This window comes from Litoribacillus peritrichatus (genome assembly GCF_039537985.1).
GTDB classification, from domain to species: Bacteria; Pseudomonadota; Gammaproteobacteria; order Pseudomonadales; family Litoribrevibacteraceae; genus Litoribacillus; species Litoribacillus peritrichatus.
Window position 1 is genome coordinate 709,794 of sequence record NZ_BAABBN010000004.1, and the last position, 416,520, is coordinate 1,126,313.

372 protein-coding genes and 3 pseudogenes are annotated in these 416,520 nt (G+C 44.8%); 238 read left to right on the top strand and 137 right to left on the bottom strand.

Annotation, left to right across the window (positions count from 1 at the left end; translation table 11 throughout):
• Nucleotides 1-29 precede the first annotated feature (29 nt).
• Nucleotides 30-452, bottom strand: a complete 423-nt coding sequence (locus tag ABD744_RS04435) for an organic hydroperoxide resistance protein (RefSeq protein WP_344795858.1) — start codon at nucleotides 450-452, stop codon at nucleotides 30-32.
• A gap of 262 nt (nucleotides 453-714) precedes the next feature.
• Here ABD744_RS04435 and ABD744_RS04440 point away from each other — a divergent pair, with 262 nt between their 5' ends.
• Nucleotides 715-1,155 carry a MarR family winged helix-turn-helix transcriptional regulator gene (locus ABD744_RS04440; protein ID WP_344795859.1) on the top strand — a complete coding sequence of 147 codons (441 nt, stop codon included), beginning with the start codon at nucleotides 715-717 and terminating at the stop codon, nucleotides 1,153-1,155.
• Nucleotides 1,156-1,175: 20 nt separating this feature from the next.
• The gene (locus tag ABD744_RS04445; RefSeq protein WP_344795861.1) at nucleotides 1,176-1,691 is read left to right on the top strand and encodes a hypothetical protein; all 516 of its coding nucleotides are present in this window, start codon (nucleotides 1,176-1,178) and stop codon (nucleotides 1,689-1,691) included.
• A gap of 92 nt (nucleotides 1,692-1,783) precedes the next feature.
• Here the strand turns inward: ABD744_RS04445 and ABD744_RS04450 are convergent, their stop codons facing one another.
• The 3 genes from ABD744_RS04450 to ABD744_RS04460 form a co-directional block, all read right to left on the bottom strand.
• Nucleotides 1,784-1,954 (bottom strand): hypothetical protein, encoded by a 171-nt coding sequence (locus ABD744_RS04450; protein ID WP_344795863.1) that lies wholly within the window; start codon nucleotides 1,952-1,954, stop codon nucleotides 1,784-1,786.
• Between the two features lie 53 nt (nucleotides 1,955-2,007).
• Nucleotides 2,008-2,181 carry a hypothetical protein gene (locus ABD744_RS04455; protein WP_344795865.1) on the bottom strand — a complete coding sequence of 58 codons (174 nt, stop codon included), beginning with the start codon at nucleotides 2,179-2,181 and terminating at the stop codon, nucleotides 2,008-2,010.
• A gap of 84 nt (nucleotides 2,182-2,265) precedes the next feature.
• Entirely contained in the window at nucleotides 2,266-2,439 is a 174-nt protein-coding gene (locus tag ABD744_RS04460; RefSeq protein ID WP_344795868.1) for a hypothetical protein, read from the bottom strand.
• Between the two features lie 706 nt (nucleotides 2,440-3,145).
• Here ABD744_RS04460 and ABD744_RS04465 point away from each other — a divergent pair.
• The 22 genes from ABD744_RS04465 (at nucleotide 3,146) to ABD744_RS04570 (ending at nucleotide 32,774) form a co-directional block, all read left to right on the top strand.
• Nucleotides 3,146-4,825 (top strand): DUF3592 domain-containing protein, encoded by a 1,680-nt coding sequence (locus ABD744_RS04465; RefSeq protein WP_344795870.1) that lies wholly within the window; start codon nucleotides 3,146-3,148, stop codon nucleotides 4,823-4,825.
• Nucleotides 4,826-4,829: 4 nt separating this feature from the next.
• Nucleotides 4,830-5,276 (top strand): hypothetical protein, encoded by a 447-nt coding sequence (locus ABD744_RS04470; RefSeq protein ID WP_344795872.1) that lies wholly within the window; start codon nucleotides 4,830-4,832, stop codon nucleotides 5,274-5,276.
• Between the two features lie 94 nt (nucleotides 5,277-5,370).
• Complete coding sequence (locus ABD744_RS04475; RefSeq protein ID WP_344795874.1) at nucleotides 5,371-5,838, top strand: hypothetical protein; 468 nt, start codon at nucleotides 5,371-5,373, stop codon at nucleotides 5,836-5,838.
• A 692-nt stretch (nucleotides 5,839-6,530) separates the two neighbouring features.
• Nucleotides 6,531-7,160 carry a MotA/TolQ/ExbB proton channel family protein gene (locus ABD744_RS04480; protein ID WP_344795876.1) on the top strand — a complete coding sequence of 210 codons (630 nt, stop codon included), beginning with the start codon at nucleotides 6,531-6,533 and terminating at the stop codon, nucleotides 7,158-7,160.
• Between the two features lie 5 nt (nucleotides 7,161-7,165).
• The gene (locus ABD744_RS04485; RefSeq protein ID WP_344795878.1) at nucleotides 7,166-7,684 is read left to right on the top strand and encodes an ExbD/TolR family protein; all 519 of its coding nucleotides are present in this window, start codon (nucleotides 7,166-7,168) and stop codon (nucleotides 7,682-7,684) included.
• A 12-nt stretch (nucleotides 7,685-7,696) separates the two neighbouring features.
• On the top strand, nucleotides 7,697-8,239 hold the full coding sequence (locus ABD744_RS04490; RefSeq protein ID WP_344795880.1) for a biopolymer transporter ExbD: 543 nt from the start codon (nucleotides 7,697-7,699) through the stop codon (nucleotides 8,237-8,239).
• 55 nt (nucleotides 8,240-8,294) lie between these two features.
• Nucleotides 8,295-8,618, top strand: coding sequence for a hypothetical protein (locus tag ABD744_RS04495; RefSeq protein ID WP_344795882.1), 324 nt, complete (start codon nucleotides 8,295-8,297; stop codon nucleotides 8,616-8,618).
• Between the two features lie 33 nt (nucleotides 8,619-8,651).
• Nucleotides 8,652-11,141 (top strand): AgmX/PglI C-terminal domain-containing protein, encoded by a 2,490-nt coding sequence (locus ABD744_RS04500; RefSeq protein WP_344795884.1) that lies wholly within the window; start codon nucleotides 8,652-8,654, stop codon nucleotides 11,139-11,141.
• Between the two features lie 13 nt (nucleotides 11,142-11,154).
• Complete coding sequence (locus ABD744_RS04505; protein WP_344795886.1) at nucleotides 11,155-11,877, top strand: outer membrane beta-barrel domain-containing protein; 723 nt, start codon at nucleotides 11,155-11,157, stop codon at nucleotides 11,875-11,877.
• Nucleotides 11,861-13,537 (top strand): tetratricopeptide repeat protein, encoded by a 1,677-nt coding sequence (locus tag ABD744_RS04510; protein ID WP_344795888.1) that lies wholly within the window; start codon nucleotides 11,861-11,863, stop codon nucleotides 13,535-13,537. Before ABD744_RS04505 ends, ABD744_RS04510 begins: the two co-directional genes overlap by 17 nt.
• Nucleotides 13,534-17,085, top strand: coding sequence for a tetratricopeptide repeat protein (locus tag ABD744_RS04515; protein WP_344795889.1), 3,552 nt, complete (start codon nucleotides 13,534-13,536; stop codon nucleotides 17,083-17,085). Before ABD744_RS04510 ends, ABD744_RS04515 begins: the two co-directional genes overlap by 4 nt.
• A 180-nt stretch (nucleotides 17,086-17,265) precedes the next feature.
• Nucleotides 17,266-18,294, top strand: a complete 1,029-nt coding sequence (locus tag ABD744_RS04520; RefSeq protein ID WP_344795891.1) for a thrombospondin type 3 repeat-containing protein — start codon at nucleotides 17,266-17,268, stop codon at nucleotides 18,292-18,294.
• A gap of 27 nt (nucleotides 18,295-18,321) precedes the next feature.
• Nucleotides 18,322-19,995 carry a vWA domain-containing protein gene (locus ABD744_RS04525; protein WP_344795893.1) on the top strand — a complete coding sequence of 558 codons (1,674 nt, stop codon included), beginning with the start codon at nucleotides 18,322-18,324 and terminating at the stop codon, nucleotides 19,993-19,995.
• Nucleotides 19,996-20,006: 11 nt separating this feature from the next.
• On the top strand, nucleotides 20,007-22,379 hold the full coding sequence (locus ABD744_RS04530) for a hypothetical protein (RefSeq protein WP_344795895.1): 2,373 nt from the start codon (nucleotides 20,007-20,009) through the stop codon (nucleotides 22,377-22,379).
• 252 nt (nucleotides 22,380-22,631) lie between these two features.
• On the top strand, nucleotides 22,632-25,976 hold the full coding sequence (locus ABD744_RS04535; protein WP_344795897.1) for a putative Ig domain-containing protein: 3,345 nt from the start codon (nucleotides 22,632-22,634) through the stop codon (nucleotides 25,974-25,976).
• A 294-nt stretch (nucleotides 25,977-26,270) separates the two neighbouring features.
• Nucleotides 26,271-26,744 (top strand): TonB-dependent receptor plug domain-containing protein, encoded by a 474-nt coding sequence (locus tag ABD744_RS04540; RefSeq protein ID WP_344795899.1) that lies wholly within the window; start codon nucleotides 26,271-26,273, stop codon nucleotides 26,742-26,744.
• Between the two features lie 102 nt (nucleotides 26,745-26,846).
• Nucleotides 26,847-28,130 carry a TonB-dependent receptor plug domain-containing protein gene (locus ABD744_RS04545; protein ID WP_344797709.1) on the top strand — a complete coding sequence of 428 codons (1,284 nt, stop codon included), beginning with the start codon at nucleotides 26,847-26,849 and terminating at the stop codon, nucleotides 28,128-28,130.
• The gene (locus ABD744_RS04550; RefSeq protein ID WP_344795901.1) at nucleotides 28,127-28,648 is read left to right on the top strand and encodes a YfiR family protein; all 522 of its coding nucleotides are present in this window, start codon (nucleotides 28,127-28,129) and stop codon (nucleotides 28,646-28,648) included. The genes ABD744_RS04545 and ABD744_RS04550 overlap by 4 nt, the downstream gene beginning before the upstream one ends.
• A complete protein-coding gene (locus tag ABD744_RS04555) occupies nucleotides 28,645-30,603 on the top strand; it encodes an ATP-binding protein (RefSeq protein ID WP_344795903.1) in 1,959 nt (652 codons plus the stop codon). The genes ABD744_RS04550 and ABD744_RS04555 overlap by 4 nt, the downstream gene beginning before the upstream one ends.
• A 26-nt stretch (nucleotides 30,604-30,629) precedes the next feature.
• The gene (locus ABD744_RS04560; RefSeq protein WP_344795905.1) at nucleotides 30,630-31,259 is read left to right on the top strand and encodes a hypothetical protein; all 630 of its coding nucleotides are present in this window, start codon (nucleotides 30,630-30,632) and stop codon (nucleotides 31,257-31,259) included.
• The gene (locus ABD744_RS04565; protein ID WP_344795907.1) at nucleotides 31,219-32,238 is read left to right on the top strand and encodes a response regulator; all 1,020 of its coding nucleotides are present in this window, start codon (nucleotides 31,219-31,221) and stop codon (nucleotides 32,236-32,238) included. The genes ABD744_RS04560 and ABD744_RS04565 overlap by 41 nt, the downstream gene beginning before the upstream one ends.
• A gap of 71 nt (nucleotides 32,239-32,309) precedes the next feature.
• Nucleotides 32,310-32,774, top strand: coding sequence for a DUF302 domain-containing protein (locus ABD744_RS04570; RefSeq protein WP_344795909.1), 465 nt, complete (start codon nucleotides 32,310-32,312; stop codon nucleotides 32,772-32,774).
• 281 nt (nucleotides 32,775-33,055) lie between these two features.
• Here the strand turns inward: ABD744_RS04570 and ABD744_RS04575 are convergent, their stop codons facing one another.
• From ABD744_RS04575 to ABD744_RS04585, 3 genes are all read right to left on the bottom strand, one after another.
• Nucleotides 33,056-33,355, bottom strand: a complete 300-nt coding sequence (locus ABD744_RS04575; RefSeq protein ID WP_344795911.1) for a type II toxin-antitoxin system RelE/ParE family toxin — start codon at nucleotides 33,353-33,355, stop codon at nucleotides 33,056-33,058.
• Nucleotides 33,355-33,594 carry a type II toxin-antitoxin system ParD family antitoxin gene (locus tag ABD744_RS04580; RefSeq protein WP_344795913.1) on the bottom strand — a complete coding sequence of 80 codons (240 nt, stop codon included), beginning with the start codon at nucleotides 33,592-33,594 and terminating at the stop codon, nucleotides 33,355-33,357. The genes ABD744_RS04575 and ABD744_RS04580 overlap by 1 nt, the downstream gene beginning before the upstream one ends.
• Before the next feature lie 337 nt (nucleotides 33,595-33,931).
• Nucleotides 33,932-35,047 carry a heparan-alpha-glucosaminide N-acetyltransferase domain-containing protein gene (locus tag ABD744_RS04585; protein WP_344795915.1) on the bottom strand — a complete coding sequence of 372 codons (1,116 nt, stop codon included), beginning with the start codon at nucleotides 35,045-35,047 and terminating at the stop codon, nucleotides 33,932-33,934.
• An 865-nt stretch (nucleotides 35,048-35,912) separates the two neighbouring features.
• Between ABD744_RS04585 and ABD744_RS04590 the strand changes: the two genes are divergently transcribed.
• The 12 genes from ABD744_RS04590 to ABD744_RS04645 all read left to right on the top strand — a co-directional run bounded on the left by ABD744_RS04590 (nucleotide 35,913) and on the right by ABD744_RS04645 (nucleotide 48,039).
• Nucleotides 35,913-37,907: a TonB-dependent receptor gene (locus ABD744_RS04590; RefSeq protein WP_344795917.1), complete on the top strand. Its 1,995-nt coding sequence runs from the start codon at nucleotides 35,913-35,915 to the stop codon at nucleotides 37,905-37,907.
• Between the two features lie 70 nt (nucleotides 37,908-37,977).
• Nucleotides 37,978-39,114: a saccharopine dehydrogenase family protein gene (locus ABD744_RS04595; protein WP_344795919.1), complete on the top strand. Its 1,137-nt coding sequence runs from the start codon at nucleotides 37,978-37,980 to the stop codon at nucleotides 39,112-39,114.
• Complete coding sequence (locus ABD744_RS04600) at nucleotides 39,107-39,580, top strand: DUF2269 family protein (RefSeq protein WP_344795922.1); 474 nt, start codon at nucleotides 39,107-39,109, stop codon at nucleotides 39,578-39,580. Before ABD744_RS04595 ends, ABD744_RS04600 begins: the two co-directional genes overlap by 8 nt.
• Nucleotides 39,581-39,626: 46 nt before the next feature.
• Complete coding sequence (locus ABD744_RS04605; protein ID WP_344795924.1) at nucleotides 39,627-40,067, top strand: DoxX-like family protein; 441 nt, start codon at nucleotides 39,627-39,629, stop codon at nucleotides 40,065-40,067.
• 9 nt (nucleotides 40,068-40,076) lie between these two features.
• Nucleotides 40,077-40,565 carry a P-loop NTPase family protein gene (locus tag ABD744_RS04610; protein WP_344795926.1) on the top strand — a complete coding sequence of 163 codons (489 nt, stop codon included), beginning with the start codon at nucleotides 40,077-40,079 and terminating at the stop codon, nucleotides 40,563-40,565.
• Between the two features lie 70 nt (nucleotides 40,566-40,635).
• The gene (locus ABD744_RS04615) at nucleotides 40,636-41,640 is read left to right on the top strand and encodes a DUF2157 domain-containing protein (protein ID WP_344795928.1); all 1,005 of its coding nucleotides are present in this window, start codon (nucleotides 40,636-40,638) and stop codon (nucleotides 41,638-41,640) included.
• Entirely contained in the window at nucleotides 41,630-42,727 is a 1,098-nt protein-coding gene (locus tag ABD744_RS04620) for a DUF4401 domain-containing protein (RefSeq protein ID WP_344795930.1), read from the top strand. The genes ABD744_RS04615 and ABD744_RS04620 overlap by 11 nt, the downstream gene beginning before the upstream one ends.
• Nucleotides 42,720-43,265: a GDYXXLXY domain-containing protein gene (locus tag ABD744_RS04625; protein WP_344795932.1), complete on the top strand. Its 546-nt coding sequence runs from the start codon at nucleotides 42,720-42,722 to the stop codon at nucleotides 43,263-43,265. The genes ABD744_RS04620 and ABD744_RS04625 overlap by 8 nt, the downstream gene beginning before the upstream one ends.
• Nucleotides 43,266-43,297: 32 nt before the next feature.
• Nucleotides 43,298-45,253 carry a RecQ family ATP-dependent DNA helicase gene (locus ABD744_RS04630; protein ID WP_344795934.1) on the top strand — a complete coding sequence of 652 codons (1,956 nt, stop codon included), beginning with the start codon at nucleotides 43,298-43,300 and terminating at the stop codon, nucleotides 45,251-45,253.
• 87 nt (nucleotides 45,254-45,340) lie between these two features.
• Nucleotides 45,341-46,477, top strand: a complete 1,137-nt coding sequence (chrA, locus tag ABD744_RS04635; protein WP_344795936.1) for a chromate efflux transporter — start codon at nucleotides 45,341-45,343, stop codon at nucleotides 46,475-46,477.
• Nucleotides 46,478-46,580: 103 nt separating this feature from the next.
• The gene (locus tag ABD744_RS04640; protein ID WP_344795938.1) at nucleotides 46,581-47,159 is read left to right on the top strand and encodes a TetR/AcrR family transcriptional regulator; all 579 of its coding nucleotides are present in this window, start codon (nucleotides 46,581-46,583) and stop codon (nucleotides 47,157-47,159) included.
• Between the two features lie 34 nt (nucleotides 47,160-47,193).
• Nucleotides 47,194-48,039, top strand: coding sequence for a peroxiredoxin family protein (locus ABD744_RS04645; RefSeq protein WP_344795940.1), 846 nt, complete (start codon nucleotides 47,194-47,196; stop codon nucleotides 48,037-48,039).
• 88 nt (nucleotides 48,040-48,127) lie between these two features.
• On the opposite strand, the gene ABD744_RS04650 is transcribed toward ABD744_RS04645, so the two are convergent.
• Nucleotides 48,128-49,189, bottom strand: a complete 1,062-nt coding sequence (locus ABD744_RS04650) for a 3-deoxy-7-phosphoheptulonate synthase (protein WP_344795942.1) — start codon at nucleotides 49,187-49,189, stop codon at nucleotides 48,128-48,130.
• 287 nt (nucleotides 49,190-49,476) lie between these two features.
• A complete protein-coding gene (locus tag ABD744_RS04655; RefSeq protein WP_344795944.1) occupies nucleotides 49,477-50,262 on the bottom strand; it encodes a sulfite exporter TauE/SafE family protein in 786 nt (261 codons plus the stop codon).
• Between the two features lie 202 nt (nucleotides 50,263-50,464).
• On the opposite strand from ABD744_RS04655, the gene cysB reads away from it, so the two are divergent.
• Nucleotides 50,465-51,439: an HTH-type transcriptional regulator CysB gene (gene cysB / locus ABD744_RS04660; protein WP_344795946.1), complete on the top strand. Its 975-nt coding sequence runs from the start codon at nucleotides 50,465-50,467 to the stop codon at nucleotides 51,437-51,439.
• Between the two features lie 192 nt (nucleotides 51,440-51,631).
• Entirely contained in the window at nucleotides 51,632-54,016 is a 2,385-nt protein-coding gene (locus tag ABD744_RS04665; protein WP_344795948.1) for a phosphoketolase family protein, read from the top strand.
• Between the two features lie 33 nt (nucleotides 54,017-54,049).
• Here ABD744_RS04665 and ABD744_RS04670 read toward each other — a convergent pair whose 3' ends face one another.
• Together ABD744_RS04670 and ABD744_RS04675 are read right to left on the bottom strand one after the other, a co-directional pair.
• On the bottom strand, nucleotides 54,050-54,388 hold the full coding sequence (locus ABD744_RS04670; RefSeq protein ID WP_344795950.1) for a hypothetical protein: 339 nt from the start codon (nucleotides 54,386-54,388) through the stop codon (nucleotides 54,050-54,052).
• An 85-nt stretch (nucleotides 54,389-54,473) separates the two neighbouring features.
• Nucleotides 54,474-55,199 (bottom strand): phosphoadenylyl-sulfate reductase, encoded by a 726-nt coding sequence (locus tag ABD744_RS04675; protein ID WP_425562120.1) that lies wholly within the window; start codon nucleotides 55,197-55,199, stop codon nucleotides 54,474-54,476.
• Between the two features lie 252 nt (nucleotides 55,200-55,451).
• Here ABD744_RS04675 and thrH point away from each other — a divergent pair, with 252 nt between their 5' ends.
• The 3 genes from thrH (at nucleotide 55,452) to ABD744_RS04690 (ending at nucleotide 59,230) form a co-directional block, all read left to right on the top strand.
• On the top strand, nucleotides 55,452-56,069 hold the full coding sequence (gene thrH, locus ABD744_RS04680) for a bifunctional phosphoserine phosphatase/homoserine phosphotransferase ThrH (protein ID WP_344795952.1): 618 nt from the start codon (nucleotides 55,452-55,454) through the stop codon (nucleotides 56,067-56,069).
• Nucleotides 56,070-56,282: 213 nt separating this feature from the next.
• The gene (locus tag ABD744_RS04685) at nucleotides 56,283-57,236 is read left to right on the top strand and encodes an ABC transporter substrate-binding protein (RefSeq protein ID WP_344795954.1); all 954 of its coding nucleotides are present in this window, start codon (nucleotides 56,283-56,285) and stop codon (nucleotides 57,234-57,236) included.
• On the top strand, nucleotides 57,233-59,230 hold the full coding sequence (locus ABD744_RS04690) for an ATP-binding protein (protein ID WP_344795956.1): 1,998 nt from the start codon (nucleotides 57,233-57,235) through the stop codon (nucleotides 59,228-59,230). Before ABD744_RS04685 ends, ABD744_RS04690 begins: the two co-directional genes overlap by 4 nt.
• Here ABD744_RS04690 and ABD744_RS04695 read toward each other — a convergent pair.
• Nucleotides 59,225-59,479: a DUF1289 domain-containing protein gene (locus ABD744_RS04695; protein WP_344795958.1), complete on the bottom strand. Its 255-nt coding sequence runs from the start codon at nucleotides 59,477-59,479 to the stop codon at nucleotides 59,225-59,227. The two genes, ABD744_RS04690 and ABD744_RS04695, sit on opposite strands and share 6 nt — an antisense overlap.
• A 140-nt stretch (nucleotides 59,480-59,619) precedes the next feature.
• Between ABD744_RS04695 and ABD744_RS04700 the strand changes: the two genes are divergently transcribed.
• Both ABD744_RS04700 and ABD744_RS04705 read left to right on the top strand, forming a co-directional pair.
• On the top strand, nucleotides 59,620-60,150 hold the full coding sequence (locus tag ABD744_RS04700) for a type II secretion system protein (protein WP_425562121.1): 531 nt from the start codon (nucleotides 59,620-59,622) through the stop codon (nucleotides 60,148-60,150).
• Between the two features lie 63 nt (nucleotides 60,151-60,213).
• Entirely contained in the window at nucleotides 60,214-61,287 is a 1,074-nt protein-coding gene (locus ABD744_RS04705; RefSeq protein WP_344795962.1) for a patatin-like phospholipase family protein, read from the top strand.
• A 29-nt stretch (nucleotides 61,288-61,316) separates the two neighbouring features.
• Here ABD744_RS04705 and ABD744_RS04710 read toward each other — a convergent pair whose 3' ends face one another.
• From ABD744_RS04710 to ABD744_RS04720, 3 genes are all read right to left on the bottom strand, one after another.
• Nucleotides 61,317-62,345 (bottom strand): zinc-binding dehydrogenase, encoded by a 1,029-nt coding sequence (locus tag ABD744_RS04710; protein WP_344795964.1) that lies wholly within the window; start codon nucleotides 62,343-62,345, stop codon nucleotides 61,317-61,319.
• A 22-nt stretch (nucleotides 62,346-62,367) separates the two neighbouring features.
• Nucleotides 62,368-63,612, bottom strand: a complete 1,245-nt coding sequence (locus tag ABD744_RS04715; protein WP_344795966.1) for a serine hydrolase domain-containing protein — start codon at nucleotides 63,610-63,612, stop codon at nucleotides 62,368-62,370.
• A gap of 108 nt (nucleotides 63,613-63,720) precedes the next feature.
• A complete protein-coding gene (locus tag ABD744_RS04720; RefSeq protein ID WP_344795968.1) occupies nucleotides 63,721-64,176 on the bottom strand; it encodes a cereblon family protein in 456 nt (151 codons plus the stop codon).
• 197 nt (nucleotides 64,177-64,373) lie between these two features.
• Here ABD744_RS04720 and ABD744_RS04725 point away from each other — a divergent pair, with 197 nt between their 5' ends.
• From ABD744_RS04725 to ABD744_RS04745, 5 genes are all read left to right on the top strand, one after another.
• Nucleotides 64,374-65,066 (top strand): START domain-containing protein, encoded by a 693-nt coding sequence (locus tag ABD744_RS04725; protein ID WP_344795970.1) that lies wholly within the window; start codon nucleotides 64,374-64,376, stop codon nucleotides 65,064-65,066.
• Between the two features lie 93 nt (nucleotides 65,067-65,159).
• Nucleotides 65,160-65,375: a hypothetical protein gene (locus ABD744_RS04730; protein WP_344795972.1), complete on the top strand. Its 216-nt coding sequence runs from the start codon at nucleotides 65,160-65,162 to the stop codon at nucleotides 65,373-65,375.
• A 201-nt stretch (nucleotides 65,376-65,576) separates the two neighbouring features.
• The gene (locus ABD744_RS04735) at nucleotides 65,577-66,047 is read left to right on the top strand and encodes a hypothetical protein (protein WP_344795974.1); all 471 of its coding nucleotides are present in this window, start codon (nucleotides 65,577-65,579) and stop codon (nucleotides 66,045-66,047) included.
• 204 nt (nucleotides 66,048-66,251) lie between these two features.
• On the top strand, nucleotides 66,252-68,369 hold the full coding sequence (locus tag ABD744_RS04740) for a TonB-dependent receptor plug domain-containing protein (protein ID WP_344795976.1): 2,118 nt from the start codon (nucleotides 66,252-66,254) through the stop codon (nucleotides 68,367-68,369).
• Between the two features lie 204 nt (nucleotides 68,370-68,573).
• The gene (locus tag ABD744_RS04745; RefSeq protein WP_344795978.1) at nucleotides 68,574-69,077 is read left to right on the top strand and encodes a hypothetical protein; all 504 of its coding nucleotides are present in this window, start codon (nucleotides 68,574-68,576) and stop codon (nucleotides 69,075-69,077) included.
• A gap of 53 nt (nucleotides 69,078-69,130) precedes the next feature.
• Here the strand turns inward: ABD744_RS04745 and ABD744_RS04750 are convergent, their stop codons facing one another.
• The 7 genes from ABD744_RS04750 to ABD744_RS04780 all read right to left on the bottom strand — a co-directional run bounded on the left by ABD744_RS04750 (nucleotide 69,131) and on the right by ABD744_RS04780 (nucleotide 78,610).
• Nucleotides 69,131-69,868 (bottom strand): enoyl-CoA hydratase/isomerase family protein, encoded by a 738-nt coding sequence (locus ABD744_RS04750; RefSeq protein ID WP_344795980.1) that lies wholly within the window; start codon nucleotides 69,866-69,868, stop codon nucleotides 69,131-69,133.
• A gap of 176 nt (nucleotides 69,869-70,044) precedes the next feature.
• A complete protein-coding gene (locus ABD744_RS04755; RefSeq protein ID WP_344795982.1) occupies nucleotides 70,045-70,920 on the bottom strand; it encodes an SDR family oxidoreductase in 876 nt (291 codons plus the stop codon).
• Nucleotides 70,920-72,965 carry an acetyl/propionyl/methylcrotonyl-CoA carboxylase subunit alpha gene (locus tag ABD744_RS04760; protein WP_344795984.1) on the bottom strand — a complete coding sequence of 682 codons (2,046 nt, stop codon included), beginning with the start codon at nucleotides 72,963-72,965 and terminating at the stop codon, nucleotides 70,920-70,922. Before ABD744_RS04760 ends, ABD744_RS04755 begins: the two co-directional genes overlap by 1 nt.
• Nucleotides 72,955-73,803, bottom strand: a complete 849-nt coding sequence (locus ABD744_RS04765; RefSeq protein WP_344795986.1) for an enoyl-CoA hydratase/isomerase family protein — start codon at nucleotides 73,801-73,803, stop codon at nucleotides 72,955-72,957. Before ABD744_RS04765 ends, ABD744_RS04760 begins: the two co-directional genes overlap by 11 nt.
• An 11-nt stretch (nucleotides 73,804-73,814) precedes the next feature.
• A complete protein-coding gene (locus ABD744_RS04770) occupies nucleotides 73,815-74,972 on the bottom strand; it encodes an acyl-CoA dehydrogenase family protein (RefSeq protein WP_344795988.1) in 1,158 nt (385 codons plus the stop codon).
• A 23-nt stretch (nucleotides 74,973-74,995) separates the two neighbouring features.
• Nucleotides 74,996-76,615 (bottom strand): acyl-CoA carboxylase subunit beta, encoded by a 1,620-nt coding sequence (locus ABD744_RS04775; RefSeq protein ID WP_344795990.1) that lies wholly within the window; start codon nucleotides 76,613-76,615, stop codon nucleotides 74,996-74,998.
• Nucleotides 76,616-78,610 carry an acyclic terpene utilization AtuA family protein gene (locus tag ABD744_RS04780; protein WP_344795992.1) on the bottom strand — a complete coding sequence of 665 codons (1,995 nt, stop codon included), beginning with the start codon at nucleotides 78,608-78,610 and terminating at the stop codon, nucleotides 76,616-76,618. It lies immediately after the preceding gene.
• Between the two features lie 47 nt (nucleotides 78,611-78,657).
• On the opposite strand from ABD744_RS04780, the gene ABD744_RS04785 reads away from it, so the two are divergent.
• From ABD744_RS04785 to ABD744_RS04850, 15 genes and pseudogenes are all read left to right on the top strand, one after another.
• Nucleotides 78,658-79,257, top strand: coding sequence for a TetR/AcrR family transcriptional regulator (locus ABD744_RS04785; protein WP_344795994.1), 600 nt, complete (start codon nucleotides 78,658-78,660; stop codon nucleotides 79,255-79,257).
• Nucleotides 79,258-79,387: 130 nt separating this feature from the next.
• Complete coding sequence (locus tag ABD744_RS04790; protein WP_344795996.1) at nucleotides 79,388-80,554, top strand: acyl-CoA dehydrogenase family protein; 1,167 nt, start codon at nucleotides 79,388-79,390, stop codon at nucleotides 80,552-80,554.
• A 90-nt stretch (nucleotides 80,555-80,644) separates the two neighbouring features.
• The gene (locus tag ABD744_RS04795; RefSeq protein WP_344795998.1) at nucleotides 80,645-81,706 is read left to right on the top strand and encodes an AraC family transcriptional regulator; all 1,062 of its coding nucleotides are present in this window, start codon (nucleotides 80,645-80,647) and stop codon (nucleotides 81,704-81,706) included.
• 720 nt (nucleotides 81,707-82,426) lie between these two features.
• Complete coding sequence (locus ABD744_RS04800; protein WP_344796000.1) at nucleotides 82,427-82,564, top strand: hypothetical protein; 138 nt, start codon at nucleotides 82,427-82,429, stop codon at nucleotides 82,562-82,564.
• A gap of 13 nt (nucleotides 82,565-82,577) precedes the next feature.
• Nucleotides 82,578-82,991 (top strand): hypothetical protein, encoded by a 414-nt coding sequence (locus ABD744_RS04805; protein WP_344796002.1) that lies wholly within the window; start codon nucleotides 82,578-82,580, stop codon nucleotides 82,989-82,991.
• A gap of 88 nt (nucleotides 82,992-83,079) precedes the next feature.
• Nucleotides 83,080-83,247, top strand: a complete 168-nt coding sequence (locus tag ABD744_RS04810; RefSeq protein WP_344796004.1) for a hypothetical protein — start codon at nucleotides 83,080-83,082, stop codon at nucleotides 83,245-83,247.
• A 293-nt stretch (nucleotides 83,248-83,540) separates the two neighbouring features.
• Nucleotides 83,541-83,930, top strand: coding sequence for a dual specificity protein phosphatase family protein (locus tag ABD744_RS04815; protein ID WP_344796006.1), 390 nt, complete (start codon nucleotides 83,541-83,543; stop codon nucleotides 83,928-83,930).
• Between the two features lie 33 nt (nucleotides 83,931-83,963).
• Nucleotides 83,964-84,074, top strand: coding sequence for a DUF6959 family protein (locus ABD744_RS23155; RefSeq protein ID WP_425562122.1), 111 nt, complete (start codon nucleotides 83,964-83,966; stop codon nucleotides 84,072-84,074).
• Nucleotides 84,075-84,450: 376 nt separating this feature from the next.
• Nucleotides 84,451-84,804, top strand: a complete 354-nt coding sequence (locus ABD744_RS04820; protein WP_344796008.1) for a hypothetical protein — start codon at nucleotides 84,451-84,453, stop codon at nucleotides 84,802-84,804.
• Between the two features lie 13 nt (nucleotides 84,805-84,817).
• Nucleotides 84,818-85,105: pseudogene (locus ABD744_RS23160) on the top strand (transposase); the annotation flags it as partial.
• A gap of 166 nt (nucleotides 85,106-85,271) precedes the next feature.
• Nucleotides 85,272-85,652 (top strand): hypothetical protein, encoded by a 381-nt coding sequence (locus ABD744_RS04830; RefSeq protein WP_344796012.1) that lies wholly within the window; start codon nucleotides 85,272-85,274, stop codon nucleotides 85,650-85,652.
• 118 nt (nucleotides 85,653-85,770) lie between these two features.
• Nucleotides 85,771-86,466 carry an alpha/beta hydrolase gene (locus ABD744_RS04835; RefSeq protein WP_344796014.1) on the top strand — a complete coding sequence of 232 codons (696 nt, stop codon included), beginning with the start codon at nucleotides 85,771-85,773 and terminating at the stop codon, nucleotides 86,464-86,466.
• Between the two features lie 143 nt (nucleotides 86,467-86,609).
• Nucleotides 86,610-87,554 carry an alpha/beta hydrolase-fold protein gene (locus tag ABD744_RS04840; RefSeq protein WP_344796016.1) on the top strand — a complete coding sequence of 315 codons (945 nt, stop codon included), beginning with the start codon at nucleotides 86,610-86,612 and terminating at the stop codon, nucleotides 87,552-87,554.
• A gap of 314 nt (nucleotides 87,555-87,868) precedes the next feature.
• Entirely contained in the window at nucleotides 87,869-88,288 is a 420-nt protein-coding gene (locus ABD744_RS04845; protein ID WP_344796018.1) for a helix-turn-helix domain-containing protein, read from the top strand.
• Nucleotides 88,289-88,359: 71 nt separating this feature from the next.
• Nucleotides 88,360-88,767 (top strand): VOC family protein, encoded by a 408-nt coding sequence (locus ABD744_RS04850; RefSeq protein WP_344796020.1) that lies wholly within the window; start codon nucleotides 88,360-88,362, stop codon nucleotides 88,765-88,767.
• A gap of 223 nt (nucleotides 88,768-88,990) precedes the next feature.
• On the opposite strand, the gene ABD744_RS04855 is transcribed toward ABD744_RS04850, so the two are convergent.
• The 3 genes from ABD744_RS04855 to ABD744_RS04865 form a co-directional block, all read right to left on the bottom strand.
• Nucleotides 88,991-91,123, bottom strand: coding sequence for a methyl-accepting chemotaxis protein (locus ABD744_RS04855; protein ID WP_344796022.1), 2,133 nt, complete (start codon nucleotides 91,121-91,123; stop codon nucleotides 88,991-88,993).
• A 216-nt stretch (nucleotides 91,124-91,339) separates the two neighbouring features.
• Nucleotides 91,340-92,083 (bottom strand): hypothetical protein, encoded by a 744-nt coding sequence (locus tag ABD744_RS04860; protein WP_344796024.1) that lies wholly within the window; start codon nucleotides 92,081-92,083, stop codon nucleotides 91,340-91,342.
• Entirely contained in the window at nucleotides 92,083-92,325 is a 243-nt protein-coding gene (locus tag ABD744_RS04865) for a thioredoxin family protein (RefSeq protein WP_344796026.1), read from the bottom strand. Before ABD744_RS04865 ends, ABD744_RS04860 begins: the two co-directional genes overlap by 1 nt.
• Nucleotides 92,326-92,429: 104 nt before the next feature.
• On the opposite strand from ABD744_RS04865, the gene ABD744_RS04870 reads away from it, so the two are divergent.
• The 3 genes from ABD744_RS04870 to ABD744_RS04880 all read left to right on the top strand — a co-directional run bounded on the left by ABD744_RS04870 (nucleotide 92,430) and on the right by ABD744_RS04880 (nucleotide 94,185).
• Nucleotides 92,430-92,996, top strand: a complete 567-nt coding sequence (locus ABD744_RS04870) for a MarR family winged helix-turn-helix transcriptional regulator (protein WP_344796028.1) — start codon at nucleotides 92,430-92,432, stop codon at nucleotides 92,994-92,996.
• 214 nt (nucleotides 92,997-93,210) lie between these two features.
• Nucleotides 93,211-93,747: a DUF1439 domain-containing protein gene (locus ABD744_RS04875; protein WP_344796030.1), complete on the top strand. Its 537-nt coding sequence runs from the start codon at nucleotides 93,211-93,213 to the stop codon at nucleotides 93,745-93,747.
• Nucleotides 93,748-93,762: 15 nt separating this feature from the next.
• Complete coding sequence (locus ABD744_RS04880) at nucleotides 93,763-94,185, top strand: GTP pyrophosphokinase (protein WP_344796032.1); 423 nt, start codon at nucleotides 93,763-93,765, stop codon at nucleotides 94,183-94,185.
• A 65-nt stretch (nucleotides 94,186-94,250) separates the two neighbouring features.
• On the opposite strand, the gene ABD744_RS04885 is transcribed toward ABD744_RS04880, so the two are convergent.
• Nucleotides 94,251-96,338, bottom strand: a complete 2,088-nt coding sequence (locus ABD744_RS04885) for a neutral/alkaline ceramidase (protein WP_344796034.1) — start codon at nucleotides 96,336-96,338, stop codon at nucleotides 94,251-94,253.
• Nucleotides 96,339-96,667: 329 nt separating this feature from the next.
• Between ABD744_RS04885 and ABD744_RS04890 the strand changes: the two genes are divergently transcribed.
• From ABD744_RS04890 to ABD744_RS04930, 9 genes are all read left to right on the top strand, one after another.
• Nucleotides 96,668-96,904 carry a DUF5062 family protein gene (locus ABD744_RS04890; protein ID WP_344796036.1) on the top strand — a complete coding sequence of 79 codons (237 nt, stop codon included), beginning with the start codon at nucleotides 96,668-96,670 and terminating at the stop codon, nucleotides 96,902-96,904.
• Between the two features lie 140 nt (nucleotides 96,905-97,044).
• Nucleotides 97,045-97,260 carry a hypothetical protein gene (locus ABD744_RS04895; RefSeq protein ID WP_344796038.1) on the top strand — a complete coding sequence of 72 codons (216 nt, stop codon included), beginning with the start codon at nucleotides 97,045-97,047 and terminating at the stop codon, nucleotides 97,258-97,260.
• Between the two features lie 119 nt (nucleotides 97,261-97,379).
• A complete protein-coding gene (locus tag ABD744_RS04900; RefSeq protein WP_344796040.1) occupies nucleotides 97,380-97,883 on the top strand; it encodes a YgjP-like metallopeptidase domain-containing protein in 504 nt (167 codons plus the stop codon).
• A gap of 111 nt (nucleotides 97,884-97,994) precedes the next feature.
• A complete protein-coding gene (locus tag ABD744_RS04905; RefSeq protein ID WP_344796042.1) occupies nucleotides 97,995-99,743 on the top strand; it encodes an ABC transporter transmembrane domain-containing protein in 1,749 nt (582 codons plus the stop codon).
• A gap of 230 nt (nucleotides 99,744-99,973) precedes the next feature.
• On the top strand, nucleotides 99,974-100,939 hold the full coding sequence (locus ABD744_RS04910; RefSeq protein WP_344796044.1) for a hypothetical protein: 966 nt from the start codon (nucleotides 99,974-99,976) through the stop codon (nucleotides 100,937-100,939).
• Nucleotides 100,939-101,316, top strand: a complete 378-nt coding sequence (locus ABD744_RS04915; RefSeq protein WP_344796046.1) for a hypothetical protein — start codon at nucleotides 100,939-100,941, stop codon at nucleotides 101,314-101,316. Before ABD744_RS04910 ends, ABD744_RS04915 begins: the two co-directional genes overlap by 1 nt.
• 159 nt (nucleotides 101,317-101,475) lie before the next feature.
• Nucleotides 101,476-101,853: a hypothetical protein gene (locus ABD744_RS04920; protein WP_344796048.1), complete on the top strand. Its 378-nt coding sequence runs from the start codon at nucleotides 101,476-101,478 to the stop codon at nucleotides 101,851-101,853.
• A gap of 268 nt (nucleotides 101,854-102,121) precedes the next feature.
• Nucleotides 102,122-102,964, top strand: a complete 843-nt coding sequence (locus tag ABD744_RS04925) for a YciI family protein (protein ID WP_344796050.1) — start codon at nucleotides 102,122-102,124, stop codon at nucleotides 102,962-102,964.
• Nucleotides 102,965-103,135: 171 nt separating this feature from the next.
• Entirely contained in the window at nucleotides 103,136-103,489 is a 354-nt protein-coding gene (locus ABD744_RS04930; protein ID WP_344796052.1) for a DUF1428 domain-containing protein, read from the top strand.
• Nucleotides 103,490-103,510: 21 nt separating this feature from the next.
• Here ABD744_RS04930 and ABD744_RS04935 read toward each other — a convergent pair whose 3' ends face one another.
• Together ABD744_RS04935 and ABD744_RS04940 are read right to left on the bottom strand one after the other, a co-directional pair.
• On the bottom strand, nucleotides 103,511-103,849 hold the full coding sequence (locus ABD744_RS04935; RefSeq protein WP_344796054.1) for a cytochrome C oxidase subunit IV family protein: 339 nt from the start codon (nucleotides 103,847-103,849) through the stop codon (nucleotides 103,511-103,513).
• 13 nt (nucleotides 103,850-103,862) lie between these two features.
• Nucleotides 103,863-104,501, bottom strand: a complete 639-nt coding sequence (locus tag ABD744_RS04940; RefSeq protein WP_344796056.1) for a cytochrome c oxidase subunit 3 family protein — start codon at nucleotides 104,499-104,501, stop codon at nucleotides 103,863-103,865.
• A 424-nt stretch (nucleotides 104,502-104,925) separates the two neighbouring features.
• Here ABD744_RS04940 and ABD744_RS04945 point away from each other — a divergent pair, with 424 nt between their 5' ends.
• From ABD744_RS04945 to ABD744_RS04975, 7 genes are all read left to right on the top strand, one after another.
• Entirely contained in the window at nucleotides 104,926-107,568 is a 2,643-nt protein-coding gene (locus ABD744_RS04945; RefSeq protein ID WP_344796058.1) for a hypothetical protein, read from the top strand.
• A gap of 33 nt (nucleotides 107,569-107,601) precedes the next feature.
• Nucleotides 107,602-108,228, top strand: a complete 627-nt coding sequence (locus tag ABD744_RS04950; protein ID WP_344796061.1) for a LysE family translocator — start codon at nucleotides 107,602-107,604, stop codon at nucleotides 108,226-108,228.
• Between the two features lie 12 nt (nucleotides 108,229-108,240).
• Nucleotides 108,241-108,714, top strand: coding sequence for a hypothetical protein (locus tag ABD744_RS04955; protein ID WP_344796063.1), 474 nt, complete (start codon nucleotides 108,241-108,243; stop codon nucleotides 108,712-108,714).
• Between the two features lie 313 nt (nucleotides 108,715-109,027).
• Nucleotides 109,028-109,840, top strand: coding sequence for a PA3715 family protein (locus ABD744_RS04960; protein ID WP_344796065.1), 813 nt, complete (start codon nucleotides 109,028-109,030; stop codon nucleotides 109,838-109,840).
• Nucleotides 109,837-110,637: a PA3715 family protein gene (locus ABD744_RS04965; RefSeq protein ID WP_344796068.1), complete on the top strand. Its 801-nt coding sequence runs from the start codon at nucleotides 109,837-109,839 to the stop codon at nucleotides 110,635-110,637. Before ABD744_RS04960 ends, ABD744_RS04965 begins: the two co-directional genes overlap by 4 nt.
• A 92-nt stretch (nucleotides 110,638-110,729) precedes the next feature.
• Nucleotides 110,730-111,065 carry a hypothetical protein gene (locus ABD744_RS04970; RefSeq protein ID WP_344796070.1) on the top strand — a complete coding sequence of 112 codons (336 nt, stop codon included), beginning with the start codon at nucleotides 110,730-110,732 and terminating at the stop codon, nucleotides 111,063-111,065.
• A 147-nt stretch (nucleotides 111,066-111,212) separates the two neighbouring features.
• Entirely contained in the window at nucleotides 111,213-113,849 is a 2,637-nt protein-coding gene (locus ABD744_RS04975; RefSeq protein ID WP_344796072.1) for a polysaccharide deacetylase family protein, read from the top strand.
• Between the two features lie 39 nt (nucleotides 113,850-113,888).
• On the opposite strand, the gene ABD744_RS04980 is transcribed toward ABD744_RS04975, so the two are convergent.
• Both ABD744_RS04980 and ABD744_RS04985 read right to left on the bottom strand, forming a co-directional pair.
• Complete coding sequence (locus tag ABD744_RS04980) at nucleotides 113,889-114,908, bottom strand: glycerophosphodiester phosphodiesterase family protein (RefSeq protein ID WP_344796074.1); 1,020 nt, start codon at nucleotides 114,906-114,908, stop codon at nucleotides 113,889-113,891.
• Between the two features lie 137 nt (nucleotides 114,909-115,045).
• The gene (locus tag ABD744_RS04985; RefSeq protein ID WP_344796076.1) at nucleotides 115,046-116,002 is read right to left on the bottom strand and encodes a heme-binding protein; all 957 of its coding nucleotides are present in this window, start codon (nucleotides 116,000-116,002) and stop codon (nucleotides 115,046-115,048) included.
• Between the two features lie 391 nt (nucleotides 116,003-116,393).
• On the opposite strand from ABD744_RS04985, the gene ABD744_RS04990 reads away from it, so the two are divergent.
• Complete coding sequence (locus tag ABD744_RS04990) at nucleotides 116,394-116,618, top strand: hypothetical protein (RefSeq protein WP_344796078.1); 225 nt, start codon at nucleotides 116,394-116,396, stop codon at nucleotides 116,616-116,618.
• Between the two features lie 206 nt (nucleotides 116,619-116,824).
• The gene (locus ABD744_RS04995) at nucleotides 116,825-118,411 is read left to right on the top strand and encodes a BCCT family transporter (RefSeq protein WP_344796080.1); all 1,587 of its coding nucleotides are present in this window, start codon (nucleotides 116,825-116,827) and stop codon (nucleotides 118,409-118,411) included.
• Nucleotides 118,412-118,528: 117 nt separating this feature from the next.
• Here ABD744_RS04995 and ABD744_RS05000 read toward each other — a convergent pair whose 3' ends face one another.
• Complete coding sequence (locus ABD744_RS05000; RefSeq protein WP_344796082.1) at nucleotides 118,529-118,702, bottom strand: hypothetical protein; 174 nt, start codon at nucleotides 118,700-118,702, stop codon at nucleotides 118,529-118,531.
• 265 nt (nucleotides 118,703-118,967) lie between these two features.
• Here ABD744_RS05000 and ABD744_RS05005 point away from each other — a divergent pair, with 265 nt between their 5' ends.
• From ABD744_RS05005 to ABD744_RS05025, 5 genes are all read left to right on the top strand, one after another.
• The gene (locus ABD744_RS05005) at nucleotides 118,968-119,795 is read left to right on the top strand and encodes a delta-class carbonic anhydrase (protein ID WP_344796083.1); all 828 of its coding nucleotides are present in this window, start codon (nucleotides 118,968-118,970) and stop codon (nucleotides 119,793-119,795) included.
• 129 nt (nucleotides 119,796-119,924) lie between these two features.
• Entirely contained in the window at nucleotides 119,925-120,473 is a 549-nt protein-coding gene (locus ABD744_RS05010; RefSeq protein ID WP_344796084.1) for a DUF2975 domain-containing protein, read from the top strand.
• A gap of 9 nt (nucleotides 120,474-120,482) precedes the next feature.
• The gene (locus ABD744_RS05015) at nucleotides 120,483-120,713 is read left to right on the top strand and encodes a helix-turn-helix domain-containing protein (RefSeq protein WP_344796085.1); all 231 of its coding nucleotides are present in this window, start codon (nucleotides 120,483-120,485) and stop codon (nucleotides 120,711-120,713) included.
• A 56-nt stretch (nucleotides 120,714-120,769) separates the two neighbouring features.
• A complete protein-coding gene (locus ABD744_RS05020) occupies nucleotides 120,770-121,276 on the top strand; it encodes a DUF6653 family protein (protein WP_344796086.1) in 507 nt (168 codons plus the stop codon).
• 39 nt (nucleotides 121,277-121,315) lie between these two features.
• Nucleotides 121,316-121,948, top strand: a complete 633-nt coding sequence (locus tag ABD744_RS05025) for a glycine-rich domain-containing protein (RefSeq protein ID WP_344796087.1) — start codon at nucleotides 121,316-121,318, stop codon at nucleotides 121,946-121,948.
• A 79-nt stretch (nucleotides 121,949-122,027) separates the two neighbouring features.
• On the opposite strand, the gene ABD744_RS05030 is transcribed toward ABD744_RS05025, so the two are convergent.
• Nucleotides 122,028-124,775: a hypothetical protein gene (locus tag ABD744_RS05030; RefSeq protein WP_344796088.1), complete on the bottom strand. Its 2,748-nt coding sequence runs from the start codon at nucleotides 124,773-124,775 to the stop codon at nucleotides 122,028-122,030.
• Nucleotides 124,776-125,560: 785 nt separating this feature from the next.
• On the opposite strand from ABD744_RS05030, the gene ABD744_RS05035 reads away from it, so the two are divergent.
• From ABD744_RS05035 to ABD744_RS05060, 6 genes are all read left to right on the top strand, one after another.
• The gene (locus tag ABD744_RS05035) at nucleotides 125,561-125,929 is read left to right on the top strand and encodes a hypothetical protein (RefSeq protein WP_344796089.1); all 369 of its coding nucleotides are present in this window, start codon (nucleotides 125,561-125,563) and stop codon (nucleotides 125,927-125,929) included.
• Between the two features lie 256 nt (nucleotides 125,930-126,185).
• Complete coding sequence (locus tag ABD744_RS05040; RefSeq protein ID WP_344796090.1) at nucleotides 126,186-126,635, top strand: hypothetical protein; 450 nt, start codon at nucleotides 126,186-126,188, stop codon at nucleotides 126,633-126,635.
• Between the two features lie 214 nt (nucleotides 126,636-126,849).
• Complete coding sequence (locus ABD744_RS05045; protein WP_344796091.1) at nucleotides 126,850-127,299, top strand: hypothetical protein; 450 nt, start codon at nucleotides 126,850-126,852, stop codon at nucleotides 127,297-127,299.
• Nucleotides 127,300-127,426: 127 nt separating this feature from the next.
• Nucleotides 127,427-128,755, top strand: coding sequence for a TolC family protein (locus ABD744_RS05050; RefSeq protein ID WP_344796092.1), 1,329 nt, complete (start codon nucleotides 127,427-127,429; stop codon nucleotides 128,753-128,755).
• Nucleotides 128,756-128,833: 78 nt separating this feature from the next.
• Complete coding sequence (locus ABD744_RS05055) at nucleotides 128,834-130,054, top strand: efflux RND transporter periplasmic adaptor subunit (RefSeq protein ID WP_344796093.1); 1,221 nt, start codon at nucleotides 128,834-128,836, stop codon at nucleotides 130,052-130,054.
• 21 nt (nucleotides 130,055-130,075) lie between these two features.
• Nucleotides 130,076-133,255 (top strand): efflux RND transporter permease subunit, encoded by a 3,180-nt coding sequence (locus ABD744_RS05060; RefSeq protein ID WP_344796094.1) that lies wholly within the window; start codon nucleotides 130,076-130,078, stop codon nucleotides 133,253-133,255.
• A gap of 71 nt (nucleotides 133,256-133,326) precedes the next feature.
• Here the strand turns inward: ABD744_RS05060 and ABD744_RS05065 are convergent, their stop codons facing one another.
• The 3 genes from ABD744_RS05065 to ABD744_RS05075 form a co-directional block, all read right to left on the bottom strand.
• Complete coding sequence (locus tag ABD744_RS05065) at nucleotides 133,327-134,550, bottom strand: vWA domain-containing protein (RefSeq protein ID WP_344796095.1); 1,224 nt, start codon at nucleotides 134,548-134,550, stop codon at nucleotides 133,327-133,329.
• A gap of 82 nt (nucleotides 134,551-134,632) precedes the next feature.
• Nucleotides 134,633-135,196: a hypothetical protein gene (locus ABD744_RS05070; protein ID WP_344796096.1), complete on the bottom strand. Its 564-nt coding sequence runs from the start codon at nucleotides 135,194-135,196 to the stop codon at nucleotides 134,633-134,635.
• The gene (locus tag ABD744_RS05075) at nucleotides 135,193-135,783 is read right to left on the bottom strand and encodes a PspA/IM30 family protein (RefSeq protein WP_344796097.1); all 591 of its coding nucleotides are present in this window, start codon (nucleotides 135,781-135,783) and stop codon (nucleotides 135,193-135,195) included. The genes ABD744_RS05070 and ABD744_RS05075 overlap by 4 nt, the downstream gene beginning before the upstream one ends.
• 205 nt (nucleotides 135,784-135,988) lie before the next feature.
• On the opposite strand from ABD744_RS05075, the gene ABD744_RS05080 reads away from it, so the two are divergent.
• Together ABD744_RS05080 and ABD744_RS05085 are read left to right on the top strand one after the other, a co-directional pair.
• Complete coding sequence (locus ABD744_RS05080; protein WP_344796098.1) at nucleotides 135,989-136,690, top strand: response regulator transcription factor; 702 nt, start codon at nucleotides 135,989-135,991, stop codon at nucleotides 136,688-136,690.
• A gap of 43 nt (nucleotides 136,691-136,733) precedes the next feature.
• Entirely contained in the window at nucleotides 136,734-139,184 is a 2,451-nt protein-coding gene (locus ABD744_RS05085) for a sensor histidine kinase (protein WP_344796099.1), read from the top strand.
• Between the two features lie 68 nt (nucleotides 139,185-139,252).
• Here the strand turns inward: ABD744_RS05085 and ABD744_RS05090 are convergent, their stop codons facing one another.
• Together ABD744_RS05090 and ABD744_RS23165 are read right to left on the bottom strand one after the other, a co-directional pair.
• Nucleotides 139,253-140,665: an SDR family oxidoreductase gene (locus tag ABD744_RS05090; RefSeq protein ID WP_344796100.1), complete on the bottom strand. Its 1,413-nt coding sequence runs from the start codon at nucleotides 140,663-140,665 to the stop codon at nucleotides 139,253-139,255.
• Entirely contained in the window at nucleotides 140,631-140,801 is a 171-nt protein-coding gene (locus ABD744_RS23165; RefSeq protein ID WP_425562123.1) for an SDR family oxidoreductase, read from the bottom strand. Before ABD744_RS23165 ends, ABD744_RS05090 begins: the two co-directional genes overlap by 35 nt.
• A gap of 194 nt (nucleotides 140,802-140,995) precedes the next feature.
• Between ABD744_RS23165 and ABD744_RS05095 the strand changes: the two genes are divergently transcribed.
• The 4 genes from ABD744_RS05095 to ABD744_RS05110 all read left to right on the top strand — a co-directional run bounded on the left by ABD744_RS05095 (nucleotide 140,996) and on the right by ABD744_RS05110 (nucleotide 144,218).
• Nucleotides 140,996-141,604, top strand: a complete 609-nt coding sequence (locus ABD744_RS05095; protein WP_344796101.1) for a CAP domain-containing protein — start codon at nucleotides 140,996-140,998, stop codon at nucleotides 141,602-141,604.
• A 43-nt stretch (nucleotides 141,605-141,647) separates the two neighbouring features.
• The gene (locus ABD744_RS05100; protein ID WP_344796102.1) at nucleotides 141,648-141,992 is read left to right on the top strand and encodes a DUF7079 family protein; all 345 of its coding nucleotides are present in this window, start codon (nucleotides 141,648-141,650) and stop codon (nucleotides 141,990-141,992) included.
• A 118-nt stretch (nucleotides 141,993-142,110) separates the two neighbouring features.
• Complete coding sequence (locus ABD744_RS05105) at nucleotides 142,111-143,403, top strand: ABC transporter substrate-binding protein (protein ID WP_344796103.1); 1,293 nt, start codon at nucleotides 142,111-142,113, stop codon at nucleotides 143,401-143,403.
• 95 nt (nucleotides 143,404-143,498) lie between these two features.
• A complete protein-coding gene (locus ABD744_RS05110; RefSeq protein ID WP_344796104.1) occupies nucleotides 143,499-144,218 on the top strand; it encodes a hypothetical protein in 720 nt (239 codons plus the stop codon).
• A 49-nt stretch (nucleotides 144,219-144,267) separates the two neighbouring features.
• Here ABD744_RS05110 and ABD744_RS05115 read toward each other — a convergent pair whose 3' ends face one another.
• Nucleotides 144,268-144,744, bottom strand: a complete 477-nt coding sequence (locus ABD744_RS05115; RefSeq protein WP_344796105.1) for an acyl-CoA thioesterase — start codon at nucleotides 144,742-144,744, stop codon at nucleotides 144,268-144,270.
• 356 nt (nucleotides 144,745-145,100) lie between these two features.
• Here ABD744_RS05115 and ABD744_RS05120 point away from each other — a divergent pair, with 356 nt between their 5' ends.
• The 5 genes from ABD744_RS05120 to ABD744_RS05140 all read left to right on the top strand — a co-directional run bounded on the left by ABD744_RS05120 (nucleotide 145,101) and on the right by ABD744_RS05140 (nucleotide 151,001).
• Complete coding sequence (locus ABD744_RS05120; RefSeq protein WP_344796106.1) at nucleotides 145,101-145,691, top strand: YceI family protein; 591 nt, start codon at nucleotides 145,101-145,103, stop codon at nucleotides 145,689-145,691.
• Between the two features lie 289 nt (nucleotides 145,692-145,980).
• On the top strand, nucleotides 145,981-148,620 hold the full coding sequence (locus ABD744_RS05125; RefSeq protein WP_344796108.1) for an InlB B-repeat-containing protein: 2,640 nt from the start codon (nucleotides 145,981-145,983) through the stop codon (nucleotides 148,618-148,620).
• Nucleotides 148,621-148,741: 121 nt separating this feature from the next.
• Nucleotides 148,742-149,407, top strand: coding sequence for a DUF502 domain-containing protein (locus ABD744_RS05130; RefSeq protein WP_344796110.1), 666 nt, complete (start codon nucleotides 148,742-148,744; stop codon nucleotides 149,405-149,407).
• Between the two features lie 142 nt (nucleotides 149,408-149,549).
• On the top strand, nucleotides 149,550-150,620 hold the full coding sequence (locus ABD744_RS05135; RefSeq protein WP_344796112.1) for a bifunctional transcriptional activator/DNA repair enzyme AdaA: 1,071 nt from the start codon (nucleotides 149,550-149,552) through the stop codon (nucleotides 150,618-150,620).
• Between the two features lie 12 nt (nucleotides 150,621-150,632).
• Entirely contained in the window at nucleotides 150,633-151,001 is a 369-nt protein-coding gene (locus ABD744_RS05140) for a hypothetical protein (RefSeq protein WP_344796114.1), read from the top strand.
• Here the strand turns inward: ABD744_RS05140 and ABD744_RS05145 are convergent.
• Genes ABD744_RS05145 through ABD744_RS05155 form a run of 3 tightly spaced genes read right to left on the bottom strand, consistent with a single transcriptional unit; the run spans nucleotide 150,998 to nucleotide 155,518 of the window.
• Nucleotides 150,998-152,038 (bottom strand): ACP S-malonyltransferase, encoded by a 1,041-nt coding sequence (locus ABD744_RS05145; protein ID WP_344796116.1) that lies wholly within the window; start codon nucleotides 152,036-152,038, stop codon nucleotides 150,998-151,000. The two genes, ABD744_RS05140 and ABD744_RS05145, sit on opposite strands and share 4 nt — an antisense overlap.
• Nucleotides 152,039-154,294, bottom strand: a complete 2,256-nt coding sequence (locus ABD744_RS05150) for a thiamine pyrophosphate-dependent enzyme (RefSeq protein WP_344796118.1) — start codon at nucleotides 154,292-154,294, stop codon at nucleotides 152,039-152,041.
• A 48-nt stretch (nucleotides 154,295-154,342) separates the two neighbouring features.
• Complete coding sequence (locus ABD744_RS05155; protein ID WP_344796120.1) at nucleotides 154,343-155,518, bottom strand: acyl-CoA dehydrogenase; 1,176 nt, start codon at nucleotides 155,516-155,518, stop codon at nucleotides 154,343-154,345.
• Nucleotides 155,519-156,094: 576 nt separating this feature from the next.
• On the opposite strand from ABD744_RS05155, the gene ABD744_RS05160 reads away from it, so the two are divergent.
• Nucleotides 156,095-156,940, top strand: coding sequence for a LysR family transcriptional regulator (locus ABD744_RS05160; protein WP_344796122.1), 846 nt, complete (start codon nucleotides 156,095-156,097; stop codon nucleotides 156,938-156,940).
• A gap of 36 nt (nucleotides 156,941-156,976) precedes the next feature.
• Here the strand turns inward: ABD744_RS05160 and pabB are convergent, their stop codons facing one another.
• On the bottom strand, nucleotides 156,977-158,329 hold the full coding sequence (pabB, locus tag ABD744_RS05165) for an aminodeoxychorismate synthase component I (RefSeq protein WP_344796124.1): 1,353 nt from the start codon (nucleotides 158,327-158,329) through the stop codon (nucleotides 156,977-156,979).
• A 241-nt stretch (nucleotides 158,330-158,570) separates the two neighbouring features.
• Between pabB and ABD744_RS05170 the strand changes: the two genes are divergently transcribed.
• The 6 genes from ABD744_RS05170 to ABD744_RS05195 all read left to right on the top strand — a co-directional run bounded on the left by ABD744_RS05170 (nucleotide 158,571) and on the right by ABD744_RS05195 (nucleotide 166,042).
• Nucleotides 158,571-159,053, top strand: a complete 483-nt coding sequence (locus ABD744_RS05170) for a L,D-transpeptidase family protein (RefSeq protein WP_344797713.1) — start codon at nucleotides 158,571-158,573, stop codon at nucleotides 159,051-159,053.
• A 47-nt stretch (nucleotides 159,054-159,100) separates the two neighbouring features.
• Nucleotides 159,101-160,117 (top strand): beta-N-acetylhexosaminidase, encoded by a 1,017-nt coding sequence (nagZ, locus tag ABD744_RS05175; RefSeq protein ID WP_344796126.1) that lies wholly within the window; start codon nucleotides 159,101-159,103, stop codon nucleotides 160,115-160,117.
• Between the two features lie 5 nt (nucleotides 160,118-160,122).
• The gene (locus tag ABD744_RS05180) at nucleotides 160,123-162,603 is read left to right on the top strand and encodes a SpoIIE family protein phosphatase (RefSeq protein WP_344796128.1); all 2,481 of its coding nucleotides are present in this window, start codon (nucleotides 160,123-160,125) and stop codon (nucleotides 162,601-162,603) included.
• 73 nt (nucleotides 162,604-162,676) lie between these two features.
• The gene (locus tag ABD744_RS05185; RefSeq protein ID WP_344796130.1) at nucleotides 162,677-164,191 is read left to right on the top strand and encodes an HD-GYP domain-containing protein; all 1,515 of its coding nucleotides are present in this window, start codon (nucleotides 162,677-162,679) and stop codon (nucleotides 164,189-164,191) included.
• 160 nt (nucleotides 164,192-164,351) lie between these two features.
• Complete coding sequence (locus tag ABD744_RS05190; protein WP_344796132.1) at nucleotides 164,352-164,957, top strand: hypothetical protein; 606 nt, start codon at nucleotides 164,352-164,354, stop codon at nucleotides 164,955-164,957.
• Nucleotides 164,954-166,042 carry a rhomboid family intramembrane serine protease gene (locus ABD744_RS05195; protein WP_344796134.1) on the top strand — a complete coding sequence of 363 codons (1,089 nt, stop codon included), beginning with the start codon at nucleotides 164,954-164,956 and terminating at the stop codon, nucleotides 166,040-166,042. Before ABD744_RS05190 ends, ABD744_RS05195 begins: the two co-directional genes overlap by 4 nt.
• 58 nt (nucleotides 166,043-166,100) lie before the next feature.
• Here the strand turns inward: ABD744_RS05195 and ABD744_RS05200 are convergent, their stop codons facing one another.
• Entirely contained in the window at nucleotides 166,101-168,119 is a 2,019-nt protein-coding gene (locus ABD744_RS05200) for a methyl-accepting chemotaxis protein (protein ID WP_344796136.1), read from the bottom strand.
• 419 nt (nucleotides 168,120-168,538) lie between these two features.
• On the opposite strand from ABD744_RS05200, the gene ABD744_RS05205 reads away from it, so the two are divergent.
• From ABD744_RS05205 to ABD744_RS05215, 3 genes are all read left to right on the top strand, one after another.
• Nucleotides 168,539-169,099: a DUF4136 domain-containing protein gene (locus tag ABD744_RS05205; protein ID WP_344796138.1), complete on the top strand. Its 561-nt coding sequence runs from the start codon at nucleotides 168,539-168,541 to the stop codon at nucleotides 169,097-169,099.
• A 100-nt stretch (nucleotides 169,100-169,199) separates the two neighbouring features.
• Nucleotides 169,200-170,645, top strand: a complete 1,446-nt coding sequence (locus ABD744_RS05210) for a protein adenylyltransferase SelO (RefSeq protein WP_344796140.1) — start codon at nucleotides 169,200-169,202, stop codon at nucleotides 170,643-170,645.
• A 101-nt stretch (nucleotides 170,646-170,746) separates the two neighbouring features.
• The gene (locus tag ABD744_RS05215) at nucleotides 170,747-170,917 is read left to right on the top strand and encodes a DUF3149 domain-containing protein (RefSeq protein ID WP_344796142.1); all 171 of its coding nucleotides are present in this window, start codon (nucleotides 170,747-170,749) and stop codon (nucleotides 170,915-170,917) included.
• Between the two features lie 90 nt (nucleotides 170,918-171,007).
• Here the strand turns inward: ABD744_RS05215 and ABD744_RS05220 are convergent, their stop codons facing one another.
• The gene (locus ABD744_RS05220) at nucleotides 171,008-171,370 is read right to left on the bottom strand and encodes a hypothetical protein (RefSeq protein WP_344796144.1); all 363 of its coding nucleotides are present in this window, start codon (nucleotides 171,368-171,370) and stop codon (nucleotides 171,008-171,010) included.
• A gap of 277 nt (nucleotides 171,371-171,647) precedes the next feature.
• On the opposite strand from ABD744_RS05220, the gene ABD744_RS05225 reads away from it, so the two are divergent.
• A complete protein-coding gene (locus ABD744_RS05225) occupies nucleotides 171,648-172,028 on the top strand; it encodes an STAS domain-containing protein (protein WP_344796146.1) in 381 nt (126 codons plus the stop codon).
• 58 nt (nucleotides 172,029-172,086) lie between these two features.
• Here the strand turns inward: ABD744_RS05225 and ABD744_RS05230 are convergent, their stop codons facing one another.
• The 3 genes from ABD744_RS05230 to ABD744_RS05240 form a co-directional block, all read right to left on the bottom strand.
• Nucleotides 172,087-173,502, bottom strand: a complete 1,416-nt coding sequence (locus ABD744_RS05230) for a GNAT family N-acyltransferase (protein WP_344796148.1) — start codon at nucleotides 173,500-173,502, stop codon at nucleotides 172,087-172,089.
• A 146-nt stretch (nucleotides 173,503-173,648) separates the two neighbouring features.
• Nucleotides 173,649-174,446: a LysR family transcriptional regulator gene (locus ABD744_RS05235; protein ID WP_344796150.1), complete on the bottom strand. Its 798-nt coding sequence runs from the start codon at nucleotides 174,444-174,446 to the stop codon at nucleotides 173,649-173,651.
• Between the two features lie 79 nt (nucleotides 174,447-174,525).
• Complete coding sequence (locus ABD744_RS05240) at nucleotides 174,526-175,500, bottom strand: MBL fold metallo-hydrolase (RefSeq protein ID WP_344796152.1); 975 nt, start codon at nucleotides 175,498-175,500, stop codon at nucleotides 174,526-174,528.
• A 251-nt stretch (nucleotides 175,501-175,751) separates the two neighbouring features.
• On the opposite strand from ABD744_RS05240, the gene ABD744_RS05245 reads away from it, so the two are divergent.
• The gene (locus ABD744_RS05245; RefSeq protein ID WP_344796154.1) at nucleotides 175,752-175,955 is read left to right on the top strand and encodes a hypothetical protein; all 204 of its coding nucleotides are present in this window, start codon (nucleotides 175,752-175,754) and stop codon (nucleotides 175,953-175,955) included.
• 143 nt (nucleotides 175,956-176,098) lie between these two features.
• The gene (locus ABD744_RS05250; protein ID WP_344796156.1) at nucleotides 176,099-176,290 is read left to right on the top strand and encodes a hypothetical protein; all 192 of its coding nucleotides are present in this window, start codon (nucleotides 176,099-176,101) and stop codon (nucleotides 176,288-176,290) included.
• 6 nt (nucleotides 176,291-176,296) lie between these two features.
• Here the strand turns inward: ABD744_RS05250 and hrpB are convergent, their stop codons facing one another.
• A complete protein-coding gene (gene hrpB, locus ABD744_RS05255) occupies nucleotides 176,297-178,876 on the bottom strand; it encodes an ATP-dependent helicase HrpB (protein ID WP_344796158.1) in 2,580 nt (859 codons plus the stop codon).
• A gap of 198 nt (nucleotides 178,877-179,074) precedes the next feature.
• On the opposite strand from hrpB, the gene ABD744_RS05260 reads away from it, so the two are divergent.
• A complete protein-coding gene (locus ABD744_RS05260; RefSeq protein ID WP_344796160.1) occupies nucleotides 179,075-179,923 on the top strand; it encodes a MerR family transcriptional regulator in 849 nt (282 codons plus the stop codon).
• A 62-nt stretch (nucleotides 179,924-179,985) separates the two neighbouring features.
• Here ABD744_RS05260 and ABD744_RS05265 read toward each other — a convergent pair whose 3' ends face one another.
• The 3 genes from ABD744_RS05265 to ABD744_RS05275 are packed head-to-tail and all read right to left on the bottom strand — an operon-like array spanning nucleotide 179,986 to nucleotide 182,377.
• A complete protein-coding gene (locus tag ABD744_RS05265) occupies nucleotides 179,986-180,828 on the bottom strand; it encodes an SDR family NAD(P)-dependent oxidoreductase (RefSeq protein WP_344796162.1) in 843 nt (280 codons plus the stop codon).
• Nucleotides 180,825-181,757 (bottom strand): alpha/beta hydrolase, encoded by a 933-nt coding sequence (locus ABD744_RS05270; protein ID WP_344796165.1) that lies wholly within the window; start codon nucleotides 181,755-181,757, stop codon nucleotides 180,825-180,827. The genes ABD744_RS05265 and ABD744_RS05270 overlap by 4 nt, the downstream gene beginning before the upstream one ends.
• A gap of 17 nt (nucleotides 181,758-181,774) precedes the next feature.
• The gene (locus ABD744_RS05275; RefSeq protein ID WP_344796167.1) at nucleotides 181,775-182,377 is read right to left on the bottom strand and encodes a hypothetical protein; all 603 of its coding nucleotides are present in this window, start codon (nucleotides 182,375-182,377) and stop codon (nucleotides 181,775-181,777) included.
• Nucleotides 182,378-182,550: 173 nt separating this feature from the next.
• Here ABD744_RS05275 and ABD744_RS05280 point away from each other — a divergent pair, with 173 nt between their 5' ends.
• The 4 genes from ABD744_RS05280 to ABD744_RS05295 all read left to right on the top strand — a co-directional run bounded on the left by ABD744_RS05280 (nucleotide 182,551) and on the right by ABD744_RS05295 (nucleotide 186,082).
• Entirely contained in the window at nucleotides 182,551-183,384 is an 834-nt protein-coding gene (locus ABD744_RS05280; RefSeq protein ID WP_344796169.1) for a metal-dependent hydrolase, read from the top strand.
• A gap of 46 nt (nucleotides 183,385-183,430) precedes the next feature.
• On the top strand, nucleotides 183,431-184,618 hold the full coding sequence (locus ABD744_RS05285) for a 2Fe-2S iron-sulfur cluster-binding protein (RefSeq protein WP_344796171.1): 1,188 nt from the start codon (nucleotides 183,431-183,433) through the stop codon (nucleotides 184,616-184,618).
• Between the two features lie 233 nt (nucleotides 184,619-184,851).
• Nucleotides 184,852-185,121, top strand: coding sequence for a hypothetical protein (locus tag ABD744_RS05290; protein WP_344796173.1), 270 nt, complete (start codon nucleotides 184,852-184,854; stop codon nucleotides 185,119-185,121).
• Nucleotides 185,122-185,803: 682 nt separating this feature from the next.
• Nucleotides 185,804-186,082, top strand: a complete 279-nt coding sequence (locus ABD744_RS05295) for a hypothetical protein (protein WP_344796175.1) — start codon at nucleotides 185,804-185,806, stop codon at nucleotides 186,080-186,082.
• 131 nt (nucleotides 186,083-186,213) lie between these two features.
• On the opposite strand, the gene ABD744_RS05300 is transcribed toward ABD744_RS05295, so the two are convergent.
• Entirely contained in the window at nucleotides 186,214-187,812 is a 1,599-nt protein-coding gene (locus ABD744_RS05300) for a flavin-containing monooxygenase (protein WP_344796177.1), read from the bottom strand.
• Nucleotides 187,813-187,884: 72 nt separating this feature from the next.
• A complete protein-coding gene (locus ABD744_RS05305) occupies nucleotides 187,885-188,748 on the bottom strand; it encodes a metal-dependent hydrolase (protein WP_344796179.1) in 864 nt (287 codons plus the stop codon).
• A gap of 456 nt (nucleotides 188,749-189,204) precedes the next feature.
• Here ABD744_RS05305 and ABD744_RS05310 point away from each other — a divergent pair, with 456 nt between their 5' ends.
• The 8 genes from ABD744_RS05310 to ABD744_RS05345 all read left to right on the top strand — a co-directional run bounded on the left by ABD744_RS05310 (nucleotide 189,205) and on the right by ABD744_RS05345 (nucleotide 196,359).
• The gene (locus tag ABD744_RS05310; protein WP_344796181.1) at nucleotides 189,205-190,548 is read left to right on the top strand and encodes an OmpP1/FadL family transporter; all 1,344 of its coding nucleotides are present in this window, start codon (nucleotides 189,205-189,207) and stop codon (nucleotides 190,546-190,548) included.
• 214 nt (nucleotides 190,549-190,762) lie between these two features.
• Nucleotides 190,763-190,990 carry an addiction module protein gene (locus tag ABD744_RS05315; RefSeq protein WP_344796183.1) on the top strand — a complete coding sequence of 76 codons (228 nt, stop codon included), beginning with the start codon at nucleotides 190,763-190,765 and terminating at the stop codon, nucleotides 190,988-190,990.
• Complete coding sequence (locus ABD744_RS05320) at nucleotides 190,987-191,268, top strand: type II toxin-antitoxin system RelE/ParE family toxin (RefSeq protein WP_344796185.1); 282 nt, start codon at nucleotides 190,987-190,989, stop codon at nucleotides 191,266-191,268. Before ABD744_RS05315 ends, ABD744_RS05320 begins: the two co-directional genes overlap by 4 nt.
• Nucleotides 191,269-191,403: 135 nt before the next feature.
• Nucleotides 191,404-192,114, top strand: a complete 711-nt coding sequence (locus ABD744_RS05325; RefSeq protein WP_344796187.1) for a response regulator transcription factor — start codon at nucleotides 191,404-191,406, stop codon at nucleotides 192,112-192,114.
• Nucleotides 192,107-193,393 (top strand): sensor histidine kinase, encoded by a 1,287-nt coding sequence (locus tag ABD744_RS05330; protein ID WP_344796189.1) that lies wholly within the window; start codon nucleotides 192,107-192,109, stop codon nucleotides 193,391-193,393. The genes ABD744_RS05325 and ABD744_RS05330 overlap by 8 nt, the downstream gene beginning before the upstream one ends.
• A 77-nt stretch (nucleotides 193,394-193,470) precedes the next feature.
• Nucleotides 193,471-195,273: an amidohydrolase gene (locus ABD744_RS05335; RefSeq protein WP_344796191.1), complete on the top strand. Its 1,803-nt coding sequence runs from the start codon at nucleotides 193,471-193,473 to the stop codon at nucleotides 195,271-195,273.
• A gap of 80 nt (nucleotides 195,274-195,353) precedes the next feature.
• A complete protein-coding gene (locus tag ABD744_RS05340) occupies nucleotides 195,354-195,779 on the top strand; it encodes a hypothetical protein (RefSeq protein WP_344796193.1) in 426 nt (141 codons plus the stop codon).
• A gap of 202 nt (nucleotides 195,780-195,981) precedes the next feature.
• Complete coding sequence (locus tag ABD744_RS05345; RefSeq protein WP_344796196.1) at nucleotides 195,982-196,359, top strand: hypothetical protein; 378 nt, start codon at nucleotides 195,982-195,984, stop codon at nucleotides 196,357-196,359.
• A 96-nt stretch (nucleotides 196,360-196,455) separates the two neighbouring features.
• Here the strand turns inward: ABD744_RS05345 and ABD744_RS05350 are convergent, their stop codons facing one another.
• Both ABD744_RS05350 and ABD744_RS05355 read right to left on the bottom strand, forming a co-directional pair.
• The gene (locus ABD744_RS05350) at nucleotides 196,456-197,472 is read right to left on the bottom strand and encodes an alpha/beta hydrolase (protein WP_344796198.1); all 1,017 of its coding nucleotides are present in this window, start codon (nucleotides 197,470-197,472) and stop codon (nucleotides 196,456-196,458) included.
• A 65-nt stretch (nucleotides 197,473-197,537) separates the two neighbouring features.
• Nucleotides 197,538-197,960 (bottom strand): organic hydroperoxide resistance protein, encoded by a 423-nt coding sequence (locus ABD744_RS05355; RefSeq protein WP_344796200.1) that lies wholly within the window; start codon nucleotides 197,958-197,960, stop codon nucleotides 197,538-197,540.
• Nucleotides 197,961-198,315: 355 nt separating this feature from the next.
• On the opposite strand from ABD744_RS05355, the gene yegD reads away from it, so the two are divergent.
• Nucleotides 198,316-199,695 (top strand): molecular chaperone, encoded by a 1,380-nt coding sequence (gene yegD, locus ABD744_RS05360; RefSeq protein ID WP_344796202.1) that lies wholly within the window; start codon nucleotides 198,316-198,318, stop codon nucleotides 199,693-199,695.
• A 31-nt stretch (nucleotides 199,696-199,726) separates the two neighbouring features.
• Here yegD and ABD744_RS05365 read toward each other — a convergent pair whose 3' ends face one another.
• The 5 genes from ABD744_RS05365 to ABD744_RS05385 all read right to left on the bottom strand — a co-directional run bounded on the left by ABD744_RS05365 (nucleotide 199,727) and on the right by ABD744_RS05385 (nucleotide 206,160).
• Nucleotides 199,727-201,448 carry a putative 2-aminoethylphosphonate ABC transporter permease subunit gene (locus ABD744_RS05365; protein WP_344796204.1) on the bottom strand — a complete coding sequence of 574 codons (1,722 nt, stop codon included), beginning with the start codon at nucleotides 201,446-201,448 and terminating at the stop codon, nucleotides 199,727-199,729.
• 29 nt (nucleotides 201,449-201,477) lie between these two features.
• Nucleotides 201,478-202,743 carry an ABC transporter ATP-binding protein gene (locus ABD744_RS05370; RefSeq protein ID WP_425562124.1) on the bottom strand — a complete coding sequence of 422 codons (1,266 nt, stop codon included), beginning with the start codon at nucleotides 202,741-202,743 and terminating at the stop codon, nucleotides 201,478-201,480.
• Nucleotides 202,744-202,786: 43 nt separating this feature from the next.
• Nucleotides 202,787-203,848 (bottom strand): putative 2-aminoethylphosphonate ABC transporter substrate-binding protein, encoded by a 1,062-nt coding sequence (locus ABD744_RS05375; RefSeq protein WP_344796206.1) that lies wholly within the window; start codon nucleotides 203,846-203,848, stop codon nucleotides 202,787-202,789.
• A gap of 345 nt (nucleotides 203,849-204,193) precedes the next feature.
• Nucleotides 204,194-204,904, bottom strand: coding sequence for a UTRA domain-containing protein (locus ABD744_RS05380; RefSeq protein WP_344796208.1), 711 nt, complete (start codon nucleotides 204,902-204,904; stop codon nucleotides 204,194-204,196).
• A 122-nt stretch (nucleotides 204,905-205,026) separates the two neighbouring features.
• Nucleotides 205,027-206,160: a TIGR03364 family FAD-dependent oxidoreductase gene (locus ABD744_RS05385; RefSeq protein ID WP_344796210.1), complete on the bottom strand. Its 1,134-nt coding sequence runs from the start codon at nucleotides 206,158-206,160 to the stop codon at nucleotides 205,027-205,029.
• Between the two features lie 202 nt (nucleotides 206,161-206,362).
• Here ABD744_RS05385 and phnW point away from each other — a divergent pair, with 202 nt between their 5' ends.
• From phnW to ABD744_RS05405, 4 genes are read left to right on the top strand one after another with little or no spacing between them, the layout of a single operon-like run.
• Nucleotides 206,363-207,535, top strand: a complete 1,173-nt coding sequence (gene phnW / locus ABD744_RS05390) for a 2-aminoethylphosphonate--pyruvate transaminase (RefSeq protein WP_344796212.1) — start codon at nucleotides 206,363-206,365, stop codon at nucleotides 207,533-207,535.
• 60 nt (nucleotides 207,536-207,595) lie between these two features.
• A complete protein-coding gene (gene phnX, locus ABD744_RS05395; RefSeq protein ID WP_344796214.1) occupies nucleotides 207,596-208,438 on the top strand; it encodes a phosphonoacetaldehyde hydrolase in 843 nt (280 codons plus the stop codon).
• 30 nt (nucleotides 208,439-208,468) lie between these two features.
• Nucleotides 208,469-209,065, top strand: a complete 597-nt coding sequence (locus ABD744_RS05400) for an HD domain-containing protein (RefSeq protein ID WP_344796216.1) — start codon at nucleotides 208,469-208,471, stop codon at nucleotides 209,063-209,065.
• Nucleotides 209,062-209,961 (top strand): EamA family transporter, encoded by a 900-nt coding sequence (locus ABD744_RS05405; RefSeq protein WP_344796218.1) that lies wholly within the window; start codon nucleotides 209,062-209,064, stop codon nucleotides 209,959-209,961. Before ABD744_RS05400 ends, ABD744_RS05405 begins: the two co-directional genes overlap by 4 nt.
• A gap of 59 nt (nucleotides 209,962-210,020) precedes the next feature.
• On the opposite strand, the gene ABD744_RS05410 is transcribed toward ABD744_RS05405, so the two are convergent.
• From ABD744_RS05410 to ABD744_RS05420, 3 genes are all read right to left on the bottom strand, one after another.
• Complete coding sequence (locus ABD744_RS05410) at nucleotides 210,021-210,956, bottom strand: 1-acylglycerol-3-phosphate O-acyltransferase, YihG family (RefSeq protein WP_344796220.1); 936 nt, start codon at nucleotides 210,954-210,956, stop codon at nucleotides 210,021-210,023.
• A 177-nt stretch (nucleotides 210,957-211,133) separates the two neighbouring features.
• Nucleotides 211,134-211,694 carry a VF530 family protein gene (locus tag ABD744_RS05415; RefSeq protein WP_344796222.1) on the bottom strand — a complete coding sequence of 187 codons (561 nt, stop codon included), beginning with the start codon at nucleotides 211,692-211,694 and terminating at the stop codon, nucleotides 211,134-211,136.
• A gap of 210 nt (nucleotides 211,695-211,904) precedes the next feature.
• A complete protein-coding gene (locus ABD744_RS05420; protein ID WP_344796224.1) occupies nucleotides 211,905-212,906 on the bottom strand; it encodes a hypothetical protein in 1,002 nt (333 codons plus the stop codon).
• Nucleotides 212,907-213,277: 371 nt separating this feature from the next.
• On the opposite strand from ABD744_RS05420, the gene ABD744_RS05425 reads away from it, so the two are divergent.
• Nucleotides 213,278-214,171 (top strand): LysR family transcriptional regulator, encoded by an 894-nt coding sequence (locus ABD744_RS05425; protein WP_344796226.1) that lies wholly within the window; start codon nucleotides 213,278-213,280, stop codon nucleotides 214,169-214,171.
• 16 nt (nucleotides 214,172-214,187) lie between these two features.
• Here the strand turns inward: ABD744_RS05425 and ABD744_RS05430 are convergent, their stop codons facing one another.
• A complete protein-coding gene (locus ABD744_RS05430) occupies nucleotides 214,188-215,087 on the bottom strand; it encodes a sterol desaturase family protein (RefSeq protein ID WP_344796228.1) in 900 nt (299 codons plus the stop codon).
• Between the two features lie 181 nt (nucleotides 215,088-215,268).
• Between ABD744_RS05430 and ABD744_RS05435 the strand changes: the two genes are divergently transcribed.
• Nucleotides 215,269-216,309: an AraC family transcriptional regulator ligand-binding domain-containing protein gene (locus tag ABD744_RS05435; protein WP_344796230.1), complete on the top strand. Its 1,041-nt coding sequence runs from the start codon at nucleotides 215,269-215,271 to the stop codon at nucleotides 216,307-216,309.
• A 141-nt stretch (nucleotides 216,310-216,450) separates the two neighbouring features.
• Nucleotides 216,451-217,257 carry a hypothetical protein gene (locus tag ABD744_RS05440; protein WP_344796232.1) on the top strand — a complete coding sequence of 269 codons (807 nt, stop codon included), beginning with the start codon at nucleotides 216,451-216,453 and terminating at the stop codon, nucleotides 217,255-217,257.
• 73 nt (nucleotides 217,258-217,330) lie between these two features.
• Here the strand turns inward: ABD744_RS05440 and ABD744_RS05445 are convergent, their stop codons facing one another.
• Together ABD744_RS05445 and ABD744_RS05450 are read right to left on the bottom strand one after the other, a co-directional pair.
• Nucleotides 217,331-218,791 carry a cytochrome c family protein gene (locus ABD744_RS05445; RefSeq protein ID WP_344796234.1) on the bottom strand — a complete coding sequence of 487 codons (1,461 nt, stop codon included), beginning with the start codon at nucleotides 218,789-218,791 and terminating at the stop codon, nucleotides 217,331-217,333.
• An 85-nt stretch (nucleotides 218,792-218,876) separates the two neighbouring features.
• Entirely contained in the window at nucleotides 218,877-219,125 is a 249-nt protein-coding gene (locus tag ABD744_RS05450; protein ID WP_344796236.1) for a tautomerase family protein, read from the bottom strand.
• Nucleotides 219,126-219,425: 300 nt separating this feature from the next.
• Here ABD744_RS05450 and ABD744_RS05455 point away from each other — a divergent pair, with 300 nt between their 5' ends.
• From ABD744_RS05455 to ABD744_RS05475, 5 genes are all read left to right on the top strand, one after another.
• Complete coding sequence (locus ABD744_RS05455; RefSeq protein WP_344796238.1) at nucleotides 219,426-220,382, top strand: hypothetical protein; 957 nt, start codon at nucleotides 219,426-219,428, stop codon at nucleotides 220,380-220,382.
• Between the two features lie 122 nt (nucleotides 220,383-220,504).
• The gene (locus ABD744_RS05460; protein ID WP_344796240.1) at nucleotides 220,505-221,065 is read left to right on the top strand and encodes a hotdog family protein; all 561 of its coding nucleotides are present in this window, start codon (nucleotides 220,505-220,507) and stop codon (nucleotides 221,063-221,065) included.
• Nucleotides 221,066-221,170: 105 nt separating this feature from the next.
• The gene (locus ABD744_RS05465; RefSeq protein ID WP_344796242.1) at nucleotides 221,171-221,719 is read left to right on the top strand and encodes a hypothetical protein; all 549 of its coding nucleotides are present in this window, start codon (nucleotides 221,171-221,173) and stop codon (nucleotides 221,717-221,719) included.
• A gap of 49 nt (nucleotides 221,720-221,768) precedes the next feature.
• Nucleotides 221,769-223,268, top strand: coding sequence for a class I adenylate-forming enzyme family protein (locus ABD744_RS05470; RefSeq protein WP_344796244.1), 1,500 nt, complete (start codon nucleotides 221,769-221,771; stop codon nucleotides 223,266-223,268).
• A gap of 36 nt (nucleotides 223,269-223,304) precedes the next feature.
• A complete protein-coding gene (locus ABD744_RS05475; RefSeq protein ID WP_344796246.1) occupies nucleotides 223,305-223,556 on the top strand; it encodes an acyl carrier protein in 252 nt (83 codons plus the stop codon).
• Nucleotides 223,557-223,580: 24 nt separating this feature from the next.
• Here the strand turns inward: ABD744_RS05475 and ABD744_RS05480 are convergent, their stop codons facing one another.
• The gene (locus ABD744_RS05480; protein ID WP_344796248.1) at nucleotides 223,581-224,525 is read right to left on the bottom strand and encodes a LysR family transcriptional regulator; all 945 of its coding nucleotides are present in this window, start codon (nucleotides 224,523-224,525) and stop codon (nucleotides 223,581-223,583) included.
• 159 nt (nucleotides 224,526-224,684) lie between these two features.
• On the opposite strand from ABD744_RS05480, the gene ABD744_RS05485 reads away from it, so the two are divergent.
• From ABD744_RS05485 to ABD744_RS05495, 3 genes are all read left to right on the top strand, one after another.
• Nucleotides 224,685-225,668: a hypothetical protein gene (locus ABD744_RS05485; protein ID WP_344796250.1), complete on the top strand. Its 984-nt coding sequence runs from the start codon at nucleotides 224,685-224,687 to the stop codon at nucleotides 225,666-225,668.
• A gap of 139 nt (nucleotides 225,669-225,807) precedes the next feature.
• Complete coding sequence (locus ABD744_RS05490; protein WP_344796252.1) at nucleotides 225,808-226,626, top strand: bifunctional transcriptional activator/DNA repair enzyme AdaA; 819 nt, start codon at nucleotides 225,808-225,810, stop codon at nucleotides 226,624-226,626.
• A 175-nt stretch (nucleotides 226,627-226,801) separates the two neighbouring features.
• Entirely contained in the window at nucleotides 226,802-227,374 is a 573-nt protein-coding gene (locus ABD744_RS05495) for a phosphoribosyltransferase (protein WP_344796254.1), read from the top strand.
• Nucleotides 227,375-227,471: 97 nt separating this feature from the next.
• Here ABD744_RS05495 and ABD744_RS05500 read toward each other — a convergent pair whose 3' ends face one another.
• The 5 genes from ABD744_RS05500 to ABD744_RS05520 form a co-directional block, all read right to left on the bottom strand.
• The gene (locus ABD744_RS05500; protein WP_344796256.1) at nucleotides 227,472-229,613 is read right to left on the bottom strand and encodes a hypothetical protein; all 2,142 of its coding nucleotides are present in this window, start codon (nucleotides 229,611-229,613) and stop codon (nucleotides 227,472-227,474) included.
• A 134-nt stretch (nucleotides 229,614-229,747) separates the two neighbouring features.
• Complete coding sequence (locus ABD744_RS05505) at nucleotides 229,748-230,026, bottom strand: DUF1330 domain-containing protein (RefSeq protein WP_344796258.1); 279 nt, start codon at nucleotides 230,024-230,026, stop codon at nucleotides 229,748-229,750.
• A 182-nt stretch (nucleotides 230,027-230,208) separates the two neighbouring features.
• Nucleotides 230,209-231,153 (bottom strand): hypothetical protein, encoded by a 945-nt coding sequence (locus ABD744_RS05510; RefSeq protein WP_344796260.1) that lies wholly within the window; start codon nucleotides 231,151-231,153, stop codon nucleotides 230,209-230,211.
• Between the two features lie 52 nt (nucleotides 231,154-231,205).
• Nucleotides 231,206-232,114, bottom strand: coding sequence for a hypothetical protein (locus tag ABD744_RS05515; protein WP_344796262.1), 909 nt, complete (start codon nucleotides 232,112-232,114; stop codon nucleotides 231,206-231,208).
• A 48-nt stretch (nucleotides 232,115-232,162) separates the two neighbouring features.
• A complete protein-coding gene (locus ABD744_RS05520; protein ID WP_344796264.1) occupies nucleotides 232,163-233,191 on the bottom strand; it encodes an SMP-30/gluconolactonase/LRE family protein in 1,029 nt (342 codons plus the stop codon).
• Nucleotides 233,192-233,308: 117 nt separating this feature from the next.
• Here ABD744_RS05520 and ABD744_RS05525 point away from each other — a divergent pair, with 117 nt between their 5' ends.
• The gene (locus ABD744_RS05525) at nucleotides 233,309-234,223 is read left to right on the top strand and encodes a LysR family transcriptional regulator (RefSeq protein ID WP_344796266.1); all 915 of its coding nucleotides are present in this window, start codon (nucleotides 233,309-233,311) and stop codon (nucleotides 234,221-234,223) included.
• A 19-nt stretch (nucleotides 234,224-234,242) separates the two neighbouring features.
• Here the strand turns inward: ABD744_RS05525 and ABD744_RS05530 are convergent, their stop codons facing one another.
• Together ABD744_RS05530 and ABD744_RS05535 are read right to left on the bottom strand one after the other, a co-directional pair.
• Complete coding sequence (locus tag ABD744_RS05530) at nucleotides 234,243-234,446, bottom strand: 2-hydroxymuconate tautomerase family protein (RefSeq protein ID WP_344796268.1); 204 nt, start codon at nucleotides 234,444-234,446, stop codon at nucleotides 234,243-234,245.
• A 54-nt stretch (nucleotides 234,447-234,500) separates the two neighbouring features.
• The gene (locus ABD744_RS05535) at nucleotides 234,501-235,421 is read right to left on the bottom strand and encodes a DMT family transporter (protein ID WP_344796270.1); all 921 of its coding nucleotides are present in this window, start codon (nucleotides 235,419-235,421) and stop codon (nucleotides 234,501-234,503) included.
• A 109-nt stretch (nucleotides 235,422-235,530) separates the two neighbouring features.
• Here ABD744_RS05535 and ABD744_RS05540 point away from each other — a divergent pair, with 109 nt between their 5' ends.
• On the top strand, nucleotides 235,531-236,406 hold the full coding sequence (locus tag ABD744_RS05540; RefSeq protein ID WP_344796272.1) for a LysR family transcriptional regulator: 876 nt from the start codon (nucleotides 235,531-235,533) through the stop codon (nucleotides 236,404-236,406).
• A 42-nt stretch (nucleotides 236,407-236,448) separates the two neighbouring features.
• Here ABD744_RS05540 and ABD744_RS05545 read toward each other — a convergent pair whose 3' ends face one another.
• The 3 genes from ABD744_RS05545 to ABD744_RS05555 form a co-directional block, all read right to left on the bottom strand.
• Nucleotides 236,449-236,751, bottom strand: coding sequence for a type II toxin-antitoxin system RelE/ParE family toxin (locus ABD744_RS05545; protein ID WP_344796274.1), 303 nt, complete (start codon nucleotides 236,749-236,751; stop codon nucleotides 236,449-236,451).
• 8 nt (nucleotides 236,752-236,759) lie between these two features.
• The gene (locus tag ABD744_RS05550; protein WP_344796275.1) at nucleotides 236,760-237,002 is read right to left on the bottom strand and encodes a type II toxin-antitoxin system Phd/YefM family antitoxin; all 243 of its coding nucleotides are present in this window, start codon (nucleotides 237,000-237,002) and stop codon (nucleotides 236,760-236,762) included.
• A gap of 919 nt (nucleotides 237,003-237,921) precedes the next feature.
• Complete coding sequence (locus ABD744_RS05555) at nucleotides 237,922-239,724, bottom strand: hypothetical protein (RefSeq protein ID WP_344796277.1); 1,803 nt, start codon at nucleotides 239,722-239,724, stop codon at nucleotides 237,922-237,924.
• A 197-nt stretch (nucleotides 239,725-239,921) separates the two neighbouring features.
• Between ABD744_RS05555 and ABD744_RS05560 the strand changes: the two genes are divergently transcribed.
• Together ABD744_RS05560 and ABD744_RS05565 are read left to right on the top strand one after the other, a co-directional pair.
• Entirely contained in the window at nucleotides 239,922-240,884 is a 963-nt protein-coding gene (locus ABD744_RS05560; protein ID WP_344796279.1) for a helix-turn-helix transcriptional regulator, read from the top strand.
• A 14-nt stretch (nucleotides 240,885-240,898) separates the two neighbouring features.
• Nucleotides 240,899-242,005, top strand: a complete 1,107-nt coding sequence (locus ABD744_RS05565) for a helix-turn-helix transcriptional regulator (protein ID WP_344796281.1) — start codon at nucleotides 240,899-240,901, stop codon at nucleotides 242,003-242,005.
• On the opposite strand, the pseudogene ABD744_RS05570 reads toward ABD744_RS05565, so the two are convergent.
• Nucleotides 241,977-242,174, bottom strand: a pseudogene (locus ABD744_RS05570) (hypothetical protein); the annotation flags it as partial. The gene ABD744_RS05565 and the pseudogene ABD744_RS05570 sit on opposite strands and share 29 nt — an antisense overlap.
• Nucleotides 242,175-242,769: 595 nt before the next feature.
• Between ABD744_RS05570 and ABD744_RS05575 the strand changes: the two are divergent.
• The 3 genes from ABD744_RS05575 (at nucleotide 242,770) to ABD744_RS05585 (ending at nucleotide 245,027) form a co-directional block, all read left to right on the top strand.
• Complete coding sequence (locus ABD744_RS05575; RefSeq protein ID WP_344796285.1) at nucleotides 242,770-243,165, top strand: GFA family protein; 396 nt, start codon at nucleotides 242,770-242,772, stop codon at nucleotides 243,163-243,165.
• Nucleotides 243,166-243,279: 114 nt separating this feature from the next.
• Nucleotides 243,280-243,696 (top strand): GFA family protein, encoded by a 417-nt coding sequence (locus ABD744_RS05580; protein ID WP_344796287.1) that lies wholly within the window; start codon nucleotides 243,280-243,282, stop codon nucleotides 243,694-243,696.
• Between the two features lie 299 nt (nucleotides 243,697-243,995).
• Complete coding sequence (locus ABD744_RS05585; protein WP_344796289.1) at nucleotides 243,996-245,027, top strand: hypothetical protein; 1,032 nt, start codon at nucleotides 243,996-243,998, stop codon at nucleotides 245,025-245,027.
• 119 nt (nucleotides 245,028-245,146) lie between these two features.
• Here the strand turns inward: ABD744_RS05585 and ABD744_RS05590 are convergent, their stop codons facing one another.
• Entirely contained in the window at nucleotides 245,147-246,481 is a 1,335-nt protein-coding gene (locus ABD744_RS05590) for a DEAD/DEAH box helicase (protein ID WP_344796291.1), read from the bottom strand.
• Between the two features lie 279 nt (nucleotides 246,482-246,760).
• Between ABD744_RS05590 and ABD744_RS05595 the strand changes: the two genes are divergently transcribed.
• Complete coding sequence (locus tag ABD744_RS05595) at nucleotides 246,761-247,090, top strand: hypothetical protein (protein WP_344796293.1); 330 nt, start codon at nucleotides 246,761-246,763, stop codon at nucleotides 247,088-247,090.
• Nucleotides 247,091-247,106: 16 nt separating this feature from the next.
• On the opposite strand, the gene ABD744_RS05600 is transcribed toward ABD744_RS05595, so the two are convergent.
• Nucleotides 247,107-247,892 carry a DUF1223 domain-containing protein gene (locus tag ABD744_RS05600; protein WP_344796295.1) on the bottom strand — a complete coding sequence of 262 codons (786 nt, stop codon included), beginning with the start codon at nucleotides 247,890-247,892 and terminating at the stop codon, nucleotides 247,107-247,109.
• A gap of 422 nt (nucleotides 247,893-248,314) precedes the next feature.
• On the opposite strand from ABD744_RS05600, the gene ABD744_RS05605 reads away from it, so the two are divergent.
• On the top strand, nucleotides 248,315-249,079 hold the full coding sequence (locus ABD744_RS05605) for a fructosamine kinase family protein (RefSeq protein WP_344796297.1): 765 nt from the start codon (nucleotides 248,315-248,317) through the stop codon (nucleotides 249,077-249,079).
• Between the two features lie 9 nt (nucleotides 249,080-249,088).
• Here the strand turns inward: ABD744_RS05605 and aptA are convergent, their stop codons facing one another.
• Nucleotides 249,089-250,399: an omega-aminotransferase AptA gene (aptA, locus tag ABD744_RS05610; protein ID WP_344796299.1), complete on the bottom strand. Its 1,311-nt coding sequence runs from the start codon at nucleotides 250,397-250,399 to the stop codon at nucleotides 249,089-249,091.
• A 139-nt stretch (nucleotides 250,400-250,538) separates the two neighbouring features.
• Here aptA and ABD744_RS05615 point away from each other — a divergent pair, with 139 nt between their 5' ends.
• The 4 genes from ABD744_RS05615 (at nucleotide 250,539) to ABD744_RS05630 (ending at nucleotide 255,199) form a co-directional block, all read left to right on the top strand.
• Nucleotides 250,539-251,402: a DMT family transporter gene (locus ABD744_RS05615; RefSeq protein ID WP_344796301.1), complete on the top strand. Its 864-nt coding sequence runs from the start codon at nucleotides 250,539-250,541 to the stop codon at nucleotides 251,400-251,402.
• Between the two features lie 68 nt (nucleotides 251,403-251,470).
• Nucleotides 251,471-252,010, top strand: a complete 540-nt coding sequence (locus ABD744_RS05620) for an META domain-containing protein (protein ID WP_344796303.1) — start codon at nucleotides 251,471-251,473, stop codon at nucleotides 252,008-252,010.
• Nucleotides 252,010-253,023 (top strand): AraC family transcriptional regulator, encoded by a 1,014-nt coding sequence (locus ABD744_RS05625; RefSeq protein WP_344796305.1) that lies wholly within the window; start codon nucleotides 252,010-252,012, stop codon nucleotides 253,021-253,023. The genes ABD744_RS05620 and ABD744_RS05625 overlap by 1 nt, the downstream gene beginning before the upstream one ends.
• Before the next feature lie 139 nt (nucleotides 253,024-253,162).
• Nucleotides 253,163-255,199, top strand: coding sequence for an alkyl/aryl-sulfatase (locus ABD744_RS05630; protein ID WP_344796307.1), 2,037 nt, complete (start codon nucleotides 253,163-253,165; stop codon nucleotides 255,197-255,199).
• Between the two features lie 19 nt (nucleotides 255,200-255,218).
• Here the strand turns inward: ABD744_RS05630 and ABD744_RS05635 are convergent, their stop codons facing one another.
• From ABD744_RS05635 to ABD744_RS05660, 6 genes are all read right to left on the bottom strand, one after another.
• A complete protein-coding gene (locus ABD744_RS05635) occupies nucleotides 255,219-256,838 on the bottom strand; it encodes a sensor histidine kinase (RefSeq protein WP_344796309.1) in 1,620 nt (539 codons plus the stop codon).
• A gap of 171 nt (nucleotides 256,839-257,009) precedes the next feature.
• Entirely contained in the window at nucleotides 257,010-259,973 is a 2,964-nt protein-coding gene (locus tag ABD744_RS05640; RefSeq protein WP_344796311.1) for an HD domain-containing phosphohydrolase, read from the bottom strand.
• Between the two features lie 125 nt (nucleotides 259,974-260,098).
• Nucleotides 260,099-260,266: a rubredoxin gene (locus ABD744_RS05645; protein ID WP_344796313.1), complete on the bottom strand. Its 168-nt coding sequence runs from the start codon at nucleotides 260,264-260,266 to the stop codon at nucleotides 260,099-260,101.
• Between the two features lie 11 nt (nucleotides 260,267-260,277).
• Complete coding sequence (locus tag ABD744_RS05650) at nucleotides 260,278-260,463, bottom strand: rubredoxin (protein WP_344796315.1); 186 nt, start codon at nucleotides 260,461-260,463, stop codon at nucleotides 260,278-260,280.
• A gap of 16 nt (nucleotides 260,464-260,479) precedes the next feature.
• Nucleotides 260,480-261,682 carry an alkane 1-monooxygenase gene (locus ABD744_RS05655; protein WP_344796317.1) on the bottom strand — a complete coding sequence of 401 codons (1,203 nt, stop codon included), beginning with the start codon at nucleotides 261,680-261,682 and terminating at the stop codon, nucleotides 260,480-260,482.
• 263 nt (nucleotides 261,683-261,945) lie between these two features.
• Complete coding sequence (locus tag ABD744_RS05660; protein ID WP_344796319.1) at nucleotides 261,946-262,188, bottom strand: DUF1653 domain-containing protein; 243 nt, start codon at nucleotides 262,186-262,188, stop codon at nucleotides 261,946-261,948.
• Between the two features lie 160 nt (nucleotides 262,189-262,348).
• Between ABD744_RS05660 and ybaK the strand changes: the two genes are divergently transcribed.
• Genes ybaK through ABD744_RS05675 form a run of 3 tightly spaced genes read left to right on the top strand, consistent with a single transcriptional unit; the run spans nucleotide 262,349 to nucleotide 264,271 of the window.
• Nucleotides 262,349-262,819: a Cys-tRNA(Pro) deacylase gene (ybaK, locus tag ABD744_RS05665; RefSeq protein WP_344796321.1), complete on the top strand. Its 471-nt coding sequence runs from the start codon at nucleotides 262,349-262,351 to the stop codon at nucleotides 262,817-262,819.
• Between the two features lie 13 nt (nucleotides 262,820-262,832).
• Nucleotides 262,833-263,912 carry a mechanosensitive ion channel family protein gene (locus ABD744_RS05670; RefSeq protein ID WP_344796324.1) on the top strand — a complete coding sequence of 360 codons (1,080 nt, stop codon included), beginning with the start codon at nucleotides 262,833-262,835 and terminating at the stop codon, nucleotides 263,910-263,912.
• Entirely contained in the window at nucleotides 263,912-264,271 is a 360-nt protein-coding gene (locus ABD744_RS05675; RefSeq protein WP_344796326.1) for a translation initiation factor Sui1, read from the top strand. Before ABD744_RS05670 ends, ABD744_RS05675 begins: the two co-directional genes overlap by 1 nt.
• A gap of 52 nt (nucleotides 264,272-264,323) precedes the next feature.
• Here the strand turns inward: ABD744_RS05675 and mnmC are convergent, their stop codons facing one another.
• From mnmC to ABD744_RS05700, 5 genes are all read right to left on the bottom strand, one after another.
• Nucleotides 264,324-266,369, bottom strand: coding sequence for a bifunctional tRNA (5-methylaminomethyl-2-thiouridine)(34)-methyltransferase MnmC2/FAD-dependent 5-carboxymethylaminomethyl-2-thiouridine(34) oxidoreductase MnmC1 (gene mnmC / locus ABD744_RS05680; protein WP_344796328.1), 2,046 nt, complete (start codon nucleotides 266,367-266,369; stop codon nucleotides 264,324-264,326).
• A 93-nt stretch (nucleotides 266,370-266,462) separates the two neighbouring features.
• A complete protein-coding gene (locus tag ABD744_RS05685) occupies nucleotides 266,463-267,098 on the bottom strand; it encodes a peptidylprolyl isomerase (RefSeq protein ID WP_344796330.1) in 636 nt (211 codons plus the stop codon).
• 76 nt (nucleotides 267,099-267,174) lie between these two features.
• Nucleotides 267,175-267,855 (bottom strand): TIGR04211 family SH3 domain-containing protein, encoded by a 681-nt coding sequence (locus tag ABD744_RS05690; RefSeq protein WP_344796331.1) that lies wholly within the window; start codon nucleotides 267,853-267,855, stop codon nucleotides 267,175-267,177.
• Between the two features lie 17 nt (nucleotides 267,856-267,872).
• Nucleotides 267,873-268,172 (bottom strand): YciI family protein, encoded by a 300-nt coding sequence (locus ABD744_RS05695; RefSeq protein WP_344796332.1) that lies wholly within the window; start codon nucleotides 268,170-268,172, stop codon nucleotides 267,873-267,875.
• A gap of 62 nt (nucleotides 268,173-268,234) precedes the next feature.
• Nucleotides 268,235-268,819 carry a septation protein A gene (locus ABD744_RS05700; RefSeq protein WP_344796333.1) on the bottom strand — a complete coding sequence of 195 codons (585 nt, stop codon included), beginning with the start codon at nucleotides 268,817-268,819 and terminating at the stop codon, nucleotides 268,235-268,237.
• An 82-nt stretch (nucleotides 268,820-268,901) separates the two neighbouring features.
• On the opposite strand from ABD744_RS05700, the gene ABD744_RS05705 reads away from it, so the two are divergent.
• The 6 genes from ABD744_RS05705 to rluB all read left to right on the top strand — a co-directional run bounded on the left by ABD744_RS05705 (nucleotide 268,902) and on the right by rluB (nucleotide 275,237).
• Complete coding sequence (locus tag ABD744_RS05705; RefSeq protein ID WP_344796334.1) at nucleotides 268,902-269,780, top strand: PHP domain-containing protein; 879 nt, start codon at nucleotides 268,902-268,904, stop codon at nucleotides 269,778-269,780.
• A 5-nt stretch (nucleotides 269,781-269,785) separates the two neighbouring features.
• Nucleotides 269,786-270,409, top strand: coding sequence for an L-threonylcarbamoyladenylate synthase (locus ABD744_RS05710; protein WP_344796335.1), 624 nt, complete (start codon nucleotides 269,786-269,788; stop codon nucleotides 270,407-270,409).
• 219 nt (nucleotides 270,410-270,628) lie between these two features.
• Entirely contained in the window at nucleotides 270,629-271,837 is a 1,209-nt protein-coding gene (locus ABD744_RS05715) for a tryptophan--tRNA ligase (protein ID WP_344796337.1), read from the top strand.
• Nucleotides 271,838-271,977: 140 nt separating this feature from the next.
• Nucleotides 271,978-272,922 carry a segregation and condensation protein A gene (locus tag ABD744_RS05720; RefSeq protein WP_344796339.1) on the top strand — a complete coding sequence of 315 codons (945 nt, stop codon included), beginning with the start codon at nucleotides 271,978-271,980 and terminating at the stop codon, nucleotides 272,920-272,922.
• Complete coding sequence (scpB, locus tag ABD744_RS05725; protein ID WP_344796341.1) at nucleotides 272,912-274,348, top strand: SMC-Scp complex subunit ScpB; 1,437 nt, start codon at nucleotides 272,912-272,914, stop codon at nucleotides 274,346-274,348. Before ABD744_RS05720 ends, scpB begins: the two co-directional genes overlap by 11 nt.
• Nucleotides 274,349-274,391: 43 nt before the next feature.
• Entirely contained in the window at nucleotides 274,392-275,237 is an 846-nt protein-coding gene (gene rluB / locus ABD744_RS05730) for a 23S rRNA pseudouridine(2605) synthase RluB (RefSeq protein WP_344796343.1), read from the top strand.
• A gap of 50 nt (nucleotides 275,238-275,287) precedes the next feature.
• Here the strand turns inward: rluB and ABD744_RS05735 are convergent, their stop codons facing one another.
• From ABD744_RS05735 to ABD744_RS05755, 5 genes are all read right to left on the bottom strand, one after another.
• Nucleotides 275,288-276,208 (bottom strand): GGDEF domain-containing protein, encoded by a 921-nt coding sequence (locus ABD744_RS05735; RefSeq protein WP_344796345.1) that lies wholly within the window; start codon nucleotides 276,206-276,208, stop codon nucleotides 275,288-275,290.
• Nucleotides 276,209-276,537: 329 nt separating this feature from the next.
• On the bottom strand, nucleotides 276,538-277,284 hold the full coding sequence (locus tag ABD744_RS05740) for a YciK family oxidoreductase (RefSeq protein WP_344796347.1): 747 nt from the start codon (nucleotides 277,282-277,284) through the stop codon (nucleotides 276,538-276,540).
• 51 nt (nucleotides 277,285-277,335) lie between these two features.
• Nucleotides 277,336-277,989: an HAD family hydrolase gene (locus ABD744_RS05745; protein WP_344796349.1), complete on the bottom strand. Its 654-nt coding sequence runs from the start codon at nucleotides 277,987-277,989 to the stop codon at nucleotides 277,336-277,338.
• Nucleotides 277,990-278,014: 25 nt separating this feature from the next.
• Nucleotides 278,015-278,734, bottom strand: coding sequence for a bifunctional 2-polyprenyl-6-hydroxyphenol methylase/3-demethylubiquinol 3-O-methyltransferase UbiG (gene ubiG, locus ABD744_RS05750; RefSeq protein ID WP_344796351.1), 720 nt, complete (start codon nucleotides 278,732-278,734; stop codon nucleotides 278,015-278,017).
• Between the two features lie 64 nt (nucleotides 278,735-278,798).
• Nucleotides 278,799-280,118 carry a TRZ/ATZ family hydrolase gene (locus ABD744_RS05755; protein WP_344796353.1) on the bottom strand — a complete coding sequence of 440 codons (1,320 nt, stop codon included), beginning with the start codon at nucleotides 280,116-280,118 and terminating at the stop codon, nucleotides 278,799-278,801.
• Nucleotides 280,119-280,398: 280 nt separating this feature from the next.
• On the opposite strand from ABD744_RS05755, the gene gyrA reads away from it, so the two are divergent.
• From gyrA to ABD744_RS05800, 9 genes are all read left to right on the top strand, one after another.
• Complete coding sequence (gyrA, locus tag ABD744_RS05760; RefSeq protein WP_344796355.1) at nucleotides 280,399-283,047, top strand: DNA gyrase subunit A; 2,649 nt, start codon at nucleotides 280,399-280,401, stop codon at nucleotides 283,045-283,047.
• A gap of 130 nt (nucleotides 283,048-283,177) precedes the next feature.
• A complete protein-coding gene (gene serC / locus ABD744_RS05765) occupies nucleotides 283,178-284,257 on the top strand; it encodes a 3-phosphoserine/phosphohydroxythreonine transaminase (protein ID WP_344796357.1) in 1,080 nt (359 codons plus the stop codon).
• A gap of 60 nt (nucleotides 284,258-284,317) precedes the next feature.
• A complete protein-coding gene (gene pheA / locus ABD744_RS05770) occupies nucleotides 284,318-285,409 on the top strand; it encodes a prephenate dehydratase (RefSeq protein ID WP_425562129.1) in 1,092 nt (363 codons plus the stop codon).
• Between the two features lie 30 nt (nucleotides 285,410-285,439).
• Nucleotides 285,440-286,555 (top strand): histidinol-phosphate transaminase, encoded by a 1,116-nt coding sequence (gene hisC, locus ABD744_RS05775; RefSeq protein ID WP_344796361.1) that lies wholly within the window; start codon nucleotides 285,440-285,442, stop codon nucleotides 286,553-286,555.
• Nucleotides 286,555-288,789, top strand: a complete 2,235-nt coding sequence (locus ABD744_RS05780; protein WP_344796363.1) for a bifunctional prephenate dehydrogenase/3-phosphoshikimate 1-carboxyvinyltransferase — start codon at nucleotides 286,555-286,557, stop codon at nucleotides 288,787-288,789. Before hisC ends, ABD744_RS05780 begins: the two co-directional genes overlap by 1 nt.
• A gap of 62 nt (nucleotides 288,790-288,851) precedes the next feature.
• On the top strand, nucleotides 288,852-289,529 hold the full coding sequence (cmk, locus tag ABD744_RS05785) for a (d)CMP kinase (RefSeq protein WP_344796365.1): 678 nt from the start codon (nucleotides 288,852-288,854) through the stop codon (nucleotides 289,527-289,529).
• A gap of 137 nt (nucleotides 289,530-289,666) precedes the next feature.
• Nucleotides 289,667-291,343: a 30S ribosomal protein S1 gene (gene rpsA / locus ABD744_RS05790; protein WP_344796367.1), complete on the top strand. Its 1,677-nt coding sequence runs from the start codon at nucleotides 289,667-289,669 to the stop codon at nucleotides 291,341-291,343.
• Nucleotides 291,344-291,501: 158 nt separating this feature from the next.
• Nucleotides 291,502-292,485 carry an amidoligase family protein gene (locus ABD744_RS05795; RefSeq protein ID WP_344796369.1) on the top strand — a complete coding sequence of 328 codons (984 nt, stop codon included), beginning with the start codon at nucleotides 291,502-291,504 and terminating at the stop codon, nucleotides 292,483-292,485.
• 29 nt (nucleotides 292,486-292,514) lie between these two features.
• A complete protein-coding gene (locus tag ABD744_RS05800; RefSeq protein ID WP_344796371.1) occupies nucleotides 292,515-292,955 on the top strand; it encodes a YqaA family protein in 441 nt (146 codons plus the stop codon).
• Here ABD744_RS05800 and ABD744_RS05805 read toward each other — a convergent pair.
• The 4 genes from ABD744_RS05805 to ABD744_RS05820 all read right to left on the bottom strand — a co-directional run bounded on the left by ABD744_RS05805 (nucleotide 292,952) and on the right by ABD744_RS05820 (nucleotide 298,917).
• Nucleotides 292,952-293,965 (bottom strand): alpha/beta fold hydrolase, encoded by a 1,014-nt coding sequence (locus tag ABD744_RS05805; protein ID WP_344796373.1) that lies wholly within the window; start codon nucleotides 293,963-293,965, stop codon nucleotides 292,952-292,954. The genes ABD744_RS05800 and ABD744_RS05805 overlap by 4 nt on opposite strands.
• A 233-nt stretch (nucleotides 293,966-294,198) precedes the next feature.
• Entirely contained in the window at nucleotides 294,199-294,624 is a 426-nt protein-coding gene (locus tag ABD744_RS05810; protein ID WP_344796374.1) for an SRPBCC family protein, read from the bottom strand.
• Between the two features lie 157 nt (nucleotides 294,625-294,781).
• On the bottom strand, nucleotides 294,782-296,338 hold the full coding sequence (locus ABD744_RS05815) for a hypothetical protein (protein WP_344796375.1): 1,557 nt from the start codon (nucleotides 296,336-296,338) through the stop codon (nucleotides 294,782-294,784).
• A 17-nt stretch (nucleotides 296,339-296,355) separates the two neighbouring features.
• Nucleotides 296,356-298,917 (bottom strand): tetratricopeptide repeat protein, encoded by a 2,562-nt coding sequence (locus ABD744_RS05820; RefSeq protein ID WP_344796376.1) that lies wholly within the window; start codon nucleotides 298,915-298,917, stop codon nucleotides 296,356-296,358.
• 502 nt (nucleotides 298,918-299,419) lie between these two features.
• On the opposite strand from ABD744_RS05820, the gene ABD744_RS05825 reads away from it, so the two are divergent.
• On the top strand, nucleotides 299,420-300,061 hold the full coding sequence (locus ABD744_RS05825) for a hypothetical protein (protein WP_344796378.1): 642 nt from the start codon (nucleotides 299,420-299,422) through the stop codon (nucleotides 300,059-300,061).
• A 32-nt stretch (nucleotides 300,062-300,093) separates the two neighbouring features.
• On the opposite strand, the gene ABD744_RS05830 is transcribed toward ABD744_RS05825, so the two are convergent.
• Complete coding sequence (locus ABD744_RS05830) at nucleotides 300,094-300,492, bottom strand: hypothetical protein (RefSeq protein ID WP_344796380.1); 399 nt, start codon at nucleotides 300,490-300,492, stop codon at nucleotides 300,094-300,096.
• Between the two features lie 383 nt (nucleotides 300,493-300,875).
• On the opposite strand from ABD744_RS05830, the gene ABD744_RS05835 reads away from it, so the two are divergent.
• Complete coding sequence (locus tag ABD744_RS05835; RefSeq protein ID WP_344796382.1) at nucleotides 300,876-301,811, top strand: M14 family zinc carboxypeptidase; 936 nt, start codon at nucleotides 300,876-300,878, stop codon at nucleotides 301,809-301,811.
• 30 nt (nucleotides 301,812-301,841) lie between these two features.
• Here the strand turns inward: ABD744_RS05835 and ABD744_RS05840 are convergent, their stop codons facing one another.
• Nucleotides 301,842-302,792 (bottom strand): LysR family transcriptional regulator, encoded by a 951-nt coding sequence (locus tag ABD744_RS05840; RefSeq protein WP_344796384.1) that lies wholly within the window; start codon nucleotides 302,790-302,792, stop codon nucleotides 301,842-301,844.
• 138 nt (nucleotides 302,793-302,930) lie between these two features.
• On the opposite strand from ABD744_RS05840, the gene ABD744_RS05845 reads away from it, so the two are divergent.
• Both ABD744_RS05845 and ABD744_RS05850 read left to right on the top strand, forming a co-directional pair.
• Complete coding sequence (locus tag ABD744_RS05845; protein WP_344796386.1) at nucleotides 302,931-304,184, top strand: efflux RND transporter periplasmic adaptor subunit; 1,254 nt, start codon at nucleotides 302,931-302,933, stop codon at nucleotides 304,182-304,184.
• Between the two features lie 8 nt (nucleotides 304,185-304,192).
• Nucleotides 304,193-307,338, top strand: a pseudogene (locus tag ABD744_RS05850) (efflux RND transporter permease subunit).
• A 64-nt stretch (nucleotides 307,339-307,402) separates the two neighbouring features.
• Here the strand turns inward: ABD744_RS05850 and ABD744_RS05855 are convergent.
• Complete coding sequence (locus ABD744_RS05855) at nucleotides 307,403-308,425, bottom strand: DUF3179 domain-containing protein (protein ID WP_344796388.1); 1,023 nt, start codon at nucleotides 308,423-308,425, stop codon at nucleotides 307,403-307,405.
• Between the two features lie 243 nt (nucleotides 308,426-308,668).
• Here ABD744_RS05855 and ABD744_RS05860 point away from each other — a divergent pair, with 243 nt between their 5' ends.
• Nucleotides 308,669-310,876 (top strand): ATP-binding protein, encoded by a 2,208-nt coding sequence (locus ABD744_RS05860; protein WP_344796390.1) that lies wholly within the window; start codon nucleotides 308,669-308,671, stop codon nucleotides 310,874-310,876.
• Nucleotides 310,877-310,936: 60 nt separating this feature from the next.
• On the opposite strand, the gene ABD744_RS05865 is transcribed toward ABD744_RS05860, so the two are convergent.
• Nucleotides 310,937-312,085, bottom strand: coding sequence for an iron-containing alcohol dehydrogenase (locus ABD744_RS05865; RefSeq protein ID WP_344796392.1), 1,149 nt, complete (start codon nucleotides 312,083-312,085; stop codon nucleotides 310,937-310,939).
• Between the two features lie 166 nt (nucleotides 312,086-312,251).
• On the opposite strand from ABD744_RS05865, the gene ABD744_RS05870 reads away from it, so the two are divergent.
• A complete protein-coding gene (locus ABD744_RS05870; protein ID WP_344796394.1) occupies nucleotides 312,252-313,148 on the top strand; it encodes an AraC family transcriptional regulator in 897 nt (298 codons plus the stop codon).
• A 1-nt stretch (nucleotide 313,149) separates the two neighbouring features.
• Here the strand turns inward: ABD744_RS05870 and ABD744_RS05875 are convergent, their stop codons facing one another.
• Nucleotides 313,150-313,899, bottom strand: a complete 750-nt coding sequence (locus tag ABD744_RS05875) for a substrate-binding periplasmic protein (RefSeq protein ID WP_344796396.1) — start codon at nucleotides 313,897-313,899, stop codon at nucleotides 313,150-313,152.
• A gap of 74 nt (nucleotides 313,900-313,973) precedes the next feature.
• The gene (locus tag ABD744_RS05880) at nucleotides 313,974-315,599 is read right to left on the bottom strand and encodes a sensor histidine kinase (RefSeq protein WP_344796398.1); all 1,626 of its coding nucleotides are present in this window, start codon (nucleotides 315,597-315,599) and stop codon (nucleotides 313,974-313,976) included.
• A 409-nt stretch (nucleotides 315,600-316,008) separates the two neighbouring features.
• On the opposite strand from ABD744_RS05880, the gene ABD744_RS05885 reads away from it, so the two are divergent.
• Nucleotides 316,009-317,037, top strand: coding sequence for a P-loop NTPase family protein (locus tag ABD744_RS05885; protein WP_344796400.1), 1,029 nt, complete (start codon nucleotides 316,009-316,011; stop codon nucleotides 317,035-317,037).
• Nucleotides 317,038-317,079: 42 nt separating this feature from the next.
• Here ABD744_RS05885 and ABD744_RS05890 read toward each other — a convergent pair whose 3' ends face one another.
• A complete protein-coding gene (locus ABD744_RS05890) occupies nucleotides 317,080-319,557 on the bottom strand; it encodes a DNA polymerase II (RefSeq protein WP_344796402.1) in 2,478 nt (825 codons plus the stop codon).
• 118 nt (nucleotides 319,558-319,675) lie between these two features.
• On the bottom strand, nucleotides 319,676-320,584 hold the full coding sequence (locus ABD744_RS05895; protein ID WP_344796404.1) for a LysR family transcriptional regulator: 909 nt from the start codon (nucleotides 320,582-320,584) through the stop codon (nucleotides 319,676-319,678).
• Nucleotides 320,585-320,767: 183 nt separating this feature from the next.
• Here ABD744_RS05895 and ABD744_RS05900 point away from each other — a divergent pair, with 183 nt between their 5' ends.
• A complete protein-coding gene (locus ABD744_RS05900) occupies nucleotides 320,768-321,148 on the top strand; it encodes a hypothetical protein (protein ID WP_344796406.1) in 381 nt (126 codons plus the stop codon).
• A gap of 73 nt (nucleotides 321,149-321,221) precedes the next feature.
• Here the strand turns inward: ABD744_RS05900 and ABD744_RS05905 are convergent, their stop codons facing one another.
• From ABD744_RS05905 to ABD744_RS05920, 4 genes are all read right to left on the bottom strand, one after another.
• The gene (locus tag ABD744_RS05905; RefSeq protein WP_344796408.1) at nucleotides 321,222-322,922 is read right to left on the bottom strand and encodes a sensor domain-containing diguanylate cyclase; all 1,701 of its coding nucleotides are present in this window, start codon (nucleotides 322,920-322,922) and stop codon (nucleotides 321,222-321,224) included.
• A gap of 253 nt (nucleotides 322,923-323,175) precedes the next feature.
• A complete protein-coding gene (locus tag ABD744_RS05910; protein WP_344796410.1) occupies nucleotides 323,176-324,300 on the bottom strand; it encodes a fatty acid desaturase family protein in 1,125 nt (374 codons plus the stop codon).
• 19 nt (nucleotides 324,301-324,319) lie between these two features.
• Complete coding sequence (locus ABD744_RS05915; protein ID WP_344796412.1) at nucleotides 324,320-325,480, bottom strand: flavin reductase family protein; 1,161 nt, start codon at nucleotides 325,478-325,480, stop codon at nucleotides 324,320-324,322.
• A gap of 184 nt (nucleotides 325,481-325,664) precedes the next feature.
• A complete protein-coding gene (locus ABD744_RS05920) occupies nucleotides 325,665-326,192 on the bottom strand; it encodes an aminoacyl-tRNA deacylase (protein ID WP_344796414.1) in 528 nt (175 codons plus the stop codon).
• A gap of 277 nt (nucleotides 326,193-326,469) precedes the next feature.
• Here ABD744_RS05920 and ABD744_RS05925 point away from each other — a divergent pair, with 277 nt between their 5' ends.
• The 3 genes from ABD744_RS05925 to dsbD all read left to right on the top strand — a co-directional run bounded on the left by ABD744_RS05925 (nucleotide 326,470) and on the right by dsbD (nucleotide 330,485).
• Nucleotides 326,470-327,306 carry a phosphotransferase gene (locus ABD744_RS05925; protein ID WP_344796416.1) on the top strand — a complete coding sequence of 279 codons (837 nt, stop codon included), beginning with the start codon at nucleotides 326,470-326,472 and terminating at the stop codon, nucleotides 327,304-327,306.
• A gap of 87 nt (nucleotides 327,307-327,393) precedes the next feature.
• Complete coding sequence (locus tag ABD744_RS05930; RefSeq protein ID WP_344796418.1) at nucleotides 327,394-328,533, top strand: mechanosensitive ion channel family protein; 1,140 nt, start codon at nucleotides 327,394-327,396, stop codon at nucleotides 328,531-328,533.
• A 104-nt stretch (nucleotides 328,534-328,637) separates the two neighbouring features.
• Entirely contained in the window at nucleotides 328,638-330,485 is a 1,848-nt protein-coding gene (gene dsbD / locus ABD744_RS05935) for a protein-disulfide reductase DsbD (protein ID WP_344796420.1), read from the top strand.
• A gap of 110 nt (nucleotides 330,486-330,595) precedes the next feature.
• Here dsbD and ABD744_RS05940 read toward each other — a convergent pair whose 3' ends face one another.
• Nucleotides 330,596-331,600: a CsiV family protein gene (locus tag ABD744_RS05940; protein WP_344796422.1), complete on the bottom strand. Its 1,005-nt coding sequence runs from the start codon at nucleotides 331,598-331,600 to the stop codon at nucleotides 330,596-330,598.
• Nucleotides 331,601-331,603: 3 nt separating this feature from the next.
• Nucleotides 331,604-335,056: a transcription-repair coupling factor gene (mfd, locus tag ABD744_RS05945; protein WP_344796424.1), complete on the bottom strand. Its 3,453-nt coding sequence runs from the start codon at nucleotides 335,054-335,056 to the stop codon at nucleotides 331,604-331,606.
• Nucleotides 335,057-335,383: 327 nt separating this feature from the next.
• On the opposite strand from mfd, the gene ABD744_RS05950 reads away from it, so the two are divergent.
• The 12 genes from ABD744_RS05950 (at nucleotide 335,384) to ABD744_RS06005 (ending at nucleotide 347,313) form a co-directional block, all read left to right on the top strand.
• Nucleotides 335,384-336,808 (top strand): glyceraldehyde-3-phosphate dehydrogenase, encoded by a 1,425-nt coding sequence (locus ABD744_RS05950; protein WP_425562149.1) that lies wholly within the window; start codon nucleotides 335,384-335,386, stop codon nucleotides 336,806-336,808.
• A 319-nt stretch (nucleotides 336,809-337,127) separates the two neighbouring features.
• Nucleotides 337,128-338,471, top strand: coding sequence for a Na(+)-translocating NADH-quinone reductase subunit A (locus ABD744_RS05955; protein WP_344796428.1), 1,344 nt, complete (start codon nucleotides 337,128-337,130; stop codon nucleotides 338,469-338,471).
• Between the two features lie 2 nt (nucleotides 338,472-338,473).
• Nucleotides 338,474-339,667, top strand: coding sequence for an NADH:ubiquinone reductase (Na(+)-transporting) subunit B (locus ABD744_RS05960; protein WP_344796430.1), 1,194 nt, complete (start codon nucleotides 338,474-338,476; stop codon nucleotides 339,665-339,667).
• Nucleotides 339,660-340,451, top strand: a complete 792-nt coding sequence (locus ABD744_RS05965; RefSeq protein ID WP_344796432.1) for a Na(+)-translocating NADH-quinone reductase subunit C — start codon at nucleotides 339,660-339,662, stop codon at nucleotides 340,449-340,451. The genes ABD744_RS05960 and ABD744_RS05965 overlap by 8 nt, the downstream gene beginning before the upstream one ends.
• 3 nt (nucleotides 340,452-340,454) lie before the next feature.
• Nucleotides 340,455-341,114: an NADH:ubiquinone reductase (Na(+)-transporting) subunit D gene (locus ABD744_RS05970; protein ID WP_344796434.1), complete on the top strand. Its 660-nt coding sequence runs from the start codon at nucleotides 340,455-340,457 to the stop codon at nucleotides 341,112-341,114.
• Nucleotides 341,114-341,728, top strand: coding sequence for an NADH:ubiquinone reductase (Na(+)-transporting) subunit E (gene nqrE / locus ABD744_RS05975; RefSeq protein WP_344796436.1), 615 nt, complete (start codon nucleotides 341,114-341,116; stop codon nucleotides 341,726-341,728). Before ABD744_RS05970 ends, nqrE begins: the two co-directional genes overlap by 1 nt.
• A gap of 26 nt (nucleotides 341,729-341,754) precedes the next feature.
• A complete protein-coding gene (nqrF, locus tag ABD744_RS05980) occupies nucleotides 341,755-342,984 on the top strand; it encodes an NADH:ubiquinone reductase (Na(+)-transporting) subunit F (RefSeq protein ID WP_344796438.1) in 1,230 nt (409 codons plus the stop codon).
• A gap of 69 nt (nucleotides 342,985-343,053) precedes the next feature.
• Nucleotides 343,054-344,130 (top strand): FAD:protein FMN transferase, encoded by a 1,077-nt coding sequence (locus ABD744_RS05985; protein WP_344796440.1) that lies wholly within the window; start codon nucleotides 343,054-343,056, stop codon nucleotides 344,128-344,130.
• A gap of 36 nt (nucleotides 344,131-344,166) precedes the next feature.
• On the top strand, nucleotides 344,167-344,403 hold the full coding sequence (gene nqrM, locus ABD744_RS05990) for a (Na+)-NQR maturation NqrM (protein WP_344796442.1): 237 nt from the start codon (nucleotides 344,167-344,169) through the stop codon (nucleotides 344,401-344,403).
• Nucleotides 344,404-344,494: 91 nt separating this feature from the next.
• Nucleotides 344,495-345,889, top strand: coding sequence for a Si-specific NAD(P)(+) transhydrogenase (gene sthA / locus ABD744_RS05995; protein ID WP_344796445.1), 1,395 nt, complete (start codon nucleotides 344,495-344,497; stop codon nucleotides 345,887-345,889).
• Nucleotides 345,890-346,131: 242 nt separating this feature from the next.
• A complete protein-coding gene (locus tag ABD744_RS06000; protein ID WP_344796447.1) occupies nucleotides 346,132-346,416 on the top strand; it encodes a PA4642 family protein in 285 nt (94 codons plus the stop codon).
• Nucleotides 346,417-346,494: 78 nt separating this feature from the next.
• Entirely contained in the window at nucleotides 346,495-347,313 is an 819-nt protein-coding gene (locus tag ABD744_RS06005; protein WP_344796449.1) for a mechanosensitive ion channel family protein, read from the top strand.
• 82 nt (nucleotides 347,314-347,395) lie between these two features.
• On the opposite strand, the gene tal is transcribed toward ABD744_RS06005, so the two are convergent.
• The 3 genes from tal to ABD744_RS06020 all read right to left on the bottom strand — a co-directional run bounded on the left by tal (nucleotide 347,396) and on the right by ABD744_RS06020 (nucleotide 350,329).
• A complete protein-coding gene (gene tal / locus ABD744_RS06010; RefSeq protein WP_344796451.1) occupies nucleotides 347,396-348,346 on the bottom strand; it encodes a transaldolase in 951 nt (316 codons plus the stop codon).
• A 120-nt stretch (nucleotides 348,347-348,466) separates the two neighbouring features.
• Nucleotides 348,467-349,486 (bottom strand): tRNA dihydrouridine(20/20a) synthase DusA, encoded by a 1,020-nt coding sequence (gene dusA, locus ABD744_RS06015; protein ID WP_344796453.1) that lies wholly within the window; start codon nucleotides 349,484-349,486, stop codon nucleotides 348,467-348,469.
• Between the two features lie 243 nt (nucleotides 349,487-349,729).
• Complete coding sequence (locus tag ABD744_RS06020) at nucleotides 349,730-350,329, bottom strand: TetR/AcrR family transcriptional regulator (protein WP_344796455.1); 600 nt, start codon at nucleotides 350,327-350,329, stop codon at nucleotides 349,730-349,732.
• 70 nt (nucleotides 350,330-350,399) lie between these two features.
• Between ABD744_RS06020 and ABD744_RS06025 the strand changes: the two genes are divergently transcribed.
• From ABD744_RS06025 to ABD744_RS06040, 4 genes are all read left to right on the top strand, one after another.
• A complete protein-coding gene (locus tag ABD744_RS06025; RefSeq protein WP_344796457.1) occupies nucleotides 350,400-350,588 on the top strand; it encodes a hypothetical protein in 189 nt (62 codons plus the stop codon).
• A gap of 241 nt (nucleotides 350,589-350,829) precedes the next feature.
• Entirely contained in the window at nucleotides 350,830-352,434 is a 1,605-nt protein-coding gene (locus ABD744_RS06030; protein WP_344796459.1) for an AAA family ATPase, read from the top strand.
• Nucleotides 352,427-353,104, top strand: a complete 678-nt coding sequence (locus ABD744_RS06035) for an HNH endonuclease (protein ID WP_344796461.1) — start codon at nucleotides 352,427-352,429, stop codon at nucleotides 353,102-353,104. The genes ABD744_RS06030 and ABD744_RS06035 overlap by 8 nt, the downstream gene beginning before the upstream one ends.
• Before the next feature lie 561 nt (nucleotides 353,105-353,665).
• The gene (locus ABD744_RS06040) at nucleotides 353,666-355,048 is read left to right on the top strand and encodes a phophatidylserine decarboxylase associated domain-containing protein (protein WP_344796463.1); all 1,383 of its coding nucleotides are present in this window, start codon (nucleotides 353,666-353,668) and stop codon (nucleotides 355,046-355,048) included.
• A gap of 169 nt (nucleotides 355,049-355,217) precedes the next feature.
• Here the strand turns inward: ABD744_RS06040 and ABD744_RS06045 are convergent, their stop codons facing one another.
• The 8 genes from ABD744_RS06045 to ABD744_RS06080 form a co-directional block, all read right to left on the bottom strand.
• Nucleotides 355,218-355,487 (bottom strand): hypothetical protein, encoded by a 270-nt coding sequence (locus tag ABD744_RS06045; RefSeq protein ID WP_344796465.1) that lies wholly within the window; start codon nucleotides 355,485-355,487, stop codon nucleotides 355,218-355,220.
• On the bottom strand, nucleotides 355,487-356,392 hold the full coding sequence (locus tag ABD744_RS06050; protein WP_344796467.1) for an SPFH domain-containing protein: 906 nt from the start codon (nucleotides 356,390-356,392) through the stop codon (nucleotides 355,487-355,489). Before ABD744_RS06050 ends, ABD744_RS06045 begins: the two co-directional genes overlap by 1 nt.
• A gap of 285 nt (nucleotides 356,393-356,677) precedes the next feature.
• Complete coding sequence (locus ABD744_RS06055) at nucleotides 356,678-357,145, bottom strand: OsmC family protein (RefSeq protein ID WP_344796469.1); 468 nt, start codon at nucleotides 357,143-357,145, stop codon at nucleotides 356,678-356,680.
• A gap of 389 nt (nucleotides 357,146-357,534) precedes the next feature.
• Nucleotides 357,535-360,600 carry an AAA family ATPase gene (locus ABD744_RS06060; RefSeq protein ID WP_344796471.1) on the bottom strand — a complete coding sequence of 1,022 codons (3,066 nt, stop codon included), beginning with the start codon at nucleotides 360,598-360,600 and terminating at the stop codon, nucleotides 357,535-357,537.
• Complete coding sequence (locus ABD744_RS06065) at nucleotides 360,597-361,973, bottom strand: exonuclease SbcCD subunit D (RefSeq protein WP_344796474.1); 1,377 nt, start codon at nucleotides 361,971-361,973, stop codon at nucleotides 360,597-360,599. Before ABD744_RS06065 ends, ABD744_RS06060 begins: the two co-directional genes overlap by 4 nt.
• Before the next feature lie 74 nt (nucleotides 361,974-362,047).
• The gene (locus ABD744_RS06070; protein WP_344796476.1) at nucleotides 362,048-363,292 is read right to left on the bottom strand and encodes an NAD(P)/FAD-dependent oxidoreductase; all 1,245 of its coding nucleotides are present in this window, start codon (nucleotides 363,290-363,292) and stop codon (nucleotides 362,048-362,050) included.
• A 2-nt stretch (nucleotides 363,293-363,294) separates the two neighbouring features.
• Nucleotides 363,295-364,341, bottom strand: coding sequence for a phosphatidylglycerol lysyltransferase domain-containing protein (locus tag ABD744_RS06075; RefSeq protein ID WP_344796478.1), 1,047 nt, complete (start codon nucleotides 364,339-364,341; stop codon nucleotides 363,295-363,297).
• 130 nt (nucleotides 364,342-364,471) lie between these two features.
• Nucleotides 364,472-365,383, bottom strand: a complete 912-nt coding sequence (locus ABD744_RS06080) for a LysR family transcriptional regulator (RefSeq protein WP_344796480.1) — start codon at nucleotides 365,381-365,383, stop codon at nucleotides 364,472-364,474.
• 183 nt (nucleotides 365,384-365,566) lie between these two features.
• On the opposite strand from ABD744_RS06080, the gene ABD744_RS06085 reads away from it, so the two are divergent.
• The 5 genes from ABD744_RS06085 to nhaD all read left to right on the top strand — a co-directional run bounded on the left by ABD744_RS06085 (nucleotide 365,567) and on the right by nhaD (nucleotide 369,953).
• Nucleotides 365,567-366,172 carry a glutathione S-transferase family protein gene (locus ABD744_RS06085; protein ID WP_344796482.1) on the top strand — a complete coding sequence of 202 codons (606 nt, stop codon included), beginning with the start codon at nucleotides 365,567-365,569 and terminating at the stop codon, nucleotides 366,170-366,172.
• A 95-nt stretch (nucleotides 366,173-366,267) separates the two neighbouring features.
• On the top strand, nucleotides 366,268-367,170 hold the full coding sequence (locus ABD744_RS06090; RefSeq protein WP_344796484.1) for a class I SAM-dependent methyltransferase: 903 nt from the start codon (nucleotides 366,268-366,270) through the stop codon (nucleotides 367,168-367,170).
• A gap of 203 nt (nucleotides 367,171-367,373) precedes the next feature.
• On the top strand, nucleotides 367,374-367,853 hold the full coding sequence (locus tag ABD744_RS06095) for an Hsp20 family protein (protein ID WP_344796486.1): 480 nt from the start codon (nucleotides 367,374-367,376) through the stop codon (nucleotides 367,851-367,853).
• 87 nt (nucleotides 367,854-367,940) lie between these two features.
• Complete coding sequence (locus ABD744_RS06100) at nucleotides 367,941-368,558, top strand: Hsp20/alpha crystallin family protein (RefSeq protein WP_344796488.1); 618 nt, start codon at nucleotides 367,941-367,943, stop codon at nucleotides 368,556-368,558.
• Nucleotides 368,559-368,717: 159 nt separating this feature from the next.
• Nucleotides 368,718-369,953, top strand: a complete 1,236-nt coding sequence (gene nhaD / locus ABD744_RS06105; RefSeq protein ID WP_344796490.1) for a sodium:proton antiporter NhaD — start codon at nucleotides 368,718-368,720, stop codon at nucleotides 369,951-369,953.
• A 65-nt stretch (nucleotides 369,954-370,018) separates the two neighbouring features.
• Here nhaD and ABD744_RS06110 read toward each other — a convergent pair whose 3' ends face one another.
• Entirely contained in the window at nucleotides 370,019-372,007 is a 1,989-nt protein-coding gene (locus tag ABD744_RS06110) for a methyl-accepting chemotaxis protein (RefSeq protein ID WP_344796492.1), read from the bottom strand.
• 258 nt (nucleotides 372,008-372,265) lie between these two features.
• Here ABD744_RS06110 and ABD744_RS06115 point away from each other — a divergent pair, with 258 nt between their 5' ends.
• Complete coding sequence (locus tag ABD744_RS06115; protein WP_344796494.1) at nucleotides 372,266-373,183, top strand: hypothetical protein; 918 nt, start codon at nucleotides 372,266-372,268, stop codon at nucleotides 373,181-373,183.
• Between the two features lie 65 nt (nucleotides 373,184-373,248).
• Here ABD744_RS06115 and ABD744_RS06120 read toward each other — a convergent pair whose 3' ends face one another.
• From ABD744_RS06120 to ABD744_RS06140, 5 genes are all read right to left on the bottom strand, one after another.
• Nucleotides 373,249-373,575, bottom strand: coding sequence for a hypothetical protein (locus ABD744_RS06120; protein WP_344796496.1), 327 nt, complete (start codon nucleotides 373,573-373,575; stop codon nucleotides 373,249-373,251).
• Nucleotides 373,576-373,782: 207 nt separating this feature from the next.
• Complete coding sequence (locus ABD744_RS06125) at nucleotides 373,783-375,057, bottom strand: glycosyltransferase (protein WP_344796498.1); 1,275 nt, start codon at nucleotides 375,055-375,057, stop codon at nucleotides 373,783-373,785.
• A 105-nt stretch (nucleotides 375,058-375,162) separates the two neighbouring features.
• The gene (locus ABD744_RS06130) at nucleotides 375,163-375,759 is read right to left on the bottom strand and encodes a hypothetical protein (protein WP_344796500.1); all 597 of its coding nucleotides are present in this window, start codon (nucleotides 375,757-375,759) and stop codon (nucleotides 375,163-375,165) included.
• The gene (locus tag ABD744_RS06135) at nucleotides 375,756-377,189 is read right to left on the bottom strand and encodes a hypothetical protein (RefSeq protein WP_344796502.1); all 1,434 of its coding nucleotides are present in this window, start codon (nucleotides 377,187-377,189) and stop codon (nucleotides 375,756-375,758) included. Before ABD744_RS06135 ends, ABD744_RS06130 begins: the two co-directional genes overlap by 4 nt.
• Before the next feature lie 99 nt (nucleotides 377,190-377,288).
• Nucleotides 377,289-378,320 carry a phospholipase C/P1 nuclease family protein gene (locus ABD744_RS06140; protein ID WP_344796504.1) on the bottom strand — a complete coding sequence of 344 codons (1,032 nt, stop codon included), beginning with the start codon at nucleotides 378,318-378,320 and terminating at the stop codon, nucleotides 377,289-377,291.
• Nucleotides 378,321-378,613: 293 nt separating this feature from the next.
• On the opposite strand from ABD744_RS06140, the gene mog reads away from it, so the two are divergent.
• Both mog and ABD744_RS06150 read left to right on the top strand, forming a co-directional pair.
• Nucleotides 378,614-379,147 carry a molybdopterin adenylyltransferase gene (gene mog / locus ABD744_RS06145; RefSeq protein WP_344796506.1) on the top strand — a complete coding sequence of 178 codons (534 nt, stop codon included), beginning with the start codon at nucleotides 378,614-378,616 and terminating at the stop codon, nucleotides 379,145-379,147.
• 190 nt (nucleotides 379,148-379,337) lie between these two features.
• Nucleotides 379,338-380,021, top strand: a complete 684-nt coding sequence (locus ABD744_RS06150) for an endonuclease (RefSeq protein WP_344796508.1) — start codon at nucleotides 379,338-379,340, stop codon at nucleotides 380,019-380,021.
• 138 nt (nucleotides 380,022-380,159) lie between these two features.
• Here the strand turns inward: ABD744_RS06150 and ABD744_RS06155 are convergent, their stop codons facing one another.
• The 5 genes from ABD744_RS06155 to ABD744_RS06175 form a co-directional block, all read right to left on the bottom strand.
• The gene (locus tag ABD744_RS06155; RefSeq protein ID WP_344796510.1) at nucleotides 380,160-380,849 is read right to left on the bottom strand and encodes a restriction endonuclease; all 690 of its coding nucleotides are present in this window, start codon (nucleotides 380,847-380,849) and stop codon (nucleotides 380,160-380,162) included.
• Between the two features lie 61 nt (nucleotides 380,850-380,910).
• Entirely contained in the window at nucleotides 380,911-381,573 is a 663-nt protein-coding gene (locus ABD744_RS06160; protein WP_344796512.1) for a hypothetical protein, read from the bottom strand.
• 51 nt (nucleotides 381,574-381,624) lie between these two features.
• A complete protein-coding gene (locus ABD744_RS06165) occupies nucleotides 381,625-382,782 on the bottom strand; it encodes an AlbA family DNA-binding domain-containing protein (RefSeq protein WP_344796514.1) in 1,158 nt (385 codons plus the stop codon).
• Nucleotides 382,783-383,068: 286 nt separating this feature from the next.
• Complete coding sequence (locus tag ABD744_RS06170; RefSeq protein WP_344796516.1) at nucleotides 383,069-383,461, bottom strand: hypothetical protein; 393 nt, start codon at nucleotides 383,459-383,461, stop codon at nucleotides 383,069-383,071.
• Nucleotides 383,462-383,881: 420 nt separating this feature from the next.
• Nucleotides 383,882-385,933 (bottom strand): serine/threonine-protein kinase, encoded by a 2,052-nt coding sequence (locus ABD744_RS06175; protein ID WP_344796518.1) that lies wholly within the window; start codon nucleotides 385,931-385,933, stop codon nucleotides 383,882-383,884.
• A gap of 364 nt (nucleotides 385,934-386,297) precedes the next feature.
• Between ABD744_RS06175 and tagH the strand changes: the two genes are divergently transcribed.
• From tagH to ABD744_RS06295, 24 genes are all read left to right on the top strand, one after another.
• A complete protein-coding gene (gene tagH / locus ABD744_RS06180; protein ID WP_344796520.1) occupies nucleotides 386,298-387,737 on the top strand; it encodes a type VI secretion system-associated FHA domain protein TagH in 1,440 nt (479 codons plus the stop codon).
• 56 nt (nucleotides 387,738-387,793) lie between these two features.
• Complete coding sequence (gene tssJ, locus ABD744_RS06185) at nucleotides 387,794-388,456, top strand: type VI secretion system lipoprotein TssJ (RefSeq protein WP_344796522.1); 663 nt, start codon at nucleotides 387,794-387,796, stop codon at nucleotides 388,454-388,456.
• A 34-nt stretch (nucleotides 388,457-388,490) separates the two neighbouring features.
• Nucleotides 388,491-389,819: a type VI secretion system baseplate subunit TssK gene (gene tssK, locus ABD744_RS06190; RefSeq protein WP_344796524.1), complete on the top strand. Its 1,329-nt coding sequence runs from the start codon at nucleotides 388,491-388,493 to the stop codon at nucleotides 389,817-389,819.
• Between the two features lie 143 nt (nucleotides 389,820-389,962).
• On the top strand, nucleotides 389,963-391,282 hold the full coding sequence (gene icmH / locus ABD744_RS06195; protein WP_344796526.1) for a type IVB secretion system protein IcmH/DotU: 1,320 nt from the start codon (nucleotides 389,963-389,965) through the stop codon (nucleotides 391,280-391,282).
• Nucleotides 391,283-391,304: 22 nt separating this feature from the next.
• Nucleotides 391,305-394,853, top strand: a complete 3,549-nt coding sequence (tssM, locus tag ABD744_RS06200; protein ID WP_344796528.1) for a type VI secretion system membrane subunit TssM — start codon at nucleotides 391,305-391,307, stop codon at nucleotides 394,851-394,853.
• A complete protein-coding gene (gene tagF / locus ABD744_RS06205) occupies nucleotides 394,835-395,557 on the top strand; it encodes a type VI secretion system-associated protein TagF (protein WP_344796530.1) in 723 nt (240 codons plus the stop codon). The genes tssM and tagF overlap by 19 nt, the downstream gene beginning before the upstream one ends.
• A 31-nt stretch (nucleotides 395,558-395,588) precedes the next feature.
• Complete coding sequence (locus ABD744_RS06210) at nucleotides 395,589-396,374, top strand: PP2C family protein-serine/threonine phosphatase (RefSeq protein ID WP_344796532.1); 786 nt, start codon at nucleotides 395,589-395,591, stop codon at nucleotides 396,372-396,374.
• Nucleotides 396,375-396,464: 90 nt separating this feature from the next.
• Nucleotides 396,465-397,574, top strand: a complete 1,110-nt coding sequence (tssA, locus tag ABD744_RS06215) for a type VI secretion system protein TssA (RefSeq protein WP_344796534.1) — start codon at nucleotides 396,465-396,467, stop codon at nucleotides 397,572-397,574.
• A gap of 60 nt (nucleotides 397,575-397,634) precedes the next feature.
• Nucleotides 397,635-398,135, top strand: a complete 501-nt coding sequence (gene tssB / locus ABD744_RS06220) for a type VI secretion system contractile sheath small subunit (protein WP_344796536.1) — start codon at nucleotides 397,635-397,637, stop codon at nucleotides 398,133-398,135.
• Between the two features lies 1 nt (nucleotide 398,136).
• Nucleotides 398,137-399,630, top strand: a complete 1,494-nt coding sequence (gene tssC, locus ABD744_RS06225; RefSeq protein WP_344796538.1) for a type VI secretion system contractile sheath large subunit — start codon at nucleotides 398,137-398,139, stop codon at nucleotides 399,628-399,630.
• Between the two features lie 231 nt (nucleotides 399,631-399,861).
• Nucleotides 399,862-401,412: a type VI secretion system contractile sheath large subunit gene (gene tssC, locus ABD744_RS06230; RefSeq protein WP_344796540.1), complete on the top strand. Its 1,551-nt coding sequence runs from the start codon at nucleotides 399,862-399,864 to the stop codon at nucleotides 401,410-401,412.
• 8 nt (nucleotides 401,413-401,420) lie between these two features.
• Nucleotides 401,421-402,233: a type VI secretion system accessory protein TagJ gene (locus tag ABD744_RS06235; RefSeq protein ID WP_344796542.1), complete on the top strand. Its 813-nt coding sequence runs from the start codon at nucleotides 401,421-401,423 to the stop codon at nucleotides 402,231-402,233.
• A gap of 20 nt (nucleotides 402,234-402,253) precedes the next feature.
• On the top strand, nucleotides 402,254-402,739 hold the full coding sequence (gene tssE / locus ABD744_RS06240; protein WP_344796544.1) for a type VI secretion system baseplate subunit TssE: 486 nt from the start codon (nucleotides 402,254-402,256) through the stop codon (nucleotides 402,737-402,739).
• Entirely contained in the window at nucleotides 402,736-404,568 is a 1,833-nt protein-coding gene (gene tssF, locus ABD744_RS06245; protein ID WP_344796546.1) for a type VI secretion system baseplate subunit TssF, read from the top strand. Before tssE ends, tssF begins: the two co-directional genes overlap by 4 nt.
• A complete protein-coding gene (gene tssG, locus ABD744_RS06250; protein ID WP_344796548.1) occupies nucleotides 404,565-405,545 on the top strand; it encodes a type VI secretion system baseplate subunit TssG in 981 nt (326 codons plus the stop codon). Before tssF ends, tssG begins: the two co-directional genes overlap by 4 nt.
• Nucleotides 405,546-405,586: 41 nt before the next feature.
• A complete protein-coding gene (gene tssH, locus ABD744_RS06255) occupies nucleotides 405,587-408,184 on the top strand; it encodes a type VI secretion system ATPase TssH (RefSeq protein WP_344796550.1) in 2,598 nt (865 codons plus the stop codon).
• A gap of 267 nt (nucleotides 408,185-408,451) precedes the next feature.
• A complete protein-coding gene (locus tag ABD744_RS06260) occupies nucleotides 408,452-408,931 on the top strand; it encodes an Hcp family type VI secretion system effector (RefSeq protein WP_344796552.1) in 480 nt (159 codons plus the stop codon).
• A gap of 123 nt (nucleotides 408,932-409,054) precedes the next feature.
• A complete protein-coding gene (locus ABD744_RS06265; RefSeq protein ID WP_344796554.1) occupies nucleotides 409,055-410,914 on the top strand; it encodes a type VI secretion system Vgr family protein in 1,860 nt (619 codons plus the stop codon).
• Nucleotides 410,915-410,935: 21 nt separating this feature from the next.
• A complete protein-coding gene (locus ABD744_RS06270; protein ID WP_344796556.1) occupies nucleotides 410,936-412,006 on the top strand; it encodes a hypothetical protein in 1,071 nt (356 codons plus the stop codon).
• Nucleotides 412,006-412,362 (top strand): hypothetical protein, encoded by a 357-nt coding sequence (locus tag ABD744_RS06275; RefSeq protein ID WP_344796558.1) that lies wholly within the window; start codon nucleotides 412,006-412,008, stop codon nucleotides 412,360-412,362. Before ABD744_RS06270 ends, ABD744_RS06275 begins: the two co-directional genes overlap by 1 nt.
• Nucleotides 412,363-412,832: 470 nt before the next feature.
• Nucleotides 412,833-413,120: a PAAR domain-containing protein gene (locus tag ABD744_RS06280; protein ID WP_344796560.1), complete on the top strand. Its 288-nt coding sequence runs from the start codon at nucleotides 412,833-412,835 to the stop codon at nucleotides 413,118-413,120.
• 6 nt (nucleotides 413,121-413,126) lie between these two features.
• Complete coding sequence (locus ABD744_RS06285) at nucleotides 413,127-414,257, top strand: hypothetical protein (protein WP_344796562.1); 1,131 nt, start codon at nucleotides 413,127-413,129, stop codon at nucleotides 414,255-414,257.
• The gene (locus tag ABD744_RS06290) at nucleotides 414,254-415,219 is read left to right on the top strand and encodes a hypothetical protein (protein ID WP_344796564.1); all 966 of its coding nucleotides are present in this window, start codon (nucleotides 414,254-414,256) and stop codon (nucleotides 415,217-415,219) included. The genes ABD744_RS06285 and ABD744_RS06290 overlap by 4 nt, the downstream gene beginning before the upstream one ends.
• A 175-nt stretch (nucleotides 415,220-415,394) precedes the next feature.
• On the top strand, nucleotides 415,395-416,520 hold a 1,126-nt coding region (locus tag ABD744_RS06295; protein WP_344796565.1), incomplete at its 3' end, for a DUF6531 domain-containing protein.

Below are 416,520 nucleotides of genomic sequence, written 5' to 3' on the forward strand. Positions count from 1 at the left end.
TCGGCGGGCTTTGTTTTATCAAAAGAGATTTATTTGATTAACGTCGTCATATCAATATTCCCTCTGGTGGCATTAGAGTACGGGCATACCTGATGCGCTTTTTCTACTAATGTTTCGACAGTGTCTTTATCTAAGCCAGGGGCAGTAACGGTTAAGTCTGCCGAAATTGAAAAGCCAACCCCACGGCTATTTTCACCGATGCCGATTTTGGCGGTGACGCTTAAATCTTGAGGCAGTTTTACTTTTTCCTGATTTGCTACGAATTTGAGTGCTCCGATAAAACACGCGGAATAGCCTGCTGCGAACAGTTGTTCCGGGTTAGTGCCTTCGCCTCCAGCCCCTCCTAACTCTTTTGGTGTGCTTAACGCCAATTCTAAACTGTTGTCCGTTGCGATGGATTTACCATCACGACCGCCTGTGGATGTAACTTCGGCTGTGTAAATTGCATTCATGTCGGTTACCTTTGGTTTTGTTGATAGTTGTTGCGATAACTATTTGGGTTAAATAAAAAGAGACCTTGCTTGTTGATTGTTATATTATTGCAATAACTATTATTGCGCAATAGAGTTTTTTATATTCTGTGTCGATTTTTTGATGAAAGCTTACTAAGAACTCTGAAAAGAAGTGTTCATGCAAGTAGCTGTTATGAAGTAAACTGGTCGACGGGCTGCAATTTAACCTGCATTTTGTGTTTTATAGAAAATTGGTGTTGGAATGTCGATTAAAGAAGATGCGCTTCTTTTGGATAATCAGCTGTGTTTTTCCTTGTATACAACGTCATTGGCGATGACACAGCTGTATAAGCCGCTGTTGGAACCGATTGGTCTTACTTACCCTCAGTATTTAATCATGATGATTTTATGGGAAGAAGACGGTATTGGCTTAAAAGATATAGGTGCGCGCTTGAATCAGAAATCGGGGGCACTGACCCCTGTGATGAAACGTCTGGAAGAAGATGGTTTATTACAACGAGTGAGGGTTCCGGATAATGAAAGGCAGCTTGATATTCGCTTAACTGCGAAAGGAAAAGCGTTGAAGGCGGAAGCGTACAAAGTAAATCAGTGCATTGTAGAGTCCTGTGGTGTACCTGTAGATGAGCTTATTGAATTAAAAGGTACGTTGGATAAACTGAGAGCCAGTTTGTTAAAAACCTAGTTTAAAACAGGGAAGGAATTATGGAAAAGTCTGCTCGTTTTCAACAACTAAAAAACGAATGCCATCTCAAAGATGCCGATTTTTACTTTCTTGAGTTGATTCCACTGATTGAAATGATTTGGGCGGACAATCACAATCAGGCGCCGGAGCTTAATTTATTGTATAAGTTTGCAACGGAACATATTGCCCGCATTAATACCATTGCAGAGAGTGATGTGATTACGGTGGATCAAGCGAATGATTTTCTGGATCGCTTTGCTCATAAACAACCAGACTCGAACGTTTTAGCATCTCTACGTAAGCTAGTGATTGATGGTTGGAAGTTACAAGAAAGTTCAGAACATAAAGAGCTTACCAAACAGTCTATTCTGGATTACTGTTTGGACATTGCAGCTTGTTGTGTCGATCTTTACCCCTACGAGTATCACCATCGAGTGACCAAAGAAGAAAAGAAACTTCTTCAACAACTTATGATTGATTTCCATCTTGACCCTCAGACTTGTGTCCATCAGGTAGCGGAAGAACAATGCCATTGATTGTGGTTATTTAACTTGTTTATCGCGTTCGGGATTAATGGAGGAAGGGACCCCCTTAGAGTGACCCTCTAAGGGTGAATTAAAGCGTTCACTTAGTGAACGCAATTCAGGTCGCGCTTGCGATCAGCTCGCTTGCCGTAAGTACACACAGCATTCGCTTGATCAACCGTTGTGAAACCGGTGCTTGCAGGTGTATCTGCGATGGATACGGTTGCAAATGAAGAGAACGCGATTGCAAAAATTGCAGAAGTAATTGTTTTCATAATGATGGCCTTTTTCAGAAATTAATCGTTATAGTTGTTGGTTTAACCGAATGTTAGATTCGGGTTAAGTCGCGCTTACGGTCTGCTTTTTTACCGGATATTGCGGTAGACACTTCTTTATCAATGCTCTTAAAACCTAAGTCAGCGGCTTTAACTTCATACGCAGAAGATACTGATGCAAGTGAAGCAAAAGTTAGTGCAGTAATAGTTGTTGCGATAGTTTTCATGGTATAGCTCCTAGTGATTTTCAACTTTTAATTGTCTTGCTTTTTATGTTCGTATTGAGCTTTCAAGCAGCTCTGGATTCAAAATTAAATTCGAGTTAAGTCACGCTTACGGTCTGCTTTTTTACCGTACGTACTTGTCGATGCATGTTGATCAACCGAATTAAATCCCGCACTGGCTTCTTTTGAATCTGCCGCTACAGATATAGACGCGAATGAAGCGAAAATGATTGCAGTCAATGTTGAAGTAATTGTTTTCATGATGATTTACCCTCTAAAAATTGTTTATTTCGTTTTCTTGAAATTCACAGGATTAGAAGAGGTTGTGACGATTTGGTTCATAAAATGAACAGAACAAAAACTCATAAAAATGGTGAAAAATGATCTAAAAGAATATGGAACTTTTTTTCAGATCTTTTGGTTCTAGGTGTAGAACGACCAGAAACCAAGGCCGGCACTGGGTTTGTCGCGGGTTTGGATGAGAGGATTTTAGTTCATATTCTTTGTGAAATCCGAAGGTGAATTTTCAGAATCATGGTGTGAAAAGGCATAATTTAATTTTAATTATTTTTGAAACTTTCAATTTTTTTGCCTGGCTGCATTACTTTTTATATTAATGCCTAGGGAGTCTCTGAATAAGACTCTCTCTGCTCTGGCCTATAAGAGAAATGGCTATTTGAGGCGCGGTTTTGAAGGCATAACGGGTTACGTCAAAAAATCGCAACAAAAAAGAGTCATTTCTCTTAAGGCCCAAAAGGGCGGGGCTTTAAAAGCGTTAGAACTTTGTTGAACTTCTTGAAAAGGTCACGACATTCTCTACGAAGCTCGCCTTGTTCTAACGCTTTTCTAGCGCCCGCAGAGCTAGAGCGGACTTATTTAGAGACTCCCTAGTAAAAATGATTAGATTTCATAATGTTTAAAATGAAGCTTGTTCAGCTATTCTCCAAATAAAACTAAGGACAGAGTTATGAAAGCAGGAGGCAATTTGTTTGGCGGAATCTTCTTTGTGGCAGGTTTTGCTTTTTGGACCTTTTTCGTTTTGAGCCCATTGGCTGATTCTATGTCTATGCAGCTTTGGCAATCTGCGGATGCCAAGTTGAATTATGTCGATGTTAGCAGTTATCAATCCCGGAATGATAACGGCAGTTATACCACCATGTATAAGCTGGATGTTCAGTATCAATATCAAGTAGGAGGTACTTCGTACTTAGGGAGCAGAGCCTCGATACAGCAGTTAAGTAGCAGTGATAGTTCAGACGCATACCATCAAAAGTCTTTGATCAGTAACGAGCAATCCCGAAATAATAAAATCAAGATTTGGTATGACCCTGATAATCCCGGGGATTCAGTGTATGACCGTTCCTTGGCTGTTCGTGCCATGCTGGTCGCTACCAGCATTTGTTCTGTTTTCATGTTTCTAGGCGGAGGCTTCATTTATTACAGCCGGGTGTCTGCGAAAAAAGAACAAAAGCCAGAACTTGCTGACCCGTCAAAACCCTGGACAACACGAAAAGCATGGGCTTCAGACGTAATTTACTCCAAAACTAAGAACAGTCTTGCTCTGGCCAAGTTCCTTGCAGTACTTGCTTGGTTGTTTTGCGGTTCGTTTTTTATCGGAGTGATTGGTCAGAATATTGTTGGTTCAATCATCGTTGTGATTTTGCTCATTATTCCTGTGCTTGTGACGAAACGGGCATTACGTATTAAAAATGAGTTAGAACATTTTAAACAAGTGCCAGTGACGTTGAATCCGTACCCTGGAGTCATTGGCGGTAAAGTTTCGGGCAGTTTGGTTATTCCGTTTCACAACTTGAATGGTTTTAAGGTGACTCTGGAATGCACCAAACACTGGACTTCAAGAAGTGGTAACAACAATCAGTCACATTCAAGTGTGGTTTGGTCGGAACATAAGGTCGCTCAATGTAGCGCTGATGACAGTGGCACTTTGGTTTCATTTTCATTTGATGTACCTGCGGAGCAAGAACCTTCTTCACCACCAGGCAAAAGTTATCATGAGTGGACATTATCCGTTGTTGGTCAGGCTGACGGTGTCCCATTTGATCGTTCTTATGAACTGCCAGTTTTTGTGACGGAAGAAAGCATGACAGTGGAGGAAGAACTTGAAGTTCAGCCTCTGACTCAAAAGGAACAACAAGTCATTGCGTCTCGATTATCAATGGCTTCGGACGAGGAGAGTATTTCTTTGGACACGCCGGGGTCATCGTCTGGTGTTGTGTTTGCAGGCGTCGGAGGTTTGTTTGCAATAATTGGCGGTGTTATTGCGTTAACCGGCCCCATTTTTATTGGCGTTTTCTTTGTTCTGTTTGGAGGTTTGTTTTTTGTTTTAGGGATGTGGAGCTGGGGGCGTAATTGCAAAGTCTATGCGACTTCTAGTGGCTGCGAAATTGAGATTTTTTGGTTTTCAAAGAAGTTACAGCATCATTCGATCCGCTCTTCAGAGATCCGGGAAATTGAAGCTTTTTCTTCCTCATCAAGTTCATCAAACGGTCAGATGGTTCATAAATACGATTTAAGATTAAATACTTCTGATGGTTTACGGATAAACCTGGGTGGTGAGTTTAATTCCAAAAAGAACGCCATTCATATGAAACAGGAAATTGAGAGAGTGCTTATTCTTGAGGTATGAAACCATGGTAAGACTGACATTCAAATCAACTTTAAATGCAAAGCCGGAAGATGTGTGGGCTTGGGCTTTATCAGAGAAGGGCATCAACAGCGAATTAAGGCCATTGCTTAAAATGACAGCCTTATCCAGCATGACCGCAGAAACAGCGAACGAACTTACTCTGGGCCAGCCAATCGCTCACAGCTGGTTGATGCTGTTCGGTATTATTCCCATTGATCGTTCAGAGCTGACCTTTGTCGAATTTGAATCAGGTAAACGTTTTCTTGAACAGTCTCCTATGTTTTCCATGAAACAATGGCAGCATGAAAGAGTTATTTTACCTGCCGAGAGTGGCACAGTTATCACAGACACTTTGTTGTTCGATTCTTTATTATGGAATCCGTTGTCTAAAATAATGGTGAGTGTCTTGTTCAGGAACCGTCATAAAAAGCTAAAGGCTCACTTTGGTTAAAAGTGAGTAAATAAGCGGTTGCAGAAGAGAGCTAGTGGTTTGGTGGTTCTGATCTAAGCTAAATTGAGTGTTTGTCAATTAATGAGGCTTTCAAATGGTCAGACTCGCGCTGCAAACGGTTTTCCTTTTAGTGTGTCTGAACACAGGCATGGTTGTGTGGGCGGATCATGAGAGAAACCAACAACAATTATCACCAGGCGCGGCCGGGCAACCGTCCGTTGTTCAGCAATGGAAACAAGGGTTAGCGGGTGCTAAGCTGACGGCATATTCGGGTTCTGTGACCAGTTCGAACAGCACACTTACTATTATTAACTTTTGTCGTAATGGTCGATACAGCTACTACAAAGAGGGTAGTTGGTCTGTGCCCGGAATGGCCGGTGGTGCCTCCAATAACACTGTGACGGGTCGCTGGAACATTGAGCAACAAGGCCCATACCCCATGCTTGTTTACCTAACAGACCAAGGTCAGCGCGGTAGCTTTCCTGTTTATTTACAAGCGAATGGACGTGTCAACATTGGTGGAACCGCATTTGCTGCTCAACAAGGTGGGGCAGGGTGTTGAATATCCTCATGGAACAATAAGCTCAGCCTGAAACACCTACTCATTTCAGAAAGTAATTATTCACTTGCTTGATTCAGTACTCATGGCGATGCTGAGTGCTAAAAGCAATGTGGTTAGTCTTGCCTCGATAACGAAACTCAATAGCCTGCATAGGCAATGATTTTTTTTGATTCTTTATTAGTGAACCGAATTCGCTAGGGCTTTGCTGTTTTTCGGTCAAGCTACATATTTTTTAAAAGTTCAATCAAAGTGCTGAACTGTAAATTTCAAAAACTCGGCAATTCTGAAAGATGAGTTCTTAAGTTATCTTGTAATGATAATTATTCGTATAAGCGTTTAAAATGACCATTTAGTCAGGTTTTTGTGTTACCAGTATGGGCACAAGGTGACAATATTTTTCACTTGCTGACGCAGAGTTTCAGAGGCTTTTTAGTATTGTTAAAATAAGACGTTTTTCTTATTAAAAATGACGATTTGATCACTTTTTCTACGGGTTGGATGGATATACTGCCCGAAAATAAAGAAGTTAATCTTACTTCACAACAATGTTAATGCTGATGTTGGATTACGACATATCTAATAATAAATGACAGTTCTTGTCAGAATAGTAAGTGTGTCGTTGACTCTGATGTATCCATGTTGACAGCAGTATTATTGTGTCTAAATAAAAAGTTGACTAGGTGGTTAGGAATATGTTCGAGCTTTTGAATAGCGGAGGCAGCTTCATGTATGTGATTCTGTTCTTCTCAATTGTAGCTTTGGCCCTGTTTTGTGAGCGTGCTGTTTTCTTGTATATGCGACTTCGTCTGAATATGGATTCGGCATACTCCAAGGTGCATGCGCACTTAGCTAAGAAGAATTATCGCGCGGCTTTGGAGGAGTGCAATAACCTTGCACATCACCCTTTAGGGCGTACCTTGAAAGCCGGTTTATTGAAAACAGGCAAGCGCGATAAAGAGATTGAGCAAGCCTTGCAGGAAAGTATTCTTCGTGAAGTTCCTTTGGTTAAAAAGAACATTAACTATCTGAGTTTATTTGCCAACGTGGCAACTCTGCTTGGGCTGTTGGGTACGATTGTGGGTTTGATTGCTGCCTTCAGTGGTGTATCGGATGCGAATCCGGCGGAAAAACAAGCCATTCTTGCTTCTGGTATTTCGATTGCGATGTTCACAACCGCATTTGGTTTGATTGTTTCCATTCCTTGTTTAGTCGGCTTTTATCTTCTGAATAATCGCGGCGATTACATCATTGAAAAAATTGATGAGAAAGCTCTGAGTTTATTCAATGTGCTTTCTACTTTGAAGCGTCAAGGTCAGGAGTAAATCACATGGCACTGGGGCAACGAAGACGTAAAAGCGGTGATCTGGATGTAGAAATCGATATGGTGCCTGTGATGAACATGTTCCTGGTATTGATTCCTTTCTTGCTGATGTCGGCGAATTTCTTGCCTTTCAATGTGATCAACACATCGGTGCCGGTAAAGTCAGAAACTCCGGTGGATGATACGCCGGATAAGAAGGTATCGGACATCAAGGTTACCGCCGTTGTTAAGTTGGAAAAAGACGGAATTTACTTATCGGCCACTTCAGGTGAATTGGCGGAAGACAAATTAAAAGAAATGGATAAATTCTTACCGATAGCAGCGGGTAATCAATACGCTTATTCGGATCTTTCGGCCTCGTTGGACTTGATTAAAACGCTGTACCCGAAAAGCGATACTTTGATTCTGACACCCAGTGGCGACATCTTGTATGACAGTATCGTTGATACGATGGATGCTTCGCGGTCTTTTAATGAGAAGCCTTTGTTCAAACATGTTGTGATTTCAGGCGAAGTGGATTCTTAAGGAAGCGTAATTATGGAATTGGGTAATGCACTTAAAAGTCGTCCGGAGTTTATTGAGCCAAAGCTCGAAATTACTTCAATGATGGACATGTTTACCATCATCGTATTTTTCTTGTTGTTTTCTTATGGTGAAACACCACAAGAAGTGACCATGAAGGAAAAGGTGGATTTACCGATTTCCACAGCAGATAAAAATTACAAAATGACGGTAAAAATGTTTCTGACGGGCGAGAAAATACTGATTGAAGAAGAGCCGGTTGCACAAGTCATTGATGGCAAGATTATCGGTTTTGATGTTGAGAACCCGGAACAATCCAATCTTTATAAAATGCTCAAAGAACACAAAGCCAAGCAGGTGGCGGAAGTGAAAGCCAAACAAGCGGCATCAAGCGGTGGTGACCCGGCCGAAGCTGAGGTTCCGATACCTTCCGAAGAGTTCAGCGTTTTATTGTTCTGTGACCGACAAGTACCGTTCAGCGTGTTGCAGAAAATGATGAAGGTGACAGGCATGGCCGGCTACCCGAACTTCCAGTTGGCTGTGATGGAAAAAACCTAACCGGCAGTAAAACTTCACTATAAATTTCGTTTTTATTATTTGGTTGGAGAAAAACATGACCAGGAATTTTTGCGCCTTGATTTTGTTGTTTGTCTTCAATGCGGCAGGGCTGGTACGAGCAGAAACTGAGGCTCCGGACGGACAACTTTCTAACAGAATTGATTTTGGCAGTGCCCAGATCATGGGGCAGTCCAATAAGTCAGGCGCGGTTTACCTGATGAATCGTAAGCAAAATGAGATCGAAAGTATGCTGACTCAACGCACGGATTACAGAGAGGAAATTCTGGCCGATTTTGAGTTTGATGTGGATGACCGGCTTTCCAATAAAGTCAGAAGTGAGAACGCAAGTACGTCGGTAGAAACTAATCGACCAGAATAAATTGCCCTAAGGCATTGGTCGGAAGGATGCATTATGAATCAATTAAATCGTAAGAGTACCGGGTCTGAGTTGGGAGAGGGCCGAACTACGGTTCGACTCAGTGATAAAGAAATTGAACTTTCCCAATTAACACCAGAAGCAAAGAACAAGTTGCTGAATGTTTTTATGTCTCGTCATAAAAGCAATCGTGCGCAACTGTCCATTGCAATGGGGGATCAGTCCGACCACGGTGTACGTCATCTTGAAGAAGTTGATGAGCTTATGGTTTTTGTTTCAGGCGTCCTCTCTCAAGACGATCTGAATGCTGCCAACAAAGACCGACTGTTGGTGTTATTGCAAAACAGTATTGACCGTCAGGATCGGCTTATTTCCAACCTGATTGAAAAAGGTGATGATCACGCCAAGCCGCCCGTTCCTGTTGTTAAAGAATCTGTTGTTAAAGAATCTGTCATTAAAGAGCCTGTTATTAATGAGCAGGCTATTCAAGAATCGGTTGCAAATGAATCAATTGGGAAAGAGCCTGTCAGTAAGCGCCCGGTTGCTGCTAATGAGAGCCAGAATGAAGATTCGCCTGTAACAGACGACCTGTCCATGTCGATTCCGGTTGCGGAACACGTGGTTTCTTCCTCTGACGAGCCAAAGTCATTACTTGATGTACCTTTGTTGGGCGAGGTTGCTACGGAGTCGCCTTCCTCAAAATTTAAGTCGGTTTTATCCAAGTTTAAGAAGGCACCTGCTCAGGAATCGAATAAACAAGCCACCGCAACGGACTCAAGAGCTGTGACGTCAAAGCTCGCGGAGAAGATATTTGATTCGTCACAACCTGAAAAGCCTCTGAAGGTATTAAAGAAACCCCATGCTGAATCTCTTCCTGAATCGGTAAATCAACAGGCCCAGGCCAAGCAACAAGTACAGCCTACAGAAGACATTGTCATACGCAAACCGGAGCCAACGCCTGCTCAGGCCATAGCGGAGTCCGATCACTTTATTTTGGATAATCAACCTGAACTGGATCAGTTTGAGGACCCTTACGCTCGCTTTGATGATCCCAAAACTTTGTTTAAGCCCGTTGTAGAAAATGACGAAGAGGATGAAGAAGACGAAGTTGATCATGAGCAGTTGTTTGAACTGAGTGAATTTTATAAAGACCATCAGCGTTCAGGTAAAGCGACCAAAGACCCGACCTTGATTGTTGAGGTGGTGAAGCAGCGCCATGGTGAAGTGATTGACGTTACTCACTTGTTGCAAGGTAAAAAGTACACCGCAGACGTTGATGGCAAAGACATGGTCATTGCCCACAACAAAAGTGATAAGAGCAAGGTTGTCTATTTCCGTGGCGACAAAATGCAGGGCGAACTGTATCAGCACGGTGGTGCAGAAACCCGCGTTCGTAAGTTCAGTGATGGTCAGGCCGTTGGTAAACCGAAACGGTTAGAAATTCCAACCGACACCGATTTTAAATTTACCATCGGTGCCGATGAGTACGTCATTCGTTCGTTGATGCAGCATGAAAGTCCGGAAGTAGAAGCGCAACCTGTCAGTCGGAAAGCGCTTTGGAAAAGCCTTGCCACGTCTACTGTATTTCATTTCTTACTGCTTGCTGTTTTGGCCATTGTTGTTGCGATGAACAGCAAAGAAAAACCGATTGAGGAACCCGAGTTCGTCAAGGTGGATGTCAAAGACTTACAGCCCAAAAAAGAAGTGGTTAAACCGAAACCCAAGCCGAAACCAAAACCCAAGCCTAAACCGAAACCAACGCCGGTAGAAAAGGCAAAACCCAAACCTAAGCCGACAACTGTGCCTAAGAAGGTTGTTAAGCCTAAACCAGTGGTGAAGCCGAAAGCCGGTGGCGGTGATAAAGGAAACATTGCCAAACGAGACGTTAAGAAAACGGGTTTACTTGCCGCCTTGGGCAATAAAAAAGGAAAAACCAAGGGGCCGAAACAGGCTTTGGTTCAGGTCAGCAGTCTGGATGCAGTCACCACATCTGATAACAGCAAGAGCAAATTATCCGTGGCGGGACTGACCGGCAAAGTAAAAGGTGCCCGGATGACGTTGGCCACAGGTGAAGTGATTAACACCAAAGGCACAACCGACATTTTACGAAGCGGTGGGGTAGATGGCAAAGGCACGGTCGGTTCGCTTGAGACCGGTGGTACAGGCCAACGCCAGGTGGCCGCGATGGTGTCGCCTGCTTTGACCAAGCAAGTCACTGTGAAGAAAGGCGGCATGAGCCGTGAACAGATTAAGCGTGTGATCGATCAGCACATGGATGAAGTGGTGTATTGCTATGAAATGGCACTCACAAATAATCCGGGGCTTTCAGGTAAGGCCGTATTTGAGTGGGCGATTAAATCGAGTGGTAAGGTCGGCGCGGTCAGTATTAAGGACTCAACGGTTCGTTCGGATGAAATACACAGTTGTATTAAATCCTCGATTAAGAGTTGGCAGTTCCCGAAACCGAAAGGTGGCCAGGAAGTGATTGTTTCTTATCCATTTATTTTTGACATGGTCGGTTTCTAACCAGAGGTTATGAATGAAAACTAATATTAAACGTTTTGGCAGTATCGCTTTCTTTTCCATTGCATGCGCGGCTATCTCAAGCACCGCTTTGGGTGGTGAAGCCGATGAAAACGTGTCCGTGATTCAGGAAAGACTCTACGACAGAAGCCATGAACTTGGGTTTAACTTAGGCTACATCCCTGACGATTTCTACGAGAATTTTCCCATCGGTGGCAGTTACACCTACCACTTTGATGAGCATTTCGCCTGGGAAGTGGTGCGTGCTCAATATGCCTTCAGCGGTGAAAAAGACATCAAAACCCAATTGGAAGACGACTTCCAGGTGGAGCCGGAAGAGTTTGATGAGCTGAATTACACCTTGCATACCAGTTTCATGATTAAGCCCACGTACGGCAAAGATTCATTCTTTAATAAGGGCATCATTAATCACGAGACGTATTTGACTGCGGGTGTAGGTATTGTGGGCTACTCAACCAATACCGCTGAAGACGGCTCGGACGATCAAACGGCGCTGTCTTTGGCGTTTGGTTTGGGCCGTAAATATTTTCTGAACGAGAGTTTCAATTTAAGCCTGGAAGTTCGGGATATGGTTGTTTTCAAAGACGGAGACGTCGAAAACAACGTTTATCTTGGTATGGGTCTGAATTACCGCTTTGACTTTACGCCTAAAAGAGCGGCGGTGATAAAAGATTCTCAATCCATTTATGACTATTTGAACAATGATGATGCCAAATAACTTTCGATCCGTTTTATTGGCGCTGGCTTTTGTTCCTGTGTCCTATGCGTCGGCAGAAGTGATGACTTCTGACGGTCAGGACGAAAGCTTAAACGAGACGCCCGTTCATATTACTTCTGAAGTGGATGCTCAGGAGGTTGCTGATCCTGCACCGAATGGAACAGAGCTGGAGTCGAATCCAGCCTCAGCTGCTGAGTCGACAGACGTTCAGGCCGCAGAGGAAACTCAAGCGTCGCCTGAACAAGAAGAAAAATCGTTGCTGCAAAGTGAAGCGCCGGAAGTGGATTTAACTGAACTGTTCGCTGAAGCCTATGTGGACTTCAAAGAGGAAGATTACGAGTCAGCGGCCCCTAAGTTTTTGTACTTCCTGCAGCATGCGGAAGAAGATGCAAAGAATCGCGATTGGGCGCAGTTTTTCTTTGGCATCAGCCTGGAGAAAAATGGCTATAGCCATGGTGCGGTCGATGTTATGGGTAATTTGGTGATGAGAAAGCCAAACACGCGCATCGTGAATTACATATTGGACATGTTTGAAAAAGTAACGCGTGAGCAACCTTTTGATTATGACCAAATCATAGTGCAGGCAGTGAACGCCAATGAATACGACTTTGTAGAGAAGGATTTATTAGGTTTCGTTCGCTTTTATCAGGGCATAAATGATTGGAAATACGGCCTGTTAGATTGGGGCGAGCAACACTTTAATGAAATCCCGGCGTCGTCACCTTACTTCTATCAATACCAATACCAAAAAGCTCTGTATGAAATACATAACGACGACATCAATGCAGCGTTTCCGTATTTGAAGAACGTCATTCAGATGGAAGAGAAGGATCAGTCTTTGATTGATCAGGCGTTATGGACGATGGCGCGTTTGTATTATGAAACCAAGGATTATGAAAAAGCGACTCAATACTACCTTGCCATACAAACTCCGTTGATTGAACAAGCGTCGTTTTTGTTGGAACAAGCCTGGATTCAATACCGTTCAGGTCATTACGAAAAGGCGATGGGCTTTTTGTATGCCTATAACGCGCCGAGCTTTAAAGAGTTCTTCACTCCGGAATACTACATTCTTAAATCGTTGATTTATAAAAAGCTCTGTTACTACGATCCGGCCATTAAGGTGGTGAGTGATTTTGAAGCGCGTTATGGCCGTTCGTTGGCGGCGATTTATAACCGCAAAACGGAAACGGATCTTGAAAGTCAGGAAATGCTGTTTGTGATCATGACCCACCCGAAGATCAAGAAACAGTATGAATTTTTACGATTGCTTGAAACTGAAATTGAGCTAATAGACGAACTGGAAGATGACAATCTTCAACAGTATTTATTGGCGATCTACAACAATCAGGTGGAAGAAACAGCCAAGCAATTCAGAAAGGATGTGAAAGCGCAATTCAAGATTGTGGCCAATAGCCTGCTGAAATATGAAGAAGAATCTAACCTGATCAAATATGAGATCGGCATCGATATGTATCAGCGTGTGGCTGAGACTCGATACCAGGGTAAAACGAATACTAATCAGGCGGAAACAAGTCCTGAGAAAGTAGTGATCTACCCGTTCCAGGGTGAGTTTTGGAACGATGAACTCGGTAACTATAAAGTTTCATTGCCCAGTAAGTGCCGTACGACCAATGACTGGGAGGATTTTCTGGAATGATTCCATTTTCTAAAAAAATCGCCACTTTCGGTGTGGGGCTGATTCTCAGTTCATCATTTGCGTTTGCTGAATCGGCGGCTGATAGCAGTGCAGTAAGCTCGTCTTCAAAGCTTACGCCTGCAGAGCTTGATAAATACGGTTTTGAGAAAGTTGATAAAACGGTTCGTCAGGAACGCCTGATCAAGCGTTTTAATAATGATAAAAACCGTCTGGAAATGGCGATTGATAACACCAAAGCGCTGATCCTGCAGTCGCATGGTAAACCTTACATGCCTGAGCTGTATTTGAGGCTGGCCGAACTTTATATTGAAAAATCGCGCGTTGCCTATTTCTTGAGACGAACCGAGAGTGGTGCAGCAATTACCTCTTCGCTGGACTCTCTGGAAACCAATGCGTTGAAGCTGAAGGCCATCGAAGTCTATCAGCGAATTTTGAACAACTACCCGAAATTCAAATATCGTGGCAAGGTTCACTTCTATTTGGCGCATGAATTTCGTGAGTTGAATCGCTTAGAAGAAATGGTGAAACATTATCAGGCGATCATCAAAAATTACCCGCAAAGTGAATATGTACCGGAATCCTATTTATTGTTGGGTGATTACTTCTTTGATAACAAAAACCTGAAAGACGCTGAAAGCCATTATCAGCAAGTACTGAATTTCCCGAACAGCTCCGCCATTACCATTGCTCGTTATAAGCTTGCCTGGGTTCACATTAACAATAAGGACTGGTCTGGCGCGATTGCGCTATTGGAGCAATCCATTGAAAAAGTGGACGAAGATAAAGAATTCTCGGTGGACACTTATTCACGAGTGGATGTACGTTTAGAAGCATTGAACGACATTGCGTTTGTTTTTACGGATCATTACAAGAAATTATCGCCAGAGGAAACGCTGCAATATTTCAGAGAATACGCCTGGTCCCGGCCTGTCTATTTGGGTGTGCTGGAGAAACTGGCGTATCGCTTCTTTATTAAAAAGAAGTGGGCACATGCTTCAATGATTTATCGTGAATTGGCTGCCATTCAGCACGAACCGGCCAAACAGCTTGAATACATTGAAAGCCTGTACACTACTACCCGTCATTTGAAAGACTATTCGAATGCCAATATCGATGTGAAAGACATCGCAACGGCATTGAACCGGGTGCGTTACTCGACGCACTACCCAGAAGAAGGCAAAGCGCGTTATTTTCAAACTTTTGAAATTTATGCCCGAGACTTAGCTACGCAACTGCATGACCTGACCAAACAAGCCAAATCTCAAAAGGCTGGGTTAGTGCAGACTAAGTCAGACAAAACGAGTTCAAATAAAGCGCAATCAGAACAGGCTAACTTGGAAGAAAGCTCGCTTATCGAAGACTTCTCAAAAGCTGCCGATGCCTATGAAAGCTATTTGGACGTTTTTGAGGAGAGTGCCGAATACGACAAAATGTCGGTCAACTATGCCGAAGCGTTATTCCTGGCTAAGCGTTTTGTGGAAGCGGGCGATCAATATGAAACGCTGGCGCTGAAAGACGGCGAGGCGTCCGACGCTGAAAGCATTAATGAAAAGTATCTGTACAGTGCGACACTGTCGTATTACCAGTCCCTGAAAGAGAATCGGGATTCGCTCAATTATTACGAAGTCGTTCAGTCCCAAACCGGCTTGGCCCGCACAGGTACACTGTATGCGACGACCTATCCGAACTCCAAGAATACGCCGAATGTGCTGTTTAACGTGGCTTGGATCAAATACGACGAAGGTAAATACGAAGAAGCCATTGAGCAGTTTACGGCGTTTGCCGAGGCTTACCCATCTGGTAAAGAAGCCGAAGCGGCTATTCGTTTGTCTCTTGATGCGTTTCACGCGCTTGAAGACTACGAAGGTTTGATTGACTACGGTAAGCAAGTCGCTCAGATCGTAGGTTTGAGCAGCGAGATTTTGTCTGAAACCGCACAGGTCGCCAGCGCGGCGGAAGCCAAGGTCATCAGTAATCTGACCGTTGCCTCCATGGAAGATTGGGAATCCGGCAAGAACGACATGCTCGAATACGCACAGGCTCACGAGTCAACCGGGTTGGGTGAAGCGGCCTTGAAAGCCTTGTTTATCTCCAGTAAGGAGAAAAACGACATCGAGACCATGCAGATTGCCGGTAAAAATTACATCAACAAGTATCCGAAATCGGCAGAGTCTAAGAACATCCTGAATGTGATGATCGAAGCCTCGATTCGTACTCAGCAATATCGGGTACTGGTGGATAATCTGGAAGATTTTGCTCAAAGCTATCCGACCGATCCTAATGCGTCTGATTTTTTGTATCAGGCCGCTACTTTGCGTGAAGGTATGAATCAGCTTGGGTTAGCGCGTACTAACTACAATACCTTGCTGTCCAAGTACGAGATCACGCAAACCATGCGAAAGAACATCGTCCTATCTATGGTTGAAAGTGATTTAAAGAACGGCCAGTTGGCTTCGGCCATTAAACTAATGGAAACCAACTTACGGGGCATTTCGCAAGACGATAAAGCGCTATTCAATGCCCGGATCGCATCGCTTTATCATCAGCAGAATAATCCTCAACGAGCAGCGAGTTACCAGAAAGTGGCAGCGGCTTCCTTCAATGGCGCAGCGGATCACCAGCAAAAAGCGGCCATGTCTGAAATGGTGTATTTGTCGACGGCCAATTATCAAAACACATATAACGGCCTGAAACTGCAAGGCATCATTGATGAGCAAATCTTCGCGAACAAGACCGAACTGTATGATCACTTGAGCCAGACGCTGTATTCCGTGCTTGAGTATCAATCGCCCAAGTGGTCGATACTGGCTTGCTTCCGTTTATACGAAGTGAATATGGAGTACGCCAACTTCCTGAATAATGCGCCATTACCTGATATGTCGCCGGAAGAGCAGGCTGAGTACAAAGGCTTGATTGCGGCTCAGGCACAAGAGTACATCGACGAAGCGCAGCAATATTTGGAAACCGGTAACGGCTTGGCTGAACGTTTGAACTCGTTCGATCCGTTGTTAACGACCTATGAAAAATCGGCGGGTCAGCAGCAAGTCAGTTCGTTCATGCCGGTGCGTCCTTCCATTCAAATTGGCGTGGATGCCTTTCAGGATGAGGCCTTACGTGAAATCCACAATCTGGTGTCGAGAGACCCGAAAGACATTAGTTACCAGCTGAAATTGGCAAAGACTTACCTGATGAAAGAAGACATTGGCCTGGCTAGAACCATTGCTTCCAACATCGTTAGTGCTTCGCCGGGCCTTGAAAAAGAACAAGCGACCGAAGCGCAGATGTTATTGGGCATGACCAGTCTGCTCAGTGGCGATGATAAGCAAGCTCGAAGTGCGCTTGAAAAAGCGATAGAGCTGGATCAGAACAACTTTGAAGCGGCGGCCAACCTCGCGGCTTTATATCAACACTATGGGTTGAGCGAACTCGCATCCGGCCTGTATCAAACCATACCGAATGACTGGGAGATCACTCATGACGTTAATGAAAAAGCTAAAACCAACCTGACTCAATACCGAGCCAAGCAGGATCAAATGAATCAGGGCTGACACAGAAGCAGCCTGAACCGCCGAAGCCCCTCTCGGGTGTGATTTTTAGATCGTTGATTTCATCAGCGAGGGGTTTCTTCGGCCTGAAAACATGAAAAAAATGAAAGCTGAACCACAGCTCAAAGATTGAAGGAAATCGCTTATGGCGACCACAGCAAGCACAAAGAAAGGAGTTAGAAGATGAGGAACTCACTACTTACCTTGGTCGGATACACCGCCCTGATCAACACCATGATGCTACCGAACGCATTTTCGGTGGACGGTTACATTGGCAGTGTCTCTGAAATTGAAGAGCAATCATGCAGTAAGTTTCTTGAGTACTCCTGCCCGGATGCCAATGAAAACACCTATTGCATTACTCAAAAAGACGACGGTGGATATTCAGCACAGTGTCTTTATAACGTGTCTAATGTCAGTTTTACCTCGGGCACCAGTGGCAAGATTCATTTCAGCAACAGTACCGATTTTACTGTGTTTGAGTGCTCCACCGACTGTAACAGCCCGCCGGGCCAATTGGGTTTCATTGAAGTGATCCTGACACAGCAAGAAGCAGACGATTACGACCAGGACAAATATCCGGACATCATTGATAACTGCATTTTTGTGGCAAACGGCTTGGATGAAGACGACACCCAAAAGAATACGGATGGTGACAGCTACGGTGATGCCTGTGACAACTGCCCAACGGTCGCCAGCGAAGATCAGAGCGATACCGACGGCGATGGCATCGGTGACGTTTGTGATACCAACGACGACGGCTGGTATAACGCCTCAACCAATCAATGGGTGTTTGGTGCCAATGGTGAGTCTGTTGGTGACTCCCTGGATGATGCCGTGGATAACTGTGACATCGACCCGAACCAACAGCAGGAAGATCTGGACGGTGATGGCATGGGCGATGTTTGTGACAGCGATGCCGACAACGATGGTGTGCCTAACTTCGTCGATAACTGTGCGTTAAGTGCCAACCCGGATCAGGCCAACAGTGATTACTTCAGCCTGAGGGACGATGAAGGCAACCGTTGTGATACCGACTACGACAACGATGGCTTTGAAGATGAAGTAGATAACTGCGTGGCGTTCCATTCTGCCAACCTTGAAGATTCCGATATGGATGGCATTGGTGATGCCTGTGATAACTGTCCTTCGGTGCCGAACTTTGATCAGACCGATGACAATTTTGACGGTATTGGCAACGCGTGCCAGTAAGTTGTACGCCGTAATTGGACCAACAGTATGAAACTATTATCAAAATATAAATCAACGCTTTTGGTACTGGTGTTCAGCATGGTCGCTCTTTTGAGCGGCTGTGAAGAAAGCCCGGACCTACAGCGTGTTGATGAAAGCACTAAGGCCACCATTTCGGGTCGTTTCTTTACGGAAAACCCGGCGGAGTTGTCTTTCCCGATTAAGATCATCTTCGCGATTGACACCTCCGGTTCCATGGATCTGGCTGACCCTCAGAATCGACGATTGGATGCCGTGCTGGATTTAATCGACCAATACATTGCTTATGAAGACGTTCAGTTCCAGATTTTCCTTTGGAATAACTCGGTGGAGTATTCGCATCGTCAGGGGCGTCAATATACGTTTACCAACTCCAAAGCGGACATCGAAGCCGTCATTGACCGGTTCAACAGCGATGCCAATCCGAATGGCGGAGGGACGGAGTTTTACAGTGTCCTGGGTGCCATTGAAGATCAGATTCAGGCAGAATGCCCGGATGCGGATAACCCGAACCAACTGGATCAGTTGTCGGTGTGCTCTGTGATTTTCTTAACCGATGGTATCCCGGAAGATGGCCGAACCACTGACCCACAACTGGGCTATGATCCGGGCTTTGCATCACGCGTAGAAGAAATTCGAACCAATGCGTTAAATGCCGGCATCGGTGCCTTTTATTTCCATACGGTATTTTTGGATGGCATTTACCCGGAAGGCAGCAATGAGTTTTTGCGTGCTACCGACCTGTTAACGGACATGTCAGACGCCGGTGGCGGTACTTTCTTCCAGTTCGAGAATGCTTCGTCCATTAACTTCGATGTGTTTGATTTCAGTTTAAGTACTGAATTCGAAGTGCGTAACTTCTTTGTTTATAACTACATGGCCGTTCCGGGCTATAACGAGCACAACGAGCTGGACATCCTGACCGATACTGACGGAGATGGTTTGCCGGATATCCTTGAAGTGCGAGAAGGCACAAATCCAACGCTTTATGATACAGACGACGACGGCCTGGGGGATTTTTTCGAATACGATCTTTCCCTGATCGGCAATGACTTTGATCCCTTGGTGGACAATACCGACACCACCCAACAGTGCGAACGCAGTGGTTTGCAGTTGGTGTTTCCGGATGAAGACTCAGATTTTCTGAACGACTGTGAAGAGTACTTTTTCTTATCCAGTGTGGATGAGGTGGACTCGGATGAAGATTACATCCCCGACAGCATAGAAATGCTGACCGGTTCTCAGGTCAATGTGGTGACCGACAACGAAGATTCGGACTTCGATGGTATTCTGGACATTCATGAAATCCGCAATCACACACCGATCGATATTGATGCTGAGAAAATTCAGGAGAAAAGCGCTTACAACCTGGAATTGTATGAAAGCAAAAACGTGATCCTGCAACAGGGTGACGGTTCCAGTGTGGTCGTTCAGGAGTACAACTTTGTTTACAACAACGTTGAGATCATGGAAACCCAACGCGTGTCGGATTTCAGCCACCGGTTACTGCCGGATCACACCTTCACCGCAGGGGATAACGTGATCTGCGCCTGGTTGGCGCAAACCCCGAAAGGCCTGCAGGCGTTTGTGCCTGTCTATAAACGGGCTTGCAAGGTCATCAATTTTTACAATCACAATAAAAGTATTTCATTTGAGCCAGCAGACTTTACGGAAGTTCAATAGGAGCCATCAAGATGACACATTTATCTAAAAAGGCATTAGTAACAGCACTAGGGTTTATTATTTTATCGGGCTGCAGCAGTTCAGGCTCAGACAGCAAAGATGAGGACGCTGTTAATTTAGACGTAAGCGGTGTTCAGGCACTCTCTCAAAACAGCAAAGTTCCGGCTCGGGTATTTCCGGTGGCGGATGTGGATCAATACGAATTCACCGTGAATGACGCCAACAGCTTGGTGCGTGTTGAAGTGGATGGTGATGCGCTTAACAGCAATATTGAGTTGTCTGTGCTGGTCATGAAACGCTTGGCTGACGGCAGTTATGAGCAGGTCATGGGCGTGCACAAACAAGAAGGCAGCCGTTCTGTTCAGACTTTGGATGTGGACTTTCTGAATGAAGAGGCCGGTACTCGTTATCGTGTTCATGTTCGTGACTATAAAGACGATGCCGCCCAGACAACACGGTCTGACGGCAGTTCTGAAAAGTACACCATCACCTGGCGGGTCGGAGGGGCTGCAATCAACCCGAACGGCACCAAAGAAGATGGTGAAGTGATTGTCGCTGGCGACAGTGATACTTGTTACACCGGTGAGATCGGTTCCTTCCGTGATGTGGACTGGATGAATTTCAACGCCAATAATGGCATTTACCGGGTCAGTACTTCCTGGCGCCCTTATAATTCGGACGTTAAAGTCACCCCGCAAATCATGTTGGTGAATCCGAGCGGTGATGTTATTCGTACTGTGGTTGCCAACAATAATTCTTCTCAGAATTACATTTTTAATGAGCTGTTAACGGCGGGCTTGCACTCCGTGGTGATTTCGGATGTGGGTGATGATGACTTCGATCTGGCTTCGCACTACACCGTGTGTGTTGACCCGGTTACCAGTCAGGAACTGGCGGCAAACGATGAGCAATCCAATGCGGTTGTTTATGACAACAGTGGCAGCGTATCCGGTAGTCTGGATTATTCCGGTGACGTTGACTTTTACAGCTTTAATGCGGCCGAAGGCGAGCTGATAAATTTCAGTTTGGCGACCACCTCAGACAATACCTGTTCTGTGACTTACGAAGTGAATATTTTGAATTCAGCGGGTGAAGGGCTGTTTTCCAAGTCTTACACCTCTGCCGAACTTCAAAAGGAAATTCAGGTCCGGGCACCGGCGGATGACACCTACGCCATCGGCATTTCCGAAGCGGCATCTTCCGACTGTACCACCTACGGTTCCAGTGACGGTTCGTCCATTGAGTACACCCTGAATCTGGATGTGGATTCCATCGCCTTGGCCGACCCGAATGAAGTGGTTGAAACGGGCGTTTGCTCTTCGCCAACGGCCATGCTGGACGGTGTAGATGAAGGTTCGGAAGAAGGTAAGATCGGTTATGCCGGTGACATTGATTGCTTCCAGATTAACATCAACGATAACGACACCGATTATCGAACGTTGGAGTTAAGTTTTACTGCTCCTGGCAGTCACGTGGATTATGAACTGGATATCCGTAATAACCGTGGTTTAACACAAACGTTTGAAGACACTAATGCTTCTGAAAATGAGGTGCGCTGGGACATCAGCTATCTGATTACACCCACAGCAGCCGGCAGTGGTAATGGTACGGAAGTCTTTGAATTTCAAGTCAGTGATTTGGGGTGGGACGAAGCCGATACCGTGACGGGTTATACCTTGGCAGCAAAGCTGGTCAAGTTAGAAGAAGCTCAAAACTCACCTGATCCTGCGCTGGAAGGCGCAACGGACGTCGTTACTGTGCACGAATATTACAAGGAGAATGATGAACAGAAAGCCTTGGCAGGTCTGGCAATGGCGGACGATGTCAACAAAGTGGTGATGGATGGTCAGGAATACATGGCCAATGATACATGTTTTGCTGTGGATCGCAGTACGGCCACCACGGTGGATAATGTAACGACTATTTCGTTCACTAATTGGTGCTCGGGTTTCATTGATTACTATGGCGATTCTGATTTGTATAAGGTGAATCTGCGCGCACTTTACGATGCTGCTCGCGGGTTAACAGAGCCAAGTACCAACAGCTTTGTGTGTTCTTACGATGCAACCCTGTTCAGCCCGGCGCCAGGCTCAAACGTTGAATACGCTTGGAAATTCCATGAAGACGAGAACGTCGACAACGTCATCGCAAGCAATGAATACAATGGTGGGGTGCGAGACAGTAATACCGCGACAGGTGGTGTCTTCTTGCGAGGCGCACACAGTCGGGATGTGAACTTCTTTACATCCGTCGGAGCTGGCCTTGCTGAGTTACCTGTGTATGTCAGGGTTCTGGACATTCGATTTAATGATTTCGATGGCTTCCATGACATCCCTTATTACATGAACTTTTCCATGAATTGCCAAGATGGCAATAGCCCTTAGGCATTGAGTTGTTGGGCGCTGAGTCTGAAATATTATCTTGGACAATGCGCTCAGGCTCAGGCCTTAGGCCCCCTACCAGGCTGTTGCGTTTCGTTATCGAGGCCGTTAGGGCAACACAGATAGGAAACCAACAACCTGCTATGCCTTTGCTCTAAATTGAGCGCTGCCGGTTCTATTCAAACTTACTATTCATAGGTTAGGTGTGGGTAGGACTGGCATTTTTTAGTTTCACTATTTTAGGTCGTGATTTACATGTTCGTGATGAAAAAATTTCTTCAATATGGGTTAGCTACAGCGGCTTTTGCTCCGGCCTTTGGAATGGCTGAGGCCTTGGTTACGTTTGATCTTCATCAGCATGATGGCAATGCTGTTCAAGAGAAAGCACTGGTGTTTGAACAAGGGGATTTGAGACTGACGGTGACGGCTCAATCGTCTGAGTCCAAGTCGGCTCAAGTCTCGACGCAGGAAAGCGGCCTAGGCGTGTTAAGCCCAGGTGCTGACACCGGCTCAGAAGAGGTTGATTCAGGCGAACAGATCACGTTTGAATTTACCGACATTGAGACGGGGCAGCCTGTTTTAGTGCGAGTTCAATCCATGCGCCTTAAAATGTTTGAGCCGAACATCGGTAACGAAAGTGCGGAAGTCAATCTGGGTGATGGTAAGCCGTTACGAGTGCTGAATCGTAAAAGCAAAAAACGTTACGATAACGTTGCTGGTTATGGCAAAGATCGTCACTTGTCGAGCAGTTGGTTGATGAAAACCAATTACCGGGTAGAGGGTAATTTTGCCCTGATTGCCAGCCCAAAAAGCCAGTTTTATATTTATGATTTGGTGGCTACCCGAATTAATTTACCGCCGGTATTTACCAGTGAACCTGTCACCTCGGGGACTGAGGGGGTGGAATATCGTTACCAGCCTCTGGCAACGGATGAAAAGGCGGAGGTCTCATATCATCTAGAGAACCGGCCGTACGGTATGACCATCGATGCTTCAACGGGAGAAGTTCAGTGGGTGCCTGGTTTTCATGATTCCGGTCAGCATCAAATTACGGTGGTGGCGACCGATCAGGAAGGTGCGATTCAGAATCAATCCTTTGATTTAACGATTGCCAATGTTAACCGCTCGCCGGTGATTCAAACGCAACCTTTGTTAGTCGCAAAGGAAGGGGTGGCTTATCAATATAAAATATCCGCTACCGATGCAGACCATGAGTTGTTGTTTTATCGGCCGATTCAAGCGCCAGCGGGTATGACATTTAACGAAGTTGATCGAACCTTGCGTTGGACGCCAAATTACGGTGACGCCGGTGATTACGTCATTAAACTTGGGGCTGCTGATCATTATGAAGAAACCATACAGCAATTTACTTTAAACGTTTTGGACGACAACCGAACGCCTTCTATTACCTCAACTGCTATCGTGACCGGCGAAGAGAGTAAGGCTTACGCCTATCAGGTCAGCGCGTTGGATTTGGATCAGGACTCGCTGGTTTACTCGTTGGAGATTGCACCAGAAGGCATGGCAATTAATGAGCGCACGGGTTTAATTCAGTGGGTACCTGATTTTGCTCAAGCAGGGAAACACCAAGTTAAAGTTTTGGTAAAGGATAACAAAGGAGCGCACTCCAATCAGAGCTTTGATGTGGTTATTCAGGATTTGAATCGAGCTCCGGAGTTTGTCTCTCAACCGCCATTGTCTGCAAAAGAACATGCTTTGTATGAATATGCGTTGCGCGCTACCGATGCAGATGGCCAGGGTTTGACTTACCAATTACTGAATGGCCCGGAGGGAATGAGTCTGGCTGAAGGGCATCAGTTAAGCTGGATGCCGGATTATGAAGACTCAGGCGTGGTGAATGTCCGAGTCGCTGTATCAGATGGCATCGATTCGACGGAACAGGATTATAATCTGGTGGTTGAAAACACCAATTTGGCCCCGGTGATTTTAACAGCGTTGCTCCCGGAAGCGGTGGAAGGCCAGCCATATCGGGTACAAATTGAATCCACAGACCCGTTCGATCAGCATAATGTGACTTATCAACTGCTCAATGCCCCTAATGGCATGACGATCAATCGCAACAGCGGTTTAATCAGCTGGAGCCCGCAGTTCGATCAGGCAGGCACGCATCAGTTGAATGTTCGTGTTCGGGATCAGGAAGGCGCGATAGCCGACAAAGTCCTGAAATTGAACGTAGAGAATAAGAACTACGCGCCTAAGTTCTTATCTTTGCCGCTGGTGACGGTGGCAGAGGGCAGTGTGTATCGTTATCACCTGAAAAGTCAGGACCCGGATCGCGATGGCGTGACTTATCGTATCGTGCAGGGGCCGGAAGGCCTTCGGCTTGAAGACAATACCCTATATTGGCAGCCTGACTTTGAACACGCCGGGGATTATCCGGTGGAAGTTGAGGTGACCGATGGGGATTTAACTGCGAAGCAATCGTTTGCGATTCAAGTGACGAACACCAACAGACACCCTGAAATACTTTCTGAGGCTGTTCTGCAAGCTAAAGAAAACGCGCCTTATCAATACCAGGTATTGGCCAAAGACGCTGATCAACAACCGTTAGCCTATCGCTTAGTAAAAGCGCCGGAAGGCATGGCCATCAACCCGCAGACGGGCCTGATTGAATGGTTGCCTTCGTTTAATCAGGCGGGCGAAGTGTTTGTGGTTATCAATGTGTCCGATCCTGAAAAAGCTGAGACTCTACAGCAGTTTTCGATTTCAGTGGCTGACACTAACCAGTCACCGAAGATCGTTTCCGAACCTCAACTGACGGTCGCTGAAAACACGCAATGGCGTTACCCTTTAATGGCTGAGGACGCCGATGTTCAGCCGCTGACTCATCAGGTAACCGCAGGCCCTGAGGGGATGACGTTGGACTCATTTAATACGTTAAGCTGGTATCCAGGGTTCAGTGCTGAAGGCGTTTATCCCGTGGCTATTTCGGTCAGTGATGGTTTGGAAACGGTGGATCAAACGTTTGAACTCAAGGTGCTGAACACCAATCAATTACCTGTGATTCAGTCTCAGCCAAATCAGCAAGCGAAAGAAAATGAACCCTATTCGTATCAGGTGCTGGCTGAAGATAAAGATGGCGAAACGTTGCGCTATCAGCTGACGAAATCTCCGAATGGAATGACCATAGATACGCAGACAGGGTTCATTTCATGGACGCCTGACTTTGAACAGGCAGGGGCTCACCCGGTTGAAGTGATGGTGACGGATCAACATCTGGAGGCCGTTCACCAGTTGTTTGCTATTGATGTGATGAATATCAATCGGCCACCTGTTTTCGAATCGACGCCGATCACTGTTGCTGAAGTGGGGCTGCCTTATCGTTATGAGGTGAATGCACTGGACCCGGATGCCGATGATTTGGTGTTTACTTTGCAACAAGCGCCGATGGGCATGGTGTTCAACCCTCAGCAACGGACTGTTTTTTGGCACCCGGATATGGGTGAAGCCGGTAGCTACGATGTGACACTGACCGTGTCGGATGGCGAGCGGGAGATTGATCATACTTTTGTCGTTGTTGTGGCCAAAGCGCAAAATGCTGAAATAACATTAGAAGAAGAGGCTGGAAATATTCATTAGAACTCATTCACGCTCATAACGGGTTTTTCAGAAATTAAGAGGTGGTTGTTCAATATGGCCATCTCTTGATTATGTTATTTCAGCCCCTTATTAGTCCCTCCTGTACTTTTTAGAAGCCCTCTGAAAATGCCCGGACAAACATACCGTTTGTCGCTTTTATTACGGTTGGCGTTTTTTAATTACTTGTTTTCAAAGTAATAACACGTTCGTTCTGGGTTCCATTTTCTGGTTTAAGTCCCCCAACCTTGGTAGTCAAATTTTGTGATCTATACTCAGCTGAATGTGGGATTGGAAATGACAATCGCTGAGGACGTTATGAAATGGTTTGCTGTGTCATTAGTTAGTGTGCTGGGTATAAATACCGCGTATGGAGATAATCAATCCTTATTCGATATCAAGGGAACCAGCCTTTCTGAGCTGATGTCCCTTAAAATTACCTCCCTTTCAAAAAAACAAGAGCAACTGAATCGTGCCCCGGCGTCTGTGTATGTGCTATCACATAATGAAATTGCCCGAATGGGGGTGACTCATATTGCGGAAGCGTTACGTTATGTGCCTGGGGTTGAAGTGGCAAAGGTGGATGCCAGCCGATGGGCCATTGGTATTCGGGGGTTTAACTCACGATCTTCCAATAAGTTGTTGGTAATGATTGATGGCAGAACACTATACAGCCCATTTTTTTCGGGTGTGCTTTGGGAAGAGAAAGACGTCGTCCTGGAAGATGTTGAACGTATTGAGGTGATTCGAGGGCCAGGTGGCGCCGTGTAGGGGGCGAATGCTGTAAATGGCATCATCAATATTATTACTAAGAGCAGTAAAGATACCAAAGGTACGCTGGTCGAAGGTGGCTTTTCCTCTGAACAAAACTCCATCTTACAAGCCAGGCAAGGTTGGCAGCTTACTCCCGATTCGCACTTGAGGTTTTACGCAAAACAGCGCACAACAGGCGAAACCGGTGGGGCCTACAAGAATGATGACGGGGAACATAAACAAGCAGGGTTTCGGTTTGATCATAACTTTAAGCGTGACAATCAACTAACGTTTCAAGGGAATATTTTTCGAGGAGAAATAGGGTCTTTATCCACTTCGGATCAGCCTTCGGGGCAAGAATATCATGGTGGGAATGTTTTAATGAATTGGTCGTTTAATGAAACGGAAAAACGACGTCATGAATTTCAGGCGTTTTATGACGCAACGGATCTGAAAGTGCCAAGCCTTGAAGATTATCGTAACACCCTCGATCTGTCATATCAGGTACAACAAAACTGGAAATACAGTGAGCTGGTGGTAGGTACTGGTTATCGAAGAGTCAGGGATGATGTTGATTCTTTTTTTATTTCGCCGGAACATCGCACGGATGAGACCTTCAATGGCTTTTTTCAAAATGACTTTACATTTCTGAATAAAGATTTGCACTTCATTATCGGAACTAAGTACGAATACAACGATTATACCGGAAGTGAATGGCAGCCCAATGTGCGGCTCTCATATTATGTGTGGGACTCGTTAATTTGGGGGTCATGGTCTAAAGCGGTTCGGGTACCCACCCGGTTAGAAACCGATATTACTTTCCCCTCGTTAAGTGGCGATCAGTTTGATTCGGAGACCGCTGCGGTTTATGAGCTGGGGTGGCGAAAACGTTGGTCTGAGTTTTGGCAGTCTGATATTTCTTTATACCATTCGGAATACGATGACCTTTTGTCGATCGAACCAGATGGGTTAATGAACAAACTGTCGGGTAGAACCCGTGGTGTTGAAATAAGCACCAGTTTTCAGCCTATCAAAGAATGGTTGTTACGCGTGAACTATTCGCATGCAGAAATGGATTTAGAATCAGACGCAGACAGTTCGGATAACACCACTGCTAAAAGTCACGAAGGAAACTTGCCTCAGAATATGATGCAGCTGGTCTCGATGTACGACATCAACTCAGCTCTGCAATTTAATTCGTATCTTCGTTATGTGGACTCTCTCAGGACAAACAATATTGATAATTATCTGGTGGCGGATATTTCTCTTCGTTGGGCGTTAACGGACACTTTATCTGCGAATTTCACAGGAAGAAACCTTGGGGATGGCAGTCACGAGGAATGGACATCTGGTGTCCCGGTTGATGATGAATACGGTGTGACCGTAAGGTGGGTTATGCCATGAAGCGATTTGCGGTTTTTTTCATGGCTTTGTCCCTATGTATGCCTGTCTATTGTGCAGAGATTGTTTATCAGATTAAGGCTTCGTATCTCTATAATTTCTTGCAGTTTGTTCAGTTGGTTGGCGACCCGAATGACGATGCACCGCAGTTAAAGGTATGCATTGTGGGTGAGAATCGCTTTGGTACATCGATTGATGCTTTGGAAGGTGAGACTACACCGCAAGGGGTTATACGCATGAGCACGATCACTCGATACAGCAGTCGGGAAAAAGTGAGTGGTTGTCAGGTGGTTTATATTGTTGGAACAGAGAAGTCGTTTGCACAGCGGGTTTTGGCAGATATTGATACCACAAAGGTGTTAACCATAGGGGAATTTCAGAGCTTTACTGGCATGGGAGGGTTTATTGAATTGTTTATTGAGAACGACAGCGTGCGGTTTCGTATTAATAGTGAGTTAGCTGGCCATACGCAATTTAAAGTAGCTGCCCAGCTTTTATCTTTGGGCGTGGAGGACTCATGAAAATAACAAATGGCGAATATTTCAAGCGCTGGTTTCAGTTATCGATTCGTCAAAAAATCCAATACAGTGTGTCATTGTTTTCGGTCATGGTCATTCTTGTTACCGGGATTACTTTTGCATGGTCTGCCCACCGCCAGTTCCATAACAGTACCTTAAATGAACTGAGAATTTTAGCGAGTGTATTGGCTGGAAACAGCCAGGCTGCAGTGACATTTAACGATCCTGCGTCGGCCAATCGGGTGTTGTCGGCACTTGAAAGTAATCCGAATGTTTTGTCTGCAACGGTTTACAGAAATGACGAAGTTTTTACTGTTTACCCAACAGGCTTGCCCCCTTTGCCACTGAAAAGAGTTACGTCCGATGTTTGGTATGAAAGTCCATATTTTTATGCCAGCCAACCTATCATGGTGAATGAGAAAGCACTGGGCACCTTGGTCATGAAATCTCAGTTGATAGCCTTAACCGACTTTTGGGTAAGCCTGGTTTATGTGATGTTTGGGCTATTAGTCGCTATTTCCGGCTTTGCTTATCTGACGTCTTATTGGTTGAAAAAACACGTTACATTACCGGTTCGGTCATTGTCTGAATGGGCGACCGAAGTGTGTTCTTCTAAGAACTTTGAAGCGCGGGCGGTGAAACACAGTGACGATGAAATTGGTCGGTTAACCGATAATTTGAATGACATGCTCACTGAACTCTCCAAACAGGAATCCATTATTTCACTTAACCTGTCCCTGGAAGAAGAAATTGGAGTCAGAAAGAAAACGGAACAAGAACTCATTTCAATGAGGAACAAGGCGGAAGAAGCCAATCGATCAAAGAGCATGTTTTTAGCGAATATGAGTCACGAGATTCGGACACCAATGAATGCCATTATTGGGTTTGTTGATGTGGTGCTGGAGCATGATTTACCTGATGAACTTCGTAAGCATTTAACTACTGTCCGCCAGTCTGCCAGAGATTTACATAATCTGCTGAATGAGATTCTGGATGTAGCAAAAATGGAGGAAGGTAAGCTGGAGCTGGAGCGGCTGCCATTATCGGTAAATAAAGTGGTCAGTCATGTGGTGAAAACGCTTGAGTTCAAAGCAAAAGAAAAAAATCTACAGGTGATACAACGACTCTCGGATGCCGTTCCTCAGTATGTTCTTGGAGATTCTTTACGCTTGAACCAAATACTAATGAACCTGATTGGCAATGCGATTAAGTTCACTGAAGTCGGATCGATCACCGTTGCTGTAGATGTTTTAGAGACGGGTGAGCTTAAGTTTTTAGTAAGAGACACCGGAATCGGAATCCCCAAAGCCAAGGTAAACCATATTTTTGATAGCTTTAACCAAGCCGATTCCTCGACGAACAGAAAGTATGGAGGAACCGGCCTGGGAACGACTATTTCGAAGCAGCTTGTGGAGTTAATGGACGGTAAGATCTGGGTCGAAAGCGAAGAAGGGGTTGGCAGCTCGTTCTACTTTACGATACGTATGGAGTCAACGGATGACCCAGAACATGTAGAAGAGCACGAATTCAATTTAGCCAAATGGCGCTCCTCTGATTCCCTTAATATTTTGGTGGCCGAAGACATGCAGCAAAACGCTGATTTGCTTCGTATCCGACTTGAGACCTTAGGGCATGTTATGACGCATGTTATGAATGGTTTACAGGCTGTAGAAATTGTAAAGCAGCAAACCTTTGATTTGGTATTGATGGACGTTCAAATGCCAGAAATGGACGGTTTGGAGGCAACGAGATGCATTCGCAGTTTAGAGCAAGGTAAAACTATCCCTATCATTGCTTTAACTGCCAGTGTTATGCATGAAGATCGACATGCTTGCCATGAGGCCGGGATGGATGGTTTTGTTAAAAACCCATTGTTTTCAATGATTTATTTCAGGAAATGGCCAATGTTCTCAGTCAAAAATTTCAAGTGCCAGAGCCGTCAGATTCTAATCTGTTAAATGTAGAAGAAATCTCAGATACGCCTTTGATTAACTATAAGGTGGGTATAGACACCTGGGGGGATATCGATACTTTTGTGATTAACCTCAAAAAATTCAGCGAGAAACATGTAGACACTTTTCATGAATTTGAAACCTTTGTTTTGGGAAATCAAGAGCATGAATTAAGACAATTACTGCATTCCATGCGGGGCGTAACGGGAAATTTGGCTTTGGTTTTACTTTATGAAACCTTGGAGCAAGTTTCGGAGACCTTGAAACACCAAGGAATAAAGCCGCTTAAGGAAAAGTTGGATTCGGTACAAAAAAGTTTTAAATCGACATTGGTTGCAATTGATCACCTTGGACAGGAGGTGACGATTCGCAAAGAGACAAGCGCAGTTGATCTTTTACCTCTGTCAGAGCTCGTGGATATGAGCCAGTCAGTCATGATGCAATTGCAGGGCGGAGAGCTGGATGAGAACCATTTAAAGATCTTGGCTTTGCAGTATAAACATCGGGGCATACCTCAGGATCAACTGGATTTTCTGGCTCAGGCGATCGACGATTTTGATTTTGAAACCGCGTACGCGTTGTTAGCAAATATTCTTTCCGCAGTGGAAGAGGGAGAGCGTGATGAACCGGGTCAATGGCAACCCCAAAATACTTCTCGTTGATGATCAGCCAAACAATCTTCAGGTATTGAAGCAGGTCCTGAGTGATGAATATCAGTTGATGTTTGCAACGAATGGTGAGAAAGCAATTAAACTGGCGGTGGATCGACAGCCCAACCTGATCTTACTCGATGTAATGATGCCAGACATGGATGGGTTTGAGGTGTGTAGGCGGCTGAAATCCATGCCGGAAACCCAGAATATTCCGATCATTTTTGTCACGGCCATGTCTGAGGTAGAAAATGAATTTAAAGGGTTTGGAGTTGGTGCAGTGGACTATATTACCAAACCCATCAGTCCGTCGATTGTCCGGGCAAGGGTAGAGACTCACTTATCTTTAGTTCGAGTGAGTGAGTTAGAAAAGACTCAACTTCAAATCGTACATCGCTTAGGGCGTGCCGCAGAATATAAAGATAATGAAACGGGTTTGCATGTGATTCGAATGAGTCATTATTCTGTTGAATTAGGCCGGTTACTGGGTTTAACCGAGTATGAACTGGATCTGCTACTTCATGCTTCCCCAATGCATGATGTGGGTAAGATTGGTGTTCCGGATCATATCTTACTCAAGCCTGGAAAATTAACAGACGAGGAGTGGGCCATTATGTATCAGCACCCACAGATCGGTGCTGATATTATAGGAGATCATGACTCGCCGTTATTGGCGATGGCCAGAGAAATCGCTTTGACGCATCATGAAAAGTGGGATGGCTCCGGTTACCCTAATCAACTCGCGGGTGAAGACATTCCTTTGGTCGGGCGCATCGTTGCCGTAGCAGATGTATTTGATGCCTTGACAACAGAACGCCCCTATAAAAAGGCTTGGACGGTGGAAAAAGCGCTCGACTGTTTGACAGAGTCGACGGGGTCCCACTTTGATCCTGAATTGATTCCATTATTTAAAAAAATGATGCCTAAAGTACTCGAAATCATGAACTGTTGGGGAGAAAAAGAAGAAGAGAAGAAAGTTATATCTGGGTAACCTGGCATGTTGCTATTTACTCCCGGTTGATGATGAAATGGGTAGGCCTTCATTATTCATAAAGGGATCGTATGAAAATTATATCTATAGTGATTTCGCTATTGTTGAGCAGTGTAACGTGGGCGGCTGATGAAAAAGCCACTGATGGCATTGTTACCCTGAAAAGCGATTACAGTGTGGAAGAGACTGCCGACCGTTTTGAATCCATCATTCAGAAAAAAGGTTTAACGCTTTTTAATCGTATTGACCACGCCAAAAATGCTGAAGTTGCAGGCCACACTCTCAGGCCTACTCAGTTGCTTATTTTTGGAAATCCAAAAGTGGGAACGCCTCTGATGCAATGCTCCCAATCCATTGCCATCGACTTACCTCAAAAAGTGCTGATTTATAAAGATGAAAGTAACCAAGTACGGCTTTCGTATAATGATCCTTCCTATCTCAAACAGCGCCATCAACTGAAAGGCTGTGATGCTGTCATCAAGAAGATTTCTAAGGTGTTGGCGGCGTTGTCTGCTAATGCGGTGAAGAAAAATTAGATTAAGTTTTTGAGTGGTTGGAATGAGAAGAGCAAAATCGACAGATATCGATAACCTCTACGAAATTTATTCGGATGAATCGGTTTCACCGAATAATCGTGGTTAAGAAAATTCTTGATTTTGAAATTGAAGGTACGCTTAGGAATTATTTTTCAAGGGTTGGCTCGGAGGCGCTCTTTGATGAGCATATTATGGCTTGGATCTCTGCTTAGGTTTGTACTTTAGGTATTTTATGAGACAGAAATTATATTGAATTGGGTAGGACAACAGATCAATAGAAATTAAGCGGTAATGTTCGAATGGGCGTCCATTCGTTTGTGTAAAATACGAACTACTTCTATATTGTTGGCTGTTATTTCTCGGTAGTAAATGATGTGGTTGGAGCTTGGGAACTTTCTATAGCCTGGTTTTATGTAATCACAAGCCGTCCCTGTATTCGGCTGTTCGGCGAGCAAATGAAAGGTGTCATCAATTTGTTTAATATAAATTATGCGTTGATTTTTTCCCCATCGTTTCTGTGTGAATATCGCAATTGATTTTAAATCTTCTTTGGCAATACGAGTTAAAGTAAATGAACTCATTACCCAAGTTCTTCATCAATTTCATTCATTAAGTCATCATAGTTGTATTCGGTACGACCGCTTCGCTCCCCTTCATCAAGCATCTTTCGAAGAACGGCAATTTTATTTTCATTATCTTCAAGTAAGCGCAAGCCAGCTCGGACAACCTCACTTGCTGATGCGAAGCGTCCTTCTGCAATTTGTTGGGATATAAAACCATCGAAATGTTGGCCAAGTGTTATGCTCGTATTTTTGCTCATCGTATTACCTGAATATACCTAGATGTACCTAATTATGGTATATGGCTTGTAGCAAGGCAATGTATAAGAGCCAAAACAGTAAGCGCTCTTTTGCGAAAAACTCGTACAAAAACTGTTAACTTTCTTGATTTGGCAGTTGTGGGTGTTTCGTCAATCGCGCTGATACTTAACAAAGAGGGCATTCATGGCTTATAAGCAGTTGTACAAGGGATGTGTGATCTCTTAGTTTAGGATGGAATGCAAAGTTTTATTTTTTGGCCCCAATATTGATTGAGCCAGTCTTCAGTCAATATTGGGAAGTTATCTCATCCGAGTTAATCGCTTTAAATCACAGTAATTAAGTTGCTGGCTGCGCTGTTGATGTTGGTTCGTCGGTTGTATTCTTGCTCGATATTTTCAGCCATATTTTAAGAATTAAGTGCGACATCAGAATGATGAGGGCCATTGAAAACAGCGTACTGCCTGTCTCCAGCGTTTGAGAGCCGACCAACATGTGCCCCCAGCCGATGATTAACCAGTGGATGATGTAGATTGGCGTGACATTTTTACCCCAAAGATAGAATAATTCGAAGGCACGATTAGGCTTAATACGTTCAACGAGTTGTCGGCAGAAACACAACCAGACTAAGACAAAGCCGGTAATGGTGGTAATTAAACCTGGCCCACCTCGTAAATGGTGAGGGGCATGGAATTCCGGGTTGGAAAAGAGCAGGGCGGAACCGAAAGTAATTAACGTTAGGCCGGCAAAGAGCGTTTTTTTAAAAAATTGTGGGTGGTTATCCGTTTCTTTAAACCATTGGCCAAGTACCATTCCGCCAATGCAATAAGCTAACCAGGGAAATAATGGGAATACCGCCCCTTGGCTTTGATCGCCCCATAACAGTTTAAAGAACTCGTTGCTGGCGCCCCAGTGCGCGCTGGTATCCCATACTAACGGGGATACAAAGATAACTGCTGCTGCCGTTGCTAACCAGATTCTGACATCCGAAATATAGTAACGGAGCAAAGTACAGACAGCGTAAGTTAGCCCTGCAAATTGGAATATATCGCCTACAAAGAACTCACTGGTTGGGGTGTAACCGCCGAGGTCTTCGTATGAAACCAGTCCCATCTGGATGGATAACCACATGGGAATTGAGCTGCGGGTAAGGTTTAAAAGGTAGCCTAATGCAAACAGCTTTACCGCTCTGTAAAGCCCGACAGATAAGCTGTTTTTACCCGATAAAGGAATCAATATGCCCATGATGAATACAAATACTGAGGCGGATGGCCAATCCACCAGTGTTTGAAGGGTTGTTCCGAAAGTGCCCGATTGAACTTCACTTGTGCCGTAGAAGTTCAATACGTGAATCATGATCATGAAAATTACAGCCAGGCCACGGGCCAAATCAAAGGTATTAATTCTGAGTGGCGCTTGGGTAGCCGGGTTCAGTGCAGGTATAGAGTTAGTCATTATGTTAGCTTCACTTAATAGCAAGCCATCACTGTGTATTCTCTGCTTCCTCTCTCGAAGGCAGGTTTTTAGTGATGATCAGTTTTCAATACACGTTGCTTAGGATTTGAAAGAATAATGAGTTGGCTCACTGGCAGGCGTAAACATGCGCAACTGTTTTCAGTTGGTTAATTTTCATTTTACAGAATGTAGACGAGTAAGTGCTGATTTCTTATCTTGTTTCCATCTGTATCCGGTCTTGTGTGCTGGCTACTCAGTTCTCAAATCCTAAGGAATATGTTCGTTATAACTTCTCTATCAAGCGTCACTTTTTATAATTTGTGACAATGAAAACAGTTTTTGGCGTGTTTTTATAAGTCTTTATCTGGGGTTGTTTTCATCGACGGGTGACAGTGCCAGTAACTAACAAAAGAGTCAATAGGAATCGATCTTATTTAGCTGTTTAACCGCTTTGTTAGGCTATTGGGGGAGTCACTTTTTGGGTGGCCGGTTAGGGTGGTTACTTGTAGCTTATTGATTTATTTAATGTTGTATTCGTTTTGACGGTACTTAGAATCAGGCTTTTGATTTAGAATGGGCGCCTGTTTTGGCCTGCTACTATTTTTCGGTTGTATTAATTTACGTTCTTTCTAAGAAAGATGGCGGTTCTTTTCGTCGACTTGCTGGAATATGTGGCCTTTCCTGACTAATTTTTTAGATGATTCATTCGGTTTTAACTTCGGAAAAGTACATGCGTTTGCCCACCTCAAAAGTTTCACATTATTTTTCTTTTCCGCTTTTTTTCATGTTTCAGTTTGGTTGTATTTCGTCAGTATTCTGCGATGAAAATGATTTTTTTGAACTACCTTTGCAGGAACTTAGAGAAATGAAAGTTACGGTGGCTTCTGGTTTTGAGGAATCCGCTTTGGACGCAGCATCGAGTGTCTCTCTGATTACTCGCTCAGATTGGGAGAGACGGGGGGTAAAACGAAATACCAAAATATTGGATATGCTGCCAGGCGTGGCCACGTATTCAACCTGGGGTGGTGCCGATGCCATTGCCATTCGGGGCTATGCAACTGAGTTAAGTGTTCGGGGTGTTGCTACCTTGATTGATGGTGTACCGGTGAATACCTTCAGTTACGGCAGCGGACAATACGATAAAGCTAATCTGGGCTTAGGAACATTAAACCGTATTGAGGTGATACGAGGGCCGGGCAGTACACTGTATGGCAGTGATGCCTTTCACGGAGTGCTTTCTTACAATACGTATCGCTCTGACCACGATGAATTGTCTTTTTCTTCGGAAGTGGACAGCAGTGATTATGCGCGTGTGGATGGTCAGTTATCACAGACGTCGGGTTTACACCGATTAAATTTAGCGATGGATGTGCGAGCTCAAGGCTCTCAGGATTTGAGTTATGACTATACAGTGCCAGGCACCTCTCTTAAACAAACGTCCGGCAGAGCTTTGAGTTATGACAACTACAGTTTTTCGGGTAACTATCAATACGGCGATGAAGATGAGTGGTTATTTGATGCCGGGCTATATCTCTATGATTACGATGCTTCAGGCATGGTTGGTTCGGGGACGCACTTTTTTTCAGGTAACACGTTTCAGCTAGATAAAGAAACCAGTGATGGTAGCGCGACATTTCAAATGTATCGTGCAGAATTATCGAAGCGATTTGGCTATGGGGTGGACGTGGCTGTAAAGACTTCCTTTTGGAAAAACCGGCAGCAATGGCGGTTTGATAATTCAAGATTTGATGCGTTTTGTGCACCAGGATTCAGTGACCCAGGAGCGGAATGTTTGCTCGGACTGCCTGGTCATATAGCCATTCAGAATACCGAGGAAAAACACTATCAGTCAGAGCTGGAGTTTAAACAAAAGAACGAGGCGTTAAACACCCAATGGGTGGTGTCGCTAGGGCGAAGACTCTCCAAAATTGGCAATGCATCCATTGAGCGTGCTTCTACGTCGGCTGTTTGGGAGGGTACTTATTCTGAACCTGCGTATTCAGGCAAGCAAAGAGACATTAACCATTTGCTTTTTCAGGCTAGGACTTCTTTTAGAGAAGGAAAGTATAATTTTGTTTATGGCGCTCGTTTTGATGATTACTCAGACGTCGGGAGTCATATCTCTCCCCGTTTAGGCTTTATTTATCGTCAAAATAACCATTGGTCACATAAGGCGTTGTACGGAAACGCATTTCGGGCACCAATGGCGTTGGAGTTGTTTGGCGTTGCTACCGTTGTAGGGAATAAGAGCCTAGAGCCTGAAGAGATCGATACCTACGAATTGGTGACTCAGTATTTAAAAGGTGCCTGGCAGGCTGAGGTGGTTTTATTCCACAGCAGTTGGGATGAAGCGATTACTTTATCTGGTGATCCTGCGCTACCTCCAGGGTTTGCCATTTATCGGAACACTGGTAAAAACGAATCTAAGGGCCTGGAGGTCTCTGCGAATTACATTACCGATACTTGGGTGGTTCAAAGCAGCGCGTCGTATGTGGAGAGTGAAAATAAAAACAAAAACATTGATTATGTGGCTTTCCCCAAAGTCATAGCGAATTTGGGTGTGGGTTATCATTGGCACGATTACGGTTTTACGGCCTTTTTAAATCAACGGTTGCAGTTTCAGCAATATGAGTCGGACTACCTGAGCGTTGGCGGAGAATTGCAGAGGCCCGAACGAGTGAAAGATTATTGGCGCACAGACTTGCATTTGGCTCATCAATACAGTGCCCACTTAAAACTGTTTATGAACTTTCAAAATGTTTTTGGCCGTCATAATGTGAAGCCTTCCGTTTATAACTCTGAGAATGGCATTGCAGATGATGAGTTTGCGTTAGCTTTGGGGTCTACCGTGACATTCTGATTGATCTGTTGGTATTTGTTGTTAATCTGTTTGTGATGAACATGGAGTGTTTAACTCAGAGGGCAACTCAGTGGGTAAGTCAACGAACAAAACAGTGCTGATTTTGGGCGGTTATGGCAACTTCGGGAAACGAATTACTGAAAGTTTATGTTCGCAAGCGCAAGCCCGGTTATTGGTGGCTGGCCGAAATCTAAAGAAAGCAGAGTCGTTAGTTCAGATGCTTCAACCTTCAGCCAAGGCGGCTCTTGAGGCTGTTCGGCTGGATATATTAGCTGCCGATTTTGAAAGTCAGCTCATTCAGTTATCTCCTGATATCGTTATTCATACCTGTGGCCCGTTTCAAGGCCAGGATTATCGTGTTCCCAGCGCCTGTATTCAGGCCAAAGCCCATTATATTGACTTGGCGGATGATCGTCGTTTCGTTTGTGATATTGAGCAGTTGGATGATTTGGCTAAAGCGAATTCTGTGTTGTTGATCAGCGGTGCCAGTTCTGTGCCCGGTCTTTCATCGGTGGTAGTGGATCATTATCGTGATCAATTTCAATCAATAGAGTCTCTCGATATTGCCATTGCGCCGGGAAACCAAGCGGAACGGGGAGAAGCCACAGTAAGGGCAATTTTGTCTTATACCGGTAAGCGTTTTAGCGTGTTCTCTCAGGGCAAGTGGCAGGACATTTACGGTTGGATGAACGCCAGAAAAGTGGATTTCGGTGGTGTATTAGGAAAGCGATGGTTAGCTAATGTGGATGTGCCTGATTTAGAACTGTTTCAATCCCGATATTCGGTGAACAAAGAAGTTAGGTTTCAGGCTGGGTTAGAGCTGTCAGTATTACACCTGACCATGGTGGGTATGGCGTATCTGGTCAAAAAGAAGCTCGTGAAGAATTGGTCGCCTTTGACGAAATTAATCGTCGCAACCAGTAATTTGTTTTTGCCTTTTGGTACTGATCAGGGAGGCATGAAGATCGATATTAATGGCACTAGTAACAGCGGTGAGTTGAAGTCGGTTCAGTGGACCTTATTTGCGGAAGACGGCGTTGGGCCATACATTCCGACATTATCGACCATCATCATTGCTAAGAAACTGTTAAATGAAGAAATGAATGAGACCGGGGCGAAACCTTGTTTGGGCTTGTACTTTCTGGAGGAATTTATGCCATACGCGGATGAACTTAAGTTGTACTTCGAGGAAGTGATTGTTGGATAGTTATCTTTGGTTGAAACTGATTCATATTCTGGCTGCGGTAGTTGTAACGGGGACGGGCGCGGGCATCGCTTTTTTTATGTTTATGGCCAATATTTCAAATAATTTACAGGCCATTAAGGTAACGGCGAGACACGTGATTCTGGCTGATTGGCTATTCACTACACCGGCGGTTATTACACAAATAACGACGGGCCTATATTTGATGTACTTGTTGGGGTACTCCTTTCAGTCGGAATGGTTTTATTGGGTAATTTCTCTGATTGTATTCATCGGCGCATGTTGGTTGCCTGTATTACGAATTCAGTATTTGTTGTTTGATTTGGCTTCTAAAGCGGAAGAAACCAACGGAGATTTATCTGCTTTTAAAAAGTTAATGAAGTATTGGACTGTGCTCGGAGTTTTTGCATTTATAGCAATTTTGCTGATTTTTTGGTTGATGGTATTTAAGCCTTTTTCTGTAGTTTAAACCTGAACCGGTGGCTGCACAGTAGGGCGCTCTTGCAAGGATAAATATGGCTGATTGGTTCAATTTAGCTCGATGGTCGTTGTCTTTTTTGTGGATTTTTACCGGGCTGACATCGGTATATTTTTCACCGGATATTGGTTATCACGTACTTCTTAAAGCAGGAATTACCGGAGTATTAGCAGATACATTGGTGTACAGCGGCAGTGTACTGGATGTTTTGATCGGACTTTGGTTGTTGCTCGGTCGGGGGTTAGTGTTTTGTATTGTGTTTCAGGGTGCGGTAATTGTAGTGTATACAGTGTTGTTGAGTATTGTTGATGCTTCCTTCTGGCTGCACCCGTTTGGCCCTTTAACAAAGAATTTGCCAATACTGGTGTTGCTGTTGGCTATGCTCAATAATATTCAGGCAAAGAGTAAATTTATTAAGGATGTAGACATTGCTCGGGTTAAAGACTCTGCCGGAGTTAACGACTTTGATCAGCGTTAAGGAGAACGTATGCAAAGGGTACTGGTGTTTGGTAATTCTGGTTCGGGTAAATCCACTTATGCGAAACGGCTGAAGGACACAAATGGTTTAGCGCACTTAGATTTGGACTCACTGGCGTGGCAAAAAGAGTCTCCGACTCAGCGAGCGCCGATTTCCGTTTCTCAGTCTGAGATCAAATCGTTTATACAAGCCAACCCGAGATGGGTGATTGAGGGCTGTTACACTGATTTACTGTCTTTATTAGTAGAAGAGGCTACTGAAATCGTGTTTATGAATCTGGATGTGATTCTTTGTAAAGAGAATGCCAGACAGCGCCCCTGGGAACCTCATAAGTACCCATCTCCGGCGGATCAGGATAAAAATTTATCCATGTTATTGGAGTGGATTGAACAATATCACGAGCGTGACGATGAGTTTTCATTTCAGGCGCATAAAAACTTCTACGAACGATTCATTGGTAAAAAAACCATATACCACGAAAACCCTTTGTTTGAGTGATAAACTCAAATAGTCTGATGTTTTATTACGAGCTGTTATTCACTCTTTGGAAAGAGACGATCCTTTAATTATGGAAGATACGCGATCTACCCTCATTGAATTAATCGAGCAAGGCAAGGTTTCACCTGAGCACGTGGATGGTGCCATTGCTGAATTGTCGGTTTTTCCCTCTAAGCTGGCCTGGCGTTCGTTTATTGATCTCTTTCTGTTGTGGCTGGGCAGTCTAGCGCTGGCGTTTTCTGTGATGTTTTTTATTGCCTATAACTGGAGTGAGCTTGATCGTTTTTCCAAGTTTGCATTGGTTGAAGCGTCCATGGTGGTTGCCATGTTGGTTTTTTTGAAACAGCCGTTACACAACCGGGTGGGGCAAAGCGCTCTGTTTGTTTGTGCCATTTTACTCGGCGTGTTGATGGCGTTGTTTGGTCAAACCTATCAAACAGGCGCAGACCCTTGGGAGTTGTTTTTCAATTGGGCTTTACTGATGCTGCTCTGGGCTTTGGTGGGGCGTTTTCCTGCACTCTGGGTGTTGTGGTGTTCTTTAGTTAATTTGTCGATCGTCTTGTACTTTGAATCAATGCGAAGCTTGTTGTGGTCAGTTTTCGATGATTTCTATCTCTGGTTCAGTGTGTTTGCTTTTAATCTGGCGGTTATGGTGGTTTGGGAGCTGGCGAGCAATAAGCTGGAATGGCTGAATGCGCGCTGGGCCGTTCGGCTGATTGCCACGGGCTGTGGCGTGTCCGTTACCTTGATGGCGGTGGATGCGATAGCTACAACCAGTCAGTTTGAGTGGTTGGTCGCCGTTGTTTGGTGTCTTTGGGTGGCCGTTATGTATTACGCTTACCGGATTTATCGACCGGATTTGTTCATGTTGGCGGGTAGCTGCTTGTCGGGCACTATCGTTGTTGTGGCATTGATGATTGAGTATGTATTTACTCGTGACACAGCCGCCAGTTTTTTGTTGATGTCGTTCATTATCATCGGGTTGGGGTCTGGTTCGGCACTTTGGTTGCGTAATGTGCACCGGGAGTGGTTGGTCGCTGAAAACGGTGAAGGAGGGCTGGACAATGACAAATAAAACGCTGAAATCCGTTTGGCAGACCTTAAGTGCGGCTGACTTGGTGAAAGGTGAGCTGCCTGTCATGGAATTTCCTGAGTCGCCCTGGTACGTGAAAGTTTTGTTGGCCTTTTCAGGCTGGCTTGCTGCTCTGTTCTTGTTGGGTTTTCTGGCGGTGGGGCTGGAATTTCTTATTGAGAATGCAATTGCTTCTCTGGTAACCGGGTGTGCCATGATTGCCATTGCGTTTGCTATCTTGAACAGTCCTAAAAATGAATTTGTGGAGCACCTGGGTCTTGCTGTCAGTCTTGCTGGCCAGTTGTTGGTTCTCAATGCGATTTTTGAGCTGGTGGACTCCTACAAGGGTATTGCCTGGTTTTACGCAGCCTTGGTTCAGGTCATATTGACTGTATTAATGCCCAATACGGTGCACCGTATCTTCTCGGCTTATCTTGTGGTGTTTTCGTTGAGTATTTCGGTCATGACTTCGATGATCGGTTCGTCTGGGGCTGTTTCATTACTGACCGGTGTTTCCATGTTTGGGGTCGCTTTTCTTTGGTTGAATGAGTTCAAATACATTGAACATATGCAAAAAATTCGGGCCATTGGTTATGGTTTGATTTTGGGGTTGATTCACCTGAAAGGTGTCGGGGCGTTTGGTCTTCAAAATGTTGATTGGCCGTATGCCGATGACCCGGAAATGTTCTCGCTGCCTTTTTGGATTGGTGAGTTGGTTGCTTGTCTGGCACTGCTGTATTGCACGCGGGCTTTGTTATTAAGGCTCAATTATAAGATGACGGATTCAGTCGCCTATGCCGCGTTTGCCTCTGTCGTAGTGTTGGGCATAGTGTCTGTTGAAGCTCAGGGCATCACCTTGGGCGTATTGATTTTGGTTTTAGGTTTTGCCAACAGCAACCGGGTATTGATGGGGCTGGGGGTTCTCTCGTTGTTGTCGTACTTATCATTTTATTATTACTTCATGGACGTCAGCTTATTGTATAAGTCATTTATTTTGGGTGGTTTGGGTCTCGTGTTGCTGGCTATTCGCCATGGAATAAATAGTAAATTTGGTTCGAATCCAGCTCAAGAAGGGGCTGCAAATGACTAAAATAGTAGCGACCTTGTCGTTGGTTTTTTCATTAGGCCTATTGAACTGGAGCATAGTTCAAAAAGAGCATCAGTTAAGTGATGGTCGAATGGTGTATTTGGAGTTGGCCCCTGTCGACCCCAGATCGTTGATGCAAGGCGATTACATGGCGCTCAACTTTAAAGTGGCCGTGGAGATTCGTCGTCATTTGTCCAAAAATGATGAAACCCCCAGTGACCTGAAAGAGTTAATGACTCAAGACGGTTATGTCGTTGTGACCCTGGATCAAAACCGGATCGGACAATTTAAACGGCTTGCTTCAAACCAGGCAGACGAGCAAGCGTTATCCGAGGATGAAATGCTTCTTAAGTACCGGATTCGCGACGACGCCATCAAGTTTGCAACCAATGCTTTTTTCTTTCAGGAGGGCCATGCAGATATTTATGATAATGCGCGTTTTGGTCAGTTCAGGGTGTCAGAAGAGGGTGAGTTGTTGTTATCGGGGATGTATGATGAGCAGCTCAGGTTGCTTGAAGCCGTTTCCGACGAATCGCTTTGAGATGTCCCCACTCTTAATGTGTTCTCATTCTTATGAATATAAACTCTGAACTTCAGAATCTCTTTGGTTTTTCCGGTTTTCGCGAAGGACAGGAACAGGTGGTGCGGCAACTGTTGGATGGCCACTCTTCTTTGGCCATTTTTCCTACCGGCTCTGGTAAGTCGCTTTGTTATCAATTCACTGCCGTTCAATTGCCTCATTTAACTTTGGTGGTGTCGCCGCTTTTGGCGCTGATGAAAGACCAATTGACGTTCCTGAAGAAAAAAGGCATTGCTGCGGCCAGTCTTGACTCCACTCTGTCGCCACAGGAAAGTCAGGCTGTCATTGCCGGAGTCCGGTCCGGAGAAATCAAAATACTGATGGTGTCTGTAGAGCGGTTTAAGAATGAGCGATTCAGGCATTTCATTCATTCTGTCCCGATTTCAATGTTGGTGGTCGACGAGGCGCACTGTATTTCAGAATGGGGTCATAACTTCAGACCAGACTACCTGAAACTGCCTTCTTATTGCTCTCAACTGAATATTCCTTTGGTGCTGCTATTAACTGCAACGGCCACCCGCAAAGTAAAAAAAGACATGGCCCGGAAGTTTAATATTGTTTTTGATCATGTGGTTCAAACCGGATTTTATCGGCCAAATCTGAATCTAGAGGTTTTGCCTGTTGCTGAAGATGATAAAAAAACTCAGCTCCTGACGGTGCTGAGTCAGCAAACCGGAGCAGGCATTATTTATGTGACGCTTCAGCAAACTGCAGAACAGGTGGCTGGGTTCCTTGCTCAGCAGGGCGTGTCGGCGAGTGCTTATCATGCAGGATTTGATAATGAGAAACGCCAATCCATTCAGTCGCAATTCATGGTGGGGCAAATACAGGTCGTGGTGGCTACGATCGCATTTGGTATGGGGATTGATAAATCGGATATTCGTTATGTGATCCATTACGATCTGCCTAAGTCGATAGAAAACTACAGCCAGGAAATAGGTCGGGCGGGTCGTGATGGCTTGCCTTCAAATTGCATTACATTAGCGAACCTGGATGGCATCAATACGGTTGAAAACTTTGTTTATGGAGATACGCCTGAGTTATCGGGTATTGAGTATGTTTTAGATAATATTCGGCAGACAAGTCAAGACAATGCAGGCCAAGCCAGGCAGTGGGAATTGCAGGTGGTGGGTTTATCAAACGGAAGTAATATTAAACAGCTTCCACTTAAAACCTTGCTGGTTCAGCTCGAACTAGAGGGCGTCATTTTGCCTATGTATTCATACTTTGCTGAGTTTAAATATAAATTTTTGGTGCCTAAAGACGAGGTTTTACAGGCATTTCAAGGGGAGCGTCAATCTTTTCTTAAGGCCATTTTTGACAATTCTCAATTTAAAAAAATATGGGGGGCTCCTGATTTTGAGGCCATATACCAAGCCTACCAATGTGAGCGCAGCAGGGTAATTACGGCGTTGGAATACCTTCAGGAAAAGCACTTCATCGAGCTGGAAACCAAACGTATGACGGAGGTGTTTTCAGTGAATGGTCCATTGCTTGATCAACCTGGTTTGGCCGATAGGCTTTATGCGTATTTTGCAGAAAAAGAAACAAAAGAAATTGAACGGATCGGTGCTTTGGTTCGATTCTTTGAATTAAATCGTTGTTTAAATCACAACTTAGCGCGATATTTCGATGATGGCAAGTCGCCTGAACAGTGTGGCCATTGCTCTGTATGCCAAGGGCGGGTGGCTCGTCTTGAAGCCTCTCATTCTCCTGTATTTCCTGAAGACTCTATACTCCAGTCGTATTTGGATGGGCTGAAGCAGCATTTAAGCGGGAAGTTGGGTGACGCAGTCAGTACCACGATGTGTTGTCGATTTTTAGCGGGTCTTAGTGTGCCTTTTTTCAGTCGTAATAAGGTTCGGCAATTGCCTGGATTCGGGTGCTGTGAGAATTTGAGATATCAAAATATCAAAGCCAAGGTGTCAGAACTCATGGTTTTGAATTGAGTTTTGTGATTTTTTTTAATTTGTCATAAATCTGATTTAGTATTGGTTTCTTTTTTTTTGAGTGGGTTTTCTGTGTTTTCTTTGTTCATGATTTTTTTCAAATTGGGTTGCACTTCTTTTGGTGGGCCGGTGGCGCATTTGGGGTATTTTCATCGAGAGTTTGTGCAGCAGCGGAAATGGTTTACTGAAGTGGAATACACAGAGTTATTGGCTTTGTGCCATTTCTTACCAGGGCCTGCCAGTTCGCAAGTGGGCATGGCCATTGGTTATCGTCAACAAGGCGTACTGGGGAGCCTGATTGCGTTTGTTGGTTTTACCCTACCATCGGTGTTGTTGATGGTGATGGCCGCTCTGCTACTTCAATCCTCGGCATTAACAGAAACCTTAAATGGCGTTTTACATGCAATGAAACTATTGGCCGTTGCTGTGGTTGCGGATGCGGTTTGGGGTATGGCAAAGAAGATTTGTATTACCCGTGTTAAAACAGCTATTACGTTAATAACCGCTGTCACTATGTTGGTAGTACCTGGTTTGTCATCACAATTGACGGTGATATTTTTGGCCGGATTAGTGGGTGCAGTTTTTCTAGCTCAGAGTGGTTCCTCGGTGCAACCTCTGGTTGAGAAAGGGTCATCTTGGTTGAGCCCAGTATGTTTGGTGGTTTTTGCTGGTTTGCTATTGGGCTTGCCTTGGTTAGCTTCTTATTCTCCTTCTCTTGAGCTGGTGGATACTTTCTATCGCGCTGGTGGCCTTGTATTTGGTGGTGGTCATGTGGTTTTGCCTATGTTACAGGCAGAACCTTTGGTACAGAGTGCCATTTCTTCTGAGCAGTTTTTGACGGCTTACAGTTTTGCTCAAGCGGTTCCAGGGCCAATGTTTACTATTGCCAGTTATTTGGGTGTGGCTTATCAAGGTAGCTGGATGGATGGGCTGATTGCAACGGCAGCCATTTTTCTTCCAGGTTGGTTGATTGTGATTGCTACCTTGTCTTTGTGGCCGAAGATTAAAAGCATCAGTTTACTTTCTGGGGCGATGCAAGGGGTCGTTGCTGCAACGGTGGGTTTGCTGGTGGCTGCCTTGTATCAACCTGTGTTCGTGAGTGCAGTGCTAAGCCCTTCAGATATGGCGATTGTTCTATCTGTGTGGGCGTTATTGTGTATCGCCAAGCTGCCAGTGTGGTCTGTTGTTATTGCAGTTGCTACGTTTGGTGGTGTTTTTCTTTGATTTCTTAAACGGATCAGTTTTGTTTGAAAAATGAGCTTTTGAGTTGCTTTATCAGGCTTGTTTTGATTATTATGGAACGATCGTTCCATAATGAGTTTAAACATTGGCAAGACCTCAGAAATTTGATGAACAGGAAATTATTTCCAAAGCGATGTTGTACTTTTGGGAGCATGGTTTCAGCGGCAGTTCCATTCAGCAGTTACTGGGTGAGATGGGGGTGAGCCGAGGAACGTTATACGGCTCTGTCGGCGATAAAGATGCTTTGTTTAAACGTTGTCTACAGCGCTACTCAGAAATGGCGCGGCAGCTGTTTACTATGACGTTACTGAATGCGCAGTTGCCTCCTTACCAAAGAATGCTTCAGTTTTTGCAGTTATCGTTTCTGGACAGTGAAACCGCTCATTTGGGGTGTTTGATGGTCAATACACTTTGTGAAGACGAGCGGGCTGTACTTGAAGTAAAGAGTCTGGCTTCTTCGGTCATGAGTGATATGGAAAATGGTTTCTTGACGTGTTTTCAGGAGATGGTCGATCAAAAACAGAGCTTAACGCTGAGTCCATCAGTGGCGGCCGGTATTATGGCAACACAATTAAAGGGAGCACGAGTCCGGCAGCGTGAAGGCGTCAGCAATCAGACTATTTTAAGTGAATTCGTGACCTTGCTTAATCAATTGACACAATAACTTTTTACATAAAAATAAATGAAAGGATTTTCAGATGCAAAAACTCAAGTCGATATTCATTTCCAGTTATTGTACGTACTTAACGCTAGTCACCCTGTGGGCTGGCTATCAATATCTTCAGTCCGACTCTGTGGCTATGGCTGTGATTGCCATTCAGCACTTGGTTGGCGCATCTTTCTTTGCGAGTTTATTTGCTGTTCCTCCGGCACGAACGTCTGCATTGTTGCCTAACTGGACCATTCCCGCGTTGATGCTGGCTTTTGCGGGCGGCTATCAGGGGTATATGGAAGGAAGTGCCTTAGTGGTTATATTGGCTGCTGTTGGTTGGCTGGGCTGGAGCTTATATTTATTCTGGTATTCCAGTTTTGGAGGGAAGAGAAATGATCAACTGGTGCTTGGTCAAACCCTGCCTGAATTCACTCTTTACCAATCGGATGGCAAAAGCGTTTCTGCTTCGGACTTTCAGGGTAAACCTGTCCTGATGATTTTCTATCGTGGCAACTGGTGCCCGCTGTGTGTGGCTCAGGTAAAAGAAATTTCTGGTATGTATCAGCAGTTGGCTGATATGGGGGTAGAAGTTTGTTTGGTGAGTCCTCAGCCGGAAGAAAATACGCAGCAATTGGCGGATCGTTTTAATGTTCCTTTTAATTTCCTGGTTGATAAAGATTTAGCAACCGCTGAAGCCTTCGGGATTAAAGCGGAAGGTGGTACGCCGGCAGGATTTGAGGCCTTGGGATACGATTCAGACACAGTCAGGCCAACGGTTTTAATTACAAACAGCAAAGGCGAGCTAATTTACAGTGACTTGACTGATAATTATCGAGTCCGACCTGAGCCGGAAGAGTTTATTAAGGTGTTTCAACAGGCGGGGGTGGCTTAGATTTGATTTCTTTGCTTCATTGCAAATACAAAAAAACCGAATGATGTCTCATTCGGTTTTTTTGTATTTAATTCAGTAAGCTAAGGAATTAGCTATTACGCTTTGGCAAAACGTCTTTCAGTTTATCTGCCATTGCCTTAACTGCATTCTCTGTAGTTTCCCAATCGATACACGCGTCTGTTACTGATACGCCGTATTCCATGTTGTCAGAGATTTTCTGGTTGCCCCACTTAAGGTGACTTTCGATCATCAAGCCCACGATGGATTTGTTGCCTTCAAGAATCTGGTTGGCAACGTTTTCCATAACCAATGGCTGAAGCTCAGGCTGCTTATTCGAGTTAGCGTGGCTGCAGTCGATCATGATGTTTTGAGTCACGTCTGCTTTTTCCAGCGCTTGCTCAGACTGTGCAACACTGACTGAGTCATAATTAGGCTTGCCATTACCACCACGAAGAACAACATGGCCGTATTTGTTGCCTTTCGTCTTAACGATAGTGACCTGGCCGGTCTGGTTGATGCCCAAGAATGCGTGAGGGTGTGCCACTGATTGAAGTGCGTTAATGGCTACTTCAAGACCGCCGTCGGTGCCGTTTTTAAAACCGACCGGCATGGATAGCCCGGAAGACATTTCACGGTGCGTTTGCGATTCTGTTGTACGAGCACCAATGGCAGACCATGAAATCAGGTCTTGCAGGTACTGTGGTGAAATTGGGTCAAGTGCTTCGGTCGCCAGTGGAAGACCCATATCTGCAAGATCACACAACAGTTGACGGCCAATGTGCAAACCTTCGTCAATTTTGAATGTGTCGTTCAAGTGCGGGTCGTTGATCAGACCTTTCCAGCCAACGGTGGTTCTTGGTTTTTCGAAATAAACGCGCATAACGAGGTAAAGAGTGTCGCTTACTTCTGCCGCCAGTTTCTTAAGACGCTCGGCATATTCTTTTGCCGCATCAACGTCGTGAATGGAGCATGGCCCTATAACAAGGAATAGGCGATCGTCTTTACGGTCCAGAATGTTCTGAATGGTATGACGACCTTCGGCAACTGAGTTTGCTGCGGCTTCTGATAACGGCACGTCTTTCTTTAAACCGTGCGGTGTGATTAATAATTCTTGTGATTCCACATTTACGTTTTCTAACTGCTCTGACATTTCTGGTACCTAATTACTTCCTGATCTTCGAGCGCGAATCGATCGTTAATAAGACTATTGATGAGAGATAAAAAGACTCATCCTAAATAAGAATTTCAAGTCGTGTACGCTTCGGAGCTAAAAATTCCGTTGGCGAAACATTATGGACTCAATTTCACTGTTAGTGAATAGTAAAACCCTTTGATTACAGGAAAGTTTAAAAAAACTTGCTTTGTTGATGATCCAAGCCAGATTTCTTTCTCTTTCAGGCAAGGAGCATCAAACTAAGGGTTTAAAAAGCGTAAGGCTTAAAAGAAAGCGTACTTTGCGCCGATCAGCATTAAGACAGAGGCAAGAATCGGATGAAGTACTTTGTCCGGAATGTTGGCGCCAAGTTTCGTACCCACCATGATGGCAGGTAAAGAGCCTATTAACAGGCTTCCTAACAACAAGAAATCAACATTCCCTAAAAAGATATGCCCAACACCGGCAATCAGCGTAAGTGGGACTGCGTGAGCCAAATCGGTGCCCACAATTTTTACGGATGTCAGTTTCGGATACAAAATCATTAATACCGCAGCGGCAATTGCACCTGCACCCACAGACGACAGAGTTACTAAAACGCCTAGAGAAACGCCCATTAAGAAGGTTAATACGTCTTGCTTCTTGGTGGTAATAAAGTCCTGAGTTTGAACAATGTCCTGAGCAATGTTTTGCCTTAAACGCGATTTAAACAGAATGACGGCCGAGGTCATGATTAGCATGAAGCCTAAACTCGTGGTGAGTAGGTGGCTGTAGGTTTCAGGCTCATCAAAATAGGTGTGCAGTAAAAATACAGTGATACCAGCAGCCGGCAAACTTCCTGCCGCCATCAGCCCCATTAAACGCCAACGAATGGTTTGTTGTTTGTAATGGGCCAGTACTCCGCCTGACTTAGTAATGGAGGCGTACATAAGGTCTGTGCCCACAGCAATATGCGGGGGAAACCCAAAAAGCAAAAGCAGAGGGGTCATTAACGAACCTCCGCCTACGCCTGTGATGCCAACGGCCAATCCAACGGCTGCGCCAGCAAGAATATAAAGAAGTATTTCCATTTATGTGGTCTAGTCTAGTATGAATATCGGACAATTAATTGATTATGACTGGTAAATCTATAGCTTTATATCTATTCTGAAAAAGAATATTTACTTATATTTTTATAATGTTTTGGACTATTATCAATATTGATAATTGTTCTGGTCTGAATTTTTGAAAGATTTGCTAGTCTTAGGCAAGACAAACCAATCTGGAGGGTGTATGAAGTTACAACAGTTGCGCTATATCTGGGAAGTTGCGCACCACGATCTCAATGTGTCTGCAACCGCGCAAAGTTTGTACACCTCTCAACCCGGTATCAGTAAACAAATTCGACTTCTGGAAGATGAGCTCGGTGTCGAGGTTTTTTCAAGAAGCGGAAAACACCTGACTCATATCACCCCTGCCGGTGAAGAAATTATCCGTGTAGCCGGTGAAGTACTTCGTAAAGTAGAAAGCATTAAACAAGTGGCCCTTGAGTTTAGTGATGAGAGCAAAGGCAACTTGGCGATTGGAACGACTCATACGCAAGCCCGTTATGCTTTACCGCCTGTGATCAGCAGCTTTATACAGCGCTTTCCGGATGTAGCATTGCACATGCACCAGGGAACACCGATGCAAATCTCTGAGATGGCGGCGGATGGTACGGTGGACTTTGCAATAGCAACCGAAGCGCTTTCTCTGTTTAATGACCTGATCATGATGCCTTGCTATCGCTGGAATCGCTCTATTGTGGTTCCTAAAGATCACCCTCTAGCGAAAATTGACAAGCTTACGTTGAAAGAACTGGCCGAATACCCGATTGTTACTTACGTATTTGGTTTTACCGGGCGTTCAAAACTGGATGAAGCCTTTGAAAAAGAAGGTTTGAAGCCAAAAGTGGTGTTTACCGCAGCGGATGCCGATGTTATTAAAACGTATGTGCGTTTGAACTTAGGGGTTGGTATTGTGGCCCATATGGCCGTTGATCCAGAGGCGGATTCTGATTTGGTCTGTCTGGACGCAAGCCACTTATTTGCTGCCAGTGTCACCAAGCTCGGCTTTCGCAGAGGCACTTATATCCGTGGGTATATGTATGACTTCATTCAGTCTTTTGCTCCACACCTGACGCGTGAAACGGTGGATGCTGCAATAGCCTGCCACAGCAAAGCAGAGCTGGACGAAATATTTAAAGACGTCGAGCTGCCCGTTTATTAGTGATGAAAGTTAGCCAGGAAAGTGAGTCTGGCAAGTTTGTCTGGGAATAGTAAAACTGAAAAAGCGCATTGATTACCCAAGTTCAAAAGTGGGTCATGATGCGTTTTTTTATATCTGAATTGATCTCCCTCATCCCCAATCTTCTTTTATTTAGCTAAGTTATACATATTAACGGGTCTTTAAGGGTTTAATATGCGTGATTTATCTGCAATGGAATTGTGTCAAAGCTCTTCACTCATAGCCGAATGGTCCAAAGGGGTGGGTGTGGTTCGTCACAGCGATGAGACCATATTGAAACTGAATGAAACCTGCAAAAGGTTAGGTCTTTCTTTTGAATTCGTGGTGCCGTTACTCAAGGCTGCAGACATCGTTTGCAATCAGGCTATGTGGCTTGTGGCTCATATGACGTATGCAAAAGAAGTGTTGTTAGACGGCACACCTCTGAGACTGGAGCAGTTTAAACGTGATCCTCAGGGTCATACCGGAGGTTCATTGAATATGGTACCTGCGTATGTGGGGTTTCTCACTGCAAACGCCATTACCGGGGAGCGCAGAGATTGGTTGATGGGGCAGGGGCATTGTGTCGCGGCAATTGATGCGGTTAATTTGTTGTTGGGTAGAAGCTCCCAAGCCCACCTTAATCGTTATGCCTTAAACAATGAGGGACTGACTCGCTTTGTCAGGGATTTCTACAGTTATCGAATAATGAACGGTGGGTTACCTGAATCCCCTATTGGCAGCCATGTTAATGCTCATACAGCGGGCGCGACAATCGAAGGCGGCTATTTAGGTTTTGCTGGCTTGCAATACGTTCATCAGCCTTTGCCAGAAGAAAAGCTGGTCGCGTTTTTAAGTGACGGAGCGTTCGAAGAGCAAAGGGGCAGTGATTGGTCTCCGAGGTGGTGGCGTGCTGAAGATTGTGGCCTGGTCGCTCCGATAATGATAGCCAATGGCCGTAGAATTGATCAGCGTACCACCAGCCAGCAGTTAGGGGGGGCGGACTACTTTATAAAACATTTGAAGCTGCATGGGTTTGAGCCAAATGTATTTGATGGTAGAGATCCCGGTGCATTTGCGCTTGAAATTTTGAGTCAGGAAGCGTCTTTGAAACACTCTGCCGAGCTTATTAAGGCGGGAGAGCTGAAATACCCTGTAAAGTTGCCTTATGGTATCGCAGAGACTGAGAAAGGCTATGGTTTTTATGGGGCAGGAACCAACCCTGCACATGGCACGCCATTACCCGGAAACCCAAGTAAGGATGAGGAGGCCAGGGATCTCTTCAATCTCAGTGCTAAGGCGCTTTTTATCGATGAACCGGTATGGCGTCGGGCTGCAGGTGTGCTCAATAATCATGCCGCGTCGGGGCAAGAAAAAGAACATGATTCAAGTAATCAGCTATCTCCCATTAAAGTTCAGTTACCAAATTTGTCTTTTCAGGACACAGCTTCCATCGACTCGCCCACTGCAGCTCTGGATCGATACTTTTCTGAACTTGTCTCGTTAAATCCTGAATTACGAGCCCGCGTAGGAAATCCGGATGAATTAAGTTCGAATCGTTTTATTGAGACGTTGAAGAAATTAAAACATCGGGTGACTGAGCCTGAAGTTGGGGTGGATGAGGCATTAGACGGTGCTGTAATTACTGCTTTGAATGAGGAAGCGGTCATTTCTGCTGTGTTAGCCAATCGTAAAGGACTAAATATCGCTGTCAGCTACGAAGCCTTTGCCGTAAAAATGCTAGGAGCATTAAGGCAATCCATTATTTTTTCCCGACACAAGAAAGAGCTCGGACAACCTCTGACCTGGCTTTCGGTTCCGGTAATTGCGACTTCGCACCTATGGGAAAATGGCAAAAATGAACAGAGCCATCAGGACTCAACCTTTTGTGAAGCTATGAATTCTGAGATGTCTGATGTTTCCCGTGTTGTTTTTCCAGCGGACAGTAACAGTGCTGTAGCTGCAATCCACCAGTGTTACTCTTCACATGGTGCGATTTATACCGTGGTGGCTCCTAAAGCGAAGATTGGTCATCAGCTGACAGGATCTCAGGCTATAACTCTGGCGGAAGAGGGCGCAATAAGATTGGTTGGGTCGGGTCGAGAGGACATTCAATTGATTGCGGTTGGTGCCTACCAGTTGATCGAAGCGTATAAAATTGCAAACAGATTAAGGGATTCTGGTCATGCATTCAGCTTGGTCTATATCCTTGAACCTGGGCGTTTTCGGTGTGGTCGGGATGAACTTGAACGGAGCTATGTTTCAAATAAAATGGAGGTGATATTTGGTTCGCCGAATCAGAGGTTGTTTTTGGTGCATGGTCGACCCGAACATTTCTTAGGCGTATTAAGACCTCTGGATTTAGGGCCAAAGCATTGCTCTGCGCTGGGTTATATAAATCGTGGCGGTACTTTGGATACAGAAGGACTTTTGTTTGCTAATAAATCAACCTGGGCCCACGGTCTGTTAGCTCTGGAAACGTTGAACTCAGAAATAGCGGGGATATTAACTGAGGAAGAGAGGAATGCAGCGAAAGGTATTGGTAACCCCTACGATGTAATTTCTGAACCAAGGCGATAGCAAAGGCGTCTGCTTTTAGGCAGACGCACTTTTTTAGATAAAATCCAAATCTTCCGACATGGAGTTAAGCGTGTCTTGCAATTCCGCTTTTTTATCCGTTTGCTCTTCCAAAACTTCTTTCACAAACTTCAAATAGACGGTATAGATCTTGTGGCTACCGTCATCGTATTCGACGACAAAGAATGGCGCTCGGGTAACGTTGTACTTTGCAGCCAACATGAAGCCTTCGCTGGTTTCATCCCGTTCATCCGCTGTTACGAATCGATCCAGGTGTTTGAGTTGATCATGTTTTGCCATTTGATCAATCACATCCTGGCATTTCTGGCAGTCAGTACCGTCTGCTTTTACTTTTCTTACAAATGTTATCTTCATTTTTACAGCTAAGTCTTTATCTATTACTTTGCCGATGAGGCTTATTCTTTCAGGTTAAAGTCTTTCAGATTAAGCCTTATGGACTTTATTTTTTAGAGTCTATGTTGGCTGCATGCAAACCACATTCTTTGTGCGTTGCCTCTTCCCACCACCAACGACCTTCACGTTCATGCTGGTTTGGTAAGACAGGACGAGTACATGGCTGGCAACCGATGCTGGTATAGCCTTGTTCGTGCAACTTGTTGTAAGGTACATCAAACATGCGGATATAATCCCAAACTTGCTCGGATGTCCAGTTGGAAAGCGGGTTAAATTTAATTAATTCTTTCCCCGGGCCAGAAAACGTATGATCATTCTGGATGACAGGCACGTTTGAGCGGGTTGGACTTTGATCTTTTCGTTGACCTGTAATCCAGCCATCCAGAGTCGCTAATTTGCGCTTCAGTGGTTCAATTTTACGAACACCGCAACATTCTTGGTGGCCATCTTCAAAAAAACTGAACAAGCCTTTTTCTTTAACAAAGGGTTGTAGCAGCTCCTGATCTGGCGTCATGACTTCAATATCGATGCCGTAGTGCTTACGAACCGCTTCCATGTATTGGTAGGTTTCTGGGTGAAGACGACCGGTGTCGAGAGAAAATACTTTGATGTCTTTGCGGACTTTTCGTGCAATATCAATCAAAACAACGTCTTCCGCGCCACTGAACGAGATCGCAATGTTGTCTATGTTCTCCAGTGCAAGTTCAAGAATTTTGCGTGGAGAGGCATTGTCGTATTCTAAAGCAAGTTGTTGAACGTTTAAGTTACTCATCAGTCTTTATCCGGTTGTATGCCAATATGTTTTGGCTCAATTCTTTAGTACAAACTCATGTGAAAAAGTTTGTCTATTGATTTGTTATTTCAAATTTGGCGTAGAATACCAGAGGCTTATGCAATTGCGAAATAACACAAACGAATTAGCATTGCTCTTTAAGTAATAACTCGCTAAAGTTTCGCCCATATTCAACGTCGGTCAACATGGTCGACATTACTTTGCATACATTTTGTTAATTAGGAGCGTTACGTGGAACTCGCATGTCTTGACCTTGAAGGGGTATTGATTCCTGAAATCTGGATTGCTTTCGCCGAAAAAACTGGAATCGAAGAGCTTAAAGCGACAACTCGTGATATTCCGGATTACGATGTGTTGATGAAGCAGCGTCTGCGCATCCTTGATGAGCATGGTTATGGTCTGCCTGATATTCAGGAAGTGATTGCGACGCTTGAGCCTTTGCCTGGTGCAATTGAGTTCGTAGATTGGTTGCGTGAGCGTTTTCAGGTGATCATCCTTTCTGATACTTTCTATGAGTTTGCTCAGCCGCTTATGCGCCAGCTTGGCTTCCCGACTTTGTTTTGCCATCAGCTAGAGACCGATGAAACTGGTCGAGTGGTGAATTATCATCTTCGCCAGAAAGATCCTAAGCGTCAGTCTATCTTTGCTCTGAAAACCCTGTATTACAGAACCATTGCTGCAGGTGACTCTTACAACGATACTACGATGCTAGAACAGGCGGATGCGGGTATTTTGTTCCATGCGCCTCAAAACGTGATTGATGAGTTCCCTCAGTTCCCTGCCGTTCATACCTATGAAGATTTGAAGAAAGAGTTCTTGAAGGCAAGTAACCGAAACCTGACGCTATAATGCCTTCGGTTATCGATTGTTTTGAGTTTAAACTCAATTAAGAAGCCTGGCGAAAGCCGGGTTTTTTTATGTCTGGCTGTAATGTTCATCTATTAGACATTCTGGCAACTTCTGCCGAAGTAATTTGTACTACTCTTTAATGAACTCAGGCGGAAGTTGTTAATGATGTTTATTTCTCATGACGTTTCACTTGTTAGAAACAGGCTTTTAATTTTGTTGTTATGTTTCTTTGTGTCGGGATGCGGGTGCTCACCTGAACCTGATACGGAAGCCGCTCAAGCTGAAGATTTGAATACCATACGCTTATCCATTGATTTGTGGCCAGGTTATTACCCCGCCGTAATTGCTCATGAAAAAGGCTGGTTTAAAGAAGCGGGTTTAAATCTTATTTTGGACATGCCTGGCGATACAGACAAAATGCTTGCTCAGTTTTCAGCCGGCGCCATAGATGCCGTCGCGGTTGCCTTTGGTGATGCCGTTCTGGTTACACGGAAAATGCCTGATGTAGCTGTGATTTTAGTTACGGATGAATCCGCAGGTGGGGATGCGGTTTTAGCTAAGACCCCTGAAGTAATGGATTCACTGGCAGGTAAAAAAATCGGTACGAATCTGGGTGGGTTTGGCGAATTACTGATTCGCGAAATGTTAGAGAAGTATGGATTGGATGCGTCTCACGTAACAATCATGAATGTGGATGCCTCTAAGGTGCCTGACATGTTGGATGCTGGTGAGTTGGATTTGGCTCATACCTGGTCACCCTATGTTGGTCTTGCTGAACAGAAAGGCGCAAAGGTTGTTTTTTCGAGTGCGGATACGCCGGGTTTGATACCGGATACAATCGCGATACGTGGCGAGTTGAGAGTAAATCAGCCTGAAGCGATAAAGGCTTTCATTCGTGTTTGGTTTCAGGCGCAGGCTTGGTGGTTGAAGAACATGGAAGAGGGCAATCGGTTAATCGCGGATGCCACTCACCAGCGTGTTGAGGATATTTCGTTAGATGGTATTCACCTCATGAGTCAGGTAGAGAACATTGCAAGCTTTAGTGACGTTGACGGAGAGACCGGTTTGCCCAACGTTTTGACTCTGTATAACGATTTTTATGTCAGTCGGGGGATTCTCAGAAGGCCGGCGGATAAGCAAATTCTGGCTTCGGAGTTTCTTCAATGACACTGAGGGTTCAGCTTGCACTGTTGTTGCTGTTGGTCACATTCTTACCTATTGCGATTTTTACTTATCAAAACCAACAGACCACCTCACAGCAATATATTGCTTCCAAGGATGCGGCTTTAATGCAGGCTAAAAGCCTGATGGCCGATGCGATTGATGATTACATAAAAATTACGCAAGAAGTTCTTTGGTCCGACAGTTACATTTCTGTTTTTAGAGAGTTTTTGGAGGGTGACCCGAACAGTCGTCAGCGGTATTTTTCTGAGGTCTATGGCGTGTTGAGAACGGTGGTGGTTAAAGACTCGGTGTTTGTAAACTCTGCGGCCTTATTGGATCACAGCGGCGAAAATCTGATGGATACGTCGGCTTATATTTACACTGAGGATGAGTCTGTAAACGAATATTATCGGAGTGTGATTGAAACCGGAGACAGTTACTTCAGTACTAGGCTCGTGAAAGACTTGTTGGGTCATGCTTTGTATGTCTCGTCGCCGATTAAAAATACTCAAGGAGAGGTATTAGGTCTGTTACGTTTGAGGATCGACTCCAATCGGTTCCAGTATTTGATTTCAAAATCACTGAGAGACTTTACATTTGATGCAATACTCTGGGATGAGGCGTTTGTTCAGTTGGCGAATTTACGGCAGCCATTATTAGTAGGGACGCAAGGGCATGACCCAGGCGATATGACAATGAACAAAGAATCCTTCCAGCATCAAACTCCCGTTTGGTTTACTCTCCCGGATGGACGCGAGCTTCGGATGTTAAGAGCGACCATCAAAACACTGCCGTGGACGCTGGAGTTGTCTCAGGACAAGTCTGAATTTACCGCAATTCTAGATGAAAATTACCGTCAATGGCTTGTGCAGTTGGCTCTTGTTTTTATTGTGACCTTGGTTGGTGCCATTGTAGTGGCCACTTACTTTGTTTGGCCCATTAAACGCGTAGGGCTGGTGGCAGAACGCATTGCGTCCGGCGACTATAAGGCGCGGGTGCCTGTTTTCGGCAGTATTGAAGTACGAGGTATGGCCAACTCACTCAAGAAAATGACCCGGATTATTTTATCCAATCTGGCAGAACTTGAAGTTAAGCATAATGACAAGGTTAAGGCTGAAAGGGCGCTTTTAGAGTTGAATGCTGACTTGGAAAGCCGGGTTGAGGAACGAACAAAAGAATTGTTGGCCGCTAACGAAGAAAAACGGGAGGCGTTAGCGTTGCTGGTGCAGTCTGAAAAAATGGCTGAGTTGGGCAATCTGGTTGCCGGTGTGACTCATGAGGTGAACACGCCCTTAGGGAATAATGTGACGGTGGCCTCTTCCCTGGGGGATCAGTTAAAGGCTTTTAAGAAGCTGGACAAGTCAGGAAAATTAACACATTCCGATTTGAAAGAATTCCTTAAGAATTGTGAGTTTGCGGCGGAAGTGCTTCAGAAAAACTGTCAGCGGGCCAGTGAATTAATGGGGAGCTTTAAGCGCGTGGCGGTAGATCAAACGAGCATGAGGCGAAGAACCTTTTCGTTGGCGGATAGTGTTAATGAAGTGATTACCACGCTGCACAGTACATTAAAGAAATACAAACATGAGATTCATGTGGATATCCCTATGGAGTTGGTGCTGGACAGCTATCCGGGGCCTCTGGATCAGGTGCTGACGAACCTGATCAATAACTCGTTGATTCATGCTTTTAAGAGCATTGAGGTAGGGCATATTCATATTACGGCCGGGTTTATGGAAGGTTTTGATCATCAGCGTATCGAGATGATTTATAAGGACGATGGTGTCGGTATTCCCGAAGCGTCAGCCAACCAGGTGTTTGATCCGTTTTATACGACGCTCGGAAATGAAGGTGGCAGTGGAATAGGGCTTTATTTAATTAAATCGTTAGTTGAAAATGAGTTGGGCGGAGCGGTGTTTTTGGATGTTAATACAGAGAAAGGGGTCGTGTTTGTCTTTGAATTGCCGATTAAAGCGCCGGTAATTCAGAAGAAATCATAGGTTTAAGTTAGATTGTTCTTTTAGTTGTTGTTCTTTCAGTGCTTTTTCTTTGCGCTTTTGTTCGACAATTTCCTTTCTTTTTTTACACAAATCAATGACCCGCATTTTTTGAACCGGAGTAAAGTCGTTCCAGTTATATCGTTCGTTTCTGCTTCGGAAACAACCAAGGCAGTAACCCTTTGAGTTGGTCGTACAGATACCAACGCAGGGGCTAGGGACGGGAAAAAGCTCAATTTGTACTGGTTTCATAGAGAAAATTCACGCTTTTTGGTAAGTTTAGCGGGTTTTGCTGTCAAAGTGCAGGAAACGCGTTTAAAAATTGCTTGGGAGTTTGAATGAATCCGGTATGTTGTAACCGATCGACAGGTTTTACCTTAATAGAATTAGTAATGGTTATTGTTATTTTGGGCGTGCTGGCTGCATTTGCATTGCCTAAGTTTGCATCGTTGGAGAATGGTGCAAGAATTTTATTATTGCAGTCGTTCAAAGGCATTATTCAGCCTGCTGCTGACATAGCCAATGCAGAAATAATGCTTAGACCACAGAATAAAAGTACCAATCAAACCCGCTATGATTTTGATAATGGGGATCAGATTCGGATTCGAGCTGACTACCCTGACGGCCGCTGGAATAACACTTTTGCTATTTTGGTGGATTGGGCAGGCTATGATATTGGTCAGGTTAGTAATAACAATTGCACGGACGCAGATTTTGAATGGTGCGTCAGGCAGCGTGGTTTGAACTGGTTTGTTAATCGAGGTTATACCTCAGCATCGGCAGGGCGAGGGTTTGTTATTTTTCCCCGAGGCAACAATTTAAATAATGATGAATGTTATGTTTATTATTTCACACCAAACCCGTCCGGAGTGGTTACTATAAAAAACAAACCGGTTACAGGAATTGTCACAACGGATTGTTAAGCTATCGCGTGCTTTGCGACACGCTTTTTACTGGCTTAAATGTTAAGGAAGATAGGTCTTAAAATGTCGATTAAAATCTTTGCCGGACACAATGCTCTTTCCCGCTTAAAAGAAGAAGGTTTAAGTGCTGAGCAATTATCGCTGATAGTCGGGGCCTCTGGCGGGCCAAAGTGGCTTGTGCTCAGCAAGTTGGATCAATATTTGAACGACCATTTTTTACCGAAGGCCAGTCAACCTATTGACCTGATTGGCTCCTCCATAGGCGCTTGGCGCATGGCGTGTTATGCCCAGCAAAATCCCTCTGCAGCGATTCAGAAATTGTGTGAAGGGTACAGCAGTCAGGTATATGAAGGCCGGCCGTCACCCGCACGAGTTTCTGAAAGTGCCCGGGAAATACTGGAGGGGTTTCTTGGAGATGCAACGGACCCTTATGGGCATCAAGACTTCATTATCAACAATCGTAGTCGACGCTTGAATGTGGTCACGGTACGTAATCGTCTGATGTTTAATCATTCTTCCAATTTGGTTCAGGGACTTGCTTTGGGTGCCGCTGCGTTGGTTAACCCTGTACGTTCAGCTGCGGTTGAAAAACTCTTCCCCCGTGTTGTTTTCTCGCAAGAAAGCGCTGCTTCACCTTATCGTAATCTTAAACTTAAAGAGCAAATCACGCTTACATCGGCGAACTTAACGCCTGCGTTGGCGGCTTCGGGGGCCATTCCCTTCGTTCTGGAACCAATAAAGGTACCAGGTTCAAGTGATCGATGGCATTGGGACGGAGGGCTGGTGGATTACCACTTTGCCGGGCCATTTAAACAAAGTGATGACTTGGTGTTATACCCGCATTTTTATCCGAAATTAATCCCAGGCTGGTTAGATAAGGCTTTGCCTTGGCGAAGAGTGAACCCGAAAGCGTTTGATAATGTGGTGGTTCTTTGTCCATCTCACGAGTTTATTGACACTTTGCCGGATCAGCATGTACCGGAACGAAAAGATTTCGAACAGTACGACACCGCCACTCGCATTAAAAACTGGCAGCGGGTTATTCATCTGTCTGAGCAATTAGTCGGTGACCTTCATGATGCAATGGAGAAGGACGGGGGGCGAAGTCTTGTCCAACCCCTGGAGCACATGTCCTGATGTTTTAGTCCGTATCTATAAGTCCGTATCTATAAGTCCGTGCTTATGGTTAGAACGACTTTCCCCAGAGTTTGCCCGGATCGTAAACATTCGATGGCTTGATGCGCATCTTCAAATGAAAACGAATGGCCAACGTGTGGTGCTGTAATCTCTATATTGCGCATGTCGGCCACTAAATGACGCATGAAAGCCATTTCGTTCCATAACCAGATCAGGTTGAATGCCATGACGGATTTGTTTTCACTGATCATATCCATAACGTCGTATCTTGGTCTGAAAAGATACTGCTTAGCGGCTTTCAGGTAGTTGGGGCGGTTTTTCCCTGGCGTGAATTCAGCGGCACCAAACACCACTAAACGTCCCATGGGCTTCAGTGCTTGATAACTGGACGTTTGGATTTCACCTCCAATGGCATCCAAAACCAAGTCTGGCTGAAGCTGCAATTGTTTTAACTGGCTCCCGAACGGTGTTTGTCGGACGTGACACTGGTTGAAGCCTATGGATTTTAAAAAATCGACTTTTTTACTGCTGGATACAAACCCGACCGGGTTTGCGCCCAGCGCCCGGCACAGTTTCATTGCCTGTAAACCAACGCCGCCACCTGCGCTTTGCACCAAAACTTGTTGACCTTTTTTCAGGTTTCCAAGTTCAGTTAAGGCGTACCATGCGGTCAGTGTTTGAACTAAATAAGCGGCGCCTTGTTCGAAACTCCAGTCATCGGGCAGGGGTTGAAGGTTATCGGGGGTGGTATCTATGGTATCGACGTATCCGCCAAAGCGGGTGACGCCCATGACTCTGTCACCGATATTGAAGTCTGTGATGTCTTGGCCGACGTCAGTGACGACGCCCGCGTACTCCAGACCGGGAATGAAGGCACCTTTCGGTGTTGCAGAGTAAAGCCCGGTTAATGCAAAAATATCGGCGAAGTTCAGGCCAACAGATTTAACATCGACCCGAACGGAAACCCGATCCAGCGGTGTAAGTGCTTCTTCCTGTAGGGTTAAGCGGTTTATTGCTCCGGCCCCTGGTGTTTTCCAAACGCGTCGTACGTTTTTCATAGTTGCTTCCTTGCTTGTTAAGTTAAAGCTTGTTGACTTCGTGCATTAACTTCATCAAATAGGGCACATGGTGAGAAACTAACGCCAGTCCACTGGTTAAGATGGCGGTCGACATTTCCCGGTTTGGGTCTGCCCAACACATCTTATTAATTAGGCCTATGTGACCGTAGGCGTCTTTGGTGTTCAGCCCCCACATGCCGATCGGGTCACCTCCAAGCATTAAACCAGCGCTGTAGCGCATGGGGATGAGCATGGTCCGGTCAAGACTGAAGCGGCCATAAACCTGCGTTGCACGAATAACCGTCTCTGGCTGGAGAATTTGTTTGCCGTTCCATTCCCCATTGTTTAATAACATTTGGTAGAAGCGGGTCACTTCCTCGGCGGTTGCGTAAAGGTTGGCTGCAGGTAAACAGGTATCCATCCAGCGAGGGTTGTTGGACAGGGTTGCTGCTTCAGAAAACGATGCGCCCAGCGCGCGTTTGATTAATCTGGATAGCGGGAAAGGCGCGTTGGGTGCAGTGGCGTAATTGCTTGCAACATGGTTGCGTTGACCTTCCGGTAACCCAAAGGTGAAATGCTCCATCCCCATCGGTTGGCGAATGTGTTGATCCAAATATTCCTGGATACTGATGCCAAGTACTTTTTGGACGATGCGTTGAAACACAAATCCACCGGTGATGGCGTGATAGGCCAGTTTAGTACCGTCTACGGTGATGGGCTTTGATTCGCACAGAAGCTTCCAGATATGTTCTTCATCATAAATGGTTTCCAGCGGAAGGTCCTTTGGCAGGCCCGGTATGCCACCACGATGAGACAGTATGTGATGCAGTGTGATGGCGCCTTTCCCTTTTTGGCGAAACTCCGGCAAATAGAAACTGACTGGGTCCAGCAGGTTTACGGCCCCTTGTTCTGCCAACTTATGCATAAGAATTGCCGTCACGGCCTTAGACGCTGAATACAGGCACATGGGCATATCGGCAGAGGCAAGTGATTTTGGGGTGGTGGCGCTGTCTTTCGGGCCATTACCGTATGCGTGACCGATAGAGCGGTTCAGAATAATTTTATTCTTCTTACGGATGCACACGGTAATCGAAGGCTGAGTGCCGGTTTTGTAAAGGTGTTCTACGCTGCGCCAGACTTTATCTCTCTGAGCGGAAGAAACCCCCACTGATTCCGGAGCAACTTCGTCCGGCAACTGATGTGTTATTTCTTCCAGTGGGAAACAGGTGTTTGACAGGTTTAACGATCTACGAAGCAGTTCAAACATAGTGACGGTACTTGTCTTATTGTTAGTTTTAACCCGATGTTATCGGTTTTTCATTTTGAATACAGTGGCTTATTAGGCCAAGAATATTGGCTTTTTTGATTGCCGAGTTTAAGGGTCGGTTCGTATGTGACTTAGCCGGTCCGTGAGCAGTCCCCAAAACACATCGCCTTTGGTTGGAGACGGGCTTGTTGAAAACTGCCAGCCAAGATGTACGAAGCATTGATTGCAATGCACTATGGTCCAATAGAACCCCGGAAACCATGAATCTTTCAGGCATGGAGGGCCTGCTTGAGCTACATGCCAGACTTCGCGGAAGCATCGAAAGACAAAAGTAAATCCATGAGGGTTGCATTGAAGGTGTTCATGGTAGCCATCCACAACCATTGAAAATTCATCCTTTGTGATGATTTGGCGGCAGTTTTTACAGCAGATAATGCTTTCAGGATGCTTTTTAGTATGAAGCTGCGAGTGACTTTCTTTTTTTGTGGAACTGTCATTTTGTGTATCACAGTTTTTCTTAGCAAAGATATCGAGCTTTGGCGCTTCAAGTAAGAGTAAAGACATAATTTTACTTTTTGATACTAATAATTTTCATTGTAATTCATAGCGACGATGAATGATTGTTGGTCGAGAGCATTGCTTACAAAGATGAAAAAATTGCACTCTAGATTGGCGCACTTTCACAAACATGCTCGTGCTAGCATCCAAAATTATAAGAAGCCTGCTGAAGGAATATTGGGCATAAAAACAAAAGGTGAAATATGTTTAAGAGTCGGATCGTTACTTTATTATTTACGTCTGGATTATTTACGTCTGGATTAGTTACGTCTGGATTAGTTACGTCTGCCAACCTTGCAGCTGCGGGAACTTGGGAGGTCGCCAGGCAAAATGAAGACATAACCGCTTATACGCAGTATTCAGAGACGCTCGGCTACAACGCAGTGAAGTTTGAAACGGTTGTTGATGTGAGCGTTGAAACGCTGGTGTCTTTCAATACGGAGCCAGAAAACTTTAATCAATGGATGGAAAGTTTTGATCAGGTTGAAATACTAAAGCGTGATACATGGTATGATTACCACTTGTACGTCACTTATGATTTTCCTTTTCCATACCAAAACCGTGATTCCATCAGCCACACAAGCTTGTTTCGTAAAAACGATGGCACTGTCATTGTAAAGTTTGTAGGTGAAGAAGAGGGTAAGCCTCTGAATGAGGATTACGTTCGTATGGACTACATTCAGGGCGCTTGGGAGTTTATCCCTCTCGAAGAAAACAAGACAAAGATAGTTTATACCAGTTTGGTATCGCCCGGTGGTGACGGCCCTAAATGGGTGATCAATGCGTTTTCGCTGGATGTTCCATTTGCATCCTTAGAAAACTTAATTGAATCCATGAAAACGTACCAACCAAGATCCATTTCCATGGACGAAATCCCTTTAGAAAAGGATAGCTAATCCAATGATGAGGTAAGCCCGGAACTGTAGGCAGTCTCTTAACGCTCTGGTCACCTCATTGATATTAAAAATTGATAGAAGGAGAAACCCAACGTGGCTAAGAAAAAAAAGGCGAAACAAACCGCTTTATTACTCACCCCACGAAACCCTTTCGCAACCGACCCACTGATGAAAAAAGGTGGTGCTCATGAAAAGACATTCAAGTCAAAACGTAACAAGCAAAAGACTCAACTCCGCAAGCAACTTGCGGAGTATTCTCTAAATTCCAAACTGACCATTTTTGTCATATCCTTCCTTTCAGCTCGCTAAAATCAAGTTTTACCGATTGTCTTAATGTGACACTGATTGTCACTAGGTGACTTTAAGCCATGTTTAGGTGCACTTTAGACCTTAATTCTGACTGGGTAGTCAAAACTGTGACCTGAGTAAAATTCTTCGCAGTCTTTATGGATAGAATGGCCGCACTAGGAAGAATTTCCAGGATGGAAAATCATCAATTCAGAGACTTTTATGAACGCAGCACCTGTACCGACAAAATTGTTTAAATCCACCAGAACCTTGGTCGAATTTCCTTTGACTACCAAGCTGGTTAGTACGGAACCGCAGACGAAAAGCCCAACAGTACGTTTATTGAAAGCTCTAAGAAGTAAGCCAAAAACAAACGGCGCGAATAAAGCCGCCATGCAAAGACCAAAAAAACAGCAGGGACGTTTTAATACTGCCGTTTGGTTGTCGTTTAATCAGCCTCCAACCGCGCCAATTGCTTTGATTTTGAGCTATAAAGACAGCAAAGGTGAGTTTTCAATTGTGGTGGATGATGTGAAGCCAGCCGGAAGTTCTTCTTTGATGCTGTCGGGTAATGTCACATTGAATTATCACGGTGATCTGGAATATTTAAAAGCATCCTGCACCGGCTTTAATCTGGCTGATGATTTCACCATTGAGGATGCACACATTAAGAAAATTGCCGATGAGGCATAACTGACCGGGAAGGCTCTGTTCTCATTGCTTCTGAAAGTCCCTTACATAAATACTTGAGATGTTAGGCATGGTTGTTTTGTACGTATTCTGAACAAGTGTGACTTTTTCTACATTCTGACAAACAATTATTTATGTAATTACGCTCTAAGCCGACTATTATTTGTATTAGAAATAATGAGTCGTGATAACAATAATTAGAGCTGTATGCCTGCAAATAGACACTTATATCCAGTTGTTTTAGCTAATTTCTTAACACTTCTACCCAGTGCTGTGTTCGCCTTAAACTCGTCTGACGACAACCCTTTCTGGGACATACCTTTAGAGCAGCTCTCTCAAATTTCGGTAACGACCTTAGCCAGCGGTACTCAAACGCCACTGGACAAGGCGGCCTCTGTCGTCACGGTTTTTACTGAAGATGACATAGAAGCTATGGGCGCGACGGACATTAATCATGTTTTGGAGAGTGTACCGGGTCTCCATATTAATTATTCCGAACAAGCGTTATTCCCGAAGTACGTTTTCCGTGGTGTTACCAGTACTTATAATCAGCAAGCACTGTTGATGATTAATGGTGTCCCGCTCACCAGTTTGATTTTGGGAAGCAGAAGCAATGTCTGGGGTGGCATGCCCGTCAAAGCGATCTCCCGAATTGAAGTGATTCGAGGGTCTGGATCGGCGTTGTACGGCGCAGAAGCATTCTCAGGCATTATCAACATTGAAACCAAAGACCATACCGAGATTGCTAACGAAGCCGGAGTTCGTGTGGGTTCTTTTGATACGAAGGGTGGTTGGTTGGAAGCGACAACCAGCGAAAACGGCATTCATGCGTCTTTGGTGATTGAATATCAGCGAACCGATGGCTGGGACGAGACTGTTGAGCAGGATGCTCAGACTAATTTTGACCGCATCTTTGGCACAAACGCTTCGTTGGCACCAGAGTCGATTAACTCCGGTGTCCGGCAGCGAGACCTTCGAACCGAGCTGTCGAGTGATCAGTGGGTGTGGCGGGCAGGCTTTCAACAACGGTCAGACTTAGAAACCGGCCCTGGAGTAGCCGAAGCGTTGGACGCAAATGGTGAGTTCAGCAGCGAACGTTTCAACACCGACTTCACTCATTATTTTGAGGATGCTTTGGTTGAGCATCACCAGCTGGAAATAAGAGCAAGTTATTATCGGGCCAACCAAAAGCCCGAAAGCAATGTTGAGCTGTTTCCTCCGGGTGCTTTTGGCGGCGCTTTTCCTGAAGGCCTGATTGGTAATCCGGGGTATAAGGAAGAACAGGCAAGGCTCGATGTGAAGTCTGTGTATCAGGGGTTCAGCTTGCATCGGATTCAGTTGGGTGCAGGGGGTTTTTGGGGCGACTTATACGATGTGTCAGAGTCTAAAAACTTTAACCCGGATTTCTCACCGAAAGCGGAAGGGGTGGTGGATGTAAGCAGTAACCCGGCTGAGGTTTGGATGCGTGAAGAAGAGCGCCATTCATGGTATGTATTTGCCCAGGATGAATGGCAATTGGACGCTCGCTGGGCGTTAACGACGGGTGTGCGCTTCGATCATTATTCGGATTTTGGTAGCACGGCGAACCCCAGGTTGGCGTTGGTGTGGGCAACCACCGACACCATTACTTCTAAATTCCTGTACGGCCGGGCGTTCCGGGCCCCTTCCTTCAATGACCTCTATTCAGAAAATAATCCGGTGGTGTTAGGGAATAATGGGTTGGAGCCGGAGACCATTGACAGTTATGAGTTGGTGCTGAACCATGAAATCAGTCCTCAACTGCAATACACCTTAAATTTGTTCTACTACGAGATTGATGACTTTATTTCGGGCGTGTCCGTTCCTGACGACCCAAGGCAGATGTTTGATAATTCCGGCGAGCGAAAAGCCTATGGTGGGGAGTATGAAATTAACTATCAATCCTCTGAGGCTGTGCTCATTCATGCAAATTATGCCTATCAGAAATCCATTGATCGTGAAACAGACAGCGATGTGGGTGAAGCTCCGAACCACCAGTTATACGCAAGAGTCCGCTGGAATTTCATGCCGGAGTGGCATTTAACTGCGCAAGCGAACTGGGTTGGAGAACAAAAGCGGGTTGATGGGGATACCCGTGATCCTGTGGATGACTATACAACGGTTGATTTCACGCTGCGTAGGCTCAACATCTGGGATAAGGTTGATTGCTCATTTACGGTTCGTAATTTATTCAATGAGCAAGTGAGAAGTCCCAGTTTGTGGTCATTTCCTTCGGCATCTATCGTTGAAGATATTCCTATGGCGGGCATTAACATGACGGGTGAACTATCGTACTCCTTTGATTAGCCAGGCACAGTGAGCTTGTTGTAGGTTGGTCTAAGCAGGCTCTTTAATAGTTATTGCAACAATACATCTCATGAAAAAGATGATGACTGGTAATAAGGCGTTGTAAATATGAACTAGAATTATTAAATGTTAATGGATGTTGCCAATTGTAAGTAAGTGTAGCTAGCGGAGGGTTGCAATGTCTTGCTTGGAGGCTGTAGCTGTATGCCTGCGCCCGTACCAACTAAGTTCTTTAAGTCTACCGTGCTTCTTCTTGAAGTTCCCAGGTCTGAGTTTCTTGACGTCGCCAGATGTGAAGACCCTCTGAACGAATCCTCTCGTAATAGCTTTTTCAAATTATTAAGAGGTCAGGCCTCTCAGCGTTTTGATGTCAGTATTAATCACAAACAAAAATATCGCCGACGGTTTAATGCGGCTGCATGGTTGTCGTTTAATCGTCCTCCGGACAAGCCTGTTGCTCTGATGTTAAGTTACCGAGACAGCAAAGGTGAGTTTTCTGTCATTGTGGATGAGTCAAACCCGGATGGCAGTGGCTCCATGATGTTATCAGGAGAAGTAACACTGGAGTTTTACGGTGAACTCAAGTACTTGAGGGCGTGTTGCACCGGCATAGCGAAAACCCATGGCTTCTTCTTAGATGAAGTGCATGTACACCGAATTACAACGAAAGTGGCGGGCGATAAAGGTCAATCCTCTATCGCGTCTTAGCGTCTTAGTTTCCTGAGCTGAAATGTTTTTAGATTCAGTTGCTTAGCATAACCTCAACTTAAAAAGAACTGTTTGTCTTTAATGGCTTTGGCGTTCTTAACGTGCATCGTATTAATAATGGGTTGATTCATCTTTAGTTTATGGTCGATAAAAATAGGCCGTTTCTTATTGAAGGTTTTCGCGAAGCTAAGGCTGTCGGCTTTCAAGGTATTTCGGTCTTCCGATAGAAATTCGATGGCGCCAAACTCTTTAGCATTTTGTGCGGTGTATTTTTGGCCTGTGAGTATCATCTGGTAAAAGCTTTTCTGAGGAATGGCTTTGGTAATAACATCCACCAGACCAGGCAGAAAAGGGATGCCCATATCCACTTCAGGAAAACACAGATAACCTTTATCGCCACGCATGATCCGAAAATCACATGCCGCAGCAAGCACACAACCGTTGCCGAAGGTGTGGCCGTTAATCGCTGCGATGGCGGGAATCGGGAAGCTCATCAATTTCTCATAGACTTTATCCATAGTGTATAAGAAGGTCTGTAAGGGCTCGAAATCCTGCTGCTGAATTAACCCTAAAAACCAAGGGACGTCGATGCCTTGCGACCAGTTTTTTGCATCGTCGGATGTGATGATTAACGACTTAAACTCAGGGTTCGATTCAACCTCTGTTAATGTGCTCAACAGTTGTTGAGAAAAGGCCAGGTTATGGCAATTTTTGCTGTTGTCTGTGCCATCGTTCATGGTGATGATGGCGACTTTTCCTTCCGAAGAAAGCTGCACTAAACTGGATGACATAATAATTTCCTGTGGTGGACATCATAGCAGGTTGTTGATTTTCTATCTGTGTTGCCTTGTTAAGCCTGCCTCGATAACGAAAATCAACAGCCCGCTAGGGTCGGCGGTTGGTTGTCAGCCTATGATGGAGTACAAATTCCCTGTATCTTGTTAAAAAAGCGCTGAGTCAGATACCACTATAGGCCTTTTAATGGCGGTTGCTTTCCTGTGACGTAGGCTTCTTCGTCTTGAACAAACAAGTCAGGCATCAAAGGCGCGTCTAATTTGTCGGGGTTGGCACGATATTGATCAAAGTCGGTGGTGCCTCGCTCTCTCAAAAACTCTTCATCAATGATTAATTGGCCGGTAATTTCGCGGTTGCCGGTATTCAATATCTCGGAGGCCGCATCTGCCATGATGGCTGGTGTTCTCGCGCCATTGATGGCTTGTTGACCGCCGAATGAAATGGCTGACGTTGCAATAACGGTTCTTGGCCATAACGCATTAACACTGATGCCATAACGCTTGAACTCATCGGACATGCCCATGGTTAATATTGACATGCCATATTTGGTCAGTGTGTATGGCGAATGGTTGCGTAACCACCGAGGGTCCATATCAATCGGCGGTGACAGGCTTAAAATGTGTGGGTTTTCGGATTTCTTAAGATAGGGCAGCGCTTTTTGGGCACACAAGAAAGTGGCACGAAAGTTAACCTGCATCATTAGGTCGAACTTTTTGAGTGGTGTGGACTCTACGCCTGCCAGTGCGATGGCTCCGGCATTATTGATGATGACATCAATGCCGCCAAACTCATCGACAGCGGCCTGGATCATGTGTTCAACAGAGGCTTCATCACGGACATCCACCTGAACGGCAATGGCTCGCCCACCTGCACGAACGACTTCTTCGGCAACGGAGTGGATGGTGCCGGGCAGTTTGGGGTTCGGCTCGGATGTTTTTGCAGCAATCACTAAGTTAGCGCCTTGTTCGGCGAATTTAAGCGCCATTTCGCGACCAATTCCACGGCTGGCACCCGTAATGATGATGGTTTTATTGTTTAGGTTTGTCATTATTTTGATTCCTGTTCCTTAAGTTCAATCAATACTTGTCTGGCGTTTACTTGTTGGCCTTGTTCAACGGAAATCGACTGAATGATACCATCGCGAGGTGAGGTTAAGCTGTGCTCCATTTTCATGGCTTCTAGAATCACCAGAGGTTGGCCCTGGGTTACTGTGTCGCCTGGCTGGGCCATGACGTCGATGATGAGTCCATCCATAGACGCCTTCAAGTTGTCCGCCTGATTTTGATCGGACTGACTTGCCGGGCGCAAGGTGATGTCTTCAAACCAGTGATGTCGTCCATGATGAGCAAGATACAAGCGTTTGCGAGGGTTCAATATTCCTTGGTGTTCAATCAGGAAGTACACACTATGATCTTGCTGATTAAGCGTGATGTGCGCAAACTCCAGCTTACCTTCCAGTCGTTCGGATAGGATTTCGATAGCAAATTCTTCTCCGCCAATCATGACGGAGTGATTTGTCTGACCGTGTTCTGTACTTGCCTCACTAAAATTTTGGCTAATGAGAACGCGTTGTTCATGCTCTCCTGACTTGAGCCAACACGGCTTAGGCCCCAAAGCAGCGGTGGACCAACTGGTTTGGCCTGCCAGTAGATAAGCGGCAATTGCCAGGGTATCTTCACCCGGAGGAGCGATCTGAATTGATGCGTTGTCTTTAAAGTCGTGCTCAATGAAGGCCGTCGTGGCTTCACCTTGAATGAATGACGGCGTCTTTAAAATCTCAGATAAGAAGTAGCGGTTGTCGGTCACGCCGACCAAGTGAGTGTGCTCAATCCCCTCAAGTAATTTTTGACGGGCCTGTTCGCGATCGTTGCCGTAAGCAATGAGTTTAGCCAACATGGGGTCATAAAACGGGCTGATAATCTGACCGCTTTGAATGCCGCCGTCCACTCGAAAATCAACCAATTCTGCGGGTTGCCATAAACTGATTTCACCGGTTTGAGGGCAAAAATCATTGGCAGGGTCTTCTGCATAAAGACGAACCTCAATAGCATGACCCTTGATCTGGATGTCTTCTTGTTTTAAGGGCAAGGCTTCACCGGATGCGACCCTAAGTTGCCACTCGACCAAATCTTGTCCTGTAATGAGTTCTGTAACCGGATGCTCAACCTGCAAGCGCGTGTTCATTTCCAGAAAGTAAAAATTCTGATCGGCATCCAGAAGGAACTCGACTGTTCCTGCACCACAATACTGGCAGGCTTTGGCGGCGTTAACGGCCGCTTGTCCCATGCGCTCCCGTAAAGCCGGAGATACGGCTGGAGAAGGGGCTTCTTCCACCACCTTTTGGTGACGGCGCTGAACAGAGCAATCTCTTTCTCCCAGGTACACCGTATTGCCAAATTGGTCAGCAAAGATTTGGATTTCAATATGGCGAGGTGCGATGACGGCTTTTTCAATAATGAGTTCGCCACTGCCAAAGGCATTTATGGCTTCGCTACGGGCTGATTTAATGGCCGTTTCGAGCTGATCTGCATGACTTACTAACCGCATTCCGCGTCCGCCACCACCGGCTGATGCTTTCAGCATGACCGGCAAACCAATGTCCAGAGCGGCTGATTTTAATGCCTGATCAGACTGGTCTTCGCCTTGGTAGCCAGGGATACAGGGAACGCCTGAATCGAGCATCGCAATTTTAGATTGTCTCTTGGAACCCATTAACTCAATGGCTTCTGCAGATGGCCCGACAAATTGGATGCCAGCCTGGTCGCAGGCCTGAGTGAATGCAGCATTCTCAGACAGAAAACCGTAGCCAGGGTGAATGGCGTCTGAGTTGGTTGCTTTGGCTGCGTTGATGATCTTTTCAATGGACAAATAGCTTTCAGCAACGGGGGCTGCGCCGATATGAACGGCTTGATCTGCCATTTCGACGTGCGGTGCGTCTGCATCGGCGTCAGAGTATACGGCGACCGTGTTTATCCCCATCATTCGAGCGGTACGAATAACCCGACAAGCAATTTCGCCACGGTTGGCAATCAGTAATTTTTTAACGGGGGTCTTCATATGACTGCTCATGTTACTGCTCATATTACTGCTCATGGAGTGACTCCTGTCCCGCTTGGGTCTTGGCTTCGGCCCAACTCGGCTTGCGCTTTTGCATGAATGCCATTGCGCCTTCGCGGCCTTCACCATTTAATACGGCCTCAGCGAAGTCATTCGCGGCTTGATCCAGTATTGTGTCTAAACTGTCCAGTGAGCTGCATTCATTAACCGTATGAAGTAGCGCTTTGGTGGCTTTGTTGGCCTCTGGTCCGCATTTCAGGATTTGTTTGATGGCTTGGTTTAACGTTTCGTTCACCTGATCGGCGGTGACTTGTTGATGAATGACGCCCAACCTGACCGCCTCTTCACCTTTAAAGCGCTGGCCCATAAGCGCCAGTCGACGAGTTTGGGTCAGACCAATGCGTTTCACGACAAAAGGGGCAATTTGAGCGGGCAGGATGCCCAGCGATGTTTCTGGCAGACCGAAGACTGTCGTTTCGTCACACACAGCGTAATCAGAAACGCAGGCCAGCCCAAAGCCACCGCCCAGTACCGCACCTTCCAAAACACAGACGGTTACCAGGGGTAATTTATCCGCTAATTGAATCATGCGGCCAAAGGCGCGATTCAGCTCAGACAGCGCAGTGACTTTCTCATCTTGTGTTTCAAGCTTATTGGCTGACTGCATGTCTTTGATGTCGCCCCCGGCACAGAAGTTACCTTCGCAGCCTTTAAGAAGCAGAATGCGATAGTCGCTTTCAGCGGCGTGACTCATGACGTCCATCAGCTCATAAACCATTTTCAGATTCATGGCGTTGGCCTGTTTCGGCCGGTTCAGGGTAACTTCGAGTATGGGTGACTGATCGTTTACCAGTAAGGTTTCAAATGTGTTCATGGACTGGCTTCCTATTTCTTTTTGCCGGGAAGGGTGCCCATCATCTTACAAATGATGCCGAGCATGATTTCATCCGCGCCGCCACCAATGGAACCCAGACGGTTATCACGGAATGAGCGGCTGACAAAGTTGTCCCACATAAAGCCCATGCCACCCCAATACTGAAGGCAGGCATCCGAAACTTCACGGGTTAAACGGCCGGACTTTAGCTTTGCCATGGATGCCAGTTTGGTTACGTCTTCACCGTTGATATAGCCTTCAACCCCTTGGTAGGTTAGGGCTCGTAATGCTTCCACTTCGGTTTGAAGCTCTGCCAGTCGGAAATGAATCACCTGATTGTCTATTAATGGTTGGCCAAAGGTTTCGCGTTCGCGGCAGTACTCAATGGTTTTCTCAATGCATTTGTCCATGTTTCTAAGTGACATGGCTGCAACGTATAAACGTTCTTCCTGGAACTGAAGCATTTGCATCATAAAGCCCATGCCTTCGCCCCCAATCCGGTTGCGCTGTGGAACCCGAACGTTATCAAAGAAAATCTGGGCTGTGTCGGAAGAGCGCATGCCCAATTTATTCAGCTTTTCTGAAAAAGATACGCCGGGCAGGTTGAGTGGTACGACAATCATGGATTTGTTCTGGTGCGGTTTACCTTCACTGGTGTTGGCCAGTACGCAGGCGAAGTCGGCCTGGGTGGAATTGGTGATCCACATTTTACTGCCGTTGATGATGTAATCATCACCATCTTGTTTAGCGTGAGTTTTCAAACCGGCAACGTCGGAGCCTGCGCCGGTTTCGCTGACGGCGATGCACGAGACCATGTCCCCGGCAATTGCCGGTTTCAGGAATTCATCTCGTAATTCATCGCTGCCGAATCGAGCCAACGCAGGGGTTGCCATGTTGGTTTGAACACCAATGGCCATAGGCACGCCGCCGCAATCAATACCGCCAAATTCTTCTGCGGCGACCATTTCATAGCTGTAATCCAGGCCCATTCCGCCAAACTGTTCTGGCTTGCTGATCCCTAATAACCCCAAGTCTCCCATTTTTTTAAAGACTTCCTTGGCCGGGAAAATGCCTGCTTTTTCCCACTCGTCTACGTTCGGGTTGATTTCGTTTTCTACAAAGTTTCTAACGGTGCGTTTCAGTTCTTTATGTTCTTGAGTGAATCTCATGATTTGTCTCCTTAATTAAGCCGTTAGAAACGAGCTACGCCAAATTGGTTGCTATTCAAAGGTTTGTTATCTGCTTGTTTACATATGTCTAAGAGCTCGATCATCAGACGACGAGTATCTCTTGGGTCGATCAGACCGTCATCCCAAAGCCGGGCGGTGCCGAAGAGTGCGGTTGATCCTGCCTCCAGTTTTTGGGCTGTGGTTTGTTCGATCATATCCAAGGTCTTTTCGTCCGGTTCCATGCCCATCGCTCTTTGCTTTGCCTCTGTGACGATACGAAGTACTTTGCCTGCCTGGGCACCGCCCATAACGGCGGTTTTACTGTTTGGCCAGGCGAAGATGAATCTCGGATCGAGGCCCCGGCCGCACATGGCGTAATTGCCTGCGCCGTAAGAGCCACCCACTAAAATTGAAATCTTGGGGACTCGGGCATTCGCCACGGCTTGCAACATTTTTGAACCGTGTTTGATGATGCCGTTCTTTTCTGCATCTGTGCCCACCATGAAGCCGGTGGTGTTATGTAAAAATAACAGCGGGGTGTTGCTTTGGTCGCAAAGCTGAATGAATTGTGCCGCTTTGTTGGCGCCTTGCGGAGTGATTGGCCCGTTATTGCCGATGACAGCACAGGCCATACCGCCAAAGCGGACAAAGCCGCAAAGGGTTTGTTGATCAAACTGAGGTTTAAACTCTTGAAATTCAGAACCATCCACTAAGCGGGCAATGATTTCCCGAACGTCATAGGGCTTTTTCGGGTCCGCCGAAATTACGCCAAGCAACTCATCAATGCTGTACAGCGGTTCATCTGCATCGTGTTCTGTGGATGATGTTGTAACATTTTCATTCCATGGCAGGCTGGCAATGACTTCCCGTGCTATACGAATTCCGTCGGCATCATTCTCGGCTAAGTAATCGGCTGTTCCGGCTTCGAACGCATGGAGTTCGGCACCACCAAGTGCTTCGTCGGTGGCGATTTCACCGGTCGCTGCCTTGAGCAAAGGTGGCCCGGCTAAGAACATTTTGGCCTGATTGCGAACTGCAATGACATAGTCGGACAAGCCGGGCTGATAAGCACCGCCAGCCGTAGCATTGCCATGAACAACTGTTATTTGCGGTATGCCCGCTGCGGATAGGCGAGATTGGTTGGCAAATGCTCTGGCTCCGGGCACAAAGACATCCGTAGCGTAGTTCAGATTGGCTCCGCCAGATTCGGCCAGAGTAATGATCGGTAATTTATTTTCGAGCGCAATTTGCTGCAGTCGTAACGTTTTGTCCAGACCGGCTGGCGAGATGGTTCCGCCTTTAATAGCGCTGTTATTTACCTGAATCATGCAGCGAACGCCGGAAACAAAACCGATGCCGCTGATTAAGCCGCCGCCTGCGGTGGTGCCGTCTTTGTCGTCGTGCATCTTGTATCCGGCCAGACCGCACAGCTCGATGAAAGGTGAATCTTGATCGAGCAGCAGATTCAGGCGTTCGCGGGGCAGCAATTTGCCTTTTTTCTCGAATTTGGCACGGGATTTTTCTGCGGTATCCAATACCGATTTTTCTATGGCTCTCAAACCTTGAATGCATTCCAGCAGTGCTGAATGATTTTCTGAGAACAGCTCAGATTGAGGTTGAATTTGGCTGTCTATGACACTCATTTAAGCCACTCCTTTAAGATTAGCTGTCATACTTTTTGGGATCATCACAGGCATTTCCAGCAGTTGTTGAGCCAGTGCTTTGCCTTGAGGATCGACGCGCAAGCTGGCAATGCCACCCCCGCCTAAAGCAAAGGTCAGTAAAAAGTTAAAGGCATGCAAACCGGGCAGTGGATAGCGAAGCACTTGGCTTTGTTCCGATAACACATGCGCCATGAAACTCCGGACGTTCTCTTCGGTCAGTGCTGCTTGGATGTAGGGTAAGAACTCGGGACTTCTGGCCATCACGCCAATGTTGCAGCTGTCACCTTTATCACCACTGCGGGCTACGGCCAATCGGATAAGAGGGACTTCTTCTTCGTTGGAAGTGGCGGTCTGTAGTTCAGCCGTCTGTAGTTCAGCCTGAGGCGAGGGGGCATTTTCAGAAAGGTTTGGGTCTTGAGTCTGACTTGAACCCGGAACGTTCACAACGAGTGATTGTTGTTCGCCTTTGACGGAGATGATCTGTGTGACTTGGTCTTTATCAATTAAGAATGAAAATAACTGGATGACAGGGCTTACCTTAGGTCTTCCTCCGACCAGGCCGGTAATGCCTGGGGCCATAGAGGTTGCTGCTGGTGCTATCTCTCTTGCAAATAAGCCGAGGGCTTTTTTATCCTGGTGACGGGCAGCGATTTTAACCACCACTTCTCTGGCGTCACTTTTCGTTGCAGGCTGCCCATAGGTGGCTTCAGTGCCTAAAATTTCGATGCTGTAGTCGTCAAAATCAGACCAACCCAGTTTTTTATAGATGCCTGACACTCGTGCCATGATGGCATTGGCTACTCGATCCGCTTTTTTGGCGGCATCAATGCCTGCCATTAAAAAGCTAACCGTACAACGTTGGCCGGTCATGTGTGTGGCGGCAACTTTGTATTGTCTGGTCGGAGCACGCCCTTTTGCACCGCTGACTTTGACTTGGTTGTCTCCGATTTCTTCCAAAGAAACCTGGCTGAAGTCGCAGTTCACATCCGGCAGAAGGTAGTGCTTTGGATCGCCGATTTCATAAAGTAACTGCTCGCCAACGGTGAATTGATTGATTAAACCGCCGGTATTGTCTGGTTTGGAAACAATGAAACTGCCGTCCGCCGAGCACTCAATAATAGGGAATCCCATGTTTTCGTAGCCCGGTACGCTTTCCCAGTCGGTGAAGTTTCCACCGGTACATTGGCAGCCGCATTCAATGATATGGCCCGCCAAACTGCCTTGCGCCAGTAAGTCGTAGTTGCTTTCCGGCCAGTTAAATTCATGCATCAAGGGGCCTAAGACCACTGCGCTGTCTACCACTCGGCCGGTAATTACGATGTCTGCCTGTTGAGCTAATGCCGCTTGAACGGGTGTGGCTCCCAAATAGGCATTGATGCTCAGACAGCGATCGGGAAAGTCTTCACCAGAAAACATTTCCTGAATGTTTTGCTCTCTAAAAGCGCTTTGTTGAGAGACCAGGTTATCACCAGCAACCAACGCGACGGTTAAATCTAACCCTGCCTCTTTGACGGCTGCTTCAATGGCAGCAACACAAGCGGATGGGTTTACGCCTCCTGCGTTGCTGATGACCTTAATGTTGTTTTTGGCCAGAGCTGGCAACAGGGGTTTAAGCGTTTCTACAAAATCGGTGGCGTAGCCCAGTTCCGGGTTTTTCATCTGAGCACCGGCCAAAATAGACATGGTCACTTCAGCTAAATAATCAAAGACTAAATAATTGAGATTGCCTTGATGAACGAGTTGTTGTGCTGCTGCTCCGGTATCGCCCCAGAAAGCAGAAGCGCAACCAATGCGAACCGTGTTTGAATTTTCCATGTTGGTGTTCCACGCGTTGAGCTTTTTTACTGTTTGGGTTACTTTACCAAGCAAGCGCTTGGTTTGTAAATACGTTGTGCTAAATTTATTCAATGCCTGCTGGTTGAGCTGAAATGCATAAGTTCCCGTGTATTGGGCTATCGTAAATGTAATGACCAACGGTTCTCATTCAGGCATAATTTGCCCGATCAAAAGGAGAGAAGTACGTGTTAAAGAAGTTAGTTTCTGAAGGTATTATCACTGATCCGAGCAGTGCCAAAGGTCGTTTGATTCAAGCCGCAGCGCGTTTATTTCGCGATAAAGGCTACGAAAGAACGACGGTTCGTGACCTTGCGGCGGAAGTTGGAATTCTCTCCGGCAGTTTGTTTCATCACTTTAAAAACAAAGAGCGCATTTTACGTGCGGTGATGGAGGAAGCGATTCTCCTGAATACCGAAACCATGCGTGCCGCTTTGGCCCAAGCTTTGACTCCGGAAGACAAAGTTCTGGCGTTGATCAAATGCGAGTTGGCCTCTATTTTAGGCGATACAGGTGCCGCAATGACGGTATTGGTGTTTGAGTGGCGCAGCCTCAATGAGGACAGTCAGCAGCACATCCTTGGTCTTAGGGATATCTATGAAACGTTATGGATGGATGCCTTGAAGGAAGCAAAAGAAGCGAATTTAGTGGTCATTGATCCGTTCATTTTACGTCGGCTGTTGACTGGTGCGTTAAGCTGGACGGTCAACTGGTACGAACAAGATGGAAAAATGGACTTGGACGAGCTGGCACGTAATGCCTTGAGTCTGGCCGTGAAATCTTCGTAGTCTTTTATAGTTTGCTGTCATCACGTCATTTTCGCGCTTAAATCCTACTTAAACTGCGCAATCCGGCCATTATCTGGCAAAACCTGCTTTGATAGCGTATTTGTTATACATATCAAAGTGGTTTTTTCTTATGAATTTAGAGCTCAACGACATTCAGACTATGATTCAGCAAACGGGTAAAAAGTTTGCTGAAAGCGAGTTATGGCCCGTGGCTGGCCAGGTTGAAGATAAATCCCAGCGTCCGCTGTTTCTCAGTCATCTAAAACATTTGGCAGAACTCGGTTTTATGGGGCTAAACATCCATCAAACTTATGGTGGCACCGAAGCCGGAGTGGTGGCGTTCAGTCTTGCTGTGACGGAACTAGCCAGAGGTTGCGCTTCTACGGCTGTCACTGTGTCTGTTAATAATATGGTTGCTGAGGTAATTCAAAGCATCGGCACAGAGACGCAAAAACATACCTACTTACCTAAAATTTGCAGTGGCGAGTTTTCTGCTGCGGCTTTTTGCTTAACGGAAACAGGGGCTGGCTCGGACCCCGCGAATATGAGCACCAAAGCGGTGAAACAAAATGGCCGGTGGGTGATTAACGGCACCAAGCTCTACATCACAAGTGCGGCGTATGCCGGTGTTTTTGTGGTTTGGGCGGTGACCGACCCAGGCGCGAGCAAAGGCAAGGGGATCAGTTGCTTTTTAGTGGATGCAGAAAACCCTGGGGTAAGCATCAGTAAAGAAGAACAAAAATCAGGACAGCTGGCTTCGGCCACCAATGAAGTGGTTTTTACTGATTGTGTGGTGGAGGAATCCGCCGTTCTCGGAGAGTTAAATCAAGGGTTTAAAATTGCGGTGTCTGAATTGGCAGGAGGCCGGATAGGCATAGGTTCACTTGCGTTGGGCTTGGGGCAGAAAGCCTTGTCTTTGGCGACAGAGCATATCAAGCAGCGCGAACAGTTTGGTCAGGCCATTGCCGACTTTCAGGGCATACAGTGGATGTTGGCTGAGCGAGCAACGGAACTGGAGGCTGCCAGATTGCTGTTGATGCAGGCTGCGTACCTGAAAGAGAAGGGCGAACCGTTTGGTACTCAAGCCTCGATGGCGAAGCTGTTTGCGACTGAGAAAGCGAATAAAGCCTGTTATACGGCCCAGCAATTATTGGGCGGTTTGGGTTACATGAAAGAAGCGTCCATTGAGCGTTTAGTCAGAGATGTGCGGGTTACCAGCATTTATGAAGGCACCAGCGAGATTCAAAAAGTGATTATCAGTCGTGACATTTTGAAAAATTCGTTGGTTTGGTGCTGATTTCCCCGGTTTTGGCCACATTGAACATTGTTCTAAAGCATATTTGCGATGGTTTAATAAAAAGCCGATAGCAACAATAATAAAAACGCTATGAATGAAGTGCAGACAACAGCCATCAAGAAAATAGAAATCAAACACGTTGCCACACTGGGAGACCAGAAATACCCGACGTTCGAACTGAAAGCCATTTTATCTTATCTGAATCAATGCGGGCATGGCGATTTTTGTGCTGAGTTATTGAGTGCGCTGGGTCTTGCTGAATCCGATCTGGAACACCCATTCATGGATGCGCACCTTGCGCTAGAAGCATTGCGGCTGGTTTTGGATCGATTTGATCAACCCGGTTTAGGGTGCAGAATCGCCCAAACTTATCGGCTTGATCAGTTAGGAATGATCGGCACTTGTTTAGGCTACTCGAATAATCTCGGGGATGCGCTGTCGCTTACGAATAGCTATTACAATTTGTTGGGCAGTTTTACGGACATAACTAACATTGTTGGTGAAACCAGACTAACCAATCGACTGGTAAACGTGGCTGATTTGCCTGAAAACATCCAGCGTTTTTTATTCGAGCTGACAGTGGCAGGGCTGATTGCTGTTGGTCAGGAACTTTCTGGTACGAGAGTGCCTGTTCGGTCTGTACGATTTGCTCAAAAGCTGTCTGAACATGATGTACAGGTGTATCGCTCGATATTTCAATGCGAGGTTGTGGATCAGGCCAAGTTTGATGAGTGGGATTTGGATTTAAGCTTTGCTGAGTTGCCTGTGATTCTGCCAAAACCATCGTTAGAGAAAATCATTGAAGACCTGCAATCGTTAGATCAGGAATGGCAAAGCGGCAAAGGATTGGTGGATGATATCGACGACATCTTACAAGGCTCACCGGGCGATTACCCAGACCCTGCGATGGTGGCTCATGCCATGGGGGTGAGCGGTCGTACGTTGCGACGCAAGTTGAATGGCGTCGGCATTACCTACAGTGCGCTGATGAACAAAGTGCGCTTGCAATTGGTACTGGACTTATTGAACGACCATGATTTTTCAAATGATCAGATAGCTGAAACCCTGGGGTTCTCCGATACGGCCAACTTCCATCATGCCTTTAAAAAATGGACGGGTAAAACACCCGGTTTTTATCGAATCAAAAAGTAACTTTAAAACCGTTTTCGCTGGCGCTATAAACCGTTACCCCATTGAGCCGAAAGCCCTTGGAACCCTTTGGCTGGTAACATTGGCGCTGATGAAACCTTTCTCAATTGGTCTTTCGAATACTGCAAGAAAAGTATGGCCTGTAAGTTGGGTAAATGGGATGTTGTTACGTAGTGTTGGTACCGGATGTCTGGAGAATTATCTTTCTTGGGTTAGAGTGTTTTTTAACCAGTGTAAGATCTCTAGAGTTGCCGTAAATACGAAAAATATCCGACATGAGTCGCTTTTTGGGTGTAGTGGGTTTATCAGGTGCTGAAAATTAATCGCAGTTTGATGTTTTGGACGCATATTGGGAACGTGCTGATTACATACTGAAGACGCACTTTGGGGCGGAGTCTTTTTGACTATGTATTAAGCGGTTGTTTTATGGGTAAATGCATTAGAGAATGAGACGCAAAATTGGAAGAAATGATCGGCGACACCATGTTGGATAATTTTGCTGTTATGGTTCTTAAATCATGGAAACAAAGTTTGTAACCATTCATGGAGATGAATGGAAAAAGGAAGATGTAGAGGAACCAATAGAATGGGCAAAGACCAAAGCTTGGAAGATAGAGGTCTGGAGTTCCGATTCAGAAAACTGGGATCACGACCATTGCCAAATCTGTTGGTGGAAACTCCACAAATCTAAAGACCTAGAACATGGACAGGGTTATCACAATCATGAAAACGACAACTGGGTGTGTACTGAGTGCCATGATCAGTTTCTTAATACACTATAACCAGGCTGCGCACACCGGCCACTTCGTGGGCTGGACTCGTTCCGCTGCGCTCCACTTGCCGTTGCGCCAGGCGCTATAAGGCATATGCTGCTATGAAAAATATTTTAATTCTATTCATTTTTTCGTTTTCTAGTAATTTCGCTTACTCAAATGGAGAAAAAAGCTCATCCAATTATATATCTGAGAGCACGCTAGATGATTACATGACATGTGCCGCATTTTACGTTGAGGTTGGAGCCATGGCTAAAGTGGCTGAAAAAAAACAATTCGCTGCTTATTCTAGCTATCAAGCTGAGAAAGCGTTGGCTCGAGTTCTTGTTCAACTGAGTGAAGATAGAGATAAGACAGACGCATTAAAATTACTAGAATCTAAACTTGATCTGAAACTCAATGACATAAAAGCCGAGCCTGGTCCTGCCATCAACCATCTGCGTTCTCTAACAGACAAATATTTTAAGTCTTGTGAAAAAGCTCTGAATGATTCGGAAAGGGCATATGGCGTATAACCAGTTGGTTGTTAAACACGCTAGGGAAAGAAATCCCTCGCTGGACTCGCTACGCTCGCCGTTTACCAAAACGTTATGAGTCTCTGGTATGAAGTTATTGAAAGAGTTTACATCTATATCAGATGCCGAAGCCTTGGCAGAGAAGCTTAGGCAAAAAGGTGTTCTAACCCATATATCTAACACAAACTCCAATCAGTTAGGTGGACATGCTACAGGTGCAATAAAAGTAGAAGTATGGGTTGTAATATCTGAGTAATTTAATGATGCAGTTGCTTATTTAATTAATCATAAGCATATGGTTAGTAATCCATTGTCAGAAACCGAAATGGATTTAAGTGAGGCAAAGGCAAAAGAGCAAATGAACAAATCAATAAATAATGCTTTAAATAAATTGGCCATAAGTTTCATTTCAATCATATTTATAGCTTTGGCGTTCTATGTGCTATCAAACTGATAACAAATTGGTGAAATACGCTCGGGAAAAAGACTTCCTCGCTAGACTCGCCATTTACCAAAACGTTATGGCGCTTCGCAAACTGAGAGATCTTGATGGACTGGATTACTGATTCAATTGCTTTGGGCAACTTCGTAGACGCAAAAAATCTGCAGGAAGGTGACGTAGATGCCGTGCTTTGTCTTATCGAAAACTGCTGTAGCATTGATGAGACCCGATTTGATGTAGAGGTCATCCCCCTGGTGGATGCTGCAGGAAATGATAGGCGGGTGTTCAACGACTGTGTTGACTTCATTGATGATGTGGTTTCTTCCGGAGACAAAATTCTTGTCCACTGTCATGCTGGTAGGTCTAGGTCAGTTTGTATTCTGGCTCGCTATTTTATGATTAAGCACGGTCTAAAAAGCCATCAGGCTCTTGAAAAAATTGAAGCTAAAAGGGAAATTTATCTTTCTCCTGGCATTGAAGAGATTCTTGAAATATGAGCCATAATTCGCTGTTATGAGTAGTCGAGATCGATGAAGAAAGAAGAGATTGAAGTATATAGCCATGAATCTAATAGCTGCATTGTCAGAATGCCTGAGCGGAGATTTCCCGGTGTTGTAGTTCAAATCAATTCTTTACCATAAAGCGCTTAAGATAGTAACGCCGGACTGGGTGTCCGGTTTGATCCGGAATATGTAGGTTAGTCATTCAAGTTTCCTCAGTTAAATAAAGAGGACAGAATAATCAATAAGGAAACAGTGTATTAGATGGGGTTTATGGCTCGTTTACGTTGTTTAGTATAGAATTTCATAATGGTGGCCTTCTAAGGTATGTGCGCAAAAGCAGGCTATACCTTGGATGGTAGTTTAACTATCAAGCCCGAAAACCCTTGGGAGGTCATCATTAGTATCAAGTCAAAGCACCCGGACTTGGGAAAGCTGCCACCCTTTTTGTTCCCAAAAAATCGCCAACTTCACCAAGCCAGTGTTTGAGGCGTTATAACTCGTATATGGAGAAAGAATGAAGAAACTGACTTTAGTTATATTGATGATATTGAGTACACATGTATTTTCCGGTGAATGTATAAATTGCACAATTAAATTTATGGGGTGTAGCGGAAAATATCTAGGAAAGCAAAGCTGTAGTATTTATTTTAATGAAAGCATCTCGAACAAAGCCTCCTGTGCTACTGGAACTGATTCTGGAAATAGAATGGTTCTTGATGTTTCAAATGAAGGAGAAAAAGGAATTTTGTCGTTAGCAATTTCGGCAAAATTAGCGAATCAAAAGGTAACAGTATATGGCAATAATACCTGCGATATTTGGACAACACATGAAAGTATAAACCTGCTGTATATTGGTGAAGTTAAATAAGTTATATCAAGAAAAGACCACTTTGTTTGCCTATTCCAAAGGCATCACTTCAAGCTGAGAAATCCAGTGGTGTTGTGAAACCAACATCATTTTTAAAGCCTTGTCGTGTGACAGCGTACCTCACTTCACTACCATTGCTAACTTTGTAAGTAGCCACGTGGAGGAAGTGGCTGCGTTGTTTGAACAAGTGCTTCTGGTTTGCGATCAACAAGGATTACTTGGCAAAGAGTTGTTCGCCATTGATGGATGCAAAATGGCCTCTGACGCCTCAAAAGAACATTCTGGCACCTTTAAAGAGTTGGCCGCATAAAAGGGCCTATTTAGTCGAAACAGCCAAAATCAGCTCACACAATAAGAGATCATGTAAAAGAAAATTGGTTAGAATGCGGGTTAATAAAATTAACGGATTAAATGGAAGCGCGTGGAGAACTAAAAGGGTTTTTCTACAGGCTCGTTAGGTGAATTATATGGAAGATATCACTGCAATCGGAGAAGGCATTTCGCACATTGAAATGGCATCAGTAAACTTCGATCAATGGATGCTTACAGTTGCACTTAGGACTTATGCCAATGACCAATCGGTAAAAGGCATGGTTCACTTAACGTTTAAAGGTGTTCGTGGCTTTCGATACCTGGATGAAGGCGATATGCTCAGATATCCGTTTCCAAGCAATTGCACAGAGAAATATGTTCAAACAATCACACAAGAAGGTTGGTCGCAACAAGAAACAGAGTTTGGCAATATTGTTACGTTAGCGTCAGGCCACACGGAGTATCTTGTTGCCACAGACAATGAGTGTTTGTGTGTTTTGGTACATGACCAACCGGTAATTATCAAAGAACTATGAAACAATCACTTCAAATTTAGTGTTTATGACACAATGCTTTAGTTAGGTGGCGTTGTTCATCCTTAATTTACTGGCCGGTATTCGTTGACCACTACAACCATTTAATAAAGATATGAATTTGAATAAATACCTCGTTGCTTTTTTATTGTTTTTAACCAAACACTCTATGGCTGGAGAGGTTTTTATCGACTTTCCGTCGGAGATAAGAGCCGATGAAAAATATATCATCTACTCTCATGGCCTAATAGTCGAGGGTAGTAACAATAAACCAGTTCATACGAGATTTGGGGTTTATGAATTTAATTTAATCAAAAATGCTTTAGTTGCAGGTAGTGATTTCAATCTAATCGCGGAACATAGACCTAAAAACACTGAAATCGTCATATACGCCAGAAAATTAGCGTCTTGGGTCAAAGCGTTAGTATCAGCCGGGGTTGAACCCGCCAATATCACTCTTGTGGGCTTTTCAAGAGGAGGAGAGTTAACGGCCTATGCTTCAAGCGAACTAAATCGTTTGAATATAAACACTGTTCTGCTAGCAACATGCTGGCCTGGGTCAGTCCAAAGTAAGCCGGAGGTGACTTTTGGAGGAAATTTTCTATCTGTATATGAAACTACTGATGAGGCTTTGTCCTGCAAAGACATTGCGAATAAGAGTAAGGACTTAATTTCATTCAAGGAAATAAGCATTTCAACAGGTAAGGAACATGGCGCATTTTTTAAACCGTTGGAAGAATGGGTCACTCCCGTTAAACAATGGATTAACTCCAAGGCTGTTAGCATCTTGATCAACGATGAAGACAAACATCGTTAGTATCAAGTTTCTGTTGTCGCCACTTTGTGGCTGGGACAGCTTACTTGTCGCTTTGCTATGTTCCAGCTGTCCCAAAGCGTTGGTATGCGGGCTGAGGCATGTCGTAACTCAGACTTAATTAGAATTGATATTGGATATCCTAAATGCAGAAAGGCGCATTATATTTACGGCGTACAGGTATTGTATTCGTGGCCATAGTTCTAACAATAATTGTTGGCTCGATCTCGCTTTGGCATTGGCCAGGTATAGTAGCAAAATCCATATCTCAACCGCTTGAGTACACTCCTGTTCCTATTTCCAGATTGGAAATGAAGTGTTTTAGTCGTGACGTGCCTGTTAACTGGTCGTATTGCATTAATCGTATGCCAAATAGTAAAAGTGATGACCTGATTTATTATTTCCATGGACGCAGAGGCAATGCCAAGTGGTGGAATGACGATACCTACTACACAGGTGATTTGTACCGACAGTGGGCAGAGACAAAGTCGGAACCGCCGACCGTAATCAGCATCTCATTTGGCTCGCTTTGGTTGCTAGAAAAGGGGTTGCTTCTTGAGTATTTTCAGAATGAGCTTGTTCCACAGATAGAGTCAAAACTTAGTTTAAAAATTGATAAGAGGCTCGTTGTTGGTGAATCAATGGGAGGTGTTAACGCAATTCTAGCATGGCTAAATACCAGCTCATTATTTGATGGGGCAGCTTCGCTTTGCGCCCCACTTCCAACAGTTTCTCCAAAGGCATCATTTAATGAGATTGCAGAATATATGCATAGCTCTAATACCTCATGGGAACGAGGTTTAATGATGTTGTTTATGGGACGCTACCTATATCCTGATGAGGGGAGTTGGAATCAAAATAGCCCCTTGAAAGTGGCGCATAGTAAAGATTTAAGTTCAGCAGGTCCCTTGTATCTATCTTGTGGAAAAAAGGACGATTGGGGTTGCATGGTTGGTTCTAAGCAATTGATTGAAAATGCCGAAAGCAATGGCGCTCAAATTCTTTGGTATCCAATGGAGGGAGGGCATTGCGATATTGACAGAATGTCTCTTGCGAGGTTTTTAGGTGATTCGAATAGAGTGTATAACTAATACAGATAGGTTGCGCGCAGCCACTAGAATGAGTTGAGTTGTTCCGCTGTGAGCTGATCAGGCAGCACTCAAAAAAATCCCCCAACTTGCCGAAGACAACGGGAATACATGTTGATGGTTTTAGGGCTTTTCCCCTGCAGGGTAAGTTCGTTAAGATAGCGTTGATACAGAGAATTGAAGCAGCTTCGTTCAACCAGTACCTTTGTTTTTCAACATCAATGATCGTCACAAAAGAAACGGTGTGCTGGACTGTCCTTGAGTTCCGGCCCATTATGGAAGTGTCTATATTTTACGTGGATCAATAAGTGTCTTTTATGGCTACTAACCATCAATTTAAAAGATTGAATGCTGGCAGGGATTATATTGCTAATAATTATCAAGCACAGCTCAGCTTAGCTGGTATAGCAAAGAGTGCAAATATGTCCCCTTATCATTTTTTGCGTGTTTTCAAGGATATTTATGGAGAAACGCCTAACGAGTTCTTGATTCGGCTTAGGGTCGAACAGGCTAAGAACATGCTTATTACGGAAAATTTTAGCGTCTCAGAAATTTGCGAGAAAGTGGGTTACACAAGTCTTGGTAGCTTTTCTTCATTGTTTTTAAAACAAGTTGGTGTAGCGCCCACTTTATATCGTCGTAAGCTTTGGGCTTTGTCTACTGAAGCGTATTGTTTTCCCTCTCAGGCTATACCGGCATGTTATGCGTACAATTTTTTAGGAAAATTGGCTAATTGAGCAATATTGGAGAAATATCATTCTGATTATTTCGATAAAATAAAAATGAATTCACAGCAGGGAATATGTAGATGATCACATCCATAGCGCATTCAACAATTTACGTACTTAATCAGGACGAAGCGCTTGATTTTTACAAAAACAAGCTCGGTTTTGAGGTCGGTGATGACATGAAAGTAGAAGGAGGTTTTCGGTGGCTAACTGTATATCCGAAATCTAATTCACAACTTCAGTTGGTATTGGCAGAACCAAAAGAGGGGCCGATGTTCACCAAAGACTCTGCCGATAAGATACGAAGTTTAATCGAAGAAGGCGCATTTGGCGCCGGCGTTTTCGAAACTGAAAACTGCCAAAAAACGTACGAAGAGCTTGTGGCAAAAGGAGTGAAGTTTATCCAGCCACCTACGGAACAACTTTATGGCGTCGAAGCTATGGGCATAGACAACTCTGGGAACTGGTTTAGTTTGGTTCAACGGTAAAATATAACTCATTCAGATAGGTTGCGCGCAGCCGCAACTTAATCTGGTTGAGCATGTCCACTTTAAGAATATAAATAGCTGCCTGAGAGGTATGAAAAATCATAAACACTGCTCTGAAATTCCATTTCCCCTCATCTTGGCTGCCATTGAAAAGAATTGGCTGGGCATTACACGCCGAGTTTAAATCCTCTACTCATTGAGCATTTGATCCAACATTCTGCGTTTAGGTGACTAACTCAGGGGTGGTGCCAAATTTTGTGGGTAACAAAGGCACCTCCTTCACCGGCTTACACATAGAAGTAATAAGACCACCGTCAGTCAGATCAGTGATTGTTTCTACTTTGTAGTGACTGAGTACACGTTTCAGCTCCACAGACATCTCTGACAATCTAGCCCCAGACGTGGCCAAGGCCTTGGCGTTATCAGAAGACGACGTTGCATCATCAGCAATACGAACAACACTCTGCGTAATTTCATCGGCTACATAAGATTGCTCATGTGCTGCTGTCGCAATTTGAGCGCTCATATCGGTAATTTTAAACACAGCCTCAGCAATGCTCTGCAAGGTATTTCGAGCTTCATTGGCAAGAACCACTGCATCGCTCGCATTGGTTTCGCTCGTACGCATAACCTGTGCAACGCGCTCAATGCCCGATTGAATTTTCTCAATAACGGTTTGAATTTCTTGTGTGGAGTTTTGGGTTCGTTGCGCCAAGGTTCGGACTTCATCTGCAACAACTGCAAAGCCCCGGCCTTGTTCTCCTGCTCTTGCGGCTTCAATTGCAGCATTCAACGCCAATAAATTGGTTTGTTCGGCAATGGATTGAATCACATCTAAAATACTGGTGATGCTTTTGCTGTTCTCTTCGAGGTTTTCTACTACAGATACTGCATTGACTAAATCCCGGCTGAGATCTTGAATGTTCCCAACCACATTGGAAACAACTTTTTCTCCTTGCTCTGCCTGAGTCTTTGCTTCTTCTGCAGACGCAGAGGCTTCTTCTGTCCTTCCTGCGACTTCACTCACAGAACTGTTCATTTCTGTAATGGCACTGGAAGAGGCATCCAGTTCTTTAGATTGATTATCCACAGACTGTGCTGTACTTGAGCTGGCAGTCGCCACCTCATTGGCAGTGTCTGCAATCTCATCACTGCATTTCAGTACCGACAAAATCGATTGTTTCATGCCTTCCGCTATGCGGTTAAAACTATCAGCAATCAGTCGCATTTCATCCCGTGTTTGAATAGCCAGACGGGCTTCTAAATTCCCATCACATAATTCTCTGGCCATATCAGACATATCTTTGATATTTCTTCTGATACCTAAATAAATGCCCATAAAAAAGAAAATAAGAACACTGGTGATAACGGCAATGATAATCGCCATACTGTTAAACGAAGCCGAGGCCGCTGATACCCGTTCAGTCATCCGTTGTGTCAGTACCTCTAATAAAGAATCATACAAAGCCAACAGATTGCCAATGGTTTTCGTACCCGTTGCGAAAAAGTCACTCGCTTCGATCGTTTTAGAAGTAGCTTCTATCACATGCTGTTCGGTAAGCTGGATAAACGTATTTAAATCTTTCACCGCTTGTTGATAGGTTACTGACAATTCTTTTTCTAATTCAGGTGCCTCGTCAAACAGGTATCCCATGTCTTTCTGAAGGGCTTTTAAATAACGCTTATCCGCTAATGAACTCACGATGAGTTTATTGTTCAGCGTAAAGGCACCGGATGCGATTACGCCCGATCCCTTTCCTCGCAATTTCCCTAATGCCTCCACCTGATTAGGCAACGTAATCAGTAAGGTGTTTATGGCGTAACTGTTTGCGGCATTTTCTTCTTGTGAAAGCCCGCCCTCACGACCGACAGTATCTAAAAAATCCAGAACAGAAGTAATTAAGTCGGTGTACTCCGAAAAAACTAATTTCGCTTCACTATTAAATGCGGCATTGGTTATCCGCTGCCAACGATCGTATAAAGCACTGGGTTGACCACGGTAATCCTGACTCAAGATGGTGTGCTGCTTAGTCACTGTAAGCAGCTCTTTAAAGCTCTCTTCTACTTTGGCTCGCTTAGCTAGAATTTTACTTTCAAAATTTTTATCTCCAAGCAAATAGGCATTGGTCATGCCTCGTGTTTGAGCTATATCCTCTACTAAATACCTTAATGGCTGGATATAAAAGTTCGCAGAGAGTGCAGTCTTGGCTAAATTCTTCGTATTTAGCTCATCCTTCATGATGAGACCGTATCCCACCATCAACGGAATCAAACTGACTGCAATGAGTAAAAGAAATTTTTGCTTAAAAGTAAGATTATTCGAAACCCCAACAGCCAAATCTAAAATAATTTTCACTGGAACCCCCCTTTGAATGACCATCTCTGATTCATTTAAGAAGAATTCCAAAGATAAGCTGAATTTTTTTCACTCAATCAGATAATCGGTTCAGTAAAGCCAAATCAAAATATCGAACCTCGCCATCAACTGTCACAGACACCCGCTCAGTGTTGGCCTATTGCGGATGTCTTTTGCTCTTAGCGTAAGAAGGTTGCTTTTGGTGTGGTATTTCCTTTATTCGTTAACCTTACCAGGCAAACTCAAGTCGCCAGAAGCAATATCCATTACGTCCACCACGCAGAGTAGAGGTGCATGGACGCTTTGATTAACTCTGAGCCCTGCAGTCACTCCATCAAAAGAAGCGTTCTTAACAACGCCAATTTCTTCAAAAGGAACTCGTACTTGCACGCCATCCGAGTCAAATGTCGGGTTCCAGCCAGGGCTGTCTAACAGGATTGGCAAGCCAGGCCATGTCTTAGGCAGCCTGGGTTTAGCGCCTTCAGGAATGTCGACAACCCCTAAAGCGCCTTCTCCGCATTGTGCGTTGGGTTGTAATACTACCCAGTGACTGTGCCATACGTTTCCGTCATTTGTGGTGCTCCCATCTCCGTTCTCATCATAGAGTGGCGTATCATCAAAATCAGGGTGGGCGGTGACCGCTAATGCCAGAATGCCCGCTTTTTTCTCAAACCCGACCTCATAACTGTCTATGGTCGTTGGCCATACATAGGAAAATACATGGCTGCCGGCTAACTGACCGGTGGGTGTCGGTTTGTTAGTACCTGCTTGGTCAGATACTGCCATGTGAAAGGTTGCAACATTTCCCTCTGTGGTAATTTTAGTGTGGATGATGTCAAACGGAGCAATGGTCTCCGCATTTTTTGCTGACTGAATATCGCCTGAATGGGGCTGGTGAGCGCAGGCGGGGAGCGCAGTGCTCGCGACGACAAGTGTCGCAATAAGAGAAAGTTTTGACATTATGCACCTCCTTTCACGTCTTCAAGTGATGCGCCAAAATTAATATGAAAAACATTGCCGGCTAACATCAGAGCAGGGACTGACTTGATACCGGCTTCTTCTGCTGCACGAATTTGTTCTTTATCTTCGCCCAAATGAATGACTTCAACGTCAAAGCGATTTTTATCTAACGCTTCGAGTACTTGTTGTTCGGCGCTTAAACAAACTGGGCAACCGGCGTGGTAAAAAATGGCTTTATTCATAATGGTTCCTTAATTTTGATTGTTTGTATCGACTCGATACTATTTAAAGGTTGGCAAATTATTTTGAGCTTGTCAATATAGTTTTTAGTCGATACTATGTGGGGATGAAATCAAATCATATATACGATTATGTTGAGCGACTTAGCGAACTGCTGAGGGTTGACTCTCGTCAGGCGGGTGCCGAATTCGGACTTCAGCCGGTGCAGCTGGAGGTTTTACACTATTTATCGATCTGTAATCGGTATTCAGATACCCCTATGGCTGTCACTGAGTACTTAGGCTTAACGAAAGGCACGGTTTCACAGACATTGAAAGTGCTGGAAAAAAAGGAATTGTTAGTTAAGCAATTGGATGAAAATGACAAGCGCATCCAGCATTTGAGGTTATCTGCCGATGGAACAAAGCTATTAAATGAAACCATCCCAACGGCTATGTTTGTTAATGTCTGTAAGGTATTGCCTGAGTCCAAGCAATCCGAAATCACATCTGCGCTTAAATATTTATTGACCACCTTGTTAGAGACGAATGGTTTAAAAACTTTCGGTATCTGCAGTTCTTGCCGTTACAACATTCAGACGGAAGACAGTCAATATTATTGTGGTTTGGTGGAGCAACCGTTGTCCGTGGATGATACAAAACTGATTTGCCGAGAGCATGAGAGTAAACCTTAATGGTGTGTGGCCATCATTTACTTTTGCTCAACATTGGTTATGGATCATAGTTAAGTGATGCATCAATAAAGGTGTCTGAAGAAGGGTTGCTATTCAGATTGATTGGGTTCTGTTCGATGTTAACGATCATTGAAAAGCGGGTTCTGGCCATTGAACTCAACCAAGGTATGGATGTCTGTTAGACTGCATTTTCATTTTCTGTTGGAGTTATTTTGTGTCGTCTTTTCTGAAATATATTTTCGTTATTTGGCTGTTCGCTGTATCTAACATTTCGTTTGGGTTGTCTTACGATTTAGAAATTACGGAGCAAGCGCTTCAAGAGAAAGTGTCGGCCATGATGCCGATTGAGAAAAAGCGGATGTTTGTCACCGTAACCTTGTCTGATCCGCAAGTGGATTTATTGAAGGATCAGAACCGAATCGGGTTCGTGGTGAAAGTAACGGCGTCAATGCCTGGGCAGCTGCAAGGATCGGGTAGAGCAAGTGTGTCTGGGTCTGTGCGTTATGAGCCTGCCTCCGGTGCTTTTTATGTGGATGACCCGGTGGTCGAAAGCTTTGATGTTGAAAAGCTGCCTGCTAAATATGCACCTATGCTTAAAGAGCTGTCTCAAACCACCATTTCCAAAGCTTTAATGCAGTACCCCGTATACACTTTGGATGAAAGCCGGTTTGACCAGAAAATGGCAAAATCAATGCTTGAGTCTGTGGAGGTAAATAATGAAATACTCTACATCAAGCTAAAGGCATTTTGATTTCGGGAGTGGCGGATGGATTTGATCGAAACCTCACTTGCTATTGCATTAGAAGCGTATGCAGGGCAAAAAGATAAGGCAGGAAAAAGCTATATACTTCATCCATTAAGGTTGATGTCGAAGGCAAGCACCGAGTCTGAAATGGCGGTGGCTCTGTTGCACGATGTTATTGAGGATTCTGACATTACGGCCAACGAGCTGTTGAGTCGAGGCATTCCATCCGAGGTGGTGGATGCTGTGGTTTGTTTGACCAAGCAAACGGGTGAGGAGTATGAGCACTTCATTGATCGGGTCTTGACCAATTCACTGGCAACCCGGGTTAAGCAATTGGATATTGAAGATAATATCAACGTATTGCGGCTGGCGTCTTTATCGGACAAAGATCTTGAGCGGGTGGCGAAATACCATGCTGCATGGCAAAAGCTGAATCAAAGCTAACAATGATTGGTGTTCCGTCAATCCGCTTGTTAACTTTGATTCATGTTCGATGTTAAGGGTTAAGATCAGTTCACTGTGAAGTTACGGCTGGTGCCTGTGTAGCCGACGATGTTGCCTGACCAAGGCTTTTTCTTATCTCCGTAATGCTTTAAACGATAGGTGCCTGGTGCAGTGTTTTCCGGAATGGTCCAGGACAAGATGGCGTGAGACGTTCCCCAGAATCCATCAATGCGTTGCCACTCAAATTTGGTTTCCCAGTCATTGTCAGTTGCGACAACCTGCCATTTACCGTTCATCAGTCGTTGTACTTCCATGAACGTATCTTGTGTTCTTAGATTATTTTTAGGGTGACCAGACCAGAATTTTACTTTGACGGTTTGGCCTCGTTGGTAACTGCTGTTGGCGTTTTGAACCACATCCCCTATGGACTTGAAAACCGGTGCCTGATCATGCACCACTCCGGTCTGGAAGTTCACTGTTTCTCCAGTCAGGTCTCGCGGCACAGGCTCTTGAGCGGGGAAAGGCACCGGAGTTAAGCCGGGTTGTGGCGTTTGATTTGAAGGCAGCATGTCTGCGGCCAGCTGATAAAAGCTTTGTTGGTAGGCCGCTAATGTCCAAGGGCCAAAATGAGTAGAACCGCCTTCATAGTGTTGCAGGTCGTACTCTTCTTTGGTAGTTACGTAACCACTGTAAGCGTTGGACAGAGCCGCAACGACGGTGTAGTCCAGCTCGTTGCCCAGCACGCTTTCAACCGTATTCATGATCCGGCGGCCGGACATGATGGTGAATTCGGCAGGTACGGCTAAGATGCCCAGTTGACCGATTTTCTGAATGGAAACCGGCAGCACTTCAGGGCTCCATGGATAGGGTGACGTTTTTCCTTGGGCCACCAATACGGCTTTTGGGGCGTGACAATTGAGATCCTCCTGTGTTGGGGTGACAATCATGCTGGTAATGAATTGCAAAAAAGGATTGGCCTCAGTGGTGCCTTCGCTGAATAAATCCGGCCCGCGACCGTCTTCTGTTCCTGCTGCGAAGGATTCACCGAGTGCTGCAACGCAGGTGGTGACTTGTGTGCCGTTGGTGAAATCGCCTGATATCACGGTATTGGACATATCCACGTATCGCTGTCGAAAATCAATGCTGCCCGTTAATTGTTCCGAGGCGTTTTGGTAAAGTTCCAGTGCTTTTTCAAATTGCCTTTCTCCTATGATACGAACGTTTTCAAAACGATCAGCGGTGGGGCCACGGCCTTCCGAGTCGGGATTCACGTTCGGTGACATGTCGCCGGCATTACTGATCGCAAAGGCGGCCACAAAATCATTGTTGTTACGATAAGTGGTGCCTTTCTCGCCTTTTTCCATTAAGTAAGAAGCATGGCCTTTGTTGTCGCCACTGAGTACCTTGTGGTCTTTGCCCATGGCATTGGGGTGAGTGGCGAACCAGTTCAACATGCCCACTTCTTTGTTGCCTTCCTGAACGAACTTTAAAACCGTCATCGGTTTTTCGATGTTGGAGCCATATTTATTTCGTTCTGTCTCGGGGTTTTGATTGTAGGCCTCGACCGATCGGTTGTAACTTGCGTTGGTCAAATCTCCCCGGTTTACCAAGATGTAACCTGGTTTTAAATCGTTGTGGGCTTTTTCAATGGAAGCGACAATGCCATCGACCTGAGCGTCGTATGCTTGCTCGATAAAACCAAGAATCGTGATGTCATACAGCGCGTAGTGCGATTGGCCTCCTACCGCTGAATGGGTGTGGGTGGCGCTGAGCACCACGTTATCTTCGTTGTATAAGTCACCGTATTTCAGCCGGAGCTTTTTCATCACTCCTTGAAAAACGGATTGAGGCAGCGAGCCAGCATCGACACTGACAAACATAACGCGTTTACCTTCGTTTGGGTCAACCACGGCAAATGCCCGGGACCATTGCCTGAAATGAATACCGGCACTTTTCTGATCCGGGTTGGCGTAGCCCATTAGGCCAACTTCTGCGGCCGGGCCCGTGACATCGTGCATCCCGCGACCCACCAAATAGTTGTTTTCGTAACTGAAGGCACTGTTTGCGCTGAATGCCAAACTGCAAAGCAAGGCGGCTTTTGATGCGGTGTTTTTAAAGAAAACAGGCTTAGATAACATAGATTTAGGTAACATTAGCGACTCCTGAACTCATCAAGAACTGCAGCTAAAACCTCATTGAAACTTCCCCGGAATGAGGTTTTGGTTATCAAGACGGGTTGTATTTTTATTGTTGTTTTCATTGATGGCTGTGTGTTTCCATCAATGTGCTTCTTATATAAATAGTGGGGGAAAGGCCTTGCGACAATGTGCAATCTGGCCATCGGTTTGATGTGGCCATATTGAACAATGCGGATTAGCGCTGCACAGTTGACTGAATTCGCGCTATGCTCAAGCATGAGCGCTTTGATTAAAAATGAACGCCACTGTGATGAATTAATGGAAGAAAAGCCCGAGAGACGGATATGAAAAAACTCAAGAACGAGAACGAGTTACTTAAAAAAGCAATTCTGGAAGGCGTGAAATACGGAGAAGCAAGAGGTGCCGTCGAGTTTGAACCAACCGACTCCGCCTCTGAAAAAATTGAATACATTTACCGGCTTCTTGTGCACGATAAAGTCATTCAGCCGATTCCTGAAGATCAGATTTCACAGAAGTCGATGAAACATAAACTTGCGATTTGGGCGTCTAAAATGAAGTAAGGTTAATTTTGCCCGTTTCTACGGCCTAATAATGACTGACTGGTTAATATTAAACTTTATTTACAAATAAGAACCGGGAAAGGGAGGCATCTTCGTGTATAGTGTTTGTTTAAACGCTTTATGAAGGCTCAAGAGTTCCGATGGCAGTGAAATCGAAATCAGTATCTAAGAAAAAAGAAACCCAGGCAGTTGAAACGTCTCTTTCAATTGAAGAGCAAACCCGAGCATTTTTAAGCGCTGGCGGCAACATTGAGCAAGTAAACACGGGAGTCAGTGGTCAGCAAAGTATGAAGGGCACAAAACACATTGTTTTGAATCCTTCGAATCTCAGCACAGCGCCAACTCGTAAAAACTAGAATTTCCTCCCTGAGGCTCAGAACCGAGAGCCTCATTGTTTAAACCCTTTCTCATGTGTTTTAACGCTTGTGTTAAAATACCGCACTTTCAGCAAATTGTGTGATGGATAAAAGTCGGTATGTCAGACTTAAAATATCTCAGTGCTTACTCGCCGGATGTAAAAAGCCAGGTTCAAAACCTGATAGATCAAGATCGCCTGGGCGACTTTCTTCTAAAAAAATACCCGACCGCACATCAAATCACCACCGACGGTGCACTGCGGGATTACGCGATGGATCTAAAAAACAGGTTCATCAAAAAATCTCCACCGCTAAGCAAGGTCATTTACGATAAGAAAATTCATGTGGTAAATAATGCTCTTGGTCTGCATACCTACGTTTCCAGGGTTCAGGGAGGAAAATTAAAAAGTAAAAATGAATTGCGGGTCAGCGATATGTTCCGAAAAGCGCCTGAAGAATTTCTAAATATGATCGTGGTTCATGAATTGGCACATCTTAAAGAAAAAGATCACAACAAAGCCTTTTATAAGCTCTGTGAACATATGCTGCCAGATTATCACCAGCTTGAATTTGAAATGCGTCTGTACCTGACTCATGTGGAAATGGCAGGGGCGATTTATTGAATTAACTTTAACCGCCGACTTGCATTCTATATCAATGACCTCATTAACCCTTTATTGTTAGTTGATATATCAACCAAGTGTATCCCCCCTCATTAAAGGCGGTAAGTCAGAATGTTGAAGTGGTTATGGAGTTTTATAAAACCCTATCGTGTGCGATTAACGGTGGCGATCTTTGCGCTGTTAGTGACGACTGCGCTGACGTTGTCTTTAGGGCAGGGAGTCAAGTTGATGATGGATCAGGGTTTTGCGGCTCAATCCATTTCTGGTTTAGCCGATGCTTTGACCTTGTTTGTTTTCATTGTGATGGGGCTTGCCGTTGGGGCTTACTTTCGGTTCTATATGGTGTCCTGGTTAGGCGAGCGCGTAGTGGCGGACATTCGTAAAAAGCTGTATCGCCACTTAATGAGCCTGCCCCCCAGCTTTTTCGAAGATAACCTGAGTGGAGAGATTCAAAGCCGTTTAACCACAGATACTACGTTATTACAGACTGTCATCGGTTCTTCTTTTTCTTTTGCTTTGCGCAACAGTCTGACCTTCATTGGCGGTTTGGCATTGATGTTTGTAACTAACGTTAAACTTACTCTCATTGTGTTAGCTGTGGTGCCTTTAATCGTGTTTCCTTTGGTGTATTTTGGCCGTAAAGTAAAGAAACTGTCCCGAGACAGCCAGGATAAAATCGCCTCGGTGGGTGCATGGGCGGGAGAGAGTCTGCAACACATTAAAGTGGTTCAGGCATTTACTCGTGAAGACTTGGTTAATGAGCAGTTTTCCGATGCTGCAGAAGGTGCTTTTCAAGTTGCGTTAAAACGGATACGTCAACGAGCTTTATTGATTGCGTTGGTGATGTTGCTGGTTATGTGTTCCATTGCTGGCATGCTGTATGTCGGTGGCAGTGATGTGATGACGGGGCAGTTGTCGGCAGGTGAGTTGGGTGCCTTTGTTTTCTATGCCATTATGGTTGCCGGCTCTTTGGCTGCGGTGACTGAGGTGTATGGAGAAGTTCAACGGGCTTCTGGTGCTGCGGAACGGATTCGCGAGCTGCTTGCCACTGCCCCAGAAATCAGTTCGTCGGCTGAAAAAGGAAATCTATCTATTGAGCATAAAACATCAGTGACAGATCAAGTACAAATCCGATTTAACGATGTTAGTTATTCCTATCCATCCCGACCCAATACCAAAGCGATTGACGGTTTAACATTGTCGGTCGCGCCGGGCGAACGCATAGCTTTGGTTGGTCCCTCTGGGGCGGGAAAATCCACCTTGTTTGATTTGTTGTTACGATTCAGAGACCCGCAAGCCGGTGAAATCTCGGTTGAAGGCCATTCGTTGCATGACCTGAATCTTAACGAACTTCGTGCTCAGTTTGCATTAGTGCCCCAACAGCCCGTGTTGTTTAGTACCAGTGTGTGGGATAACCTTCGGTATGGCAGACCCGATGCCTCAGAAGAGGAAGTAATCGCCGCAGCTAAGGCGGCACATGCTCACGAGTTCATTACGCAGCTGCCGGATGGTTACCACTCTTTTCTGGGGGAGAGTGGCGTAAAGCTCTCGGGCGGCCAGAAACAGCGGTTGGCCATTGCCCGTGCGATTCTGCGTGACCCTAAAATCTTATTGTTGGACGAAGCCACCAGTGCTCTGGATGCCCAAAGCGAGCACTTGGTGCAACAGGCGTTGAATGAATTGATGAAGAACCGAACTACGCTGATTATTGCACACCGGTTGGCGACGGTAGCGCATGTGGATCGGATTGCGGTATTTGACCATGGGAAGCTGGTGAATGTTGGAACTCATGACGCTTTGATGGACAGCTCCGAATTGTATAAGCGATTGGCTGAGTTACAGTTTAATCAAGTGGTGTAGGGATAGAGGTTAGTTGGGTCGTACATTTTCCTAAGAAGTTCTAATACTAATCTATAAGAGCGACACTGCGAACAAAGCAGAAATAGGTCACAGTCTCGGTATTGTTTTTTTTATTAACTTGCCGTATTGAAACTTAGAACCTTAAAATCGCTGCTTTAAATTCGATTGATCATTTTCAAACAGTACATTGTTAATGAACATTGATGTTCATAATCTTAAAGGAATAAGAAATGAGTGAAATACTACTTTGTAAGCAATCAATGAGTGCTCAGGTTTTAAACAAAGAGTGTGGTTTGAACATAGATCAATTATCAACCTGTAACGCTTCCAGACCTTCTATTGTTTCAGCTCATACACCTTATATTATTGGAAACCCTTCATCTTCTTTTGGTCTGAATGCTCTATCACAATTGGATATCAGCCGTCGGTTAACTGATCTGTCTTTATCGTTTGGCGGTGATAATGTCATGGCATTATCTCAAGTAACCTCAACTTTGAAGGACTTCAATGTTGGGCTAATTGGTGCGACTACCAGTGTTTATGCTAATCGTATCGGAGGATTTGCTGGAGCAGTTAAGGACTATCAAGCGGCATTAATGGAGTATCATCAGGCGATAAAGTCAAACTCTGCTCTTAAAACTTCAGCTAAGCAGAAAGCGCAGTCTGCATTTAACAAGATGCAGGTTAAATTCAGGAATGAACTGAAGGTGGCTACAGCAGGCATAAAAAGTAGGCGTGGTACGCCTCTTACAAATGTTAATCGTGGAACTAATATTGCCAGAAGCAGTAGAAACGCTGCAAAACTCAATGTGATGAATCAAGTGCAGGCCAATAATTTAGTTAAATTCACGAAACATGCAAAATTTTTGGGAAATGGTCTTGCTGTAATTGATTTTAGTAGTAGAGCTGGACGTGTCCATAATAGTTATCAAGCGGGTGGTAACTGGGAAAGGGAATTGTTCATTGAATCGACCAGCTTTGCTGCTAGTGCTGTAGCTGGCTCTGCTTTGGTGAGTGCAGGCTCAGCTGCTTTAGGATTTTTAATGGTTGCAACACCTGTTGGTTGGGTTGGCCTCATCGTTGGAGGCGTTATTGTTGCTGGAACTTCTGCTGTAGGAGCAATGGCAGTTAATAGTGCTGTTAAAGACAATAGTGGTGATTGGTATGACTCAATACTGAAAGCTATAGGTGTTTAATGAGTATATTTTCTCAGTTATTAGCTTTAGCTTGTTTACTGATGTTTATTTCAGGCATTCTATATGTCTTATTTGGTCAAGTGACGGTTAGGAAGTTGCGAAAGAACCCAAAAACCAAAGATGCGCTAGGTTTAGAGTTTGTTAGCGGCTGGGATATTATTAATGTTGCCCAGACCTTGGCTTTTCCTAAATCTTGGACAAATAAGCTTGAACATAGCCCCATTTCTTCAATGTACGCTAATGCTGAAATATTGCGAAAGCATACGAATCAGTTCGATAAAATTTTAGGTGTTACTTTTTATTGGTTATTTATGTTCTCTGGTTTATCTGGTGTGCTGTTAGTATTGCTAAACTTTCTGGGTTTGTTTGATGGCTGACTTGGCCTGATATAACTGTGTAATTAATTTTTAAGAAGCTTGCTTTCATGCAGGCTTTTTTGTAAGACGATCTGTTTTTCCTACATGCGGACATGAGCCGACTGCCCTTAATTAGGTTTCTTTGCTTGTTTTTGACTTCTATAGTCGGATTGGTTCTATATGATAGATAAAACTTTTGTTGTTGGTTTTTTTATTTTTGCGACAGTAATTATTGGTTTTCTTTTTGTGCTATTTGGCCAGATTACTGTTAGAAAATTACGAAAAAACCCAAAGACAAAAGATGCTCTAGGGTTAGAGTTTGTGAGTGGTTGGGGAATTATTAATGTTGCTCAAACGCTTTCGTTTCCCAGGTCATGGTCCATAAAACTGGAGCAAAGTGCAATTGGGTCTATGTATGCCAATTATGAGCTACTTTATGAAAATACAAGTAAACTTGACCGCTTTTTAGGCGTGTTATTTTATTGGCCTTTCATGATAGTGGGTCTATCTGGTGCGCTGCTGGTTTTGTTAAACTTTCTTGGTTTATTTGATGGCTGACTTGGCCTGATATAACAGCGTAATTAATTTTTAAAAAGCTTGCTTTCATGCAGGCTTTTTTCATATTGCTGCTGTACATCTTCAAGCTCCGAAAAGAACGAATAAAAATAATTAAAATTTTTTACAAAATGTCGACTTGTCGAGATCCCATTCGACTACTGTATAGAGAGTGCTCTTTAGGAGGCTAAATCGTTCTTATTTCATCTGTATAACAACTCAACATCATAAAGTTCAAAGCAGGCGAATAGACAAAAAAGGAGAAAGCACAATGAAAGTCATGGTGATGGTAAAAGCAAATAAAGACTCGGAAGCGGGCGTCATGCCAAGTCAGGAATTGTTAGCGGCTATGGGCGAGTATAATGAGGCATTAGTCAGTGCCGGTATTATGGAAGCGGGAGAAGGGCTTAAACCCAGCAGTCAAGGTGCTCGTGTTCATTTCAATGGTAAAGATCGTACTGTGACGAAAGGGCCGTTCATTGAGATCAATGAGCTGGTGGCAGGGTATTGGATCTGGAAAGTGGACTCTCTTGAAGAAGCCATTGAATGGGTGAAGAAGTGTCCGAACCCGATGGAAGAGGCATCTGATATTGATATTCGTCCTATTTATGAGATGGAAGACTTCGAAGAAGTCGATACCGATGGCAAGTGCCTCGATCAAGAAAAGACGCTTCGGCATACCATTGCCATGCAAAAGGCTCAGGTGAATAACTATCTTTTCTTCTCAGGCTGCTGTGAGGAAGCATTGGCGTTTTATCAAACGCATTTGGGAGCAAGAGTCGACATGTTACTGCGTTTCAATGAAAGCCCGGAGCCTATGCCTGAAGGCATGTTACCGCCGGGTTATGAAGAAAAGGTGATGCATTGCGAGTTTGCTATTGGTGATATGACGATTTATGCATCAGACGGTTGTGGTGATGAAGGCGCGTTTGCCGGCTTTAATCTAGCACTGACTATTGACTCTGAAGAGGAGGCTCGTCGAGTGTTTGAGGTTCTGGCGGACGGAGGGACTGTCCGTATGCCTTTGGAAAAAACTTTCTGGTCTCCTTTGTATGGACAGGTGGTCGATAAATTTGGCATGGGGTGGATAGTAATGTTGCCCCCTGTGGCGTAACGAAATCATTCAGGCGGAAAGTAATGTTCCGCCTGCTCGCTATGGCAGTGTGGGGATTCGTCCGGTGCGTGAATTTCAGGACGAAGGTAACGTGGGTTATTAACAAACATAGGCATTTGGTTGAGCTAGTCCAATGTGAATAGTGCTTTAAATAAACAGAGGAGAACGATCATGGGGTATCTAGACGGTTACGTCTGTGCTGTTCCGACAGACAAACGTGATGAGTATCGTGAGCATAGTGAAGCGGCGGCACACGTCTTTAAAAAGTATGGTGCTGAACGCGTGGTTGAGACTTGGGGCGATGATGTGCCGGATGGCGAGGTAACGTCTTTTCCTATGGCGGTTCAATGCAAGGAAAATGAAACGGTGGTATTTTCGTGGATCATGTGGCCTTCAAAAGCGGTGCGTGATGAGGGCATGGCTAACTTCATGAAAGACCCCATCTGTGACATGGAGAAAAACCCCATGCCATTTGATGGAAAACGTTTGATCTATGGTGGCTTCAACATCCTGCTCGATGTTTAGAGGTTTTGATGTTTAAAGGCTTTAAAAGCGGCTCAAACGTGTTAGCTCGGCAAGAGGCTCAGGGTTCAGCCAAACGAGCAGTGCGATCAGCGGGAAAAGATAAAAGTAGGCGTTCATCAGGTAGTAAATAATTGGGGACGCCTCTTTGAGTTCCATGAAGTAATCAATGACCAGTCGGGCTTTGATCACAATCATGCCGCAAATCAGCAGGGTAATCATAACGCTTGGTTCGGCTTTCTCTGCAATGAACGCATTGAGTAACGTAATGCCAATCATTACGCACCAAAGGCGATCAAGATGTTTGGTACTAAGATAAGGTTGTGAGTCCTTGCTGGTGTTGGTGTTTGTTTCAGTGTTCATGTGCTTCTCCTTATCAGCGCAGTACATAGAGCAGTGGGAAAATCAGAATCCAGGCTAGGTCGATCATGTGCCAATAACAGGCGGCAGCGATTAACCCTGTATGGTTATTGGCATCAAATGCGCCCGACTTGATTTGAAAAATTGACCAGATGATGCCACCGCTGCCCCAGCCAACATGCAACATGTGGTTGAAGGTGGTGTAGTAATAGATGGCAAAAAAATTGTTGGTGTTGGTTTCAATGCCGCGATCCATGTTCCATTGGTACTCCCAATATTTCACGGCTAAGTAAATTAATCCGCAACCGACGGTCATCCACAGCCAACGCATGGCTGCGAGGGGATTATTGTTCCGTAATGCAAAAATCCCTTTTACCGCAAAGTAGCTGCTGCTGATCAGAACTAAGGTGTTCACTGTGCCTGCGGTGGTATGAAGTTCTAATGGGCCATTGAGAAATTCCTCCGGGTAATGTGCTCTGGCGATAAAATAGATTACGAAGAAAATAGCGAACTCCGAGAGTTCTGAGAATATACCAACCCAGATGGCAGGATTACCCGGAATTCGTTTGGGGTCGAAGGTTGGTTGGGATTGATTGTCTTCTGCGGGCACATCATCCAAAGGTATGGAAGCGAGCGAAGTGGTTTGTGTGTTCATAGTTTTTTTACACCTACATCCTTAAGCGGTACTGAGCAACAATTGTTCGTTGTTTGCTATTAATTGGCAGAATCCGTGCCATCAGAAGTCTCTCTTAAAGTTGACTAAAATACTCGGAAATAAATAAAGAGATAATGAGTTAGGTCAATGCAAACACTATATTCAGAGCAGAAGACTATATGCAGTGGCTTTATTTGGGCGCGTTATTTCGTGGGTCAGGCGATATATCGAACTGGACGAGCAGTGTTTCCATCGTTTCTGACTTGCAATATTTGCAGTGCATATTGTTTCAGTTTTTATTGCGGATAAAGTTTGTTAATCAATGGAGTGATCAAGATATATTTATTGTCTTTCTGGGCAGGAAATGGTGTTTTAAAATGTGGCCTAAACTCTATTTGTTTTAAAATGTACCAGTGAGACAGCAATGGATCAGCCGTTAATTCAAGTTAATTTACACGATAAAGAATCACTCAAGGACGCAATCTTAACCTTCTCATCCCAACTGCGGGATGCCTACCAAACTGGCGAGCTTATCGACAACGTCGGTGGTTTTATTACCCACAATAAAGAAGCTTTTGAAGCTTGCCATCTGCTAAATCAGGATCAGTTTAAGGCGATTTTTATGATCAGCCCTGATCATGAATTGAAATCCGATGCGGTAGAGCCTCTGTCTGATGAGCTGTTAGAGCGCGTAAGTAATGATGCAGTGTATCTGCGCTTTTCTCACATGGTGGTGTTTCAGCACGCATTAGAACATGAAGAATTGAAGCTTTTAATTGTGACCTTCTGTGAGGAACTGGTTGAGTTCAGCATGCGGGTAAACTCTTCTAACGAACTCTTCTTTTCAAGCGAAATGTTGTTCGGTATTTACCTGTTGATTTTGGTGACGGAGAAATACCCTGAATATGCCTATTTGATTGGCGAGTATTATCCGGAAGACAGCGATTACAATCAGATCATGTATCACGGCGCTGATTACATGGCATACCTGTTCCAACAACACGGCTACAGTGATCTGTACCTAGATGCACTGGCTAATTGTCGTTTTAAAAATATTCTGGGTTGTATTTTGACCCGTTATGTTTTTGAAGAGAGGGAACGGTTTGTTCCTAACTTGTTGCAATGTTTTTTAAAGGATGAAAACAAGTATCTTTATTACAAAAAGGCTTTGATTCAGTCGTTCAAGCGTCGACCGAAGGCCGTTATGGAGTATGATCCGCTTGAAATACTGGAAGATGATTTCGACGCTATCCGTGATCTGTATTACGACGATGAAGACTACCGTCACGAATCGATTTCAAGTGATGCTGCGGAGGAAGATTTTGATGACCTGATGTTTCATGGCCGTACCATCCTCGACACACGCGAGGCATTGAAAAATGAGCTGTTTGATGTGGTTAAAGGTGTGCCACTGAAAGATCTTTGTTACTACTCGCAACCGGTTTACGACGAGACAACAACGCTGGCGGATATTCAGGACGACCCTTTTTATCAGGAGTATGATGAGCATAACGAGTATGAAACCAACAAGAGTTTCTTCTTGGAATGTTTCGAGAACGGTGAGCAAATTTTTGCTTATATCGAAGAAAATAAGTACCCGGAAATTCTTGATCAGTTAGAACCCATCAATTTCCGAAAACTTGCCTTTGAGAATAAGCATTATATCTACAAGCGTTTCGAGTACTTTGGCTCAGGCAGTATGCAGCTTTCACCAGATCTGGACCAAGATATTACTCTGGAAGACATCATTGAACGCTTCTTGGTGACCTATCAAAATCCGGACAGTTTTTATATTGAAGACGATGGTGAAAAGGCACAAGACGAGAAGTGTTTAAGAACCTTGGATGTGCTGGTGCGCCTGTTTGGTAAAAAAGAGCTGACAGGCGATGAGATTAAAATCATCAGCAAAGACTATGAACTGTGCAGTAAAAAAGAAGCCGTTGAGCGTTTTACTGTTAAGGCGTTGACTAAGGATGACATCAGACGACGGGTGTTTCATCTGATCAACGAACCTATGGTGGATCACTTTGGTTTGGTTCGGCTGAACGAAATTCATGAGCTTTATCAGCGCGAGAAAGCCGATTTCGCGGACATGTTGCAGGACATCATCAAACTTGCTCATCATTTCACGCCGGACGACCTCCTTGGCGTATTACCTGCGTTGAATCAGACCGAGTATGCCTGGGGCGCTCAGCTGTTGTCGGTGGCGTATATCTTGTCTAAAGAGGCGGATAGTTTCTTTCCTGATCAGGATTTGGAGCCTCTGTGGGCGTTCTATTTCGAGCATATATTTAAACGCGTTTATTTTGAGTTTAAAGGCTTGAATGCGTTCTCTGATGCGTTTGAAGAGGAAGAGCGGGCAAAAGCCCCTGTGCTGATCGATCAAATCAAGGCGTATGTTGATGCTCAGGCGAAGAGCTCTGGTGGCTTATTTGCTCGCTTTATGAAGAAGACGAGTACAGAACCTGATGACAGTGATGCCATTACAAAAGAGCAGGCGCTGGCGATAGTTCATGAATTACTTGTTCGAGATGAAGATCAGGATGAGGAAGATGATCGCACGCCTCTGTTTATTTCTGATGATATCGGCATGGTTCTGGCGTCTATGCTGTATGTGGCTAAGGTGGCAAAAGCCCCACAGAAGAAACAACTTCTGAGCTTATATGAGCTGGTTCTGGAATTGTTTCCATCAACTACCTTAATGGCCAGTTTCCTTGAGTTTTCGGACGGCGGCAAGTTCTGCCGTCAGTCGACAGCTGAAGAAGTTGAAGCCTTTTGCGATCTTCTGTCAGACTTGAAAATTGATGAAAAGTATGCCTTTTTGATCCGCATTGCTGTTGTGCATGAAGTCAACGAGTACGAGGATGATCTGGATGATTTTGAAGAAGAACATGGTCTGAAGCGCTTGTACGAAAACGTGCTGAACATTTATCGTAGCAAGGATGACGTTGATCCCGATGATACGGGCATGATGGCCGCGCGGGAGAAGAAGTTAGCAGCTGCGATTACCAGTGCCGTTGAGATGTTAAATGAGGAAAACCGTGAGAAATTCCTGAGTTTTGTTTAATTTGGGAAACCATGAACACAGCAAGGAGGTTTTATGTTCCCACTCGAAGTATTCGTCACTTACACACTTGCTTGTCTATTGTTGGTTATCTCTCCAGGGCCGGACAACCTACTTGCGGTAGGGCGAGGGCTAAGCCAAGGTCGATTGGCTGCGACCGTTTTAGGCCTTTCGTCAGGTGCTGGTATTCTGTTTCACGTAATAGCTGCCACCTTTGGGCTGACGCTATTAATTCAAACGTCTGAAATAGCCTTTTACGTGGTGAAGATTATTGGCGCTGCGTATCTCATCTGGTTGGGTGTTAAAGTCCTTCGCTCGAAGAACTTGTTCTCATTGGAACCTGCGAAAAAACAGCCGCTGAAAACCATCTTCTCAACAGGTTTTCTTTCGGCTGCACTGAATCCAAAACCAGGGATGTTCGTGCTTGCGTTTGTTCCTCAATTTGTTGATCCGAGTTTAGGTTCCGTGACAGGCCAGATGATTGGCTATGGGGTTTGGTTTGCGTTGTTAACGGCCATCGGTTTCAGCTTGATGGGCGTGTTTTCTTTTCAATTATCAGATTGGTTGAGAAACCGACCTAAGTTGGTGTCTGGCTTAAATGTTGGAGCAGGGGTGACCTTTGTTTCTTCCGGCTTAGCCGTGGCTTTTATGAAGCAACGTTAGGGTGTAGTAATCATGACTTTAAGTAATCATACGTCTGAACAGCTGAATGAGTGGATTAATTCAGGTGTGTTGTCATCACGCTTAAAAGAAGAGGCAATAGAGGTTTTAATCAGTAGAGGCGATTTCCAGCAAAGTGAGGCGCCAGCTTCCAAGCCTGAGCGTTCTAAAAAGAGCTTTATCGCTTCTATGGGGCGGTTTCCTCTCGGTCGCGTTATAGTCCTATTTTTTATACTTCCATTTCTTCTTTTATTGGTGGAAGCGAAAATATTTTTTGCGGAAAAAATACCACTAGATGGCGTAGTTGCGACTTCATTAATGACGTTTATGGCTGTGTATACCACAGTGGGGGCGGTAATTGTTTATTCGACGTTACAACGGTTTAAACACATTAAAATGCACCCGAGACGATCTATTGCCATTTTCCAAATGTATTCGATATTGTTTTTGATGGTGGCTGCCAGCTGGATGCTTTTGATTGAGCGTTAAGAGGGTGGTTAGGAGTCACCTTCTTAATTTAAATTAACCAACCGGTTAACATTATAAAACATTAAATCTGCCTCGGATCATCTTTGTCGTATTTACATTGTTCATCAGTTTCATACAATTCCGTACCTTAAGGTTTATCAAGGATGATGTTGTATGCCTACCCAACGCGCAATGTTTCGTGCTGCTAAATTTCCCTTCCTATTTTTTCTTCGACAGTGCCCTTGCAGAGCTACGTATCTGAGTGCTCGTATCTGTGTTTTTTACGTTAAATGGATCGTGTGTCCTTGAGTTGCATAAGGAATAAGAGAGTTTTATGAAAAAGTTTTTATTGATGTCGGCATTGCTGTTTAGCGGCAGTGTCTTTGCAAATTCATCCTGTTCGGATAATGCCTTTCGGGCTTGGGAGAAAGATTCTAACCAGTTCCGTAACAGCCTTTTTTGGACGTGTGATTCTTATCCGGCAGATGACTCGTTAGAGGTGATGTTGTATCACACATGGGTTGACGGAAAAGACGGTGAGCGTCATTTAATGTTACGGGTGTTGTTGGTCAAAACAGAAACCCCGGCAGTGGTTGCTTCGGGCAATTTGCATATTTGGGAAGGGCCAAATATTAGGGTGCGCGAGGGAGATTATGACCCAGAAGCGTTCATTATTGACAGCACCAATTACCCGTTAAACGAAACAACCAATGCCTTTGCTATTCTAGCGGATATTGCGGGTGATAATTATTGTAGCGACATTGTTCGGGATCAGTTTGTTACCTTATTTGTGCGTGAAGGTAAGGCATTGAAACCTGTGCTAAAACATCTGCCATTGCAGCAAAGATACGTGGTAGAGGGAACTGCTTGTGATCGTTATGGCGATAAGAAAACATTACACGGTCAAGGGCAATTAAGTTTGGCGGATACCAAGACTAATGGATATCGGGATTTGATACTGAGTACCGAAACTGTAACTGATGTGTACGATCAGTCTAGCATGGAAGAGCTAAGTGAGGCGGAAATGTTGGAAGAAGAATCGTCAGGAATAGAAACCAAGATCTATAAAACGACATTGAAATTTGATGGTCATAGGTATCCGGTGAAATGGGAAGAGCTTCCGGCTAAGGAATGGTGGCAGTTATGAGATCTTTATATAGCACCTTGAAGTTAATGGCAGTAGGCACTCTGTTTTCTGCTTCTGCAGTGATGGCTGCTCAGACCTGTTCACCCGAGCAATTGGAATCGTTAGAAGAGAGCAAGCACCTGTTTGGTCCGCTTTCTTGGCCAGTATGTAAAGCACTGCCTAATCGTCCGGAGCTGACACTGGCGTCTTACTTTGTCTGGACGGATGGTGCAAAACAGGGTGAACGCACATATCAGTGGAATACGGTGATTCTCGACAGTAAGCGCCATAAGGTACAGGCGGTCCATCGTGAATTCATCCATGAAGGGAAACAGGCAAAAATTCGTCCGGACAGTATCTGGTTGGATACGGCCAATTATGCCTTGAATGATCAGGTCAGAGCATTCGGTGTTCGGCTACATACAGGCGCTGACCTTGGCTGCGAACGTGAGTCTCGTGGACAGTTCTTGAATTTATTTGTCTATCAAAACCACATTCTGACTCGGTTGGTTGAAAACTTGCCAACGGAATACTCACGAGTTCATGAAGGGTCTATGTGTGACAATAGTGTTGAGTGGGAAAAAGAAATTGCCAAGTCGCATCTGCAGATATTGCCAACCACGCATTACGGGTTTGCGGACATCAAACTGAAGTCCAAGGGTGTTTTTGAGAGTAAGTCAGACCACAGAAAAGAAAGCAGAAAGGGGGTTGAGAAATCCCGAAGCCACACTTACATCTTCAAATACAATGGAGAAAAATACAGTATCGACCGATCCGAGCTGCCAAGTTACCGCTGGTCTGATCCAGAGAATCTCTAGGTATTCTTAGTCTGAACAAGACATTTGATACTCAGCATCGCCTGCTGAAGGCGAGTCACCTGGCACCTATTATTGTATATATTGGTGGTTGGGTGTCCCTTCATGCTGCCTGGTTCATCATTCCTGTAGCTATCTGGTGTCTATATGCGACTGTGAATGAACGTTCACAAGCCATCAAGCACAGCTATCAAGAAGTGCTCAAATCCATCGGCCTTTATGCGGGCTTCAATTTATGCGCACTGGTAGTGTTTAAACTCGGGCAAGAGTATGACCGAGGCAACTTGTTTACCGGTGGCGCTGAGGATTTCGGCTATATGTTAATGCACTTTGCTGCAGCGGGGGTACTGGCTTTGGTTGGTGCGATCTGGCCTTTGATTCGGCTGGTTAAAGGGATTCAGCTGGTGAATAAATTGCGAGAAGGTGAGTGATGATCAAAGCCTTAAAGTCCTCTCAAGTATCGTTGCCCTGGTTTATACTGCGCAAGCGATGTTCGCTACCGAGTTATTTTATTATCTAAAATCATTGAGCGTTATGATGAACCATTTTTGTGTGTATTTGAGAAAACATGGATTGATATGAATATCAAACAACTATTTGCAGTAATTATTTTTTTCGTATCGTTCACTCCTGCCTTTGCCGATAGCGGACGAGAGGCTTTGAGTAAGTTGGTTTCTCACCATCAAAAAATGATCGTGTTGCTCTCTGACAGTGAAGAGCTTGATCCCTTAGATCTGCACGTTCATACCGCCCGAAATTTCTACAGTCTCAAACATCAGCAGATGGAGGTACTAATTCATTTGGCGGAGGAGCAGGCAGAAACGACAGACAATCGCCATTTGCTGCCAGTGACTCAAACCTTTCTGGAGTTCTATCGCGAAGCACAACTGCATGATGCTGATCGTTTGGCCTTTGCTGATTTAGGGGAAGAGCTGTTGCTGTTGGAGCAAGAGCGGAATATTCCCAGTCAGGGGTTGGTGGGGTTACGTCAAGTTAATGCGGATATTCAGCGCTTTTCCGATTACTTCCGTGAAGAATACAAAAGAACGCTTTCTAAGCTGGGAAAAAGCCGTGGCGCTCGTGAGGATTGGCAGGCGTATTTACAGCTTTTGCATCAGCGTTATAATAGCCAACAGTTGATTCAGCAGATTGAAGAAAAACCTGAGCTATATAAAGAGAAAACGCGTGGTAAAAACCTCGCGAAAAATAAGAAAGATCAGTTAGCTGCTAAGATGCCGAAGGTGGTTTGGGGCAATGGTATGCCAGAGAAAACCGTGGCCTTAACCTTTGACGATGGTCCTCATCGTTTACGAACCGGAAAAATTCTCGATACTCTCAAAACATACGGTGTAAAAGGGTATTTCTTTGCCGTCGGAAAAAATCTGGGGAAAGTGGGCGAGACGCCAGTCATTAGTAAACGAAACGCCAAAGTCATTCAGCGTATTACCGATGAAGGACACATATTAGCCAATCACAGCTTTAATCATAAAGAATTAACTAAGCTGGATGAGTCAATTCAAAAGCAGGAGTTGGAACAAACCAATCAACTCATCAAGACCAGCACGGGCTTTGAAAATATATTATTCCGACCGCCTTATGGATCAAAAAACAAAGCGTTGGAAGCCGTCATTTCAGAAGAAGGGTTGTCCTCCATTATGTGGAATATTGATTCGATGGACTGGGCTGACCCTATTCCAGAGTCAATTGCTGAGCGTACTTTCGAAGCACTGGAAAAGAAAAAGAAAGGGATTCTGCTTTTCCATGACATTCATAAGCAAACCGTTAATGCCTTGCCTTTGATTCTTGAGGGCTTAGCTAAGCGCGGTTACAAGGTGACGACCCTTGATGGTACTCCTTTTACTTTAGGTGAGTCAGGAGTGCCTAAGTTGCCGACCGCTAAAAAGCCTAAGCTCTACGATAACAGTTGGGCCGTGGTGATTGGGGTGAATAAGTACAAGCATTGGCCTAAGCTCGACTATGCGGTGGCGGATGCCAAAAGCATTGCTGATAAGCTTCATCAGAACTTTGGATTTAAAAAAGAAAACATCATTGAAATTTATGATGAACAGGCCAATCGTCACAACATTGCCGAAGTGCTTGGCTACACCTTGGCAGACCCCAAGAAAGTCAAAAAGAACGATCGTGTGTTTATCTTTTACGCTGGGCATGGGGCAACGCGCGGTCTGCCTAATGGCAAGAATCTAGGCTATCTCATCCCAAGTGATGCCGAATTGGAAAAGTACCCAACGAACAGTATCAGCATGAGCCAGTTGAATGATTATTCGGCGTTGATTCCTGCAAAGCATGTCTATTTTGTGATGGACAGTTGTTACTCCGGTTTGGCGTTAACTCGATCTGGTAAAGCCAGCCAGCAATATAACTACTTAGAACATGTGACCAGTCGTCATGCTCGTCAAATCATTACGGCGGGTGGTGCCGATCAGGAAGTGGCGGATGGCGGCCCGAACGGTCATTCCGTATTTACCTGGGCATTTCTGCAAGCCTTGGATGGAAAAGCGGATACGGATGATAATGGCTACATCACCGCCTCGGAAATAGGTACTTATGTATCGCCCGTTGTGGCCAGTTACGCGCCTCAAACGCCGGCGTTTGGTAATTTGATTGGTAATGCTGGTGGCGACTTTGTGTTTGAGCTAAACCAGCAAGCTCAGCAACGTCGTCAGCAACTTCAACAGCAAGCGAAAGTTCAGCAAGTGGCCGCCTTGGCAGCGAAAGAAAACAACATGGAGGCGAATGTTGGGCGTCAATTGGATTTGGATAAATCTCAAGCGTCTGAAAAAGTGGTTGCCACAACAGACCTTGATAAACAGATGAAAGATACGGCTCGTGCGCGCGCTGCCTATAAAGTGGATGCCGAGGCACTCAAGCTCTTCCGTGCGGGCAAGTTAGAAGATGCTGAAAAGAAATGGGCGGAAGCGGTGAAGTTAAATCCGTTTAATGAAAATATCGTCAATAACTACGGTTTTGTTCTAGACAAACTTAATCGAAACGAAGAGGCGTTGATTTGGTATTACCGCACGGTTGAATTGGCCCCAAGACGCACGCCGGTTTACCTGAACTTGGGTGATATCATGGTTAAGCTGGGTAAACCTGAGTTGGCTATCCCGTATTATGAGCGTTATCTGCATTTGTATCCTTCTTATAAAAAAGCAGAAGAACTGGAAGCTAAAATTAAGAAGTTGATGAAACATTAAGGAGTTAACGAAAAAATAGGGGAGGTACTCTGAGTGCTCTCAATCCCTGAGGGTTTTAAGCTCGCTGGAAATTAACTTACCGGGCAAAGGCGAAGGTAGGTCGTACATCCCTCTCGCTGCAAGTAACCCTCTGATGATGTCTGGCCGGTCGGTGATGAATCCGTCAATTCCCCAATCAATGAGTTTTTCAGTTAAAGGCACATTGATTTGGGTTTCCGGATAGCTAGGGAGGGACCAAACCACCACTTTCAAACCTAGTGCTTTTGCGTCATCCAGCCTTGTTTTGGTGAGGCCGGTGTCTTCAACGCCCCGGACTTTGCCGCCTAAATCTTTCACCATTTGTGGAATTGAATCTTTGTGGTCAGCGGGTAGTTCTCCGGCTGTCCAGAGACCGGCAATTTCGGGGTTAGGGTTAAGCCAATTTTCATAGGCGTCGTTTGCGGTTAGGAATTGCAGCGCGATGTTTTCGTTCAGTTTTCTTACTTCTTTTAAGCACCGGTAATCAAAAGCCTGAATCTCAACCCTGTCTTCGATGCATTCTTCTTGAAGTATGCAAACTAACTTTTCCGCCATTACTTTTGGAGCGGCTGATTTAATCACTGGGTGGCCAGGGTACAGCTGAGGTTCCGTTTTCATCTCAATTTGAAACTGAATATCATCACCGGCGACGGCTTTGGCGAACTGGATGACTTCTCTTAATGTTGGGATTTCAGTGCCATCAACCGGGTATTGGTCAGGGAAGGTTCGGCCATAATCACTGGCGAGATCCACTCGGCCAACATCGTACTCTTTGAGCTTTGCCAGTGTTAAGTCCAGAATCCAAGGTTTTTCGGTGATGAACTCATTACTGCCTTTTCGTCGGGTGATGGCTGGGTTCAACCTCATGTCGTGCGTGACGACCAGTTCTCCGTCTTGGGTCAGGTTGATGTCCATATCAATGAAATCCACACCAATGGCCATCATGGTTTTGTAGGCGGGTATGGTGTTTTCTGGCGACAGTGCTCGTGCGCCACGATGACCGTAGATCTGAATCCTATTGTTGGTATCGAACTTAGGCATTTTGAAACCAAAAAGTAGATAAATAATTAGCGTTGATTTACAGGCTAGTGCAGGGCAGTAAGGAAAGGTATTACACGAGATTACAGCGAAGGGAAGCTCAATGGCATTGCTAGCCATTGAGCTTCATTTGCAACGTTTTACAGTTTAGTAACTGTATTACAGGTCACGTGAGGGAAGAGATACCCTGGCTTATCGTGAATCGTTAAGCTCATAAAAATGCTTTGCGAGTAAGATAAGAACGGGAAGGTTTCCCCGCCATCGGTAGACAGTAACCAGTAGTCTGCTTCGTAATCGTCGACGTTTGCACGGCGTTGCTCGAATGGAATATTAGTGACGATGCCTTTTCCGGAAGGTAAAGGCTTCGTAGTTACGCGCCAATGAATGTAAGCATTCGGGCGGATTAATTCTACGGCTTGCTGCAGTGCTTTGTTCGGGTTACGGGTGAGCTCCGGTTGAGGGTTTTGATAATTGTCGGCACTGTTGAGCAATTCTTCGAATGGTGCGCTGTCCAAGCCAGGCGGGGCAAACGGTGGTGGTGTATCCGGTATTACCGGGCTTCCGGTTCCGTGGGTTACGCTCCCCAATGCCAATATGGAATTGCCGTGTGGTACCGCAATTTGTTTGGCGATTTCTATGTCTTCAGGTTGTGGCGGTACAGGCCCTGGTTCTGTGCCGTTTTTGGAATACGGGCCTATTGTTTGAGCTGCTGTGGTTAAGTACAGCCAGGCGCCGTTTTCCTCGTGCACAATCTGTTCGACAGCCGGACCTTCTGCAAAATGTACTTGCTGGTCATAGAAGAGAGCGAATGAATTTTGCGTGTAGTTCCCGCCTCGGTTGGGCGCGTTAACGGGGGTTGCTACTGCTGAACGGTCATTAAACTGTACCGTTTCGTAATATGTGAAGTTTTTCAGAATGTAGCCATAGTTGGGTTGATTTGGCTGAGGCGAGTTTTGTGGCAGAGGCATCACATTGTAAGAAAGCGGGTTACTTTGTCCTCCTTCGTTATTGCTTCCGTTCGGGAGAGGGCGGTTCGTCCAGCGTCCGACAAGGTGCTGGAATGGATAGTTTGGCGGAAAATTTGAGCTGTATGGCATGACGGTTGATCTCCTTGAATTATAATCACGAGTAGTTCTTTTATACTTGTTTGCCTGTACTGCTCGGCTGTAAATAATCAAAGGAGATAAACTGGTGAGGCTCAAGTAAACTTTTTTAACTGAACTGTGTTCAGGGTCAGTTGTGAGGAAGGGATAATTGGTTTGCAGGTGACTAAGTTATTTTCAGAATCAACAGCTTAAATTGAGCACTTTATTAGTAAAATGTTTACAATACGGGGCTGTTTTGGTGTGCTTATTTTTATGTAGGAAATGGATTACGCTCTGTAGTTCTCATGCTAAATATTGATCTTTTATGGGTTGAATTAACCTTTTATTGGAATCGTTTTATTATTACCGCTTAAAAAATGCATAAGTCAGGACGTTGAATGCCATGGTAAATACCTTAAGAAAGTTATTAAAAGTAAGACTGTCTGTTGTGCTTGCTGTCGTGTTTGTTGCCTTGATGGTTGCTTACTATTTTTTTAGTTTTATTGGTGAGTACGTGGTTCTGATTTTGTTGGCCGTTGCCTTCACTTCAAGTTCTGTTAAGAGCAAAAAATTGTCCAGGAGAGTAAAGCTTCTCGAAGCTGAGTTGGCTGAACTGAGGGATAATTAGACCTCCATTAGTAGAAATATTATTTCTTCTAAGTCGTGAATTTTTATGTCGTTTCTTCTGTCTTTACTTGACGTTTTTCGCCTCTTTTTCTCTCCTGTTTTCTAATAATATATTGAAATTATTAAGAAATTTTATGGCTGATCAGCTAGGCTATAGAGTGTGTGACTAAAAAAACGGCTGATTTACCAGCCAACTGGGGAGGAAAAATGAGTACGGGTAGTAATCAAAGTACAGAGGATTATGAGACGGAACATGAGATTGGTGATAACAATATTGAGGTAATGGGGTTAGATATACATAACCCGGTGTTTTTGGTCAGTGCGACGCTAATTTTAATTTTTGTCATTGGCACCCTGATCATGCCCACAGAGGCAAAAGCGTTGTTGGATGGGGCCAAGGGCTGGTCGATTAACAACTTTGACTGGCTATTCATGAGTGCCAGTAACTTATTTGTTCTTTTCTGTTTTTTACTGCTGGTTCTTCCGGTAGGAAAGATTCGTTTAGGCGGCGTTGACGCCAAACCTGAGTATTCACGCTTATCCTGGTTTTCTATGTTGTTTGCAGCAGGCATGGGTATCGGTTTGATGTTTTGGAGTGTCGCTGAACCTGTTGCTTATTATACCGATTGGTGGGGAACCCCATTAAATGCGGAAAATAAAACGCAAGCGGGTGCCGACATGGCAATGGCGGCTACGCTCTTCCATTGGGGACTTCACCCTTGGGCTATTTATGGCATTGTCGGTTTGGCTTTGGCTTTTTTTGCGTTTAACAAGGGAATGCCTTTAACCATTCGCTCTGCGTTTTACCCGTTATTAGGTGAGCGAGTCTGGGGACGAGCAGGAGATGTGATTGATATTTTGGCTGTGCTTGCGACGATTTTTGGCTTGGCAACGTCTTTAGGGCTGGGTGCTCAGCAAGCGACCAGCGGTTTGAGTTTCTTATTTGGTGTTCCTGATACTATCAATACGCAAATCATCATTATTGTTGGGGTGACTGCTGTTGCTATTGTTTCGGTGGTGCGTGGCATTAATGGCGGCGTGAAGGTGCTAAGTAATCTGAACATGACACTGGCTCTGCTGCTTTTGACATTTGTGTTCCTGGCTGGGCCAACCTTGACGTTGATCAGCTACATGGGCACCACAGCCATAGAGTATGTGGCGAATGTGATCCCGTTAAGTAATTGGATTGGTCGTGAAGATGACAAGTTCTTTCATGGCTGGACGGTTTTCTATTGGGCTTGGTGGGTATCCTGGTCGCCATTCGTAGGGCTGTTCATCGCCAGAATTTCAAAGGGCAGAACGGTAAGAGAGTTTATTTCTGCCGTCTTGCTTGTGCCTGTTCTTGTTACTCTGGTGTGGATGTCAGTATTCGGAGGAAGTGCGTTAGAGCAAGCTCAATCGGGTGTTGGTGAATTGGCTAATGGTCTGGGCAGTGTCAGTTTGGCTATGTTCCAAATGTTGGAAAACTTACCGTGGACTCAAATAACCTCGTTTATCGCAATTACACTGGTATTACTTTTTTTCGTAACGTCCTCGGACTCCGGGTCTTTAGTGATCGACAGCATCACTGCTGGCGGTAAGTTGGATGCTCCGGTTTCTCAAAGAATTTTTTGGGCCTGCCTTGAAGGCGCGATAGCCATCGCCTTACTTTATGGTGGTGGTAAAGAAGCTTTAAGTGCCCTACAGGCTGGGGCCATTACTACAGGGTTACCATTTACGATTATTTTATTGCTGATGGCAGTGAGTTTGTTTAAAGGCTTACAAAGTGAGCTACAAAATACCCCAAAGCGTTAAACGTTTAAGGGTAAACCAAGAGCCTATTCACTGAGTAGGCTTTTGGTTTAATGTTACGAAGTAAGGAGAAGGTACTAAAAATTAAGGTACAAAAAAGTTAAGTATGCTGAGCTTCTTTTACGTGAACGACTTCTTTCTTTTTCTTCCCAAAATACCGAACCAAAATAACCCTTCAAATATCGCGCCCAAGAACAGAAAGAAAATCCCACCTGATGGTGCGCCAAGAAAATAACAAGCAAAAGCTGCAAATAACATGGCAAAGCTAATGAGAATACGCCCGACTGACTTCATTTTTAAGCTCCTTTTCGAATGATGACACTGGGTTCTGTTAATTAGTTTAGCATTGTAATCCAACATGTGTCTTACCTTATAGTTGTCATTGATGACTAAAATGGCTTGCTTCAGAACGACCTATGCCCCTGGGGGCTATGTTCGGATTGTTAAAATTTCTAATTACGACACATAAAGATAATTTGCTTGTGGATACTCTGGAACTTGCTGCTATTGGTTGCAGCGGGAATCATAGGGTAATCAGAAAATTTAAAGGAGAGCTAGCGTGTCCATTTTAGCAAACAGTATGATCAGTTCACTTCTGGTCATTGGGTTGGTTTCGTCGGTGACTGTTCAGGCAGCAGAGTCACAACTAAGCACGGGTACATTGGAGGGCTGCTCAGGATTTGGTCCTCAAACGCCAAGAGATATTGATCAGAAAGCAGGGGACAATAAGCGTAAGTTCTCGATTGCTCCTGAATCGACGGAAATGAATCTATGTAATATACACTTTCACAATAATGCAGAGCATAAAGCGAAAGACTTTTCTATCTATGCTGGTGAAGGTGAGCATGGTCATGGTGGTGGCTATCAGTGTGGTATCAGTAAATCGCTTACTCAGGCTGAGCTGGTTGCTCCTGAGGGTGACATATGTCATGGCTTAAAACCAGGTGACACAATTGAAGTACATTGGGTTCACTCTTCATGCGACGTACAACCAGGTAAAGGGCTTGGTTCTTGTTTGTCTGATGGATGTGCTAATCCTGATTTACGCGTTGAAACCCAAGTATTTACAGTGGTTAATGACTCGGCAGCGCTGAACTTTGCCGACCTGACGTACGATGGAAACAAAGTAAACGGATTACATCAGGCGAAAACATTGCCTGAAGGAACTGGTCAGGCGGTTGAGTTTCTGGGTTCTACAACCGGCCCGAAATACACTGAGCAGAATTGTTCTCCGTTGCAAGTGACTTGGAGTGTTCGACCTCAATGTGCCAAAGTCGACATTAATAGTTTAGGCAAATGGTGTGAAAGCAACGTCTTTAAAGAAGACCATGCACATGGTGTGAGGAAGCTAGTTACCAACCCTAAACTGCTTTCTGAAATCGAGTAAGTGTTGTCCGCTTATTAATCAAGTGTGTCGTTATTTTAATAATAATTTATCGAAAAACGATAAATTATTATTGAGTTGTTATTCTTGTTGTCCTATTCTCTGGTCATCTTAACAAGGAGAGTATGACTCATGTCTAACATTCAAAAGCACATCCGTCGGTTGCGGCTATTTCTTCAATTCATGTTCGTTGCAGTGCCTGTAAGTGTTATCTTTTTTTGGGCGTCCATCAGTACTCCCTACGATGTTTTAACCAGTACGGGTGTCGTTGAGGTCAGCTTTGATATCAACGCACTGACCCAGCAACCATTATCAATAACCAGTAGGGTACTTGCGGCAATCGCAAATTTGCTGATTTCAGGTGTGGCAATGTATGCCATTTATATTCTGATTCGGTTATTTAAAAATTATGAACAAGGTAAAATTTTTTCGCTGGAAAACGTAAGTTACTATCAGAAGTTGGGTTACAGCTTATTTTATTGGGTTCTTGGAAATGTGATTTATGGCGGCGTGATTTCGGTGATCTTATCATTTAATAATCTTCCGGGAGAGCGCTACCTTGAGTTAACTTTTCAAGGCGTAGATGCTTTGACAATCATGTTAGGGTTTTTGGTGTTAATTATTTCTCGGGTAATGAAGGAAGGACAAATCATTGCAGATGAAAATAGGCATACAATTTAAGGTGCAATGATGGCAATTCGTATAGATTTAGACGTTGTGATGGCCCAACGTAAAATGCGTCTTAAAACGCTGGCACAACAAGTCGGTATTACCGAACAGAATTTATCGGTGTTAAAGAATGGAAAAGCGAAGGCGGTTCGATTTTCGACACTGGATAAAATTTGTGAAGTATTGGAATGTCAGCCTGGTGATATATTAGTACGTGATGGGAATGGCTCGGGTATTGATGAGCTAAGTTGAGACGCTGATTAGGGCCTGGACATGAAACTAATGTTAGGGGTGAGGGATATTAATCAATGAGAATGGAGAAGTTTGCTGCCCGTTTTTTTAACATGACCGATGAAGTTTGGGCTAAACATGCCAATCCTCTGAGTGTATGGACTCGCTATTCTTGTTTACCACTTTTGTGCATTGCGGTTTGGTCGCGTGACTGGATCGGAGGGTGGGCGCTGATTCCGGGTGTTGTGGTGATCTTATGGGTTTGGCTGAACCCAAGAGTGTTTGGTAAGCCTAAAACAACTAACCATTGGGCATCGAAAGCAGTATTGGGGGAGCGGGTGTTATTGATGCACCCAAAAGATCAAATACCTTCTCATCATCTTAGAGCAATTGGTCTGCTTAAATCAGTGACGTTTGCAGGTTTTGTGTTGGCCATTTATGGTTTGGTTGTTTTTCACCTCTGGTTTACGGTTTTTGGCACGATTCTCACAATATTGGGGAAAACCTGGTTTTTGGATCGGATGGTGTGGCTCTACCAAGATTTGGAAGATCAGAACGCTCAGTACCGAAGCTGGGTGTACTAACCTTTAAGAACATAGGATGTTGACAACAAGGGGGTGGTTTTGGACCTTTTACAAAATCTCGATGGTTTTGTTGTGTTGAACCAAGGCGATCCGACACTGTTTTTTCAAAAACTGTCGGATGAATACAACTGGTCAGATGACTTTTGCAAGAGTGCGTTTGAAGAATATAAACGGTTTATTTTTCTTGCTGTTACGGCTGAAGAGCGAGTAGTACCTTCGGTTGTGGTTGATAAAATTTGGCATATGCACATGACGTTTACGGTGTCTTACTGGCATGACTTATGTCGGGATGTACTGCAACAAGAATTGCATCATGTTCCTTCACCCAAAAGTAAAAGTTTTGAGACTGAAGATAGGCAAGCTTACCAACAAACGTTACTGCGCTATAACCGCGTGTTCGGAACGGAACCACCTTCAAAGGTGTGGCCAGCGCCAAAGCGGCAAACGAAGAAAAATTCCCTGCCTTTCAAATGGTTGAGTTTACTTTTCTTTTCGACGTTTTTTATCACTGCGTGCAGTGATATTAATCAGAAGGAGGCTGTTTATTACTTTAAATGGGCCGTTGCAATCTATGTCGTTTACAAAATCTTGAAATGGTTGGACTCTGGAAATCATCGAGGGGGAGGGGGAAATAGTGGCTGTAGTAGCAGTTGCGGTGGAGGGGGAGATTAACTGATAGGTATTTCTTTGGGAGTTATAAACAATGCGCGGTATGATTTTTTAAAATGCATACCGCGACTTTGCTAGGCTATTAGTTTAATAATTCACTATCCCAGTTATCAGGCAGTTCGATTATGAACACTTCTCGATGATCAAGCTGTCCTCCCCAGTTTGAAGACCAGTAGATACGATTGCCGGATAAGTTAATGGCGGCAGGCGCTTCGTCTCTGTAATCACCATCATATTTGTTATAAGCAGGCGAGATGCGCCAGATGATAGGATCTTCCTCCTCAGGTTTAATTTGGATCATCATGAACTGATTCCCGGCCCAATAATCATCACGTTTTGAATAGGTATTCATAAATAACCAACCGGGTATGCTCTGAGGCATTTTTCCGTAGTGGAAGCTCATTTCCCAGCCGAAATCTCTGTGGCTTGCAACTTCGACCCGGTTATCATATCCAGAGTTCTCTCCATCAATGTAAATAGCATCAAGTCGGTCCGTCCGGTTATTCTGGCTGATAAACATTTCACGCTCTTCTTCGTCAAAAGACCAGCCTGAGTGAGTCTCACTTACTGAAATCTTGGTAGGTGTTTGTTCCTGGAAATTAAAATCATTTGGCCACAGGTGCGGGCCATCAAACCAGGTATCAATATAATTAATACCAATACCACCATAGTCCACATCATCCCACTTTCGGCCCATATGAATCACGACACCCGTGCCAAGCGGTGACATTTCGATCATATTAGGTCGGTAAGTAAAGGTTGTCTTATCCTTTTCTATGTCCAGATTTGTACCGGCCAGATCTGAAGGTGTTAGGCTGTGGGTTTCATCCGTAGATACCTGGTAATGAATGAATGCATCGACTAAATAGGTCTGACTGCCTTTATAGTTGGAACCATAATGAACGGCCATCCATGCCCAGTGATCACTGTCATTCGAACTGTCTCCTTCAACGTCATTGTAGATTTTGACGGAATTAGGGAATTGTTCACTGAAGTCCTTAATAAGCTTGGTGGTTTCGGTTTTGTTGGTGACATCGTCGATCATCCAAAACTTCATTCCTTTGATGAAATAGATGCGATTCGGATGTCTGCCTGAGGTGTCCCACCTGACTTCATTATTTTCACCAATGCTGGTTCCTGCTGCACTGGTGAGTTCTGTGATGATGTTCCCGGTTTCCCGTTCAACCACCCAGCTTGATGCCGAATTCTTACCAAATATCAGGAAGTAATTGCCTGTTGAATTTTCAGGGGAATAGCGAGAATAAACGATTAATGCGTCATCACTATCAATCATTGAGGCGTCAGTTAATCGGGTGATTTTGGCGCCTGTAACCGGGTCAGTGTGTGTCTCACCTTTTGCAATAGGAGCATTGCCATAGCTTGCCGGAATCAGGTCTTTGCTTTGTACAAAGTTACTTGACGCGCCAGAGTTAGAAGGCTGATTGACGACAATGATCTTGTAACTTTTATCATTGCCGGAGTCACTGAAACTGACGGTTAAAAGATCAGTCGTTTGGTTACTGCTGTTATAAATGCATGAATTAGAGCTTACGGATGAAGCGCAAGAAGGTGATCCTGTAACTTGATAGGCAATAGCGTTGCCATCGAGCCCAAGCTTTTGGCCTAAAGTAATTGAAAGGTCTTCACCAATGGTTGCATAAAGCGTTTTCCAAACTTCTTCGTTGTTTAATCCATTTAACAGATCGGAAGGCTCATAGTCTGTATTTGGGTCTTCATACGTTCCGCCACCGTTATTTCCACCACTTCCAGGGTCTTCGTTATCGACCGGTTCAACGTATTCGGTGGTGAAAGTGAAGACATGTGGCGTTTGGGTTTCATTAGCCGTTTCGTCTATGCATCTTCCATAGAGATGCGATCGGGTATCGAACTTGGGGGCCTTCCATTCACCGGAATGATTGATTCCATTGTTGGTAGACATGCTGTATCGCATATCATCGAAGGAAATGACAGGGGAACGGTCAAACCGACAGCTTGCCCCTTCATTGGTCGTGAGTGTTAAATTGATATTGTTGTCGGAAGATTGGATAAGTTCATCGTTTGGCGCTGATCTAATCACCAAGGGTTCTAGCGTGTCCACATAAGGAGCATAGGTCACGACCAGTTTCGGCCGATATTCAAGGTCTTCATGGTTTGACGTTGCTGTTGTGTTTTGAATGTTGGCATCGTCTTCCTGATGATAAAGCGCCCATCCTTGATTAGGACACTGCATGGTTTGAATGCACTGTAAGTCAGCAGTTACATCCACTTCGTAGCTATCGCCTTTTTGAGCACCTTTGGCCGAAGTATAGTAGGGTGATTCCTGAATACTTTTTAAGACACCCTGGAAATAATCTGCATTTAGATCATCTGGTGAATCGGGGTCGGATAAACGCCACTTCACATCAACAGAGCCGGAATCATCACGAGATTCAATATTAGCTCCCGCTCGAAATCCATGACCGACTTCCCAGCCTGTAGCGTATTGGCCGCCTAAATTATCGGGGTCTAATATTCGTCGAACGTAAATGTCCGATTCTTTATAAGAATAACCGCCAACGTGGTAGAGAACTAATTTGGCAGACTCGACGGCTCCTTTTTGGCTTAAGTCGCCTAATTCAAAGTGTTCGATATTGTAGATACGCTGTTTTCCTGAGTAACGGAAATAGTGCGTTGTTCGAGTTGGATTTTGGGCTCTGGAGCTGCTGAAGGTGGTTGATGTATTGCCTGAGTATTCGTTTACCCCTTGTTGATACTCGATCGTTTCACTGGCTTGGGCACCTGCTTGCAGCAAAACGCATACAGACAGGGCAGAAGATAATTTTTTGATCATGACTTACCTCATATAAAACATCCATGCTCTATATACACATACAGTGTAAGAGACATTGAAATAACGGGTTTATTTCATGCTACTTTGAAGGTTGATCAGAATAGCGAGCCTTTTCATGACTGATTATTTTTATAATAAATTAAGCATGATAATTAAGTGTTTATAATATGACTCTCTTATAATAACTATAAATTATTAAGATTTGTTTTATTAAAAACAGATTATTATATATCCATGTTTATTCGTTATAAATCTGATTAACGCCTCAGTTGCAAATGTAGAATAGTGTTTGTTGTCTGTATTTTAAAGCTGTTGGTAGGTCAAATTTGTAATTTAATATTTCTATTTTATATGAGTTTTCTGTTTATTTATGTGGTTGATTTTAAATGTTTTTTGTATTTTGTTGGAAGATTAGGGTTGGTTTTTTAAAAGCTTAAGTATAATAATGTAAGGTATTTGTTGGTTTTTATTGTGGTTTTTATTGTGGTTTATGGTGTGTGTTTGTAAATAAGTTGGTTTATGGTTTTTATTAAGTTTTAGCCTGTTTTTTATGTTGGCTGGATGTGCTTTAGAAAGGATTTATCAATGCTACGTATTTTAATAATCGTTTATTATTAATTTCTGATCTGTTGTATCGTAGGTTCTTGGTGTTTGTTTTAGAAGTTGGTGTTTTTTAAATATTAATCGTTTGATTAATAAAACTTATAAGTTTTCAGGAACCTTTTGAGCAACAGCACGTCTACCCATGCACACGATGAATTAAATGGTTTCTTAAGGCTCTCTGAATGGTTCGTTTCTGGTCGACATGTCTACTTGCTTTATTGGTTGCTATGCAATCTGTATTTGCTATGGCAGTTGATCACCAAGTTCATATGACTGAAAGTCAGCATATCGTATTTTCTGAAGTCGATGAACAAGCCTTATCACATGAATCATCCCACTGTGAAAATAAGAACCTTAAATCAGAAAAAGATAAGGAATCTGATTCTTTACTTTCGACGCTTGATTGTCCGCATTGTTGTCATACCCATACTAACCTGTCAGATAACTTTTCTCCGGCTCAGGTCGACTTTCTGGACAACGGCAATTCTAATTATATTTTTACTGACCTTTCTTTCCTAATCTCACCAGATCACCGCCCTCCGAGAAGCTAATCGTAATCTCATTTTGATTTAAAACAGTTTATTCAAAATTAAAATTGCGGGTAAGTCGACGTCTATCGTCAGTCGTTGCCTGCAGATTGATACGATTAGAGACCTTTGCACGGACTGCGAAACGACTTAGAACAAGGCAAAAATCAACGAAAAAGCGGAGTTTACTTGTCGTAAATGAGCATTTTGAGGCGATTTTTAACGCTGTTATTAGTTGTTGTAGCTTTCATGCAAAAGTCTCGATTATTAGGAAATAATTATGAAAACTTATATTGCTGCTATTTTCTCTGCTACTGCTCTGGTTTCTTCTGTGTTTGCTTTACCTGCATCGGCAGGCGTGGATTCAACGAACGTTGTTGAAATCATTAATCAGGATCAACAAGGCGGTCACTTACGCCTGGTGACTGCCTCTAAGGAAGGGAATAAGACTTTGGTGACAGGTCTTATTACTGCCGACCATGAGAACCGGTTACCTTTAGGGCATATAGATGTTGCGGCTTTTTCAGCTCAAGGCAGCCTAATTGCTGAGACAACCGCAAGCTACGCACCTAAAATCTTAACAGAATCTTCTCGCAAACGAGGTGGTCTGCACTTTTCGACCAATGCCTTACCAAAACTTCCTTCGGATGCAGTCGTGAAGGTGGCTTTCCACCGGAATGAAACTGCATCAAATTCTGCACCTAAGCATAATTCTAACGTTGCAAAATAGCTTTGATTTACCGGCTTCGTTTGGGCTTTCAGTAGGCTTTTGACAGTGAATTCAGTTTCTTAAATAAAGCCTCTTATTTCCGGGCCATTTGGCCCATGTTTGATCGAAGCCAAAAATCTAACTTTTACTTTTTACATATAACTTTTATATGCGGGCTGTTTCGTCTTTAAAAAATAACGCGGCCTGTAAATGGATATAAATTAGGATAAATATTATGAAAACTTCTTTCGCTTCTGTTCTTTCTGCAACAGCTATCTCTGTTACTGCTTTCGCTTCTGTTTCTTTAACACTTCCTGCATCTGCCGGTGAAATTTCTTCTTATCAGGTTGAAGTGGTCAATCAAGGTCAAAAAGGGGATGGATTTAAGTCTGTGTATGCTTCACAGCAAGGAAACAGCACGGAAGTGTTCGGCAGAATTAAAGGGAAACCAAAGTCCGGCCATGTTGATATCGCAGCTTATTCATCTTCTGGTGAGCTATTGGCTGAGACGACGACTGGTTATTCTCCTAGCTTACTGTCTTCAAGCAGAAAGAAAATGGGTGGCCCGCGTTTCTCTACGGACGCTTTACCTGTTCTACCTTCGGATGCGGTGATTAAAGTTGCTTTCCACGGGGATGAAGACACGGGATCAGCCCCGCAGCATCGTACTAATACGGCTAAATAATCCAGCGAAATAACTCTGATTAATATGAAAACTAAATAACGTCATTTAAGAAATATGACGTAACTGAGGTCGGGAACTTTTGACCCGATCTCAGTCCTTAAGAAAGATAGATTTGGGGACAAATTAAATGGTCTTACGTGTGTGGAAACAATCGTTTCTAGGGGCTTCTTTTGCCTTGATTTTACCGTCATTCGTCCTCGCGGATATGACAAACCGGAATACATCTGAAACTGCTGATGTGGACATGAATTGGTCTTGGTTTAGCCGCCAAATAGAACAGCATCCAGAAATTATGGCCATTCGTGAAAATATGAACGCTGAGTTTGCCAGATCAGAAGGTATGAAAAAACCCACCTATAACCCGGAATTATCAACCGATTGGGAAAGGGAGGGCGAAGACAACAATTACAGCATTGGTTTAAGCCAAACCGTTGATTGGTCTGATAAACAAGAGGCAAGAATTCAACAATCAAAGTTTCTCCGAGAAGGGGTGAAACAACGATATGAATTAGCATTGCAGGAAAAAGCAGCTGAAGGGCTTACTGCTTTAATTGGCTGGCAGGTTGCGAAGCAGCAATCGGACCTGGCTTTAGCTCAAGAGGTTCGTTTAAGCGATTTGTTAAGTCTGATTCAGAGACGGCAACAAACAGGAGATTTAGGCGAGGTGGATGCTGAGCTGGCTTATCTTGGTTTATCGCAAACACTTAATTTGTCAGCAAAAGCTCAGGCGGAACTTAAACAGGCAAGAACTCGCTTGCAAGAAGTACTTCCTGAGTGGAAAGCTGAATGGACAGCCGAATTATCAGAGCAATGGATAGGGTCTTTGGAAATTAATTTATTCTCAGAATCAGAGATTCCTGCCAATCGCTTATTGGCAATGAATGAAATCGATCAATATCCGTCTGTTTTGGCTGCAAAAGCCGACTGGACAGCTCAGCAAGAGGGTGTTGAATTAATTCAAAGAGAAATCAGCGCGGACCCAACCTTTGGGATCAGTACCGGAGTATCCGGAGAAGAAAACGTTATCGGCTTGAGTTTTTCTATTCCGTTACATGTTCGAAATGACTATTCCGATCAAGTGCGGGCTTCAAATAGTGATGCGATTTCAGCGGAAGCGAATTACCTCAGTGTAAGAAGAAAGCAACAGTTTGCGCTTGAAGCGAGTTTGGCGACATTAAACGAGTATCAACAACGTTTCGAACGTTGGCAGAAATTAGCAGCAGGGAGAGCGCAGCGCAGCGCAGATTTACTTGAACGTTATTGGCGCAGTGGCGATATGAGTACCGCCGAATACGTTCTGGCGCTGGAACAACGTTCTGCTGATCTAACTGCTGGTATTGAATTACAAGCTGCATATCGTCTGGCAAAAGTTGATTGGCTCTTACAAACAGCCAGTTTTCCATTTTCAGCAGATTCAACTGTTTCAACATTTTCAAGCCCTGATCGTATGCCTTAGCGCATTTTTTGAGGTCCATTTTTGAGACCCACTTTGTAAATCATTAGCGATCACCCTATTAAGTGAAAGGAAAAAACGATGAAAAGTACTTTGCCAATTTTCATGGCCAGTTTGTTATTTGGTATGCCCGCAATCAGCAACGCAGGAGCTGGGCATGGACATCAAGAAGCCAATTCTTCCTCATTGCTATCTGAAGAAAGTAAACACGAAGAGTCAGAGCATAGTGAAAATGAGAAACATGAATCAGAGGAACATGATTCTCATGGTCATGAGGAATCCAGTGCTGAAGATGAAGAGGGTGTTGAATTGACTAAAACCCAACAAAATTTAGCAAATATTCAGGTTGAAACCTTGGTTAAAAAGAATATGGCGTATCAACTTTATGCGCCGGGTGAGATCAGAACCAATGGTTACACCAGTTATCTTGTGTCACCAAGAGTGGATTCAGTGATTCTCAAACGTCACGTGGCACTTGGTGATCATGTTGAACAAGGTCAACCGCTGGTTACGCTATTCAGTGAAACCATTGCTGAAGCTCAGGCTGACCACCGTGTGGACAGCGCCGAATGGCAGCGAGTACAAAAGTTGGGTCGAAAGACGGTAGGTGATAAACGTTACGTTGAAGCTCAAGCTGCGTTTGAAGCGAGCTATGGGCGGTTATTAGCTTTTGGTTTATCTGAGGCAGCAATCAAACAGTTCAGTAATAAAACCCTTCGTTTAGGAGAATATACCCTTAATGCCGAAACAGAAGGTGCTGTGTTGAGTGACGACTTCAATCAAGGTCAACGAGTGACGGCAGGGGAGTCTCTTATCGAGCTTGCTAATGAAAGTGAACTTTGGGTTGAGGCCCGTTTCTCACCAAACAATCAAATGACGTTTGCAGCCGGTACATTAGCTGAGGTTGAAGTTGATGGTGTTAAATACAGTGCTCGTGTTAGTGAAGAAGCGCATACCATTGATCCGGTTACCAGAACACGAGTTGTTCGTTTGTTGGTCGATAACGAAGCCCATCGATTGCATCCGGGTATGTTCGCAGATGTATTTTTCACTTTCAAAACTAAGAACTCGGTTCTGGCGATTCCTGAATCCGCTTTGATGCGAAGTGCTGATGGTGATTGGACCCTGTTTATTGAACATCAACCAGATCGGTTTGAAGCAAAAGAAGTGGAGCTTGGTCGTTCTTTAGGTGAATTCCGAGAAATAACCGGTATTGAATCTGGCAGCAAAGTGGTGACAGAAGGCGCATTTTTTGTGGCGTCAGAGATCGCCAAGGGCGGCTTTGATCCTCATAACCATTAATCACCAACCAGGAGTTTTTCCATGTTAAATCGAGTGGTCGATTGGGCAATGGGTAACCGCCTATTGGTGGTTATTGCCTTGATGACGATGATTATTTCTGCGGTGTTTATTATTCCGCGTCTTAATCTTGATGCATTTCCGGATGTGACCAACGTTCAGGTCGCAGTAAATACCGAAGCACCTGGGCTTGCTTCGGAAGAAGTAGAGCAATTGATTACTTTTCCTATTGAAGCAGTTATGTATGCTTTACCCGATGTAGAAGAAGTTCGTTCTATTTCTAAAACGGGTTTGTCTGGCATTACGGTTGTCTTCAAAGAAGGAACGGATATTTATCAGGCTCGCCAACTGGTATTTGAGCGATTACAGCAGGCAAAAGAGCTGATCCCTGCTGGTGTTGGTACGCCTGAAATGGGGCCGAATACATCAGGTTTGGGGCAGGTTTATCAATACATGTTATTGGCTGAGCCTGGGTCTGAATACGATAAGATGGCACTTCGTAGCCTAAACGATTGGGTTGTGAAACTGTTGTTGATGCCAGTGGATGGCGTTACCGATGTTCTTTCTTTTGGTGGCGATGTTCAGCAGTACCAGGTGAATCTCAACCCGGCTCGTTTACTGGCTTATCAGCTAACACAAAGTGATGTGGTTGAAGCACTGGAGAATAACAATGTAAATGCTGGCGGTTGGTACATGGATCGCGGTCAGGAACAGTTGGTGATTCGAGGTGTTGGTTGGCTGAGTCCAAATCAGCAAGGCATGGATGAAATTAATCAGATTCCTCTTAAGACCATCAATGGCGCAGTGGTGATGGTTTCAGATGTTGCCGAAGTAAAGCTTGGCAGTGAAATTCGTCAAGGCGCTGTGACTATGACCCGCCGAGATAGTAAAGGAGATGCAGAAAACTTAGGTGAAGTAGTTACTGGTGTTGTGCTTAAACGTATCGGATCAAATACAAAAACAACGATTGATGGAATCAATGAACGTGTAACTTTGATTCAGCAAGCATTGCCAGAAGGTGTTCGATTTGAGCCTTTTTATGATCAGGCCGATTTGATTACACAAGCTGTAAAGACCGTGGTTAATGCTTTGTTGATGGCATTTGTCTTTATCGTCGTGGTGTTGGCTCTGTTTTTAATGAATCTTCGAGCTACCTTCCTGGTATTGATTTCAATACCTATTTCTATTGGAATAGCGCTGATGGTCATGTCCTGGCTTGGTTTGTCTGCAAACCTGATGTCTCTCGGTGGAATTGCCGTTGCCATTGGTATGCTGGTGGATGGTTCAGTGGTGATGGTGGAGAATATGTTTAAGCATTTATCTCGGCCGGATGCTGAACATGCAAAAGACGTTCGGGGTTACGATCCGCACGATGCAGAACATGATAAACATGGTATAGCCCTGCGTTTACAGCAAGCAGCACGAGAAGTTGCCCGACCAATTTTCTTTGCTTCAGGTATTATTCTTGTTGTCTTTATGCCTTTGTTCAGTTTTGAAGGCGTCGAAGCCAAGTTATTTCAACCAATGGCGATCAGCATCATGTTGGCTATGGTTTCAGCTGTTTTGGTTGCTTTGATTGTTGTGCCGGCACTTGCCAGTTTCATGTTTCGACGAGGTGTCAAAGAGAAAGATAGCTTCGTGCTGAAACCATTAGATAAACTTTATCGAAAGAGTCTGCAATGGGCGATGATGCGCAGTAAGATTGTAATTGCTGGTGCCATTATTTCAGTCGGCTCGGCACTGGCTTTATTGCCTCAATTGGGAACGGAGTTTGTGCCTGAACTGGAAGAAGGGACTATTAACTTACGGGTGACCTTAGCACCATCTTCCAGTTTGGATACCGCTTTATCCGTAGCGCCAAAATTGGAAGCCAAACTCCTGGAATTTCCGGAAGTTACTTACGCCCTAAGTCGAATTGGTCGAGCTGAGATTGGAGGTGACCCGGAGCCAGTCAATAACATTGAAATCTATATTGGGTTGAAACCCGTTTCTGAATGGACAACTGCAAATAATCGCATTGATTTACAAAATGAGATGGAGAAAAAGCTGGAGCAGTTTCCGGGGTTATTATTGAACTTTTCCCAGCCAATCAGTACTCGTGTGGATGAGTTGCTTTCAGGCGTGAAAGCCCAGTTGGCCATTAAATTGTTTGGTCCGGATCTGGATACCTTGGCTGAGCAAGGCCAAGCCATTGAGCAAGTGGTTAAAACCGTGGAAGGTACGAAAGACGTTGCAATGGAGCAGATCTCCGGTGAAGCGCAATTGGTGATCTCTCCGGATCGTCGTCAACTGTCCCGTTATGGGCTTTCCGTGGGCGATGTGATGTCTGTTGTTCGTGATGGCATTGGTGGAGAAACGGCAGGTCAGGTCATTAACGGTAATGAACGTTACGACATATACGTTCGACTTGCTGATAAATACCGTAAGGATCAACAAGCCATTGCCGATTTACGACTGCAATCGCCAACGGGCGCCTGGGTTCGGTTAGGTGATGTTGCCAATATCGGGATTGAATCCGGCCCACCGCAGGTTCGTCGTGACGACGTTCAACGCCGAGTGGTCATTCAGGCAAATGTTCAAGGCCGAGACATGGGCAATGTGGTTGCTGACATACGTCGGGTGATTGATGAACAAGTGGATTTACCTGCGGGGTATTCTGTCGATATTGGTGGTCAGTTTGAAAACCAACAGCGTGCTCAAAAACGATTGTCCTTGGTGGTACCCGTCTCATTAGCATTAATCGCACTTTTACTTTACTTTGCGTTTAATTCGATCGGTCAGGCGTTACTTATTCTACTTAACGTGCCTTTGGCCATTATTGGAGGCGTTTTCTCTTTGTACTTCTCTGGTCAGTACCTTTCCGTTCCAAGCTCCATTGGTTTCATCACCTTGTTTGGCGTTGCGGTTCTGAACGGTGTGGTGATGGTTGAAAGTATTAACCAGCGGGTGAAGGATGGCCTTTCTGTAGACGATGCTGTTTTCAGTGGCGCAGCCTCACGATTAAGACCTGTGTTGATGACGGCATTAACTTCTGCATTAGGGTTGATTCCAATGTTGATGTCGACGGGCGTTGGAGCTGAAATTCAGAAGCCACTGGCCAGTGTGATAGTAGGCGGTTTGATCTCGGCAACTGTTTTGACCTTGTTTGTGGTGCCTGCACTGTATGGTTGGTTTTCAAAGTGGAAACTGGCAGAGAATGAATAAACATCTTTATCCATAGAAAAAGAGCTTCAACCGAGTATTAAGACTCGGTTGAAGGTTTTCAGGGATAGTCATTAAAGCGAAGGCGCAGCGCTTTTGTAACTGATGCCTTTCTCCTGAGCTTGCTCACTGATGGTGCCAAAGAGTTTGTAATCCAGCGATTCTTCTGCATTTTCCATTTTATCTGCTTTATCTTTTAAGAACCCTTGTCGCTGTTGAGCAAGTTCATTGATCCGTGCTTTAAGTTCTTTACGTTTTTCTGCTTTACCAAGAATTTCTGCTTTTTGCTCTTCAGGCGCAAGTGCCTGCATGGGCTCAGGGAGTTGATCCTGGTCGATTGTTGAGAGGTCTATACGGCCACTGGCAAAGTCTTCCACTAATTCCCCTTCGCCTAAGAAGTTACTTTCACCGCTTTTTGAAGAGTTGTACGTCGCGCGGCGAGCGCGGGATGCAACTGAGGATTTGTCATGCAGCTTGTTAGTGGCTTCCACTTTTTTACTCTGTTTGGCTTTTTGTTCTTTGGTGCCGTAATAAAGCCGGGTGTCATCCAGTTCTTTTGATAAAGAGGCAATTTCGTCATCAAACGGGGTTTCGATTGCTATGGCGCTGCCTGCTTGCTCGACCTGAAAATAACTGCCTTTTGCCAATTGAGCAATTTGCTGCCATTGCTGTTTGGTGGTGTTGTCCTGACCACATTGAATGGTATTTACAACGATGTCTTTGGTTTTTGCTGTGTTCAGGATTTCAGGGAATTGTTGTTCATCCTGGTAATCCATATGCGGTGGTGCATCGCCCACCAGAAATACGGCTTTGTAGCTGTTGCTGTCTTGACTCCAGGAAATGCCGTGGACCGCATCATACAGCGCTTTGTTGACGCTTTCCGGACCGTCTCCACCACCGTCGGCGCTGAAGTCCATGAGTGTCGCGAACATGGTGTCCAGGTCGCTAGATAGGTCAATCACTTGAGTGACGTAAGCATCGCCACGATCGCGGTAAGCCACCAGTCCCATTTTAATTTCAGGCGCGGGTTGTGCGGAAGCCATCGAGCTGGCAATGGACCAGATTTTTTCTTTGGCTGCATCAATTAATCCGCTCATGCTGCCGGTTGTGTCGAGGACAAACACGACTTCAATCTTTGGACGTTCATTGGTTAACGTAGCCGGAGCATCTATGACCGGGTTTGATGTCACCGGAGCTGTCGGTTGGGCATTGACGGTCATGGACTTCAACATCGGATAAAAGATGACGGTCACTGCTGTGACAGTAAAGAGTGCGATTGCGGTCAGTTTTGTTTTCATGATTATGACTCCTGAATAGATCAGATAATATTGGGTTTGAGTGTGTTCCGTTACTTTCTGCTTTCACTGGGTGGTGGGCCTTTTAGGTCAGTCGTCGTAATGCCGCTTGGGCAGATCGATGGGCACGTTCAAACATGTCGCTTTTGTCATCGAGGGTGGATGAAAGGGCGGTGTTAGATCGTTTCAGGCTTTTGGGGATCGCCACAAACAAAGCCTGAACCAGAAAAAAGCACCATAAGCTGAGAAAGAGACTGTGGGTGTGAGTCATCGCCCAAAGCGCCGCAACCAGGCTGAGGCCATTTAAGCCTAGATCGGCTAAAGCTGAGAGGGCACTTTGATAGTAATAAAGCGAGCGGGCCAGCCAGATGATGCTCATATGGATTAAGGTATAAATCAGTAAGTGAGGAGACCAATACCAGCAAACGCCTGTGATGGTCAGCCAAATTGCCAATGTGGTGACTTTGCCATTACGTGAAGGTGTCGTGCTCAGAATGTAGAGCAAATAAGCAAGCGCCAATAAAGTGATGACCACTTTGAGTGCCCAATGGCTGCTAACGACGGGTGTCAGCACCGTAAAAAACGCACTGCCGAGTAAGCTCAACAAAAAAGCGACGATGACGCCTTGATAGAATCCTGGCCTTTTCATGACGACACGCCTCCTTTGTTCGGTTTGTTGGCGTTTGAATGGGCTTGTTCGAATCGCTGTTTTTGTTGCATCAGAGCAATTTCAACTTCGTTGTCCTGTATTTCGGACGGGCCTTTTCTAACATCAAAAATGTCATTCTGGAGATGGCTATTCAGTTCGTTTTCTTTGCTGAACACTTCTACTTTCTGGCGGGTACTTTCGTACAGTGCGCTGTGTTCCTGATATTGAGACTTATGTTCGGAAAGTTGTTTTTCGAGAGACGCTTGCTTCTTACTGATGATTTTCAGAATTTGCTGTGTCTCGAGTTGCTTTCTTACCAAAGGCCGGGCCAGCTCGTCGTTGTCGGAGTTGAAGCACAGAGTGAGTTGTTCTGACAGATCATCGAGTGTTTGAGTTAACTCATCGTGATTGGCCGATATTTGCTGTTTTTCGGCTTCGAGTTGTTTAATCGTCTGTTTGCTTTGCAGCAGCGCTTCTTCCATCTCCCGAACGGCTTGTTTTAACAGCGCTTCTGGTTCTTCAATGTGATCCAGAACGGCGTGAAAATCCGCTTTGAACAGTCGGGAAAGTCGTCTGATGATTGCCATGTTGTGCCCCTTAATAGATTGATCGGATGACAGCGGGTGTATTTCTGTATGTCTTTGATGATCAGTTTAGGGCGGGTGAGGAGCGGATTTTAGACAGACTTTGGTAAAAGTTTTGGCGTTGAGTTTACAAAACTTTTACGTGTGAGTTGCTCGGGAGATTGGTAATCTAAACTTTGAAAAACCACAAACACAAAAGACATCGTATATGGACAGAAAACTGAAAATTCTGGTTGTTGAAGATGAAGTTGCTATTCGTACTGGCCTGGTGGACGTTTTCGTATTTCATGGTTATCAGGTGGATTATGCCGATAATGGCCCGGACGGGTTGTCGAAAGCTCTGAGTGGCCAGTTCGACCTGATTCTATTGGACGTGATGTTGCCGGGCATGGACGGCTTTGAAATTTGCAGGCGCATTCGTGATGAAGATAAAGATCAACCCATTATTATGTTGACGGCCAAGACCAGCGATGAAGAAATTATTCAGGGGTTGAGTCTAGGTGCGGATGATTATGTCGCTAAACCTTTTTCAGTGGGCCAGCTGGTGTTAAGAGTGCAAGCGGTGTTACGTCGATCCCGTGCAGGCGAAGCGCAAAATCGCGAGATGCAAATCGGCCACGACATTCAAATTGATACGCTGAATTTAACCGGCCAATGGGGCGAAACGGAGTTGGTGTTTACTCGCAGAGAAATAGAAGTTTTACAATACCTGAAGTTACATAATACCCGGCCTGTTCCCAGAGAAGAGTTGTTAAATAAGGTCTGGGGTTATGATAAGAAGATGGACATAGAAACCCGAACAGTGGATATCCACATAGCCAAATTACGCCGTAAAATTGAAGTCAATGCGAAAGAGCCTACGTTACTGATTACGGTGCGGGGCGAAGGTTATCGTTTGCTGGATTGTTAATGTGGGTTGTTAATTGAACAGGCGTACACAGGAAAACCCTTGAATGGCTGACAGCACCAAGAAACATAAATCCCGGAGTCTTAAAGATCGGACCAAACTCAAGTTGAGACTGGTTATTCTGATGTTTCTTTTTGCGCTGCTCATTCCTTCTCTGGTTTTGATCAATCAAGCTTATCGCCAATTGAAGTGGGAGACGTTTCACCAACATCAAACTCTGGCCGGTGAATTGGTGCTGCGGATTAATAAACAATTTAATGAGCGGATACTGATAGAAGAAGCCAGAGGGTTTACTGATTACAGTTTTATTCAGGTGGAAGGTGAGCTTTCTTCGAATTATGTACAGCGTTCGCCTTTGTCTGCTTATCCCGTTGAACAGAGTTTACCCGGGTTACTTGGGTATTTTCAGGTTGATGCACAAGGGCGTTTTACTACGCCATTACTGCCAGAGTATTCGGAAGGTGCTTCTCGTTTTGGTATTTCTCGTTCACAAATTCAGCAACGAGATGTTCTGCAAAATCAAATTCGACATATTTTGAATAACAATAATCTGTTACCCGAAACTAATGACACGCAGAACGCTGAAGAATTCGTTCAAAGTGAATTAAATGAACAAGACCCAGCATTGGCTGAAATCGATGCCGCTCCGGAAAATGGTGATCGTGCTACGTCTGGTCGTGCCGAATTCGATCATTCTCAACTTTATCATTCCAAAGAAGCTAACGATAAGAAAAAACTGGCGGATTATCGTCAACAACAGAAGGCATCAATTCCGCAAAAGCTGGATGCACAATCGGCGTTTGATCGCTTGGATCAATCCACTGATGACCCTTTCGCACGAAAAAAATCCAAATCCATGAATAAATTGGGCAGGGTGGAAGATCTGGATTTAGGATCAAAATATACGGCTAAGAACTTGGAGCAAAAGAAGCAGGATTACGTGGCTAAGACTCAAAAAATTCAGCCAAGAGTCGCTCGTAAAGAGCAGGGCGCTTTGCCTGAAGCGGGTTATTATGGTTTGTCCGATAACAGCGGTTTTGAGGGCAATTCTTTGAGGCCTCAAGCGCAGATGTCTCAGCGCGCGCTTGCTCCTGAACTTAGCCAAGAAGAAACTGAATTCATGGTAAGGGATGAATTGCTTGAAGCGGAAACTCCATCTGCATCTACTTCCGGCCTGGGCTCTGCTCCTGCTGAGTCTGGTCGATTTTATCTTGGCCGTTCTGACGCTACCAGTGCAGACATAAGCCGCTTTGATGCGTTGGAATCAGGCTCTGGAGGGGCTGAAGATGAAAGTTTGGAAAAATCGCTTACTTTGCCATTAAGTCCAAACATTAACCTCTTTGAAAGTGAAATTGATCCGTTTGAATTTCGACTGTTGGACAGTGGTCACTTCTTGCTGTATCGGAAAGTTTGGCGAAATGGCGAGCGAATCATTCAAGGCATTTTATTGGAGCAAAAAGCTCTTTTAAACTCACTGATACAAACGGCTTTTAACGAGTCGACCGTCTCTGAAATGAGTAAACTTATCGTTGCCTATCAAGGTAATGTGTTGTCGGCATACAGTGGCACTGCTTCGCGAGGCTTTATTTCAAGCACCAAGCAATTGCAAGGTGATGTGTTGTACCGAACCACCTTGTCCGCGCCATTCTCTGATTTAGAGTTAATTTTCACGATCAAGCATTTGCCCGCAGGGCAGGGTGGGGTTGTGGTTGCTTGGGCTGGTATTATCTTGACCATCGTATTATTTGTGGGCCTTTTCTTTATTTATCGCGCAGGTGCTCGGCAGATTGAGTTGGTTGAGCAGCAACAGGACTTTGTCTCGTCGGTCAGTCATGAGTTAAAAACGCCGCTGACATCCATCCGAATGTATGGCGAAATTTTAAAAGAAGGCTGGGCCAGTGAAGAAAAAAAACGTGAGTATTACCATTTTATCTTTGATGAAAGTGAGCGTTTATCGCGGTTGATCTCCAATGTCTTGCAGTTGGCGAGAGTGAATCATAACGATTTGGTTGTGGACTTACGGCCCAGTTCTGTTGGAGAACTGATGGATATGGTTCGCTCTAAAATTTCCACTCAGGTTGAGGCGGCTGGGTATCAGCTTAACCTTGATGTTTTGCAAAACGCCAGTGATGTTGTCATAGAAGTGGATGCCGATTGCTTTTCGCAAATCATAATCAACTTGGTGGATAATGCCCTTAAATTTTCAGCCAAAGCAGACGTTAAAAAAATCGATATCAACGCTCAATTGCAGTCCAATGGTTTTGTACAATTTACCGTGCGGGATTATGGCCCCGGTGTTCCTAAAAACCAGCTCAAAAAAATCTTTCAATTATTTTTCCGCTCGGAAGCGGAGATGACGCGCGAAACGGTAGGAACGGGCATAGGACTGGCATTAGTACAGAACCTGGCTTTGGCGATGAACGGAGATGTTGATGTAGTGAATCAACAACCGGGTGTGGCTTTTCATGTCAGCTTTCCGGTAAAAAATCGTATTTAATTTGGACCATTAATAAAAGTAAACCCTGGCCTTGAATTTGGCTCAGGGTTGTACCTTCGGCGTGTTCGCTAGGCTTCCTCTGTTTCTGGCTCTTTCTTAACGGCGGTTGATTTTGTCGGTTTTGAAACTTGGGTGTTGTCTTCCATTCCGTAACGGTTTAAACCGGCCACATGAATGTGCTGGAAGTAGTAATCCCAATCTATTTTCTTAGCATCTACCGGAAAAAGTACTTTATCCTGCTCACCCATCCGGTTTGATAACGCCATCAATTTATCGCTATTGAAAACGTACTCAGGGCTGGTGTAGGTGGAATAGATTGAAGAAAGTCTGAGTGTACTTTCCACTGTTTTTAAAGCTTTTGATTTAGTAGAAGACTTGGACAGTATCCGATCATGGACGGTTTGAGCTAATTTCAGACCCTTCATGACACTGATGAACACTCTTTTATTGACTAATACAAACTTCTTTTCTGGCTGTTTCTTGGCTAAGTTAGGGTATTTTTTCCAGTTAACCCGGACTTCTTCACAAACGGTGGTGACATAGCGTTCTACTTTTAAAGGGTTTTGGGAACCGCTGCAGGATTGATAAATCCTTGCCTCTCCTGGCTGTTCAAAGGCTTCAGCAACGCTGAGAATTACACTGTTTGCGACCAGGTCTACCGGGATAATATCAACGATTCCTGCTTTTCTCGCAGGGAAAAAAGAAACTTTTTGGCGGGCATAAGCCAGTAGAATGGCATCGGATACTTTGACGCCTTCGATCCAGCCTGGAATTGGAGATTCTAATGTGCTCTCAACGACGGATGGCCTTAAAATTGTGATGGTTTTATTGTTTAAGCGCTTCAGAATCAGCTGTTCACCCAGCCATTTGGTGAAGGTGTAAGTATCTCCCCAACCATAGCGATGTGCTTCTTTCAGGCCCAATTCGGTTAAGGCTTCAGGCAGTAACTTTTTGTCTTTGACGGAGGCTTTCGTTTTTTCTATTTTCTTTTGCAGAGCCTTAACTACGACATTGGTATCATAGTGGCCATTTTTGTCTTTTGGGATGCGCTTCCCGGTTGGTTTGGAAATCTCTTCTTTGATCGTGCCTTTATTAAAACCGTTGACGTAACAAGTGGAAATTTGGATGACCGGAATGTCGCCTGCGGCTTCGGCAAAGTCTGCTACATTATTCAGGCAAAGGGTGTTGATGAGCAGCGCTTTATCCAACTCTTCCTGAAAATTAACACTTGCGGCAGAGTTGATAAAAACATCGGTTGATTCGGCCAGTTGAAGGTATTTCTTTTCAGGCAATCCGAAATTTATTTCCGTGATTTCACCGCCAATACAGTTCAGTTTGTTGCTGCAAAAATTCTCTAATAGGGCGGGGTTGGTTTCTTTTAAATGATTGAAAATGGAAGAAGTTAATATCTCGGCTTTGAAGCGATCCATCGCGTCGGGGTATTTTTTATTGCCTCGAATGACTAAGTTTGACGCTGGCAACTTCGGGGATGTTTCGTATTATTTTCTCCAGCAGAACCTTGCCTAGAAAGCCAGTGGTTCCGGTGATGAGAATTCGTTTGTCTTTTAGTAAACTTCTGGTGCGGGAAATCTCGGCGTAATCATCCTTAGGCTTCATTTTTTGCTGCTCCTGAACATTATTATTTTTATTGAATGTTGTTCTGAAATACTTCAGAAAGAATAAACGGCCTGGATGAGCAACACAAGGCACGAGGGTTTGTTTAGTAACAAATTGTACTGCCAAAACTGCTTCACAGTTCTTTGCTGAAGGTCAGTTTATTGTGCAGCTTTTATGATCTTGAGCTGACATTTATGAATTCATTTCGCTTAATCGTTGTTACTTGTTTATCTGTGTTGATGTTGAGTGCTTGCGGTGGTGGCGGAGGCTCTTCTTCTGGAGGCGTGTCGTCCGGTGGTTCGGCCAGTAGTACGGAAGGGACATCAGGTAACTCAGATGACTCCGGGAATGATAATCCTGGGAACAACGAAACCTGTGAAATGGATGTGAATGAAGAAGATATGCTGACGCAGGTGAATGCGGCACGAGCTTCGGGTTATCAGTGTGGCAATGATAATTTACCCGCAGTGGCAGCCTTAACCTGGAGTTGTGTGTTAGAACAAGCGGCTTTTTCACACAGCACTGATATGGCGACGAATAACTTCTTTAGTCATACCGGCTCCGACGGACTGTCTGTTTCAAACCGGGTGGATGCAACGGGTTACGATTGGTCTGCGGTGGGTGAAAACATTGCAGCAGGTCAAACCAGCGTCACTCAGGTGGTTCAGGGTTGGTTGAACAGTGAAGGGCATTGCCGAAATATTATGAGCGTGAATTTTAGCGAGTTTGCATCTGCGAGGGTAAACACTTCTTCATCAGACTATCCTAGTTACTGGACGCAGGTGTTTGCGAACCCCAGATAAATATTTGTGCGCTGTTGCTACAGGGCTTCTGCCAGGAGGTGTGATGATAATTCCGGAAGAACGAATTCAGGTGTGGGAAACCTTATCCGACTTGTTTTTGGACACCGAATTAACCGATGCAGACCTTGAGAGAATGGCAAAGGTTTTGGCCGAAAGTCCTTATTCAATAGAGCAACTGCAAGACATTCTCTATTACGAAGTTTATCCCGTCTGTAAAGGTAATTTGTTGTGTGTTGCCGGTGAGTGGGCCTTTTTTGGCAGAGAGTGGGTACTTGAATACATCGCTCCCAGAATGAATAAGAGGCCATGGTTGAAATTGCCGCTTATGCATCGCTGGATGTTTAAATCGTATTGGATGCAAATCAAAGAGTTGATTCATCAGTATTGAATTGCCTTTTTAGGAAACGCTATCAATACAAAGTATTTAAAATACCTTACTTAAAATTGCCCGCCGTGAAATACAGCCTAAACTGAGTAGTGTCCATAGTCTTCAGGCTAACGTTGTAATGACTCATAATTGTTGTGTTTCAAAGCTTTTCTGGTTGTGCACTTTATTTTTATTATCTTTGGCTTGTACCGACGCTGATCCTTTACCAAATATTGCGTTTTCTCATCATATAACCATCGTCATGATGCCCATTAATCGTGGACAACGAGAAGCCTACGACAAAATGATTTCGGCCTTCAAAGTTCAGGCGCCAGACATTAAAGTTTCTGTGAAAGTCTACGAGCACGAACAGTTTAAAGCTCTGGTGGAGCGTGGTGAATACCGGTTTTCGGAATCGGGTGATGTGTATTTTTGGTTTGGTGGAATTCGTTTAAATTCATTAGCAATGAAGGGAGATATTGCGGATTTGACCGAGCTTTGGCATGAACGAGGTTGGTCAGAGCGCTTTACTGCGGCGGCGGAAGGGGCTGTGACTGCCAATAACATGAAATTTGCTGTGCCGATCAATTATTATCAATGGGGCGTTTATTATCGGCAATCGGCTTTTGACGCGCGTAACCTAGCGAGTATCGAAACCTGGGAAGACTTGCTGAATGCCTGCGAGGCATTTTCTGGGCAAGGCCGTGCGCTATTTACAGTCGGTACAAGAAGTCCTTGGAGTGTTGCCGGTTGGTTTGATTATCTCAATTTAAGAATTAATGGTTTGGCCTTTCATCAGGACTTGATGCGTGGGGATGCTTCTTATGATAGCCCCAGAGTCCACAGTGTGTTTGTTCATTGGAAGGAGGCGCTTGATGCCGGATGCTTCATTGATAGCCGACATGAAATGAGTTGGAAAGATGCCCTGCCGCTTATGTATCACGACCGAGCTGCTGCGGTTTTGATGGGTAATTTTTTTGTTTCGGATGTGCCTTTAAAAATTCAGGATGATCTACTGTTTGTTCCATTTCCTGTGATTAACCCGAAAGTGCCATCTTATGAGGATGCTCCCGTGGATGTTCTTGTTGTGTCGAAACAATCTGAAGGCGATCCCGCCGTAAGTCAGTTTCTAAGCTTTATTGTGGAATCCGATGTGTTGATTGAAATGAACCAAACCTCCAAGAAATTATCTCCCTTCCGGCAACCATACGAACTTGATAATAAGTTTATGAAAGCCGGCGACCAGTTGCTTAAAAATGCCAAAGGTGTTGCTCAATTTTTTGACCGGGATACACCGCCTGAAATGGCTAAACCGGCAATGGATTTGATGGTCATGTTTATGAATGAAGAATTAACCATTGATGAGGTGATTTATTCATTAGAACAATATCGAATGAAAGTATTTGATAAATCCCCTGTCTTTTTGCCGTAGTTTGAGGGGATTGCAGATAATCTTGCGTTGTTAGCTGGTATTTATTTTCATTGTTTTTATAGTATTGCTATCTCAACACAAGAACACGCATAACTATGAAAAAGAACGTCTGGCACACATTGGAGTCCCATCCTGAATTGCGTTTTGGTCAATACGTGGTTCCAAACTTTGTATCAAATTCCGTTGCTTTGAAAGTCGATGATAATGAGTTTGTAGTCGTCAGTCCGGGCAAATCATTATTAGAAAACTGGCCTGCAGAATGGCAAAATGAAAACGTCAAACTCCATATCATCATGCCGAATGGCTTCCATTATATGGGTGTTGAGGCTTGGCAGGCTGCGTTTCCAAGGCACACTTTGTACGCTAGCTGCCATGCGATCGGGCGTTTGGTTGAAAAAGGCGTGGCTAACAAGGCATCGGGCATAGTGGCCTTAGAAGATCATCAGCCGCCATTGCCGAAAGGATATTCGGTGTTGTTTCCGCCGGGGCACAGGGCTGGTGATGTGTGGTTAAAGAAAGAACGAGAGTTTGGCTTAACGACCTGGATTACCTGTGACAGCTTTTTAAACTATGAACGTATGTCCAACCAACCCATTGCAAAGGCGATGCAGCGTTTACTTGGGGCCGCACCAGGCTTGAAAATCAGTCAGGTGGTGAAGTGGTATATCATTGAAGATAAGAAAGCCTTTAAACACTGGGCGCTTGATTTATTAGAGACAGAAACCCTTTACACTCTGATCCCGAGCCATGGTGAAATTGCAGAACGAGAGGGGTTAGGTGATGAGATTAAAGCACTCCTAAAAAGCAGGCTGTAGTAGTTTTAATTAATTATTGCGCTGCCGGTTTTCTCGTGCTTTGGATTGTTTATTTCTCTGAATTTGTCTTGGATTCCTTGGCTTTTTGCAGGCTGAGGTTTCTTCTCTTTAAAGCCGCTTCCCAGCGTCGTTCTTGTACTTCTGTGGTTTTTATTAATTGAGGGATTGCAGTGGGTTTTCCGTCATCATTTACGGCAATCATTGTGAAGTAACAGGTATTGGTGTGGCGCACGGATTTCTCTTTCAGGTTTTCAGAAATGACTTTTATCCCGACTTCCATCGACGTTCGGCCAGTGTAATTGATATTTGCAACGAAGGTGATCATCTCGCCTATAAAGACAGGTTGCCGGAAAACCACTTTGTCTACGGATAAGGTTACACAGTAATAACTGCTGTATCGCATGGCACATGTCAGGGCAACCTTGTCTAATAACTTCAGTAATTCACCGCCATGCATTTTACCGGAAAGGTTTGCCATAATGGGCGTGACTAATTCCGTCATTTCAGTGGTTGTGATTTGAGCCATAACACATCTCCAAATTTACTGTTTCAATCATCGTCGTCAGGCGGGTTGTTTGAACTTGATGAAGTCTTTATCAGTATGGTTGAAGGTTTTCGAAGCGCCAAGTTATGAGGGGTTATGGTGTGGAGTAAACGGAGCTGAAGACGTGGCTTAACTGACAGGTTGTTGATGTGATTCTCTTCAAAATTTTCAAAGGAATAAGTTCTTAACTTTGATTTACGCGTTATAAAATTAGGCTCATTTGTGCTATGGTTGCGCGCTGATTTTAACCTGATGATTTGATTAAGAGCATTAAGACTCGAAGCTCAACAGGTTCAGTGGAAAATACTATCTCATAATAAAAAACAAAGGAGAGTAAAATGAAAGGTAAAATCCAAACCGGTTTATTGGCTTTGACTGCGGCGATGTGTGTTTCTTTTAATGCCTCGGCAGATTGGCAACTTAATAACGATCAGTCTTCCGTGAACTTTATTTCAACTAAGAAAGCGAAAGTCAGCGAGATTCATACGTTTAAATCGGTGGGTGGTGCCATTACTGACGCGGGTAAAGCAAACATCGAAATTCAATTGGCTTCAGTAGATACCAACATCGGTATTCGCAATGAGCGAATGCAGGCGATGTTGTTTGAAGTGTCTAAGTTTGCAACGGCCAATATTTCAGCCGCTGTCGATGCCACTAAGGCCACCAACTTGAAAGCAGGTGAGTCCTTCACTACCAAAACCAAATTGGATATTAACCTGCATGGTAAAACGGTTTCAGCAGACGCTGAACTGCGTGCGGTTAAATTAGCGTCGGGCCAACTGGCTGTGTCTACCATTAAACCATTGCTCATTAATGCTGCAGATTTTGAATTGGTAGAAGGCATTGAAAAACTGCGTGAAGTGGCTAAGTTGCCATCCATCAGCACTGCTGTTCCTGTGACAGTGGATTTGGTTTTTGATAAAAAGTAAGTCTTTTCTTGCCGAGCTCAAGTTCCTTGAGTTCGGACTTTCCCTGTGATGTCAGTTTTCTTCTGGTCTATTCTCAAAAATTGAGCACTTGAGCTCTCTTTTATTACGAAAATACGACAGTTAGATCATTAATTGTCGTTTGATTAGTTTTGTCACAAAGGTTTCAGTGACATGCTTTTTTATTAATAAAAATAAAAACTGTAAGAGCGCCTTATAAACATTGCCTGATTTTGGGTGATGAATCCTTACTGTTATTAAAAAAATAATCAAAATCAGAAAGGGGATGACCATGTCTAAACTTCTTGGAAGAAGCGTTTTGCTTCTTGTCTTTATTTTGCTTGGCGGTTGTAAATTGGCGGTGGATACCCAGGGCCGAGGGAATGTAACCTCCAAATCCGGGTTGGTTCATTGCGGAACCAGTGGCACCAACTGTCGGGTCGATTATGAAAAGTTTTCCGATATTGCATCCAGCTATACCGAAGTATTAACGGCGCACCCAGACTCCGGTTATCAATTCACCGGATGGTCCGGAGATTGTTCTGGCACAGGAACGTGCAGTATAAAAATCAATAAGTTAACCGGTTCGAAAAATGTGACGGCGCATTTCACTCAACTCATTTTGAGTGATAAAAAAGACCTTACTGAGTTCAAGTTCCGGGTTGCGGATAATCCATCGTTGCCTTCAGATATTTCAGGCTCAATTGATCAGAGTTCAGGTGTGATCTCTTTGGTTGTACCTTCGTCTACCAATCTGACTATGCTTGTGGCTTCTTTTATCACAACAGGGGAAGAGGTGACTGTGGATGGCGTGCCTCAGGAAAGTGCTTCGTCGGTGAATGATTTTTCTTCGAACGTTTCGTATCAGGTTGAAGCGGAAAATGGTTCGGAAAAGCATTATTTAGTGAAAGTTTCTGCTGTGTCCTTTGAAGCAAAAGCCATTACTGACTTCCGTTTTACGAAGCAGAATAATGATCAGGTTTCTGAAGACGTGATAGCAAACATTGATGAAGCTGCTCATACCATTTCTTTATTGGTGGCTGACTCCACAGATGTATCTTCTTTGATTGCAACGTTCGAGACGACGGGCCAGCAGGTTTTTGTCAACGGCGTTGAACAATACTCAGGTATCACCCCAAACAGCTTTAATTCTGCGGTGGTGTATCGTGTGGTGGCTGGTAATCAATCGGTTCAGGATTACACCGTAACAGTAACGGAATCGGCTTGTCTGGAAGAGCCTTGGGTAGGTAACTACACCATTGAGTCATTACAGGATGCACAGGCATTGGCGGGTTATACGTCGGTGACGGGGGCGTTGGTCATAGGCAGTTATAACTCTTCGAGCCATGACCTGTTGAATCTGGACGACTTATCGTGTGTACGTTCCGTTGGCAGTTTGAGTGTGATTTCGAATGAAGCACTTGAAACTCTGAACGGTTTGAACAGTCTGTCAGAAGTGAAAGGGAGCTTGGTGGTTCGGGCAAACCCGGAACTGGTCGATTTGTCGGCTCTGTCCAGCTTAACCCGTGTAAATACTCTGTCGCTTTCCCAGAATAACAAGTTGGCTAATTTAGACGGTTTGCAATCCATTACTGAAGTTGATGCTTTAGTGCTGGATGACCTTCCTGAAGTGACTGAGCTGGATGCGGTTGCAGCACTTCAAGTGAATCTGAGTCTGGCGATTAAATCCATGGACAGTTTGGTTGCTTTGCCTGATTTTACCAATCTTGCCGGGAATACCTTGTTTTTGGAGCTAAATGGCAATCCGGTACTGAATGACCTCAATGGCTTGGCTGCTCAAACTGAGTTAAAAACTCTGGTGATTCGCTCCAATCCACAACTTGAATCTCTTGCTGGTCTGCAGAATATTACAACATTGAATAAACTGACTTTGGCTGGTAACACGGCTTTATCCAGTTTGGAGGGCTTGAGTGGCTTACAAACGGTGAGGGATGTGGTGATAGAGAGTAACCATGCGTTAACCAACTTGGTCGGACTCTCCGCTTTAACCAATGTATCCGGGGACATTCAAATCAGCAGCAACGATACGTTGGTCTCCACTGAAGGATTGACAGCGTTGACATCATTATCGGGTGGCCTGACGTTGGAAGATAACTCTGACCTAAGTGATTTATCTGGTTTTAGTCGGATAACAGGCGATTTGAATATTGTAACGATTGAGAATAACGACAGCTTACAAACATTAAACGGGCTGAGTTCAGTGCGTTCTGCCAATCAGGTGATCATTAAGAATAATGCTCAGTTGCAAAATTTACAGGGGTTGAACGGCCTGACTTCCGTGAGCAAGTTATTTGTAGAAGGCAATGATGCTCTTCTTAATCTGAATGGCTTGGGTGCCCTTACTCAGGTGAATGGTCAGTTTGCTATTTTGAATAATAACAACATGCAGGATCTGTCTGGTGTGACTGCGCTGAAAACCATCTCGGGAGATTTTGATCTTGAGCGCAATAATAAGCTTGTGAGCGTGGATGGTTTAAATAATCTGGAACGGGCAGGGACAACCAGTATCCGGTTAAACCCTCAATTGTCGGACTTAGGCGCGTTGAACAAGCTGACTCAATTGTCTGGCTCCTTGATTGTGTTTGGTAATAACCAACTGGCGGATTTAAGTGGTCTGAGCAATCTGGCGTCTATCGGTTCCAGCTCGTCTCATGACCTGGAAATTCGTGGTGGCTTTTTGAATTCTGTTTCATTAACGGGGCTAACTTCGGTAAGTGGTGATGTCTTTATTGATGGGTCATCGGTGGCCGATTTGAACATGCCTGAGTTGTGTAATGTCGGGCAACACTTCAAGGTGAGTCGTAACGCCAGCTTATGTACTTCAGAGGCTGAAGCATTACGGGATCAGGTTCAGGCGTGTGGAGGTCTAAGCAATATTATTGATGTTTCAGGTAATGCTGCCTGTAATTAATATCACTTCAATCATCTGAAATAATAAAAACCTGCCTTTGTTGAGAAGTGCAGGTTTTTTTATGCTAATTTCCGTTCTTAAATGGAGTAATTCTTAATACAGCTAATAAGGCGGAGAAAGCATGAACCATGTAACAAAAGAAGACTTTTTTAAGAAATCAGCGTTGGGTGGGTTAATCATTCTGCTTCCCATCGCCATCTTGTGGATGGGCTTTAACTGGCTGTTTCGCCTGGTCACGGATTTGATTCAGCCATTAACGAATCTCGTCGTTAATTTTATTGGCCTGCCTGAGTTCATTGGCGATTTGTTGGTGTTGTCCGTGATGGTGCTTTTTTGTTTTGCTGTGGGCTACTTTGTATCCACGCAATTAGGCACCTACCTCCATCATAAATTTGATGACCGTCTTGCCAAATTGGCGCCAGGCTATCGGATGGTGAAAGAGATTGTGGACCAGTTTTTTGGTGATCAGTCGAAGTCGCCGTTTGCGAATGGTGAAGTGGCATTGGTTCGCCCGTTTGGCGATGCTGTGAAGACAGAGGTGACCGCCATTGTAACTTCCAAACACCCGGACGGTCGATATACGGTCTTTGTGCCTACCGGCCCAAACCCTACCTCAGGAAATATGTTTCACCTGGATGCTTCGCAAGTGACTTTGTACCCGGATGCTAAAGTCGAAGATATGATGCGTACCATCATCGCCTGCGGTGCTGGCAGTGGAGCCTTGTTCCAGGCAAAACCCGTTGAGCCGGCTCAGTTAGAAGAAGGTTCTGAGAAACCTGAGTCGTAAGATACTTGTTCAGGGTGGTTTGGTCGAATAGAAAAAATACTTGTCCATTTTTCGGTTGTTGGTGGGTCTTGATAAGGGGTAGTGTGCGACGTATTGCAATTGGAAAAGCTGTATTGCCCCTTTTTCAGGATAAGTGATTAGAATGTTGATAACAGACCCTTGTAAAATTGAAACCTATTATCAGGCGCTGATAGATAAGAACTCGAACTTCGTCGGTATCTTCTATGTTGGCGTAAAAACCACCAGTGTGTTTTGCATCGCAACCTGTCGGGCCAGAAAGCCTAAGTTTGAAAATGTCGAGTTTTACTCCGATTTTAAAGATGCCTTAGACGCAGGTTATCGCCCTTGCAAAATTTGTAAGCCGACGGAGAACGCAAATGAGGCTCCTGAACAGGTTCAGGATGCCATCGCTTTAATTAAAGAGAATCCGAAGGAAAAAATATCGGATTACATTCTGAGGGAACAGGGAATCAGCCCTGAACTGGTTCGGCGTTGGTTTAAAAAACATTACGGCCTTACTTTTCAGGCTTATCAGCGCATGTACCGTATCAACAATGCCATGCTGGAACTTAAATCCGGCAAAGCTGCAACAAATACCGCGATGGAATCCGGCTACGAGTCGTTGAGTGGCTTTGGCTACACTTACAAGAAACTTATTGGGAACTCGCCAGTATTGAGTAAAGATGATCGAGTAATATTAATCAGCCGGCTAACAACGCCGATAGGGCCAATGTTTGTGTGCGCGACGGATCAGGGCATTTGTTTGCTTGAATTCGTTGACCGAAGAATGCTGGAAACTGAATTTAAAGACCTTCAGCGATTATTAAAAGCCCGTATTATCACCGGAGAAAATGCACATATTTGGCAGGCCAAACAAGAGATCAAAGAGTACTTTGATGGAGAAAGAACGGCGTTTGAAGTACCGCTTGATACACCAGGAACAGAGTTTCAGAATCAGGTTTGGCAAGCTTTAATGGCCGTTCCGTTTGGCGAAACATCCACTTATCAGCAACAAGCTGAGAAAATAAACAAACCGAAAGCGGTCAGGGCAGTGGGCACCGCAAATGGATACAATCGCATTTCCATCATTGTCCCTTGTCATCGGGTAATTGGTAAAAACGGCAAACTTGTAGGGTATGGTGGTGGGCTTGAAAGAAAGCGTTGGTTATTGGAACATGAGAGAAAGCTGAAAGCTTCTGAATTTAAACAATAAGGGATGCTCAACTTGGAATACTACATATTATTTCTTGTTCTGGTTATTTTGGGGCTAGTCATTTATTTAAATGTTATGTGTTCAATTGCTTTGTATCGAACAGACGATCTGGAAAAAGTACAGAAGCTTGCCCAGGCTTTAATAGTCTGGTTTGTCCCAATTTTAGGTCCTTTCTTTATACTTAGGTTAATTCATTCGTTTGATGAAAGCTCTATACCTTCTCGGTGGTTTCCGAACGATTACATCAACTCGTATATTCGACAGGCGTTAGGTATACAAGCAAGGGTAGTTAATCGTTCAATGAAAGATGCTGCTGAAATAGAAGCTTATGAAGTATTTTCAGGTTCCATGTCCAGTTCATCGAATTCAAGCAGCGATTAAGAGAAGGAAGCAAACCTTCTCTGTGCTTCCATCCCCATAGAAATCACAAAAGGATCACGTTTTTGCCTTTCTACAAATTCGGCTTTGTTGCTGATGCCTTGCCATCCAATGTTAATCAATGAGTGCGCGACTGAACTGCCTAAACTGCTGCCAGGGCCAAGCACAATGATGGTCTCCGGTGAAAACTCTTTGAGACCGACTTCGATGGCTCTGTTGAAGTAATAGGGTTCAGTGACCTGATGGCCAAGCGTGTAGTCAAAGAGTTGTTGGGGGTTTGTGCTGTAGGGTGTCCAGATATGGCCTCGTCCATCGATTAACGGTGTCAGTGGTCTATTAAAGTCGAGTGTTGTTAACTTGTCTTTTCCCACATCGGATATTTGGCTCATGAGTGGCGTGTGAAATGCGCCGTGGTTGTAGAGTCGCATAGGGAATCGATCGTCGATGTTTGGGACGGACTGCTCAAACGCTGACAGCCCGGTTTCATTACCAGCCACAACCAGATAACCGCCGAGATCAATTGAAAGGTAGAGTGCATGTGCGGCTCTTTGGTTGATTTCTTCAACGATGGTGAATAGCTCTGTTTTTTTGTCTGTAATGATCTTCCAGTCGGCACCAACGGCGGGGTAGATCAGTTGGCTGCCGATCAGGCCGTTTTTCATCATGGAACCCATAGTGTCAATCAGGGTTATGCTGTCCTGTGGGGATAAGGCCTGAGCCACAGACAGGGCAATGTACCATCCCATGGAGTTGCCAGTGATGGCTACGATCTCGTATTCGTCCTGATTGATGCTCATGAAGTCGGCATAAGCACAGGCGTAAATCAAGGCCGAGGCGTGTTCTCCTAAGGTGTGCAGCTTGAACGAATACCGGTCTTTTCCGTCCAGCTCATGAACGCTGGGCTGGTTGACGGTTTGGCGATACTGTTCAATGAAGGCTAACTGTTCGGTTTTGTCTTGATGGTGTCGCGATAAATAGCCCAGTTCTTCTTTGTTGTACGTTCCTCGGCCAGGGCATACCACCAGTGCTCTTTTTTTCATTCAACCGGCTCTCTTCAGATTTTTGTGGGTGTTCATGGCTAAGACGTCCTCAATGATTTGTTCGACTGAGGGTAAAACTGCATTGGCTGCGTTGCCCAGCGGAATAAAACTGTCTTCAGCGGTTCTTCGTTTGATGTTGTCCGGTCTGGTCGGTGCTTCTAACAGCATGCACATCAGTGCCTCACTGAGTGAACCGGTTTTGCGGCATTCATCAAGTACCAAGACTGAGTTGCATTGATTGATTTCTTCCAGTAACGCTTTTTCATTCAATGGCGCGAGCCAGCGTAAATCAATAATCCGGCCGTCCAGGTTGTGTTGTTCTTTGAGTATTTTCTCTGCTTGTCTTGAAAGAAAATAGCCGTTGCCGTAAGTCACAATGCAGTAATCTTTGCCTTGGCCAAAGGTGTTGAACTCTCCGGGTGCAATGGGCGTGTGTTTCGTTGGGTATTTGCTTGCCCAGAGTTCGTCACCTGGCGCATGCAGGTCACGAGTCATGTACAGCGCGATGGGTTCGATGAAGATCACCACTCGGTTTTCTTTCCGAGCCAGGTCAACCGATGCTCTTAGCATGGCGACGGCGTCCTGACCGTTTGAAGGGCAGGTAATGACCAATCCGGGGATATCCCGAAACACGGCGAGTGAATTGTCGTTATGAAAGTGACCGCCAAACCCTTTTTGGTAGGCCAGCCCCGCAATTCTAATGACCATAGGGTTGGTGTATTGCTGGTTGGAGAAGAAGGAGAGCGTCGCGGCTTCGCCTCGTATTTGATCCTCTGCGTTATGGACATAAGCCAAAAACTGAATTTCAGGAATGGGTAATAAACCGTTTTGAGCCAAGCCAATGGCACCGCCCAGAATACTGGTTTCGTCCAGTAACGAATTAAAGACCCGGTTAGGGCCGAACTTTTGTTGCAGTCTTGAAGTCACGTGATATACACCGCCTTTCGCGGCGACGTCTTCGCCAAACACCACTACGTTATCCAATTCTGCCATGATTTCTGCCAAGGCAAAGTTGATCATACGGCCGAGGGGTTGTGCCGATTCAAACGCCCGTCGTTCTTTAGCAAATAAGGCATCTCTTTGTGGTTGGGTTAAACCTGCGAGAGGTAAATTCTGATTGCTCTTTGGAATGATTGACTGCATAACTTCTTGTGCGCAAGCCAGTTTTGGCCGGTCAATAACTTGTCTCGCAACAAGTTCGATCTGGTGTTGGAGGTTCAGGTAGAGATCAACAATTTGCTGATTTGTTAGCAGCTTCAGGTCGATCAGCAGCTTTGCGGAATGCAATAACGGATCATTTCTTTGGTTTTGTTCAATTTGCGATTCAGTTAAATAGGCAATTTCGGCGTCGGCTCCTGCGTGCCCCATCAACCGAACCGTTTCCATATGAAGGAATACGGGCTTTTGTTGCCTTGCAATTCTAACGGCTTTACGGGCATTCATATAACAGTGCAATAGGTCTAGCCCGTCGGCTTGAAGGTAGGTGAACTTAGGCCGGTGTTTGAAATTTTGTTCTATCCAACCTGTGGGGGTTTTTACTGAAATCCCAATGCCATTGTCTTCGCAAACCCATAATAAAGGAATATCCAGGCCTTGGTATGCACACCAGGACGATGCATTAAACGCGCTTTGAGCTGTGGCATGATTGGCTGAGGCATCTCCGAAATTACAGAACACGACTGCATTGTCCGGCGGGTATTGATTGTCCGGGTTGTCCAGCGCCAAACGTTTTCTGGCTGGAATGGCCAATGCTGCACCCACTGCTTTAGGCAGGTGTGAAGCTATGGTGCTGGTTTGAGGAGGAACATTCAGCGGCTTGCTCCCGAGAACTTTATGACGGCCGCCTGAAATTGGGTCTTCGCTGGATGCGCACAGCGATAACAACATATCCCAGATGGGCGTTTGGGCAGGAGTGCCAGGGTCGTCCTGCACCGCTTTTCTGGCGCGATGAATAAAGAATGCGCCGCTTCGATAGTGAAGGTAAGCCGGATCACTGACCTTCAGCGCTTCGGCTAACGCGACGCTGCCTTCGTGGCCAGAACTGCCAATGGTGTAGTAGCTTTTTCCCTGTGCTTTGAGCTGACGAGCTTCCAGATCCAAAAGGCGGCTCAACACCTGAGATTCAAACATTGAAATTACCTGTTCAGCGTTTAGCCCTGCTTCGGCCAGTGAAATACGATGCCTCCGCTCCGGTAAGTTATTTTCCGAAACACGTTGTATGAAATCATCGTGTAGGGCTGTGGCGCTGTCTTTCATTGAAACCTCTTTTGACTTGAACCTTCTGTGGTAAGAACGTTTTATGATTTAAAAGAATGCCTGTATGCCGGTTTGAGCCCGTCCAAGAATCAGAGCATGAATATCATGGGTGCCTTCGTAGGTGTTGACGGCTTCCAGGTTCATCATGTGGCGTATGACATGAAACTCGTCGGAGATTCCATTTCCGCCGTGCATGTCTCTGGCTTCTCTGGCAATGGCAAGGGCTTTTCCGGCGGAGTTGCGTTTAATCAGGGAGATGAGTTCCACAGGGCATTGGTCGTTATCCATCAATCGACCGGCTTGTAAACATCCTTGCAGGCCAAGGCTGATTTCGGTTTGCATGTCGGCCAGCTTCTTTTGAATCAACTGTGTGGCGGCAAGGGGTCTGCCAAATTGCGTTCGGTCCAGGCTGTATTGACGTGCCGCATGCCAGCAAAACTCTGCGGCCCCAAGAGCGCCCCAAGCGATTCCATAGCGGGCTTTGTTGAGACAACCAAACGGGCCTTTCAAACCGGAAACTTCCGGGAATATCTGATCTTCAGGCACCACGACCTCGTCCAAAACGATTTCACCGGTGATGGAGGCTCTGAGTGAAAATTTGCCCTCAATCTTAGGCGCAGATAAGCCCATCATCCCTTTTTCAAGGATGAAGCCCCGAATGTTGCCGTCGAGTTTGGCCCAAACCACAAATACGTCTGCAATGGGGGCGTTGGTGATCCACATTTTAGAACCGGTAAGTTTGTAGCCATCGGCCACTTTCTCGGCGCGGGTTTTCATTCCTGCCGGGTCGGAACCTGCATCCGGTTCGGTTAATCCAAAACAGCCGACCCACTCGCCGGAAGCCAGCTTGGGTAGATACTTTTGTTTTTGCGCTTCGGTGCCATAAGCGTGAATAGGGTGCATGACCAAAGAAGATTGAACACTCATGGCTGAGCGATACCCGCTGTCAACGCGTTCAATTTCTCGGGCGATCAAGCCGTAACTGACGTAATTACTTCCGGCGCAACCGTATTTTTCCGGCAACGTTGCCCCTAATAAACCCAGTGCGCCCATTTCACTGAGAATTTCTCGATGAAATATTTCATTTCGGTTAGCGTCCAATACCCGGCTTTGAAGTTTGTCCTGAGCATAATCCCGAGTTGTGTCTCGTATTAAACGTTCTTCGTCGGTGAGTTGTTGGTCTAACAGAAAAGGATCTTCCCAGGAAAATTGTGTGCGAGCCATTATGATCTCCGGATACAAACAGTTGGATACAGTTCTCAGGCTAATCGGAGATTTGCTAAAGTTAAAATATAGTTTTTCTTTATCTGGTATAGATTTAATCTATATGGTTTGATAGCAGAAGATGCCAAACAGGGTGTATTTTGAGTGGAGTAAAAAATGGAATATTTAGCGTGGGTAAAGTCTAAAAGAGAAGGTGGAGAGCCCTGATGGGCTCATAATGGTTTTTCTGCTCGCTTTTTATTTTTATTGTTGAGCTGCAATCCTGAGCTTCTGTTTTTATTTTTATTGATGAAGCCGAATCGTCTGTTTTTGTTGTTCTTACTAAATAGATTGCTATTGCTGTGCCATATTTAAAAAGTTCATATAAAACATATGGTTAATTATTTTTGGGCGGCGTTGTTACCTCAATAATATTCGGGTTTGTTACCTGTGTTCCATAATTTGAATGGTCTGTTGTGTTACTTGGTAACGTATTTTGGTAACACTTGGTTCCATTAATTGAAACAAAGCGCTTTGAGTGCTGTTTTTCGTTGAGTACGGTTTTTGCTGAGTTCAGTTGAGCCAAAGGAGTTTTTGGTGGATGTTCGTAGTTTAAGGTATTTCATGGCGGTCTATCAGGCACAGAGTATCAGTGCCGCTGCCAAACAATGTTTTGTCGCGCAGCCTTCTATTTCATCGGCAATTCAACAACTGGAGGATCAGTTGGAAACCCAGTTGTTTGTTCGCCATCCTAAAGGAGTTGCGCCCACAGAAGCGGCAGACAAACTCTTTCCTTTGGCAAAGCAACTATCGAATGATCTGAATGCCATTGGCAATTTATTTAAGACAACGCCTGTAAAAATTCCTTTTCGATTGGGCTTAATCCGCTCGCTGGGCGCTGATCGTATGGGGCAACTGCTGAAAGAGTTTGTCGCCGAGGTTGATGGTATGGATCTTACTTTGGTGCAGCCGGATGAGCAGTGTGATGCGCGAATTATTACCACCAATTATCTTCAGCCTCAAGAGCACTTTATTCCGCTCTGGCAAGATCATTATTTATTGGCCGTACCGGAAACCCATCCCCTTGGTTTGAAAAGCCAGCTTATGGTGGAAGACTTGGCTAACGTTCCGTTTATTCATCGCTCGCCTTGTGAAGCGTTGGACTCGTTAAATTATGTCTTGGGTCGGGAACAGATTGCATTGGACGTGCGTGCTCGTATTCAAACTTTGGAATATGCGCTGGCGCTGACCAGTGCCGGTGTCGGTTGTGCATTAACGCCAGGTATTCCTAAGTTACTGGAGCATGAGGGCATTCGTTTTATTCCGTTAACCGACATTGATTTAAGCCGCACAATTGGACTGGCTTACAATAAAGAGAAGGAGCTAAATGACGCTTTATCTTCATTGATTAATTTGTGTGAAAGCAAAGCCGCTTTGAATTAACCGCTCTTGTTTAGTGGTTGCGTTTAATGAGTTTTATTAACTTATCGCCTTTAATAAAGGCGATATTTTAGTCAGGGTTTCCTGATATTCAGACTCAGCTTCTGAGTCGGCAACGATGCCTCCGCCGCCCCAGGCATGAATTTTATTGCCGTCGCGCACCAGGGTTCGGATAGTGATGCTGCTGTCCATTCGGCCATGCCGGCTGATGTAGATGACGGACCCACAGTAAATGGATCTGTGGTGTGGCTCCAGTTCATCAATGATTTCCATGGCTCGGATTTTGGGTGCACCGGTAATGGAGCCACCCGGGAAACTGTGGCCTAACAGTGAGGTTGCTGTTTCGTTTTGATCTAACGTGCCGGTTACGGTACTCACCAGGTGGTGTACATTTGGGTAGCTTTCAATGTCGAACAACTTAGGCACTTTGACACTGAACGGGGCGCAAACACGGCTGAGGTCATTGCGAAGCAAATCGACAATCATCAGGTTTTCAGCTCTGTCCTTGGTGCTGTTCAGCAGTTCTTCGCTGAGTGCTTGATCGTTTGCTGGGTTGTGCCCTCTAGGCCGGGTTCCTTTGATCGGTTTGGTCGTGACTTGGTTGTTTTCAAGCTCAACAAACCGTTCCGGAGAATGGCTGAGAACATCCCATTGTCCGAGTTGGAAGTAGGCTGAGAAGGGGGTAGGGATTTTGTTTGCGATTTTTTCAAAGGCCAGCAATGAATCGCCTTTACACTCAGCACTGAAGCGTTGTGCAAAATTTACCTGATAGCAGTCTCCGGCATAAATGTATTCTTTTAGACGCCTGAAGCGTTCTGAGTATTCATTCTGAGTGAGGTTGCTGGCAAAAGGGCTAGTTAAAGAAAATGTTTCCAGCTCAGTGTTTGCCTGAGTATTAAACAGATTCAACAGTTCCGAATCGGAGTAGTTCGAAAGTGTTTCGTCATTGACTATCCAGCTTATGTTTTCTCTATGGTCTGTGATCAGAGCCCAACCAAAAATTCCAAACCAGGCTGGGGGTAAGCTGATGTCTTGCTCTGTGGAACAAGGCAGTGTTTCCAGTTGCTGGCCGAAATCGTAATTCATGAAGCCAATCGCACCGCCGATGAAGGGTAATTCCTCAGACACTGGGTCGAGACTTAACGCGTCCAATGCGTCATTCAGTTTTTGCAGTAAGGCGTTGCCGGATAATCCCGGATTTTTTTGATCCGGTGTTGAAGCAATGATTTCAGCCGGGTTAGCCGTTAGGATGTCGAAACGACCCATCAAATCTGCATATTTGCCGTGACCACTTTCCAGCATCACAGGGTAGGGCAGATGCTTGATGCATTTGAATGCTTCAATGCTGTTCGGTTGATAGGCGATGGCAAAGACACTGAGGGCCTGGGACATAGTTAAAACTCACTGCATAAGAGGTGTCGCCATTCTACTGATTTATTTCATTTTTAACAGAATGGACGCTCTTAGATTAGTAATTTATTGACTCAAGGCCAGAAATTAATAGTTGAAGCGGGATAAGTGAATAGGTATGAGAATGAAAGGTTCTTTGTGACGTTTAATTTTTTATCGTAGGATGTTCAAAATCTTATGGCCCTTTATGACATCATCAGTAAGACAACCAGCGGTGACCCTCATTACAGATCATATTAATGTTTCTATTGCTCAACAAACGCTGACTTTGGTGAAAGACGGCAAGGCCATTCACACCTATTCTGTGTCCACAGCAAAAAACGGGGCCGGAGAGTTGAATGGTTCAGGTAAGACACCGAGAGGGCGGCACATCATTCGAGCCAAAATCGGTGGAGATCGGCCGCAAAACGCTGTTTTTATTGGGCGACGTTTTACTGGTGAAGTTTACTCGCCTGAGCTTGCAAAGACTTTCCCCAACAGGGATTGGATTTTATCCCGAATTTTATGGTTATCGGGTACTGAGGTCGGAAAAAACCGCTTGGGGCATGTGGATAGTATGCGCCGTTATATCTACATTCATGGAACACCGGATTCTGAGCCCATGGGTGAGCCTTTATCTCATGGTTGTATACGGATGAGAAATGAAGATGTGATGTCGTTATTTGAATTGGTGCCTGTAGGGTGTTCGGTTGATATTCAAGAGTAGTTAAGCAAAGGCGTTTTTTTAACACGTTAATTTTTAAGGACAATCAGATGAACAGAGCCTCTGTCATTCTTGATCTAAGAGGAACCGAAGTCGCTGATGATGAAGTGGCTTTGTTACAGCATCCATCGACAGCTGGTGTGATTTTATTCTCGCGCAATTATCAATCGAAAGATCAACTGTGCCGACTTTGCGATCAAATCAAGACGTTCAATTCTGAGCTGCTGATTACGGTGGATCATGAAGGTGGCCGGGTGCAGCGTTTTCGTGAAGGTTTTACCCGCGTTCCGGCCATGGGCAAGATCGGCGAATATTACTTATCACACCAACGTCATGCCATGCGGCTGGCGGAGTTGTCGGGGTTTGTGCTGGCGGCAGAGTTGCGTTTGTGTGGGGTAGACCTGACTTATGCGCCAGTGCTGGATTTGAATGTAGGCATGAATGAGGTGATCGGTGATCGCTCTTTTTCAGACCGACCTGACATAGTTGCCGATTTGGCGGTTTGTGTTTTGAATGGGTTGGAACATGCGGGTATGAAAGGGGTGGGTAAACACTTTCCTGGTCATGGCCATGTGAGTGCTGATTCTCATTTGGCGTTGCCGCACGACAGCCGCAGTTTTGAAGAGATTGAAATTAAAGATTTATTCCCGTTCCGGTTACTGATTGAGTCTGGCTTGCAAGGGGTGATGCCGGCGCATGTGATTTATGATCAAGTGGATGCAGATCATCCGGCAGGTTTTTCGACTTTTTGGTTGCAGGAGGTACTCCGCAATCAGTTAGGGTTTGAAGGCGTAGTGTTCAGTGATGACCTGAGCATGCAGGGTGCTGTGGATGCGGAACCTACTGCCTCCGGCAGGGCTTTGGCGGCCTTAAAAGCCGGGTGCAATATGCTGTTGGTGTGTAACGATCAGGCAGCGGCTCAAGAAGTGCTGACGTCTTTAGATCAGCATCAAATTTCGCCAAGCAATTTATTGGATCAACTAACACCGTCGTTATCGGTGAATGAAATCGACGCGTCGGAATTGAAACAGGCACAAGACGCCATTCGTCATTTTACAGGGCAGTGATTGAGATGCGCATAGGTAACAGTCTCTCTGGTCGATTAAGTTGCTGGTTGATTGTTTTGATCGGCCTGATTTTCAGCGTGACCGCTGTCTTAGATTATTCGATCTCGAAAGACCATGTACTTGAAGAAGCCCGGTTAAAAATTCGGGAAGAAGTCAAAGATGCCATTTATGAGGTGGAGACGCTGCTGGTTGGGGTTCAGAAAACCACCGATCAGTTGGGGATCGTATTGGGTTACAGCGCGGTCACTCCTCAATTGGCTACTCGTTTATTGGACGATCTGGTTGAAGGCAACCGGGATGTTATCGGTGCAGCCATTGCGCTTGACCCTGCTTTTGTCGGCAATGAAAAAGGGTTTGCGACTTATGTTTACCGGGACGGACAGGCTTTAAACAGGGTGGACTTGACTGATCGCAGTACTCAGGACCAAAGTGCTCAGGACAATCAAACAGCTAATAACAACGACAGTCAAAGCAGTCACGTAAAACAATATTATCAGGAAGACTGGTTCAGAATTGCTAAAGAAACCGGAAATGCGCATTGGTCGGAGCCGTATTTTGATACTTTCGGTGCGAAGCAACCGATGGTGACGTATGCCGTTCCTGTTTATCAAATGACTTCCCCCATGTTGTTCGAAGATCAAAACAAACAGTTTATTGGTGTGGTGACGGGGGATATTGCCCTTTCAACCTTGAAGGCGTATTTGGATCAGGTCAACGTGGGCGACTCAGGGTTTGTGATGCTGGCCAGCCGACAAGGAAAGCTGATCAGCTTTCCTGATGATAGCTTTGTTATGAAGTCGCTGAAAGATATGTACCCTGAAACTGATACCTCCGGCGCATGGCAAACGCTTTACCGGGCTTTTCTGAGTGGTGAACAGGGGGTCTACCGAGGGCAGTGCTATCAAAGTGACGAACGTTGCATTATTGGTTATTCGCCATTGGCTGTTACAGGTTGGCCAATGGCGGTCATCATTCCTGAAGAGGAATTTATTCGGCCGATTTTAATGTATCTTTTTAAAGTCATTGGGCTGGGTGTTTTTACCTTGATTTTGGTGCTGATTGCCATTCGCTGGGTAACTCGCTCAGTAATGGCGCCATTGGTGGATTTATCCCGTTTGGTGGGACGGATCGGAGAAGGGGATTTAACAACCGTTCTTCCTCAGAGCACACACAAAGACGAAGTTGCTCGTTTGATTGATGCAACCTCCAATATGCAGAATCATCTGAAACAGTACATTCGGGACTTGGCCGATGAGACGGCGCTATCCAACCGTTTACAAGGTGAGATGGATGCTGCAACCCGGATTCAAATGGCCATGCTTCCCGGTGAAGGCGAGCTGTTTTGTGAGTCTCGGTATTATCAGTTATACGCCCGGTTGGAACCGGCCAAGTCCGTTGGTGGCGACCTGTACTTTTGCCATCAACTTGATGAGCAAAGAAGTTATTTTGTCATTGGCGATGTGTCGGATAAAGGCGTTCCGGCCGCGCTGTTTATGGCCAAAACCATGACAATCTTAACCCAGTTGGTACACAAAGGTACTTCGCCAGAAATTCTCTTGGATGAACTTAATAATGTGTTGGTTCAGAACAACGATGCCTGCATGTTCGTAACCTTGTGGTGCGGAATTCTTGATCATGCCACTTTGCGACTTGAATATGCCAGTGGTGGCCATATGGCCCCTTTGTTCATAAAGGGCGATACCGAACTCTCAGTCGTAACTGTGTTTGATCAAGAAAACGGCATGGCATTGGGGTTGATGGAGGACATGGACTTCCCTTTAAATCATCGTACGCTTGATGCGGGTGACCTTATATTTTTATACACAGATGGTATTGATGAAGCGCAAAACCCGTCTCGTGAGTTTTTTGGTATGGACAGAATGAAATCTGTATTAGCAGAATTACCTCAAAGGGATGCTCAAAATGCGGGTAAAGCCATGTATCAATCGGTAAAGTCATTTGCCGAAGATGCCCTTCAGTCTGACGATATTACCATCATGGCAATTCAGCTTCCTGCGCGTCAACCGGTATCAAATCCGTTTCTTATCTTGCCCGTTTCGGGTGAATCTTTAAGTGTGGTTGAACGTTGTGATTTTAGTGTGTCAATGAACGCTGTTCGTGTGCTATTTGAATTTCTTGAACGGTATTGGGCAGAACACCAAATCACTGAATCGGTCGCGTTTGATATTAAGCTTGCCGCTGAAGAGCTGCTATCGAATGCGGTGAAGTATGCACTCCTTCAGGATTCGGACAAAATTCAGATGATCATAGGCCATACGACGGATCAGTTATTCGTTGAATTTGTCGATCAGGGGAAGGCATTTAACCCGTTGGAAGAAGCAAGTTGTGTTGAGCTTGGGATGAATGCCGAAGATTGTGCCATCGGTGGACTGGGTGTGTTTTTGGTGAAGGAAGTGACGGATCATCAAGCGTACTTACGCGAAGGGAACCAAAACCGTATCTGCTTTTCTAAGTTTATAGTTTAGCGCGGGGGCACAAGTGGTTAACGGATATGTGCTATACCTAAGGCGTGCACCTTTTTGAGTACTTGAGGCTAATATGTCATCTTCTGCAAATACGCCATTTGTGACTAAGACCGTTCCTTCTGCGGTCGATCGAACTGATCGCGCTGTCGTTATTCACTTGGCCTTGTCGCTGTTTGTTTTTGCAGTTTATGGTGTTCAGGTATGCCCTTTACTTGAATCCTTAACCTTGACGGAATTGCTGCTGCCGGTGCTTACCGTATTGGTTTTTATCTTTTTGACTCACAATCGATTAGCCCCTTCATTTGACCTTCGTTCAGATTCGGAAGCCATTCAGACGGGGCAATACTGGCGCATGACTTTTGGCTTATTTGTCGCAGCGGCGGTGATGCTGACACTCTTTAATTGGTGGGCATATTCGGCCCCGTTGGAAAGCGGGCTAAAGGTCATTCTGGGATTGATGACATTGGGTTTTTTTGTGGCAACGGATTTAGCGCTTCAGTATGAAAAAAAGCAAGCGTCTATTTTGAATATTGAGCAGCGTCGGTTAAAGCCTGCTAAGAGCTTTATGCCATTAACTCGTAAATTTTCTTTGTTTGCGTTTGCGAATACGTTGTTCATTGCGGGTATTCTGTTTTTGGTGATTAACAAAGACTTGCACTGGCTGACGGACACAAGCACCAACCTTTCCTTGCAAGAAGCTCAGCGCATTATTTTGCTTGAAGTCGGTTTTGTGGTGGCGGTCATGCTGGCGTACACATTGAAGGTGATTTCTTCGTTTTCACATAATTTGTCTTATTTCTTTCAAAATGAAAACGATACATTACAACGCGTTGCGGAAGGGGATTTGACTGTCAGGGCATCGGTAGCAAGTCATGATGAGTTTGGCCATATGGCGCATAACACCAATCTGATGATTGATGACCTGGAGCGCTTCACGCATGAAGTCAAACAAACCCGTGATGTCGCCATACTGGGCTTGTCATCGTTGGCTGAGGCACGTGATAATGAAACGGGAGCGCATATTTTACGCACTCAGTATTATGTCAAAGCTCTCACGGAACACCTTAAACAACTTCCTAAATTCAAAGACTATTTGGATGACCAAACCATTGAGCTGCTTCATAAATCGGCGCCTTTGCACGACATCGGTAAGGTCGGCATTCCTGATGCGATTTTACTGAAACCGGGTAAGTTAACGGACGAAGAGTTCGAAATTATGAAGCAGCACCCAACGATTGGCGCCCAGGCGCTGTCGATTGCAGAGGATCAGTTGGGAAGTAACTCTTTTTTGCGATTTGCCCGGGAGATTTCAGAAACGCATCATGAAAAGTGGGATGGCAGTGGCTACCCGAAGGGCTTGGCTGGTGAAGCCATTCCTTTGTCTGGTAGGCTGATGGCTCTGGCCGATGTGTATGATGCGCTGATTTCCAAGCGGGTGTATAAGCCTGCCTTTTCGCATGAAAAAGCCAAAGAAATATTACTGGAAGGCAAAGGCAGCCACTTTGACCCGGATGTGGTGGACGCGTTTGTGGCGTGTGAGCAAGAATTTATTCATATCGCAAAAACCTACTCAGACAAGTCGGAATAGTTGTTCACCTGGTTTGTGTTTTCTTTGAAGTACTCATCTTTTCCCTGGATTACTATCTGGATCGCTCCCTGGACTGCTCTCTGGCAGTTAGCCCTGCTCTTAGGGTAGTATGCCCGTTCTGTTGATAATCATGGACGAAGGTATGGGAAAGGAAAACAGTATGGGAAATGAAAAAAGCTTGTCTACTGTGGTCAAGAAAGTAAAAAACGCAGACCACTCAGAACTCACAAGTTCAGCCTTCTGGATTGGCCATTCTTTAATGGTACTGGCCACCATCTTTGGTGTGTATTTGGCCGCTCAAGCGGGTTTGAAACAAGCCATTATTTTTGATGATGTCAGCACCAAACAAAGTAATTATTTTCTAAGGCATTCACTGTATGAAGAGCTTAGTGACAATGTTGCTATTTTGCGGACTTACAACGAAACGGCGTTAAGCAAAGGCATGTCTAAAACCATGCTCAAGATGAAAAACCCGAATCTGAACACCTATGTTTGGGAAACCATGAAGTACTCTCCAGCCACGCTGGAAACGCCCAGCTATTTTCTCTCTGAAACTCGACGGTTTTATACTCAGGTGAATGACATTATTCGTAAAGGAGAAGAGAAACAATACGGCCCCAGCCATGCTTCAAAACTGATGACCGAAACCCTGGATCGAATGGAAAAAGTCGTTTTGCCGAAACTGGCTAAAAATTCTGAATATCTGGTACGTCAGCTCAAAGAGTTTGATGTGGATGTGGATGAAATCCAGGGGCTGAATGAATGATGGATCAAAAATATTGCCCAAAGTGCGTCAGAACACCACTGGATGCCACTGATTATCATGGCGAAGAGGTTGATGTTTGTCGTCACTGTGGCGGGCTTTGGTTCGAGAAAAATGAATTGAGCGACATGCTTTCTACGGTGGACAACGGAAATGACGAGGTTAACTTTGAAGAGCAGTTAGGTGAATGTTTAGGTGCGTCGGATCTTAACTGCCCGGACTGTGCTGAGTCGCTGCAACGATTCCATTTGCTGAAAGACTTTGAACTTGAAGTGGATGTTTGTCAGTCGTGTTCCGGTGGCTGGATTGACCATGAAGAAATCGAACAAGTTGAGCAATCACCTCGTATACGGCAAGCGCTCAGCAACATTAATGGTGGCACTTCCTGGAAAACCTGGGTATTTCAGTTTTTGTCTCAGATGCCGGTGGAGTACAACATCAAACCGCATTTAAAACCCATCGTGACCTGGTCTTTGATTGCGATGAATGTGGTGATCTTCTTGATGTATTTTGGGAATGAAAGCGCAACGATCGAGATTTTATCCCAGTTTGCTAACACACCTGCGCATATTGCTCAGGGCGAGCAACTATGGACGTTATTGACGAGTACATTTCTTCATGGAGGCATCATTCACCTGCTCGGGAACATGTATTTTCTGTATCTGATCGGCGATAACATTGAGGATGCTCTCGGACACTTCAAGTTTTTGGTGCTGTATTTGGTATGCGGTGTCCTCGCCAGTGTGATCAGTGTTTTATTCGGCCCTGACCGTGTCATTCCCAGTGTTGGCGCGAGTGGTGCCATTGCAGGGTTGTTTGGTTTGTATATCATCTGGTTTCGTCATGCCAGCCTGACGTTTATGTTCATTGTGTTCCAAAAGAAGCTGTCACCGGTTTGGTATTTTGCCATTTGGTTAGGACTCAATTTCTGGGGAATGTTTACCGGGGCTGAGGGGGTGGATTATGGCGCTCACATTGGTGGCTTCATCGTGGGGATTTTGATTGCTTTGGCGCTAAAACCTTATGTGTTGAAGCGGAACCCAATTTTAGGCATGTTGACTGACCCAGCCGCTCAGATTTCACGCTGAGTGACTGGAGGCAAAAGGGGGCTTATGTGAAATAGAGCCCCTTTGTTTTCAGCTAATATCAAGTAGAGAAGGATTCCGCCAGTCGTTTAAGATTAGAAACCAGCAGAGCCTGCTCTTTACTTGCGGATGAAATTTCATTTGAACCCGTCACGGTTTGTTGAGACATTTCATCAATTCTGACCACGTTTTTATTCAGTTCATCGTTAACCGTTGAATACTCTTCGCTGGCACAGGCGATTTGATGATTCATATCCCGAATCGTACTGATGGCGATGCCAATATTAATCAGTGATTTCTCAACTTGCTTGGCTTTTGACACGGTTTCATCCACTTTGCTTTTTGATGATGCAACCGATTTGTATGCATCTTCGGTGTCTTTACGGAAGGTGTTGATGATGCCTTCAATTTCGCCGACGGAATCGTGAGTACGCTGCGCTAAGGCACGAACCTCATCAGCAACTACCGCAAAGCCTCGGCCTTGTTCGCCGGCTCGGGCGGCTTCAATCGACGCATTCAGTGCCAATAGGTTGGTCTGTTCAGCCACGTTTTTAATCACGTCCAGTACGCTGGTGATGCCGATACTGCTGTCTTTCAGTTTGGAGATGATGGCCTCAACGGTTGTGATTTCATTATCCAGCAGTTCTATAGCGCCCACCGTTTGCGAAACTAAGCTGTTGCCTTCGCTTGTTTGGCTGTCTACGTTGCCTGCTGCTTCCGCCGCTCTGACGGTACTGTTGGCCACTTCTTCTGCGGTGGCCGCCATTTGATGAATGGCAGTTGCCAGTTGTGAGGTTTCTACTTGTTGTTCGGCCAGGTTGATTGTACTTTGCTGAGAGGTGGTGGCTGTTTGTTGTGCCGCAGCAGCAAGCTGAATGCTCGATTGGCTGATTTCCTGCACTATATGGGCAAAGGAACTGAGCATAGTGTTCAGGCTACGGGCAATGATGCCAAGGTCGTCATTGCTGTAGACCTGGGCGGTGGATGACAGTTTTTTATCTTGAGTTGCTTTGGTGATTACTTGGAGAATTTCTTTGACCTGAGTGTTGATGCTGGTAACGATGAGCCAAGCGATAACCAAAGCGGATGTGGCAATCAAAGTAAGTACCAGTAGCTGTGTGTTTCGGTCATTTTGAACTCGGTCAATCCGTTCGTTCAACAGCAGTGTCATTTCAGGCACTGCGTTGTTGAGCAACATGCTGGATTTGGCGATGGCGTCTGAACCTGCGTTAAAAATTTCTGAGCTGGATATCTCGATGTTGTTGGTATTCAGAATTTTCTCGTCAATTAATTTCAGAAAATAGTTCGCACTGTTTTGGCTTTGATCAAATACCGCTGAAAGGTCGTTCTCAAGTGTTGGGTGTAGGGTATTCTTAAACGCTGTGGTCAGCGCAGTTTCTGCGCTTTGCACCCGTTGCTCAATCTGAAAAGTAAAGATACTCAGTTCCTGTGCTTCTTCCCGGGACATATTTCCGGAGGCAGCAATGCCTGAAGTCATGCCGCGTGTTTTACCGAGAGCTTCCATTAGCTCTGGTAAAGTCACTGTGATCAAGTCCATCAGGTAATAAGTATCGAGGTCGGGGTCCAGCGTCAGCTGAGATTGATCTGCGATGTGAACCATTAACGCTAATACATCCTGAATCAGTTCTGTATGTGAGTTGAACGACTGGCGAGGCTCCATGACCCGCTTTCCGTTTAGTGTGTTCCAGTGACTTCTGATTTCCTGAGTCAGTTTGGCCGTTTTAAACTGTTTTCCAAATTGGCTTTCTGCAAGCTCAAGCTCTTGGAGCAGTTTGGCCATTTTGCTTTCTTCATGGCGGATTTGTGGCTCGAATGTTTTATCACCATTTAGGTAAACGGCCATCATTCCTCGGTGTTTGGCTATGGTTTGTTGGAGAGGGCTGACGAACGTCAGAAATTTCATGCCCTGGATTTCTTGTTGAGCAAAATTAATGCGGTAATTGGCCGAGTTCAGGTAAAAGAACAACAGAATGACGGTGGGAATCACCAATAACACAGTTAGGAAGGCTATTTTGGCTGACAATGGTCGGTTATTGATGAAAGCGGGTAGTTTGATCATGATTCTATCCTGAACGGTTGTCTTTTGTAGGATAACTGATGGCTTTCTCGTCTGACGTTGCTTGACGGTTCACCTGATTAAAAAACAGATTTTTGAACAGAGTGTTCAACGTTTTAAAGAATTACTGGAATATAGTCGTCCTCATAAAATTTTGCCGTGAGGAATACCTGAGTAAACTTGTAGGAATTAGTGCATTGTCTTTGTGGAATATTGATCAACTGGACAGGTTGATCTGGAAGTCTGTTGCTGACAACACGGATGTTGTTGGTATTCATGCTATTCGCTCATAGATAGAAGTGAACTTTTTTGCGAAGGTCTATTCTTAGATGTAGTGAGTGCTAAAACTTGACGTCGGTTTTAAAACTCAGATTGATAAACGGGCTTGCCAGTGAGTAATGTGGTGGCAGTAGGAGTGGGTTGTGAAATATTTTTTAATTGTGTTGGTAAGTTTTTCGTTGATGGCGTGCAGTACCTTTCGGAGTACTTCTGATTACGATGTAAAAACAGATTTTTCGAACTTGAAGACCTACGCATGGCAAACTCAAAACAAAGAAACAAAATACCCCGGAAATGATCTGGTTGATAAACGCGTTATACAGGCGGTTGACCACCAGTTGACCAAAAAAGGCATTACTGTAGAGACCGAAGAAAGTGCAGATATTCTAGTGCGCTTTTTTACCAGAACAGAACAAAAAATAGACGATGATGGTTTTCGAACCAGTATCGGTTTTGGGTCGTTTGGCAGTTCAGGGTGGGGCAGCAGTGTTTCAGTGCACTCTCCGGTTGAAACCAAAGACGTCGGTATTCTGGTGGTGGATATGGTTCAGCGCGAGACCAATAAATTGATCTGGCGTGGTACGGTCGAAGATGTCTTTCGCGAACACGGTACACCGGAAGAGCGTGCACACCGAATCCGAAAAGCGGTTGAACATATGTTAAAAGAGTTTCCGCCTAAGCCTGTCTCTGCAACAATAGATTAATTCAGTGCTGAGTTGCTGCCAGTTCGGAATCTAATGATTCAATACTCATAGAAGGGTAAAATGGGACTCTATCTGCAACAGCCTCCAGGATATTCTTTTCATGCAGTTTTCAAATACCTACCTTAATTTGGGTGAACGCTTCTATCAAAAGGTGCCGCCGACACCGGTTAAGTCACCCGAATTATTTCTGTGGAATTCTGAACTTGCTGACTCTCTGGGGTTTGATGCTTCAGAAAACGCATTACGAGCAAAGTACTTTTCCGGTAATCAGGTTGTGCCAGGCTCTTGCGCCATTGCGACCGTATATGCCGGGCATCAGTTTGGCAGCTTCAATCCACAATTGGGCGATGGCAGAGCCCACCTGCTAGGCGAGGTTGTGGATGCTGATGGTGTGAGAAAGGATGTTCAGTTGAAAGGTTCTGGGCCAAGTGCATTTTCCCGGAATGGCGACGGTCGTTGTGCTCTGGGGCCTGCTGTTCGTGAGTTCATTATGAGTGCTGCAATGAAGTCATTAGGCGTGCCGACGACCGAATGTCTGGCGGTGGTTCGGACCGGTGAAGCGGTCTATCGTCAAACTCCCCAGCCAGGGGCAGTGGTAACCCGAGTTGCTTCGAGTCACTTGCGAGTCGGAACCTTCCAGTTTTTTGCTGCTCAAGGGGATGTCGAGTCTTTAAAAGCGTTAAGTGAATTTGCTATCAATCGCCACTACTCCGATATCACCGAGCAGGGCGATCAAAGGTACATTTGCTTTTTGGATCGAGTGATAGAAAAGCAAATAGAGCTGATTGTTTCATGGATGCGCGTTGGTTTTATCCATGGCGTGATGAATACAGACAATACGGCCATTTCAGGGGAGACCATTGATTATGGTCCCTGCGCTATGATGGGCGTCTATGACCCTGAAACTGTGTTCAGTTCTATAGACAGAAATGGCCGTTATGCGTTTGGAAATCAACCGGGTATTGCCAACTGGAATATGGCTCGTTTTGCGGAATGTCTGTTGTTATTGGTTAACCATGAAGATGAGCAGATTATGGCGCAAGTGATTGCGCTTGTGAATGGGTTTGCTGAGCGTTACCGCCAGGCTTACCTGCAGATGATGGCTGGTAAGTTGGGGATATTCAATTTGTCTCCGGCGGATGAATCCTTGATCGAAGAGATCTTACAGGCCTTTTTGGAAAGAAAGTTGGATTACACCCAAGGATTTGACCTCTTGACCAAGTCTTTTACATCGGAAGCTGCAATGAAAGACATTAAAGCCTCACTGGGGACTGTGTTTGATCAATGGCTTGTGCGTGTTAACAGCCAGGTAAATATGGTCGATGCTATTGAAGCTCGTATGAGGGCTCATAATCCGGTTGTGATTCCGAGAAATCATCACCTGGAAGCGGTACTTCAGGCCAGTGAAGAGTCGGGCTCTTCTGATGCGGCAAATGCGTTTTTGGCCATTTTGACTCAGCCTTATCAAGAGGTGAGTGGCACCTCTGAGTATCAGGCCACCTCAGAAGAGTATGACAGAAGGTATCAAACGTTTTGTGGCACATAAATTACTATAAAAAGTAAGGATATAGCGGCAGTATTGATCTAAATCAGATCATTTTCTGACCTCGGTTTTAAAATCAAAGATAACAATTTGATGAGGGAAGGATGATGAATACATTTTTTGATTTGTTTACTAGCCTGAGCGGGATCTTGAGCTTGTTTGTGGTGGTTTTTGTAATAGGAATGGGCATTTTCTGTGGGTATATGTTTATTTCTAAAATGAATGCCGAGGGAGAGGAGTACGACAGAACGCACCCTAACCCTTTGGAAAAATAGCCTGTTCTTTCTTTGGTCATTTCGTTTGTTTAGCCCTTCCTAAGCCTGCGTTGTGCAGGCTTCGAGCGCCTCTGGTATTTACTTCGTTATTTACATCGTTAAAAGATACGCGATGAATAAAATCGCAAAGAGTAAATTTGCCACCCCGACTTTTAAAAACTCATCTTTAGGGAAGTTAAATTTCAAATAGCTGATAAAGGCTGATGCGAAAGACCAGAGCTTGAGTGCTATACCGAATGATAAAAGTGGCAGTGCAAGTTCAGGAAACAAAAATACGTATAAGTAAATAACGGAGAACAGCAGTGCGGTGCCACCTGTAAAAATTCGACATTGCATGTAGTCCGAAGGGAGTTGATCTTTGGATTCCTGGGTTACTGGAATCGGTGCTTGAAACCAGATGCTAATGGAGCCAATCAGATTGAAGATGGCTGCGATGATCAGTATGTATTCCATAAAATTACCTTCATGTTGTTGAAACGAAAATAATGCTTTTGAAGGTATATCACAGGGAAAACTGGCGATAAAAAAGGCGTGTTGAAATTGTGAATTCAAACAAGCGTTTAACTGGTTTGTGCGATTTAATGGTGATTTTTGGTTCTTTGTTATTAGTTATTGATTGTTGGTAGGGTGAATGCATTAAACGTTAGTTGGGTGTTCAAATGTATGAAACCAGCTATGATAGATTGAAGTTCACAGGTGGTGGTTAGCGGTCGTCTAAAAGGAGAGTAAAGTGGCGTTAGATATTCAAGTGGTTGATGGGCAATCTTCGAAAGTAAAGCGGGTTATTCTGGCCGGGTCGTTGGATTCGGATACGGCACCGGAACTTGAGGCTTTGGTGTCTGAACTTGTTGCTTCGGATTTGGATTTATTGATTTTTGATATGAAACCTCTTGAGTTTATCAGCTCTGCAGGTTTACGAGTTGTCTTTATGGCAACCAAACAAATGAAAGCAAAAGGCGGACGTTTGGCTGTCGCTAACCGTCAGGTTCAAATAACGAAAGTCTTCGAGATTGTAAAAGCTCTGCCGGATTTAACGATTTTCCGGGACGATGCTGAGATGGACGATTACCTTGCGGCCATGCAGGAAAAATTTCGATCCGGGCAAGACTGATTTTCTGCCGATCAGGTTGTCGTACCCGAGACACTCTTTTCAAAAGAGTGTCGAGTTCTCAGTCCTGCCAATGGCGACGGTAGCGAATGAAAAACATCACTTTAAAGGACTTTCTCAGTAATTTGGCCTTAATTCGTTCCCAGTGGCGGTAACGAATGACTCTTTTCTTTATCAGATGCGAATTCACTATGCCCCAGAGTGGCCACCAAATTAATTTCTTCACCCCTTTGGCCCGAATGGCTGCATCCCTGTGTATGACCAGTACATGCATCGCCAAGTCGTTGTATTTAGGCTGAATGAATTCGTGTTCAGTGAGTTTAAAACCTATGGACTGATACAGGTTGAGTAAGTATTTATCACTGCTTGCAATGATGTAATTTTTATTGAGCATCATGGTCAGCATGTAAATCTGTTCAAAAATACCGTGCAGAATGTCTGTATCTCGATAGTCTGGGTGTAAACAGAGTGCCGCAATTTCAAGCGTTTCTGCGCTCGGTGGCAGGTCTGTCAGGGCGTTTTTATCGAAAAAGGTCTGGATTTCAAACGGCTTTTGATTTCCGTCGCCCACGATGATGGTTGCGCTGCCGATGATTTCATCATTGTGCATGACCATTAAAATGTGGCTGTAATCATCAAAAAAGTAAGAGACTTTTTCCAGGTTGGCTTCGGCATCAATTTTGTTGACGCCGGAGTAGGCAAATCGTCTTGTTCGAAGAACGGCTTCGTAATCTGCCTGGGTTTCTACATATTTGTATTGTATGAATTCTTTCACGGTTTTGACGGCAAAACCCGCGTTTCGAATTTCTTCCGGCGTAGAAGACGTGTACCTCATCAGGTATTTATTGAGATTATCGGTTAAAACCGGTGGTAATTTCTTAATGATGTGAATAAAACACTGAACCGTGCCATCGGCGTGGAACTTGATGGATGAGACCCTGCCCCTGATTGGGTTAGAAGGTTGGAACATGCCCAGATTGAAGGCAATTTCCATGTTGGTAAATAAGGTGAACTCAGGTTGAATGCCGGAAACCAGAAACCCTTCTTTACTGACTTCATTAATTTCAAAAAAAGATAAGGTTTTGTATTGGAACGGGTGGAAAATCTGCCCTGTCAGGCGGTGGCTTCCTGTCAGTGGAATGGCCCGGTATTTAGGCACTTGTTTGAAGCTGTCAGCCATGACTCTCAGGGATATTCGGAGTTGATTGTTGACCCGATCCATTTCAATGATCTGAGCTTTAATGGCGTATTGTTGTTCTATTAAAGGACTGAATTGAATGACGGTAATTTGGCCGGGGAAACAAAGTTCATCGTATTGTTCATCCGAGATCAGGCTGAAACCGAAACTGGTGTAATCTCCCAAAACCACCGGTACGGTCTGATCCGCGAAAATGAGTTCAGCTTTGTAACCATGATTGCTCGGAAGAAGTGGGCGATGGACTTTTCGGTCTGTTTCTTTTGGGAAGTTTCCGTACATAATAAAGGCGCTGAAGATACGTTTGTTTTATTGGCATCATACTAAAGCATGAGTCATGTATTTGCCATAAATTTATATATAAAACAAATGATTAGTAGAAAATCTTCGGCCTGCTATGGTCATTTCCTGGCGGCGTTTTCTTGCCCCTAATAGTCGTTGGCCAACCCTAATGTTCTTGATAGTGAGGGGGCGCCTTCAATGTCTGTGAGGGGAATGGCGTAAATACTTTCGGGTAATTGGTTCGGACTGAACGGCATAATGGTCGCGCCTAACCCTGCGGCGACCAAGGCCACAGCCCAGTCTTCATTATCCACTCGTGCCACAAGCTGAACGGAGGCGGTTTGTGTGGTGATCAGGCGGTTGAATTCAGGAGCGAATTCACAATGACTTCTTTCAATCCAGCTCAGAGTAAGCAAGTCATGGAGAGTGAGTTTCGTATTGAGTGAATGCGCCTTTGCGAAATCATGATGGCTTGGCAGAAGAAGATAGTACTCTTCCTTCAATAATTCCGTCCATTCTTGATTGTCTTTCAGTTGTTGCATGTTGATCAGTTGGTGGGTCGCGCTGCTGTAGTTTGAGGTGAGTACCCAACTTACGTCCGGGTGCAGAGCCTGAAGTTTTTCCATACTGAATATCAGAGCGTGGGCATTCACTGAAGGCGCGACATACAGTTCAACCGTATCTTTAGGTTTGTTTTGCATGTCGGACTTTATTAAGGCGGCATGCTGCAATAAGGCTTTGGATTTCTGATAGAAACGCTCACCGGCTTCGGTAGTGGTTACTCCTTTTCGACTGCGAATCAGAAAGGTGGTTTCGAATTCATTTTCAAGCTGTGCGATGGCGTTGGTTATGGAGGGCTGGGAGATATGACATTGCTCCGCAGCGGCAGAGATAGTGCCGGCCTCAACCGCGTGAACAAAATATTTGAGTGATCTTAAGTCCATATTTCTAACTCAATGCAAGCAAGCCGTCAGGCTTATTGTGTTTGGAATTCTTTCTGGTTGGCCGGTTCAGGTTATACACTCACTGGCTGCTTACCAGCGGTAATGGCTGAGAAAACAGTTTAGAGAAATAAGGAAACTGTGGCAGTTCTCGTGATACAAACTGATCATGAGCCGGGACAATCTTGATGCCTGGGTGGAGCTTTCGAATATTATTGATTTTACGGATCATTGCGCTGTTTTTTTCAACGTCTGCATCGACGCCTACCAACCACTGGGTAATGCCGGGACGCGGTTTATTTTCTGTCACGCCTTTCATAAGCCACGTAGTATCTCCGATGAAGAAATAGGTTTGTTTGGCATCTGTGGTTAAAAACAAGCCTACCTGGCCGGGTGTGTGTCCGGCTAAACTCACTAGAACGAGACTGTTGTCGTTATATATATCCAGACTGCGCTCAAAGCCCATGTATTCCTGGTTGGTTAACGTCAGCGGTTGCCAGTTGATCTCTTTGACCAGGTGTTCTTTCAAAAACGCGGGAGCATCTCCTTGCAGCGCAAAGTCGATGCCTGCCTGCTCAGACCAGACAGGAATGCCGAGCAGTTCCGGAAGCCCTCCGGTGTGATCCCAATGAAGATGTGAAGGGATGATGGCCGAGATATTTTCAATAGGCATATTTTGTTGAGTAAGTTGATCAGCGACACTGAACACTTCTCCAATGGAAAATAATTGGCGATCAAACCAGCCTAATTTTTCTAACGCAGCAGGCGTGTTGTTACCTACGCCCGTATCAAACAATAGATCCCCTTTGGGATGCTTGATGTAAATGGCCTGGTGAACCGGTTGGCTGACACTGAACCAGCTGCCGCCTTCAACCATGGTAGCTTCAAGTGCTCCACTGCTTCTGGCGGTTGTGATGGCACTGAACTGGACTTGGGTTTGAGTTTCTGTGGAAGCTGCTTCCGCAAGGGCGGGGGCTACGCACAGTGGTGTAATACAGAGCAGCAGTGCTGATAAGGCGGACAAGACCTTGGTGTTGTTTTTAATGTTAAGAGACATGCTAGACCTATGGTAAGTTGTTATTCAGTGGTTGGCTTTCGGGTGCAATCAAGAATGTCGATTATTTAAGTATAAGTAAAATATATAATTTGTGGTTTTAATATAGTTAATTTATTTTTATGGCTGTTGCTCATAGTCTCTGAATGAAGGCCTGATTTCAGGCCGAACACAGAATGTAATTCAGTTTAGAGCTTGACGCGTATGATCAAGTGAGAGACAGTCATTAATAATAATTTTAAGAGAGCACTAAAGTGAAACGATTAAGTATTGTGTTATTGCTGGCGTTGGTGGGATGTTCTGAAAACGGGAAGAGCGGCTTCGAAGATATTTCAGGTGGATTAACCAACTATGCTGCGGCTTGTGCAAAACATGGCGGTCTGGACCGAGTGTCAGACAAAGGCCATACCGTCTATCTTTACTGTAAAAACGGTAAAAAGCTGACCCATAAAAAGTAACGTCTATTCCGTTACTGCCTGTCACTTATAAATCTTGTCACTTATAAATCCTGTGGCGTGCTCATGTTTGTTTGTGTGTTCTTGTGTAAAGTTAAGTAAAAGTTTGATCCGGTGCATAGATTGTTTGTAAGCGCTGGTGAATAATGCTGCCAACAATAAAAAGTCAGTTCTTGGAGTATTATCTTTTGATTCGTGCAGTTTTATTTGCCTTGGTGTTAACGATCTTCTGTAAAGTATTTCTGGGGGTAGAAGAGGCTCCGGTATTTGATACTATGCCGAACGAGGTTCTTCATCATGCGACTGCCGAGACTGACCTTAAGGGCGACCGAGGCTAGACGGCTCTATTTTTTTCTAGGCTTAGTCCGGGCAGTGGCTTCTGCTTCTAACGGGTTGTCTGGCCAGTGATGCTTCGGATACCTTCCTTTCATGTCCTTTTTAACCAGTTCATAGCTGCTCTGCCAAAAACCTTCTAAATCCTGCGTAACCTGTAACGGACGTTGCGCAGGCGATAATAAGTGAACCAAAAGTTTTATTCGGCCTTTAGCAATGCTGGGCGTTGTCGTTTGGCCAAACATTTCCTGTAACTTGACGGCTAATACCGGTGGGTTTTGCGTGTAATCAATTCGAATGCTGGAGCCAGAGGGGACTTTTATTCGTTCTGGTGCTAACTCATCTAAGTGTTGTGGCAACGGCCAGGGTAAACGGTTGGTCAGAATGTCTTTTAAGTTCAGCTTTTTGAAGTGGTTGATGTGGCTAATGCCGTCCAGGAAAGGCATCAGCCAATTTTCCATAGTGAGCATAAGGCCGGCTTCGGACATATCCGGCCAAAGGGTTTTGTTGTTATCGGACAGGTCTGAAGCGCGTAAGAGTTCAATACGCTGACACCAGCTTTTGAGTTCTGGCGTCCAGGGCAGGATGTCCAACCCTTTGTTTTGAACCAACTGTAATAGAGCCTTGTTTTTGAGTTCAGTCGGGATCTCGTTCAGCTGGCTGGTGGCTAATTTTAACTTTCCTATGAACCATTGCTTTTCTGCGATTAAACGATTTTCTTTGGTGCACCAGTCTACCTCAACCTGTTCATTGAATAACGAGGGTTCTATGAACTTGAGTTGTTCTACACTGACCGGAGCACTGAGATAAACGCGATCTTTAGACGTGCCTAAGGCCCCACCCAGTTGGGCGATAGCAAAAGTATTGTGTTTGCTGGTGTGAGGCAGCGATGCTTGCCGACCGTTACTGAGTTTACAGTCTTGACTGTCGGCGGATAGCTTTTTAGCTATTCGATCGGGATAGGCGAGGGCAATCAGAATTCCGGTAGCTTCGGACTCAGATAAATCGATATTGTTCTCTGGAACTTGGTGCTGTGATTCACTTTTAAGACTTTTAAGGTTTCGCAGAAACTGTTTCGCAAGCTGATCAATTCGCTTGATCAGGTATGTTTGGGAGGCAGAAGGTGCTCGCTCTCCAGACAATAATTCAAGTCGGCGGGAAAGGTCGGTGTCCGAATCATTGCTCAAAGGATCTCGCTCGGATAATAACGCTGCAATTTGACAGGCAAGCTGAGGGTGCCCGAACTGATTGCCTTTGATTATCATATGGCCAAGGCGGGGATGCACTGGCAACTTTGCAATGACCTCTCCATGTTGGGTCAGGGTTCGACGATTCTGTTCGACTGCGTCTAACTGAACCAATAAGTCTAACGCCTGTTGAAACGGAGACGAAGCCGGTGGTGTCAGCCACGAGAGTTCCGCCGGGTTATCAATGCCCCAGTTTAACAGCTGTAAGGCAAGGGGGGTTAAATCGGCCTGTTCTATTTCTGGCGCGGTATAGTTTGCTAACGCGTGTTGCTGATCTTCAGACCATAATCGGTAGCAAACGCCGGGTTCAGTTCTGCCTGCTCGGCCCGCTCTTTGTTTGGCCGATGCTTTAGAAACCCTGGCCGTTTTGAGCCGGGTCATGGCTGTTTTTGGGTCATATTCAGGTAAGCGTGACAGACCAGAATCAATGACCACCCGAACGCCTTCAATGGTTAAACTGGTTTCTGCAATGCTGGTGGTCAGTACTACTTTTCGGGTGTTTTGTTGTGCTGGCTCAATGGCTTTACGTTGTTCAGAAAGAGATAAACTGCCAAAGAGTGGGGTGATGATCACACCCGGTTGGGAAGACAGGGTTGGTGATATGAGTTTTTGCACTTCTCGAATCTCTCCTTGGCCAGGCAGAAATACTAAGAGGCTTCCGGTTTGTTCTTCCAGTGCTTGTAAAATGGTTTTAGCCACCCGGTCGGTGATTCTGTCTCCATAAGAAGCGTTTTGGTGTTGGTAGGGCTGACCATAAAGAATATCAATCGGGAACGCCCGGCCTTCACTTCGAATGACCGGGGCGGGTTGTTGATGTTCATTACTTAACAGTTCACTGATGTTGGCTCCGTCGAGGGTGGCGGACATGATCAACAGCTTCAGTGGTGTTGTCCGTAATTCACCAAATAATTCTCGTCCCTGAAGTGCAAGAGCTAAGCCTAAGTCGCCGTCCAGGCTTCTTTCATGGAACTCATCAAAGATAATTAAGCCAATGCCCTCCAGTGAAGGGTCATCTTGTAACATACGGTTTAAAATGCCTTCGGTGACGACTTCAATCTGGGTTTTTTGGCTTACTTTAGAATCCATTCGAACCCGGTAGCCGACGGTTTCTCCCACTGACTCGCCAATCAGCTGAGCCATGCGTTCTGCGGCCGCTCGTGCTGCAATACGGCGAGGTTCTAATAGAATGATTTTTTGATCTTCTAACCAAGGCTCACCTAACAGTGCCAGTGGCACCAAGGTTGTTTTACCTGCACCGGGTGGCGCTTCCAAAATTAATTGGTGGCTTGCCATCAGTGTGGATTTTATGTCGGGTATTACAGCTTCGATGGGTAGAGCAGGCATGGCGATTCTTAGGCGTGGGTGAGTGATGTCGTTAAGTAAGTCGCGGTATGTTACTGGCTTTGAAGAATATTGGGTAATTTTTGTTGTACAATCTCAGGAAGACTTAACCAGAGATTCCCTGGATTAAAGACGTTTACGTTCAGAGCAGATGTTAAATACAGATCAGCTATGGCTCTTTCTGTTCGACAGTGAGGATATATGCAAGATACCAAAAATGCCATGCTCAACCTGATGGCTCAGTTTGGCAATAAAATGAAAGACGATGATAAAGAAAATCTTCAACAAGATGATCGCGAATATTCCATCGATGAGCTTGCCAGAGTAACCGGTATCACTAGCCGAAATATTCGAGCCTATCAAGAGAAGGGGGTATTACCGCCGCCTCAGCTAAGAGGGCGCAAAGGCATTTATTCGAATGCCCACTATTCTCGTTTACGTTTGATCTCAGACTTGCTGGAGCGAGGTTATACGCTTTCTACTATTTCGGATTTGTTGAACGCTTTGGAAGAAGGCATGGATTTGCGGGCGTTTGTTGGTGTGGAATCCGCACTGACCAGCCCTTGGACCGATGAAACGCCGGTGCTTATGTCGATCAAAGAACTGTTTGAGATGTTTGATAATAAGATTGAAGAGGAATCGATCGGTAAAGCTTTAGAGCTGGATTTAGTTCGACTGGAAGATGATTTGGAACACGTTCAGGTTCAGAGCATGCGCACGATGAAAGCGGGTGCCGAGTTGGTGGCGACAGGGATTCCCTTTAATGATTTGCTGGACATCATTCGGATGTTGCGGGGCAATGTGGAGCGTGTAGCCGGAGAGTTGGTTAAGTTGGTATCAACGCATGTATTAAGTGATTATGAAGGGGATTCACTGCCACCCAGTGAAGATCTGCCTAAAATTGCAGACCTAATCTGGCGACTTCGTCCTCTGGCAGAAATGGCTGTTCACGCCGAGTTGGCTCGGGCTATGGAAAAGGCGGCGAACCATTTCTTAGGTGATCGACTTGAAGCCATTATTCAGCATATGGAAGAAGATAAATCATCATGAGGTGTTCATGTGCCTCATGATGAAAGCTCTTCGGTTAATGACTACCGGTAAAATGTGAGCGACTAAGCGCTTGCCCACTTGAAACTTTGGCAGACCAGTGTTTGATATTTACCAGGAAGAAGGCGCTGCATGATGTCCAACACTCTGGCGTCTGGTCCGATTAATACTCGTCTTTTATTTTTCTTCACGCCATGAAGGATGGCTTGAGCGGCTTGTTCTGGCGTTGTTAAAAAGAAAGATTCAAACTTGTTTCGCATTTGTTCGGCGGAAGCGTCTCCCGTGAGATTTTCGATACTTTTCGCCATTTTGGCATTACGAGCAATGTTGGTTTTAATGCCTCCAGGGTGAACACAGGTGGCGGAAACCCGTCCCTCATCTAAGTCCAACTCTTGCCGCAGGGACTCTGTGAAGCCCCGAACTGCAAACTTCGACATGTTGTAACCGCTTTGTGTCGGCTGGGAAAATAAGCCGAACACACTGGAAATGTTAATGATATGGGCGGATTCCCCTGTTTGTTTTAAATAAGGCAAGAACGCTTTGGTGCCATAAACAACGCCCCAAAGGTTGATGTCTAAGATCCACTGGTAATCTTCATAAGTGGTTTCTGCGACTGTGCCGCCCATTGCAACGCCAGCGTTATTAAATACCAGATGGATTTTTTTGTGGTCTTTTGCAACTTGGCTTGCCCATTGATGCATGGCTTCTTTATCCGCCACATTGACGATGGCGGTGGTGACCGTGATCGGGTATTGATTGAGCTGTTCTTTGGTGGCTTTTAAACCGTCGGAATCCAGGTCGCTGAGTGCTAAGTGGCAACCTTCTTTGGCTAATGCCAGCGCAAGTGCCTGACCAATTCCGGAAGCTGCGCCGGTAATCACGGCGACCTTATTGGTTAAGTTTTTCATGGTTGTACTCCATAAGTGTGTGAAATTTCCGAAGCGTGTTGGTAGCGTTGAATGAAGGCTACGATTTTTTTGAAATCTTGATTGGCTTCCGGTAAATAAGGGACAAGAACAGGCCAGACGTGGCCTACCCCTGAGCGCTCCAGCCATTCGACTTCGACGCCGGCACTTAAGGCTTTTTGTTTTGCAGTTTGGGCGTCGTGATAGAGGATTTCATCTTGGCTGGCGGTAATCATGATCGGTGGTAGGCCGTGGAAGTTTGCCAACCCAGGAGAGGCATACGGGTGGCTTCTGTCTTCTTTGTTCGGTAAATAAATGTTTATGATTTGTTTAACCAGATCCGCAGACAGCATGGCGTCTTTATGGCAACTGGTCTGGAGTCGCTGATCATCCGGGATTGCCACCGTGCCGGGCGACAAAGCAACCGCACATCTGGGAAGCGGTAATTTTTTATCTCGAAGCTGTAGCAGGCAGGTGAGTGTCAGACCTCCACCAGCGGAGTCTCCTGCGATGACAATGTCTTTGGGTGACTTGCCCAATTTCAACAAATAATGATATGCCTCTAAACAACGGTTGGATGCCGCAGGAAATGGGAATTCAGGGGCAAAAGGATAGGTGGCTAAAAAGACTTCTGCATTCAGTGTTTTAGCCAAACGAGCAGCGAAATTATGATAGGTCCGTGTTGCACCTGAGACAAATGCTCCGCCATGAAAGTAGAGTATTGTCATGGACGGTGACTTAACTGAAACCCTGTCCCCTTTGAATTCTGGCAGTGCTATTTGCCGTATTTTTACCCCTCTCGGAATCAGCGGAAGGGTCGGTGTGTTATTAAACACTCTTCGTAAGTGTTTGACGGTTTGTTCCTGGTTCAAACCGTTTCGCTTAATGGCTCGCCTTGAGATCGCTTGAAATACATTTGATCGAATGCTCATAAAACCAACCTTCTTCGTTATGCCAGAGCTTTGATTTTTTGATAACTATTAAGGTCAGCAGTGCTGCTTAAGTTTGCTTCTACGTCTGCAGAGCAAAATTGGCTGGCGGTTGTTTGCAAGTGCTTGGGCGCGTGAAGCAAAATGGCATAAGCAGCAGCGGGAGATGTTCTGACCGTGTGTTCAAGTACCTGATGTGCCAGTTTTTTCTTTAATCCAAGTAAAACACTCAGTGCCAGTTGATTATTCATATGAACGGCTGTGGCTGAGATATATTCAACACTCAGGCCGGATGCGACTCCAATTACTTGTTTGGTAGTCAGTTTATTCGTGATTTTCGCCGCAATGTTGGGTTCTATATATTTGGGAATCATAGAGTGAAGAATGAAGTTGGGAACGTACTTCATCATCATCGCCAGGGATTCAAACAGTTTTTCATACCCTTCGTCATCTTTGTTGACGCTCTCCGATATAAATGCAGTGAGCTTAGCGACATCGCTTTCTTTCATAGACCTGATCCATTCAGGCAAGGACACTTTCGTCAACATGATTAATTCCTGATGTGCTTTGCTTCCTGTTGTATGGGGGATGCCTTGATGCGTTTGCTCGTTTGATTGAGTCATTAGATCCACTCCTTGTTGTTATTAATTCTTAGATATTTCATTCGTTTGTTTGAATGTTTGATGGCGTATGACTTGCCAAACATAGGTTTACTATAATACATTGCTTAATGAAACATCAATTGATGGTACATAAAATAATGTTTTTATATTGGCTTGATATACCGGAGGCAGAAATGAACAATCAAGTGACGCCAATTCAAAGAAACTTAAGGTTTAAATTGCCCGTTGATAGGGTTCGTAGCTGGCATAAAAAAGCAGGTATGCATGGTTCTCAATTTATGAACACCATGTCGTTGTTCTTTCCGGAAGGAGAGCGATTCTTTATTCAGAGTGTTCGTAATTTCCGAAATGAAATCACCGACCTGCAGTTACAAAAGGCAGTGAAGGCATTTATCGGCCAGGAGGCGATGCACGGTCGAGAGCATGAGGAATACAACAAAGCGATGGTCGAGTCCGGTTTTGCGGTAGACCGCATGGAAGCCCAGGTAACCCGGCTACTTAATACGATTAAACGCACGAGCTCGAATGAATTTCAGTTGGCTGTCACCATAGCGTTGGAGCATTTGACCGCCATTTTGGCTGATGTATTGCTAAAGAACCCGGATTTTTTTGAAGGTGCAGACCCAAACTTCACGGCTTTATGGCAGTGGCATGCTTTGGAGGAGACAGAACATAAAGCCGTTGCGTTTGATGTATTTCAAGAGGTTATGAACAAATCGCTGGGTGCGTATTTATTGCGTACTTCCGCACTTGTGTTGGCTACCGGGCTGTTCTTTTCTTTGGTGTACTTCTACTACTTCAATCTTTTAAAAACGGATGGGGAGCACACCAATGTTCGGGGAATTTGGCGTTCTTTTCAATTTCAGTGGCTGAAACCGGGGCTTTTAAGATTGGCCATACCGGCCTGGCTGGATTATTTCAAACCGGGTTTTCACCCTTGGCAGCATGATAACCGAGAATTTTTGACGCTAATTGATGAGCTGGAAGCGCGCGTTGCCAGTTTTTAATTATGCCTGGCTGAATTGTTTCAGAGAAATAACGAGAGTAATAACTATGTTGAAAACGCAATCAAATACGGATCAATTCCATAGACTCAGATTGTCCGATGTTGACCCCTTAACAGCGGACAGTGTGATGTTAACGTTTGAAGTGCCTGAGCACTTAAAAACCGCCTATCAGTTTATACCGGGCCAGTATTTAACGTTAAGACAGCGGATTGAAGGCAGCCTTATTTCCAGGTGTTATTCAATTTGCAGTTCGCCATCAGAAGACAAACTCAGCGTGGCCATAAGGAAGATTGACTCTGGGTGCTTTTCGAATTTTGCCGTGGATAAGCTAGCAGTGAATGATGAACTTGAAGTGTTAACTCCCTCAGGGCGTTTTCAGCTCGTTCCTAAGCAGGCTAATCCTCATACCGCCTGTTATGTGGGCGTGGCCGGAGGCAGTGGTATCACCCCGATTATGTCGATGATTCAAACGTTGCTCAGCCAAAACACAAACAACCAGTTCGTTCTTTTTTACGCCAACCGCTCGAAACAGACCATGATGTTTCGGCGGCAGCTACTGCGACTTCAGGAGCAGTACAAAGCGCGTTTTTTTCTGATGCCTTTTTTTACTGAGGAGGGTGATGATGAAAATATGATTCACCATACCATCGCATTATCTCTCAAAGGTAATCTGGATATTGAGTTGACCGCAGACCTGTTAAATAAGCGTAAAGCCAAGGTGGATGTGTTACCGGACTTAAATCAGGCGGAGGGCTGGTATTTATGTGGCCCTCAAACAATGACAGAACGAGTGCAAGAGGTGTTGGCGGTGAACAGGGTCAGCAAATCGAAGGTTCATCGGGAGTTGTTTTTTGTTCCTGAAGCTAGGCTTGAAAAAGACGTTCAGCAAGCAGGAGGGGAAGATGAAAATTTCACGGAGAATGGATCGCAACTGAGCCAGAACAATGTTCAGAAGGCGTTAAAAGTGAGCGTGATTCATGGCGATCAGACGTTAAATTTCAATTGGAATCCAGAGTATGAATTTATATTGAATCAAGCATTGGAACTTAAAGAGGATTTACCTCACGCCTGCCAGTTTGGGGCGTGTGGCACATGCAAAGCGAAGGTCGTGAAAGGGCGTGTTCGCATGAAGGAGAACATGGCGCTGGATGATGACGAACTGAATCAGGGGTATGTGTTGACGTGTCAGGCGCAACCAGACTCAGAGGATGTGGTTATCCGTTACGAAGATTAAAAGATGTAAGTCGTATTTGTTGCCTGAAATGAGTTGTATTGAACTGTTTAGTCTATTGATTTATAAGATATTTTAAACTTTAGGTGGCCTGAAATTGCTAATTGGTCAGCACTTTAATAATTATTTTTAATTCTGGTTGGAAAATATCAAAATCTTGTGCTGTTATGAATGTATTAAGGGACGGAGTGTCCTTGATATTGGCCAATATTAATTTAATAAAATAAGGAATGATTATGAAAAAATTAGTTGCTTCAATTGCTGTAGCAATGCTGACTTTTTCACCAATGTCTTTTGCTGAAGAAGAGGCGGCCGCTGGAGGCGGTGGAGGTGGAGCAGGTGCTGGAGCAGGTGCTGGAGCAGGTGTAGGTGGTGGCGCAGGTGCTGCTGCAGGTGCTGCTGGTGCAGGCGCTGCTGCTGTAGGTGGTGCTGCTGTTGCTGTAGGCGCTTCAGTAGCTGCAGCATCAGATTCGGAAGAAACGACTATTACTACATCTACACGCTAGTAAACCAAAAAAGGGGTTTCCAAAAACCCCTTTGTTTGTCTGTTTAGACTTTCTTTACTTTTTAGATTCCGATAGTCAATGCTTAAGGAACCTCTGAACAAGTCCGCTCTAGTTCAGCGGGCGCTAGAAAAACGTTAGAACAAGGCGAGCTTCGTAGAGAATGTCTAGACCTTTTCAAGAAGTTCAACACAGTTATAACGTTTTTAAAGCCCCGCCCTTCGGGGCCTTAAGAGAAATGCCTCTTTTTTGTTGCGGCTTTTTGACGTAACCCGTTATGCCTTCAAAACCGCGCCTCAAATAGACATTTCTCTTATAGGCCTGAGCAGAGAGGGACTTACTCGGAGGTTCCTTAATTATTTTGATGTTGTTCTTTTTACCCCCGCCTTCTCGTGTTGATCTTTCCAGATGACTACTGATCTTTACAGATAATTAAGAGTGTTATTCACTTCAGCGTCAATCATGAAAATGATGGCCTTAAGGGGCGCACTTTGCCATTGTTAATATTTTGATTTATCTGTTTTTTTATATTTTTCTTTTCTTTCGATACCCACTGATTGGCATATTCAAAAATAATTTTGTTCCAGGTTGGAAAATACTACGAATTTGTGCTGTTATATGCATATTAAGGCACGGAGTGTTCTTAATATTGGCCAATATTAATTAGATATAATAAGGAATGACCATGAAAAAATTAGTTGCTTCGATTGCAGTAGCAATGCTGGCATTGTCTTCTGCTGCATTTTCCGCTGAAGGCGCTGGCGCAGGTGCCGGTGGTGGTGCAGGCGGCGGTGCTGGAGCAGGCGCTGGTGCGGGCGCAGGCGTTGGTGGTGGCGCAGGTGCTGCTGCAGGTGCTGCAGGCGCAGGCGCTGCTGCAGTAGGTGGTGCTGCTGTTGCTGTAGGCGCTTCTGTAGCCGCTGCATCAGATTCGGAAGAAACGACTATTACTACATCTACACGCTAGTAGTCTAAAAAGGGGCTTGTTGGAGCCCCTTTTTTTATTGTCATAAATTTTCCTCTCAAAATGAAAAAAGCCCGTCAAAAGACAGGCAAATGGTTGGTATTACTCGGTTTCACTGTTTAAACGTATATTTTTTAAGTCAGTTCCGTCGCTACTTCTGTGTTTTCTTTATTTCTTTTCATCTTTGATTTAGTTTCTGAAACTCGGTTACGGTGTTGGTCTTTACGCTGCTCTTGTGATTGGCCTAACTGAGTGAATACATAGTCTGACACTTTGATGTTTAAAGTTTCTAGCCAGAACTTCCATGTGGATTTTGGCCAAACGGCGATGTTTCGACCATCTTCTTGTTGATACCAGCTTTTACAGCCCGTCGACCAGACCGTCTGCTTCATTAATTTCTGTAGGTGGGTATTGAATTGCAACTGTGCATCTTCTTTGACCGTCATATAATCCGACTGTCGATGTTCAATTGCTTTCATGCAGTTAAGAATGTATTTCACCTGGGCTTCAATCATGAAGATGATGGAGTTGTGTCCAAGCCCGGAATTGGGGCCAATGAGCATCCATAAGTTTGGGTAGCCGGCAACTGAGGTGCCGTAATAGGCTTCTGCGCAGTCTTTCCAATCTGTTCGTAAGTCTCTGCCTTCAAGGCCTTTGAGCTCAAAATCGCGCATATAGATTCTTGGGTCAACCACAAAGCCCGTCCCGAGGATTATGCAGTCAACAGCGCGCTCTTTGCCATCGGCAGTGATTATGCTGTTTTCTTTAATCTCTTTAATACCTTCCGTCACCAGTTCAACGTTTTTACGATTAAACATCGGGTAATACTTGTTCGAAATTAAAATACGCTTGCAGCCAATGGTGTAATTCGGTGTGAGTCGGCTGGCAGTGACTTTGTCTTTGACCTGGAATCGAATCAACCCTTTCGCAAGCATGCTCAATGATTTAGCCAGTGATGGATTGAAAATTGGCCAGACTCTGGCTTCATTCGTCCAGTACAAACGATATCGATGGAGTTTACGCCAACCGGGAATGTGCTTGAACGCTGTTTTTTCGACGCGCCAGTACTTTCTGTCGTCACGAGGAAGTACCCAAGCAGGCGTTCGCTGAAAGACATCCAGCTGATTCACTTTCGGCGCAATTTCAGGGCAATATTGAATGGCACTGCCTCCGGTGCCAATTGAGGCGACATTTTTACCCGTGAGATCATAATCATGATCCCATTGGGCAGAGTGAAACACCTTTCCTTGGAAGTTTTTCAGACCTTTGATGTTTGGAATCTCCGGTACATGCAGAGGCCCAGAGGCTAATATAAAGTGTTTACAGTGGTAGATTATGCCTGTGTGTGTCTTGATTACCCACTCACCAATGTTTTCGTTGAATACAGCAGAGACCACCTCCTGGTGGAATTGACAGTGTTTTCGTATGTCGTATTTGGCTGTGGTCTCCAGGAGGTATTGTTGAATTTCATGCCATGGAGCGTACCTTTTTGACCAATGATTGTTGGGGGAAAACGAAAACGAATACATGTGTGATTGAACATCGCAAGCGCATCCAGGGTAAGAGTTATCACGCCAAGTCCCTCCGACATCGTGACTTTTTTCAAGAATGAAGAAGTTATTCTTCCCTTGTTCTTTGAGTTGTATTGCCATGCACAGGCCTCCGAATCCGGCACCAGCAATGATAACTTCTTTACATATGGGGGAATCTCGGTGTGGCGTTTGTACTGTCATAAAACTACCTGTAGTGGTTCGTTTATTTCCCAGCCCGGTTTGAACTGATGTCTAAGTGTGTTCGGCTGACGATCAAGCCGTAGCTTGCTGGTACTCTTTGGTAACGTCTTCAGCAAACTGGTCGAGATTATCTAAAAGTGCTCGGTTGTCTTGTTGCCATGGATGGAAGCCCGGCCGGAAATAGTCGAGCATTTCGATGGATATTTTTCTTAGAGCGCCGGGCACGCCCCACAGGTAGTTCATGCATTTACTCCATCCCTTGATCTCAAACAACTTACCGGATTTATTGACTAAACCAAGATGAAAAGGAATGACCAAAGACCAGAAAACAGTGTGGGTGAGGATATTAATACCAACGCGAATGGGGTAGCGCAGAGGGTTGGATGCCATGACATCGTTCCAGACGTCATAGGCGACACCTTTATGCTCGATTTCTTCCATGGCGTGCCATAGCCAGATATTCATAAACCCTTTTTCTGAACCTTCCATGATTTTTGGCTCGACTAGCAACACATGACCCAAGCTGGCTGTCAGGTGTTCCAGTGAAATGGTAACGGCTAATTGAACTGATTTTGGGGTGACTTTCTGAGCAAACTTGAGCAAGGCTTCGACCTGGCTCATATAGCGGTCAACGGGAAAGCCTGCTTCTATGAGTGCTTGGTTATACGCAAGATGTTCTCTGGTGTGCAGTGCTTCTTGAGCAATGAATGACTTAACGTCTTTTGTCAGTTGTGGGTCGGAGATTTTGTCTCGATAGTTATGGACACTGTCAATGAAAAACTTTTCGCCCGCTGGAAAGAAAATGGACAGCGTATTCATAAATTGCGTGAAGTGTATTCCAGCCGGATTCCAGCTATCTGCATCTTCTTTTGCAAGCTTGAATTTTAGATTCCGGCGAAGAGGAGCCACTTTATTTTTGAACTCAACCTTACTCATAATCGTTACCTCAATTTAAACGTGATGGTTCATTTATTTATGTGTCATTAATTGATGTTACATATATAAATGTATTTTATGAGTGGGCGTTATTCAAGCAAAAACAAGATAGATTACTGTCGATTGACGACAGTTCATTGGTTTAAGTGTCTTTTGAAAGAGAAACAGGAGGATTAAATACGTTTTATCTGAAGGAAATTTGATGATTTTTGATTTGGCACTTGTTAAGGACTGTCCGGAAATTTTACTCAGTTAGTTAGCTTTTTGATGAAATCAGACAGTAATTTGGTGAAATCCGTCACAATTTTCTCGTATTTCTATCTTTACATCGTATAATCGCGTTCGCACGTTCAGCGAAGTCTCTAAAAATAAATCTAATCTCTTGAAGTGTTTGAAATTTATACACTTCTCGCCTGAGCATCACTCCACATTATAAGAAGTAAGGTAGTTTGTGGTATGAATCACAGAGAAAAAAGGATTACAAAACTAGCCAGTGCAATTTCATTAGCGTGTGTTCCATCGCTGTCTTTTGCTGCCGGTTATGCACTTAATGAGCAAAGCGCGTCCGCTATGGGCACTGCCAACGCAGGTGCTGCCGCTAACCCGGAAAACGCCACCGTTCTTTTCTTTAACCCGGCCGGTATCAGCCAGCTTGACAAACCTCAAGTGTCTTTCGGTGCAGCTTATATCGAAGTCTCAACGGATTTTGAAGGTACTGCTGTTGATACGATTGGCCGACCAGTGGATGGTACTAATGGTGGCGAATTTGTGGACCCTGCCATCATCCCTAACTTATACGCAACCATGCCAATCAATGAAAACTGGTCTGCGGGTATTGGTATTTTTGCACCGTTTGGGGTTGCAGGCGATTACGATTCTGAGTTTGTGGGTCGCTTTATGGCAGACGAAACTGAATTGAAAGCCATTGCTATTCAACCTACTGTTGCCTATAAGTTCAATGACGTTTGGTCTGTGGGTTTAGGCATTGACTTCGTTCATGCCGAAGGAACATTAACCAAGTTTCAGGATTATTCGGGGACTGGTTTACCTCCTGCTCTTTTAAAAGAAGGACACTTCGATGTTGAAGGCGACGATGAAGCCATTGGCTGGAACTTTGGTATTTTATATCAACCAACCAACTCAACAACAGTCGGCTTGAACTACCGTTCTAAAATAGACATTGAGCTGGAAGGTGAGGCGACGTTAACGAATGTACCGGGGCAAGCCGCAACATTGGAAGAGAAAGCGAAAGTACCGCTTACTTTGCCTGAAAGTGCAACGATCAGCTTGAAGCACTTGATTAATGACCAATGGACTGTGTATGCCGGTGCAACCTGGACGCGTTGGTCTCAGTTTGAAAACCTGGACATTTTCAGCCGTGAAGATGGCGGTTTGATTTCAGCGTCAGCAAGTCTTAAATACGGCAAAGAAGGCATGATTGGTCACGTCCCTGAAAAGTGGACAAATACCTGGGCGGTGTCTGCGGGTGTTTCATATGCGTTTACTCAGAACTTCATGCTTAAAGCAGGTTACGCGTTTGACGAGTCGCCAATTCAAAAAGAATACCGTACGGCGCGTGTTCCTGCGACTGACCGTAATTGGCTAACGGTAGGTGCCCAGTACAAGATGGAAGGCGATTGGGTCATCGACGGCGCGTTTGGTTATTTGATCATTGATGACATCGACGTTGATGAGCACGAATACCGCGTGGATGGTACTCAAATAGGCGCTTCAAACCTGAAAGGTACTTATGAAGTCAGTGCTTATGGTTTGGCTGTGCAGCTAACCAAGAGTTTTTAAGGAATGAGTCGATAATTCTCGATTCAATTCTTCTTCGCCTCAAATTCTTTTGGGGCGAACATCTAGCCCCGGCCTTTCTTAATATTCTGCGATCAATTTGAAATAATTTTTTCAGCTTAATGGAGAGTTATTTGTTACTCTGATATACATAAAATTTAGGCACGGTGTATTGTTTGTTACAATGAATTTTCCAAGCAGGAAATAGGAATTTCAAATGAGAGCAGATGAACTCAAAAGAGAAATTAATAAATTGACAGTAGCAGATAGGCTTATGCTTATTGAAGATGTTTGGGACGACATAGCAAAATCTAACTCAGAAATTCCTCTGCCTGAGTGGCAAAAAAAAGAGCTTGATAAGCGCCTTGCGTTGTACGAAGCAGGAGAGGTAAAAACTACACCTCTGACAGATGTTCACGAAGCTCTGCGGAATAAATATAAGTGAACCTCGTTTATACCGAGCAAGCCATTGCTGATATGGATATGACAACGGCATGGTATGAACGGCAGCTTAAAGGGCTGGGCCTGGAGTTTCTGGCATCGGTAGAACAGACTGTATTTTTAATTTGCGAAAACCCTACTATCTATCCTGTTAAACATAAAACATTACGAGCGGCCCTGCTTCGACGATTTCCATTTACTGTTTTTTATGAAGTTCATGAAAAACAAATTATTGTTCATGCCTTGTTCGATAACAGGCAAGACCCAAAACGACTGCCTTGAAGCAAATGTTATAGGATCATACTGGTCTTTAACTATAAACGCTTGTTTATCTCTTCTTATCTATAATTCACCCGTTACCTTCCTGTTACCTTTATTTTAGTAACCTCTGTTGTTTTGTATTTTATTGGGTGAATTATGTTGGTGTTGCTGGTTGAAGATGATCTTGATCTTGCCGAGTTGATCATTGAGTTTTTAGAATCGGAAGGCTTAGAGGTGGATGTGGCCTATCACGGCGAAATGGCGCTGAGCTTGGTCAGAGATCACAACTCAACACAAACTTCTGGCCAATACGATGTCATCATCACCGACGTAACTATGCCTAAAATGGATGGTTTGAGTTTTTGTGCTCAAATGCGAGCCGAGGGAATGACTACGCCATGCTTGATGCTCACCGCCAGAACCACGCTCAATGATAAGTTGGCCGGTTTCGAACACGGCGCAGATGATTATCTGGTTAAACCTTTTGAATTAGAAGAGCTGTTAGCTCGCATTTATGCGCTATCCCGGCGTTTTCAAAACTCAGCTTCAAAACTTCAAGTGGCCGATATTACTTTGGATGCTCAGGCTCAAACCGTTTTTAAAAACAACCACCCTGTGGTGCTTGCTCCTTTGGAATTTACATTATTAGAGCACCTGATGAGAAACAGCCCGAATGTGGTGAGCCGTTCTAAACTGGAAGGTTTTTTGTGGCCAGACGAGGAGCCTTCAAGTAATGCACTCAAGATGGTGATTTATCGTTTACGCCAGGCGTTAAACGATGATTCAGAAAGCCCAAAGATTCAAACCCGACGAGGCGTTGGGGTGGTTTTATTAGACAGCACTGACAGGAAGACGCCTCATGAATAGCAGCTTTGGTATAACCCAATACATGGGTCGTCAGGTGATGCTTATCTCTTTCTGCCTGATGGTCGGGTACTCTTTTTCAATTTATACCGTGTACCAATGGGGCGTCGATGACACAGTTCATTATTATATGAGTCTGGATTCGGATGCACTTGCTCAGAGTCCCACGCCTGAACGCGTGTTGACCGGCTATGAAGATAGATTGTTTTTTACTCCATCAAACGTGCCTGAGAAGTACAAGGAATTGGTTGATTTTAAGAATGTTGCCTTGGGGGATATGCTGGTTCATTACATTCAAAACCAAACGCTGTATTTGATGCCGTTTGCGCTGAATGAAAGTTCAAAAGAGGTAGGATACCTGATGCATACCTACGATGAAGCACAGGATGATTATCAGGTCAGTTTGGAAATCTCAGATTTGTTGATGCTGTTGGCACTGGTTTCTTTACTGGTGATATTCGCTTTAGTGAACATGCTTGGCAGCAAAATAACTCAGCCGATCCTTGAACTTGCTTCTTGGGCGAAAGATTTATCCAAACATGATGTGGATGTCCATCGTGCCATTAAGTTGCCAGAGTCCACGCTAAAATTTAAAGAGTTAACCGAAGTGGCCCATGCGCTCTCGGAAGCTGTGTTAAGTATTCATCAGTCAACGCAACGGGAAAAACAATTCTTAAAGGCACTCAGCCATGAGTTACGAACGCCACTGGCGATTTCTAAAATGGCACTCAGTTTGCTGAATCGCTCTGTATCCCTGTTTTCAGAACCGGATCGCCAAAAGCTGAAAAAGATTGAACGTGCTAACCAAACGATGATTTCCACGGCGGATTCTCTTTTATGGTTATGGGGCGATAAGTCCCAAGCGATTGCCGAAGAGTCCATCGACCTACAGCAACTCATTACTAAACAGGTGAGTGATAATCAGTACTTACTCACGGGAAAGAAAGTCTCCATATCCATTCATGGCGAGCAAAATAAGTGTCTTGTTGTTCCGAATCAGCTCGCTGAGATGGTTCTGCGTAATTTAATCCGAAACTCGTTTCAATACACTTCAGACCAAGGCAGCGTTGCTATTCTGTATTCGAATGAACACGTTGAAATTAATAACAGCTTTGTAAACGAACAGGCCGCCAGAAAGAATTCCACTCAGGAGAATAATAAAGATTACGGTTATGGGGTCGGTGTATTTTTGGTGGAAACCATTTGCAAAGAGCAGGGCTGGCCGTTTCAAGTATCACCAACGCAGTACGACTATAAAGTGGCCATCAGGTTCAAATGTTGAATCGTTTTTAGCCGTTACCTTGCTGTTACCTAGACGCCGGTACGCTGTGGTTGAAGATTCAAACTGGAGATCAAAAAATGCGTACTAATGACAGAATGGTGAATAACAAAACAACTAATGGTGTGGCTAAGAGCAAACTCTCTTTAAGTGCAGTGGCTATGGCGTTTGCGTTGGTTGGCGTATCCGGTTGCCAACAAACGGATGCAAATGAAGCAGGCTCTTTTACTCCTTCAGCGTCAAGTTCGCAATATACTCTTTACACCAATGGCAACATTTATACGGTGAACCCGAAACAGCCCTGGGCAGAAGCTTTGGTGATTAAAGATGGCATCATCGAATACGTGGGCGACACGGATAGCGCACACTCTTACGTGGCGAATATTGACAAGGTGAATATCAAAAAGGTGATCAACCTGAAAGGTAAAATGGTCATGCTTGGGTTTCATGATGTTCACATTCACCCGCTGGAATCCGGCTCGGATAACACTCATTTTACCTTGGATACGGAAGAAACCAACGCAGAAAAATACATCTCTGTGATTAAGAATGCGGCTCGTCGCAACCCGAATTCTGAATGGCTGATTGGCTATGGTCACGACATTAATACCCTGCTGGAAGCCAAGCGAAACCCGCTGGCAATATTGGACGATGCCGTATCGGATCGACCTGTCATTATCATGGAGCAAACCTCTCACTCCATGTGGGTCAATTCCAAAGCGCTGGAACTGGCTGGAATGAATGTTAATACGCCTAATCCGGTAGGCGGCGTCATCATGAAAGACGAAGACAACCAGCTGATGGGCATCCTGATTGATAATGCAGGCAACATCGCTATGGAGCTGGCGATGACGCCAACGCCTGCAAAAAATGAGAAGGACTACTACGGACTGACCGACTTTGTTTTACCTGAATTGGCCAAACACGGCATTACCTCCATTGCGGATGCCAGAACTTACTGGAAGAGGGGAGAGCATAAAACCTGGCAGCGTTTAGCTCAGGAAGATAAATTAACCGCACGAGTCGTATTAGGGTTGTGGGCTTACCCGGAAGAAACCGATGTTGATCAACTTGCCACGTTGAAATCCCTCTACCAAAATGACCCGGAAAGTTTACTGCGTATTAACCAAATCAAACTCTACAGCGATGGCATTTTAATTAATACCACCGCCTCGATGCACGACCCTTATGAATTCGACATGTTGGGTGTGCCGGAAGAAAGTCATGGCAATCGGGGCATTAACTATTTCACTCAGAACCGTTTAAGCCGCTACATTGCGGAACTGGATGCCGTGGGTTTTGATTTTCACATTCACGCCATTGGTGAGCGTGGCATTCATGAAGCCTTAAACGCCGTAGAAGAATCCGCCGGTGGCCAAAGCCGGCACCGTTTAACGCATGTTGAAGTGGTTGACCCGGCGGACTACAAACGCTTTGCTGAGCTGAATGTGACGGCGGATTGCCAAGTCGCGGGGGACTTTACCGACCCGTCTCACTGGGGCGAAGTGGCCGAATACATTGGTAAAGAAAAAGCTCATGATTTGGTTCCGATTAAAAGCCTGCAACAAGCCGGCGCAAGAGTGACGCTTTCCAGTGACTGGAGCGTCAGCCCGTATAACCCCTTCATTGGTTTGCAAAATGCAGTCACCCGAGCACCCCAAGAACTGACCTTGGAACAAGCCATAGCCTCTTACACCATCAACGGTGCCTACGTGATGCGACAGGAAAATCGGGTAGGCACTCTGGAAGAAGGCAAAGAAGCGGATTTGGTCGTACTGGATCAAAACCTATTCGAAATTGACCCGTATGAGATCAGTCAAACCCAGATTCTCCAAACGCTGTTGGCTGGGGAAGAAGTGTATCGGGCCAAGGGGTTTAGGTAGGTTATCGGTCGCTGTTTAACTTTAACGATAAAAAGGCATTTCAGGGATGGAGTGCTTTTTATTTTTGAGGTTTTAGATTATTGAAAAGTATTGAGTTTATACTTGAAAAAGTAAAAAGTGGTGATTTTTGCGAAAGGAATGAATATCAGGCCTTATTCAAAATCTTAGTTAAAAATTTATCTGAAGTGATAAAGATGGACTTAGATTTTGATCTTGATCCCGTCGAAGATCCTTGTTATTTAAGAGGTTACGTCTTTAATAGGAAATCTGAGTTAGGAATATTAGATGTTTCATTAAGATCTAATTTAATGGTTTTTTTCGAGAGAGGCTTGTTATCTCTAAAAGCTGATGTGTTCATATACTTTAATGGTCAGCAAGTTGAAAGGAACTATTTGCAAGGATCTTATATGGAGTTTAGCTATTCTTTGGATGATCTTCAGTGGAAGTTCGAACGCTGGATTCAAGATGAACACAATGAATATGAAAGTTGGTTGTTTCTGGATTAACAGGTTAGGTCTGTTTGTGTTTTAAAACTATATGTTGTTTGAATGAGTCAATGGATCAAAAATAACCTTGGTAGATTAATTGAACTCTATTGGAACAAAATTGTGCTAAAAAATACGCACCTGCTAAAAGCAATGCTTGATTCCTGAATTCGCGGTGTCTTTTTCTGAACCCAACTGAATCAAGTTTCAGGGCAAAGCCGCTGTGTCAGAAGGCTTTAATATTGAGTTCACCTTAAAAAATGCAATAATGAAAGCTTCCGATGGTGCTTATCAGGTAGATTTCAAGCAGGCTCAGGAAGCTAAGTCTTCGTTGGATTTAAAGATCGTTCGTTATGGTTTTAAAACCACTGGCGGGCCGGAGGATGCCACTTCAGCGGAACTTGAAGTGGAATTTACCCGTGCAGAAGGAGAAATGGTTTCAATACACTTCCCTGACGATTTTAAAACACAGGAAGGTTTTGAGTTAAAGACTTATCCGCTTGAACGTTTGAAGAAAGAAGGGGCTTTGTCTGTTGAGCTTTTAGACAATGCTTTCAATGCGGTAGTTGATATGTATTTTCTGAGCCGCGCTGAAGATTAACCGTCTCTGTTTTTAATGTCAGTGCTGATATCCATAAATCAGATACCCACCGGTCCTGCGTGGGTATCTGATTTTTTAATCTCTGTTAACAATGCTTTAAAATAAATGCTTGTTCAAAGCCAGAGCCGCCTGATCAAGTGCATTTTGTACTGCATTCACGTCACTCAGTGGGTTTAACAGCCCGAAATCATGAATCATTCCATTGTAGCGTGTGACGGTGGTTGGTACACCTGCCGCTGATAATTTACGGCCGTAGTACTCCGCTTCGTCGCGAAGTACGTCTTTTTCAGCAGTCTGAATCAGCGTTGGTGGTAAACCTTTCAGTTGTTCTGTAGTTGCTCTCAGCGGCGAGGCGTATATTTCATTTCTTTGGTGTTGGTCCGTAGTGTAGCTATCCCAAAACCACTTCATCATGCCCGTTGTCAGAAAGTGCCCGGCGCCATAGGCCTGATAAGAGGTGTTATCAAAACTGGCATCCGTCACAGGCCATAATAACAACTGCATCTGAAGGTTGGGTGTGCCTTTTTCCTTGGCCATTAAACTCACAACCGTTGCGATGTTTCCTCCTGCGCTGTTACCTGCGACCGCTAAACGATTGCCATCAATGCCCATTGTTTTGCCATTTTCAGCCACCCATTTTGTAGCAGCGTAAGCTTGGTTAATGGCGGTAGGGTATTTGGCCTCCGGTGATCGTGAGTAATCAACGTAGACAGCTGCTGCGCCAGAGCGGATGACAAGATCTCTGATTAAACGCTCGTGCGTTTCAAAATCTCCAATCACCCAGCCCCCGCCATGGAAATACATGAAGGCAGGTAAGGCGCCACTTGCATTTTTGGGTTTAACAACCACCAACGCCAGTGACTGATCTTCTATCTTAATTGTTGTTTTGGATACATCAGCAGGAAGAAGGGGATGCCCTTGTTGAGCATTGACTAACACCTGTCGAGCGTTATTTGGTGTCAGTTGCTCCATGGGTGTACCGCCTCCTTGCTCTAATGCATTCAGAAAGGATTGCGTCAAGGGTTCCGTACCTGATGAACCCGCTGCTATGGCGGTGTTCATGGAGAATGCTAATAGTGCCGAACTGATGGTTTTTGCCTTTAAATATTTCATCTTTGACCTCATAAAAACGTTTCAAGTAAGTGACGCTTACCGTTCATTCCGAAATTAAGCTGCAATTAGCCAATTTGAGTTGTGACTTCAATGTTGCCCCGCGTTGCATTTGAATATGGGCAAACCTGGTGGGCTTTCTCAATCAGGGCTTCAAGGGTATTTCTTGCAAGACCAGGAACATGGACGACCAGGCTTGCACTGATTGCAAAACCAACGCCTTGGGTGTTTTCTCCAATTCCGATCCCCGCTGTGACTGAAATATCTTCCGGCAGTTTCAATTTTTCTTGCATGGCCACGAATTTCATCGCCCCGATGAAACAAGCGGAATAGCCTGCTGCGAAAAGTTGCTCCGGGTTCGTGCCTTCCCCGCCAGTGCCGCCTAGCTCTTTAGGCGTACTTAACTTCACATTGAGCTTTTCATCGCTGGAAACAGAACGTCCGTCACGTCCACCGGTTGAAGTTGCTTGTGCTGTGTAAATCGCGTTCATAATGAATTCTCCATGGTTGATTGTATTTGCAATAAAAGTTATTGCAATAACTAACTAGGTAAATAAAAAGACCCGCTTTAGGTCTTGTTGTGATAAAAGTTATCGCGATAACTTTCTTAGGTCAAATTAATTTTTGAGTGGGATGAATAAAGTGCGATCAATTTCACGTTTACTTAAAAAGGACTTGGTGGCTTATTTTTGATTGTTTTGGTCTGTTATAACAAATTAGAAGGCTGTAAATAAGAAGTTTACGCCGCTCGTTCTGGCCTCAACCTCCCCAATATGCTACCTTTCGCGCCCTTTTGATTTTCTGTTGGTAGTTAACTTTCCAACATGAGCGGCGCAGGTTTTTTGCATGATTACAGGTTTTGATTTTGGTACGTCCAATTGTGCGATGGGGGTGGTTGAGCCTTCAGAGAATAATGCGGAAACAGTGACCTTGTTGCCGTTAGAAAACGGCAAGGCGTTTGTGCCGTCTACCTTGTATGCTTTGGAGCGAGAGTTGATTTGTGAGTCAGTGGGCTTGCAGATTACCAACCCATCCTTGAAAGAAGAGTACATCGGGTTGCGCAGTGGGCCGTTGGCGCAAGCACGCCGGGTTCGACTGGAAGAGGGCATTGAGCAGGACGAACAGAGTTTGTTTTTTGGTCATGCGGCGTTTGAACAGTACTTTTCGTTGCCGGAAGAAGGTTATTTTGTAAAATCGCCGAAATCCTTTTTGGGTTCAAGTGGATTAAGAGCCGAGTCCATTAACTTCTTTGAAGACATCGTCACGGCCATGATGCAGTCCATCAAGCAGCGTGCTGAGAAAAGCCTGGGCGAGAATATTAACCATACTGTGATTGGACGGCCTGTGAACTTTCAGGGTATTGATGCCGAGAAGAGTAATCAGCAAGCCATTGATATTCTAACCGTGTCGGCCAAGCGTGCTGGGTTTCAATCGGTGGAGTTTCTGTTTGAGCCGATCGCGGCAGGTTTGAATTTTGAGACCCGTTTAACCGAAGATAAAACCGTGTTGGTGGTGGATGTGGGTGGTGGTACCACCGATTGCGCCATGGTTCGAATGGGGCCAAGCCACCGAAACAATGTGGATCGAAAGGCCGATTTTCTGGGTCACAGCGGTGAACGAGTGGGCGGTAATGATTTGGACATCCAACTGGCGGGCAAGTGTTTAATGCCGCTGTTCGGTATGCAGTCCATCATGAAAAGTGGTCTGCCAGTGCCGACGCAACCATTTTGGAATGCGGTGACCACCAATAACGTGGGGGCGCAATCCAGCTTCAACAGTCAGCAAACCGGCTTCCAGCTGGAGCAATTGTTACTGGATGCCAGTCAACCTCATCTGATTCAGCGCTTCATCGATTTAAGAGATGAGAAACAAAACCACCATGTGGTTCGCAGTTCGGAGCAGTGTAAAATTGCTTTATCGAGTCTCGATCAAAGTTACGTGGATTTAAGCTACATTGAGGCCAATCTGGGCTGTGATGTGAGCCGTTCCGATTTTTCCGAAGCCATTAGCCGGCCTTTATCCCGGATGGTTGCTTTGATGGAAGACGCCGTCGCTCAAGCAGGCTGCCAGCCTGATTTGATTTATGTAACGGGTGGTTCTGCCCAATCGCCGGTCATTCGTAAAGCCATTGAGCAGAAGCTGGGTTCTATTGAGGTGGTGGATGGCGATCACTTCGGCAGTGTGGCAGCAGGATTGACCGTGTGGGCGCAACGAATATTCTCTTAACTCAGAGATCGATAGGAATTAGGCGTTGGGCTTATCGCCCGTGACGCCATTTGTCTGTGCGCTTCAGCAGTAAATAACTGAAGCTACTGTACAGTAACTTAACGGCCAATGCGCTGATGAAAATCATCATCGCCATGGCGGCAGCGGGTGCCGTATCGCCAGCGTCATCCATGTTCAATACAGCCACTGATGCCAGCATGGTATCTACGCCATATAAAAACACGACGGCTGAGACGGTGGTCATTGAGTTGACGAACAGATAGATTCCCACTTCTAAAATGGCAGGCACTGTCATCGGTAAGGTCACGCGGCCCATGGTGACATAGAAAGGGACTTTCAATGATTCAGAGACAGATTCAATTTCTCCCGGCAATTGTTTGAATGCGGTTACCATCGTCAGGTGACCAACGGTTAAGAAATGAATGACCGATGAGATGATTAGAATCAGAAAGGTACCGTAAATACTGTTCAGTGGGTTGTTGGGTGCGTTGAAGAAAAAGATGTAACTCAAGCCCAGCACCAAACCTGGAACGGCGGAGGGAATGACTGAAAGCATGTGAATGGCTTTACGTAACTTTGGCCAGGCGTCGATCTTTTGGCAGCCGTATGCGGATAAAAAGATGAACGCAGTGCCGATGACCATGGTGCCGGCGGACATGATTAATGAATTAGCGAAGGCGCCCCAGCCGCCACCGTCCATCATGTCGAATTGGTAGTTGTTCAGCGACAGGCTCAGGTCGTATGGCCAAAAGGTGACGAGCGACGAGTAACCAGCCATTAAAATTACCGCTAACATCACCATAGAAATCAGGCTGCAGTATACAAAACCGAACCCGTCGCGAAGTTTATCTTTTTGCGGTTTGAATACGATGGATTTACTGTCAAACATGGATTGCTGCTTACGTTGGACCCATTGATCGACCATGAAGGTGATCAGAGCAGGAACGAGCAGGACAATACTCACCACGGCTCCCATGGAAAAGTTTTGCTGACCTATGACTTGCTTATAAATGTCGGTAGCCAACACGTTGTATTGGCCTCCGATGACTTTAGCAATGCCGAAGTCGGTAACGACCAGCGTAAAGATGACCGCAGTGGCAGAGATCAAACCGTATTTGCAGCCAGGTAAGGTGACGGTGAAGAACGTTCGCCAAGGGTTTGCCCCCAGGACTTCGCTGGCTTCATACAGACGAGCGTCTTGTTGTTTTAATGACGTGGTCAGAATGATCAGTGCATGAGGGAACGCCCAAAATGAAATGGCGAATACGATGCCTGAAAGGCCATAAATACTTTCGAACGGCCACCATTCTTTCAATACCCCCTGATTGCCAAACCAGTAAATGAGGCTGATGGCGGAGAGCAAAGATGGGGTTAACAGCGGAATGTAAGCAATGCCTTTAAAAACGGATTTGCCCACCACTTGTGTTCGGGTCATGCACCAGGCGAAAGTGAAGGCGAGACTGATGATGATGACGGTGGCTACGGCCCCTAACACCAGTGTGTTGCCAATGGAGTGGGTCAGTGCCGGGTTGGTCAGGTAGTTAACAAAGTTCTGAAAACCGACCCAGTTTTTATCGCTGTCCTGAAGGCTGTGAATGAATAATGCGCCTAAGGGGAGTACCAAAGCACAAGCGAGGATGGAGATCAGGGTCAGTAACCACACTCTGCGAATCAGGTTTTCTTTATCCAGATTCAAGACGTTCAACCGGGATACAGGTTGATGTTGAAGGTTGGGCGAGATCTGTTGTGACATGTGTATTTACCGAAATGTTTGGGAATGATTCAAACGGTGTTTTTGTTCGTTGATTTGTTCGTTGATTTGTTCGTTGATTTGTTCGTTGATTTGTCCGCTGAGTTGCGGGATTGCGTTTGCTTGATTAGCGGTTCGGTGGCGCGCTGCTCATTATATTGAGATTCTTCTTCCTGTAACTGATAAACCAGCGGGTGTAATTCAAACCAGGCGATGTTGCCTGTGTGGAAATGGTTTAATTTGCAGTCGGCGGTGGCGATGTCTGCGAACAGCGGTTCAGTGGTTGCCTCGCTTTCCAGTGTTAAACGCGTGGTGGCGCCACGGTATTCGGTGGCAAGAATGATGCATTGATGGCGCTGTTCTGACGGCGAATTAAATAACTTGATCCACTCCGGTCGAACGACAATTGCGGGTTTGTTTTTGGTCAATGGCAGGTGGTTGATCGTTCCCACAAATTCAGCAACAAAATCGGTACTTGGGTGGGTGTAGATTTCATCCGGTGTTCCGATTTGTTCAATCTCGCCGTGATTCAGCACTGCGATGCGGTCCGAAATCGCCAGGGCCTCTTCTTGATCATGAGTCACCATAATGGTGGTGATGCCCGTCTTTTTTTGCAGGGCTTTTAATTCGGCGCGAAGATTGTGGCGCACTTTGGCATCCAAAGCGGAAAGCGGTTCATCGAGTAACAGCAGCTTCGGGTTAGGCGCTAGTGCCCGAGCTAAAGCTACCCGTTGCTGTTGGCCACCAGACAGCTGAGCCGGGAAGCGCTCAGCCATCCCGTTCAGCCCAACCAGTTCAATTAATTCGCTGACGCGTGCTTTGATCTGTTGCTTGGGTTTTTTCTGAGATTTAAGCGCATAACCCACATTTTCGGCCACCGTCAGGTTAGGAAACAGGGCGTAAGATTGAAACACAATGCCAAAATCACGTTGGCGCGCCGGTTTGTGACTGACTTCTTCACCCGCCAATAGGATGGTGCCGTCAGTGCAGTTTTCCAGGCCGGCAATGGTTCTTAACAGCGTGGTTTTGCCACAACCGGAAGGGCCTAAAAAGCTGACGAATTCGCCTTCTCGAATGGTCAGGTTGATGTCTTTCAGGGCATGAAACTGATCGTAATATTTATGGACGGATTTAAGTTCAACGCTGTTGGCTTGGGTCGTTGTATTGGTCATAAGATCCCTGAATGTTGTATGCGTGTTATACGAGTGTTTGGCGCTTGGATAATTAATTGTGTGACAGCCGGATGACGATTTGATGACAGCTTGCCCGCGCATTTTGTCATCTAACTGTGTGTTCATCCGGCCTCACGTTTCAGCAGATAGCTTTAAAGTAAAAAGCGAGTTAACTCTTTGGGTCAGACTTGCCGTCGTAGCGCTTTTGCCATTCTTCCAAAATCTGATCGCGGTTTTTCGCGGCCCACTCAAAGTCGTTGTTAATCATTTTGTCGGCAACGGCTGCCGGGAAATGCTTGACGGGTTTAGCAACGCCAGGGTAAGCAACAACGGCATAGCCTTGGTTGTATAATTTGTTGGCTTTTTCTGTGACAGACCAATCAACCAGTGTTTTAGCTGCGTCCATGTTGTCGGTTGTGTTTAGGATCGCAGTCGCTTCAATTTCCCAGCCAATGCCTTCAGTAGGGATGACTAACTCCAGCGGCGCTCCTTTTTCAATCAGTTTTGCTCCACGGTAAGCGAAAGAAATACCGATGGCGGTTTCACCGGAAGCAGCTAACTTACAGGGTTTAGAGCCAGAGTGTGTGTAACGGCTGATGTTGGTGTGCAGGTTGTCCATGTAGTCCCAACCTTTGTCTTCGCCAAACGTTTGTAACCAGCTGGATACGTCCAGGAAGCCCGTGCCGGATGAGTTTGGGTTTGGCATGATGACGTGGCCTTTGTACTCTGGCTTGGTCAGATCTTCCCAAGAAGTGGGCTTGCTCAGGTTATGCTTTTTGGCTTCTTCGGTGTTGAAGCAGATGGCGCCTACCCAAGCATCCATACCTACCCATGCCGGATTTTCGCTGTTGTCGCGGAATTTGGCATCGAGTTTTTCTACGTTTTCGGGTTTGTACGATTCCAGCATGCCTTCATTTTTCATTTTCAGTAGGCTGGTTCCGGCTAAGCCCCAAACGACGTCGGCATGAGGGTTCGCTTTTTCTGCAAGCAGTTTGGCGGTGATCGTCCCTGTTGAGTCACGTACCCAGTTGATCTTAATGTCCGGGTGATCCTGGCTGAAGGCGTCGCCGTATGCTTTTAGAAGGTCTGCTTCAAGGGCGGTGTAAACCGTCAATTCCGTTACTTTTTTATCTGATACACCCAGCTCGGCCGTGTCGTTCCCGCAACCTGCTAACAATAGGGTAGAACTGGCCACTGCGGCAGCACAGAGTGTTTTTAGTTGAGTGCTCATGCTCATAGTTTCTTCATCCTGATCGATTTTTGGTTATCTTCAAAGTAAATTCTGGGTAATTATAAAGTCCTGGTTTGTACCAGATGTGACTAAGCTAACAGGGAAATAAGACAGTTTTATGTCAATATTGTTAATCTGGTATAAACCAGATTAAAGAAGTGTAAAGTTATTTTCTAACAGCAGAGACCGAGCTCTGCGTCAGAAATTTGGACGCGTGTTTTTTAGTGGCATGGTTTAAAAAGATTGAATGATTGAACGTCTGATGGATTGTAAGAAAGAAGGCAGAAAAGATTCCGAGCCTAAGGGGTCAGGCTCGGTCTGATGGTACGGTTTTGAGTGGAATGGCTATTGGTGTTCGAACGATAACTTTAATTCCACTGCGTCGTGTCGCCAAAACTCCAGATCGTATTCCAGTACCTGATTTTCTTCTGTAAATCGGCAGCGGCGAATTTCAAGACAAGGGCTGCCGGGAGAAACGTGCAGTGAGCTTGCATCTTCTGCGTCGAGGGATGTGGGGTACATGGTCACGTCCGTGCGGGTGACGCCTTTTTGATAGTGTTCTTTGAATATCCCTGTGAGTGATTGGCTGAAGTCGTGTTTCAGTAAGCCAGGGCAAAGGTTGGCATCCACATAAATGTGTTCAAGCAGGATGGGGCGTTCATCGACACAACGCAAACGGCGAATGAGGTAGACTGGCGAACCTTCCGATAACCCCATGACCTGGGCGACTTCGCTGGGCGCTTCGCTGAGCTCTGTACTCAGTGGCGTGGTTGTTCCTGTTCTTTGTTGTTGCTTGATGATTTCGTTGAATGTCGCCGGGGATGTCGGGTCATACGTTAAACGCGTTGGTGAAACGAACCAGCCTCGGCGGTTTAGCCGGTAGATAATGCCTTCTTTTTCCAGTTGCAGTAATGCTTCGCGTGCTGTGATCCGGGATGCATCGAACTGGTCGCTGAGTTGCCGTTCTGAAGGCAACTTGTCTTGTACGGTTAGGGTGCCCACGTCGATTTGATTTTTTATATGGTCGACGATTGTTTTATACTGTGGTTGAGACATAAGGTTTCATTGTGAAATTAAAAAAGTAGCGCAGATGCGTTTGTAACTTCGATCCGCGCCGGTGCAAACCATAGCATTTTTACGAACTTCGTGCAGGAAGCCAGCGGTGATTTTTGGTTTACTTAATGCTGGTGTTCTTTGAACCACTCTTCTGCAATGGCAAAACTGGTGCTCATGCCCGTTCCTCCAAGACCGGTAATTAAGAACAGATTGTCTTGTGGTTGTTCCCAATACACGTGATCTGTTTTGGCTTTGCTGTAGATGCCAATCCACTGCTCTTTTAGCTCCCAGGATGGCAAGGTCATGACTTTTTGGGCGTACTCTAAAATGAGCTGATTGATTCGCTGGTTAATGAAGGGAGAGGGGGTGTTGCCATATTCATGGGAATCTCCGAGGGTAATTTCACCGGTTTGATGCTGGGCGGCTAACAGGTGGATGCCATATTGAATCAGCTCTGGGTGATCTTGTTCAACACGGTTTCTCACTGCCTGCAAACTTTTGACTTGATCGAAGGCGGGGTAGTGGAGCATGGATAAACCCGTCGACATCATAGGGCCAAAGGCCCAGTTTTGTGTTTGTTTTAAGGTTCGTACCATCTGCAGTTTACATACTGTTGGCGCTTGATCGGCTTCAAGGTCAAATAAAGAAGCAAATTGATGGCCGGGACAGCAGACGACTTGTCTTCCTTCAAACACACCCTTGTTGGTTACTACCTTGACGCCTTTGTCGTTGCTTTCAAAGTGTGAAACCAGGGTGTTGTATTGCAGTTGGCTGTTTTCAAAGCCATAAAGGTATTGGGTCAGTTGGGTTAATGCCTGTTGTGGGTTGATCAGTACATCCGTCTGACTAAAGAGTGCGCCTCTGAGTCCTTTTGGGTTTACACCGGGCGAGAGCACCTTTGCTTGTTCTGCATTGAGCAGTCGCGTTTGATAAGGCGGCAAGCTGATGTCTGTGTGGAATTCCTCCATGGCTGCCATTTCATCGTCGTGGTGGGCCACCATAAGCATGCCGCACTCATTGGCCCAGAACTTGGCTTTCTTGGCGTAATGCTTCCATACCTCTTTGCTTTTCATTGCCCGGTTAAGCGCTGATCCTTTTGGCATTCCTAAGGGAAGTACCATGCCGAAGTTGCGAATGGAGGCTTCATTCGGGCCTTCATTTTTTTCAATAATGAGTACTTTTTTTCCTGCTTCACAACCTTTAAGGGCGAACGCTAAACCCGCGATACCGCCACCCACAATGATTAAGTCAAACATAGTTTTATCCTGCTAAATAAAGAGATTTCAATAGTTGGTTACAATTATTGACTTTGGTATATACCAGATAATAATTTCTTTTTGTTGCAGTTTAATGAAACTTTACTGGTAGCTATTGACCTCTCTGGGTTGAAATCAATACTATGCAGAAAATTGGTATATACCAGATAATTGTGCTTTAAGGATGAACTTAGGAGTTCTTGTGAATCAGCTATCGGATAACCCTTACTTGTTACTTACCCCCGGACCGCTTTCCACCAGCCCGACGGTGCGTCAGGCAATGATGAAAGATTGGTGTACCTGGGATGATGAATATAATGCGTTGGTGCAAAGCATTCGCTCTCGTTTGGTTGATCTGGCGCTGCCAGAGCACCCGGAATGTTTTGATCAATATACGTCAGTATTAATGCAGGGCAGCGGTTCGGCCTCGGTGGAGTCGGTGATTGGTTCAGTGATTCCGACTGATGGAAAATTGTTGGTGTTAGCGAACGGTCATTATGGCCAACGCATTGGTCAGATGGCGGGGGTTTTAAATATAGACTCGTACGTTTGGGACTTTGGAGAATCAGGTGCGATTGATTTGCCGGAACTGGATGCATTTCTGGCCGTGCACCAAGAATTTACCCATGTGGCTGTGGTGCATTGTGAAACCACAACAGGCCGCTTGAACCCGCTAGAGCGCATTGCACCCATAGTGAAACGCCATCAGTGCGAGTTTATTGTGGATGCCATGTCCAGTTTTGGGGGGGTTCGTATAGATGTTGCCTCGCTCGGTATCGATTATCTGATCAGCAGCGCCAACAAGTGCATTCAGGGCGTCCCGGGCTTTGGTTTTATTATCGCGAATAAAACCAAGCTTGCAGCCTGTGAAGGGGTGGCGCGCTCCGTATCTTTGGATTTATTTGGCCAATGGCAAGGGATGGAACAAGGCAATGGCAAATGGCGTTTTACTTCCCCGACGCACACCGTGCGGGCCTTCGATCAGGCGTTGAGTGAATTAGCCCAAGAGGGCGGAGTAGCGGCCAGGCACCAGCGATATTCAAACAATCATTATGTGCTGGTGGAAGGCATGCGCGCATTAGGTTTTGAAACCTTACTTGAAGACGAAGCGCAGTCGCCATTTATTACTACGTTCTTTAATCCTTCCCACAGTGACTATGACTTTAAGCGCTTTTATACCCGTTTGAAGGAAGCCGGTTTTGTGATTTATCCGGGCAAAGTCTCAGACGCGGATTGTTTTCGCATTGGCAATATTGGTCATGTATTTCCTGAGGACATGGCGCGTTTGATTTCTGCCATTGAACAGAATTGTTATTGGAATGCGCCTTCGTCAGAGCAAAAACAGCTCGAACATAAACAGCTAGAAACGGCTTAACTTGCCTTTTTATTACTCACTTATTGATTACTTATTCATTGATTATTTGAAGAGAAACCTATGCATCAAGTTCACCCATTTCAATACAAACGAGTTTACTCCGGTTCAGTCAAAGCGGTTATCTGCGATTGGGCTGGCACTACGGTTGATTTTGGCTCCGTTGCGCCGATTCGAGCCTTTCAGGCGCTGTTTGAGTCTCACGGTGTTTCGGCTTCTGAAGCCGAAGCTCGGGAACCCATGGGCACAGAGAAGAGTGAACACATTCGCCGCATGTTAGCGATGCCTGCTATTCAGAAACAATGGCAGGCATCAAAGGGTAGGGCGTCAACAGAAGAGGATGTTCAGGCGCTGTACCATGAGTTTTTACCCATGCAAATTGAATCCATCCGAGCCAACAGCGCTTTAATTCCTGGTTGGTTGGTATCGGCTCAAACATTAAGAGAGCAGGGCATTAAATTGGGCGGGAATACCGGCTACAGCACTGAAATGTATCAGGCCTTGGCGGAAGTGGCCAGGGAATATGGGTACGTGGCAGATGCAAATGTGTGTGCAACCGAAGTGTCCAAAGGCAGACCTTACCCCTATATGTCTCAAGCGGTGATGGAAAAGTTGGAAGTGGCCGAAGCTCAGGCTTGCGTCAAAGTCGATGACACTGAAACCGGCATTGAAGAAGGTCTAAATGCGGGTATGTGGACAGTGGCTGTCGCCATCAGCGGCAATGCCAACGGTTTAACTCAACCGGAGTGGGATTCACTGAATGAAGGTCAGCAGCAAGTCATTCGTAAAAAGTCATATCAACGGATGGCAATGTCGGGTGCCCATTATGTGATTGACTCCGTTGCCGACTTACCTGAAGTGGTTGCGGATATTAACGAAAAACTGGCAAAGGGAATTCAGCCGTAACTGGCTGGTTCTTTTCGTAGGAAGCTCTTAATGAACACAAACCTGGAACCCAAAGAAAGGCAATATCAGGCAATCGCTGCGTTGTTTGAAGCCTATGGAGATGAACAATACGGTGAAGCAATTACTCAAAAAGAACATATGCTGCAATGTGCTTTTCTGGCCGACCAGGAAGGCGCCTCTGATGCACTTGTGATCGCGGCACTCCTGCACGATGTCGGCCATTTTATTGGCCCTCAGAACGCTGAATTGATTGCGACCGGCACACCTGGGGAAGACTTTCATCATGAAGTGTTGGGTGCGCGCTATTTAAAACAGTTTTTTGGGCCTGAAGTCACCACGCCCATACAATTGCATGTCGCTGCGAAACGGTATCTTTGCTCGGTGGACGAGGCCTACGAAGGTGCGCTGAGCGAGGCCTCGCAGCACAGTTTGAAGTTGCAGGGGGGCGCGATGACGGTAGAGCAGGTACAGAAATTCCAATCTTCCAGATATTTTAACGAGGCTCTGAAGGTTCGTTACTATGATGATCAGGGCAAAATAGTCGGATTAGACCTACCCGGCTTGTCGGCCTACAAAGAACGCATGATTGCCTTGATGTTAAACAAGGTGACTCCCGAACCCTCATGAGCTGGTTACCGTTTTTATTAGTTATCTTTTCTGCTTTTTGTCACGCGGGCTGGAACTTCATTGGCAAGAAATCCGTTCCTTATTTGTCGTTTTTTACGATGGTCAGTGTTTTTTCAGCGATACTCTTTGCGCCGTTAGCCATTGTGCATCATGAGGTGAGTCAGGAAATTCTGACTCACAACTTATTGTGGCTGGTGATCACCGGTTTTTTTCAGGCTTGGTATTTATTGGGTTTGAGCGGGGGGTATCGGAGTAATGATTTATCCGTCGTTTATCCTCTGGCCAGAGCTTTGCCTGTGGCGTTAGTGCCGATTGCGGTGAGTGTGTTGGATCGGGATCATTATCAATTTTGGCAATACCTGGGCTGTGCTCTGATTATTGCGGGATGCCTGGCAATACCTTTTAAAAGCAAGGCCGTCTTCATGCAATCGATAATGAGTAAGGGGGTGTTGTTTGCTGTGATTGCGGCATTGGCAACCACTGGTTATAGCTATGTTGATCAGCAGGTACTGACAAACTTAGCGAAGGCCATGCCTGAAACGCAGAGTTGGGTTCGTTCTTTGGTGTACATGTGCTGGCTGTCCTTGTCTTCAAGCGTTTTTGTCGGACTGTTTTCTCTCTGTGTTTCTGATACTCGATATCAATGGCGGATAACACTTTCTTCACAACTTAAAACCGCGTTGTTTACTGGTGCTGTGATGTCTTTGACCTATGGTCTGGTGTTAATTGCCATGAACTATGTTTCGCACGTGGGTTACGTTGTCGCATTAAGACAAGTCAGTATTCCGATTGGCGTGGCCATGGGGATTTTATGGTTGGGTGAGTCGTTCAGTCGTTACAAGCTGATGGGGTTGATCGCGATTATGGTCGGAATCATGTTGGTGATTGAGATGTAGAAGGAAAAGGCGAACCGAGATTTGGGTTCGCCTTTCAATCTTAAATATGGATCGTTCTGTTAGCTATTGGCGAATTTACGTTGATCAAAAGATTTTCTTTGATCGTGATTGAGCAGCATTTGGTCAATTTGTCTGTCTTTGTCTCGCCAAATCTTGGTGACCCACTGTTGTACTTCTGCTTTGAGCGCCGGGTCGGTTTGGTAATCACCTTGGCTGAAGTGTTGAGGAATCGGGAGATCATCGACACGAACCAGAATGTCATCAATGCGTCCGCACATCATATCCCAGAAGGTTGGGGTGTGATTGGGGTAAACAATGGTGACGTTACTTAATGACTTAAATTTATCGCCCAGTGCCTGAATGGTAAATGCAATACCGCCTGCTTTTGGCCGTAACAAGTGTTTATAAGGCGATTTTTGGTTCATGTGTTTTTCTGGAGTGAAACGAGTGCCCTCCATAAAGTTCATGACGCTGGTAGGGACATGAGAAAACTTCTCGCAGGCAACTTGAGTTTCTTTAATGTCCTCACCGGCTTTCTCAGGGTACTTTTCCAGATATGCTTTTGAGTACCGGCGCATGAACGGGAAGTCCAGAGCCCACCAGGCTTGTCCAACGATTGGTATATACGCCAGTTCTTTTTTGATGAAGAATTTTAACAAAGGGGTTTTGTACAGGTAGAGATGATACAAGACAAAGATATCCACCCAGCTTTGATGATTGGCTGTTATCAAATACCAATCGTCAGGGTTTAGGTTTTTTTGCCCTTCAATGTGCCATTTAGGTTGGTAAACCCAGTTAATCCACCAAAGAATGCCTTCAATCCAGGTGGTGGCGACCAACACAATCGAAGTATTAACCCAGCGTTTTAACCGAGCGGTGGGCATGACGCAACGAAGCAGCATACAACTGAATAGGAAGACGCTAAGTACCAAGGTATGAACGAGTAATGCAAGGGCGCTCACTAACCCAACAATTTGACCGACTTGTTTAGTCATAGTGGACTCTTAAGTGATTTTAAGACGCGTATTGTGAATACGCGCCATACTCTCATAATCAGATGAGAAAAGTAAAATATCTACTGACTATAGTGTAGATATCTTTTAGCTATGATGAGAAAACCGGATAAAACCTAAGCAAAATGTATGGGGTGTGGCTATTTAAATGAAGTGGTGTTATTTCTTCCACTTAGCCCAAGGGTCAACATTTGTTTCGTTGGATGTGTTGGATTCTTTGCGTGCATTTTCCCTTGGCTTATTGTCATCGCTGCGGGCATAAGCATTGTCTGAACGTTTGGAGTGGTTGTTGCTTCGCTTGTCGTTAAACTTTTTACCTGAATTAAATCGGCTTCCCCCGTTCTTTTTCCTTTCTGCGGCTTTCTTTTCGCGTTCTTCCTGCAAGCGTTCCGCATCTTCCAAGCTGAGTTCTGCTGGCGCTCCGGTTTTGTGGCTTTCCGGGACAATACGGTCTCTGGGCGGAATGCTGAATTGAGTGGAAGAGGGGTTCGGCAGGTTTTTATATTGATACATATAAAAGGCTTCTACTTTTTCACGTGCCCAATCGGTTTTCTTAAGAAATTTTAAACTGGACTCAATGCTCGGCTTGGTTTTAAAACAATTGATGTTTAAGTAAGCATTGAGAATTTCGAAGCCGTAGTGATCGACCATTTCTGTTAAAAGATCTTTCAGGCCTACGCCATGCAGAGGGTTGTTTGCGTAGTTGATTTGGTCGTTCATTGTGGTATCCGGTTTGATTAAATGTAGGGCGATTATACCTTGAGTCGCCTAGACAAAACACAGCGCAATCAGGGACTTTTGTGAGGCTTTGTTTCTTGGGATTTAAGGGCGTTTGGAATTCAAGAGCGCTTGGAATTCAAGGGTGCTTGGAATGTGAAAGTGCCTGAAATGTGATAACGCCTGACAGGGGGCGATCAGGCAGAAGCATAGCTAACTGATCGGAAGAATGCCTTCGAGTGGGCTGTGCATTTTCAGGGTTTGTTTGAGCTTTTCTGAAAGCAGGCTTTCAGAAAGCCTGGGAACACGGGTTTGGTCGGTTTCGTAGTTGTTTTGTTGCCAGTGTTTGGAAAAATCCGCCAGGGATTCATCGCAGTGCAGTTGTCTGGTTTTACTGGATAAGGTTGCGATGCCTTCAATGTGGTTGCTCCAACTGAATCTTTCCACGTCATTGAATGTGAAATGTTCGTCTACATGGCGATCGCTAAGCGCAATTAAAGCCTGCATCAGGCCATACATCATTTCATTGCAGTTCATCTGTGCAAGGGTAAAGCTCAGGTGCCGGGTGGTTTTCAGTTCTGGCAGCTTAGTATTTTCAGACGGTAACACGTTTAGCTCGACCAACCATGAACCGGTTGTTCTTTGCTCAAATGAATGAATGGAGAATTGAGCATGGTCGAAACGTATTTTTTCGAGTTGCTGAGCAATTTCTATCGAGGTGGTGCATTTTTGATTTGGTTGATAGCTTTGTAAGAACGGCTTACAGCGAACCAATAACGGGATGTCATGATGGTTGTTGAACGGAGTGGTCGTTCGGCCATGTTTTGAAAAGCGAAATAACTCTCTTACTTCGTGCTCTCTGGCCTTTTTAACAGCAAGAAATGCGGTCTGAATGATTTCAGAAGAGGGCAGTTGAGGTTCGACACGCCATTTTCGGCCATAAACGATTTTGGCGTTTGGCTGTTCATCCAGTGGTTGGTAGTTGTCGTAGCCGATGATACCGACCTGAAGATAAATGCCTGAAGTGTCTTCGGAGACGAAAATCGGGTATTTATCACAATAATGGAGCTTCAATACTAAGGCCTCAACCGATGCCAACGTGTGCTGATAGCTTAAATAATGTTGTGGTATGCAACGCAAACCGCCGTCTAATTCGGCGTGAGGTGCATTGTTTAAGGCTATCTCGCCTTGCAACAGTGGTTCAACTTTTTTCATCCAGGCTGCTTCACTATTATTAATGGTTGATGGTTCGTTGGTCTTGTTACGTGTAAAACTGTGTTTTGGATTTCTTTTAATTATTTAAAGGTTTACTAAATACTTCCGTTCTAATGGACATTAATGTGTGTATTTTGTTCGTTGCTTTTTGTTATGGCACTTTGTTACTTGTAGTTATGGGCTACTAGGCTGCTCTTTGGTTTGTTCTGAATGCATTCTAATCTTCATTGTTGTCGTCGGTAATTCGTAATATTTGCGAGTTCTTGTTGCATATATGCAACAAGTTTTTGTAAGTTGAATCGGTAGACTGTGTGTTTGTCTTATTGAATGGTCTGATTTGGTTGTTTCAAAATTTAAATGCAGGAAACCCTATGTTGAACTGGGATGATTTGAAGTTTTTTCTGGCAGTTTGCCGAACGGGCTCGGTTCGGGCTGCAGCTCAGTTGTTGGGGGTGAATCACGCAACAGTATCTCGTCGCATCAATAGCTTTGAGTTGTCTTTGGGGCAGCGGTTGTTCGATCGTTCAGCCAAAGGGTATGTCAGAACAAAGCTAGGCGATGAGATTTTTAATGAGGCGTCTTATCTTGAAGATCGATTAAATACGGTTGAACGTAAAATTGCAGGTAAAGATGAAAACTTAGCTGGCGATATCCGAATAACCATGCCCGATCTGTTGGCGCAAAAACTGTTTATGCCTGCTATCGCTGAGTTTTGTCGTCTTTATCCGGCGGTGGAGCTTGATTTTGCAATGACCAACGAACCCCTCAATCTTGCCAACCGTGAAGCCGATGTGGCGATTCGGGTTTGTTCTGATCCGCCGGAGTACCTTATAGGAAGAAAGCTTGCAGAAATGCATCGGGCGCCATACGTTGCCAAAAGTAGTTGCCCGAAAGTCATTGATTCAGATTTTGAGGCCCGGTTTAATTGGATTGGCTGGACGGACAAGGTTCGCCGTCCAGTGGGGAAATTAGCCAGAGATTACCCCCGTTTTTCAGCTAAGCATAAACTTGGCGACACCTTTCTTCAGGCTCAGTTTTGTGCGTTGGGGATGGGGGTTTCCATTTTGCCATGTTTTGTGGGCGACCCTGATCCGGCGTTGGTTCGGATACCGCCTTATTCAACGGATACCCGGCACGATATCTGGATTCTGAGCCACCCGGATTTAAGAAAGAACGCTAAGATCCAGGCGTTTGTTCGACATATTACTGAGTTCAGTGAAAGCGTGAAGCCCCTGATTGAAGGTCAGGCGTTCACGCCTTCTTAACGTCGAAGCAATCGGTTTACGGAGTTTTACTTCCTACGAATGTCTGGTTGGATGTGTCTTCTTGTCGGCCATAGGTTTTCTCAACGTAGTTTGGTCCTTTGTACAAAATTTTGAAGTCTTTATGGCGGATGATGTCCTTCGTCATACAAATAAATTCATCGGTACATAACCTGATCGGGTTGAGTGTCGTTGGCTGCCGGGTGGTTAAGCCGTATTTGATTTTGCCCGCGTTGTCTTCGTCCACAAAGGTACCAAACAGTTTATCCCAGATGATTAACACTCCGGCAAAGTTGGTATCAATTTGCTTAGGGTTACTGCCGTGGTGTACTCGGTGATGTGACGGTGTATTGAAGAACTTTTCCCACCATCCCATTTTCTTAACCACTTCAGTATGAATAAAGAACTGGTATGCAAGGTTCAGCTCAATGGCAATGATGGCCCAGTCTTTATCAAAACCAATAAGTGCAATCGGTAACCACCAAATAAGCCAACCGAAATTCAGATCATAAATAAAGTTCTGGCGTAATGCCGTTGAAAAGTTCATTCGGGTGGAAGAGTGGTGGGTCACGTGGCCAGTCCATAACCAACGAATGTTATGCATGGCTCTGTGATACCAATAGAAAACAAAATCGACCGCAAAGAAAATTAATAAAATACTCCAGATGCCATCGTTAGGTGTGTACTGAAAACCAAACTGATAAACGTAGTCATACAGTCCGGTAATCACGACGGCGATGAGAATACCGTCCACGATCTTATACATGGCTCCGGTCGTGATGCTGGCCAGGGTTTCTTTGAAGTCGTAGATGTCGGTACGACCCTTTTTATGCCAGTAATAGGCTTCAGCAATGATGATTCCGACGAAAAAAACACCAAAGGTAATAATGAAACCGATGGCATGAAGTAAATCAGACATGTGTCCTCCAAACTAAGTACATTCCCCGGCTTGTCAGGTTTCTGGTTGCCGGGTCATTCATTTTTTATTGTTGATGTTGGGTATATTAGTTGGGCGTTGCCAGAAGTTATTGACCATTTGGGTCTAATAATTGACAATCTGAGCCACTGACGTTTTCTTAAAGACTTCTATAGATATTTATATGCTGAACAACCTGCTTATTACTTCGGATGTTTCCTCGTTTCTGACCGACTTCTTGGCTGGAATGCGTGATGATGGCCGTTTAGCGCCAGTGGATATAGCGTGGTTGAAAACAGAGATTCACGCTATTTCTTCAGATAAGCACTTGTCTTTTGAGCGTTGGTGGCAAATTCTTGAGAGGCTGGAACAGCGATTAAAACTACCGGCGATTGGTCTGGAGATTGGGAAATTTGTAAAAGTAGAGCACTTTGGGTGTTTGGGGTATTTACTGAAAACCAGCCGGAACCTTGAGCAGGCTTTACGCTGTTTTGAACGCTTTCAGCGCTTACTTTATGACGGCAATAAAGCGACGTTGGAGTTTGATTGGTCGGATGCTGATAATCCTCAGGCGTTTCTTGTCTGGCAAGCTGATTTTGGGTATTCCAGTCAGATATCGGACGAATTACTCATCTCTTCATTGATTGCAATGTCTCAGGATTTGTTGGAAATACAGCCGGATATGGCGCTGCGCCCGACGCGTATTGACTTTACCAATCCAATAGCACCTGAGTTGCAGCCCTTATACCTTGAATACTTTGATTGTGAAGTCCGGTTTTCTCAACCGAATTTAAGAGTGGGATTTCCGGCGCGGTTGTTCGAACTTCCGATCATAGGAAGCGATGAGAATCTTCATCAGCTGCTAAATTCACAAGCCCTTAATTTATTGAATCAAGCGCCTGACGCGGATTCAAATTCAATCGCAAGTCTGCATTCCGTATTAGCCCGGTGTCTTCATGAGGGCGACCCGACGGTAGAAGCGGTGGCAGAAAAATTACATATGTCGACCCGAAGCCTGCACCGAAGATTAAAAGAGAATGGGCTGGTGTTCCGAAATGTGCTTAGGGAAACACGTAAAACCTTAGCCAGGCAATACTTGGCAGACGATAAAATCAGTTTGCCTGAAATAGCATTGATGTTGGGCTATTCTGAACAGAGTGCTTTCAATCGTGCATTTCGCCAATGGTTGGGTGAATCTCCTGCCAAGTTCAAGAAAGCACTCTGATTTTCAGTCTCTGACCGGGATGTTTCTGCGGATGGATATTGTGCTGAATATTATTGTGCTGAATAGCTTTGTGCTGAATAGCAGTGTGCGGATTGGTGTTGATGTTGTATGAGATGTTTCTTGTTCTTATGTCTGTTTTCAATGTCGATTTTTGTGAGTGGCAGGGAGATTATTTACCCTAAGCCTGAGTCCTCGTTTGATGAGCGAACCCGCTATCCAGTAAAGATGCTTCATTTGGCCATTCGTAAAGCAGGTCAAAATCTGGTCATAAAACCGAGCAATAAATTAATGACTCAAGGGCGAGCATTATTGCAGTTGAGTAAAGGCCTGGATGTGGATGTGGTTTGGACGATGACCTCAAAAGAAAGGGAGGCCATGTTAGAACCCATTCGGATTCCTATCTATAAGGGACTGATTGGCTGGCGTTTATTTTTGATTGAACAAAGTTACGAAGATGCTTTCTTTCAGGCAGAAACGACGTTCGATTTAAAAAGTTACCGTCTCATTCAGGGGCATGATTGGCCAGACACCGAAATTCTCAGGAGCAATGGTTTTGACGTCGTTGGTGCGCCTTATTATTCGACCATTTTTGATATGGTGGTGGGTGGCAGAGCAGACTTATTTCCACGTTCTATTGTAGAAATCTGGGATGAAGCCAGAATACAAGCATCAAAACGGATTGTGGTGGAATCCAACCATTTGGTGCGATACCCCACGGCCTTTTATTTTTTTGTGAATAAAGACGATCGGGCATTAAAAAAATTATTGGAAGACGGGCTTTTAAAGGCCATCAAAGACGGCAGTTTTGATCAAATGTTTTATGAGCAACATCAGCAGTATCTGGATCAGGCCGATTTAACCAACCGAATCATTCATGATCTCGATAATCCGCTTTTACCTGCGTTGACACCTTTGGAGAACAAGAACTATTGGTTTTCAATTAAGTGATTGTAAATGAGGCTGGTGAATAAATTGCGATGAAAGGCTCTCAGCAGAGAGCCTTTCATCGTTGAGGCTGGGTTTAGAAAACGCCTAACGTCTTAAGGAACTCAACAATTTTATCTCTGTCTTCTTGCTGAAGATCGAAGAACTCATCACGAACGTCGCGTGCTTCACCGCCATGTTGGTAAACCGCTTCAGTAATGGTGGTCAGATCACCTCGGTGACCATACGGATCACTGTCTGCAACGTCCCACAGCTTACGCGTCAGGAATACTTCAGTAGGGCGAGGTTCACCGGGTACTGTGAAATCATCTGCTGAGGCGAAACCAATCAAGCTGCCTTGAGTCAGCTGCTCATTACAGAAGTGATTGTAATCGTCGTCACACAGGTTATGACGTTTAAGGTCAGTAAAGGCTTTGATGATCGCACCTTGTCTGTGACGCTTAAGAAGTGAATTACCTTCATTGAATCGAGTCATGTCCCAAGTCAAAAGCTCAGAAACTTCTTCTACTTTCAGGTTTCCATTCGGGTTATAAGGGTTTGGCTCAGAAAATTCACGTGAGGCCAGTTTCATTTCAGGCACGTGACAGCTATTACAGCCAACTTCTGAGAAAAGTTGCTCGCCTTCACGGGCTGCTTTTCTGCGAATCGGGTTCAATGACAGCTTTTGTTTTGGTGCTGGCAGTGTTGCTTGGTAAACCGTGGCCGCCGTTACATCACCTACTGACAGTTCGTTTTCAACACCGTCCTGATCCGGGTCAGTATTTTCGCCGAATCGCTCGGTGGTTTGTATTCCGTGGTGGTGGTTCATGGCGTTGTTGGTGAACTGACGTAAAGAAACAACGGCACCTTTCTGGTGGAAAGGTTTAATGATCAGATCCCAGTCGACACCTTCGATGTTGGTTGGGTCAACTTTGCCTTCTGGCGTTACAGTAATGGAGCCGAAGGAAACCCCTTTTGCTTCTAACGGTTTAGTGACACTCATGTTGGAGTATGCAGCTTCCATTTTTGCATCTTCACGAATGGTGATCAGCTCTTCTGTCATTTCACGGGCAAGCATTTCAATTGGGCCAGCGCCAAACATACCCAAAGTGTTTCGCTCATTACTGAACTCCGGAGAAATAGACTCGGTCACTGGGTCAAGAGTCTGGGCCAGAACAAATACGTTGGCAACGAAGTCGCCTGCGCCACCTGAAGATGGCTGATTGTGACAACCGGCACATGCATTCGCATCCGGGCCGGATGTTCTTAGAAATTCAGGTTGACCGTGAGGGTCACGTGGTGCACCGCCACCCGTAGTTGCGGGACGGCCTCGACCATCCAGTTCATTAAAGCGGGCATCAAATACAACTTTACCGTGCTTTATGATTTTCTTCAGATGCAGGTTACCAGCCTCAATGTCTTCTTGGCTCATGTGTTTTTCAACCGCAGGACGTTCACCAATGACGGTATCTTCAAAAAACTTGGCCGAGGCCTGGCCGGAGAGAGCTAACCCCGTTAGTGCAAATGCACTTGGTATCAATACGCTTAGTTTCTTCATTTTTGTTCCTTAGTGCCTCTCATGTTGGCTAATCACCTTTTTTATCTTTGGCTTCAGTCAAAGGAAGGTTATGAGGGCTTATGTGCTAATCAAGTTTGTTGTTTCGTATCTTGCTGATGGATTCACCCCCAACGCCCCAGTTGTCTGTATTAATCTCTTCAATGACGACATGAGTGCTACTGGCTGGCTTACCTAAAACATCAGTTAAGATTTGTGTGGTTTTTTTTATTAGTTCTTCTTTCTGAGTCTTAGTCACTCCTGTGTCGGTCAGTTTAATGTTGATGAAAGGCACGATGTTTTCCTCTTTTTGTAACAGGTTATCTGGCGCGCTCATGGTAAAAGCTTTGTTGGCAAATAAATTGTTAACTGTGTCACAGAAAATCCAACTTTGGATTTAATAATTAAGTACCAGAAAAAAATAAAATCATTTAAAAACAGTTACTTAGTATGAGAGGGAGGGGTTAAGGATGACTTAACAGTGAGTTCAATTATTAGCGATTGTTGGGGGGGCTTGAATCACTAGAATGGCCTGGTCAGGTGATCGTATTTGCTTGCTTGAGAACAACTAAAGAGAAGTAACTTAATACTTCCCATAACACTAGCGATAAATCAAGACACGAAGGAAGAATACCCGATGAAACTGAAAAAAATTGCAATGGGCTTAGGATGTTTAGCTGTATCTACCATGACAATGGCTGGCTCTTACTCGGTTTTTCCTGGCTACGTTGCCCATGGAATTAACACCTACAACGGATCTCCTATTGGTGATTACAGTGTGGTAGCGCCTGGTGTAGGCATGCTGAACTCTGAAACAGCGATTTTAGAAATTGGTGCTTTGGCTGCTGAAGGCAGCTTTGATAGCCAGCAAATTACACCATACACGGATCGTAACACGCCATTGGCGACGACTCGTTCCTTCTTTGATTTCTTTGTGCCTGGTGGCGAGATTGATGAGACGACAGTCAATGTTACTTTGGACGAAATCGGTACAAACTATTTCGGTTTTACTGCACCGGAAGATCGTGTTGTTGCGGGTAACTTTGAAGATTCGGCCAGCGAGCCTTCTATTTACCGTGCTAAAGGCGTGAATGAATCTCCAACCGTAGGCGAGTGGGAAGACATTCAAGGCAAGATGACTGTGGTTGAGCGTCGTAACGGTAAGAGCATTGTTCGTATTACTATCCGCGAAGCACTGCCGAACAGCATTTATACTTTGTGGGATGTAGGCATTAAGAATCCTTCAACTGAAACCGCTGCTGGTTATGCCGTTCCGTTAGGTGGCTTACCTAATGCGATGATCACTGATAACAACGGCTGTGCTTATAAAGAAATCGAGATGGCTTATTCTCCGGCCCGTTCTTGTGAAGCAGGTGAAGCGTCATGTTCAGCTTATATCTCTGCGTTCTACCATTGGGATGCACAGGTATACGGAGGCGCACCTGCCGGTACTTGGTCTAAATTGCCAACGGGTATTTATGCGGGTAACCAAATGGTTTTCCCAACCTCTGGCGAGTTGCTTCAGGAGCCTGTCACAGAGTTGTCTAAGCCTTCTATTCACGGCTGCTATCCAAAATTTTCACGTAAAAAATAATCACTGATTTTTTTGTAGTTCATCTCATGCACTTGAGCCAAGACTGTGAGGTCTGAAAGGTTCAAGGGCATGAGCTTGAACGGATGTTGTTGAATTTTGCTTGGAACTTTGGGTACGAACGGATGAACGAAGATTTAACCTTTGACAAGGTATTGAATGAATTAAGTGGCACAGGCAAGGGAATGATTTCCCATACCGAGTGCAAAACGTATTTAAGACATGGCCATCCTTGTTTAGGTGTCGATTGGATCAAAGACCATGATTTTGAAGCCGGGTGGGTTCATGCCGTACGTGGTATTTCCATTTCAGACCCTGTGTTTGCCGGGCATTTTGATGATGCAGCCATGTATCCCGGGACGAATCTGACGCAAGACATTAACCAAATAGCGACGATTCTGTTTACCGCAATGACCGGGAAAATGAACGGTGAAGTGACGGCATTTAAGAATATTAATTCAGATTATGGCCACCCGATTCCTCCGGGGTGCGTTTTGGATTTTGCAGTGTGGGCTCTTGATAATGGTGCCAATAAAACCATGACGGTTCGCCTGGAAGGCAAGATCAGGGACTTTCCTTATTACGATCAACCGAACAAATACGGCCTTACGTTTAAACCGGCAATTCAAGTAACTTCTGAAATTGTACGTGCGAAGCGACGCATTTACGACGGAATCTGGATGTAATTCGTCCGAAGCCTTAATAACCATATTTTTTACATATTGTTAGTGGATTATTGGCTTGTAGCTGAGAGACGGTGACAACGGCACACCTTGATGGAGGGGTTAAAAATGAATGAGTTAGATGCAAAAGATGTTTTGAATCGTTACATGGACGGTAAAGACAATGTTAAGCCTGATGTCCTTGAAGCTTCGTTCTCAGATGACGGCATTGTTACGTTTGAAATTAATACGCCAAATATATCTTTCCCTGATGAGATTGTTGGTAATAAGCGTATATCGGAAGTCATGTTCGGCGATTTCCATGAGCTCTTTGGCCAGGTGAAGAGTTATTACCTTGATCAGAACTTCAGCCAACTTAACGAATGCAAAGTGGTTGATCAGCACTGGCTTGTATCGATGAGAGAGAAAGCATCCGGCAATACCAGAATTGGCAGTGGAACTTACAACTGGTTGTTTGAACAGCAAAATCAAACCTGGGTTATTAAGCGTGTTCATATCGTGATTGACCACATGGTTTCGTTCGAAGAAAACTCGGGTTGGTTAGATCGCTTGCAAGCGGAGTTATCTGACTACCCGTGGGCTGAAAAGCCAACCATGATGGGGTTGATCAGTTCTCAACCTGAATTATCGAATATTTTAGAGTACCTGAAGCGGTAACAGGACGTTGAACTCATCCACCGGACATGGTGTTACAGGAATAAAGAACATGGAAATTACTCGGTTTTTATCAAATCTTGAAGCCAATCATAATGTTGTTTTATCCGAATTTCAGGCGTCGCTGACTGGCAGAGAACTGTACTATTCGATATCTGAATTCGCAGCTGAGTTGGAAAATTCGGGCTTTGAAAAAGGCTCAGCTGCACTGGTCAGGATGACAAACTCAATTTCATCGGTTATTGCTTTCTTTGGTGTATTAAAGGCTGGTGGTGTGGTGTTCGTTGGCAACCCCTATGATCCCATTCCTCGTGTATGCCAGGTGATTAAACAGTTTGGCGTGGAATGTTTTTTTGCTGATAAACCTTCGGTTTTTGCTGTGCAAAATACGTTTGCAATGCAGGTAATTGAGTCGGAAGTAAATGAGCACCTTAATGGGAGAATGTTCTCTTATTCATTATCTAAGGTAAATGAGCCTGCGATTGCGGAATCTAAAAAAGCATTAAATCCGATTACTGACGCCCAAGTGGCCATTTTTAGTTCAGGCACAACGGGTCAACCGAAAGCAATTCTTCATTCCGCTCGCAATGTGTTCATTAATGCTCAGCGTCACTGCGATGCGGTGGGTTTAAGATCGGATGATGTGATCGCTGGCTTCCTGCCTATTTATTACAGTTATGGGTTGGTGGCGAATTTAATTGCAAGCTTGGTGAAAGGGTCAAAATTTGTATTCCAGGCCCGGTCGTCTCAACTTGATCCTCTCTGGGCGAATGAGAACAAAATCTCCGTGCTGGCTCTTACACCCTATTTCGGCCAGCGTTTGGATGTGGATATTCCTTCGCTTCGGATGCTGACGTTTGGTGGCGATGCATTAAGCTCGGAAGCGGCCAATATTCTGAAATCAAAGTTTGCTGGTTGTGAACTTTACAGCACCTATGGTTTGACGGAAGCAGGCCCGAGAGTCGCTTCCTGGCGTTTTGACCACCAGGACATTCCTTCCGGTTTGATCGTTCCTTTGGGAGAACCTCTCGCAGGCTGCGAGCTGGAGCTTTTGAGCCATTCCGATGATGCCACCGACCTTGGTGAGTTGGTGGTTAAGACATCAACTCGCACTCTGGGTTATTTCTACGGCGTTGAGCGTGGCGTCGAGATGCCTGATTGGCCGGAAGGTAAGGTGAAAACCGGAGACCTTTTCATGAAGACCAATGAGCACTTTTATTTTGTGTCTCGTGATAAGGAGATGATCGTTCAGAATGGCGAGAAGCTGTTTCCTCCAGTCATTGAGTCCATCATCAGACATATAGATGGTGTCATTGATGTACGAGTGGAAGGGATATTTGATCAGGAAAAAGGCCAGATTGCCCGAGCGAAGATACACGCCGACATTGAAATTCCGGCCTCAAAGTTACGCCGAAGCTTACTGAAAGAGCTGCCTCATGCCTCCATTCCGGCGGATTTTGTGTTTGTTGATCACATCGAGCGGTCTGCGACCGGTAAGAAGTTAACCAAAGCAGTAAAACATGAAGGTCAAGGTACTGAGCCAGCAGTTTGAACCAAATCATTAATAGATTAGATACTAGGAATTATTATGTCTGATAAGAAAGAACTAGAAGCGACATTAAAAACTTTTTTGAAAGATGAGCTGATGCTGAGTCAGATTGAGTTTATGGGTAATAAGGATGATTTATCTTTAGACAGTTTGGCTCAAACTGAGCTGCGGATTTTTCTGGAAGAGGAGTTTGACCTGGATATCAGTATGGAGGCTATGCCTGTGTCTGTGACGCAAACCCTGGAAAACTTAATTAATCATGTAGATCAACAAATTAAAGTGACGGCGTAAATTTTTGATTGGTCGTTTATTTCGTTAATCGAACGTGACAAGCCGACCTTGGTCTGATTGAAAACGGTTGATGTTTTTCTGAGCGATATCAATGAAGCGCTTTACTTTACCGGGAACTTTCCCGTGGTATGGATGAATCGCATGAATGGGCCATAACGTACATTTTACATCCGGCAATATTCGAGTGAGCCTGCCATCGTTCAGCGAATTAAAGGTACAAATGTCTGGCAACATGCCAATGCCAAACCCTTGTTCGATGAGGTTTAACGCGGCAGGCAAAGTGTTGGTCTTAATGTCCTGAGGTACAGAAAACACCTCTGTTTCAGTGGAACAGGATGCACTGTATTGAGTCAGTTTGCACTGAGGACGCATTTGCTGCCAGCAAGTTGCAACCCAGGTGTGAGATGCCAGATTAGCAATAGACAGAATGGGCGGGTGCTCCAGCAGGTATTTTGGGGAAGCACATATGATGTCTTCAAGTTGGCCGAGGCGCCTGGCCCGATAACTGCTGTCTTTCAGCTGGCCAATGTGTAACGCAATGTCGATGTTGTTTTTGATCAGGTCGAGCGGCTCATCATCAATAATGATGTTGGGCTTAATGTTGGGGAATTCAAGGCAGTATTCGGCCAACGTCGGAAGTACTACTTCTTGCTCAAGCGAGTGGGGTGCGGTGATGGTCAGTACACCTCTTGGTGTTTTTTCCAGCTCTTGAATTTCGTCAAACGCCATGTCGATCTGTTGTCGGATTTCAACGCAATATTGCAGGAAACGTTCGCCGGCCTCAGTGAGGGTTAACCCTCGGGTAGTGCGGTTCAGGAGCTGAACCTGCAGCGTTTTTTCCAGTTGACTTACATGCTGGCTGATTGCTGATTTGGTCAGGCCAAGCTGGTTTGCTGCCAGCGTAAATGAACCTTGTTTAGCAACTTCATGAAAAATGAGGAACCGAGGCAGGTCTTTTAGTTTATTCATGACTTGTTATAATTTTTTAGTATAAGTGGAGGGGTATTTAATGGCTTTTTGAATGGTTCGTCAATGATAAATTTCGAAGTGTTTTCCGCGATTCTTTTTGCGAAGCACGTACTGTGAGTTAGCACACAAAAATATTTCATTTTTGCCACGGGAGGCACTATGAAATCGAGAAATAGCCAAATAACTATAAATAATAAAATTGCTTTAATAATAATTGGATTACTGACTTTCGTACCTTCCTATGCCCATGTTCGCTGGTTTGTGGATTCTTCTGATGAGGTGTTGTCGTTTGAGTGGACCGGCGTTTATTACTTACTGATTGCGCTGGCATTTGTGTTTGCAGCCGTCTGTTTTGCTGTTGACCGAAAGCTATCCCCTCTTTATCGGGGCGCTTTTTTTAATACTTGGCCAAAGGTGGATCAGTGGCGTTTGTTGGCGTATGGCTGCGGTGGCACACTTATTTGGATCAGCTTTGAAAACATATTTTTAGCGCCAAACATTGTTATTACTCAGGATTTAGAAACCTACCTGATCATCCAGGCCGTTTGTGGTGTTGCCTTGGTTTCTTCCTTGCCGCCACGCTATTCTGGTGCTTTTCTGTTTGTACTTTGTTTTCTGGCAATGGATGCTGTAGCCGCCAGTTTATGGATTGATTATATCTTCGAGTTTATTGCCATCAGCATCGCGTTTTGCCTGAGCCATAAGTTTCCTTCAGTCGCTTTGCATGTTTTAAGGATTGGTCTGGGTATCCAGCTAATGGTATTGGCCATTCATAATAAATTAATGGAGCCTGCTCTGGGGCTTGAGTTCTTAACTCTGCACCCTTGGAATTTTATGACCATGATGGGGCTCGAGGCTTTTAATGATTTATTGTTTGTGTTCTCAGCGGGTATTGCCGAACTGACGTTTGGTGTGTTGATTCTGTTAGGCATTGCTACTCGATTGGTAATTGTGGTTGTTTCCGGATTTTTTTTGATGACGTCCATTTTGCTCGGACTTCATGAACTGGTTGGCCATGTACCTATCATTGCCTGTTGCTTGGTTTTATTTTCACTGGGTGGCGGAGAAAGTTTGTTCAGTGTCTTTACCAAGGCTGTCGAACATATTATGTCTCCATTGCCGGTTAGGCACGCCGAAAAATAAAGGCTCCGGGGTAAGGTGGCTGAGCGTTATCCCGGCTGGCATAACCTCCTTTTTTGGTGTTTTCAGCAAGAAACGGGTCGTGTTTTAAGGGTTAAATCAGTACATTAATGTACTCAGATTTTGTTTGCTGCGACGACCTATGACTTCTGATTATTCGAGAATAGAAAAAGCCATTGAGTTTATCCACGCCCATAAACTCAAACAGCCTCTATTAAGTGAGGTTGCAGCGCATGTTCACCTGAGCGAACATCATTTTCAACGAATGTTCTCTCGGTGGGCAGGCATCAGCCCTAAGCGGTATCTTCAGTTTTTAACACTTGAACATGCCAAAGTGCAGCTTGAGGCGAATGTATCTGTGGTGGAGTCTGCTTTCGCTGCAGGCTTATCGGGCAGTAGTCGCTTGCATGATTTGTTCATATCAATGGAAGGGGTGACACCCGGTGACTTCAAGACAGACGGTGAGGGCCTGTTCATTCGTTATGGGTTTCATGAGACGCACTTTGGTTTTTCGTTTGTGGCAACAACGGACCGGGGTGTGTGTAAAGTTGATTTCATAAATAACAATGATAAGGAATGTTCAGCGGCGGTTTCCCAATTACAAAAGCTGTGGAAGAACGCAGAGTTAATTCATGACCAGTCAGCTACCTTGGGCGTTGCCGACGCCTTGTTCAGTGCCCAGCAGGATGCATTAACGCTGGTTGTGAAAGGCACGAACTTCCAGATTCAGGTATGGAAAGCCTTACTTAGTATCCCACCGGGAGCCGTTACAACCTATCAGGCGATAGCTAACGCCATAGGTAAACCCAAAGCGGTAAGAGCCGTGGCATCGGCCATAGGGGCCAATCCGGTTGCTCATCTTATCCCTTGTCATCGGGTTATTCGGGGCTCAGGTGAGCTCGGTGGGTACCGTTGGGGGCTTCCCCGAAAAGCAGCGATGCTGGCCTGCGAATCGTCATAAATTACACGATTCTGCTTTATTTAACTATTTGGTCAACTTATAATCCGCAGCCCCTTTGACCTGACACAAGATGTTTGTTGCTGAAAGTAGGTAAATTTTCGCTAAAATACAGGAAATTCTTTTTAGCAATTAAGCAAATCAAAGGTCTGTTTCTACCTTTACTTTGAGGTTCATAATGGAAAAAGTTTACATCAGTGCTCAACAGCTTCTTGAAGATTCAACAAAGATGGCACTACAAATTTTTGAAAGTGGCTTCCGCCCAAACTACATCGTAGGTGTATGGCGTGGTGGCGCACCCGTAGGTATTGCTGTACAGGAAGTTTTAGACGTACTTGGTGTGGAATCGGATCACATTGCGATTCGTACTTCTTCCTATACCGGTATTGGGGAACGAAGCCGACACGTTAAAGTGCACGGCCTAACGTATCTGGTTAAGCGGTTGGAGTCTGAAGATTCGCTATTAATTGTGGACGACGTACATGATTCAGGTTTGAGCATCCAGCAAACGTTATTTGATATTAAAAAAGCGTGTAAGAAGAACTCTCCGGAGATTCGCATTGCAACGCCTTACTTCAAGCCTGCAAATAACAAAACAGACAATAAACCCGACTATTATGTGCACGAAACAAATGAATGGTTGGTTTTCCCGCATGAGTTGGACGGTTTGACGAAAGAAGAGATTATTAATAACAAGCCTGAGTTTGCTGATGTCGCGAAGAAGATGGAAGAGCTTGGGTTATTAAAATAATTCAAAAGTGTCTCTAAGAAGAGGCACTGGTAAAAAAACGACGAGACCTGGTTGGTTCGTCGTTTTTTTTTGCTCAACTGAAAAATTTATCAGTTTTCTATTGGGTGTTCACTTGATAAATCAAGGCCTGGGTTTGGTTGTTTTTTCCTTTAATTATGTTGCTTTCAAGATGCATTGAAGCCAGGTTGTCTTCGTGTCCGACCGAAGAAATCGCTGTGCCATTGCCTGCTGTTTTATTGTTGATGATCCAGCTTTGGTTGATGGAAAGGCTTGATCCGTTCCAGTTCGCAAATGCGCCGCCATCGTTGACGGATGAATTTTTGAAGAACACAGAGTGATTTACCGTTGAGGTTGAGCCTTCCGAGACAGCGGCTAAGTCGGTGCCGTCTGCTCCGAGCAGAACGCCGTTAAATTCATTGCCTCCAGTGGCAATGGCGCCGCCACTGCCATTCATTGATGTTTGGTTATTAATGAATGCGCTGCCGTTGACGGTCAGTGTGGAAGGGTAGGTGATGGGTGCGCCAATCATACCAAAGAAGGTAATGGGCGTTGTGGCGTTGTGGATCGCTCCCCCGTCGCCGTTTACCGATGTGTTGTTAAAGAACTGGCTATTGTTGATCGTCAATCGACCCGCCAAATCATTACTGATGGCACCACCGCCGTAAGTTTGTTCTTCATTTTTCATGATACCGGGGAATACGTCGGCTTGGCCGGTTTCGAGCTGACCAAGGCTGGTGTTGCCGGAAAACAGACTGTTGTTAATGATGGTACTGCCGAAGTCAGGTGCCAAACCGGCGAATTGATCGAATAGGGCAAAAAAGTTCTGATTCCATATGGCTCCGCCACGTGCTCGGGCAACGTTGTTTTTGAAGACGCTGTCGTTGATTTCTGTATTCAGGCTGATCATGACCAGAGAGCCGCTGTAGCTGGACTCATTATTTTTGAATAACGCATTGTTGATATAAGCCTGATGTAAAGGCCTGATGAAGTTTCCGTTGGCATCTGTGGCCCTGTCTCCTTGTCGTGTTCCAGTTAAAAGCAGGCCCGCTGCGCCGTTGCCAAACTCAATGCCGTCTATGTTGGTATTTGGGGCGTCATGAGGAATACCATTTCCACCGTTATTTTTAAAGGTCGCTCGGGTGATTCGGGTTTCGCTGCCTGGATTACCCAGAACGAAAGCGCCGGCACCAATAGAACTTCTGTTATTGGTAAATCGGGTATCTGCAATGACTACTTGTTTGGTTTGATCCGCCGGGTTGGTTGGGTCAAACTCATTATGGATCGCCAAACCGCCGCCAAAGCTGGTCACAAAATCATCGGTGATGGTGGGTTGAGTGAAGGGCACAGAAAACCCAATGGCGCGGTTTTTATCAAAATGGCTATGGCTGACGGTTACGTTAGACCGACGGACAGCAACGGCGCCGCCATCATCGCCTGCGGTATTTTTCTCAAATACACTGTTGTGAATGGTAACTTGGTGGGTGTTGTGCGCGGCAACGGCACCACCGTCTGTGTCGGCTTCTGCTAAAGAATCGTGGACATCCGTTTTCGAACGAACGGTTTGGTTATGGCTAAATGCACTGTTGATGATTGAAAGAGCGCCGCCTTCAACAAAAACAGCTCCGCCAAACTTTTTTGCTTCATTGTTGGTAAAGGCGCTGTTGCAAATGGTGACGTGAGAATCCACAGCGAACAAACCTGAACCGCGCACCTGGTTAGACGCATTCAAGGCATCCTCAGAAAGGTGACCATTGGCTCGACCTCCTGTGATATGTAAATTGTATAGGGCAATGTTTGAGTTGTCTGAAGTGAACATCAATGGGCTGTTCTTCAATGCTGAGACTAATTTGGTTTTGTGCCGCTCGGTTTTGTCCGGGGTGCGTGTCAAGCTTTGTAGGCGTTGCTCTGTACCTCTGAAGCCTCCAATCAAGTAAACGTTGTTTGGTAAACGGTAGCTTGTTTCATGGTTTGTATAGGTTCCTTGACTGACCCATATCTGTTCTCCGTGGCTTGTGGATTCTGCCAGCTCAAATGCGTCATGCAAGTTGTTGAAGGCGGTTGCCCAGGACTGACCGTCGCCTGAGGTGGCTATTTCGCCGTTGACGTAAATGGTTTTAAGCTGTGAATCAGGCATGCAAGCTTGTTCTGAGAGTTGGGTGCTTGCAAAAGATACGGAAGCGGATATCAAACAAACAGGAAGCGCAATTATTTTAGACAATAGACGTTGTGGGGCTTTCATTATGATCCCTTTGGTAGTCTGAGTTGAATTCGAATATTGGAAGAAGAGAGGCTGAGCAGCCTCTCTTAATACCCCATTGCGGAGCTATGGGGTATTTCGGGCGATGATTTCAATGCGGATTAAGCAAGTTGTTCTTAACCGATCAACTGAAATTTCGCATCCATGCCTTGGTCTCTGGTCGGGATCAATGCCTGATACTCTTCCGAGTTGTACCAGGCAATGGCTTCGTCTTTTGATGGGAAAGTTACGATAACTTTCATCGCGTGATCCGCGTCGCCGTGCAAATGCTCGATCGGGCCTTTTGCAAGCATTTCGCCAGAAAACTTGGCTAAGGTTGGCGGTACCGACGCGCTGTACTCCTGAAGCTTTTCTTTATCTTTTGGTGTGAAACCTACGATGACATATGCAGACATGATTCTTCTCCGGTTTTGTGTAGTAAATAAGGGTGTTTTTTGTCGACTAGCCTGAACAAAATTAAATAGACTGTTAAGTTTTATTAAACAAAAGGTGATTTTGTTTAATAAAGTTTTTGGCTTACTTGTCTGTTCAGCGTCTTTATGACTTCCTGAAAAGTCAGGAAGTCATTGATGGGTGGTTAATAACAACCGTGGATGTTAAACGGAACGCGGGTTGGCGGGTCCAGAAGTACATCCCCTGACGTTGGCCAAGTCAGCTGGTTGGCTGCCAGAACACCGGCAGGCAAACCTAAGAACGTTTCGCCAGGAGATGCGCCATACACCTGCTGATCCCAATGGTAAACAGCGTTGATGTAGCTTGAGCAGGATTGAGCACCTTCTTTACATTCACGAACGATGGAATAAGGCATTTCAATTTCTGCGTAGGCACAGCCTTTTGCATCAGTCACCATCACATTAGGTAAACCGCCCATTGGAACGGCATAACCCTGTTCATTTTCGGTAAGCGGGTTGGTAGCACCCACATCCCACAAGGTATATAGCCCGTTTGGTAAACCATTTTTGATGGTCACTTTGACTTTAAAGTTACCGTTACGCTTTTCACGGACACTGATTAAGCCACTGATTTTATTCCACTGTTCAACCGTCGGCGTGGCGTTAACAGGTTTTGCGAAATACACACTCGGCGCAGCGCCAGGCATTGGAAATGCTTCTGGAATGATTCGGTCTTCTGGCGCCTGGAATCCAAAGTAATTGCTGCCAATGTTGCCGATAGGGGTGTTCACTAGGGCTGGGTCAATGATTCCATTCGGGTTCATAAAATTGAAGAAGGTGTCAGAGGTGGCGATCAAACTTTGTTTGTTGGTATCACCAGTGATCACAGCGGCGGTGTTATTGGCTTCGTCGTAGGCGCGAACTTCGTCGATTAACGGGCTTGGGTTGAGCCAAGGCACCATGGGCGATGCGTTGCTGTAGTCTGCAATGCGTTCGCCGTTATAGATATTCACACCGTGCGATACATAACCCTGGATTTTTGTGGTCTTAGATGCATTCGCAGTGCCTGTGACAGAGATTGCGATGGCGGCTGTGGTGGCTAGGGTCAGTGCTTTTTTCAGAAATTGCATGTTTTCTCCGGAAATATAAGTTTTGTCTGGTTTCATTGTGTTTATTTTTTACTTAAAGGTGGTCGCCTACCGGGAAACACAAGTGGTTTGAACCAATGCGGCCAGGAATCATCCCTTTGTCCATCATCACGGGGCTGGTGCCGTATAAGACGTGGTCCCAATGCAGGAATAATGAGACGTACATCAATGGGTTTTCACGCTCTAAGGGGCAGTAGGTCAAGTCTCGTTTGAACGTAGCTCGGCCGTGTTTGTCGGCAACAATGGTGTTGTCCAGGCCACCCATTGGGCTGAAGGTCATCGGAATTGGGCCTTCCTCTCCGTTTGGCGGGTTAGTGACAGCGAAGACTTGCCATGCGGTATAAACGCCATTTGGAACAAGGCCGGAAGCGTTTAAGCGAACGGCGCCATTACCATTACTTTTACACTTCAATAAGGCATGGCCTTTGGCCTTGTTCCAGTCGGCAACGGTGATCGGGTCTAAACGGTTTTGCACCGGATTAAATTTATGAATGTTCTTTGATGCCGTCGGAATCTGTTGTCTCGGCCCAGAGCTCGTCATGGTGTGGGCTTCAGCAATAGGAACATTGAAATGATCGTCCGGTGTAAGGGAAGGGTCTATTTCCAGACCCAGGCTGGAGATGAAGTTTTTAGTAGAATCACTGTATATGGTGACCACCGGAGTGTTCAGTGGCGTAGAGTTTGTGATTTCCTGGGCTTCAAATTCACCAAGAGCACCGACTTCAGAAATAGAGAAATTATTCCAATATTGGAAAACTGAAGGCGGAAGAAATTCCTCGGTATGGGCGTAATCCGTCAGTTGAGCGCCATTAAAATAGTTGCCGCCATGACAGGCCTGGCCTGGCACCAGTTCTATATTTTTAAAACCGGCCTCTGCGGCGCTGCCGAGCACCAGTGTGGAGGCAATCACTGCTTTCGCAATGGTTTTCATTTTTGTAGTCATTGTTTGTCCTTGTTATCTTTTTTTTGTAATTGTTTTAGGTTTTTCAAATCAAAGAGCAGAGAACTCTACTTTTTGTATTTTGAAATCTTTGACGGGTGTTTTTGTCCCGCTGAAGAGCTGGTGTAGGTGGCTGTAAACCACAAACAGCTCATCGTTTACTTCAGTAAGCGTGGTAGGGAAGGTGGTACCTGTGTCAAACTGAGCTGTCAGGCGCGCTGAATTCCACTGATCCGTTGTGGTCAATTGATACACTGCGCTTGGAAAACTTGGTCCTGCCAGGCTGTTCGTGACTAATGCAAGTTGGTTCGACTTGGTCAGCAACAAACCATCAATCTTGATGGCTTTCGGCACCTCAAAGGTGATCTCTTTCAATGCTGTTGGCTGATTCAGCGGGATTTTGAATAACCTGCCAGAATCGTAGATGGCGGTGATCAAGTACCCGTCAGGATGAAATTCGATTCCGTTCAGTCCAAAGGTGCCCGGCGCTGTGGCCAATCTTTCATCTTCTATAAATACGCTGGACTGGCCATCGGGGGTAACTTTATAGATAACGGGTGCAAAGCTGTCTGTGATGTACAGATTGCCTTCTGAATCTAAAGTAACGTCGTTTGCAAGGTGACCGGATTTAGACTTCGAACTTTCAGAAAGGCTGCTGGTCAAGTCGATGGACTGCAACTTCTTACCTGAATCTATGTCGTAAATTGCGATGTTGGCCAATTGGCCTTTTGTGGTTTGTAGGCTTTTGCTGGATACGCCAGGGTCGGAGTTACACACGATGAGTCGATTACGGGCAGTATCGATTTTTAGTCCAATAGACGAGATCAGCGCATCATCCAGAACCACTGTACTTTGTGTTCCGTCGGCAGTGACTTTGGTGATTTGCCCTTTGCTGACCGAGCTGAGGTAAAACGCTTTTTCCTTAGAACTGTAATCTATGCCTTCTGGGTATAACCCTTCGCTGGAGAAGTTAATTTCTTGTGGGATTGCATTGTTATTCGCGGCCACATAGCTACTGCCAAATATCATACCTGTGGCTAATAACATGGCGTGAGTTTTCCGGAATTTTTGATTAAACATGTAATTTCCCTGTAATAAATCTTGAAGTGATAAAAATTGTTTGCCAGATTAACAGCATATATAAATGCGATAATCGCCTTAAAATAAGAAAGATTGTTTTTTCAGTAGGACAATAGAATGGATTTAAATCGGACTTTAATTTTCCTGACCGTGGCTCAGGCTGGCTCATTTACAAAGGCCGCAGAAGACTTAGGCATTACCAAGTCAAAGGTCAGCAGGCAAGTTAAAGAACTAGAAAAACACCTGGAGATTCAGTTGTTTCATCGTACGACACGACAAATCTCATTGACTCATATGGGGCTGAGGTTTTATCAATCGTGCGAGCCTTTGGTGGCCCAGCTTAAAAAGTCAGAGCAGATGATCAAAAGCCAGAAGATGGAACCTTCCGGCACGTTAAAAATTACGTTTCCACCTGCGCTAGGGGTTAACCTGTTTTCAAAAATTACCAGTGCCTTTATTAAAAAGTTCCCTAAGGTGCAGCTGGAGGTCATCTTATCGGACGGCTCCGAAGACCTGGTTGGAAAGGGCATTGATTGCGCAATTCGAGGGGGCGTTTTAGAGGATTCTTCGATTATTTGCCGGCATCTTTTTTCTTGTGAACGGGGTATTTTCGCCAGCCCTGAGTATCTTGCCAATGCGAAAGAGATTCGTGAGTTGCGAGATTTAAACTCGCACAATTGGGTGTCCTTTAATAACTGGCGGCAGAATAAAATGAAAGTACTGGGGCCGGATGGGGCGCATAAGGTGACGATTGCTCAACCCGTGATACAGGTGAATAGTATTCTCTATTTACACGAAGCACTGGTTGGAGGCTCGGGGTTAGGCATTTTGCCAAGCTTTATTTCTAATCTTTCAGTAAAAGAAGGTTCTGTTGTCCGGGTGTTGCCTGACTACCGATTAGAGGACATAGATTTTTATCTTGTCTATCCCAACTCCTCGTTTATTTCTCCGGCGCTACAGGCATTTAAAGAGTTCTGCTATGAGTCGATCGAGTCGTCTGAACTGCTGAAAGAGTATATTGAGGTGGCTTGAGCCAAGCCACCTTCTGATTTTAACCCTTGTTTGCCCTGAGTTTGGTGACGACTTCGCCTCCTACCCCCCAGTTATCTGTGTTGACTTCATCAATGACGACAACGGTGGTTTTGGGGTTTTTATCCAGAACATCCACCAACAGTTGGGTGGCTCCTTTGATAAGTGCTTCTTTTTGTTCTCTGGTGACTTGCTCGTCGGTAATTTTGATGTTGATGTAAGGCATGGATGCTTTCCTGTTTATGAATGATTAATGACTTTGAGATTATCGCTTCGAATCTTAGGTTCCGGCTTTTGTTGATAGAGACTGGGAGGATGTCGCTGGTTTCTGGTGGCGTATCCATTGCGTATTGGCCAGCCAGACGCCGATGCTGACAAACAGTAGGGCCACACCCAAAGTGATACTTGCCTCTTCGTTGAACAGGGGAATGGCTGTAAAACCAGCCAAGACCGGGACTATCGCCATCATGGAACCCATCTGAGCCGCACCGATTAACTGAACAGCCCGAACGTACAACAACATTTGTACTATGGTGGCCATGAAACCCTGATAAAACGCCTGCAGTAGTATTTCTTCGAATCCACTGTTGAGAATATTTTTCGGTAGCCACAATAAATAGAGCGGTAAGTAAATAACGCAGGTAATTACCGCGAGACTGACGGTTGCTTCCCAGGGGGAAATGTTCCAACGGTTAATTAATACTGAGAATATTGCCCAGCAGATGGCGCCTCCGGTTAAATATAAATGGCCTTTCGACAGGCTGCCTGTTTGACTCAGTTCTTGCCAAAACAACGCTGAAATACCAAAGGTGATAACCGCAATGCCGACCCACTTGCTAAGTAAATGCCGTTCTTTATTCAGTAGCATGGCCAAAACTGCAATAGAGACAGGTAATAATCCCGGCAGAAGCACGGCTGCGTGAGAGGCCGGGGTTATCTCAAAGGCTTTAAATGTAAAGATTGCGTAGCCCAGACCCCCGATTAAACTTGTGATGATGAACTTAGCCTGAAATAAGTTAAAAGGCTTCCAAATTAGCCAAAACGGCAGAAGCAAGGCTGCACAGGTTACGTAGCGAATCGCAATCACGTCGTAAGGTAGCAGGGGGCTGATGCCACCCACTCGGGATACCAGAATGAAACCAGACCAAATTAATACCGCGCCAATCGCGCATAAGTAGCCCTGTGAGTGAGCGTTATTCATCCAATACATCCCTTAAGTTTGTTGATTTGATCACTATATCGTTTTAATGTTTTTCAAAATAATGAATAATTATGAAATATATTTTCTCTAAATAAGAAAAGGTGGGCAGGTGGAACTTTCGGATTTGGCTGTATTTCAGGCGGTGGTGGAAGCAGGTGGTGTGAGCCGGGCGGCGGAGATGCTTCATCGGGTGCCTTCTAACATCACATCACGTATTCAGAAGCTGGAGACTGAACTTGGAAAGCAGCTGTTTATTCGTGAGAAGAATCGGTTGCGTATATCGCCGGAGGGTGAACAGCTGCTTGGTTATGCGGTCAAGATATTGGCTTTGGCGGATGAGGCTGTTGAGCAACTGAATTTGGATCACCCAACCGGTCGTCTTCGGGTCGGGAGCATGGAAGCGCTTGCGGCTTCTCGGTTGTCGAGCGTGTTGACCGATTATCACACCGATTTTCCTGATGTTGAGCTGGAACTAAAGACCAACCCAACGGGCCTGTTAATTGATCAGGTCATCTCAGGTGAACTTGATTTAGCCCTGGTGGCCGATCCACCAAAAGACGCGAGGTTGGAAATAACACCAATATTTTCAGAGCGATTAGTTTTAGTGTCATCAAGGAATCAGGCCCCGGTATCATCGCCGCAAGACTTGAGCGACAACCCTACATTACTTGGCTTCTCCACCCGTTGTGCTTACCGGAACCGGCTTGCGGATTGGGTCCAAAGTTTTGATGTTGCGCCTAAAGTGGTAGAAATCAACTCTTATCATGCGTTGCTGAATTGTGTCACTGCTGGAATGGGGGTGGGAATCGTTCCTGAGGTGCTATTAGTCCATTACCCTTTTAAAGATGGCATAAGAACACACCCGCTGCCTGACTCTATTGCCGACACCACCACCTGTGTGATTTGGAGAAAAGACTCTGCCAAGCCCAGTTTATTAAAGTTTTACCACTGCCTGTTGGGGCACTCGAATCTAGCGCCGAGATGATCTTTCTTGTAAGGCTGAGTAGGGCTAACGAAGGGTTTTTCTTTAGAGTTTCAAATGATTTTCAGGCAATTGTGATTGCCCAAGAACAGCAACGATCAGGATAAATCCCTTTTCTTTGGTAAAATAGGCTGTGTGCTTACCCACTGGGAAGTAGAAGCCATTTGGATATATCTCATCACAGCTTTTTCCTATCGCAGGGTTGTCGGCAAGCATTTGAAAAGCAGTAAGTAGGTTGTCTCTGTAGTTATTCCACTGGAATTCGGAAAAATTTGTGACTGTGTAGCTTTTGATCTTGCGTAAATGACTTTGTGCCAATTTACTTAGCTTGTAATTTTTCGTTTGCATACTTGAGGTTACAGGCTCTTCAAGAATATTTCTCCATCAACTGCATTTCCTTGTGCCAGGTCTTCTTTTGCAGATTCAAAGCAATGTTTAATGTAATCGACTTTCATTGCTTCAAGTTCTTCGTAGTCTTTAATGGACATAACGACAACAGCATCTTTACTGTTTTTACTAATTTTAACTGGCGCTCGTTGAGCACTTAGAAGTAGCTCACCAAAATTACGTTTAGCTTCATTTGCTGTTAATGTGTGCATGTTCAAGCTCCAAACTTAGGTTGCCAAAAAGATTATAGGTGTTTGTATAAAATGTTCAATTTAATTAAATCGCACGATTCGCGCGAAAAGAAGGCTAACTAATACAGATAAGCTGTCGAAGCTGCAACTCATCCAATTATGTGCGAGCCTTCAGGTTATTAAAGTAATTATCGATGTGAGACCTTTTGGAGGAGGGGCGTAGACTGTTGACTACTTTTTTCAGCCCGAGCTCTTTGACCCGAACGAAGCCGAAGCCTTTCGACTGGTCGTTAATATCTTGTTTTTTATTCTGAACTTTAACTTCTTTTAGTTGATCGTTCGAAGCTGGGCGGCTGTATTATTTTGATGAACGGGATGACTAGCATCGAATAAGCTTCTGTCACGATAAAATGGACAAACTCTCTTTATGGGTTAAACAACTGACCGAACGACGGGGAAGCTGTAAAGCGATCGTTGCGTTAGCGAATCGCTTAGCAATAATTGCCTGAGTTTTACTCCACAAGAATGAAAGGTATGTGCAAGTATAATAAAGACAGTGATCACTGGTAGTCATTATGAATGTTGATAAAGCGGGTATCCCGTACTTGATGAAAGCCTGTGTGGACAAGGCATTTAATGATGAGTGGCTGTTTAAGGCCATCAAGTGCGGATCTCATTAGGGCCAGATAGAACAAAGTCTCAGGCCGGATATATGTCAGCATTACCCTGACTTCATCAGATAAGAATGAAATCCAGGTAACTAAGAAACAAGGGCTTTGAAACTCAGGCATTCAAGGTATTGCTAGACTGTGCCTTGACACCGGAGGGGCATCCATATATGTCCTGACTAGTTATTGAAGCTGGTAAACATAAAGAAACGAGCAGACCATTGCTGATCTGCTCGTTTCGAGGTGATATAACCTATCGGTGAGGGCGTTGCTTATCTATGACGCCCAGCATCAACGTAGCAGTAGCCCATGCGAGAAATCGGCATCTGACTCAAGAGGTAGTCATTGATCACATGGCCAAGCGCATCCTCAAGGGAGTCGTCGCTGTAGTGGTAGTCCGTGTATCTGTCGGCCGCCTGAGTGAATTTTAGTCGTTCACCGTCTTCACCGTATTCAAAGGTGACGGTGTTTTCTCTGGTGACTTGCTGATCGGCCAATTGTTGGCTTGTGATTGTTGAAACACCGTTTTCATCGTAACTATAAGACACTCTCTTAGTTACGATAACTGGGGTGGTTGGCTGCTCACGAACACTGACTTCACACCCGGTCAAACGGCCTTGCTCATCATAGCTATATGGTGCGTTGGATTGATAGATGAGTTGTTCTTCTGCGTTAAACAAGGTGGCTTCCTTTAAGATGATCAAGCCATCGTTGTTATAGGTTTCGGTGTAGACCGACGTCAGTCCATCTTCAATAATCGTCTGTGAGGTACTGTTACCTTCATAGGAAAAGGTAAAAGCTGAGTTAGACGTTGGGTTTTGACCGTTCATATCAAACCCGCCTCGGTAGATATATCGTCCAGTGCGTCCTGCCTCGTCATAGCTTTGTGTTTCGATAGAGATTGTTCGGATTGGATTTCCATCGGCGTCCACTTTCTCGCTCGAAATGCTAATCAAACGATTCTTTTCATCCGCTTGGTAGGTGGCGTTCTGAAAATTATCAGGGGTACCATCGCCGTTATTATCCGTTAGATAAGCACGCTCGGTTAGTCGGGTACGATTGTCCCGGTAGGTGTATTGGGTGAAGTTGATGTTGTTTAAGGTTTCCAGATCGCCAGTATAGTAAGAATATTCAGTAGTGGTTGGCATGGAAAACACATTCCAGGTACGAGTAAGAACATGGCTAGAATCATATGAGCCATTTCTGTCCTGATCTGTACGGCTGGTTTCTTGGGTGAGATTTCCGTTGGCATCGTACTCTAACGCGATCTCTTCTCTTTTAGTATCAATCTTAGTCTTAGCCGTAACTTGGCCTGACTCATTTAAGACATAGTCTGTGCTATAGGCGACGGAAGATGTGAAACTAATATCGCGCGCTCTGACGGTAGCACTCACGTTTACACCACCCAGTTGATAGAGGGTTGTTAGTGGTACTGTTTTGTCCATTGCGAGTGAAATACCGGTTTCTTGCTGGAAGGTTAGCATAGGCTCGACTTTGTAGAAGTCACTGAGTCGCATTTCAAATGTTACGTCGAGCTCATCCAGGGTTGGCTGCCATTCCGTCTGAGTAAGATCAATCCCGTTAGAGGCATCGCGGTCACTATCCAGGGCCAGTAGTAGTTGCATGATGTTGGAGGCTTGGTGCAACCCGGAAACCTGGCTCGGATGATTCGAATCCACAATATTGGCCAGTTGAGATTGTACCTCATAACTTTCAGGCGCACGCAGCTGGGCGCGAATCTCTTTTGCTGTACGAGGCAAGGTGAAGGCGCTGTCCAGCAGTTCAAACAGAGACAGGTTTGTTTCTGGCGTCACTGTCACCAGATCGGTCGTTCCCAGAGCAAAAGTAATGTCTTCACCTTCCCGATATTCAAAGGCTCCTCGCTCGGAGGTGACACCTGAAAGTGTTGCTGTGCGGTAAGAAAGCCCTGCCACGGTATCCAGATACCCTACTTGGACACTTCCGCTGGCGGCATTTGCACCTGAGTCTGTTTCTGAATTTGAGCCTGATCCTGAGCCACCGCCACAGGCAGCAAGCGCAGCGGACGTCAGTCCGATAACGAGTGTTCTTTTCATTGTTTCTCCCAACCCTTTTTATGTATGTAAATAATTTTTAGGCGGAGCAATCATAGGGAGAAGCTAATGGCTGGGGTATGAGCAAATTTAGGGTGAAAAGTGAGGTAAATTTCGATCAATACCCTAAATTGCACTATTGAGACAATAGGGCGGAACACTACTATAGTTACCCCTGTACCAGAGAGATTGAGGACACCATGTCGAGCGTTACTGCTGAGGTGATAAGCCGGGCCATGGAGGACTTAATTCACGCCATGAACATTGATGTTCAGAAGGCCGTTTGTTGGTCCGGATGGCTGGATGTTTTGGTGAACTATAGCCAGGCAAGGGAAGGCCGGTTAAGTATCCCGTCATTGAATGTCGAACGGGCTCGGTACGCGAAAGGAGTGCAAGGAAATCGCAAGGATGTGATCGCTCAACAAGGTGTTAGTCAACAGGGCTTCGGAAACGAATACCGTCGAAATTGGCTTGTGGAAGGTCATGGTGTCGAATTAACCCTTAGTTTTGATCAGGATACAGTGATGGCTGAACGCTTATTGTGGTTGAGCCAGTTTGATGACTGCTTAATGGCGTCGTTAACCATAGGGATCAAGCACTCGCACTTTCTTGGTCAACGACGGTTGGTGAATCTGGCATTAGATACGGTGCGTCTGGCGATGCTGGAACTCGATGCTAATGGTCGTATTCTGCACAGCAACTACCTGGCTAAAGCATTGATTGAGGATAAAACCATTTCGGTCAATGCCCGTAAACTGGCCAAGTTAGGCCAGCTGAAAGTGACCGATTATCTTTCCGACCCTCTTCCTAATGAAAAAATCAGTTTCCGTTATCAGGCGGATGATTGCCTTTATGAGTGCATGTTGCTGTATTCGCTGGATGACTTGTTCTCCTGGTCGGGGCAACAAGCCGTGTACTACCTGACGTTAAAGCCTTTGGATAATTCGCCAAATGCTGATTGGCTAACACAGGGCTTTGGGTTGACCGATTCCCAGGCAACGGTAGCGGGGTGGGCGTGTTGCGGTAAATCGGCTAAAGAAATTGCTGCATTAACGGGGCTAAAAGTGAGTACGGTATATTCCTACCTTAAAGCGATTTACAAGAAACTCGGTGTTCAAAGCCAGTCACAAATGGCCGCGATGATCTGGCCTAATATTTTTTAATAGACCAAACAGTCATGTTTACTGATCCTAAATTAATCACACAGTATATTAATCGGCTGTACAGTGCGGTCACCCGGCCGGGCGACTTATTGACGATCCTGCAAGATCTGCAGGAACAGATAGACTCTCCTTACGCGGCATTCCAGGTGGAAAACCTTGAGACTCACGACTTAAAAGCATTGCACATGCTTGGCTACAACGAGCAGTCGATGAAAACCTACGAGGAGTATTTTGTAACCTGTGACCCCTGGACGAAAACCGCTTATGCCCGCAACCTGGACAATGGTGTATTCATCACGGGCGAGCGAATCTTATCGGATAAAGATTATAAAAACTCCGAGTTTTATACCGACTGGGGGAAGCCCTTTGATGTCTGCCACGCGATTGGCACCTCCTTTCTTATGAGTGACGGTTATCACGCTAAAGTGTCTTTTCAACGAGGTCGTCAGCAAGGGGCATTTTCGGAACAAATTGAAACCTCATTGAATTTGCTTCGTCCGCACTTTGGTCATTACGTACGTTTGGCGCCGATATTTGAAGTGGCTAGTCGATATCAGCACCACTGGCAAAGCTTTATTCATCAATTGGATCGGCCCGTGTTTGTTGTGGATCAAACCCTAAAAGTCGTCATGATGAATCGCGAAGCCGAAGAATGGATGAAGGAAACTGCGCTATTGGGAGTGTCTCACGGGCAATTGATGGCCGCAGATACTCGTCAACACAGCCAGCTTCAAAAAAGCATCGGCTGGGCCAGCCACCCGGATACCCTGAACAGCTCCACCTTGGGGTTTGTTCAGCTGTACTCTGCCGAGAAAATTGAAAACCTATGGACTTTACCGCTGATTGATTTCGAACAATCAGGTTATGACTCCACTGGCATGGCACTGCTGATTGCGCGTCGGCGCATCCCGCATTACAAAATGGTGATGGAAAGGTTTTCGCTCACCCAGCGTCAGGCGGAACTCTGCTTGCTGATGTTAGAAGGGAAAACGTTGGAAGAAGTCTCCCAGGACATGAATGTGGCTCTCAATACCACACGTAACACCTTGGTAACCTGTTTTTCCAAATTGGGCGTTCGAAACCAGGTTCAGCTTATTCAGTTGTTATTGACGCAGATGTAGAGAGAACTTCGATGAACCATTTGGGCGTCATCGCTTCGAAATCCGTTCGAATATTTGAAGGCAGGTAACTTGCCGAATCCAATACAAACGCTTGCCCGTCGACCCGCTTAAACACCACCCAATGCCAGAAGTTTTTACCGTCTTGCTGATGGTGTTTGATGGACAACAAGCGACGAACTTAAAGCACCGTAACTCTACGGTAATAAACATGGACCCTATTCTAAGAAAATTGGCGATAGTATCTATTGCTGGTTTTATATGCAGTGTTTTTGTGTTGAAACTAGTAAAGATCAATCTTATGCCTAAGCCACGCAAAGCTCAGATATCCTTAGATGCGATACCATTCTATCGTTGTGTCTCTCCAACTTCGCTGCGAGATATGTCGGGCGTGCTTTTTTGTGTGGCCTGGATCGGCTCACAGGCAAGAGCTACGGGCATCGTCGTGGATGGTTGGGAAACAAACTTCTTTTACTGCCATCCATCTTCTCTATTGAAATAGCCGATTATACCATTATGCCCAATCACCACGTTGCGATCATTATCATGAGTTTCTGTATGTGGACACTGAGCGGGCTCAAAGTTGGTCGGTTTTGGGACGGAGTTATAAAATTCAGGCTCTTCTAGATGAAAAGGTGTTGTTAGCGTGTATGGCGTATGTGGACCTGAATTCTCTGCAAAAAATAGACAAGAATTTATCTGTATATATTAACAGTGTTTGTGTATTGTTTAAGAACTAATGAATAATTATTTCTTAAAGGTGATACATGATTAATGGAAGCTGTTGTTGTGGAGCGGTTCAATTTGTACTAACAGAAATGCCGAGCATGATGGGTACATGCCATTGCAGTCGATGTCGAAAGGTTGGAGCAAGCACTTTAGTATTTGTAAAATCTGAAGCATTTCATATCACTCAGGGACGTGAGCAAATAGCTACTTATATAGCAGAGTCTCCTTATAAATATAATCGATGCTTTTGTTCTGTCTGCGGTACGGCTCTTGGTGAAGTGTTCTCAGAGGACTCATCATTCCCTATATCAGCCAATTGTATAGATGGTGAACTTGAGCTTGAAAATGCATTTCATGAGTTCGTTTCAGAAAAACCATGTTGGTTTAAAATTGGTGACACTGCCAAGCAATTTGATGAACACCCACATGAGTAATTTGTATAAAGTATAACTAATACAGATAGGCTGTCGAAGCTGCAACTCATTCACTTATGTGCGAGTCTGCAGTTTATTAAAGTCACGTAACGCTCAATTTAGGAGTTAATTTCAATGTCTTATTCCGAGGCTAGTTGCCTTTGTGGTTCTGTAAAAATTACGGCTGAAAAGATCAATCCTAAGTTTACGGTTTGCCACTGTCAGTCATGTCGAACTTGGGGTGGTGCTCCATTCTTTGCGGTGAAATGTGGTACTCAAGTGAAAGTGGTAGGGGATGATAAAGTAACAATGTACAAGTCTTCCTCTTGGGCTTCTCGAGGTTTCTGCTCTGAGTGCGGAACCCATTTGTTCTATAAGTTCAAGGAAACAGGTGAATACAATATGCCAGTGGGTTTATTTCCAAATCTAGAAGGGTTGGAAATGGACATGCAGTATTTTAGTGATATGCGCCCAAGTTACTATTGCTTTGCCAATGAGACTCAGGAAATGACTACCGAAGAAATTATGGCTTACTTTGCGGATAAGGTGTAACCCAACGTATAGCTAACCCAGTTAGGTTGCGCGCTGCCGCAACTTACTCTGATTGTGTTCGATTCGTATGGTTATGAGCTTATGAGTGGAGGCAGCTTGGATGAAAGTCTTCTGAGAAAAAATCTCGTCGAGGCCATTCTTATCTGATTTATAATGTCTTTATCAGACATTTCTTGATCAATCATTCCAAATTTAAATCATTGTCGTTTTTTAAACATTCAGCGTCACCAAATCCTTCAGAGTATTGTTTCCTGATTGTGTAGCCTAAGGTTAAAAGGACGGATTACTCAAGGAATACTATGAGGTTGAAGCTCAAAGCCCGTTGGGCATTGATTATTATTTTTATGACGGTGTGTTCCTCCGTTCAGTCTGAACCTTTTCATGGCATCATGCATCGCACGGTTGTTTTTGTGGAGCAAAAGCCGTCTGAACTTTCTCATGAAGAACTGGGGGCGCTATTGCCCGGTTTTTCTCGAGTGGAGCAATTTAAACTTAAGGTTCAGGAAAGAAATTATCGGTTGAGTGTTAAGGCTGTTGATCATGAGTCGGTGATGTTGCCAGACGTGGCCTATCTTGCGGATTTTGGCCGAGGCATTGATAAAGCGTATGCGCTCAAGATACAAAACTACCGTTATGCGCTGGTGTTGGATGTGGCCTATCCGGAAAAAGACATGATTAATGGCTTAAAAATGGCGGATCAATTCATTTATAAACTAGCTCAAAAGCTTAACGGTGTGATTTGGGATGATGAAACACAGGAGCTGTTTTCACTGGCCGCTTGGAAGCTAAGACGAAACGATGCCTGGTATCAGAACATTGCGCTGATGGAGTCGCACATTTTGATTCATTCGGAAATGACTACGCCTGAATCGATCGATATTCAGTCATTAGGGATGGCGAAATTCGGGCTACCCGATTTACGAATTCATGACTTTCCTTATGAGCTTTTGGGTTCGATGGCCAATTTAATGAATTTAACTGCTCAGTCTTTATTTGAAGGAATAAAGCCGGATGATGCCGGGATGTTGCAATTGTCTTTCCAGTCGCTGAAGGAGTCGCCTTACAAAGTAAAGCTGCTTCAAAGTTTGGGCTGGGATAATAAAGTGATTGTTAATGTGGGGTTAAAGGGTGTGCCGCTGTTAACTGTTGATGAATTAACTGTTGATGAAGAGGCTGAATTGCCCGCGAAATTCCCTAATTTGGTGTTGGAGATTACCTTTGATCATGTAGCTGCACCAAGCCGGACAAACAAGCAGATTGTCGTACTTTCAAACTTGTTTCGTAAAAGAGATTCGAGCGCCCATCATTCCAAAGTAAATGATGTTTTTTAATACCTTGAAATGCGGTATTGATCCGTGGTTTGAGTATTGAAAGGAGCTTAGAAGGGAAGGACTGTAAGAAGGAAAGCAGCTATCAGTGATGAAGCTGCATCCTCCTGCATCAGAGTGGCTTAACTCTTTGGCGCTTTGTTGCCGGATCGGTTTCGGCTTGTTCTTGGTTTCGGTTTTGCGTCTCCCCAAGGGCTTTTACTTCGGGCGTGACTGCTGCCTGTCGATTTTTGTCCGTCTTTATGATCCGTTCTTGGCTTCTTCGGTTTTTTGGGCTTTTTCGGTTTCTTTGGACGAAGGTTTAACCTGGATTCCGGTAAAGCGTGAATCGGGTCGAAATCATCAATGATCTCGCGATCCAGAAGTTTACCGATCAAAGTTTCAATGTCGGTCAGTAGTTTAAATTCATCTGCAGCCACAAGTGATATTGCTTGACCTACGGCACCGGCTCGGCCGGTTCTGCCAATTCGGTGTACGTAATCTTCGGCAACGTTTGGTAAATCAAAGTTGACTACTTGAGGCAATTGATCAATGTCCAGACCTCGGGCTGCAATGTCGGTTGCGACCAATGCTTGAATCTCACCGCTTTTAAAATCGGCCAAAGCCCTTGTTCTGGCGCCCTGACTTTTATTGCCGTGAATGGCTGCGGCTTTGATTTTGTTGTTTTCCAGGTGCTTGGTTAACTTGTTGGCACCGTGTTTGGTTTTACAAAACACCAAGACCTGATACCAGCTGTTTTCCTGAATCAACTGGGTTAAAAGCGCAGGCTTTTGCTTCTTATCGACCGGATGAATCCACTGCTTTACGGTCGTTGCGGTGGTATTACGTGGGGTAACGGAAATTTCGACCGGATTGTTTACTAAACCTTTGGCCAGCGTTCTGATTTCATCAGAAAATGTTGCGGAGAACATAAGGTTTTGGCGCTGTTTGGGAAGCAAAGATAATATTTTCTTGATGTCATGAATGAAGCCCATATCCAGCATACGGTCGGCTTCGTCCAGAATAAGCACTTCAAGGTGGTCAAACTTCATTGCATTTTGGTTATACAAATCCAGTAAACGACCGGGAGTGGCCACCAGAATGTCCGCACCTTTGCGTAACTTCATCATCTGTGGGTTTATTTTTACGCCCCCGAACACCACAGCCGATTTTAACGGCAGGTTTTTCCCGTAAATAGCGACACTCTCCGCGACCTGTGCTGCCAATTCGCGTGTGGGGGTCAGAACCAGTGCTCTGACCTGGTTGCTTCCTGCAAGTCTACCTTTGCTGAGGTTCTCCAGTAGAGGAAGCGTAAACCCTGCGGTTTTCCCTGTGCCTGTTTGTGCTGCCGCCATCACATCTTTACCTTGGATGACTGCAGGTATTGCTTGTTCCTGAATCGGTGAAGGTGTTTTGTAACCTTGTTCAGTTACGGCGTCTACAATTGGGGCAGAAAGGCCCAGTGAAGCAAAACTCATAGGTAAATCTCATATCGTGGTTTAGTCCGCAAGATTTGCGGCCGTGCAGCTTACCTGAACTTGGTCGGAAGTGCTATCAATATGAACCCAGGTTGCTTAAGCACAGGATAGTCTTAAATCCCATGTTTAGTTCATAAAAAAGTATTGACCCTTTGAGCTGGATGGAATTTGTGCGTTGCGACATTCGCCCGAGTGTTTATAAGTCGGGTTCTCTCCTCATGACAACCGGTCAATTCTGCCTATATTAACCATAAGAGAGATTGTGATGGAGGAGCAAATATGGAAGTTTTGGTTTTAGGATTCATTTGCGTATTAGTGGGCGTGGCTGCCATTCGTTATGTGGATCTATCCACTGCGCTTAAAGAAGATGAAGCGTTCGCCTGGAGTATTTTGGGTGGCCCGGCAGGGTATTCGTTTTCTGACTTTGGAGTGACATTAGGGCTGTTCAGCTGGTTGTTGAATCAAGGGTATGATCATACAGACAGTGACCGTGTACGAGAGGAAGCCAGGAAAGCCGTAAAAAGAGCCCGCTTTTCAAAATATGCTTTATTAATCGGGGTGACTCTGATTTCCGTCGGTTTTCCTTTGGCTTTGCTGAATGCGGCTTAACTCAAATAGTGGATTTCTACGGTGATTTTGTATCTGTTATCCAGTCACCAGCGGCTTGAATGGGAATAGGGTTGCTTTGATCTGCAACCCAAACCACGAGTGCTGTTTTCTTCGCGTTAAATTGTGAAATGCTTGGTACGGTTAAATCGGCAATGGCGGTTGTGTTGACTGTCATCATGGGTTTTTCTGTATGAGCCAATACCACAAAATCATGAATCAATTCCTTGCCTCTGTTTTCACCTCGTTTGATGTAAGTGGCTAAGTTGAAGCCTAATACCGCTACATTGACGGTCAGAGACTGCCGGATCTGGCTGGCAGCCCGGTAGTTGACTGACACTAAATCATCTTTCAATGTCGCAGTGATCAGGCCTGGGGCGTTTTGTTCGGTTAAAGGTAAGGCCTGACGATAAAACCAGCCATTCCAGGCTTGGCCGTTCAGAATGAAGCCGGGGGTCGCTACGGTTTTGGAAAGCCCGAGTCGTTTGAAATTTCTTTGTCTGGTAGAAAATTTATCGGAGGCGAACGGGTCTTTCCATCCGAGGTAATCCCAGTAGTCTACGTGGAAATTTAAAGGGATAAATTCATTCCAAAGCCTTGAGTTGTTTTCAAATTGAGTTAACCAGTCTTCGGCAGGCGGACAGCTGCTGCATCCCTGAGAGGTGTAAACTTCCAGCAAATTTACTTTGGTGGAAGGGCTTTTAATTTCCTGAGACAGCACGCTTGTTGGCGCTGCCAAGGCAGAGCACAACGTAATAATGGGAAAAATGCGGTTGAATACGCAAAATAGCACACGAAATCTCATAGCCATTAACCTCGGGATGTTTGTTATGAGATAACTATATTGTAGTCTTCATCGGTGAGTATCACGCTCAAATAAAGGAAGTCTCACAAAACGGTCACGAACGAAGGGCCATGATTATTGCGATCAAAGGTTGGAACAAGAGACGAATAAAGGTGCTCTAATAAGAAGAGAGTATTGTTAAAAGGTGAGGGCGATGAAAACGGTGGTTTTTATCGGATTGGTCGTGGTTTCTGCGAGTGCCTTTGGATTTTGCTTCTTTTGTGTGTGATCTACCTTTAACTTAGAAGCAAAATAAATAAACGCAAAGCCAGGCCGGGTTTTAAATGACTGAATGATGAGTGTTCGCCCGTCAGGTAGGGTTCTGTTTTGAAAATTTAATGAAGGAGTTTAATTCACTCACTTAAAGGCGCTAAGGTAACGAAATGAACAATATGGATATGTTTCGGAAGCAAAATCAATCGGAATTCAGTGATGCTTTTTTTAAGGAAGCGGAAGGGCTTAGGTTACTGGAGAAAACGTTATCTGACGCAAATGTGTCTTCTCTTAAAATTCCTGAAGTATACTCGGTGAACAGCGCTGAGCTGTCCCTGCAAAAAATACAGTGTAAGCAAGCGGATCAAACACAAATGGTGAGCTTGGGTGAGAGCCTGGCTTCCATGCATAAAATCCAATTCGATCGTTACGGGTTCAAGCACGATAACTGCATTGGTCTCAGTCTTCAGCCGAATGTGCTGTCGGATCAATGGGGGGCGTTTTTTGTTGAATATCGCTTGGCTTACCAGGTTTCTAAAGTGCAGAATCGCAGCATTCGAAGCCAGTTTGAACAAGTACTCACAGATCATCGGACCAAACTTGAGTTATTTTTGACGCAACAGTGCGAACATCCCAGTTTGTTGCATGGCGATTTGTGGTCTGGAAATGTGTTGTTTGATTCAGAGGCTGTTTGGTTGATAGATCCGGCGGTGTACTTTGGTGATCGGGAGGCGGACTTGGCGATGACAGAAATGTTTGGTGGCTTTACTCCGGAGTTCTATCGGAGTTATGACAGTGTGTATCCCAGAAGTACTTCGTATTCCCAAAAAGCCATCATTTACAACCTCTATCATTACCTTAACCACTATAACCTGTTTGGTGACAGTTATTTGTTGCCTTGTCAGCAGGGCTTTGATTGCATTAAAAATTTGTAGTGCAGAAGATTAAGTGGGTATTTTGCTGATAGCCGTTCGCAATGCCTCCACCAGTTGATGAATTTGTTGTTCATTAATGATCAACGGCGGTGATAGAGCAAGGGTATCGCCAATGCCCCTCACTAAGGTGTTTTGCTGCCAATAGCAATCCAGAAATACCTGCTTACCTCGTTGGCCAGGTTGATCTCCAGGATGAAGTTCTACTGCACCAATCAGACCGATGTTCCGAATGTCTTTTACGGCTTTCAGGTCTGACAGAGAGTGTAAACCTTCTTGCCAGCAGTGCTCTAATGCTAAGGCTTGTTCAAAGAGACCTTCGTGTTGATAAATATCCAGTGTGGCCAGGGCCACAGCCGAGGCTACCGGGTGGCCTGAATAAGTATAACCGTGGAATAGTTCGATGCTCGATTCCGGCCCATTCATAAAGGCCTGATGAATTTTGTTATGGGCAAATACAGCCCCCATAGGAATAGCGCCGTTGGTTAAGCCTTTGGCGGTGGTCAGAAGATCGGGCGTGACCTGAAAACGATTCGCTGCAAAAGGTTTGCCTATGCGTCCGAAACCGGTAATCACTTCATCAAAAATTAACAAAATATCGTGTTGGCGGGTAATTTCCCGTAAGCGTTCCAAATAACCTTGTGGCGGAATAAAAACACCGCCAGCGCCCACGACTGGCTCAACAATGACCGCAGCAATGTTATCTGCACTATGAAGCGCTATCAGAGATTCCAGTTCATCGGCTAATTCGGCCCCTTTGGCTGGCTGGCCTTTGGTAAATTCACTGCCTTTGATCCATGTGTGTTGCAGGTGGTCTACACCGGGAATCAAACAGTTGAAGTCTTTGCGGTTGGAACCGAGGCCTCCGACGGAAATACCACCCAGGTTGGTTCCGTGGTAACCTTTTTCCCGGCCAATGAACTTGGTTTTACTGCCGTTGCCATTTAATCTGTGATAAGCCACTGCAATTTTCAGCGCGGTTTCTACCGACTCTGAGCCGGAGTTGGTGAAGAAAACATGGTCCAACCCTTCCGGGGTATGCTGGATAAGCCGCTCGGCAAGTTGAAATGGGCGAGGGTGGCCCATTTGAAAGGCGGATGCGAAGTCCAGTTCTTTGAGTTGGTCATACGCGGCTTTGGCAATTTCTTCCCGGCCATGACCTGCATTGACGCACCATAAGCCTGCGGTGCCATCCAGAATTTTTCGGCCATCGTCGGACGTAAAGTGCATACCTTGTGCCGAGGTCAGCATTCTGGGGGCCGACTTAAACTCTCTGTTGGAGGTGAACGGCATCCAGAAAGCGTCGAGTTCATTCCAAGGCATAATAGGTGTCTCATTCTGTATCAACGAAATAATAGACAGTTTGAGGAAGATATATTTCAAGGATATGTCGGTTTCAATGGTATACCTTTGCATTTGAGTCAGACTGCTTGTTCAGAGCGTCGATAAGGTAGTATTTTTGATGAAAACAATGTTGTTCACGATTTTTTCGTTGATTGCTTTTGCGGGAAATTCGGTGCTTTGTCGGCTGGCTTTGGCTGAGAATGAAATTGACGCAGGCAGTTTTACGGTTATCCGGTTGATTTCAGGCACTGTCATGTTATGTCTTTGTATTGTACTGGCCAATCGCAGTGCTGGATTGAGACAAATACCGACTCAAGGTTCCTGGACTGGTTCAGCACTGTTGTTTGTGTATGCTCTTAGTTTTTCTTACGCTTACATTACTCTGGATACGGGCACTGGCGCGTTGATTTTGTTTGGTGCTGTTCAAATATTCATGGTGTTATTTCATACTGTCACGGGCCACAGAATTCTTCGCTTAGAATTATTGGGGATGGTATGTGCGATGTCCGGTTTTGTATATTTGATGTTGCCAGACGCTTCGTCGCCGTCGCTAAATGGCTTCCTGTTGATGCTCATATCCGGGCTTGCCTGGGCGGGATATACGTTAAAGGGGCGGAATTCTTCTGAGCCTTTGCAGGACACGGCCGGTAACTTTTTCAGAACGATACCGTTTGTGCTCCTACTTTTGATGTTTTCAATGGAATACGCTGAATTCACGATCAAAGGTGTTGTATTGGCTGTGTTGTCGGGAGCACTTGCATCCGGCCTTGGATACGCCGTTTGGTATCGGGCGTTGGAGCATTTGGGTGTGTTGCAGGCTGCCGTGTTGCAGCTATTGGTGCCTGTAATTGCAGCAATTGGTGGCGTTTTGTTTGCAGATGAAGCGATCACGCTTAGGTTAACTTACGCTTCGGTTCTGGTGTTAGGGGGGATTGTGCTGGTGATAGTTGCACGAAAAGTAGATGGTTTAGTCAAAAAATAACTGGGATTGAGCTGAACCATTGGGCAGAGCTTAGGTCATATTGGTTTTATTACCAAGAGGAACACGATATGGACAAAATTCGCACGATCCTTTTCATCATCGCAGCCATTATTCTGAGCGGCTGCCAGAGCTTATCCGCAACACCTGAGTTGCAAGACAAAGAACGGCAGGCGCCGAAGGCCCAAGACCAATCTTCGGCTTCTGGCATTGAATCGAAAGACCCGCTTGCTGAGCTGGTGAATACTTATTGGAAGTTAACGCATTTGGACGGCTTTCCCGTAGAGATGAAAGAAGGTCAAACCAGGGAGGCCCATTTACAGTTGATGCTGAAAGGTAACAAGGTGAGAGGCTTTGGAGCCTGTAATAATTTTGCCGGGAGTTTTATTCTGAATAACAGTGTTTTAAATGACAATTTTTCAAACGGTAATGAATTATCTTTTGGTCCATTAATGTCGACACGCAAGTTTTGTCATTCTGTGATGGACATCGAAACTGGCTTTTTACAAGCGCTTCGGGATACCGCATATTATTCAATTACGAAAGAGAAACTGACGTTGTTTTCCGAATCAAAAGAGCCATTGGCTGATTTTCAGGCCATTTATTTTTAATGACCACTCAATATAACTACACAACCATTGCTGCGTGGTCTTTAGCAATATCCAAAGCCCTGAAAGCAGCGGGTGTTGAGCCGGAGCCTTTATTGGCTTCGGTGGGTTTGGCTCTGGGGCAACTCACTGAATCTCCGGAAGACAGAATCCCGATTGAACACATGACCCGTCTTTGGGAGGTTGCTGAGAATGCGACAAACAACCCTGCTTTTGGGTTGGACGTTGCGAAGCAAGTGACGCCGATGCACTTCAGGTCACTTGGGCTACTGTTTATTTCCTGCAACACATTGGCACAGGCGTTTCAGAAGCTGGCGGATTATTATACTTTGGTCAGTGATTCCGGTTTGATCCGGCTCGACAGACGGCCAGATCAAATTGGTTTTATTATCGAACCTTTAAAAGGTGTTGAGGTCAGTCCGCTTGCAATTGATGCCTTTTTTGCGACGGTACTTCAGCTGTCGAACCAATTTGTTGCACAAAGTGGGCTGGTGGTGAGTGTGTCTTTAAAACGGTCTAAACCTAAGCCCTCCAAGCCCTGGGCAAACTTTTTTAATTGTCCGGTTCAGTTTGAGCATGAAGTAAATTGCTTATGGTTACATCGGGGATTATTGGAAAACACCTCTATTCTCGGCGATCCGCAATCAGCGGCCCAGAATGAGGCCGTGGTACGTAATTATCTGACAGCGATGAATGCGTTAAGCTGGAGTGAACGGGTCAAGCGTGCTATTCACTCCGTCTTGCTGTCTGGAGAGTCAAACCTTTCCACGGTTGCCTCTGTTTTTAATCTCAGCGATCGTACTTTAAGTCGTTATTTAAAAGAGGAAGGAACCTCGTTCAGGCAGTTGTTACAAGAAAAACAAAACGAACTTGCTCATTATTATTTAATCAAAACAGCACTGCCAGTGAATGAGATAGCTCATAAATTGGGGTTTTCGGATACCAGCAACTTTAACCGCGCTTTTCTGCGTTGGAACCAATGTCGGCCACTTGAATACCGTTCTCGCCAGCAATAATTACCGAGCTTCGCCTTGTTGTCATACTTTTCAGAATTTGTCAGCTTCGTGTGTTTGGCGGAAAATGACCATTCGTTGTTTCCATTCCTACTTTAAGATGTTGTCACTCAACCATGATTTTTTGAAGTGGAGACGCATTTTGAAGTCCTGTTTATTAACGCTAAAAATATCCGTTGTTGCTGCCAGTTTGATGCTGGGTCTAAGTGGCTGTGATGTTCATCAAGACACCACGCCTGGGTCTGGTCAAAAGGGGACGATGGCAACAGACACTAACTCAGTCGATAGCTACGGCTTTACCCCGGCCACCCAGTTCACAATTAATGCAAATCAGCGGGTACGTGATGCGTTGCCGTTTGAAGATCAAACCGACTTTGAAGAATCCGATCGAGGCTTTATTGCAACCATTCCTAGTTTGAAAGTCTTGGACAACAATGGAAAAACCGCTTGGGATACTGCTGCCTATCAATTTATTGAAGGGGAGGCTCCTGCCACCGTAAATCCAAGTTTATGGCGTCAGGCCACACTCAATAATAAACATGGCCTTTATAAAATCGGAGAGGGTATTTATCAGGTTCGTGGTTATGACTTAGCGAACATGACTGTGATAGAAGGGGATAACGGCTGGCTTGTGGTTGACCCGTTGACGACGGCGGAAACGGCGTCGGCTGCCATGGCGTTTGTGAATGAACAACTGGGCTCAAAACCGGTGAAGGCCTTGTTGTTTACTCATAGCCATATTGACCATTTTGGTGGCGCTCTGGGCATTTTGACTAAAGAGCAGGCGGCGTCAGGTGAAATCCCCATCATTGCACCTTCGGGATTTATGGAGGAGGCAACCAGCGAGAATATTATCGCAGGCATGGCGATGGGACGGCGGGCCATGTATATGTATGGTAAGCGTCTTCCCAGGTCTGTTCGTGGTCATATAGGGTCAGGGTTAGGGAAAGAGCCAGCGTATGGTGCTTTTGGTATTCTGGAACCTAATACATTGATTGAAAAAACGGGTCAGTCGCTGACTCTTGATGGTATCCGTTTTGAGTTTCAGGTGGTTTCTGGAACCGAGGCACCGGCCGAGTTTACTTTCTTTTTACCTGAAAAAAATGCCTTTGGTGGTGCTGAGTTGGTTTCCCGAACCATGCATAACTTATACACCTTGCGCGGCACAAAGGTAAGGGATGCGCTCAAATGGAGTGCTTCTATTGATGAAGCCATTGATTTACTCGGGAGTACCGACTTGTATTTTGGTAGTCATCACTGGCCGATATGGGGCACTGAAAACATTATTCAGTTTCTTGAAAATCAAAGGGATATGTATAAATACATTCATGATCAATCGGTGCGTATGTTGAATCAGGGGCTCACATCCTCAGAAATTGCCGAACAACTTGCACTGCCGCCTGCGCTTGAACAGTCTTTTTCTAATCGCGGTTATTATGGAACAACCAAGCATAATGCTAAGGCCGTATATCAGGCTTATCTAGGTTGGTATGACGCAAACCCTGCGAACCTGAACCCTTTGCCACCAGAGACGTCTTCAGTGAAATATGTGAAGTTAATGGGAGGCAGTAACGCGGTGTTGGCGAATGCTCAAAACGCATTTGACCAAGGGGAATACCGGTGGGTCGCGGAATTATTGAATCATCTGGTGTTTGCGGAACCTGAAAATATGAAAGCCAAATCTCTGTTGGCAAATACTTACGATCAGTTAGGTTATCAATCGGAGTCTGGCCCTTGGCGTGACGTATATTTAACTGCGGCCTATGAATTAAGGCACGGTGGCCCCGATGCCGGTGTTGATATTGCTATGATGAAAGGTGTGTTAGAGCATACGCCTATTGAGAACTTTTTGCAGTCGATGGCTGTTCGACTTAAAGGGCCGGATGCCATAGGCGAAGAATATCTGATTAACTTTACCTTTACCGACCGCAATGAAAATTATGTGGTACGGGTTGAAAATGGGGTTTTGCATCATCGTAAAGCAGAAGTGAATGCTCAAGCCAACGCCACACTTAAGCTCACTTATGATTTGTTTATAAAAATGGCGATTGGCGAGGCGGGTATTAAAGATACCTTATTTTCTGATGATTTATCGGTGGAAGGCAGTACCTTGGATTTGATTGGTTTTTTCCGTTTGCTGGATAAACCGAAAGGCACCTTTAACGTTGTAACACCTTGAACCCGGATGTGATATCGGCCTATTTCGATTTTTTAGTTCTAAGGTCGAGCGGTAACGTGATGTTAAAACAAATACCACCATAAGGGGAATCAAGGCATTCGATTGTGCCGCCCAGGGCTTGGGTGACGAGGTTATAGATAATATTTAGGCCAAGTCCCAGGCCACCCTGATTTCTTCGGGTGGTAAAAAAGGGTTCGAAAATTCGTTGACGGTCTTCTTCGTGAATGCCTCTGCCATCATCGGATACAGCAATGTTTAAACTGCGTTCTGTGTTGTTTACTTCCACATTAAGGTAGATGCGGCCTGTATCCCCTTCGTTAAAGGCATGGGTGGCCGCATTATCTATGAGCGATTGCAGCACTTTTTGTAATGAGGTTGCAAAGGTTTCTAAGGTGACGGTGCGCCGACATGTGACGGTGAGACTGATGTTGGGGGTCAGCCTGCTCCTTGCCCAGGAAGAAAATTCGTCTAAGAAGCTGGCGATATCAATTTCTGTTAAGGTCTCGCATTCTTGACTCACCGACAACTCTTTGAACGTTTCTATCAGACCTGTGATTCGGTCAATATTACTTTCGCTCATGTGAGTAAGAGCCATGATGTCGTCCAGCGCTGAGTTAAGACTGTTTTTACTCAACTGATTGTTTTTAACGTCGGTTTTGATGGTGTCTACAAAGTCGGAGATGGCACTGATGGATGTTTTGCATATGCCGATAGGGGTGTTTAGCTCGTGTGCCAAACCGACCACCATACCGCCTGTGGCAAGCATTTTTTCGCGTATAACGAGCTGCTTTTGTGTTTCCTGAAGCTGACCTATCATGGCATTGACGTTATCCAGAGCAACGGATAATTCAGAGTTGGTTTGTCTTAACTCTGTGGTTCTTTCATTGACTTTATTTTCAAGCTCGACATTAAGTTCCGCCAGTTTTGCCCGGTCTTCAATTAACTGTTGTTCGATGACTACCCGGTGTTCGAGTTCTTTTTTGAGGTTATTGCTCATTAGGTTCAGAGAATCTGTGACCACCTGCAGTTCGTCATTTTGGCGCTGTCGTTTAAGTTCTAGTGTTTTATCCAGCGATTCAAACGTCAGATCCCTAGCAAAACGAGCCATTTTATGGAGGTGTTTGGTGATCATCTGATGAACGATGATGAGAATAAACAGCGATACAATGAAGGTCTTAAAGAATTGAGTGATCAGAATGCTGATGGTTTTTTCAAGTAAGCGGTCGTATAAATACCCATAGTTAACCTGAATGAACAAAGTGCCGATGTTTCTGCCTTCGTAAATAAGTTCATAGTCAATTAGCTCGGAATAAGCTTGTTTTTCCGGATTGCCGTGAGCCATCTTCTCACCACCTTTGAGGACAACATACACGTAATCGTTTTCCGGGTAGTTCAATAGCCCCTGAAGTTTCAGCTCGACGCCAGGAAGGTCAAACTCCCAAAGATCCAGGCTCAGTTGTTTTAAATAGACCTCCTGAATACGCTTTTGGTGCTCCTGAATAATGGAGACGTCTCGTTTATAGTCCAGTAATAAAATAATAACGGTAGCGAACAGAGTAACTACGGTACTGAACGCCAGAATTGTGATCAGTAGGCGACGACCAAGCAGGGAGGGTATGGCTTGCTGAATACCGAACAAATTGGCTACCTCAACCTTTGCTTCGAGTGACTGGATTGTTCATCACGTAATACATAGGAACCTTGTGCTAAGTTTTTGTGTTTCTCATTGTTATTTCTTCAATCTCTAAAGAATTTTAGGCTAAGAATAAGGTTTTTGCCTTACACGCCTGTTTCTTAATCTTTGTTTATCCTAAGGTTCCAGAAATTCTTCAATATCAATTTCATCTCTTTGGGTGGGTGTTAAGTGCTTTTGAGCGTATTCTGCGTATGCCCCTGAGTTTAGAAATAGTTCAAATAAGTCTTTATCTATGTGGCCGTCTTTCACCATGAAACGCATTATTTTGAGTGCACTGCCCAGCGATTTAGGGTCTTTGTAGGGTCGGTCGCTGGCCGTCAGTGCTTCAAAGATATCCGCGATGGCCATGATTCTGGCCGGGATAGACATGTCCTGTCGGGTCAGTTTTCTTGGGTAACCAGTTCCGTTGATTTTTTCGTGATGGCTGCCTGCGATTTCTGGCACGTTTTTAAGATGTTTAGGAAACGGCAGTTTCTCTAACATGATGATGGTCTGGACGATATGGTCGTTGATGATAAAGCGTTCTTCTGTCGTTAATGTGCCATTGGCAATACTCAGGTTATAAATTTCGCCCAGGTTGAGTTCATGTTCGGGCACTTGCATATCAAACCCCCAAGGGTTGTCTTTACTGAATGACTTGTTACTTTCTCTGGCTATCAGGTGTTCAGGCTTGTCCGACAGAATGTTTTCAGTGACAGGAAGTACTTCCTCCTGGTTCTGCATGCGTTTACGTTCCTCCCAGGCCAACCCCACTTGGTTGCTGAGCGTTCGTTGCCAGGTTCTTTCTGCAATTTGGTTTAAGCGGGCTTGTTCTTCTTGTTTGATTGGGTTGTCGCCGGAGTTACAATGCGCGATGAAGTAAAAATCATCATTTAACTGTTGAATGTTGTTGTGAAAAGTCTCTGCTAGGGCGTTTAGTTGTTCATCGCTTGTTGTGTTTTGTTCGAGGAGGTTGAGTTTATTTGCCAGAAAAGCGATTTCTTCATCGCGCTTCAATACTTCAAACCGTGTCCGTATTTCGTGTATTCGGTTGTATAAAGTTTCGAGTCTGGTGGATTTATCCACGACATGTTCTGGGGTTGTGACTTTTCCGCAGTCGTGTAACCAACTGGCGATGTGCAGTTCTTCCCATTCTTTGGCGTTCATTGAGAAGTCTTTGAACGGGATTTCGTTTGAGTCGCAAGCAGCCTGTGCCAGAAGTTTGGCCAGTTCGGGTACTCTTTGACAGTGTCCGCCAGTGTAAGGGGATTTAGCATCAATTGCGCCAGCTATTAGCTTGATGAAAGACTCAAGCAGCGCTTTTTGCTCGATATAGAGTTGATTCTTTTCGAGTGATTCTGCGCAAAACCCAGACAATATTTCCGCAAAACCGATTTTATTACTGTTGGATAACAGGTTGTCGGATAAGACGTTGTTAGACAAAACGTTGTCGGGTGCAACGTCGAAAGTGAGTAATAACATCCCGATGACGTTCTTTTTCCGATCCAGTAGCGGGATAGCTACAACGTTCGCGGTCGTGAGTTCACTGTCTAATAACAAATCATCTAAATGCGAAACTTTTGAACCCGTGGTGATTTCATGAAGCTGTTGTTGTGTTTCCTTGTTGTGAATGGCGGTTTGAATAAAGTCGGGGAGTTGATCGAGCCGGTATTTTTTTAACGGCCCTTTGTTCAGAATGGTTTGGTGCTCTGAACTGAAACTGGCTTGGTTCAGGGTTTGTTTTTGCTCATCAAATAAATACAGAGTGACCGACTTGGCGGTAGACGCCTTTCTGGTTTCAGCGGTAACAATGTTCAGCAGTCGCTCATGATCTTTTTCGCTGGTGACTGACGATATGAGCGTTAAAAACTGGTTGATGGTGGACTTCATGGAGTTAATGGATTTTGACAGGTAGTCAATCTCTAAAACAAACGAACGGGTGTTCGGCGATTCCCTGAAATCAAGCTCCTTAATGGATGTGGTTTCTTTGGTTAAATCAATCAGGGGTTTAGCAACCCGGTTTGCCAATAACCAGGTCATTGGCAGAGATAATAACAATATGATGGCTGCGATCAGGGTGGACGAATTTCGAATTTCGATCGCTTCCGCAAGCAGCTCATTTTTGGGCGAGACGATGGTCAGCGCAATGTTTCCGGCACTGAGCTTCATAGGAATGGTCGTGCCAATCCAGGATTGGCCTTGAAAATCGTAGCTGTGATTGTTCGGTGAGGGGGTAGTCAGAAAGTAATTGACCACGGGCTTATTGAGTTGGTCTGCGTGTATTCGTTCTGGTGTGCCGCTGGAAAGATCAACGATAAGATCCCGGTCTCTGTGTGCAACAATTTGATGGCTTTTATCTGTCATTACGATGGTGGAAGAGGGGGTGATGTAATGCTTGGATAAGGTGTCGCTCAGCTGTTCCAGCGTGATATCCGCAGCAACCACGGCACCTGATTGTTGGTTCTGATACGATAGTGTGACGCCAAGTTTGCCGATGAAAAAGAATAAATAGGGCGGTGTTGTCACCAATTGTTCACTATTGACCGCTTCTAAAAACCACGGTCGGCCCCGAGGGTCATAGTCGGTAGGTATTTGGGTTTCTTCACTGATAACGTCGCCTGACTGGCTGAGAAAAGTTCGCTCAATGACGCCGTCACTGGGGTGATAGTCAATATGGTCAACCATGTAAGAGGATTGTGGCGGGGCATCAAATTTGCTGACCATATAATCGCTGCTGATGGCCCGAACAATAAAGTAATCCCCGTCGGGATAACCCACTTCAATGGCGGCAATTTGAGTGCTGGTTCGAAGCATGGAGACCATCATCGGGATCTTCCTGAATCGGGCCTCTTTGGTGGTGAGTAAAGGAAGGTCGGTATTCGCTATTAATTGTACGTTTGAAGCCGCAGGCAGGTACGTGGCTTTGAAGTCCAGGCTCACTTCGGTGGCTATTTGCCGGAACATTTTGTCTGATGCGCTGATCAACAGGTCGGAAATTTTAAGGTAATTAAACCAGGCCAGCACACCGCCAACGGCAAAAATTAACGAGATGAACAGCGTGGTGATGTGAATTTTGATCGAGAAGCGTTTATGCAGCATAACGAGTATGGGGAGCTTCTGAACAAGGCGTGTCGTTCAGAGCGTTCAGACGCCCCCTTGAGTTCCTTTCATTCGACATACTATTGAAAGTAAACCATAAGACTCGTTTAGGAAAGTTGGCTTGGTTATTCTACGAGATAGAAGTCATCTTTTGAGGCAGAACAGTCCGGGCAGGTCCAATCATCCGGTACATCCTGCCAAAGCGTGCCGGCAGGTATCCCCTCATCAGGCCAGCCAAGAGCTTCGTCGTAGGTTAAATCACAGGTCAGGCAGTTATATTTTTTATAATTCATGTCTGTTCTCATTATTTAGTGTTGGTTTTGGACGATTCCACAGGTATAAAATCCGGTTTCTCGCGCACAAAACAATCTGGGCAGGGAAAGCTGTCCGGGATAGAAGCCCAAACTGTTCCCGCCGGATAGCCTTCGTGTTCACAGCCCTCTGTTTCATCGTAGATGTAGCCGCAATCCGGGCACTGGTATCTGGACATAACAAGCTCCTCTCTTTTAAGCCGTGACTTCTGGCTGGTGGTATCGATGGAACATTTTCTCTTTATGAGCCGGGTCGATATTTACTTTGGACATATCCCCATCCGCCCAGTTAACCACTCTGCGGTCCATAACAAATCGCCAAGCGGGAGGAAACATCGCCAAAGCCATCATTGCCGGGTATCCGTGCGGTAACTGTGGCGCTTCAGGGTAATCCCGTAAAACCTGATAGGCTCGGGTTGGGTGAGCGTGGTGATCAGAATGTCGTTGTAAGTGCAAAGTTAATAGATTTGTCGCTTTAAAATTGTTGTTCCAAGAGTGTTTAGGCTGACAACGTTCATAGCGGCCGTTATCTAGCTTCTGACGTAATAAGCCGTAATGTTCAATGTAATTGGCAAGCGTCAATTGAAACCAGCCATAAAATGCTGTGATGATTAGAAAGGGTAAGGCCATGATCCCGAATAATGCGGTCATGAGGCCGTAAGCCACGATCGTCACCATCATGGATTGCAGCAGTTCATTTTTTGGTGAAAAGAAAGACAGGTTGAGTCGTTTGAGTCTTTGAGCTTCCAGCTCCCAACCTCGGTGGGCTGCGCCAGGTATTTCTCGGATTGCAAACTTGTAAAGCGACTCACCCATTCTTGAAGAGGCAGGGTCTTCTGGTGTTGCGACGTCTTTGTGGTGGCCTTTGTTGTGCTCAATATTGAAGTGCGCATAGCCACAGCAGGCAGAGCATATTTGAGCGGCAATGACCTGGCCCTTGTCTTTAATTTTATGACCAAGTTCATGACTCATCGTTAAACCTACTGCGTGCAGTGAACCCACACTCAACAAGGCACCTAAAATTTCATACCAGGCCCATTGATATTGGGTCACTACGTAAGTGGTTGCGATGAGCGCTGCCCACTGGCCTGCGGTAGCCAGGTATAAAATTCGTTTGTAATAGGATGAATTCGAGTTGAGCTCTTTTTCTTCTTCCTCTGTCGGGTTGTAAGGGTCCTCTCCTACGATGGTATCGACAACAGGAATAATCACGTAGAACACAACGACAAGGCTCCAAAGCCAACCGCCATTGCCGGTGTATGCCGCCAAGCCAGCGGATGCCAGCATCAGTGCCGGTACAATGAATGTGATCATGTACCAGTATTTTTTAGCTTTTGACCACCTTTCTTCTTTGAGCTCTGTTTCTAACGTTGGTTGTTTATTCATTGTCTGTGACATTTTATCTCTCCGTCATAACGACTTGATGTTATTTTGTGTTGGATTGTCTGACAATCTATCAAAATAAATGTATTTTTAAACCCTAACTTTAGTTAGGTTGTCGTTCTTCGAATCAAATATTTACAAAGCCTGCTTTTGTTCTTCAGTATAGGATATCTTTGTAGAATTGTTGGACAATAGTGTGGTGGGAAGTGAAAAGAGTGCCTTTGATAAGACACTCAGGAAAGGACAGGGTTGTTAGTTTACTGAACTTTAGTTGCTATTTAGTCGCCTACTCTTGCAAACCTTGGCTGAGGTTTTCCATCGACTTCTACCGTTTCTGTAAACATTGAAAGAGGGCGCACCCAATAGCCGTGCTCTCCATACAATGCTTGGTAGAATACTAACCATTCTTCAGTTTCACTGTGTTGTGCTGTACCAAATACACGGTATTGAGGGCCTTTATAGTGTGCATACAGGCCGGGTTCGATTTTGTGGTGGCCTTCCAGCTGAATAGGGGCGGTCATAGGAGAATCCTGCTTAGTTCATTACGATGGCCAAGCATTGTAAATAATGTAGATTGTATTAGCGATTCCGGTGAATAGAAATTGGGAGAGTTTACGTACTAGCCTGTTATAATCTCGTTCCAAACAGTGTTCCGGTAAATGTGCTCTCAAGGAAGAATGGATGACACCCGCCATCAACGTCGCTAAAAAAGCCAAAGTGGCATTTAATATACATCAATACACCCATGATGCGTCTGCTGATTCTTACGGTACTGAAGCTGCCGAGAAGCTAGCGGTGGCAGAGTCTCGTGTCTTTAAAACGTTATTGGCCAAAACAGACAAACAAGAACTGGTTGTGGCGGTTTTACCTGTCAGCCATAAACTGAACCTTAAAAGTTGTGCGTCGGCGGTGAAAGCAAAAAAAGCAGTGATGGCTGATGTGGTTGAGGCTGAGCGTGCAACCGGTTATGTGGTTGGTGGGATCAGCCCTTTGGGTCAGAAAAAACGTTTGAAAATGGTCATAGATCAAACGGCAAAAGATTTTGAAACTATTTATGTAAGTGCGGGCAAGCGAGGGCTTGAAATTGAACTTTCTGCTCTGGATTTGGCATCACTAACCGGAGCCAGGTTCGCTGATATTCTGGCGTCTTAAAAAGAGATTTAATATGGATATTTTGTCTGATTATTTAAGTGCGGTGAAAGAATTTTTACCCTTCATTGTTGGTACCGCTTTTGTATGCGCCACATTATTTTTGAGTAACTGGTTTTTTCTGGGAAAGCGTTTAAAACTGGGGGCAGAGGCCAAACTGCCCCGACAGTTACTGATGTTAACTTTGACGATCAGTGGTTTCCTGACCATTATTTTGCTGTTGCCTATGTCTGAATCTACTCGTGGTCAAGTACTCAGCTTGCTGGGTGTTGTGTTTACGGGTGTCATTGCATTGTCTTCAACCACCTTTGTTGCTAATGCCATGTCTGGTTTACTTTTACGTTTAATCAACAGTTATAAACCGGGTGATTTTATTCGTATTGGTGACAGTTTCGGGCGAGTAACTGAACGTGGTTTATTCCATACCGAAATTCAGACCGAAGATAGGGACTTAACGACGTTTCCTAATTTATATTTGGTGACTAACTCGGTAACTGTAGTTCATAGTTCTGGCACGATCATTACGGTTGAACTGTCTCTGGGATATGATGTTTCAACCAGTAAGGTAGAACCGCTGCTTCAAAAAGCAGCGACAGACACAGGTTTAACCGACCCGTTTGTGTTGGTTACTTCGCTTGGTGATTTTTCAGTGGGTTATCGTGTAGCGGGTTTTCTGACGGATGTAGGCCAGTTGGTGACGGTACGGTCACTGCTTCGTAAAAACGTTATTTCCACGTTGCATGGTGAAGGCATTGAAATTGTTTCTCCTGGCTTTATGAACCAAAGAGCCCTTAATCCGGCTGAAAAGGTTATGCCTAAGCGGAAAGACAAGTCTGAATCGAAAGATGACCTGGTAGCAACACCTGAGACATTAATGTTTGATAAAGCCGAAGGCCTGTCCGAACTGGAGCGACTAAGGCAATTAAGAAGCGACATGAGTGCCAATGTGGAATCTTTGGAACAGCTGAAAACTAAGATCACAGACGGTGATGAACTCGAGAAACTGGATAATCAAATCAATACCATCAAGCTGGAAATAGAGACCACTCAGGCCTCTATTGATATAGCGAAAGCAAAAGCGAAAGAGAATAAATAATGGCAAGATCAAAAAACACCAAGTTGGTATTTTCTACGGAATTTGGCCGAGCATGCCCCGAGTGTGGTAATCCTGTAGACCAGTGTATCTGTAAAGAAGACACGGGCATTCCAGAAGGCGACGGCATTGTGCGGATAAGTCGTGAGACGAAGGGACGTAAAGGCAAAGGTGTTACATTGGTTACCGGTATTCCGCTTGCGCTTGATGACTTAAAAAAGCTGGCGAAAGAACTGAAACAAAAATGCGGAACGGGCGGCTCCCTGAAAGACCGTGTTGTGGAGATTCAGGGAGATCAGCGAGATTTATTGGTCGAGCTTTTAAAGGTCAAAGGCTTCCAGGTTAAGAAATCGGGTGGTTGAATAAACCTGTTTTCAGAAGTTGTTGCAGTCAGGCACTATGCCTGACCGTTCATTAAAACTTATTCCTAATCAGTCCCTTAATGGTGAATCGTGTGGGGCTGAGAGAATCAACCAACGGTTGAGGGAAGGGCAGAGGCTCTTCGTTGATGATGGCGCAAAGCAAATCGGTGCAAAGGGGGATCGTTGTTAGCCCTTTAGATCCATGACCGAGATTAGCGTATAAGCCTGTGTGGTACTTTCCTGGATCGGTGTATTTCCAGTTTTTGTCTTTTCTCAGCTTTTGGTATTGCTCAATCATAGCCGGATGATCGTTGATTTGACCTACAACGGGCAATCGGTCGTTGGTGATGCATCTTACCGCTGCTCGTCCGTCAAACTCTTCGGTAGCAACTTGGTCCAGTGGCGTAAAGTCGTCGCTGATTTGTTTCAGTTTCTCCAGATTCTTTTCTACATCTTCTGTTCGGTATTCCGTGTTGGTGTCTTTCAAATCAAAGGTTGCCCCAAAATTCAAATAACCTTCATCTGTTGGTGTTACGTAAGCGTCAGAGCAAATCACAACATTGGGTGAGGGTATATCCATTTTTTGATCAGAAAGCAGGCCATTTGATTTAAGCACTTTGGAGGAAAGTCGTGATACCTGACCTCGGATGGGGGTGAGGTTCAAGTGTTGTGTCTGGCTGAACTGATCGCTTTCCCACGCTGAAGCTAGCACGACGATGTCGGAAGTATATTGGTTGGTCTCAGTGGTAATGACCCATTGGCTATTTTGGTGGAAAAGGTCTGTTACTTTTTGATTGCATTGCGTGAGAATGTTCTCGTGCTGCAATAGCATATGACAGGCTTTTACTGGGTTAACCCAGCCTGAGTCAGGATAAAATAGCGCCGCTTGTTGGATATTCAAACCGGATACTTCAGACGCTTGTTCCGGTGTTTGCCATGCCATTAAGTCACTGCCGGGGTTATTTTCAAGGACGGCCTTTAACCGGGTTTCATCTTCGGGTGTTTGGGCAAGTTGTAACAGGCCGGTCTGTTTCCAAATGGTCTCGTTTTGAATCTCAGAAAAATGATGTCTGTAATGCTGAACTGCATATTGGAAAGAAGAAAGGTAAAAACCGTCTTCCTTGGTTTCTTTGCTTGCGGGCTTGGTGTATATCACGCCTTGAAAATTGCCTGATGCACCAGACGCTATTTGGGCCTCTTGTTCAAGCACGGTAACCTTCCAGCCTTTTTTGGCCAAAGCATGGGCTGTGTGTGCGCCGGACAAACCTGCGCCTATGATAGTTGCCGTTCGTGCCTGGGTCTCATTTTGTTGGCTTTTTTGAACCTTGTTCCAAACTTGTGTGTTGGCCGAAAGGGATTGATGGTTAACAGTGCGATGAGGGATTTTTTCTGGAACGGCACAGCCATAAATCATTTCTCGTTTTACGCCAAAGCCGACGTCTTTAACCACAGTGAATCCGTGCTCAGCGAGCAGGTCTCTTACGACCCTGGCAGCGGTGAACGTAGCATAGGTGGTTTCTGTATGGCTGAGGCGCTGTACTTGAGTAAATAAGGCGGGAGACCAAATGTCTGGGTTTTTGGCTGGGGCGAACCCATCCAGAAACCATGCGTCCACTTTTGCAGCAATCTGAGCGAAAGAATCGGCTGCGTCGCCAAACGCCAGAAGCAAAGATATATTTTTGTTGATGATGACCTTTTGAAAACCAGCGCACATCTTGGGGTAGTTTTCCGTGAGAGGGGCTGCCCAAGGGGTTAATTCTGGCCAGGTCTTCATGGCTCTTTCAATGTCACCATGCGTTAGCGGGTATTTTTCAGTGCTGATGAATTCAAGCTTATGGGGCGTGTTTGCCAGATATTTGTCCCACATTTGACACACCGCCAGAAAGTTCAGGCCGGTTCCAAAACCGGTCTCAGCAATGACAAATGCTTTAGGTTGCTGTTCGTGCGCTAAGAGTGCGAAACGTTCTTCCAGCCTGTTATGTTCTAAAAAAATATAGCGGGTTTCATCCAACCCCCCGTCTGTTGAAAAATAGACGTCGTCAAATTGCAAAGAACATGGGGTGCCGGATTCGTACCATTTTACATCAGCGTGTTTCATCGGGTGACTGCTTGAATTGATTGGAAAAAGAGCGGGATGACAGGGGAGTCGATAAAGAAGTCTTGGTGACTTCTTTATCGACTTAAAAGGGCATTAAGATGCAGGTGTTGGTTCATTGCTTGAAGCGTCAATGGTCTCTGCGGCTTCTTTGATTTGATATGCTTTTTCAATGATGACTTGTTTTGTTGGCACATTTTGGTGGCCGTATTTAGCTGTGGTGGATATTGCTGAGATGGCATCCAGTGTGCTGTAACTGTCCGATGTGATTTCGCCAAAGACAGCGTAACCAAACTTCTGGCTGCTTTTGTCTTTATGATCCAGAAATAAGTTATCTATGCCGTTAATAAAAAACTGTGAGGTAGCACTGTTGATGGATGATGTACGCGCCATTGCAACGGTACCGCGTTTGTTACTTAACCCGTTGGTTGCCTCGTTTTCAATCGGGGCGCGAGTGGCTTTTCTTGTCATGCTTTTATCAAACCCGCCGGTTTGAATCATGAAGTGAGGGATGACGCGGTGAAAGATAACGCCGTTGTAAAAACCATCATTCACATATTGCAGGAAGTTTTCTACGGTTTTAGGCGCTTTTTCTTGATTAAGAACAATAGTGATGTTGCCATGATTTGTTTCCAGAACCACCTTAGGTGATTCGGCGTGTGCTGAATGAGAAATAAATAAGAAGGTAATAAGGGACGTAAGAAGACTAAAAAGTTGTTTCGTTTTGGTCATAACGATTCTCTGTTAAATGGGTCGGTCACAAGATTAGATAAGGCTGCGTCATAGACGCAGCTAAGAAACTTTATATTTACAGGCCTGAGTTCCCCCAGCCGCCACCTTTACGCTTTCTGCTGGCAAAGAACCAGCCGAAGCAAATGCCAATAAAGGCAATGGAGGCACCGGTTAGCCACATGCTTTTGGTTTTGTCATTTTGAAGGCGAATGTTATCTGCTTCCAGTAAATCGATTTTCGTTTTTAGCAGCTGCGTGCTTTCAGTCAGTTTTATGTTGTCTTCGTTCAGCTTTAAAGAGTTCGCTGAAATTTCTTTGATCACATTCAGCTCACTGGTTAACTTGGCGTTCTCTGTTTGGAGTGCATTAACTTTAGAGCTAAGGGACTGGCTCTTGCCTGAAAGCTCTGACTGGGTCGATGAAAGCAATTTGTTTTGCTCCGTCAGATTGGCGATTTTCTTTTCAGCGGCTTCTAATTTTAGACTGGCAACAGGTTCAAAACTCAGATATTGGTTTTGTAACCAACCTTCTATTCCTTTGGCTGTTCTGACTTTGGTATAGCCGCTGTCCTCTGAAGCTTCGAGCACTTCCAGTCTGGAGCCGGTTTTAAGACCTTTGTGGACAATACGATATGAGCTGCCTTGTCCACTTCTTAAAGGTACATATATGGTGTCGCGGACGTACGCTGTTTGAGCGGCAACTAAGTCGCTGGCGAGGATAGAACCGCCGATCAGTAAAACTTTTAGTAGATTTTTCATTGATTCGCTGTGCCTTATTATGGAAGCACTTTCTTAAATGGTTTGACGATCACTGATTGATAAACACCAGCAGAAACGTAAGGGTCTTGATCAGCCCAGGATTGAGCCGTAGTCAAGTCATCAAATTCTGCGATCACTAAGCTCCCTGTGAAACCATTCTCACCCGGATCTTCAGAATCGATTGCCGGGTGTGGGCCTGCAACTAATAAACGGCCTTGTGCTTTAAGTTCTTCTAGTCGTGCAAGATGTGCTGGTCGCGCTTCTTTACGAAGAGGTAAGCTGTTTTCGACATCCTGACTGATAATTGCGTAATACATATTACAATTTTTCCTGAAAAAATAAACAGATGCGTTAAGTCTATGAGACTTTAGTTTAGCTTCTATGGGTCTTGTTTGTTGATTTGGGCTTTATTTTGAGCTTCAGCTTCTTCTTCCGCTTTTTTAAGGTGCGGGTATAAATAGATAATAGTAAGGAATATTGCGATGAAGCTAAGGCCTGTAAGACCAAATAATTTGAAATTTACCCAATCTTCTTCGCTAAAATTGTAGGCAACGTATAAATTCAATAGACCAGAAAAGATAAAAAATAAAACCCAGGCAAACCCAATTGTTCTCCAGCTGGTCTTTGGTACTTCAAGATTATTTCCAAACATTCTTTCTATAATACTGCGTTCTGCGAAGATCTGACTGCCAAGTAAGGCCAGGGCAAAAATGAAATTCACAATGGTTGGTTTCCACTGAATGAAGGTTTTGTCATTAAAAATTATGGTCGCGCCGCCTAAAACAAGTACAAAACCTAATGTAATCAGGTGCATCTTTTCAATTTTTTTAGTTCTTAACCAAACATATGAAATTTGTAAGATGGTTGCAGGTATTAAAACAGCGGTGGCTATGATGATATCTCCTGTATACTTATAAACAGCGAAGAAAATTACGATGGGTAAGAAGTCGATCAAAAGTTTCATAGTATAAAGAGTTAGCCTGTTATGTGTGTTAGTGGCAAAATGATAACGTTTTTTAGAGCGAAGTGAAGGGGTAACCGTCGAAATGCAGCAGTTTCGTCACAATATAGATCTACATTGCCATACACAAGTGTCGGACGGTGCCTTATCACCCACTGATTTAATTGCCCTTGCGCAAAAGAATAAAATAGAAGTGCTTGCCGTTTCGGACCACGATACGCTGAACGGTTATCGTAAATGCAAGCCGTTGGCAGACGAAGCAGGGATTAAGTTAATACCTGCAGCGGAATTTTCTTGTCAGATAGATCGCACCAATATCCATATGGTGGCGCTTGGCGTGGACATCGATTCGGTTGCAATGAAAAAGGCGGAAGCCTTGCAAGATGAGATTCGTGAGCAACGCGCAGATACGATTGCTGCCAAGCTGGAAAAACACCTTGCCGTTAAGGATGTGTTGGAAAATGTGAAAACCATTGCTAATGGCAGTGTCATTGGTCGCCCGCACTTTGCTAAGTTTTTGATTCAGGAGGGTGTGGTGTCTGACATGGAGCAAGCTTTCAATAAATTTTTAGGCGCTGGCAAAATTGGCGATATAAAATTGATCTGGCCGGATGTCGGGGATGTGATTGATTTTGTGCATGAGGCCGGTGGTAAAGCCGTTTTAGCGCATCCGCTTAAATACAAAATGACTAAAACCAAGTTGTCCCGGTTAATTGATGATTTCTGGGACATGGACGGTGATGCAATAGAAGTGGTTAGCAGTCGTCAAAAACAGGATGATACCGGTTGGCTGTTACGACAAATTGATAAAAGAAATATGCTTGCATCGTTTGGAAGTGATTTCCATGTAAGCAGCTCATGGTCTGATTTAGGGATGTTCAGCCATATCCCTGAAGTTGGACTAAACTGGGTTCATAATGAAATTCTGGAAGAACCCTGCGAACTTAAAAAACACCAAGAGTAAATTTAATGACTCAACTCTTTCAGATTCATCCTGATAATCCTCAAAAACGTCTTATTGCTCAGGCTTCGGAATGCTTAAAAGGTGGCGGTGTCGTTGTATACCCGACCGAATCAGGGTATGCGCTGGGCTGCCATTTAGGCGATAAAAAAGCGCTTGATCGAATTCGAGCCATTCGCCAGTTGGATGATAAGCACAATTTCACGCTGATGTGTAAGGATCTGTCTGAAATAGCAGCCTACGCGCGCGTCGATAATGACATGTATCGCTTATTGAAACAGCATACACCAGGGCCGTACACTTTTATTTTGCAGGCAACCAAGGATGTTCCGCGTCGTTTATTACATCCAAAGCGCAAGGCCATTGGTATTCGTGTTTCTGAAAATAATATTTGTCATGCTTTGTTGGCGGAATTTGACGAACCATTAATTTCAACCACATTGATTATGCCGGGCGAGGACATGCCAATGACAGACCCGTATGACATTCGGGATACTTTGTCTTCGCAAGTGGATTTGGTGATTGATGGGGGATTTTGTGGCTTTGAACCCACTTCGGTCATTAATCTGACGGATGATCAGGTGGAAGTTATTCGCCGAGGCGCGGGTGATGTGTCCGCATTTGAGTACTGATTTCTATTTATACATGATTTCTATTTAGACATAAGCTATTTAAAAGGCTTTTAACCATGTTAAAGGCCTTTTTCTTGGGTAAGTGATAATCATTATCATGTGTAGTGGGTGGGAGTGGATTATCTGTTAAAAGTCCATGATTATCCGCGAAGAAAAGGGCTATAATGCGCCCCTTATTTTTTTAGTTGTTTGATGAATGGATTGTAGGAGTTAGGTACGTTGGATTCACAGCGCCGGATTTTGTCAGGTATGAGGCCTACGGGTCGTCTTCATTTAGGTCACTATCATGGTGTCCTAAAGAATTGGATTGATCTTCAGCACAGTTACGATTGTTTTTTCTTTGCTGCTGATTGGCACGCTTTGACGACGCACTATGCAGATCCAAGAGACATCGAGCAGCACACTTGGGAAATGGTTATTGATTGGTTAGCCGCAGGTGTTAAACCGGGTTCTTCGACCATCTTTATTCAGTCAAAAGTGCCTGAGCATGCAGAGCTGCACTTATTGTTGTCGATGATGACACCTTTAAGTTGGTTGGAACGTGTGCCTAGTTATAAGGATCAACAAGAAAAACTGAAAGACAGAGATCTGTCAACGTATGGTTTCTTGGGGTATCCGTTGCTTCAAAGTGCAGACATTTTGATGTACCGCGCGGGCCGTGTGCCTGTGGGTGAAGATCAGGTTTCACACATTGAGCTAACGCGAGAAGTCGCTCGCCGGTTTAATCATATTTACGGTCGTGAGCCTGACTTTGAAATTCTGGCAGAAACAGCCATTAAGAAGATGGGCAAGAAAGCCGCCAAGCTTTATAAATCCATGCGTAAAGAATACATGGAGCGTGGTGACGTAGAGGCTTTGGAAAAAGGCAGGGCTCTATTGAACGACCAGCAGAATATTACATTGGGTGATAAAGAGCGCCTGATGGGGTATCTGGAAGGCAGTGGTAAGGTTATTTTGCCTGAGCCTCAGTCTTTATTGACGCCAGAGTCTAAGATGCCGGGGCTGGATGGCCAGAAGATGTCTAAGTCTTATAACAACACAATCGCCTTGCGTGAAGACTCAGCCGTCGTAGAAGAAAAAATCAAGCGTATGATGACTGATCCTCAGCGTGTACGTTTGACTGACCCGGGTGATCCGGATAAGTGTCCTGTATGGCAGCTTCATGAGGTGTATTCTGATGAAGATGTGAAAGATTGGGTGCAAAAGGGCTGTCGTTCAGCGGGTATTGGTTGTTTGGATTGTAAGAAGCCGATTATTGAATCGGTTTTGAAAGAACAGGCTCCGATCCACGAACGAGCGGTTGAGTATGAAAACAATCCGCAGCTGGTGAAAAACATCATTAAAGAAGGCAATGAAAGAGCGCGTGAAGAAGCGCGAGCTACTTTGATTGAAGTAAGAGACGCTATGGCGCTTTCTTACAGAAACTGACAGGCTGTTGTTTGATTGGTAATTCAAGCATGAAATGGCCTTAGGTTTTGTGATAAATTGGCGATCTTATGATCGCCAATTTTTGTTTTGTATTCGATTGATATTTAAATCAGTGATTGTTGGGAAACAATAGGAATACCATGTCTGACACTGTTGATTCTGTCTTAGAATCTGCTTCGGAGAGCGATACTTCCGCTCATCCTGAACAGCAGCAGCTGCCGCTTGCGAAAGTGGGTGGTGAGCCTGTGACTGAAATTCCTCAAGATTTGTATATCCCGCCTGAAGCGCTGGAAGTGTTCCTGGATGCCTTTGAAGGGCCTTTGGATCTACTGCTTTATCTTATCCGTAAGCAAAATATAGATATTCTTGACATTAACATCAGTCAGATAACGGCTCAGTACATGGAGTACGTTGAGCTGATGAAGGCTACCCGTTTTGAATTGGCTGCCGAGTATTTGGTGATGGCAGCCATGTTGGCGGAAATTAAATCCAGAAGTCTGTTGCCAAGAAATAACGAAAATGACATCGAGGAAGAAGATCCAAGAGCAGAGTTGATCCGTCGCTTGCAAGAATACGAACGGTTCAAGGTTGCTGCTGAAAACCTGGATGAAATACCTCGTCTGGAGCGTGATGTGATGGTCGCGCCGGACAGAAATGATGATTTTGATCGAGTTATTAAGCACCCTGATGTGGACTTGAGAGAGGTTCTGGTGGCTATGTCCGAGATTCTCAAGCGGGCTGAGATGTTCGAACATCACCATATCAGTCGGGAAGTGCTTTCTACTCGTGAGCGAATGTCTCAGGTATTAAATAAAGTCAAATTTGGCCAGCTTGTCTCCTTTATGGATTTATTTTCTGCGGAGGAAGGCAAGATGGGCGTGGTTGTGACTTTTATGGCGGTCATGGAGCTGATTAAGGAATCTCTGTTGGAGCTGTCTCAGTCGGAAGTGTTTGGCGAGATTTATGTTCGGGCCAGAATGGATGCAACAGAAGACAGCGAAAATAATGACGATCAGGAATCTGCGCCTGATGCATTAATTGATTCTACACCAGAAATGAGAAAGGAGGGCGAGGATGGCCAATAAAATAACTGCAAAGTTATTGGAGCAAATCATTGAGGCCGCTTTGTTGGTTTCTGGTAAGCCAATTTCTGTTTCGGACGTAAAGAGTTACTTCGGAGAGGAAGATGTGGTTCCTCATTCTTCAGATATTCGTCAGGTATTTCAGAAATTAGTCCGCCGTTATAAAGCAAGGGGCATTGAGCTCAAGGAAGTGGCTTCAGGCTTTCGTTTTCAGGTGGCTGAAAATGTAGCGCCTTATGTGATTAAGCAGTGGGAGGAGCGTCCTCCCAGATATTCCAGGGCGTTGCTGGAGACCTTGGCGCTGATTGCGTATCGTCAGCCGATTACTCGTGGCGATATTGAAGACATACGTGGTGTTGCAGTGAGCAGTAACATCATCAGGACTTTGCTGGAGAGAGAGTGGGTTCGGGTTGTTGGTCATAAAGACGTACCGGGAAGGCCGGCTTTGTATGCCACTACCAGTAAGTTTTTAGACTACTTTAATTTGAAGTCCCTGACGGAATTGCCTGAACTGTCAGAGGTTAAAGATCTTGAGAGTATTAACCCGGAGCTGGATTTTGGCGAAGCCTTTGGGTTGGTTGCAGAAAGCGAAGATGAAAACGCGTCGTTTGATGGTGAGAGTGCGGATCTGATTCCGGATGCTGAGGCGCCTACCGATCAGGCCATTGATGAGGTTTCGGAGGAAGACAGAGAACGCATCCGGTTGGCTAAGGAAGAGGCCAATAAGGAAGCTGAATATAAGCGAGAAATGGCGGCCCGGGAAGAGCTTCGGGATATTGACCGCTATAACTCTGCAATTGAGAAAATGATACGTTCGCCGGATGCTCAGCGAGGTGTAGCTTCTGCTGCCCAGGAGGGAGATCTATCAGATGATGCTGTTCAGCAGGATGCGGTTCAGCAAGAAACAGGGCAGGCATTGCCTGAGTGGTTGGCGGCTGCAAAAGATGCAGCTTCTGGTGCTAGTACTGATACGCCAGATGATGGTTTGGTAGAAAAGGATGTGCTAACCATAGAGCATCAGGCGGATTCGGACACATTGGCAAATTCGGGTGCGTCGACAGGAAAGTCCCGCTTTGCTCAGTTGGCAGATCGTTTGGAAGCCTCTGTGGCTGAAGTGGAGCAGAAAGAGTTGCTGGCGCAGGAACAAGCTGAAAGTGACTTCGGAGATGTTTCGTTGGATGAGTCGTCGGACTTGTCTGAGGCAGTGGTTAGCGAGAATTCTGGTGTCTCTGAGTTGAGTGTTGGTGGTCAGCAAGAAGTTGCGGCTGGTGCTGAGGTTACGACTGGCGCAGGGGTTGAGGCTACGCCGACTGAAACGGTGGGCGGTGATATGAGTGAAGAAGAAATTGAGCAATTTATTCAGCGAAAGTTAGCTGAGCAGGCTGCCTTGTTGGATAAATCAAATTCGGATGATGAGTCTGAAGAATAATTTAACTCTCAGGCATGTTGTTTGAGAGGTGTGAGGAAGAGAAATGAAAGAAAGAGTTCAGAAGGTTTTGGGGCAGATAGGTATTGGATCTCGCCGCGAAATTGAACGTTGGATTGAAGATGGCCGAATTAAAATCGGTGATGAAGTGGCTCAGTTAGGTGATCGAATTGATTCCCGTGATCAGGTGTTTCTTGATGGTCGTAAGGTAGATCTTAAGGCTTTGGATGAGACTCAGTGTCGAGTGCTGATTTACAATAAGCCGGAAGGTGAGGTTTGTACCCGAAGTGATCCGGAGGGGCGCCCGACGGTTTTCGATCGTTTGCCGAAGTTGAAAGGACAGCGCTGGATCAGTGTTGGCCGATTGGATGTTAATACAACCGGTTTACTTTTGTTTACCACCGACGGTGAGTTGGCCAACAAGTTAATGCACCCATCCAGTGAAATTGATCGTGAGTATTTGTGTCGTGTGCATGGCGCTGTGGATGAGGCGATGATTAATCGTCTTCGTGAGGGTGTTTTGCTTGAAGATGGCATGGCTCAGTTCACTGATGTCGTTCATGGTGGCGGTGAAGGTCGTAACCAGTGGTTTTATGTATGTGTTATGGAAGGCCGTAACCGTGAGGTGCGTAGACTTTGGGCTTCTCAGGAGGTTGAGGTTAACCGTCTTAAGCGTGTGCGTTATGGTTCTGTATTTTTACCTTCCGAGTGTAAGGTGGGTACTTGGGTTGAAATGCCGAATAAAGAAGTGAATGACGTTCGCTCCCGTTTGGGATTGTCAAAGATCGCATTTGCGCGTCGTACTCAGGATGAGCGAATGAAGATGGATCGACGTAAGCGTCAACAAAAGAATACTCAGCGCCGAACGGCGAAAAAGAGTCGCCGTCGTTAGTCGTATTGAGTTGGTAGGTTGTACTGGCCTATACAGATCAAATCAGGTGATTATTCACCTGATTTGATCTGGTTTCTTCCAGAGACTTTGGCTTGGTACAGGGCTTTGTCTGCGCGACAAACTAATTCTTCTGTTTTGTCTGTGTTTCTGCAGCTGGCAACGCCGATACTGACGGTAACTTCAATATCCGACTCTCCGCATTTTACGGAGTGTTGTTCAATTTTCTTTCTGATTCGTTCTGCAATGATTTGAGCGCCATTATGATCGGTCTTGTTCAGAACCAGTAGAAACTCTTCTCCGCCGTAACGGAAAAGCAAGTCTGTTTGGCGGCACACATCTTTAATGATGTTGACGGTGTCTTTTAATGCCTGATCTCCAGCACTATGGCCGAAGCGATCGTTGACAGATTTAAAATGGTCGAGATCCAGCATTAGGATCGACATGGGTAGGTTGTGGCGTTTGGACAGTTCTACCTCGCGAGATAAGGTTTCATCCATCGCGGCCCGATTCCAGGTGTTGGTCAGTGGGTCTTTTCGAGCGGCGGTGATGGCTGCGCGATAAGTCAGTGAGTTTTTCAGCGGAAAGTAGAGTGTGCTGAATAAGCCCTCCAGAATGGTAAGTTCTTCCTCAATGAATCGTTTTGATCTCGATAGGGTGATCTCGCCCATGCTTTCTGTTTCTGAAGAAAGTTGGTAGGTGCAGCGATGGGTGTTTTGCTGACCCATTGAAATCGATAGATGGTCAGTATCGTTGGTTTGATAAACTATACCACCGACCTGAACGACTTGCTGAATTTCGCGATAGAAAATATTCAACAGTTTTTCGACGTCCAATGTCGTTTGCAATTGTGCAGTCAGTCTTTGGCGTACCTCTTTCTGGCGTTCCTGGGTTTTTACCAGATTAGTAAATGCTGAAAATGACTTAGCATCTTTAAGTGAAACACGCTGTCTTGGTTGCACGGTTGTAACCATATTTACCTCGGACTTTAAATTCTTGGACGTCAAGCTATTAAAATTATCTGTGCTTGGGTAAAAGCCAAAGGTATGCCAATGATGAAATTTATAAAATTATCAGTGAGTTATCGTATGTTTCTTTGTTCTTATTGATAAATTTGATGGTTTGTTGACGCATTGATGGGGAGGTGGCAATTTATTGCCGCCATGGTTATGACGCTTAAATGGGGGTTTAACTTAAAAGTAAGAATTTTGACGCTGGTTTGGGTGTTCTTTGACGTGCTTTGAGAGGAGGGTTGAGGGCCCTGAGGGTGCAGGGCTCTTTTTAAGTTTTGCTTGTTTCAGCGTTACTTAGTCTGGGCATCAATTTTTTGGCTGTTTATTTCCAGGCTGCTGTCAGACATCAAATAAAGGTACGCATTCATAATTTCATCGGGTGCCGGATTGTTGGTTGGCACTTCACCGGGGTATGCCCAGGCTCTCATTTGAGTTCTTGTTGCTCCGGGGTTGATGGAGTTTACTCGGATCTTGGAAATGCCGGGTAATTCGTCTGCAAGGGTTTCCATCAGTCCTTCGGTGGCAAACTTAGACGCTGCATAAGCCCCCCAATGAGCTCGCCCTTTGCGGCCAACGCTTGATGATGTGAAGACAATGGACGATGGCGTGTCTTTGTCCATAAGCGGTAATAGAGCTTGGGTCAGCATGAAGGTGGCATTAACGTTGACCTGCATGACTTTCATCCATAAGGACGGGTCATAAGACTGAATAGGAGAGCGAACGCCTAAAAGACTGGCATTGTTTAGCAGGCCGTCTATGGTTCCGAATTCCTGCTCGATCAAAGCGGCGAGTTCTTCGTATTGTTCTGGTTGAGCGAATTCAAGGTCGAGCGGGCAAATTGCCGGAAGTTCAAGGCCGAGTGCTTCGATTTCATCATAAACAGGGTTGAGTGATTCTTCGTTGCGGCCATGAAGTAAAACAGTGGCGCCGTACTTTGCGAATGTGATTGCGGCGGCTCGGCCAATACCGGCGGCGGCGCCAGTGACCATTATTTTTTTGCCTTTCAGGCATCCTTCAGGGGCATCAAAATCAAACATGATTGCTTCTTCTATTTGTAAATAACGGGTTAGAAATATAATTCAGAGGAATTATATAAGATTTAAGAGTTCAGTTGGCGTTTTTAGTAAGTGATTTGCGTTCCATTGTGTGGGGTTATCTTCTTTGTGGATATAACCCCAGCAGGCGGCCGCACTTGGCATGTGGGCGTTAATTGCAGCATCAATGTCTCGTTTGTGATCGCCAACATAAAGGCACTCTTCGGGAGTGATATTCAGTTGCTTAGCTGAGTTTAGCAGCCCCTCCGGATGAGGTTTGATTTCGGTGACGTCGTCTCTGGTGATTCCGACTTTCACCGGAATGATTTGCTCCAGCTGAGGCTCGATGTGCTGATAAAATCTGCGGCCCTTATTGGTGATGATGGCAATAGGGATGTCTTTCGATTTTAGCTGAAGGAGCAGGCTTTCAATTTCTTCAAACAGTGGGCAGCTGGTGTGCACTTCCTGATCATACAGCTCGAGAAACTGAGTGTTAAGTTGTTGAAAATTTTCAGCGTCGGCAGTGATGCCAAGACAGTTTTCAATCATGACGGCGGCACCGTTTGATGCCCATTGTCTGACGGTCTCGAAATCAACTTCTGCAGTGCCAAGTTCAAGAGCCTGTTTATTTAATATAGAGTGAAAGTGTACGGCGGAGTCCAGCAGGGTTCCGTCGAGATCAAATAAAACAGCTTTATATCTCTGCATTGAGTATCAGGCTCTTGTGTGTTGTTTAGCTTTGTTTGGTTGTATGGATCATGTAATTGACATCTACGTCATCCGCCAGCTTGTAAACTTTGGTGAGCGGGTTGTAGGTTAGGCCAATGCTTTCGTGTGTTTTCAGGTTGGCTTGGCGCGCCCAGCGAGTCAGTTCAGCGGGTTTGATGAATTTTTTAAATTCATGAGTACCTTTTGGCAGCATTTGAAGTACGTATTCGGCACCGACAATTGCGAACATGAATGCTTTCGGATTGCGATTGATGGTGGAGAAGAATACGTGGCCGTCAGGTTTAACCAGCTTTGAGCAGGCCCGGATAATGGATGACGGGTCTGGCACATGTTCCAGCATTTCCATGCAGGTTACGACATCGAAGCTGCCGGGTTGTTGTTCGGCCAGTTCTTCAACAGGAATCTGCTTGTATTCGATGTTTTCAACGCCCATTTCAAGTGCGTGCAGCTGAGCAACGGACAGCGGTGCTTCGCCCATATCGATACCTAAAACATCGGCGCCACGTCTTGCCATGGATTCGGCAAGAATGCCTCCTCCGCATCCTACATCGAGAACGCGCTTGCCTTGTAGTTGAGTTTTCTCGTTGATGAAATTGAGGCGCAAAGGATTTATTTCATGCAGTGGTTTGAATTCACTGTTGTGATCCCACCATCGGCTTGCTAATGCTTCAAATTTTGCGATTTCTTCTGCGTCTACATTTAGTGTTTTAGGTTGTTCAGTCATGCCTGTACCTGAGTAACAATCTTAAATTATGTCGAATTCTATAATATTTTGACGGTGTTTGTGCTTACGCTGTCGTTTCTTTAATTTTTTCTGCCCAGTTCCTGGCTTTGTTGATGATGTTTTCAGTGTCCTGGCTGGTCAGTTTTTTGTCTTTCACTAGCTGGTGGCCTTCGGACCAAACATTACTGACTTGGTCTGCTCTCGCTGCATAAATAATTTGCGAGATGGGGTCGTATACCGGCTGGCAGTGTAGCGGGGATAGGTCGATGGCGACGATGTCGGCCAATTTACCTGTTTCGAGGCTGCCTGTTTTGTTATCGATGCCCAGAGCTTTGGCTCCGTTCAGAGTTGCGGCTTTTAGCGCCTCTAAAGCGCTTAGGGCGGTTGCGTTCTGGCTGACGGCTTTTGCGAGCAGGGCAGCGGAGCGGGCTTCGCCTAGCATGTCCTGATCGTTATTGCTTGCGGCACCGTCTGTGCCGAGTGCGATGTTGATGCCATGTTCTTGCGCTTGATGAACAGGAGCAAAGCCGCTGGCTAATTTTAGATTGGATTCTGGGCAGTGAAGTAAATGGGCGCCGCTTGTGCTGATGGTTTCAATGTCTTCTTTTGTTAAGGCTGTCATGTGGACGCATTGTGTACTTTGGTCCAGAACGCCGAGTTCATGCAGGCGTTGAATGGGGCGTTTATTGTGTTGTTTTAATGATTCATCCACTTCAAATTGAGTTTCATGCAGGTGTACCTGAAGTTGGCATCCGTGATCTTGTTTCAGTTGAATGCATTTGTTAAAGGTTTCGTCGGATACTGTGTATGGGGCGTGCGGCCCTGCTGCAATGCTGATTCTTGGATGATTTTTGTATTGTTCCAACAAGACTTTGGTTTTTTGAATGTATTCGTCTGGCCCGCTTCCCCATGCGGTAGGGAACTCCATGATCGGGGTGCAAAGTTGGGCTTTAATGCCCGCCTTGTCGATTACCTGGGCAGAAACTTCCGGGAAGAAATACATATCGCTGTAAGTGGTGGTGCCGGAAAGTAGCATTTCTGCAATGGCGAGTTCTGTTCCGTCTTTAACAAATTCTTCCTGTACCCACTTACCTTCGGCAGGCCAGATGTGGTCGTTCAGCCATGTCATTAATGGCAGGTCGTCGGCCATGCCTCTGAACAGTGTCATGGCTGCGTGGTTGTGGGTGTTGATTAAGCCGGGGATGAGTGCGTGATTATTCAGCTTAATAATGTTGCTTGATGGGTATTTTTGTTTTGCTTCGGAAGACGGAAGTATGTCTTCAATTTTATTATTGCTGATGACGAGAGTGTGCTTTTCAAGAACATATGGGGCTTTAAATTGAATAATCCATTGCGCTTCAAGTGATGTGAAATTGGCCGCCATTTGTACAGATCCTTCTCGATTTTTAGTTCATGCATTAAGTGCGCACTATTGTCCATCATTGGTATATGTTTTTCTATAAAAAACGCCAAAGCTGGTGTATGATTTCGATCTTATTTTCAGATAGTTAACTCGCCATTTATGGATGCTTCTGATAAATCGTTGCGCTTGTGCATGTAACCTACCGTCGCTGCATGAATAAGACCAAAAGCATAAATTGCAGTTTGATAGTCGCAACTAATAGCAAGCACGAAGGTGTGTGACGACAAGGGAATTAGTTTTTATGGTCGAATTTGCCAAACAAGTTAGTAATATTAATATTGAGGAAGAGCTGCAACAGTCTTACCTTGATTATGCAATGAGTGTGATCGTTGGGCGTGCTTTGCCTGACGTCAGAGATGGTTTGAAACCAGTGCACAGACGTGTTCTATACGCGATGAATGTATTGGGTAATGACTGGAATAAGCCGTATAAAAAGTCTGCCCGTGTGGTAGGTGATGTAATCGGTAAGTATCACCCGCATGGTGATTCTGCGGTTTATGATACGATTGTTCGTATGGCTCAGCCTTTTTCTATGCGATATATGCTGGTCGATGGCCAGGGCAACTTTGGCTCGATTGATGGTGACGCTGCGGCGGCCATGCGTTATACCGAAGTTCGAATGAATAAAATTGCTCATGCCATTCAGGCTGATCTTGAAAAAGAAACCGTCGATTTTGTACCTAACTACGACGGTACGGAGCAAATTCCTGAAGTAATGCCAACACGCGTACCAAATCTGCTGGTGAATGGTTCATCCGGTATTGCCGTTGGTATGGCGACGAATATACCGCCTCATAACTTAACGGAAGTTGTGAATGGTTGCCTGGCGTTGATTGAAAATCCTGATTTGGACATTGATGGTCTGATGGAATACATTCCTGGGCCAGATTTTCCAACAGGTGCCTATATTAATGGCCGTGCGGGCATCCTGCAGGCGTATCGTACTGGTCGTGGCCGCATATATATGCGTGCCCGTCATCATGTTGAGACCGATTCTAAGACCGGTCGTGAAACCATCGTTTTCACTGAAATACCGTACATGGTGAATAAGGCTCGATTGATTGAGAAAATTGCCGAGCTGGTAAAAGATAAGAAGATTGAGGGCATCGCTGAACTGCGTGATGAGTCTGATAAAGACGGTTTGCGTATTGCTGTTGACCTGAAGCGCGGTGAGAATGCAGACGTATTGGTTAACAACCTGTTCTCGCAGACGCCGTTGGAAAATGTTTTTGGTATCAACACCGTAGCTCTGGTGGATGGTCAGCCAAAAATTCTGAATCTGAAAGAGTTGCTTGAGCATTTTGTTCAGCATCGTCGTGAAGTGGTTACGCGTAGAACGGTTTTCGAACTTCGCAAAGCGCGTGAGCGTGGCCATATTCTGGAAGGCTTGGCGATCGCGCTGGCGAACATCGACCCAGTGATCGAAACGATTAAAAAGTCGGAAAGTGCTGCTGTTGCGAAAGAGCGGTTATTGGCGAATCCTTGGTTGCCGGGCGATGTGCTTGGCATGTTAGAGCGTGCCGGTTCGGATGCGTGTCGACCGGAAGAGTTGCCAGAGCAATACGGTATGCACGATGGCAAGTATCACTTGTCTCCGGCACAGGCTCAGGCCATTCTTGAGTTGCGCTTGCATCGTTTAACCGGTCTTGAACATGAAAAACTGATCTCTGAATATAAAGAGAAGATTGATCTGATTGCAGAATTGTTAGAAATTCTGGGCAGTCGTGAAAGATTGATGGAAGTTATTCGTGAAGAGCTTGAAGCGATCGTTGAAGAGTACGGTGATGAGCGTCGTACTGAGATCATTGCGTCTCGTCAGGATTTGACCGTTGCTGATTTGATTCCTGAAGAAGAAATGGTCGTTACTATTTCTCATTCCGGATACGCTAAGACCCAGCCGTTAGATACCTATCAGGCTCAACGTCGAGGTGGTCGTGGTAAGTCGGCCACTTCGATGAAAGATGAAGATTACATCGAGCATCTGCTGGTAGTGGGCTCCCATGAAACCATTATGTTGTTTACTGATAAAGGTAAAGTGTATTGGTTGACGGTGTTTGAAATTCCGTCGGCGGGCCGACAAGCCAAAGGTCGTCCTTTGGTGAATCTGTTGCCTCTGGATGAAGATGAGAAGGTTTCAACTATTTTGCCGGTCAAAGAATACGTTGAGGGCCATTTCGTATTCATGGCAACTCAGCAGGGTGTGGTGAAGAAAGTAGATTTGACCGCTTTTGCCCGACCTCGCAGTTCTGGTTTGATTGCTGTTGAGCTTCAGGATGATGACCGTCTGATTGGTGCGGCTATTACCGATGGGCAGCAGAAAATTATGTTGTCTGCCAATACCGGCAAGATGGCATGCTTTGACGAAAACGATGTTCGTGCGATGGGTCGTACCGCAAGAGGGGTTCGCGGTATTAAGCTGCCTGAAGGCGCACGCGTTATCTCGTTAATTATTCCAGATGAAGATGGTTATATTCTGACTGCCAGTGAGCATGGTTACGGCAAGCGTACACGTTGTACTGACTTCCCAACCTATAACCGTGGTAGCCAAGGTGTTATTGGTATGCAAACCACCGATCGAAACGGTGAGGTTGTCGGAGCAACATTGATTCATGATAATGATGAAATGATGCTGATCAGTGATCAGGGCACTTTGGTTCGAACCCGTATCGATGAAGTATCTGTATTGGGGCGTAACACTCAGGGCGTTCGATTAATCAATTTGTCTGGCGATGAAAAGCTGGTCAGTGTTGAGCGTATTTCGGAACCTGAAGAAAAAGACGAAGAAATTCTGGATGAGTCGGCTGAAACGGTTGATTCAGAGTCAGAAGTGCCGTCAGCAGAGGCTTCTTCTGGTGAACCAGATGATGCAGATGCTCCGGCAGAAGAGTAAGTTTTGAATCTGAGCAAAGCAGTAATCGCGCAGCTTGGTAATTAAACTGATGTAATACGAACACTGCCCTCATTTGAGGGCAGTGTTTTATAAATTTTTTGAAAACCCTGAAAATCAAAACGGAAAGTAGATGGCTAGAGCATATAACTTTTGTGCGGGACCGGCAGCATTGCCGGATGAAGTTCTTTTTCAAGCGCAGGAAGAAATCGCGGATTGGCATGGTGTCGGCACTTCTGTGATGGAGATGAGTCACCGAAGTAAAGAGTTTGTTTCGATTGCAGAAGAAGCGACTCAGGACTTCCGGGATTTACTGTCGATCGGTGATGATTATGAAGTTTTGTTTCTTCAGGGTGGGGCCAGCTCTCAGTTCTCCATGATTCCATTGAATTTACTTGGCGATAACCCGGTTGCTGATTACGTGAATACAGGGCAGTGGTCTAAGAAAGCCATTGCTGAAGCAAAGCGCTATTGTGATGTTAATGTGGTGGCAACCAGCGAGAGTCAAAACTTTTCAACCGTTCCTGCCTTTGAAGATTGGGCGCTTTCTGATAATCCGGCGTACCTGCATTACACTCCGAATGAAACCATTGGTGGCGTTGAGTTTGACTATATACCTGAAGTGAAGGCGCCTTTGGTTGCGGATTACTCATCCAGTATTCTTTCTGAGTCTTTGGATGTCAGTAAGTTTGGGTTAATTTATGCGGGCGCTCAGAAAAACATCGGCCCGGCTGGCCTGACGATTGTGATTGTTCGTAAGGATTTATTAGGTAAAGCCAAAGACTTTACGCCCGCGATGTTTAATTACGAAACCCATGCTAAATCAGGGTCTATGAATAACACACCACCGACTTACTCTTGGTATCTTGCCGGGCTTGTATTCAAGTGGTTGAAGCGCCAAGGTGGTGTATCTGCAATGGCTGAGTTAAATAAGCGAAAAGCAGAAAAACTGTACGGCTTTATTGATAACAGTGCGTTTTACGCGAACCCGGTTGAGCCGAGATATCGCTCCCGTATGAATGTGCCGTTCACGTTAGCGGACGACCAGTTGGATTCAGTATTCCTAAAGAAAGCTGATGAGGCAAAATTGCTGAATTTGGCGGGACATCGCTCGGTCGGTGGTATGCGTGCCAGCATCTATAATGCGGTTTCAGAGAATGCGGTTGATGCATTGATAGCATTCATGGCGGACTTTGAAAAAGCGCATGGTTAAGGTTGATTTCTGGAATCATCCAAAAGTTAACTCCATCCAATAACGAACAAGGTAATGACAGTGTCTACAGAAAAAGAATTGCTGAACTTGCGTGATGAGATCGACTCACTTGATCAGCAGATTTTAAAGCTAATCAGTCAGCGAGCTACATGCGCTCAGCGTGTGGCTGATGTGAAAATGGCAGCGGGCGCTGACAATACTCAATTTTACCGTCCTGAGCGTGAGGCTCAGGTGCTCCGTAAAATTATGGATTTAAACCCCGGGCCGCTGGATGGTGAAGAAATGGCGCGCCTGTTTAGAGAAATAATGTCGGCTTGTCTTGCGCTTGAAAATCCGGTGCGGGTGGCATTTTTGGGCCCTGAAGGGACATTCACTCAAGAGGCAGCTCTGAAGCACTTTGGACATTCTGCGGTAACGGTTCCTATGTCGGCCATTGATGAAGTGTTCAGAGAAGTTGAGTCTGGTGCAGTAGCTTATGGCGTTGTACCTGTTGAGAACTCGACGGAAGGTGTGATTAATCATACGCTGGATAACTTCATGGACAGTAACATCCATATCTGTGGTGAAGTGGTGCTTCGAATTCATCATCATTTACTGGTCAGTGATGTTACTCGTAAAGATAAGATTTCTCGGATTTACTCCCATGCTCAGTCATTGGCTCAGTGCCGTAAGTGGTTAGATGCGCATTATCCAAATGCCGAGCGTGTGGCAGTTAGCAGCAATGCTGAAGCGGCCAAATTTGTGCGTGGTGAGTGGAATGCAGCGGCTATCGCAGGTGAAACTGCCGCAGATATGTACGAATTGTCGAAATTGTCTGAAAAGATTGAAGATCAACCGGATAATTCAACTCGATTCCTGATTATCGGAAGTCACCCCATTCCGGCAAGTGGTGATGATAAAACGTCCATTCTTGTATCAATGAGAAACCAGCCGGGTGCGCTGCATGATTTGCTTGAGCCGTTTCATCGTTTAGGAATTGATTTGACGCGTGTAGAAACAAGGCCTTCCAAGTCAGGCGCATGGAACTACGTGTTCTTTATTGATTTCAAGGGGCACAGTGATAGCGACATGGCTAAAGAAGCCTTGTCTGATGTGGCTGAGCGTGCCGCAGACTTGAAAATTCTTGGGTCATACCCGTGCGGTGTTCTTTAGGAATTATTGTTAGGGGATAGGAGCGTCTTAATGGACAACGGATTAAAAATGTTACTTGATGGCGCAGTTGAAGGGGTGGCGAAGCTGCATCCTTATATTCCTGGTAAGCCAGTGGATGAGCTTGCCAGAGACTTGAATCTCAACGTTGACAATATTGTTAAGTTGGCAAGTAATGAAAATCCACTTGGGCCAAGCCAAAAGGTATTGGATGCAATACAGGCGCAGTTAAGTGACGTAACTCGTTATCCGGACGGCAATGGTTTTGAGCTAAAGTCGGCATTAAGTGCGCGTTACGGCGTTGATTCGGGCCAAATCACGTTGGGTAATGGATCTAATGATGTATTGGATTTAATTGCCCGTGCATTTCTAAAGCCGGGCAAGAACGCAGTTTTCTCTCAATTTGCTTTTGCTGTTTATCCGATCTCAACCCAGGCGGTTGGTGCGGAAATGAATATTGTTCCGGCTAAAAACTTTGCGCATGACTTACCGGCAATGGCAGCGGCCATTAATGATCAGACTCAAGTGGTGTTTTTGGCTAACCCAAATAACCCAACGGGTACGGTCTTTTCGCGCACTGAATTTGAAGCTTTTATGGCCAAGGTGCCGGATCGAGTGTTGGTGGTTCTGGATGAAGCGTACAGTGAGTACGTTGAGAACCCGGATTACCCGGATGGGCTTGGTTATTTGCCGAGTTATGCAAATCTGATTGTGACAAGGACTTTTTCCAAGGCGTTTGGCTTGGCTTCTTTGCGCGTTGGGTTTGCGGTGAGTCACCCTCAGGTCGCTGATTTATTAAATCGGGTTCGCCAGCCTTTTAATGTGGATTCGTTTGCGCTGGCCGCTGCAGTAGCGGCATTGGCGGATGTCGAATACCTCGAAAAGAGCAAAGCATTGAATGATCAGGGGATGGCGCAACTTGAAGAGGCATTTAAAGCCCTGGCTCTTAGTTACATACCAAGTGCAGGCAACTTTATTTCTGTGGACTTTGGTCGTGATGCAGCTCCGATTAATCAGGCTCTTCTAGAAAAAGGCGTCATTGTTCGCCCGGTTGCTAATTATGGTATGCCTACGTTTCTGCGTATCAGTATTGGTACGAAGCAGGAAAATCAGACGTTTATTGATGCATTGAAAGAGATACTGGCCTGATGACTACTGATAAAGTAATACAGGCGCTTCCGGTTAAAAATGTATTTGTAATTGGCTTGGGATTGATTGGTGGCTCATTTGCCCGGGCCATTAAAAAAGCCGATCCGTCACTGCACATCATAGGCTATGATCGGAATCAGTCAGAAATGGAAGCCGCCTTACGGTTAGGTGTTATTGATGAGGTGGCTTCTGATTTGGTGTATGGGGCTGAAAAAGCACATCTGATTATGCTGTCAGTGCCTGTGAAGGCGATGAATAAGGTCTTGCGTGAGGTTCGTGATCATATCTCGGATCAAACCATCATTACTGATGTGGGTAGTGTTAAAGGTGCGGTTATTGATGCGGTTGCGGATGCATTTGGCTTCTTACCGCGTTGCTTTGTTCCGGGCCACCCAATTGCCGGATCAGAAAAGAGCGGCGTTGAAGCGTCAAATGGCGATCTTTTTGTAAAACATAAGGTAATTATCACGCCGCCGTCGGGTGTTTCATCAAAGGCAGTTAACTCTGTTCGCAATTTGTGGTCAAAGACAGGAGCAGATGTTTTAGCTATGTCGCCCAGACGACATGATGAGGTTTTAGCATCCACCAGTCATTTACCTCACCTGTTGGCTTTTTCTTTGGTTGATACGATGGCGCGTGAAGATCAAAGTCTGGATATTTTTCGATACGCCGCTGGTGGATTTCGGGATTTCACCCGAATAGCTGCAAGTGATCCGACCATGTGGCATGACATTTTTCTTACCAATACCAACGCTTTGATGGGGTCTTTAGATCACTTCGAAGCGGGCGTGAAGCGTGTAAGAGAAGCAATTCTGAATCAGGACAGTCGTGAAATGCTTGGTATTTTTACCCGAGCTAAAGCGGCCAGAGAACATTTTAATCGTATATTGGACGGAACTCCGTACTTAAAGCCTATGAGTAGTAAAAACATTGAATTTCATGTGAAACCAGGCGGCTCTGTGAATGGGTCTATTCGTGTACCTGGCGATAAATCCGTTTCTCATCGCTCAATCATGCTGGGTGCTTTATCTAAGGGGATTACTGAGGTCAGTGGTTTTCTGGAAGGTGAAGATGCTTTAGCAACATTGCAAGCCTTCAGGGATATGGGGGTTGTAATTGAAGGGCCGTATGACGGTGAAGTGAAAATTTACGGTGTGGGTCTGCACGGCTTGCAGGCGCCTCCAGGGCCTATTTATGTGGGTAACTCTGGAACATCCATGCGCTTATTGTGTGGCTTGCTGGCAGGTCAGGAGTTTGATGTTACGTTAACGGGTGATGACTCGTTAAGTAAACGCCCTATGGAGCGTGTTGCTAAGCCTCTACGGGAAATGGGTGCGGTAATTGAAACAGGCGAAGGTGGCCGACCTCCGGTTAAGATTAAAGGCGGTCAGAAGCTGAAAGGCATCCATTATGATTTACCAATGGCGAGTGCGCAGGTGAAGTCGTGTGTACTATTGGCGGGTTTGTATGCAGACGGCGAAACCAGTACTACCGAGCCTGCGCCAACACGTGATCATACTGAGCGTATGTTAAACGGCTTTGGTTATCCGGTTGAGCAGAATGGGGCAACGGCTTCTTTGAAAGCTGGTGGTTCTTTGACGGCCGCAAAAATTGATGTCCCTTCGGACATTTCTTCTGCTGCTTTCTTTATGGTTGCGGCCAGTATAGCGCCGGACTCGGATTTAACGATTCAGCATGTTGGTATGAACCCAACCCGTGTTGGTGTGATCAACATTCTCAGAGCAATGGGCGCAAATATTGAACTTTCCAATGAGAAAGAAGTGGGTGGCGAGCCTGTTGCTGATGTGCGAGTTCGTTCTGCTCAGTTGAAGGGTATTCATATTCCGGAAGATCAGGTTCCATTGGCGATTGATGAGTTTCCTGCATTGTTCATTGCTGCTGCATGCGCTGAGGGAGAGACTGTGCTGACTGGTGCTGAAGAATTGCGAGTAAAGGAAAGTGATCGCATTCAGGTGATGGCAGATGGTTTGATTGAGCTTGGTATTGATGCTAAGCCAACGCCGGATGGCATGATCATCAAAGGTGGTGAGATGGGGTCAGCAACTGTTCACAGTCACGGTGATCACCGGATTGCTATGTCGTTTGCAGTTGCAGGTTTGCGTGCTAAAGGGCAGATTGTGATTAAAGATGCGGTACATGTTGCGACTTCTTTTCCGGGGTTTGTGGAGCTGTCTTCTGGTGTGGGAATGAACATCGAGTCACAAGAAGTGTAATTATTTATAATAAAAAAGGCCTCTTTTAAGAGGTCTTTTTTGTAATTAAAGCAGAGATAAATATGCAGAAAGTTATAACAATCGATGGCCCGAGCGGAAGTGGAAAAGGGACTGTCGCAAAAATTCTGTCTCAGAAATTAGGCTGGAATTTATTGGACAGTGGCGCCTTGTATCGTTTGGTGGCATTTGGTGCGCTCAAGCATGGAATAGCGTTGGATGATGAGCCGGCTTTATCCGAGTTTGCGCTTAAGCTTGATGTAAAGTTTGTTTTGCAAGAAGGCAGTGAGTTATTGATTCCGGTATTCGAAGGTGAAGATGTTGCTAAGCAAATTCGAACTGAAGAGTGTGGCGCTGCGGCTTCAAAAGTCGCGGCTTTAAATCCTGTGAGGGATGCTTTATTGGATCGACAGCGAGCATTTGCCACAGATGCAGGCTTAATTGCTGACGGTCGTGATATGGGGACGGTTGTTTTCCCTGATGCGCCAGTGAAGATATATTTGAACGCCAGTGCGGAAGAACGGGCAGAACGGCGCTATAATCAGTTGAAGTTAAGTGGTGAATCTGTTAGTATTGCCGCCATTTTAAACGAGATCAGAACGCGTGACGAGCGGGATATGAACCGCGAAGTGGCGCCATTAAAGCCAGCAGACGATGCGATTGAGATAGACAGTACCAGCCTGACCATTGATCAGGTTGTTGCTCGAATTTCTGAGGCGCTTTCCAACGTAGGCTTGATCTGAATCCCTGCTTTTTTTCATAAAGTCCAGTCAGGATTAAAAGTAGGATTATCATAAGCAGACCCATGTGGACTGGTGCATGGTGAGTGGTAAGTCTGGTTTACGCTGGTCTTCACCACATACATATATTAGGTATAGAAATGAGCGAAAGCTTTGCAGAACTATTTGAAGAAAGCCTTAAATCCGTAGACATGAAGCCTGGTTCAATCGTAACCGGCCTTATCGTTGACATCTCTAATGACTGGGTAACTGTTCACGCAGGTCTTAAGTCTGAAGGTGTTATCCCTCGTTCTCAATTTTTAAGCGACAACGGTGAATTTGAACTAAACGTCGGTGACGAAGTTCAGGTTGCACTAGAAGCTGTTGAAGACGGTTGGGGCGAAACTCGTTTATCTCGTGAAAAAGCTAAGCGTGCTGAGTCTTGGATTGAGCTTGAAGGCGCATACGAAGCTGGTGAAGTTGTTAAAGGTATCATTAACGGTAAGGTTAAAGGTGGCTTTACAGTTGACGTTAACAGCATCCGTGCATTCTTGCCTGGCTCATTGGTTGATGTTCGTCCGGTTCGCGATACTGCGCACCTGGAAGGCAAAGAGCTTGATTTCAAAGTTATCAAGTTGGATCAGAAGCGCAACAACGTTGTTGTTTCTCGTCGTGCTGTTCTTGAAGCTGAAAACAGTGCAGAGCGTGAAGCTCTATTGGCTGAGCTTGCAGAAGGTTCTGAAATCAAAGGTATCGTTAAGAACCTTACTGATTACGGTGCGTTCGTTGATCTTGGCGGTGTTGACGGTCTTCTACATATCACAGATATGGCTTGGAAGCGCATCAAGCACCCAAGTGAAATCGTAAACGTTGGTGATGAAATTAACGTTAAAGTTCTTAAGTTCGATCGTGAGCGTAACCGCGTATCACTAGGTCTTAAGCAGCTAGGTGAAGATCCATGGCAGGCGATCACTGATCGTTACCCAGAGGGCGCTAAAGTTACTGCACGTGTTACTAACCTTACTGACTACGGTTGTTTCGCAGAGCTTGAAGAAGGCGTTGAAGGTCTTGTACACGTATCTGAAATGGATTGGACTAACAAAAACATCCACCCATCTAAGGTTGTACAGCTAGGTGACGAAGTTGGCGTTATGATTCTTGACATCGATGAAGAGCGTCGTCGTATCTCTCTAGGTATCAAGCAGTGTAACACTAACCCTTGGGAAGACTTCTCAGGCAACTTCAACAAAGGCGATAAAGTTACTGGTAAGATCAAGTCTATCACTGACTTCGGTATCTTTATTGGTCTGGAAGGCGGCATCGACGGTCTAGTTCACTTGTCTGATATCAGCTGGAACGAAACTGGTGAAGAAGCTGTACGTGAGTACAAGAAGGGTGACGAAATCAACACTGTTATCCTATCTATCGATCCAGAGCGCGAGCGTATCTCTCTAGGTGTTAAGCAGCTAGAAAGTGATCCGTTCCTTGAGTTTGCTGCTGAGAACGACAAAGGCACTATCGTAACTGGTACTGTTAAAGAAGTTGACGCGAAAGGCGCAGTTGTAGAACTAGCTGAAAACGTTGAAGCGACTTTGAAAGCATCTGAAATCAGTGCTGAGCGTGTTGAAGACGCACGTAACGTTCTTAACGAAGGTGATTCGGTAGAAGCTAAGATCGTAGCTGTTGACCGTAAGAACCGCACAATTAGCTTGTCTGTTAAGTCGAAAGACTCTGACGAGACTAAGACTGCACTTAAGAAAGTTCGTGAGCAAGAGCAAGAAACTGCAGGTCCTACCACTATTGGTGACCTTATCAAGCAGCAGCTTGCTGACCAGTAATTATTACGAGTTAATTTGTAATAGTTATTTGTCCGAAAAACCCGCGCTTTGCGCGGGTTTTTTTATGCCTGTGAGTTAAGTGCCTTTTAATTTTAGCGTCATCAATCTGACATCAACCCTTTCTATGCTGTTTAAAAAAGGAACTGTCAGGTGATTCCGTGTTTAAGTATGAAATACCGCCGTGTATCACAAATTCTGAAGGGGGTATTCGGGGTGTTGGCGTTGAACTTGAGCTGACGGACCTGAAGTTGTCTGAATTGGCGGCCGTTGTTATTCAATGCTTCGGTGGGCGTTCAATCGTTCGTTCTGAGTTTGAAATCTGGATTGAGGATACCGAATTCGGTCGCTTTCGTTTGGAGTATGATTCCAACTATCTTAAGCAATCGGCAGCCGAGGAAGTTACGTCCGATTTTGATGGTGTCGCCAAGGGTGTCTTCAGAACGATTCTGAAAAATGTCAGCGCAGTGGAGATCGTTACGCCTCCGATAGCGATTAATCAGCTTTATCGGCTTGAGGCTTTGGTAACGCAATTGCGAATGTCCGGTGCCAAAGGCACCCGTAATCAAGCGTTCCGAGCATTAGGCTTGCACTTTAATCCGGAAGTCACCGCATTGGAAGCACAAACGGTATTGGCCACCTTAAAAGCTTTTTTGTGCCTCTATGGTTGGTTGGCTGAGCATGAACGCATTGACTTGGCGAGGAGGGTGTCTCCTTATATTCAGCCTTTTCCCGTTGATTATGTGCGTCTGGTGGTTGATTCTCGTTATAATCCGCCGATCGACCTGATCATTGAAGACTATATCAAGTACAATCCTTCCCGAAATCGACCACTGGACATGTTGCCGTTGTTTTCATTTATGGCTCCGGAGCAGGTGAATGAAAGTATAAATACGGCTTTGGTGAGTGCTCGCCCGACGTATCATTACAGGTTGCCTAATTCTGAGGTTGATGATGAAAGCTGGTCCCTGGAAAAAGCGTGGAAAGGTTGGGTGGAAGTGGAGCGGTTAGCCGCAGATAAAATACGATTGGATAAGGTCGCAAGATTGTATTTATCGACGCTGGAGCGATCGAATTTCAGTTGGCGTTCTGACTGGAGGGATCAGTTAACGACGATGATGTCGATTTCCACTGAGATGGATTGATACAAACATTTTTGAGGTTAATGATTTAATTGGATTTCTTACTTTTATTCTTGTCTGCGTTTGGGGCGGCGACCATCTTGCCTTTTTATTCCGAAGTGGTACTGATCGGGCTGTTGGCAAATGATTCCGAAAATTGGTTTTATTATTGGTTGACGGCTTCTGTTGGCAATACGTTGGGTGCTTGGGTGAACTGGGCTATCGGGAAATACATGCTTCATTATAAGGAGCATAAATGGTTTCCTTTCAAGGGAAAAGCATTGAATACGGCTCAAAAGTGGTTTCAGAAGTACGGTGTTTGGTCGCTTCTAATGGCGTGGGCGCCGATTGGAGGGGATGCAATTACATTTATTGCCGGCATTATGAGGGTTAATCTGGGTATTTTCTTAACCCTCACTTTTATTGGTAAAGCGCTTAGATATCTTATCCTGGTAGCTGCAACGTTGGAGTTGGGCTTGTTGGATCTGCTTTAGCCATTTTTACTAAGAAAGTCTTTTACTATATCTGCTGTCAGGCTCGGGTTTTCAATCATGGGTGCATGGCCCATGTCTTTCATCATGACCGTAGTGGCAGTGGGAATGTTATCCTTCATTGCCCGCAAACCATCCGGGCTTAAGATTTTGTCCTGATCTCCCCAGATAACAAGAAGTGGGTTTGAGTGTTGCTTCAGGACTTCATTAATCGGATGCTTAAATACGATGGTATTGTCTTTCTCTTTATGAATTTCAAGCGCTATTTGTTCATTGCTGCTGTAGTGCTTCTGAAAATCGTTGGATAAGGCTCTGATTGCAAAGTCAGGAGTAAATGGCATGTTTACGAACACTTTGCTCAGTAACAGCCTGAACTCGCTTTCGTTTCTTGGTAGCACATAGGGCTGTTTACCTTCGAGAATCGCGTTGAACATTTCACTTGGTTCTGCACCTTGCACACCTAAGGGGTTTAGCAGCCAGGTGGTCTTGACTGATTCAGGATACAGTGCGCTGAAGTTTCCGGCGATGTATCCGCCCATTGAATTGCCTACGATGTGTACTTTATCGATAGCAAGGGCTTTAAGAAACTGTTGGAGGCGTTTTGCTTGTGGTACAGCATCGTAGCTGATGTTTTCAAGAATGGTAGACTCACCGAAGCCTGGGAGGTCTGGGGCTATGATCCGGTACTTGCCTTTAAACTCTTTGGCAAATCGAAGCCAGTTGTCCTTATTTGCTCCAAAACCGTGAATCATCAGTATTACTTCGCCTTGGCCGCCATCAAGGTATTGTATTGTGTGGTTTTCAATATTGATTTGTTTCTGGCTGAGGCCAGCGGCCTGACGTTCCAGGCCTGTAAAAAACTTTAATTTTTCTGTGTCACTTGTGGTTAACCAACCTGCAGCGAATAAAATGATCAGTGGCAGTAAAACCAGGCTTAGCTTCTTCATTGTATTTCCTTGAGTGGTGACAATCTCATCTTCTTCATTGTGCGTTTGAAAATCACCTGATGTCATTAAAATTTCATACAAAGGTATTGATTAAACATACAGTACTGTATATAAATACACTTATTAAATTAAATCATCGGAGTTTCAAAATGAGTGTATCTTTGTTGGGTGATGTTGTGTGTGTTAAGTATCCTTCTCAGTATGGTGAACTTGCTTGTTTTTATAAGCTGGTTGGTAACCAGTGGGTGAAGTATAAAAGACAGACGCATGTTCAATGATGCGTCTGGTCATGCGTTTTATTATCTGTTCAGTTTATCTAAACCTTTAGATATCTGTTTTTCCAGGGTATTTTTAAAAATCTTGCCGATCAAGGGGATTGGTAGCTTCATGTCAAAATCAATGGTGTAATTTAACTGGGTTGAATTGCCATTTTGCACGAATTTAAGTCGGCCGATATGGTTCTTAATTGGGCTGCCTTTTGTGATTTTATATTCAAAGTATTCTTCATTAATGAAGTCAGTGACTGTCTCTTCGAATGGTGGCAGTGGTGTGATGTTTATTTGTCTGATTGAGCCCAGACCGTTCAGGTGTTGATCCCCATCTTTAATTCTCTTGATATTAGTACCGATGAGTTTCCCAAAGTTTTCATGGTCAGTGACTGCGTTGAATACTTCTGCCAGTGGTTTACTGAATGTTTTATTTATATTGATGTGGTGTGATGGCATGTGTCGTTGCTCGTTTTATGTTTCAGTCAACGATGCCAAAATATGAGCGTAAGCTCAAGAAAATATTTAAGGAAATTCAGATGGTTATACTAAAGGCGCATTCATAGTCGGGGACTATCAATGCGCTTAGAGTTTGGTTGGTTTTTAGGCTCTTGGTTTAGAGCTCGATGGACTCAATTTCATATTCAAATCCAGCTGATTCCGTGTCGGATGCTGTATCTGCTGTTGGCTTTTCGGGCGCAGATTTTGCTGCGGAAGGAGCGGCGGGTTGAGCCGGGGCGCTTGCTGAACTGTTATTGGTTGTGGCTGCGACTTGTTGTGGTTCAGCAGGTGTTGGTTCTGACGCAGCCTGGGAGGAAGCCTTAGGTGAAGTATCTGTTTTGTTTTTGGCGGCGACTAAAGCGTTCTTTTCACGTTCCTGCTTTTGAGTTTCTTTCAGTTGCGAAAGCTCCTGCGACGTTTTTTCAAAGCTTAATTTGAGCTGATTATGCTGAGCAATCAGTGCATCCATTTGTTTCTTATGTTCTTCTTTCAGGCGCTTTTTCTCTTCTGCTGTTTTAAGCGCTTCTTGTTGCTGAAAGGCGGCCAGTTCTTCTTTATTCTTTTGTTCTGTTTCGAGTGCTTGTTTGCTTTGGTTCGCTTCCAGGGTTTTTTTCAACTCAGCTGCTTTGGCGTCAGCCATCTTTTGAGCTTGCTCTTGAATCTGAGCCTCATCTAAAGAAGACACTTCTTTTTGAAGTGAGCTTTTCAGATTTGTGACCAAATATGAGTATTTGCTGACCTGATCTTCAAACAGTAGCTCGGTGTGGTCTTCTTTTAAAACCGCAGGGAAAGCTCTGTCCATAGGTTGATGGTATTTCAACACGACTTTTTCTAAGCCTTTTTCACTGTTTTCATCAATCCATTTTACTTCTTTCAGGATATTCTGAGCTTTGGTCAGGGCTTTGATTGCGCTTTTTTGGTGGCTTTCAATGGTTTTCATGGCGCGAGGTGTTGCTGAAATCGTATTTGAAAGTTTCGTCAGTTGTTCTTGTGCCTGCTTATAAGTTGCAGGAATGGTTTCTTCCGGAAGCTTTTTTAAATCACTTTGAGGCTGGTTGTAGTACTTGTCCTTAATGACAGCTACTTCAAACGCTCTCAGGTCGTTAAGCACTTTAAGACGCTGGTCTTCTAAACCCTGAAACTGACCCGCAGTTTCTAAATCTTTGAACAGTCTTGTCACGTCATTTTGGCGTGATTTGTATTGCTTTTCGAACTTGGAGAGGTCAAGCGTTTCTATATATTGCTGATTATCAATGACGTCTTTTAAGTTGGTTTCGATCAGAAATTTGGTTTTTTCGGCACCTTGTACGTTTTTGTCAACCACGGCTGCTTGTTCTTTAATGTCGTCCAGATTGTAACCAGAGGCAAAAATTCCGCTTTTGTTTGGGTTGAACTCCTGATGCATCTTTTTGAGTTTTTGAAGCTCTGTTTTAGCTTTTGGGAAATATACTTGAGAAAACTTAGGTACATTGGCTTGTTCTGCTTTGGTAAAAGCGTCTGCAGATGCCTGCACAATGCTGTCTACAGTGCTTTGCGCCTGTTGTAGCTGCGCCTTTTCAGCAGCGCTCATAGCTGATACCGGTTTTGTTTGTTGGCTGCCGCAGCCTGTTGCTGCGATGCCAATGACGGTGGACAGGGCTATTGTTTTAAAAATTTGAGATTGGTTTTTCATAATAGTTCTGACTGCCCTTATTGTGCTGGAGTTTCTAACGACACGGTTTGCGTATTTTCACCAGTAAAAGCTGGTGAGATACCTATAGAGTTTTCATTGATTGGCGTGCTTCTGAGTGAAGCGACGGCCTGGTCAATATCGAAGCTTGGTAATTGAATTGTGGGTTGGCTGATAAACGCTAAGGTATTTGCTTTTTTTGCAGCCACAATTTCACTGTCACTCAATTGGTGCGACTTATTAGAAAAATTCAGATAGTCCTTGTTTGCACCGTATTTTGCGACCATGTCCGGGCTGAAACCCATATAGCTTTGTATGGCTTTGTTGGCAGCAATGATTTCTTTGCTGTTTTTTTGCTCTCTAGGGGCAGATTGAATGCATTGGGAATAAGCGTCCGTGGCTGCATGTGTTAACTTTTTATTATTAAGGACTTCGCCTTGATAGCAGAAACGCTTCCAGCGGTGATCCTCAAGGAAGATCGCAATTTGTGCGCGAGTATGTTTAAACGCAGAGCGCTCTTTCTTTTCAATGATGGCGTCAATCTCCGGAACTTTGGTTTCTCCGTTTTTGAGGCCATTAACGTCTTCACGCTCAACGCCTTTTAAGATTTTTCCAGATTTATTGACTGAAAGACGAATAGGCTCAAGCTTAAATGTCTTTTTATTGCGACGATCATAGGCGATTAAGTCTGCGACCAGTTCACCTTTTACCTGAACGGTGTATTCTTCGTAACGGTAACGAGAGATTTCTTTCTTCTCGATGCGCTTTGGCGTACGGTTGTATTCATCTCGAGCGTCATTCAAACCGGATAACTCACTGGAGAGGGCGTTGGTGCCAAAACGGCAAGCTGCGCCAGCGGCTATATCACCAAACGGCCCAAGTGCAGCGGCTGCTTGTGATGCTTCTCGCTTACAGATTCGGTACAGTTCTTCCGCTGCAACTTTCGCATCTTCATAGGCTTCTTTTGCATCTTCTAAGCGATCTTTTGCTCTATCCCAAGCATCGTTGTGGATCTTGTAGCGTTTAGATACATATTTTGACGATTTACGTTTTGGTTTGTCTCTGCCTGTTTCTTTGAAGTTGTACTTCTTCAGGTCAAGCATGAATACAACTTCCGAATGGTCGTAAGGAATGCTGGATGAGAAAACGTTTGAAGGGCTTAAGCCCTTACCCTGGTTGGGTAAATCAAGCAGGTCGGAAGCGGTTACGTTCTGGATGTCCATCTTCGGAATTGAGTCGTATATTTCACCGTCTAACCATTCACTGAACTGCTTTTGTTGATTGGCCTTTTTACCTTGAGTGGTAAAAAGAACGGGCATGTTCAATTTATGATGGGTAATTTGGTTTGCACGTGAAGCCATTTGCTTGTAAGGCATTGCTGCTTTTTCTGAAAAACCGTAGGCATTAGCAAGCAGGGCTGAAATGTTCGAGGAATAGGCAAATGAGTTTTGTTGATTCAATACCATGGCTCTTGCCGTTAAATCATTCGCTACTTGATGCTGAAGTGAAGAAATCGCTAAATCTACTTGTCGGGTTAGGCTCGCACTTGGTTGAGCAATGGGTTTAAGCCTGTGGTATATCTCAAATGCAGTTGCTTTGTCTGGCATTGACGCACTTTGAGTGTATTTTTTAGCGTTTGCAATGCCTCGGTTTACGACTTGTGTCCGAACATTATCTATGTGCTTACCGTAGAACTTGCTTTTGCCGTGTTGTTTTTGAATTTCATTTAATGTTTCGAAGGCATCTTCGAACTTTTTATTGATGATCTGTTGTTTCGCTGTTACAGCAAGGATGCCTGCAGTGGCTTGTGCTGAACTTTCGCTGATTTCTTTTGCGGCTTTAAAATCTTTGTGCGCTAAAGCGAACTTATCTTTTGAAACATAATAGAGGCCTCGTGCCTCATAAAAGTTAATGGCGGTTTTCTCGATGGCTTTTTTGGTTTTCTCCGCTTTTGCCATATAAGGCGCATATTTATCAAAAGGCTTATAGGCTTCGTAGGCTTTAACAGGACCGTCTGGCTTTTTAGTCATTAACGCAATGGCTGACTTTAACCCTTTAATCACGGCTTGTTGGTTGTTTTCTTCTTCCAGCAACGCTTCCGCAACGTAGGCTTTATGCTTCATAAGTGTTTTTTCGTAAAGCTTTATCTTGGCGGAGTATTCCATTTCATCGGTATTCGGGGGCAATAAGAGCTGGCCAGGTCGGGAACTGGGTGTTTTGACGTCTGGGCTGACAGGTTCCAGCGCCTTTACTGCCGCTAACGTGTTGCGTGCTTTGTTATTTGCTTCACGTGCTTGCTGGTAGAGTTCTATTTTTTTATCAATGTCTTCGGCTGGACGATTTTGGGCATCTTCATACTGCGAGACTGCTTTGTACGCATACGCTTTGATCAAACCTTGTTTGATGTGGGCGTTATCGGGTTTTTCCTGATCTGCTCTCAGGTAGGCAGAAATTGCACGGTCATATTGTTTAGACGTGAAGTGAGTTTCACCTTCGTCAAAGGTTTTAGGTAGCAGTAACTTACATCCTGATATTAATATTGCTATTAATACGCAGGCGAAAAGGTTGCGTGCAAAGTTCAAGGCGCAATTCTCCTGGTTAGTATGTCTCTGTCTCGCGTTATGTTTTTTTAGTGTGCGAGTTTAAGCATTAATTTCTGACTGAATCCGTTGATAGATTATCTATCAATACTATTAAATATTCTAACAGTTGGCTTATTTTTTGAACAGTGTGGTGCTGTTTTTTAAACGTTCACTTTTGTTAAGTGAATCTCCGAGAGTGCACACCATTAGTGCAGATTAGGCGCATATCAAGGTATTTTGTTAAGTGAAGTAGTCGGATAGGCCAGTATTTTTAATACTTGATAACTTGGTTACGTTTTATCACCTAATTAACTAAGAAATGTGCAAGTGCTTCTGGTATCTTTCTTTGCCTGTTTATCGGTCTGAGTGTCATCAATGTTGGTGCTATGGAACGATATTAAGTATGCATTAACCGCAATTTATCAATAATTTGATCTAGGCTGGTTCGGGCGGTTGGCTGCTTGATCAGTTTTGTTGTATTTCAAGAGGGTGCGGAGTCTCTATGTCTAAGTTTTTACCTGCATTATTTGCAATTGCTGTTTCGGGTTGTACAACCTTGCCTTCGGGTGACCTTGAAAACCGTATTTCGGATTACACTTATCCCAAACTGTCCCATAAAACCTTGGTGTCGGTCGGAGACCCACTTGTCGAGGCAGGAAATATTTCTGAAAGCACGGTGTTGGTTGTTCGACAACCGTTGGATGGATTTTTGTATGATATTCCGGCAAATAGTTATCCGCTGACCGGCAGTGATGATACTCAGAACCTGTTTAGTGCCAAAGGTGTTGGCAGCAGTGTGTTTACAGCGGATGCCCATGCATTAGCCTTATCTAAAGAGGCGGGTTCGCCTTTGTGTGTGGTGGACATACTTGGCGGCTGCACCTGTTATCACGGTAGGTTTGAAGCGAAATCTGTAATTACAGAGGAGGGCGTAGGTTCTCAAAAATCTTTGATATATCAAGGTAAAGAAGGCGATAAAATTCAAGTGCAGTACCTGGAGCAAATTCAGGGCAGTCCAGTTGTAGAAAATCTACTTACGTTTGATTTGTCTGGTTCAAATATCATTGGTTATCAAAACGTTAAAATTGAAGTCTTATCGACAGACAGTGATTCTATGGAATATAAATTACTGCAAGGTTTTTAGGCTTTTATCCGTTCGATTATCTGACTCATCATTCAGCCCTTAGTGTCTTTCAGGCTTGTTACTTTTCTGCCATGTATGAAAGAGTAATACCTTATTGAACTAGGGGCGTGGGATATGACTCCGGAGATGGTGATTATTAAAATTAACCAAATCAGCGCGTACTCTGGCAGCACATACAAGGCGAAGAGTAACCCCATTTTCAGATAAATCACGAATCCTCTCACCTGGACAAACCAGATAAAATTGGACATGGCTTCTAATGCCAGCAGTCCCAAACCGGAAACAATCGTTATCAGCCAAAACTCGGGTTGAGGCACCTCATTCAAAGCAGTAGCAAAGACACCTGCAAATCCAATTAAATGCAGTGTTCTGAGGCCGATTTTTAACCAACGTTTACCCGTAAAGTCCGGAATAAGGGCTTTTTTCATCATGTTTTTCAATAGTCATTTAGCTTGTTGCATGGCGGCCGATAGTAATTGCTTTGCGATGTTAAGGTAAGAGTTCAGAGTAAACTTTAAGAGAAATAGCTGGCTTTTATTGATGAGTATCAAGCGCTAAAGGGGTTTGTTCCGAGGAGGGTTGTATTTCGGTATTTAATGATCAGTAATTCCAAGTGTGGCTATGATGGCTTTTGTGTGATTATATTTCTTTTTGGTGGTGAACTGTTACCTTCCGTTGGGTTAGGATTGATTTGCTGATTGAGCTCTATAAAGTATCGCAATGGATGCTTTGGATCTCATTTTCGAGCGCTGATTTATTAATAGCGTAAGTTTAATGGGCTTTATTTTAATAGAATTATGAGTTTGCTGGTTAGATGATTAAGAAGACTATTGGTTCTCGTTTACGCTTACTGCAAGTGCCTGTTTTGTTTATTTTTATGTGTTCTTCGTGGGGGGCTTTTGCTCAGGACGATGCCATCAATCGTTTGTGTCAACAAGTCGGAAATAAGCTAGGCAGCGTTAGTATTGAGCAGTGCCTTAACCTCAACCTAATCGATACTCAGGGGCGCTCTAATCTAAAAAGAGCATTAGCAGTTAAGGACTATTCGCCGGTTGATGGTGTGATGCCTCTAGGGAAGGTTTTGATTATGGGAGGGATTCACGGGGATGAATACTCGTCTGTTTCTTTGGTGTTTAAGTGGATGGAAACCTTAAATAAACACCACTCCGGTTTATTTCATTGGCGAGTTGTTCCGTTGATGAACCCTGATGGGTTATTAAATATCCCGAAAGCCACGCGACAAAATGCCAATGGTGTCGATTTAAATCGTAATTTTCCTACCTCAGATTGGTTGGACTTGGCCGAAAAGTATTGGGTCAAAAAAACGTATCGTAATCCACGACGTTTCCCTGGGCACTTTGCAGCCAGTGAACCAGAAACCAAGTGGTTTTTAAATCAGATCAATACGTTTCAACCGGAAGTGATCATTGCTGTTCATGCACCGCATAAGTTGGTTGATTTTGATGGCCCTCAACAACCGCCGGTAAAATTGGGTAAATTGAGATTGCGTCGGTTAGGCACTTACCCGGGCAGTTTAGGAAATTACGGCGGAACAACCCTGGAGATGCCTGTTGTTACCGTTGAGTTGGCGTCAGCGGGTATCATGCCGACAGATAAAGAAATCCGTGGGATGTGGCGCGATTTGGTTCGGTGGTTAAGGGCAGAAGTGCCCAAACGACGCCAGGCAATGCTGGAGAAACAGAGCACCGTGATCACCGAATCTGAAAATGGGCAGAATAACGTCGAGTAACGATGCAATTCGAGTTGCTTTGATCGTGGTTTATCGAGTGCTGTTTTTACAGATTCGTTGCTTTAATTCTTCAAAGTGTCGTTCGGCATTTGATTTGATCAGACAATTAACGTGCTTCCTGAGCCAGAGCAGACCCTGATCTCTTTCTTGGCGTTTATGCCAAAAACTGGAAACGTGGTTTGGTAATATTTTGATCGGAGGCTCAACTACGGCTAACTCGCCGCTGAAAATGGCTTTTTCTACCGCAGTAGAAGGCACAATAGCAATTAAATTACTTTCTCTTAAAAGCTCGGTCACGGCTGAAAAGTGATTAACCGTCATTGAGATTCGTCTGGATAAACCCTGTTGAGCTAACATCTTGTCGGTCAGGCCTGTTGGATCACCGGACAAAGAAACCAGTAGGTGTTCTGCATTTACAAACTCGTCCAGTGTCATGTTGGCTTTGGCCAGAGGGTGATCCGGGCGCATTACGCAGATGAAGCACGGGCTGTATAAATGTTCGCTTAATATCACGTTATCTGTGTTTAAGTTTCCTCCGACAACCATATCCACTTCGGCATCATGCAAAACTTCCTCTGCGTTGATAATGGTGTACGGCACAGCATGAATATTAATGTTGGGTGCGTCTTTCTCGATGATTTTTCTTAAGGGGCGCCAAATGGTTTCAATAATGACATCGGCAGCCGCGATTCGGAAGGTCCTGTGCGCGTTTGATGGATCAAACTTTTGGGTGTCGACAGCTTCTTCCAGTAAGTGTAGAGGCCCTTTGATCTGCGACCATAAGTTTTGGGCGTAGAGCGTTGGTTGAATATTTCGGCCATCTTTCACAAAAAGCTCGTCGTCCCAGGCGGCTCTCATTCGAGATAAAGCATTAGATACCGCTGGTTGTGTCAATGCTAACCGGTCAGCAGCTCGGGTAATTGAACTCTCTGTCATAATTGCATCAAATATGACCAGTAAATTCAGTTCTTGGTGTTTCATCGTTTTGTTTCTTAAATCTCGAGATAGTTCGATAATAATACATCATTTTTTTTGATGTGTTTTATATAAAAATATAATTATTTTTATTTCTTTGGCGGACGCATAATGCACTCAATAAAAAATTATAGGGGGATTGTTATGTCTTTAATCAAAAATTTGAAAGTTGGCCTGCTTTTCAGCAGTGTTGGTTTTCTTGCTGCTTGTGCAGAAGAAACTGCACAAACTGCGCCGCAGCCACCACAAGCACCAGTGGTGTCTGTTGCTCCGGTGATCTATGAACGATTGACCGAATGGGATGAATTTACTGGCCGCTTGGAGTCTCCGGAAAGTGTGGAGTTGCGTCCAAGGGTTTCGGGCTATATTGAATCGGTTGCGTTTAAAGAAGGCTCGATTGTTCAGGCTGGTAAGCCGTTGTTTTATATCGACAGTAAACCGTTTGAAGCTGAAATCAAGCGTCTTGAAGCAGATATGATTGGTGCTCAGAGTCAATTAAAGTTAGCAGAGATTAACTACAACCGTGCACGTACTCTGACCTCTAAAAATACACTTTCTAAAGAGACTCGGGATAATCGCTTCTCGGAAATGGAGCAAGCGAAAGCTAACGTACAATCTTTGTCAGCGGCATTAGATTTAGCAAAACTGAACCTGAGTTATACCCAAGTGGTGGCGCCGATTACCGGGCGGGTTTCTCGTGCGGAAATTACAACGGGTAACTATGTTACCGCAGGTCAGTCTGTGTTGACGTCGATCGTATCGATCAATCCGATTTATGCGTATTTTGATGCGGATGAGCAAACCTATCTTAAATACGTCAAATTAGCCAAACAGGGCACTCGCCCAAGTTCTCGTGATGTTAAGAATCCGGTTTATATGGCGTTGGCGAATGAGCAAGGCTATAGCCATGAAGGGTATATTGATTTCGTTGATAACCAAGTAAACCCGGCGACAGGCACTATTCGCGGTCGTGCTGTTTTCAATAACCACGAAGGTACTTTCATTCCTGGCTTGTTTGCACGTATTAAGCTGGTAGGCAGTGCTACTTATGCAGGCATTCTGGTGGATGACAAGGCCATTGGTACGGACCTGAACCGTAAGTTTGTTTTGGTTCTGGATGAAAAGAACAATGTTCAATACCGCGAAGTAACTCTTGGTGAAAAGCTCAATGGGCTACGGATTATTAAATCCGGTTTGACATCTGACGACCGGATTGTTGTGAAAGGTCTTCAGCGAGTGCGTCCAGGCTCTGCGGTCAGTCCTGAGTTTGTCAGTATGGCAGATTCAAAGACCATCAGTGAATTGCATGCGTTACAACAAAGGGTGGACAGCAACATGAGTACTACCTTTACGGAACAACAAGCTTATTTACCCTCTGAAGAAGTTAATGCGCTGTAGGTGATTTTTTGAATATTTCTCAGTTTTTCATTTTAAGACCCATTTTTGCCGCAGTAATATCATTAATGATATTTATTGCGGGTGCATTGGCGGTATGGAAGTTACCGATTACTGAATACCCTGAAGTATCACCTCCGACAGTGGTGGTGACTGCTTCCTACCCAGGGGCTAACCCGAAAGTTATTGCGGAAACAGTGGCGTCGCCGCTTGAGCAGGAAATTAATGGCGTAGAAGACATGTTGTATATGTCTTCTCAGGCCACGTCGGACGGTGCCATGTCCTTGACGGTCACGTTTGCGATTGGTACTGATCCCGATAAAGCACAGGTATTGGTGCAAAATCGTGTGGATCGGGCCGTTCCTCGTTTACCGCAGGAAGTACAACGTTTAGGGGTTGTGACCAAGAAATCATCTCCGAATCTGACGATGGTTGTGCATCTGACTTCGCCAGGTGACCGTTATGACATGTTGTACTTGTCTAACTTCGCCAACCTGAATGTCAAGGATGAGCTGGTCCGAATTGAAGGGGTGGGCAATATTAATATTTTTGGTGCCGGCGAATACAGCATGCGGGTTTGGCTTGATCCCGAAAAAGTGGCGGCACTTAACCTGAACCCAGGTGAAATTGTTAATGCCATTCAGGAGCAAAACCAACAAGCGGCGGCTGGATCTTTAGGCTCTCAGCCTTCTGGCAGCAATGACTTTCAGTTGTTGATCAATGTTAAAGGTCGTTTGGCGAACGAAGAAGAGTTTGGCGATATCATCATTAAGGTGGGTGAGAATGGCGAGATCGCACGTCTTAAAGATGTTGCTCGCCTGGAGTTGGGTGCTAACTCATATTCTTTACGCTCTCTGTTGAATAACCAGGAAGCGGTGGCTTTGGGGGTGTTTCAGGCGTCCGGTTCGAATGCAATTCAGATTTCAGACGACGTTCGATCCACCATGGCAGCGTTGAAGCAGAATTTTCCTGAAGGCGTGGATTACAGCATTGTTTATGACCCAACCATTTTTGTGCGGGATTCTATTAAAGCTGTGATCAATACGTTATTCGAAGCCATGTTGTTGGTTGTGTTTGTGGTAGTGCTGTTTTTACAAAACTGGCGCGCTTCTATCATTCCTTTGGTTGCTGTTCCTATTTCTTTGGTGGGTACTTTTGCAATCATGCACTTGATGGGTTTTTCATTAAATGCACTGTCTTTGTTTGGCTTGGTTCTCGCCATCGGAATCGTGGTGGATGATGCCATTGTGGTGGTTGAAAATGTAGAAAGAAACATCAGCGAAGGTTTAACGCCAGTTGAAGCGACCAAGCAGGCTATGAGGGAAGTGACCGGGCCGATTATCGCGACGACTCTGGTATTGGCGGCGGTATTTATTCCTACCGCATTTATGTCCGGGCTAACTGGCCAGTTTTATAAACAATTTGCGTTAACCATTACCATATCAACGTTTATTTCTGCCATTAACTCGCTGACTTTGAGTCCGGCGCTTTCCGCCTTGTTGTTGAAAGGAGAAGATGCGCCTAAGGATAAACTGACCCGTTTAATTGATGTGATTTTTGGGCGTTGGTTGTTCAAACCGTTTAATCGCCTGTTCGACTGGGGTGCTAAAAGTTACACGGTTGGCATTCATAAGCTGATCCGGCTAAGCGCGGTAGTACTGGTGTTGTATGGCGGCTTGATGGGCTTAACGTATCATCAGTTCAGCTCTACACCTACTGGGTACGTTCCAGGCCAAGACAAAATGTATTTGATCTCTTTTGCTCAATTACCGGATGCAGCGTCTTTGGACAGAACTGAGAAAGTGATCAGAAAAATGTCTGATATGGCCATGAATCATCCCGGTGTTGATTCGGCTGTTGCCTTTCCGGGATTGAGCATTAACGGTTTCACGAACAGCCCGAACAGCGGCATTGTTTTTGTGACTTTAAAACCCTTTGAAGAAAGGACCTCTTCAGATTTAACAGCGCGCAGTATTGCAGGGCAATTAAATCAGAAGTTCTCAACCATTCAGGAGTCCTTTATTGCGATTTTCCCACCTCCGCCGGTTCGTGGTCTGGGCACCATTGGTGGCTTCAGGTTGCAGATTGAAGATCGCGGTAATTTGGGGTACGAAGAGTTGTATAACGTCACGCAAGAGGTGATACAGAAAGCTTGGGCGGCCCCTGAACTGACGGGTAACTTTACCAGTTTTCAAATCAATGTGCCTCAACTGGACGTGGATCTGGATCGAACCAAGGCGAAGAGTCAGGGCGTTCGAGTGGATGATGCATTCCAGACCATGCAGGGCTACTTGGGTTCTATTTACGTCAATGACTTCAATCTGTTTGGCCGGACTTACCAGGTTAACATTCAGGCAGACGATGAATATCGTCAGGAGCCTGATCAGATTAACCAGCTCAAAGTGCGTAACCAGAATGGTGACATGATTCCGTTGGGGTCGTTCATTGATGTTAAACACAGTGCCGGGCCAGATCGGGTAATGCACTACAACGGCTTTACTACCGCTGAAATGAACGGCAATGCGGCACCGGGTTACAGTTCCGGTCAGGCGAAGATCGCGATCGAGAAAATTCTGGCGGAAACGCTGCCCATTGGTATGAGCTATGAGTGGACGGACCTGACTTATCAGCAAATACTGGCAGGTAATGCATCTTTGTTTGTTTTTCCGTTAGTGGTTGTTTTGGTCTTTTTGGTATTAGCTGCTCAGTATGAAAGTCTTAGCTTACCCTTAGCCATTATTCTGATTGTACCAATGACGTTGTTATCTGCGATGACGGGTGTGATTTTGTACGGGGGGACAACAACATATTCACGCAGATTGGCTTTATTGTTCTGGTCGGCTTGGCCACCAAGAACGCCATTTTAATTGTGGAATTTGCTAAGGAGTTGGAAGATAAAGGGATGGGGTTGATTGATGCCATCAAGGAAGCAGGGCGTTTGAGGCTCAGACCGATTTTGATGACGTCGTTTGCCTTCATTATGGGCGTTGTGCCAATGGTTTTTTCTTCTGGCGCGGGTGCAGAAATGAGGCAGGCCATTGGTGTGGCCGTTTTCTCTGGAATGATTGGCGTGACGTTTTTTGGTTTGGTTCTGACACCGGTGTTTTATTACATCATGAGAAGAAACAAAGCCAAAGCAGCAGAAGTCACATCCTAGGGAGCTTCTGGTTTTACTGAAAAAGATCAACCCTTATTGGGTTGGTCTTTTTTTTTGCGCGCTTTTACCTTGGTGTTGCAACGGCTTTGAACACCTGCGATTCCGGATGAAATGTCATCCAGGCGAACCAAAATGCGGTAATGGCAGGCACGGGTTTTCCATCACTGTCATACACTTTTGCGCTGTTTGCTGATGAGTTGTATTCGATAAGAAAGGTCTGGTTTGAAATAATGTCTGTGAGTTTGCCGGATGTCTTCGCCAGCTCAGGGAAGGGGTATACTTTTTTTTCTGAGCCGACCTCAATGCCTATGACCCAGGTTTTAGGGTGATAACGTTTGTCTGTGTGTGAAACCGGAAAATAGGTACGATCGCTCTGATGGTAATTGGGGTAAGGGCTGGATTGGTAATTACGCCAATAACCTGTGTCTTCTGATAAGACTAACGTGGTTGGGTGCTGCGCTTTCCAAACGCCCCAATGCGTGTGCTCTAAAGGTATTCGTTTCAGTAAAGCGCCTTTTTCCGGACCGTTGATGGCTTTCCCTTCAATCTGAGACCAGAGGGATTCAGACTCTCGGTCATACATGAGTAAGTCGCTGTTGTAGAGCAGCCCCGAAACTCCAAATGTGCGAATACTTCCTTTTACCTGGCGGTCAAACGCAATTCCGGTACCGCAAAGTGGGCAAAAACTGACCGCAACTGACTGATCTTCAAAAACATCATTCACTAGCTCGTGAAAATTAAGAATATTGATCGGGTAGGCTTTGCTGACGCCGTTGAGTGTAATGCCAAGTACCTTGTCATGGGGCTGAAGTTGCGTTTTATTTGCAGAGATGAATTTGGGGGTGTCAATTGAAGGTATTCCGTCTCTGGGCGGGCCGCCTCGCATGATTTCTTCGGTGGGTACAAGTGGATCAACAATGGTAAATCCGTTCATTTCCATCATTGAATAAACTGCATTTTTGGCCAGAGGAAAGAGCAGTAGGATAAGTATTGGGTAGATGAACCATCGGCTCGAAACGAGGCCGAGCGTTCTTCTGAATAATTCAGCTGGATTCCCACGACGTCGGCCACTTTTATGATTATTCACAATAAGTTTCTCCCTCGTTGGTTGATATTTGGACAGTCCTTGGCGTTCTAAGTTCGTAAAATATGTAAACTGTGACTATTTTTTTACGTTCGCCAATTTATAATGTCCGTTCGTCAGAATCGCACATGAGATATGGCGAACAATACTTTGATCTATTGATATTAGTAACTTATCCTTTATTCTTGCCGGTTATTAAAATCCTTACTTTTCAGTTGCTTGTTGTTTAAATACTAAGGTGGACTTTTGAAGGTTCGAGCACATCGTTTTATTGGAGCCATGCTCATCTACGCTTTGGGCGTAGTCAGTATTGCTGTGGCCAGCTATTTACTCGAACAAAAACGTTATATGGACGACATCGATTCTCGATTGTTGGCCGCCGCCAGTAATATCCCGACCATATTGCCCACCAATTTTCACGACATCGCCAGAACCCCCGATGCTATTTCTGAAGAGCAGGACAGGTATAACCTCGAACTGATGTCACAACATACCCGAAGCGGTGACCTGACGTATTTGTACAGTTACGTCATGGTTGATGGCATGATCTATTTCACCTCCTGTAACTATACTGATGAAGATGTGGAAAAAAATCAGGTGGTTACTTACTGGACTTCTTATCCTGAAGGTTCCCCGGAATACTTTGATGCTATGACGGCCAAAGAACCTGTCTATGTGACTGCAGGAGATCGTTGGGGTTTGTTCAGGACAATTCTTATTCCGATGACGTCACCTGGCGGCCAGCCTTATGTTGCTGCTGCAGATATGGATATTACGGTGATACAGGAGTCGTTGCGCCGCCGCGTATTGCATGTGTTTGGCATTGGACTGATTTTACTGTTACTGGCGGTTCCGCTAGTACTGGCTTACCGCCGAACCTATTTCGAAATGAGCGGCCGGTTACTGACACTGAACCAGCAGCTTCAGGATGACATTAATCAGGCGATGAAGTTGGAGGCCGAATTAAAGGATGCTACAGATAAGGCGAACAAAGCCAATCTGGTTAAAAGCCAATTTTTAGCGAATATGAGTCACGAGCTACGCACTCCTATTAATGGTGTGTTGGGGATGAACCAGTTGTTACTCGATATGGATTTGTCCGCTGAGCAACGAGAGTATGCTCGTCTGACCAATCAAAGTGCCAAAGTGCTGTTGGATACTGTGAATCAGATTCTCGATCAAGCGGCATTAGAAGGTGGCGGACTTATTCTTAAAACGGAGTCCACTTTGACGGTTCCGTTCTTCGAAGACGTACTTCAGATGTTTTCTTCGCAGATCTCGGATAAAAAACTGGATCTCACCTTACATGTGGCGCATGAGGTGCCTGCCCAGATTGAAATTGATGCCGTTCGCTTAAGGCAGGTGCTTTCAAATCTTATTTCAAATGCGATTAAATTTACTTACGAAGGCGGTGTTCAAGTATTCCTGACGTGGCAAAACGGTACATTGGCAGGGGAAGTGAAGGACACAGGTATTGGTATTCCTACCGACGCGCAACAACGAGTCTTTGAAACGTTTCAGCAGGTGGATAATTCTTCGACCCGACATTACTGCGGAACGGGCTTAGGACTGCCAATTTCCAAGCAAATTTGCAGTGTTATGGGCGGAGACTTGCAGTTAGCCCACTCAAATCAAAATGGTTCAACGTTTGTTTTCTCCATTCAGGCTCCGTCTTGCTCTGATGAACCTGAAAAGCCAGTTGAGTTAACGGGGTGTTCAAACGTATTGGTTGTTACGCCCGAATCTGCGATGGTTGCTTGGTTTGAACACGAATTATCGGTTTCAGAAATAACACTTCAGGTGAAGAACACTTTAGCCTCGGCCTTGCCGAAACTGAGGGAGGCGGATGTTATTTTTGTGGATTCGAGTATGGGCGATAACGTACTTGAAGCGATGAGTGACTCTTTTAACCCAAGTAAACAAAGGTTGATATGTCTGGCTTGGTTGGGACAAAAGTTGCCTGATAATGTCTATGGCCGTGTTGAAATTTTGAGTAAGCCTTTGACTCGATCCGGTATGGCCCAGTTTTACTCTCAGGACTCAGCTCAAAGTCAGCAGCTGGATGTGTCTCTATCAGGCCGAATTTTATTGGTGGACGATAATATGTCTAACCTAAAGGCCATCGGAGACCAACTCAGAAGTACCGGTCTGGACGTCGAGCTGGTAGACAACGGGAAAGAAGCGATTGCACGTTGTGCTCATGATCAATTCGATTTGGTGTTAATGGATTTGCAAATGCCGGGGATGGACGGTCTCGAAGCCACACGCTTAATTCATGAGATTTTGAGTGATGAAGCGCCACCCATTGTAGGCATTTCTGCTCGGGTTATGGAAGAAGATATTATGCTGGCCAAGAAGGAAGGAATGGCAGACTACTTATGTAAGCCGGTTACGAAAGATGTACTTCTTGGAAAGGTCGCAGAGTTTCTTAAAGAACCTTCTCTCAACCCTTAGCATAGTTTGAACTATACCAAGGGGGAGGTTTGTATTCAGATTAAGCTCTACTGAAGTCAGTTAAGCGACGGCCAATTCCAGAATCTCTCTGCTTTCTTTCAGTGTGATGGCCTGATGCTCGCCCAGCTTGAGCATTTTGTGTGCTTCAAGTTGTTTGATGATGCTATCGATCGCTTGCGCTTTATCCGATCCATGTTCTGTTAGTTGTGTTGCAACATCCAAACTATGATAAAACGCTTCGATGGCCGAAATGGTTTGTTCTGCAAGCTCGTCACTGTTCTCCAGTCCGAAAACATTTCTACCCATTTGCTCAAGCTTTTCTCGCTTGACGCTGATTTGGTTGCGAAGCAACGAAGGCTGAATAATTGCTAACGAGCGACCATGGTCAACACCATAAAGGGCGGTGAGTTCATGACCGATCATGTGAGTTGCCCAATCTTGAGGTACACCTGAACCAATTAAACCGTTTAACGCCTGATTGGCTGACCACATTAGGTTTTCACGCCATTGATCGTTATCACGATCGTTGAATTGGTTGGCCAGTTTGATTAAAGACTTCAGCAGGGTTTCAGCGTACCCATCCTGTATCATGGCGTTGGTTGGGTAAGTTAAATATTGTTCACAAGTGTGAACCCAAGCATCAACAATACCATTTACCAGTTGCTTTTCAGGCAGGGTCTTCATAGCGTCCGGGTCCAGTACGGCAAATTTGGGATGAACCGCTGGTGAGAAGAAGGGCAGTTTGTCTTGCGTCTCTGCCCGAGTAATTACAGCCCCGGAATTAGATTCAGAGCCCGTCGCTGGCAGAGTTAAGATTGCACCCAAAGGAATGGCCGATTTTACTGAGTGTTTGCCTAAAAGAATATCCCAACCATCGCCTTCATAGCACGCAGCCGCCGCAACGTACTTGGAGCCGTCAATTACTGAACCGCCACCTACTGCTAATATGTATTCAACGTTTTCGTTTTTAGCGATTTTCACCGCTTTATCCAGTGTTTCCATTGTTGGGTTTGGCTCCACGCCAGAAAACTCCAGCCAAGTGTGATTGGCTAATGCAGAAATCACTTGCTCATAGACGCCATTTTTTTTGATGGAGCCTCCACCGTAAATAATCAGTACTTTCTGATCTTCCGGTATGTTTTTAGTGATACTGGATATTTGACCTTGACCAAAATGAATTTGGGTTGGGTTTGTGTAGGTGAATTTCATGTTAATGCCTCATCACAGAAATAACGGTTCTAAGTGTTTTTAATATGGTTGCATATTAGTATTGCAGGTTGGTGGAATAAAGGTGTATTTGAAGAAAATAATTGCCTATTAGTGTAATAATATATATTTTGTCGAGATTAGAGTGTAGCCCGGCAGGAATGAGCGTATGGGAAGTTTGGCCGAATTAATGCAGTCTTATGTGGATCTGAAATCCTTGAATGATTTTGACGGTGTCACTTCGACCTCTATTCGAGGCGTGCATTTTTATCGAGACAGTCAAGGAAATACTCGACAACCCCTGGTCTATCAGTCGGGGATTATCGCGATAGGGCAAGGGTATAAACGGATATACCTGGGTGATCAAAGCGTTCGTTATGGTGCCGGTGATTATGTGGTGGTGGGGGTTCCAATGCCTTTGGAGTGTGAAGCTTTTCCTGAGGATGGTTTGCCGATTATGGGTATATCCATCAATGTTGCTCCTAAAACACTGCACAATTTGGTCAATCAGTTAGCGGATCAGCCATTACATCAGGAAAATGAGTATTCCAAAAGTCAGGCTGCGCTCAATCTTGGTTTGAAGTCAGAATGTGTGAACGAAGCTTTGGATGAATGCTTTAAGCGACTGCTGCTTGTACTGCATGATGAGGTTGATTCTAAAGTTCTGGGTGCTTCTATTGTAGAAGAAATTATTTACCGTGTTTTGATGGGGAAGCATGGGCATGTGTTGTTTGATTTGGCTAAACATGACGGGCATTACGCGAGAATCGCGAAAGTACTGGATCGACTTCATGCGGATTACGCAAATCAGATCACAGTAGAGAGTCTGGCTGAGCAAGCAAATATGAGCTTATCCGGGTTTCATCGTGCTTTTCGTCAGGTAACGACGGAAACGCCATTGCAGTACCTGAAAAAGGTCAGACTGAATAAAGCCAAGGAGTTGATCGTATCGGAAGGCAAGCGAGCGAGTGACGCCGCAATTTTAGTTGGGTATACCAGCCCTTCTCAGTTTAGTCGTGAGTTTAAACGGCACTTTAATGCGACACCAAAGTCGCTGGCAGGTTGATTTAATCAATCAGGCCGTATTTAACTTTTAAGCGTTGAAACTGTTCGGATTGTTTAAATTCTTTCAGTGCTTTTGCAAATTGCTGAGCCAGTGCCGAACGGTTTTTAGGAATAGAAAAGGCGATATAATTGTTAAACTCGCTTATGTAAGGCTTGACCAAACTTATGCCGTCCATTTTTCCTGCTTTCTTGAACGCCCTATATTCATCGAGAGAAAATACTCCGAGGTCAATGCGTTTGGCTCTCAGTGTATCCAACATCTGAGGGATTGAAACAATTTCAATCTTGTTCAGGCGTTTTGTCTGATCAAACTCATTACCATAAAAATAACCTAACTGAACGCCAATGATATAGTTTGAAATGCTGTTCATTGAGCCATCGAAATGAATGTACTTTAGTCGTGGTGTAAGACATATAAAGGTGCTTGCCGTTTTGGATAAGATGTTATCTTCGAGAAAAATAGCAAACTTCTCTCGTTCTTTGGTTTTTGAAATATAGGTAATGGCGTCAGCTTTACCTTGTTGCATCAAAAGAGAAGCGCGTTTCCATGGGTAACTTTCAATGCGGAATTCAGCACCAAGCTTGCTTGCTACATTGTTTATTATTTCAATATGAAAGCCCCTAATTTCACCGTCTTCGATGAACTCATGCGGTGGGTAATTTTCATTACCCCGAACCACTATGAACTCTTCTGCCAGACAGGCGTGTTGGCCGGATAATATAACCAACAGTAAACTGATTAGGTGTCTCATTGTATGCCTTCTCTGGCTTATCTTTAAAAAACCGCTGCACAATTTATGGCCAAGCGTCATTACACTGTTTCTCATTAATAGTGTTTGGTTTGTTTATCTCTAAGCGTTTTTGGCAACGTAAGCTTGAAACAGGCGCCTTGGTACTTGGACTCAAGACACTCTATGGTGCCACCTAAGGCCTGTGTCACAATGTTGTAAGTAATATTAAGGCCTAAACCAAGTTCGCCTTTGTTCCGCCGAGTGGTATAAAAAGGCTCGAAAATTCGTTGCCTTTCTGACTCATTAATCCCGACGCCGTTGTCGGAAACAAGAATAGAAACGGATGCATCTTCTGGATTTTGGCTCACTTCGATGTAAATGCTTCCTGGTTGGTCATCACTGAATGCGTGAGTCTCTGCATTTTCGACTAAGGCTTGCAGGGCTTTATGTAATGACATAAAGAACGTTTCTATTTCGATTTTTTTGTCGCAAAGGATATGCAATGTCAGAGATTTTCTCAGGTATGAATCGGACCAATGCCGGAACTCTTTCATAAACTCGTGAAGGTTGACGAGCGATAAGGTTTCACACTCTTCATGCACGGATAATTTTTTGAACGTCGTTACTAAGCCGGTAATTCGGTCAATATTATTTTCACACATGACCGATAATGATGTGATGTTTTCAAGTGCGTCGCTAAAACCTTGTTTACTGAGATGGTTATTTTCTGCATCGGCCTTGATGTTGGTTACGAAATCGCTGATGGCACTGATCGATGTTTTACAAACGCCTAGGGGAGTATTTAATTCATGAGCCAAACCTATGACCATACCGCCGGTTGCGAGCATCTTCTCCCGGATAATTAACTGTTTTTGCGTTTCTTTTAATTGCTCAACCATTGCGTTGACGTTGTTCAGTGCAGTAGAAAGTTCTTGATTTGTTTTTGATAGTTCATGTGTTCTTTTGTCTACTTTATGCTCAAGTTTGGCATTCATGTCGGCTAAAAGGGCTCTTTCATTTTGAAGTTCTTCTTCAATTTTTTCTTTGTGTTTTAGCTCGGTAGCCAGATTGTGTCGCATATGATTGATTGCGTCGGTGACAACTTGCAATTCATCGTTTTGTCGTTCTCTGGACAGTTCCAGAGTGATTTGAAGCGAATCAAAAGAAAGGTTGTTAGCAAAATGGGCGAGTTTGTTTAAATGCCGGGTGATCATTCGGTGGACAATGGCAAGAATAAATAAGGAAACGATAAAGGTTTTTATAAATTGAGTGAAAAGAATGTTGACGGCTTTTGCGATGATACGGTCATAAAGATAGCCGTAATTGACTTCTAAATAGAGGGTGCCAATGACCTTACTTTTGTGAAGTATTTCGTATTCTTTAAGCTCAGAGTAAGGGCTGGCGTTGGGCGTTCCCATTTCCTTTCTTTCTCCGCCGATCAATACAATGTAAGCGTAATCATTTTCGGGATAATTCAGAAGACCTTCGAGTTTGAGTTCAACCTTTGGCCAATCAAACTCCCACAAATCGAGACTCAATTGCTTGAGGTAGACATTTTTGATTCTTTCCTGGTGGTCTTCGAAAACCGACAAGTCTCTTTTGTAGTCGAGAAATAGAATAATAACGGTTGTAAATAGGGTCACAAGGGTACTGATGGCGACTATCGTGATGAGTAATCGACGACCGAGCTGGGATGGAAAAGCATCTTTTAGATTTAGCAAGCCACAGAGCCTCTAGTCAGGATCTATAGGTATTGTTCGTAAACAAGTGTTCAATAAGCATAGAAGAAATACAGAGACCGGCTTTTTATTTAGAGGGGGAACATAGTATCCGGTCAGGCCGTTACTTATGCATTGCAATTTTTCTGTTGCGTTCTACAAGGTATGTCGAAAGGCGTAGTAATTATCATTCATTCAATTTTTGATGTGCTAAATTTAAAAATAAATGAACTGGTCAGGATTTAATGCCTCTAATTATGGAGTCGCAGCTTGCGTCAAGGTATGGGGGTGATCAGGCAGAAATGACGCTGAATAATGACGTTTTGGTGCAGTTCAGCCCTTTAGGTAGGGCAGCAGGACAATAAAAGTACTTTTAAGTCTACACTAAAATAAATAGTAGTTAGGTCTGGGAATGGGTAAGTCGAAAATGGAATCAATGATGTCGCAAATATTTAATTCAAAATGCCATAATCATCAGTGTATCAGTACCGGCAGTTTGTCACTCGATATTGCCATTGGTTCAGGTGGTTTTGTAAGAGGGCATATTAATGAAATTTGTGGTGATCGATATACCGGAAAAACGACACTTGCCTTGTTATCCATAGCTTCCACCCAGAAACAGGGTGGTGTTTGTGCGTATATTTATTCTGGTGACTTTGATGAGCAATGGGCAGAAACATTGGGTGTAAGTGTGGATGAGTTGACTCTCATTCAGTCGGATGGTAGCTTGGATGCAATTAAAGCGGCAGAAGCACTGGTCACTCACGATGTCATGGATCTGATAATCTTTGACTCGCTTTCTTATACTGCTGTTTCTCATAAAAATGCTGAACAAAATGATACTCGTTTATTGCAGGCGGATGAAATATCTGCGGCCGTTCGAAAGCTAAAAATAGCAGTGGAGTCTTCCGAATGTTGCTGCTTATTAATCAATCGCACAACCGAAAGCGAATACAGTGACTTATCAATTTGTAACGTAGTTGTTCAGCCTCTCGTAAAGGTTGCTACATTAGCCAGTAATGAATATTCGACAGCACTGCGAGAGTCCACCGTATGTGATCATGCAGGCCTGGATATGACGGACTGTCTTTGTCATCCGGTTGCCGTTAAGCAAGATCGAACGATGAATACGAAATTTACTCTGAATGTGGCTGTGCTGGAAAGCCCTTTTGATATTGGTTCAAAATACACGGATGTGCTTATTAGCTCCCGTAAGGGCTTGGATCAGGTTCGTGAAGTACTGAAATTGTCGTTAAAGTGCGATTTGATTTCCATGGAGTCTGGCCATTATCAATTTCATGGTTATGCGTTTGAAGGGCTACCTGAGCTGGAATCCGCTCTGAATCAAGATGAAGCGTTTTTTGAAACGCTGAAAGCTCAGCTGTTTAGGCATCATGGATTTAGACCCGAAATGACGGATGACCTGTTGATGTGCTTTTAGTGTTTTAAAATAATTCGAGTACCTTAAAATATTTCGAGTACTTTAAAATAAATCCATTTGTTGGTCTGTTAAGCGGTCGAAGTCCAGCCCGATGAAGGGCAAAATGCCATCGGCAATGGGTTTTAGCTGTTTTTCCAGATAATGTTGATAATCCAGTTCACTTTCTCGGTATTCAATAGGCTCTGGTCCGGTCAACGTTATCACGTAACTGATCCAACCTTTATTCTGATATTGCAGAGATTTTCCTAGCGCGGCGTTTTTCTGGTCAGCGATTTTTGCTGACCGGGCATGAGGTGGAACATTTTTTACATAGTCTCGTAAAGGCCGTCTGAGCCGTTTTCGGTAAATGAGCTGGTGGTCGTTTTCACCGTTCAATGTTGCTTGAACTGTACGCTTAATAAAATGGGTTGGGTCTTGATCGTCGAAGATAATACGATACAAATGATGCTGAAACGATCTGGCTAAATCAGTCCAGTCGGTCCGGACAGTTTCAAGTCCTTTAAAGACCATTTCCTGTTTGCCGTCAATGGACGTTAGGCCAGCATATCGTTTCTTTGAACCGGCTTCTGAGCCGCGAATGGTAGGCATTAAAAATCGATGGTAGTGGGTTTCGAACTCTAGCTCCAGATAACAATCCAGATTGTATTTCTCGCGAAGCTCTTTTACCCAGTAGTCATTGATGTCCTGAGCCAGCTGTTTGCCAATGCCATTGGCCTGGCACTCACTTAACTCAGAGTCCAAAAGCACAAAGGTGGAATCAGTATCGCCATAAATGACCTGATAACCTGCTTGTTCAATCCATAGCGCCGTTTTTTGCATGATTTTATGACCCCGCATGGTGATGGAGCTGGCGAGGCGAGTATCGTAAAAGCGGCAGCCGCCGGACCCTAAAACGCCGTAAAATGAATTCATAATAATTTTCAGCGCCTGAGATCTTGGGCCGTCTTTATCCTTTTTAGCTTGATCACGTTGAGCCCAAAGCTCTTCAATGATGTTTGGTAAAAAGTGATGGTGACGAGAGAACATGGCGCCTTTAAAGCCGGGAATCGCGTTGTCCGGATCTTTCAGACCTTCAATCAAGCCCATAGGGTCGATTTTAAACGTGCGAATGATGGAGGGATAAAGGCTTTTAAAATCTAAGACCAACACATTTTTATAAAAGCCGGGCAGGGAGTTCATGACGTAACCACCAGGTGACGCCAGGCCGCCGTCGGGTGGCAAATTAGGTGAAATGTATCCCGCCCGGTGTAATTTAGGTAAATACAGGTTGGTGAAGGCTGCCACTGAGCCACCAATTTTATCAAGTTCAAGGCCGGTTAACTGACTTCTCAATATCAGGAAGTCCATGATTTCAGTGTGTATAAATATGTCCCAGACCAACTTACAGTCTTCCAGGTTATAGGCTGCCAGTTTTTGTTTGTTGTGTAGAAAGTCATGGGTTATGTGTTCAACGCGATTATCAACGTCTTCGGTTTTTTTGCCGCGTTTTAATAGTTTTTGAGCTACATTCTCCAGGCTGAAACTTTCAAAATAATACGTGGCGGTTCGTAATGCATCGATACCATCAATCACCACCCGTCCCGGCAGTGTTACAAAACCTTGGTTTGCTTCAGTTCGCGAGTCGCGCCAACTCATTGGGCTTAAGCCCCGGCCCAGTCTGAGTGTGAGGTTCTGTTTTTTGGCTTGTTTGTGTAGCAGCTGAAAGTCGAAGTTAATGACATTCCAGCCGATGATGATGTCTGGGTTGAGCAACTGAATCTGGTTTTCCAGCGTCATCAATAATTGGTATTCATCTTTTACCCAAATGATGTTGATCTTGGGGTCATCAGTGGTTTCCGGTTGACCGATCATGATGACCGTTCGAGTCAGCTTATGCGAAGAGGTTTCTTTGTCGTTGGCTGACGCAGCTTGGGCTGGGTGGCCATAGAGACCGATAGAATACAGCTCACCTTCCATTGAGCACTCTATGTCCAATGAAAGGACATTGAAGACGGGCTTTATCTTTGAGGGCTTAATGCGAACGTTGGTGTATTCAGTGTAGTCAAGTTGAGTTTTAGGTGTACCAATGAACTCAAAACTCCCATGAATATTGCGTTCAAATAAAAACTTGTCCTGCAGTTTAAGATCGTGCTCGAAGGTTTCAATGTCTGCCCCGGACAGTTGTTGCCTCGCTTTAAAGTGGTCGTCAATGGTGGAAAAATACATTGCCGAGACGGGTTTGTTTTCAAAACTTTGATGTTTAAGCGGATTAGCATGGTGAGCTATGTGTAGGCGATTTAGGATTTGAGAAGCTCTTTCCTGATCTTCGCTGTGTACAAAGAAAAGTGGGTTTTGATCTTCGAAAACGAGTTTTACTGTGCCTTTGGGTGTCCAGCCCCATAGAATGGTTTGAGTCTTAGGTTCAATGTTGGCGGCGGCGCTTTTAACGGCAGAAAGGTTTATCGCTTTATTCTTTCGTAGATCCTGAGCATGGCGGGTTAAAAGAAAGCCATGTTGACGATGAAACTCAGGATCAGACATAAATCAGGACGGATATATTTTAAAAGGGATTAAATTGTAGAGGAAATCCCTTTCAAGTGAAATCACCTGAGACATTATGAACACCTCACCGTTCATTCATGGCCGCAGGTCTCCGGTGCTAGCCTGCGTTTTGTTGTTTGCCGGTGTCATTCATAGGCCAAAATTTCGACAATTGTTCTAACCAGGCTTGAATGAGTGGGTCTTGCATGCGCTTTGGTGAAATAGCAACGCCTAATGGAATGGTGGGCGTTCTGCCTTTCCATTGCGTACCCCAGCCTTCTTGTTCGGCCTTTTCTGCATCGTCTTTGCGTAATAATGCAATACCGGATTCTGCTTTGACTAATTCCCGGATGGCTTCTTCTGAGTCGACAAATACTGTCTTGCTGGGCTCTAAGCCTGCATCACTCAGTATGGCTTCTTTGAGTTTGTAAAAAGGGCAGCGATTTGTGGTGTAAATCCAAGGTAGGTTTGCCAGGTCTTCGACAGAGGCGTAAGTTACTTGATCTCCCCAACCTGCCGGTGCAACTACTGCGGTGGGTATATCGGCCAAGTGAATTGTGTGGACGTCCAGAGACGCGCACGGCCCAAAGAAAAACCCTGCATCCAGTTTACCTTTTCTTACGTGAGTGATGTTGTCTGGTGACATTCCGTTCACGAAAGAAAGCTGGAGATCCGGGTAGTGCTCAGACGTGTCGGCGAGCAACTCTGGAAGCTTGAGGAATGATAAGTCTGAGTTAATGCCGATGGATAACTGACCAACGATGGTTCCTTGAATGGAAGTGGCATCCGCGAGCATTTGATTGGAGGCTTCAAGAATTGCCTTGGCCTGAATTAACAGTCTTTCTCCGGCAGGGGTTAAGGACATGCCTTTTGGTGTACGGTCAAATAAGGCAACCCCGAGCGTTTCTTCCAATGACTTTAACTTTGCGCTGATGGCCGGTTGACTGGTAAATAATCTGTCTGCAGCCCGAGTCAGGTGTCCTTCTTCTGCCACAGTGACAAAGGCCTTGAGTTGATTGAGTTCCATAATGTCTCTCCGTACGATGATCTGGACATTGAACCTTAAATGCGTCTAAACCTCCATCGTAATAATCGATGGACATGATCCAAAATTCTTATAGGGCGGCGGTTGTTGAAGGTTATTATTGCCTGTTACGATGCAATCAATTGCCGACTTAACGGATTAAAGGACTATATAGGGAGTGTATTTATGGATGAGAAAGTTATGTCTTGGCCCAATGCGGTATTGGTGGCCATTGATCAACTTGGTAATGCAATTGCCGGCGGAAATCCGGACGCCACGGTATCGGCCAGAGTTGGCTACTTTGCCAAGAAAGCGCCTGAACCCATGCGCTGGTATTGGCGATGTCTTGAAAGGGTCATTGATTTTACATTTTTGCCCATCGATGGCCCAGATCACTGTTGGAATTCATACCGGGCGGATAAATTAGAGCGGTTTCAGGAGGGGAGTGATTTGTTTCGTGCTGTGCTTGGGGTCTTTGTTATTCTGTTTTCTCTTCCTGCATCGGTCGCCTTGAGGTTGGCCGTTTTGGTTTATCCTCAATGGCACTGGAAACACCAATCTTGCTGAACCTGACAGATGACGTTCGAGCCGGATTGCATTTGATTGGCCTGAAAGTAAAGCGCCTTCGAACCAGGCTGTCTTAGCCGTATTTGCTGGTGTTGCTTTCGGCTCGACTGTTTTCAAATGTGGCGCCCTGAGTACTGTGAGCGTCTTTTTGGAGAAAGCCGGAGGTTTGTGAATCCGGTTCAGGCGATTCTTTCATGATTTTTTGTACCAATGATTTTGCGTTGGCCATCAAGGGCTCGTAATTGGCGGATGAATGGCAAAAGCGGTCTCGTCCGGATTCTTTGGCTTCGTACAATGCGATGTCTGCCGACTTCAGGAGAACCTCCGCTTTGTCACCTTGATGAGGGTAAGTGGCAATGCCGATGGATATGGTTAACTGACCCAGTGACTGGCCATGAAAATTCAGGTGTTGCTCTCTGATCAGGTCGCAAACTTTTGCTGCAACGATGTCTGAGTTTTCAAGGCCCGTTTCCGGAAGCACGATAGCCAACTCTTCGCCTCCGATACGGCACACTATGTCTTCACCCCGTAAGTTTTCTGTTAGCAAGGAGCCAAGAGACTTGAGTACATAATCGCCGGCATCGTGGCCAAAGGTGTCGTTAAATCGTTTGAAGTGGTCCACATCCAGCATCAGAACGGATAAACATTGTTCACGTCTTTGTGCTCGCATTATTTCATGGTCCAGGCTTTCTTCCAGGAATCGACGATTGTACAAGCCGGTTAAAGGATCTCGAATGGCTTGTTCTCTTAGCTTGTCCTGGAGGTTGAGGTTGGCCAGCGCCAAACCAAGGTGTTCTCCGATGGTAAAGGCGACTTGCTGTTTTTCTTCGTTCAGATTTTCGTCTTTCAGGTACAAATGAAGAATGCCTATGGTGTTTCCGTGCGCTATTAAAGGAATACACAGGGTCTGGTCGCCATTGACTGTATGCATGTGTTTGCAGGGCAGGGTGGTGTGTTCATCATTGGCTAAGTGGAATTTGCCTTTTCTAAGTGCCCAACACTCATCAGGCGCGTAAGATTTTTCTCCTGGCCAGTTTCCGCCCCAGTCCAGCTTGATTTCAAGTTGGTTTCTGGAGGAGCGCATTAATGAAATGGCGCCGTTAATGTCGCCCAAAAGACGAGGAACGATATCACCGACTACTTGTTGTGCTTCAGACATGGTGTTACAGGCTGCCAGCATGTTGGCCAGGCGATGTAATAACTCTATTTCTTTGGTTCGTTCAGCGACACGGTCTTCGAGGCCTTCGCGCTCTTCGGAAATGTGATGGTTGAGCATTTTATGAGACATAACCATCAAAACCAGAAGGATACTCAGAACGCCCAGAAATATAAAAGTCAGTAATGTTCTTAAGCCCCAGAGTGCTGAGGTCATGTGTTCTGTAGAGGTAGATACCCGGATAAAACCTTCAAAGTTATCGTCCTTAAATACTTCAGCATAATAAATAAGGTCTTCATCCATGATCTTGCTGTGACGAGTGCTGCGACCGATTCCCTCCTTGCTTGCCTGGATGATTTCTGAGCGTTTGGCGTGGTTTTCGGCGTGTAAAATTTCTGAAGGCGTGAGGGTTGAATCTCCGACAACGGTGCCATCGGTCTTGATGAGGGTTACTCGGTAATCGGGTCTTATTTCGTGAAGCTCATCTGTGATTCTGTCGAGGCGTGGAATTTGGTTGTCGTGATAGGTTTTGTCCAGTGTTAACTTTGTCGCGTGAACTAAATTTATGAGCTGCTCGTCTGTATGTTTTAAAAACCAATGCTGAAAAGCTCTTTCCATCAGTATTCCGGATAACAAAGCTAGAACCACCATACCTAAGCATGGCCAAAACAGTAAATTTTTTTTCATGGAATACGAACTCTGGAATCACAGGAAAATTAACACGGCTACTTGAATTGTATGCGAGGGAAAGGGGTTTCGCTATGTTTTAGACAGGATATTACGATGATTAGTTCTTAAAAAGGTGCGAGTTATGTCTTAGATGGAAGTAAGCGCATTATTAAGTGGCTTACTTCCATCTTAAGAATAATCATCAGTTGGAGGCAGTCAGAGGTTCCTTAGGTTTAGTTGCTGATTGAGGGAAGGAATATTTAATAATTCGTTTTAGTACTGTGAAATATTGCCTGGAAAAGCGACCTGTGTTGTAGGGAATACCATGTTTTTTAGCGATTGCTTGAACTTCAGGAGCCATCTGGGTATACCTGTGCGCAGGGATGTCCGGAAACAGATGGTGCTCTATTTGACAGCTTAGGTGGCCCGTCAGAATGTGAAACCATTTGCGCCCTTCAATGTTGGAAGAGCCAAGCATTTGACGGTGGTACCACTGGCCTTTGGTTTCGTTGTTGCATTGTTCTTGGGAAAATGTGTGGATGTCTTCCGTAAAATGGCCACAGAAAATGATGGTGGATGTCCATAAATTACGTATCAGGTTTGCTAAGAAGTTACCAAGCAATACCGGTAGAAACATAGGGCCTGAGATTAATGGGAAGAATATATAGTCTTTAAAAATTTGACGGCCTGCTTTGCTGAAGAAGGCTCGTTTCAGGTCGTGAGCGGAGAGTCGTTTCTTTCGGTTGTTTTTCTTTTTGCTGAAAACGCGATCCCCAGCTAATTCATGATAAGCAACGCCCCACTCGAATAACAAGCTTAATAACATGTAGATGAACACCTGAAAGGTATTTTTAATTCGCCAAGGTAGGTCATTACTCAATCTGAGTAATCCGTAGCCGAAATCGCGGTCTTTGCCGATGATATTGGTGTAAGTATGGTGCTCGTAGTTATGATAATGACGCCAGGAGTCTGAATCCCCTGCATTATCCCAGTCAAAAGAGCGGGAGTTGATGTTTGGGTCGTTCATCCAATCGTATTGACCGTGCATCACATTATGGCCAACTTCCATATTGTTCAGGATTTTTGAAAAGGCCAAGGCTAAAACGCCAAACACCCAATACATAGGGTGGATAAACCCTAGTACCATTGAAATCCGGCCGAAAATACCGCTCCATCGTTCTATTCGGATGATTCTTCGAATGTAGGCAGCGTCTTCTTCACCAACTTTGCTGAGGGTTCTTTGTCTGAGTTCGTTTAAATCAGACTCCAGGGATTGGCTTAATTCTATGGGGAGTTGTTGCGTGGTTGCTTTTGTTGTGCTGTTCATTGCTTTTCTCTACGATGGGTTAAATTTCAACTTGTACATCGCCTACAGGCAAAGAGACGCAAAGCTGGATCTCTTCTTCACCCGTATCTGATATTTGGCCTGTGGTTGTATTGAGTGTGATGCCGCTCTTTTTGGTGCACTTGCACTGATGACATACGCCCATACGGCAGCCGTAATTTGGGTTCAGTTGGGCTGCTTCTGCCAATTCCAGTAAAGTCGTCTTTGGTGTGGCGGAAACGTCTGTGGGCATGGCGTTCTTGATGAATTGCACGTTTCCCAACTCCGTATTGGAAATTTGAATGTCCTTGAGGTCTGGTTGGGTTGAGTGGGCAGAAAAGAACTCTTGAAGTATGTGTTGCTGTGAAACGCCTTCTTTAATGAGCGCCTGGCGGGTATCTGTAATCATTTGAGCTGGGCCACAAATAAAAAATTCACTGTCTATGAATGTCGGGCAGATTTGCCGGAGCATGTCGATTGAGAATCTTCCCTGTGATTTTGAATTGATAAAATGCACGTTGATTTTTGCGTGATTTTTTAAATGAGAATGACTTGCCAGCGTAGTGAGTTCTTCTTGGAATAGGTGCTCATCTCGTGCGAAATAAATTAAATCTATAGACGAATCATGCCTCTCATACTTCAAGCTGCCTAGCATGCTTTTTATGGGGGTGATTCCTGTTCCAGCAGCTATTAGCACTTTGTGGTTTGGTCTGTCTGTGAGTGTGAAATCTCCTTTTGCTGCTGAAATCTGTGTGTACTCACCGGCTTTGAGACCATTAATCAGCCATGGCGTAACTTTACCGTTGTTTTGCTCTCGAATAGTGAGTTCTATCTTATTGTCTTTTTCCCAAAGCCGGGGAGCGGATGAAATGCTAAAGCAGCGTGTAAAAGCTGCGCCATTCTGGTGTGTGGTTAATTCAATGAATTGACCGGGTAGAAATCCGCTCCATTTTTTAGATGGTTGGAGTGTCAGTGCAATCACGTTGTGGCTGATTCGGACTACGCTCAGTATTTTTGCTCTGAAGCGGTGGTTAGTCCACTGTGGAATAAATTGTTGAATTAAAGGTTCGAAATAGGAGTTTACTTCTTTACTGTTAACAAGTGATAGCGGTAGGTTGATTTTAATGAAGTCTTTAACTTGTTGTTTTTTAATAGATATGTTGTTTTTTGTAAGTGTTTTCATTTTTTCCTCCAAATTTCAGCTTACAGTTGTACTCTTAAATAATGAAAATTTCAAATGAATGTTTAAATTTATTGGGTGGTGTGTGTTGATTTGGTTGGGTTGAGTGAGGATATGGCTGAGAGGTTGAGCTTTCCTTGCTTGTACTGATGTGGGTATCAGGTCAAGCAAGGAAGAATGGCTGGGTTCAGAATTCTGCACCGTTATCTTCAGGGTCGAACTGTGCGCTGGAGGGTGGGTAGCCTGCTGAGAGGTGGCTGAACTCTCCATTCTGCTGGGTGGCTATCAGGGATAAGAACTGTCGTTTGGACATGGATATCAGTTCTTCGTGATTCCCGGATTCCATATATACATGTTCGTTTTTAGCGATGGTGGAATCCCATAGTGCCGAGAGGTGATAAGCGGAAGGTACGCCGGGAATGGCACCTGGCTGGCAGTCCTGAAAAACTTTATTTAAATCGTTTTGGTTGGCCTTGCTCCAGTGGTTCTGTCTGTTTTGGTTTATTTTTCTGAGGTCAAGCCTGTGGTCTGCGGGAATGAGTGCCACAAGGTAGTTGTTTCCCTGTTTGAGCAGAATGGCTTTAATCATTTGATGGAGTGGAATGTTGGCGGATCGAGCGCTGTCGGCGGAACAACTGCTCTCAGGGTGGTGGATCGTTGAGTAGTGAATTGCCTGGTCATCTAGATAGGTGGCCAGATTATGAGCAATGGACATAATTGTCTCCTCCTCATGTAAGAAAATGACCTTTCTTTGAGTTTAGTTTAGCAGCTGGTGTGGCTGGATGAGGGAGAATCGGCCGTCAGGGGGTGGTTTAGGGGCAATTTGTGCGAATAATTGGAGTTTGCGTTTTATTCTCTGGATTCGTTTGCTGAAATGGCAAATTAAGTCTGTGATGTATGTCAGTGTGCGGTTTAAAAAAATTGCTATGGTTGGCGTGTTTTTATTGAGTATTGCGCTGTCGAGTTGGGTTTGTGGATTGGATTGTAAGTAGATGCCTATAAGTGTACTTGAGCAAGTTGATCGGTTTTTGGGGCTGTCGTTGGTTTGGGAGCCATTGGATGAGGTTGTCTATAAAAAATCGGATTCGACGAATCAAATTTTTACGGCTGATTTGGATGCGGGCGACTATATGAACCTTAAACGTTCGTTGCCTTTAGGCGTTCAACAGCGTTTGGGCGATGTTCAGAGGCTTGTGTTGAGGATTAATGCGGCCAGACAATCGGCATTTGGTGCGTCGAGGGTTGTTGAGTCTGAGATTTTAACCGGTTTAGGCTCGGCTTCCTGGGCGCCGGTTGTGATTGAGAATGATTTGGGCGGAGGCTGGTTGTTAATGGCTTATCATGGCAGTCCTGAATTGATGCCGTCAGAACTTAACTTAAATGCGGTGCTCTCGATTGTAGAAAGTATGCAGCAGTTGTCACTAGGGCCAGTGTACAGTTATGAATCGCTATTGGTTAAATATCTGGATGAGTTTAATGGGAGGGGAGATCAGCAAGGTGTGGATCATGTTCGTTGGCTGGATCAGTTGTGGCGCAGTTTGCCGGATGTAGGCTTATGTTTGGTTCACCAGGATTTGCATCCTGAAAACATCCTGAAGTTGGGGAGTCAATATACCTTGATTGATTGGGAGTACTCGGGCATTGGTAATCCATGGTCGGATGGTGCAGCGTTGATTGCTAAGTTTGGTTGTTCGTTGTCAGAAGTGCATCGCTTACCTCGGTTCAAGGGGTTGTCTGAATCGGAATTCGAGTCGGCTATTAAAACGGCAGAAGAGGCTAATCATTTGCTTGAAAAAATGTGGTTTGCTGCCAGAGAGTCTGAATCGTGAAGATTGAGGGTTTGTTTTTGCAATTGATGGGCGTTATGTGGAAGATAGTGGGTTGAATTTGATGTTAATTTTATTGGGGGAAAGTATATGACCATGGAAGATTGGATTATGGCTCAGGAATGGTTGGGCTGGTCTTCTGGTTATGCGTGGGTTTGGATTGTGATGTCGATTTTTGTGGTGTCGGCGATTGCAAGTTTTATCATTAATCAATTGCTAAATGTGGCAGAGGTACAGACGGATAAAACCAAAAACTTGTGGGATGATTCGCTGATCTATGCAGCGCGTAAACCTGCCAAGGTATCTGTTTGGATTGTTGCTGCAATTTTGTCGTTCGATGTGGTAGAGCGAAACACCCAAGGCGAAGCGGTTTCTTCTTTAATTGATTATGTTCAGCCCGAAAAGTACACCCTGTTTGTTGTATTGATCATTTGTTGGTTCGCTCTTCGCTTTATTAAGCAGGCAGAGAGGGTGCTGGTTGACCCGACTCGATTGAGTAAGCCGATGGATTTGACGACAGTGCATGCGCTGGGCAAAGCCCTTAAGGCAATTGTAGTTGTTATTGCTGCACTGGTTGTTTTGCAGACGGCGGGTGTAAGTATTTCGGGAATTCTGGCCTTTGGTGGTGTGGGTGGTATTGCCGTTGGTTTTGCTGCGAAAGACTTGCTGGCCAATTTCTTTGGTGGGTTGATGATCTATCTTGACCGGCCGTTTAAGGTGGGGGACTGGGTGCGTTCGCCGGATAAGAATATTGAGGGAACCGTTGAGGATATAGGCTGGCGCTTGACCCGGATTCGAACGTTCGATAAGCGTCCTTTGTATGTTCCAAACTCGACGTTTGCCAATATTTCGGTGGAAAACCCGTCAAGAATGTTAAATCGTCGGATCTACGAAACGATAGGGGTTCGATACGATGATGCTAAGCGAGTAACAGCGATCGTTGAAGAAGTACGTGAAATGCTGCGGGGCCACGAGGATATTGATACAAATCAGACTCTGATTGTTAATTTCAATTCGTTTGGTTCGCACTCGTTGGATTTCTTTGTGTACACCTTCACCAAAACTACGGACTGGGTTGAGTTTCATAAAGTTAAGGAAAATGTGTTGTTGAAAATTATGGAAATTGTTCATAAACATGGTGCTGATATGGCGTTTCCGACTCAGACGATACATTTGCCGGAAGGGGTGTTGCCTGAGGTAAATACCAGGGAACTAAATACCTGCTCTTGAGTCCATTCTTTAAGTTTGTTTGCGTTATGGCAGAGGGCAGAAGGAAGTTCTGCTCTCTGTATGCCCATTTAATCCTTGTTTTTATAAATAGAGACCTCCTTTGTATGTTAGCTGAAAGATGTCGCCAGTGGTTTCTGGTTGTGTTGACTTGTTTCTCTGTATTTTTGTCTGCGGTTGCGAGTGCTGAGCAGGGCAGTTTATGGGGAAATAACAAGGGAGGGCTCAACTTGTTTGAGCAATCCGAGCCTGAATTTCTGCCGGTCGATAAGGCGTTTGTTTTTGAATCTGAAGTGGTTGGTGATTCGCTTTTGCTACGTTGGAAAATCACTGAGGGTTATTACCTCTACCTTGACCGGTTCTCGGTCAAAGATGCCACTGGTAATAAGCTTGAATATGAGACCGTTGAAGGCAATTCCAAGACCAAAGATGACCCGGCTTTTGGTTTGGTGGAGGTGTTTTATCAAGAATGGGCGGTTAAAACAAAGCCGGGTGCTGAGGGTGATCTGACCGTTCGGTATCAGGGGTGCGCGGATGCGGGTTTGTGTTACCCGCCAACCATAAAGAAGGTTTATTGGACTCAACCCACAGAAGAAGGGGGTGCCAGTAATGATTTAAATAAGGTTGCAGCTGCTGTGGCTGATGGCTCTGGGAAGCAAGCGTCTGTTGTTTCTGAAGGCGCAGGGCTGGATTTGGCAGGAAAGGGCTTGTTTTGGGTTGTACTGGCTTTCTTTGGAATAGGGCTTGGCCTTGCGTTCACACCTTGTGTTTTGCCTATGTTGCCCATTTTGAGTTCTGTGGTGGTTAATCACCGGGACAACGGAAAGGGCTCTCCGGCGCTATCAGCAATTACTTATGTGTTGGGGATGGCGATCACCTACAGTTTGTTGGGTGTTGCTATGGCGGGTTTGGGTGATGCGGTTCAGATGCAGGCCTGGTTGCAGCAGCCGGTTGTCGTTGGTGTGTTTGCCTTCTTATTTATCGTCTTAGCAATGTCAATGTTTGGATTGTATGAGCTTCAGCTTCCTGAAGTGATTAGGAGCCGATTGTTGGTAGTGGGTGATGATTCTCGTAATCATGGTTTATTCGGGTGTTTGGTGTTGGGTATTATCTCGGCGCTTGTGGTTTCTCCTTGTGTTTCCGGGCCGCTGGCCGGTGTTTTAATTTACATAAGTACGACGCAGGATATGTTGTTAGGTGGGGCGGCACTGTTTGCGATGGCGCTCGGAATGGGCGTTCCGCTGGTGGCTATTGCCTTGGGTGGTCGGAATGTTATACCAAAAACCGGAGCCTGGATGGGTCAGGTAAAGGTGATATTTGGTGTGATGTTATTGCTTATGGCTTTGTATATCGTAAAACACCTGATCTCCTTGGATGTGATGGTACTTGTGACCGCAGTAATACTTCTGGTTTATGCAGTATGGGCTGGTGCGCTAAATAGTGCGACAAACGGCCTGTATCGTGGTGTGCTTTTGGTGGTCTTTTTGTATTCGGTTGCGTTGGCTGTGTCCGGGTTGTCGGGTAAAGCCAGTTTTATTCAGCCTTTAGCGGGTTTGGTTGTGGCAGGGAGTTCTTCTGAGCAATCGTCTGTTGCTAAGCTGGATGCAGTTACTGTGTTGCCGGGGGCGGAGTTAACGCGAGAAATGAGCAATGCTGTCGCTAATAATCAACCGGTTATGCTGGATGTATTGGCTGATTGGTGTGTTTCCTGTTTTGTGATGGAGGCTGAAATTCTGGTTAAGGATGATGTTCGGGCGATGATGTCGAACGTTAAGCTGATTAAAGTTGATATTACGGATGTTTCCACTGAAAACGCGAATTTTTTGAAGGCGGAGCAGTTATTCGGGCCGCCGGCTTTTTTGTTTTATGATGGAGCAGGTAAAGAGATAGGTCGTCTTGTTGGAGAAGTGACAAAGTCTGAATTTATTGAATATTATCAATCGCTTGGCCTGTAGTTTGGGTCTTTGGGTTGTGGTTGATTGTATTTAGATGGCTTTTTGTATTTAGATAGCCTAGTGTGAGGCTTGAGCACAGGTTCAGGTGCCTCACACTGTTTTTGGTTTTTCTATTCTTCTGCTTTAAGTTGGTCGATTGGAGTGACTTTAATTAGAGCACCAAGCTTAGGGTGATCCAGGTAGTACAAGTCTTTAGAGTGTTTCATTATTCTGTCTTCTGAAATGTAGAAGACTTCGCTTGAAATGTATTTTGACTCTTTTGTGGTGTCTTCACTGTATAGGTTTTCATTGACTACAGAGGACAGGTCAAACAAGTTTACATGGTGGTGTTGAAGTCCTTGTGTGGATTCTGGTGGTTGAATGCCGCTAAACAAGGGCTTGGTATCCGTTAGCTCCACTTCCGTTTTTAAGCTGTATCTGTGTAAAAAAAGATCTGCGTAGGCGTGCAGGTATCTTTGTTTGCTTATTTTAAGAAAGCCTTCGAATTCAGGTTCATTGTCAAACCAGTTTCCTGCGACTAAGTGCATTGTCGGCGCGTCACCTTTTTCTACCATAGGCTGCTTCCAGGCGGTGCTTATTAAAACTTCATAGTTTGGGTTTTTGTTGAGTTGTCTGTGCGCTCCGGCCAGTAGTTCGAGGGGTTCCTGGTGGTAGCTTATTGTGTTTGAGGCTGGGGGTTGTGCGTCTGTTTCTGGTGTTGGCTCGCTTTGATCGGAAATCTTGGGTGTTAAAATCGCTCGTTGATTTGAGTAGGATATTTCTTTGCGTTGGGCCATCTCATTGAATTCTGGTGGGTAATCAAACCCGGAAAGTTGAAGTAGCTTAGCTGCGGGTGGCTGAAAATCCACATGCGTTGGAAAAACCTCTGTAACCGGGGAGTTGAGGTGCTTGAAAATGACGACTTCTACTTTAAACCAGTCGCTCAGTGGTTCAAGGGGCTCTTTTAGTGAGTCGTTGGATGGCGCAACTGTGTTGGGCTGGGTATGTGTTGGAATTCTCTGTAGGTCTTTTGACAGCTCGGATGCATTGATGTCATTTTCTGCTCTGCTTGGCGAACAAAATAAAAATGCAGACAAAGAAAGTGCAACGGCTAGTGGTGTTAACGTTATTTTCAAGGTTTATTCCTTTGGTGCTAATTCATTAAGCAGTGTGTCGATGGCTTGAAAGCGGCGGTCTATTTTGTCCATATCTAACGTAAATTGCAGTTGGTTGCCACCCTGAAGGCGATATTTTTGTGGCTGGGACTGCATCATAGTAACGATTGTGAAGGTGTCTACGGATGTGTCTGACGCGAAGACCATTTTGCCTGATTTTGCACCGGCTTCAATTTTGTCGATGCCAAGTCGTTCGGCTTTGAGTCGTAACTCAGTAACCCGGAACAGGTTTTTTGTGGCGTCAGGCAATAAACCAAAGCGGTCGATCATTTCTACTTTCAGGTCGTGAAGCGTTGTTTTGTCTTTGGCGTTGGCTATTCGTTTATAGATGATCAGGCGTTCGTGTACGTCTGGTAGGTAGTCATTTGGGATGAGTGCAGGCAGCTTAAGGTTGATGTCGGTTGATTGCTGTAAGGGTTTATCAAGGTTGGGTTCTTTTCCTTCCTTGATGGCTTTGACTGCGTCCTCAAGAAGTTCCATATAAAGAGTAAAGCCAACGCCTTCGATTTGTCCGCTTTGGTCATCACCCAGTAATTCACCTGCGCCACGTATTTCCAGGTCATGCGTTGCCAGAGTGAAGCCAGCGCCTAGTGTGTCGGCTGCGCTGATGGCTTCCAGGCGTTTCACTGCGTCTTTGGTCAGGCTGCGAGGCGGTGGAGTCAATAAGTAGGCATATGCTTGGTGGTGTGATCTGCCCACGCGCCCACGAAGTTGGTGTAATTGAGCCAGGCCAAATTTATCGGCGCGCTCAATGATGATGGTATTGGCGTTCGGAACGTCAATGCCGGTTTCAATGATGGTGGTGCAGACCAGAATATTGAAGCGTCTGTGATAAAAATCGGACATGATGCGCTCAAGCTCAGACTCTCGCATTTGGCCGTGTGCAAACTCAACGCGTGCTTCAGGCATCAATTCTTTAAGATCCTGAGTGACTTTCTCTATGGTTTTTACTTCGTTGTGAAGGTAGTAAACCTGGCCGCCACGTAAGACCTCACGCAGTAAGGCTTCGCGAACCGTCGTGTCGTCCCGTTGCCGAACGAAGGTTTTCACTGAAAGGCGCTTGGCTGGCGGTGTGGCAATGATGGATAAATCCCGGATGCCAGACATGGACATGTTCAGAGTTCGGGGAATCGGGGTTGCTGTGAGTGTCAGTATGTCTACGTCGGACCGAAGCGATTTCAGTTTTTCTTTCTGCTGAACACCAAAGCGGTGCTCTTCATCAATGATAAGAAGGCCGAGATTCTTGAATGTCACATCGGCGTTGATGATTTTGTGTGTACCGACCAAAATATCAATCTTGCCTTCTTTGAGTTGCTGGATGGCAGTGTTTTGTTCTTTTGCGGTTTTAAAACGAGATAAAACTTCCACCTTTACCGGCCAGTCTGCAAAGCGGTCTCGAAAGCTTTCATAATGTTGCTGAGCAAGCAGTGTGGTGGGAACCAGGGCGGCCACTTGTTTGCCGGATTGAACAGCCATAAAGGCAGCGCGCATAGCGACTTCTGTTTTGCCGAAGCCTACGTCACCACAAACCAGTCGATCCATAGGAGTGGGTTTGTGCATGTCTTGTATGACGGCGTTAATGGCTTGTGCCTGATCGGGGGTTTCTTCAAATGGGAAGTTGGCTGCGAACTGACGATAGCTGTCGTCGGGAAGGTCAAACTGGAAGCCTTTTTTAGCGGCACGACGTGCGTAGATATCCAGAAGTTGTGCGGCTGCGTCACGGGCTTTCTCGGCGGCTTTTCGCTTTGCTTGGCTCCATCGCTCTGAACCCAGTTTATTGATGGGCGCGTTTTCGTCGCTTGACCCCGAATAACGAGCGATCATATGTAGGTTGTTGACCGGAACATACAGTTTGGCGTCGTCGGCGTACTCAAGGATTAAAAACTCATTGGCCTGGCCTTCCAGCTCAATCGTTTCCAGGCCTCGGTATCGGCCGACACCGTGATCCAGGTGAACAACGGGGGCGTTAATTTTAAGTTCGGTCAGGTTTTTAATGACCTGGTCGCTGTGGTCTTCCGTTTTGGTGGCGCGGCGTGTCTGGCTGACGCTGTGGCCAAAAAGCTCTTGTTCGGTAATTAAGGCCAGTGAGCGCTCATTAAAAATAACCCCCTGAGAAAGAGGGGCGATGAGCAGCTGGATTTCGTCCTTGCTGGCTTCGGTGAGTTCTCGCCAGTTGTTGACGGGTCTGGTTTTAATGCCGGCGGCTTTAAGGTATTCCGTGAGTGTTTCCCGGCGGCCAGGAGAATCCGGGATAAGTGCAATCGTGCCATCAAACTCCTTACTGAACTGGATGACTCGGCTGTAAGGTTCGCTCAGCCGGTGGTCTACGCTTAAGTCCGGTGCTTTTTCTGTGGGCAGGTTGATTCTTCCTGCTTGTTCTTTGATGGTTTCTTCCGTCAGAGTAATACGCTGAAAATCTTTCAGTTGAGAAAGGAGGCTCTGCGGTTTTGCATACAGCTCTTCTGGCTGAATGATAGGGCGCTCTATGTCGTGACTGAGACTTTCGTGTCTCTGTTCAATGTCATTCCAGAACTTATCCAGGCTGTTGTTGATGTCGCTGTAAAGAAAAATGCAGGCGTGCTCTGGTATGTAATCAAGCAGCGTTGCCATGTGATCAAAGAATAGTGGTTGGTAATATTCAATGCCTGCCGGAATCAGGTTGTTTTGAAGGTCTTTCAGAATAGGCGCTTTATGTGATTGCTCAAATCGGTCACGCCATACTGCGCGAAAAGCTTTCAGGCTTTTATCGTCGCAAGGGAATTCTCTGGCAGGCAGCAGGTTTATTTCTTCATGCTTTTCAATGGAGCGTTGGTTTTCCGGGTCGAAACTTCTCAGGCTTTCAATTTCATCATCAAACAGTTCGATTCGGTAAGGGGTGTCGTGGCCCATCGGGTAAAGGTCAATGATGGAGCCGCGAATAGAAAACTCGCCGTGTTCGTAGACGGTATCTACGTGCTGATAACCAGCGTGTGCCAGTTTCTCTTTCAGTTTGTTTAGATCAAGCGTGGCGCCATTTTTGATGGAAAAAACGTAACGGCCAATGAAGCTTTCCGGTGGCACTCGCTGCATCAGAGTCTGGGCTGAGATGACCAGTATGCCTTGTTTGATTTTGCCCAGCTGATCCAGCGTTTTTAATCGATCAGAAATGATGTCCTGATGGGGAGAGAAGCTGTCGTAAGGCAAGGTTTCCCAATCAGGGAAGTTAATAATGGTGGATTGGCCTTTACTGAAAAATTTAAGCTCTTCAGTGAGTTGGTTTGCCTGGCTGTTGTTTTCCGTGATGACCAGTCCGATGCCGGATGTTTTTTCAATGCTTTGTGCTACAAGTAATGCTTTGGCGGAACCAATAACTTGGCCGTAGCGCTTATGGTCTCCGGGTTTGGCTGAGTCTAACAAAGTGTCATCACTGAATAACATATAGCTAAGGCATCCTGCTGAATATCGTGTTATGGCTGGAAGAGTGGTTTAAAGCTGGTTTTGATGGCGCATTATTCTACCTGATTGAGGATCGTGATCTAGTCTGGAGTCGACAATAAATGTTCATTTAGCAGATAAATGAGGCTTTTCGGGCCAACAAAGTTGCGTTTTGAGTACATTCAAAAGATAATGTGCGCGATTTTTTCATGCTGATTGAATTATATGGCGATCACGGAAAGTTGAGCCATGAGTGATCAATCGGTATTCACTTTTTGTTTGGCATAGTGTCAAACCTGTTTTGTTTTAAAAGGTGCCCTTGTGACTGATATTACAGAAACTCATTTTTCTGATTGGAAAAAGCGTGAAGAAGTAGCTGAAACCATGATTCCGTTGGTTGGTAAACTGAGCCGTGATCGTAACGTGATCGCGACAGTTTATGGTCGCTCTTTGGTAAACCGTTCTGTTATTCATATCCTTAAATCACATCGTGCTGCTCGTCGTATCGAAGATTCAGAGCTTTCTGTTGTAGACACTCTGAAAGTAGTTGAGGCGTTACTTGAGCTTGGTATTCGTAACGCTCGCATTGATGTAGGTAAGTTGGGCTATCGTTTGAGCAAGCAGCCGGCAGATGTAAATGTCCTTGAATTCGTTACTGCTGAGTTGGCTGGTTTGAACTGTGCTGACGAAAAACATGAAGGACGCGATGTTGTTCTTTACGGTTTTGGCCGTATTGGTCGTTTGGTTGCGCGTATTTTGATTGAGAAGGCGGGCAGTGGTGAAAACTTACGTCTTCGTGCGATCGTAGTTCGTAAGGGCAAGGGCAAGGATCTTGAAAAGCGTGCAAGCCTGCTTCGTCGTGACTCTGTTCATGGTTCTTTCCAGGGCACAATCACAGTAGACGAAGAAAACTGCGGCATCATCGCAAACGGTCACTTCATCAAAGTGATTTACTCTAGCTCGCCTGAGACAGTGGATTACGAAGCGTATGGTATTAAAGATTCGATCGTGGTTGATAACACGGGTATCTGGCGCGATGTCGATGGTCTTTCTCAGCACTTGGAAGCTCGTGGTGTTGAAAAGGCAATCTTGACTGCACCTGGTAAGGGTGACATGAAGAACATCGTTTACGGAATCAACAGTGATTGCATCGAAGATTCTGATAAGCTGATTTCTGCTGCATCTTGTACAACAAACGCAATTACGCCTGTTTTGAAGGCAATTAATGATGAGTTTGGTATTCATCATGGTCACGTGGAGACAGTTCATTCCTACACGAATGACCAGAACTTGATTGATAATTACCACAGTGCAGACCGTCGTGGCCGTTCAGCGCCATTGAATATGGTAATTACTGAAACGGGTGCAGCGAAGGCAGTATCTAAAGCGCTTCCTGAAATGGAAGGCAAGCTGACGGGTAACGCGATTCGTGTACCAACACCGAATGTTTCCATGGCGATTCTGAATCTTTCTCTTAAGAAAGAAACAACCGTTGAAGAAGTGAATGCGTATTTGCGCCATACAGCGCTATATTCTGATCTTCAGCAGCAGGTTGATTATGTGGATTCACCGGAAGTTGTTTCTTCTGACTTTGTGGGTTCACGTAAGGCAGGCATCGTAGACGGTAAAGCAACCATCGTAAATGGCGATAAAGCTGTACTTTATGTTTGGTACGATAATGAGTTCGGTTATAGCTGTCAGGTTGTTCGTATTCTTGAGCAGGTTGCAGGTTGCAAGTTCCCTGAATATAAATAATTGCTATAGAAAACGTTTGGGTGGCAATTAATAAAATAGACTGAGCTAAATCTTAGCCCCTCTAAATTGTTCTGCTACTCTTTAAATGGCCGCATATCTGAGTGATATGTGGCCATTTTTGTAGGTGCTGTATGAAAACTGCACTACGGTCTTAATTTTTAACGAAAAATATTGATTTGAATGGTAGTAGGGGTATGACCATTTAGATATAATCTTGCGGATTTTTGGGTGGGGGAAACCCCTGAAAGTTTATTAGCATGCTAAATATCCACGTCAGAATGGATACTAAGCGCGCTTTGATGAGAGACTAGGCAAACGAATGATAAAGCTTAAGCGTGGCCTTGATCTTCCCATCACTGGAAGTCCTGAGCAGTCTATTCGTGAAGGTAAATCCGTTCGCACTGTTGCGGTTGTAGGTTTTGACTACAACGGCATGAAACCAACTATGGCGGTAGCTGTAGGAGAACAGGTTAAGTGTGGTCAGGTACTTTTTAACGATAAGAAAACTGAGGGTGTGCTATATACAGCACCTGCTTCCGGTACTGTGGTTGAAATCAACCGAGGGGAGAAACGAGTTCTACAGTCCGTTGTGATCGAAGTGAATGGTGACGACGCAGTAGAATTTTTGAAAGTCAGCGAGTCTGAAATCGCTGGTTTAAGTCGTGAACAGGTTCAAGAAAACCTTGTTAATTCCGGCATGTGGACTGCATTGCGTACAAGACCTTTCAGTAAGGTACCAGAGGTTGGCTCTGTGCCTTCATCTGTTTTTGTGCAGGCAATGGATACCAACCCGTTGGCAGCAGACCCACAAGTTATCATTCAGGAAAAAGAATCTGCATTTAAGCAGGGTCTTCAGCTTTTAGCTAAGCTAACTGATGGTAAGGTGTTTGTGTGTCAGGCGGGCGGAGCGAATACTCCGGTATCTGGCGATGCAAAAATTGAAGTTGCTTCATTCGACGGTCCGCATCCAGCGGGTTTGCCTGGAACGCATATTCATAATTTGGACCCTGTTAGTGCTACTAAGACAGTTTGGTCTGTGAACTATCAAGATGTGATCGCGATTGGTAATTTATTTACTACGGGTCGCCTTGATGTTGAGCGCGTTGTTGCATTGGCTGGCCCACAGGTTAAGAACCCAGGTTTGGTTCGTACTCGTATTGGCGCAAATGTAAATGACCTGACTGAAGGCGAGTTGAACGGTACCAATAACCGTCTAATCTCGGGTTCAGTGTTTGGCGGTCGTGCTACACGTGGACCTGTGAGCTACCTTGGTCGCTATCACATGCAGCTTTCTGTGCTTGAAGAAGGTGATACTCGTGACTTTATGGGGTGGTTATCTCCTGGTAGTCAACGTTTCTCACTACTGAATATCTATTTATCCAAACTTGCTCCAAGTCGTTTGTTTAACTTCAATACCAATACTAATGGTAGTGAGCGAGCAATGGTGCCTGTAGGTCTTTACGAAAAAGTAATGCCTTTGGATATTCTGCCAACGCAATTGCTGCGTTCTTTGGCCGTTGGTGACACAGAGCAGGCTCAGTTACTTGGTGCGCTTGAACTGGACGAAGAAGATTTGGCTTTATGTACTTTTGTTTGCCCTGGCAAATACGAGTACGGTCCAATCCTGCGTGATAATCTAACCCGCATTGAGAAGGAGGGTTAATCGTGAGTCTTAGAGGTTTCCTGGACAAAATCGAGCCCTCATTCCATAAAGGGGGCAAGTACGAAAAGTGGTATGCACTTTTTGAAGCGGTAGATACAATTTTCTACTCACCTTCAAGTACCACAAAAACGACAGCGCACGTACGTGACGGCATTGACCTGAAACGTATGATGATCACTGTTTGGATGTGTCTATGGCCTGCAATGTTCTACGGAATGTGGAATATCGGTCTTCAGGCGAACACTGCCATTGCTGCAGGCACGGGTACTGCACCGTCTGATTGGCATGCAATGTTCTTTACAGGTCATGACCCTGCAAGCATGTTGGATAACTTCATGTTTGGTGCGGCTTACTTTCTACCGATCTATTTAACTGCCTTTGCAGTGGGTGGATTCTGGGAAGTATTGTTTGCCATGGTTCGTGGTCACGAAGTGAACGAAGGTTTCTTTGTTACTTCTATCCTGTTCGCGTTGATTCTTCCTCCTTCAATCCCGCTTTGGCAGGTTGCTTTAGGCATCAGCTTTGGTGTTGTGATTGGTAAAGAAGTTTTCGGTGGTACAGGTAAGAACTTCCTGAACCCGGCACTGACAGGTCGTGCATTCTTGTTCTTTGCTTATCCTGCGCAAATGTCCGGTGATGCAATCTGGACTGCAGTTGACGGTTTCTCTGGCGCAACACCGTTAGGTCTTGCTGCTGTTGGTGGCGTTGATGCAATTCTTGCCAATGGCATAACTTGGGCTGATACCTTCTTTGGTACGATCCAGGGTTCTATGGGTGAAACTTCAACCCTTATGCTGTTAATTGGTGGCGGTGTGCTGTTAATGACGGGTATTGCTTCCTGGCGAATCGTTGCCGGTGTATTGATTGGCATGGTAGCCACTACGTTGCTGTTGAATGGTGTGGGTTCTGAAACAAACCCAATGTTTGATCTTCCATGGTATTGGCACCTAACCATTGGTGGTTTTGCCATTGGTATGTTCTTCATGGCGACAGACCCTGTTTCTGCTTCCATGACGGACAAAGGCAAGTGGTACTTTGGTGCATTGATCGGTTTCATGGTTATTCTGATTCGCGTCGTTAACCCTGCGTTCCCGGAAGGCATGATGTTGGCGATTTTGTTCGCTAACCTGTTTGCACCTTTGATTGACCATTTCGTAGTTCAGGCAAACATCAAGAGGAGGTTAGCTCGTGGCTAGTAATAACGATACGATCGGAAAAACTATCACTGTCGCACTTCTTCTTTGTATCGTGTGTTCTGTGATTGTATCTGGTGCAGCGATTGCGTTGAAACCTGCGCAAATTGCAAACAAAGCTCTGGATATGCAGCGTAACATTCTTTCAATTGGTGGTTTGGCTGAGCCAGGTGAAAGCCTGTCGAAGTCCCGCGTTGAAGAGTTGTTTGGTCAGATTGAAGAGAAGTATGTAGACCTTGCCACAGGCAAGTTCACAGATGCGCCTTTCCCAAATTATGACCAAAACAAAGCAGCAAAAGATCCTAAGTTCTCAACTAAGCTTGATGGTGCGGTAGATATCGCCTCTATTAAGCGTAAGCAGAACGTAGCAACTGTTTATAAGGTAGTCGGTGGAGAAAACGCTGGTCGTTTGATCCTGCCAGTAAACGGCTATGGTTTGTGGTCAACGCTGTACGGTTTCGTAGCGCTTGAATCAGACCTGAATACAGTGGCTGGTTTGGGCTTCTATGCACACGCTGAAACGCCTGGTCTGGGTGGTGAAGTTGATAATCCACGTTGGAAGAAAATGTGGGTTGGTAAAACCATTTATGACACTGACGGAAGTGTTGTTGCAAAAGTTAAGAAAGGTAGTGTGAATCCTGCGATTGAAGCTGAAAAACTTCATCAGGTGGACGGTCTTTCTGGCGCAACACTGACCAGTAACGGTGTTACTAATCTGATTAAGTTCTGGCTGGGTGGCAATGGTTTTGCACCTTTCCTAAAGAACTACAAAGCAGGGGAGGCCTAATCAATGTCTGAATTAAGGCAGGTATTGACTGAACCAGTCGCAAAAAACAACCCGATTGCACTTCAAATCCTGGGTATCTGTTCAGCGTTGGCTGTAACAACCAGTTTGAATGTGGCTCTTGTAATGAGTATGGCGGTAATCGCGGTAACTGCGTGTTCTAACCTGGCAGTTTCTGTTATCCGTATGCACATTCCTAGCAGTATTCGTATCATTGTTCAGATGACCATTATTGCTTCTTTGGTAATCGTGGTGGACCAGGTGCTTAAAGCCTTTGCTTATTCAATCAGTAAGCAGCTTTCGGTATTTGTTGGTCTGATTATTACAAACTGTATTGTGATGGGGCGCGCGGAAGCATATGCAATGAAGAATGGCCCGTTCATGAGTTTCATGGATGGTATCGGTAACGGTCTTGGTTACTCTGCAATTCTGATTATTGTTGCTTTCTTCCGTGAATTGTTCGGTGCCGGTAAGTTGTTCGGCATTGAGATTCTACCTTTGGTTACTGAAGGCGGCTGGTATAACCCGAACGGTTTGCTGTTGCTTCCGCCAAGTGCATTCTTCCTGATTGGAGGAATCATCTGGGCACTCAGAACCTTCCAGAAAGACCAGGTAGAGGCTCCGGATTTCAAAATTGCCAGCAATACGTCTAAGGAGGCTTACTAATGGAACATTATTTAAGTCTTTTAGTGCGTGCGATCTTCGTTGAGAACATGGCTTTGGCCTTCTTCCTGGGGATGTGTACATTTATTGCGATCTCTAAGAAGATTCAAACCTCTTTGGGTCTTGGTATTGCGGTAATTGTGGTATTGGCCATTACAGTACCCGTAAATAACCTGATTTATACCTACCTTCTGAAAGAAGGCGCATTAACCTGGATTAGCCCTGAGTATGCGACAGTAGATCTTAGCTTCCTGGGTCTCTTGAGCTACATCGGTGTAATCGCTGCGATGGTTCAGATTCTGGAGATGGTGTTGGATAAGTATATTCCGTCACTTTATAACTCTCTGGGTGTGTTCTTGCCGTTGATTACAGTGAACTGTGCCATCATGGGTGCATCACTGTTCATGGTTGAGCGTGATTACCAGTTCGGTGAAAGTGTGGTTTATGGTGTTGGTGCCGGTATTGGTTGGGCATTGGCAATTACTGCACTTGCGGGTATTCGTGAAAAACTGAAGTACAGTGACATTCCTGAAGGTCTTCGTGGATTGGGTATTACCTTTATCTGTGTTGGTTTGATGTCTCTGGGCTTTATGTCTTTCGGCGGAATTTCTTTGTAGTGTGTCGCTATAACGAGGGTATATAAATGTTAGGAACTGAAGTAATACTCGGCGTAGTGATGTTCACAGTGATCGTTATGGCATTGGTGGCAGTAATTCTGTCTGCCCGTGCCAAACTTGTGAACTCTGGTGATGTCACTATCGCGATCAATGACGATGATGATAAATCCATCGTTACGCCTGCGGGTGGTAAGTTATTGCAAACGCTGGCTGGGTCAAATGTATTTTTGTCATCAGCTTGTGGCGGTGGCGGTACATGTGCGCAGTGTAAGTGTAAGGTTTTTGAAGGCGGCGGCGACATGCTTCCTACTGAGGCGTCTTACTTTACTAAGCGTGAAGCTCAAGAGGGCTGGCGTCTTGCGTGTCAGGTTGCTGTGAAGCAAGACATGAAGATTGAAGTTGAAGACGAAGTCTTTGGTGTTAAGAAGTGGGAATGTACGGTTGAGTCTAACCCGAACGTTGCTACCTTCATTAAAGAACTTACGCTACGTTTGCCTGAAGGTGAAAACGTCGACTTCCGTGCAGGTGGTTATGTTCAGCTGGAATGTCCGCCGCATCACGTTAAGTACTCTGACTTCGATATTCCTGAAGAATATCGTGGTGACTGGGATCACTTCGGCATCTTTAAGCATGAGTCGATTGTTAATGAAGCGGTTATCCGTGCTTATTCCATGGCGAACTATCCAGAAGAGCGTGGATTGGTTAAGTTCAATATTCGTATTGCGACACCGCCTCCGGGAACAGATCACCCACCAGGCATCATGTCGTCTTACGTGTTTAACCTGAAGCCAGGTGACAAGATCACTGTATACGGTCCATTTGGTGAGTTCTTCGCGAAAGACACTGATAACGAAATGGTCTTTATCGGTGGTGGTGCGGGTATGGCGCCGATGCGTTCGCACATCTTCGATCAGCTTAAGCGTCTGAACAGTAAGCGTAAGATCAGCTTCTGGTACGGTGCGCGCTCTATGCGTGAGTCCTTCTATAATGAAGAGTACGACCAGCTAGCGGCTGAAAATGAGAACTTTGATTGGCACCTTGCACTTTCAGATCCTCAGCCAGAGGATAACTGGGAAGGCTTGACCGGCTTCATTCATAATGTTCTTTATGAAGAGTATCTTAAAGATCATCCGGCACCGGAAGATTGTGAGTTCTACATGTGTGGGCCTCCAATGATGAACGCTGCTGTAATCAACATGTTAGAGAACTTGGGTGTAGAGCCTGAAAATATCTTACTTGATGATTTTGGTGGTTAATTAAAAAAGGGCCGCATTTGCGGCCTTTTTTTTATTTATTCGATTTGTGTTAATTGAAAGGTTTCAGCATTGTCTCAGAATAAATTAATTGCTGTGGTAGCGCTTTGTAGCTTGGTTTTACTTGTCGGTATTCTCAGTGAAGAGAGAGCAGAAAAAGAGCAAATTGGCTCGCAGGAAGTTAGCCTAAATCATGACTTGCCTGAAAAAGTAACTTATTCCGGCCCTACAATGGGGACGTCCTTCAGTGTGGTTTACATCAATACTTCTGGAAAAGAAGACGCAGTTGTTAATGCTCAGGTATTGGCGTCTATTGAATTAGTTAATACCCAGATGTCGACTTACAAACAAGATTCAAACTTATCAGAATTCAATCGTCTTCCTGAAAACAGTTGTTACCAGTTCCCTGAAGATACCTACAAGGTAATTTCAATGGCGCAGGAAATCAGTAAAACAACCGATGGCGCGTTTGATGTCACGATAGGTCCCTTGGTGAACATGTGGGGGTTTGGCCCAAATTACAAGCCTGAGGTCATCCCTGATGACCGTGAAATAGCGAAGATAAAGTCGACTAAAGTCGGGTATCAATCTCTGGAACTTAAAGGCAATAATACCGTCTGTAAAGAAAAGCCGGTCTATGTGGATTTGTCCGCAATTGCTAAAGGGTATGCCGTAGATTTGGCCGCCAAAACGCTGGATAATATGGGTATTGATAGTTATTTGGTTGAAATTGGTGGTGAACTGAAAGCCAGGGGTGTTAAGCCGAATAATCAACTCTGGAGAGTGGCTGTAGAAGAGCCGAGTGGCGGTCTTGGTCACTCAGTACATAAAGTGGTTGAGTTGAAAGATGCTGCCATCGCAACATCAGGCGACTACAGAAACTATTATGAGGTTGATGGTCAGCGATATTCGCATACCATTGACCCTGTAACCGGAAAGCCAATTAAACATTCATTGGCTTCGATCAGTGTTTTACATTCCTCTGTGGCGTATGCTGATGCCATCGCCACGGGGTTAAATGTGATGGGGCCGGAAAAAGCCCTCGCATTAGCAAAATCAGAAGGTCTTGCGATCTATATGATTGTAAAAAAGGAACAGGACTTTTCTGTCGAGAGTACGGAACAATTTAATCAATACTTGTTAGATTAAATAATCATAAACAAGCATTTAGAAAGTGGTGTGGCTATGGAAATTATGTTGGTTGCTTTTGCGGTTATGTTGATTTTGGTCGTGGGAATGTCCGTGGGCGTTATCATGGGCCGAGAACCCCTCAAAGGCTCATGTGGCGGTATGGCGGCTTTGGGAATGGATACCGCGTGTGACATATGTGGTGGTAATCCGGTGAAATGCGAAGAAGAAAACCAAAGACAGCAAAACGAAGCGAAAGGAAAAGATCATCAGTTTTATGATGCGGCAAAATAATTTCCGAAATCATACTAAACTGAAACAAAAATAATTAATTGATAGGGTGATGGATGAATAATCAACGCCTTATGGAGACAGGGAATAATTGATGGCGGATTTATATTACGATGTTGTAGTGATTGGTTCTGGTCCTGCAGGAGAAGGTGCAGCGATTAATGCGGCAAAAGCAGGTAAGCGTGTTGCTGTGATTGAAGTGCAGCCGCAAGTTGGTGGTAACTGTACGCATAAGGGAACAATCCCGTCCAAAGCGTTACGTCATGCGGTAAAACAAATCATCACATTTAACACTAACCCAATGTTTCGTGATATTGGCGAGCCTCGCTGGTTCTCTTTTCCAAAGGTATTGAAGGGGGCTGGCCGTGTGATGCAGAAGCAGGTTAAGCTTCGCACAGAGCATTACGCAAGAAATCGAATTGACATTCATTTTGGCCATGCAAGGTTCGTAGATCAAAATACCATTACTGTCACGGGTGGCTCGAATACGGCGGATCGTCTTCATGCAAAAAACTTTGTTATTGCGACAGGCTCCCGCCCTTGGCACCCACCGGGAGTCAACTTTAATCATCCTCGCGTTTATGACAGTGATTCCGTACTTGAGCTGCAACATACGCCGCGTACGTTAATTATTTACGGCGCAGGTGTGATTGGCTCTGAATACGCGTCAATCTTCGTTGGCTTGGGTGTTAAGGTTGATCTGATCAATCCGGCCGATACCTTACTCTCATTTCTTGATAGTGAAATATCCGATGCGCTTGGCTACCACCTCCGAAATAATGGGGTCATGGTACGTCATAATGAACAGTTCGATTCACTGGAAGCGACAGACAACGGCGTTGTGTTGAATCTTCAGTCCGGTAAGCGTTTAAAGGCAGACGCCTTCCTTTGGTGTAATGGTCGCTCCGGTAATACGGATAATATGGATCTTGAAAATATAGGTCTTGAAGCCAACTCTCGTGGCCAGTTAGAAGTGGATGAACACTACCGCACAGCCGTAGAACACGTATACGCAGCAGGTGATGTGATCGGTTGGCCTAGTTTGGCCAGTGCTTCTTACGATCAGGGGCGAGCAGCGTCCAAAGATATGGCGCAGGACCCTGAATTTCACATGGTATCTGACGTACCTACGGGTATTTATACCATTCCGGAAATCAGCTCTGTTGGTTTAACAGAACAGCAGTTGACGGCTAAAAAAGTGCCATACGAAGTGGGTCAGGCACAGTTTCAACATACTGCTCGAGCGCAAATTACCGGTGAGCCGATCGGTATGTTAAAGATCCTGTTCCACAGAGAAACGCTGGAAATCCTTGGGGTTCATTGCTTTGGAGATCAGGCATCTGAGATTGTGCATATTGGTCAAGCCATTATGAATCAACCTGGCGAACTGAATACGATTAAATACTTTGTAAATACCACGTTCAATTACCCAACCATGGCGGAAGCCTATCGTGTTGCGGCTTTGAACGGCTTGAACCGAGTCTTTTAATTTCGTTTGGCCTCTTGATTTATTTCAAGGGGCTTTCCTTTCAAGGGGCTTTCTTTTAACGAGTTTTATCTGAAGGAACCCGATTCCTTATCAATTCTGCTTCTTTCTTTATCTGTTTTTCCTGTTAATTGTCTTCTTCTTATATGTTTTGTTTATGATATGATTCGCGTCATCAAAAACGTATATAAATACTTTGCTGTTTTGAGTAAGCGGCAGAGTGCAGGTGTTGAGGTTAGCTGGTTATGCTTAAAAAAGATAAACAAAAAGTTTTCAAAGATGAGTGGAGCGATGAGCACGTTAAGGCGTACTTGGAGCGCACACCATACGGCGACGAAAACGCAGACTTCTATGTTTTAAACATCGCTTACCGCTATATGGTTGCTGATGACTTCGCTCGTTTTGTGACGTTTTTTAAAGAAGCGGGTCGTGATCTAAATGCTGTGGGTCCAGAGAATAAAACAATGGCGCAGTTGTTGGCCGAGCATGCGCAAGGCGAAGATTATTTGAAGGTGATTCAGGCTGCATAAGCAGAATGCCTTGATATTATCAAAGGAGCTATTAAGCTCCTTTTTTAATGCCTGTAAAAATATAAAAAAGGAATAATTATGATGGATCAGGAGTTGGAGCAATTAGAGAAGGCTTATGATGTAGTCACTCAATTTTTAGTTACCTATTCTTTTCAGGTGCTTGGGGCCATTCTTGTCATTATTATTGGCTTTCTGGTGGCAAATGCTGCTTCTAAAGCGGTGGCCAAGCTTGGGGTTGCTAAAAATCTCGATGTAACCTTAACAAAGTTCTTAGCGAATGCGGTAAGGCTGCTGGTCTTAGGTTGTTTCTTAATTATCAGTTTGGGTAAGTTTGGGATCAGTATTGCTCCGTTTGTTGCGGCGCTGGGTGCTTTAACGTTTGGCTTGGGTTTGGCGTTGCAAGGGCCTGTTTCAAACTATGGCGCTGGCCTTGCGATCATCTTGTCCAGGCCGTTTAAAGTCGGTGATACCGTTACTATCAATGAGTATTCAGGCATCGTCAGAGAAATCAAATTAGCGAATACTGTGCTTGCCACGGAAGATGGCGAAATGATTACCATACCTAATAAGAAGATCATTGGTGAGGTCATACATAACTCGTTCAGTTATAAACTGTCTGAAATTGTGGTGGGTATCGATTACAGCGATGACCCGGAAATTGCCATTGAGGCCATCACTCAGGCATTGCTCGAAGGCGATAACGTGGCCAAAGACCCTAAACCGCAAGTCGGGATTGAAAGCCTTGGTGACTTTTCAGTCAATATTTCTGTTCGTTTTTGGGTGCCGATGGACAGCTATTTTGAAACCCGTTTTCAGATGAATATGGCCATCTACAATGCAGTGAAAGCCAAGAATATCAATATCCCGTTTCCTCGAAGAGAAATCAAAATGCTATAAATGGGTATTTTTCAGGCAACAAAAAAGCAGCGGTGAAAGCTGCTTTTTTGTTGCCTGAGTATGACTTTGCCCGGAGGGCCTTTTAAGCCAGTGACGCAAACTTTTCTTCCAGTTTGATCTGGTCTTTAGTGAAGTTACGAATACCTTCAGCTAACTTTTCAGTTGCCATGGCGTTTTCATTCATGGACCAACGGAATGATTGTTCGTCAAAACTGACTTTATCCTGAGAGTCATACTTATTCGCGAAAAGTCGCTGTTCAAGTACTTCTGTATCAGACTCAAGCTCTGCAAGTAGTGCAGGACTGATCGTTAAACGGTCGCAGCCAGCAAGCTGTTCGATTTCGCCTGTGTTTCTGAAGCTTGCACCCATGACCACGGTTTTGTGACCGTGTTGCTTAAAGTAATTATAAATTTGGGTAACGGAAACAACACCTGGGTCGGTTTCAGAGGTGTAGCTTTCACCGGTAGATGCTTTGTACCAATCAAGAATTCGGCCAACGAAAGGTGAAATTAAAAATGCACCCGCTTCTGCAGCAGCGACTGCCTGGGCAAAAGCAAAGATCAACGTCAGGTTGCAATTGATGCCTTCTTTTTGAAGTTCTTCAGCGGCTTTGATGCCTTCCCAGGTAGAGGCGATTTTAATTAAAACACGGTCTTTGGAAACGCCGTTTTGTTCGTAAAGCTGAATGATCTGGCGGGCTTTATTCAGTGTTGCTTGAGTGTCGAAGGATAAACGAGCATCCACTTCGGTGGAAATGTACCCTGGAACGATTTGGGTGATTTCAGTACCTAAGTCGACACCAAATTTGTCACACGCCAGTGACACTTGTTCGGATGCATCATCGGTTTGTGATTTTGCCCAAAGAATCGACGCTTTTAGTAAATCCTGGTAATGAGGTAATTCAGAGGCTTTAAGTAGCAACGAAGGGTTCGTGGTTGCATCAACAGGTTTGTATTGTTTGATTGCCTCAATATCGCCTGTGTCAGCTACGACTTGAGTCATTGATTTTAATTGGTCTAACTTGTTATCCATAACACAACTTCTTTAAATGATTTGGTGTAATTCTTACCAATACAATATTACAAATGCTTTACAAAGGTAAAGTAGAAGCGAATTATCTTTCAATCAAGAAGTTGTGTCAGGTCAACGAAATCAAGCGACTGGTTGTTCCGTAACCATTTCCAGAGCGTCAATCAGGACTTCCAGGCCTGCACCGGGTTTTGTTGCATTTTCAGAAATATGACGACGGAACTTTCGTGCTCCCGGAACGGCCTGGAACATACCTAACATATGGCGAGCGATGTGATTAAGATACGTTCCACGTTCAAGCTCAGCTTCCACATAAGGGTATAACGAACGAATGGCTTCGTGACGGGTTGCCTGGGTCGCCGCGTTATCACCAAAAATTCGCTGATCTGCCGCCGCAAACAGGTAGGGGTTGTTGTATGCCTCACGGCCAATCATAACGCCATCCACTTTGGTCAGATGCGCTTCGGCTTCTTCTAAGGTTTTTACACCGCCATTGAGGGAGATATGAAAATCAGGAAACTGCTCTTTAATGCGATAAACATAGTCGTATTTTAGCGGTGGGATTTCCCGGTTTTCTTTCGGACTTAACCCTTTCAGGATCGCCTTTCTAGCATGAACAATGAAGGTTTTGCACTGAGAAATATGATTCACGGTGCCAATGAAATCCTGAAACTCTTCGTAACTGTCCTGGTTGTCGATACCTATGCGAGATTTCACCGTGACCGGAATATCAACCACATCTTGCATGGCTTTGATGCAATCGCCTACCAGCTTAGGCTCGGCCATTAAACAAGCGCCAAAACTGCCGTTTTGAACCCGGTCACTTGGGCAACCAACGTTTAAGTTGATCTCGTTATAACCTCTGTCTTCACAGATTTTAGCGCATTTAGCTAATGCTTCCGGATCTGAACCGCCCAGCTGCATGGCCACGTTTTGCTCAATTTCATTGAATCTCAAGTGGCGCTCCTGATCTCCGAACAGAATCGCTCCGGTTGTCACCATTTCTGTGTACAGAAGCGTATGTTGTGTAAGCCCGCGCATGAAGGTTCTGTAATGGGAAGTGGTCCAGTCGAGCATAGGCGCGATGGAGAGCCTTCTTGAATCTTCAATGGAATTGATCGGAGAGGATACTTTGTTTTCCAAGAGCTTACCTTTTCAACGTCGTAAGGCGTAAAACAGCCTTTGATAAAAATAATTCTGTGCGAAATATAAACAAATTTGCTTCATGTTTGAAGGCGCGAGATTGTAGCACAGAGAAGAGGTATGTTGGTTTGAATTGTTAAAGAAAACCGACAAGGTAGTTTATTTTTTAGTGTTTTTTTGAAGAAAGAACTGCGTAAGTATTGGCATGATATTTATGCTCTCACTTCATGGTCCTTTCGTTGATCAGTGTTTTTTATTACCTGATGGGAAGAACAGATGGTGGCCTTGGTCGATTCGTTTAATCAAGCTATTCAATAACGATCTCGTGTCTTTAAAATTGTCGCTGTCATCAAATAAGAAATGAGCAAAGCTGGTTAAGTAGGCAGAAGTCGTTGCTACTTCATCGGCCACTCGTTTTAACCCAGAATAATTGCGATTAGATACTTCTAAAAACCATTGGACGGTTCGACTTACGCGAGTAATCCCATGGGCTTGTAAATGGAAATGACCAGGCTCCAGTTTATAAGCCATCATCTCCTTTATGATAGGGCGGTAGGGGGCTAAATATTCAAACCATGTCATGATGCAGGTGATTAAGCGATCATCACTTGATAAGGCCTGATACTTTGAGTCCGAGGACAGGGAAAGCATGGCATTGTCGGCCCGATTGAAAAATGCTTCTACCATATCATCCTTCGAACGATAAATGCTTTTAATATCAGCGAGTGAACAATTCGCTTCAATGGCCAGTTCGCTCAAGCTAAAGGACTCCCACGAGCTTTTTTGGGCCAATAATATGGCCTGATCGATAATTCTCTCTGGCGTAGCTTCATTCGTAGTCATGACCCAAACCTTTAGGGTGGCTGGCTAATTATTATAGTTGATGGAGATGTGTGTTATTTAAAAATACAAAATGTGCGAAGCCAAAGAGGGCGGTCGCCTTTACACACTGAAACACGTATTCACTCAGGCTGGTATTGATCCAAGCAATGCAAATAAACAAGGCTGGGTGCTCACCTGGGATCGTTTGTTGATGCTGGTTCAGAAGGGAGGCGTTAAGGCCAGTTACTTTGTTGATAAATCAAAAGCGCAAGGTGATTGAGTTAGACTAGGTGGGAGAGGTAGTATCATTAGATCATAGTTTCAAGAGACTCTTGAAGCACAGGAAAGGATAATTAAAGCGATAATTATATAAAAAACTTGTAATATAGGTGTATGAAGGTTGCAAAGGTTTTCATTTACTCAAGATAAGGCCAGTGCTGTGAATTATGGATCAGTAGTTTAATAATATATCTTAATATTGAAGATATTTGTTTTAGTTGAACATAGAATGGAATCTTATAATGGTCATTAATGAAGTAAGGTATGGTAATCGAATAGTTGAATTATGTTTAGATAATGTTGGTCTAGATTGTAACGTTTTTACTGTAGTAGTTGGTCGTAATGGTTGTGGTAAAAGTACTTTGTTACAAAAGATCTGCAGTATTTTCATTTCTTCATTTCTAAAAAATAGCTATAGAATTAAAGACTTAATAAACTATGAGCAAGGTAAAGAAGAAACTTCATTTGATGAAACCGGATGCTTGTTTTATAAATTAGAAAATGAAATTCATGAATTATTGATTAAATACCGAACTTTTATTCAAAACGGTTTTAATCTAGATCAGCTACCTAAAAAATTTCGTGAGACAATTATGAATGATCTTCATCTTAGTAATCGGAATACGGATCTACATGTAAGTCACTTAATAAACGGTAAGATCAAGGAATCTCAGGAGCAATTACCTAAGATTATTGCTGTATCATCTAGTCCCTTTGATAAGTTTCTATTGATAGATGAAAGCCGATGGCATAGATCTATCAATCTTTTAGAGGAGGTTTATGTTTATCGTGGAGCAAGAACCAACGTTAACTCTAGAAAAAGTTATACGAGATCCAAGTTTGACCAGTTAGGTGCGTCTTTCATTAACTTTTTTTTAAAGCCTGAGAAAAGAACGAATGAGTTAGTTCCTTTGTTTTCATATTTAGGAATTAGAGAAAAGTTCACTGTTAAATTAAATTTTCCTTTTCATTTTTCATTTGATCAAATCCTCAGTGAGCAGGGTGACGGATCTCGTAGGGCAGTTGAAAGTGCAAGATTTTTTAAAGGGATGAAAGACAATACATCCTTAACCGATGAAGATATAGATAGAATTAAAGAGAGCGTAAAAGAACTTAATGAAGGTCTTTTTTTTAATTCTTCATCTGACTTCTTTCGTTTTCGTAATGAGCCGATTTCTATAGAACTGGATATTTATAATCCAAATAATTTTGAAACAAACTTCCTGAAAGACTTTTCGGTTCTTGCAAGTTATGACTTAATAGATTTAGTGAATATTGAATTTACTAAAGAAGATAATAGTAAGTTTTTTCTAACAGATGCCAGTTCTGGAGAGTTGTGTATATTGTTTAATATATTAGCTATAGCAGGGGCTATATCAGATAATTCAGTTATTTTGTTAGACGAACCAGAGTTAAGTTTGCATCCGGAATGGCAGCGAGAATTTATACCTTTAGTAAAAGAGGTATTTTCTCAATATAAAAAATGCCATTTTATTCTCGCGACTCACTCTCCTCATATTGTTTCCTCTTTACCTTCAAATAACTCTTTTGTTGTTAACTTAGAGACGAACCCAGCAAAGGCGATTTCAGGGGGAAGCTTTTCTTTAAGATCGTCTGATTATCAACTGGCTGAAACATTTAATTCTCCGGGTCATAAAAATGAATACCTCATTAGTCAGCTAGTTGAAGTTCTATCTCAACTTAGTGATGGTAAAGAAATTGATGAAAATTTCTTAGAAAAAATAAAAAATCTTATAAAGTTTGATTCTTTAGTTAATGATACTGATCCTGTAAAAAAATTACTTGCTACTTTAAAGAAAGCTTTGGAGGTTCTCCAGGGTGAATGAGGTGCTATTTTCAGGTAAAGAATTAGAATTAGTTAATGATTTTAAAGATCTAAAAGATAAACGGTCGGTTTCTTGGGGTGATGATAAGTTTAGTATTCTTCGGAAACAAATAAAAGATCACTATTTAGTAGAGCAAAACTACACATGTTGCTTTTGTAGGCAGAGAATTGTTGTTAAGAGTAATAGAGCTTGGGATGCAGAGCATATTATTTCAAAGTCAACGCATCCTGATTTTATGTTTGAACCTAGGAACTTATGTATTAGTTGTCCAGACTGTAATAATGAAAAAAGTGATAAGCAAGTTTTAGACAGAGACAATAGAGTAAGGTTTCCAGAAAATTCTAGAGCTTATAAAATAGTTCATCCTCATTTTGATAAATATGAAGAGCACTTGAATGTTATTGTCGAAGGTAAATTGTACAAATGGAAAACTCCTAAAGGAAGAAATACAATTCGTATTTATGGATTAGATAGGTTTTTGGAAGATACTGGGCGAAACAACCCTAATCGGGCAAATGAAAAATCGCGTAATATAATGGCTTCTGCGCTTTCAAATTCTCAAGATTACGAGAAGCTTGAGATGGAACTTTTGCAGCATTTGGTACTTAAAAACGCTGATAGAATAGGGGCTGAAGAGACGATAAATATGCTAAAGAAGCTGGAAGAATAACCTGAGTTAATGGTTTGATGTTTAACTTGTCTCAATACAGGTGCTTAAATATCTCTTCTAGACGTGGTAACCAAGGCCCACTCATCAGAGCCTAAATGTATTAATTTTCATATATTGGCTTTAACACGAATTTATTAAAGCAGCATAAAACCTTGAACCCTTCAAGCCCAAACTCATCACTGAGGTCTTTGAATTATTGAGAGACGTAAAGTCGAGCACACCCGTCCATTTTGGACTTGAACCCCAGACGGTTGGCAACATTGTCTTCTGCGAAGACAAAAAGCTTCAGACCGTTTTCATGGCTCTAAAATGGTCTTTTTCAGTTAGTCTTAAGCCTACCTTTCCAAATGACCTTTATTCTTTGGTTAAGAACAACGTGGAAAGACTCCTTCGCTTCATTCCTCGACCATACTGGCAGAGTTAGAGATTCCTCGTTTTAACCTACTTGCCTGATGTAATGCCGTGTAATGGCGCTTTCGCTTCCCCATTTTATACTGATTCAAAAGAAAAATAGGATGTTTACGATTTCTATTTATAAGCATTACAGGGAAGGGGATTTTTATGAGCAAGTTGTACAGGTCAGCTAAAACGCAACCGTATCCAAGCAGCTATCGATATGGTTGGTTACCTGATCCCGGAAGTGAAAGCTGGGCAAAGTTTCATGCTGAAGTAAACGAAGCTGTCGAGGCAATCGCGTCAATCCGAGGTGATGAAGATTGGATCGACCCTACCATAATAGAGCTTCTGGAATACCTCAGAGATGAGCCAACCGCATCCTATTTGATGGCGACGGCCTGTCGCCAGAATCTAACAATGTTGAAAACAGAGGATTTAGATACAGACGGTGTACCAATTCCCTGGATCCCCAATGCAACGTATTTTTCCCTCGTATGCAACTATCTTCTGACCTGGTGGCCTCACTTTATTGATGATGATCTTGTTGGTTTGCCTTTTTCAGGGTTTACCGTGGGGATTGATCCGACTTTACCCGGGTCTCAGCTTTTGGGCTTACCAGAGTTTAATGAAAAGATGGGGGCCGTGTTAAACAAATGGCATGAATTTCTTGGTACAGAAGCCTCCGCACAAGGATTTGCCGTTGAGGGAGAACAATGGTTATCAAGAAAAGCTAAAAAGTCATATGAATTCGACTTGTGGGAAAAGGACAGCCCAACCCTTCCTTACTGGTCCTCATGGAACTCGTTTTTTACCCGTCAATTTAAAAATCCGGCCAGTGCTCGTCCCATCGCCGCGCCAGATAGCAATCAGATTGTGAATTGTCCTAATGACGGTTCTTTGTTCCGTTGGGATTGGCAAGTCCAAGCAGATGATACCTTTTGGTTTAAGGATATGAAATATTCATTGCGTGATATTCTCAGCTCTCCTTTGCCTGAGCAACAGAGAGTGATTGATGAATTTGATTTGGTTTCACTGTTTGAAGGAGGTTACGTTTTTCAGACGTACCTTAATCCTTATAACTTCCATCGCTGGTGGGTGCCTGCAAACGGTAAGGTTTTGTTTGATCCTATTTCTATTCCGGGGGCCTATTTTAACAAGCTTATTCTGCCTGATTTCGGTGGTGCCACAACGGCATCTTTACCATACCTTACTGAAGTGAATGCCCGTGGTTTGATGGTTATCGAGACACCCGATTACGGTTTAGTTTGTTGCATCCCCTTGGGAATGAGTGAGGTGTCAACGATTTCATTTGATGATCAGATGAAGGCGGGGGTTGAAGTCTCTAAAGGCCAGGAAATGGGTATGTTTAATTACGGTGGTTCCTCCTTTGTTATTATTTTCCAAAACCTACCCGATAAGCAGTTAGTGTTTATGGACGATCAAGGTAATCACTATCCGCAGAGACCCGAAGGAGCAACGAACAGCTCAGGAGCAGGCGCAAATGTCACCAACATTGGGTCGCAAATTGGTGTTTGGTATTCGCGTTGAGCGAATGCGTGTTGTACTTATTATCTGAATTCATGATGAATTAGTCAGGCTCACGAGTTTTTAATTTCTTAAAGTACTGGTGAGCCTGAAACTTTGAACTTGATAAACCGTAGCTAAAACTTTTGGGAAGAGAAACAGGCAGTTATTATTTGAATTCAGGCCTCACATATTATTCCTGATCAAACATGCCTCTTCGATCCACCTCTTCAATCATTTCTTTACCGGACTCCACTTCCGTTTTCTCAGGCGCTTCAGGTAAATCACTTGTAAGGGTGTTTCTTGGGCCGTAAGTATTCAAAGAATAAAACACAACAATAAGAAAAATGGTCGGTACTACAATCTTGAACCAAACCTTGGGTACTTTAAAAATAAACATTAAAAGTACGATTGAGACAAGTGGGATCAGTCCAAACAGAAAGTTTGCTAATGAGAAATTCACTATTTCAATTCCTTACCAAGCAATTTGGCCAGTGTCGCATCCCCAGTAATGTCTGAGAACCCGGAAGAATCCGCAGGGATAATGATGGTGTTTCCATTCTTTGCCAGTTCCGTATAAATGGCTAAGGCCGTTTCCAGCTTTTTATACGCCAGTACTTCTGGGGTAATGGATTTGGCAGCAATGCGGTTTTGCTCGGCTATAGCTTCGGCTTTTTCGCGTTCAACCAGGCGATCTTTTTTAGCCACTTCAAGTGCCAGCTCTGCTTCAGTTAATTTGACCTGTGCGTCAGCCTCTGCTTGCTGAATATCAATTTCTCGCTTCTTGGCTGCTTCTTGAGCCTGAACGATGACTTTAGGTGGCTGAACGTCTGCTAATTCAAATCGGCTAATGACTAAAGGCGTTTTTGTACTAATTAATTTATCCGAAATGGCCGCATGAATGTTCTGGCTGATGCTTTCACGATTTTCCAATACATCTTGAATGGTGTATTTGGTGATTTCACTTCGCACAATTCCTCGAACTGCTTGCTGACCATAAGTCGAATAAATCTTATGAGCAGGAATGATTTCGTTCTCGGCGGGAATGCGGTCAAATAAGGAGTTAATGGTTGTATTGTCGTTTGGAATTGAGAAAGTCCCTCGGATATCCACCGCCAGGTTCAACTTGTCTTTCGGCATGAACACGGTGAGCTTTTCTACCAAAGGCTTATCGCTTACTTCTAAAATAATTAAGCGATCACAATACGCCCAGCAGGGTTCGAGACGAAATTTACTGGGTGTCAGCGTATCAGGCGCATAACCGTTTTTAGTTAACACTTTACCAACATGAGCTGGCGGAATTTCTACATGTTCACCGCAGGCAGCTAAGATCAACGACGCTAAAATTACAGTGATGGCTTTTTTCATTTCGAGTCTCTTTTTAAGTTACTAATGTTTTGTGGTTTCTTAAACCCTGGGTTCAGGTAAGTACTACATGTTTTGTTGATGATGGCTGAGTGCGTGCTACCTATTCATGATCATCTTGAGACATTAAAATCAAGACAGTGCTATGCGTTTAAACTCTTTATAGCAGGGTAAAGATAGCAGACTCCGGTTTGTTTATCCTAGGTTGTTTAAAGCAACTGTATTGGTTAAAACCTAACTGAACAGAGCTTGATCAACATTCGAACATGTTCAGTTTGACTGTAGAATTTAAGTCAGAATCTCAGTGATCACTTGGGTTTTTACCGAATTTGCAATAAAACACTGCTCATGAGACTGGTGATGCATGTCTTCAAGCTGTTTATGTGAAGGTTGTTTATCGCCTGCAAACGTAATTTCAGGGCGTAAGGTGACTCTAGTCATACTCATTTTTCCGTCATTGTCTTTTGCCATAATGCCAACGGCATTATCAGTGTATTGGTCGATAACAAACTTTTTCTTAGCGGCGATAGCCAGAAAAAACAGCATGTGACAACTTGATAAAGAGGCTACAAACGCTTCTTCTGGATCAACGTTTGCCTCAATGGAATAAGGCAAAGGCACTACATGAGGAGACGAAGAGGCTGGAACAGTTACACCTCCATCGAAAACCCATTCATGGCCTCTGCTGTATTCATTATTGATGTATTTTTCATCAATGCCTCGTCTCCAGGCAACCTTGGCATAATATTCAGACATTGTGTTTCCTCGTTACATAATAACTGCTTAGCTTCCAGCCAAGCGGAATGTGGCAGTTACGGAGTCAGCTCGTAAGCTTGATATCGGTGTTGTTCAATAAAATTGTTTTGCGGAGGAGGACTGAATGAGCTGTATTTTTGGCCTTTCAATTCCGAAGGCGGTATAAGACGCATTAATAGGGACATTCAAAAATCAACTCCGTCTGACTTTTTGTATTAATGTGATTTTAACGAATTTCTTTTGTGAGGGAAAAGCCTCAGGTCTCAGAAAAGTCATCTGGGGTGCTTAAATATGCTTGACGATGTTACTTCAGGTGAGCGACGTGATCTAAGCAAAATCCAGCATCAAACTGAGGTCTGTCCTCAGTTTGATGCTATGTTTTTAAACGATTAAACCGCAACCGTTACCGTACTGCCGCTTGCGCTGCTTTTCACATCCACTCTAAGTGCCATTTGCTCCCGCAGTTCGCTTACGTGGGAGATAATACCGATCATACGGCCACTGGCTTGCAGGTCGATTAACGTTTTTACTGCGAGGTCCAAGGATTCCTGGTCGAGACTGCCAAAGCCTTCGTCGATGAACAGGGTGTCCAGTTTAATGCCACCAGCATAAGCCTGAACCACGTCGGATAAACCCAGAGCGAGGGACAGGGCTGCCATGAAGGATTCGCCGCCGGACAGTGTCGCCACCGAGCGTGTTTTGCCCGTGTAAGCATCTTCCACTTCAAGTTCAAGTCCAGAGGCTTTGTTGCCTTTGGCGCGTTCTTCTTTGCGTATCAGCAGATAACGGCCTTTACTCATAGCTTGTAGCCGTTGGGAGGCTTCGATCAATACATCATCGAGCAATACGCTTAATACAAATCGTTGAAGGCTGATTTTATTGCCGGTTTGGCCGTTGGCAACGTCGCTTAACGTCCCATAGATTTTATATTCATCTTCCAGGGCTTTGTTGGCTTTGTGGGCTTCGTCGATCTTGGTTTGAACGTCTTGCAATTGCCGCACGCGGTTATCAATACGCTTCCAGTCTTCAAGTGCTTTGTTTGCTTGTTGATCAGCTTCCGTGCGGGCGGTTTGCAGTTTTCCGATGTCTGGCTTGGTTTGGCTTTCCAGTTGCGATTGCTGTTGCTGTAAGTTGGCTTTGCACCCAGCCATTTTCTGAGCGTGCTCATTGATTTGAGCTTGCAGGGATGTTTGTTCTTGCTCGGAGCGGGCTGCGTTTTGGTATGCTTTTTCGTCTATAAACGGGCTGGAGGACAGCGCTTGTTGCCAGTCGGACTCGGCTTTTGCTGTCTCTGCGGTCAATCCTGCTTTTTGGGTGTTTTGCTGGGCGAGGGTGGCCTGAGTTTGCGTCAGTTGTTGAGTCGCTGCGTTGAGCGTAGTTTGTGCCGACTGGAAATTGCTGTGGAGTTGCTCGATTTGTATTTCAAGCTGTTTTAGGGATGTTTCCAGAACACCCGCTTCCCTGAATTGTTCGGGTAGTTGCACCAGAAGGTGTTCGACCGTTTGAGAGGCAATGGTTAACGCCTGCTGGTCGTTGTGCAATCGAGCGCGCGCGGTTTCCAGGCTTTGTTCTTGAGCTGCATGCTTTTGCGTGAGATCAGCGATGGTTATCTCGCAGGTTTGAGCTTCACTTTGTTGGCTCATTAAGGTTTTCACCTGTTGATCCAGCGTTTTGTATTCCTGTCTGAGCTGATCGGTGGCTTTGAACTGATGATCACCCAATTCATGGGTTAATTCTGTTACCGCCTGATGGTTATTTTGTTGATGGGTTTGTGTTTCAACCAGGGCACTTTGTGCCTGATTTTGTGCTTTTAACGCGGCATCCAGCGTGATTTTAGCCTGATCAATCTGTTCTTTGGTGACGGGTTGGCTTAGGTTATTTGCTTGCAAATGTGCCGGTGACGGGTGTTCTAAACTGCCGCAGACCGGGCAGGGCGCGCCTTGCTGAAGCTCGGCGGCTAACATGGCGGCCTGATTGCTGTGCCAGTTGAACTCAAGGGTTTTAACCTGAGTCTCTAGCGTTTGTACCTGTTCAATGGCTTGATTCAGGTTATTGGTGCGAGTGGACACTTCCTGCTCTAAGCGGCTTCGTTCTTTGAGCAAGGTATCTATTTTGGCCCTTTGACTGCCCAGTCGTTTTAAATTTTCCAGATCAATTTGGTGTTGCGGTAATGTCTGGATTGCTTGCCTTAACTGAGTCAGTTTGGTCTGGTTGGCTTCAAGTGCCTTACGAAGGCTGAGCAGTGTCTGACTGGCTGTTTCAAGCCGTTTGGCTGAGGCTGATTCGATCTGTTTTTTGTTTTTAAGATCGTTTTCCGCCTGTACATGCTGTGCAACTAAAGGCAATTTTGCTTTTAGCTCATTGGCTTGTTGTTTAAGAGCATCCGAAGTTTGAAATGCTTTCTCCGCTTGCTTGAACGTCTCAGTGGCCTCGCTGAGCAGTTGAGTTTGAGCCTGAATGTTTTGTTGGGTGCGTTCAATCTCTGCTAATAACTGGGTTTCGGCCGATTTAGCCTTAGCGAGAGAAGTCTGAATGTAAGCGATTTTTTGAGCGGACTGCGCGTGTTCTAAGGTTGTTTGTTGTTCGGCTATTTGTTTGGATTGAGACTCTAAGGCGTTTAAATCTGCTTTTGTTTTCTCCAAAGCTTCAAACGCTTTATGAGTGATCGAGGCTGTTTCCAGCGCTTTATCGGCCAGGCTTAATGCGGTCGCAGTTTCTGCTTTCTGAGTCTGAGCCTGCTCTAATTGAGGCGCCAGTTCGGTAAGAAGTGCTTGCAATTGTTCTTCTGCATCAAGGTCTGCGCCACGCAGAATTCCGACGGTTTGATTTCGTAATGTTTCAACTTCTCTGCGAATGCCTGAAGCGCGTTCTTTTAAGGCATCTTCCAGTCGCTTATAAATTTGGGTCTGAAACAGTTTACTGAATATGGCTTCTCTTTCTTTGGATTCAGCCATTAAAAATTCACGGAACTTACCTTGCGGTAAAACCATTACCTGTCTGAACTGTTCGACGTTTAACCCCGTGAGGTTTTCGATGGTTTTGGTGACTTCTGACGCACTTTTGGGCACAAGGAGCGATTCTTCACCGAAGGCGTCGGTTTCCCATAATTGAGCTTCGGTTTGGTGAGTCGTCGTACCTTCGCCTCGGGCTTTCGGCTTTTCTTGTGTGGGAGAGCGACGCACTCGGTATTGATGAGTGCCGAGGGAGAAGCTCAGGCTGACTTCAGTTAATAATGAAGCGTCCGAATGGTCGCACCGCATCTGAGTTGCTTCGCGTTCTTTGCCTGTGGTTTGGCCGTAAAGGGCAAAACAAATGGCATCCAGAATGGAACTTTTACCCGCGCCGGTCGGCCCGTTAATCAAGAACAATGGATTAGCGCCTAACCGATCAAATTCGATGGTTTGGGTATCCGCAAATGGACCGAAGGCCTGAATGGTCAGTGTGTTCGGTCTCATGAGTTGGCTCCTGATTCGTTGTTGTGCAATTTGGTTATGATGCCTTCGAGTGCTTTGTCCTGATCATCAGAAAGTGAATTACCTGATACCTGATTGAAAAAATCCCGGAACATGTCGAGCTCGCTTCGTTTGAGCTTTTCTCGGTTTAACGCTTTCTTTTCACCGGTGGCCATGATGCCAGGTTTTTCAAGGTGCAATACGTTGGGATAAACTTCGCGCAATTTGCCCATGGCATCCAGAATGGCGTGCGTATCTGTGAGCCGAATCATCAGGTAATCATTGGCGTGCGGGTCGCTTTTTCCTGCGTCCAATAATGTGTCCATTTCGCCCTCCAGGACGCGCATGTCCCTAAGCGGGGTTAAGGGCAGGGGAGTGATCGAAACTCCGCTGGTTGGCTCTTCCGTTATTTGTGCATCAATCGTCGTTGATTCAGAGGCTTCACTTGAGAAAAGATCATCTGCGAACAGGTCCTGAGTCATAGGCTCGTCGCTGGTTGCCTTTTGCAATGTTTTTTCTTTTAGAGGTGTGGATGGTGGTGTTGATAGTGGAGAGGGTTTTAATTCTGTTTCAGGCGTAAATTCAACCAGCGTGACCCCTTTTTTCTGGTGTTGCTCTGAAAAGCTGTATTTGAGTATGGAACCAGAATACCGAACATGTGGTTTCCCCCGATATTGCGGGCTATGAAGGTGGCCAAGAGCAACATAATCAAAGTCCAACATTGCAGAATAAGAAACGCGATCGGCACCCCCCACAGAGAGAGGCCTTTCGGATTCTGATTCTTCAGCACCATCCACAAAACAATGGCTAAGTAGAACATTATGTTGGTTGGGGTCGATGACTTGCTTGATCTGTTCTACTAAATAATTGTGGGCGTCATTATGATTTTTAATGCGGTTGTTTTCATGATCGTCTTTTACTTCCTCGTCCTTTGAATGAGAGGACTGGACGAGCTGCCGTACTTGTTCCGGGTCGTGATAGGGGATACCAAAAAAGTTGACTGAAATGCCTGACTTGCCCGTGAGAGTAATAGGTTCTTGTATGTTGTTAATATCACCGAAGATGAATAATCCGGCTTCTTTGAGCTGGCGGGCACCAAAGCTCAAGCGTTCGGCACTGTCGTGGTTGCCTGAAATCATGACGACCGGAGTGCTCAGCTCGTGACAGATTTTATGAAGCACTTCATCCAGCAGTGTCACGGCTGTCGCAGGCGGAACGGAGCGATCGTAAATGTCTCCGGCAATGATGAGCGCGTCGGCTTCTTCGGTTTGGATGTATTGAATGATTTGGTTCAGAACGTGTTTTTGATCGTCAAGTAAAGAAACATTATGAAACTGGCGACCAATATGCCAGTCGGAGGTGTGGATGAATTTCATTCAAGGCGTCCATAGGATGAATTCGGTGGTCTGCTTACTCTGCACCGAGAAAAATATAAAAGAAAACAAAGGCGTTAGTTTAATTCATTGGACGTTATTTTCTGAGTGCTTTTTTCATCTTGTTGGCTGGTATTCCCGAGGGCGACGCCTGTACCGAGGAATCGAGCCATCCATCCATAGATACGCCGGTTGAAAACCCAATGCCCTTTCAAAGACAGCCAAGCCATCAAGTAGGCAGGCAATAAAAACTTCAGTTTGTGGTAACGGTTGTATCTTTGAATAGCGCGATCAAGTGGTTTGATTTTTTTGATCTGAAAGTGCTTTTCAGGCACAAATTGTCGTAAGCTCGGTGCAACCTGGTTGGCGAGTAATTCGGCCGAACTCATGGCCCAGCTGCAACCAATGCCCGTGAGCGGATCGGCGGCGACGAAGGCATCTCCAACGAATGCAAGCCCTTTGCTGTTGGGCGCTCGATACAGGGTGGCTGTGTCTTTGGCAATGAACAGCTCACCAACTTGTTCACCCACCTGAAAACCGTACTGTTGAACGTGATTTACGACGTACTTTTGGTAAAAGCTTTGAGCGTCGTGTTTGATTTCCTGAAAGTGGGATTCAGGAATATAGCAACTTAACAGCAGTTTATTTGAATTAGGGAAGCAGGCAACGTAAGCCTCGCCTTTATTTAAGGCCCAGACGGTGCTTTGGATGAGATTAGTGTCGGTCTTAAAATAGGAGAATAAAGCAACACGCCGGTTAGGGATTGTTTTATCCTGACAGTGATCGAGTTTAGCCACTTTCGATTTCCTGCCATCTGCCCCAATGACTAAAGGGCAATTAAAGTTGATGTGCTCCCCTTTGTTTGAAACGGCCAGTAAGCCTGTGATGGTTTTTCCTGAGCGGTTCAGGGCCTGGATTCGATAACCTGAATACAGGGTGATGTTTGGGTGTTGCTCTGTCAGTTGACGAAGGGCCGGGTCTAGCAGTCTTCGCTCAATATTGGCGGCGTCCGCTTTTTGGCCAAAAGGGTAATGGATGTGATTACCTTCACTTTCGATATCCAGATAGGTGGCTTGGGCACCTTTTTCATAGAGGCTGGTTAATAGGCCAAAGTCCGCCAGTGTTTTGACTCCAGGCGGGTGTATGAGGTGGCTGCACATTTTTTTGAAAGGTTTGTCATCGGCTTGGTCTGGCTGTTTTTCTATGATGGCTACCTTGATGCCTTTTTCCGCCAGTTTTAATGCTGTGCAACAGCCTGCAATGCTGGCGCCTACGATGACGGCAGCGACGTTGATGTCTGATGGTGACGCTGTTAACTTCATCTTTATAAAACTCCCAGCCCGAAAAATAAAGCACTCAATATACGAGGTAAATTCAGCTCCTGGCTACATAAATACCAAGGTTCTTGTGTCGGTCGGTATCGGGTTTTGTGGTAAGCAAGGCCTTTGAATGAATAAATTGAGTTGGCGTGTTGGTACATGAATTTGAATAAACGCCGTAGCGACGGTCGATCACTGACTTCTGGTGAAATGTTATAAAGCGGTGATAAACCTAGAGAAAGCGAGCGAACGCCTTCTTGCTGAAATACCTTGATGGCTTCTAAAATTATGAAGTCGGATACACCGTTGTATTGGTGGTCTGTGAGACTGCGGATGATGTTTGCGCAGTAGCCCCTGATCATGCCATTTTCGTAGTAGGGTTCGAAGAAAACAAACCCGAGCAGTTTATCTCCTTGATGGCAATAGAACTTACGAACGTAAGGTTCGTCTCTGAACACGGGCGGACGCGTTAATAATTTCAGTTCATCCCGGCTAATGCCTTTTTGGTTTCGCCAAGCCCGGGACAGTTTGTTGACCTGATGGCTGCTGACGGCTTTCCAAGGTAATTCTTTGACCTCGCATGTCACTCGCTTATTGAAATTGGAGGCGTGCCTGAGTTGTTTCTTGCTTTTACCTTTTAGCTCAAATTCATTCAGTGCGATTTGGCTTTCAACACCAATTTGATTGCACTGAAAGCCCAGTTTGGAAAGGTATTGGGTCACGGAGCGATCTACCCCTAAAAACAGCGAGGGGTGTTTCTGATGGAGCAGGTAGGCATTTAATAAGAGTTCGGTGTTTTCTTTGGCACAGACTGGGTTGCTAAAGACGATGTTGGTATTGCCGAAAATACTGGAATGAGGAACGAAGCCGATGACGCCGGTGCTGAGGTTGCCGAAATATTGCACGTTTTTCTGTAATAAGAAATTCGCGCTGGACTGGCTACCATGCTGTTGAATTAACGACCGCACGTCAGCAAGGGTTAATGCCGGTTGCGAGGCCGTTGCTGGCCAAGAGTCGTTGCTTAATAGTTGACTGTCGTTTCGGCTTATCATTGTTTTTATCCGTCCGAGGTGGATTCTTTTATTCGACAATGTGGACGATGCTAACATTAAATCTTTTGTAAAAGCTATATCTTTACGATGTAAGGATTTGGCGTGAGTGAAGTGTGCTTATTGGTGAGACCTAATAGGCAGAACGCCGATCTCGTTTTGTGAAGTATTCTTTTAAATAGTCTATTAATAAACGAAGTTTCTTTGACCCTGCCGAGCCGGGCGGAAATACGCCATAGAGGTCAATGTCCGGTAATTGGTAGTTATCTAAGACTCGCTCCAGAGTCCCTTCTTTTATCTTCGGTAGGGCGTCGTAAGTAGGAATGCGACCCAAGCCGTGTCCTCCTTCAACAAACGCGGTTCGCGCTGCCGCATTGTTGGTGCTTATGCCGCCTTTCAGTTTAATCGTATGGCTTTTATTGTTTTTGGTCAGAGTGATTGCTCCTGAGGTCAACTTGTAGATTACCCAGCTGTGCTCGGCCAGATCCGCAGGGGTTGTGGGCCGGCCATATTTTTTAAAGTACTCAGGTGCACCACAAAGGCAGGTTTCCAGTGTGGTCAGTTTACTGGCCTGAAGGCCGGAGTCCGGTAAGGGGGCGCCCCGAACGGCAAGGTCGATGCCTTCTTGAATGATGTTGATGATTTCATCGGTCAGAATCAGATCAAGATCAATTTTGGGGTAGAGTTTTCGAAAGTCGTTCAGTGCCGGAACAATGTTTTGTAGCCCTACGTTGACAGGACAGGTTACTTTCAGGAGGCCTTCAGGTTCGTGTTTCAGATTTTCGATTTGCTGATTAGCTGCTTCGGCTTCTTCTGCAATGATTCGGCAGCGTTGGTAATATTGTTTACCGGCTTCGGTCAGGGTGAAACTGCGGGTGGAGCGGTTGAGGAGTGTTACGCCCAGCTGTGTTTCGAGTTTTTTAATATGGTAGCTGACTACCGCCCGAGACAGGCCTATGTATTTGGCGGCAGCGGTTAAACTGCCTTGCTCGACCACCTGAGCAAAGACCACCATGCTTTTTAATTGTTCGAAAGAAACGCTCATCACAATGCCCAAAAGAGTGAATCATCAATGTTAAATGTGATTTATTGTATCAATTATTAAACCAATTAATTTGATTTTATTGACATTGTTAGATTAATGATAAATCCATAGACTGGATGACATCTCAATTTCATACCCTTGATAGTGACCTTCGTTGGTCGAAATTCAAAAAAAGGAAAGTCTATGATCACTGTGCACCATCTGAATCGATCCCGCTCTAAGCGCGTACTTTGGTTGTTGGAAGAACTGAACATGCCCTATGAGTTAGTTTGTCATGAGCGTAATCCTATGACGCAAATGGCCCCTGATAGCCTTAAAAAAATACACCCATTAGGTAAAGCCCCGATTGTGGTGGATGAGGGGGTAACGCTGTGTGAATCCGGGGCGGTGATGGAGTTCATTCTTTCTAAAGACTCTGAACATCGGTTGCGTCCAGCCAGTGATGCTGACAACTACTATCAATATTTAGAGTGGTTGCACTTTGCAGAAGGATCTCTGGCGCTGCCCGTCATTACGTCTCTTTTAATGGGTATGGAAAAGCGTTCCGGTGCACCTCTGGATTTCTATATTAAGAAAGAGCTGGATGTCGACTTTGGCTACATTGAATCGACCTTGGCAGAGCGCGCGTATTTTGCGGGAAATGAATTTACCGCAGCGGATGTGATGATGACCATCGTGCTTGAGTTCGCAGATAATCTGAAATTACTGGACGGGTATCCGAAAATACACGACTACCTGAAGAGCGTTCAAACTCGACCAGCCTATAAGAAAGCGGCCAAACACGGTTAAGTATTTTGGCGGTAAAGCCGGATAACGTTTGATAGCGGAAGGTTGTGGCATTAGAATTCACGCCTTCCTCAATCAGTTGAATACTTAAATCCGTTATGACCACCCCATCGCCTTTGCAGTACATTGCCCGACCTCAAGATCTTGAACAAAGCCAGCGGCTGTTTCATGGCCGGGGTCATTATTATCCTGGATTAGAACACGTGACAATTGACTGGATTGCGCCGGCGATTCTGATCACTCTTTTTGCTGAGCCAGAACAGGAATGGTTAGATGACGTGGTTAAGGCGCTGGTTGCGTTATTTCCTGAGTGTGAATCGCTTCAGGTTCAGTATCGTTGCCGGTCGGGCGCGCCTTTTGAGATCAAACAGGGTGAAGCGCTAACTAAACTAGTGGCTGTTGAAAATGGTCTTAAATACCATATTTCGTTAGGTAAGGCTCAAAATACCGGTTTGTTTCTGGACATCATTAATGGTCGGCAATGGTTGAGAGAGCATAGCCAGGGCAAAAATGTTTTAAACTTGTTTTCGTACACTTGTGGTTTCTCGGTTGCTGCGATCGAAGGTGGGGCAGACCAGGTCGTAAATGTGGATATGTCCAAGCCCGCTTTAACGACGGGCCGTGAAAATCATCGATTGAATGACCATCCCATGAATAAAGTGGTGTTCCATGGGGTTGATATTTTTAAGTCCTGGGGGCGAATAAAAAAACAAGCTCCTTATGACATTCTTGTTTCAGATCCTCCTAGCTTCCAGAAAGGCAGTGTCGATATTCAACGCGATTATTATAAGATCATTAATCGTATCCCTCAGCTGGTAAAGCCCGGAGGCATTGCTATGTTGTGCCTGAACTCTCCGGACTTGAGTGATGACTTTTTACTGAATCAAGTGGCTGAACATTGTCCGGATTGTAAGTTGATTGAGAAAATTCATAACCCGGATGTCTATGTTGAAGCGCATGAAGGCAAAGGGTTGAAAGTCTACTTGTTTCAGTATTTGTAATGGCTAAGTCCGTGTTCTGTTTATAACTTCTGTTTATAAAACTGATAAATTCTAAGCATATATTTTTCTAAATTTTCCGAATATATCCCTCTTGAAAATGCATCTCTTAGCCTTATTTAATTGGTTGAGGGGAGTCGTCCCAAGCGGAGGTTTCTCTCAAATTGATTGAATAATTTTATATTGCTTCTGACGGAGGATGTATTATGAACTCGATTGATTTAACCCCACTTTATCGCAGTAGTGTTGGTTTTGATCGTTTGGCGTCATTGATTGACAATGCGCTAACCACTGACAACAACACTATTGGATACCCTCCATACAATATCGAAATTCTTGATGAGAATCGTTACGTCATTGCTTTGGCCGTCGCAGGATTCAGTCAGGAAGAACTTGATATTCAGGTGGAAAAAGGTGTTCTGACCGTTCGCGGAAACAAGTCGTCTAAAGATGAGCGGAAGTATTTGTATCAGGGCATTGCAAACCGAACCTTTGAACGTAAATTCAACCTGGCTGATTACGTTGAAGTGACGGATGCAGACTTAACCAACGGTCTTTTGACCATCAGTTTGGTGAAGGAAATCCCTGAAGCAATGAAGCCCAAGACCATTTCCATCAATCACGGAAATGCGAGTTTGGAGCATAAACAAAACAAGCGACTTTCTAAAGACGACAAGGCGGCGTAACCGTCCGATGGGGGCACTTCTCGGTGCCCCTGTCGACTCGTAGAGGTTATCGAGCCACCTGAATTAAGTGTGTTGGGAGGTAACGTGATGAACCTGGAAAAATTAAAGCCCTGGAATTGGTTTAAACATGAAAATGAGTCAGACCACCAAATTCCGGTTGCCAAGCAAGCTGCGGTGGAAGAGCCAAAACCCGAGGCGGGTACTTCGTTGTCATCCGCTTCTTCGGCTCCGTCATCTCTGCTGCAATTACATCAGGAAATGGATCGACTATTTGATGATGTCTGGCGTTCATTTGGGATGACGTCGCCATTTGGATTGATGAACCGATCCTGGCCTCAGGGACAAAGTCTGCTAGGTCGGTCTGGTTTTGGTGACTTCAGAGCAAATCTGGACATTGCAGGCAATGATCAGGAGTACGAAGTGTCTATCGACCTACCGGGGTTTTCCGAATCAGACATGCACATTGATGTTGTTGGTAATACTTTAACGATTCAAGGTAGAAAGGAGGAAAGCAGCGAAAACAAAGACAAGCAATATTATCGTGTTGAAAGAAGTGTGGGCTCGTTTCAGCGAACATTATCACTCCCTGAAGATGCCAATAGAGATGATATAGCCGCTTCAATGAATGACGGCGTGCTTAAAATTCGAATTCCCCGTAAGGAATTACCCAAAAAAGACGTTAAGCGCATAACCATTTCGTCCTGATTGGCAACTCAAGAACAGAGGCAGCACTACGCTGCCTCTGTGTTGTTATTCGTTAAATTCTCAGCTCTATCAAATGGTATTTTTTGTTACATTTTTTTCCTTTCTTTTGATTTTTAAAGGGTGATAATTCGGGCCTGATTACTTGGACAGGAATTTAAGATGCACACGCTGTTGTTGGCATTGATCGCTTTGGCTTTTGTATTGATTGTCGTAGAAGACATGATTCATCTGAATAAAGCGAAATCTACGTTGTTCTTGGGAACGCTGGTTTGGATTTTAGCCTTTGTTTTTCCCGAGCATGACGTAGAGCAAATTAAAGAAGGGTTGAATGAAAACCTGCTTGAGATAGCTACTTTGTGGTTGTTTCTTATGGCCGCGATGACCTTCGTTGCATATTTAAACGAGAAGGGGTTGATTACTCAGCTGGTATACCGGTTATTACCCAGCCAGATTAAATTACGAACCTTGATGATTCTGGTTGCCATGCTGGGGCTGTTGTTTTCGTCACTGGCAGACAACATAACGGCCTCGTTGATTATGTTGTCTTTGCTTTCAACCCTCAAACTTGAACCAAAACAAACCTTGAAGTTCGCTGCATTAATCGTATTTTCGGTGAACTCTGGCGGTGTTTCACTTATTACAGGTGATGTAACCACGTTGATGATTTTCCTGGCGGATAAAGTCACGATCACTAACTTGTTTTTACTGATTGCGCCTGCGGTATTTGGTGTTCTTCTATTGGCTGTGTTTCTTATGGGTGGGATCAATGAAGAGGTGACATTACCCAAGTTCAATAGGCCGATTGCATTTGGAGATAAGTTGATCGCGCTGCTGTTTTTGCTGACGATTACGGGCACTTTATTCATGAGTGTTGCTTTTTCTGTACCGCCGGTTTTAACGTTCTTGTTTGGTTTGTCGGTCATGTTTCTTACGCATCGCGTGCTGTACCGAAGTGAAACCAAACCGAATGTATTGGATTACGTAAGGGAAGTTGAGTTTGATACTTTGCTGTTTTTCCTCGGCGTATTACTGTTGGTAGGTATGTTGAAAGAGTTATCTGTATTGGATTTTCTGCCTCAGCTGTATGAAGTGATGCCTGTGTATGTGGCTAATTACGTGGTCGGTATCCTTTCCGCATTGGTGGATAACGTGCCTTTAACGGCCGCTATTTTGAAATCCGGTATTGAGATGGACGCAGCTAACTGGTTGGGCTTTACCTACGCAGTGGGTGTGGGTGGTTCGTTGTTGATTATTGGTTCTGCAGCCGGGGTGATTGCCTTGAGCAAGTTATCGGAGTTGTCTTTTGTCTCTTACTTGCGTTTCTTTCACTGGTTGTTGTTGGCTTATACGGCAGGCTACGTGGGTGTGCTGGCCATCGCAAAGTTGGCAACCTGAGTTTTCAACCATCAATGCAAAGCCATGCTGTTCTTTGATAAGAGCCTCATGGCTGAGCGGTTATGCTATAACCTGAACTTGGTTACAAGCTCGACCAGCTGATTATTCGCGGTGGTTAAGTCTTCTGAATTGACGGCATTTGACTCTGCGCTTTCTGAAATTTCACTGACGATGGACTGAATATGGTTCATGATTCGGTCGATTTCTTCGCTGACTGTTTTTTGTTCTTGGGCTGCTTCTGCAATTTGTGCGCTCAGACCACTGATTTCAATAATGGAAGTATTCATATTATTGATTTTTCCAGTGACCAGATTGGTGTTATCTGCGGACTGCTGGCAACTGCTTTTGGTTCTTTCCATTGCTGTCACGACTGAACTCACGCCGGATTCCAGCTGGCCGATCATGTCATTAATTTCAGATGTGCTGTTTTGGGTACGCGCGGCTAAGGCCCGGACTTCATCTGCAACCACCGCAAAACCTCTTCCTTGTTCTCCTGCCCGAGCGGCTTCAATGGCGGCATTGAGTGCAAGCAGGTTGGTTTGTTCAGCTATATCACCGATTACTTTGAGCACTTCCGCGATTTGCTTGGTGTTTTTATTCATGTTTTCGACATCGCGGACAGCACTTTCAACTTCAACCAATAAGCCCTGAACACCCTCCGATGCTTTCGAAACCGTTTGTTTGGAGACGGAGGCTTCTTCCTGAACTTTTTGAGTAAAACTGGCTGAATCCGATGCGTTGTCTGCGACAGCTTCGGCCGTAGCGCTCATTTCTGTGATTGCGACAACCGCCTGTGATGTCTCTTCACTGTGTTGTGAAATGATGGTTCGGTTCTTCTGTACGTGCTCATCCACTTTAGCAATGCAGTTAGAAATCTCGGTTGATGAGTCTGAAACGGAGAGCATGATCTTATGAAGGAACTCGATGAACTTATTGACTGAATTTCCGATTTCTCCTACTTCATCATTGGCTTTAATTCGAATGCGGGCGGTGAGGTCGGCATTGCCTTCGGATAGGTTGTCGATCATTTTTCGTAAGTAAGATAATCGGCTGGAAAGTTTAGAAAATGTGAAGAACACAAATAGCACAATTAAAACGCCCAAAGGCAACTGAATGGAGAGTAACGCATTCATGACAGTGCTGGTTTGTTTGTTAATCAGACTCGATGGCAGCGCAAAGGTTAAGCGCCAAGGCGTGCCGGGCAGGTTGGTGATAAACAGGCTTTGTTCGACGCCGTGCTTATCTGTGAATTGCGCGTCAGATACATTGGAGGTACTTTGGCTTGATAAGTAATCTGCCACTTGAGCGGCAAACTCTGAAGAGTTTTTAATTTTACTGAGGTTGGATAAGATTAAGTCTTTCTCGATGGTTTTCGAGTTATTGAGTATTTTTCCGTCTGGCTCTACGATCAACACCTGGCCCTGAAGTTCGGTTTCCATTTTCTGAGCGAGATCATTGAAAAACCCTAACGTTACATCAATGGTAGAAACCCCCCAAAGCTGCCCGTTTTTATAGATGCCCATGGCGCAGTTGGTTCTTGCTTCAATGCTTGCAGAATCTTTATAGGCAGGAGCCCACGCGCATTGACCTTTGGGTGCGTTTTGCCCGGCTTTATGCCAGCCTTGTTCGAAATATTTAAGTGACTCGTCAGAGTTCCAGTGTGTATTGACAATTAACTTGCCGCTGCTGTCTCTGTGAAAAAAGGTGCTGTGTTTTTCACGGCTGGAATCCCGTTTATACGGAAGCGGCCAGATACCGCCGCCGAACACTTTTACGTCGCCGTACTGGTCTACGAGAGAGGGCTGGAGCTGATCAATTTGATTGCTAGACAATTCTGCAACGGTTTGGGTTATGGCCCTTTGTTGGGCTTGAACTTTGTTGAGTTCACCCATGAATTTTGCGCTCAGTAAGTCCAGCTTACTCGATACACTTTTTTGTTGCGTTTCTTTCAGCTTTGGAGATACGAAAACCATAATGCCAAGCGAGGTTATTATTGCGACTACAAGCATAAAACTGATGAAATACAGGGTGTATATCGACTTGATGGACTTCACGGAACTCACCTTAAAAACGGAAATATCTTTCTAAACGTAGCCAATTCAAGGTAAAAAGCCAGCCTTTAAAGATAAATAAATCCGTTATATCAGTAGCTTGCGTTCTCGTTAGTTTGATGAGTTTAGGTGTATTTTGGTTGTTTTCAGCTGCTTTTTTGCCATTAATCCATTTATTTAATGGATTACTTTGTTCTGCCCAATGGGCACATAAAAGCAACTATAGTATGGATATTCGCTCTTAGATTTGATGGGGTTAATATGAATCTCCTAAAGGTGTTTGTACTCCGTTTTACCAACGTGGTGTTTTCTTTCGTGCTGCTTTTCACTTCCACCCAGTTGTTTGCGGGAACCATCACTCAATCAGGGTTTTCGTACATTACTTCTACTCCAGAAATTCATTATCAGGTGACGGTAAATAAAAAAACCATCTTATCCGCAACTATGATTGTGGTGGATATAGGCGGCGTTGCACAAGCAGGGCATGAAGTAGCCACTGCAGAACTCATATCTCAAGAGAATGTACCGTCAACATTTACCTTTTCAAAACCCAGTAACGGTTGGCCGGAAGGGTATTACGAGATTGTGGTAAAAGATAACGAGCGAACCGTCGAGTCTGTGATGTTTAATGTGATACCTGAGTCTGGCAGTGCTGCTGCGTCTCACGATTCAATTACGCCTAGCACTCCGAGTAACCCAGAGAACCTGTTTGTTTCAGACAATAACGGTATTTTGGCGCAAGGCGCGGGCGGCTCCTTAACCGCTGATGCTGCTAACGCGTACATTGATGCATTGGAGTTTATTCATGGTCAGATGGGGGAGCCAAGATCTTTTTTGCCTCAGGAGCGCCAGACAATCATGAGTAACTTAGCCTCAGCGTATCCTTCATTCCCTGTGGGAACTCAGCAGGATTTGGCCGCCGCACGATCTATCTTGTTTGAATATCAAAATTCGTGGAACTACATTGGTGTGGAGGAGCAAAAAGAATTTGCTTACCAAGTCTTGGCGATTGCCTACGGTGAGCAAGCTGCCGCGCAGGCCTTGGGCTATAACAGTGGTTCTGGTTCAGGAAGCAGCGGAGGTGGCAGCTCTTATTATTCGGATGGAGCCTCTTATGTGAGTGACGGAAACTGTGCGATCTTTTCGTCCGAATACGGCAGTGTTTCTTCGTGTGATTAAGTTTTTTTAATTTGTTAAAAGTGCCAGATAATTATTGGATCTAGAGAAGCCTTAAAGAGTGCGTCTTAAGACGCTACGCATAAGTCACTAGCTTGATTCTCAATATGCTCAATCAAAACCTTACACCCCCAGTGCGCGTCCCGATCTTGCATTTGCATCTCTGTAGAAAGGTTTTCTGCTGGCTTGATCAGCAAAACAGACTCCAGACGGGTCAATTCTGATTTAAGCACCTGAAGTACATCTTCGCTGCTGTATTCGGCCTGTAATTCATCCAGGGCCGATACGGTCAGATCCAGAGATTGTTTTCTGTTTTTTGCGTAGGGGTTCCACACAGATGCTATGCAGTCGATTACTTTCTTTTCAAACGTTTGTTTTTCTTGTTCGTTTTGCATTATTGCAATTACCTATGTGTGATCTTTACAGAAGTCGATGTTGACAGAGGTTACAGGATGTAAAGTTGTGTAATTCTGCAAAGGATAGGCTTAAATTTCAATAACTTATTGTGACTATTTTAATCGAATGTGAAGTTTTGACAGTTTTTTGGCGTGATTTTTCAGAGAATAAAAGGTTGGTTGCAAAGAGAGGCAAAGCCTCTCGTGCTACTTTTGCGGTTGAGGAAGAAGTTTATTCTTAGCTTCAATCCATTGAGCCATGTATTGAGTGCTTTTCATGGAGTGATGTCTGAGCATACTTCCGGTAAAGTTGTTTTGGCGCTCTTGTTCTAACTCGTTTTCTAATAACGTAATGCGATCAATCAACCGTTGCTGATGCAGATCCAGTTCAAAACGTTCCGGAATTAACAAGCTGCACTCTTGGTGAAGCGATTGCCAGCTTTCTTCCTTGGAATAGAGTTCAATTGCCGCTTTGGCGAATTCATCTTTGTCGTCGCTGATTCTGGCTGGTAGGGCGTTGCCATACATGCCTTCGGCACCAATGGACGTGGTTACCGCAGGTGTTCCGCACTCGGCGGCATCGATCAGCTTGCCTTTCAAACCAGCGCCGAAACGAAGCGGGGCAAGCAGAACTCGAGCTTTGCTGACAACTTCGAAGGCGTTTACAGCCCAGCCTTTGACAAGAAACCTTTGTTTTTCATTATGAAGTTGAGTGGCTTTTTTAGGCGGATAGGCGCCGTAAATGTGCAGCTCGGCTTCCGGTAATTGTTGTCGTATGGCAGGCCAAATGGCTTCTTTTAAGAAACGCACTGCATCCCAGTTGGGCTCGTGCCTGAAATTACCGATGGAGATAAAGTGCTTCCGTTCCGCAAAGGGCGTTAAAGCCAACGGGGATGAATCTTGCGCTCCCTTAACGGACGTTCTCATAAAAGGCACGTAATGAATGATTTGTTCTGGCACATTGAATGTTTGAGTCAGGAGGGTCATTTCTGCCTGGGATATCATCAGGCTTAAATCGCAGCGCAGAATAGAAGCGATTTCCCGTTTGGCAAGGTCATTAAAAAGCAGCCGTTGGCTTACGTTTAATGTATCTTTCAGACTGGCTTTGTTCTTAAACGCTTGGTGGCGTGCGTGTCGTAAACAGTGAAGGTCTTCGGTATCCAGAATTCTTAAGGCGTCCGGGCAGACTTTTTCAACACGCCAACCGAATTGTTCTTCCATCATGAAACGGTCAAACAAGACGGCATCCGGTGTCAGTTCGGCCAGATAATGGTCAAATGACTCAGAGTTTAACTCTATGGCATTGCTTGCTATGCCGTAAGAAGCTAAGTCTTCTGCATGTGGGCTCAGCTCGGCAGGAGAGGCATAGGTGATTGTGTAGTTTGCTGCCTGGAATGACTCAAGAAGCTGCATCATGCGGCTGCCTGCGGCAGAAGAGTTGGGTTCTGGCCAGACATAGCCAATCACGAGTAATTTTTTCATGGGCGCATTATAGCGAAGTCGCCTCAGAAATCATCATTGTTAAATCCTGGTAATACGACCTCAAAACTATTGGACGCTACAGGATGGCCTTGATTGGTGTTCTGTTTATTGGTTTATTTTCTGTTGCAGCTCCTGAGACATGGCCTGAATACGTCTCACTTTTTCTCTGGCGACTTCAATTTCATGGTCGGGCATGCCGGCCGCTTCTGCTTCCTGAATGCTTTCCTGAAGCCGATTAATTTTTTCTGGTGCCGCCGCCAGAAATGCTTGATATACCTTCTTGGTTTGGTCGGTTTCGTAACTCAGATATTGTTCCGGTTGAGTTAATTGTTCCTCGTTGGGTAAATCGAGTCGATCATCAACCGGCGTGATGTTTGGTGTCCGGTCGTCACCATTCAGTCTGGAATCAGCAAATGACTTGATAGCCTCTGTTTCTGCTAAGGAGGGCGATGACATGACTTCTAGCGGTTTTTCGTTGATTTGAGTTTGTGTGTCTTGAACTGGTGTCTTGGATTCTTGGCGAGAATCAACAACTGTGTTGGGGAAAGCTACGGATGTTTCGGCTATGTTAGAAGGCCCGTCTGTTGTTTGCTTCACTAGGATGTTGCTGTTTGAGCTTACCCATTGGAAAACCAAGACAAGCGAAGCTAACGCGAATAACCCGCCAGCCACAGAGATTTGGGTGAATGTGATTTTTTTCATAAACGGTTCTGAGCCGAGTTGCCTGTCCAGCTGTTAAACGATTGACAGAGTTGATGGTTATGAGGTTGTTCAATAGCTCGAATCAATGCTGACCTGAGTGCTGAATAGGGCTTTGAAAGCAAAATGACCGCTTGCTCATGCAGCAGTTTGCTGGTGTGTTGCCATTGTTGGATAAGCTGTTGTTTCGCGATATTTCTGCTGGCTTGATAACGTACGGCTTCATTGTTGGCCGGGATAAACCCTGTTTCCTTGGACGTTACCTCGACTAAATACCAGCCGGGCTCGGTGTTTTTAAGTTGTGGCGCCCGTATGGGTTTGCCCAGAGTATTTTCTTTAGAAACCAGCATTACGTTTGCCAGCCACATATTTTTTGCTTCCGACCGGGTTAGCTTGGTTATTTGAGCATTGTTTGGCGATGAAGCAGAGGCTTTTGCGGGTTTTACTCCGGTTATGTCGTTGAGAATGCTTTGGTAGCTGTTGCCATTTGCTCTGGATTCTCTGGCTTGTTCACATAGGGCCTGGTTCTCGCATTGAATGGCCCAGCCTGAAGCGCTTTCGGTAATCTTGAATTGATCTTTATTGTTGAAGTAATAACTCAGAATGGCTTGTTGGGAAATTGATTTAGCGGCTTCTTTCAGGGCCGTATTGTCATCGTGCATGTGCTCTGTCAAACCTTGCAGGGTCATGCTTTTGTCGCTGACGAGCTGATTTTTGGCAACGGATTGAATGGTGGATAATTCTTGTTGGGTCAGTTTTTGAGTGTGCTTTACCCAAGCCTGGATCATATATTGGTGCGCATGGCGGTTAATCAGTGTGGCTACGTGTTTGATGTTTCTTTGATGGAAGGCCATTTTTCCTTGCAGATTTTGACTGGTGTACAAGGTTTTGAGGTCAAGTGTGGCGCTATTGGCTTTGGGGTAATGGTAAGTGGCTAATTTTATTTGAGAAAGCTTTTCAGTTTTCTCTGGACTGAGCGTAATTTCGGCTAAGCCTCTGGCTGGTTTGAAAAGGGTTTCAATGGCGGACCATTGCTCATTAAGGTGTGATGCAATCACTGACTCTGCTGTCGGCGCGTTGGCTCGGTAATCATTTCCGACCAGTCTGTTCAGTAAGCTGGTGGTGTGAATCGCCAGGCGACTTGTTTTAGAGAAACCGACATTTGTATTCCAAAGTTGTTGTTCGGTAAATCGGGCGATGGCGTCTTCTGTTATCAGCTGATTTTGAATGAGTTTGATAGCAATGGCTTCTTTCGATAAAGAGTTGTTGGCCGCTTTTTGAGATTGGTACAAGCCCTCGACCAGCCGGTCTGAGTAATGTGTACCGTTAATTACAAATGCGGTAGCCGTAGACAGACTGTCGTCTATGATGGTTTTCGAATGCGCGAGTGCGGGTATAAACACGACGAGCATCAGACATTTCAAAACGTTCATTTCTTGATACCTCATTGCAGATACTACAGAAGCAAATGGTGAAGCTTTTACTTCACCATTTGTTTTTAACTGCACAATGCTATTTCAGGAATAAGCCTACTACGGGTTTAGCTTATACGCTGCGTTATTCAAAATATGCACAACCATAGCAATGGCATGAGGAATAGTAACTTTCGCTACTTGAAGTCGATCTGAGTGCTCGGTGCTGTTCAATACCAAGCCACCGTGAGCATAGGAAATTGCACCGCCTTCCGTCAGAAGTGGGCGAATGTCTGTCGCATTAGGTGCAAGCGGTGTGAAGGATTCAAGCGCTGCAGTGACATCATTGAAGTTGTTCAGATCTTCGGAGTCATAGTAGTCTGCCACCCATGACTCCCAGCCTGAGTGGTTTAAGTCTGACGTTGTCCAGGTGTGGTGTGGTTGAAGTAAGTCAGTTGTGTGCATGACAAAACCAAGCGTTTGTGCTGTCGGTTGGTTTTGGAATTGTTCATACCAGTATTGGCCTAAGTTATCGATCGGCTGGAAGGCTGCTTTTTCAAAGTCTTCGTACATGGATTTACTGGAATATCCATCGTGACGGTAGTTTGCTTCTGTGATTCCGTAGGAATTGTACTCCGAATCTTCTCGGCCAAACCAACCGCGCATACCGCCTCGGCCATCGTCCAGATGGTCACCGTAAAGCCAGCTTGCAGCAAGGTTGTCTACAGTGCCCCATACGGTCAGCTTGTCGTAGTTGTAGCCACCTAAGTCGTTGCCGTGAACGTCCGAACCTTGTGTGTGATTCTGGAAATGCCAATACGAGGTGTACTTCACGATGGATGAGCCAAGCCCCCAAACCGGCGCTTCAACACAGTCGCCAGTGACTGCACCACAGATGAAGGTGTCTTCAAAGTCGTCTACATCGAATGCGCCCTGGCCAATGATTTCAGCAAACGAATCCACAGTGTAGCCTGCGGCTAACAGTGCTTCATTCAGGCGATTAAATTCAGTGGTTTCGGGGTGTTGTTGCATGTATTTAACTGCGTCAATCGCAATTTGTTTGTGGGTTGCTTTGGTGTATGCCTCTGCAGTAAGCGGAGCCAATAATGCCACAGCGGGGACTAATGCAAGGATGGATTTCGAGAGTTTCATAGTAGTTTCTTCCGTTATTATTTTTATTTGAATGATCGTTTAGTAATGTTAATTCGGCGTGACAGTCATATGAAAGGTTCACAAACACCTAAAAAGGATCACTAAAGACGAGGGTTACAATTCTTATGAGCATTTACTCGGATTGTTGGTGGGCCGTATTTTGAAGGGGCATCGACGTATATCAATAAAACCGGTGATTTTTGAATTTTTTAATGGTGCTTTGAGCTGTGTGGGTATGGATTCATGGGCTGCTGGTAAAGTTGCGGGCATTATCAAGCGTTAGGGTTATAAGAATGAAAGAACTAAGGATAGGCATTGTGACCGTCAGTGATCGAGCCAGTGCGGGTATTTATGAAGATGTTTCAGGCAAAGCGATCATTGCGACATTAAATGATTACCTGACATCTGCCTGGGAGCCTGTTTATGTGGTGATTCCGGATGAGCAGGAAGTGATAGAAGAAACCTTAAAGGACATGACGGACATTCAAGGTTGTTGTTTGGTCGTCACAACAGGTGGTACAGGGCCGGCAAAAAGGGATGTGACACCAGAAGCAACAGAAGCTGTGTGTGACCGTATGATGCCAGGCTTTGGTGAGCTAATGCGGGCTGAATCTTTGAAGTTTGTACCCACGGCGATTCTATCTCGCCAGACGGCTGGGTTAAGAGGCGATAGCCTGATTGTGAATTTACCAGGTAAGCCAAAATCCATTCGAGAGTGTCTGGATGCTGTTTTTCCGGCGATACCGTACTGCATTGATTTGATGGAAGGCCCCTTCATGGAGTGTGATGAGGCGGTAATAAAACCGTTTCGGCCCAAAGCGAAATAAACGTTGCTTTTGTTCAGAGATATTGTTGTTGCTCAGAAGCACTGGAGTAGCTTTGTATATAGAACATCTTGCCCAGAGATTTTACGCTTAAAGTAGTAAATTAGTTAATTCAAAAGTATTGGATTTACCTTACAATTCCTCACTGTTGATCGAACCGTCGGTTTGACTCAAGTTTTCTTGGAGCGAAACAGTGAGGAAATTCAGTTTAGTATTGTTGATGTTGTTTACCTTGGATGCCTACTCAGTATCTTCGGTCTCGTTTGGTAAATCGAAAAGAATTCTGGCGGATGTGTATGCCGATTACCAAAAAACGTTTTATTGTGAATGCGACTATTCTCGGCAAGGTAAAAAATTAGTACCTGAACTTGATAGTTGTGGTTATAAAGTTCGTAAACAGCAAAAGCGTGCTCAACGCATTGAATGGGAGCATGTTGTCCCGGCGTGGTATTTTGGACACCAAATGCAGTGTTGGCAAAATGGAGGCAGAAAAGCTTGCAAGAAAGATGATGCGTTTCGGGCAATGGAAGCTGATATGCATAATTTGGTGCCGGCTGTAGGGGAGGTGAACGGAGATCGCTCTAATTATCGGTTTAGTGAGTGGAATGCCAAACCTTACCAATATGGCGCTTGCAAAGTTTACGTCGACTTTAAAGGACGAAAAGTTCAGCCTCCGAGCGCCTCTAAAGGTGCCATTGCAAGAACGTATTTCTATATGGCTGACCAATATAATTTAAAGCTTTCCAAGCAGGATAAGCGATTATTTGATGTTTGGAACAGACAAAATCCGCCTGGTGCTTGGGAGTGTGAGAAAACCAAACGCATTGCCGAAATTCAGGGCAATGATAATGAGTTCGTTAGTGCTATGTGTAAGTAATACGCCATAGCTGACGTTGTGATTAGTTGAAGATTACTTCCGCTTTGGCTGTCAAAGCAGACATATAGCATGCCTTGGTAATTGGCGAACTTAAGCGAGTTCTACTTGGAAGTCATTTTCCGAGCACATTTAACCAACTTAAGTATCTTTTATACTTTGTTCACAAACCTCTAGCTTATCTTCAAGTTCAGAGATCATTGGCTCTAATGTATTCAATACTAACTTTAGGGAATCAAATTCACTTGGAAAACTATTAGTTAGGTTATCAATTGTAAAAGGAAATATTCCTCTGAAAGCTCTAGTGAGTATTTCATTACATAACTCTATAGTTGTAGCTCCAGAATAACCTGATTCGCCTAATTCAGGTCTAAGGCCATGTGCTTTTCTATCTGCTTTTGATATATCCCAATAACGGTCTTTACAAATGCCAACCCTGTCATAAATCTCTCTTAAACGCATGGAAATGATGTCATTGCTTGCCGACAAGCTAAGTTCAGCAAGAGATGTAACTTGAACATTTGTAAGGTTTGCAGCTTCGATAGCACCGCTTTGAAAACCCGACTCTGAAAGCAAAATACCTCTATCAACACCTGAGTCCGCTACAATTTCGCGTAGAGCTAAGACATGAAGTTTAGAAACCGGTTTTTTCCAATACTTACATTCAACAATCCAAGTAACATCAAAACCGGCATGATGAGAAGTAACCAATACATCAATATCGTGTTCAGTTCTAACACCTTTAATCGTTTTATCTGTTGTAGCCTCTAAGCCTAGCGACCTAAAAAAGGAAGCTGCTTCTTCTTGATAATCTTTCCAGTCTGTTGCCATATATCTCTAATTTGATTGAAGTCATACATATCCGCTTATTTGAGCGCAGCTAAGAAGATTCCTAAGTAATTTCATAATCAAACCACCCGTGGTACTTTGCTTCAAGTAAATCAGCAATTGCAAAGTATAGATCTACACCCTTAATTTTTACTGGAAGCTTTTCTAAAGCAGGAGAGATTTCCTTTAAGACCTTCCGTGGTTCAACAAAACGCCGTATTACTTTTAGTGTTTTCTCTTTATTTTCTACCGATACAATAGAGATGCAGTTACGCCTATATTTACCAAGCTCTTCTAAACTAATACCTTGATGATACGCCCATATATGAGACTCGGGACCAATGTATGAACCAAAACCTATAACTTCGAGATTTGACTTAACCACGAGATGACCGGAACAACCGATCCAACCAATTGGAAAATAGTAAGCCTGATTATTTTCTAAAACCTCATCTATCGAATAACCACTCTCTCTAGGATCAAATTCGAAGCCCTTAAGGAGCTTTGCTTCAGCAGCCCTTAGTAGTTCATCATTCTGATCGGATATAGGAGTATAGTGATATTCAGAAATCAGAGACTTTAGGTACGCGGCGTACTCAACATCTTTTCTCATTTTTTCCTGGCAATCAAAATGAAAACCTTTTTCGCCACACGAACAATAACCTGGACCAAAGATTTCTTCATCTCCCTCAACCGACTCGATATACCACTGCTCGAACTCTGACATGCTTTATTTCACTTAACGCCTGCCGCAACCTACCGCCAAAACGGTCACTTGTTACACGCACTTTTCATTCACAACTCTGAACGCCCACTCCGAAAAAGACCTTTCATATGCATATCTTTTTAAAATTGGATCATCAAATTCTTTAATTTCAATATTGGCTTTTTTTTCTTCTTTAAAATCAATAAAACTCGATAAGAGTTGACTAGTAATTTCATTCAGGTGCTGTTCGTTATCAACCAACAAAAATGGTAATTCAATGATCGGAGGTTTAATTTGAGTTTCAATTGGAAACGAGTAGCTTTTCTCTGAAGGAAATTCTACCTCCAAAGCTCTGATATGCTTGAACAGAGAAAATTCAATTGATCCCTTTTCAAAGTAGAATAGATCACAGTAGATATCAGAGTTATAGCCGTCATTAGCATCAGGGTGGGTTACATACTCAATTCTTGGAAAAGGGAACTCTAGGTTCTCACTTCGAAATCTCACAATAAGTATTTTATGTAATGGAATAGACTTGTATTTAAGTAGGTAATAAAATTTATCAGGTTTCTCAAATAACCCTTCTTCCCACCAAAACTTTCCGCCAGATTCCTCATCGCCATCAATTTCCATTGTGTAATCAGGGTCAATGTCATAAAACGCTTTGCTTAAACCATCATATTTCCAGTTATTATAATCAAGCAATATATCTGAAAAACGGTCAGACGCCTTTTTTGTAAGTCCAAACCTTTCGCGCCACATCGCTTCAATTTCATAAGGAGTAGCGCAACTAGTTTTAGGAGTATTCGAGTCTTGTAATCGAGAATACACAACACCAGCTCTTACAGTTGAGCCTTTTTTAGTCTCATCTTTAGTCAAGTAATAAGGCTTTTTGGCTGCATTAGCGATTGTAAGAATATCTATTTCTTTTCCATCAATAAATACGGTATCAAGCTTTAGTTCTGGTATTTTGTAATTAGCAAAGCTTTTAGTTCTCAAAAAATTGAGAATATCCGCTTGGGAGTAGCGGACATTATCATTGTTAAGACCAATTATTTCGTAATCGTCAGTAACACCAAAAATGATATACCTTTCACCCTCATAGATAATATTTGCCATGCATAAAATATCATGAAGAAGATCAAGAAGATTAGAATGGTGCTGTTGTTTAAAGTCCCACCAATCTCCTTCTTTTTTTTCAAGCACTAATTGTCTAATTAGTTCTAACATATCTCTCCGATCTTAGGCATGTAACGAGGCTGTAGAGAAACCCCAGCCTACTTTTTTAGTCCGTTTTGAACGCTTTTTTCGGCCTCAAATATGCCCTTTTCTTAAAAAATACATCCATTTATTGAATAAAAACAAATTTAGAGCACTCTCCTTACGAGAGATATTTTAGATTCAAGGTTTTCCTACAGCCTAAACACCGCCAGAATAATCAAGGAGCGATAGCGACGTGTCCATCACAGCGAGCATTGCAGGCTTGGTTATGTATTTTTACCGTATGCCTTTGATTTTATGACTTATCTTCATAGTCTCGCAAACGCTCTTTTACAATCTTTTCCAGTTCTTCCTCTGTATGAGTTTGATAACTTCCAAGTTCTGGAGTGAAATAAAATAGATCATTTAGTATAGCGAAGCTACATTTACGTACTGCTAAATTCGTCGACTGTTTTTCAAGTTCAATTAATATCTCTAAAGCTCCTAAAATGGCTGGATAATAAGTGCCAGCATGATTATTACCGACAGCAAAAAGAACTTTATTATCTAACCCATGGACTGCTCTCGACTCGTCATTTCGACTCAGGAGAATTAAAGCTTCTACTAACTCGTCAGGATCGAAATGTTCGGGCCCTGAGTATTTTACCCAGTCTATATTTCTGACTTTTTCTTCCATTAAATCAGCCACTTCAAACTCTTTTTTCGTCTTTTACAGCATTCAAAATTAAAATATATTTTATTTCAATACCTACGTTACAGTCACTATCTTACCAACTGAAAATGCGACATAAAGTCGTATTTCTGGAAATATTCTTACTGTGGTTAATGAGCGGGTAGCAAAGTCTGCTTTCTATTTGATAGAAGACGCCAGAAACATTCAGGTTTTTTGTCAGCTTTGGGGCAGAAGCGGAAGTTTTGAGATGGCAGTAGGACGACCGCCAAGGACATAGGCGGTCTTATTAAGTCGAAATTAAGCAAACTAACCTGTCAGATTAGTTCTGAGTATTTTACAATCAATGCGCCTTCAGACGAAGGCGCAGCTCTGGCTTACGATATCTGAGCTATTGTTATTCAGGTTTGGCCTGAAATCATACAACTCATTGATTTGTTAGATATTGGTGCTGAGGATTAATTGGTTTGCACGACGCATGACTTTGTTTGCTGTTCTGACTTGACGCTTTTTAATTAGCTCATCGGCAAGGCTTAGGTACTTGTTTGCCATGTTCTTACGTACTTTCAGAAGAGGGTTGAAATCCGCAGGCAGCTCTTTCGACAACGATTCTACTTCTTTATAAACCTTGTCCATATTTTCAACCGTCCGGCTGGTTTCTACCCTTTGATTGAAACTCTCGAAGCTGTCTTGGTACAGAACAGTCGCCGCTTGATAAGGGTATTCGGTCTCGTTTCCTGACGAAATGGCCTCTTGATATTTAGCAAGCGCGGTGACTGCTTCTTTAAGCTGTTGACCAAGGCTAATGAACTCTTGGGTTTCTTCGATGTTTTTAAAGAAAACATTACCTACGTTAATAAGATCTTCTAGCTGAACTGCATCATGCGATTTTATTGCTGCAGTGAAGTTAGCTTTATAGGTTGAGATTTCTTGATCAGTGGGTCTTGGGTTATAGGTGTTCTCAATATACTTGAGGGCATGGAGCAATTGATAGACATCATTTTCGTCCTCGGATTTTTTGTAATTGCCTTTACGTAACAGAGCATGAAGGCGTTCATCCAGGGCTTCCATTGCGGTTTGTTTGCCACGTTGAACAGAAATGGCTTGTTTGGCCAGTGAGTGTGAGTCCGGGTATAAGTCTACAATTTCATTCAGCAGTTCTTCTGCTTTAGGGTAATTAGGGTAAGTGTTTTCGCGGTCATTGAGCGCCAGGTCTACTTTCTTTTCGTAGGCATTTAAAAGTGCAGTGCGATGCTTTCTGATTAGTCCTTGCTTTTCGATAGCAGATGCGTCGTTGAGCTTAGGCAGTTCCATAAAGAATTGCTCAGCAGGCATATTACTCAGTGCATTTATGCGGCTGTCGTGGTTGTTCAATGCGGTGATTTCTGAAACCGACTGATTAATCTGGACTTGTTGTTGAAATGCAAACCAGCCACTCACACCTATGATGCCCGAAATGCCAGCAGCGAGCGCGAGTTTTGGCCAAGGGTTGTGGGTGAGTGAGGCAAAAACAGATGAAACATCCTTGGTCCGGCTTTCTTTACTAAAACTCAGTGCTTTGTTCAGAGCCTTCCATTGCGAACCATTCAAGTGTTTCGGTTTAAGTGCTGTTTTCTTTTCGGTTTTGGCTTTGTCGGCTGGCAGGCGTTCAAAAGGGTGCTTGCTGGTCAGCAGTTCGTAAGCCACGCAAGCGAAAGAGAAGACGTCATCTTGAATGGAGGGCAGGTTACCCGCCAGTAGCTCGGGGCTGGCATAAGCAGGGGTGTAACCACCATTCGGAGCGGTGAGGTTCTTATTTTCAGCCGCGTATTTATCATGGTTCATTTGCAGTGCTTGGGCTACGCCGAAGTCCAGCAGCTTGATGTGGCCGTCACGAGTCAAAATGATGTTGGCTGGCTTCAGATCCGTATGAACAATGCCGGATTTATGAGCGTAGGAAAGCGCCGCCGACATTTGCTCTAACAGTTTAATGGCTCCATCCAGCTTAAGGCCTTTGGGTTTAGAGCGCTTGATGATCTGATCCAGGGTTTCGCCATCCAGGTATTCCATTACGAGGAAATGGATTTCTCCATCTGAATCAACGTCATAGACCCGAATAATATTTGGATGCGATAAACTGCGCGTTTTATCCGCTTCTTTAAGCAGTAATTGCAAGGCTTCTGGTTGGTCTACAAACTGATGCTGAAGTACTTTGATGGCAACGTAAGCGTCTTTGATCCCTGCTTGTTCAAGGAATAAGTCCTTAGCTCGGTAGATATCGCTCATGCCGCCGGAACCGATTTTATTTTCCAGCTGGTATCGGTCTTTGATGCATTTACCTTCCAGAGACATGCTGGCGCTCTGTTTTTTCTTGGTTCTGGAAAGGTCTATCTGTGTGCGATCAGCGGAGGTCGTCGGTTCAGCAGAGGTGGTGGTAGGTTCTGCTTTTTCTTCAGTGATTTGTTCTTTCTTTGTTTCTGGTGTTTTAGGGGAGCTTTCTTTTTTGCTCATAGCAATCGCGCCTTCCTTAGCTTACTTCTGTACTGATTAATCAGTCCTTGTTGAATTGTCTATTGTCGAGTTAATTAAGACAACTGAACACCCGTGGACTCAGGTTTGTGAGGTAGAACAACGTACATCATTCTTTCTCTTGATTTAATGAGCGGGAGTTTAACACCTCACTTTGCTTTGGTGCGATGCGAAAAGCAGTAACTTGAGAGAATATTTTTCTTTTGTGGATTGGGTCGCATCTTTCGGGTTGACCTGTAATACCATACAAACTAACCTGCCCGCAGGATAAATACCCTTAATACGCAAGTATTAGACGAGAGTGTCAAGTTGGGTGATTTCAAAGGATTGGAGTGGAACATAGGATATGTTGCTAGAGTTAACTGTGGTTAGCTACCACCGACTGTCTCCAAGACAGGTTGCGGTTAAAACGTTTGATCAAATGGGCGGAACTATTGGGCGATCTGAGTCGTCTGATTGGTATTTGCCTGACCCTGAACGGGTGGTTTCCGGTACCCATGCGCGCATCGAGCAGCGTGGTTCTTCTTTCTTTATTACCGATCTTTCTACTAATGGTTTGTTTGTTAATCGCTCTGTGGAGCCATTAGGCATTGATAATGCGCAAATCTTGAATGATGGTGACTTTCTTTCTTTAGGTGAATATGAGATAGAAGTCAGAGTCGTGTCTGAAAAATCGACTGCCACTGAGCCTGTTGTAGGTGCGTCTTCTGTAGAGTCTCGGGTTTCTTCTCAGTCAAATTTAAAGCCTGATGTTGGAATGGGTATTCCAATGTCCGATATTGCAGGTTTGCAAGTTGCCAGTAGTGGCAGTAGCAGTAGCCCAAGTGCAGTGGGTCAGGCTGGTGCTGTCAGCTCCGTGAGTACTGCTGATCATATAAGTACTGTAGGTCGGGTGGAATCGGTTCAGTCAGTGGATGCAGCGAGTGTTTCTTCTACCTTGGATGATCACTTTTTGCCTCCTTCGCCTGAAATGATTCCGGAAGAATGGGATAACGAGTGGTCTGGTATTGAAGAGCCTTCATTGGAACCAGCACCATTGGTGGGTTTAACAAATACAGCCAGTGGAAGTGTTTTGCCGGAGGCTGTTGTTCCTAATAGTGGTTCTTCGACCGCGCCTTCACTTGTCGGCTCGGTTAAAACGGCGCCTACAAGCCCAGCCGTAAATACAAGCCCAACCCCAGATAAGAGTGGCGCTTCAGCCCAGATGTCCGCAGGAGATATGGCTGCGTTCTTAAAAGGCTTGGGTGTATCAAGTCAAATGATTCCTGCGGATGCTTCTGATCAATGGTGGGAACAGTTGGGTGTTTCCTTTCAAGAGCTATTAATGGGCCTTATGGGGATTCTGAGGGCGCGCTCGACGGTTAAGAGTGAGTTTCGGGTTAATCAAACGACGTTCCAGCAAAAAGAAAACAATCCACTTAAATTTTCTGCCACTGTGGATGATGTTTTTCATAATCTGTTTAATCGTTCGGGTGCCAGTTTCTTACCGCCGCGACAGGCCATTAAAGATGCGTTCGATGATGTGAATCGTCACGAAGAGGCGATCATGGCTGGAGCAAAGGGTTCAATTGTGGGTGTGTTGAAACAGCTTTCACCTGAGTTTATTGAAAGTAAGGATTTCAGTTCTTCGTTTATGGATAAAATGACGCCAGCGCGTCGACAGGCGAGGTATTGGGAGATGTATAAAGACTTGTACAAAGATGTGCATGGCGATATGTCTCAGGAAGGAACGCGTGCGGTCAATGATGAATTTACCGCTGCTTATGAAGCTGCGTTAAAGAAATAGGTTTTATAAATGCCAATAAAGGCAATTCAATCACTTGATTCAGAGGAGGTAAAGCAATGAAGGGATTTACAAGGTTGCATAAGCTGAAGCTAATTGCAGTTTTAATGGTGTTTTTGTTGTCGGGGTGTCAAAGCTTTTATTCTGCGTTCCCGCCTTCCACTGATTTCCATTTTAAGGTTGCAAATCATGTTAACCCGGATCTGGACGGAAGACCTTCGCCGGTGGTAGTTAAGGTTTATGAGTTGGCGTCAAGAACTCGCTTCATGAATCAGGACTTCTTTGTTTTATATGATGCGCCTGAGTCCGTATTGGGCGTTGATTTACTTAGAAAGGAAGAACTTGAATTTCAGCCGGGAGATCGTTACGAGTTTGATATGTCGCTGTCTCCGGCGGCTCGTTATGTGGCGGTAGTGGTTGCGTACCGTGATATTGAAAAGGCACGCTGGAAGGCTGTGGTTGAAGTAGATCCGACGGATTACGACAATATGTATGTTTATATGGATGAGCTTGCTGTTTACATTCGTGAACATGATCTGGACATCAACCGAAACGAACCACAGCAAGTAGCGGATAAAGATACAAAGGATTCCGAATTACCACAAGGTGTCAAAGATGCAGCACAAGATGTGGCTGACGAAGTGGATGCGGATGATGTGGTTAAAAAGCCGACGGCCAAGGACGTAGCGTCAGAGGCAAAAGGGTTGATCAATAAGATCTAAGCAGTTTGGTAAGCAAGCGAAAAGGATGTCATAGATGAGTGATTTTAGCCGGGTTTCCTGGAATGAGGGGATGTTTTTACGACCTCAGCATTTCCAGCAGCAAGACCGATATTTTACCAATACACAAGCTCGTTTGCTTGCTCAGTTGAATGCCTATGGCTGGGGTGTTCATGATTATTCAATTGATGAGCAGTTCTTAAGGTTGGGTCAGTTCGGACTGGAATCCGTTAATGGTGTATTTGCTGATGGTACATTGATTCAGTTGCCTGAACTGGATGACTTGCCAAACGCGATTGATGTGCCAAAAGGGTGTAAGGATGAGCAGGTTTATCTTTGCTTGCCGATTGATAAACATTCAGGTGTTAACATCAGCAGTGATGACAGCACCTCGATTACCCGCTATAAATTTTTAGATCATGGCGTAGTTGATAACTCTATTGGCGGCAGTGCGTTTGAAACCATTCAGTTAGCAAAACTGAAAACACTGTTGAAATTAGAGTCTGAAGATCGTGCTGGCTATGTCTCAATTCCGGTTGCCCGTGTCATCGAGTTAACGGATGACGGTATTGTTCGTTTGGATAAGAAATTTATTCCTCCTCTGTTGAATATTCAGCAAAACAGTCGATTGATGGCACTGGTTCGTGAAACGATCGGAATGATTCGCCAAAGGGCGGAAGCGCTGGCTGCACGTATTTCTCAGGGACAAGGAAGAGCCAGTTCCATTGCCGATTTTTTAATGCTTCAGGTGCTCAATCGTTATGAGCCTCTTTTCAAACACGTTGTTTCCACTTCGGGGACGCACCCGGAAGATCTGTATATCCAGATGATTACCTTTGCGGGTGAGCTTGCGACTTTCACTGCCAAAGAAAAGAGAACGCCCGAGTTTGAGAAATACCAACACGACAACCTGACTTCTGTGTTTGGTAATGTGATGGTTGCGCTTAACCAAACCTTGAGTGTGGTGTTGGAGCAAACTGCTTTGGCCTTGCCGTTGGAGCAATCCAAGTTTGGTATTCATGTTGCGCCATTAACAGACAAGTCTTTGCTTGAGGATGCGCAGTTTGTCATTGCGGTTTCAGCCGCGCTGCCAAATGATGATATTCGCAAGCATCTACCTGCTCGTATCAAGATCGGTTCAGTTGAACAAATCAGAGATTTGGTAAATAACCAGCTACCAGGGATTCCGGTCACCGCTTTGCCGGTTGCGCCAAGGCAGGTTCCGTTTAACGCGGGATATCACTACTTTCAGCTGGATAAAACCAGTGATTACTGGCCTCGACTGGCCAACAGTGGTGGGATAGCACTTCATTTGTCCGGTAATTACCCCGGTTTAAAAATCGAGTTATGGGCGATTAAAGGCTAGCAACAGGGCTTCTGATTCCGTTAATTGGAAGAGGGCATCACGGGGTTAATCTATACGGTTTGCTTGCAGATGTTCAGGTTCCTGCTGATTATTTCAAGAATTCACAATATTGCGATGTACTTGCTAACAAGGATTTGTTGCAGATGACAGATAAAACCATTATGAAGCCTCGTCCCGGTGGGCGTGGTGCCAGTAAACCTGCGCCAGCAGATGGTGCCCCCAAGCCAGCGCAGCCAGTAGAAAATCCCGATAAGACGGTCATGTCATCGAATGACAATTCGGCAGCGATTCGGCAGAAAGCTCAAACGGTTGCCATAGGCGATAATGTGCTTGTTGATGAAGCAAGTACATTGTTTTCTCTGATTGCAAAAGTTCGAAATACGCCAAAACATCATGATGTGAATGCTCTAAAGCGTCAGTGTGTTGAACTAATAAAAAATTATGAGCAGGGTCTTCGTTACAAATCAGTCGATGGCGATCAAATTGAATCGGCTCGATATTGTTTGTGCTCATTTATTGATGAGGCGGTATTAAATACGCCTTGGGGTGAGCAAAGTGAGTGGGGCGCTGAGAGCTTACTTTCTACGTTTCATAATGAGACCTGGGGTGGTGAGTATTTTTATACATTGCTCCAGGCGTGTATAGCTTCACCCAGTGAACATCTATTGTTGCTGGAATTGCAGTATCTTTGTTTGTCGTTGGGTTTTAACGGAAAAATGCGCGTGGAAGAGCGTGGCTCCGAAAAGCTCGAAGAGTTCAGGGAGCAGGCGTATCGGGCGATTCGAACACAGCGTCAAGAGCATGAGCGAGAATTGTCGCCAGAGTGGCGTGTCAGTGTTGAGCATGGTTCTTTTGAGCAGAAAGGTTTTCCTCTTTGGGTGATTCTTGCCATGTTTGGCGCGATTTTGCTCTCTTCATATATGTTGTTTAGTTACAAAATTAACAGCTATTCAGACGGTGTATACCGGGAATTAAGCACTTTGGTGCCTTGGTCGCAACCTGAACCGCAAACGATGACAATTAAAGACAGAGACGAGTCTGTTCGTTTGCGCCAATTATTGCAGACCGAAATTCAGCGGGATTTGGTTGAGGTGTTTGAATTATCAGATCGCATTCGTATTCGCATCGGCTCTGAATTGTTGTTCAGTGGCGGTAATGCCGGGATCAAAGAAGATTTCGCTCCGGTTGTGGCTAAAATTGCCCGTTCGCTAGAGTCTATTGATGGCAAAGTGTTAATAACGGCGCACACGGACGACAAAACGATTTTCTCCAGTAAATACCCATCCAATTGGCATCTTTCTTTAGCCAGGGCTAATGCGATTTCAGATGCATTAGCTGATAAGACCGATTTGCGCGGACGTCTGTGGCCGGAAGGTCGGGGTGAAGCGGAACCGATTGTGCCAAATGATTCGGATGAAAACCGACGAATGAATCGTCGTATCGAAATTGACCTGCTGCCATAAGCTGTAAATAAAGGAATATAAAATGTCTCTCAAAGGATTTGCGAAACGTACTGGGTCATTGTTTAAGTCCCGGTGGGTTGTCACTACGATTGGTTTGATTGCATTGGCTGTCTTGCTTTGGTTTGGCGGCCCGTTAGTCGCGATTGCCGGGGTGGAGCCTTTGGCAAGCCCGGTTGTCCGCTTGCTTATTATCCTTCTGATCGCGATTGGCTGGGGTGTTAGCAACATGCTGACCAAAGCACGTCAGAAAAACCGGGATAAAGCGGCTGTAAATAGTCTGCTTAATGGTGATGAAGATGAGCAGCAGGATGTAATCGCTAAGCGTGATATTGAAATCTTACGCAAGCGTATGCAGCAGGCTTTGGAGATACTGAAAAGTTCAAGTTTCAGTAAAGGCCGCGATGTTAATCAGTTGCCGTGGTATATGCTGATCGGGCCTCCGGGGTCGGGTAAAACAACTGCATTGCATAATTCAGGGCTTGAGTTTCCGTTAAAAGAAAAAATGGGTGCCGATTCCATCGAAGGTATCGGCGGCACTCGTCAATGCGATTGGTGGTTTACCAATAAAGCGGTATTGATTGATACTGCCGGAAGATACACAACTCAAGACAGTCATTCGACTCAGGATTCACAAGCCTGGCAAGGGTTTTTGGGGTTGTTACGGAAGTATCGTCCTCAGCGTCCGATCAATGGTGTGCTGATGTTTGTCAGTATGGCTGACTTACTGACGCAAACCCGGACGGAGCGGAATATTCATGCTCGTGCCATTAAACAGCGGGTTCAGGAGCTGCAAAATCAGCTGGGCATGAGCTTTCCTGTCTATATTGTCTTTACCAAAGCGGATTTAATCGCCGGATTCAGTGAATTCTTTGATGACTTGTCTAAGGAAGAAATGGAACAAGTCTGGGGTATGACGTTTGGCGTGGAAGCAGAAGACCCGGAAAAAGGGGTTGTGGCTGAGTTTAACAAAGAGTTTCATTCGATTGTTCAGCGCTTGAATCAGCGTTTGAATTCCAGATTGCAGTTTGAGCATGATCTGGAACGCAGAACGCTTATTTATGAGTTTCCTAAGCAACTTCGCCTGCTGCAATCTGCGGCCGATGATTTCCTTAAAGAAATTTTCTCTCCCAATGCGTTTGAGCAGTCTCCAATGTTGCGAGGCGTTTACATCGCCAGTGCAACGCAGGAAGGTGTGCCAATTGACCGGGTGATGGCACAACTTGGCAATGGTTTTGGTTTGTCGGAGCCTGCATTGAGGCGACAAACGGGTGAAGGAAAAGGGTACTTTATTAAGCGTTTGCTCGAAGATGTGGTGTTTCCTGAGCAAAGTCTGGCTTCGGTAAATCAGTTTCATGAGCAAAAACATCGCTGGATTCGACAGGGGGCGTTGGCGGTGGCTTCGGTTACTTCGTTGGTGTTGCTTGGCAGTTGGTTCAATAGTTATCAATGGAATAAAGCCTTGACGGATGGCAGTGCTGAAGCCATATCTCACTACAAAGAGGTGTCTGGTGGCGAGCTGAGTGAAGATAATGATGTTGTGTCTTTGGCGACGGCTTTAACCATTCTTAGGGATATGCCTGCGGGCTTCACTAATCAGTTGCCTGAAGATGGCCCAAAAAACATGGGTCTGTATCAGGGGGATAAATTAGGGCAGCCAGCCAGTTCAGCTTATAAAAGAGCCCTTGACGGATATTTCACGAATTACCTTGTTAAGGCGTTGAAAACGGAAATGGTTGTGAATGCAGATCATCGTGATTATCTGTATGAAACTCTTAAATCTTACCTGATGCTGTTTCAGCCAGAGCATTTTGATAGTGAGCAAGTGAAGTCCTGGTTTGCCTTGTACTTTGATCGAAAATTACCTGGTGATATTAATAGTGATATCAGGCAGGAGTTGGCTGAGCATTTGGATAATTTGTTGCTACAAGGCTTCCGTGCGCAAATGGATCGTCAGTCTGTTGCAGATGCGCGAGAGTTGCTGATGGCAACGCCGCTGGCAGAGCGTGCATATCAGAGGTTGAAGCGTGAATTCACTAAGAGCCATATTCCTGATTTCAGACTGAACGATGTGTTGGGTTCTGACAGCTTGGGCGTCATTCGAAGAACCAGTGGCGCACCTTTGCATGAAGGTATTCCAGGGCTTTATACCTACAAGGGGTTTCATGGCATCTTCTTAGTTGAAAACGGACGCATTATTAAGCGCCTGATGGAAGATAGCTGGGTGTATGGCGATGAGCTTGATTTTGTAAATGATGAGGGTTCAAGCAGTCTTGCGGATCAGGTGCAAGAGAAGTACTTACGAGATTATGTGTATCAATGGCAGGAATTGCTAAACGATATTGAAGTAAGACCGGTGACCAATGTAGATCAGGGACTTTATATTACTAAGATCCTGGCAGGGCCTGAACAGCCGATCCAGAGCATCATCAATGGTGCGAAAGAGAATATGAGGCTGACTAAACTGCCTATTTCTGATAATGCGAAAGCCGCAGGTGAAGTGGCAGGTAATGCAGCGGAGATTGCTTTCTCTCAGAAGAAATCTCGCTTAAGCCGTCTGCTGCCGGATGAAATGCCTCAGGTGGACATTGACTTGCCGGGTAAAGAAGTAGAAAGCGTATTTAAGGATTATCTGAAGGTCGAAGCAGCTCAGCTGGATGAAATTTCTGTCTCCATGCGTAAGCTGTATCACTACATCGAGCAGTTATCAGCACCGGGCGCAATGCCTAGTCAGGCATATGTTCATCAGCTAAACAGTAAGAAAGGTGATGAGCTTAAAACTTCTTTGCGTCGCTTGAAAAAAGACTTACCGCATCCGTTTGCTGATTGGTTGTCTAACTTGTCGGGTCAAACTACGCAGATTTTTGCTCAAGGCACTAAAGAGCACATTAATGAAGCTTGGGAGACCATCGTATTGGCTGAATACCTTCGTGCTATTAAAGGTAAATATCCAATAAATAAGCGCAGCTCTAAGGACGTTAAACTTAAAGACTTTGAGAAGTTCTTTGGTTACGGAGGAACCATGGATAAATTCTTTAATGATTATCTGGCTCATTTTGTAAACACCAGAAAATCGCCTTGGACTTTTAAGCGCAATATCGGCCTTGATTCTAAAGTACTGGATACTTTCCAAAGAGCGCAGCGTATCCGTAAGGCTTTCTTTGAGCCGGGCAGTCGTACACTCAGAATTGAGTTTGGTTTAAAACCGGTTTTCCTGGATCGTCATATCACGCATTTCATGTTTGAAATGGACGGTCAGGAGTTGTCATATCGTCATGGGCCTACGCGTACTAAGCAGTTTGTGTGGCCTGGAGAAAGAGATCAGCTTCAAACCCGCATGATCTTTACGCCTCCAAATGGTGGTTTGCCTGTGAATACGACATTTGATGGTGCTTGGTCGTGGTTCCGCTTGTTGGATGATGCGGCTAAAAACAGGCCGAAAACCAAGAAAGATAAGATTTTGCACTTAGCGCTTCAGGGAAATAATGCTCGTATTGAGCTTCAACCGAACAGTGTGATAAGTCCTTTCTGGAACAAAGAGTTGGAGAAGTTCAGATGTCCGATGTCGCTATAAACTCAGGGGTTGGTATCTGTGGGAAAATACCCACCCGAGGAGACTTCTTATCTCAAGGTTTGCCTCTTGGTTTTCTCGAGAGTTGGAATGAGTGGCTGCAGGCGGTGCTTGCAGTCAGTCGCGAACAATTGGGCAATGCTTGGCTGGATCGTTATTTAACCAGCCCGATCTGGCATTTTGCGTTGTCTAGCCGGGTGTGTGGGGATTCTGCAATGGCAGGAACCTTTATTCCGAGTGTGGACCAGGTTGGGCGTCATTTCCCGTTTGCGATGGTAAAAGAAGTCGCTCAAACCCCAGTTCAGATGTGGGCTAACCAAGCATGGTCTGATGTGCTGGAGCCTTGGATTCTGGCAAGCCTGGAGGATGATTTCTATCTTGAGTCCTGGTTTGAGATGTTGAAAAAAGAGGATCTTCCTTGGCCCGATGCTTCGGCAATGACTGCATCGGTGGCTCGAAGTGAGCGTTCGGTAAGAGGCCAAATCATCGAGTCGGCTAAGGAAGAGGATCTAACGCCTTTAGGTTTGTTACATCAGAGCTATTGTGATCAGTTTGGTCGTTATTGTCTCTGGTGGACACAGGGCTCAGAAGAAGTTGCACCATGTTTGGTAGTCACGGACGGTTTGCCACAGGTCAGTCAATTCAGTGCCATGTTGGATGGTAACTGGGATCAGTGGGGATGGCAGAGAAAGCAGATTATTTGCTGAATATAACAAGATATAGGGAAGTAGATTGGTTATGCAGGTAGTTTCTCATGCGCAAACGCACGTTGGGTTGATTCGACAAGTGAACGAAGATGCTTGTTTAGAGTTGCCTGAACTTGGGATTTGGGCGGTTGCAGATGGAATGGGTGGTCATGCTGCTGGTGACGTAGCAAGTCAGTTGGTGGTTGATGCGGTTAAAACAGCAGTATTAAGTGTTAGAGATGGCGTAGTAACGAAAGAATTGCTCATTGAAACGCTTCAGGAAGCCAATGCGTCTCTACAGCGATACAGCCGAGATCAATTAGAAGGCAATACTGCTGGTACAACGGTGGTTGTTCTCTTTTTAGAAAAAACACAGTTTCATCTTTTGTGGGTCGGGGACAGCCGAGGGTATATTTTAAGAAATGAATTTCTTAAGCAAACTACCCGTGATCACAGCCAGGTAACTGAAATGGTTGAGCAGGGGTTGCTGACAGAAGAGGAGGCTGAGCACCACGAATGTGCAAATGTTATTACTCGGGCAATTGGCGTTGATACTGATGTAGAAGTCGATGTTATCAGTGGTGAGTGCTCTCCTGGCGATATTTTTCTGCTTTGTACGGATGGTTTGAATAAAGAAATTCCGGATGTGGAGATCAAGCGTTATCTGCAGGAAGCCGACGTTATGGAGGCGGGTATGGCATTGCTGCATTCAACCCTCGTATCCGGTGCCAGAGACAATGTAACTTACGTTATTGTTGAGGTAAAAGGCTTACAAGAAGATGAATTGGCTAACAATGAAACTGAGAAGACCATCCCAGTTTTGAATAAAACACTTTAAGACGGGGCACCTTCGATTGTAATTTAGATTCATTCGCTTAATATCGGCGATTCATTGCAGGAAGCAATGTTTTATTATTAGGTGAATGTAATGGAATACGAAGAACTACTCGACATAAGTGCTTTAATTGCACCAATCTCTGAAGAATCTCCTGTTGGGGTAGACCCCAGGGAAGATATCTCTCCGACTTCTCGTTATTTCACTTTAAAAGATTCCCGTAGTCAGGCTCGTGCAAATGAGCGAGCATCTTTGGTGGATGATGATTCCATGCAGGCTCTGGTCAACGACTGGCGTCCTATCTATGAGCAAGTGCCTGAAGCGCTCGCCTCAGAAGGTAAAGATTTGGAATATGTGGCTTGGCTGATTGAAGCTCTGTGTCGCATTCAAGGCTTTGCTGGCCTGGCTGTAGGTTTCCGTTTGGCGAGAGAATTAATTGATAAATACTGGGATGCTTTGTATCCACTGCCCGACGAAGATGGGCTTGAAACCCGTATTGCTCCCTTGATTGGCCTGAATGGTTATGAGGGCGAAGGCTCGCTGATTACGCCTATCGTGAGTATCCCGATTACAGAATTTAACGGTGAAGAATCTTTCGCAACCTGGCAGTACAGCAGAGCGGCTGAAATTGCCTTGTTGGACGAGGATAAGCAAAGGCAGAAAGCCGATTCAGGCATTGCTTCACTTGAGCAAATAGAGAATGCAGTAAAAACTACGCCTTCCGGTTTTTATGTCTCGTTGATGGCAGAGCTTGATAGCGCAATCGAAGAGTTTAGATTACTTTCGGATGTGATGGATGCTGCAATGGGTGGCGTACCTCAACCGACAAGCACCATCACTAAGAGTCTGGCAAAGTGCCATGAGGCTATTCGGTATCTGGCGGGTGACATCATTGATCAGGCGAGTGCGTCTGTTGAAAGCACCGATGAGTCTGATGAACAGGCGTTACCGTCCGGTGACTCTCAAGCCGTTGAGCAAAAGATACCTAAGAAACTGGAAACCCGAGAGCAAGCCGTTCGAATGCTGGAGGAGGTGTCTGAGTTTTTCCGAAAAACAGAACCCCATTCGCCGATGCCTTATGCGATTGATCAGGTGGTTCGATGGAGTGGTCTTGAGCTTCCAGAACTTTTGCAAGAGTTGATAGAAGACGGTAATTCCAGAAATAACTATTTTCGTCTGACCGGAATTCCGGTTGGGGATTAGAAAAACAAGCTTAATTTCTTAACTTAAAAGGATTTAAGCGTTTATTGAAAGGAGATCAATATGGAAAGTATTCACAATAAATTATCTCGGGTTCGTAAGCCTAGAGTTCACATTACATATGACGTAGAAACTGAAGGCGCAGCGGTTAAGAAAGAGTTGCCTTTTGTTGTCGGTGTAATGGGTGATTTCGCAGGTCAGAACACTGAGTCGCTTAAGCCTCTGAAAGAAAGACGTTTTGTGCAGATTGATCGGGACAATTTCGATGATGTACTTAAGCGCATGAATCCTAAGTTGACATTCAATGTAACGAATAAGCTGGCGGGTGATAATAGTCAGTTTGCTGTGGATCTGGAATTTAAGTCCATGCAGGATTTTGAGCCTGCAGCGATTGTTAAGCAGATTGAGCCACTGGACAAGCTAATGGCGACACGTAACAAGTTGCGTGACTTAATGACTAAAGTTGATCGCTCTGAAGATCTGGAAGATATTCTGGAGCGTGTACTGAATAACACGGACGATTTGCAACAATTGGCTAACGACCTAAGCGTAGAGGAAAACTAATATGAGCACGGAAGCAGTAGCAGATACTCTTGATGCAAGCACAGAAGAAGCCTCCTCACTTTTGGAGCAGGCGATTGGTGCAACCAAACAAACAGAAAACTCACGCGCAGAAGAGCTGTTGCGTACACTGACTGAAGAAGCATTAAACGGTACAGTTTCTTGGAACAAGAATCTTTCTGTTACTTTTAATGATGCTATCAGTAAGATTGATCGGCTGATCTCTGACCAGTTGTCAGAAGTTATGCACGCGCCTGAATTTCAAAAGTTAGAAGGCAGCTGGCGTGGTCTGAATCATTTGGTAATGAATTCAGAGACAAATGCGTCTCTTAAAATCCGAATGATCAGTCTGAGTAAGAAAGAATTGTATAAAGATCTGAGTAAAGCGGTTGAATTCGATCAGAGCCAGGTCTTTAAGAAGGTTTATGAGTCTGAATTCGGCACCCCAGGTGGCGAACCATATGGCACTCTGATCGGGGATTATGAGTTCACAAATCACCCGGAAGACATTGAAACATTGACCAACATGTCTAATGTTGCTGCATCTGGCTTCTGTCCGTTTATTTCTGCATCATCGCCTGCTTTATTCGGTTTTGATGAGTGGACTGAATTGTCTAAGCCTCGTGATCTTGAAAAAGTATTTGAGTCGCTTGAGTACACTAAATGGCGTTCGTTCCGTGAGAGCGATGATTCCCGCTTCGTCACCTTGACTATGCCTCGCGTACTTGCTCGCTTACCTTATGGTTCAGCCACTATGCCAGTGGAAGAGTTTGGTTTTGAAGAGTTTGAAGTTGATGAGAAAACTCAGGTGTCTATAACTGCAGATCACTCGGATTACTGCTGGATGAATGCATCCTATGTGATGGGTGCCCGAATGACAGATGCCTATTCCAAGTATGGCTTCTGTACTGCTATTCGTGGTGCTGAAGGTGGCGGTCGAGTCGATAACTTGCCTAGCCATATCTTTACAAGTGATGATGGTGACCCGGATCTGAAGTGTCCGACTGAAATTGGCATTACAGACCGTCGTGAAGCAGAACTTGGTAAGCTTGGTTTCCTTCCTTTGTGTCATTATAAAAATACAGATTATGCTGTGTTCTTTGGTGCTCAGACGACGCAAAAACCTAGACAGTACGACTCTCCTGAGGCGACAGCGAACGCGGCTATTTCTTCCCGTTTGCCTTACTTGATGGCAACGAGTCGTTTTGCGCATTACTTGAAAGTAATGGCAAGAGACAAGATTGGTAGCTTCATGGAAGCAGAAGATGTTGAATCCTGGTTGAATCGTTGGATCTTAAGCTATGTGAATGCTTCTGAAGGCGGTGGTCAGGAAATTCGTGCTAAATACCCACTGGCCGACGCCAAAGTGCAAGTTAAAGAAATTCCGGGTTCGCCTGGTTCTTACAACGCTGTTGCTTGGTTACGCCCATGGTTACAAATGGAAGAGTTAACTACCTCATTGCGTTTGGTAGCTAAAATTCCAGAAATCGGCGGCTAGTTTTATCGCTGATGCTGTTTACGGGTCAATTGTTCGGCCCGTAAACATCCTGAATACCAAACTCTCTGTCCGATTTGAAATCCTTATTTCACTGTACGTACAGAGGTCCCTGATGCTTTGACATCAGAATGTCACCAAAATGAATTTGGTGTTTGTAATGAATCTGGATTCAATCTCGAAGTTGGTTTGAACGCAGTGTTTGTTATAAAGGACAAGGATAAGTCTTAAGTAATGTTGAACGCTTTTAATTTTGTGAGTGGGGATGTATTTCAGGACGAATGTTTCGATCCTGATACCAAGCCAAAAAAACATGGCTTGCCTCGTTATGCAAATACAAACAAATTAGAGCGTTTTCTGGGTGAGAAGCAATCAGTAAGCGCCTTACTATACTGGCTGGAATACATTGAGCTTGACGAATCGGCTCGTTCAAAAGAAACCATCTTACCGTTAATTTCTCGTGCAATCGCTGACATTGATCGACTGATTAATCAGCAGGTTAATGAGATTATCCATCATAAAGAATTTCAGAAACTCGAAGCCAGTTGGCGAGGGGTTCTCTATTTATCAGAGCAAACTGAAGCCCATGACCGTGAACAAAAGGTTAAGTTAAAGCTTTTGCCGTTATCCTGGCGTGAATTGAGTAAAGACATCAGCCGTGCGATCGACTTTGATCAGAGTGAATTTTTTAAGCTGGTGTATGGCAGTGAATTTGATATAGCCGGCGGCGAACCTTTTGGCCTATTGGTGGGTGATTATCAAGTTACTCACCGGGCGCGTCCTGGTGTGGCTTCGAATGATATGGACATTCTTAAAGACATCGCCAGAACATCTGCGGCAGCATTTGCCCCTTTTGTTACTTCTGCAGATCCGTCTTTATTTGGCGTGGATCATTTCTCTGAACTGGGTCAGGTCTCAGATATCACGAACCACTTTCAGCAGGTTGAATACATTAAGTGGCGAGCACTGAGAAACATGGAAGACTCTAAGTTTCTGGGCATTGCCGTACCGCAAATATTGATGCGATCGCCTTATCTGGATAACGGTTCCAGAAAAGAAGGGTTCATTTTTAAAGAAAAGCTGGCAAAACCAGAAACCGATTACCTCTGGGGAAATTCGGCGTACGCTTTTGCCTCGGTACTTGTACGTGCTTTTACCGAATCCGGTTGGTTTGGTCAGATACGAGGTTTGAAGGCGGGGCAATATAATCATGGAATTGTTACTGATTTACCTGTTAGCCAGAAAGAAACCACCAAATACCAGCAAGACAGCAAGCCCTCTGTCAATGTATTAGTGGGTGACCGGCTAGAGTCTGAACTTTCAGACAACGGTTTTATTCCTTTATCCTCCGTTCCGTATTCAGAATATTGCGCTTATTTCAGTAATGCATCGGTGCAGCAACCTCCTGTATTTGATAAAGCTGTGGCTAATGTGAATGCCCGTTTATCTTCGATGCTGCAGTACATTATGTGCGTATCCCGGTTCGCACATTACATTAAGGTGATTGGAAGAGAGAAGGTAGGCAGTTTCCAGTCTGCACAATCTTGTGAGCGTGAGCTGCAAACGTGGTTACATGGATATACCACCGCTTCCGACAGTGCTTCAGAAGAAGTCAGAGCCAGATATCCGTTACACGAAGGTCGGATACAGGTCCGGGAAATTCGCGGGCAGCCAGGACGTTATTATTCAGTCATACAGCTGCAACCCCATTTTCAATTAGATCAAATGGTTTCGAGTATCAAACTTGTTACAGAATTGACGCCTAAGTATCAGTCAACAATTTAAGGAAAATCATGAAAAACATAAAGGAACTTATCCAACAAGGTAGTCTTGCTGAGGCTTGTGATGTTTTAGAAGCAAAGTTGAAAGACGATCCTTTGAATACTGACCAGAGAGCGGCTTACATCGAACTATTGTGCATTAAGGGTGATCTCGAAAAAGCAGATAATCAACTGGACATGATGGTTCGTCAGAACCCGGATTTCTTAGTGGGCGCAGTCAATCTTCGTCAGTTGATTCGTGCCATGCAGTCACGTATTGATTTTTATAATGGCGGAGACAGCGCGTCAATTTTCTTTGAGGCGGATTCTCAGTTAGAAACGTTGCTGAACCTTCGTTTAGCTTTAAAAGCGAATGACTTTGCTGAAGCTGAAAAGCTGGCAGGTCAACTGGAAGCATTGCGTGAACCTACTGCCATTCAAATTAATGGCGAAACTCAAACAGACGTTCGTGATTTGGATGACAGCCTGGGCGGTTTTATCGAGCTTTTCGGCACGGACGGTAAATATTATTTGGCGAAATTCTCAGACATCGAATTCCTCGAATTAAAGCAGCCTGAATCTATGATTGAGATGGTGCTTCGTCGAATCGAAGTGAGCATCAAGAATGGCCCAAGTGGCGAAGCTTTTCTTCCTATCGTTTATACAGAAAGTACTACCGAAGCTGAACGCTTGGGCCGTGAAAGCGATTGGAATGAATTAGCGCCCCAGTTATTTACCGGACTGGGACAGAAAATGTGGTTGGTCGGTGATCAGGCAATTTCTATAGCGGATGTTCGTAGTATCTCTGCTGTTGAAGTGACTGAAGAACAAGAAGAAATTGCTTAGTTTTATAGGTTAGGTCGTACGTGGATAAGAAACAGCCGCTTCAAATGTCAATCCTGGACCGACTCATCGATGAGTCGCCGGGATTCAGTGATTCTCCAAGAGCCAGGAGAGGTGCTGATATTAAGAAGCTTCGGCAGAGTGTTCGCAGGGATCTAGAGAACCTGTTGAACTCGAAAGTCCAGTGGCACGTTTGGCCTGAGGCGTATTCCGAGCTAGACCTTAGTCTTTTGAATTATGGTTTGCCTGACTTTTCCAGTATGGCTATGGATTCTTTAGATGGCAGGCAGGCTTTGTGTTATCGAATCGAACAAACTATCCGTCAGTTTGAGCCGCGCTTCATTGATGTGGATGTCACTCTGCTTGATGAAGAGCAGCCACTGGATCGAATTTTAAAAATACGAATAGATGCTTTGCTGTATGCGGACCCAATTCCGGAACCGATCACGTTCGATTCCGAAATTGAGCCTGTTCATTTAGGATTGAAAGTAAGGGATTCTCTGATATGAATGACGAATTTTTAAAGTACTACAACAGAGAGTTGACCTACATTCGACGGATGGGGGCTGAGTTTGCCGAACAATACCCCAAAATTGCCGGACGCCTAAGAATCAGCGATGAGAACATTGAAGATCCGCATGTTTCTCGTTTGGTTGAGTCATTTTCTTTGCTTACCGCTCAGATACGTCAGAAGCTGGATGATAGTTTTCCTGAGATGACGGATGCGTTATTGGGACAAATGTATCCTGATTATCAAGCTCCGATTCCTTCGATGTCTGTGGTGAAAATGACTACTCAAAACCTGTCGACTGATGGCTATAAATTACCGAAGGGCAGTCAAATTGAAACTCAGGTGAAGGGGCTGAAACCTTGTACTTTTGAAACTTGTTATGAAACCAAGTTATGGCCTGTGGAAGTGGCGAGTGCAGAATTTAAGAATGCACCGTTTAATGCCCCAAAACCCAAAAGCTTGACTCCGGCAAGAGCGGTTATCAAGCTAACACTTGCTTGTGAATTTGATAACACGGAGTTTGGTGAGCTGGGTCTGGATTCCTTGCGTTTTTACATCAACGGTCAGACTCACCAGGTGTATTCTCTGTATGAGTTAATTTGTCGTCATACCCTTGAAATTGGCATTGCGCCGACAGGACAGCCAGAAAACATCAGAACGCTTTTGCCGCGTCACATTAAGGCGGTTGGGTTTGATGATGAGCATCAGGTGTTGCCTTATTCTAAAAGAAGTGTGCCTGGCTATCGGTTATTGGCTGAGCAATTTCTTTTTCCTGAGAAATTTTTGTTTTTTGAACTGAGTGATCTGGACCCTGCCTGGGTTGGTGTTGAAGATAAACTCGATATTTATTTATACCTTGCTGAAGGCTCTGAAGAGCTGGAGCATCATGTAACCGCAGATAACTTGCTGCTGGGTTGCACACCTATCATTAATTTGTTTGAACAAAGCATGGAGCCTGTTCGACTGGAGACATCTCAGTACGAATATCGTCTAGCACCTCAATATCAAGATGCAGACATATGTGAAGTCATTGCCATTAAAGAAGTAAATGCTTTCGATGCTCATGGTGAAAAAATCAAGTTAAACCCGTTTTACGCGCAAGGGCATCCTAGCTACCTGGAGCAAGATGATGTTTTCTGGCATAGCCGGCGCGAGTTTGCTGATTGGGCCGGAGGTCATTCGGAATCCGGTACTGAGCTGTATTTATCCGTAGTAGACCGAAAGTTCAAAGGCGCAAGCATTCAGGAGCAAGAGAAAAACTGGGTGTTACAGACTCGGGCATTGTGCAGTAATCGTAACTTGCCTTCTCATTTGCCGTTCGGTGGGGGAGAACCCAAGATGGGCGTTAAAGAACATGCGGATCTTATTAAAGAAGTTCGCTGTTTAACGGCCCCGACAAACTCGGTTCGGCCTGCATTGCATGAAAATACTCGTTGGCAGTTAGTGAATCATTTAAGTTTGAACCACTTCACCGGGGATGATGCATTACAGCGATTGAAAGAGACGCTTAGATTGTACGACTTTAAGTGCTCTCCTGAAAATAAAGCACTTATTGATGGTATTTGTGGTTTATCGATAACGCCGGGATCGGCAAGAGTAAATCAAGATGGCCGAGTCGCAATTTGCAGCGGAAGTAATATTTTCATTGAGTTTACTGAGTCTGCATTCGCAGGCAGTGGAATTTATTTTTTCTCCTGCATTTTAGATGCGTTTTTCTCTCAGTACGCAGCGATTAACAGCTTTACACGACTCACGGTTAAGTTCAGGGGGCAAGATCGTCCTTACCATCAGTGGAATGCTCGCGTAGGGCGGAGACCCTTGCTATGAGCCTCGATTTGTTACTGGATGAGCCTTCCGAGTTTGATTTTTATCAGGCGGTTTATCAGATAGAGCGACAACTCACGTTGGAAGACAAAGAGTGGTTGTTTGTCGGTACTGACAGTTTCCCGGATAAAGAAATTGTTCGTTTTAAAAGTGAGCAGCACCTTGGTTTTCCTGGCCGTCCGATCAGTAAGGCGGAAGTTCGTTCTGAAGCAGACGGACTTACTTCGGTAGATATGCATGTCAGTTTTATGGGGCTGACCGGGCCAAGTGGTGTACTTCCAAGGCATTACAGTGAACTTATTTTAAAGTGCATTAAGAATCGCGATACGGCGATGCGAGACTTCTTTGATTTATTCAATCATCGCCTGATCTCTCTTAATTACCGGGCCTGGAAAAAGTACCGGATGGCGACCCACTATGAGCGGGGCGGAAAAGGGCTAACCGATCCATTCAGCAAAGCACTTATTGCTCTGACTGGCTCTACGGAGAGCTTGCACATTTATTATGGTGGGTTGCTTAATAAAGCCAATCGTTCTGCTGAAGGCCTCCGCTGTTTGTTGTTGGATTTTCTTGATTGCCCGGTTGTCGTTGAGGAGCTGCAAGGTAAGTGGGTGAAACTGGCGCCTGCGGACCAAACAAGGCTTGCGTCTCGTGATGAACCCGAGGGGCAATATGCGAGATTAGGCTGTGAAGCCACTGTAGGCTCAAGAATTTGGGACATTTCTTCCGGTATTAAAGTGATTGTATCTCCTAGTGAGTCTGAACAGGTTAAAAATTTACTTCCGGGATCACCAAGATACCGAAAACTGAAAATGCTCATTGAGAGCTATGTTGATAATGGATTAGAAGTGAAACTGGAAGTTAGAGCGAAATTAAACGATCTTCCGAACGCCGAGCTGAGTGTTGGGAAATCATCTTTAGGGCAATCAGCGCGATTGGCAAATCGCCCGATTAATAATCAACAGTATATGTCTATTTGAGAATCAAATAGAGGGTAAATAGTCAAAGAAGGGACGCAGTAATGACAACGACAACGCTTAAAAGCCTGGTTCAAAGGCTGAACTCACCTTGCCGTGAATCTCTGGAAGCAGCCACTGCTTTGTGTCAATCCAGAAGCCACTACACCGTTGAAATAGATCATTGGTTGTCGGCTATGTTTGACAAAGACTTAGGGGATTTAAGAATCATTTGTGGTTCTTTTGAAGTTAATCAGGATGAACTCATTTCCGAACTTCAAGGTGCTTTGGAATCATTAAAGTCCGGTAATAACACGTTGCCAAGTATTTCGATGCAGGTTATCAACTTGTTGAAGCAAACTTGGTTGAACACCAGTATTGCTTTTGGTGATGATCAGATTCGATCTGCGTATCTTTTGTATACCTTGTTGAAAGACGAAACCTTGTCTGTCTGGGTGTCTCGTCGTTCTCGTCAATTAGAAAAAATTGACCCTGACCAGCTATTACAGGCGTGGCCAAACCTGCAGAAAGACTCTGATGAGCAGGGTTCCACCGTTGCGCCGAAAACGGCAGTTTCTTCTGGTAAATCGGGTGCGTTGGATCAATTTACCATTGATCTTACTGCTCAGGCAAAGGAAGGGAAAATAGACCCTATACTTGGTCGTGATAATGAAATTCGTCAGATGGCTGACATTCTTACACGCAGAAGACAAAACAACCCGATTCTTACAGGTGAAGCTGGTGTTGGTAAAACAGCGGTGGTTGAGGGATTGGCATTACGAATTTCGCAAGGGGATGTGCCAGACAAGCTAAAAAATGTAGCAATCAAAGTACTTGATTTGGCGCTGCTTCAGGCTGGTGCGGGCATGAAAGGTGAGTTCGAAAACCGTCTCAAACAAGTAATTAACGAAGTGTCCAGTTCGCCAGTGCCGATTATTTTGTTCATTGACGAAGCGCATACCATGATTGGCAGTGGTGGCCAAGCAGGTCAAAATGATGCCGCGAACTTGTTGAAGCCAGCATTGGCAAGAGGTGAACTTCGTACCATTGCTGCGACAACATGGGCAGAGTACAAGAAATACTTTGAAAAAGATGCTGCATTAACACGACGTTTTCAGGTTGTAAAAGTAGAAGAGCCTTCACCGGAAAAAGCGGTGGTCATGATGCGCGGTTTGCTTCCTGTGATGGAAAATCATCATGCCGTTGCTATTTCTGATCAGGCATTACAGGCAGCAGTCTCTTTGTCTGATCGCTATATCAACGGGCGTCAACTTCCGGATAAGGCGGTTGGTCTTTTGGATACGGCATGTGCTCGTGTTGCCATGAGTCAGGATGCAACACCAGGGCTGGTTGAAGATAAGCAAAGAACATTACAACAAATCACCGCTGAGATTGATGTCCTCAAACGAGAGCAAAAAATTGGGGATGATCATGCTGAAAAGCTGGACGAGCTAGAGAGTGCATTTGCCTCCGCTGAAATTGAACTTGAAGCACTTACACAGCGTTGGAACAGTGAAAAGGCGTTGGTTGAGGAAGCTCAGAGTATTGCAGCTGAGTTACAGGCAGAGGATGTAGAGTCGGTTGACTCACTGATGAGTCGTCTGACAGAAATAAGATCTGAATTATCCGCTCAGGCTGAGCCTATGGTTCATTGGCAAGTAACAGATACTTTGGTGGCTGAAGTGGTGTCCGACTGGACGGGTATTCCATTGGGAAGAATGCAGGCGGATGAAATTGAAACAGTGCTTTCATTACAGTCTCATCTTGAAAAACGTGTTATCGGTCAGTCTCATGCTTTGGAATTGATTACCAAAACTGTTCAGACATCGAGAGCCCATTTAGGGGATGAAAATCGTCCCAATGGCGTGTTTTTACTGACCGGGCCAAGTGGTGTGGGTAAAACTGAAACTGCATTAGCCATTGCTGAGCAAGTTTACGGCAGTGAAGACAGTGTTACTGTCATTAATATGTCCGAATTTAAAGAAGAGCATAAGGTGTCATTACTGTTGGGTTCTCCTCCTGGTTATGTGGGGTATGGCGAAGGCGGTGTTTTGACGGAAGCCGTTCGTCGTAAACCATACAGTGTTGTATTGCTCGATGAGATGGAAAAAGCGCACCCAGGTGTGCAGGATATTTTTTATCAGGTGTTTGATAAAGGAACCATCAAAGACGGGGAGGGCCGAGACATCGACTTCCGAAATACCATCATAATAATGACTTCCAATGTTGGCACAGATACGACCATGAGGTTGTTTGAAGACCCTGATACGGCACCATCTCCTGCAGGGCTGGCGAAAGCACTTAAACCTGACTTGCTTGAAGTATTTAAGCCTGCGTTCTTAGGCCGTTTGAATGTAATTCCATATTTACCGCTTGATGAGGAGAAGCTGTCTTTGATTGCTAACCTCCAGTTGAAGCGTGTTGTGAAGCGTTTAGATAAGAATTATAAGATGAAATTCTCTTATTCAGATGAGGTTATCAGTAAGATTGTCGAACAGTGTACGGACGCAGATTCGGGTGCTCGTACGATTCACAACATTTTACAAAATCAGTTATTACCAGAATTATCAATTAAGGTTCTAGGAAGAATTGCTGAGATGAAGCCACTGAATGAGGCCTCCGTCACAATTGAAAATAATGATTTTGTGTATGACCTCACATAAGTGACTTTTGGTGCATCTTAGGTGTTGCGGAGTTAACTCGTAACTATATACTCCGAATCATCAAGATTGAGTCGGTCATGAATTTAGAACTGCCAGGAATGCAGTTTAATTTTGGAAAAGGAATTCTATAAAATGTTAACTGGTTCAAGGACTTAGTTGGCGATCTATAGGTTTTCGAAAACGGAATTTTTATGTCTGCTGGTAGTATTGGCAGGCTCATAACCTGGTCAAAACAGACCAAAAAAATATATGCATAAGGAGCATAGCATGCAATCAAATACGTACTTGAACTATGAAGGTATTAAAGGTGAAACGACTGCTGAGGAGTTTAAAGATCTAATTACTCTTCTATCCATGGATTGGGGGTCTCACCGTGAACTTTCATCATTTACTGGTACAGCTCAAGACCGTGAAGCAAGTTCTACTCGCCTAAGTGATATCGTTATCACTAAGCTACAGGACAAAGCTTCTCCGGATCTTTTCAAGGAAGCGACTATCGGTAAAGGTAAGAAAGCTGTATTCCACATCACTAAGCAAGGTGACAAGGTCGAAGAAATCATGAAGATCGAGTTAACTGACGCTATGGTAAGCAGCTACCAGATGTCTGTTCAGGGCGATCGTCCTATCGAAACTATCACTATCAGCTACACAGAGTTGATGATGACTGTGACTCCAACTGATGACAAGAACAACGTTTCTGCGCCATTGGTTTACGGTTACAGCGGTGTTAAAGGTCAGCAGATGTAATTCTTGCTGTATCTTATCTGGCGTCGTTCTGACGCCAGATCTTAAAATTTCTATGATCGGAACATCAAGCGATAGGATTTCGGGAGACCCGTTCATCATCGGTAATGAAGTAGAGGCGAATGGATGCTTAAAGCCACACAAGATGCGAATACCATCAAAATCACTACGCCGTTAGGCAAAGATACTTTTTATTTGACGAGTTTTAATTCGTTTGAGTGTATCTCTCAGCTTTTTCGGCATGAAGTTGTGATGTATACCAATGGTGTTGAAATTGATCCGAAAGCACTCATTGGGAAGTCTGTTACTGTTTCGTTATTGATGAATCAAGATGGCGCAGTGGTTGAACGCTTTTTTAATGGCATTGTTAGTGAGTTACGTTCGTTGGGGCAAAGAACCCCGAATGAAGCGGAAGGTAATCTTTATCGAGATTATGCTGCTACGGTGGTGCCTACATCTTGGCTAATGCTGCACCGAGTTAACTCCAGAATTTTTCAAAACCTAACTGTTAAAGACATTGTTTCCAAGCTATTTGGCGAACATAGTGTCAAGTTTATAGACAAACTAAAAAATACGTATCCTCCCTATGAGTACTGTGTTCAGTACGAAGAGTCTGATTGGGATTTTGTTTCTCGGCTGTTAGAACAAGAAGGTATTTTTTACTTCTTTGAGCATGCCAATGATAAACATTCGTTAGTGCTGGCAGATGATGTTTCTGCGTATGAGCCCTGCGATGAGAATAAAGTCAAACACTTTTCAGGAAGTCTCGCAGAGTCCCATATTAGTTTGTGGAATGCGGGTCTTAATATTACACCAGGAAAGTACACCCACAAAGGTTACGACCTTGAAAAGCCCCAAGCGCTACCAGAAGCAAGTCGAGCAGACGGGTCACTAATTTCAAATCAAGCTAATTACGAAGTCTTTGAGTATGAGGCGGAAAGTGAATTCAGCGATCGGTCACAAGCTATCGCAAATGTGCGCCTGGAAGGGCTGCAAAAAGATGTTCAAACACGACTTGGTGCAAGTAACTGTCGGTCTTTTATACCGGGAAGAACATTCGAGTTTTTAGATCATGAAGATAAAAGTGAAATTGGTAAAGGGTACTTACTGACTAAGGTTATACTTTCAGCTACTGTAGCCAACCAAACTGGGGCTAATCAAGGTGCTGAACAGTCTATTACCAATAGCTTTCAGTGTGTCCCCAAGGATGTGGCTTATCGTCCTGCTCCTTCTCTACCAAAGCCTATTATTCACGGTGTTCAAACAGCGGTTGTTACTGGCGAAAGTGGTGATGAAATACACATCGATAAATACGGCCGAGTTAAGGTCCAGTTTCATTGGGATCGTGAAGGTAAAAAAGACAGTAAAAGTTCCTGCTGGATTCGTGTGAGCCAAACTTGGGCGGGTAAACGTTGGGGAGCTTTTTTCTTCCCGAGAGTTGGTCAAGAAGTGTTGGTTGAGTTTTTGAACGGTGATCCGGATCAACCCATTATTATTGGTGCGGTATACAACGCAGATTTAATGCCTCCATACGACCTGCCTGCCAACAAAACACAAAGTGGTATTAAGACCAGATCTACAAAAACAGGATCTGATGCGAATTTTAATGAATTACGTTTTGAAGATGACAAAGGTAAAGAACTTGTCATGCTTCATGCCGAAAAAGATCATCACTTAAACGTTGAGAATGACCAAATCGACTGGGTAGGGAATGACCGAACTACCACAATAGATAATAACGACACAGTAACAATTGCCAAAGACAGAAATAGCAAAATTGATGGGTCGGATACTCTGAAAATTGCTAAGAAGTTAACCATTGATGCAGGCCAGGAAATCAGTCTCAAAACAGGTGGTGCTTCAATCACTATGAAAAGCGATGGCACCATTTCAATCAAAGGAAAGAATGTTACGGTTGAAGGTGCTCAAACGGCTGTCAAAGGCTCTCAGGTCACAATTAAAGGCGGCACGGTGGCTATTAACTAGCCATCAAATAAGGACGACGTCATGGAAATGCCTGACCAGAAAGGACTCGAACTAGCAGATGTTATGGGTAACCATTATCTGTTTTGCCACCAGTACGACTCAGCTATTGAAATTAACCCATCGAATTTGACCTTTGTATCTGACACTTACTATGGTCGACTATTCCTGCAGGAGCTGTGTCCTGTTGGAACATCAGGTAATGTTTTACGGCAGCTGTATATTTATGCCCGCCCATATTGTCATCAGCTTAGAATCAGAACTGATTGGGATGTGTTAACTCTGTTAACCCAAATGCTGAAATCAGGTGAGTTAAAAGTTTGGCGGTTGCGAAGCGCTTTATTGGACAATGCTCCGACGCACATTGGTTCAGATGCGCCTATGGCTGCAAGTGCGTCAACTTCTTCAAGCCTGCCTCCAGCTAAACCGGTTATCAAGCCAAGAAGAAGCCGAGAGGCCGAATCGGTGGGTGATGAGGGTATGGAGTTACCGCCTGTATCTAATTCGCTTTTTGATTCACCTGTTGTTCCAAACAAAGTTAATCTTTCTGGAGCTGCTTCTCGAGGTGAAATCCCTCATATTACTGAATTAAGAGGTTTGTTTACTCCTAATGCAAATGGTTCGAGGTCTCTTGAAGATATGATCAATTTTGTTGAAGATCGTGGTTCGTTCAACGGAAACTTGGTTGACTACGAGATTATAAGTTCTAACAGAATTATTGTAGATCATGGGGGCGGCCTAAAGGTTAATTACACATCCATGCCAGATCATTTATTCGATAAATACCACGGTAATGCTTCGGCATCATATAACAAGCAGGTGGAATTTTTTGAAAATGAGAGACTGGATTTCAATAGAATGTTTCTGAAAGAAAACCCTACGGTGTTTGTGAGGGAGAGCTTATTGAGTACTGACAGAGGTGCTTCAGTTGTATTCCATCATGAATATACTGAGATACAGGGTTTGTATAATCGTCTTAATGGTAGAACGGCCACTCCTCCAGAAATTAGAAATCAAATAGACGACTTACATGTAAAAGCAGTGAAATCTGGTGATAGCCTTTTAGGTAGAATGATTATTAGCGAGGGATTGTAATGTTTTCTTTACTTGAAAAGGCTAAAGCAGCACAGACTGAAATTGAGGAATATGGACTTCCTCTTTCATTTATCGAGCAGTTTGTGTTTGAGGAATTATTTGGCCGTGATACTAGTGATTACGTTTTGCTCGATATCCTGAGTCCAAAATTCATTAATGAAATTTTGGAGCGCGGCACGAAAATCATCAACTCTGAAAGGACGGGAAGAAAACTCTATAATCTTGGTCCAAAAGGTTCAGAACTCAAACCACCTTCTGCGGATCAATATTTAATTTTATTCATAAACTGGAAAGATGCGGGTTGGGTTGAAATATCTGAAGTTGAAAATAATGAGATCGATGTCAGTGTGAAATAAGTTGTTCCAAACACAAGAACACTAGGTGGAGCTGCATTAAAAACCGGAGGCGCTCGTCGTGGTGAAATTCCACATCAAACCAAATAACTGTGGATTGAAAATAAAAGTAGTCCACGAATTTTTGCACTAAGTATGGCGATAAATTAGCAGAAATATCTTTATCAGATTCAGAGGCTTAATTCCTTATTGATAATGTTATTGGCTAAAATCAGGTTTTGAGAAGGATGATAAAGGGCCTTTAATGGACTTTATATTAAGTGAAAATATTCAACTCTATCAAAAACGCATTAGTGGTGGGAGTGAGCCCGAAGTTCTTCCTGTAACATTAATTAAAAAATATGGGTAACTTTCAAAAAGAGCTTATAACGAGAAAACTTAACGACCTTGGGCTTAAAGTTAAAGATAAACGGAAGGGATAAATTACTTTCCAATAAGTTAATTATAAATTTGTAAATAAACAGGTTTAATCAATGGGAATGCCAGCTGCAACACTTTCACACTTTCATGTATGCCCTAGGTCAACAGGGCCAGTGCCACATGTTGGCGGACCTATCATTGCAGGTTCGGGCAATGTATTAATCGGTGGTTTACCGGCCGCACGTCAGGGCGATAAATTGGTTTGTGTGGGACCACCGGATACAATTTCGGCTGGCTCCGGAACCGTAAAGATTAATGGAAAGCCAGCGGCAAGAATGGGTGATAGCACTGCCCATGGTGGAAAAATCATACTTGGTAATCCTACTGTAACCATTGGGTAGTTTTAGATGTTAGACAGGGAAAGTCTACAAGAGCATTGCGAAGCCTTACTTCAGCAACGCTTATTTTTGCAACAAATGAAGCTGACTAAGTTGAGTCAGTTAAAGAAGCATGACGGTCGTGTAGTCGACTCTTTACGTTTGCTAAAACGATTTCTTCCTTTGAAAAAACCTTCTGTATCTTTAAGTTTAGTATTTGCTTCAAGCGATGAATGGTTACATATTGCCTCTGAGAATGAAGAATCGATTGATCAGGATTTTCTCATTTATCTGGCCGAGCTGAGTGTGGCTTTATCCGTTAACTCGGGTAAAAAGCTTGTTGATGCGTTGATTTTAAGCGACTCAATCAGTGCGACCAGAGTTGGGTTTGAGTTGGCTCTTAGGTGCAATGTTGAGGTTTCACAAGATGTCTATTATCAGTTAGACGCTGAACACCTTCATAATTATCTTATGTTCTTGGGCAAGTCGGCAAAGGTCGGTCAGCTGTCTTTCCTGAATGATTTGATTTCAAATCTGAACGTTGAGCATACTTTAAAGAACACTGCCAGGTTAAGTCGGTTACTTTTGGGGTACGACGAAAACGCATCTAATTTGGTGGTTCAGTTGATCGAGCATGATCAACTTACGGATGAGTCTTTGGCTGTGCTCTTAGCATTCATAACCGAAAATGAATTTCAGAGTCTGATCAAAGACTTATCCAACCGAAGTGATATTGAGACTTCGCTTGTTATCTCTGCTCTGACTCATTCCGCTAGCCCTCAGTACATTCCGTTCCTGGCGGAATTCTTATCAAGTGAGTCGATGCGGGAGTCCGTTTTGGAAGGGTTCGCCGTTCAACTTGGCGATGATCAATCCGCGCTTTTACCCTATGAATTGTTCCATCCATTACGTGAAGTTGCCTGGAGCTCAGTAGACAGTGAACAGCTTGAGAAAGATATTCTCGCTTGGTTCCACTCTGCTTCTAATAGTTGGCCTTCAAAAATGTTGGCGGGCGAAGAAAGATCCCTTCTGAATATTGAAAACACCTGGTTAACCGGAAACTCCATTCAGCGAAAGCATGCCAGTTTTTGCCTGGCCACTGAAAACCCTCATACACCGTTAAGATCAGAAATTTCATTATGGGGTGGGATTTCAGCATGAGATTTTGTGTACAACATAAAGCATTGGTTGTGGGCATGAGTCAGGACCCTCAGTTGGCGATGATGTTAGATGCAGTGTCTGTTTTCTCAGAACAGACAAGCGTCGGGAATGGCGAGACAAAAACGGCCTTGTGCTATCCCCTGGATGCGTTTGAGGACATAGGTGCTCGCTGTCTGGCCTTGATTCAAGACGCCTTTGAGCAGTTAGATGTATCCATAGGCAATAACCCTGTTTTGTTGATTACGCCGCAGTATGGGTTTCAGGATGAAGATACACTTACCTTATGGAGCCAACGATTGGCTCAAACGCAAACGGAGCTGTTTGGTCATCCTCTGAGTAAGATTTTTCCTTATGGGCGATCTTCTTTGGTGATGGCTTTGTCCTACGCGAGAGAGCTGCTCCAAAGCAACCCTGATCAGGTGGTTTGGTTTGTTTCGGTCGATAGCTTAGGGGACCGAGCTATTTTAGGCGATATGATGGCTCAAGGCATTTTGTCTAATGAGCAGGGCGATGGTGTTGTTGGTTCCGAAGGCGCAATGATTTTGGGAATAACCAGCTCAGACAAGGGCTTAGCTGTTTGTTGGTCTGGTTCAGATGCTTATTTGAAAACGTCCGGTAGTGACTCATTACATCATGATCAAGCAGTTGAATTGTTGTTTAGAAACGTGGTTGAGAAAGTAGGCCAGCCTTTAGACCAAATTTATTTACCTGATAACGGACAGGATCGCCTAACTAACGCCTGGCTACATCAATATCAAGTGTTGGCTCCCGTATTAACGAAGGAGACAGAATTACATTTTACCAGCGTTTTTACTGGTGAGCTGGGTTCAGTAGGGGGCTTGTATCGTTTTCTGAAAATTTATGAATCCTATCAGTTGGGAAGGATTGAAGGTACAACCTTGCAGTGTGAAATATCAGATAAGTTGTATCGTGCCGCTGCCTTATATCAGTGGCACAGCTGATTCAAATAAATAGGTTTCTTGAGATTTGCAAGTCATTTGAAATTAAAGAATATTTGAAATGAAAAATTCCTTAAAACAAGTACTTGGAATTTGATCGATCGTTGAGTTTATTCGTTCTTTGAATAATTAGTTTGAACCGAGTGTCTACCAGGTTCATATCAGGAAGTATTAAGGCATGGATGCAAGCCAAATGATAAAAATACACGCAGGTAACGGTGAAAATCTTTTCTTTTGTCGGGAAGATAAGCGTAGTGACTTAGGGTCTCAAAGAACCTTTACCGACGTCTCGTCGGCATACTCCCATTTGCTCCGTTTCGTGGGGTTCTCGCGGAACACAAACTTGCCTGGTTTGATTGATGTGCTTGAGATGTTTGGTTCCAATCAGGGACAAAATCTGCGATTGACTCTCAATACCCGATACACGCAAGAGGCGATTTGCCAGCAATTGGCGACTCTGCTGGCTCAGGGCGAGATCAGCATGTACGTTGAGCCTCCGGTGGAACCGACAATTGAACACGCCGGCGACACTCAGAAAGCAGTAGTCCGATCACCGTCCTTATCTAAAGGCGGACAGGCCGCTTCATCGGAAGATCCTGAAACTCTTGATAGTTCAAACACCGAATCTCAGGCGACTGCCAAGACTGGCACCAACGCTGCTGGCCAAAATGATCAGGCCAATAAAGATAAAATCTGCCAAAGTGATCCGGTGGCGATGTCCAGTGGTGAAGAGATTTTGGAGCTTTTGGATTTTGAGCTGGATGGCCCCATGCCGATTCGTTGGGTCAGGAGTTATCGTTCCAGCCAATGTCAGGAAAACATCGGCCTTGGCCATGGGTGGCGCAGTAACTTTCATATCCAGCTTGTGGAAGTCTTTGAAGAGCTGACGGATAAAGAAAAGCTCAATCAGAAAACCCCCGAACTGGAAACCCTGCTTCTTATTGACGAGGAAGGCAGAAGGCTGCCTTTCCTGCCTGTGCCGAAAGGCCAAACCAGCTATCAGCTCTCCGAAGGGCTGGCGCTCCACCATGAAGAAGGTGGCCGCTTCAGGCTGGTCAAACCGGACAACACCCATTGGACGTTCGTTCGACTCAATGGTACCTGGGTGTTGGATCGGGTCAGTGATATCCATGGCAATCAACATCGTCTGTTTTACAGCAGTGCCGGTCGTCTTACGCGCATTGACTTAAACCCGGCCAGTGGTATTGAAATCAGTTATGACCACAGTGGTCACCTCACTCAGATTGTGGCTGTTCGGCATACTGAGCAAGGCATACAGCGACATCCGACGCCCTTGGCTCAGT

Bases quoted from the DNA above. Each gene is read 5' to 3' on its own strand.
- ABD744_RS04490 (WP_344795880.1), top strand. From the start codon at position 7,697: ATGGAATTGGGTAATGCACTTAAAAGTCGTCCGGAGTTTATTGAGCCA.
- ABD744_RS05015 (WP_344796085.1), top strand. From the start codon at position 120,483: ATGGCAATTCGTATAGATTTAGACGTTGTGATGGCCCAACGTAAAATG.
- ABD744_RS05000 (WP_344796082.1), bottom strand. From the start codon at position 118,702: ATGAAGTCAGTCGGGCGTATTCTCATTAGCTTTGCCATGTTATTTGCA.
- ABD744_RS05065 (WP_344796095.1), bottom strand. From the start codon at position 134,550: ATGAAAACAAAACTGACCGCAATCGCACTCTTTACTGTCACAGCAGTG.
- nqrF (WP_344796438.1), top strand. From the start codon at position 341,755: ATGTTAGGAACTGAAGTAATACTCGGCGTAGTGATGTTCACAGTGATC.
- dsbD (WP_344796420.1), top strand. From the start codon at position 328,638: ATGTTAGCTGAAAGATGTCGCCAGTGGTTTCTGGTTGTGTTGACTTGT.
- ABD744_RS05290 (WP_344796173.1), top strand. From the start codon at position 184,852: ATGAAAAAATTAGTTGCTTCAATTGCTGTAGCAATGCTGACTTTTTCA.
- ABD744_RS04520 (WP_344795891.1), top strand. From the start codon at position 17,266: ATGAGGAACTCACTACTTACCTTGGTCGGATACACCGCCCTGATCAAC.
- ABD744_RS04920 (WP_344796048.1), top strand. From the start codon at position 101,476: ATGATAGATAAAACTTTTGTTGTTGGTTTTTTTATTTTTGCGACAGTA.
- ABD744_RS04845 (WP_344796018.1), top strand. From the start codon at position 87,869: ATGGCTACTAACCATCAATTTAAAAGATTGAATGCTGGCAGGGATTAT.
- ABD744_RS04620 (WP_344795930.1), top strand. From the start codon at position 41,630: ATGACAAATAAAACGCTGAAATCCGTTTGGCAGACCTTAAGTGCGGCT.
- ABD744_RS04705 (WP_344795962.1), top strand. From the start codon at position 60,214: ATGTCGATTAAAATCTTTGCCGGACACAATGCTCTTTCCCGCTTAAAA.
- cysB (WP_344795946.1), top strand. From the start codon at position 50,465: ATGAAGTTACAACAGTTGCGCTATATCTGGGAAGTTGCGCACCACGAT.
- tssF (WP_344796546.1), top strand. From the start codon at position 402,736: ATGAATGACGAATTTTTAAAGTACTACAACAGAGAGTTGACCTACATT.
- ABD744_RS05445 (WP_344796234.1), bottom strand. From the start codon at position 218,791: ATGAAGAAACTAAGCGTATTGATACCAAGTGCATTTGCACTAACGGGG.
- ABD744_RS05625 (WP_344796305.1), top strand. From the start codon at position 252,010: ATGACCACTCAATATAACTACACAACCATTGCTGCGTGGTCTTTAGCA.
- ABD744_RS05510 (WP_344796260.1), bottom strand. From the start codon at position 231,153: ATGCAATTTCTGAAAAAAGCACTGACCCTAGCCACCACAGCCGCCATC.
- ABD744_RS05180 (WP_344796128.1), top strand. From the start codon at position 160,123: ATGCGCATAGGTAACAGTCTCTCTGGTCGATTAAGTTGCTGGTTGATT.
- ABD744_RS05060 (WP_344796094.1), top strand. From the start codon at position 130,076: ATGTTAAATCGAGTGGTCGATTGGGCAATGGGTAACCGCCTATTGGTG.
- ABD744_RS05305 (WP_344796179.1), bottom strand. From the start codon at position 188,748: ATGAGTAAGGTTGAGTTCAAAAATAAAGTGGCTCCTCTTCGCCGGAAT.
- ABD744_RS04585 (WP_344795915.1), bottom strand. From the start codon at position 35,047: ATGACTAACTCTATACCTGCACTGAACCCGGCTACCCAAGCGCCACTC.
- mfd (WP_344796424.1), bottom strand. From the start codon at position 335,056: ATGTTATTCAGTGATGACACTTTGTTAGACTCAGCCAAACCCGGAGAC.
- ABD744_RS05955 (WP_344796428.1), top strand. From the start codon at position 337,128: ATGATAAAGCTTAAGCGTGGCCTTGATCTTCCCATCACTGGAAGTCCT.
- ABD744_RS05720 (WP_344796339.1), top strand. From the start codon at position 271,978: ATGTCTGACACTGTTGATTCTGTCTTAGAATCTGCTTCGGAGAGCGAT.
- ABD744_RS05075 (WP_344796097.1), bottom strand. From the start codon at position 135,783: ATGGCAATCATCAGACGACTTTCCCGACTGTTCAAAGCGGATTTTCAC.
- ABD744_RS05440 (WP_344796232.1), top strand. From the start codon at position 216,451: ATGTCGATTTTTGTGAGTGGCAGGGAGATTATTTACCCTAAGCCTGAG.
- icmH (WP_344796526.1), top strand. From the start codon at position 389,963: ATGACAGATAAAACCATTATGAAGCCTCGTCCCGGTGGGCGTGGTGCC.
- tssC (WP_344796540.1), top strand. From the start codon at position 399,862: ATGTTGAACGCTTTTAATTTTGTGAGTGGGGATGTATTTCAGGACGAA.
- ABD744_RS06075 (WP_344796478.1), bottom strand. From the start codon at position 364,341: ATGATAAGCCGAAACGACAGTCAACTATTAAGCAACGACTCTTGGCCA.
- ABD744_RS05275 (WP_344796167.1), bottom strand. From the start codon at position 182,377: ATGACTCAATCAAACGAGCAAACGCATCAAGGCATCCCCCATACAACA.
- ABD744_RS06080 (WP_344796480.1), bottom strand. From the start codon at position 365,383: ATGAGCGTTTCTTTCGAACAATTAAAAAGCATGGTGGTCTTTGCTCAG.
- ABD744_RS04515 (WP_344795889.1), top strand. From the start codon at position 13,534: ATGATTCCATTTTCTAAAAAAATCGCCACTTTCGGTGTGGGGCTGATT.
- ABD744_RS04750 (WP_344795980.1), bottom strand. From the start codon at position 69,868: ATGTCATCCAGTTTAGTGCAGCTTTCTTCGGAAGGAAAAGTCGCCATC.
- ABD744_RS05300 (WP_344796177.1), bottom strand. From the start codon at position 187,812: ATGACAGTACAAACGCCACACCGAGATTCCCCCATATGTAAAGAAGTT.
- ABD744_RS04475 (WP_344795874.1), top strand. From the start codon at position 5,371: ATGGTCAGACTCGCGCTGCAAACGGTTTTCCTTTTAGTGTGTCTGAAC.
- ABD744_RS05415 (WP_344796222.1), bottom strand. From the start codon at position 211,694: ATGAACGACCAAATCAACTACGCAAACAACCCTCTGCATGGCGTAGGC.
- ABD744_RS04645 (WP_344795940.1), top strand. From the start codon at position 47,194: ATGCAAAAACTCAAGTCGATATTCATTTCCAGTTATTGTACGTACTTA.
- ABD744_RS06280 (WP_344796560.1), top strand. From the start codon at position 412,833: ATGGGAATGCCAGCTGCAACACTTTCACACTTTCATGTATGCCCTAGG.
- tssH (WP_344796550.1), top strand. From the start codon at position 405,587: ATGACAACGACAACGCTTAAAAGCCTGGTTCAAAGGCTGAACTCACCT.
- ABD744_RS04535 (WP_344795897.1), top strand. From the start codon at position 22,632: ATGTTCGTGATGAAAAAATTTCTTCAATATGGGTTAGCTACAGCGGCT.
- ABD744_RS04655 (WP_344795944.1), bottom strand. From the start codon at position 50,262: ATGGAAATACTTCTTTATATTCTTGCTGGCGCAGCCGTTGGATTGGCC.
- tssA (WP_344796534.1), top strand. From the start codon at position 396,465: ATGGAATACGAAGAACTACTCGACATAAGTGCTTTAATTGCACCAATC.
- ABD744_RS05600 (WP_344796295.1), bottom strand. From the start codon at position 247,892: ATGAGATTTCGTGTGCTATTTTGCGTATTCAACCGCATTTTTCCCATT.
- ABD744_RS05040 (WP_344796090.1), top strand. From the start codon at position 126,186: ATGAAAACTTATATTGCTGCTATTTTCTCTGCTACTGCTCTGGTTTCT.
- phnX (WP_344796214.1), top strand. From the start codon at position 207,596: ATGCATCAAGTTCACCCATTTCAATACAAACGAGTTTACTCCGGTTCA.
- ABD744_RS05560 (WP_344796279.1), top strand. From the start codon at position 239,922: ATGTCGAGCGTTACTGCTGAGGTGATAAGCCGGGCCATGGAGGACTTA.
- ABD744_RS05330 (WP_344796189.1), top strand. From the start codon at position 192,107: ATGAATAGCAGCTTTGGTATAACCCAATACATGGGTCGTCAGGTGATG.
- ABD744_RS04760 (WP_344795984.1), bottom strand. From the start codon at position 72,965: ATGAGCAGTAATATGAGCAGTAACATGAGCAGTCATATGAAGACCCCC.
- ABD744_RS06060 (WP_344796471.1), bottom strand. From the start codon at position 360,600: ATGAGACCGAACACACTGACCATTCAGGCCTTCGGTCCATTTGCGGAT.
- ABD744_RS05870 (WP_344796394.1), top strand. From the start codon at position 312,252: ATGGGAAGTTTGGCCGAATTAATGCAGTCTTATGTGGATCTGAAATCC.
- ABD744_RS04445 (WP_344795861.1), top strand. From the start codon at position 1,176: ATGGAAAAGTCTGCTCGTTTTCAACAACTAAAAAACGAATGCCATCTC.
- ABD744_RS05155 (WP_344796120.1), bottom strand. From the start codon at position 155,518: ATGGCTCGCACACAATTTTCCTGGGAAGATCCTTTTCTGTTAGACCAA.
- ABD744_RS06165 (WP_344796514.1), bottom strand. From the start codon at position 382,782: ATGTTAGAACTAATTAGACAATTAGTGCTTGAAAAAAAAGAAGGAGAT.
- ABD744_RS05515 (WP_344796262.1), bottom strand. From the start codon at position 232,114: ATGACTACAAAAATGAAAACCATTGCGAAAGCAGTGATTGCCTCCACA.
- ABD744_RS05145 (WP_344796116.1), bottom strand. From the start codon at position 152,038: ATGAAAAAAAGAGCACTGGTGGTATGCCCTGGCCGAGGAACGTACAAC.
- ABD744_RS06090 (WP_344796484.1), top strand. From the start codon at position 366,268: ATGACCACCCCATCGCCTTTGCAGTACATTGCCCGACCTCAAGATCTT.
- ABD744_RS05705 (WP_344796334.1), top strand. From the start codon at position 268,902: ATGCAGCAGTTTCGTCACAATATAGATCTACATTGCCATACACAAGTG.
- ABD744_RS04630 (WP_344795934.1), top strand. From the start codon at position 43,298: ATGAATATAAACTCTGAACTTCAGAATCTCTTTGGTTTTTCCGGTTTT.
- ABD744_RS05315 (WP_344796183.1), top strand. From the start codon at position 190,763: ATGAGAGCAGATGAACTCAAAAGAGAAATTAATAAATTGACAGTAGCA.
- tssB (WP_344796536.1), top strand. From the start codon at position 397,635: ATGGAAAGTATTCACAATAAATTATCTCGGGTTCGTAAGCCTAGAGTT.
- ABD744_RS04990 (WP_344796078.1), top strand. From the start codon at position 116,394: ATGGTAAATACCTTAAGAAAGTTATTAAAAGTAAGACTGTCTGTTGTG.
- ABD744_RS05380 (WP_344796208.1), bottom strand. From the start codon at position 204,904: ATGTCTCAACCACAGTATAAAACAATCGTCGACCATATAAAAAATCAA.
- ABD744_RS06265 (WP_344796554.1), top strand. From the start codon at position 409,055: ATGCTTAAAGCCACACAAGATGCGAATACCATCAAAATCACTACGCCG.
- ABD744_RS05925 (WP_344796416.1), top strand. From the start codon at position 326,470: ATGCCTATAAGTGTACTTGAGCAAGTTGATCGGTTTTTGGGGCTGTCG.
- ABD744_RS05825 (WP_344796378.1), top strand. From the start codon at position 299,420: ATGTCTAAGTTTTTACCTGCATTATTTGCAATTGCTGTTTCGGGTTGT.
- ABD744_RS05805 (WP_344796373.1), bottom strand. From the start codon at position 293,965: ATGACATCAGGTGATTTTCAAACGCACAATGAAGAAGATGAGATTGTC.
- ABD744_RS04700 (WP_425562121.1), top strand. From the start codon at position 59,620: ATGGTTATTGTTATTTTGGGCGTGCTGGCTGCATTTGCATTGCCTAAG.
- ABD744_RS05195 (WP_344796134.1), top strand. From the start codon at position 164,954: ATGATGGATCAAAAATATTGCCCAAAGTGCGTCAGAACACCACTGGAT.
- cmk (WP_344796365.1), top strand. From the start codon at position 288,852: ATGCAGAAAGTTATAACAATCGATGGCCCGAGCGGAAGTGGAAAAGGG.
- ABD744_RS05260 (WP_344796160.1), top strand. From the start codon at position 179,075: ATGCAAGATACCAAAAATGCCATGCTCAACCTGATGGCTCAGTTTGGC.
- ABD744_RS05485 (WP_344796250.1), top strand. From the start codon at position 224,685: ATGAAATCGAGAAATAGCCAAATAACTATAAATAATAAAATTGCTTTA.
- ABD744_RS04550 (WP_344795901.1), top strand. From the start codon at position 28,127: ATGAAGCGATTTGCGGTTTTTTTCATGGCTTTGTCCCTATGTATGCCT.
- ABD744_RS05695 (WP_344796332.1), bottom strand. From the start codon at position 268,172: ATGTATTACGCAATTATCAGTCAGGATGTCGAAAACAGCTTACCTCTT.
- ABD744_RS04930 (WP_344796052.1), top strand. From the start codon at position 103,136: ATGGGGTATCTAGACGGTTACGTCTGTGCTGTTCCGACAGACAAACGT.
- ABD744_RS05215 (WP_344796142.1), top strand. From the start codon at position 170,747: ATGATGAATACATTTTTTGATTTGTTTACTAGCCTGAGCGGGATCTTG.
- ABD744_RS04555 (WP_344795903.1), top strand. From the start codon at position 28,645: ATGAAAATAACAAATGGCGAATATTTCAAGCGCTGGTTTCAGTTATCG.
- tssC (WP_344796538.1), top strand. From the start codon at position 398,137: ATGAGCACGGAAGCAGTAGCAGATACTCTTGATGCAAGCACAGAAGAA.
- ABD744_RS04910 (WP_344796044.1), top strand. From the start codon at position 99,974: ATGAGTGAAATACTACTTTGTAAGCAATCAATGAGTGCTCAGGTTTTA.
- tssG (WP_344796548.1), top strand. From the start codon at position 404,565: ATGAGCCTCGATTTGTTACTGGATGAGCCTTCCGAGTTTGATTTTTAT.
- ABD744_RS05605 (WP_344796297.1), top strand. From the start codon at position 248,315: ATGAACAATATGGATATGTTTCGGAAGCAAAATCAATCGGAATTCAGT.
- ABD744_RS04455 (WP_344795865.1), bottom strand. From the start codon at position 2,181: ATGAAAACTATCGCAACAACTATTACTGCACTAACTTTTGCTTCACTT.
- ABD744_RS05520 (WP_344796264.1), bottom strand. From the start codon at position 233,191: ATGTTTAATCAAAAATTCCGGAAAACTCACGCCATGTTATTAGCCACA.
- ABD744_RS06070 (WP_344796476.1), bottom strand. From the start codon at position 363,292: ATGAAGTTAACAGCGTCACCATCAGACATCAACGTCGCTGCCGTCATC.
- ABD744_RS05410 (WP_344796220.1), bottom strand. From the start codon at position 210,956: ATGACTAAACAAGTCGGTCAAATTGTTGGGTTAGTGAGCGCCCTTGCA.
- ABD744_RS06100 (WP_344796488.1), top strand. From the start codon at position 367,941: ATGAACCTGGAAAAATTAAAGCCCTGGAATTGGTTTAAACATGAAAAT.
- tal (WP_344796451.1), bottom strand. From the start codon at position 348,346: ATGGATAACAAGTTAGACCAATTAAAATCAATGACTCAAGTCGTAGCT.
- ABD744_RS05675 (WP_344796326.1), top strand. From the start codon at position 263,912: ATGGCAAGATCAAAAAACACCAAGTTGGTATTTTCTACGGAATTTGGC.
- ABD744_RS04890 (WP_344796036.1), top strand. From the start codon at position 96,668: ATGAAAAAACTCAAGAACGAGAACGAGTTACTTAAAAAAGCAATTCTG.
- ABD744_RS05460 (WP_344796240.1), top strand. From the start codon at position 220,505: ATGAACGAAGATTTAACCTTTGACAAGGTATTGAATGAATTAAGTGGC.
- ABD744_RS06140 (WP_344796504.1), bottom strand. From the start codon at position 378,320: ATGAAACTCTCGAAATCCATCCTTGCATTAGTCCCCGCTGTGGCATTA.
- ABD744_RS05895 (WP_344796404.1), bottom strand. From the start codon at position 320,584: ATGGAACTCAATCAACTCAAGGCCTTTGTCACTGTGGCAGAAGAAGGA.
- ABD744_RS04615 (WP_344795928.1), top strand. From the start codon at position 40,636: ATGGAAGATACGCGATCTACCCTCATTGAATTAATCGAGCAAGGCAAG.
- ABD744_RS06115 (WP_344796494.1), top strand. From the start codon at position 372,266: ATGAATCTCCTAAAGGTGTTTGTACTCCGTTTTACCAACGTGGTGTTT.
- ABD744_RS05650 (WP_344796315.1), bottom strand. From the start codon at position 260,463: ATGTCCAGATACCAGTGCCCGGATTGCGGCTACATCTACGATGAAACA.
- ABD744_RS04915 (WP_344796046.1), top strand. From the start codon at position 100,939: ATGAGTATATTTTCTCAGTTATTAGCTTTAGCTTGTTTACTGATGTTT.
- tssJ (WP_344796522.1), top strand. From the start codon at position 387,794: ATGAAGGGATTTACAAGGTTGCATAAGCTGAAGCTAATTGCAGTTTTA.
- ABD744_RS05125 (WP_344796108.1), top strand. From the start codon at position 145,981: ATGTCTAAACTTCTTGGAAGAAGCGTTTTGCTTCTTGTCTTTATTTTG.
- mnmC (WP_344796328.1), bottom strand. From the start codon at position 266,369: ATGAAACACGCTGATGTAAAATGGTACGAATCCGGCACCCCATGTTCT.
- ABD744_RS04870 (WP_344796028.1), top strand. From the start codon at position 92,430: ATGAAATCAAATCATATATACGATTATGTTGAGCGACTTAGCGAACTG.
- ABD744_RS04740 (WP_344795976.1), top strand. From the start codon at position 66,252: ATGCCTGCAAATAGACACTTATATCCAGTTGTTTTAGCTAATTTCTTA.
- ABD744_RS06040 (WP_344796463.1), top strand. From the start codon at position 353,666: ATGAGCAAGTTGTACAGGTCAGCTAAAACGCAACCGTATCCAAGCAGC.
- ABD744_RS04995 (WP_344796080.1), top strand. From the start codon at position 116,825: ATGAGTACGGGTAGTAATCAAAGTACAGAGGATTATGAGACGGAACAT.
- ABD744_RS04865 (WP_344796026.1), bottom strand. From the start codon at position 92,325: ATGAATAAAGCCATTTTTTACCACGCCGGTTGCCCAGTTTGTTTAAGC.
- ABD744_RS05525 (WP_344796266.1), top strand. From the start codon at position 233,309: ATGGATTTAAATCGGACTTTAATTTTCCTGACCGTGGCTCAGGCTGGC.
- ABD744_RS06160 (WP_344796512.1), bottom strand. From the start codon at position 381,573: ATGTCAGAGTTCGAGCAGTGGTATATCGAGTCGGTTGAGGGAGATGAA.
- tagH (WP_344796520.1), top strand. From the start codon at position 386,298: ATGTTGCTAGAGTTAACTGTGGTTAGCTACCACCGACTGTCTCCAAGA.
- ABD744_RS04605 (WP_344795924.1), top strand. From the start codon at position 39,627: ATGGCTGATTGGTTCAATTTAGCTCGATGGTCGTTGTCTTTTTTGTGG.
- ABD744_RS05430 (WP_344796228.1), bottom strand. From the start codon at position 215,087: ATGTCTGATTTACTTCATGCCATCGGTTTCATTATTACCTTTGGTGTT.
- ABD744_RS04495 (WP_344795882.1), top strand. From the start codon at position 8,295: ATGACCAGGAATTTTTGCGCCTTGATTTTGTTGTTTGTCTTCAATGCG.
- ABD744_RS04880 (WP_344796032.1), top strand. From the start codon at position 93,763: ATGGATTTGATCGAAACCTCACTTGCTATTGCATTAGAAGCGTATGCA.
- ABD744_RS04525 (WP_344795893.1), top strand. From the start codon at position 18,322: ATGAAACTATTATCAAAATATAAATCAACGCTTTTGGTACTGGTGTTC.
- ABD744_RS06055 (WP_344796469.1), bottom strand. From the start codon at position 357,145: ATGTCTGAATATTATGCCAAGGTTGCCTGGAGACGAGGCATTGATGAA.
- ABD744_RS05830 (WP_344796380.1), bottom strand. From the start codon at position 300,492: ATGATGAAAAAAGCCCTTATTCCGGACTTTACGGGTAAACGTTGGTTA.
- tssM (WP_344796528.1), top strand. From the start codon at position 391,305: ATGTCTCTCAAAGGATTTGCGAAACGTACTGGGTCATTGTTTAAGTCC.
- sthA (WP_344796445.1), top strand. From the start codon at position 344,495: ATGGCGGATTTATATTACGATGTTGTAGTGATTGGTTCTGGTCCTGCA.
- ABD744_RS05885 (WP_344796400.1), top strand. From the start codon at position 316,009: ATGGGTAAGTCGAAAATGGAATCAATGATGTCGCAAATATTTAATTCA.
- ABD744_RS04840 (WP_344796016.1), top strand. From the start codon at position 86,610: ATGCAGAAAGGCGCATTATATTTACGGCGTACAGGTATTGTATTCGTG.
- ABD744_RS05100 (WP_344796102.1), top strand. From the start codon at position 141,648: ATGATAATTCCGGAAGAACGAATTCAGGTGTGGGAAACCTTATCCGAC.
- ABD744_RS05470 (WP_344796244.1), top strand. From the start codon at position 221,769: ATGGAAATTACTCGGTTTTTATCAAATCTTGAAGCCAATCATAATGTT.
- ABD744_RS05645 (WP_344796313.1), bottom strand. From the start codon at position 260,266: ATGAATTATAAAAAATATAACTGCCTGACCTGTGATTTAACCTACGAC.
- ABD744_RS04795 (WP_344795998.1), top strand. From the start codon at position 80,645: ATGAATGAAGTGCAGACAACAGCCATCAAGAAAATAGAAATCAAACAC.
- ABD744_RS04895 (WP_344796038.1), top strand. From the start codon at position 97,045: ATGGCAGTGAAATCGAAATCAGTATCTAAGAAAAAAGAAACCCAGGCA.
- ABD744_RS06135 (WP_344796502.1), bottom strand. From the start codon at position 377,189: ATGAACGTTTTGAAATGTCTGATGCTCGTCGTGTTTATACCCGCACTC.
- ABD744_RS04810 (WP_344796004.1), top strand. From the start codon at position 83,080: ATGAAGTTATTGAAAGAGTTTACATCTATATCAGATGCCGAAGCCTTG.
- ABD744_RS05405 (WP_344796218.1), top strand. From the start codon at position 209,062: ATGAGCTGGTTACCGTTTTTATTAGTTATCTTTTCTGCTTTTTGTCAC.
- ABD744_RS04770 (WP_344795988.1), bottom strand. From the start codon at position 74,972: ATGAGATTCACTCAAGAACATAAAGAACTGAAACGCACCGTTAGAAAC.
- ABD744_RS06030 (WP_344796459.1), top strand. From the start codon at position 350,830: ATGGTCATTAATGAAGTAAGGTATGGTAATCGAATAGTTGAATTATGT.
- ABD744_RS04820 (WP_344796008.1), top strand. From the start codon at position 84,451: ATGAAGAAACTGACTTTAGTTATATTGATGATATTGAGTACACATGTA.
- ABD744_RS04505 (WP_344795886.1), top strand. From the start codon at position 11,155: ATGAAAACTAATATTAAACGTTTTGGCAGTATCGCTTTCTTTTCCATT.
- ABD744_RS05590 (WP_344796291.1), bottom strand. From the start codon at position 246,481: ATGAGTTTTGCTTCACTGGGCCTTTCTGCCCCAATTGTAGACGCCGTA.
- ABD744_RS06005 (WP_344796449.1), top strand. From the start codon at position 346,495: ATGATGGATCAGGAGTTGGAGCAATTAGAGAAGGCTTATGATGTAGTC.
- ABD744_RS05365 (WP_344796204.1), bottom strand. From the start codon at position 201,448: ATGTCACAACAGATCTCGCCCAACCTTCAACATCAACCTGTATCCCGG.
- ABD744_RS05400 (WP_344796216.1), top strand. From the start codon at position 208,469: ATGAACACAAACCTGGAACCCAAAGAAAGGCAATATCAGGCAATCGCT.
- ABD744_RS05490 (WP_344796252.1), top strand. From the start codon at position 225,808: ATGACTTCTGATTATTCGAGAATAGAAAAAGCCATTGAGTTTATCCAC.
- ABD744_RS05270 (WP_344796165.1), bottom strand. From the start codon at position 181,757: ATGAGCATTCGATCAAATGTATTTCAAGCGATCTCAAGGCGAGCCATT.
- ABD744_RS04710 (WP_344795964.1), bottom strand. From the start codon at position 62,345: ATGAAAAACGTACGACGCGTTTGGAAAACACCAGGGGCCGGAGCAATA.
- ABD744_RS05550 (WP_344796275.1), bottom strand. From the start codon at position 237,002: ATGCACACATTAACAGCAAATGAAGCTAAACGTAATTTTGGTGAGCTA.
- ABD744_RS04720 (WP_344795968.1), bottom strand. From the start codon at position 64,176: ATGTCTTTACTCTTACTTGAAGCGCCAAAGCTCGATATCTTTGCTAAG.
- ABD744_RS05455 (WP_344796238.1), top strand. From the start codon at position 219,426: ATGAAACTGAAAAAAATTGCAATGGGCTTAGGATGTTTAGCTGTATCT.
- ABD744_RS05535 (WP_344796270.1), bottom strand. From the start codon at position 235,421: ATGAATAACGCTCACTCACAGGGCTACTTATGCGCGATTGGCGCGGTA.
- nqrE (WP_344796436.1), top strand. From the start codon at position 341,114: ATGGAACATTATTTAAGTCTTTTAGTGCGTGCGATCTTCGTTGAGAAC.
- ABD744_RS04955 (WP_344796063.1), top strand. From the start codon at position 108,241: ATGACTTTAAGTAATCATACGTCTGAACAGCTGAATGAGTGGATTAAT.
- ABD744_RS04650 (WP_344795942.1), bottom strand. From the start codon at position 49,189: ATGTCAGAGCAGTTAGAAAACGTAAATGTGGAATCACAAGAATTATTA.
- ABD744_RS05910 (WP_344796410.1), bottom strand. From the start codon at position 324,300: ATGAACAGCACAACAAAAGCAACCACGCAACAACTCCCCATAGAATTA.
- ABD744_RS04945 (WP_344796058.1), top strand. From the start codon at position 104,926: ATGGATCAGCCGTTAATTCAAGTTAATTTACACGATAAAGAATCACTC.
- ABD744_RS04570 (WP_344795909.1), top strand. From the start codon at position 32,310: ATGAAAATTATATCTATAGTGATTTCGCTATTGTTGAGCAGTGTAACG.
- ABD744_RS04540 (WP_344795899.1), top strand. From the start codon at position 26,271: ATGACAATCGCTGAGGACGTTATGAAATGGTTTGCTGTGTCATTAGTT.
- ABD744_RS05280 (WP_344796169.1), top strand. From the start codon at position 182,551: ATGAACAATCAAGTGACGCCAATTCAAAGAAACTTAAGGTTTAAATTG.
- ABD744_RS05185 (WP_344796130.1), top strand. From the start codon at position 162,677: ATGTCATCTTCTGCAAATACGCCATTTGTGACTAAGACCGTTCCTTCT.
- rluB (WP_344796343.1), top strand. From the start codon at position 274,392: ATGAAAGAAAGAGTTCAGAAGGTTTTGGGGCAGATAGGTATTGGATCT.
- ABD744_RS05585 (WP_344796289.1), top strand. From the start codon at position 243,996: ATGAGGTTGAAGCTCAAAGCCCGTTGGGCATTGATTATTATTTTTATG.
- ABD744_RS05055 (WP_344796093.1), top strand. From the start codon at position 128,834: ATGAAAAGTACTTTGCCAATTTTCATGGCCAGTTTGTTATTTGGTATG.
- ABD744_RS04590 (WP_344795917.1), top strand. From the start codon at position 35,913: ATGAAAGTTACGGTGGCTTCTGGTTTTGAGGAATCCGCTTTGGACGCA.
- nagZ (WP_344796126.1), top strand. From the start codon at position 159,101: ATGAACAGAGCCTCTGTCATTCTTGATCTAAGAGGAACCGAAGTCGCT.
- ABD744_RS05930 (WP_344796418.1), top strand. From the start codon at position 327,394: ATGACCATGGAAGATTGGATTATGGCTCAGGAATGGTTGGGCTGGTCT.
- ABD744_RS04905 (WP_344796042.1), top strand. From the start codon at position 97,995: ATGTTGAAGTGGTTATGGAGTTTTATAAAACCCTATCGTGTGCGATTA.
- ABD744_RS04900 (WP_344796040.1), top strand. From the start codon at position 97,380: ATGTCAGACTTAAAATATCTCAGTGCTTACTCGCCGGATGTAAAAAGC.
- ABD744_RS06130 (WP_344796500.1), bottom strand. From the start codon at position 375,759: ATGAAAAAAATCACATTCACCCAAATCTCTGTGGCTGGCGGGTTATTC.
- ABD744_RS05905 (WP_344796408.1), bottom strand. From the start codon at position 322,922: ATGGAAAGAGCTTTTCAGCATTGGTTTTTAAAACATACAGACGAGCAG.
- ABD744_RS04950 (WP_344796061.1), top strand. From the start codon at position 107,602: ATGTTCCCACTCGAAGTATTCGTCACTTACACACTTGCTTGTCTATTG.
- hrpB (WP_344796158.1), bottom strand. From the start codon at position 178,876: ATGCCTGCTCTACCCATCGAAGCTGTAATACCCGACATAAAATCCACA.
- ABD744_RS05370 (WP_425562124.1), bottom strand. From the start codon at position 202,743: ATGAACACACAGTTAGATGACAAAATGCGCGGGCAAGCTGTCATCAAA.
- ABD744_RS23155 (WP_425562122.1), top strand. From the start codon at position 83,964: ATGAAGAAAGAAGAGATTGAAGTATATAGCCATGAATCTAATAGCTGC.
- ABD744_RS05815 (WP_344796375.1), bottom strand. From the start codon at position 296,338: ATGAAAAACCAATCTCAAATTTTTAAAACAATAGCCCTGTCCACCGTC.
- ABD744_RS05620 (WP_344796303.1), top strand. From the start codon at position 251,471: ATGGACAAAATTCGCACGATCCTTTTCATCATCGCAGCCATTATTCTG.
- ABD744_RS05190 (WP_344796132.1), top strand. From the start codon at position 164,352: ATGGGAAATGAAAAAAGCTTGTCTACTGTGGTCAAGAAAGTAAAAAAC.
- ABD744_RS04980 (WP_344796074.1), bottom strand. From the start codon at position 114,908: ATGCCTAAGTTCGATACCAACAATAGGATTCAGATCTACGGTCATCGT.
- ABD744_RS05900 (WP_344796406.1), top strand. From the start codon at position 320,768: ATGGATGAGAAAGTTATGTCTTGGCCCAATGCGGTATTGGTGGCCATT.
- ABD744_RS04960 (WP_344796065.1), top strand. From the start codon at position 109,028: ATGAAAAAGTTTTTATTGATGTCGGCATTGCTGTTTAGCGGCAGTGTC.
- ABD744_RS05465 (WP_344796242.1), top strand. From the start codon at position 221,171: ATGAATGAGTTAGATGCAAAAGATGTTTTGAATCGTTACATGGACGGT.
- ABD744_RS05480 (WP_344796248.1), bottom strand. From the start codon at position 224,525: ATGAATAAACTAAAAGACCTGCCTCGGTTCCTCATTTTTCATGAAGTT.
- ABD744_RS04575 (WP_344795911.1), bottom strand. From the start codon at position 33,355: ATGAGTTCATTTACTTTAACTCGTATTGCCAAAGAAGATTTAAAATCA.
- ABD744_RS06025 (WP_344796457.1), top strand. From the start codon at position 350,400: ATGTGCGAAGCCAAAGAGGGCGGTCGCCTTTACACACTGAAACACGTA.
- ABD744_RS05740 (WP_344796347.1), bottom strand. From the start codon at position 277,284: ATGTTTGATTTTGATGCCCCTGAAGGATGCCTGAAAGGCAAAAAAATA.
- serC (WP_344796357.1), top strand. From the start codon at position 283,178: ATGGCTAGAGCATATAACTTTTGTGCGGGACCGGCAGCATTGCCGGAT.
- ABD744_RS05580 (WP_344796287.1), top strand. From the start codon at position 243,280: ATGTCTTATTCCGAGGCTAGTTGCCTTTGTGGTTCTGTAAAAATTACG.
- ABD744_RS05210 (WP_344796140.1), top strand. From the start codon at position 169,200: ATGCAGTTTTCAAATACCTACCTTAATTTGGGTGAACGCTTCTATCAA.
- ABD744_RS05130 (WP_344796110.1), top strand. From the start codon at position 148,742: ATGAACCATGTAACAAAAGAAGACTTTTTTAAGAAATCAGCGTTGGGT.
- ABD744_RS05285 (WP_344796171.1), top strand. From the start codon at position 183,431: ATGTTGAAAACGCAATCAAATACGGATCAATTCCATAGACTCAGATTG.
- ABD744_RS05835 (WP_344796382.1), top strand. From the start codon at position 300,876: ATGATTAAGAAGACTATTGGTTCTCGTTTACGCTTACTGCAAGTGCCT.
- ABD744_RS04510 (WP_344795888.1), top strand. From the start codon at position 11,861: ATGATGATGCCAAATAACTTTCGATCCGTTTTATTGGCGCTGGCTTTT.
- ABD744_RS05020 (WP_344796086.1), top strand. From the start codon at position 120,770: ATGAGAATGGAGAAGTTTGCTGCCCGTTTTTTTAACATGACCGATGAA.
- ABD744_RS05840 (WP_344796384.1), bottom strand. From the start codon at position 302,792: ATGAAACACCAAGAACTGAATTTACTGGTCATATTTGATGCAATTATG.
- ABD744_RS05335 (WP_344796191.1), top strand. From the start codon at position 193,471: ATGCGTACTAATGACAGAATGGTGAATAACAAAACAACTAATGGTGTG.
- ABD744_RS04530 (WP_344795895.1), top strand. From the start codon at position 20,007: ATGACACATTTATCTAAAAAGGCATTAGTAACAGCACTAGGGTTTATT.
- ABD744_RS04925 (WP_344796050.1), top strand. From the start codon at position 102,122: ATGAAAGTCATGGTGATGGTAAAAGCAAATAAAGACTCGGAAGCGGGC.
- ABD744_RS04580 (WP_344795913.1), bottom strand. From the start codon at position 33,594: ATGAGCAAAAATACGAGCATAACACTTGGCCAACATTTCGATGGTTTT.
- ABD744_RS05310 (WP_344796181.1), top strand. From the start codon at position 189,205: ATGAATCACAGAGAAAAAAGGATTACAAAACTAGCCAGTGCAATTTCA.
- ABD744_RS05670 (WP_344796324.1), top strand. From the start codon at position 262,833: ATGGATATTTTGTCTGATTATTTAAGTGCGGTGAAAGAATTTTTACCC.
- ABD744_RS04985 (WP_344796076.1), bottom strand. From the start codon at position 116,002: ATGCCATACAGCTCAAATTTTCCGCCAAACTATCCATTCCAGCACCTT.
- ABD744_RS04465 (WP_344795870.1), top strand. From the start codon at position 3,146: ATGAAAGCAGGAGGCAATTTGTTTGGCGGAATCTTCTTTGTGGCAGGT.
- ABD744_RS05080 (WP_344796098.1), top strand. From the start codon at position 135,989: ATGGACAGAAAACTGAAAATTCTGGTTGTTGAAGATGAAGTTGCTATT.
- ABD744_RS05865 (WP_344796392.1), bottom strand. From the start codon at position 312,085: ATGAAATTCACCTACACAAACCCAACCCAAATTCATTTTGGTCAAGGT.
- aptA (WP_344796299.1), bottom strand. From the start codon at position 250,399: ATGCCTTGGAATGAACTCGACGCTTTCTGGATGCCGTTCACCTCCAAC.
- ABD744_RS06120 (WP_344796496.1), bottom strand. From the start codon at position 373,575: ATGCAAAACGAACAAGAAAAACAAACGTTTGAAAAGAAAGTAATCGAC.
- ABD744_RS06270 (WP_344796556.1), top strand. From the start codon at position 410,936: ATGGAAATGCCTGACCAGAAAGGACTCGAACTAGCAGATGTTATGGGT.
- mog (WP_344796506.1), top strand. From the start codon at position 378,614: ATGAAAGAACTAAGGATAGGCATTGTGACCGTCAGTGATCGAGCCAGT.
- ybaK (WP_344796321.1), top strand. From the start codon at position 262,349: ATGACACCCGCCATCAACGTCGCTAAAAAAGCCAAAGTGGCATTTAAT.
- gyrA (WP_344796355.1), top strand. From the start codon at position 280,399: ATGGTCGAATTTGCCAAACAAGTTAGTAATATTAATATTGAGGAAGAG.
- ABD744_RS04480 (WP_344795876.1), top strand. From the start codon at position 6,531: ATGTTCGAGCTTTTGAATAGCGGAGGCAGCTTCATGTATGTGATTCTG.
- ABD744_RS05240 (WP_344796152.1), bottom strand. From the start codon at position 175,500: ATGTCTCTTAACATTAAAAACAACACCAAGGTCTTGTCCGCCTTATCA.
- ABD744_RS05530 (WP_344796268.1), bottom strand. From the start codon at position 234,446: ATGCCTTACATCAACATCAAAATTACCGACGAGCAAGTCACCAGAGAA.
- ABD744_RS05575 (WP_344796285.1), top strand. From the start codon at position 242,770: ATGATTAATGGAAGCTGTTGTTGTGGAGCGGTTCAATTTGTACTAACA.
- chrA (WP_344795936.1), top strand. From the start codon at position 45,341: ATGATTTTTTTCAAATTGGGTTGCACTTCTTTTGGTGGGCCGGTGGCG.
- ABD744_RS04735 (WP_344795974.1), top strand. From the start codon at position 65,577: ATGAACGCAGCACCTGTACCGACAAAATTGTTTAAATCCACCAGAACC.
- ABD744_RS05115 (WP_344796105.1), bottom strand. From the start codon at position 144,744: ATGGCTCAAATCACAACCACTGAAATGACGGAATTAGTCACGCCCATT.
- nqrM (WP_344796442.1), top strand. From the start codon at position 344,167: ATGGAAATTATGTTGGTTGCTTTTGCGGTTATGTTGATTTTGGTCGTG.
- ABD744_RS05120 (WP_344796106.1), top strand. From the start codon at position 145,101: ATGAAAGGTAAAATCCAAACCGGTTTATTGGCTTTGACTGCGGCGATG.
- yegD (WP_344796202.1), top strand. From the start codon at position 198,316: ATGATTACAGGTTTTGATTTTGGTACGTCCAATTGTGCGATGGGGGTG.
- ABD744_RS05875 (WP_344796396.1), bottom strand. From the start codon at position 313,899: ATGAGACACCTAATCAGTTTACTGTTGGTTATATTATCCGGCCAACAC.
- ABD744_RS05070 (WP_344796096.1), bottom strand. From the start codon at position 135,196: ATGAAAAGGCCAGGATTCTATCAAGGCGTCATCGTCGCTTTTTTGTTG.
- ABD744_RS05845 (WP_344796386.1), top strand. From the start codon at position 302,931: ATGTCTTTAATCAAAAATTTGAAAGTTGGCCTGCTTTTCAGCAGTGTT.
- ABD744_RS05920 (WP_344796414.1), bottom strand. From the start codon at position 326,192: ATGTCCATTGCTCATAATCTGGCCACCTATCTAGATGACCAGGCAATT.
- ABD744_RS04695 (WP_344795958.1), bottom strand. From the start codon at position 59,479: ATGAAACCAGTACAAATTGAGCTTTTTCCCGTCCCTAGCCCCTGCGTT.
- ABD744_RS04715 (WP_344795966.1), bottom strand. From the start codon at position 63,612: ATGTTTGAACTGCTTCGTAGATCGTTAAACCTGTCAAACACCTGTTTC.
- nhaD (WP_344796490.1), top strand. From the start codon at position 368,718: ATGCACACGCTGTTGTTGGCATTGATCGCTTTGGCTTTTGTATTGATT.
- ABD744_RS05385 (WP_344796210.1), bottom strand. From the start codon at position 206,160: ATGTTTGACTTAATCATTGTGGGTGGCGGTATCGCGGGTTTAGCGTTC.
- ABD744_RS05545 (WP_344796274.1), bottom strand. From the start codon at position 236,751: ATGCAAACGAAAAATTACAAGCTAAGTAAATTGGCACAAAGTCATTTA.
- ABD744_RS04665 (WP_344795948.1), top strand. From the start codon at position 51,632: ATGCGTGATTTATCTGCAATGGAATTGTGTCAAAGCTCTTCACTCATA.
- ABD744_RS05595 (WP_344796293.1), top strand. From the start codon at position 246,761: ATGGAAGTTTTGGTTTTAGGATTCATTTGCGTATTAGTGGGCGTGGCT.
- ABD744_RS05030 (WP_344796088.1), bottom strand. From the start codon at position 124,775: ATGATCAAAAAATTATCTTCTGCCCTGTCTGTATGCGTTTTGCTGCAA.
- ABD744_RS06235 (WP_344796542.1), top strand. From the start codon at position 401,421: ATGAAAAACATAAAGGAACTTATCCAACAAGGTAGTCTTGCTGAGGCT.
- ABD744_RS05095 (WP_344796101.1), top strand. From the start codon at position 140,996: ATGAATTCATTTCGCTTAATCGTTGTTACTTGTTTATCTGTGTTGATG.
- ABD744_RS04565 (WP_344795907.1), top strand. From the start codon at position 31,219: ATGAACCGGGTCAATGGCAACCCCAAAATACTTCTCGTTGATGATCAG.
- ABD744_RS05295 (WP_344796175.1), top strand. From the start codon at position 185,804: ATGAAAAAATTAGTTGCTTCGATTGCAGTAGCAATGCTGGCATTGTCT.
- ABD744_RS05235 (WP_344796150.1), bottom strand. From the start codon at position 174,446: ATGGACTTAAGATCACTCAAATATTTTGTTCACGCGGTTGAGGCCGGC.
- ABD744_RS06095 (WP_344796486.1), top strand. From the start codon at position 367,374: ATGAACTCGATTGATTTAACCCCACTTTATCGCAGTAGTGTTGGTTTT.
- ABD744_RS05915 (WP_344796412.1), bottom strand. From the start codon at position 325,480: ATGAAAACACTTACAAAAAACAACATATCTATTAAAAAACAACAAGTT.
- ABD744_RS05010 (WP_344796084.1), top strand. From the start codon at position 119,925: ATGTCTAACATTCAAAAGCACATCCGTCGGTTGCGGCTATTTCTTCAA.
- ABD744_RS04860 (WP_344796024.1), bottom strand. From the start codon at position 92,083: ATGTCAAAACTTTCTCTTATTGCGACACTTGTCGTCGCGAGCACTGCG.
- ABD744_RS05555 (WP_344796277.1), bottom strand. From the start codon at position 239,724: ATGAAAAGAACACTCGTTATCGGACTGACGTCCGCTGCGCTTGCTGCC.
- ABD744_RS04470 (WP_344795872.1), top strand. From the start codon at position 4,830: ATGGTAAGACTGACATTCAAATCAACTTTAAATGCAAAGCCGGAAGAT.
- ABD744_RS04965 (WP_344796068.1), top strand. From the start codon at position 109,837: ATGAGATCTTTATATAGCACCTTGAAGTTAATGGCAGTAGGCACTCTG.
- ABD744_RS06175 (WP_344796518.1), bottom strand. From the start codon at position 385,933: ATGAGCAAAAAAGAAAGCTCCCCTAAAACACCAGAAACAAAGAAAGAA.
- ABD744_RS05425 (WP_344796226.1), top strand. From the start codon at position 213,278: ATGTTGAACTGGGATGATTTGAAGTTTTTTCTGGCAGTTTGCCGAACG.
- ABD744_RS05810 (WP_344796374.1), bottom strand. From the start codon at position 294,624: ATGCCATCACACCACATCAATATAAATAAAACATTCAGTAAACCACTG.
- ABD744_RS05420 (WP_344796224.1), bottom strand. From the start codon at position 212,906: ATGAAAAAAGTTGAACCACTGTTGCAAGGCGAGATAGCCTTAAACAAT.
- ABD744_RS05045 (WP_344796091.1), top strand. From the start codon at position 126,850: ATGAAAACTTCTTTCGCTTCTGTTCTTTCTGCAACAGCTATCTCTGTT.
- ABD744_RS05710 (WP_344796335.1), top strand. From the start codon at position 269,786: ATGACTCAACTCTTTCAGATTCATCCTGATAATCCTCAAAAACGTCTT.
- ABD744_RS05970 (WP_344796434.1), top strand. From the start codon at position 340,455: ATGTCTGAATTAAGGCAGGTATTGACTGAACCAGTCGCAAAAAACAAC.
- ABD744_RS04800 (WP_344796000.1), top strand. From the start codon at position 82,427: ATGAAAACGACAACTGGGTGTGTACTGAGTGCCATGATCAGTTTCTTA.
- scpB (WP_344796341.1), top strand. From the start codon at position 272,912: ATGGCCAATAAAATAACTGCAAAGTTATTGGAGCAAATCATTGAGGCC.
- ABD744_RS05110 (WP_344796104.1), top strand. From the start codon at position 143,499: ATGAAAAAGAACGTCTGGCACACATTGGAGTCCCATCCTGAATTGCGT.
- ABD744_RS06210 (WP_344796532.1), top strand. From the start codon at position 395,589: ATGCAGGTAGTTTCTCATGCGCAAACGCACGTTGGGTTGATTCGACAA.
- ABD744_RS05690 (WP_344796331.1), bottom strand. From the start codon at position 267,855: ATGAAAAATCTACTAAAAGTTTTACTGATCGGCGGTTCTATCCTCGCC.
- ABD744_RS05135 (WP_344796112.1), top strand. From the start codon at position 149,550: ATGTTGATAACAGACCCTTGTAAAATTGAAACCTATTATCAGGCGCTG.
- ABD744_RS05780 (WP_344796363.1), top strand. From the start codon at position 286,555: ATGACTACTGATAAAGTAATACAGGCGCTTCCGGTTAAAAATGTATTT.
- ABD744_RS04775 (WP_344795990.1), bottom strand. From the start codon at position 76,615: ATGAGTGTCATAGACAGCCAAATTCAACCTCAATCTGAGCTGTTCTCA.
- ABD744_RS05050 (WP_344796092.1), top strand. From the start codon at position 127,427: ATGGTCTTACGTGTGTGGAAACAATCGTTTCTAGGGGCTTCTTTTGCC.
- ABD744_RS06000 (WP_344796447.1), top strand. From the start codon at position 346,132: ATGCTTAAAAAAGATAAACAAAAAGTTTTCAAAGATGAGTGGAGCGAT.
- ABD744_RS06285 (WP_344796562.1), top strand. From the start codon at position 413,127: ATGTTAGACAGGGAAAGTCTACAAGAGCATTGCGAAGCCTTACTTCAG.
- ABD744_RS05200 (WP_344796136.1), bottom strand. From the start codon at position 168,119: ATGATCAAACTACCCGCTTTCATCAATAACCGACCATTGTCAGCCAAA.
- ABD744_RS06050 (WP_344796467.1), bottom strand. From the start codon at position 356,392: ATGAAAAAAGCCATCACTGTAATTTTAGCGTCGTTGATCTTAGCTGCC.
- ABD744_RS04450 (WP_344795863.1), bottom strand. From the start codon at position 1,954: ATGAAAACAATTACTTCTGCAATTTTTGCAATCGCGTTCTCTTCATTT.
- ABD744_RS05745 (WP_344796349.1), bottom strand. From the start codon at position 277,989: ATGCAGAGATATAAAGCTGTTTTATTTGATCTCGACGGAACCCTGCTG.
- ABD744_RS05250 (WP_344796156.1), top strand. From the start codon at position 176,099: ATGCTGCCAACAATAAAAAGTCAGTTCTTGGAGTATTATCTTTTGATT.
- ABD744_RS04830 (WP_344796012.1), top strand. From the start codon at position 85,272: ATGGAAGATATCACTGCAATCGGAGAAGGCATTTCGCACATTGAAATG.
- ABD744_RS04610 (WP_344795926.1), top strand. From the start codon at position 40,077: ATGCAAAGGGTACTGGTGTTTGGTAATTCTGGTTCGGGTAAATCCACT.
- ABD744_RS04675 (WP_425562120.1), bottom strand. From the start codon at position 55,199: ATGAGTAACTTAAACGTTCAACAACTTGCTTTAGAATACGACAATGCC.
- ABD744_RS06085 (WP_344796482.1), top strand. From the start codon at position 365,567: ATGATCACTGTGCACCATCTGAATCGATCCCGCTCTAAGCGCGTACTT.
- ABD744_RS04755 (WP_344795982.1), bottom strand. From the start codon at position 70,920: ATGACAAACCTAAACAATAAAACCATCATCATTACGGGTGCCAGCCGT.
- ABD744_RS05735 (WP_344796345.1), bottom strand. From the start codon at position 276,208: ATGGTTACAACCGTGCAACCAAGACAGCGTGTTTCACTTAAAGATGCT.
- ABD744_RS04485 (WP_344795878.1), top strand. From the start codon at position 7,166: ATGGCACTGGGGCAACGAAGACGTAAAAGCGGTGATCTGGATGTAGAA.
- ABD744_RS05655 (WP_344796317.1), bottom strand. From the start codon at position 261,682: ATGTCACAGACAATGAATAAACAACCAACGTTAGAAACAGAGCTCAAA.
- ABD744_RS04625 (WP_344795932.1), top strand. From the start codon at position 42,720: ATGACTAAAATAGTAGCGACCTTGTCGTTGGTTTTTTCATTAGGCCTA.
- ABD744_RS05035 (WP_344796089.1), top strand. From the start codon at position 125,561: ATGGTTCGTTTCTGGTCGACATGTCTACTTGCTTTATTGGTTGCTATG.
- ABD744_RS04745 (WP_344795978.1), top strand. From the start codon at position 68,574: ATGCCTGCGCCCGTACCAACTAAGTTCTTTAAGTCTACCGTGCTTCTT.
- ABD744_RS05565 (WP_344796281.1), top strand. From the start codon at position 240,899: ATGTTTACTGATCCTAAATTAATCACACAGTATATTAATCGGCTGTAC.
- ABD744_RS05355 (WP_344796200.1), bottom strand. From the start codon at position 197,960: ATGAACGCGATTTACACAGCACAAGCAACTTCAACCGGTGGACGTGAC.
- ABD744_RS04460 (WP_344795868.1), bottom strand. From the start codon at position 2,439: ATGAAAACAATTACTTCAACATTGACTGCAATCATTTTCGCTTCATTC.
- ABD744_RS04440 (WP_344795859.1), top strand. From the start codon at position 715: ATGTCGATTAAAGAAGATGCGCTTCTTTTGGATAATCAGCTGTGTTTT.
- ABD744_RS04805 (WP_344796002.1), top strand. From the start codon at position 82,578: ATGAAAAATATTTTAATTCTATTCATTTTTTCGTTTTCTAGTAATTTC.
- ABD744_RS05660 (WP_344796319.1), bottom strand. From the start codon at position 262,188: ATGACCGCCCCTATTCAGCTGGAAGGCCACCACAAAATCGAACCCGGC.
- ABD744_RS04850 (WP_344796020.1), top strand. From the start codon at position 88,360: ATGATCACATCCATAGCGCATTCAACAATTTACGTACTTAATCAGGAC.
- ABD744_RS04500 (WP_344795884.1), top strand. From the start codon at position 8,652: ATGAATCAATTAAATCGTAAGAGTACCGGGTCTGAGTTGGGAGAGGGC.
- ABD744_RS05265 (WP_344796162.1), bottom strand. From the start codon at position 180,828: ATGAAAAACTTAACCAATAAGGTCGCCGTGATTACCGGCGCAGCTTCC.
- ABD744_RS05220 (WP_344796144.1), bottom strand. From the start codon at position 171,370: ATGGAATACATACTGATCATCGCAGCCATCTTCAATCTGATTGGCTCC.
- ABD744_RS05085 (WP_344796099.1), top strand. From the start codon at position 136,734: ATGGCTGACAGCACCAAGAAACATAAATCCCGGAGTCTTAAAGATCGG.
- ABD744_RS04670 (WP_344795950.1), bottom strand. From the start codon at position 54,388: ATGAAGATAACATTTGTAAGAAAAGTAAAAGCAGACGGTACTGACTGC.
- ABD744_RS04975 (WP_344796072.1), top strand. From the start codon at position 111,213: ATGAATATCAAACAACTATTTGCAGTAATTATTTTTTTCGTATCGTTC.
- ABD744_RS05685 (WP_344796330.1), bottom strand. From the start codon at position 267,098: ATGACCAAAACGAAACAACTTTTTAGTCTTCTTACGTCCCTTATTACC.
- ABD744_RS04435 (WP_344795858.1), bottom strand. From the start codon at position 452: ATGAATGCAATTTACACAGCCGAAGTTACATCCACAGGCGGTCGTGAT.
- ABD744_RS05700 (WP_344796333.1), bottom strand. From the start codon at position 268,819: ATGAAACTTTTGATCGACTTCTTACCCATCGTAATTTTCTTCGCTGTT.
- ABD744_RS04940 (WP_344796056.1), bottom strand. From the start codon at position 104,501: ATGAACACACAAACCACTTCGCTCGCTTCCATACCTTTGGATGATGTG.
- ABD744_RS05505 (WP_344796258.1), bottom strand. From the start codon at position 230,026: ATGTCTGCATATGTCATCGTAGGTTTCACACCAAAAGATAAAGAAAAG.
- tagF (WP_344796530.1), top strand. From the start codon at position 394,835: ATGTCCGATGTCGCTATAAACTCAGGGGTTGGTATCTGTGGGAAAATA.
- ABD744_RS05640 (WP_344796311.1), bottom strand. From the start codon at position 259,973: ATGCTGCATAAACGCTTCTCGATCAAAATTCACATCACCACGCTGTTC.
- ABD744_RS06065 (WP_344796474.1), bottom strand. From the start codon at position 361,973: ATGAAATTCATCCACACCTCCGACTGGCATATTGGTCGCCAGTTTCAT.
- ABD744_RS04815 (WP_344796006.1), top strand. From the start codon at position 83,541: ATGGACTGGATTACTGATTCAATTGCTTTGGGCAACTTCGTAGACGCA.
- ABD744_RS05500 (WP_344796256.1), bottom strand. From the start codon at position 229,613: ATGAAAGCCCCACAACGTCTATTGTCTAAAATAATTGCGCTTCCTGTT.
- ABD744_RS05475 (WP_344796246.1), top strand. From the start codon at position 223,305: ATGTCTGATAAGAAAGAACTAGAAGCGACATTAAAAACTTTTTTGAAA.
- ABD744_RS05375 (WP_344796206.1), bottom strand. From the start codon at position 203,848: ATGAGCACTCAACTAAAAACACTCTGTGCTGCCGCAGTGGCCAGTTCT.
- ABD744_RS06290 (WP_344796564.1), top strand. From the start codon at position 414,254: ATGAGATTTTGTGTACAACATAAAGCATTGGTTGTGGGCATGAGTCAG.
- pabB (WP_344796124.1), bottom strand. From the start codon at position 158,329: ATGTCCCAGGCCCTCAGTGTCTTTGCCATCGCCTATCAACCGAACAGC.
- ABD744_RS05435 (WP_344796230.1), top strand. From the start codon at position 215,269: ATGCTGAACAACCTGCTTATTACTTCGGATGTTTCCTCGTTTCTGACC.
- ubiG (WP_344796351.1), bottom strand. From the start codon at position 278,734: ATGACTGAACAACCTAAAACACTAAATGTAGACGCAGAAGAAATCGCA.
- ABD744_RS04935 (WP_344796054.1), bottom strand. From the start codon at position 103,849: ATGAACACTGAAACAAACACCAACACCAGCAAGGACTCACAACCTTAT.
- ABD744_RS05615 (WP_344796301.1), top strand. From the start codon at position 250,539: ATGAAAACAATGTTGTTCACGATTTTTTCGTTGATTGCTTTTGCGGGA.
- ABD744_RS04790 (WP_344795996.1), top strand. From the start codon at position 79,388: ATGAATTTAGAGCTCAACGACATTCAGACTATGATTCAGCAAACGGGT.
- ABD744_RS05450 (WP_344796236.1), bottom strand. From the start codon at position 219,125: ATGAGCGCGCCAGATAACCTGTTACAAAAAGAGGAAAACATCGTGCCT.
- ABD744_RS05755 (WP_344796353.1), bottom strand. From the start codon at position 280,118: ATGGCGGCCAATTTCACATCACTTGAAGCGCAATGGATTATTCAATTT.
- tssK (WP_344796524.1), top strand. From the start codon at position 388,491: ATGAGTGATTTTAGCCGGGTTTCCTGGAATGAGGGGATGTTTTTACGA.
- ABD744_RS06125 (WP_344796498.1), bottom strand. From the start codon at position 375,057: ATGAAAAAATTACTCGTGATTGGCTATGTCTGGCCAGAACCCAACTCT.
- ABD744_RS06020 (WP_344796455.1), bottom strand. From the start codon at position 350,329: ATGACTACGAATGAAGCTACGCCAGAGAGAATTATCGATCAGGCCATA.
- ABD744_RS06275 (WP_344796558.1), top strand. From the start codon at position 412,006: ATGTTTTCTTTACTTGAAAAGGCTAAAGCAGCACAGACTGAAATTGAG.
- ABD744_RS05230 (WP_344796148.1), bottom strand. From the start codon at position 173,502: ATGTACGGAAACTTCCCAAAAGAAACAGACCGAAAAGTCCATCGCCCA.
- ABD744_RS05150 (WP_344796118.1), bottom strand. From the start codon at position 154,294: ATGAAAGACAGCGCCACAGCCCTACACGATGATTTCATACAACGTGTT.
- ABD744_RS04765 (WP_344795986.1), bottom strand. From the start codon at position 73,803: ATGAACACATTTGAAACCTTACTGGTAAACGATCAGTCACCCATACTC.
- ABD744_RS06155 (WP_344796510.1), bottom strand. From the start codon at position 380,849: ATGGCAACAGACTGGAAAGATTATCAAGAAGAAGCAGCTTCCTTTTTT.
- ABD744_RS05495 (WP_344796254.1), top strand. From the start codon at position 226,802: ATGGAAAAAGTTTACATCAGTGCTCAACAGCTTCTTGAAGATTCAACA.
- ABD744_RS04725 (WP_344795970.1), top strand. From the start codon at position 64,374: ATGTTTAAGAGTCGGATCGTTACTTTATTATTTACGTCTGGATTATTT.
- ABD744_RS05350 (WP_344796198.1), bottom strand. From the start codon at position 197,472: ATGAAATATTTAAAGGCAAAAACCATCAGTTCGGCACTATTAGCATTC.
- ABD744_RS05105 (WP_344796103.1), top strand. From the start codon at position 142,111: ATGACTCATAATTGTTGTGTTTCAAAGCTTTTCTGGTTGTGCACTTTA.
- ABD744_RS05890 (WP_344796402.1), bottom strand. From the start codon at position 319,557: ATGTCTGATCCTGAGTTTCATCGTCAACATGGCTTTCTTTTAACCCGC.
- hisC (WP_344796361.1), top strand. From the start codon at position 285,440: ATGGACAACGGATTAAAAATGTTACTTGATGGCGCAGTTGAAGGGGTG.
- ABD744_RS06260 (WP_344796552.1), top strand. From the start codon at position 408,452: ATGCAATCAAATACGTACTTGAACTATGAAGGTATTAAAGGTGAAACG.
- ABD744_RS04690 (WP_344795956.1), top strand. From the start codon at position 57,233: ATGACACTGAGGGTTCAGCTTGCACTGTTGTTGCTGTTGGTCACATTC.
- ABD744_RS23165 (WP_425562123.1), bottom strand. From the start codon at position 140,801: ATGAAGCCTAAGGATGATTACGCCGAGATTTCCCGCACCAGAAGTTTA.
- ABD744_RS04885 (WP_344796034.1), bottom strand. From the start codon at position 96,338: ATGTTACCTAAATCTATGTTATCTAAGCCTGTTTTCTTTAAAAACACC.
- ABD744_RS05325 (WP_344796187.1), top strand. From the start codon at position 191,404: ATGTTGGTGTTGCTGGTTGAAGATGATCTTGATCTTGCCGAGTTGATC.
- rpsA (WP_344796367.1), top strand. From the start codon at position 289,667: ATGAGCGAAAGCTTTGCAGAACTATTTGAAGAAAGCCTTAAATCCGTA.